We start from the raw sequence: 461,373 nt of genomic DNA, 5'->3' as shown, positions 1-461,373 counted from the left end.
GGCAGGACAGGTAGTGGAATACAAAGATAAGAAGGATAGGGTAATACTGAAGAAAGTACAACTGGCGGATAATCCTGGCACTGGTCATATGGGTTGGTTATGTACTTATTATGTTTACGATGATCTGGGTAACCTGCGTTTTGTGATTCCTCCGAAAGCAGTAGAAGCCATCATCAGTAACTGGACAATTAGTACTGCTATTGCGGCGGAGCTTTGTTTTATTTATCGCTATGATGGCCGTAGCCGCATGATCATTAAGAAAGTACCTGGTGCCGACTCCACAGAGATGGTGTATGATGTCAGGGATCGGCTTACATTTTCCAGAGATGGTAATATGAAAGATAGCAGCTGGTTGGTTACGTTCTATGATGCGCTGAATCGGCCTACGATGACGGCACTCTATAATGACGCCAGTACCAGGGAAGTACTACAGACTTCATTGAATACAGCCATAAGCAATACGCAATCTATACTCTACACCTTCCCAGGTACGGCGGATCTGGTGCTGGCATCATATGATGGCAATACCCCTTTGTACCAGGCCACCAGCAGCATTACCCTGACGGATGGTTTTGATACAGGTACAGGAGCATCAATAATTGCCGAAATCAATGCAGCTGCAACGCAGGGCGCTAGTACCGTAACCGCCACGAATCCGCTGCCTAACATCCCGGTCAGTAAGCTCACGCCATTGACTTACACTTATTATGATGTTTATGGGTTTACCGGTAACAGGAGTTATGATAATGTAGATATTGCCAAGCCTCAAACAGGTAGTAATCTATATGCAGAAGCTTTGCCAGCCAGTCCAAGTAATATGATCAGAGGTCTTGTTACGGGAACAAAGGTAAAAGTACTAGGAACAAACCAGTGGCTTACTACCACTAATTATTACAATGATAAAGGGCGCCCGATCCAGATGCTGTCCGATAATATTAGCGGAGGGTATGATGTAACCAATAGCTTATATGATTTTAACGGAAAGCTACTCAGTACCTATCTGCGCCATCGTAATCAGCGCAGCAGTACCACATCCCAGTTAACTGTACGTACCATCATGAATTATGATGCGGGCGGGCGTTTAGTAAGTATTAAGAAGCTGCTTAATGATACAACCCAGGAAAAGACCTTATCGATAAATGAGTATGACGAGCTTGGGCAATTAAAGAAAAAGCGTTTAGGGGTGACCGGAGGAGCTACCCAACTGGAAACTTTAAATTATGAATATAATATGCGTGGGTGGTTAAAAGCTATTAATAAAGACTTTGTGGCTACCGCCAGTGGCTCTTCCAATTGGTTTGGGCAGGCACTCAGTTATGATTATGGGTTTACTTCAGCGCAGTATAATGGCAATATTGCAGGGACTATCTGGAAAAGTCGCAGTGATACTATCGCAAGGGCATATGGTTATAGCTATGATAAGGTTAACCGCCTTTTGTTTGCTGACTTTAACCAGGTAAACGCCGGCAGCACAGGTTGGACGAAAAGCCAAAAAGACTTTTCGGTGACCGGACTTGCCTATGATGCTGCTGGCAATATCCAGTTTATGAATCAAAAGGGGATGAATGGCGTGACTATACAAACCCTGGATAGCCTGAAGTATGGTTATAATACGACCAGTAATAAATTATCTTTTGTAACAGACAGGAAGAACAATACCCTAAGTCAGTTGGGGGACTTCAGAGAAATTACCAATAATGAAACGGCCGATTATCTTTACGATGCCAATGGTAATTTGACAAAGGATGCTAATAAAAACATCGCCGTCATCCGGTATAACCACTTGAATTTGCCCGACAGTATCGTTATTACGGGGAAAGGAACTATTAAGTACCTGTATGATGCTGCCGGCAATAAGCATAGAAAGATCATCACAGACAACACTGGTGGGGTGGCAAAAGTGACGATCACCGACTATATTAACGGCTTTGTATATAAGAATGACACGCTGGAGTTTGCAGGTCATGAAGAAGGTCGGATTCGACCCGTATTTGCAGTAGGACAACCGGTGCGTTATATGTACGATTATTTTGTAAAGGATCATTTGGGTAACGTGCGTATGGTACTCACGGAGCAATCTGACTTTACCATGTATGCGGCTACGATGGAACCGCCGGCTGCTGCCACTGAAACAGCGCTGTTCAGCAATGTTGATAATACACGCGCCGATAGGCCTGTTGGTTATCCGGTGGATGAAAGTGCGGGAGAGAATACTGCTGTTGCAAAGCTCACTGCTACCGGTACTGGTAAGAAAATAGGCCCGTCTATCGTGCTGCGTGTAATGGCAGGGGATACTATTCAGCTCAGTGCCAAAGCATTTTATAAGTCCGGCGGTCCTCAGGATAAGCAGTCTGGTACCTCTGATGCAGAAAATATATTGGCAGACCTGATCCGGGCTTTTAATGGTGGAGCAGCAGAACCCGGCGCGCATGGTATTGTTGAGGCAGGGCAACAAACGCCATTTAACAGCAGTTTCTATAATAATGATTACCAGCGGTTGAAAGAAAAAGAACCTGATCAGCCGAATAATAACAGACCTAAAGCCTATCTTAATTTTGTACTATTCGACGATCAGTTTAAATTAGTAGATGAAAATAGTGGGGTAAAGCAGGTAAAAGCCGAGCCGGATCAGCTGCAGACGCTTAGTCAGGATAAAATGGTGATTGATAAATCTGGCTTTCTATACGTATATACTAGCAACGAGGGGACCCAGGAAGTGTTCTTTGATAATGTCATCTTAGCGGTTAATTCAGGGCCACTACTAGAAGAAACACATTATTATCCGTTTGGGTTGACGATGGCGGGGATTAGTTCGAATGCGTTGAAGGGGACGAATTACTCAAAGAACCGGAAAGAGTATAATGGCATGGAGCATACAACTGATTTAGATATGAATCAGTATGATGCGTTTTTTAGAACACTTGATCCTCAAATAGGCAGATGGTGGCAAATTGACCCTAAAGGGGAATCTTCTTTAAGTGAGAGTCCATATGTAAGTATGGGTAATGACCCGGCAAAAAACATAGATCCACTTGGTGATTACTTTTTTGGACTGTTTGGTTCAACATCTGCACAAAGAAGAGCGGCCAGAGAAGTGGCTGAACAAACCGGAGGGGAAGTAGTGAATAGGACATCTCGTAATATCCATGTAAATTATACTACGATAGAGAAAACTTATAGTGAGCCTGCTGGGGCGGCGATAAATACTGCTGTTGGTCATACCGTGAATTTTAGATCTAATGGAAGAGTTGACGGGGGAGGCGCTGTGGCTAATGCTTATATAGATCAACAGGCGGGCTACTGGTCTAACCATAGAGTTGATCAGAACGGAAATGTTCAATCTATGCCAGCATCTGGGCGAGCCGATTATGTTCCGGTAGAGGCATTATTAGTTCCACTACCACCGATAGTGAGTTTATTTGGAGGTGCAGCTAAAGTAGTTAGAGGAGGAGCCTTAGTTTCCATGACAGAGGAAACTTTTTCACAGGCTTTATTTAAGGGTGCCGAAAAGATGGGGAATTATGAAATCTGGGGTACGAAAGGCTTAGTAGGAAATACTTTTAATAGAAATATTTTCTATTTAGATGCAACCAAGAAAAGCCTATCAGGATTAAGGGTATTAATGGGGAATATGGAAGCTGAGGCTATTGGAGCCGGTGCTAATAAGATTTCTATTTATGGTTCATCTGTAATAAATAAAGGGTTTTTAAATCCAAAAATAGCTGAGCGTTTTGGATATTCATTTGAGCAATCGGGTAGTGGAGTTTTTATGCAAAAAGTATTAACACCTTAATGTAATGGAAGCGAAAGATAAATCATCGATATTGATATCAATATTTAGGAGAAAAGGCTCTGAGGGTCAGTTCACAAAGATTATAGATGAAAATAGTAAATCTCAGTATGATAATTTATTATCCTCTTTGGATCACGATGAAAAGGGGTTAATAGTATATTATAGAGATAGCGTAGATTGGTTGCTGTTAACGAATAGAAGGGTTTTAGCATCTTCAAATATTATTATTCTTAACTCTGATATTATTGAAGTATCCCCTGCTTTGCAAGAGGAGTTTAGGGATATGGTAACTAATAAGAATAAATTTACAAGATTGCTAGTAAAAGATAAAAATAATAAGACTTATATCTTGAGTTTAGAGATGGGGTATCCATATGAAGGATTTTTTCAGGTATTACATTTTATAGCGAGTAATAATCAGCATACTTAATTAGAGAGAATTATAAGAGAAACCTGCCGCAGGCATCGCCTGCGGCTTATGTGGAAGTCTGCAGCTTGAATCAGGATTCAAAGCATTTGATAAGAGTCTTAATTTGTTTCTACAGGCTCTCAAAAATAGAAATTTTGTAATATTACTTTCTCTTTATTCCAGCTTCTTCAATTCTGTTTTGAATTCCATTTCTACATACCCCTTAAAATCCTTTGCCAGGCATTTATCAAACAGCTCTAAATATTCACGTTTAATATCTGCATTTAAGGCAGGATTTTCAGAAACCAGCTTCCGATATTCACTTGGGGTATCAAATATTTCCAATACTTGCTTATGAATAAACGCCCCGGGACGTGTCCATCTATCATGTTGAATACTGAACTTGAGAAACTCTTTAGGGTCTTTAGAGTTCAAGTACGCTTTCATTTTTGGAACTAATAGGGGCTCAAATCGCCATTGTTCATAGTAGCCGTCAGACTCTATCGCCGGTTCTCTATAGGATTCCCGCGCACCCCAAAAAATCCACAATGCATCTTTATCCAGACCATGACCACTTTCAGCATAGCGAGTAAAAAAAGAAAGCTGGTAAGTGACCATTTCGGGAATTGTTAATACAAAGCCTTCGCCTTTCTTTTTGAGATGATAGATAAGTTCGTTTTCAAGAAGATATGGAGGCGAGGCGGTATCAAATATTCTTTTAATAAAACGCGTGTAACTACTAATATCCTTTTTATACAGTTTATTGGTAATGGCATTGTCGTAGTTGTAAATTTTGTTGATTAATGCGTCATAATCGAAACGCATGAAGCCTTCTTTTTCGATAAAGGTTCGTCCAAAAGTAAAAATACAAGTAACAATCTTTTCGAAATGGTATTGGTCTTTGGAAATATCCTCCTGCATCAATCTAACCAAAAGTTCTTTATGTAAGTTATTGCTGGCGCAATAGACCATGTATTCATACATGTTATCTGAGGCTAATGCGGCTTTAAAGTCTTTATCCGAGATATCGGTTTGAGATAATCGGTAACGAAAGTAGATGTCGAAATAAAGTGGATAGGAAATAGAATTCTTCGGTTTGGGACTATTATGTAAGCTTCCCTTAAAAAGTGTGAGGAACAGATTGTTCAAGAGCCCAACATCTTCTGGCTTTAGCCATTCCAGTTTCTCGATATACGTTTTAAAAACCGAAATGTCATTATTAAATCCTTCGCTCTTTTCCATATATGGCAAAAAATATTGTTCATGCGTTGACCGTATAGGGTTCTCGTAAAGAAAATGGTCAGAATGAGAGTAAATCAACTCATAAATCGTCGGAAATCGAAACTTGATTAACTCTAGGACCAAGAGAGACTCGAAATCAACTTCCTCACCAATTAGCCGATAAATGATTTTAAAGCCATTAATAAATCGGATAACGTCCCGTCCCTGGCGTAATACACGGCTATATGCTTTTTGATATTTGTTATGGAACCCAGTAGGTATTAGCGTATTTTGAAAAACCTCATAATGTGCCGTTGAAATAGTTGTTTTTAAGTGTTCTTGAAGAGCGTTGATTAAATCGCCCCCTTCACGTTTGGGTAAGGGAATTTCTAACTGAAATATCTTATCTAGATAATCTTGCCTGGCGGCATCGCTAAGGGTCTGTATGGCATTTTGCACATACATTTTATCATATCCAACCAAGTAAAAGACGTTGGAGAAATCAGCTGTATTGCGGATCAACTTTAGCACCTCCATAATTTCATCAGGATAAAGGCGGTCGAGGTCATCGATAGTTATGACGATTTTGCGGCCGGTCGCCCGAAGCATTTTGTTTATTTGCTGATATTCTCCCGAATTTTGAGTCGAATGCGGATTATGAAGAAAACCAAACCAATTCATAAAGGAAAGTGATCGTGTGTCGAAACTGGCTAACTTGCGACCATAACTATAGATCAATGAGGAGATTTTTGAATCCATTGATGCAATGTCTGAAGCAAGTAAGTCAAAAAATTCCCGACGAATCATTTCGGGATTACCAGCGCTCCAGGGATCAAAATTAATTCTCAGTATCTGCTTATGGTCTAGGCCCAAGTCGATCAGTTTTAGAAAGGACGTTTTGCCACTGCCATATTCACCAAGTATACCAATGGCAAATGATTTCTGATTATTCGTCGATTGTATTAACCTGGCAATTTCACTTGCAGCAGCCTTACGATTAAAATGATCATCTTCATAACTAACAACTGAATTATCTTCAATAAATCCCTGTAGGCCCAAATCTGGTTGCACGTCATTGGCCTTACGGTTCAATAATGGATAAAGTGGTAAGGGAAGAATAGATGCGATGGCAACTAAATCCCAATAAGCCAATTGCGGAAGTGAAGCCATCCTAATGAAAGACCAATATTCGTTCGTGCGTTGCAATCCATAGAGTATAAGACCATATAACGCTATTAGTACTAAAAATCGTAGATATCGCTCTTTAGTTATCCAAATGACAGTGGAAAGTAACAAAAAAATCAATGTACAATCTACCAAAATTCCAGGCTCGAAGACGGAAAAAAGTGGTTTAACGACTGTTGTATCAAGCAGCCTACTTATGGGCACTCTAAAAAGTATCTGTACCGCAGCAAATAATAGGGCACCGGCATAGGGAAGCTTATTGGACTTAATTCTCAAGATCTGCATTTTGTCTTATAGAATAAAAAGGGAATAATTTTAGGGCAGTTGAGATATGTGGTTAGGGTGGAAATTGCGCTTGACCTCTCGTTCACAATTACTAGGTGTTTGTGCCTCGATAAAATATCTTACCCAGTGAAATCAAAATCAAATAGCACCTTTGGTTCCACTTCCAACCCCTTCGCCAAAGCATAAATCACCGATAGCGTCGCCGCATGCTCCCCATTAATCACCCGGTAAACCTGCTTAGTTTCAATATTGCCATGAGCAGCTACCTCCTCTGGTGTCTTTTTCTTAGAATCCAGTAGCTTCTTGACGTTTTGTCCGAAAGCCGTTATATAAGCTTGATTTTTAGTTTTCACTCGCTCAAGGTCCTAAACCAGTTAAAAATAAAATTGTCAAATTTGACAATTTTGAAATTATTTACTACTTTAGCATTAAGAATATATTTTTGCGATTCTTCAATACAAGATATTGTAAGCAATTCGCTTTTTAAGTCTCGCTTTTGAAACCTGAGAATCTTCAATGCCACGAGACGATGAAGTGGATGGCTCGCGTTTGTGCGCGGGCCCACTTTCTCGCGGCATAGGCTTCTCAGGGCCTCAAAAGCGAAGAGTGGGTACCGCGCTTTTTTGCGCCTAATACCCACCTTCCAATTTCATAAACTCATATTAACAACCACTGGTTATTCAGCCTTCACGGCTGATAGGGGAATCGTATTGCATTTTCAGAACTGTATTTATTCACTTTAAATATTCTGTTATGGAAAATCTGTTAACCATCTTAACCCGCATCACTGCCTGTGGCACCTCCGCAGGCTTCATCGAGCTAGTCGAAAACGAACTATGCAACGTTATCGGCAGTACCTCCGCTAATAACTGGTCCCCAGGTCAGCGGGCCGAGTTCATGGCATTTTATACCGTCTTTAGAACCACCGCTACAGCCGCTTTTAACATCAAGGGCGCGCTGGAAAGAGCCCATGCAGAAGACCTGACCAGGGAGCTGCTAACAGAGTTGGAAAGTGATCTGTATGAGTTATCGAGTTTCCAGGCGGGTATTGAATTAGATGAGTTGGTAGCTGCGCTTGATCAGTACATCGAAATACTGGTTGACGGGGATAGGGGAATAGACGGAACTATCGCTGCTATTACCGGCAATTACTTCCGGACCTTTTTCCTGACGCTGCATTCTCTGGAGATAGAAGAACGGATTAGTATCGCTAAAATAAACCATCACTTTTCAACTGTACTTTATGAATATTGAAACCCAAAAGAAAAACTTATTACTGGAGTTGCATACGGAGTTCTCTAAGTTACCTGTTCTTTTCAGGGAGCGCGTTTGCGAGGAATGTAACTATGGCGCGCCAACTTTTTACAGGAAGTTGCGGGGCAGCGATAGGCTTGTTGATGGTAGGTTGATACCGGCGTTAAGTAAAGCGGAAAAGAAGATGATCCGCGGCATAGGAGAGGAGCTTGTCAATAGTTTGTTCAGCGCTGTTTTCAGGGACGGTGAAAAGTGAAGATACAAGGGCTACCCAGTGTATCCGTGGCAGCCCTTTATTTTTTTTATTCCTCTGTAACGCTTGCTCCGGGAGCATTACTTTTAACGGATTCAATACCACCATCCCTGCTGGAGGAAGTAGTATACATTTCACTGGTACCGATAACCTGGCTATTTCCGGCTTTGAGTGTGAAATAAAACTGCCCGTTTTTAGCCGTTAGTTTTTCATAACGACTATCATTAGGTGCGTTAGCTTTGACAGACTCAATGCCGTTGTTGCAGGCTGCTTTGGTGGTGTACATCTCACTGGATAAAATTGGTTCGCCATTGCCGGCTTTCAAAACAAAGTAGTTCTGGCCGTCTTTGGCTGTTTTGATGATAAATTTTCCCATAACATGTTGGTGTTTAAATGAATGAAAGAATACCTGAACAATAACCAGCCGGAGGTGGAATTGTTTAACCCAACAGGATGATTTTTGAGATTTTAATAATTTTTAAAATACCCTTTTGATTTAGTTTATTGCGTAACCCCTCTGATACTTGTCGCATACCTCTTGGATACTTCTCAGATACTTAGGACTCGTCTATGTGTCGTACTCCCTATACAGTCCCCATACACTCCCTATACTCTCCCCATACACTTCCCATACACTCACCATACACTCACAATACACTTCCCATACACTCCCCATACACTTAGGATACCAAACTACCCATCCATGAACTCCCTCACTTCCTCCTCATCCAGCCCGGAGTATTCACAAAATTCAGCCACTGAAATGTACTGCCATTCCAGCTTTCCAAACATCAGCCGGATTTTTTGCATGAGCTCTCTGGCAGAGCGTTCGCTCTTTCCCATGATGTTTTGAATGTCTTTGGTGTAGATCACCATCCTCTTAGGAACGTTTTTCGGCATAATTATACAAAAAGCGGCAAAAGCGGCGGGTTTGTTTTTCCACACTTCTGCCAGTGAATAATTTCGTCTTGTATTTCGAAGTACAACCCTGTCTGATCAGATGGAAAAGCTTAACAGGCATAGCTATAGAAACTGCCTATTCTTTCAGAAAAAATATTTTAATTATGAGTAAACAAGATGGATTGCTACAGTTTGATGGCGCAATCGAAAACCTATCGTTTTATAAAACAAAGCGTGGATACGCCGTCAGAAAAAGATCTGGCGTATCAGGAGCCCGGATCTCCAACGACCCGGCCTTCAAACGCACCCGCGAAAACGGCCAGGAGTTTGGTCGCGCTGGTAAAGCCAGTAAATTGCTTCGCACATCTTTCCGTGATATGATAAAAAACACAGCGGATAAAGGGGCTACCCCCCGCCTCACGAAAGAGTTTGTAAAAGTGGTAAAGGCAGATGCTACCAGCGATCGCGGCTTGCGGAATGTAATTGATGGAGAAATCGGGTTCATTGAAAACTTTGAGTTTAATATGAATAGTTTGATGGATACGTCACTCTTTGCTCCCTTAACGGCTAACATTGATCGCGTTGCCGGCACCGGAACAATAGAGCTGCCGCCCTTCAAGCCGGTGGAAGGCATTCAATCTCCGGAAGGGGCAACGCACTTCATTATCACCTGTGGCGTTAGTGCTATCGACTTTACAGGCGGTAAGTATGAAAGTGCATTAGTTAGCAGCGAAGTATTGGTACTGGATAGCAATAATACCGCTCCGCTGAAACTCACGGCCTCCGTTTCTCCGAACAGCACGTTCCCCATGTTCCTGGCACTCAGTATTGAGTTTATACAGGTGGTAAATGGAAAGCCTTACAAACTGTCCAACGGTACATACAACTCCATGAAGGTGGTGGCGGTATCCGCCAGCGTTTAAGGATGCGTAATTTTTCACCCTTTAAAACAAATCCTGTATGGAATTAGTAAACCGGTTAATTGCCCCCACACCACCTTTCTTTGTGAAGGTGCGCAACATAGGGCTCATTCTCACTGCGCTGGCAGCAGCAGTGATAGGGTTACCACTACAACTCCCGTCTATAGTAGGGGAAGTAGCCCAGGTATTAGCAGTAGCAGGCAGCATCATGACAGGTGTAAGCCAGGCCGCTGTTAAAAATGAGTAGCAGGAACACCCTCTGCTACCTGTTCTGAGGAAAGTTGCAACAATTCAGAACAGTTTTGAGAGTCCCCCGCAGGCATGCGGGGGGCTTTTTAACAGCTGGCTGCCGCTAACGGTAATAATCAGTATGGTGCTTGTTTGGTTTGGGTAATCATGAACAATTTATTTTGAGGTTAAGAAACATAGAATATGCATAAGGAGATGCTGAATGCAGCCGGGCGACTTTTGCTTCCCCAAAATTAGGAGGCTGGTTTAAGAAGATTGTTAAGATATATGACAATTTTCCGGGCTTATAACCGCTGCCCCGGAATCTGGTTATACTTATTTATGCGGTGCTTCCTGATAGTACTTAAATACTGCCGGGTAATACCGAGATAGGACGACAGATCCGTATCCGATATCCGGTTTGCCAGTTTAGGGTAGGCTTTAAAAAGCAGGTGGTAACGTCCTTCCGCGTCATAATTGATCCACATGGCTCTTTCCTCCGCAAGCTCATAGTAGTACTCCGTTAGTTTCCTGCCTATCTTATTGAATTCGGGATATTCCTCATAAATCGTTTCCAGTTTTTCCCATGGTATAGCCAGGCATATAGTAGGCTCCTTGGCAACCAGCTTATCTAAACTGGCTACCTGGTTAAAAAAACTCTTTACCGAAATAATCATATCATGTTCTGCAAAGAACCACTTCGCCTTTTCAGCACCATCTTTTATATATCTTCCCGTAACCAGTCCTTTAATGCAAAAATAGCAGTACCTGCAGGTTTCGCCATAGTCCAGCAGGATATCATTCCTCTTAAAAGAGAATACTTCACAGCTATCGATAATGGCGTTTTTTAATGCGTCTGAGAAAAACGGGTGATGTACTTTTAAGTCGTTGAACATTATCTCAAAATAATGCTGAACTTCCGGGGACATGGAGTTAACCATATGCAGCACCTTTGTGCCACGATGCTTTCTTTTCATAGCAATGCGTATGTTTGGGAATGATCCATTGCCGTGGATATGGGGTGATGATGTTAATGACAACCAGCTATACCAGTAAATTAAACTTTTTCATAAAAACTAACAAGAAGGGATGATGGAAATTTATTTAATTGCTCAGAAGATGAAAAAGACGATTACCAGGGTCTTACCACGTGAAGGTGCAGGATAGTTGTTCGATCATTTCTTTGTAAATTGGAGTAATGCACTATTGTATGATTATTATCTTACCCGGATAATTTATAGCACATGAACCCAAAAACTATACTAAGCTTTCTTATACAGCTGGCAATCCTTCCTGCCTGCTTTGCTCAACATCCAAATGAGGCAGCGGTTGATTACCATCTGCCGGATGTGTTGCGTACGCAATCAGGTAAAGAGATAAATACGGTGGCAGATTGGGAGAAGATCCGCCGGCCGGAAGTAATAGCATTATTTGAAAAGAATGTTCAGGGCAAAACTCCTGTAAAGAATATCCCATTGAGGTTTGTACCATTATCGGTTAGTCATAATGCATTAAATGGAACAGCTACCCGGAAACAGGTGCGCGTATATTTTTCGCGGAACGAAAAATATTACATGGATATTTTACTCTACCTGCCAAAGAACAAGCCTGTGCCAGTGTTTGTGGGATTGAACTTTGGAGGTAACCAGGTTGTGAATGCCGATACGGGCATACTTATTTCAAAACGGTGGGTTAAATATGCCACGGAGCCTGCCTATAAAAATCATTTGGGAACAGCAGCTTCACGTGGCGTACAAAGCAACGATTGGTGCGTTGAAAAGATTATTGCGGCAGGGTATGGGGTAGCTACTGTGTATTATGGCGATCTTCAGCCGGATAGTGTGAATAGCGTGAATGCAGGTGTGGCTCCTTTGTTTTATACGAAAGGGCAAAAAGAACCTGCTGCAGATGAATGGGGCGCCATAGGTGTATGGGCCTGGGGTTTAAGCCGGGCGCTCGATTACATGGAAACAGACGGTGATATTGATGCAAAAAAAGTGATAGTGATGGGGCATTCCCGTTTAGGTAAAACAGCGCTTTGGGCCGGCGCGCAGGATCAGCGATTTGCTATGGTCATTTCCAATAATTCGGGAGAGGGAGGGGCGGCCATTACGAGAAGGAAATACGGTGAAACCATTGCCGTAATGAATAAGGCATTCCCGCACTGGTTTTGCGGGAATTTTAAAAAGTATAACGATAAAGAAGATGAATTACCGGTAGATTTCCACGAATTAATTGCATTAATAGCGCCGCGGCCGGTATATATAGCCAGCGCTTCGCAAGACCAGTGGGCAGACCCATTGGGTGAATACTTATCCGGATGGTATGCCACCCCGGTATATGCACTGTATGGTTTGAAAGGATTAAGCACACCTGTGCCGCTGGGTATCAGCCAGCCGGTGGGCGATGGTGTGATCGGTTATCATCTCCGGAAAGGCGAACATGCCATAACGCCCTACGACTGGGATCAATACATACGTTTTGCAAACCGGTTCTTCAATAAGTAATAAATAGTATTGGCAACCGCGCTCCTGACCTCAATTGAACTTTTCCCTGAACGCCAAAGGCGACAAGTTAGTCCTTGACTTGAACAGCCTGCTGAATGACTGCGGGTGCTCAAAACCCAATCCATAGGCAATTTCACTCACAGACTGATTCGTCGTGGATAATTGCGTCTTCGCATGTTCAATCAGCCTGTCCTGGAGGTAGTGTTGTGTGCTTTTGCCGGTCAGGACTTTCAGTAAGTTGCTGAGGTATCCTGCAGAGACATTCAATGAGGAGGCCACATATTTAACGGTGGGTATTCCTTCTATGGATAGCTGGTCGCTATTGAAATATTCATCCAGTAAGGATTCTAAGCGGTCAAGGATCGTATGGCTATATTTTTTGCGGGTAATGAACTGCCGCTGGTAAAACCGTTCCGCATAGGTCAAAAGCAGTTCCAGTTGCGCAATGATTACGGTGTCACTGAATTTGTCAATATTATTCCGGTACTCCTGCACCATGCCTTCCATGATGGCAAGGATCGACTTTTCTTCTTTATCCGACAGGAAAAGCGCCTCATTGACAGAATAGCTGAAAAAGTCATATTGCCTGATTTTCTTTGCCAACGTGGTTTTCCATAGAAAATCGGGATGGATGAGTAATACCCGGCCAGAGCGGTTGGTGTTTTCCGCTTCTGCAAGACTCACTTCAAACACCTGACCCGGCGCCATGAAAAAAAGTACGCCTTCCTCAAAGTCGCCCGACTGCTGCCCGTATTTCATATTGCCTTTAAAATCCCTGTCGATAAGGATGGAATAAAAGTCGAACAGGAAACCCATACTGGCCTTGCAGGGGAGCTGTATGGCCCCGTAATCGACAACGCTGATCAGTGGATGTTCCGGCTTGGGAAGTCCCATTACCTTATGGTATTCACTGATCGTTTTTATTCTGTGGATCACCCTGTTTTCCATATCCTAAGTTACTGATAAATGTTTAACGACTGCCGCAGGCTATTACTGTACGATCTCTTCCAGCTTCTTTACCAGGTTTTCCGGTTGCTCACGCATGGAGTAGTGTCCGCCTTCAAGTGTATAGATTTTCCACTTTCTTGCCCTGGCTTTCAATATTCCCATTTTATCGTGTTCCGGACTTCCCTTACCGTCTTTCGTCATCTGGAGAAAGGCTGTTGGGATCTTTTTAACCATTGGGTTGCTGATCTGCAGCGGTTCGATAAAGGTATTCAATGGTTGCGGCACATCCATAGGCGGAACAAGCTTTGCCGGGCCAAAAGGATAAAGCACCATGTTGTCTTTGATATTGCCCCTGACCATTGGCTCCCAGAGGTCACCACACACGTCTTTTGCACTTTCTCCGTTTTCAGGTACCATCGCATCCAGGTAAATCAGCTGTTTGATGCGCTCAGGCGCCTGTTCCGCCACGCCTGAAATGACCATGCCGCCATAGCTATGACCTACAAGGATAACATTATGCAGATTCTCGAACCTGATCACATTCAGTATATCATTGATGTAGGTGGTCAGGTTGATATCAGGGTTAGAGAGATGAATCTTTTCTCCGAGGCCTGTAAGTGTCGGGCGGTAAACGATGTCGCCATGTGCGCTTAGAATGGAATCTACTTTTGCATAGTCCCAGCCACCGTCCCATGCACCGGGAACGAAGAGGAAAGTACGGGGTTGGTGTTGCTGTCCGTACGCGAACGAAGAGATGGTCATGCTTAAAATGAAAATTATTTTTTTCATACAATGTTTAATTGAAATAAATTGTTTGAGATTACAAAATTCAGGAATAGCAGGATGCCAGACCTAACCGTATCTGCTTTAGTTGTAACAAAATGTGAGATGGGGGCTTTAGCCAAAAAGTTCTATTTTTAATCAAAAGACGGGTCTATATAAATTAAAGAAAAGATGTTTCACTTAACGGGAATAATCATCTCCCTGTTTCTCGCGTTGCTGCTTTTTACAAAAAAGGGTAAGTCAACTGCTGACTTTATTTTAGCGCTATGGTTAACCCTGATTGCCCTTCATTTATTCTGCTACTACACACTGGTTTCCGGAACTTATGTTGAATTCCCGTATTTGCTGGGCGTTGAAATTCCATTACCACTTATTCATGGTCCTTTTTTGTATTTGTACATTGCTGCTTTGGTCAATCAAAGCAATAAAAGGCTGCACTGGTTTATCCATTTTATCCCTGCAACGATTGCGTACATCTTATTGTCAGGCTTCTTTATCCAGACTTTTAATCATAAAATCAATGTTTATCAGCATCATGGTATTGGGTATGAAAAACTCGTTTCAATAATACGTCTTCCCATTATACCGTCTGGTATAATTTACGTGGTTTGGTCGCTGATATTATTAAAGAAGCACAGCATAAATATCCAGAAACAATTTTCTTATACAGAGAAAATCAATCTGAACTGGCTGGTTTACCTCACCATTGGAATGGGCGCCATCTGGTTATCCGTTATACTCGGAAATGATATTTCTACCTTCATGCTGGTCGATTTGTTCATCTTGTTTATTGGATATTTCGGAATAAAACAAGTGGGCATATTCACCAACCGGGTGGTGAATACGCAGTTGATGGATACTGATGATATAAAATTGGAAGAAGGGAATGATCCTGGTGTGAGCAGCCTGGCCAATGGCACTGAGAAAACCAAATACCTGAAAACGGCTGTGGAACCTGAGCTGATGTCAAAAGTGCACAAAGAGTTAACGCTGTTAATGCAAACGGAAAAGCTCTTTAAAGACCCCGGGCTAAACCTGGATGGATTGGCTGGGCGGTTGGGCGTTCACAGCAATACTTTGTCGCAGGTAATTAATTCAATGGAGCAAAGGAATTTTTACGATTATATCAACGACTTCCGCATAAAGGAATTTCAGCGGATAGCGGTACTGCCCGAAAACAGCAATTTTACACTCCTTTCCCTGGCTTTCGAGGTGGGGTTCAATTCAAAGACCTCCTTCAACCGCAATTTCAAAAAGGCAACGGGCCTGTCTCCCAAAGAATACTGCCAGCAGGAGAAGATACAATTGGGCAATGCAACCTAAGTAAAAGCGACCACCTTACCTTTTGGAGCGTCCGGGAAATGAATACCATCTTTCTTTGCCACTAAAAAAAGATGGTAAAAAAGTTATTATGGATGCTATTGGTTGCGTTGTCGGTTGTAGTGGGGCTTTATCCGGGTTTGTTCTTTTGGGGTGAAAAGAAGGTGGGGATATTAAAAATCAAACCCGGTGAACTTTTTCTTAATCCCTTCTGGTATGGGAGCTTTTATGTGCACATCATCTTTGGCGGGCTTGCGCTGCTGATTGGGTGGATACAATTTAGCCCCTGGATCAGGCGCAAAAATATAACGCTCCACAGGAGAATAGGCCGGTTATACGTAATTGCTGTTTTACTAAGCGCTCTTGCAGGATTTAATATCGCTTTTTATGCAACCGGAGGACTTCCGGTAGCCTTGGGCTTTATCAGCTTGAGCCTTATTTGGTTTTATACTACGCTAATGGCATACCTCCGCATCAGGAGCGGGCAAGTGGTACCACATAAAAATATGATGATTTATAGCTACGCCTGCTGCTTTGCGGCAGTTACCCTAAGAGCCTGGATGCCTTTGCTGATTGTCTTGTTTGGCAACTTCGAAACTGCCTATACCGTTGTGGCCTGGTGGTGCTGGATCCCCAATCTAACCATCGCTTACTTTCTGACACAAAAATCAGCCCTGGCAACTCCTGAACAGGGATAAACAATCACCGGCTGTTTTCTTCATAAGTTACCTTGTTACCTCCAGGTTACTGTTACTTTATGATACCATGTTACTAAAGTATACATTCCTTGCCTAACTTTGCTGCTCAGGAATTAAATCAATGAAACAATGGATAAATTAAGAAACAAAGTAGCCATAGTTACTGGCGCATCAAAAGGAATAGGCGCATCTATCGCCAGGTATTTTGCAGCAGAAGGCGCAAAGGTAGTTGTAAATTATGCGTCAGGTAAAGAAGGCGCGGAGCACGTAGTGAAAGCCATAACTGATAAGGGCGGCACAGCCATCCTGGTACAGGCCGATGTATCAAAAGAAGCCGATATAACCAGGCTTTTTGAAGAAACAAAGAATGCTTTCGGCACGCTGGATATTTTGGTAAACAATGCGGGCATTTACCACTATGCGCCAATTGAAGAGGTGTCAGCAGCATCTTTTCATCAGCAGTTCAGCGTCAATGTGCTGGGTTCTTTACTGGCCATCCAGGCATCTTTAAAGCTGTTTGGCGATAAGGGTGGCAATATCATCAACATCAGTTCTGAAGCAGGTAAAATGCCGCTGCCCACAGGGTCGGTATATTCCGCCACCAAAGCAGCATTAGATGCTATTACAATTGCTTTGTCGAAAGAATTCAGCGGAAGAAATATCCGCATCAATTCTATCTTACCAGGCGTTGTGGAAACCGAAGGTTCGCGTAGCGCCGGCTTCATCGGCAGCGATGCTGAAACAAAAATGGTAGCCAATACGCCGCTTGGCCGTACCGGGCAGCCGGAAGATATTGCCAGAGTAGCCGTATTCCTCGCTTCCGATGACGCCGCCTGGATTACAGGCGAGAAAATTTCCGTATCTGGAGGCATTTACGGTTTTTGATTTTAAGGTATTCATGAATTTAGCAACTAACAGAAATGGGTAAATTGAAAAATAAAGTAACCGTTGTTACAGGTGGTAACAGCGGTATTGGATTCGGCATTGCAGAAGCATTCAGAAACGAAGGAGCAGTGGGCACTATCACCGGCAGAAACCAGGCCACCTTGAATAGTTCTGTAAGCGCATTGGGTAATGATTTTATAGGTATTAAGGGAGATGTAACAAACATCAGTGACCTGGAAGATATATTCAAAACAACCTTTGAGAAATTCGGGAAAATTGACGCACTGGTAGTGAATGCCGGTGGCATCGTGGATGGTGTGCCAATGGCTGCCATTGACCAGGTTACAGAAGATAATTATGACCGCTACATGGACCTGAACCTGAAAAGCGCTTATTTCACCGTGCAAAAATCACTGCCGTATTTAAACGACGGCGCCTCCGTTATACTTATCGGATCAAGTGCTGCCCACCGGGCCGCGCCGGGAATGACTATTTATAGCGCCGCCAAAGCGGCTATCATATCGCTGGCCAAAGGGTTGTCGCTGGATTTATTGTCAAGAAGAATAAGGGTGAATACCCTTTCGCCAGGTTCTATTGATACGCCTGTTTTTGGAAAAATTGTTCCCCCGGAACAATTGGAACAATTAAAACAGATCTGGAAAGATATTACACCTGTAGGCAGACAAGGACTTCCGTCCGACATTGGGAACGCGGCGGTGTTTTTAGCATCAGACGATTCAGCTTTTATAGTGGGTACTGAAATTCTTTCAGATGGTGGGCTTACCAATATCAGCCTGATGAAGTAAATTCAGCTCCTCCTTCATTGCGTGGATTAATAAAATCGGGCGCTGAAATGCCGGCATTTCAGCACCCGATCCTGATGGCTTTATCTTACACGCTAAAACCCAAACGCACTGATATCTCCTAAAACAATATAACTCTGAGAACCGCTCAACCCGATGAATTTAAAATACCTCGCCGCAGGATGAGCAGGTATCTCATACGACTGCCCATCATTAATGGTACGGTTGAAGTTAAACGTACCCAGATCATTCCAGTTAACATTATCCGTACTCACCAGCAGTTTAAACGTATCGCAAGCCCTGTCATCATCCGTTTTACGGTATAATGTAAACGAGGTAATGGTCCGGACAATTCCCATATCTACAGTAAAGAAATGCGGATAATTGGAATTGCCAACCCACGCATGCCAGCGTGTATTCGGTGATCCATCGATTACATTGGTCACGAGGTTTTCATCACCGGGATGCTGACTGGAGAAGTCTATGATCTGCCAGTTTTTAGGACTGAATAAAAACGGTTTACTTGTTACATAGTCCGTGTAAAACGTATCTATGCTGAGTGAGTCCGGTAGGTATACGGTCCGGTATTGATAAGTAATACCTGCTTTCATATCAGTAATAGTGGAAGCCCCGTCGCTGACAGGGAAACGTTTCACCTGCGTGGCACCTGAAACATTGGTGTATTTTACTTCCGTGGCATAAGCGCCGTTGGAGATGTCCGCACCGCCCCATTTCACCACAATGGAATCTGCATAGAGGATACCTGCATCTACCGGGCGGCCTAACAGGCTCGACTGATACACGTCTCCATAGCTGGCGCCGAATAATTCCACGGGTACAGAAACACCGCCTTTGGCGTCGTAGGTTTTAATAACGAATAAATAGCTCTTTTCAGGAAGATTGTTAATCGTATAACTGATCGTGTCGCCGGTGGGGGGAATGCTTATTTCTACGGAATCCGCAAAATTATTCCAGAAGATCTTTGCAGCGGTAAGCGTGGGATCTGCGCCTCGCAGCCAGGAAATCTTCACCCGGTTACGACCGGCATTCGCTACCGGGCTATTCGCCTTTCCGGGGTATACAATGCCATCCGGCACAACAAACTGCTTATAGGTGCTATCCATTTTTTTGCAGGCCGTAAGTATAACCAGCATGGAGAATAGGATGGAGATATAATGAAAGATGTTTTTCATCTTATTGCTTTTAAAGAGTTGAAAAATATTAAGGTACCTGCTGACCCCATAAATCTATTTCTGCTATCACCACCTGGCCGGACATGCTGTAAGTTTCCAGCGTTTTAAAGCGGAGAAACCGTACCGCGGGCAGCAACCTGTCGAAAGAAAAATCTTCTCCCTTAAACCAGGCGTAGTTCCTGTCTTCTTCTGTTGTTTGGCCTAACGGCAACCCGGAAGGCTTAAAGGAGTTAAAGCTGCCCAGTAACTGCCAGTTGTCCCAGCTTCCATCCGGACTGGGATCATTAGACCCCCATAGCTCAAATTTCTTTACTGCCGAACCGGCGTAGAAGTGATCGGCTTGCTGCTGGTGCTCTACAATACGGCTTAGCACTACCTTCTTGCCCAGGTCAATCGTGGACCATTGCGGAAGTACCGACAGGTTGGTAGAAGCAAAGATGCTGTTGATGTTATTATCAAACAGCCAGCTGAATTGATAGCCACCATCTGCCTGTGCCCAGGTATCGGTAGGCAGGCGTAATTCTTTCCAGGTACTTTTAGAGATTAATTCTTCATACACCGGCTTCAGGGATTTAATCAATGTATCAGACCTGTTACTCCACCGGTCTCTTACAAAGATGGCAAACTTCTTTACCGTGGTATCAAATCCTCTTACGGAATAGGTGCCCAGTGGCGCGCCGGTGTAAAAGGTGTTTACGGTAGTCCAGGTATTTTGCCCGGTAGAATCCATCATCAGTGTAAGGGCCAGGTTATCTTTGGCGTCGTTGCGGAAAGAGATCTGTACGCCGCCAAAGGTGGCGCCCATTGTGATGGAAGAAAAAGCGGAGATGACAGCGGGGCGCAAGGGCTGCACGGTTAGCTCCACCGGTGCAGATACTTTTTCATTTTTACCAACGCTGAATACCTGCACCTTATGCACGAGGGTATCGCCAAAACCAATCAGGTGCAATGTATCGGTATAGTAGGAGGCTTTGGCTTCCCTGAAAACACCCGGCTGCATTTCATATACAGCTTTTATATAAGAGAGTTGCGGATCTGTGGGGAGCTTGTAAGTAAGGATGGCAGCTCCCGGGCTTACGGTCACCTTTATATTGGTGACAGGGGCAGGCGCGGGTGCATTTTCATCTGTATAATTTATCCTGCTCTCTTTTTTGCAGGACCAGCCGGCAACAATGATTAAGATAGAGATGATAATATAACGTAGTTGTTTCATGTCGTTAGTTTTTTTCGGGAGATGTTACCACCCCAGGTTTTGTACTAAACTTCTATCGGTAGAAAGGGTGCCTTCACTAATCGGCCAGAAATAATTTTTTAATCCGAATGTTTGGTTGAAGATGGTTTTAGGCCGGTAGTAACCAGCAGCTGTTTCCTGGATCAGATCCCATCCTTTCACCGGTCGGTTGTATACTGTTTGCGCTTCTTTCCACCGGCGGAGATCCCAGAACCGTTGTCCTTCAAATGCCAGTTCAATCAGGGCTTCCTGGTGGATAATATCCCGCATACCCCTTTGCGTGGTGTATTTAATGGGATTGGTGGAATAGGTGGTCCAGGATGATTCAACAGACTGTAATCCTGCCTGTTCGCGTACCTGGTTTACGTAATTATATACTTCTGCTCCCGGTCCTGCTGATTCATTTAATGCCTCTGCATATAAGAGATACAAACCGGATAGCCGCATGATAGGCCAGTAATAAGAATTAACGGAATAATCGTTTCCTCTTCCGATCACGTTCTGATACTGAACGGCCTTCTTCAGGTAATAGCCGGTAATAGATCCATAACCTGGTTTACCAAAACCATTTCTTTGCCTGTATTTACCTTCCAGGTAAAACAGGTCGGAATATTTCTTGTCGTCATAACGTCCTTGTCCGTACCACAAACCGCCGTCAAAGCCTAAGTCGGCGTAGAACCGTGGTTCCCTGTTAAAGTTTAAATAGGCGGTGGTATAGCCTTTCCACAAATAGAGTTTATCGGTTTCACCGGCTACCTTCAGGTTATACCGGTTGGCATAATCCCAGGTTTTATCTTCTGTAATGGGCACGCCATGACTGGAGTAAAACAATTCCGCCATATGCAGGGGAGGCGATAGTTGGCCTTTAACAACCGTGATATCCCTGTTGGCCGGATCAATGTAGGTAGTGATGAGCTGTTGAAAGCCGGTGGAATTGGTTTGGGTATTTGCCCAGATAATCCCGGTGTTCCATCTTTCACAAAAAGCATTTCTGATACTTAACTGGGTCATAATGGTATCAGAAAGATCATACTGTTGAAAATCCGGGTGGTATTTATAAAGCTTCATTCCTGCCTGGTGACATGCGTCTATGGCTGCTTTACAGGCCGTAGCGGCAGCATCCCATTTTGCTTTGGAGAAGGTGGGATTAAACAGCTGCGTACCATCGCGGTTTTTAAGCCCGGCTTCATCGCTGTTGCCATTAAACAACGGACTGGCAGCATACACCAGTACTTTTGCTTTTAATGATAACGCGATGGGCATGGTAACGCGGCCCAGCTCATTGGCGGGGTCTATGATAGTGGCAGGCAGGTTGGTAGTTGCTTCGTTGATCAGTTCCAGGATGTAATCGAAGCAGGAATCTACCGGTGCGCGCGACAGGTTGATATCGTTGCCGTCGGCATTGATGGGCAGATTGGTTTTCATCAACGGAATGGGGCCGTACATCGTTACCAGGTAAAAGTTGTAATAGCCTTTCAGAAACGTTACCTCTGCTATCCAGCGTCTTCTTTCTTCTTCAGCCAGGTCGGGTACTTTGGCGATATTTTCGAGGAAGATGTTACAGTCGCGGAGTGCCCTGAAATAATACCCCCACCGGTCGCCCAGCGGGCCTACCACATTCTGGAATCCCTGGGCCATGCTGAAGAAGCCACCTTCCGAGGAAAACCGCCATAGTTCGTCGCCGCCAACTATCGCAGGATCGTCGCCGAGGTCGCCGTTCTTTGGCATATAAGAATAACAGGTGAATAAATATTTTTTGGCTTCTATGCGGGTAGTAAAGGCGTTGTCGAGCGTGGCCACATTATCGGGTACCACATCGAGGAATTTCGCGCAGGAGTTACATGCGAGTATAATCAATACCAGGAGCGCCCTTATCGTTATATTATCTTTCATGGTGCTTTTTGTTTTCTTATTAATTGAAATTCAGGTTAAGACCCAGGTTGAATACCCGCTGAACCGGGTATCCCAGGCCATTTCCACCCATTTCCACATCCCATAATTTAAACTTGCTGAAGTTTAACAGGTTGGTGGCATTCACATAAATGCGGAAGGTAGAAGTGCGTAGTTTCTTCTGCCACCTGGCAGGAAGTGTGTAGCCTAGTTCCACCTGCTTTAACCGTAGAAATGCGCCGTCGCGCATAAACCAGGTACTGGTTTGTGCATTGTTCCTGTTTACATCAGGACTTAACCTGGGCCAGAGTGCATATACATTCTGGCGCTCTTCCGACCAGTGATCATCGGCATAGGCTTTCAGCAACTGATTTTCTGAGGCGAAAGGAGAGGTGGCTTCCGGATCTATCCAGAATGATTCATTATCTAATCCCTGGAAGAAAGCAGAGAGGTCTAAATTTTTATATCCCATCGAAAAGCCAAATCCATACACTATTTCCGGCACAGTAGGGTTACCGATGGCCACTTTATCTGCTTCTGTGATCTGGCCATCCCTGTTTACATCGAGGTACTTAATATCTCCACCGCCATACCTGCCAAAATTTTGTTTGGGAGAATTAGCTGCTTCGGCATCATCTACAAATAATTTTTCCGCGATATAACCAAACACCTGGTTAAGAGAATAACCGGTATGGTAACGATAGGATTCATCATACTTTGGTTCTTCATAGTTTTTATATTTACTGGTGGCATAGGTAAAGTTACCCATCAGCGACACCCAGAAATTGTCTTTAAAAAACTGTTTGTAATCCATCGATATATCTACGCCTGCTGCTGTGGCAATACCCACATTCGCTTTGATAGGTACAGCGAAACCGGCCGCCTCCGGAATGCTGCGGGTCATAAGGATCCGGTCGCGGTATTGGGAAAAGTATTCTGCTACTATATTTAATTTATTAAACAAGCCCAGCTCCAGTGCGATATTCTTTTGTTTGGAAGTTTCCCAGGTGATATTGGGGTTAGCATAACGGGAGAGGGAAATACCGTTCAGCCGGTATACGTTCCCGGGATCACGCCCAAAGCCTGCGCTTCTGCTGCCGTCGTTCATGTTTACGTTTGATAAATAGAAGAAGCGGTCCTGCGGGGAGCCAATCGCATCATTCCCTATAATGCCGTAAGTTCCCCTCAGCCGCACATTGGAGAATATTGCTTTGATAGGCTCGAAGAATTTTTCGTTAGATACTGTCCATGCAAGTCCAAAAGATGGGAAGAAACCAAACCGGTTGTTCTTATCAAAACGTTCCGACCCGTTATAACCGAAATTTATTTCTGTGTAATAACGTTTATCATAGTCGTACGTGGCCCTGCCGGATAATCCTATATTCCTGAACGGGAGCGATTGCTGGAGATCGCCCGCATTGGCATTTAACCGGTTTTGTAACATAAACACCATCATGCCGCTGACGGTGCTTTTATTAAATGAGCGGTCGTAATTCAATCTGGATTCCAGGTAAAGGGAGGTGCTGATGGTTTTCTCTCCCTCGTTATAACCTAAGTACTCGGTACCTTCATTGGGATTGGTATTGGTGATAAAATATTTGTCGGATAATTTATCATACGCGTCCATCTGGTACCAAAACGGGTTATAGAAACGGCTCACATCAAAATAGGACGTTCTGTTGGTATTAATCATTCCACTGGCTGCCAGGCCAGGTGTAATGGACTTCAGGTTCTGTTTCAGCTCAATTTGCGCCAGCATGAGGGACCGGGAATAATCCTTGTATCCCTTCACCATTTCTGCGTATGGATTGATGTATTGTCCTTCATCATAATTTCCAAACATGATGTGCTTTGTAAATTTATGCTCTTCATCGGCGGGGTAGTAAGCCGGGAATAGTACGGGGTTGGATTTCATCACTTTTTGGTACATGCTGGCGCCGCCATCCACCGGACCGGTGTAGTCGTCGAAGCTGCCGCTTAAACGGACTACCATTTCTGTGGTATTTGTTAAATTGACATTTACGTTAGACCGCAGGCTATAACTACTCAGCCGGATGTTGTTATTGAAATTATTCCGTTTATCTACTTTCATTAACCCGTTATCCCGGTTGTAGGCGCCCGATACAAAATACCTGGCTACGCCACCGCCGCCGCTCACGCTCAGGTTTAACCGCTGGTTGGTGGTATAGTCTTTAAACAGCTGCTTCCTCCAGTCGTTGGCCGGGTAAGCAGTAGGGTTGAGGCCTGTTGCGGTGTTATCTATTTTCTCCTGGCTGTAGGGAAGTGCGCCCAGGGGATCGCGGGTAAGCACGGCTTCGTTGGCCAGTTTCATATAGGTAACCGGGTCTGCCAGCTCAATATTTTTAGTAGGGGCGGATACTGAATTCTCTACGCGGAAAGCTAACTTGGCTTTACCAACAGCGCCTTGCTTGGTGGTTACCATGATCACGCCGTTGGCGGCTCTGGAGCCATACAGCGCGGTGGCACTGGCATCTTTCAGAATAGAAAAGCTGGAGATATCATCTACCTGCAACCGGGCGAGGTCGGTGGTAGTTAATTCAACGCCGTCAATCAGAATTAAAGGATCTTTTTTATACCCGAAGGTGGTAACCCCGCGGATAAAAAACTGTGCATTGTCCAGGCCGGGTTCACCACTCCGCTGAAAAGCGATTACGCCGGCTGCGCGCCCGGCCAGTGCCGTGGTGAGGTTGCTGGATGGTACTTTGAGATCCGATGGTTTAATGGTAGTAACCGATCCTACCATGTCGCTTTTTTTCTTTGTGCCAAAAGCCACTACCACCACATCTTTCAGCTGACTGGATATCGACTGCATAGCGATGTTAATGGCAGGGTGCGTGCCTACTTTTACGCGCTTTTCCACGTAGCCGATGTAGCGGAAAATCAGGGAGTCGCCCGGACTGGCTTCAAGGAAATACTTACCATTGTCGTTGGTAGTGGTGCCTTTACTGGTGCCCATTATCTGTACGGTTACGCCAGGGATATGGGAGTTATCGTCTGCCGAAACGACGACACCGGTAACGATCATACGCTGTTGCGCTAAAGACAGGGAGCAGGATAATAGCAGCGCAGGTACAAGGAAGTACCGTTTGTTAAATAGTGCGTGCCTGAATAGGGAAAGAAAAAATGGCTTTTTTCTAAACGTAGAATTCTTCATAGCGTTAAGCTATTTACTGGTTTGAGATGAGTGAATGGGCAAGGTGTTGTTTCATATCCGGGAATGCAGTTGGGTCTATAATTCCATGCTGTTGAATTTAGGTGATGCTATGTGCAGGGGCATTCTTTCTCCAGGCCGGTTCAACGTTACAGCAGCCCGTTACCTGTATTTCAGGCAATACGAAAGCTACCGGCAGTCGAGCCGGCAATGAGATTAAAGGTTACACTTCTAATTAGTGATGAAGTTGCACACGGTGAGTCAGCCGACTCACCGTATACTGATTAGTTACCTGTTGATACTACATAAGATTATTGGCTTTGTTATAAATTTGATACTCGGAAAATCGATTTAGCACAGATACAAGCAGTTGTCACTAAAACTGAAAGAAATTCAGTCAGTTATCTTGCGCAGTACATAATATTTGGTTGCTATAGAGTTAAGTTTAATTTACTATTACTTTTTGCGAAGAAACTGATAGTAAAATAGAGAACTAATTCTTTTTAATCATCCTGTACCATCCTGCTCCAAACACCGGTAGGTATTTTTTAACGCCTACCGGTTATCTTTGACCATTTAAAAAAGGGATAGTAAATCAGTATTGATATGTATTTTGTTAGTGACGTAAAACAAACCGAACCACCGGTGTTCAACACACCATTACAACAAATGGTTTATGAAATGTTCAGGGAAAGAGGAGTAAGATATGAGCGTGTAGATACCGATCCTGCTATTACGATGGAAGATTGTATCAGGATAGACCAGCGACTGAACATGAAAACGGTAAAAACACTTTTTCTCTGTAACCGGCAGCAAACAAACTTCTACCTGGTAATTACTACTGCCGGAAAGCCTTTTAAAACAAAAGATCTGGGCGCAGCGTTGGGAATTTCCCGCTTGTCCTTTGCCTCCGTTGAGTTACTTCGTTCAATACTGGGAACAGATATTGGTGCCGCAACGGTGTTTGGCCTGATGCTGGACAGGACAATGAAGGTGCAGCTGGTAATCGATAATGATATTCTCTCAGAAGAGTGGTACGGGTGCAGCGATGGCACCACCACCAGTTATCTCAAGCTTAGTACAGCATGGGTGATAAACGAGTTTATCCCCTCTACCGGGCATACGCCCAAATTTGTACAGCTGTAGGCGGTTCTTAATGCAGCACTTATACCCTTAATGATCCACGAAACCCCCTGGCAGCATAATAAGATTCTGCTCCATTATGATACACGAAAACATGATCATAACGACGATCACAGAAGAGTGCGCCACCAAGTTTCCTTATTGCCGGAGGCGTTACTATCCAGCTGGAAGTTTTCGTATCGAAGTTGCCAAGTTGCTGCAACTCGCGGTATTGTACTTCTGTTAAAAGCTCAATACCCATATCGGCAGCCATTTCAACGGCGCTGTTTTCCGGTTTGTGTTCTTTCCTCGACTCCAGGGCTTCATGGTCGTAACAGATACTTCTGCGGCCTTTAGGGGTTTCTGCTGAACAATCATAGAAAATGTATTCATCCTTACTTTTATCATAACCTACTACATCCGGTTCACCACCGGTTAATTCCATTTCATCGAGCGACCACAGTTTTCCCAGATTCGCTTCCAGCCTTGCCTGTATCTTAGCCCAGTCGAGCCCTTTGTGACGGTTCTTGTTTTTTTCAAAGCGGGTTTTCAATACGCTGAGGAGTTCCCGGGATTGTTCGGAAGACAACTTTCGTCTAGTGTTTTTCATATGGTTGATAGTTTAGAACTTCTAAGTTTCTGCAAAAATAGGTAATAAAGCTATTCCATTGAAAAGGTTCGGGGCGGCGCCATGTATCCCATGATATATTTTGTATGAGGCCAGATTGCAGTAATTTTTGCGGGAGAACATCCTTCCGTTAACCGGTGTAAAATGCGTACTTTTATTTTCATGTAATCAACCTTTATGACAAGCCAGGAGAAGATCGCCTTTAAAACCAGGTTAAAACAGGCAGGACTGCAGTTAATATCTGAACGTATTGCAATGGCTAAATCGGCCGGTGATAGCGCACAGGAAGCCGCTAACAATGAAGATAAAAGTTCGGCGGGGGATAAGTATGAAACAGGAAGGGCAATGGGGCACCTGGAGAAGGATATGTATGCACGGCAACAGGCAGAAAATGTAAAGGAGCTTGCGAGGTTGCAACAAGTGAATACAGACAGCATTTATACTACCCCGCAAACCGGTGCCCTGGTACAATGCGCAGAACAGTCTTTTTTTATTGCAGCAGGACTGGGCAGGCAACTGATAGATGAACAGACTATATTTTTCCTGTCTCCCTATACGCCGCTGGCAAAATTATTACTGTCAAAAAAGACAGGAGATCGTTTTCTGTTCAATAAAAAAGAAATAGAAATCCTTGCAATTTATTAACAACTGCCACGGACAGGACCTTTTCTTAAAATTAAGTCACTCCATAACATCCTTCTTCTCTTTCCCCAAAATCAAATGTCCCAATAAGAAATCAAACAGATAATCACTGTCTGCATCTTCCCGGGATTGTATAGACAATCCCGTTGTTCCTTTGCTCAGGTCCGTTTTATAAGAAAGTACCAGGTTATCTTTTTCCATGATAGACCATTGCCAAAGTGGCGCATCCTTAAATACAAGTTTAAATTGCCGGTTCTGATATTCAAAATTGAAGTTCAATGAAAAGGGGATACTCTTTAACTTCAGGACGGGCTCTCCTGATTCGTTTAATATTTTGATGTTACCACGACTGAAAAGGCCGGAAGAGTATTCAATATTATATTCATTTTGAAGAATATTGAAAGTAGTGGGTTCTTTCTTCCAATCGTCTCCTCTTTGATAGGTTCCAATTTCTTCACCATTCATTAAAAACACAAATTTACCTTCGCCTGTTTGATTCCATTGTCTTTCCATAAATAGATCGTTCATTTTTTCTCCTTAGATACACTGGTGGTACTTTGGATATACGCATTGATATCGTTATTGAAATCTGCCCGGTGTACCAGGTTATACTGCCTGCCGGCGGGAAACATTTGTGAGATACCGATAACGTGGTTTTCTCCCACTTTCCAGATCCCTTTACGTCCCTGGAAGGCGGCTGTGGTAGCGCTGTTATGCATGTGGTCATTGCGGTCGTTCGTTACCACTGCTTTGCTGGGTTCATAAATATCCGGCTTGGTTTCCCAATACTTTTTCAGATTTATCATATCCGTCACCAACTCTTTCCGGTATTGCAGGCTGTCGGCATTTTGAGGAGTGGCCAGTCCATCCATTTTGGCCTGGAAGCCGGTCCATACCTGGTTGGTCATCATTTGATGCAGGGCAAGACCTTCCTCGTGGCTCAGCGTTTCCACTTCTTCCTGGTACAGGCTTTTTACAGTATTCAGTGTTTTCCAGATGCCGCGTACTGCCATCAGGAAAGGCATATCTCCGTCGTGGGTGGTTTGTATTACCTTCACCATGCCGCCTGCAAATGTATGATAGAAGAATTTCAATCGCAGGCCGGCTTCATCGCCGCGTGTTTGGTGAATTTCAATGGGTTTGAACGCCGCTTCCTGCCAGTACAGGCCGTTCTGGCCAAACAGGTGGTTGCTGTAGGCGACTTCTGTTTGCCGCCGTTTTTGTGACTCACCGTGTTCTTCACCCACTACATTCAGCTTGCCGGTATCGATGCTGATACGCTGTACCACGTCCTGTTTCAGCTGGGTGGCAACAGTCAGCGGCAACGCATGGGAAGCGCTGTATAATTGCAGTGCTTTCTGCCCCATTACATCAGCCTCCTGTTCAAGTCCTTTGTCGTCGTTAACAGGGATGCCCTGTTTTAATTGTGTGGTGGCCTGTACCCGTCCCTGTTTTTGCTGTACCACATGCCATGCTTCATGCGCCAGGTGTTTTTCCTGGCCCGGTCCGATATGGATGTTCGTTCCCTTTGCATAGGCGAGGGCCTGCAGTTGTGCGGGTTCGGCGGAGTTGTAATGCACGCGTACATCATCCATACTGTGACCGGATATATTCTCTATACCATTTTTAAGATGGTCCGGCATACCGGTTTTGTTTTCTTTTCTCTGTACGGGCTGCGGGCGATTGTCCGCTAGTGTTTGCAGGGCTTTCTGCTGCGTTATTTTGTCGTTGTTGTTTGCCAGTTGCTGATAGGGGTGTAGTTGCACCGCCCGGGGGCCATTGTCCGCAACATGTACGGCCGCCGGCGTTACATGACCTGTAGTTGCAGCCTGGCGTTTTCCGCTGTGAGGGTCTTCAGCATGTGTGATCATGAGGTTACTTTTTCCTGGTAATATGAAGATAACAAAAACCAGTCATTAAATGTAATTTCCTGTAACCTGCTTAACCAGCCTTCCTGGCAGACTGCTTTTTGTCGAAACGGTTTTTTGCGATCAGATAGGCTTCTTCAATAAATTTAATTGTTCCGGGTAACAGGTCTTCTTCCGGGTTGAGGATACAGATATAGTGCTGTGCGGCATAATCCGGATGCGGCATGAAACGGTTTAATGCCGTGTAATCCCAGTCGTTTTGTGTGGCCGTAAACAGCTGGTTGTAAGAAGCCTTTGATATACCAATATTCACGCGGAATACGCCTTCACGGCTCAGGTTCGATTTGTTGTCGTGTTCGTTATCTGATAAGGCTATGGTTACAAACGGAAGTACCTGGTCCGGTCCATAGAAAAAGAACCGGTATCCAAAACTATCAAGATTAGTGACGTTGGGTAATTGTTCCGTCAGGTATTGTTCGATGGCTTGTAACGACATAATAAACGTGTTTTCCTGTGCATTGCAAATTTCACTATGTTACACTACATTTACAAGTAGTTACCATTTTGGCACGTAGTAACATAAAGTAAAGTAACAGGTATAGTATGGCTTTGAAAGATGAAAAAAAGATAAAGAAATCTCAGACGTGTCCCTTCCAGGAAGCAATGGACCTGATCTCAGGAAAGTGGACGATGAGTATCATCAATACCCTGATGGCAGGAAAAATGCGGTTTAAGGAGTTAGAAAGAAGTGTAGTGGGTATTAATACAAGAATGCTGGTAAAAGAACTTAAACAACTTGAAAACAGGAAGATCATCAGCCGGAAAGCCTTTGCAACCATGCCGCCAACGGTAGAATATTCGCTAACTGAAAAAGGTACATCACTGAAACCGGTACTGGTGGAAATACAAGCATGGGCGATGCAGAATGTAGTTTAGCTTCCGGTTACTTTTTGTCTCTTTACGGGTGTGTTGTTCAATTAAAATTTGTTGATGGAACAGCAATAATTATCTTGCATCTTCGTAATTAATTTCCGACTACACTATGAAGCACAAGTTTAGGAACGGCCGCATCTGGATGCCTGTTTTTTGTATACCCCTGATAATGCTGGCCGCCTGTAACGGCGATGGCAAAAAATCCCAAAGCAAGCAACCCGTTGATAGCGCGGTTAGTATAGATACCACGACGCCCGCGCCCAGGCAGGTTGATACCCCCACCTTATCTACATCTACAGAAACATATATTTCCGCTATTATCAGCAGGAAGGAAGCCATCAAAAAACAATTGCCGGCGATAAAGGCTGAAGCGGCCGCTTTGCTTTATGATTCCCTGGCGCTTTATGTGGATACCGCCCTGGTAGCTATTACCGCCAACGAACAGGCATGGCTGAATGAATACGTAAACTACTACTCTGAAGCAAAGGGTATCATTATACCGCCTGCGCATGTACAACAACGCATTAATTTACTGGCCACCGCGGGCATCGAACCCTGGGAAATAGGTGAGGGCTATACGGATCTTCGTACGGTTCCCACATTCTATACAAATTTGTTCAAAGCTTCCCTGCCCGCCGATTACAGGGCATACCTGCAACTGCGGGCAGATGAAGATACGGTACTATACAGCGCTGATGCTGGATTGGTAATCCCATTCAGCCTGGTAGGAAAGCGGGCGCTCAACTGGGAAAAGTTCCTGGAAACTTATCCCGACAGCAGGTTTTTGGAAGCGGCCAGGGATCTGTATAACGGTTATTGCGAGGATTACCTGTTTGGGGAAGACAATACGCCCTCCTTTGAAAACAACCAAAACCTTCGTTCACTGATCCCGGAGAACGAGGCCGAATATCTTTCCTTTGTGGAACAACACGGCCATACCAGAACCGGGGGCATTGTACAAAAGTTCCTGGATAAGGTAAACACCGCAAAAACCTATGATGAACTGCGCCAGTACATACAAAGTGCAATTGCGCAGTTGTAAAATAAAATTCCGGCTTACATCTTCACGATCTTTTTTACCAGCTGTTTGCCCGTTCCTTTTAGTACCAGTAGATACATCCCCGGCTGCACATCATTCATCGGGAAATCAAACTGCTGGCGGCCATCCAGCTTTTCCATTTTTACCACTTTACCGGCGGTGTCACGTAATTCTGCTCTCAGCCAACGTTCAGTAGTGTTTACATAAATGAATGCACCCGCCGGGTTGGGATAAATGCTGACACCATCTGCTTTTTCCTCCGTTGCGGGCATCATCTTACGGAGCATGCTGCCGGTGCTGCAAACCAGTACCGGCCGCCGGGTGCTGTCGCTGCTCTCGCGGGAGGTGAAAATGGCATCGGTAGTGGCGCCTGCCAGTCCGGATACGAGTTTTAAAGTAAGCATGCCATCGGCCAACTGCTGCGCGAGTGCAATATCCGTTACATCCCATTCAGCGTAATTGCCTGCGGTACGCCCCATGATGGTATCCACTGCGCTGGTGGCAGCCGGCATGTTGTTATAGGTGATACCGGTTTCTGTCCAGCTGTCGTTGCTCACATATTGCGCAATCCAGGGCACGGTGGCAATGCTGGTGTTTGCATAGTTCACATACATCCGCAGCTTTACCTGGCTGGTACCCGCAGGCAATGCGCCCACATTGAACCGCAGGAATATTTCCCGTGTATAGCTCACCGTTGCATCCTGCTTCAGTACAAGCGACTCTGTGCCATAATTCACTCCACCATAAGTAGAACCCCCTCTTACATACGCATCCGCAACAGCTGTAATAACAGAGGCGGCATAAACAGGCGTTTGGCTGTTTACATGATACGTGGCAGAGGAACCTGCATAAGGACCGGAGGGCAGCGTGGCAACCAGTTGCCGTGTTTGCGGAATGCCCGGCAGGTTCAGCTGAATGTTAACGGGAGCAGAAGACTGCGCCGGGTCCGCAACGGATACCGTTACATCGGAAGTGCCAGCGTTGCGCAGCATCAGTGCACATGGCCGGTCGACGGTTACGGTCAGCGAATCTTTATGAAAGGTGCCCGCCTGGTAAAATACCATCTGCCAGATATTTAATCCCCGGTGATATACTACCTGCATGTTCGCGTTATTCTGCTCAATGCGTACTGCCGTGGTATCATAGGTGCTCATATTTTGCCCCGGCAATACATAATACGCATAAGTGCCATTGGTGGGCGCAGTGCCGTGGTTGAACCACAGCTGGAACACATTCATGTTTTGTACAGTGGTACTGCCGCCGTTGTTAATACTTCTCCAGGTACCGGACTGCGATTGCATGCTTAGCTGCACCTGGCCTCCGGCCGGAAAGTAATAGCTGATACCATTATGCGTGATCCATTTCAGCGTGTTGTTGTAGCTGTAAGTACCATTGGCAATGGTGTTCACCGTGCCGCTTACATTGGCAGATACTGCGCCGTTCAGCAGGCACTGGTTCACAGTGGTGTTAATGGGCTGCGTGGCGGTGGAGCTGATACCGGCGCCCAAACACACTACTTCGTTATCAAAAAAGAACCAGGCTTTGCGGGCCTGCGTATTGTAATCGGAAAACTGCAGTGCGGAAACGCCGTACAGGGAATCCGATACGCCACCGGCAAAAGCGGTAGTGCCAAAGTTTACGCCCCAGGCGGTACGCAGCGGAATGGTAGTGATGTAGGGCACGGTAGTGCCGGGGATCCTGCTCCAGTCCCACACGGCAGGAATGTTATAATATTCATTCCCGCTGGCGGCGATATGCGTGGAGCCATCCGACAGGTAATACCCTTTCAGGTTTTCCCCGTTGCCGTTTTCCTGTTTGGCCGTGCGGGTGGAAGTCATATGCACCCCAAAGAGATAGCCGGTACGGTGATGTACGGTATAGTCCGAACGCCAGAAATGGCTATGCAGGGAGGGCAGGAGGTATCCCGGCGCCTGTGTACCATTCAGTCGTGCTATGTTTTCGTTGTATTCGGTAACATGCGCGGTGTCCAGCACTTTGAGTTTCTCCAGGTGACTGGTAACGCCAACGCCTAATTGATTTTCCCGGCTGATGCTGCGGCCGTTGGTGCCATAATCGATATAGCGCGCCCGCAGGGCTTTGAGGAAACCGTTCCGCACAAAGTCGCTGAACACCGCTAAACGGGAACCCGACAGGGCATAGGGCGTGCCACGGAGATAGTAGGCCACTTTGGTTTCGCCTTCCACGAATACGGAGCCATAGCCAAAGAAATACAATTGCGGACCATGCTGATGGTACGACAGGTCATGCTGGATGCCTTCATTGGCGGTAAGCACGAGGGGATAAAATACCTGGTCCACGCTGTACTGCATGAGGGAGTCGTTGGCCGTGAGGCAGGAGCGGTACATGAAGTGGGTGGCCACATCCAGTTTGTTGGCGCCGGTTTGACCGGAAGGGTTGCCGCGGTTCATCTGCGTGAGCAGTGCATTGCGGAGAGTGCCCAGGCTTTGCTGCGCCGTATCCAACAGGATCAGGATTTCCCCGATGCGCTGCGGATTGGAGATCTGGTTATGGTACCAGTTCCAGCTTTGCGGATCGGCGGTATTCCAGTAAGTAAGGCTGTTTACAATGGCGGTGAAAAGCGTGGCGCTCTGGTAATACGAACTGGCGGATTTCGTATAGGCCTGTGCGAAGGTTTTTACCCGGTTGATGTGTACATCCGCCGTATAGGTGGTGGCGCTGTAGGCATAGTTCACATCCGGCCACGAGCCGTTGCTTTGCAACGTTGCCAGCGTGCTGGTTACGTTGTTGTCCAGCGTGGTAGTGTTGCTGGCCTGCGAAAGCAGTTCCGCCCGGATACGGTCCATAATAGTGGTGTACGCCGTTTGGCCCCATGCATGGGACATATTGCACAGGAAGCCCAGGATAAGCAGCATGCTGATTTTCATAACAGTGGATTTGCAACAAATCTACTGATCCCCGCCTGTTAGGTGGGGTGATTTTTCCGAGTAAATGGGGGGAATTTTCACAAATCAGGGGCTTCGGCAAACTCAGAAGGCGTTTTGCCAAACTGTTTCTTAAACTCCCGGCTGAAATATTTCCGGTCGTTGTACCCCACCATGTACGCCACCTGGTAAATGGTATGCTCACGGGTACGTATAAGGGAGGCCGCTTTTTTCAGTCGCAGCGATTTTACAAAGTCGTTTACCGACATATTGGTAACGGCCTTCAGCTTTTTATAAAGCACCGGCTGGCTCATGGCTACCTTACGGGCCAGCATGTCCACGCCAAAGTCGGGGTTGTCCATATGTTCTTCCACCAGCGCCATCACTTTTTCGAGGAAGGCATTATCCAGGCTGCTGGGCAAAGCGTCCGGTATGATCGTTTCCGTTTGCAGCTGGCGGCTGTAACGTTCGCGCATTTTTTCGCGGGAGGCGATCAGGTTGCGGACGTTGAGTGCCAGTACCCGGGTACTGAAAGGTTTGGTGAGATAGAGGTCTGCCCCGGTTTCAAGGCCACTTACATGATCGGCCTGCGAGCTTTTGGCGGTAAGCAATACTACGGGAATATGACTGGTACGTTCATCTGTTTTAAGTGCCTGGCAAAGCTGCAGGCCATCCATTTCGGGCATCATCACATCACTGATCACGATGTCGGGGATTTGCGCGGTGGCTGTTGCCAATCCATCTGCCCCGTTCACGCTTTCCAGTACGAGGTATTGTTCCCGGAAAGTCTGGCAGATGAGGGTGCGCAGCTCCGGGTTATCTTCCACGATATGAATGGTGAAAGGTTGTGGCGTAGCGGGAATAATACTATCCGTGGTTTCCGGTGCGGACGTTGCTTTAACCGGTGCAGCGGGCATTGCAGGCATGCCGCCAACAGTGTGCTGGGTGCCTTCAAAATGTTTGGAGCCGGTAGGCAGGGAAACCGTAAAACAGGTACGTCCTTCTTTTTCCGGGGTAGAAGGTTCGCTTTCCACGGTGAGGGTTCCTTTGTGCTGCTCCACAATATTTTTGGATAACGCCAGCCCGATGCCGTAGCCGGTATTTTGTAAACCATGATCCTGTACCTGGAAGAAATTGGTGAACAGTTTGTCGAGATATTCAGGTGCAATACCGCGCCCGTTGTCCGTGACAGTGATCACCGTATTTTGCCGGGAATGGGCAATGTGCAACTGGATGCGACCTCCGTCCGGTGTGAACTTGAAGGCGTTGCTGAGTAAATTGAAGAACACTTTCTCCAGCTGTTCCCGGTCGAAATAAACCCAGGCATGTTCCATATCATGCCCGAACACCATGCTGATGTTGCGGTCGAGCGAAAGCTCGCGGAAGCTGGTGTAAATATGATCGAGGAATGGAATCAGGTCCAGTTCCTGTACATGCAGTTTAAGGTGATTGGTTTCTGCCTTGCGGAAGTCCATCAGTTCGTTCACGAGCTTCAGCAGCCGGTCGGCATTGTTCCGTAACTGCAGCAGGGTGGATTGCAGCGGATCATCTTTCTTCAGCATATCCATCATCTTTTCCACCGGCACCAGCAGGAAAGTAAGGTGGGTACGGATTTCATGGGAAACATGTGTGAAGAAGTTAAGTTTCACCTGGTGCAGTTCTTCTTCTTTACGCAGCAAGGCCCACAGGAAAAAGAACCGGGTCACGAAGAAGAATAATAATATAACCCCCAATGCGTAAACGCCATACGCCCACCAGGTTCGCCAGAATGGTGGCAGGATGGTGATCTCCATCTTTGCCGGCTCACTCCAGATGCCATCGTTGTTGGCGCCTTTCACCCAAAAGGTATAGTGGCCGGAAGAGAGGTTGGTGTACGTCACTGCCGGGTTATCGGTTTCTATCCAGTCGCGGTCCGCGCCTTCTAGCCGGTACGCGTAACGGTTTTTGCTGCTTTTTACATAGTTGAGCAGCGCAAATTCCAGCGTGAATACTTCCTGGTCGTGATGAAAACGTAGTGCTTTGGTATAGCTGATGTCCTGTTCCAGCAGCCCGTTGTCCTGCGCGATACCTACTGGTTTGTTGAACAGCCGCAGGCCCGTAAACCGGATAACGGAAGGATGCGAATTGGTAATGATCTGGTTGGGGAAGAAGCTGGTGATGCCGTTATATCCGCCGAAGAGAAATTCGCCCTGGCTGTTCCGAAGAAAGGAGTTGTAATTAAATACGTTTCCTGCAAGACCATCGCTTACAGTATAGGTCTGGAAAGAGTTGCGGGCAGGATCAAAACGTGCCAGGCCATTATAGGTGCTGATCCATAAATGATGCTGATCATCTTCCAGTAAGCCAATTACATTATCGTTCGGCAAACCATCTTTTTGGGTATAACGGGTTTGCTTTTTCAGTTCCGGATCATATTTAATCAGCCCTCCAAAATACATGCTCACCCAGATGTTGTGCTGTGAGTCTTCCTGGATGGAGTTCACATAACCTGGTTGGATAAGCCGCATGGTGTCTGCTTCAAATACATACAGGTTACTGATGGAACCGATGAGGATGCGGTGGCGTGAATCTTCAATAATATAGCGGATCGACTGGTGCGTAGCAATACCCGTTAAAATGGAATCGGCCCGTTTCTCCAGCTCATGGCCATTCCGGTGGAGGAGGTGCAGCAGGGTGTTGGTGCCCACCCAGAACCGGTTCCGGCTATCTTCCAATAGGGCGGTTACTTCTCTCGAAAAAGTACCGGGATCTTTGGTATCGTAGAAGAAGCGTTTGAACCCTCCGTGCTGCAACAGGTTCAATCCGCCGCCATGTGTGGCCGCCCAGATGTTGTGGTCTTTATCTTCATATACTACTTTAACCAGGTTGGACCCGAGGCTGGCAGGATTATTTGCATCATGTTTATAGCTGGTAAAATGTTGGGTAGCGCGGTTGTAATAATTCAGGCCACCGCCTTCTGTACCGATCCAGTAATTGTGTTGTGTATCTTCCAGCATGCTGCTGATCACATTGTTGCTGATCCCATTGAGCGGGGGATGTTGCTGCCAGGCGGTAAACGAGGTACCATAAGGATGCACCATGTTTACGCCGCCAAAGTAGGTGCCCATCCAGATTATACCGTTGCTATCCTGGTACATACTATGGATGGAATTCTGGCTGAGGCTATTGTTGTTGCCGGGGTCCTGCTGGTAGTGCCGGCCGGTCATCTTAACCGGGTCAATGATGCTGAGCCCTTCCTGGGTGCCTACCCACATGTTGCCGGCCTTATCGCGGAGTATCCTTCTTACTATATTATTAATGATGGCAGGTTGGGCCAGCAACGAAAAACGGCCGGTAGCCGGATCATAGATACTGATACCGCCGGTTTGTGTGGCCACCCATAATCTGCCCAGTCCATCTTCAGTGATGGCGGTGATAAAGTTCATAGCAAGACTGGAAGGGTTTCCATCTTCATGGCGGAACGTCTGGAAATCATGACCGCTCATTTTTGTAAGGCCGTTGCTGGTGCCGATCCAGATATTACCTTGCTTGTCTTCATACACACAACGCACTACATACCCCGCAATTTTACCGGGAATGAGAAATTCTTTCCGGTTGCCATCCTGCAGATAAAGCCCGTTGTTGGCGCCTACCCAGCGGCGTCCTTTACTATCTTCATAAATACAATTGATGTTTGTTTGCCGCCCCGGATCAAGGTCGATGCGCTGAAAGCGATCGTGTTCAGGATCATACTTAGCCAGGCCTGCAGACGTACCTACCCAGAGTACATTTTTCCGGTCGCGGTAAAGACTCATGATCTGATTGCCTGGAAGGGAGGTGCTGTCGTCCGCCTGCTGGCGGTAAATTTTGAAACGGTATCCATCGTAGCGGTTAAGGCCATAATGCGTACCATACCAGATGAACCCCTGGGCATCCTGTACAACAGACAGCACAGCGTTGTGCGATAATCCATCTTCTACCGTAAGGTGATTGAATGTCACATCCTGCCCGCTGCTTTTTGTAAAAACAGCGAGGATCAGCAGGCATAAGAACGGGAAGCACCTCGAAATCATGCTCTAATATAAGAATTGTATTTCCGCAAATGGGTGTTTTTTATAAAAATCATTCTTTTACTATTCTGATAATCAGTAGGTTGAAGGAGGATTTATAAAATTCACCCCAATCATTTACGATTGTCCCCCTGTGATCCGGACGGGTTACCACATATTTGTGCATCAACCGTTATTTCTGCTCAATTCCGCAATTTATGAAAAAGACATGCCAATCAGCCAGCAAGGGAGGAGGGTGCAACTTCACCTTCCATTATTTTTTTACGGGAGTCATGTGGATCTTACTTTTTCCGCTTTTCCTTTTTGCACAACAGAAAAAAACAGTATCCGGTACAGTAAAGGCCAAGGATGGTACGCCATTGATTGGGGTGACTGTAATGGTAAAGAATGAAAAAACGGGAGCCCATACAGACGGGAACGGCCGTTTTACTATTGCCGCCATGCCAGGCGCCACACTGGTGTTCTCTTTTATCGGTTTTGGTAAAGTGGAACAACCGGTAGATAACAGAACGGAATATAATGTACAGATGAGTGAGCAGGCCGGTACGCTCAACGATGTGGTGGTAGTGGGATATGCTACCCAGCAACGTAAAGACCTCACCGGCGCAGTGGGCAGTGTGAACATGAAAGATTTTGCGAAGGCGCCGGTAAAGTCGTTCGATGAAGCGCTCGCAGGAAGAGTAGCAGGGGTAGCGGTAGCGAGCAACGACGGTCAGCCGGGCTCCATTTCCAATATCGTGATCCGCGGCGCGGGTTCCATCACACAAGATAACTCCCCGCTTTACGTGATCGATGGTTTCCCTACTGAAAGTTCCAACGCAAATGCGATCAGTCCGGGTGATATTGAGTCAATCGATGTTTTGAAAGATGCATCTGCCACCGCCATTTACGGCGCCCGCGGATCAAACGGGGTTATTCTCATTACCACAAAAAAAGGGAAGACCGGCGCGCCGCAGGTAACCTATAACGGGTATTATGGCTGGCAGCAGGCGCCCAACAAAATCCCGTTAATGAACGCTTATGAGTTTGTACAGTATGTAGGAGATGTAAACCCTTCCATCTATGATTCCGTGTACCTGGCCGGTGGCGCTAAACTGGAAGATTACCGTAACAAGGAAGCCATAGATATGCAGGACTTCGTGTACCGCGTTGGTCAGAACCAGAATCACGACATCGCCGTACGGGGAGGGAATGATAAAACGAGGTACTCTGTCTCCGGAAATTTTAATAACCAAAAGGGAATCATCATCAATGGTGGTTTTAAACGCTACCAGGGCAGGTTTTCACTGGATCAAACGGTAAGCAGCAAATTGAAAGTAGGCATCAATGCCAACTATGCCTACAATGAAACTTACGGTATCCCGGTTTCCGCAACCAATTTTTATGCGTCTGCCACCACGTTATATTCCGTATGGGGCTTCCGGCCTACGACCAGTATTTATGGCCGCGACAGCGCCGTGAATCTCGTGGATGAATTTTATGATCCGGGCAATGAACTGGCCAATAACCAGGACTACCGTGTGAACCCGTTACAGAATATCCAGAACCAGTACACCATGAATAAGGTGAACAACCTGTTCGCCAACGCATACGCGGAATATGCTATCACCAACGGACTGACATTACGTATAGCCGGTGGCATCAACACCGTAAATACGGAGATCGATATTTTCAACAATTCCAAAACGCAATCCGGCAGCAAGTGGAATTCCAATGGCGTGAATGGCAGTATAGAAACCAAACCCACTTCGCTCTGGCGTTCGGAAAACTCGCTGACCTACCGCAAAAGCTGGAACAAATTACACAACCTCACTGTGCTCGGTGTATTGGAAGCGCAGGGATATAAAAATTCACAGCGCAGGTTTTCGGCGAATCAAATCCCGAATGAAGACCTCGGTCTGGATGGAATTGATCTCGCAGCACCGGCCAATACCTCCCTGCTGTCGCTCAGCTCCGGCTGGACAATGGCCTCCGGCGCGGTGCGCGTGAACTACGACTACAATTCGAAATATCTTTTCTCTGCTTCCCTGCGTGCAGATGGTTCTTCCAAATTCGCCGCAGGTAATAAATGGGGATACTTTCCTTCCGCCTCTGCGGCCTGGCGTTTCAGCAGCGAAGAGTTTATGAAAAATGTGAGATTCATTTCAGACGCGAAGATCAGGCTGGGCTATGGCGCATCCGGTAATAACCGGGTAGGGGACTTTGCTTACCTGCCCCAGTTGCAGCTTACCAGCAATCAATACTGGTATTCCGTTGGAAATGCGCCGCTGGGTATCGGGTCGGTGATGGTATCTTCCGGTAACACGGACCTGCGCTGGGAAACCAACGAACAAACCAATATCGGTTTGGATATGGCCTTCCTGAAAAACAGGCTCACACTCACTGTAGACGCCTATCTGCGTACCACGAAGGATCTTCTGCTGAATGCCGCACTGCCTTATGTACATGGTGTAGAAAGCGCGCAGGGTTTCAAAAATGTAGGCCAGCTGCAAAATAAAGGACTGGAATTCACAGTTGCAGCAGTAATTGCAGATACCAAACAGTTCAGCTGGAACAGCAGTTTTAACATCAGCTTTAATAGTAACAAAATACAATCACTGGCAGAAGGACAACAATCTATTCTCTCTGGTTCCGGTACTTTTTTTAATACTACCTATTCGGGTCTGTTCCCTTATATCTCCGTGATCGGAAGACCGCTGGGTGAGATGTATGGCCTCGTGTTCGATGGCGTGTACCAGTATTCCGATTTCGATGTGATGCCCAATAACACCTACCTGCTGAAGCCGGATGTGCCTACCAATGGCGCGGCGCGTAATGCTATCCGTCCGGGGGATATTAAGTATAAAGACCTCAACGGCGACCTGCAGGTGAACAACCAGGATTACACGATCATCGGCAGCGGGTTACCAAAACATACCGGCGGTTTCAGCAACGATTTCCGCTACCGCAATTTTGATCTGAACGTACTGTTGCAATGGTCTTATGGCAATGATATTATTAATGCGAACCGGTATGTGTTTGAAGGCGGTATTGTAAACAATCCGAACCTGAACCAGTTTGCCAGCTATGCCAAACGCTGGACGCCCACCAACCCAAGCAACACCATGTTCCGCGCTGGCGGTATGGGTAATGCCGCGTATTCTTCCCGCGTAATTGAAGACGGCTCTTACCTGAAGCTGAGAACGGTTTCGCTGGGATATAATATACCCGGCGAACTGCTGAAACGTGCGAAGATAAAGAATGTACGCATCTATGGCGCTGCACAGAACATTTATACATGGACGAAGTACTCCGGTATGGATCCTGAAGTGAGCGGCCGGCCGGGTAACCTTACCCCTGGCTTCGACTATGCCGTTTACCCGCACTCATTGTCTTATGTGACCGGTTTAAATGTAACCTTCTAAAATGATGAACATGAAACGTATTTGCATCCTGGCATGTATCGTAATAGCAGGGCTTACATCCTGCAAAAAATTCCTTGATACGCAACCAACAGATTTTTATACCACCACCAATTATTACAGCACGGAAACACAGCTGCAGCAGGCGCTGAACGGCGTGTACGGCGATCTGATGCGGCCCGAGTTGTATGCGCAGGTGATGGGCTTTAACTTTGTATCCACCACAGATGAAGTAATGTCTAACCGTACGGCAGACGGCGATGCCCGTGGTCTCCGTTACAATTACGATGCCTCCCTTGTACATATCGCCAGTATCTGGCGCTATGCATATGTTGGCATCAACAATCTCAATACATTACTGGATAACATCGATAAGCCAACGATGGACGCATCCCGCAGGAATATTATCAAAGGACAGGCATTATTCCTTCGTGGGTTCCTGTACTTTATTCTTACCAGTAATTATGGAGATGTGCCTGTAGTCCTTCACACACCCGCTATCAATGATGTAAACATTCCGCAGGTAAAGCAGGCGGACGTGTACGCGCAAATTGAAAAGGATATGAAAGAAGCAGAAGTGCTGCTGAAAGATTATACCGTTACACAGGCGAAATTCAATGATGTGGTTACGCTCACTGCTGTGCAGGCCATGCTGGCGCGGGTGTATCTCTACTGGGCCGGCTATCCGCAAAACAATACCGCCAAATACCAGGATGTGATCACTTACACTGATAAAGTGATTCTCTCTGGTCTTCATGCACTGAACCCCGATTACCGCCAGGTATTCATCAACCTGGCCACAGACCAGTATGATGTAAGAGAAAACATCTGGGAGCTGGGCTCCCTGGGCGCAGCCGCCGGCGTGGTAAACAAGTCAGGCAATGATATCGGCAACTTTGTGGGGATCCAGTCAGCGCTTACTGCACTGGATTCTACTTCCTACAACTCCGCCGGATGGGTGTGGGTTACTAAAAAGCTGTTCGATGCTTATGAAACAGATCCCAACAGCGCTGTCATGCCTAACAAACCTTCGCTGGATATCCGCCGCGACTGGAACTGTGCCAACTATATTTACAGCGGAACAAATCCCCGCACAAAAGCCGCGCGTCCTAATCCCTGGCAGATGTGCGCCGGTAAGTTCAGAAGGGAATATGTACCGCAGGCTATCCGTAATACCAATGGCGTAGGCGGTACCTATAATATCAACTGGCCCATGATCCGGTATTCAGATGTATTGCTGATGCGCGCAGAAGCAGAGAACTACGTGAACGGCCCTACGAATGCCTATAATTATGTGAACCAGGTACGGAAAAGAGGATATGGACTGATGAATGGAAACGTAGTAAAATCCATTACAATGGTAAACTCCGGCGATGGCTATACGAAAGTACCGGCAGTAACTATCACCGGCGGCGGTGGCAACGGCGCTACCGGAACGGCGATTATTACCAGTGGCAAGGTAACCGGTATTTACCTGAACAGCCCGGGTGCATTAACGTTAGGCTCCTATTATACTACGCCACCTGTAGTAGTGATAGGCACCTTCTGGACGCCGGGCGCCAGTTATACAACTGGTACACAAATCACTAACGGCGGCATCCTGTACACCGTAACAACGGCAGGTACTGCCACCAATACACCGCCTGTCAATACTTCCGGCGCTTCCGATGCCTCAGTAACCGGCGCTGTATTCACCTATGCCGGCACCGCTGCAACGGCTACGGCCACCATCACCACAGGTAATGAATCCGATCTTACGCCGGGGCTTAGTAAAGATGCGTTCCAGTTGGCCATCCGTGATGAAAGAATGCGCGAGCTGTGTTTTGAAGCGGTGAGAAAAGCAGACCTGATCCGGTGGGGCAGTTTTGTATCAGACATGCAAAACTTCGCATCATGGGCTACAGCCAACGGTGCAGGCGTTACGTCTACAGGTAATCCCAACGGATTGCAGGGCGTGCGCAATGTAAGCGCCAGGCATGTGATGTTGCCCAAACCAACTTATGAACTCAATCTTAACCGGTTACTGACACAAAACGAAGGCTGGTAATGCTAAAACACATCCACATGAAAAAATCATTCATCATACTGTTGTCTTTCTTTGCGGTTGCCTGTTCTAAAAAGATGGAAATAGATACGCCGGACTTCAACGTGGCGCTCGATCCTGCAAAGCTGGTATCAGATACGTTCACGTACCGCCTGGGAGATACCACCCGCTTTAAGTTCAGCGGCAGCGCGGGCAATATCGCATTCTATTCCGGGGAACCCGGCAAGCGTTACGATGGCCGTGCATCTGCAAACAAACTGGGAAAGATCACGCTGGGCTTTTCCTCAAAATCAGAATTTGGTACGCAAACAAATACGCTGCAGGTACTGGCCACCAACAAACTGGCTGGCCTGGATTCTGCTGCTGTGGTAAATGCGGCATGGACAAATATTACCAGTCGCGGCGCAGTGGCTACCAACGCAACGGTAGTGCCTTTTGGTACTGCTGACCTGACAGACCTGGTAGCCAATGAAAACGATTCACTCTTTATTGCTTTCAAATACAGCGGTGTAACGGGAACGACACAACGTACCTGGACGATCACCGAATTTATCGTGAACAATGTTCTGCCGGAGAAAACTGTTTCGCTAAGTTCTTTGTCGGCCGATGTAGCCTACTGGACCCGTTACGGCAACGTATGGAGCCCCGCTAATGGCCGCTGGACAGCCTCCGCCACAGATCTTAAAATCACCGGCGGCGGTGGCAGCGCGGCCAGCAATACCAGCTGGATCATCACCAAACCCTTATACATCGGCCGTGTGCCGGGAGATGTGAGTACCGGCATCAAGAGTATCAACGAACCGGATAAAGAAGAATATGCTTTCGTTTATCCGTCACCGGGAGTATACAAAGCCACCTTCGTGGCATTTAACCACACACTGGACGAACAAAAAAGTGTTGTAAGGGAATTGATCATTAAAGTGACACCATAAGAATATGAAACCATTGCTTTATTTTATTTTAGCCGCCGGTCTTACTGCCTACACTGCAGGCGGGGAGAAGGATTTTATCAGCAGTAATGCAGGCTTTGCCCGGCAACAGCTGAAGCATATGCTGAAGGATACGGAATCCCGCGATAGCCTGGCTTTTCCCCGGACTATCAATAAGGAAGGGAAAATGATCACCACTTCTATGTACGACTGGACGCCCGGTTTTTTCCCGGGCTCACTCTGGTACGCGTATGAACAAACCAAAGATCCTGTATTGCAGCAGGAAGCTGTTAAGTGGACGGAGAAGCTGGAGCCGCTGAAAGATTTTACGCAGCATCATGATCTCGGTTTCATGATGTATTGCAGCTATGGCAATGCTTACCGTCTTACGGGTAATAAAGCGTACCGCGATATCCTGATCCAGGGCGCCCGCTCGCTCAGCACACGTTTTAACCCGGTAACAAAAAGCATCAAATCCTGGAACGCTTTTAAAACATGGCATGGGCAGCAACTATATTATTACCCGGTAATCATCGACAACCTGATGAACCTGGAGCTGTTGTTTTTTGCAGCTAAAGAAACCGGCGACACCAGCTTCCGCCATATTGCCGTGAGCCATGCGGAAACCGCTATGTACAACCAGGTACGTCCGGACTACAGCTCGTATCATGTAGTGTGTTATGATACCACCAATGGTAAAGTGCTGGCCCGCGAAACCGCGCAGGGGTATGCTGATAATTCCACCTGGTCACGCGGTCAGGCATGGGGTATCTATGGGTTTACGATGATCTATAGAGAAACACATGATCCGCGTTTCCTCAAAACTGCGACCGGTATGGCCGACTGGTTCCTGGATAATAAAAATCTTCCGGAAGATAAAGTACCGTATTGGGATTTCAATGTACAGGAGAAAGGATACACCCCCGGTGTACGCTCCAATGCCAATAAGGTAAAAACAAAATACCGCGATGTTTCCGCCGCTGCTATTGTGGCGTCGGCATTGTTTGAGCTGAGTGGTTATGCCGGCAAAGAGAAAGGAACACAATATCGCCAGGCAGCCATCACAATACTGCATTCGCTTGCAGGCAGCGCGTACAGGGCGCCGGAAGAAAAGAATGGTAACTTTATATTGATGCATAGTGTAGGAAGTATCCCGCACAATGCGGAGATTGATGTGCCACTGGTGTATGCAGACTATTATTTTTTAGAAGCCTTGCAACGGTATAAGGCTTCGCTGGATTAAGCGGGAAGGCATCGTATAAAAAAAGACAGGCACCTGGTTATCCGGATGCCTGTCTTTTTTTGTGCTTTCCACTATGATCTATTATTTTACTACATTTATGGCAAGAGGGACGGGCTTACTTACATGCCAGAGCGACAATATACTGATAAGGAATTGCTAAAACTAATCTCGGAAGGCAACGAAGCAGCCTTCCGCAGTTTTTTCCATGCCTGGCAGGGCCGGTTGTTTCATTATATCCGTACTATCATCAAATCTCCGCAGGTGGCAGAAGAAGTGGTCATGGACGTTCTCACAAAATGCTGGGTAGGCAGGGAACTGCTGCCCCGTATTGAGCACGTGGAGGCTTTCATGTTCCGTATCGCCTATCACCGCGCAATTGACTTCCTGCGTGCTGCCAGCCGGAACCCGCAACTGGTGGACCTTCTGTGGGAAGAGATCCAGATGGTGGATGCCACGGAGGCCGACAACCAGGTAATAGTGAAGGAATATGAGACAAAGCTACGCGAGGCAATTGGGTTGCTCAGTCCCCAGCGCCGGAAAGTGTACCAGCTAAGCCGGGAGGAGGGGCTTTCCCATAAAGAGATCGCCGGGCGCTTGTCTCTTTCCAAACACACTGTCAACAATCATATCACCGAAGCCCAACGATTCATCCAGCAATACCTGGCCGACCATCTTAACCTGGTAACGGTATTTGCCCTTCTGTATGTTGTTTCAGAAAAAGTTTAATTTTTTTTTCAGATTGATTAGTTATTCTTCTTTTTTCCAGCGTCTAGCTTCTAAAGGCAGTTATTCCCTGCCATCCACGTATGAGTGAAACTGATAACAGACTACACCGTTTGTTCGAACGTTATATTGCCAATACCTGCACCCGTGAAGAGCTGGAAGAGCTGCTGGCAGCCGTGAAACAATGGCCGGCTAATGATGCCCTGCGCCTGGCCATGGAACAGCATTGGCGCAACAGTCGTGATACAGCAGGCATCCCGGATGCCGAAGCCAAACTGGAACATCTTCTCACCAGTACCCGCCCTTCAACAGATCAACAGGAGCAGGAAAACCTTACGCCTGTTATCCCGGTACGCAGGGCATACCGCTGGCGTTATGCCGCTGCCGCCGTAGTAGCGGTGGGACTCGGCGCTATGGGATACTTTTACCTGCAACGGTCACCTACTCCTTCTGCCATTGTTCAGCACAACATCTTAAAACAGGACGTGCCACCCGGCGGCAACAAAGCCATGCTCACGCTGGCGGATGGCTCCACCGTTGCGCTGGACAGCGCCTCCGGCCACGTGATGCAGCAGGGTAATACCTCCATCCATCTGCAGAACGGCCGGCTGCAATATGATGTAAACGGCGCAAGCGATGCTGCAAGCCTTAATACCCTGACCACGCCCCGCGGCGGACAATACCAGCTGGTGCTGCCGGACGGCTCCAAAGTATGGCTGAATGCGGCATCCAGGCTGAAATATCCCACAGCGTTTATCGGGAAGGAGAGAGTGGTGGAGCTGGAAGGACAAGGATATTTCGAGATCGCAAAGAAAGCGGGACAGCCGTTCAAAGTGCGCGTGCACAATCTTGAAGTGCTGGCGTTGGGCACCAGCTTTGACATCATGGCCTATGATGATGAACGCACCATGAACGCCACCCTGCTGGACGGCGCCGTAAAAGTAAGCGTGAACAAGGAAACAACGCTTTTGAAACCCGGGCAACAGGCCGCTGTGATACGCGGTGCTGATGCCATCGCCGTCAACAAGGTGAACACAGAGCAGGTGATTGCCTGGAAAAACGGCTACTTCTCTTTTGTAGACGCGGATATTCACACGATCATGCGACAGCTTTCCCGTTGGTACGACGTGGAAGTAAGCTATGCAGACGGCATGCCGCAGGGACTCTTCTCCGGGGAGATCGGGAAAGGTCTCACCCTGGCGCAGGCGCTGGAAACACTTGAACAGGCAAGAGTGCATTTTAAAATAGAGCACGACAGGCATATTGTCATATTGCCGGAATAAATAAGTAAGTAAACAAACCTATCAACCAATCAGTCAATCAATCTTCCATGTTATGTACAAATTAATGCTATCTCTATTTTTGTTTTTTTTTCTGAAAACCACTGCCGTCTGTAACTCGCAGCAGATCACCTTCAGCGGGAAGAATGTTCCGCTGGAAAAGGTGTTTGCCGTGATCAAACAGCAGACAGGTTATGTATTCTTTCATCGCAACGAGGATATGGCCGCGGCCAAACCTGTTACTGTTGCCTTTAACAACATCGCGTTGGAAACGGCCCTGAAGATCCTGCTGAAAGACCAGCCACTGCGCTACTCGCTGCAGGGCAATACGGTGGTCATCAGCCGTAAAACAACATCGCCCGAGCCGCAGGGTACGGAGCAACCTGCTATTGACCGCCTGCAGGGTAAAGTGGTGAATGAAAAGGGTGAGCCAATACCCGGCGCCACGGTGCAGATCAAAGGCACCGGCCGAGGCACCACCACCAATGTAACCGGTGGATTCACCCTCTCCAATGTGCCGGAGAACGCCGTACTGGTCGTTTCCGCACTGGGACTCAAAACAAAGGAAATAACTTTGTCTCCCGGCCAGAACAGTATTTCCGTTACCCTGGAAGGCGATACGGAAGCCCTGGGAGAAGTAGTGGTAGTAGGTTACGGCCAGGTAAGAAAGAGTGATCTCACCGGCTCCGTTACCTCCGTGCCCGTAGGAGAAATCAAGAAAGTAGCCGTTACTTCACTGGACCAGGCCCTGCAGGGAAGAGCCGCCGGCGTGCAGGTGACGCAGAACTCCGGCGCTCCCGGCGCCTCCACCACTATCCGTATCCGCGGCGGTAACTCCATCCAGGGCGACAACGAGCCGCTGTATGTGATAGATGGTATTCCCTTCAAGAATGCCGGCGCAGGTACCGGCTCCGCCTTTAACGTACTGAGTACTCTCAACCCGGCAGACATTGAATCCATCAACATTCTGAAGGATGCTTCTTCCACAGCCATCTATGGCTCCAGGGGCGCCAATGGTGTAGTGATCATTACTACCAAAAGAGGAAAAGCGGGCAAGTCTGTTATTAGTTTCGACAGCTACTACGGCACGCAGAACGTGCGCCGGAAATATCCGGTGCTGAACGCAAGCGAGTATGCGCAGCTTGTTAATGAAGCCAATACCAATGATGGACTGCCAGCTGTATATACACAAGACCAGGTAAATGCTTTTGGTAAAGGCACCGACTGGCAGGACGAAATACTGCGCACTGCTCCCATCGCCAATTACCAGTTGTCTGTAAGCGGTGGTGATGAAAAAACGCAATATGCCTTGTCTGCCGGCTATTTCACACAACAGGGGATCGTGAAAGGATCTGACTTTAGCAGGTATTCCTTTCGCGTAAATATCGACAGGAAGCTGACCAGCAAGATCAAGATAGGCAACAGCCTGACGGTGAGCCGCACGGTGAGTAACCAGGCCAAGTCTGATGGTAACCTGGGTTCCGCCGGCCTGGCAACAATGGCTGCCCTGCAGTTTCCTCCGCTTCTTTCCGTATACGATAAGGATGGTAAATACCTGATTAATGATCCTAAGCTCGTTTTCCCGGCTGATAACCCGGTAGCGCTGGTGCAGGACTCTAAGAACCGCAATACTGCCTATCGTGTTTTTGGTAATATATTCGGCGAATATGAAATACTCGAAGGGCTTAGCCTGCGGGTGATGTTTGGTGCAGACGCCATTCTGCAAAAGCAGGACAACTACCTCCCGCGAAGTGTGGCCAGTGGCCTTTCCCAGGGTGGTGTAGCCTACATCTACAATGATCAGAACATCACCTGGCTGAATGAAAACACGCTCACCTATACGAAAAGATTCAACCGTGTACATAACATCACTGCTCTGATAGGTTATACCCAGCAGGTAAACCAGACGGAATACAGTTCTTCATCTTCCCGCAGTTTTGTAAATGACAACCTCGGCTCCGGCAACCTGGGCGCAGGCGCAATTCCCGTTATTCCTTCTTCAGGCGTTGGCGGATGGGGACTGGAGTCTTACCTGAGCAGGATAAATTACAGCTATCGTGATAAATATTTACTCACTGCCTCTTTCCGTGCAGATGGATCTTCCCGGTTTGGCGCCAACAAGCGTTTCGGCTATTTCCCTTCTGCTGCACTGGCATGGCGGGCAAGCGAAGAGCCTTTCCTGAAAAGCGTGAAACAGATCAGCGAATTGAAAGTCAGGGCTACCTACGGTACTACCGGTAACCAGGACGGTATCGGCAACTATCCCGCTTACTCCCTGTTAGGCACGCAGAACTATGTGCTGGGTAATGCAGTGGCCACTGGTATTGGCCCCAGCCAGATCTCCAATCCGGATCTCTCCTGGGAAACCACCTCACAGGCCGACCTGGGCGTTGACATTTCCCTGTTCAACAGCAGGATCAGTCTCACGGCAGACGCCTATCTGAAAAGGACCAGGAACCTGTTGCTGAATGTAACCATCCCTGGTACCTCCGGCTATTCCAGCGCTTATAAGAACCTGGGCCAGGTGGAGAACAAGGGGATAGAGTTAAGTCTTTCTACCGTGAACCTGGACGGCGATTTCAAATGGACCACGGATATCAACTATGTAATCAATCGTAACAAAGTGCTGGACATTGGTGGCGCTCCGCAGATATTTGCCGGCGAAGTGGCCAACATTGCACAGAACGTCAACTCCGGTATTATCCGTGTAGGTCAGCCACTAGGCTCTTTCTACGGCTATGTAACGGATGGTATTTACCAGTCGGCAGAAGAACTGTCCGCACTGGCAGACCCTAATGCAAAGAAACCAGGCGACCGCCGGTACAAGGATCTGAACAACGATAAGAAAATAGACGATGCAGACCGTACCATCATTGGTAATGCGCAGCCCAAATTTTTAGGTGGCATCAGTAATACCTTCTCCTATGGCGGATTTGACCTCAGTATTTTCTTCCAGGGCGTATATGGTAACAAAATACTGAACGCCAATCGCTTTGAACTGGAATATCTCAACGGCACTCTGAACCAGGACCGGGACATGCTCGATCGCTGGACGCCTACACATACCAATACAGATATTCCGCGTGCCACCAATGCCCGTCCTACTAACCGTATCTCTACCCGACAGATTGAGGATGGCTCCTACCTGCGGCTCAAGAACCTGCAGTTGGGGTACAACCTGCCCGCTTCCGTACTGAAAGCCATCAAGGTACATTCTATACGTGTATATGGAAGCGTACAGAATCTTGCTACCTGGACAAAGTACAGCGGGTATGATCCCGAAGTGAACCGCTTCGGGCAGGACAGTCGCAGCCAGGGTTTCGACTACGGCAGCTATCCTACCGCCAGGACCGTGCTTTTTGGGTTAAATGTCAGCTTCTAACAAAAATATTTCTGCATATGCAAAAGTTTATTCTTTTTTTACTCTTGATAATAGGCGTATCCTGCGGAAAGCTGAGCGAAGCGCCGCAGTCCAGCTTCACGCCTGCCAATTTCTATAAGAATGCGGACGACGCAAAGGCCGCCGTTAATGCTGTATATGACCTGCTGAACACCGCCAACCTGTACAATCAGTCTATGTGGGTGCTGATGGATCAGGCTACGGACGATGCCGAATGGGGTGGTGGCCGTTCCACGGTTAACCAGTCGAAGAACGATCTTGACAAATATACTTTTACGCCGGCTACCGCTACTTTCCAGGTGGTATGGAGTGCCTGCTATCAGGGCATCAACCGCGCCAACACCGTGCTGGGGCGGGTACCGGTTATCTCTATGGATGATGCGCTCAAAACGCGTCTGCTGGCTGAAACAAAATTCATGAGAGGGTTCTATTATTTTACCCTGGTACGATTATTTGGCGATGTACCGCTGGTATTGCAGGAAACCACCTCACTCAACGACCTGGCCATACCCCGGAAAACAATGGACGAAGTATACCAGCAGATCGTAGCAGATTTTACAGATGCGGAGAAAGCGCTGCCGGCATCCTACACGGGCGCAGACAAAGGCAGGGCCACTAAAGGGGCGGCAACAGCTTTCCTGGCAAAGGTTTACCTGACCCGGCAGGACTGGGCCAAAGCCTCCGCCAAATGCAAGGAAGTGATAGACCTGGGTGTGTATGACCTCTGGACCAATTTTGCAGATGCATTTGCTATTGCCAACAAGAATGGCAAAGAAGCGGTATTTGAAGTGCAGGCACTGGGTGGTGGTGTAGGAGAGGGCAGCTACATGCAGGGCTATATGCGGCCTGGTTTTGACAAGGTGAATGGCGTTTCCGGCTTTGGCGACAATCCTCCTACAAAGAACCTGTATGATACCTATAGCCTGACGGACAAGCGCAGGGATATAACCATCAGGCTTTATTCTGCCACTACCACACCTCCGGCACCGGCCAATATCCTTTTCCCGGGATATGTATGTAAATACCTGGACCCTTCTGCCACGGCTACAGGAGAAGGCAGCAACAACTTCCCCATTATCCGGTATGCTGATGTGCTGCTGATGTACGCTGAAGCATTGAATGAGCAGGCCGCTGGTAACGTGGAAGCCTATACGGCAATTAACCGGGTGAGGGAAAGGGCCGGTCTTGTGGGGCTGTTGCCCGGGCTGAGCCAGGGAGCGTTCCGCGACAGCGTGCTGTTGGAAAGACGCCTGGAGCTGGCTTTTGAAGGGCACCGCTGGTACGACCTGGTAAGGACTAAACGGCTGGCCAGCGCGATGAAAGCACAGAACCCGGGTATCATTGTCCTGGATAAACACTATCTGTATCCAATCCCTCAAACAGAACGGGATGTAAATAAGAACCTGACACAAAACCCTGATTATTGATGATGCATCGCAGAACATTTTTACAAACGGGTTTGCTCACTACCTCGGTGGCCTTCCAGGAAAAATACTTTTCCTGGAAGCCTGCCGTGAAAGCCACACCGATAGCGGATCCGCAGGTGATCAATGCAGGTGTTGGCGGCAACAATACCATTGACCTGCTAAAGCGGATCGACCAGGATTGTTTGTCACACCGGCCGGACCTTACCGTGCTAATGGCGGGCACCAACGACATGAACAGCGTGAAATATGTACCGTTGCCGCAATATGAGAAGAATATCCGCAGTATTGTAAAACAGATCATGAATATCAACAGCCAGGTGCTGCTGATGACCATCCTGCCAGCTTACGAACCATACCTGTTTACCCGCCACAGGAAGGAGTTCTATGAGCCCGAAGGGTACCAGGAACGGAACCGGCAGGTGAATGACGTGATCCGTAAAATCGCGGCAGATAATAAACTGCTGGTGCTAGACATGCACCATGTTTTTGAAAAAACAGGTAACATAGGCACCGATGCGGATAGTCTTCTCCGTAATGAAGCCAACAGCGGGAAAACGGATGGCTTGCATCCCACCCCGGAAGGATACCGCCTGATGGGCGTTGTGGTGTATGAGGCCATCATGCAGTTGCAGCTGCCGCATAACAAGGTGGTGTGTTTTGGCGATAGTATTACATTAGGCGATGGCGGCGTATCCGGGAAGAGTTATCCCGCCGCCCTCAAAAGATTGCTTGGTTCCTGAAAAATAAATTATGAAAAAATTCCTCGTTAGTATTGCAGTATCCATCTGTTCCTTATCCGTGGTTGCGGCGCCCGTTCCCGGAAACGTGACGGCCGACGTGATTATTTATGGTGGCACCTCCGCTGCCGTTGTTGCTGCCGTACAGGTAAAAAAAATGGGCAGGTCTGTTATCATTGTATCTCCCGACACACACCTGGGCGGCCTTTCCTCCGGGGGACTGGGCTTTACCGACACCGGCAACAAATCCGTTATAGGCGGGTTATCGCGTGAGTTCTACCACCGTGTATACCAGCATTACCAGCAGCCTGACGCCTGGCAATGGCAGCAACAGCAGGAATACGGCAACAAAGGCCAGGGAACAGTAGCGATGGACGGCGCGGAACGTACCATGTGGATCTTTGAGCCGCACGTAGCGGAACAGGTGTTCGAAGATTTTATAAAAGAAAACAAGATCATTGTATACCGGGACGAATGGCTGGACCGCGAAAAAGGGCTGATCAAAAAGGATGGCAACATCACCGCATTCACCACCCTCAGCGGCAAAACCTTTGCCGGGAAAATGTTCATTGACGCCACCTATGAAGGCGATCTCATGGCCGCTGCCGGCGTCAGCTACCACGTGGGCCGTGAAGCCAACAGCGTGTACGGCGAGCAATGGAACGGCATCCAGGTGGGCGTGCTGCACCACGGTCATCATTTTAAAACAAACATCAGCCCCTATAAAATAGCGGGTGATTCCTCCAGCGGACTGCTGCCCCGCGTTTCCGGCGACGATCCCGGCAAAAAAGGAGACGGCGATAAACGGATACAGGCCTACTGCTTCCGTTTATGCCTCACCAACGACCCGCGCAACAAAGTGCCGTTTGAACGGCCTCACGGTTACGACTCTACGCAGTATGAACTGCTGGTACGTGTCTTCAATTCTGGTTGGCGGGAAACCTTCAATAAATTCGATCCCATTCCCAATCACAAAACAGACGTGAATAACCACGGCCCTTTCAGCATGGATAACATCGGGATGAACTATGATTACCCGGATGCTTCCTATGAAAGAAGGAAGGCCATTATCAAAGAGCATGAACAATACCAGAAAGGTCTGCTGTATTTCATCGCCCACGATCCCCGCATACCGTCAGACGTACAGGATGCCATGAACAAATGGGGGCTGTCGGCCGACGAGTTTAAAGACAACGGTAACTGGCCGCACCAGTTGTATATCCGCGAAGCACGGCGCATGACGGGCATGAGCGTGATGACGGAACATGAAGTGCTGGGCAAACGTGCTGTGAGCCAGTCTGTGGGCATGGGCTCCTATACGCTGGATGCGCACAATGCGCAGCGTTATGTAAAACCCGACGGCTTTGTGCAAAATGAAGGCGATATAGGCGTGGATGCTGAGCAGCCCTACCGGATCTCTTATGGCGCTATTGTGCCAAAGAAAGGAGAATGCGGCAACCTGCTGGTGCCGGTATGTATGTCCAGCTCACATATTGCTTTTGGTTCCATCCGCATGGAGCCGGTGTTCATGATCCTGGGCCAGAGTGCCGCCACCGCCGCAGTACAGGCGATCACCGATAAAAAGAAGGTACAGGATATCAGTTATAAAAAACTGAAAGCACAGTTGCTGAAAGACAAGCAGCGGCTGGAGTAGTCATGGTATAAAATAAAACAAGGGCCGGCTAAAAAGTAGTTCTGTACTTTTTAACCGGCCCTTGTAATTTCTCCGGCTATTTATGCAGTATCTCCGTAAGCTTTTCATGCAGCGCTTCTCCCCGCAGATTTTTTGCGATGATGCGGCCCTTTGGATCCAGGAGGAAGTTTTGTGGGATGGCTTTTACCTGGTACAATTTCCCCGCTTCATTTTTCCATCCTTTCAGATCAGATAACTGTTGCCAGGGCAATGCATCTTTCGCCACCGCACCAAGCCACGCGTCTTTATTGGTATCCAGGGACACGCCAACGATCGTGAAGCCTTTTTGGTTAAATGCCTGGTATGCTTTCAGTACATTGGGATTTTCTGCCCGGCATGGTCCGCACCAGGAAGCCCAGAAATCAAGCAGCACATATTTTCCCCTGGAGTCAGACAATTTCACCGGTTTACCATTTACGTCATTTTGAATAAAATCAGGGGCAATCGCTCCAATAGAAAGCGGCCCAAGATCATACAATGTTTTTGCGAATTGTTTGCCGGTTTTGGTGTTGCGTACTGCCGGGGACAATCTTTTGAAAACAGGTTTAATACGTGGTACGTCCACATCATTGCCAGCCACTTCTATCAGGGTAACCAGGCTGATATACGATGCAGGATTTTGACGGATGAAAACATATTTCATGGAGTCGGTTTGTTTTGCAACCACCTGGTATTGTTTCATTACCGAATCCATGAACCCGGGATCTTTTTTTTGCTGATCAGATGCCGCATCCACGTCTTTGCTCATCTGTTCCATGCGATGCAGTACGGTATGTTTGTACCGTTGGTAATCGCTGTTTACAGGGCCACCCGTAATCTTTGCGTTTGTTACGGAGTCGGTACCGGTAATTTCGATAACTCCTTTCTCCAGGTAGCAATCATTGACATCAGCCGTCTTCTTCCATGTTGTGAAATCTTTTCCGGTATGATCAATGAGTACATGCACATTAACCGGTTCCTCCAGTTGACCGCTAAACCGGAAAGCGCCTTTGTTGAACGCTGCCGAGTCAAGCACCTGCTGATTATTCCAGCCATAGTTTTTTACCAGGTACGCTTTTGCAGGTGTGGTGGATGTATGAAGTTTGATGGTTAGTGTGTATTTGCCGGATTGGGCGAACATCCATCCGGGCGCCAGTATGGCTGCCAGTATCAACATTTTTTTCATGAGAAATGTATGTATTGAGAACAGGCAGGATGATGCTTATCACCATCCTGCCTGGTATATTATTGAAGATATCCCGGGTTGGGTGTTAAATTAGGATTTTGCAGCAGGTCAGCGGGCGGAATGGGCCAGTAAGACATATAGCTCATCCAGGTAGTGGGTTTGGTAGGTGCTACGGTAGCCATTACAGCGTCGATGACGCCGGTGCGTTTCAGATCGAAAAACCGGTGACCACATTCTGTGAACAGTTCGGTTTGTCTTTCTTTGGCAATGGCGGTGAGAACACTGGCTTGCGTGCCTGCTGTCAGTCCTTCCAGGCCCGCGCGTAGCCGCACCGCATTCAAATCTTCCACCGCATTGCTTTTATTTTGCATCGCCCTTGCTTCCGCACGGATCAGGAATTGCTCTGAAAGCCGCAGCATAACCTGGTATTCTGCATTGGTAGCCGGTGATTTATATTTACCGGGGAAATAATACACCGTAGCCGGAGTGGTAGAAGACGCGGCCACTGTGGAGGTACGCACCCAGTTGGTGAAGCGCCCGTCGCCAGGCTCAAACTTATTGATCAGGATATTGCTCAATGCAACAAATACGTTGGAGGAAGCAGGGCTTTGCGGCGGTACAATTGTTTCCGGCATACCATTGTTATAGAAACCGTATTCATTGGCAGCTTTGGGACTGTTGGTAGCCAGCGCCCAGATGGTTTCCCGGCTGTTGGCAAGAAACACCTGGCTGAGCGGCGGCATCTCATAATTGGTGTTGCCAATCAGTTCACCAGCCTGTGCTTCGGCGTTGGCCCAGTCTTTTGTATAAAGATAAACTCTTGCCAGCAAAGCCGTAGCCACGGCCTTATTAGGACGGAAGCGATTAGTGGTGGTAACACCATAGCCATTTTTATACTCGTTGCTTAAAAGGGATTGCGCCATTTTAAGATCGGCAATGATTTGTTTGTACACATCGGCTTCCGGAGCGCGGGCCAGCCGGTTATTTACCGCGTAGTTGTTAGTCAGCGCCAGCGGTACAGGACCGTAAATATTAACGAGATAATAATAAAAATAAGCCCGCAGGAAGTAGCACTCGCCCAGCCACTGGTCTTTGTAAACGAGGTTGCCTTTGCTGGTGCTGATGCCTTCAATAGCCGTGTTAACGGTAAAGAGTTTCTTATACAGGTCGGACCAGTTGCCGCTTTGCCCGCTTTGAATCGCATTCTTGTAAAATACATCTGCAAAATTGCCGTTCAGTAAACTTCTGAGTTCATCAGTATACAAGCCCATTGTATAACCAATATTACCACTCGAGGAACCTTGAAAAGGCCCGGAATTGTTCATGTTCAGATAGATACCTGTAACAACCGTGGATATCATATTGTCGGTGGAATACACATCCACCGCCGCAATGGTATTGGCCGGCAGCTGTGTATTGTCCAGGTATTTTTCGCAGCTGCTCAGGGTGATGCCCAATGCTGCAGTGATGGTAAGCAGGCGTTTTGAAAAACTATTATTGGCAGGAAATATCATCTTCATTTTCGGTACATTAAAGTGTAACATTAATTCCGGTTGTAAATATGCGCAGTGGCGGGATCACGCCCGCATTCAGGTTTTCAGGGTCAAGACCATCGAATTTGGAAATGGTCAGCAGGTTTTGTCCCTGTACGTACACCGACAGATTTTTGAGATGCAGCATCTTGTTCACTTCCGGGCTGAAACTATACCGGATGCTCACATTCTGTAATCGTGCATAGGTGGCGTCGCTATAAGCCCCGGTGCTGTTTTGCAGCAAGGTTTGTCTGAATATACTGGTGAACTGGCTGCTTAATTTAGGGATGTCTGTGATATCACCCGGTTGTTGCCAGCGGCGCAACCAGATGGTAGAACCATTTAAGCCATACAGCCCGAAAGGAAACGGGGTTTGACCAAGAAAATTCATGCCTGTGCGGCTGGTAAAATTAAAGGTGAAGTCGAGCGTAAGCCGTTTGTAGGTAAAGGAATTTTGCAGCCCGCCGAAATATTTTGGCGCCAGGTCTACAAATTCGGTTTTATCTGCCTGGGTTAATCCGCCGGTGTAATCGGATACATTGCCTTTCGCATCGGTGAAACTGTAATTGCCGGTTTCCGGGTTTACGCCGTTGTATTTATAAAGCAATTTACCGGTAACGGGTTTGTTCAACACGTAGTTGGCATTCTGCGTACTGGAGGGTAATCTCAGCAGTTTGCTTTTAGGGATTGAAATGTTGAACCTTGTTGACCAGGTGAAATCCCTGCTTTTGATATTAATGGAGCTTAGGCTGATTTCCATGCCGCTGGTACGGATCAGCGCATCGGAGTTTAAAGTGTAGCTGGTATAGCCGGTAACGCTTGACAGCGGCTGGCCCAGCAGCTGGTTACCTGCGCGGTTGGTATAGTAGCTAAAATCGGTTGTAAGCCTGTCGTGAAAAAATCCCAGCTCCAGACCGGCTTCCGAGTTAAAGTTACGTTCCCAGTTCAGCAGGGGATTGGGAAGTGAGTTGGGTGTTAATCCTACCTTGCCATCATAGGATCCGCCAATTACACTATATGTTCCTAGCCAGCGGAAATCGCCAATGGCATCGCCGCCTACCACGCCGCTGCTGATCCTTAGCTTACCAAAGCTGAGCCACGGCAGGTTGTCGCTGATCAGTTTTTCGCTGCTGAAAATCCAGGCCAGCGCGGCGGAGCCAAAGTTCCCGATACGGCGGCCGGGTCCGAATTTGGTGGACCCATCCCGCCGTGTGTTGATATCGATAATGTATTTCTCGTCCCACACAAATTTTATAATTCCATACATGCCGATGGACCGGTACTCGGTGAGGTTATAATTGGTAGTTACGCTAGATCCGGCAGAGGGGTTGTTCAGCAACGCATCGGAAGGAAATCCCGTTCCGGTGATCTCATCAAAATAGGTGACCTGGTTATTGAGTTCACCACCTAGTTTCACGCTTAAATCACCTTTCTTACCAATCAACGTATTGAATTCGCCATAGGGTGAAATGGTGAAGGAGCGGGTGTTATACTGGTGCAGAATACCCACCGTTTGCGTAGGGGCCTGGGTGTTGGTAGGATTGAACACGGTTGTTGGATAGCCGATCAGTTCCTTTCCGTTGATGGTATTGTAGCCAAAAATACTGCGGAGTGTTATTTTTTTGATGGGCCGGTAAGTGAGCGTGGCATTGGCCAGGAGGTTGTTGGTAGTATTTTCATATAGCCTGTTGGCGTTACTGGCTGTGCCGCTGCTGTTAAGGTCGCTCCCGATGGATGCCCAGTTGATACTGCCATCTTTGTTATAGGCAGGTGGCGCATTTGGCGGCGTTAATGCGCTGACGGAAAAATCGTAGGGCACCATGTCATTTTTCGAAGACAGGTAAGTACCGGTGATGCCCATCGTAAACTTATCGTTGGCCGAGCTGGTGTTTAATGCAAACCGGAGCGAACCATCCCTGTTTGATCCTTTGTGCCGTTGTATGTTGCCGATATCGCGTAGACTTCCGCTGATCAGGTACGTGGTGTGCTGGGCGCCACCGCTGTAAGAAAAGTTAGCGTTGGAAGTGGCGGCCGACTTTCCCATGAATTCTTTCCGCCAGTTGGTGTAGCGGTCGGCGGGCCAGGTGCCGTTCAGATCATTGTCGCTGGCGGATACTTCGAGCTTATCATTGGCCAGTGCTTCGCGGCGAAGCATCAGGTATTGATCGGTATTGAGCAACGGAGATGTTTGTCCGTTTACCGATATACCGGTGTAGATATTAGCGTTAAAAGATTGCTGGGCAGCCCTGGATTTCTTGGTAGTGATCAGGATTACGCCATAGGCGCCGGAAGAACCATAAATGGCAGTGGCATCCACATCTTTGAGCACATCGATACTTTCAATATCGTTTGGATTGATATAATTGAGGCCGCTGCCTCCCTGCAGGAAATTTTCTGTGCCATAGGAAGTATTGGTGGAAAGAGGTAACGTACCACCGGGATAACGTACGCCATCCACAATGATCAGCGGTTGTGTAGCGCCGGTGGTCAGATTTGCGGAGCCGCGCATCCTCACGGTAAAGGCGCCTCCCGGCTGACCGGTTACCTGCTGGATAAACAACCCGGGCACTTTTCCCTGCAGCGCTTCCAGCACATTGTTTACCGGGTTTTTCGCTATTTCTTTAGATGTAACCGTAGTAATGTTACCGGCATTAAATCTTTTAGTCGTGGTACCATAGGCCGTTATTTGCACTTCATCTATGGGTGAAGTACTTAACGCAAGCTGGATAATGAGCGCAGACGGATTTCCGGAAATGAGTTTTGAAACGCCTTCTGAAGATGCGCTTTCTCCACCGGAAGACTTCCGTTTGGCAGGCAGTTCAGATGATACTACCTGGAAGTTGTTGCCGGTAAAACGGAGGGTAAGCGGAGCGAACCCGATGGCAGATACTTTAATAACATCTCCCGTATTCACATCAAAAGAAAAAGAGCCATTGGCAACAGAGATAGCGCCTTTATTGGTTCCTGTAATTACCAGGTTCACTCCCGCCAAAGGTTGTCCGTTGGGAGAACGGATAAAACCTTTAACAGGAATGAATGTGGCAACAGGAGGGGCGGAAGGAGAAGCCTGCTGGCCGGAAGGCGCAGGCAGGAGTTTTCGGGAAACAAGAATCGTCTTGCCCTCGATCACATATTCTAAAGGTTGATTTTTAAAGACGTCGTTTAAGAGGTCCCGCAGGGGCAGGTTATCGGCAGCAAGCGTCACTGGTTTGGCATCGGCCAGTACCCCTTTCTGATTCAGCAACACGTAGCCCGTTTGCTTTTTAATAGCGGTGAATACCTGTTTCAGCGTCAGGTTCCTGCCGGAGATGGTAACATTTTGAGCCATACTGGCGGCATGGGCATGAATAAAGGCGGCAGTTAATAAGAAGGTCGTTAATTTCATAGCCCTCATGATTTTGGTTCTTATTCTAAAGGACTTGCTGAATCCGTCGTTGGCGGATCTGGCAATGCCCCGGTGCTGCCCCGCACGAACAGGGGGGCAATAGCATTTTTTTTGCATAGATTTGCAGCAGATTTGGTTGTTAATAAAAGTGGTTGGTAGACCGTTTTTTTGACTAATTAAATTCATCCACCGTCACAGTTAGCGCTGTGACGGTTTTTTTATGATAACTGTATTATTGCACAATCAGCTTCCTGCCTTCCAGGCGAAAGTGGATATCGGTTCTTTTGAGCATCACCAACAATCCGTTTAGCGAAACATCTTTGGTCATCTCTCCTTCAAATTCAATATCCGGAATCCCTTTTTCATACACCACTTCGATATCGTACCATCGCTCCATCTGGCGCATGATTTCAGCCAGGCTGACGCCATCAAAATAGAACAGGCCATTTTTCCAGGCAATCACTTTATCGATGTTGGCATTTTCAATAACCCTGATCTTTGTTTCGATTTGCGCCTGCTGGCCCGGCCGGAGGATTACATCTCCCGGTTTATGTCCGCCTGCGAGGGCCGCCACACGTACCGATCCTTCCAGCAGGGTAGTGGTGATAGATTGCTCGTTGTCATAGGCATTCACATTAAAATGCGTACCCAGCACGGCTATTTCTGCTTTATTGTTCACGCGCACGCGGAAAGGCATGGCTGGATTTTTTGCCACTTCAAAATATGCTTCACCGGTAACTTCCACGATCCTTTCCTTACCTGAAAACAGGGTAGGGTACCGTATGGAGCTGGCCGCATTGAGCCATACCTGTGTACCATCCGGTAAAGCGATCCGGAACTGCCGCCCCTTCGGGGTAGACATCGTATTATATACAGCTTCCCCGGTGGGTGCTCCCGCCGGATCGTAAGCCAGCTGGCCGTTTGCGAGCACCAGCTGAGTGCCGTTCTGTTTGGCGATCACGCCATTGCTGAGGCTATCCAGCGCTACCTTCGAGCCATCGGCCAGGGTAAGGATGGCGCCCTCCCTGCCGGGGGCAATGTCCACAGGTTTAGCAGCCATAACAGGCGGCGGTGTATTTTTTTTATGGGTGACCAGGAAGTAAGTGCCGGCGGCCAGTACCAGGAGGATGATGGACGCCGCTGCCCAGCTTCTGCGGGGCAGGAAATGAATACGGCGTGCGGGCTTGTCGCTGTTCAATGCCCGTTGCAGCAACGGCAACAGTGCTTCATCCTGCGGGGCCGTTGTATCCAGCTCGCCTGCCAGCTCCTCAAAAGCGGCCTGTAGTGTCTCCTGGTGGTCCGGTGACTGCAATAACTGCTGAAACTCCGCCTGCTCTGTGCTGCTCAGGCTTTTCTTCAGGTATTGCCCTGCCAGGTAATATATGCGTGTATTTTCCATGCGCTATATAATAAGATGCGGGAGAGAGAGCGTTGTCACTATCACTTTCTAAAAAAAAGTAAAAAAATAATAATGGCGGGCAGGCGAACGGATTCCGGCAGGAAGCTCCGGATAGCCTGGAGTGCGGCACTAAGGGCATTGCGTACATAGCCGTCGGAAAGACCGAGATGAGCGGCTATTTCTTTGGTGGTCATGCCTTTTTCCCTGCTCAGCTCATAAATGGTTCTGCGCTGGGGCGACATTACCCGGAGCGCGCGTTTCACGGCAAGTTGAATTTCTTTCACTGAAATGGTGCTCAGCGCCTGGTTAAAACTGGCGCCTTCCAGGTTAAGGTTGCCCAGCTTGGCATTATATAAGGACGTTTTGCGGAGATATTGCAAACATTCGTGAACGGTGATTTTCCTGAGCCAGGGGCCCGGGAGCTGTACGTCTTTCAGCCGGTCCCTGTTCAGCCATATCTTAATAAAAACTTCCTGTAACACCTCCTGTTTGGCCGTTTCGCTGTGGAGCATCCGTAAGGCGAGTGACGCCAATGGAGTGGAATAAAGGTTAAACAACGCTGCAAATGCGGCTTCGTCCCCCTCAGCAATGCGCAAAAGCAGTTCCTTCTCAGTATATGTTTGATCAGATGACAATTATCTTTTAAGGCCGGATTATTTTGCAAACTAGGGCAAAAAATAATAAGAAAGTAGTGATTCGTGTAATTGATTGGTCATTTCGGCTACATCAAAACTCAATTTGGCAACATCCGGCTTCCTGCACTATCAGACCTTTGAGATGTAAAATTAAATACATCGACAAATGAAAACGATATTCATTACAGGAGCATCAACAGGCCTGGGCAAAGCAACTGCCAAATTATTTCAAAGCAAAGGATGGCAGGTAATTGCCACCATGCGTAAACCGGAAAACGAAACAGAACTTTCACAATTGAACAATGTGGTGCTGTTACCGCTCGACGTAACCAATGCTGCACAAATTAACGATTGCGTAAAAAGTGTTACCGGGAAATATGATGTGGACGTGGTACTCAACAACGCAGGATACGGATTGATGGGCGCTCTGGAAGCGCTGAGCGACGAGCAGATTGAGAAACAACTGGATACCAATTTACTCGGCGTTATGAGGGTTACAAGAGCATTTATTCCCTTTTTCAGGGAGAAGAAAAAAGGCTTATTTATCACTATTACTTCCATCGGAGGGTTAGTTGGTTTTCCGCTGGGTTCTACTTATCATGCCACCAAATGGGCGCTGGAAGGCTGGAGCGAATCTTTATCCTATGAACTGGCCCAGGACAATATCGGTATCAAAACCGTTGCACCGGGTGGCATTGTTACAGATTTTGGAGGCAGGTCGCTGGATATAGGCAATCACCCGGCTTACGATGAAATGATGCAAAAGGTTTTCGCATTATTCACGCCTGAAAGTTTCTCTTCAGCAGAAGAAATAGCTGAACTTGTATACGAAGCCGCTACCGACGGACAAAATAAAATCACCTATGTTGGGGGTGAGTATGCGAATGCTCTATACAACAGACGCTTGGAAATTGGTAAAGAAGCCGCCCGGATTGAGTTGGGTAAAAGTATATTAGGCAATTAAGTCTTAATTTTGATAAATGAAGAAATCAAATAATATCCCTGCAAAAATAGATTCCATTTCTGAATTGAACAGGTTAATGGATTTGCCAAAACCGGTGCATCCTTTGATTGGTTTTTTCGACAACACCAGTATCAAGGTTGACATCAGTCAGCTACCTGAATCTTTGCTGTTGAATTTTTACAAGATATCATACAAAGTTAATCAGCAGGGAAGAATGGGATATGGGCAGGGATATTATGATTTCGACGAAGGCGGAATGGTGTTTACGGCCCCCAATCAACTGATCATCATTCCGAATGAAGCAGTATATGAAGGGTTTTCCCTGCTCTTTCATCCCGATTTTATCAGGAATTATCCCCTCGGGCAGAAGATCAAGCAATACGGATTCTTTTCTTATGATACCAATGAAGCCCTGCATTTATCGGAAAAAGAAAGACAGCAGATTTTTACTGTCGTCGAAAGTATAAAAGACGAACTCAATAATGCCATTGATGCATTCAGCCAGGATCTTATTGTATCGTATATTGAAGTATTGCTCAACTACAGCAACCGTTTTTATAAGCGCCAGTTCATTACCCGCAAATCTGTGAATCATGATCTGCTGACCGGCATGGAAGATCTGCTTAATAGTTATTTTGATAAGGAAGATGGCCTGCAGAAAGGGCTTCCGACAGTTGAGTTCCTGGCAGATAACCTGCATGTTTCTCCGCGATACCTGAGTGATATGCTTCGTTCACTCACCGGGCAAAATGCACAACAGCATATTCATGAAAAGTTGATTGAAAAGGCAAAGGAATATTTGATGTCCACTCATCTGTCGGTGGCCGAAATTGCTTACCAGTTGGGTTTTGAGCATCCTCAGTCCTTTAATAAGTTATTCAAACGTAAAACCAGTTTAACCCCGGTAGAATTTAAGCAGTCATTTCACCAATCGTAGTTTTTAAGGCCCGCCTGGTGGTATTGTTTTGTAAATTAGAACAGGTTGTATTATTTTCATGCATCACTACCCGTTATAATTAACACTGATACCATCCGTGATCCACGTCAATGAACAGGAATTGTTGCTCTCCGTTGCAAAAGGAGATGAGCGGAGCTTCCAGGTTCTCGTTAAACAATACTGGCCACAGGTATATGGTACAGCGCTGCGCCTGACACGCTCTCCTGAACAGGCAAAAGATCTCTCACAGGATATCTTCCTCAAATTATGGAACAACCGGGAAAAGCTTCCTGGTGTGGAGAAGGTGGGAACGTTTATATATGTATGTGCCCGCAATCTTATCATGGATCACCTGGAAAAGAAAGTGCTGCACACCGATAATATTGAATTCCTGGCCGATCATCTCTCCGATGCTCCTTTCAGCGACGCCCAATCCGGTATGGAATACAAGGAATTGGAAAAGATCCTGCTGCTGGCCATTGAGCATCTCCCGGAAAAAGTAAAGACCGTTTTTGTATTGCATCGTTTTAACGGGCTAAGTCATGTACAGATCTCCCGGAAACTGAATATCTCTGTAGTGAGCTCACAAACCTATATTGTCAGGGCGTTGCGCAGCATCCGGGAATATTTAAACCGGCATTCCGAAAGTATTTTTGCCTTACTGTTACTGACTTCCAATTATTTTTTATGAAATTTTCAGGGTTACTGTCTTACCCCTTCTTTGTTTTCCGTCCTTATAACGGGAGATATTAAATCTGCATCAGCATATGTCTGAAATTACGTTTGAAGAACTATTTAAAGGATACATGAGCGGAGCGCTGAACGCCGAAGAAATCCGGTTGTTCAGGAGCATGGCCCTGCAGCCGGAAAATAGGGCGCTGCTCTCCCAATTATTGCAGGATGCCTTTAATGACCCTGCCTATGCCGAAAATGCAGATTTTGATGCCGGTGAAATGGCGGAGGAGATCATGATGAAAGCGCGGCAAAGTGAGGCTGTACCTGTTTTACACCGAACCAGGCCATCCATTATTGCCCGTCCCTGGTTTAAATACGCCGCTGCGGCAGCCATCTTTTTATTGCTGCTGGCAGTAAGCTGGGAATGGAGTACCCATAAAAAAACAACGACAGGTTTCATAGCGCAACAGGCGCAGATACCGCAAGGAACAGCACGCCCGGTACTGATCCTGGGAGATGGCACCCGCATTGCGCTCGACAGCGCCGCTAACGGCGCCATCGCCCGGCAGGGCTCCGCACAGGTAATTAAGCTGGCCAACGGGCAGTTGGCATATAAACAATTTTCACAGAAGAACACCGGCCTGGTATACAATACCATGCAAACACCCACCGGCTGCCTGTACCAGCTTATATTACCGGACGGCTCACATGTTTGGCTCAACGCTGCTTCCTCTATCCGGTATCCCGCCGCTTTCCCGGATGATAAGAGAACCGTGGAGGTGTCGGGAGAAGCATACTTTGATATTGCCAAAGATGACAGGAAACCATTTATCGTGACCGCCAAAGGCATGGAGATACAGGTATTGGGTACGGCATTTAACATCATGGCCTACACCGATGAAGCTACCGTGAAAACCACGCTGGTACAGGGCGCAGTGAGAGTAAACGCTGCCAGGATATTGCATCCCGGTGAACAGGCAGTACTGCAACACGCTTCCGGTGAGCTGAGCATAACCAGGCCCGACATGGAAGAAATACTGGGCTGGAAAAACGGTGAGTTTTATTTCAGGAATACCGATATCAGTGCCATCATGCGACAGGTAGCACGATGGTATGATATAGAGATAAAATATGAAGGAGACATGTCCGGCATTAAGCTATCCGGCATTGTTTCCAGGACAGCAAAGATAACACAGTTATTGAAAGCACTTGAACTAACCAAAATCGTACGTTTTAAGATACAGGGAAGAACTATTACCGTGATGCCTTACCAGGAGGCCAATTAAATCATCTTTTTAAATAAATATGTCATGACCTGATTGCTGCACGGATCACACGTAGTATGCACATCTGCTGAAAACCTTTTGCTGAGGGCCCTCGGTAAGGTAAGCTGTGTGTACACGATTAAATTTCCACGTTTATGATTGCTAATATTTAAAATCCACGATTGAAAAATATGAAATTCCTTGCCACAGGCATTCTCCCGGCTGTAAATAGATGGCCCGCCAAACCGCTATGGATCTTTATGACCATCCTGCTGCTGCATCTGAACGCCTATGCACAGCATGTAACAATTTCCGTAAAAAATGTGCCGATGGAGAAAGTGCTTGTTCTGTTAAAACAGCAAACAGGTTATTCTTTTATCTGGCACGATCAGCCGCCCAATGCGCTCAACAGAGTATCGCTTGAATGTAAAGACCAGCCACTGGAACAAGTGCTGAAATCCTTTCTGGGCAACCTTTCCCTGCAATACGAAATAACTGATAAAATAGTAGTGATCACTAAAAAAACAACGCCGCTGCCTGCCGGGAAGGAGCTGAACAGGATCACCATATCCGGGAAAATATCGGACGAAAAAGGATCGCCGCTGCCAGGTGTGAGCATTCGCGTAAAAGGCACTTCGCTTGGTATTACTACCGATAGCCAGGGTAGCTTCTCCCTCGCAGTGCCGGACAACAACAGCATCCTGGTTTGTTCCTATGTGGGGTTTGAATCCAAAGAGGTGAGCGTAAACGGGCAGTCTTCCATCAATATTGTGTTAAAGCTGCAAAGCGCTTCGCTGAATGATCTCGTGGTAATTGGCTATGGCACCCAGCAGAAAAAGAACCTGACCTCTTCAGTGAGTTCCATTAAAGGCAGCGAGCTGGCCGGTGTTGCGGTAACCAGCCTGGATGCGGCATTACAGGGAAAAGCTGCAGGCATGCAGGTTGTACAAAACTCCGGTGCTCCCGGTGATGAAACGTATATCCGTATCCGTGGTAACGGCTCACTGTTTGGCGAAAACCGCCCGCTGTATGTAATAGACGGTGTACCCATGAGCAATCTTCCTGCGGCGCAATATGGCGTTTCCGGCGATGGGCAACGGATTGCCACTACCAATAATATTAACCCCAACGATATACAGTCGGTGGAAATACTGAAAGATGCCGCCGCCACCGCTATCTATGGTTCCAGGGGCGCCAACGGCGTTATCCTCATCACCACAAAAAGAGGTGCGGAAGGTAAATCCCGTTTTAATTTCAACATGTACACCGGTGTGGCGGATATCCCCAAACGTTTGCCGCTGCTGAACGGCGAACAGTTTGTGGAACTGTTCAAAGAATCCCGCGTTAATGCGGGGTTACCGGTAGATTCTGCTGTAGTGAATACTGGTCGTAATACCGACTGGCAGGATGCTATTTTCAGATCGGCGCCGGTATCTAACTATAATTTATCTATCTCCGGCGGTACCGGTAAAACATCACACTACGTATCCCTCGGCTACCTGGATCAAACAGGCACCATTGTAGGATTGCAACACTACAAGCGTTTTAACGGACGCGTAAACTTTGATTTTGCGGCAAGCGATAAATTAAAGATCGGCGTAAATTTAACAGGAGTAAGGTCTACCAACAACCGCATGGACAACAGCTTCTCAGGACAATCTGTACTGGCGCTCGCGCTGATAGAAAACCCCAACGATCCTGTTTACAACCCTAATGGTACTTATTACACCGATAGAAACCGCCGTTGGACCAATCCCGTGATGATCGCCAATAACCTGCGGTTTCAATCGATCGTAAACAGCTATATCGGAAATGTATATGGCGAGTACACCATCCTTCCCGGTCTGAAATTTAAAACCAGTTTTGGCTTCGATAATCAGCAGGTAACCGACGACCGCTACCAGTCGAAACTCGTGAACAACGGTTCCGCAGCGAGCGGTTTTGTGTCTGTATTCACCCAGTTCTTATGGGTCAATGAAAATACGTTATCATATGCACCGGTGTTAAAAGGCAAACACAAATTAACGGCCTTGCTCGGTCAGAGCGCGCAGGAGGCTAATGTGAGAAGGATCAGCGTTTCCGGCAACACCAATTCAACCGATATCATACAGGCAGTAACCGGTTTTACCTCGCTTTCTGCACCGCTGGACTACCGCTCGCAATGGGGGCTGGTATCTTATTTCGGCCGTTTAAGTTATAACTACGACGATCGCTACCTGCTGGAAGGGGTACTGCGTACGGATGGTTCCTCCCGTTTTGGCGAGAATAAAAAATATGGCTTCTTTCCTTCTGTGGCCGCAGGCTGGCGGGTAACCAATGAAGCCTTTATGAAACAGCAGCGTTTTATTAATGAACTGAAACTGCGTGCAAGCATTGGCGTTACAGGTAATAATGAGGGGCTTGGAAGCGACTTTCCCGCGCTCGCCACTTATTCCACCGGTTATAATTATGGGTCAGAAGCTGGTATTGCCGCTACCTCTTTATCAAATGTGGATCTTAGCTGGGAAGCAACTACTGCCACCAATCTCGGTCTGGACCTGAGTTTCTGGGACAGCAGGATCAGCGTTACCGTAGATGCCTACCGCAAGCTCACCAACCGTTTGATCTTTAAACTGGATCTGCCCTATACTTCTGGTTTTAACCGTACCAATGGCGCCAACATCGGGCAGATGGTGAATAAAGGACTGGAGATAGGAATCAATACGGACAATATCCGCGGCAAGTTCACCTGGAGCACCAATTTCAACCTGTATTTCAACAGGAATAAAATTACCAGTTTGCCTGAAACCGTGGCCGGCGACCCTTCCAGTTCCGACTTTACAGAAAGTCTGCCTGGTTCATTCGGTACCAGTTTACCCACCAGTATTTTTCGTGTAGGCCAGCCCGTTGGTTCCTTCTTTGGCTACCGCAGCAAAGGAGTAGATGCTAAAACCGGGAACATGATCTATGACGATATTAATGCTGATGGAAGAATAACGGCTGCCGACCGCGTGATCCTGGGCAATGCGTTGCCGGATTACACCGGCGGTATTACCAATACTTTCGGTTACAGGGGAGTAGACCTGAGCTTCTTCCTGTACTGGTCGTATGGCAATAAAGTATACAACCAAACCCGCAACATGCTGGAGCGTATGAGCGGCTATAATAACGGCGACGTACGTACGCTGAACCGCTGGACGCCGGAGAATACCATCACCGATGTGCCCAGGGCTGTATTCAATGATCCTGCCACGCCCAACAGTTTAACCAATGGTGAAGTATCGCAGCGCTTCGTGGAAGACGGGTCGTTTATCAGGATGAAGAATGTGACGCTGGGATATACCTTCCGGCCGGAGCTGCTGAAAAAGGTACGGATCAGCAGCGCCCGGATATACGCCAGTGCGCAGAATCTTTTCCTGATCACCAGCTATTCCGGCCTGGACCCTGAATCGCAGAACCAGTCGGTGAAGAATTCGCAGCTCGGTATCGACTGGGCAGTACAACCGCAGCCACGCACCTTCCTGCTTGGATTAAATGTAAACTTTTAAAAGCAGCCACCATGAAGAAATTACGACTCATATATCTCCTCATCGCATTTGCTTCCTGTACCAAAGTGCTGGACCAGGTGCCTGAGTATACCATTGCAGATGAAAACTTCTGGCAAACAGCCAACGATGCAGAAAGTGCCGCAGTGGGCATTTACCCGGCCATACAAAGTATGTCGATGCAGTTCCCGGTTGCTTTCGACGCCGCGTCTGACGCTACTACGGCATTGCTGATCAATTACAGCCCTTTTACCAATCACGGCATCCCGGTAGATAACGCCATTGTAGCAAGCTACTGGCAAAATAACTACGCCGGCATCGGCCGCGCCAACGATTTGCTGAAACATGTTCCGCTTATGAAAGATAGCTTGTTTGCAGGTGGAAGGAAAGAACAGTTGCTGGGGGAAGCACATTTCCTGCGGGCGTATTTTTATTTCAACCTGGTAAAGGCTTATGGTGCCGTGCCGCTGGTGCTCGAGCCTTATACATCTTTCAACGCGGATTTTACTATTGCACGTTCGCCGGCCGACAGTGTTTTCCGGCTGATCATTTCAGATCTGAAAGCAGCTGAAGCTACGTTACCTCCCACGTTTGCAGCGGCGGCATCTACCCGGGGCAGGGCCAGCCAGGGCGCTGCCAAAGCCTTGCTGGCAAAGGCATACCTGAGCGTGAAAAACTATGATTCCGCAGCTGCCAAAGCGCTGGAGGTAATGAATAGCCCGGTGTATACGCTGGTGAGCGGTGCTGCAGCCTATAGCAGCATGTTTTCCACCGGTGGTAAAAACAGTACCGAAGCGATATTTGAAATACAGTTTGTAAGTTCTTCTTCACAGGCCAACGGCCTGTTCAGTTTATATGTGCCGGTGAATGGTATTCCCGCCGGTATACAACAGGGCAGTTACCAGATAACGCCCACTGCAAAGATCATTGGCGCTTATGAAACCGGTGATATCAGGAAGAATGCTGCATTGGGCCTCACAACTTCAGATCCTGCATTGCCATATGTAAATAAATACACCCGTTTAACCAGTGGCACAGAGCCCGATATTATTGCGTTGCGGCTGGCAGATATTATTCTTGTAAGGGCGGAAGCGTTGAACAGCCTGGGTAAAACAGCAGAAGCCACAGAAGCATTGAACATCATCCGCCGCAGGGCTTTTGCAGAGCCGTTGACCTCGCCGGGCGCACATGATTTTCCTTATGGCAGTGAAACAAATCTTACACTGGCTATAGAAAACGAGCGGTTTAAGGAACTGGCTTTTGAAGGCCACCGGTTTTACGACCTGGTGCGTACCGGCAGGGCGGAAGCAGTATTAGGGATTACCACATATCAGACATTATGGCCGGTGCCTTTGAGAGAGATAGGCCGTAACCCGCGGCTTGTACAGAATCACGGATACTAACATCTTAAATTTATAAAGATGAAAAAAACTATTTCCACGTTATGGCTGATATTAACAGCCTGTTTCAGTTATGCGCAATATACCACCACCTGGGTAGGCAATAACTTTTCTGATGTAACTAATTATGTAGGCAACTGTGCCCGTTCCATGTGGGTATCACCGGAAGGAGTGGTGTATACTGCCTCATTATGGGATGAAAAGGGACGCAATATCGGCATTTATCAGAACGGGGCTACTGTGGGTCGTATGGGCGGTACAAAAGAATCGCAGGGCAGCGCTATTGGCGGCAATGCCACGCATATTTTTACCGCGCAGCAGGCGCCCAACAGCGGTAAAATAGGGCGTTACAACCGCAGCACCAAACTGCGCGACCTGTTGTTTACTGCCAGTGCAGGTACCGGAGATGCCATCCGGGGTATTGCCGTTTCCGCCGGCCGCGTATATGTAAGCGATTCCAGTGGCAACCGGGTGGCAGTATTCACCACAGGAGGCGTATTGATAAGACAATGGGCTGTTACTTCGCCGGGGCCTATTGCTATCGATAGCTCGGGCGCCGTTTGGGTAGTGCAGCTGGGTGATGGTACCATCCGCCGTTTTGATTCTACCGGTGTGGCAGGTACTGTATTGAATATTGGCGCCACGGCGCGTCCGTCTGCTTTATATGCAGATAGTGTAAGCGGACAACTATTGGTAGGCGATCAGGGACCGGACATGAACATCAAAGTGTATACTAACCTAACGGGAACGCCTGTACTGAGCAGTACCTTTGGCGCATTGGGCGGTTATCTCAATGAAACAGGTGGTATCCGCGGGGCTGCGGGCGACAAGCGCTTTACGCGGGTAGTGGGCATTGGCCGCGATGCTTCCGGTAAGTTGTATGTACTCAATAATCCCTGGGGCGGCACCTGGGACCTGGGCCGGAACGGCGCTACCGATATTCATTGTTACAGCACTGCCGGTTCGTTGCTGTGGACGCTGCAGGCACTGAACTTTGAAGGCTGCGCTGCAGCAGATGCCGGCACCGATGGTGAATTGCTTTACAGCGGTAATATCATTTATTCCTATACCGGTGTGGATGGTGGCGCCTATGTAGCCAATACCGTTGATCCGTACCGCTATCCCTGGGATGCGCGGATACAGATGAGCGACCGTGCCAGGGGACAACATTTTGGTCACGTGGCTAATGTAGGCGGACAACGTATCCTGGTGGCCAATAACCAGAATGCAGATATATTTTATACGTATTATTTCAATCCTGCTACAGATGGGTACATCGCCATTCCCGGTGATACCATCTCTAAGGTCAGGAATGGGTTTTGCCTGGATTCTCTGGGAGATATCTGGATCTCCCAGGATAAAACCAATGCCATCCAGCATTATCCTTTAACGGGCTTTGCTGGCAACGGAAAGCCCATCTGGGGACCGGTGATATCCACACCTGTACCCGCTACTATTGCCCGGTTAAACCAGCTGCAATATATCCCCGCCAGTGATGTAATGGTGCTGGCCGGTGGCAACACCGACTGGACGCTGATCGGCAACCGCATAGAAGTATATCACGGCTGGGTGGCCGGAAATCGTACGCCCGATACCGTTATTACACTGAGCCGGGCCCAGGCCAAGTCAATGTCGGCCGCAGGAAATTATCTTTTTGTAGGCTACTACGCTATTCCTGATATCGATGTTTTTGATCTCACTACCGGCGCATTGGTGCTTACCATGAACAGCAGCAACCCCAATGTATACGTGGGCAACGATGTGGATTCACAATATGGCATCAAAGCATATCACAGGTCCACCGGCGAATACATGATCACCAAAGATGATTACAACGCCAATAAGATAGTGCTATATCTCTGGACACCGCCGGCAGCTGTGGATAGCAGCAGCAGCCCTCTTGCGGCCGGCAAGCTGAATACAATGGCTTCCGGTTTAAACGTATATCCGAACCCGGTAGTAAATATATTGAATGCAGACATCCGGTTAACAAAGCCAAAAATATGTACGGTCAGCATTTATGATCTCTCCGGAAAAATAGTAAAAACAATAGCTGCAAAAACTAACGGGCCGTGGAAGATAGATGTAAGCAGTTTACCACAAAGCACCTATATACTGGTGGTTTCAGACGCCGGCAATGGTCAGATGATCGGTCAGCGTAAGTTTATAAAGCAATAACAGATGAAATATATATGGATACCTGCACTGATGCTGATCAGCGCACAGAGCGGCATGGCCCAGATGAAAGCACCGGAAGAATGGGTGAATTATGAAACGGTGATGGGTGTACGAAATAACCAGCGTCATTATAATTACGACGTGGTGCTGGCAGGCGCTTCCAATACCACAAATGTGCTTTGGCCCGGTGAACAACCCTCTTATACGATACAGGTGGTGAATCAGCTGAACGAACCCATTAACACTGAAGGAAAAATAGAACTGATCAGCTATGGTACTAAAGGCCGCCCGGGTGATGTGTGGCAACCGGAGATGGTGAAGTTTGCCACCATCAGTACTACACCGGTGAAAGTTAATATCTCCCCGAAGGGATATGTCAACATTGATCATCTCCCGGTAATTCCTCCGCGTTTTGGCGGTTATGCGCTGGTGATGGACCTCGGTAAATATGGCCGCCGTTTTATTACCAGCCTGGTACGCACCTTTGCTGCAGATCCGCAGCGGATACAGTATCCAAAGCAATCGCTTGATGATATGGGCGCTGATTTCCTGCAACGGGTAGGCGTGCAGGCCATTCGTATGGGGGTGGATTATACGCCTGCTAACGCCAAAGACTATACGGTAAAAATGGAGGAGATTGACCGGAAATTAAAAGAGTACAGGGAGAAGAATATCACCGTGTTGCTGATGTTTGGAGCGGGATCGGCAGATCAGCCACTGGACAGGTTCCGCTCTTTCCTGGACTCCGCCGGTGTGATGAAAAAAACAAAGCAGGATATGGTTTGGATGCCTTCAGCGGATCATGACTTCCAGGAATTTGTACACCGGCTTTGTGTGAAATACGGCTGGCCCAAAGGGCCGGTGACGGCCGTTTCCCTATGGAATGAACCCTGGGAAGGACTGTCTATTTCCGGCTGGCAGTCGGATATTCTGCGTTACCGGGAAATATATACTGTTATGGCCCGGGCGGTACTGGATGCCCGTAAAAAAGGCGCAGACGTGCTCGTAGGTGGTGGCGATTCCAATTCCAACGCATGGGATAAACTTTTTGCAGATGGTAAAATGACGTTTCTGCCCATCTTCGATTTCTGCTCGATCCACTACCAGGGGATGGAGTCGCCGGCAATTTATCCCGAATGGGTGAACCGCAAATCGCCCCATGGCCGGGTGAAGATCTGGGATACAGAAAGCTGGGTGGGCAATACCGATGATCGTATAGGCCTCACCGTAGCCACTAACCGTTCCGCAGGTTACGACCGTTCTATGGGTATTTACGCAGGTTATATGTATACCGGTGGCAGAGGTAACGAACATTTTACCCGTAAAATAAATACGCCCGGCGGTATGAAAGAAATAACCCGTATTCCGGATACCTGGTCGCAGGCCGCAGCCCTCGGCGCCGTGCAGCACCTGGTAGGAGAGCGGGATTTCAGGGAGTTGCTGTTTACCAAAGGACTCCCCTGGATAATGGTGTTTGATGGGCTTAAAAAGAACCCGGACGACGGTACCGTAGTGATATGTGGTGATATAGGCGAGGCGTTTGGCCCGGAGCAGGTACTTTTCAGGGAAGTGCGCGGACTGGCGCAAACGGCCGCTGCTGAAAAATTGAGGGCATCCGGAAAGCCAATCCCTTATGAACCCTTGTCGGGCGGCCGGATGATCCTGCCTGCAACTTTTAAGTTATTCGATTTTTATGGCAATCCTGTTTTACCTGTAGCCGGCAAACTCGAAATTCCGCTGAACAGCCAGGGATATTATCTCCGTACAAACGGAACGAAAGGTTCCTTTGCGGCTATGATAAACGCGCTGAAAACTGCGCGGATAGAAGGTTATGAACCGGTAGAAATCCTTGCGGAAGATATGACTGCACGTATTGAGCAATCGCCGGTGATGCCGCTGCAGGTTACCAATATCCTTAACCGCCCGGTAGAAGGCCGTTTACAAATCAGCCTGGGCGATCTGCATATTGATGCTCCGGCTACGGTGAAGCTGGCGCCCCATGAAACCATCACCATTCCTGTAAAAATCAAAAGTGGTACGGCCTCCGTGAACAACACCTATCCGCTGTCGGTTCATTTTGATGCCGGAGCAGATGGGATGGCGGTGCATTATGAGGATATGCATGTAAACCTCATCTCCCGGTTAAGTATACAGGTAGATGGAAAACTGGACGATTGGAAAACGGCGTTGCCGCAAACCGTGAGCAGCCAGGGTGTTGCAGCGGTAAGTTTAACAGAAGCAGCCTGGTATCCTTTCAGCAATTTTGATACCCGTGCCAATGGTTACGCTAATGGCTATTTCGCATGCGACGACCATTACTTTTATTTTGCGGCCAAAACAGCCGACAGTACGCCGCATCCGGGCACTTACCGCTTTGAGCAGCGCCCCGACGACGGGTTCTTTTATCCCGATACGGCTTACGCAATGGATATGAAAGAGACGCTGATCAGCAAAGAGAACAGTGCACCTGCAGAAGGAGACGCCGCATTGCAGCTTCCAGCCGGTGAAGGCCGCATCCTGCATTACCTGGAAAGCGGCGATAATACCAACTCTTTCGGCGTGGACCTGCAATTGGATTCACTCACGCAGGTAGCGTTGTATCTGCCTGCACTGCGTGTGCCGGGTGTGGTATTGGAAGTATACAGTAACGGCGCGCAGGTGTTGCAACGCAATATTACCAACCTTTGGAACGGCGCCTGGGAGGTGTTACAGCTTTCAGGAAAAGTACGGATTGTATTGCACAGCAACGGCTGGTGGTATACACCCAAACTGGCGGCACTGTTGTTTGACACGCCATCTGCTGCCACTGGTATTTTTGTAAAAGAGGATTTTGATACCAGGGGCAACTGGAAAAACGTATACGGTAAAGCGGGATACCATATAGTGGGCGTTCCGCCGCAATTGCCTGCTGGTGTTGCTTTGTCGCTGGTGCATAAAGAAGTGAAATTTCCGCTGATATGGCCTTCCGGGGTGCGACGTTATACTTACCGTAAAAACCCGGTAACGCCGGATAATTCCGGTCTGGGATACGCTTATGATAATGTGCTGCTGGCATTTAATGTACTGCCTGAAGGAAAGGATGGAATGCTGGCTTATCCGCCCGGAACTATGCCGCGTTACACCGGCTACAAGTGTACGGATTACGAATACGCGCTCAACCAGGTATCGCCGGAATATGGAGGTGGCACCGAAATATGGCGGCTGTTGGCGCCGGGCTTAAACCGGAAACACTTCTTCCCGAGGCAGCCCAGGTCGGAAGGGGAAGGACCGGTGAAAAATGGCAAACTGGTGGTGCGCAGAGAGGGAAATACCCTGATCACAGAGTGCGCCATCCCCTGGTCGGAGCTGCCGGATGTAAAGGCAGCCATCGACAAAGGATTGCCGGTTAAGCTGTCTTTCAGAGTGAATGATAATGGTGCGCCGGGCAGCTGCATGGAGCTGGCAAAGGAGCGGAGCGTGTCAAAATTAAATGCGAGGGCGTTTCATCCGGATTGGAAAGCACACTGGGCCAATGAGGTAAAGTTCAGGACAGAGTAACTATTTATTTTCTATCCATGATTTGTTTTAACGCCGGTTTCAGCGCTACGGCATGGCCGTGTCCGAAGGTGACCATTACGCGATCGTATTTATTGAATGCCTGGTCTATTTTATCGAGTAGTATACTGTCCCTCACCATTTTGGAGGTACGGCCAATGGCGCAGAACCGGCAATCGCCCCCGTTTATGTAATCAAATTTTTCGATCTCCGGTGTCAGTTTTGCTTCAAAGGGTACCCCGGTGTAGTGTTGGTATAATTGTTTAAATCCATCAAATGTTTTTTGGCTGGCAGATACCGGGAAGCCTTCTTTTATAAACCAGTTTTCGATGGCTTTGTTATATACCTTTTCAAAAGGCTCGCTGCCGTAGGCGCCGTATAGGTAGGGGATTACCAGGCGTTCCATTAAGTAATAAAGCAACAGCTGATCCTGCGGATATTTTTTCAGGGTGATGGAAAACTCGAGGCTGTCTTCCGTATCGCCATTCATCATGCGGATGCCGGCTTTGTCGCTCAGGTATTTCAGGCAGCCGGGTTCACCTCTTGTAGAAGCTGCCTGGTTAAGAGAGCTAAAATGTGTGCTGTCGGGCATTTGCCCGCCTTCATTAAAAGTGATTTCCGGACGGAGGTCATTAAAGTATTTTTCTATGGCTTTAAACTGCGGATGGGTGGAGTCCCTGTTGTGGTCGCATCCGATAAACACAAGCCGTTTGTTTTTATTGGTGAGGTCAATCACATAGGGCGGCCTGATGGTATCCATCATTTTACCTACGGTAACATAATCGATGGTGTGGAGTTTTTCTTTTGCCGGGGTGTTGCAGGCAATGATTCCCAACGCCAGTATTAAGTATTTGTTCATCATGCGGATTGTTCCTGTTATTTAAACGACTGCCTGAACTCCAAAGGTGAAAAGTTGGTTTTACTTTTGAACAATTTACTGAATGATTGAGAATGTTCAAAGCCCAGTTCATAAGCAATTTCACTGACCGATAAATCTGTGGTAGATAATTTCTCTTTGGCTTTTTCAATCAGCTTTTCGTGGATGTGTTGTTGGGCAGTTTGGCCTGTCAGCACTTTTAATAAACTGCTTAAATATTTAGGCGACACGTTTAACGCGCTGGCAATGTATTGAACGGTAGGTAGTCCTTTTAAATCATCGTTGCTGAAATAATCTGCCAACAGCTCTTCCAAACGGCTCAGCGTTTTGTGATGGCTGATTTTTCTTGTGATAAACTGGCGATGATAGAACCGCTCCGCATAATTTAGCAGCGTTTCTATTTGTGAGATGATGATTTGCTGACTGAACTTATCAATATTGGAATGATATTCCTGTTGAATATTTTGAATGATGTTGTTGACAGTTGTTTCTTCTTTTTCGGAAAGAAATAATGCTTCGTTTATTGAATAATCAAAATATTCATATTGCTTAATGGTTTTCGCCAGCGGGGTGTGCCACAAAAAATCAGGATGGATGAGGAGCATCCAGCCGGAGCGTTTTATTGTCAGGTTGGGATCAACTTCAATTCTGAAAACCTGGTTGGGCGAAATAAAAAACATAACGCCCTCATCAAAATCATATTCCTGTTGTCCGTACACTATTTTACCGCATAATCCCCGTTTCAGGGAGATAAAGTAGAAATCATACACCCAATTTATACCGGTTTTTTGAAAGTTATGTGGCATAGCCGCATAATCTATCACACTGATCAGCGGATGTTCAGGCCTGGGTAGATTTCGGAGCTGATGATATTCGCTGATCGTTTTAACTCTGTGCGTTTTTGTACCTCTCATAATGTATTAAACCATTAAGGAACCTCCTTAATGGTTTTAATTTTTTGATGATTAAAGATAGCCATTTTATGATTGATTATAAACCATAGCAAACTCCTTTGCAAAATCTGTGAGCTTAATCTTTCCCGGTATTGGTTTATTCCGGTAGTAATCTTCATACAATATACCGTCGCGCATGCTTGCCTGCATTTCTATGAAGCCTTTGGCAATTTGCGGGTTCATTCCCGCAGCCAGCCAGCCATCCAGGAGTTGTTCATCCGGAACTACCAGCCATTTCAGATCAGGTTTTCCGATTGCTTCGCCCAGGAAACAGGCTATTTCGTTGGGAGAAAACTCATCACTTGCAATGTAACGGATGGTTCTGCCCTCAAAAGGTTGCTCCATTTCTTCGGTAATAACAGCAGCGATATCCAACGGCGAAACCCAGGGCTCTTTGTTGTCACCTCCATAATTCTGCACAATGGCCCCTTGTGTTTTTATGGTTCGTATAGATGAAAACAGGTTGGTATAGAAACCAACGGGACGCATGAATTTAATAGACACATCGTCCGGCAGTTGCTTTAAAATGTTTTCTACGTTGTGATGAAAAATCAGGATACCATTTCCTGTGCTCATGTGAGCGCCAACGCTGCTGAGATGCACCACCTGCTTTACACCCGACTGCTGAATGGCCTGCTTGTAATTATGGCCTATCCGGCTGATGGTGGCAATGAAGTCAACGTTTGGGTCAAAGAAACCACCGGCAGCATCGAGTGTTTCCATCAGGTATACTACATCTGCGCCTTTGAATGTAGCCGATAAAAAATCAACGTCTTCCATTGTGCCGATGGCTGCTTTTGCACCGAGTGCTTCAATGTCTTTTTGTCTTTCAGTTTTGCTGCTGATAACTGTAACCGTATGCCCTTTTTGTACCAGCTCCTGTGTGAGCGGTTTCCCGATATGCCCTAATGAGCCTGTAAGTACGATGTTCATAATTTGTTTTGTTGTTATTGCAAAGGTCGGCAACCATCACAAAACGGATGTAGTCAAAGTACCTATTGTTGTAGTCAAAAGGATGGGAAGCTTTCCATTTTGTACATCAATAATCAATAGTGCTTTTTTCATTTTCTGATCTTTTAGGCCATAAAAGTAGCAGGCTTCTATCTCCCAAAATTTGAACTAGTTCAAAAAATGCACTATTTACCGGACAGCTTCTTCCTGATTTTACTCAGAAACTCATGGGATATACCCAAGTATGCAGCCAGCTGTTGCTGGTTGAGACGTTGTTCCAGGTCGGGATATTTCTCCATAAACTCCAGGTAGCGCTTGTCGGCAGTTTTACTTAATGAAGAAATTACCCTGCGTTGAAAGGTAACCAACGATTTCTGGTTCATGATACGAAACATCTTTTCTACTTTGGACAGCGTTTCATACAGGAGATCTTTATGAGGTTTGTTGATGAGGAGCACCTCGCTGTCTTCCGGCGCTTCAATATTCAGGATAGATGGCCTTTGGTTACAAAGGCTTCATATTTACAGGTGTCGCCTTCACGCAGAAGAAAATCTTTTTTCTTTATCTTCCTGTGATGAAAATTGACAATAAACTGTTCAAATTCTGCGTCCGTAATTTGAATGTATTGTTCGATATGCTTTCTGAGTAATTCAAGATCGGTCATACTAAATCCTGCGTCCGGATAAAAATTAAAGTTATGACTTTTATGGGATGCATGCCAAAATGGGAGCGGAGCCACTATCTTTATAAAAGAAAATCAGCAATGGAGCAACAAATAATCATTAATGGAGATGTTATCAGCGATATCCCTTCTTTTTACAGGGAAATAAACCGTGTATTCATGGCCGGTGAAGACTGGCAGCTGGGTGATAGCCTGGACGCCTTTAATGACCTGCTTTACGGAGGATTTGGGGTCATCAAAAACGCCGGACCGGTTGTGCTGTTATGGAGAAATATGGAAAGAAGCAGAACGGCTTTGGGCTATGATGTTACCAAACGGTACTATGAAGAGAAGCTGCTGCCTGACTCGCCATTCAATAAGGAACATTTCCGCGAAAAACTGGACGAATTGAACAACGGCACAGGTCAAACTTATTTCGACATACTATTGGAGATCATTGCAGCTCATCCCAATATTACGCTGCAGTCAATTTCCTGATGGCTGCCTTACCGTGGCCTGGCGCAGGGAGGTATTGCAGTGGTAGGGCAGATACAATTGTTACAGCCATTTTTTGGATTGGCCCTCGCGGCTACTTTACTTCATGAACGGGTGAGCATTGGTATGCCTGGTGTGACCGTTAGGGCATTCTTTGTGTGGCCGGATCAAGGAAGTTTGCGAGATAGTTTCAGTTTTGCACTGCGTCAAATATCTCTTTGCAGCGTTCTTTGTCAACACCGTTTTCTCCTTTCCATCCGCCTAATGGCAAAATGATGTCAGAGCGGAAGGAGGTCGTTAATTTTTTACTTGCTTCCCATAAATCTTTTTGCGCGATGAATGCTTCGTACCTGGGCTTTATGAAGGGATTTGGTAAGATGCCGCATTCAGCCAGTGTTTGTAAAATTCCGTAGCGCTTATATTTGTCGGTTTGGTCTAAAATTTTGTGTGAGGCAATTCTTTGTTCCAACTTTCCGGGCGTTTCTTTTTTGTCTGCCTGCGCAATGAAGTCCAATAGTTCGGTTAGTTTGTTTCTATCCGCCTGGGTTATTTCCGGTTTATCAAAGGTCAGTGCTTCTTCGAGTTCAATTAAATAGTGCAGCGGCAGTTCATTCCACGAATGGCCCAGGTAATAGGTGTAGAGCTGATGTGTTTTGTCTTCCGTTTCCACTTTTGGCAGTCCGCAAATTTCGCAGGTATCTTTGCCTGCAAAATCATGTTTGTATAAATGCCGGAGATACAAATAACTCATCAGGGTTTGTCTTGCCCGGGGCATTTCTCCCGTCAATCCTTTTAAAAACATCGAAGTAGCAAAGCCGGACGTGAGCTTTTTATCTTCTTTAATTTTCAGTAATCTTTCCAGGGCATTGTCGTGATCAAATGTTTCAAAATTATTGGGCTGGAGTCCTTTACTGCTTAATATTTCCAGGTCGGCCTGTGTTACGGTTGCGGGGATTTTATGTTCGTGTCTATTAAGCGTGGGGTTATAAGATCCATTTTCGTTGGCGTAAACTTTTTTTAATATTGACAGTGTTTTTTTATCCATTTGGGTTGTACTGTTTTTTAGGGTGTAATGCAGCTAATATATATAAATAGTTATCTTTTTTTGTATTTTGTATCAAAATATCAACATGACTTTCCTTTTCAAATGTTCCCAGGAGCAGATCTATCAGTTTGTTAATCTTGAAAATGTTACTCATATTACGGTAGATGCCAGCAGTCATAGTATACAATTCTTTCTTTCTCCGGCGGGGCCGTCGCAACCGTATATTTTTTGGAGTTATACAGCGCCGGAGCCGTTTAATTACGATGTAAACCGGTTGGCATCGTTGGATGTTATGTTGCCCAGGTAAGTTGTATTGTTTGACGGGTAATTCCGCAGTGCGGCGGGAAAATTATCTGCCGCAATCCTTAATACCGTTTAATAATATCGGTTTATGAGTGCCTGGAGAAAAAAGGCGATCGCATGTCTTCCACAGCTAAAAAAAGAGTTTGAGGATCCTCACGCTTCTATCTATAGCGTTTTTATTGAATTATTGCCGGCAACTATAACAGCACATAGAAATAATGATATTGAGCAGCTTGAAAAGAACTACGATTTTGCTGAGTGGTGTTTTAAGCAGAAGGCAAAGAATTTATGGAACGCCGCGGGAGTAGCTTTTTATGAGCATTTGGGAGATAACATAGAAACAAGGGATGCAATGCCCCAATGGGTGAGCCGTGATATCTATAACCAAATAAGGCCGCTTTTAGAACAACGACTCGATAACTCCTCACTAAAAATCATAGATAACCGTTACGGTTTCCACAAAGTGTAAAAAATCATATCTGATTTGCGTCTGTAAATCTATATCAGGGCTATGCCTATACCAGGCCCAGCCATACCCCATTATAGGATAAGCCGTAGATAACCCGTATATAACCCGTATATAAGCCGTAGATAACCTGTACCTGTAAAGAGACGGCTTATATATGGCTTATCCCTATCTCTGTAATGAGTGGAGTATGAATGATGGTGATAACGACCTTATGAGGGACTATCCCCCGAGCCGGAGTTACATAATAGATTTTATATATAATAGCAGCTGTAATCCAATTTCTTTAGAACATAAAAAAGCCGGCTTATCACAGCCGGCTTTTTTTAATGAAGATGCTTATTTTATTTCCAGCCGCCTCCCAGATCTCTGTAAACATTAATCACGGCATTCAGCTGTTGCTTTTTGGTTTCTATCAGGTCGAGTTTAGATTCCAGTGCGTCCCGTTGCGTCATCAGCACTTCCAGGTAATCGGCCCTGGCCGATTTGAACAGGTCGTTGGAAATGTTGATCGAACGGGTGAGGGCATCTACCTGTTGCGATTTCAGATCATAGCTCTTTTCCAGGTTGCTGATGCTGGAAAGTTGATTGGACACCTCGAAGTAAGCGTTTAGAATAGTACGCTCATAATTGTATATAGCCTGAAGTTGCCGTGCATTGGCGTTATTGAACTCCGCTTTAATAGCATTCCGGTTAATAAGCGGTCCTGCAAGGTCGCCGGCGAGGGAGTACAATAATGATTCAGGCAGCTTAAACAGGTAAGATGGCTTAAATGCCTGGAATCCTGCTCCCGCAGAAATGCCCAGGGAAGGATAGAATTCTGCACGGGCAACTTTTACATCCAGCTTTGCCGCGGTCAGTTCCAGTTCTGCCTTCTTAATATCCGGGCGATTGGCCAGTAACTGTGAAGGAATACCGGCGCTTACCAACGGAGGTACTGCACTTAAGAAATTACCTTTATCCCGGATAATCTCCTGCGGATAGCGGCCCAGCAGGAAGTTGATCTTGTTTTCTGTTTCTTTTATATTTTGAAGAATGTCGAACTCCAGGCTTTGGGACTTCAATACTTCGGCCTGGAATTTCTGCACTGCCAGTTCGGTTACCCTGGTGGCTTCTTTCTGCACCTTTACAATTTCAAGGGCATTTTTTTGCAGCTCAATGTTTTGTTTTACTATCAATAGCTGGTTGTCGAGCGCCAGCAGTTCATAATAAGAATTGGCTATTTCGGCCACGAGGTTGGTCAGCACAAAGTTTTTGCCTTCCACGGTTGATAGGTACCTGGTTACTGCAGCCTTTTTAGCGTTATGCAGTTTTTTCCAGATATCCACTTCCCAATTGGCATAGGCGCCTATGGACAAATCCGTGAGCGGATCCGGCATTTCCTTGCCGGGAGTGATCTCCGTAGAGGCGTCGCCGGCACCCTGACTGGTATATCTTCCTACTTTTTCCACGCCGGCGCCGGCTCTTGCAGTAACGGTGGGAAGTAATGCCCCCTGCCTGAACCGGATATCATTCCTGGCGATTTCAATTTCCTGGAGCGTTATCATCAGCTCCTGGTTGTTTTTCAGCGCCGTATCTACCAGGTCCACCAGGTGTTTATCTGTAAAAAAGTTTCTCCACTCAATGGCCGACATATTCGTCGTATCCCCGTTGCCGTTATACGACCCGGGAACCGGCCTGTTTTCAGCCAACGGCATGCTGGCCGGCACCCTGCAGCTGGCAATAGCCAGGCAAATGCCAAGCAGGCCGATGCCGCTATGTATCCTGAATTTATACATTGTGATCAATTTCTTCTGTTAAAGGATTCTCTTCTTCGTCTTTCACAAGCGCATGTCCTTCTGCAAGTTTGCCGAATATGTAGTACAGTCCGGGTATGATCAGCACGCCGAAAATAGTTCCGAAAAGCATACCCCCGGCGGCGGCGGTACCAATGGTACGGTTACCAACCCTGCCCGGCCCGGAGGCCATCACCAATGGGATCAGCCCTGCAATAAACGCGAAGGAGGTCATGAGGATAGGACGGAACCTTACCTTAGAACCTTCCATTGCCGCTTTCAGCACGGTTTCTCCCGCCCGGTGTTTCTGTACAGCAAACTCCACGATCAGCACCGCGTTTTTACCCAGCAAACCAATGAGCATTACCATTGCTACCTGTGCATAAATGTTATTCTCCAGCCCTAAGCATTTCAATAAGAAAAATGCACCGAAAATTCCGGGAGGTAAGGAGAGAATTACTGCCAGCGGCAGGATAAAGCTTTCGTATTGCGCTGCCAGGATCAGGTACACGAAACCAAGACAGATCAGGAAGATATAGATAGCCTGGTTGCCCTGGGCTACCTCATCTTTGGAGATACCGGCCCAGTCGATCCCAAACCCTCTCGGGAGGCTCTTTTGCGCCACTTCATTGATCACCTTAATGGCCTCGCCGCTGCTATATCCGGGTGCGGCGGCGCCGCTTATTTCCGAGGCGTTGTACATATTATGCCGCGTGATCTCTGATAAGCCATACACCTTTTCCATTTTCATGAAGTCTGAAAACGGCACCATCTGATCATGATCATTCTTCACATACAGCTTCAGGATATCGTCAGGCAAGGCCCTGTACTGCGGCGACGCCTGTACGATTACTTTGTACTGGCGATCGAATTTAATAAAGCTGATTTCATAGTTACTGCCCACAAGTGTGGAAAGCGTGTTCATGGCGTTATCGATGCTCACGCCTTTTTGCTGCGCGATATCATTATCCACCCGCAGCATATACTGGGGGAAGCTGGCACTGTAAAAAGTGAATACGGAGGATAGTTCCGGACGTTTGCTCAGTTCCTTTACAAAGTCCCTGCTCACCGTTTCCATCTTCTTATAATCACCTGATCCGGCTTTATCAAGCAAACGTAATTCAAAGCCGCCGGCGGCTCCGTAGCCCGGTACGGCAGGCGGCTGGAAAAATTCGATGGTGGCGCCTGTGATGTCTTTGGATTTTTCTTCCAGTTCACTAATGATTTCCTGGACAGAATGTTTCCGGTCTTCCCAGCTTTTCAGGTTAATAAGACAGGTACCGGAATTGGAGCCAGTTCCTTCTGTAAGAATTTCATAACCTGCCAGGGAAGAAACGGATTGTACGCCTTCCACGCCTTCCGCAATTTTCTGCAGTCTTTCGGCTATCTGGTTGGTTCTTTCCAGGGATGATCCCGGAGGCGTTTGGATGATGGCATAAAACATTCCCTGGTCTTCGTTGGGAATAAAGCCCGAAGGAACGGTTTTATTCATGACCCATATCCCGGCGCAGAAAGCCACCAGTATACCAAAGGTGAGGGCACGCCTGTTAACGATGACGCCCAGTATTTTCTGATACTTTCCGGAAGTGCGGTTGAATGAATTATTAAAGCCATCCAGGAATTTGGCCAGCGCGTTTTTCTTTTTGGGTTTTCCATGCGTATTCTTCAGGATCATGGCGCACAGCGCTGGTGTAAGCGTAAGCGCCACCACACCCGACAAAATAATGGCGGTTGCCATTGTGATGGAAAACTGGCGGTAGAAGATACCCACCGGGCCCGACATAAATGCTACCGGAACAAATACCGCGGCCATTAAAAAGGTGATGGCCACAATAGCGCCGGCGATTTCATGCATGGCTTTTTTGGTGGCCTTCAGCGGAGAGAGGTGTTCTTCTTCCATTTTTGCATGCACCGCTTCAATTACCACGATGGCATCATCTACCACCACGCCGATAGCCAGCACCAGCGCAAACAGCGTGATGAGGTTAAGCGTGATACCCAAAAACTGCATGAATACAAATGTTCCGATGAGAGACACCGGTACGGCCATAGCAGGGATGAGGGTAGAGCGCCAGTCGCCGAGAAACAGGAATACCACTAAACCCACCAGTATAAAGGCTTCCAGCAGGGTATGAATTACCTTTTCAATGGAGGCGTCGAGGAATTTGGATACATCATAACTGATTTCATAATCCATTCCTTTTGGAAATGAATTGGCTTTGATCTCCTTCATCTTCGCCTTTACGTCCTTGATTACCTGGCTGGCATTACTTCCATACGATTGCTTCAGTACAATGGCCGCCGAAGGTTTACCATTCAGGTTGGAATAGATATCGTACATAGAGCTGCCAAACTCCACGTCGGCTACATCTTTCAGGCGTAATATTTCACCATTCGGACTGGATCTCAGGATAACATTTTCGTATCCTTCTTTATTCGTAAACCTTCCGGGATATTTCAATACATATTCAAACGTCTGGGATCTTTTACCGGAGCTTTCGCCGGTTTTACCGGGAGATGCTTCCAGGCTTTGTTCGCCCAGCGCCTTCATCACTTCATCCGCAGAGATCTTGTAGGCCAGCATCCGGTCTGGTTTCAGCCAGATCCTCATGGCATATTCCCGGTTACCGAGAATATCTGCGAAGCCAACGCCATCTACTCTTTTTAATTCCGGCAAGATGTTGATATCCGCGAAATTAAAAAGGAATTTCTGATCCGTTTGAGGATCATCACTGTAAAGGTTGATGTACATGAGCATGTTAGATTCCTCACGGGTAATCTTTACACCTTCACGTACTACCAGTGGCGGCAGTTTATTCACCACGGATGCCACCCGGTTTTGAACATTTAACGATGCCTGGTTGGGATCGGTGCCCAGGTTAAATACTACCTGGATAGACGCCTCTCCGTCGTTACCCGCATCGGAAGCAATGTATTTCATTCCCGGAACGCCGTTGATGGCTCTTTCCAGCGGAATGATCACTGATTTGATCATTAATTCACCGTTCGCGCCGGGATATTCCGCTGTTACATTCACCTTTGGCGGCGATATGGAAGGGAATTGTGTTACCGGCAGCTGAGATATGGCCAAAACTCCGAGGAAGACGATAATGAGCGATATTACTATGGACAGAACCGGTCGCTGTATAAACTTATTTAGCATTGATCTACACTATTAGATGAACTATTCCGCTTTTAATCGCAGATGGGAAATAACTTCCTCGGGTTTCCGGTATTCATAGCTGATCTTATCATCATCTTTTACCTTCTGAACACCTTCGAGCAGTATCTTATCAGTTTCTGAAATGCCATTTTCAACTACATACATGTCGGGCATCTGGCCACGGATGGCAATGTTCCGGGATCTTACCACATTCCTGTTGTCCACCACAAAAACATATACCTTATCCTGTATTTCGTAGGTTGCTTTTTGCGGAATGACTAATGCGTTTTTAAGCGGAATGGTCATCAGGACTTTGCCCGTTTCCCCATTCTTTAAAAGCTTATCCGGGTTTGGGAATCTTGCCCTGAAGGCAATGTTGCCGGTTTCATTGTTGAATTCACTTTCGATGGTTTCCACATCTCCTTTATACTGGAGCGGCTGATTATTGGCCAGCAGCAGGCTTACCTTGTTGCTTCCGCGGCCTTTTGCGTTGGTGGCATAATCGAGGTATTCCGGCTCAGATACATTGAAATAGGCGAACATCTGGCTGTTGTCTGAAAGGCTGGTCAGCAGGCCGCCTTCATCGATAACGCTTCCCAGTTTAAACGGAATACGGTCGATGGTGCCATCGAACGGCGCCCTGATTTCTGTGAACGAGAGGTGGAGCTTTGCCAGGGCCATTTCGGCTTTTGCCTGATCCAGTTTGGCTTGCGCCATAGCCTGCTCATTTTTTGATACCACATTTTTATCGACCAGGGTTTTTGTATTCTGCAGTTCTATCTCTGCTGCTTTGGCTTCTGCTTCTGCCTTCTGGAGTTCTGCTTCATAAATTTTCGGCATGATCCTGAACAGCAGCTGACCTGCTTTTACAAACTGGCCCTCATCCACATAGATGTTCTGGAGGTAACCCCGTTCCTGGACCCTGATCTCAATGTTCCTGACAGATTTTATCTGCGAAACATATTCGTTGGTAAATGAAGTATCAATTCTTACCGGGCTGGTAACCGTATACTTGCCCGCTTCTTCCTTTACTTCTTTTTTTGATGTACAGCTTGTATGGCACAACATGACAAACAAGCCCGTAAACATGACAATTCTACTCATGATATTAAATGGATATTAAGCGATGGGATGCTTGTAAGGCAGGGATGCCTATGGACGCAAAAGGATCAGTCGCCGGGCAGGAGCCCGGAGGAAGTAATATTAATATACATCCGCCAGGCATATATGATCATACCTTCGGTAACTGATGTACACTATTGATCAGATCCTTAAAACACTTTGTGTAATGTATCTGTTGGAAAGATGCCCCAGGTAAGGTGTGGGGGCTTTAAAGCATTTATGGAGATAACTTAAAACGTCGGGGCCGGCAAGCGCAAGATAGTACCTGGTGAGTAGTTTATATTTTCTGGCAAGACAATTATCCGCATCGTCCTCTTCAATGTCATCACTTATCAGGCATTCTTCTTCATTATCTAAATTGCTGACAACAGAATTATCCTGGTTGGTATCTGTAAATTTAATCCGGTGTTTATGTTCAATGTTCCTGGCGAAAGAGTTGGAAACATCGTTATGATGAGTAGCCGTAAAAGCATAGCCCTCCCCCCTGAGCAGGAGGAAACACAAATATGCGAAAAATATAGCTACTCTCATTCGGGGGCCAAAAGTAATAAAAGTTTGAGAGCAAATGAAAAAAACATCCCGTTTGGCTTGTGAAGAAAGTGTTATTTTTAGTTCAGCGCCCTTTTTATAAATATGTTTAAATATGCAAATGTGTTTGCCGGGATGTCTGGAAACCGTTGGTGGGCTGGATCTCAATCGATCCCTAAATCACTTGTAAAAGATTTATAAGGGGTTATGTCATAGTAGTCAACACCTGTTTGGGCAACGGTAATACCCATTATGATAACATATACTTCATATTTGCTTTTGATATTATTTTTATCGATCAGGGTTTGAAAATTGGCGGCGTATTGGACTGTTTTAAACTGATCTGTAATTTCCCCGTCGCTCATACTATCATCTGAAAGATGCAAATGTTTTGCTACCACATCCACCATATTTTGAACCGTAAAGATTTCCTGTGCTTCCGTATCCGGAATCTGAATGCCGAAATAGTTTTCGATTGCTACCAACAGGTCAACGCTGTCCAGTCCCATTATGCGACGTCTTTTTTTGCTGAGTTCCGGTGTTTGCCTCCCCAGGCGCTTAGCTGTTTAAAGATGGGGCCGAACTCCAGCGCCATTTCCGTGAGTTCATATTCCACCCGTGGGGGAACTTCTGCATACACGGTTCGTTTAACCAGTCCGTCCTGTTCCAGTGCCCGGAGCTGCAGGGTTAACATGCGTTCCGTAATGTAGTCAAACTCCTTCTTCAGTTCACTGAACCTCATTTTTTTCTCTTCCAGTTTACTCAGGATCAGGATTTTCCATCTTCCCCCGATTTTATTTACCGCATAGGTAAGATCACATTCAATAATGATGTTTTCGTTGCGGCTATAAGTGGAGTTTTTCTTTCTGGTTGCCATTACTTACACGTTTGTTAGTACCGTACAATTGGTTGTATAGCCTGTAAAATTAGATGCTGCCCGCTACTTTTACAAAGAAATTTTCAGCCTTGTTTTTTGAGGAATGAAAAACAGTATTTACAAAGTATTAATCTAAAAGCATGGATCTGTATTTAAATGGGAAAACTGCCGTAGTAACGGGCGCCAGCCAGGGCATTGGCCGGGCAATTGCAAAAGAACTGGCTGCAGAGGGTGTGAAAGTCCTCGCCGTAGGGAGAAACGAAGCGTTGCTGGATAGTCTTAAAGCGGAAGTAGCCGGTGCAGGCGGCGTGGAGCCGGTCACTTTTATCCAGGACCTGGTTGCGCCGGACGGGCCGCAAAAGATTGCAGCAGCGGCGTTGTCTATCCTGGGACAGGTGGATATACTTATCAACAATGCGGGCCGTAGCCGCCCGGTGGATGTGGTGGGGCCGGAAGAGCCGTGGGTGGAGTCGATGACGCTGGACTTCGACCGGCAGCGGCAACTAACCCAACAGCTGTTGCCCCATTTTATAGCACGCAGGCAGGGGGCTATTCTGAACCTTATCAGCACGTATGAGTTGCGGACCATTAATGTGTCGGCGGTGGCTAAAGCGGCCGTGGTAGCATGGTCCAAGCAGCTTGCGGGACAATTGGGGCAGTACGGTATCCGGGTCAACTGCCTGCAGCCAGGATTGATAGACACGGAAAATATACGGCCTTATTTCCCCGGCGACGAACGCAGGAAATTTGCAGAACGCGAGATTCCGCTGGGTGATTTTGGCCAGCCGCAGGATATGGCTAATATGGCTGTTTTCCTGGTATCGCCCCGTGCGGGGTACATCACTGGCTCCGTTGCCACTGTGGATGGAGGAATGCGTTATCATGCGTTCTGATCACTATCTTATTCTGCATCCGGAAGCGGGGGCGTTTCCGGATCAGGAGGGTAGACAATTTCAGTGATGATAATGCGCTGCACCGTTACGTTGCCGATGAGATCCACGTACTGCGAGCGTAGCAACGTGAACAGTTCGGTGGGCACCTCATCACTTACATAGTAAGTGTTGAACTGTTCTACGGATAAATTCAGCCGGTCTGCGATCTGGGCATGAGTAACGATGGCGCCCTTCTCTTTTGCCTTTTCTTTTAAATAACGTATGGTGCCCCGGAAGGTTTCCTTCCGGGTATATGATTCTTCGTAGTCTTCGTCTTCCATCATAAGGCGTAATTATTATTTAAAGCTATTCAATTTGCGTTTAAAGTTTAGCTAAATTCATAGGATGAAAGATTTGCCCTTGCTGAAAAAAATACTCTGGGCCGATTGCCTGCTGGGTGGCAGCACTGTGGTAGTGGGCTTATTGTGGTTCCGGACCTTAGCTGTTTTCCTCGGTTTGCCCGTGAATATTGTTGCAATGATTGCGGTTGTTACGCTGGCATATGCGTTACTGGCCGTGAGCCTGGCGCTGCAACGTCAGCCTTCTGTATTGCAGCTCAGGGCACTTGTTTACGCAAATTGGCTGTGGACTATCACCAGCGTGGTGCTGCTGATCTTTTATATTTCCGGAACAACATTATTTGGTACGGCGTTTTTAATTTTACAGGTAGTGGTGGCAGGAATGCTGGCCTATCTCGAAGGGCGGCATATAACATAAACGATTATACGGTGCTGTCACCGGATCTGAAAAAAACAGATTAGCTTCCGGAAAATTTATCAAGCTCACAGAATGGAAAAGATAATAGAGAGAAAAATAATGATCAATGCGCCTGTGGCGGAAGTATGGAACGCAATTACAGACATTAAGTTAATGACGCAATGGATGGGAGAAGCAGCGCTGGATCTCCGCGTTGTTACTACCTGGGAGGTGGGCGCTCCTTTAGTCATCAGCGGTTTCCACCATGCAAGGTTTGAGAACAAAGGAACGGTGCTGGAGTATTCACCGGATCATGCAGTGAGCTATGATTTTCTAAGTTCGTTATCCCGGTTGCCTGATAGCAAAGAGAACTACACGGTTATCAGGTTTGCACTGACGCCACAGGAGGAGCATACCTTGTTAACATTAACGCTCACTAATTTCCCCACGGATACCATATACCAGCATCTCAGTTTCTATTGGAACGGTACGCTGGGGATCATGAAAAAGATGATAGAAGGTTGATCTTCTTCTTATCAAATTACCGGAGATAATATTTGCTTCCCCTTAAAAAAATACACAAAATATTTTGTGCAACCAATTAGTTGCTTATATTTGCAACTGAACGGTTGCGCGAATAAATTAACGGAGAAATGAGAAGAGATGTTTTTCAGGCTATTGCCGACCCGACCAGACGGGCCATTATATTACTTATTGCCGTGCAGGCAATGACACCCAACGCCATTGCGGAACATTTTGATATGAGCCGGCAGGCCGTTTCAAAACATCTGCGCATCCTCACGGAATGCGAACTGGTTAAACAGGAGCAGTCGGGCAGGGAAATTTTTTATCAGCTTAATGGAAATAAAATGCAGGAGATTGACAAATGGCTGGAACAATTCAGGAAGTTGTGGGAGGGGAGATTTAACGAACTTGACAAAGTATTGTTAACTATAAAAAGCAAAAAGAAATGAGTATGAACTTAGCTTTTGATTTTTCTGTAAACAAGGAAAACAAAACCATCACAATTAAACGGGAATTTGCAGCAGAACTTCCCCTGGTTTGGGACGCCTATACGAAAAGTGAAATCCTGGATCTGTGGTGGGCGCCAAAGCCCTGGAAGGCAAAAACAAAAACGATGGACTTCAGGGAAGGCGGACGTTGGCACTATGCAATGGTAGGCCCGGAAGGTGAAGAACACTGGGCACTGGCCAACTACAAAAACATCCAGGCGCAGCAAAAATTCACCGTTCTTGACGCTTTTGCAGATGCCGACGGAAATGTAAATAAAGAGTTGCCACAGGCGGAATGGAACGTCACCTTTGTTGACAAAGGAGCGGTCACTTTGGTGGAGTTACACATTTCCTATGCGGATCTGGCTCAACTGGAAGCCACTATCCAGATGGGCTTCAAAGAAGGACTGGCAATGGCTATGGAAGGATTGGACGAACTGCTGCCATCATTGAAAAAATAGAATTTCTTCACAACTGATACTGCAGATATACTGCAAATAAAAATGAAATGTATCTTTACGGAAATTAAACACTATGAAAAACAAAATCCTATTCGTAGTAAGTCTGCTTTTCGGACTTATGTTCATTAACGCGGGACTGAACAAATTCTTTAACTACATGCCGGTACCCAAAGACATGCCTGAAAGCCTGATGAAATTAATGGGCGCCTTCATGCAGATCAGCTGGTTAATGCCACTTGTTGGAGTAATAGAAGTAGTTGGCGGCGCGCTTTTTATTCCAAATAAAACAAGGGCGCTCGGCGCAATAGTTATTCTCCCGGTAATGGTAGGAGTTGTTTTAACTAACATTTTCAACGCTCCATCAGGATTGCCTATTGCACTTGTGATGCTGGTAATTAATATCTGGGTAATTATTGAAAACCGGAAGAAGTATTTGCCGATGGTAAGCTAGTGTGGTGTATTGAGATAATTTAAAAGCCTCCGGGTTGTACAACCTGGAGGCTTTTAAATTAAAGATCTTATCGCCGTTATATTTTTACGATCTCCACTCTCCGGTTCTTCGCTTTACCGTCTTCACTGCTGTTATGTCCTTTTTGTGTCGAGCTCCTTTTTTATTTCATCTGCTTTGATAAGGGAGGCAGTGGCTTTAAAAGGTTTGGTTTCGAGGATCATCCATCCGGCAGATGCGCCGTCATCTGTTGGCGTAAGCTGTACCCAGATGTTCCTGTCGGCACGACGGATCAGGAAAGTAGTAGTAACTGCATTTCCCAGGAAACCATAACCCTGTATATATTTCAGCTTATTGTTTTCCGGAATCACAGCAGAGGAATCCCACGGCACTTTAGCCTCGGAAACTTTCACTCCTCCAACGCCTGTAATAACTTCTTCCAGGTTTTTGGCCAATTCAAGGTCGCTGTACGATTTGCCCTCTTTGGCAGTGACCCGGTTATAGAATATTTTTCCTTCGGGTCTTTCAAAGTGATCTTTCACCCAGAAGAAAGCAACATCAAAGTCTGATACCTTATTATTTGAAAAGTTCTGGTAGCCATCCGGCAGACTGAAATATGGGAATGCGCCAAGTGGTTTATCTGATACAGGGATGGCAGTAATGTCAAATGTTTTTGTATCAGCCGGTGGGGCTGTAGTTTCCTGTGTTGTGCCGGTTACCTGGGGAGAAGCAGTACTATCTTCTGTATTAGATTGTTTTTTGGAAGAATTGCAGGCAAAAAGCACACTGGCACTTGCTGCTATCGTTAAAGTTCTGAGGTACATATATAGGCTTGGTTTTAATGTTTCAAACATAATGATTAACCGAGATTCCGTCAAAAGAATCATTATTCTTCAAGAGGATTGATGATGCTAAAGCCATTGCTTTTCAGGGTCATAAATTTTCCCTCTTCAAGTCCTTTCAATCCGCCGTCAAAGGTACCGAACTTTGTGACCTCTTTTCCTGCGATATTCCACAGGAAGAAGTTCGTTTTGTTTTCATAAGTGCCATGTAAAATTACCTGTCCGCAGTTGTACACCATTGAATGGGCGCCCCGAAAATCGGCCGGTGTTTCGTATTGTTTCCAGGCGAAGGTTTTAAGGTTCAGCGATATCACCTGGAAATCGGTGTATGGATAAAATAACACGGTGTTTTGATCCAGCTTACAGGCACAGTAGCAGTCGGCGATTAACCAGTTGGCATTGGAGTTAAAGCCATACAACATTTCCCCCCGGAAATTGAAAACGGCTAAGCCTTCCAGGTTAGGACCGTCGTCGCCGAAAACGCCTTCGTCAAAATAAGTGAATACAATCTTGTCTTTAAAAACCAGCACCTCTTCAATGCCGGTACCTGCAAAAAATGATAACTGCAGTTTGCCTTCGCAGTCATAAATCAGGGCATTGTGTTCCCCTTTGGTGGGTATTGAAAGCACTAAAAATAAGCTGTCTGTTAGCCGCCGGACCCTGAAAGACAAATAGTTTTCCGGTAGTTGGGTGCGGAAGAAGGGAGCTATTATTTCATTTTTTTCAGTAATCGCTATATAGTTACCGTAGCTGTCTGTGTCTACGTCCCGGAGTTTTACATCTGCATCAATGATAAATAGCTGTTCTGTCATGACTGGGGTAAATAAGGCAGGTGCGTAAATATACAGAAGGTGGTATTTTCTTCTTGGATTGTTGCGGAAAGAGCATTACTCATCTTCAAAATCCAATTCAAGTTTCTGTTGTTCCGCTTCTTTTTCCTGACTTTCCTCAATTTCCTCCAAAGTTATCTCATTAAGGAAATCCTGGATTTTTATCTTATCAATTTGTGTTTTTATGTAATTTTTCAGTTCGCTAGGTCGTATTTGTTGAATTTCGTGCTTAAATCCGAATCTCTTTGCAAGTTTATCGGCCAATTCCTTTGGCCAGTATGCCATACTCATCTGGATTATTTCTGCTCCGATTTTATCTGCAGCAGCTTTTGTTTTGCCGGTTGCCGGTAGTCTGTCAACCACGATAAAGGTAACAGAATGGGCATTTTGACCGCTGACTTCAATATCTCTATCAAATCTTGATAGCTTATCTTTTGAAATCTCGGAATTGCCTGGCCCGATAAACCCGATATCAAATCGGGCTACATGTCCAGGGGTAATGACTACGGTGGCATCACTTTCCCGGTTGGCCGAGCTATCCGAAAGCCAGAAAATCTCTTTCCTCTCTTTTTTATCACTGTTTTTGTCAACTCTCTTAAAGCCCAGTAGCGTTAAAATGGATCCCAGTATGAGCCGTTCAAATAATTTTCCGTATATCGATTTGTCAGAGCCGCGCAATGTCAGGGTCTGTGAACCAATAGCGGTTGTTAACCTTGTTATTCCCTCCCAGTCTAAAGCCACTTTATTGTCGATTCCATTCATCGTGAAATGGAGATCCATTTTGTAGTCACCGTATTGTTGTTTACAATGTTCGGCAGAATCTTTAATAGCTTTTTCGAAATCGGCTATATATTCTATCAATGCCTCTCGATTACCTCTTAAAACATTCTGAAACGATTTTCCAGTTATACCTATTAGCCACTGAGCCGGCCATACTTTTTCATTATCATTTTTCTTCGCAGAGGCGAGCTCTTTGATAGCTAAGCGCGATAACTCACGTTGGAAATTATCAATCGTTAAATAACCTTTGGCTATCATTGCGATAATTGCTCCGCTTACCTGCGCTATTCTCATTCGGGAGATAGGTTCCGTCTGAGTGCGCAAGTTTTCACCCATCATTACACTAAAAACGGCTTGTTTTACGGCTTCGACGCCAATTCTTTCCACGAATTGTTTCCCACCACCAACTAAAAGGTCTTTACCACTCTGGGGAAAAATGTCAGATATGGGAGTTTCCTGGTGTACGTTTTTCTTTGCTTTCATTTTTGCTGTATCAGAATAGTAGTTGTGTATTATTCGATGGCAGTGTATTGAGCCAAAGTATCTGCTCTGCCTCTTTGCCAAGCCATTGAGGGACGTCTTTTTTTATAAGATTAATATATTCCGGGTTTATTTCAAATAGCACAAAGCGTCTTTTTAATTTTGCCGCTGCCGCCCCTGTGGTTCCTGAACCGGCAAAGGGATCCAGTACAACATCATTCTTGAAAGAATAATATTGAATAACTTTTTCAGCAAGTGCATTCGGAAAAGGAGCGGGATGTTTTGATACAGTTTTGGGCTGGATCTTCCAGATGTTGGTTTTTTCATAGTTGTCATCCACCTTCGACTCATGTACTATTTCTCTATCGGGATGATTTCTGATAAACCAATCAATTAGTAAATCTGTCTTTTTCCGGTATACCAAAACATATTCTGTTACCGGAACAGCTTTATACTGTAAGGGGTTTCTGTCAGCGGCAAATCTTCTGCCTCTCCCTGTTGCCCAGCCAGCACCTTCAGGTTTTACCCAAATGATATCATCAATAAATTCATATCCTTCTTCTGTAAATATACGGTGAAGGTCAAACGGAACTGCTATTCGTCTTGATGCCTCGTTTCTGCTTGCACGTCTTAATAAAACATGAGAAACATTTATAACAAAAAATCTGCCTTCATTCAATACCCTGTGGCATTTCCGTATAATCTGCCTCATTTTTAATAAGTATTCCTCATATACTTCGTAGTCCGAATATTCGGGACGGGCGTTAAAATAGGGAGGGGATGTAAATACCAGATCGACGCTCGCTGTTGGCATATCGTCCAACAATGCTGAACTATCGCCGAGTCCAATGGTATTTCTCAAATTAGATATTGGATATTCAAGATTTTTAGTGGATTTTTTTTTACTTATTTTTATTTCATCCTTGCCTAATAACCTCGCTTCAAGCATTTCCTGCTTTGTAGTTTTAGCCGATATTATTTCTGTCGTATAAGCGTTGATGGCTACTTCTCCGATTCTGTCCTTGGACTTTTTATTTGTAAGAGGTACACGCCATATGTGATAACGGTCGTCAACTTCTGGCAAACCCATTCCGACTGCCTGTAAAAGGTCAATTGTGCGCAACCAGTCGCCCGATATTTCTTTAGCTTGTGCTACGGTTTTAACTAAATAGTTACGTTTGTCTGATATGAGTTTCTTCTTCGGATTTTTTTGACCCTTCAATAGTTTGTCCATTAATTAATCTTTATTCAGCATGATATAATACCAAAAGTAACAATAACCATCTGATTAAACTATCAATGCCAAAACTAAATTATTTGCAATAAAAACATAAAAAAATATGTTACCTGATTTGCATCCTTGAAATTTCTACCAGTACGTAAACTGGTAGGGATCAAAAAATTTATATGCCACAGGGTAAAAATTATTCTTGTCCGATGCATTGCTTTGGGCCTCGCCGGCTTCGGGGTATGCTATATTAGCCCAGAAACCAAACCCACCTTTACCCGAGACTACTTTGATGGTGAGCATATTTTCACCTGCGGAAAGCGTAACGGGCACGATAAATTCGTTTTCCCGCTTCTGGTGGTTGGCATCTATGCGAAGGATGGATTTGCCATTCAGCCATACCTCCATCCAGTAGTCAACGCCCATACGAAGAATGGCTTTCTGCGCCGACGGGCTGTTCACGCTTTTGGTTACATACGCTACGGCGTTATCATCTTTGCCACCGAAGACTTTACTGAGGTCCACAAAGCCATTATGACCGGCATCTGCTGTTTGCCGCCAGTCGAGCACTTTGCCTTCATCCGTTTTATAGGTGAGGTTTGGATTTTCAGCGCCGGCAATGGCATCCTCTTGTCCGGGAAAAGTAGTGGTCAGCGCTTTGGCTCCGCCTGATGCAGTATAAGGCCCCAGCACTTTCCAGGAGCTGAGTGTGCGGAAAGAAAGCGGGCGGTTCACCTTACAGAGCTTGCGGGCCATTGCAGGGGAGGGCGCAGCGCCCATGTTGGTAAGCAGCTGGGCTATCAGTTGGTGTATGCGGATCACGCTTAACTGGATGGCTTCCTGTTTTTCCGGGGCTGCTGTATAACGTTGTGCCAGTTGACCGGGAGTAAGTTGCAGATAGATGCTTTTCCCTTTGCCGGTGTTTACTTCAGAAAGAAGTCCGTCGAGTAACGGGGAAGAAGTAAATGCCGTTACTTGTAGCGTATCCCGCCACCGCAACAGGTTAGGGCCAATAGCCCGGAATAAGGGAGTTCCTTTCCCGGGGTGCGCCTGGATCATGGTTTTAGCTGCTGTATTTAATCCTTGCCCGGCGAGCAATGATTGTTTTTGCGGAAGATAAAATGCAATGCCTCCCGCGGCAATAAATGTGTTGAGCTGTGGTGGTGTGGTGGTTTGATCCGGACCCAGTACCCATATAGCATTACCGGTAGCCGGTCCATCGCGGAAGCTGATGCCTGCGTTGAGGAGCAGTTGCCTGCCGGTGCTGTCGCCGGTATAATATACATCACGTAATCCGGGAAGGGATGGTTGTTGTGAAGTAAACAGGTTTTTTGCCAGCAGGGTGGCAGCGGGATCAGCGCCCACGCGGCCAGTGAGGTCCAGTGAACAGAAAGTAACTTTGCCTTTACCATAGCGCCATTCCAGCAAAGGCGTATATGCCATGTCAAATTCAGTTTGCAGGATGGGCGTGAAACCGGCCACCTCAGGGGTTTTCAGCGCTACGGAGGCAACGGCGTGGCGATTGGTCCATTTAGGTGCATGTTGTGTATCATAGCTTTTTGCCTGTTTGCCTTCCGGCAGCAGATCGGGACTGCCCCGCCAGTTGATCATATCTGCTGGCTGCAACCCTGCGAGGAGGGGGCTCTCCCGGTCACGGATAAACGTATAGCGCGGCATCGTTTCTATCGTTTCAAAACCCATACCTTCCCATACGGTGGGTTGTTGTTCCAGGATCACCACACGTAACCCTGCGGCCACATCCTTCTCTGTATAAGGCAGCGTATCGCCCGGCTGCAGGGCTTCACGGCCTATCACTAATACAGCGTCCGGGGAAATGTGGCTGCCCTTTTCCCAAGCGGAATATTGTATGCCCAGCTGCTTCAGTGAAGCAGCCGATTTTCCCGCAGGATCATACAATAACACCGGCGCTTTCACAGCAGCAGCTGCAGGCCGCGGAAAAACCGTGAGCGGAAAAGTATCGTTGCCTGCCCCGGCAACGGTAAGCACCAGTTGCATGTCCGTCCTGGTGGTTACCTGCGGCGCCTTCAGGGAAAGCGGGAACAGCTTTATTTCGCCGCCGTTTACTGCCAGCGACATCGATCCCTGCTGAAATACTTTATCGCCTTGTTTGAGCATCCATTTTGCCTGTGGCGCTATCTTATGCGGACCGTCCCATACCACGGCTACCTGTTTTTCAAAAGTTTCGCCGGCGAAGAAGGTATGTGTTTTATCGGTATGTACCGGCGATCCGGCGAGGTAAACAAGTAATGGCTGATTGGCTTCTTGGAAAATATCGTAACGCGGATTGGCCCATGCGGGCTTGCCGGTTAGCGGGGCGGTGAGTGATTTGTAACGTTGCGTGAAGCTTTTCAACTTTTCCCCGTTGGGATTGCCATAGCCTTCCAGCAGCCAGTACAGCCAGCCTCCGTTTACGCCCCAGGTACGCCATGCGCGATTGGTGTTGCGGGTAAACAATTCCTGGAAACGCCAGAAGCCGGGATACTGCTGAAAGTCCATTTGCTCCCACGTAGCGCTGCCGGCAGCATTGCTTTTGGCGATCGTTTGCCGTAATCCGTTCTCTCCTTCAGTAGCATAGGCGGCATCGCCGAGGTACATGGATAAATATTCCGTAAGCAGGAACTGCTTTCCTTTCCAGAAGTTATTCCAGTAAGGCGGTCCGAATTCAACGGCGGAATAAGGCATATTGCCTTCTTTCGCCCAGGCCATCGGCCATTCCTCCCTTTCCTGCAGGGGTACAAAATTCAGGTATACGTTGGCGGAAGAGATATCGCCCACGCTGCCATCGGCATGGGCAAACACCAGCCGGGTGGGATCTTCCTTTTTCACGATGGTACACGCGAGGTCTATCACTTTGCCCTGCGTGGAGTAAACGGAATCGCGTTTCCCCATCCTGGCGGGATCGATATTTGACTTTGGGTTGGCGCTGTTCATGGCAATCACCCAGGCGAGGATACTGGGATGGTTACGGTAATGCCGTGTAAAGTAGGCGGCTTCCTGCTGGTAGTCGGCCTGCAGTTTTGGATCATGCAGCAGTTTATCCCGTATCACGGAAACCGAGGGCCCTGGCACGGTACAGCCCATTCCCGTGCGGTCCATTTCATTGAGCATGTCTTCATTAAGAAGCGGCGTTTCTGCATCGTTTAGCCACCACAGTTTGTGATGAGGCTGGAATTGTCCTACGTTGTAGCCGATCAGCCGGTAAAACGACAAGCCATATTGATTGACGCCATACACATCGGTAAGCCGCCAGCGGGAGAGGTGACCGTTCATAAAAAGCTGGTTGCCGGCGGTCCATATTTCCCTGAACCCAAAGGTTACATCCGGGTAGCGGCAAAGCGTTTTGCCATCCTGCATTAATACCACCTTTGCCTGGTAGAGGTAAGGACTGTCCAGTTCCCAACAGATGGGGTTTTGCCAGTTTGCGGTTACACGATACACCTGTTTCCCGTTCACCAGCTGCATTGTTTTATTAGAGAGGGTAAGCACACGGGTATGGTGTTGATCAATGATCTCCGCCTGCAAATTATAAGTGCCGGTGATATTTTTGGCGTCCACTTCCACTTCGAGGGTAAGCGATTTATTCCTGAAAGAAGGAATGCAGAACACATCTGTGATGGCTTGCGGCGCCCGGGCAATAATGGTAACAGGCGCTGTAATGCCCATCGGCCAATCTGATACGGGGATGATGTTCCCGCTGCCGTGCCTCGACTGATAACGAAGCGGATCTTCCGTAAAACCCCGGGAGATACCGTTATAATCCCGGGTAATAAAAACGCGAAGTGTGTTTGGTGCGCCGTAACGCAGGAAGGGACTCAGGTTTATTTCACCACCGGGCCTGAGCAGTTCCCTCACCCGCTGATGATTAAGAAAGATGACCGCATCGCCTTCTATCCGCCTGAAGTCAGCGATGACATTTTGGGACTGCCAGTCAGCCGGAACGTTTACCTGTTGTTCATACCAGAGGCTGTTCACTTTATCCTGCGGCGTGTTTGCCCAGGCTTTGTTTTTCCCGGTGGTAATCCTTCTCCAGTCTGTAGCGGTGATGGAACCCCACTGGCTGCTATCGGGCGCCATAGCCTGCGATTGTGCGGGTTGTACCTTCCAGGGTCCGTTCAGGCGGAGGGTATCCTGTGCATGTGCTGCAAGGGCGATCAGGAGGGCGGTAAAAGAGGCAATGATACGGTTCTTCAAAATAGTAAAACTTAAGTGCTGAATATACAACGCATCTTTAGGACTTAAATTCTACGGATATGGGTGAACGGTAAAAAATGAATTACTTCAGGTGCAGCACATTGCCCTTGTAATAATATTGAACGCCGGAAGAAATAGCAATGTTGGTAAGGAATACATCCAGTGGTTTACGCTTGTCTATGGCGCCGGACAGCGTTTCGTTGGCCAGGGCTGGGTTGTCGAATATAACCGGCACTTCAAACCAGCGGGAAATGATCACGGCAATGCTGCTTAGTTTTTCATCACGGAAATGGGTGGTGCCGTCCATCCACGACAGGGTATTGTATGTATCAAAAGAAGTGGTAGTAAATTTCCCATCTTCATATACCGACTGGTAACCGGGGGATAATTTTACTTTGAGATCCTTTCTGCTGCTTACTACAGCGCCCTCTACGAGCGATGTGGTGACGTTGCCGGGCTCATATGCCTGGATGTTGAAAGAGGTGCCCAATACCTCCACCGTTGTTTCCCCGGCATGCACAATAAAAGGTTGGTGCTCATTTTTTGCTACTTTAAAATAGGCTTCGCCAGATAGATATACCTCCCGGTTACTACCCCTGAAAGCATAGGGGAAGCGGAGGCTGGACAGTGAGTTTAACCATACTTCTGTGCCGTCTTTCAGTACTATTTTATAATCCAGTTTTCCCGGTACCATCAGCGTGGCCCATTCATCTGTGGTGTTTTCGGGCGCGGTATAGGTAAGACTGTTGCCATTGGTAACCAGTTTCATGGAACCGGCCGTAATAGTATTACTGGCAGACGAGGACAGCGGAATATCCTTCCCATCCGATAACCTTAGCTGCAGTGTGTTTTTGGCAAGCGGTAAAGCTGGTGGCCCGGGAGAAATATTTCTGCCGGAAAAATACCAGGCCCCGCCGGCAGCTATTATCAGCAATGCAACGGCTGCGGCCATACGCCATTTCCGCAGGGGGAATATTTTTGAACGGGATTGCAGTTGAGGTTTTACGTTGTTCCAGCCGCGTGTTTCATCAATACCGGCTATGAAGCGCCGGCCTTTATCATTGTCCAGTTCCTGCCGGATGTTATGCCACATAGCAGCTACGGCCGCATCACTTTCAATGGCAGCGGTCACCAGCCGGTCATCTTCTTCACTGATAGATCCGGTTATTTTCTCAAAGAGTAGTGCTCTTATATGTTCTCTGTTTACTTCCATCTGTAACTTAAAGACGATTTTTGCGCAAAAACGGGTGATCGTTATTTGTAGCCCGCAAACTTTTTTTGTAAGATTTTTAGTGCCAGCTTCAGGTGCGTTTTAACAGAGTTAATGGTGATGCCCATTTCTTCCGCCGCTTCTTTATACTTTTTGTCTTCCAGGTACACCAGGCTGAAAGCCCTTAAGCGCTGGTTGGGAAGCTCATTCAGGAGAAGGTCTATCTGTTGTGCAGTCTCTTTATTCTCGACAATATTTTCATTGATCTTATCTTCCAGTGTGTTGGCATATGCGTGAAATCTTTTATGCTCATTTTTTCCCTTCTCAATAAAGCTGAGGCATTTATTACGGATAGCAGTGTGGAGGTAAGATTTAACGGAATAGGTAATGTTAAGATACAGTTGTTTATCCCATATTTCGATGAAAAGGGATTGTACCTGATCTTCCGCTTCTGTTTCATCTTTTAACAGGTAGTAAGCGTCAACATTCAGCGATTTGTAGTATTTCTTAAATAACTGTTCATACGCTTTTATATCACCCTCCTTGAGTTGGTGCAATAAAAGCCCGTCGTCATTATTATTCATGAAGAGATACTTATTAACGTGGTAAAAATCTCTATAACGTGTACTTAAAGTTAATATCTCTTTGTTAAGTTTCCCTCATTTATTTTTTATTTCCGGATACGGGTACAAAAACCACGGCATCCGCTACTATGGCGCCGTTAGCTCCCTTGTTACTGAATTCCACGTATCCGCCGGTTCCTTCCCGGAATTGATAGGTTCCCAGCGGGAGCCATTCCCCGCCGGTTTGTCCCTGTACGGCAATACCGGCCGTTTCCAGTTGTACTTCGCTGGCTGTGCCGTTAAACACGGTAATGGATGTTTTGGCTGAAATCCCTTTCTCCCTGGCAGAAACATAGGTATACACCTGGTAGTCGCCGGGTTCCTTTACCTGCGGGATAAAACGGACCGTTGCTGCAGCCCCGTCGCTGCCAGCCCGGTTGATATACGCATCGGGGCCATAATGCTCCCCCTTTTGAAGTTGCCATGCGCCTGTTTTTACCACGTGCGTACTATCAGCATTATCCACCAGTATTTCCGGGGTGCTGCCATCTGCCAGCGGGTTGTCTTTCAGCATTTGCTGTACCTTGTCAACAGGAATGTCCTGCACGGCCTTATTCCCGTTTATCGCCACCACCGCGGCGGTAGCGGCAGATTGTGCCAGCACCATAAATACCGGTTCCATACGGATAGACCCGTAGGCAATATGACTGGCCGATAAACAAACCGGTACCAGCAGGTTTTTACAGTCACGGGCTTTGGGCGTAATTGCGCGGTAGGAAATGGGATAGGGGCCGGCCACGCCTCTTTGCACATCTCCTTCATTTTTAGCCATGCCATTGATCACCAGCCGCTGTGTGTTGTGGGAATCCATGCCATAAGCCGCCATCGCAATGCCATCGTTTACGGTTGTTTTCCCCTGGCAGTTGGCTTGTGTCATGATATATTCGCCGGTCATCCTGCGGGCTTCCCTGATATATAGCTGCGGGCTCCAGTGGCCGTTGTCGGGGTATTCATCCGCAGGATACCCCCATTCCGCCATGAACTGGTGCATAGATGCCGGTACCCGCGGGTCCTGACTCAGGAAGTATAACAATCCCTTGTCGTAATCTTCATGCGCCTGTATAATTTGCCGGCGGGTATTTGCATCTCCGTCGGGGTAGTCGTAGTTCATGCCGATCATATCGGTAGAGAAACCGCCGTTATTATTGATATCTGTTTTATGGTTAGGCATCCTGTCAAATTTCATAAAGTCGCGCACGGATGCATTGGGAAGCTTACTGATATAGCGAAGCAACAGTTCATACTTCGTGGAATCGTACCGGGCGGGCCTGGTGATGGGAATACGGTTAGCCGGATCGTTGGTAAGACAAATCCTGAAGTTATACGCCTGCACTTTGTTATCGCCGCTGCCGGTGGGTGGCAGGCTGGCGTTACTGATACCCCAGAGCAGGCCGCTGGTGGAATCTCCCGGTATCTTATAGGGATCGATGCCGTCGGGGATCTGGTTGCCCCGCTGTGGCGTTTGCGATTCTTTTACCTGCACCCCGTTGAATGTTTCCCTGTAAACGCTGTTGGCTTCCCGGCCTACTACATAGGACACGCCAGCTTTTGCCATCAGGTCGCCTTCGTAGGAGCAATCAATAAACAGCTTTGCCCGGATCAAAGTATTCGTATGTGGGTTGCCGTTATACTCAACCGTTATTTCTTTTATAAATCCTTTTTCTTTCTTTACGGCAGTCAGCCTGTTTTCATACAGCACCGGTACATTCGCGGAGCGCAGGTATTGCAGGAAAATATTTTCCGCTACATGCGGTTCAAAGATCCACGATTCAAATTTACCGTAGTAGCTGCCGGTGCGGCGGTAGAAGTTGAGGCCAAGACCGGTAACCGCGTACTTATTGCCGATATCAGTATATCCGAGTCCGCCGGCCGATAGTCCGCCTACATGTTTCCCCGGCTCAATCAGCAATACAGACTTCCCCAGCATCTTTGCGGTGTAGGCAGCTATAACCCCGGCGGAAGTGCCGCCATATACGCAGATATCGTATGCCGGTGGTGCGGCATGTACTGTATTAAAGAACGGGAATAGCAGCACTAAAATCTTTTTCATCATTTGTTTTGGTTTGTCAGGCTGCCCAATAGCAGCAGCCAGCCTGCATAGCAGGCATCTTCTTTATATTTATCCAGGTTGCCGGGCTGGTTGTCGCCTGTTTTCAGGATGGCCATTTTATCTAATTTTTTTGCGGATACTTCCAGGTTAATGGTGTGTGGTCCGGCATCGAGCAGGGGCAGGAAAAAGTAGTGTGAGCGGTAGTACACGGCGTGGCGGTCGAAGCGGGGATATGATTTGGCCGCCTGTCCATCTATCGTTACGTCGTATTGCCCACAACCGGGGCCTACCAGGTCGTATAAACCTGCCAGGCGCCCATTGAATCTTATCTGCAGCGATGATCCGGGTTGTGTGGCTTTAACAAGCAATGGAAAGCGTTGGCGGAATTGAACCGCTACGGAGTCGTTAGTGTTGGAAAGATCAATCCACTGCCCGGTCCGGGGCAGGTCTTTCACAGCAACCAGCTGTGCATCTTCCCAGTTATCTTTGGTATAGGGATCAATAAGGGGGTGTTTAAAAGGCTGATCATTGTTCCTTAGCTGCTGCATGGCGCGCACCAGCGCTTCGGTGTACAGGCGGTGGCCGGTGGTGGTGTTGGGGTGAATGTTGTCGCCGGAGAAAACGAGTTTGTCCGGGTACTGATCGGGTTTGCCCTGGAACACCAGTTTGCCTTCCTTCAGCAGCGCCAATACCTGCATGCCCAGTTGTACCGAAGGAATGCCATAGTGCTGTGCAATATGTTCCATTGCCAGCATGGTGGGCCATAGTTGTCCCTGTTGCAGCACCGGCAGCATATTACCGGCCACGGTGTATACAAAGCAAATGTCTGTGGATGGATTGGCTTTCCAGATTTGCCGCACAATTCCTTCCATTGTTTGATGTACATAGGGGCCGCCATCGTTTACGGCGAATTCCACAAATACAAGATCGGGTTGTTGCGACAACACATCGCGGCGCAGCCGGAAAACGCCGAGGTCGGAACCGGTGCCGCCTACGCCGGCATTGATCTGTTTTATTTGTGCCTGCGGGTACTGCTGTTGAAACCATTTTACGGATTGATCACGCCAGCCGCCGGAAGCGGCGGTGATACTGCCGCCAAAGTAAGCGATGGTGAGCGGTCCGCCGGATTTCAACTTCGCAAAAAAGTTGGGTAAGCCCTGGCGGATGCGGTATTCCTGCATGGAATTAAGCGAATCTGTTTGTGCATGCAATGATAGTGATACAAAAAAGAGCAACATTACACCTGTCAATCTTAGCGGCATATCTATATAGTTAATTCATTTTAAAAACCCATACTGCTTCCCCTGCCAGTTGTTCCTGTGCGGCTTCCGGAATGCTGATGGTGATGGAATCGCCCGTTTGTTTCCATGTCAGTTGTTTTTTAACACCCAGCAAAGTGACGACTGCTTTCTGGTTCACTTCTTTCAAAGGCACGCTGATAGCGGCTGGTAAAGTATTTTCTTTTTCTGCCGGGAGATAGGAAAGATAAAGGGCTTTCTCACTTTTTGTAAAAGCCCATTTATCCTGACGGTAAGGAGCAACAGGTTTGGTGCCGTAAATAGATTCGCTGTTTGTTTTCATCCATTTACCGATATCGGCTAACCGCTGATAGGCTTCTGCGTGCCAGTCGCCATCAGGACCGGGGCCGATGTTGAGCAGCAGGTTACCGTTTTTGGCTACAATGTCTACCAGCATTTGTATCAGCTGCCGCGATGGTTTGTAATTTTCTTTTACGATGTACGACCAGGAGCGGCCCAGCGTCATACAGGTTTCCCACGGAACGGGGATATAATGATCCGGGATCTTTTGTTCCGGGGTGAGATAGTTTACATATGCTGCTGCGCCGTGGCGGTCTACCACAATCAGGCCGGGCTGGTGTTTGCGCGCCATTGTTACAATGGGCTTCATATCCATGCCCGCCCAGCTGCCGTCCAGCCAGAGGAGATCCAGTTTGCCGTAGTTGGTCATCAGTTCTTCGATCTGGTTATAGGTGAAATCGCAGAACCGTTGCCAGCGTTCGGGATATACCTTCTTATCATAGCTCTGGTGGCGGTCTTTCGGTGGGAAGTAAGACCACCAGTAATCTTCCGAGTGCCAGTCGGGTTTTGAAAAGTAAGCGCCGGCCATAAAATCTTTTTTACGGAAGGCGTTGAAAATTTCCAGGGAAATATTGCTGCGGGGATTGGATGAAAAAGGTGTTTTGGCACTGGTAATTTTATAGTCGGTGTACTTCGTATCAAACATGCAGAAGCCATCATGATGTTTGGTGGTAAACACTACATAGCGCATCCCGGCTGCTTTGGCGGCGTCGGCCCATTTATCGGGATTAAAGTGGGTGGGGTTGAAAGTGGTTTGCAGGTTTTCGTATGCCTGTTTATATTGAAACCAGTTTGCTGCGTAGGGGCCTGTACGTTTGGTAAAGGGATAGTCTTCCGGGGAAAGCGACCATGATTCCACGATACCCCACTGGCTGTAGGTACCCCAATGCATAAACAGGCCAAACTTCAGGTCCTGCCAATGTGATAAATTGGCTTTCACGGCTTCTTCGGTTGGCGCGGCATAGGTTTTTTCAGGGTCATATGCCTGTGTACCCTGACTGCTGGCGGATAAATAACTGCTGCACCCAAACATGACTAACAGCGTATTCCGGATAATTGATTGCTTCCCCATTATTGTTTTCTTTTTTCCTGCACGCTGGTATATAAATCTTATAGACAGATTCTTTCTTAAAACGGGTGAACGCCCGGAAAATTATCCACCACAGGCAGGGTTCGCCTGTGGTGAATGGTTTAATAGGTAATGGTATAGGGTATCGTAACACTATTGCCGGTACCCGGTTTCAGAAACAGGTTGATGGTAAAACCGCTGGTAGTTCTGTTACTGATATAAGGAGTATTGATGAGCAGCAGCGGCATACCGGCTGTTACCACGGGCAGTCCCAGGGAGATGATAGCGGTGCCGGGCAGTAAAAAGTTAGGGTAGCTGACCAGCGTTACATCGCTGCTCTGAAAACTGGATGCGGTAACATCTGCAAAAGTGTCCATATCGCTGATGGTAACGGTGCCGGAAAAGGTGGCGGCTTTTTCCACGCGCACGGATCTTACGGCAATGTTGTCCCATAGCGGCTGATTGGCATTGTCGCGGAACCAGGCGGAGAAGTCTGCCACCGGCATGGTGGAAGGAATGGCAAAGCCGGTTACCACGTACTGTTTATCTTCGTTAAGCGGGATGTTACTGAAGTCCCATCTCCCTAACAAATTAGTACCACCGCTGGAAGAACACTGCATGCTGAACCTGCCTGCAGAAGCGCCTGCTGCCAGCCGGCGTAATACCACCGTGGCTTTCATGGGGGTGTTATAAGGCGGGGCGTTGTCGTACCGTAGTTTTATGCACGACTGGTTATCGCTGATGCTGCCGGGATCAACGGTTGCTTTGAAAAACCCCCAGGCGGCGCCGAATCTTTCCGTAGAGCCGTTGGCGTTAATGAACTGGTTATCTTTCACCCCCCTTGCATCTCCAACAATGTATACATCGTTGTTGGTTTCGCGGTAACGTTTTAACGGAAATGGGCCGGTGTTCTCTTTTACAAAATTCCAGATCACGGTACCGTCGGTGATGCCCGCGCCTGTTCCGGTGGGGCCGCCTGCAACATCAGAGGTACCGGCGGTTGTCACGATGTATACATTCAGCCCGTTTTGCACGGTTTGCCCCACAACATAAGCAGTAGCAGGCTTCCACCCGGTATACTCCGAATAATATGCCGTAGCGAAATCGTTGCCTTGTACATCCAGTCGCTGGAAGTCAGTGCCAGAGGTAGCAAGCCCGGTATTGCCGGCGTTCGTGATCACCACGGGGTTATCCTTAAATGAAACGCCCCTGGCCACGATCCGCGTAAACATGCCCGCCTCCACGAGGATGCCGTATTGCGCCCTGCCGTTGTTGGCGCCGGTAGCGGCGGCGGTGTTCAGTACAGCGCCTCTTTCCAGCAGGAGGTCCGACCGGAAGGGCGACTGTGTACCATCTTTATGCATCCATATCAATGCTTTGGCTGCGGTGCCGGTGCTGCTGCCATTGTTTACTTCCAGTGCGGTGTCGCGGATGATCAGGCCGCCGTCGGTATCAATCATCACGCTGTTGGCATCGGGAGAAATGATGAGTGGTTCGGATGTTTCTATTAAGTTCCTGCCGCCTATATAGGAGCCTGTTTTGCCGGCCCTGGTTTGCCTGGTATAGATGGCTGCTACCGGCGGATTGCCGTTGTTATAAATACCTTGCTGCGTGGTTACATTGATGATGCGGTTCATAAAACAGCCGATCAGCTTTATGCCTATCCTGCCGCCGCGGAGCAGGCATCTGTCGATGGTACCGAGATATACCGGTTCCCACCATATGCAGGTTTGTGCGGGATCGGCAATTTCTTTCAGCCGTATGTCTACATTTTGCAGGGTAGGGCGGTAGCAGTTGGAATAGTTGGTACTGTAATAGCGGATGCCGGTAAGGGCTTCGCCACAATTGAGGGTGAGGTTGCGGATAGTAGGGCCGGTAGCGCCAATGGTGGCGTCGAAGTTGAGACAATGGATATTGCCGGTGGCAGTGGTAAAGTCCAGGATGGTAGGAGTGGGGGAATCTACAATGCCGTAGTCGCCTTGTTCGCCGGTATAGGTTTGTCCTGTTTTAAGATTGATCTGCGCGGTTACTTTGTAATTACCTTTTGGAAAATAAATGGTCCTGCCGGTGGCGGCGGTGTCAATGCATTTCTGAATGGCTACGGTATCATCCGTGGAGGCATTGCCTTTTGCTCCAAACCATTTTACGTTGAAGAGATTGGTGTCTACCCGGAGCCATCTGCCTGCGCCGGCCACTACGATGATGGTACCGCGGTTGTCGCCGGTAGTATTGGTGGATTGCCAGTAAAAGTCTCCGCCGCCGCCGTCGCCCGGCGTGTAATATCCCAGCAGATTGCAAAGTTCATTGGCGGTAGTACCCGCAGTAGTTTCTAAAAGGGAGATGTTTGTGATAGTCATAGTTACAAGGGTTTAATGTATTAAGGGATCACCGGGAATACCGTCATGCGTAGCCTGGTAGTGCCATACGGCACCAGGGTGATGGTATCGGTCGTTGTTTCATAGTGGAAGGAACCTGGTGTTGGTAAAGGGGGCGTGTAACGGTTCTCTGATAAATGCCAGTCGTTAATTTTCCTGGCCGGTACCTTAATGGTAACAGCGGCTGTTTCAAAGGGATAAGTATTGCTGTTGTTTTCTGTTACCTGCCATTGCGCGGGATGTGCCAGCAGCGCATAGTTCCAGTCGCCCGCAGGGCGGATATCCAATGCGGGAAAACCAGGATCTGCTGATTTTTTACCACCGAGATTAGCATAGGTGGCGGTATCTGTGGTTACTTTTTCCGGAACGGGATAAGCGTATAGTAAAGGGCCGCGTTCCACGGTAACGCCCCACTGGCCCCATTGTACCAGCTGCGGCTGCATCGGGAATTGTATATTGATTTGGTCGTTGTTGCGGAATTTGCGATGCAGGGTTACAAAGGAACCAGGCGTTAATGCACCATTGTATCTTTTTCCATTGATGCTCACGATAGCTGATGTACACCAGCCGGGGATGCGGAAGGTGAAAGGCATGGTGATGTCCTGCTGCATCTGAAAGGTAAACTGCAACTGATCCGCAAAAGGGTATCGGGTGTTTTCGGTAATGGTGAGTTGCTTCCCTTTATAATCAAGCGTTTCAACGGATGGCCCGTAAAGCGCTGCCACGGGGCCTCCCGTGGTATCGCGCAGCCACATGCGCGCGGCATAGTTGGGCATAAAGCGATGTACATTACCGGCGCAGCACTCCGTTTCATGACAGGGCCAGTAAGCCATCCAGGTAGAGCCATGCGCAAATTTGTTGTGGTTGGATTGTCCCGTAGCAATTACCTGGTTAACGCTGGAGAAATACTGGAGATTTTTAAAATCTTTGGACACCGCGCCCGGACCGGCATTGAAGATGGCCTTTTCCAGTTTATCGGCCCAGCGGCCATCGCCGGTGGCCATCAGCAGGTAACCCACCGCCCAGGTATAGTCGGTGATATCGCAGGTTTCATGACTCTGCAACGGATCTTTGCCCGCCAGGAATTCGTTGGAGCTGGGGATGCCATCCGGCAGCATATGATCACGATCCAGTTTGTACAGGGCATTCAACGCTGCATCGAGATATACTTTTTTACCGGTGTAAGTGTACAGGATGGCAGGTAGCTTCGCCATTTCCATATAGGTAACGCCGTGCAGTACCAGGGTATCCGGCGAAGAAGCCGTTTGCATATTCAGTTCAAAACCGCCTTTGGCATAAGCTGCCTCCGCAAGCGCCAGCAGGCGGGGATCGTTGGTTTTACCATAGGTCCACAGCATACCTTCAATGTTTACAATGGCGCGTTTGGCATTGCCTATTTCTTCGGGCGTATAGCTGAGGTAGTGTTTGTGCAGGGCAGTAATGATCCGCTGATCGCCGGTAGCGGCATATTCCGCCTGCAACACCCGGAAGTAAACAGCGATAGGCCACTGACTGGCGAATAGCTCCGGGCCCAGGCGGCCATTGGCTTGTACATGCGCCAGCGTATAGTTTATACCGGCGCGCGCTTTATTTACGAGTGCCGTATCATTTAATAAATAACCCAACCGCAGGATGCCATCACTGTAGTAAGCGGTTTGTTCGTATCGCCACCAGTTGGCGCCGTGTTGTTCGCCTACCCGGTCAATAACGCCTGCCCATAAGGAGGAATTAAACGGATACGATAATACCTCCGGATGCCCGGTAAGACCGCTGCGCTGCCGGAGCAGGAATTCTTTCAGCCAGCCCTGCGGACGAACATCCGTGATGGCCTGTTCCCTGAATTTATCGAACCTGGCAGGGCCTTGCTGTGCCATTACGGGCATTGCAACATACAAGGCAGCGCTGATGAGTAAGCATACTTTTTTCATGTGCGTGGTCTTACGGAAATTTTTATGTCGATATTATTCGTTTCAAATAGTAGTGGAATGGCTTCGAGCCCGGGTACAAAATTGAAAGCACGTTCCGTTAATGCCCGGGTTATTTTTATGGGAGCGCTGCTGCTTATCTCCACAATACAACCCGCTTTATGTATTTCCAGTTTGTTTTCAGAGAGAAGTGTAACGGGTTCGTTGTGCGTACTGATAACGGGTAAACTATAAACGGCCTTTTCGCTTTTCGCAGTAGCGTGAATATGAAACACCTCTTTCTCAAAAATATAACTGATCGTACATTCCGGCGAAGCAGCGGGCAACTGATTTTCATCTACCAGTAATGAATGCGTGTTAAACATTATCTGCCCGTTGTTTTCCTTATAATCAATGGTGGCTTTCAGATCATTGGTGTGTTGGTACAGCTGTGTACCTGACACTATTTTAAAGCCGGGTGTAAAGCAAACAGACTGCGGATCGTTGTCCCGCTGCATGTTGAAGCTCTCTACCATCTGATACCGGTTCATGCTTGCAACAAGCAGGGAGCCAATGTCTTCATGCCAGAGCATGGATAAAGCGCCGCCGGTAGCATGACCGCCTTTCATGGAATACTCCTGGTCGTACCCGGTGATGGTGCCCCGCCATTTATAAGTGGAGATCAGCCAGGTATTGATTTCAGGAAACGACTTTACACCGTATATATGTTCCCGTGGGAGCGACCCGGTACACTCTTTTATAGCCGGAGCCTGAAGCAAAACCGTAGCCAATGCTTTGCTATGCGCCAGCGAATGACTTACACAAGGCAATACCCCGTGTTGCACATAATGAGGACCGCCATGTAATAACTTGTTGTGCGTGCATTGCGCCAGCAGCCGGGTATTTTGCAGGGCTGCCTTGTAAAAGGCAGGGTCAGTGTCAGCCATCAGGGCATAGGCCGGCTGACAACCATCACTGGTTCTGCTGCCCCAGTATGTCCATTTAAAATTCCTGGTTCCCCAGCTGTTATCCCAGCCGCCGTCGGGCAGCATAAATTCCAGGTGCGCTTTTAAGGAGTGCGTCAGCTTGTCCAGCAAGAGAGTGTCATTCATTAGTTTTGCATACAGCACCAGTGAAGGAAGGGATTCCTCCACGTTGTAGCCGAGGTCCACGGAATAACAGCCTTTTGCACTTTTCTCCGGCACCGGTTTTCCTTCGCCATATATCAGGCCATTGGCAGTAAACCAGGCGAGGCATTCCTTTGCGAGGTTTTTACCTTTGGTAATAAAATGGGGTTGTTGGAGATAGGTACCTATCAGGCACAAAGCATAACTGCCGGCGATGGGGTAATTGATATTGCCGGTGTTGATCGTAAAATTTTTATAGAGATAATCACCTGCTTTTTGTAAACGGTTTTTCCATTGCTGTTGTGTAGGCTTATCCAGCAGATGCTCAAAATGGATCAGCGCTTCCGCCAGGCTGGTAGCGCCAAACACCGTGATACCCTTCCAGTCGCTTACGCTTACTTCGTTTACCCAGGCGCCGTCGGGCGTGCTCACCATGTTTTCCATCCAGTTGTACAAGCGGATGGCCGCATCTGCATACCGTTGTTCTTTTCTTTTGTTGGCAAGATATAATAGCGGGAAGATAGCATCGCCGCAGCGGCCATGTATGGTGGCGCAGGCGGGGCACAGTATGCCGCCATGCAATCCTTTTACCTGCGGCTGGTTTACCTGTAGCGCCAGTAAACTTTCGCCCCATTGTTCCAGCAATTGCTCACTCAATGTAGTCAGTTCATCTTTATAAACGCCCGCCCATGCGCTGACAGGCGGTAACAGCAAGCCTGCACTGCCGAGGGTGGTTATTTTCAGGAAGTCGCGCCTCGATGTAAACATGGGTTAATTTTTTTGTGTGGTGCTGTCGGGCCTGGGTAAATGTGTGATGGGCCAATGGCTTACCTGTGCGTTTTCATTCAGCGCAATGGCTGCATCCGGATCGTTGTGTGCTTTTATATTTACATTGAATCCATCTACCAATATCAGTGGCTTGCTGCCTTGCAGGGCCGCTTCGCTGGCTTCTATCGTAATTGTTTTTGTTTCGTTGGGACAGAGAGAAACATAATTATCTGAATAGAAAACGGGCAGTACCCGGTCGCCGCCCTGCCGGTGCAGCTGCAGGTGCGCCATCACCGCGATGTGCGTAGATGGGTTATGCAGACTCACCTCCAGCATACAGTTGTTTTGTACCTGGTGGCGTTTAACCGTTGCCGTGAGGGTTACCACGGGTATCTTTTCGAGTCCTGTTAACTGGTCTGATCCTAATGGAAGTGTGTTCCAGTAGAAGTTATCGGAGAGCAGTGTGCCGTTGGCATCGTGTAGCGTTACCTTCACAAAATGCACTGGTGATAAATCCGCGGGCCATTTCACCAGTCCAAGATCCGTTGCCACAGCTGGTAAGGCCGTAACGTTGTAATCCTGTTGGAGCACTGCTGTACCATCTGTATTGAATATAGTAAGATGTGCGCGTGCGTTTTTTAAGGTGGCTGGCCGGTTGTTAATCACCTGTATATTTCCTTCTTTTTCGTTCAGCTGGATATGTATGGGCTCGCAGGCTTTTTGAACAGCAAACAGGGCAGCATTAGGCTCCAGGTCGTGGTGATAAAGCTGCCATACAAAGCTGGGCTGTGCGGGATTACTCATCCAGGTAATAACCCCGGTAGAGGGGTTAAACATTTTTGCATTGCGGCCTTCGTACATAGCGCGGTACGACTCATAATTAGCGAGTTGTGATTTTCTTACAAAGTCGGCCAGGTTGGCTACTTCGCCAAAGCGTTTGGCGATCATGTTACGGTAATATTTTGTAGCCAGGTCGTGTTCGGCCCAGTCGTCGTTGATCACTTCCCAGTCCTGCTGCGGCATCATGCCCTGCACCGATTCCAGTGTTGGAATAGAAAAGCTGCCGATCTCTGTTTTGAACGACTCCGTGAAAATATAATACTCCGCCGGTTTACGGGTATAATACGGACCGCCGGAGTGTACGCCGCGCCCGGAGGTAGAACTGGGCTGGTACAGCCGCAGTGGCTCCAGTTCGGCCATGATATTGCGCAATGAATCATCTATTACTTTAGGCGGGTTGCCTTCGTTACGTGCGCACCAGAGTATAATAGACGGATGATTGCGGAAGCGCAGTATTTTTTCCCTTACGTTGGCGAGGTATAAATTGATATCCGCCGGGTTGGGGCCATCAGAGGGATTGGGCTGGAAGAACTCATCCCATATCATGAGGCCGTATTTATCGCAGAGTGCATACAGGTCTTCGCTGGTGCTCTGGCCTACCCAGTTGCGGATGATATTGTAATGCGCCTGCTGATGCATGCGGATCTGTGTTTCCAGTCTTTCTTTTGGAATACGTTTCATGGCTTCATCCATGCCCCAGTTGCCGCCTTTACAGAAAACCTTTACGCCATTTACTGAAATAGTAAGATCTTCTGAAGAGGGCGTGGTGTAGCTGATTTCACGGATACCAAAATCAAGTTGTTGTTCATCTGATACTTTGTCCTGGATATTAAACTGTAATTGCAGGGTGTATAAATTTTGCGGGCCATAGCCATTGGGCCACCAGAGTTTGGGTTGCTTTACTTTTAACTGTGGCAGTGTGGCGGGGTCGAAGGTAATCCGCTTGCTGCTGTGAGGAGGCAGCTGCACGGGTTCACTGAAAGCAACGTTGCCAAAGGCGCCTTTTAATATGCCTTGCTGCGGCTGGCCGGTTATATTTTGTACGGTGGCAGCAATTTTTACATCTGCCGTATTCAATGCCGGCAGCGGAAGATCGGTAGTTACCAGCGGATCTTTTACAAGTACCGGACCGGTAGCGTTAAGATATACGGATTGCCAGATGCCGGTGTTCCGGTCGCGGATGGCGGGGATCCAGTCCCAGCCCATTGAACACAGGAACGTGGGGCCATCCATTGCGGTGATGCCGCCATTTTTACCCATGCCTTGCGCAATGGTGTGCTCGTGTGGCTCGCCGGGATTGGGTTGCGGCGATACTAATACCGCTATGGCGGCCGTTTCTCCGGGCTTTACGGCGCTTGTAATATCAAAGATGCCCCGGGCAAAGGCGCCACGTATCTCCCCGATATCTTTTCCGTTTACCCATACCCGTGCGGTATAGTTAATACCATTGAAGTGCAGCCAGCTGTTTTTGTTTTTGTAAGATGACGGTATTTTTATTTCCGTGCGGTACCACCAGTTAGTGCGACAAAGGCTTTCCGGAATCCTGTCGGGGCGGTTGTTTTCGCCATATAACGGCTCCGGGTATACGTTGTTATGTACCAGCGTGGTGAGTACCGTTCCGGGTACCACAGCAGGATACCAGCCATTGGTGGAGAAACCGGGTTGTGCTATTGCTGCACCCGGCTGCGGCACTTTTGAAGCGTCCTGCAGCTGCCAGTTGGCAGTGGGTGTTACCTGTGCATAGAGTGTTTGCGAAAAAAGCAGCAGCGCCACGATGGCCGGGAGAAAAGATCGGTTCATATTTTCTGTCAGGGTAGAATTTTTAATGTCAGCTGTTTCACCTGGCTCTTACTGTCTTCCAGGCTGTTATTAGTAGCAACAAAGGTCACCTGGTACGTACCTGCTTTTTTGAAAGCATATTTGTAGGTGGCCGATTTCAGCGCTACTTCATTCTGCACTACCACACCCACATCAGGTTTGGTGGTTTTTAAGTCGATAGACGAAGTAATGAGCCAGTCGTCGTTATCATCATTATCAATATTAGTACCGGGATTGAACGTAACCGGGTAGCCGTTCCTGATAGGAATGCCATTACTGTTCCGTACGCTGTCGGCCGCAGAAACGCCCCAGGTGCCTACATTCCAGGCATTGAAGCCTACATAGTTGTTTTCAGCGGTTCCTGGTTCGTTGTTGTTAAGCAGGCTGGCCTGTACCCAGCCGGTGTTGGCAAAATTTGTAAACAATGGCGTGCTGGTGCTGTCGGGTAAGAAATTATAGAGGGAAAAGCTTTGGATCACCCATTTTCTTTGCGGCATTACGCCGGTTTTTTTATTCAGCACGCGGAAGGCGATGTTCACTTTATCTGCCTTATTGAAATCTGATATATCGATAGAGTCGGAGGTGGTAAAGCTGGTGGCCAGCGACTTGGGCCATTTGCTGTTGCGGCTGGTGATATTTGTCCAGGTAGCCTTGCTGATATGTTCCGCGTCATAGCCTTCCAGGTTGGTGGAGATCAGCAGCTGCAGGGAATCCGGGCAGGGCTTTGGTGGCACCGGGCCTTGCTGCATGGATGTTTGGAATACGAGGCGTTCCACACCGGGCATCAACTTCCGGTTACGGTTTTCATATGCTTTACCGGCTTCGCCGGAGAAGAAAACAATAGCGCCGGCGTTACCGGACAGATAAAATGTAATGGTGTCGCCTGCCTTGTAGGCCAGCTGATCGGTGTTCACGTTGAACTCCGGCATGGTTGCTTCGTTTCTGCGGCAGCCGGTAAACATAACAGCAGCGAGGAAGTAATATATAATGGATCTCATACTATTTTGTTTAATCAGTTTTTTTTATTGCCATCCGGGGTTTTGTGTTAATACCTGGTCCAGTACTATTTCACCGCCGGGAATCGGCAATAGCGAATACTTTTGAGGATCAACCAGGAAATTGGTAGCAGCCACGCCTGCGGGCGTAACGTAGTTGGTGGGTGCGTAGTTGTCGTTGTTGGTAAGCACCTGTTGCATGGCCTGCGTCATCCTGCCCCAGCGTATGAGGTCCTGCCGGCGTATGCCCTCAAAACAAAGTTCACGGGAGCGTTCATCCATGATATCCTGCATGGTGAGCGTGGTGGCATCAAAGCCTGGCACTGGTGTGTTAGGCGGGTAGCCGTAAGCGCGTCGTCTTACCTGGTTATAATATTCCAGTGCCGTAGCGCCTGCGCTGCCATTGGCTTTCAGCTCCGCTTCCGCTGCCATCAATAGTACATCTGCATAACGCACGATGGGGAAGTTGCAGGAAGTATTATTCTGCAGGCGGCTTGGCGGCAGGTTAATTTCATATTCCCTTCTCCATTTACCTACACAGCGGTCGTAGGTTGTCGGATAACCCACTCCGCCGGATACCACATTGATAGCGGTGAGTTTGCCGCCGCTCACGGTGGCGGTTGCCACTGCTTCATTGGGCGCAGTAACAGATGGGTTGGTAGATGAATTGGTGCCGTAAGAAGTAAAGCTGATAGTTGGCGCCGAAGTGTAGCCACTGCCGGGATTGTCTATCACCACAGATGTGATGGCGCCCTGTGCATTCGTATAGGCGGTGGCGGTAGCGCCGGTACCATCGCCGCTGATGTTTACGGTGAGTGTGTAATACCGGGTAGTGGCGGCGCTTTTATACACATAAGGCGCAACGGCCCAATCCCTTCGCTGATCGCCGGGGCCATACAGGTTGTATAAGCCCGGATGTACCCGGTAGGTGCCGGGCGAGTAACCATTCACGCCTGTAATACCTGCATCAGGGCAATACACGCCCATTACAGCGCCCAGCTGTTGCGTAACCAGGTAGCCGGTACCTGCATAGTTGCCGGTAACATTTGATTTGGATAAGAATGCGGCATCCCAGATACTTTCCGAGGTGCCGTTATCATTCATATTATTCTGCATCTTGTTAATGAAAAGGCGGGCATATGCCGGGGTAGTGGGATAAAGCGGATGCGGTGAACTAATTAAACTGTGCGTATTTGAGTTGATCAGTTTTTGCGCCCAGAACAGGGCGTCTTTATAACGCGCTACATCGTTCAGGGGGTTGCCGGCCATTTTGAGGTACACCCTTGCAAGAATGGCTTCCACGGCAGATTGTGTAACAATGCTGGGCGTGTTTACCTGTGCCATTTTAGGTACGAGGCTATCGGCTGCTATCATTTCTTTCACAATAAAATCATAAATATCTTTTGACGGGGTACGGGGGAGATTATAATTAGTACCCAGGTCTGTGGCCAGCATTGTTTTAAGCGGCACATCCCCGAAGTGCGTCACCAGCAGGTAGAAATAATAAGCCCTCAGGAAGCGGGCCTGTCCTTTAATCTGCGAACGTTTTGTTTCATCCATCTGTGGTTTGTCGGCCACATCGAGGATCACGTTGGCATCTTCAATACCCTTGAATAGATTCCGCCATAGCAGCAGTACATTCTGTTCGGTATTACTGATATGATAAAACTCCGTGAGCGTAACGGTGTAACTGGCGTTGCTGCGGAAGCTTTCATCGGCGCCGGCGTTAATATAACCCCATAAGCCAAAGCCGTACACGGGGTCCTGCTGGAGGATATTATACATCCCGGCTACCTGTTCATCCAGCTGCGCTTCGGTGGTAAACGTGATAGGGCGGAAGGTGGGCGGATCGAGACTTACATCCATTTTACAGGAAGCTGCGAGTATGCATATGAGTGGAAGTAGTAATTGCTGCAAGTTTTTCATAACAACATTTTAAACATGGAATCAGAAAGTAGCGGTAATACCAAAACTGAGTGTAAATGCGCGTGGATAAGCCGTATAATCGAGTCCGCCGGATAAGGCGGAGTAACTGCTGCTTGGTTGCAGGAACGTATAGCCGGTACCGCTGGTGGCGGTAACGCCGGGAGTGTTTCCCGGTGCATTGGCAGGGTTTTGCACCCTGAAAGACGACACCTCCGGATCAATGCCGGAGTATTTGGTGATGGTGAAAATATTCTGCGCTGCCACATATGCCCTCAATCCTTTGAAGCCTGCGCGCCGGATCAGTTCCTGTGGCAGGTCGTACCCCAGCGAAATAGTTTTGAGCCGCAGGAAGGAGCCGTCTTCTATGTAGCGGGAGGTTACCTTCGGCGTAGAGCTGCCGGCATCGCCCTTGTTGTTGGACATGGCCCTGGGCACGTCGTTGGTAGGATTGGTTGGTGTCCACCGGTTGGCGTATTCTGCAAACTGGTTGCCATTCGGGAAATAGCTGCCGGTGGAAGCAAAGGCCATCCTGTTTGCATTCAGTATTTCATTGCCATAACTCCATTGCAGGAAAATATTCAGGTAGAAATTTTTGTAGTTAAAATTATTGGAGAACCCACCGGTATGAATAGGGAGCGGACTACCCAGTGTTGTTTGATCGTTGGCGTCCACTACGCCATCGCCGTTGATATCTTTGTATTTGGGATCGCCGGGCTGAATATTAGGGGAATAGCCGGGTATGCCGTTTTTCAGGATATAGGCGCCATTGCCTTGTTTCACAAAATCATCGTACTGGTACACACCGGCCCATTTGTAGCCGTAGAACTGGGAGATGGGCGCATCTACTTTGGCAATCCAGCCGGTGGTGCTGTTGCCACCAGGAAGATCGTAACGTGTTTGCATTACTTCAAAGCCATCATAAAATTTAACGATCTTTCCTTTATTAAAACTGATATTGAAACTACTGCTCCAGTTGAAGTCTTTTCCTTTGATATTTATGGTGTTGATGGTGAGTTCAAAACCTTTATTGCTGATTTCCCCGGTGTTCTGGTATTGGGTATTGAAAGAAGTGATACTATAACCGGCGAAGTAAGGAATTTGCACCAGCAGCAGGAAGTTTTTTGTTTCCCGGTTGTAGTAATCAGCATCTATAGAGATGCGGTCGTTGAAGAAGCTGAGGTTCAGTCCAAGATCCAGTTCTGTAGTGGTTTCCCAGGTGAGGTTGGCGTTACCGTTTCCAAAAGGTACGGTACCTCTCGTATAGGAGTTGTTGAACGGATAGCCGAACTGTGTGCCGCCGGCCAGTGTAGCCAGGTAGCTGAAGTCGCCCACTTTGTTGTTGCCCACGCTGCCGTAACTGGCCCGGAACTTACCATCATTTAGTATCGACCGCAAGCCTGCTGCGAAAGACTCTTCCGTAAACCTCCAGGCAAAGGCGCCGGAGGGAAAGTATCCCCATTGTTTGCCTGCCGCAAATTTTGAAGAACCATCGGACCGTGCAGTGGCGGTGAACAGGTATTTATCTTCATAGGCATAATTCAGACGGCCTAAGAATGAGAACAGTTGCCAGCGCGAACCGCCTGCATTGGGTGAAGCGGCGGTGCCGCCGCCAATGCTTTTAATGCCCAGGTATTCGGTCGACTGTGGCACATTGATGGATCTGAAACCGGTATAGTTGTTTGTGGCGTATTGATAAGTGAAACCTGCCAGCGCATCAATCACATGTTTTTTCCCGATAGTAGTTTTATAGTTCAGGATATTTTCACTGAGATAATTACTGTTCAGCTGATTGTTGATAGTACCGTTAATGCCGTTCACATTAGGTATTGCACCTGCTTTGTTCTTAAATAAATTGCCCTGTTGGGTTTGTGAATTATAGAAGGTTTCAGACTTCAGGTTGGTGGCGTTATAGCCGCCGGAGATCTTCAACCTGAACTTCTTCAGGAAAGTATATTCGATAAAAGCATTAATAGTACCGGTGTTGTTGATGTTTTTCCGGTATTCGTTCTGCGCCTGCAGCAATGGGTTTACCAGGTTGTTTCCCAGGGTAGCAGTGGAAGTGCCGTTGTTGAAGTCTTCCAGCGCGAGGCTGTCGATCACCTCATTGAGCAGATCCTGGTTACCCACACCGGAAACGGGCCGGTATTGCCACATACCCTGTACTACGCCGCCACTGGCAGCTGCGGCGGGTATGGTGCCATAGGAAGAAGAATTGGAATACCCGGCGGTGATGCCCATCCGGAGGTTTTTATTCAGCCGTTGATCGAGCGTGAATTTGCCGTCATATCTTTTCAGGCCGGTGTTGATGATAATTCCTTTCTGATCGTAGTAGGAGCCGCTGATGGAGTACCGCGTATCTGCCGTACCCGCGCTGATATTCAGGGAGTGGCTTTGTGTAAGCCCGGTTCGCACCAGGAGGTCCTGCCAGTCGTACCCGGGATTGTTCTTGTAGGAGTCAAGCGTAATGCCATGTGCCGGATCGAGGTAGATGCGCGCATTGGTATTAACGGGTGTGCCGGGGGTACTTGCCACGCTGTCCAGTTCGAGCTGCAGTTTTACAAATTCGTAGGGACTGAGCATTTCCATTTTCTTTGTGATTTGCTGCATGCCCAGCGCATAGCTGTAAGTAACTCTTGGCGGTCCGGGTTTGCCTCTTTTTGTATTGATGATGATAACGCCGTTGGCGCCTCTTGCACCGTAAATGGCGATAGAAGACGCATCTTTCAGTACTTCCAGGGAGGCGATATCATTAGGGTTGATGGAGTTGATATCCATGTTTTCAATGGGAAAGCCATCTATTACAAACAGGGGAGAACCATCCTGGCTCACGGAGCTTCCTCTTACCACAATTTTGGAGGCCGCGCCCGGCTGCCCGTCGTTGGAGCTTACTTCCATGCCGGCAATGCGCCCGGCCAGTGCCTGGTCGAAAGAGGCTACGGGGGCTTTCTGCATATCTTCCACATTGGCCTTGCCTACGGATCCGGTGAGGTCCCTGCGGGTGGTGGTGCCATAGCCGATCACAATTACTTCATTAAGGCCGCTATTGGAGGGCTTTAGTTTTATATCCTGGAAGCGCAGGTCGTTAACCGGTACTTCCAGCGGTTCATACCCGATAAAGCCGATCTGTAAAATGCCGGAGGGTTCCGGCAGGGCGATGGAGAAATTGCCGTTGGCATCTGTAAGCGCCGCTGCGGTAGTGTTTTTAATCCGCACCGACGCCCTGGCTAAGGGCTGGCCGGTATCGTCTGTAACCCGGCCCTGCAGCTTTTCCTGTTTAGGAGAAGGTGAAGCGGCATTATCTTTCTTCTTCAGAATAATATAAGTATCGTTAAATGTCCACTCGATATTTTTATCTTTCAATACTGTATTAAGTACGGTTGGTAAATCGCTTCTGTTGAAGTCCACTCTCATTTTTTCCTTATCGTTCAGGATAAGGTTGTTGTAAAAAACGGTGTAACCGGTTTGCTGCCGGATGGCTTTGAAGATGTCTGCCAGGCTGATGGCGGCATTCCCGCTTTTCAGGGTTACCTGTTTCTGCCCCTGCGCAAAAACAACCGGCTGGTTAAGCCAAAAGAAGAGCAGCAGTCCTTGCAGGAAAGGACTCCATTTGGGTGGAATTAGCTTCATAACGTAGCATTTGATATCTATTAGAGACGTGATTTTATTTAAAACGGGTGAAGGGGGTACCAGGAATCCTTCGGGCCTTCATTTTTCTATCAGAAAATACGAAAAAATGTAAACGCATATCTGCTATATTTGCACACTGTAACAGGTAAGTACCACTATGAAAACATTTCCTGAGCTGTATACCAACAGGTTAAAACTGCGAAAAGTAGCCACGGATGACCTGAACGCCTTAGTCAGGTATGCCAATAACAAGAAGATCTCCGAAAATATATTGAATATCACGTATCCCTATAAAGAGGAAGACGCGGCGTTTTGGATAGATCTTGCGATAAAAGCCTATGCGAGCGGAGAACGGGTGGTTTTTGCTATTAATTTAAAAGAACTCAGCGAGTTTATTGGTGCAATAGGATTGCGTATCGATACCCGGCATAACCATGCCGAATTAGGCTACTGGATCGGGGAGCCATTCTGGGGCAAAGGACTGATGACGGAAGCGGTGAAAGAAGTCCTGAAATTTGGATTCGGAACCCTGCATCTCCATAAAATTTTTGCTACTGTTTTTACAGATAACCGTGCATCGGAAAGGACTTTAATCAATAACGGCCTGGTAAAAGAAGGAGAGCTGGTAGACCAGTATAAAGTAGATGATGTTTATAAAACCGTTTATCAATACCGGTTAACGAAACAGGAGTACGAGAAAGCGATCTCACCCATATGAAGGGGGGATAGTGCATGGATAGTGCATCAATAGTGCATGAGGAGTGCATGAGGAGTGCATGGGAACAGTATAGATAGTGCATGGATAGTCCATGAGGTATCCAGGTCCGACGTATCGCCGAGGCATCCGGGAAGTATCGGGTATATCTTATGTGCGCAATTATTGAAAATGCTCACTTTAGAAACTTTATGTATCTTTATTTCAGGACAGATAAGCGACCATACAGGCAAACCTGAATTAACACTACATGACTAATATCCCCATTGACTATTTACAAATAGTATTACAAGAGAACATTCCTTTAAGTGATGAAGAGATAGCACACATTGATAAGCAACGGAGAGAATTTTTTAAGAATACAACAGGTATTTTGATGGCCGGTACACTTTTGATAATGGCGATTGCTTATTATTTTATACAAAACGAATTAATCAATTTCCGATACTATGTGTTGTTTGTTTTTGCAGGATTTGCCATGTTCAGCTTCTTCTATTTAATTGTCTGGTTGACATTCAGAAATTTCAAAAAGAATTGGGAGAAAGATATCAGACATGGGAAAAACAAACTGTCAAGCGTAATTATCAGCCGTCACAAAACAGAAAATGACGAATATATGCTCACTTTTGCAGGACGGCATAAAGGTGAGAAATTCAGAATTCCGGTTAAGAAAGCTGATTATTATCGTTACGAAACAGGAGCTAAAGCGCGTGTTACCTATTTAAAGTATAGTAAGGAAGCGCTTGAACTTAGTAATCTTTAACCTCCCAACCATTGGTATACTTCTTTTAATAATTGCCGCTCTACCCATTGCCGCATTTCGCCATCACTGGATACCTGGTCGGAGGGAATACTTTTGGAATGCCAGCCTATCTTTGAGCCTTCCCTAACAGCCATGCCGGGATAGCACTGTAAGGGAATATACATGACCGCATTCCCGTCTGACCGGAGCTTTAATTTTTGCTGGATTTCGGATTGCAGCAGCATGCCTTGTGCCGGGAAGTTGGTTCTGCCCGTAGGGAATCCATGCCCGACAGTAACGAGGATCGTTTTAGCGGATTTGTCAATAAATGGCTGAACATTGGAAAAATCCCCTGCATATGGTATCCAGCTATTTTGAATATAGGGATTTTCCCGTCGGATCAAAAGGTTATCAGCGGGACGGAATACCTGTACATGCGCTCCCAGGGCGCCTAATATTTTAACGATGTCGTTTATTTGTTTAGCATGTATGCTTTCCTGTTCCACGGCCTGTTGTACCCCGCTTTCTTTGACGTTTCCCTTGTGAAAGTTGTTAATCAGGTCATCCTGATCAAATTTTACTTTACTAAACACGGTCTTTGACCATCCCTCTGCACCTCCCTGATCAACACCGGGGTCGGAATGGCCTGTTGCGGCGTTTTTGATGGCTGTTATCTGAAATTCTGTTAGCTGAGTACCTGCCCAAAGTACCACCGCTTTAAAATCAGTGGTGATGGGTTTTTCAATGACAAATTTTTCCCCTTCATCCTTCAATTCCGCTTTACTGCTTTCTTTCTCTTTTTCTACGGGTTCCTGGTAATCATCAAAGTCCTGCTCTTCTTCTTGCCAGTCCTCGTTTTCTTCACCTTCTTCGCCCCAGTCTTCCTCTTCCTCCTCGTCAGAGCTGTTATGCTTTTCTTTCTCTTCTTCTATCGTAGCCTCTCCCAATAGTACGTTAGTGATTTCCATTTGATCATAATCTTTTCCTGATTCGATCATCTTCTTAAATTTCTTGTATTCTTCAGAACGTTCATTATGCAATCCTTCAAACATTTCACCCAGTTCTTTGAGGAGATCCTTCACTTTTTTATCCTCCATACTCCGGGAGCCGTCATACACACGCTGAACTACTTGTTGTGCTGGAAATTGGGTGGATACTGCCGGCAGGGATATGCCGCCTGATCCGGCGAGGTTTCCGGCAACAGAACGCCCCTGAGATTGATTGGAGGATGATTTGCTATTTGCTTGGTTCATAGCAGATGGTTTACTTTTGAGGGATACTTCATTAAGGTAAGAAAAAGTTTTCAAATCCGGCGGCGTTTGCCAATATTGATATTACATGTGAAATACATTGAACTTATGGCCATCAGGGTCAGCAAACACGAAACCATAGTAACCCTTTCCAAACTCTTCCGGCCTGGAAACAATTGTTCCGCCGGCCTGCTGTACTTCTTTCTCCCAATTATTAACCTCTTCCTTGGTATCAGCAGAAAGAGTAAATATAATTTCATTCCCTGCTTTGGTATCAATGATTGGTCCCATCATGGCAGGTTCAAGTACATCCTTCAAAAAGAAATGGATGATAAAGTTTTCTTCACCAAAGAAGAAGCTGGTCAGTTGCTCCGACGCTCCGTTTGATTTAAATCCAAGTTGTTTATAGAATGTAGTGGTTCGTTCCAAATCCTGAACACCGAAATTGGCCCAGATCTTTTTTGTTTTCATAACTAACAGTTTTATGTTTAATAGCTTTTCTTTTTGATGGTGCCGTATTTGTAAAGAGGTAGCATTCTTTTGGAATGCTCATCAACGTCTCAAAAATAGTCCATAAACTTATTAAACAGGGTGGCAATTTGTGAAATCTTCCGGGGGTATTTCTGCCATTTTTATAGTACAAAAGGCATAAAGCTTAAAGAATAAGGCATCAGGACGTGTTTCCTGGATGATTGTTACAATTGTTACGGGTGATTAGTTGTTTTCAAAAGGGTTTTATAACTTAAAGCAAACATTTCCTTATATGCACAAATGGTTGCTGTTACTGATATTGACTCCTGTACTTGCTTTTTCGCAGGAAGACCATAAACTTGAAAAGGGGTTGAAAGATATCATCACCGGGTTTCATGGCGATGTGGGGATCTATGTGAAGAACCTGAGAACCGGCAGGTATGCAGCTATCAATGCCGACACTATTTTCCCTACGGCCAGCATTGTGAAAATTCCAATCCTCGTGGGCGTGTTTGATAAAATTGAGAAAGGCGAGCTGAAGTATCATCAGCCGTTGATTTACCGGGATTCTATTAAATATGGCGGATCGGGGCTGATGCAGTTCTTTAAAGACAGCACCGCTACGGAATTGAGTGTATTGCTGGCGCTGATGATGTCTTACAGCGATAATACCGCGTCCATCTGGAACCAGTCGCTGGCAGGAGGGGGGCAGCGTATTAATGAGCTGATGGAGCAGTATGGGCTTGCGGTTACGCGGGTGAATTCCCGCACTCCCGGGCGCGCGGAGATCTGGAAGGTATACGGCTGGGGCATGACTACCCCCCGCGAAATGGCTACCCTGCTGGTGAAAATCCGTAATGGGGAGGTGATCAGCAAAGCCGCTTCCGAAAGAATGTACCGGTTAATGACCCACGGTTACTACGATGAAACGGGGCTGTCGGCTATTCCGCCTTATGTACAGGCCGCGCATAAAACCGGTTCACTGGATGCGTCCAGGTCTGAAGTGATACTGGTAAACGAACCACGCGGGGAATATGTTTTTTACGTGGGTACCAAAAATAATAAAGATCAACGGTGGACAGATGATAACGAAGCGCAGGTGTTAATTAAAAACGTTGCTGCTTACCTGTGGAAATATTTCAAACATTAAAATTTTAGAGAGAAGGATGGTAGTTTCGATAAAATATCTATTTTTGTAGTGATTAATACAAAATTGTTATTGTATGAGAGGACGACCGGCCATATATGACGACAAAGACGTGCTGAAGAAGGCGCAGAAAGTGTTTTGGACAAAAGGATATACCGCTACTTCCCTGGAGGATATACTCACCGCGATGGGTATGGGCAGCGGAAGTTTTTATAATGCTTTTAAAGGTGGAAAGAAGGAACTGTTCCGGAAAGCCATTCAGCAGCGCCGGGAGGCATTCAGGGAGTTTGAAACCGCGCTTAACCAAAGTGATGCACCCATGGAGCTGATCAGGGATTTCTTTCGCAGTATGGCCCGGGCCGACCGGGAAACGCACCTGCAGGGCTGTATAATCGTTAATACCGTGGTGGAAATGGCCTCTCTTGATAAAGACCTCGAAGAAGAAGCCGTAACTATCCTCAAAGAAGTAGAGCAGCTTTACACCAAAGCCATCCGCCGTGCACAGAAAAACGGCACCATGCAAAATCAAACCGACCCGGTGATCCTGGGCCGTTACCTGGTTACACTCTGGAACGGGTTAAACGTTACCAGGCGTATGTATCCTGATAATAAAATACTCCTTAAACAAATTGAAATGCAGCTGGAAATCCTCCGCTGATTTTTTTTACTGATTTTTGTAATGATCAGCACAAAATATAATTTCTTCGCCATTAAAATAACAACACACGCATGGATTTACAGTTAACATCAAAAACAGCTTTTGTCAGCGGATCAACACAGGGCATTGGCTTTGCCATTGCCAGATTATTATTGCAGGAAGGAGCGGCGGTGGTTATCAACGGAAGAACACCGGAGAAGGTGGCTATGGCAGTGGAAAAGCTGAAGAAAGAAATACCGGCAGCAAAAGTTTCCGGTATAGCAGCTGACTTTGGCAGCGAAGCGGAAGTGAACAGGCTATTGGACGCGCTTCCGGATATCGATATTTTAATAAACAATGTTGGCATATTTGAACTGAAAGAATTTGCGGATATCCGGGATGAAGACTGGCTGAGAATTTTTGAGATCAATGTATTGAGTGGTATCCGCTTGTCGAGGCGATTGTTACCCAAAATGCTGGAGAAGAACCAGGGCAGAATTGTTTTCATCAGCAGTGAATCCGGTATCCATGTTCCGGGAAATATGATCCATTACGGCACCACTAAAACCGCCATGCTGGCTGTGAGCCGTGGTCTTGCCGAGCTGACTAAAAATACCGGGGTTACGGTAAATACTATCCTCGGAGGTCCCACTTACTCCGAAGGCGTGGCTGGTACAGTACAACAAATTGCGGAAGCACAAAACTGCAGCGTGGAGCAGGTGAAGGCCGGTCTTGTTAAAACACTGATTCCAAACTCACTATTGCAACGGTTTATTGATCCGTCTGAAATCGCCAGCCTGGTGGCTTATCTTGCCAGTCCTTTGTCGGTAGCTACAAACGGGGCCGCGCTTCGCGCAGATGGAGGGGTGCTCAATACTATCGTATAAACAACGAAGCCCGGCGGGCTTTATAAGGCCGTAAATCCCAACTGCAATACTTCTTCCAAAAACGGCACCTGTTTTTCATTAATCAGCTTTACGGCTTCCTGCGAGGTAAACCAACCGGCCTTATCTATTTCAGGATAGGTTTTATGTTTCCCGCTTTTAGGCGGCCACTCTATTTCAAATGTATTGCTTACTATTTTCGCAGGATCGGGGTTGCCGAAGGCGGCCCAGCAATGTACCTGCTTGCCACCTTTTTGTGTAATGGAGGTAAGCCGGGTGAAAGGAGGAGCCGGCTTATAACCGGTTTCTTCTTCAAACTCCCTGACCGCAGTATTTAGCGGATCTTCTCCAGGCATAATTTCTCCTTTGGGAACCGTCCACCAGCCGGCGTCTTTCCTCGCAAAAAAAGGTCCGCCCGGATGTACCAGGAAAAACTCAGGCCCGTTGTCCGCAGAACGAAGAAGCAAAATACCGGCACTTTGTTTCATATGGGGAAGAATTTATACGGTGAACTTATGGATCAAACTTACAACAATCCCCATACCAGACCGTAAAAAAAATGACCGGAAAAACGCGCTGGTGTTGTTTTTAATTGTTAAATTGACAGTTATACTAACCCGTCAGAAGACTCTTAAATAGATTACCACGTATGAAAAACCTGTTTATTGCGATATGCTTTATCAGCCAGATTGCCTTTGCACAAACGATTCCGGCAAAGAAAGACGTACTGACGGCCATGCGCCTCACCAATCAGTATTTTATGCAGAAATGGCCCGATCCGGGCAAGCCTACTTTTACCAATAAAGAGCGCCCGTCGAATCTCTGGACCCGGGCCGTTTATTACGAAGGGCTGATGGCGCTGTACAACATCGACAAACAAGCCGCTTACTACGATTATGCCGTTGCCTGGGGCGAAAGCCATCAGTGGGGGCTTTGGGGCGGCACAGAGGTACGGAACGCGGACAATCAATGCTGCGGCCAAACCTATATCGATCTCTATCTCATCGACAAAAAAGAAGAACGCATACGTGATATCAAAGCCGCTATGGATAATATGAAAGCCTCTCAGCAGGTGGACGACTGGTGGTGGATTGATGCGCTGCAAATGGCAATGCCCGTGTACACCCGGCTGGGAGTGGTTTATAAAGATACCAGCTATTTTAACAGGATGTATACCATGTACGCCTACACGAAATATAATCATGGCGGTAAAGGTCTTTATAACCCGGCGGATCACCTGTGGTGGAGAGACAAAGACTTTGTTCCTCCCTATACAGCGCCAAACGGGGAAGACTGCTACTGGAGCAGGGGCAATGGCTGGGTAGTAGCAGCGCTGGTGCGCACGCTGGACCTGCTTCCCGCCACCGATCCGCATTACGCGGAATACCTGCAGGATTACCGGGATATGTTAAAAGCCCTGGTCCCCATTCAGCGTCCGGATGGCTTTTGGAATGTAAGTTTGCATGATGCGGATAACTATGGCGGAATGGAATTAACCGGCACCTCGCTGTTCGTATACGGAATGGCCTGGGGCATTAATCACAGGCTGATCGATAAGAAAACCTATCTGCCCATTGTCCGGAAAGCATGGAATGCCCTCCTGGAAAATTGTATCGATAAAGATGGACGATTGGGGTATGTGCAGGGCACCGGTAAGGAACCTAAGGATGGTCAGCCTGTTACCTTTGATAAAGTCCCCGACTTTGAAGATTATGGACTGGGCTGTTTCCTGCTGGCAGGCAGCGAGGTTTATAAACTGTAATTACCGGTGAAAAGTTTTTTCCAGGCTCCTGCCTTTCTTTAACCGGAAGTGGAGGAATAATAAAGCAATAGCCACCAACAGCACGCATAAACAAACAATGAGGCTCCATTCCAGCCGGATCGTCCTGGTGTGGCAAAACGACAGTATGCCTTCAATAGCTACGCATAATACCGCGCTGCCAATAAACGCATAGGCAATAAGATTTACCCCTTTGGAAACCGTATGCCGGGTGATGCTTAGGAAAATGGCGGTAATAAGACTGGCTACCAGTAATACAGGAATCGCTATAGTGGCCGCCCAGCTGAGGCCACCGGTAAACGTATCCAGCAGCAACAAAAGCACTGCTGAAGTGATAAATCCTCCCAGCATACGGGCCGCGCTGCTACCAGACCAGAAGGCAAAGAAAGAAACATACGAGAAAATAGTAAGACAAACAGCTACCGGGTATTCTGACCACGAAATTGTTTTATTTACAATAAGATTGATGAGCAACGCTGCTATAATGGAGGAAATCAGCACCAGGGATACAATTTCCCACACCAGTTTCTTTTGTTGCCTGGTGAGCGTTGCAGCCGGTTGCGATACTACCGGCTCCGGGCTGGCGCTGTTTGTACCGGCCTCATAACCACACAACGGACATATCTGCATATCATCTTCCAGTATTACGCCACAGTTATTACAGTATTTCATACGGTCATGAATTTATTATTTTAACAGCGATACCCTGATGCGTCAAAAATGTCAGAAAATATCTTTCCAGTTCTTTGGAAGTAGTGATATTACCAAAGCTTAATACGAGGTTGTCGCCAAACCCGGCAACGCCGCAATTTACTCTCAACACTTTGTTGGGTGGCGGCGCTATAAATATAAACTGCTCTATCAGGTGATTGGCAGCTGTGCCCAGGTCTATCTTCCCCAGGTTGGTGACCACACCACTGTATTGTTTTGTGCTAATAATATACAACCTGGAAAGGAACAATGATTTCAGGAAAAGCGGGATGTTTCTGACAAGCGTATTGCGTTCACCGCCCACATTGCGTGAAATCATTTTATTGATCAGCTTCTGGTCGGTTTCCAGTTGCATCTGGTGATATACTGTTTTAACGATCTCCTCAAAGGTGTAATGTCCCAGCCGGAGATCAATCTGTGGAAGTATATATAGGGAGAAGTTTCTCATAGTCTGCGTGGGATACAACTTACGCAGGTTCAGCGGTACTTCAATACGTAGTATCTTCCTGTTAATATTCTTTTTTAGCCGGGGTTGCTGCTCATGAATTTGTTGGAGTGCATGAAGATAAACAGCGGTGAGATATACGGTAAGGCTCACTCCCAGCGCCTTTGCCTTTTGGGAAAGCTGGGCTATGGGCATGATGGCTGTAAGCACACTGAATCTCGGTTTTCCTTTTAAAGAGAAGGGAACATGAAAGGCGCCGGGCGTTTTTATATGCGGTGCATCAATCTTTTTAAAATACCTGCTATAGGCATCTTCATATTCTTCCGGCGCCGGCTTTTCCCCGGGGTCGTAAAACACTGGTTTATCTGCAAGTGGAATGCAGCATTTTTCAAAATACACCAGTAACAGTGTCTTCAGAAATTCAAATGCGCCGGTGCCATCTGTCAGGATATGAGAAAATTCAACGCTGATTTTGTTTTCCTTTACCAGTATGCGGAACATCAGTTCCCGTTTTTTGAAGGCGCGGCAGGGTGTTTGCAAATCTGCCTCTACAGGGATGGGGCCTTGCTGCTGTTCCAGGTAATACCAGAAAAAGCCTGCTTTAAGTGTTACTTTGTAGTAGGGGAAACGGTTCTCAATTTCATTAACGGCTTCCAGCATGGCCTTTACCTTAACCCGGTCTTTTAATACAACAGCTACGCGGAAAACAGAGGTCAACTCTTTATCCTTAATAGCCGGATAAATTTTTGCTGCATTATCCAGGCGGAGCCAGAAGTCGTTTGTCTGAATATTAGGCATACCTTACCGATTGTAAAACATTATGCCGGTAACACCGCTGTCATATTTAAACTGATCAATTTGGCCAGTATACACAGTAAATTATTCGCTTTTTTTCTCCGGTTAATCGGGAAGAAGCATTTTTTAAAAACGCTGCTGGCCACAGGCAGGCAAAATTTCTATAGTAGCCCGGAACCAACCACTAAGGTATACAAATTTTGTATAGTGGATAAACGCCTGGTAAACGGGCATCCTGTTTTTACCCTGCAATCCCGTGCCGGGAGAGGGCGTAAGCATATCTTGTATCTGCATGGAGGCGCTTATGTACAGCGCTTTACCTCTCATCACTGGTCATTTATGACTGAATTAGTAGCCGCTACACATTGCACCATTTCAGCGCCGGACTACCCGTTGGCGCCGGACTTTACCTTTGAGGATACATTTAATATGATCCTGGCGCTTTACAAAGAATTACTTGAAAAAGTAGCAAAGGAAGACCTGATTGTGATGGGCGATTCTTCAGGAGGCGGCCTGGCATTGGCTTTATGCCAGTTATTGGTAAAAGAACAACTGCCGCAGCCGGGGCAGCTGATCCTGCTTTCGCCGTGGCTGGATATCAGTCTCAGTAACCCTGAAATACACGAAATTGTTACGGAGGACCCCTTTATGGGGCTGGAAGGGCTTTTACAGGCCGGTAGGATTTATGCCGGCAATGCGCCGCTGGATCACTACCTGCTTAGCCCTATCTATGGTTCATTTAAGGGATTGGAGCACATCTCTGTTTTTGTAGGGACCCGGGAAATCCTGGTGGCAGACGCGCGTAAACTGAAGAAAATGATCGATCCGGAAGATGTACAGTTTATTTATGTGGAATATCCGGGAATGGTTCACGACTGGATGCTCATTAACTTACCTGAATCCAAACAGGCACGGCAACAGATCATTTCCATTATTGAAACCGGCGGGTTATAAATATGGAGCAACCAAATCCAATAAAATAAATATATGACCCATGCTAAAATAAGCGGCTAAAATTTCGTTACTTGACGGGAATTTCAACGAAAATCGATCGAACCCATGCACGAAGATATAGCCTCGTACAAGCCGGAAGCAGCTGTGAAACGGAGTTTACACATCAGGATCTTTACCAATCTTACCTTCTGGGTGCTCATCGCCATTATCGCCGGCGTATTACTGGGCAGCCTGGCGCCGGCCACCGGTGTGAAGATGGAAATCATAGGAAAAACCTTTATTGATATTATCAAGCTGTTTATTGCGCCGATTATTTTCCTGACCATTGTTTTGGGCATCAGCGGAATGGACGATCTGAAAAAAGTGGGGCGTATTGGTGTTAAATCGCTTCTTTATTTTGAGGTAGTTTCCACCATTTCACTGGCCGCCGGTGTGCTGATGGCATTATTGATCAAGCCGGGAAAAATTGATAAGTCGAGCCTGCAAATTGAAAATGCTTCCAAATATACTTCCGGTGCAGCAAAAAGTTTCGACTGGCTTTCCTTCTTCCTGAATAATATAACGCTGCAGGTATTGGTAGCCGCTATCATCATCGGGGTATTGCTCAATTACTCGAAATACCGGCTGGTGGTGATCAGGGGCCTGGGTAAACTGTCCAAACTGGTTTTCAAGGCACTGAAGTATGTGATGTACCTGGCTCCGCTGGGCGCTTTCGGAGGAATGGCCTATACCGTTGGGAAGTTCGGTTTGCATACATTGGTACCATTGGCCAAGTTAATGGGCACTGTATACCTGACGATGGCCGTTTTTATTTTCCTGGTACTCGGCGGTATTTTGAAGTACTATAAAATGAGCATCCTGCGTTTTCTTAAATATATCAGGGAAGAGCTTTTACTGGTGCTGGGCACTTCCTCTTCAGAATCGGCTTTACCTTCTATTATGCTGAAGCTGGAGAAAATGGGTTGCAGTAAATCGGTAGTAGGACTGGTAGTGCCAACCGGCTATTCCTTTAACCTGGATGGTACCTCTATTTACCTGTCGATGTCAGTTATTTTTATTGCACAGCTGTATGACGTACATCTCACTATCGGGGAAATCCTCACTATTATAGGCATACTGATGGTTACCTCGAAAGGCGCCGCAGGAGTAACCGGCAGCGGGTTTATTGTATTGGCTTCCACACTTACGGCTATTCATAAAATTCCGGTAGAAGGGCTTGCTTTCCTGTTGGGGGTAGATAAATTTATGAGCGAAGCGCGCGCCATCACTAATATCATCGGTAATGGCGTGGCTACGATCGTTATTGCAAAAAGCGAAAAGGAATTTCATCCACCGGCAGATGATGCCGTGGCATATACAGGGGAAACCTACTAGCAGTTATCTCATTCAGCGTTATCTACTTTATTAATCTCATAAGTAAATGATCGAATGTCGCTTTATCTTTTATCACATTTTTGAAAAATACGGCATCTACCTGTTCAACGATATGATAAGCCTCTTTTAGTATTTGTGTGCCTTTGCTGGTAATTTTTAATTGTTTCGCGCGACTGTCGACAGGATCTTTTACCCTTTTTATGATCTGTTTTTTTTCTAAAGCCATTAATACTTTAGAAGTCATCATTTTATCGGTATTAGCGTAATCCGCCAATTGCTGCTGGGTAACTGTTTTTTCTTTTCTACTTAACCAGTAAAGACCTGCCATTAAAGAAAATTGAGTTAGCGTGAGTTCCATCTTTCCAAGTGCCCTGTTCATGCTTAACTGCCATTGCATGGTCACCTGCCAAAGCAGGTACCCGCTGTTTTCTTCTGGTTCTACATAGGAGAATATCTGATTTTGTTTATCCATACTATCAACCTTCTTTTGTTTCCTGTAATGTAATTGAATAGCCATCAGGATCGGATATAACGAGGATTCTTCCAAACGGCGTAGGATGGATATCCTTGACAATAGAAATTTTCTCCCTGTTTGTCTCCAAAAATGTGTCCAGGTCGCCTATTGCAAACCACAGGGCTACTCCCCAGCCAAGCAGGTTTGCTTTGGAAAGTTCAATCATAGGCTTTCTGATAGCGAATGCCGCACCATTTTTTTGTTCAAATACTATTGCGTCGGGCGGCGATTTTAAAACCGGCTTAAAATTCAAAATTCCGGTATAGAATTTTCCGGATACGTCGAGATCACTCACCTGGAGTGAAACAAAGGAGAGTTGTGTTGGATTTGACATTATATCAAGTTTAGTAGTTGCGACTACTAAATTACAAACTTTATTTGAATTACCAACTTTTGTTCAGCAAAAGCATTGAGCAACTCAAGGGATCAGCAGGTATTTTATAATTGGAAGTGTGATTTGAGGAGGAGTAGAAATTTCTAAAGAAACAGCCGGCCCTGATATGGAGAGCCGGCTGTTTTCATTCATCAGTTTATTTTTATACGCGACACCTTGCCATCAAGGCCATTGTTCCGTATAAACGTTACCACCGCATATTCGTCTTCATAGCTTCGTTCAAAAGTACCCACCGTATACTCCGGCGAATCCCTTTTTACATTAATAATGCAGAAATCATCGTTCGTAGAGCCGTCCGGTGAATCATATACCTTGATGACGCAACCTGGTCTTACACCATAAAGCCTTAGAGAGCGGATCTCGTCATTCTGTACCGGCTTGAAATCCTGGCCGGGAATGTCTTCTACTGTTTGTACAATGTTCTGGGTGGCATTGTTGCCTTCATAAAAAACGATAAGCCCCATTTGATTAAATTTTGAGGATGAAGAATAAATAAATAGTTACCTGATAATCCTGCAGGATATAAGCTTAGCAGCCCACGACGGTGCATCAGCAGGCTTTTAACGATTTGTATGGAAATGAATTAGTATAACAGCGTACAGGCAGGGAATGCCCGGCGGTTAACAACTATAACAATAAATGATCAATGAAAAAGGATCCGGGTTTTCTGGGTTTCATATATGGTTATTTTCACGGTGATGAAATTAATAAGAATATTCATCATTAAAAAATATTATTAGCATTCCTAACGGGATATAGCAATGTTTGATAGTTGTTTATTTTTCTATAGAAATCACTTATAATCATTATTTTTAAGTTAAGTAAACAGATAGTAATGAAAAGAACAGAATGGTTCAGCAGGATATTTCCCGTTATTGAAGATAACGGCATACTGCCAGGTATTATTGAACGGCTTAGCGGAACGCCCGCCCGCTTGGAGGAGATCATCCGCACAACATCTCCTGAATTACTAATTATAAAAACAGGGGAGAAGTGGAGTATCAATGAAGAAACAGGACATCTTGCAGATATGGAACCGCTATGGCTTGGCCGTTTGGAAGATCTTATCAACGGCGCCACAGAACTGAGAGTAGCAGATTTAACCAACCAGAAAACACATACTGCCAATCATAACGCAACACCCGCCCCTGTATTGCTGCAACAGTTCCGGGAACAACGGCAACAGCTGGTCATCCGTCTCTGGAGCCTGAACGATGAGCAGCTGACAAAATCAGCGTTGCACCCGCGCCTGAAAACGCCCATGCGGATCATCGACCTGGCTTATTTTGTGGCAGAACATGATGATCATCACCTGGCGGGCATCCGGCAGCTGTTCAGATAGAACAGGCTGGTAGCCGCGACTTACGACTTACATTTCCGGTTTCATAACAAACTACCGGTTACCTATAAACGTTAAAATGCAATCCTATGCGTAAATTATTATTGTTGCTTATCGGTGTATATCCCCTTTCACTCCAGGCCCAGGATCACTTTGAGCTGAACGGAAAGGTAGATGGTTTGCATAATGGCGACAAAATTTATCTTGTTTATCAGGTGGAAGATCAACGGATCACAGATTCCACCATGGTGACAGATGGCCGCTTTGTTTTCAGGGGAAAACTGGAATACCCGGTTTACACCAGTTTATTCCTTAATCAAAATCCCTATGTGCAGCGACTGGCAGCCGGCCAGCAAATGGACTACGTGAGGCTATACCTGGAACCCGCCACCTTTACCGTGGAATCCCGTGATTCACTGAAGAACATTGTGATCAAAGGCTCGCCTGTAAACGATCAGCAGGCTGTGCTTCGGTCCATGCTGAAAAAAAACGATGAACAGTTTGCCGCGCTGACAAAAGAATTTGAAGCGCTGCCGGAAGCTCAACAGAAAGACAAAAAAGTATATGATGCTTTCGTAGCGCGCGAAAACCAGCTGCTTACGGAGTCGTACCAGATTCACCTGGAGTTTGCCCAAAAGCACCCGGCATCTTATCTCAGCTTGGTGAGTCTTACCCAGGCAGCCGCCCATCCGGGAATGGCCGCAGCAGCAGGGAAGGCATATGAAGGCCTGGTCCCTCATCTGAAAAATTCTCCCCTGGGAAAAAGAATCCCGGTGTTACTCGCCTCCAGGGCAAATACAGAAATGGGCAAACTGGCTCCCGACTTTACACAGTACGCTCCCGATGGCAAAGCCGTGAAGCTCTCCTCGTTCAGGGGCAACTATGTATTGCTTGATTTCTGGGCCAGCTGGTGTGGCCCCTGCCGGAAAGAAAACCCCAACGTACTGAAAGCCTACAATAAATACAAAGAGAAAGGGTTTACTGTATTGGGCGTATCGCTGGACATGCCCGGCCAGAAAGACGCCTGGCTGAAGGCAATAGAAACTGATCAGCTGACCTGGCCACAGGTGTCGGATCTCAAAGGGTGGGATAACGTGGTGGCGCAACAATACGGCATCCGCTCCATTCCTGCTAATTTCCTGATTGATCCCTCCGGTAAAATCATTGCGCAAAATCTCCGGGAAGATCACCTCCAGGAAGAACTTGCACGGATCTTTAAAGAGAACAAGCAAGGCAGTTTATAATTGAACAATTACTGTCCGGAAGCGGACAGTAATTGCGATTTAAATAGTTATAGATACCTGGTTAGCAGGTAAGTTTATTTATTTACTGTGATTGTATGCCTGTACTACCATTTCAATCTCATCGTCCGTATAGTCGTGACTGTTAATGAAATCAACAATACCAGGCTTGTCAGATAGGAACGCGGCGATTTCCTTCCGAAACTGTTTTGCCTTTTTGGGGACTTCCTGAACAACATCTGAATTTTTCTTCTTCAGCATATAGCGGGATGTTGCTACCCGCGGCGGGCCGCCTGCCACAGAACTGGTGCCTACACTTATTCCGGGAGCAACCGCGGTGCTAAAGCCTGGTTTGGATTTTTCAAAATAAACAAGATATAAGTTCAGGTTTCCGGCAATACGCAATTCAGCAAAGCATTTGGATAATTTCCTGTTTGTCAGCCCGGCAGGGATTTTTACATTTGAAAGTGTTTCGAAATCTGCCTTGTCTCCATCTTCGTGAAATCCGATGCACTCATCGGCGGTGATGGTAACCGCTTTAGCTGTCAATGATTCTTTAAACCGGAAATAGCCTGGCTGCAGAAAGGTGTATTTAATAAGCCCGCTTATCTTTGTGGAATCAGGCAGGTAGTAATAGCCGGTGCTGTAATAGCTTTCGTTGTTTTCCAGGAATTTCTGCGCAAAACTGGCGCTGCTGCATAATTCCAATGCCAGGGTCATGGCACAGCAGATAAAAAGATATAAACGTTTCATGGTATAGATATTCGGGCGGCAAGGTAGTAATACTTTTTGCCACCGGAAAATCAATTTTGCGTCTCATCAGGATCGGCCGTTTCGTCGAGGTTATCTTTTCCGGAACCCCTGCGTAGCTGCACTTTTGGATTGCTCTGCGTGCCGGTAACGTTGAAGGGTATACCGAAGATGCCAAACGGCGGCAGTCCGAGGCGGCCCTTCAGGTTCAGTTTTCCGTCAAGACTAACCTGTCCCTCAAAGCGGGGGCGGAAGCCGGCTACCCGCATTTTTGTTCTGGCAATGGTGATGATATTATTATTGATGGTCGACTTAATATCTATTTTAGAGAGGTCGGGATCTTTCACATCATCTTTGCCGGTGGAGCTGCTCACGGCATTGAACAGTTTAAAGCCTTTCATCTTTATTTTCTTTACTGACAGTACGCCTTCTCCTTTCAGGGAAGGGTACACCGGGTGCATGTTTTCATCCAGCTTGCCGCTAAGCTGGTAATCGAGCCCCACTATGCCGCTGGCACTGGCGGCGGAAGAGGCGATATCATGAAAGATCTTTATTTCGTTGTATGCCCGTTTTATATCAAATTCTTTTGCGTTGATGTGATAGTCGAACGTGGCTTTCTTAGGCTGAATACTTACATACGTGGCTTCCATTTCTACCGGTGCGCCAATAATAGAGAAGCCCGTTTTGCTCAGGCGTACTTTGTTGCTGTCTACATTAAGCTGCCCGCGGAAGCTGTCGATGGCGATGCCCTGGAAGTTTATTTTATTCACGGCTGCATTCAGTACCAGCGCCAGGTTGGCGGGTACCATTACAACGCCGCTGGGCGTAGTGGCGGGTTTGCCGGCGGTTTTCGTGTCGCCGTTCACCATCAGTTCATCCACCAGGATGTAGTTGCTTTTCAGATCGAATGTACCATGCAGCGTTTGATTTTTCAGCGTAGCATAACCGATTACATTACTGAGAAAGCCATTCAGTGTAATAACCGATTTGCCATAGCTGGCATTAAACTGATCGAACCACATTTTGTCCTGGTCGAAACGGAAAACACCGTTTTTAATATTGAATGGCAGCGGGAATAGTTCGGCGGTTAGAATAATGTTCTTTACCACCAGCGAGCCTTTATTGTTTAATTTACTGTACCTGCCGGCGGTGGCGTCGCTTTGCGTGCCGCGCAGCGAGAGGTCGGTTTTTATAAAGCCCTGTACATCGTAGCCTTGTAATGCAAACACCTTATATATTTTGCCGAGGTCGATGATACCGTTGGAAGTAATATTATACCGGAGATCATCAAAGTTATTGAGATCGGCCTTTAGCATGAAGGGTTGTCCTTCAAACTCAAAGGCTACCGGTTTGAGATCTACCTGTAAGGAACGCATGGTGCCGGTGGTATTGGTAATGGTGGCATCCACATTTATTTTCTGAATAGGATGGGGGTAGTATTTCGTTTGTACGGTACCGTTATTCATGGCCAGTTTGGCGGTGGTAACGGGAAACAGTCTTTTTGCCGGTACATAACTGCCTTTGGTGACGATGTTGATATTCAGATCGCCGGTCACATCCAGGCTGTCCATTTTATAAAACTGTTTGATATCGCCGAGGTGCAGTACAGACGCGAGCTGTGCATCAACCACCGGTTCCTGGGCATTGTGAAGCCGGAAGAAACCTTTGATATAGTTACTCAGCATATCCGCATTGATGTCGGCAATGTTGAGGTACGTATGTGCGTAGTCGTTATCCGGGCAGCCGGCGTCCACATTGAAGCTGATATTATTGAGCGCCTGCGGCATGGAGGTAAATTTGAAGTAGCCATTCCGCAGGGTGGATTTCAGGCTGAATGCGGGAACACTGGTGATCACCGTATCCGCCTGCTTGCGGAAGCCGCGGTATACAACGCCTTTGGCATACCTGCCATCGGCCTGCAGGTGCGCCTGCAGCCTGCCTTTCATGTCGAAAGATTGTCCGCCTATTGCCTTGTTCCATTTTTCCAGGTCGATGTCGGTATTCAGCTTTACGTGAATGTCGGGTGTGGTAAGTCCCTGTACACGGATCACGGAGCTGAAATAATCTTTATCAATATTAAAGAAGATAGAATCCACATTGATATAAAGACTATCCATATTGAGTTGTGGCAGTCTCGACTGGAAATTGAGGAAGAGGTGCTTTATGGGTGCAGGGGCTTTATCGTTGGTGATGACACCTTCCCTTACTTTCATATTGAAGGTTACATCGGGCATGGTGTTGGTTTCCGCGATGTATTGCCCGATCAGGCTGGCATTCACATCGGCAGTTCCCTGTATGTCTGTTTTATCCATCCAGGTAACGTATTCCGCGGGGAGTGCGCTGAAAATGGCATGCAGGCTGGATTCCATCGAACTAAGGCGAAAATCCATCCGGTAGCCGTTTTTCAGGAATCCGAAGGAGCCGTTTAGTCGTACCGGCAGCTCATTCAGCTTCAGGTCATTCTTCTCAAAAATCAGGTCAAGGGAGTTGGTGTTGATCTTGGTGATCAGTTCTCCGTTTAATTTCTTCGACAGGATATAGGAGGTCCCCGCATAGGTAAGATCAAAGGCGCCGATGCGTACCCGTGAGTGCAGGTCGAACTGTGCTTTGCTCAGATCGCCTTTACCGGTATAGTTCACATCTTTGGCCTGGATGTACATGGGCAGCGACTGGTCGTCATAAATGATGTTGCAGTTTTCCAGCTGTATGCGTTCTATTTTCAGGGAGGCGCTGCCGCTGTCGGCCTTGCTGGCGGCGGTGGCTGGCGCGGATTTGTATACATTATAATTGGGATGCCCTTCCGCATCTACCAGTACATGGATATCTCCCCGGGTCAGGTAAATTTCATCGATGTTAATGGCGCTGGAAAAGATGCTGGAAAGGTTCACGCCGAGTGCCACCTCGTTGGCGGCTATCAGGGTATCCTGTTTAAAAGGAGCGGCGCCCTTTAAGCTAAAATCGTAAAGGGTAAGCGTCAGCGAGGGGAAGTGGTTGAAAAACGACAGCCGCGCGCGGGAGAAGTTCAGGTCCCCGGTAATACTGTTATTCGTCCATGTTTTTATTTTATTGGAGATGGCCGTTGGAAAAAGAACGGGGAGCAAGAACAATAAAAGAAAGATTGCAGCAATTGATATTGAAATAATTTTCAATGTCTTTATAGCTGTTTTTTTTACGAAAGCATTGCGCATAGCGTTCCGGAGATATATAGCGGTTATGGTTACGCGCTAAAGGTAGTTATTTTTTATGAGCCCGCTTAAATTGGGCGATGGTCCGGAAACAACAGGCGCTCCTGGTGGAAGGAGCGCCGGAATGGAATTACCCTTTTAATATCTTCGCCTTCTCTTCGTCAAATTCAGCGACAGAAAGAATGCCTGCATCCAGCAGCTCTTTCAGATCCAGTAAGGCTTGTTTCTTATCTGCCATGCTTTTCCCGGCAGGCGCACTGGCCGGAGTTGCCTCGTTTTTCGGGACTTTTGCTTCGGGAGAATTATAACTGAGCAACAGGGCGGCAATTTCATTATAGCCTTTTATGGAGGCGTAATCAATGGCCTTTTGTTCTTTAGTATTAACAACAGATACATCTGCATGTTGTTCCAGCAGGTATTTCACGATATCCTTTTTACCATTGGAAGCGGCGTAATGCAGGGCGGTATTCCCTGATTCATCCTGGATATTTACATTGGCCCCGCGTTCCAGCAACAGCTTTACCATGCTGAGATGGCCATTTTTAGCGGCTACATGTAACAGGCTTTCGCCACCGTAGCTATAGGTGTGATTGAGGGTAAAGGCGCTGTCCATAGAAAGACTGGAAGCGCTTTCCACCCAATCCAGGTAGCTGTTCATACTGGCGGTATCTGCGGAGAGCGGCTGACTGAAATTAACATCAATGCCCTTATCCAGGAAGAGGGTGACAATCTCTTTTTGATTATTGGCGCAGGCGTACCAGATCGGGGAAAGACCATTTTTAGAAGTGATCAGCACATCGGCGCCATGCTGTACAAGCAGGTTGGTGAGCGCCCGGTTGGTATCATAGCAGGCGATCAGCAGTGCCGATTCCCCCGCGTGATTGGTATGGTTTACGTTGGCATTATTCTGAATCAGCGCATCGGCCATTGCCAGGTTTTTGGACCGCACCGCCACTATGAGGGGGCTGTCGCCGGCTTTATTGGTAGTATTCACATCCGCGCCATGATCAATGAGCGTTTGCACCACTTCTTTATTGCGCCAGGCAGAGGCAATGAGCAAAGGCGTTTCGGCCTGGTTGTTTTCCAGGTCAACAGTAACGCCTTTTTCCAGGAGTTTTTCTACCAGTTCCTTCTGACCGGTTTTAGCAGTGAGGTGTAACAGGCTGTTTCCCTGGAGATCGTTGATATCAATGCGGGCGCCTTTTTCCAGCAGGAACAGCGCGGTTTGTTTTTGTTTTTGCAGACAGGAAAAGTAAAAGGGTGTTTCGCCATTATGATCTTCGTAGTCGAGATCCGCACCGGCGTCCAGTAACAGCTTTGCAATATCCAGGTAACCGTGATGCGCAGCGTAATGCAGGGCAGTCCTTCCTTTCTCATCGGTATAGGCAACATCTACCTCGTTGTTGGCAAGTAAAATTTCTGCTATTTTACGTTTGCCACTTTCACAGGCAATAATAAAAGACATGGACATGGTACTACGCTTTATTTTTTAAAAGTAACTCTACTGTTTTTGATTTCAGGTTATCCTGACCGGCAAGGTCTATTGGCCGCTGATCGAGATCGTTGGTGGCATTTACATCTGCCCCGTGTTCTATCAGCAGTTTTGCCTTGCGGTAAAGTTGCCTGGCCGCTTCCTGTTCATAGTTTACATTGTAGGCGCATACTTTATGAAGAAGGGTATTGCCTTCGTTATCCCGGCGGTCAATTTCTATCGCACCTGTTTCCAGCACTGCCTGTAAAACATCCGCGGCGTGTTCCGCGATCCAGTCCAGCGCTGCTTTGTCTTTTGCATAGTAGGGAGAGGTCTGGTAAATATCGGCGCCGTCGCGGATCAATGCTTTCAGCAGCTGTACTTCCGATGGAGAGCCTTGTCTGCGCATACGCATAGCGCCGCAAAAAACGGTTTCCCCGTTTTTGTTGGCAATATCGAAATCCACGGGAGCATAGGCGGCCAGCTTTTCATACCGTTCTGCATTACACACCTGGTGTACAATGGCCGCATAGAAAGCTGTTTCGCCGTCCTTTCCCGGCTGATTCAGGTCTGCGCCGTTTTGCAGGAGCAGGTCTATATATTTTTCCTGCCATTTACTGATGGCCAGATGCAGCGGCGTTTCCTGTACAATATTTCCTGCATTGGGGTCTAATCCTTCGCCGATAAGATATTCCAGGTAAGCCACGCCTTTATCTTCCTTGATGGCATACTCGCGGACGATCTTATACAGGTAGTTTTGATCGTAATTATCTTTGTAATGAACATTACAGCCAGCGGCTACCAGTATTTTAATATGTTCAATGGGAGCGGAGTTGTCAAAGGCAACGCTTAACAGTGTTTTATCCTGGAGGGCATCGTTAATATTATCCAGTTTTCCAACGAAGGAAGTAAGAAAGTCCAGGTCTGCCGGCTCAGTGCCCAGGTATCTGAACAGGCTGGGGAAGATCGTCTCATCAAATTTTTCATACTCGTAAATATCCGTTTCTATGATCCGGTCTTTTACCAGGGTATCGATGAGTTCAAAGGCTTTAGCCCTGATGAGTGTATCATAGATTTGTTTTTTGTCGTAAGATGAAAGGTCTTTGGGTAATTTTTCACCTTGATCGATCCGTTCTTTTGCTGCTGACAGGTTGCCTCTTTTCAGCGCATCTGTCAGTGGGTTTACTTCGTACATAAGCCTGGTTTACTTTTTTTTGGGTGCTTTGGGTCAATTTTCCTGCCAAATATACGATAGGATTGCTAATAGCAAAGCATGGCAACCTGCATCATTAAAACATAGAAAATTGTTAATAATTGAGGCTACGCTTGCTTATGTTTCTATCCTGTCTTAGATTGAGATGGAAATGAGCAAATTTTTACAAAGGATATTTATATTGATAGTATTCGTCTCGCTTCACCTGGTGTCCACCGGGCAGGTGCGGGTTCGCGGTACTGTATACGACCGTACGGCCCGTTTCGGGATGGCGGGTGTAAGTGTGAAGAGCAATTCCGGGGCCGGTACTGTTACTGATTCCGCGGGTCATTACACCATTATATTGCCTGTCAGTGATTCCATCAGTTTCTCTTACCAGGGGAAAGCCACTATGAAATTTGCCGTAAAAGAGATCCCGGTTAACCGCACGTTCGACATGAGCCTGCATGTAGATATTCATTCTTTACGTGAAGTAGAAGTATCCGCCGCGCGGCCGCGCAGCTACGGGCAGGATTCCGCGGAGTTCCGAAACGAATACCGCAAAGTGTTCGACTATTCGCCGGAGTACCTTACCAGTGGCGGCAGTGGAATGGGCGCCGGCATTAACCTGGATGCGCTATTCAGCATGAAAAAAATTAAGCGGATGGAAAACTTCAGGCGCTTCCTGGAACGGGAAGAACGCGAGAAGTACATCGATCACCGTTTTAATAAAGCACTGGTACAGAAGATCACCGGGCTGCAATCGCCGGCGCTGGAGGTTTTCATGGTAGAATACAGGCCCAGCTATGAACTGCTGCTGAGTTTTGAAACAGAATACCTGTATTATAAATATCTCAAAGAGTGTGGTAAATATTTTTCCGAGAAATGGGAAATAGAACATCCGGTTAACAAAAGCCGCAGGAATAATATCCTTTTTCAATGATGGGCTACCGCTAACATTGTTAGCCGTAGCCCTGCAACTATCTTACTCATATCCATTCTTCAGCACCAGCACCGCTCCGGGAACAGCCGTGAGGGAAAGGAATCCATCTTCCGTACTATTTATTACAAATCCTTTATTGCTGGCAGCAAAGAAAGTTTTAAACGGCAGCTTTAAGCGGGTTTGTCCGCCTTTTTCCGCAACAATTTTTACTTCATCCACCTGTCCGCCATCTTTCCTTGCACTTACCAGGAAAGCGCCTTCTGTGCGCAATTGCTCAAATGATACATTATTCCATGCGGCTGGTATGGCGGGCATGATCTCTATAAAGCCGGCATAGCTTTGCAGCAGCATCTCCTGGAGTCCTGCGGCAAAGGCAAAGTTACCTTCCAGCGTAAAAGGGCGGTACTGGAATTTCGACAATCCTGATTTGGTTTGGTCGCCGTTCAGGTGAAAACTGTTCACAGAGCAGAAGGCGCGGGCAAAGGTCTGAAGGTCTTTCGCCGCACCGGCGCCGTCTTTCGCGCGTGCTTTGATATTGCCCATCCACGCGTAGGAGTAGCCGCACCAGTAATCCGGCCCGATACTGTCCGCCAGGTGAATCGTGTTTTTGATGATCGTTTGTGCTTTGGCGCCATCTTCCCATTTGATCAGCCCCAGCGGATGAATGGCCATCATGTGGGAGAAGTGGCGGTGCGACTGATTATACGCCATACTCGGCGCAAACATCAGTTCATTGCCGGGAGAGAGGGCGAAGTCGCCAAACTCCGAAAGTATGTTATTCCAGTGCGCGGCCTCGCTGCTCAATCCCAGTATAGTGGCCAGTTCTGCGGCTTTGCTGAAAGTGAATTTCATCAGCGCCAGGTCGTAGTTGGTATTTTGCAGGAACCAGGCATCCAGGCTATTATCGTTTATTTCGGGGCTTGAACTTATCTTCAGTTTGCGGTGTCCGTTGTTGTCTTTAACGGTAATATTTTCCAGGAACGAGGCGGCTCCTTTTATCCAGGGGTAGGCTTTTGTTTTCAGGAATTGCTTATCCATGCTGTAACGCCATTGTAGGTAGTAGTGCTGGGCCAGCCACGACGAAACGGTAGGAGAGAGCGAGTACTGGATCCATCCGCCCATTTCAGTGCCATCCAGCGTGGTAACACCTGGTACAGCAAGACCGTCTGCTCCAAAATACATTTTGGTATAACGTTGATAATTTGCTTTGTTGGCTTCGAGGTGATTAATATATCCCATTGCTTCTTCGAGGTGATTGGCGCTGTAGGAGGGCCAGTAACTGAGCTGGGTGTTGAGATCGTGGTGGTAGTCGCCTTTCCAGGGCGCAATGCGGCCGTTGTCGGCGGTCCATACGGCCTGGAGGGAAATGGGCGGCGCATTTTTTCTGGCGGCGGAGCCAAACTTATATTGTTCGAGGTACCATTGTTTTTCGAGTAAGGTATCCGGCACATGAATAGCAGATTGATGCCAGAAATGTTGCCACCAGCTGCTATGCGTTGCCAGTTCTTTGTTGAAATCATTGGCAGCGGCTTTGGCGGTTACCTTTGCGGCGAGTTCATTAACCGGTTTGCCGGGATATTGTGAGGAAATACTCCACACGCCTTCTATAGTAGTAGCGTTTATTTTTTTCCAGCGTACATTGATTTCATATTTAAATCCGCCCCAGCCTTCCTGCTGATAGGTAATGCTGTTGCCGGTTTTCCGGATGCTGCCTTGTTTGTAGCCGAGCCTGGACAGGTCGTCGCCGCCCACCGGATCCGCTACATTTTTCACCGCGCCCTGGTATTGAGGCGCCAGCAGTTGCGGTGCAAAATCAGCGTTTACATTTTCAAAACGAAACCATCCCAGCGGCTTTACGGCGTCTACAAAAGTTTTCATGCGTGCGCCGCCGGCCCATGTTACTTCACATACTGCGTTGGAAAGGGTAAGATGAACAGATTGTACGGCGCCCCAGTTCCTGGTATCAAATTCCAGCGCACCTCCCGGTATTTTTGAAGGCGCGGCTTCCTGGTCGTAGGGTGCATCGAGGTATTGCTGAACGGGTTTGTAGTCTTTTTTATTAACCTGGTCTATCACCCATTGGTAGCTGAATTCTTTGCGATGCAGTCCTTTCATGGGGCGCATGTCCCAGAGGTCGGCCCTGTCCAGCGAAAGTCTCAGGTGATCATCTTTTTGCCAGATGAGCGCACCCAGCAAACCATTGCCAAGTGGTATGGCTTCATCCCAGCGGGTGGCCAGTTGACTAAATTGCAGATCATGTTGGGAAGATTGGCCGGCGCTGGTTAATGCCAGCAGCGAAAGCGACAGTGCCGCAAGGAGTTTGTTCATCTGTTCTGTTTAATAATAGGATACTATAGCACAAACAATTTAATACTTTAAACTAAAAAAGCAAAGCGCCATCGTTATGAAGGCGCTTTGCTTTTTATATCTCCAGGTTTACACTTCCGAGCTATCGATCACCGGTGCGCCTGCTATTTTCTCTATAACAGCTGCCGGTAAATAAGGGCGGCCTCCGGATGCCGGGATACAGGTGCCTGTAAAAACCGCTTTGGTCATCACCTTTCCATTGAGAAGGATCGATTGCTTGAAATGCAGTCGCGGCCCGCCGGACGGATCCGCAAACAACGTACAGGTAACCGTGAACTGATCTCCCTTTTTCAGTGATCTTAAAAACTGGATCTTATAACCTGATAAAACCATATAAACACCATTCCTGGCCTGCTCCTCAAAATCAAAACCGAGTATTTCGCGGATATAGTCGTGCCGGCAATACTCCATATAGAACGGATAATACAGTCCATCCATAATATCCTGTACATCGATATGCTCTTCTTTTGCAACGTATTCCTTTGTGTATTCCATTATCTGTTTAAATTTGGTTATTTTACAACAGCGCATCAACGCGCTGTTACACGCCCAAAATAGTATTAAATTGTGAATCATAAATAATGATGACCATATTGAAACTGAAATTCTTTTTACTCATTGTGTTGTTAACCACCATCCTCAACACTGCCGGCGCGCAAACTGATAAATGGACCGGCATCTGGAAGGCAGCCCTTCACCCCTGGGGGAACCGGACACCTATCACCATGCAACTGCATATTGGCGAGGCGCAGCAAGGCGTATTGTACCCTGCGGTGATCACCTTACAATACGGGGAGTTTACCGGTATTTATGAACTACTGCTCGCAAAGAAAAACGACGGGCAGTTAGGAATAGGCCGCAACAAATATCCGTTGAAGGAAACGCCGTATAAGCTCGGCATCTGGATGTGGTACCTCAATGGTACCATGAATTACAAGGATAACAGTATTTCCCTGAGCCGCATGTGGATCAACAAAGCCAGCTTCTGGATGCGCGGATTAGATGACGACGATGAAATTTATGAACAATCAAAAGTAGCTTTGCGCGACTTCCTGTACCGCGGGGATTTTAAACTGACAAAAGCCGGGAATAAGCCACTGCCCGATTCCAGCGTGCAGCGGATCATGCATCCTGAAACCTACCAGATTTATTTTGGTATTTACGACAGCATTGTGGCGAAAGACAGTGAGATTCCCCTGGAGATAGAAGACCAGGAGAAATATGATGAAGATACCATTACGCTGCTCCACAACGGCAACACGATCTTTGCCAGGGAGCAGATCAATGATCATAACCGTCACCTGAAAGCACGGCTGGACACCGGCCGGAACTACTTTGTTCTTTTTGCAGATAACTACGGCGGGCTTCCGCCCAATACCGGCAGGATTCGTACTACCATTAACGGTAGACCGTACGGATTTGATTTCAGCGACCGCTCCAATGCCTGGGCCACCTTCCTGGTAGCAAATATTTATCGCGCTGCTGCTGATAACAATACAGACACCATTACCAGTAACGTGATCAAAAGAACAGCGGTACCTGTAGCCACTATACCGGTTCGCACCGCCGATATTATCCTGGAACTGAAAGATACGCGCATACAGGACGGCGACAGCATTTCCCTGCGGTTAAACGGCCAGTGGGTAGTTACAGGCTTTCCCGTAAAAAAAGCCGTACAGCAAATTGCTATCCGGCTGCAGCCCGGTGAGAACATACTATTGTTTACTGCCGATAACCTGGGCTCCATTCCACCAAACACGGCGGAGTTACGTATACGGTTTGGGAAAGAATCAAAAACGCTGAACCTTAGCACCGATATGAAAAGGAATAATGAGATCCGGCTGGTGCTGGAGTAAAAGGTGAACGGCACAGAAACGCAGCCGTTCACCGGGAGTGGTGGCTACGCCACGCTGCTTCAGATCAGCGATATGAAGCGCGGGCGAAGATGGAAGTCTACACCATATCAGCATATATTGCGGCCAGCCTGGTGTGTGTACTCCAGAACGGGGGAGGTGTGACGCCTTCGAGGTTGGCGATTAAAATATCCAGGTGTGTATGCCATCCACCGCCCACGCTGCTGCGGGTTTTTACGTCGTCGGCCAGTTTGCGGTGCGTAAGCGTTAATAACACGCGGTCATCTTTCTCAGATAACTCCATTGTAACTTCCGATCCGCCTTCCCAGGTGAATGCCAGCAGGCGTGGTGGTTCCACCTTTAATATCTTGCCTGTAAAATGATGACCATCTTTCATGTCGCGGTATTTTTCAGGAATAGTATCAGGAAGCGGACTAAGCTCCTGGTGAAGAAAATGCAGATGAACACTGCCGCCTTCAAATAAGTCCATTTGCCCGCTGGCAAGCCACTTGCCGCGCTTTTCGGATTCAGTAAGATAGGCCCATACTCTTTCAATAGGGCCGGGCAAACTGCGTTCAAAACGAATGGTGCCGGGAGAGAGGATCTGTCCTGTTTTTTCCATGTCCTTTAATTTAGAAGGGTGATAATTATTTTAGTGTGTAGCTACACCTTTTGGAAATTTATCTGCGATGAGGTTCAGGTTAATATTATGTTCCAGGTAGGCTTTCAGGCCATCGAGTACCGTGGTGAATCCGCCGGTGTTGTCGTTGATTGCACGCAGCAGTTCATCACCGGTTTTAGTGAAACCATAATTTTTAATAACCACATAAGTGGAATGATCATCTACTGCCTGGAAGTGGAAGTCGATAGTGGTAGGAGGTTCGTTCCAGGTTACTGTTATCTTTTTGTTGGGTATGATTTCCTTTACTTCTACTTTGGCAGATACCTGGTACATCTCCCATTCCCAGGTAATTGTTTTTCCCACCGCCAGTTTATCGCTGCCTTTTGTGAACCAGAAATGCCTGGTAACATCGGGGTCAATAAAGGCATTGAATACTATTGATACCGGTTTGCGTATCAGCATCTGGGCTTCTACCCAGGGTGTTTCATGGCTTGCCATTGTGTAATATTTTAGGATGAATAAACAGCTATGATTCGGGTTCGTCCAATAGTTGCTCCAGTTTATCAAGCCGGCTGGTCCAGAACCGGCGGTATTGTGCGGCCCACTGTTCCACTTCTTCCAATGCTTTAAAACTGGCGGTACAATGTCTTTCTCTTCCTTGTTTTACAATGATCACCAGTCCGCATTCCGTGAGGATGCGCATATGTTTTGATATGGCCGGCTGGCTCATGTTGAAGTTATCCGCTACCGTGTTGAGGGTAAGCGTTTGCTGGGCCAGCAAACCAATAATAGCGCGTCTTGTCGGGTCTGCGATCGCCTGGAACACATCTCTTCTTGCTTTCATTCCGGTATAATTAAAATACTAAACCATTTGGTTTAGTAAAAGTATATATAACCATTCGGCTTAGCAAATATTTTTTTCAGGGGAGGGGTAGGGGCACAAAAAAAGGTGGCTGTAAAGCCACCTTTCATTTTTCAGTTGTGTTTATTTTATTGTTGCAGGAAATGACCCAGTGTATTCGTAAATGCGCTGCGTCCGCCGCTTTCAGGGGCCGACTTTTCAGCTACCTTTGGTGAGGTACCGTCTTCATCAAAGCCGATACGGCCAGTACCTTCCTGGATAAAGATGCCGCTGCCGCCACGACTGTTATCAATATTGATAATGGCTACCCGTACGTTTTTCAGGTCGTTTCCTTCTTTGGTACCGGTAAAAACCAGGGCGAATACAGCAGAGTAAGTACCATTTACGGCTTTCACTTTGCCATATACTGTAAAGTTGTTACCGGAGCCGGAAATAGCGGTGGCAATGCTGGTATCGGCGTAGCTCAGGAAATTTTTACCGGTGAGCTTAATGCTGTAATCTGTTGTACTCTGCTCGGAGAAAGTTACCAATGCATCACTGAAATACGAGCCTGGCCGGTCGCCCGGAACATTACTGCTATCCAGTTTATGCGGTGCGATCTTGTAGGTGCCTTCTACATTCGGTGGATTCACGCCCTCATGAACATTCAGTCCCAATAGTTTTAAAGTGTCAAGATATTTCTGCGGAATGATGTCCGCAATTTTCTTTGTCAGGATTTCTTCATTGCTTGGGCCTTTTGCTTTTTCGTCCTTACTGCAGGAAAACAAAACAACGGAAATCAGGAAGCTAAAAATAAGTATACGTTTCATAATTAAGATGATGGTTCCACCTGCAAAATTACCGGGTGCCTGTTTATATTAAAATACCCGGAAGCAGGTATTTTTTAATTCCGTGGTAAAGAGGCAGGCGGCTTTGCTATAATGTAAAACGCAACGGAAACGCTGAACTACCTGAACAGTGTATCACTCGCGTGAAGGCCTTTTTTTCCAGCTTAGTTTTATTGCTTCGCATAATTTCCTGTCTATGCCGGGCGTCTGGTAAAATCTTCCCGGAAATTCTTGCTGTGGGCGGCTGCACTAACCCAAAGGTTACTGGTAACCTTTAGCATACTCCGGGTAAAGCGAATGCAAAGATGGATAGTTTTGCAATATCATCATCAGTAAAAAAAATATGAAAAAGATACTGGAAATAGTTTCGAGCGCAAGGGGTGCTGCATCCAACAGCACACAACTGAGCAGCGCCATCATCGAAAAATTAAAGACACAATATCCCGGCAGCACGGTAACCCAACGGGATCTCGTAAAGAAAAAATATCCGCACCTGGAAGAGTCACATCTCACGGCTTTTTTCGCTCCTCCGCAAAACGAAAGTGAAGCCTATAAAACGGCCATACAACACTCTGATGAAGCCATCGCTGAACTGGAAGCTGCAGACATTATTGTGATCGGTGTGCCTATTTATAATTTTAACATCCCCTCTGCGCTGAAAGCCTGGATTGATCATATTGTGCGTGCCGGCAGAACATTCAGTTACGGTGCGGGTCGTCCCGAAGGGTTATTGAAAAACAAAAAGGTATACCTGGCCATTGCATCCGGTGGTGTTTTTTCTGAAGGGCCGATGAAGGCAATGGATTATGCAGAACCTTATCTGAAATGGATCCTTGGATTTATTGGAGTACACGACGTTACCACTTTCCGGGTGGAAGGAGTGAGTTTGCCGGAGTTGCGCGAAACTGCATTGCAAAAAGGATTGGAGAGTGTAGTTGTCTGATTAAAAAAAATAATGAAAAATACGGCCGGCAGTTATTCCATCTGCCGGTCTTTTTTTGTGAAGGTGATAACAACTATGTACCTGCTTTGGTTTGATTGAAGTAAATTTATTTAAAATTAACTGCATGCTGTTTAAGCAGGAACACCTGGAAGGAATCAGTTCGGGAAAAGTATCGCTCGCTTTCCGTAAATGGAAGAAGCGGGCGGTGAACAAAGGCAGCCTGATCAATACCGGTATAACATCACAACCAGGAATAATGGTAAGTATTACAGGAGTCTGTATAACCACAGGCTAATATTTCCTCCCGAGCTTTGTATTACTCAGCTAAAGCTGGATGAAACTTTGGAATACTTCTGATAACAATTACAGGTCTTACTATGAATATACAGCAAAACCACGAATTTAATCCACACCACAAGCATATCGTATTAATTGCCGCCTTTACTGCAACCGGTAATATGGCACGATTGAAGAATGCCCTGAATGCAGGCCTTGATACAGGATTGACCATCAATCAGATCAGGGAAGAATTGGTACAGTTATATGCTTACTGTGGTTTTCCGCGTAGCCTTAATGGCATTACCATGTTTATGTCAGTACTGGAGAAACGGAAATCCGAGGGTATTCAGGACCCGGAAGGACAGTTACCGGTTACAGTCACCGGTACAAATGAAAACAAATACGAGATGGGCAGGAAAATGCTGGAAACCTTAACAGGCAGACCGGTGAGTGGTCAGCTCACCGGGGCCAATGCTTTTGCGCCCGGTATTGATGCTTTTTTGAAAGAGCACCTGTTTGCCGACATCTTCGGACGGGGCGTACTAACTTATCAGGAGCGGGAATTGGCAACGATTGCGGTACTCGCGAGCCTGCCCGGACTGGAAGCGCAGTTACAGGCACATTTAGGCATGGGTATGACTGTAGGGCTTACGGAAGGACAACTGGAACAAGTTTTTGGCTTACTGGAAAACAACATCGGGAAACAGCAGGCAGATGCCGGCCGTACAGTACTGACTAAGCTCAAAGCCACTAAATAAAGATTAACACTGCATCTATGAAAATCAGCAATCATGTTTACAGAAAAACAGTTCAGGCATCGTTAAGGATACTTGGCTGTTACGGGATGTTATTTCTTTCTGTTCAATATGCCCAGGCACAAACAGATAAGCGGATGATCCGTCTTGCCAAAATTGAAGTGGATCCGGCACAACTCAATGATTATAACGCAGCGCTGAGAAAACAGATGCAAACCGCTGTCCGCCTGGAACCTGGCGTATTGACCTATTACGCAGTCGCCGACAAAAAAGCCCCCTGGAGAATAACTATACTGGAAATCTACGCTGACAGCGCAGCCTATCAAAAACATATTGCAACACCCCACTTTAAAGAGTACAAGACTACCGTGCAAAACATGGTAAGAAAACTGGAACTGACAGATGTTAACCTCATCGGAAGTGCAAAACAGCCAGAATTATAATATCGTTAAGTCCGCTGGGTAAAGGTTTTCTGACTGGCAAGATTAGGCATGCCGGTTGAATTAACCTTATGGGTTCATTCTTTTGAACATTCCCTGTATTTCAGTTGGTGTTGCTTTCGATAGCATCTCGCTATATCCAAAAGTTAATTCATTTTTGCCTTCTTCCAGTTGTTGAAATATTGCCTTAATAAAATCATCTACAGAAGGGTGCTCGCTGTGCAGTCCTTTGCCGCCCAGATCAGTGTTGAGGGCAGGTGGGATCAATTCAATGATCTCTATATTTCTTGATTTCAGCAAATGCCTCAGTGAAATGGTAAAGGAGTGGAAAAAAGATTTTGTGGCGCAATAAACGGGAACTTTTGTAAGCGGCACAAATGCCAATCCGGAAGTTACATTTATGACAGTGTCCAATGATTTGAGTTCGACGAAGAGTGAAGTCAGGTGTAACGGAGCTAAAACATTTATCTGAATTTCACTTTTCGCTTTATCATAAAAACTTTTATCTGAAATATCCATCCAGTTTTGAATACCTGCATTGTTTACCAATACGTTCAAGTCACTGTGATGTTCAGCAATCCAGTTATAAAGCTCCGTACGCCCGGATTCCTCCGATAAGTCACAAACCTTTGTGATTACTGCCGGGAATTTGTCAGACACTTCTCTTAGTGCTTCCTTCCTTCTTCCACAAATAATAACCTGGTTATTTTCCTTAATAAATCTTTCAGTCAATCCCAGACCGATGCCGGTAGCTCCACCGGTGATTAAAATTTTGTTGTTTGATAATTTCATTGGGTTGTTTATATTTAATATTCCTTAAAGAATTCTATTCATTATTCCGAAGTATTTTTTAGAAAGCCCCTTATCAATTCTTATCACTTCACCCAATACTATACTTTTTAACCGGCGCCATACAAAGTAGAACGAAGTTCTTCATATTTTTACATCAGGTTGTTATACAGATTCCTGTTTCTCTTACCATTATGTCTGTTCAGGCATAGTTCTGAAGGAATTTTTGAAATACTTAATCTAATTTTACTTCAAATAACCGAAGTCATGGGTAAACCTCTCAGAATTGAAAGTGTGGCTCAGGTCAATAACGACCGGGGGCAGAAGACCCTGCATCCCCTGGTAAGCGTTCTTGATCAGTCGCTGTCGACGCCTGTAAAAGAAGCACGTTATATTACCGATGTATACATGATCTTTTTAAAGGATGAGAAATGCGGGGAGTTAAAATATGGCCGTAATCATTATGATTACGAAGAGGGAACACTTCTTTTTATTGCACCCGGACAGGTATTCGGATTTGAAGAAAGCGAAAACATGATACAGCCATCAGGATGGGCATTAGTCTTTCATCCCGATTTAATCCGTGGCACCCACCTCGGCAAATGCATTAACGAATACAGTTTTTTCTCTTACAGTGCAAATGAAGCACTTCATGTGTCGGATGCAGAGAGGGGAATTGTGTTGGAGTGTTTTAACAAGATACGATATGAATTAGCTCACACTATTGATAAGCACAGCAGGACTTTAATCGTAAGTAACATCGAGATGTTCCTGAATTATTGCGTTCGGTTTTATGACCGGCAGTTTCTCACAAGAGAACATATTCATAAAGATGTATTGACCGGATTTGAAGGATTACTGAACAACTACTTTCAATCAGAAAACCTACAAACCCTGGGATTGCCTTCCGTTTCGTATTGTGCGGCACAGCTCAATCTATCTCCCAAATATTTCGGAGATCTGGTAAAGAAAGAAACCGGAAAATCAGCGCTGGAGTACATACAGCTAAAACTGATTGATGCTGCGAAAGAACAGATACTTGATATAAGCAAATCGGTAAGCGAGGTTGCTTATAAGCTTGGCTTTAAGTATCCCTCACATTTTACCCGTTTCTTTAAACAGCATGTCGGGCATTCACCCAATGAATACCGGAATTCATTGAGTTGACTGATAGACGCATGAGGCCACAGGACTTTGTTTCCCGAGGCCCGGGCATGTCAAAAGAAATTTAACAAGTAAACAAATATTTTTAAGATAAGATATTAAAAACGACTTTACCTAAAGCTCCCTCTTTGATGATAGTTTTATAAGCTTCCTTATAATCTGACATAGGGTAGGTCTTGCTAATGTGGATATCGATACCTTTTAATGCATCACTTGCTAATCGATTCAAACTTTCTGTATCTGATTTCATTAATAGAATTTTATACTTCTTTCCTGATACAATATTATTTGAAAATGAGTGCACAAAATTCCATAGCGAAGGAATGACGGTAATATAAGTTGATTCCGGCTTCATCAACTTTTTAACTTTCCTGAAAGGTAATTTTGCAGAGAGTTCAATGATAACATCAAACTGCTTTCTTAAATTCGTCACCTCTTCTTTGTTGTAATCAATCACATAATCACTACCCCATTTTTTTAACAGATGATGTCCTTTTGCGCTTGACACAGCCGTAACAATCGCTCCCTGGCTTTTAGCAATCTGTATAGCAAACATACCTACTCCGGCAGATGCGCCATTTATCAAAATTTCCTTCCCTTTGATGCTGTTAACGTTTTTAGTGAGCATTTGTAAAGCTGATTGACCGGCCGTTGGTATTGCAGCAGCGTGCTCAAATGACAGATTCGCTGGCTTCCTGGCAATTTCTTTTTCATTCACCAGGATGTATTCTCCAAGAACACCCTCTTTAAAAGGATTTATTACGCCAAATACGTCGTCTCCTGCTTTAAATTTTTGGATGCCCTGGCCTATACTTTCTATTGTGCCGGAGAAGTCGCAGCCAACAGATTTTGGGAATTTCTTACCTGACACCAGTTTTACTTCACCCATTAAAATCTTCCAGTCAAGAGGATTAATAGAAACGGCCTTTACTTTAATCAAAATTTGCTCCTTATCGGGAATTGGCTTATTTACTTCCACAGCATGTAAATCGTCGACACTACCGTATTTGTCATAGACTATTCTCTTCATAGATTCAGTATTTTTCTTAGTAATTTATTATTCAAAAAGATGATCAGATCACCATGGATTATAACGACCTGCTTACAAAGCGCAGGAACATTGATAACATTGAGATGATCGTTTCCCGCTGTAAAATTACCGGAACTGTAATTGAATGCTGTTGACTTGAATCAACAAATCATAGGTGGGCAACTCTTTTTCTAACTCTGCTAAGCGTTTCTTTCCGCATACCAAGGAAGTTTGCAATATAGTGCTGTGGAACACGTAGCAATAAGGAGGATCTTTCATTAAGAATTTCCAGGTATAACACTTCAGGTGATGCCGATTTAATGCGGTTGAAATTTTTCATTACCGCGGCATTTTGAGAAAAACTGTTCTGAATAGTGTAGTGCTGAATCCAGGGCGTCTTTGCAGCATTACACATATCATCGCCTGTTATACACAATAACTCGCAATCTTCAAGTGCCTGTAGGTTCATGTCTGTCGGCTTTTGCGTAATCATACTTTCGACCTGGCCAACCCATGTATTTTCCTCATAAAATTGGAAAATTTGCTCATTGCCCTGGGTATCGACGAAATATTCACGCAAGCAACCTTTTAAAATAAACGACCAATACCTGGGAACTTTACCCGCTATATAATGGAGCTCACCTTTTTTTAAATGAACCGGTTTAAGGAGATTAAAAAAGCGCTCAAACTCATCTCTGGATATTTGGACATAAGAGCAGATATGAGTATAAAGTATATCACTGTTCATTTTAATCAAGGTTTGTAAAGCACTTCGTGTATCAAATTTGAAATGGGATAATTCGCTTCAAATTTTACTTGAATCTACAACAAGTATTTTCGCGGGGACTTATTACTCGCCTTAGTCAGGAATAATGGTAAATGAAACAGGAATAAGTATAAGTGTTGCCCAGGAAATCACCTCCACCTTTAAATGTTTTGGTTTGATTGAAGTAAATTTATATAAAATTAACCGCATGCTGTTTAAGGAGGAACACCTGGAAGGAATCAGTTCGGGAAAAGTATCGCTGGCTTTCCGTAAATGGAAGAAGCCGGCAGTGAATAAAGGCAGCCTGATCAATACCAGTATTGGTGTGGTAGCCATTACTGATATCACGGAGTGTGGTATCAATCAGCTTTCGGAAGCAGATGCGATGGCTGCCGGTTATAAGAACCTGGCAGCGCTGCATGCAACGCTCAATAAAATGCCGGAAGGCATCCTGTATAAAATCCGTGTGCGCTATCACTCAGAAGATCCCCGGATCAAACTGCGTGAACAAACATCCCTGACAACAGATGCTATTACTGCACTTACTGCGAAACTGGCGCGCCTGGACCAGTACAGTACACAAGGCAATTGGACTGCCGCCGTACTGGAAGCAATCCGCAAACATCCCTGTCTGAAAGCCGCAGCGCTGGCAGAATTGCTTGGAAAGGAAAAAGACTGGCTGAAGGGGAATATCCGGAAACTAAAGAACCTGGGACTTACTATCAGTCAAACGGAAGGCTATACCTTATCGCCTTTGGGAGAGGAGTATTTACACTCGTCGAAAAAATGATAAGCTGTTTTTATTCGTTTGCATATAGATACCGGAAAATTTTAAGGCAAGAATTTGTGTTATATGAAAATTACGTACTTATACGTAGGATATGGTAGATAGGAATCATAACTTAACTGAAATAAAAGTGCAGGGATTGTTTGCCTGTAATGCTTAATGGTGGCTTATTTATAAGGAATAGTAAATGTAGTTTACCAGCAATCCGGGTGCGTATTTTCCGCAGGATGATTTTTAAAAGAGAATAATTTCAGAAGATGTGCTGAAGATGCTTACTGGTATTGTGTTCTGTGATGTGTTGCCGAAAAATACAGTTGCGTGAAAATTACATCTTAAAAAAATATTTATTTCCGAATTAAAAAATGTTCTTTAACTTAGTTAACAAGAACGTTTTGAAAGACATAGAAGAGACAGGTAATTGAAACCCCAAATTTACTGAACCCCAAACCCCTTCGTCATTCGTGATAAGTAATGCGCTTACATTGATACGTGATCATTTGCAGGCATTCTTTGCACTCAGAGGATTCCCTGCCAATAGTGTGATCGTTGAAAACATTGGTTTGCTGGAAACAACGCATGCCAATAACTTCAATGGTAACGTTATTATCTCCCTTGTAAATGTGGAAGAGGAGAGTACGCTTAAAAACAGCAAGGCGTATACCACCTGGCCGGATAACCGCGCCCGGTACCAGCATCCGCCGGTATACCTCAACCTGTACGTACTATTCACTGCCGTGCTTTTTGGAGATGCCACACACGACTACTATGAAGAAGCCCTGCACCGGCTATCGGCTGTGATCAGTTTTTTTCAGGCACAGAAAACCTTTAAGAATGCCGATGGCTCGCTGGACCTCACCCTGGAATTGTACACACTTACATTTGAACAGATTAACCACCTGTGGGCATCACTCGGCGGACGCCAGGTCCCTTTTGTGATGTATAAGGTACGACTCGTTGCTATCACGGAAAACGCTGTACTCAGAGTAGTACCGCTGATAGAGGAAATCGAAGACACACAACACCCTACTTCTTAAAGTTTTTATGTCTGTTATTTACAAGATATTGTTTGAAGTGCAGTTGCTGCACGAATACTATCTGCAAAACAGTAAAGGGATTTCCTTTTTTGAGCAGACCACCGATCAGCAACGTGCAGATTTCCTGATGGAAAAGCTGCGGCAGGACCAGTACCGGCTACTCCGCGACTGGGACATTCAGCCGCTGCCGGCCACCGCTGTGCTGATGAAAAACTATCACCTCCGGTTACTGCCCACTGCTACAGGTTTCAAAGGAGCCATAGAAGTAAAGAAGGTAATGCAGGGTACCACACTCGCATACACACCCTTTGTGCAGATCCCCCCGGATACGGCCTTCCGGTTTGCAATTGTACCGCGGAATGCCGGCGCACTGGCCTTTACCAGCATGCGGATGCGCCGCGCACTACCGGCGCAGTACTATTTCTCCAACGACAACACCGATAACATAAAAACATTTCCATCGCTTTCCGTTCCGGTGCCCGTAAATGATAACACCCGGCAATACGAACAGGGAGAACTGGCTAAAGTAGGCGCCGATGTATCGGAGTACCTCAACAAACCCGGTACACCCGCCAACGATCCTTCGCAGTGGCGCAAGATCAAAGGCAACGGATTTGTACATGAAGGCGACCGGTTGTTACTGCCTTTCTCTTTCCAGTATTTTTTCCCGCCCACCGCATCGGTGACCGCCGGAGCTGCTGTGCTGGAAAGCATTTCAGGCAATACGTCTTTACAACAATCTTTTACGTCCACCAGTATTTTATCACAGGTAAAACTGGATTTCTCCGGGCCGCTGCCGGATAAAACCCTGCCCGACGATGGCTGGTATAACCTCAAAGTAACCGGCGACAATAACTTCACGGCGCAACACCTGGTGTATGTAAGTCGTAGTGAAATGTACAGGGCAGGCAACATCGGAGTAGTGGACCTCCGCGTAAATACAGCCGGTGGCGACTTTGCCATGCTGGATGCCGATGGCACCCTCAAAACAAAACTGCAACAGAACGGTACGAAAATTCCGCATACGATTTATGAATTGCGCTTCAGAAGCAGGAATTCCTACTGGCGCTATTCACCCCAACACGGGCAAACGCTGGTGTTCAGTAACCACGCCAACACACTGCTCTCCGTAGCAGACGGCAACGGGGCTCGTACCACTAAAGAGCCCTGGCCATTTTCTTTTAATAACCGGTTGTTCCCCGTTACAGAAAACAATATCACTAACTACGAACAACTGTTACCAAATCCACGTGGACTTTCCATTACCAGTGATGCCGATCAGCGGCTGTACGCGGATGTGGTAGTGCTGCTCTCAAAAATATTTCCGCAAGGGCCTTAAGTTCAGCGTATGATCTATTCAAACAACAATTAAAAACAGTTAAAACCCCAAACATATGGCAGAATATAAAACTCCCGGCGTCTACATCGAGGAGATCGTAAAATTTCCCCCCTCCATAGCCTCTGTTGAAACAGCTATTCCGGCTTTCATCGGCTATACGGAATCTGCTCAGAACAAAGTGCCAGGCGATCTGGTGATGATTCCCACCCGTATCACTTCTATGCTCGACTACAACCGCATCTTCGGCGGCCCGCAGCAGGAAGAAGAAAGCATTACGGTGAACATCGACAGCTCCCAGCCACAGGCAGTGATCAAAGCAGTGATTGATCCGTTAAAAGCATCCAAATACCTGATGGCATACCAGCTGCAGATGTTTTTCAACAACGGCGGTGGCCCGTGCTACATCGTTTCTACAGGTGATTACAGCACCGGTGGCGTGATTTCACTTACTACGCTCACCGACGGACTGAATGCCGTGGAAAAGATTGATGAGGTAACGCTCCTGCTTTTCCCGGATGCTATCAACCTCACGGATGCAGCTTCCTATTACACGCTGCACAAATCAGCACTGGATCAGTGCAGCCTGCTGAAAGACCGCTTTACCGTTTTTGATATATGGATGGACCCCGCTATTGGTCCCGCTGAAAGCATCATCGATCATAACGTTACCCTGTTCAGGGATGCCGGTTTTGGTGAGATAGAAACCAAAAAATACGGCGCCGTTTATTTTCCGCGGGTAAACACCCAGCTGGCTTATGCCTACGACGAAGCTACCGTACAGGTGGTACAAACCGGCGGCGATGGCTCTCTTAACGGTACGCTTGCGGCATTGAAAGGTATCAACAACGCGTTTTATTACCAGGCATTAAATGCTATTACACAGATAAGAATGCTGCTGCCTTCTTCCGCTGCAGTAGTGGGCAAATATGCTGAAACAGATAACAGCCGCGGTGTATGGAAAGCACCCGCCAACATCGGCATTGATTACGCTGTAAGTCCTGAAGTGATTGTTACCAAACGTGAACAGGACGACCTCAACGTGGATGTACGCGATGGCAAATCTGTTAACGTGATCCGGTTCTTCCCCGGCCGTGGTCCGGCTATCATCTGGGGCGCCCGCACACTGGCAGGTAACGACAACGAGTGGCGTTACATCTCCGTTCGCCGCTTCTTCAACATGGTAGAAGAATCCGTGAAGAATGCCACCCAGCAGTTTGTGTTTGAACCAAACGACCTGAATACCTGGGTACGCGTGAAATCTATGATAGAGAACTACCTCACACAGCAATGGAAGGCCGGCGCATTAATGGGCACTACCACCAGGGAAGCCTATTTTGTAAAGGTTGGACTTGGCGAAACCATGACGGAGCTGGATGTATGGGAAGGACGTATGATTGTAGAGATAGGAATGGCAGTGGTACGCCCTGCAGAATTCATCATCCTGCGCTTCAGCCACAAAATGCTGCAGGAATCTTAATCCTTTTACATTCAGACCAAATAAACTGAATACTGTATGAACGCAATGAACCCCACCCAATCATCGGCCAGCAATGGCTGCGGTGACTCCACCAATAAAACGCAGCAATACATCGATAACAACAAACGCGGAATCTGCAGCGCCTTCTCAGATTCGCTGAATGTATTGCGTATGCGCGAAGGCGAGTACAAAGGCTATAAACCGGTGTACAAATACAAACAGTGTTTCTTTATCAAAGCAGAAGAAACCTGGCGCTTTTACCGCTCCATCGACCTGTGCGCTACACTACCGGCCCAGAAAGATGCGGACCTGATAAAAGATAAACTGAGCAAAGCAAACGACGTGAACAAAGCCGTGGCAGCCGCTCTCGCCATTGTTGCCAAAAACATCCAGGACGCCAAACAGAAGTTTGCCCTGCTGAGTGAAGCAGCCCATAAGCTGAACAACAAAGCAGAAGACAACTGCAACAAAGCACAACGCGCCGCACTGGGTAAATTGAAAGCCGGCAGCAAAGATTTCAAAACCTGCTTTGATAACATCGTAGATGGCTCACAGGAAATGTATGCCTCTGAAGGCGGTTGCGGCGACGGTGAAACCGTTAGCATCAACAAGCTGCACTGCGCCATCGGCGACGTTTCCGGCATACAGTCGTTTACCAGCCTGGAAAATGTGATCGCCTTGCATAAAGATCTCGCAGACGCTATTAAAATCTTCCGGGATGATGTATTGCAGAATATCAAAACAGGAGAGGACGATCAGAAGAAAACCTACGGTGAACTGGGCGATGCCAAGATCCAGAAGGTAACGATCCGCGAAACACTCTGGTCTGCCAGAACCCAGACACAGGGAATCGACGATATCCGCGAATTCCTTTGCACACTGCCCTGCGGCGATTTACCCACTATCAAATCCATCTGCGAACAGGCACAGGGTAATTACTGCAACAGCAACGGCAACGGCGGACACTGTGATGACTGATTCCCATCCGGCAGAAAATAAATATTCCTGATCACAAAAAAATATTCACCATGAATTGCGATAAAGTGTATGAACCCTTTATAGAAAGTGAAGACTCCTGCTGCGCCACCATTCCAGGCAGCAATGAGACGGAGTGCGGCTGTGTGGACGACTGGAAAAAAGAACTGAAAGCAAAAGGCAGCCTGTATCAGCAGAAAGCGGCCGAAGCAGCCAAGAAAAAAGAAGAGCTGGCCCGCGCACTCGACTGGCGTAATAAGGTAAAACTCTACTTCGATAACGTACAGAAAAGCGCCGAGAAAGCAGATGCCATCACCAGCAAAGTAAAAGTAGTGCTGGACATCCTGGAAAAACTCTGTAAAAGCACCGGCTTCTCTGTAACAGCTATTGAAATCCTCTTCTGCATGACCAAAGAGTTATATACAAAAGTGGATGAAGTAGCAGCCTGCTACAATAATATTTCCAAAGCCATTGACTGCTCAAACGACCAGGTGCTGAAGAAAGGCGGTATCACAGATGCCTGGGTGGACTATGGCAAAAAACTCCAGGACGTGATCACTATCGGCAATGATATCTTCAATAATATCGTAATTGCCCTGAAAGCTGCTACCATACTGGATGAAACCATCTGCGAGAAGGACTACGGCATTAAGTCGGCGATTGCCGGTATCGGCTGCATCTTTAATCCAACCGGCAACGGCAATAACGGTAATGGCGGTATCAAATCCGGGGAAGATGACATGGAAATATGCTGCACCGATAAACTGGTATGCCCTGTATTTCCGCTCAAAAATGATCATTACTATACGCTTACCGAAAAGCACCTCACCAATGCAGATACCCGGCTGGCGGCCATTAAACCGGAATACGATAAAGTAAGCCAGGAAGCAAACCGCCTGCAGGCATGTACGGATAGTCTTACCAAAGCTATCAAACAGGCCCAGGACGCCAAAGCTTGTAAATAACGGCGCCTGACTATTAAGCATTGTTCAAATTTTTATCATCTTTTTAAATTTAAAGATATGCCCGCAAAAGGAACATACCCGTTACCCAAATTTCATTTCCTGGTAGAATGGGGGAAAGACGTACGCCTGGGATTCACAGAAGTTTCCGGCCTCGACTTTGAAACAGAAGTGATCGAATACCGGGAAGGTAACAGCAAGAAATATAATAAAAGCAAACAGCCGGGGCTGACCAAATACGCCAACATCACGTTGAAACGTGGCATATTTGAAGGCGACTACGACTTCTACAAAGCCTGGCGCGAAACATACTACTTCCAGGAAGGCAACAAAGCCGGTAGCAAATACCGCCGCGATGTAACCATCAAGCTGCTCAATGAAAGTCATGAGCCGGTGATTACCTGGAAAGTACTGAACGCATGGCCTTCCAAAATAACTTCCACTGATCTGAAAGCCGACGCCAATGAAGTAGCCATTGAAACAATGGAACTGGTGCACGAAGGGCTGGAGATCATGAACGTAGATTAACATGGCACAAGCAGTGATAAAGCCCGATAACTTCTGGCAAACGGTAGGCTTCCATTTCTCTGTCACCTTTTTTGGATTACCCAAAAACAGCGGTGGCAAAGATTCCGGCTCAGATCTCGATATCCGCTTTCAGAGCGTTACCGGTCTGGAAGCCAGCATCGGTGTTGAACAGGTGAAGGAAGGCGGGGAGAACAGGTTTGAGCATAACATTCCCGTGCGGCGTACTTACTCGCCGCTGGTACTGAAAAGGGGATTGCTCCGGCCGGCTGATTCTTCATTGTCATCCTGGTGCCGAAGGGCGCTGGAAGACCAGCAGATCAAGCCTTTGCAGCTGGTAAAGGTGGCGCTGCTGGATGAGGACCATAACATCCTCATGTACTGGAACCTCGCCTGGGTATGGCCCCGCAGCTGGAAGCTGGCGGAGTTACACGCAGAACGCAGCGAAGTGCTGATAGAAACACTGGAACTGAACTATAACCGGTTTGAATTTAAAAACAGCTGAGTCATGCCCATAGAAATCCGTGAACTGATCATCAAAGCTGAAGTGGCGCCGGATAATGCTTCCGGCGGATCGGCAGGCAGCAGCACAACAGCCGCCGCCGATGGCAGCCATGCAACAGAAGCAATGATCGCGTTGTGCGTGGAGAAAGTATTACAGGCACTGAAAGAAAAAAATGAACGATGACAGACGCAAAAGTGGAGAAGATCTACATCCTCACGTATTCTGACAGGTTGCAGCAGCAACTGGATAAGAACCACAAATTTACCATCCCGGTAAATGCGGAAACTTATACCCGGTCGCTGAAAGTAGACTATGACATCCGCCGTGAGCCAGGCAGCCAGAAAACAGAAGCGCGTTTTATTTCTACCATCCCGGAAGAGCTGAAGCTCGACTTTGTACTGGACGGTACCAACACCATAGAAGGATACGGTTATCCCGGTATGGATGTACAGGCGCAGGTAAAGCTGCTGCTGGATACCGTGTACTACATGGATGGGGAAACACACCGGCCACGTTTTCTGAAAGTGTTCTGGGGCAAACAGATCGCATTCCCCTGCGTAATGTCCAACCTGGACCTGAACTATGTGTTGTTTAATGCAGACGGAAGCCCGCTCCGGGTAAAGGTCAGCGCTACCTTTCTCAACTACCGCGCAAGGGAAGCCAATGAAAGGGAGCAAAGCAAAGCATCGCCTGACCTTACACACCACCGTGTTTTTAAACAGGGCGACCGGCTGGATCTTTTCAGTTTCAAGATCTACCAGGAACCTAAATACATGTTACAGGTAGCCCGGCAAAATAACCTTACCTCTTTCAAAAGAGTACCGGTTGGCAAAGAGATCTATTTCCCTCCATTCGATAAAAGCGAAGTATCATGAACGAAACAGGAATACCCAATACTTCTGCACATGATGTAGCGAGTTACAACATCCTGTTGAACGGTACCGAGCCGTTGAATCCTGTGTACGAGGTGCTGTCGCTCACGCTTACACAGGTGGTGAATAAAATCCCAGTGGCAAAGATCGTGTTACGCGATGGCGCCGCCGCCGACCAGAATTTCGCTATCAGCAATACCAGCGATCTCCTGCCCGGTACCAAACTCACCATCAAAATCGGACGCGATGGCTCCAACAAAGTATTATTCAAAGGCGTAATCGTTCACCAGGGCATCAAATTCCGCCAGGATGGCAACCCGGTGCTCACGGTGGAATGCCGCGATGAAACTGTGAAAATGGCCATCGGCAGGCATAGCAGGTACTATGAAAAAGTAAAGGACAGCGAAGTGATTGAACAGCTCATCAGGGGCTACAGTGGTTTAAGTGCAGATGTGGAAGCAACAACCGTGCAGCACAAAGAACTGGTACAACACCATAGCACCGATTGGGACTTCCTCCTGCTTCGCGCGGAAGCCAACGGCAAACTGGTGATCGCCGACCAGGGAAAGGTAAAGGTAAAGAAACCGGATACCACGGCATCGGCGGTATTACAGCTTACCTACGGCGCTTCCCTGATGGAACTGGAAGCCGAAATGGATGCCCGCTATCAATGGAGCTCCGTACATGCCAGCGCCTGGGATTACACCGGTCAGCAGCTATACGAAGCAGAAACCTCTTCCGCTGATTATACGGAGCAGGGCAATGTTTCCGGCAGCACATTAGCCGGTGTAATCGGTTTGCAACACTATGAACTGGCGCACAGCGGCCGCCGTGCAGCAGAAGAGTTGCAGCAGCTCACCAATGCCGCCATGCTCAAAAGCAGGCTGGCAAAGATCCGCGGCAGGGCAAAGTTCCTCGGCTTCTCCGGCGTAGCGCCCGGCGATATGGTTACCCTCCAGGGCATCGGCAACCGGTATAATGGCAACGCTTTTGTAACCGGTGTGCGGCATGAAGTAGCACATGGCAGTTGGGATACACATATCCAGTTCGGACTGGAACCCGACTGGCTCGCTGAAGCCTATAAGGATATTTCAGATATTCCCGCAGCAGGAATGCTGCCTGCTATTCACGGTTTACAGATCGGTAAGGTGGTGCAGCTGCAGAATGACCCCGACGGCGAACACCGCATCCTGGTAAAGATCCCGGTGATAGATAATGCGGCGCGTGGCATCTGGGTGAGGGTAGCCAGCCTGGATGCAGGGAATAACCGCGGCGCTTTTTTCCGCCCGGAAATTGATGATGAAGTGATTGTGGGTTTTATCAACGATGATCCCCGCGATGCCGTTGTGCTGGGAATGCTCAACAGCAGCGCAAAGCCGGCCCCCATCAATGCGCAGGACGCCAATGATGAAAAAGGATTTGTAACAAGAAGCGGCATGCGTATTCACTTCAACGACAATACGAAAACAATTACCATAGATACCCCCGCAGGAAACAGTATTACGATCGATGAAGCTTCTACCAGTATTAAACTGAAAGACCAGAACAGCAACACGGTAACGATGGATACTTCCGGTATCAAGCTGGAGAGCCCTATGAACGTGGAGTTGAAAGCAGGCGTAAACCTGGTGCTGTCGGCCGGTGCGGCCTTGTCGATAGGCGGCGCCAGTATCTCGGCAGCAGCAGATGGCGCAGTAGAGCTGAAAGGAGCGATCGCAAAATTATCTTCACAGGGTATCACTGAAATAACAGGTTCTTTAGTAAAAATAAACTAGCCGGCAAACCCCAAAAAGAACAACGATTGCCGGTCACTTAAATTGTTAATCTCATGCCTCCTGCAGCACGCATCAGCGACTTTCACACCTGCCCCCTGTTTTCAGGACCGGTACCTCATGTAGGCGGTCCGGTGGTAGGCCCAGGCGTACCCACGGTGATGATTGCCGGTATCCCGGCAGCCGTAACCGGTGATATCTGCACCTGCGTAGGTCCGCCGGATGCTATCGTGAAAGGATCTGCCACCGTGATGATAGGAGGGCGGCCCGCCGCAAGAATGGGCGACCTCACGGCACACGGCGGCGTAATTGTGATGGGAGCCCCTACAGTAATTATTGGCGGTTAAAAAATATCAGACATGTTACAAAATGATCCCCGTTCATTCCTCGGTACCGGCTGGAAATTCCCGCCAACATTTGATCTGCAAAGCGGAGCAGTGGAACTGGTGAGTAATGAAGCCGATATCAAAGAAAGCCTGGACATCCTGCTGTCGACCAGTTTGGGAGAAAGAGTGATGCAACCCCGTTACGGATGCGATCTGCAGGACTATATTTTTGAACCGCTCAACGCCGCCATGATCGGCTTCCTGCGCGACCTGGTGGAAAATGCCATCCTCTTCTATGAACCGCGTATCAAAGTGGAAGAAGTAGGCGTGGTAGCGATGGATAGCCCCGACCTGATAGAAGGAAGGTTTACTATCTCTATCGACTATACGATTGCCAGTACTAATTCAAGGTACAATTATGTGTATGATTTCTATTTGCTGGAAGCAGCGCAAAAACCCTGACCGGCGCCTCCGCCACAGGGTCATCAATTAATCAGTTAAATCATGATCGTACATCCTTTTCAATATGAACCAGGCATCAGTCAGCGTAACCGGCTACTACCGGCCCTGGATGCTGCCTCCGCACCGATAGACGGGAGAAAGCTCGCGGACCTGCTCCATTACTTCGTACAAATGGCGCCGCAGATCAATTATTACCAATACAAAGATGCCTACCTGATCAACGACTGGCAGCCTTTCTTCCGGAACAGCCTCCCTTTTCTGCTGGCGCAACTGGCTAAAACAAATACCAGCCAGCTGAAAGATAATTTTGAAGGATATGTAAACCAGGTATATGAACGCCCCACAAAAGATACGCTTCAACTCCTGATCAATTTTTTATATGATGATGTAATTGTTCCTATTGCACAGTGGCAGCTGGCTTTTCATGGTACAGGACTGCCAATGGAACGTAGTATAGAAGCCATTATACAGCAAAAGCTCCGTACACCGCTGTCCCGGTTCATCCAGTTCTCCAACGGCGCTGTGAAATGGTTCTGCGTTCGTCCCATCGATCTTTCTCAAATAAAAGATGAAGAGATCTGGGGTATCGATCCGCTGTTTGCTTATCTCGAATGGAACGAAAGTTTTCATTACGCCGCCACCTCCCGCGAAAAAGCATTGCTGCTGTTGCAGGCTTACCAGTCCATCTTTCAGCCATTCATAGATGCCATTGCCGCTATCGCCGCACTGGCGCCGGATAGCATCGGAGAAAGCCTGCAACCACTGAATGAAGCCTATAAAAAGAATCATACTCCACACCTGGGTCTGCTCTTTGCATTCCTGTACCTCTTCACACATGTACAGCAACAACTGAACGGATTCACACAAAAACATCTTGATTTCTTCTTTCAACAGGTATTAAAACTGGTACCCAAACCCCTCACGCCGGATAAGGCGCACGTGGTGTTTGAAGTACAGCAACCCTTTCAGCAATACCTGCTCCCGAAAGGAACTGCCCTCCGCGATGGAAAGGATAAACTGAAAACAGATGTGCTCTTCCGGCTTAATGATGAAATAGTGGTAGACAATGCCGCCATCTCCAGTTTACTTACCCTGTATGTAAACCCGGTAACAGCATTCAAAAGAACATTGACGGACGGAGGCCAGCTTTGTTATAAAAGGAATTTTATCGAAGGACTGTATATCGCCACCAAAGCCAATATGGCGGATGGGGTAGACAAACCCTTCCAGGAAAATATGCCAAAGAACTGGTTTACCGCCGGTTCCCGCTACAGTAAATTTATTGCACCCGGCAAAGTACAACCGGTGCAGCATCCTTATGCCCGCCTCGGATTCATGCTGGCTTCGCCGGTATTACTCCTGCAGGAAGGCACCCGCAAAATCACGGTAGATATTGAGTGCATCCTTTCTGAAAACTGCGACGATAATGTGTTGCTGCAGGACAGCGATTACTTCGATGCACTGAAAATTATCCTCAAAAATAAATACACCTACCTGTCGGACGACCTGATTGCAAAGGCAGAAGAAATGGGTGTGGACGCCGCCACCATCACCATACTGCGGGATGCGCTTACGGATGTAAGATATGCTTCAGATGGTACACATGCGGTGTTAACAGACAATGGCATAACGCCCGATCCTCCTTTAACGAACATCAACGCATTGCCGGTAGCAGTAAAAGAATTGTTTAAACCCCGCAGTGTGTTGCAGCTGTTTTTCAGCGGTGCGGAAGAGTGGATTACCCCACCAAAGCTGGCAGACATCTCCATTGTTACACAACCCGGTGGTTATAAATTAACGCTGAAAGTAGAGCTCCCGCCGGAAGTGCCCGCGGTTACTTTTTATGATAAGAAAGCGCTCAATGGCAACTATAACACCACCTTGCCCGTGCTCCGCGTGGAAGTGGACCAGCAGGTGAAATTAAGTCTTGATGATATCCTGGTTGAAAAAGTGGGGGGCGATTGCGGCCAGTGTAAACTGGAACGCCAGCCAAAGAACACGGTAACCGCTATTGCGCTGTATCACTTCCTGCGCGACTTCCGCATAAAGAATGTATCTATCAAAGTAGATGTTTGCGGGGTGAAAAATGTGATCGTGCAAAATGATGAAACGGTGCAGGATGTTAACTCGCCTGTTTATCCCTTTGGTACCCGGCCAGCGCTGATTGATTTTGAAATACTGAAAGGTAAAAAGGAATTTTCCACCACTGCTAAAGGTCCCAGCTTTTACATTGGCTCTACAGAAATTTTCGGGAAGAAATGGGACAAGGTATATGTGAACATGAACTGGAAAGATAAACCAGCCAGTTTCGAAGCGTATTATGCAGGCTATGTCCAGGGCGGATTAGCAGAGGCCGACTTCAAGATTAATAAATATGTTTTGCAGGATGGAAAATGGTTTAAAGAGAATGCATCGGCAGAAGAATTGTTCACCAAAAATGAGGATGTACCCTGTGATCCGCAGAAGATATACGATTACTCCATCGCTTTTGATCAGCCAACGGCAATAGATTTCAAGGATCAGTTCAGTCTTACCAGCGACAAGGTAACCCGGTACAATGCGGATACCCGTAATTACTTCGCTAAGATAACCCTCACCCGGCAGGACTTTATGCATAAAGATTATGCATTTGTACTGGCCCGCCAGATGACCGCCTTTAACCGCCTGCTGGATGATCCGAAAGATCCGAAAAACAGGATCGATACCGCTGCTTACTACAATTCAGTGGGCTCCCCGGTAGTGTTCAACCTGAAAGAACTGAAGCAACTGGTACAGGATACTTATGCAGATGCTTTAAATCTCAATAAATATATTCAGGGCCCCAGTGGTCTCGATGGCAGGATCCCATCCGATAGCATGTCGCCTCCCTGGGCCTGGACACCCACACCTGCGGAAGCATTAACCATCCGCTACATTTCCAGGGGCCCCAATCCACCGGACTTCCCCTTACGTGGCGGCTTCTTCCAGGGGTTTGAAGGGCTCACCGAACTGGCAAAAGATATCAAAGAAAAGCTGGAAGACATCCAGGTATCCGTGGTAGACACCAACACACTGTCTGCCATCATTCCCAATGAACCCTGGACACCGGTGATCAGCCAGATTTCCATCGACTACAGCGCTACCGCTATCCGGGAAGATGTGCAGTTGCTGCACCTGTATCCTTTTGAAAATACTTTTAAGGAAGAAGTGCTGGATCTTGAACCCTCGCTGTTACCGGTATTTTGCGACGAAGGTACTTTGTTTGTAGGGCTTGATCGTTTGCAGCCATACGGCAACCTGAATCTCTTATTCCAGCTGGCAGAAGCTACGGCTGATTCTGAATCGGAAAAAGCGGAAGTGGAATGGTTTTACCTGTGCAGCAATGTCTGGAAGCCGCTTCGCAAAGGATTCGAGGTGCTTAATGATGATACCGACGGGTTAACCCGCTCCGGCATTATCAAAATAGCCGTACCCGGCGATATTAATATAGTCAACACCGTTATGCCCGCCGGTACGTACTGGCTGAAAGCCGCTATCCCCGAAAACGTAGCGGCCGTGTGTGAAACCATCGGCGTACATACACAGGCCGCACTGGCTACTTTCACGGTGCTGCCTGAAAATGACCCGATGCGCCTGGGCGAAGTATTAAAAGCCGGCAGCATCTCCAAACTGGCAGAAGCAGATGCGCATATCAAAACCGTTACACAACTTTATGATGGCTTCAACGGACGGTTGCCGGAAGCGGCAGGACATTTTTATGTGCGCGTCAGCGAACAGCTGCGCCATAAAGGCCGTGCTATCCAGTCGTTTGATTATGAAAGACTGGTACTTGAAGAATTTCCGCAGCTGTATAAAGTGAAATGCGTGAACCATACGCTGGGGCTTGGCGCCAAAGTGTACCAGCAAGACCTGGTAGCTGCCGGCGGATATGTAGTAGTAGCCGTAATCCCCGATTTGCGCCAGCTTGCTGCCGGCAACCTGATGGAACCCAAAGCGCCGTTAAGCCTGCTGGAAAAAATACACACCTTCCTCAAACAACGTTCATCTCCTTTTGTGCGGTTGAAGGTCACCAATCCAAGATATGAAAGAGTGATGGTCGACATCTCCATTCAATTGTATAAAGGGAAAGATGAAAAATATTATACCGAAAAACTGAAAACAGACCTGCAGGAATTTTTCGCCCCCTGGGCGATAGGAAAACTGGATAAACTGTCGTTCGGACAAATCGTGCACCAGGCGGACGTTGTGAGGTTTGTGGAGCAACTGGATTATGTGGACTACGTAGAGTGCCTCACCATGCAGCATGAACTGGAAACAGCGCCATCGCAGCATATGGAGCCGCATACGCCGCGTTCTATCCTGGTAAGTGGCAACATCACCGTAAGCACACAGAAGAATGCCGTGGTTTGCCCGGATGTGGTAACGCGCATCCCTGAGCGGGAAACAGACTGTAATATTCCGGAACCCTTGATACCGCCATGTAACAATACACGGCCGGAATCGCCTGAGGAGCCGCAGGGCCCTATCATCAATTAACTACATCGTTATGGCTGAGGACACAAATACCAAGAATGTGATCATTAAAAATGATCCTGCTTTTCCACCGGAACTGGATTTTGAAAAGTTGCGGAGTGAAGGCATCGACTACCTCGGAAAACTTTCCGGCAAAATATGGACTGATCACAACGCACATGATCCGGGCATCACCATCCTGGAAGTGTTGTGCTATTCCCTGCTGGATATGGGCTACCGCACCAGTTTGCCGCTGGAAGACCTGCTTACCATGAATCCCGCAGGAAACGGGAAGGAAGATAATTTCTTCACGCCGGCAAAGATCCTCACCGTTAACCCGCTCACCATTACCGACTACCGCAAACTGCTCACCGATATCGATGGCGTAAGAAACGCCTGGCTGGAAATTGCCACCAATATCCCGCCGGAAGTGCATTGGTTTGGAGATGAAGGATTAGAATGCCGCAGCCGCAATCCGCAGCTGGCGGCCACCGGGGAAGATATTTCCCTGCTGGAACTGAATGGGCTCTATAATATTTTCATTGAACCCGAAACGCTGCCGGACGACAGCCAGGAAAGAGCAAAAGCGCTGGCTGACTTGAAAGAGCGTATCCGCAAAGCATTGATGGCACATCGTAATTTGTGTGAGGATTTTTATAAGATCACCATCCTGTGCCATGAAGAGATTGGCGTATGCACTGAAATCCAGCTGGAGGAAGATGCCGATGTGACCACGGTTCTAAATGAACTGGTGCTTCAGTTATATCATCTCTTTTCTCCCCGTGTTACCTTTTATACCCTGCAACAGATGCTGGAAGAAAAAAAGGTGACGATGGAAGAAATTTTTGCCGGCAGGGCCTATGCCGCCGGAAGTCATGGTTTCATTGACACCGCCGAGCTGGAAGCGATCAAGCCGCTCCGGGAAATCCGCGTATCGGATGTATATCATGTAATGTTTGATGTGCCGGGCGTATCCACTGTTTCCGGTCTTAGTATAGCCGGCTACGTTACAGGCGACAACACGCCCGTAGCCAGCACGAACGGCACCGCCTGGATCCTGCCTTTGCTGGATGGCCACCTGCCGCTGCTGTCGCTGGTATACAGCCGGTTTGTGTTTAAACGCGGCAGCGCCACGTTTACTTTTGATGGTACCAACCTGCAGCAGTATTTAAATGCTTCGCTGCTGAATGGCACGAAAGTATGGTACAACCAGTCGTCCGCATACCTTGATCATGGTGTGCCTTCCGGTTTTTACAGGGAGGACCTCGGCAATTACTATTCCCTGCAACGCGATTTTCCACGGGTATATGGTATTGGCAACGGGGAACTGGGCAACGATGCCTCCCCGCAGCGTAAGGTGCAGGCGTGGCAGCTGAAAGGCTTCCTATTGTTCTTTGACCAGCTCCTGTCTAACTACCTGGCGCAATTGCAGCACCTGCGCGACCTGTTCTCGATGTCGCCGGATGCGCCCGCGCAAACCTATTTCAGCGGCGCCGTTACCGACGTGCCGGACCTCGATAAACTATTGCGTTTCCAGCAGGGCGGATTCTATGCCGATCTGGGCTGGAAACAGAATGATACCCTCATGCTGCCGGTTGGAAAAGAGCTGCTCAACGAACTGCATACAGGCGTTACCGTTAAGAAAGATGTAATCCAGCGCTGGCGTAATAAATACTACAGCTTCGATTATCTTTCTGCACGGAATACTGCAGTGGAACAGCTTTTACTGGATATGAGTCACCAGGGCAATACTACTAACATTACTACGTATCTCTATGGCGATGGCTGCTGGTGCTTTGTGATAGCCACTCCCGGCAGGGAATATGTATTGCTTGGATGCCGCTATTATCCTTCTCAGCAAAAAGCAAAAGAGGCAGCGCAATCGGCCATATTCCTCGCCGCATACCCGGAAAATCTCCGTTCGTTCGGATTTAAAAATACCGCCAACAAGGAGCAGTATGCATTTGATGTGGTTTTCAGCCTGGCCGACTACCAGGGCTACCTGCAAAAGATCGTGGAAGATAAAGCCCTGTATCAGCAGCGCCGCGAAACCATGCTCAATCACCTGCTCAGCCGCTTTGCGGAAACGTTCACCGATTATGCGTTGGTGTTATATGGTATCAGCGACCGGCAACAGGCTGCGGAAAAGGGTTTGCGCGCCAAAGCGAAGTTCCTTTCTTCCTATGATAAATTAAGCAGGAACCGCGGTAAAGCCTACGACTACCGCGTAAACAAATGGAATACTTCCAATACTTCCGGTTACGAGCAACGGGTGAATGCGTTGGCGGGCATAGAAAGAAGTGACCGTCATTATTTGTGCCCGTTTATTGTTGGACCTTATGAAACTTTTTTTTATGCAGAAATAAAAGATGCCGATAACCAGGTGCTGTTCAGAACAAGTAACTATGTTACAAAGGAAGATGCTTCTGCCGCACTGATCTATCTTGCGCAACAATTAAAACACCCGGAACAGCTTATCCGCACAGATGATCCTGTGCAGGGGAAGTTCGGTTTACAGGTGCCGTTGTCGGCAGGCAAGGCATTCCTGGCATCTCCCGCAGCTTCACCCGAAGAACGTGAGAGCCGGTTGCTGCAGTTACAGGAACATTTTACACAGCAGCCGCTGAATGGTACCGCGGAAATCAGCCGCTATGATCATTTTATTGAAGTGACTGATCCTGCCGGGAAACCGCTGCTGCATTCCAATGAGGCGTTCCCCGATCAGCAGGCGGCTATAGCGGCTACGGACGACTTGCTCGCCAATGTGAAGGAAGACGACTGGAACATCCCGCCAACGCTGGATTTGCCGGCATTGCAGTTGTTACCCGTAAACGCCGCACATACTACCTATATCAATCTTGCTGCTTTCCAGGCAGATAATATTCAGCAGAAAGGCGGAAAATTACAGGTGCAGATCAGCATTGAAGAAGATGCGTTCATTATGTTTACTTCTGCATCGCCCGTGAAAAATGAGCAGCAGGCTACGGAAGAATTTCACCTGCTCCTGCAACTGGCAGCCACTCCTGCGGGTTATTTGGTGCGGCAAACCACCGATGGCAGGTATGAAGTGGTACTGGTAGAACGCAGCCATGTAAAAGCGACGCATCCTGCCTTATTCGATGAAGAGTTACAGGCCGATAACACCGTACTGCACATACAACAGATTGTACAGGCGCAGTTATACCAGGTGTCTTACTCCCGGCAGCCCGCAGCGTGGAAATACAAAGTACAGCTGCAGGGTATGGAAGGAAAGCCTTACCTGTTTAACAGCGAAGAAGAATATTCCACAGAAGAGCTGGCAAAAACAGAAATGGACACCTTTATGGCGTCGCTGGATCACCTGGAACTCAAAGCAGAAAAGGGCGCCAAACCTGTTTTGCTGCATGCCGGCTTAAATAAAAAGATCATCATGCCCGCAGCAGCTGCAGCCGGTAAACTGCAGAGTGCTTTATCACTCGCGCAGTTGAGAAGCGGTGCCGCGCCGGCGGACATCGATTCCTATATTCATAGCACTGCTGTTAACGCAGAAGGCGCCTTTGTATACCGCGTGATTAATAAAACCGGTTGCTTTGCCCGTTTCCCCAAAACCTTTGCAGACAAAGCGCCGGCCACCGATCGCCTGGCAGCCTTGCGCAGCCGCAACCAGCAGGGTATCGATTACCTGGAAATATGTATGGGGGGAGAAGAGGTGGTTACCTGCGTGAAAGATCCGCAAACACAGGCCGTTAGCTACTATTATGTGATCCGCGGCATTGAAAAAATCTATCATTCACCCATCTATCCAAAAACAGAAACCGAATATTTCCGCAGTTATAAATCTTATAAATCTTCAGCAGAAGCACTGGCTGCATTTCGTCAGCAATACCTGCAACTGGTACACCTGGCCGGTAACCCCGCTGCCTATGGCAGCAGCATTATCCTGGCAGGGGATCCGGTAACGGATACCATCCCGCTGGCTATTGTACCCGCCGACACTATTACCCAATTCGGCGGAAAAGCCCAGCTGCTGGACATTGTGCCGCATATCATGCGGAGCTTCCCTTATCATTGGCTGAATAATGTACAGCGACTACGGGTAAGCCTGTACGATATTACCAAAAGGGAAAAGATCTGGAAACTCTGCAACGGCTTTGTGGATATGGCCGCCGCCAGTGAAGCGCTGAAACTATTCCTGGCATTGGCCCGGTACGCCGGTAACAGCGGCGTACGGCTTAATGAAACGAGTTGCCGCTACCAGGTAGTAATGAATGAAGTGCTCTTGGAAAGTACCCAGCATTATAATTCTCTGGAAGATGCATGGGGCGCCGCAACGAAAAACGCTAACGGCGATTACGTGTACACCGGGCTGGAACTGTTGCTCGACGCCACCCGCCGGGGCAACAGTGCCTATTACGGATATGTAAAAGACGATGGCTGTTACAGTTTTAAAGCAGTGAAGAAAGGCTACCGGCTGGCAGTACACCCCTATGAATACAACACGGAGGAAATCAGGGCCAAATACCTGCAGCAACTCCAAATGATCGGGTTGAAACTCGGTAAAAGCTGCCAGGTATCGCTGCAGGTAAAACCTTATTATGCGGGTAACTATTTCCAGCTGCAGTTAATCGCCAATGGTGAAGTGATATTGGTATCAGGACAGCAATACACGTCGGGTACCAATGCCGAAAGGGCGCAGGACGACTGGCTGTTTGAAGTACTATCGTTGTTGTGGAAAGACAGCAACTACTCCCTGAACACCACCACCAACCGGTTTGAACTGCTGAATGGCAACGTGGTAAGCGGCTATTTCAAACCGTCCGGTGACGCTGAGTTATCAGTGGATGACATGAAAGAATGGAAAGCAAAATTGCAGCAAAGCGCGCTTTATTACCCGGTGCGCCGTGTAAAAACAGCCTTTGGTCATACTTACTCTTTCCGTTTATACCACGATGATTTCATTCCGGAAGAGCCCTTGCCGGATGAAAACAGCGGATGCGCCTGTGATGCGCCGCCACCGGTACGTAAACCAGGGGCCATCATCTGGGAAAGTGCAGAACAGTATGAATGCCTGAATGCCGCCATCAAGGGCTTTTACAGGTTCTGCGCAGCATTGGCCATCCCGGATAATTATAAACCCACCCTTGGCGCAGATTGCGGCCCGTTTGGCATTGAACTGGTAGACGGCACTTACGTGCTCGCCGCCAATCCGCAGTGTTATCCCACCTTGCCTGCCATGGAAGATGCCATTGAGCGCACCTCCGCAGCTATTAATGATGAAGGCATGCATGTAGTGGAACACATCCTGCTCCGGCCACGTGTAGCGGACGATTGCCAGTGTTTACTGCCGGTGAAACCTGAACCGCTTTGCAGGCTGCCGTGGGAAGAAGAAGTGGTTGGCTATGATGTAGATCCGGAAGATGCGGTGTTTAAAACAACGGTGGTACCGTTTACGGATCCTTATTCCTTTGTGGCCACCATTGTGTTGCCCGGCTGGCCCGTGCGTTTCCGCAATACCAGCACCCGCGCCATGATGGAAAACCTGCTCCGCAAAGAAGCGCCTGCACATGTGCTACTGAATATACTCTGGCTCCGGCCACGCAGCTTCTGCGAATTTGAAACCCTCTACCGCCGCTGGTTGCAGCACCTCGCTTGTAAACCTGTTTGCGGCGATGACGCACATATTCAATGCTGCCTGATCTGTTACCTCTTCGGGCAAACCGATATTATGGATGCAGTACCTGATACGGCTACCGATCCGGATTGCGAACAGATTACGCCATCGTGCTTCGACGATAACCGGAAGAACAGACTACCGGAAGCAGATTTCGGGGATTGGATCAATCGGCTGTTCCGCAAAAACTGCGACATGCAGGAGATCGATTGTCTCTCGAATGAAAGCACGCCGCCACCTGGAAGGATCCTGGCGGATAAACGGAACATCGCGCCTGCAGCAGCACCGCCACAACCGGTGGAAGCTGTTACCACGCACAGAAGCAACTCCCCGGAAGATGTGTTGCTGCGCGACCGGAAGGGCCGTCAGCGTATTTCAAAGTACAAGCAACAAATCCTGCCGGTAGATGCCGATAATATTGTAGACACAGAAGCATACGACCGCACCGGTAAATTTATGGAAGCGGGCCCGCTGGATATGCATAAATACAGCACGCTGGCCGACTTCTTACTAAAAAAGATGCCGGCCGGGAAAAAAGCAGCCGCGAGTGAACAGGCGCTCCTGCTGCGCAATGCCACCTGGCTTTGCCTGGATCAGCTCCTGCTGCGGGTGCCGGTAAGCATTGCCGCACATGAAAAGAAACAGCTGCAGCAAACATTGCGCAAAATGAAAGACAAAGGAATCAACCTCGCGGCATTGGCAAAAGACTGGAAACCGGAAGACCTGATCTCTGACGAAAATGAAGACCTCGTAGCACAATGCCTGCGATGGATGAAATAAATAACCATGTTGCATAAGATCCGTAAACAAACACTCCTGCTGACAGTGCATAACAAAGACACTGTTTTTACCTGGCAACACCAGGTAACAGCGCTGTATTGGAATAAGATCATCCCTGCACTGGAAAGGCTGTTCGACAGTCATAGCAGCGACGACACGGTTATTTATATAGACCGCCTAGAGATTGACCTCGGGAAAATCAAGGCAGCAGATCTTAATAATGATCATTACGTAGCGTTGCTGCTGGAAAAAATGACCGTTGCATTAGCCAAGCTTCACGTAAAAGAAACGCCGCGTAAATCCCTGCTGGAGCACACCTTCGATCAGTGGTGCTACTACATGGAACATGGCACACTTCCCTGGAATGCCGCACGGCCCGGTGATGTGTGGTACCAGCAGGTATTACAGATATTGGCTACCAGTCACGAGGCGATTACCACACTCCGCAAACAGCTGTTGAATAACCCGGATTATCTCCGGCGCATCCTGATGCAGCATTCGCCGGAATTTATTACGCAGCTGCTTGCCATCATCACCGCCAAAAAACAGGACAGCTGGGCATCAGCGATTCATCAGCTCTATGACGCCTACCGCCTGTTGCAACTCACGCACAAGGGCGGCATGAACCGCCGCGCTTTTGAACAGGCCTGCTGGTATGCGTTGTTAGTACAGGCAGCAAAGGACCCCACTGTAAGTGAATCCGCACAAATGAATGAGCTGTTGATCGGGCAGCCGGTATTTGCTATGCAGATCCCGGAACTGATAACGGTATGCCGCAACAACAGCTGGGATAAATTATTAGCTGCCGCTACTTCTTTCAACACACAACATACTGCAGCGCTGCCAAACAAACAGGCGGATACGCCATTAACCAATGAGGCTTCCGCTGATCCGGAAACAGGTACATCTGAAGAAGAAATATCAGAATCCACTACCGGCGCCCATACTTATTACGTGGTAAATGCCGGGATCATTTTGCTGCATCATTGGTTGCTGCCCATGTTCCGCCAGCTGGAATGGACCGATGGTAAACGGTTCCTCAATGCAGCGTGTAAGCAGCAAGCCATTATGTTGCTGCACTACATGGCAACAGGCCAGACGGAGGCGGACGAATTTGAAGTGGTGTTGCCGAAACTGTTATGTGGCTGGCCGCTGAAAAGGCCGCTGGATACGAAGCTGGCGCCAACAGAAGAAGCGATGGAAGAAGCTGACGGACTGATAGAAAATGCTATCAGCCACTGGAAGGCATTAAAAAATATTTCTGCAGATGGATTACGGGAAGGGTTCCTGCAAAGGCCGGGAAGATTGATCACCGGCACTGATAAGCATCAGCTGCAAATGGAGTCAGATACCATCGACATCCTGCTGGACCGTTTGCCCTGGAACATCAGCATCATCAAGTTAAAGTGGATGAAAATACCACTGCATGTGCAATGGCGGTAAGGAGCATTTTTATTTGCAAATGAATTAAAAATATCCAGGTGAGCATAAAAACATTACAACCCGCAAATATCCAAAGAGAGGGCGCATCGCACGCCTCCGGCCTTAAACAGCCGGCAGCAACCCCTTTCTGGGGGAAGCCCGCGGCGCAATCTTTTTTCCAGCCCGCCATCCAACGTAAATGTGCTCATTGCGAAGAAGAGGAAAAGAAAAACAACGTGCAGCGGAAGGAAGCCTCTCCGGCCGCCATCTCCCCAACAGCAGTAGAAAGTAATATCAACAGTACCAAAGGACAGGGAGAAGGATTGAAAGGAGATACCCTGCAGGAAATGAACGGCGCGTTCGGCGCAGATTTCAGTAAGGTGAAGATCCATACCGGCAACAATGCAGCAGGACTTAACCGCCAGCTGAATGCACAGGCATTTACCACCGGCAACGATATTTATTTTAACGAAGGAAAATATGCTCCCGGCAGCAGCTCCGGTAAACACCTGCTGGCGCATGAGCTGACACATACTTTACAACAAGGACAGGGAACAACGGGTATAGCGCGGCAGGTAGCTCCGGTGAAAGAACACGGGGACCTGTCGCAGGTGCCTGCAACACTGGCTTGCCCCGTGGATACCAGTACTCCGAGGGTGGAAGACAGCTACCCCTTCACCGTATCTTCTTCCGGCTTATCGCCTGCGAACCAGCGGCTGATCAGCGGATTTGCTGCTAACTGGCATCGCCTCGGTGCGAGTGCTACGGTAAGGATAGATGGCTTCGCCAGCGTGGATGGCTCCGATCCGTTCAACTGGGAGCTGTCGTGCCACCGCGCGCAGGCAGTAAGAGATGAGATGATCACGCCATCTGATGGCAGCCCAGGCATCGGCGCCGGGTTTATTTCCATTTTTGCACATGGCGAAACCAATCACTTTTCCCGTACCGATCCGGTGGCCAACAGGGTAGCCGTTATCAGTTCGGTTGTGCCTGTACCACCGCCGCCACCACCGGGTCCAACGCCTCCCGTTACTCCTGAAAGAAAATGCGGACCTAATGTTACTTCAGAAATAGCGCGGGTATGGGCGCAGGTACAAAGTAATTTCAACAGCTGGGGATTCACGGATAAATTGAATGCCTGCCGTTATCTTATACAACCCGTGATTGTAGGCAGCGGCGGACCAGAACTCAATAAAGACGCATTTGATACATTCGGCTTATTCCTGAATACCGCCGGATGGACACAGCAAGGCCCTTATCATCCGCCATGCGGCGTACCCGGATCAACCGGTGATCCATGCTGGTCGCGGGATCCATTGCATGAAGCAGATGACGTATGCTCCAATACGGTGCAAACAGGAAGTGGCTGCTGGAAATCAGGCACCGTGAATTATGGTACCTATGGCATCATGATGCGCCTGTGCAATGGCTTTATTTCCCCGATCGGATTTTTGCCGCCGCCATTCGGCATGTTGAGCGGCGCCTTCTCCTATGCTTCCATGGTGGCGCTGATCACCGCCTATAAGCTGTACGACCACGAAAATCCGATGGATCCTATTGCCTGGGCAAGCGCCACTTATAATGGCGGACCATCGGGCGTTCCTTCCGGTGGCAACAAACCAAATTGCCCGGCTACCTGTAACGTACCATTTACAACCCCTTCATTTGATTATGTATGGGAACCTGTAAGACAACGGTCATCACTAAACGCCGCACCTTACGGATACCCCTGTACAACACCGTAATGAAGACGACTTAAATAGTATTGCATGAAAAAATCTCCGAAAACGACTAAAAACAAATCTGCAGAAAATGATAAACCTTTTTTCAGTAAAGCTGAAAACGGGGAATCTTTTTTCAGCAAACCCGGAGACAATACGCTGCAACTACAACCGGCTGATACGAAAGCCAAAGATGCCGCACCCACCGCTGCTGTGGCTGATGCATGTAAAGCCAGCAGCACACCCGAATCCAGGTGGGCCAACGATAATCCCGGAAAGGTATTTGGTGTGGAAGACAGATCATCAGGTAAATCAGAAAGTAATGAACTTATTTTCTGGAACTATTGTGTGGGAGAAGCAGCCATGCGCGCCGCCCATCGTGAACGGCTAAACGAAGTGGCTGACCGTTGGGTAGAATTATTAAAGAAAGATAGTAATCTGAAAGTAAAACTGCAGGGAGCTGCCAGTACCTCTGGCAATGCAGACAGTAACAAAGCCCTGGCTGCACAACGAGCGGGCATCATCAGGGACTTCCTCATTGCAAAGAAAATTCCTGACAGCAGGATTGTAATAGATACAACATCGAGCCCCCGGAGTATGGCGCCGGAAACATCGCCGGAAAACCAGGCCCGCAACAGGAGAGTGGAACTGTTCCTGTTCCGCTCAACACCCGTAGTGAATAAACTGCTACCCTGGGTGGATGTGCAGGTACAAAACCTGATCATTGGTCAGCAGGGGGTGCCCACGCCTAAACCTACTTTTAACGAAACAGATAATTTTTTTGCGCGGAATCATTTCTCCATGAAGGCGTCGGCAGATATCACCCTTACCTCGCTGGGCGGTACCGGCGTTGGCTTTTCGCAGGTACTTACAAGAGATACACTGATGGCGCAATACAGCGATAATACAGGTCGTACGCTGGTGCTGGATTATGGCAACTGTAACCTGCTGCCCTGCAAAGACCTGGAGAATGCTACCAGTCATTTTGCGCTCGATGGCCTCAGCATGTTTAACTCCGGGCCTGGCACTACTCAAGGCAAAGTAGCCATCAGGGACCGCCCCGGAGCCGTGTTCCCGTTGCATTACCCGGATTCCAAAACAGGGCCGTTTCATCTCACCCATTATTTCTGGATGATGGATTTTACCGTGATACTTGGGGTTAGGGAGATGGGGGCTTTCATTCCATTGAACCACGCCTTCTGGAGTGTGGCCGCATCGGAAGATGTGAATATTAAAAAGAAATCAGTAAGCGGTATGGCGCCCATTTCCGTGGTAAGTGACTGGCAGCCCGGCATGGCGCCCGGAATGAACCTGGAAGCCATTTACGCCGGTCCTACCTGCAGGTATGTGAGACGATCAGAACAGGTTACCGGCAAGGAAAACGTATGCAGACCTACCGAAACGTTTGAATAAAAGCTTTTAAAAAGTGGCAGCAGTAAATACACAGATACAACCACCCGGACTAAAATCTTCTGCACCGCAGCAGCGGGAGGGGCCATTCTTCGGTCCTGCCCCTGCGAAAGATCCTTTCTTTCAGCGAAAGCAGCAGCGTGGAGAAGAAGACGGTACCCTGCAACGGGAAGCCACAGGCAGCAGCACGCCGGATGTAACACCGGCAGTTGAACAACAGCTGTCGCAAAGCAAAGGTGGCGGAGCGCCGCTGCCATCGCGGCGTAATGAAGAAATGAGCCGCGCCTTTGGCAGAGATCTCAGCGGCGTCCGTATCCATGAAGATGCCGGCGCTGCGGATATGAGCAGGCAACTGCAGGCAAAAGCATTTACACACGGAAAGGATATTTATTTCGGGGCAAATCAGCGCAACGACAGTACAGAAGGCAAGCACCTGCTGGCGCATGAGTTGACGCACGTGGTGCAGCAAAAGCCGGCGCAGATGATTTCGCGTGTGCCTTTGCTCTATGATTATACTACTGTGCGGAGGAAAAATAAAAAGCAGTTGTTGGGAGATGGTACAGCAGCCAACACCGGTATAACGCTCAGTGAATTTACCAGCTACATCCGGATACAGGCGGATTGGTTTGCACATCCTACTCTGGGGAAAGCCGACAGGGATGCACTATGGGCGCTCATCGCTAAAAATGAGAGTGGAGATCATATTCAGTCGGGCGCCGGAGATCTGAAAATGAAGGACCTGATACCGCTTCCACCGGCAGATTGGGCAGCGCTGGCTACCTTTGGGCATGGTTGTCACCGGGACGAAACGGTTATCATACTGAATAGCGGGATTCCATTGGCCCGCCGCATCGCATTAGGCAATATGATGCAAAAGATGGAAGCGCTGATTGGTGGTAAAGTGATTAAAAGAACAGTATCTGAAAATCAGCTGATTGATGTGGAGGCCAACCCTGTTTTATGGGCAAGGATTACTACCTACTGGAACTTCTTTCATCCGCACCTGCAAAGGGTGTATGAAGTGAAGCCAGGAGAAAGGGGGTCGGAGTTTCAGAAAATAATAAATATGTTCACCGCGCAATCGCCGGTTGATTTCTTTGCATTACTGGGCCGTATACGCAACCTGCATCGCTTTAGCATAGCTGCGCTCAATAAGCTGAAGAGTAACTTTACGGATTTCTCACATACGCTTCCGTTGCACCTGATCATTCAAACAGCAAATGATGCCGGCGCTTTCCAGGATGCTGCTCCTAAATTTGAAGACGTTATTAATACTTCCCCCAACCTGGTGCTGATGCTGGAAGGCCGGGATTCGCTGTTGCAGATCCAGACGGAAATACCCATTATTGCCCAGCGGTTTGGTAAGAAAGATGCCAAAGGTAATTTTAGTATAGCACAGGTGATCATTGCAGGGCATGGATCTCCGGAGAGCGTGCAGCTGGCAGGAACCAGCGCTCCGGGCATCGTAAAGGGACGTGTGGAGTATACAACAGAAAGTCTTGATATCAGTAATGCGGCAGCAAAAGCCAAAACACAGGCGCTGTTGGATGTACTGATCCAGAACCTTGATCCGGCCACCGCGAAAATTGTATATGCAGGTTGTCTGGTGGGCGCCCACCCGGTGCCTGTTGGCACTGCCGCCGCCAATGTACAACCTCATATCGCTGCTCATCCGAACCTGGGTGAGTTCACACAACAACGTGGTGTGGCGAAAGGCAAACCGGTACAGGTAGAAGCTGCCCGTGCATCGGTCGCGCTTTCTGAAACGAGTTTAATGGACCCGGTTACCAAAGACCTGCATATCACTTATCCATTTGACCCGCAGGCGTTTGGTACTGCAGCGGCATATCTGGCAGCAGGTCATGAACCGGAAGGTACCATGCGGGCCGCCGTGGAAGTAGCCGCCACCAACCCGATAGTCGCCTCTAATTTGCTTCATTCCCGTTTAGGCTTTGGCGTTATATCAGATCCCTGGTGGGATCAGTGCGTGATTGCGATGGTAAAAGTGGCATTGGATGGCGTACCGCTGGGCAGCCCGGTAAGTCTTGCCCGCTTACTGGAGCTGGCTGAAGTAGCCCACTTGCCTTTCCTTAGTGGCTTTGGAACAGACTTTGGCGTTTCGGCAGCCAGTTTCGTAAAAGACGTAAACCCATTGGGCTCCGCACCCGTTATTTATCGTGAGTCGCTCAATGTACCCATGATGCTGGCGCCGGCAACAAATGATCTGCGGCTTGGCAGGTTTGCTATGGAGCAGGCATGGTTTAGCCTGGTTGCCGGAAGGGAAGCGTCTTTCATCACATTTTTGAATGGCACGCCTCCTGATTTTGTGCGGCAAATGGAAGTGCATCTCGACAGGGCCGTTATTGGTAAATATGATGCTACCCTGTTTGCGCCCGCTGCACCTCATACCGCCGGCCGGATCAAGCTGGCACTTGCCTGGCTCGACCAGGATTCAACGAATGCGTTGGTGACAGCATTCTTTAATACTGAAATTACAGACACGCCCACCGGTCCGGTGCTGTCCGCTGCTGTTATTGCACAACTGGCAGGAAGAGGCTCCGATGAAATACTGGAGGCTCTGGGCCGGTTAGCGCCTGCGCCCATGGGCCGCAAGCAGGCAAATGCACAGATACCGGGAAGAAAAAGAAATACCTTACTGATAGAGCCAAAGGCATACGTCGCCACGGTGACTTCGGTAATAAAACTCCCTGTATTCAGAGGCCCCGGTCCAAAACATACCGGCATTGGCTGGGTAAACCCTGGAGATTCCTTACAGGTAGCCGGCTTCACCGATGCATGGGCCGCATTTGATTTTAAAGGCAAACTGGGATATGTAGATAAAACACAAATTACCCCTCCTTAGTAAATCACTTTATACAAACACCCCGTGAATAAATGTTGTTATAGGAAGTAGTGCAGCAGTTGCACATCTCCCAAAAACAAAATGATAAAAAGAAAGATGAAGAACTGGAAAACATTAGCAGGTAACGGCGGCAACAAACTGGTGCTCAAAAACAACTATATCATAGCTGCCTCATTGCACCAGGTAACCGTATGGAAAGAAGATAAGCCTTTGCTGCAACATCATACGGATACGCAGCAGCCGGGCTTTCCAACGCTCATCGGCGATCAGCTGTATTGGGGCACAGGCGTTCTCGACCTGGCTGCCAATGTGCGGCATGAAATACCAGGTATGCAGGAAGCTATCAGAACGGCAGGTGGACAATACCGGGCATCTCACGGTAACGAATATACGCCCAGTGTTTTTGCGTGGGCGCCGGATGGCAGCGTTGTGGCGGTATCAGTGCAATGGATCGGTAACCCCGGTCCGCCCCCCGCAAAGGTGCTGCTGCTGGACAAAGAAGGCCGCCTGCTGCAAACCCTTTGGGAAGAAAGCAACCTGCCGGTGGCAGCGTTGTATATCAGCGATAAATGGATCCTGGCAGGCACACCGCAGTTCCGCGTGTTCGACAAAGAAACATTTACAGCTACCATCATCCCGGAGCAGCTGCCCGCGGTGAGAATTGAAATGACGGCAGATGAAAAACAACTGCTCCTGTTACAGCATGATCACATCGGTTTGTGGGATACTAGCACCGGAAAGGAAATGAACCGCTGGAAAGGGAACTGGAATGACGCCACTATCACACCGGATGGAAAGTACATAGTAGCCGTTGACTTTGAAGGTAAACCGTTTCTTATCAGCACCACTGCACCGCTTGAACAGCAGCAGATAGATGCCCCCGGCGCTATCTTCTCCGTGGCGGCAGACAACGAACGGCTGCTGGCCTTTTTTATGCATGGTGCCGTTGTGAGAATTACTACATTATTATAAATGAAAAGATGATATGTCAACCCCGACAACACTCGTAGTGCAATGGAACCAACTGGCAGTGGAAGCGATCCGCTGCTCGGCAGTTCCGCCGCCACTGGCCGCACGTGCACTGGCTATGGTGCATACCGCCATGTACGATGCGTGGACAGCCTACAACCCCTGTGCCATCAGTACCAATACCGGCGCCTATATCAAACGCCCCAAAGAAGAACACAAAGCAGCCTATAAACGCAAAGCCTATAGCTACGCTGCCTTCCGCGTACTCACGGAACTGTTCCGGTTAATATTGCCACCGGAAAATAAAAACATGTTCCATGATATGATGCTGCATCTCGACTATGATCCGGCCATCACTACCCTGGATATTTCCAAAGCAGCAGGTATCGGCAACCTCGCCGCCCGTTGTGTACTGGAAGCTTTTGCCGGCGACGGCGCCAACGCATACGGTACCCTGCAAATGCCTGCCTGGTCGGATTATACAGGCTATAAACCGGTGAATACGCCGGAGCAGCTGAAAGAGCCAGGCCGCTGGCAACCGCTGTTCATCCCGGATGGCAACGGGCATTTTAAATCACAACAATTCCTCACGCCGCACTGGTCGCTGGTACAACCTTTTGCCTTACAACGCCCGGAACAGTTTCGTCCGCCGGCGCCTTATATGCCCGGCAGTACAGAGTTTCAGCAACAGGTGGACCAGGTGATCGGACTCAGCGCAGGACTGACAGACCTGCAAAAAGTAATCGCAGAATACTGGTGGGATGGCCCCGGAACAGTAACGCCACCCGGCCACTGGTGTCAGATCGCACAGTATGTATCCAATCGTGATCAGCATTGCAATCACCAGGATCTGAAATTGTTTTTTGCACTCAGCAACGCATTGCTGGATGCCAGTATCGCCTGCTGGGAAAGCAAACGGCACTATGATGCCGTGCGTCCTGTTTCAGCCGTGCGCTATGTATACAAAGGGCGCACTATAAAAGCCTGGGGCGGTCCGGGGCAGGGCACTAAAGAAATAAAAGGAGAGGAGTGGATACCATTCCAGCCTGCAGCAGCTATCACGCCTCCCTTTGCAGAATATGTTTCCGGTCACAGTACCTTCAGCAGCGCCGCAGCATATATCCTGGCGCAGTTTACCGGCGGCGATAAACTGGGCGCCACCGTACTATGCAGCAAAGGCAGTTCGCTGATAGAACCGGGGCATACCCCTTCAAGGGATATATCATTAAGCTGGAATACCTTTTCAGAAGCGGCCGCACAGGCGGGCGTATCGCGGTTATACGGCGGAATCCATTTTGCGCGCGGCAACCAGGAAGGGCAATACCTCGGTCAGAAAGTAGGAAAGATTGTATGGGAAAAAGCAAAGTATTTTTTCAACGGAACATTATGATTAACTGATTTCTTATGACGGTAATATCGTTGGCTATTCAGAAAGGAGGTTCCGGCAAAACCACCACCGCTATTAACCTGGCTGCCGCGTTGCAGCTGGCGGGCAAGAAGGTGCTGCTCGTAGATGCCGATCCCCAGGCAAACCTCACGCAGGCGCTGGGATATGCCGAAGATCCGGCGCAACACCTGTACACTGCACTGAAAAAAGAGATCGCGGGAGAAGAGGCGTTGTTGTCGCAGGTAATCCTTACCTCACCATGCGGACTAATGCTCATTCCGTCGTCGCTGGACCTCGCAGGCGCAGAACTGGAGCTGGTAGGCATGTACGGTCGTGAACAGGTGTTCAGCTGGATGCTGAAGCCTTTATTGCCGCAGTTTGATTTTATATTGATCGACTGTCCGCCTGCCATCGGGATGCTCACCGTAAACGCACTGGTGGCCAGCGATTACGTATTACTGCCACTACAGGCAGAATTCCTCCCGCTGAAAGGTGTTCGCAGTTTTATGTATCATTTTGAGAATATAAAAAAGAAGCTGAACACCAACCTTGAAGTGCTCGGCATTGTTTTAACCAAGTACGACGACCGTAAATCGATGAACCGGCAGGTGTTAAAGCAACTGGAAACAGAATACAATGGGAAAGTGATGGATACGTATATCCGCTCCAATATTCAACTGGCCAAAGCTCAGGAAGCCGGCATGGATATTTTCAGCTTTGACCCCGTTTCGCATGGCGCAAAAGATTACCGCAGACTGGGAGAAGATTTTCTAAGCAGAATAAAATAGTTGGTTATGTTTGATAGTAAACAATCTTTACCCGCCGCCGCTTCCGCGAAAGAACCCTTCTTCAGCGGCGTGCAACAAAAGAAAGATAATACTTTCTTCCAGACAAAATTATCCGTGAACACACCCGGAGATGCCTTTGAACGCGAAGCCGACTCCGTAGCCGATAAGGTGGTAAGCGGTGGTGGTGGCGCAGGCCCGGTAGTACAGAAAAAAGACATCAGCTCCGTTCAGCGGCTGGCTACTTCCGAAGCAGAAGAAAAACTGAGTACCAACGACGCCCGCATGCGCCGTGATAAAGATATTCAAACCAAGCCCGAACTGCAACGGAAATGCGCCGCCTGCGAACACGAGGAAGAAGGCAATGTACAAAAGTCCGAAGCAGCGGCAGGCGGCGGCAGTACTTCCGCTACGCCACAGCTCTCCGCACAAATTGAAGGCTCCGCCGGTAAAGGCAATCCCATGAGCCGGCAAACGGCGCATGAAATGCAGCACAAATTCGGGGTGGACTTCAGCCATGTTAACATCCATACAGGCGCCTCGGCTGTACAAATGAGTAAGGAACTGGGCGCGCAGGCATTTACGCATAAGAATGACGTTTTTTTTAATGCAGGAAAATATAATCCTGATACCAGTAACGGAAAGCACCTGCTGGCACATGAACTGACGCATGTGGTACAACAGGGCGCTGCCAAAGAAAAATCAGCTACACAACAGGGAGGGACAAACATATGAGTAAGATCAACAACACGGTATCTCCAAAGAAAACAACCGCGAAACAGAAGATAACTGCAGCGCCCATTGCGGAAACCACCGCGATGGCGCCGGAACTTGCCTATTTGCAGGCATTGATCAATTATCAGCTGGGCACCTACTTTAAAAAAGAAGGCACGCCCTCCAAACCACCTGCCGTACCCGCCAGGGCCACCTGGCAAATTGTAAGGCCGGAAGCGATGCAGCAAAATAAATGGACCGATGAAGAACTCACCTTATTACTGATTGCACTGGTACCGCATATCCTGCCGGAGTTTTACGACACCGCTATCCAGCAGTTCCTGCCACAGGCCGGCGAATTCCCGCAGCTGGGAGGTGTGCGCGGAAAACAATTCCGCGGCTTCCTGCCCACCGGGGAAACAGCCCTCTTCCTGCTGGCCGGTACCAACTGGAAAAAACGCCTGGAAGTACAGGAACTGTTTGAGCCGGATCATGAATTTGCGCTCAAAAGAATATTATGGCTGGAAGATGTGCAGGCAGGAGAGCCCCTGATGAGCGCCCGTATCATGATGGACATCGACTATGTAAATCTCTTTATAAAAGGAAAACCCGGCAGGCCGCATTTCAGTATGAGTTTCCCTGCCCGGCTCATCGCCACCGAACTCACCTGGAACGACCTGGTGCTGGATGAATCCATTATGGTGCAGATCCGGGAACTGGAAACATGGCTGCATCACAATGATCAGCTGATGAATGAATGGGGCATGAAGCATAAGCTGAAGAAAGGCTACCGTGCATTGTTCTATGGCCCTCCCGGTACCGGCAAAACTTTCACGGCCAGTTTACTGGGTAAATATACCGGCAGGGATGTATATAAAATTGACCTGTCGATGGTAGTATCCAAATACATCGGGGAAACAGAAAAGAATCTCGAAACGCTTTTTGCAAAAGCGGCCGACAAAGGCTGGATCATTTTCTTTGATGAAGCAGACGCGTTGTTTGGAAAACGCACCAGCGTAAGGGATGCACACGATAAATACGCCAACCAGGAAGTATCTTACCTGCTTCAGCGGATAGAAGATTTTAATGGCCTGGTAATACTGGCTACCAATATGAAAAATAATATTGACGACGCCTTTATCCGTCGCTTCAATGCCATCATACAATTCCAGGTGCCCGGAGAGCGCGAGCGGGCAGCTATCTGGCAGAAAACCTTCCCGCCAAATGTAAGGTTCCTGGATGAAGAAGATATTCCCGGTAAAGTGAAAAAGTATGAAATCACCGGCGGAAATATTATCAACGTAGTACAATATGCCTGCCTGAAAGCACTGGAACGCAAATCAGCACTGGTTTCCCTGGATGATGTGGTAAACGGCATCCGGAAAGAAATGAACAAAGAAGGAAGATCATTTATTATCTGATATCCGTGTAAGTGAACTGCACTACATTTTCCGGCGTGCCCCCGGTAGCACGGTAAAATTCCACGGCATGTACATCTGTGGTGACTGCCTGTACAAAAAAAGTGGCGTAGTTATTCTTCCGGCAGTAATCCGCGAAGGCGGACAGTAAATGCTTGCCAACCCCCTTTCTCTGAAAGTTGGTATGCACCGCAAAGTCATACACATATATCTCCGCTGAGCGCGAGTAGCAGGAGGGGAGCACATAAGCGGTAAGTCCGCCTATAACGGCTTTTTCATGCATGGCAACAAACATAATCAGGTCCTCTCCGCTCAACAGGTTTTTGAGATAGCTTTTATCGGGCATTTGAAAATTTTCCATGTCAAATACCGCTTCATATACCTGGAGCAATTCAACAAATTCGGCGAGGTGATGCGTAGTTAACCGCTGCGTGGTAATATTCATGGCTATTGTTTGATGAGTGCTAATACGCTATAATGTAACTATTTTTTCCGGCAACCGTCCATACCAATTATTTACACCCGTTCCCTTTTTTTTACTATTTTCCTTATTATCTATATAGGCTGCGTATAATCTTAAAGCTAAGGCGCAAAACACAAATGTAACGCCCTTTAACAGGGATTCCTACCCTGGAATGGCCATTCACGAAATGGGGACAGCGGATTACGCCGTGAAGGAACTAAAGCGGCAACAATTGTAGATTAACTTTTTATTAAGCCGGTAGAGATCTTCTGTGAATTGATTTACTTTCACAGGATTATCCTGTCTATCTCTGAAAAAAAATAAATACCTGATGAACCGTTTATTATTAGCCGCCTTATGTGCAATCAGCCTGCCGGTAGCTGCGCAGCAAAAAACACCTGTCGACGCTATCCTCAATGAGTTTCAGCATCACCCGGAACACATCATGGTGGCGGCACACCGCGCTTCCCATAATAAATACCCGGAAAATTCCCTTGCTGCTGTAAAGGAAACTATTGAACAGGGAATAGACATAGTGGAAATAGATCTGCATGAAACAAAGGATCATATCCTCGTAGTGATGCACGATGAAACTATTACCCGTACCACGGGCAAACCAGGAAAAGTAAAGGATTATACCTACCAGGAACTGCAACAGTTTCCTTTGCTGTTTAAAGGTCAACCTACCACCGAAACCATCCCCTCGTTTGAACAGGTGCTAAAGCTCACCAAAGGAAGGATCATTGTAGATGTGGATTTTAAAGAAGAGAGTGAATCCGCTGCGAAGCAAGCCTATTCACAGATTGCGGCGCATGGCATGGAAAAACAGGTGTTGTTCTTTATTTATGATCATCATACAGCGCCCACCCTGTACAGCTGGAATCCGAAGATCCCTATAATGCCCCGCGCGCACAGTGTCGAGGAAATAGCAGCAATACAACAGCTGGCTGTAAAGCAGGGAAAGTTCCCGGTGATTCACGGAGATCCTTCTTTTTATTCTGATTCCCTCATGAAAAGCATCACCACCGCCGGCACACGGGTATGGATGAACGCTTTGGGAAAGTATGATAAACTAGAATCAGAAAAGGACGATACCGGTTTTGATCAGCTGCGTAAAGAGGCCGCTTTCGCCAATGTGCTCCAAACGGATTACCCGGAGAAATTACTGGCTTACCTGCGCAAAAAAGGTTTGCATAAGTAGCAACAACGTTTATAACAACCCCTGCTGGGAAGCAATTTTAATCAGCGCCGCCACATTTCTTACCTGGAATTTCTGGATCAGGTTTTTCCGGTGCGTTTCTACGGTTAAAGGGCTCAGGTTAAGCTGCTGCGCAATGTCAGGGGTGGTTTTACCATCTGCTATGAGGTGCAGTATTTCCTTTTCCCGTTTCGTGAGTTGAGGAATACCTTTTAGTTCACTGATAGACGGGCGCGCCATGATTTCTTTGGCGCCTTTGCTGAAAGTGATCATGCCGCTGAGGGCTTCCTGGATACAGGCCACCAGTTCTTCGGAAGAAATATTTTTTAAGAGATAACCGGTAGCGCCGTTCTGGATCATCTGGAGGATCATACTGCGTTCCGAATGATTACTCAGCGCCAGTACATGTGTATCGGGCGACAGCGCCTTAACCTCGCGGCATAGCTCTATCCCGTTTGCATCCGGCAGTGTAATATCCAGCAGCAGTACATCTACTTTATTTTCTTTCAGGAAAGACATAAAAGCCAGTCCGGAAGTAAAGCACCCGGTAATTTGTATGCTCTTCACATTGGTGAGCAACTTTTGCAGCCCTTCAAGCACAATCGGATGATCGTCTACAATAGCCAGTGTGGCGGGATTAATCAACATGTAATTCAATATTTATGGTGGTGCCTTCGTTCACGGCGGAGTCGATATCAATTTTTCCTTTCAGGAATCCCACCCTGTTGCGGATGTTGCTTAACCCGATTCCCTTCTCAGTACCTGCGGCCTGCATGTCAAAACCCTTGCCATTATCTTCCTGGGTAATAAAAAAGATATGATCATTCTGGCTGCACTGCAATATGATATTGGTAGCCTGTGCATGGCGGATCGCATTGGACAGCAGTTCCTGTACAATGCGGTAAATGTGGATCTGAACTTCTTCCCGGAGGGTATCTTCAAATCCCAGGTCCTGGAAGTCGATATGGGTAGCCTCACTCATGAGTGATTCGCAGAGGTCTTTGAGCGCCGTTTTTAAGCCAAACTTCAGCAGGTTAACAGGCATCATGTTATGTGCAATGCGCCGTAGTTCCGTAACGGAATGATCCAGCTGGAGGGTAATCTTTTCCAGTTCCGCGCGTTGGCCCTGTGAGTAGGTATCTTCAATTTGTGCGGAGAGGTTTATTTTGGCGCCGGCAAGCATGCCTCCCAGGCCATCGTGGAGATCCCGGGCAAGGCGGCGGCGTTCCTGTTCTTCGCCCTGTAACACGGCCTGGCTGAACTGCAGTTGCTGCTGTTGTTCAATTTCGTGCAGGTGTTGCCGGTAGGTCAGCTCTTTTTGTGCTGCCAGTTTTTGTTTGCTGCGGTAAACGAAAATGGCAAACAGCAGTATCACCAGTAAAATTACGCTGGCCGCGCCCAGCAGCGAGTTTACCAGCCGGGAATTTTTGGTGTGCAGCGCATCCTGGATGCTTTTGGCTTTCAGTGCGTCAATTTCTTTCTGCTTCTCTGCATTCCGGTATTTTATTTCCAGGGCGTGTACATCGTTTGTGAGCTGGGCTTTGGAGAGACTATCACTTAGCTCACTGTAGCGCTTCATCCATGTGTAGGCGGGCGCCATCTCGTGAAGGTTTTCGCAGGTAAGCGCCATACCGTAAAACAACTGGAGCCGGTTAGCGGCAAGTTTCATCATTTCCTCCTGCTGCATGAGCAGGGCAGCCATTTCCTTTGCTTTTACAAAATTATTATCATTGAAGTAGGCATAGAACTGTTGCATTTGCAACCGCTGTTCTTCATACCGTAAGCCTTTTTTCCTGGCCAGTTGTATTCCTTTATCAAGACTGGCAAGTGCATCTTTGAATTTCCCTTCAAGGGTATAGTACATGCCTTCCGCAGCGTAATGATCCAGCAGGTATTCGGATTCAGGGAAAGGCGCCAGTAATTTCCAGGCGCTGTCCAGTGCGGGTTTGGCTTTAGCATTCTGGGCCGACAGGGAATAGTTTTCCGCGATGGTATGATAGGCGGTCACCAGTTCATGGGTAGGAGAGTGCGCGTTCCTGAATGTTTCTATGGCCTTCAGGCAGTATGTTTCTGCTTTATCAAACTGCCCTGCATTTTTAAATACAATGCCCACTGCCAGGTAGTTTTTCCCTACCACTGTCTGATCGCCGGCCTGCTGCGCTAATGGAATGGCCTTATTCAGTAAGATGTCTGCAAATGCTTTGTAGTCGTCTTTCCGCTGGGCAAGAGCGCCATAGTCGTACCAGGCCTTAGCCCGGAAAGAATAAGCTTCCGCTGTTTTAAATCCGCTGAGCAAGGTATCAGCTTTCAGAAAGTTGGCCTGGCTTTTATCAAGGTTCGTCTTCTTCTGGATATTCGCCTCGTAATAATAATAAAGTGCCTGCAGGAAGGGATTCTTTCCACTGTACTGTTTCCCCTTTTCCAGGTATTGTGACGACTTTACAGAGTCTTTTGCGGCCCAGTATTCCGATAGGGAGTAGTTTGCCCGGGCGCGGATACTGTCTGATGTAGTCCGTTGCAATACATTTTCCAGGCTGTCTGTATGTGCCTTTTCATTCAACGGAAACGTTTGTCCGCTACACCAGGAAGTTGCTGTAAGCAGGAATACCAGGAAAGATAGTCTTCTCATAAAGCCAAAATATAAAACAATTGCTTATACATGATCGTTGCCGGCAAAAATACCTGAAAACAGGTATAAATAAATCATTGTATGCCGGTATTGTGCAAATAGCCCATCCAGGGTACATTTGCGGTGATGCCGATAAAGGTTTTAACCATCTGTATTCTGGAAATTTTATAACAGGGCTGCCGAAAACTGTGCATTAAAAAGAGTAGGCGTTTTACAATTGTCATTTATGAAAATACTCAAGAAGATTTTGTTCCCGGCTTTAATGGTAGCCACATTGTTTACCTCCTGTAGCAAAGACGACGACAAACCAGCTGGTACTTCCCACAAAGTAGTGTTTAAAGCCATCGGCTCCACTGGTGTAGAATTGAATATTGCTGTGTTTGGATATGATGACCAGGCAACTACACTTTCCAACCTGAGTGGTAATACCTGGACCAGCAATGAAATTACTGCACCGGCTTCTGCAAGGAACGTGAAAGCAGTGATCAATGGTCTAGGCCCCAATGCCTCTGCTACACTGAAAGTACAGGTATTGGTAGATGGGCAGGTGAAAGCAGAAGGAACTTCTTCCGGCACGGTTCTTTCCGGGCTTGCTTCCTACAATTTTTAATTGCTGATATATGGAAAAAGGAATGCCAGCAGTTTTGTTTCTTGAAAGCCGCCATTCTTTTTTTCAGGGCTACCCCGTTTTTGCGAGGCACCTGTTAAAGGAACCTAACTGAAAAAAGGATACGAAATGATGCCGTTGGTATCTACCACCTGGCAGGACTACATTTACATAATCAGATTTACTTTGAGTTGATAGCCTTTGGATCGCAAGGATTCAAAGGCTTTTCTGTTATTGTGCATCCGTAATAGTAAACCACGGAATATCCAGCCAGCCTTTTTTCAGATAGATGCCCACCCTGCCATTCACTGGCGTTCTCTGGTAAAAACTACTGTGTACCTTCAATTCTTCAATCCTGTGTACCGGCCCCCATGGCTCCAGTTGCAGGTAGTGGCTGGATGACCTTCCGCTGGTGGTTCTTTTGTTGGTAACATGCGTTTCATAATAAAGCGCCTGGCTGTTATCAAAGCTGGTGTTTAGCGTGATAACAACACCATAGCTGTAGGTTGGAACTAAAAATAAATACAGGAGAGTTTCCGCACCCATCCCTGAAGCTCATGGGTACCGTTATAAGAAAGGGCGATCTTTAATTTTTTTAGTCCGTCAGCATCAGGAATAAGACGAAGATAGTGTTCATCTACCGTGTAGCCCTTGATCTGGTTAAACAGCAGCTCTTTTTTGATAAACAGGGTTTCTGTCCGGATAAAGTCTTCCCCATGTATCACTTTGCCCACATACGTTTCCAGGATGATCCATACGCCAGCAATTACAGCCAGTCCGGAAAAGATACTCACAAGTGTGATAGCTGTTGAATCATTCCCCTCTGAAAATACATAGACAAAACCGGCAGCGCCACCGCCCATTATGAGGATGCCGAAGAGATAAATAAAAATTTTCCAGCCCGGGGCTAACGAGTATGCTTTCATGGTATACTACTTAAAATGGATATAGGGCGCCCAAAATACAAATTTTAACCCTATGGCAATGGCGGCCGCGAAACTTTATCCCACAATCTATTCATGACCACCTGCTGGATCACCGCCTCGCGGTAATTCCGGCTGATAGGGATCTGGTGCGATTGTATACAGATTTCATTTCCCTGGATACTGTCTATTTTATTCACCGCTACAATGTATGACTTATGCACCCGGATAAATGCCTGTGCGGGTAATTGCTGTTCGAGGTTTTTGAGGTATAGCAGGGTCATATATTTACCCTTACGGGTGTAGATGCTTACGTAGTTCTGCATGCCTTCCACAAAAAGGATATCTTCCACCTGGATTTTTTCATACCGGCTGCCACATTTGATAAAGAAGTGATCCGCGCCGGCTTCTGCGGGCGCAGCATCGTTTTTAATGCCGGGGTTTACCAGCTGGTAGTAGTCCCTCGCTTTAGTGGCTGATTTAAAGAACCGGTCGAACGTAATGGGTTTTAATAAGTAGTCCAGTACGTTTAGCTGGAAGCCTTCCAGCGCGTATTCAGGGAACGCCGTGGTGATAATTACCATAGGCGGATTTTGTATCATCTTCAGGAAATCCAGTCCGCTGAGTTTTGGCATTTGTATATCCAGGAAGATCAGGTCTGCCGGTTGGCGCTTTAACAGGTTTACCAACTCCACCGGGTTTTCGCAGATGCCGGTCAGCGTGAGGAAATCCACTTCCTTTACGTAATTGGCGATGCCTTCCCTGGCCAGTGGTTCGTCGTCTGTAATCACGCAGTTAATCATAATAAAGGCATTTAAATAGCTAACAATTGTGGCACTCTTAATTCGGCCAGTTGCAGTTGCAGCTTTATTTCAAAGCTGCCGGCTTCCCGGAGGATCTCCAGTTCATATTGACCGGGATATACCAGGTCCAGCCGCCGCTGCACATTTTTTAAACCGATACCGCCGTAATCAATAATAGGGGCGCTGTATTCGTCTGCTGCGCTGCTGTTGGAAACATTGAATGCCAGCAGCGGTCCTTCGAGATGCAGTTGTATTCTGATCCAGTTGGGGCCGTCGGCATGTTTGGATACATGCTTGAACGCATTTTCCACAAAGGTCATCAGGATAAAAGGCGCAATGCTCAGGTGTGATACCGGCTGCCGGTAATACTCAAAAGTAACTTCCACATTATTATTAAGCCGCAGCTTTTCCAGCTCAATAGAATTTTCCAGGTAGCCGATCTCTTTGCTGAGGGAAATTTGTTTATCGTTGCACTCATACAACTGGTACCTCAGTAATTCAGAAAACTTCGCCAGTGAAGCGGAAGCAACATCAGGATTTTTATGGATCAGGAAGAAGATGGAGTTAATAGTATTAAAAAGAAAATGCGGATTAAACTGGTTCTTCAGGAAGTTAAGTTCTGTTTCCAGTTTTTCTTTTTCCAGCAGCTGCTGTCGTCTTTTGGTTTGCAGCCAGTTCCGGGTAAGCTTTATACTCATGGCCAGTGTCATACTGGCAAGGGTGGAGGGGAGGGCGTTGCCAAAGAAATGCAGGAAGCAATAATCTCCCGGCCCGAAAAGCACCTCAAATGTTTTGCCCGATACCGCTGAGCAAAGATGATACCCGCCAACAATCGCGCAGGCGGTTGCTGCGATGGTCATTACCAGCAGCGTAATGTAGGCTGTATACCGGCCCTTCTCCAGGTATTTTGGAATCAGGTAATACAGGTTGAAATATACCGCGGCTGCCTGGAAGATCACATAAAACGCAAACTTGATATAGAAAGGGAATAAGATAATAGAGTTCGCGGCTTTCACAGGATTCCCTATTGCCACTACCCACCATAGATAATGGTAAAGACACCAGAAGGGAATGTGGTAAAGTTTATATTTCAGCAGCCAGTTCCGGCTAGTAGTGGTATTCAGCATATAAAAAATTACCTGTTACTAAAGATAACTACATTTTGCTGATTCTTCTCCCGTACTATATCAACGGCAGCAAATAAATGACCACCCGCGCAACACAACTGCTGAACGGCTGCATTCCCCGCTTTTAAAGGGTTTTACCGGGAAACCGCCCGTTTTTTGCAGGTGGTCAATTTCCTGCTGCCCGTGGTCATCCGGGTTTTTCCATCGCCGGAGATACGCATTTATTTGCAGCAGAAGTTATCCTTTATGAACTACTTACTCCTTACCTTATTCCTCCTGCCATTTGTACCGGCCGCCGGCCAGTCTGCCGCACCGGATAGCCTGCCCGCCTTAAAACAGCTGAAAGAAGTGAGGGTGCAGGCAAGTAAACCACTGCTGCAGCAACAGGCGTATGGAACGGTTGTGAATGTACAAAGCAGCGTACTTACAAAAGGCAGCTCCGTGCTCGAAGTACTGGAACGCGCTCCGGGTGTAAACATCGACCGGAGAACCAACGGGATCGCCCTCAACGGCAAAAGCGGGGTGATGGTGATGCTGAACGGTAAACTGCTGCGCATGTCTGCCGACCAGCTCATGGTCTACCTGCAGGGCATGACGGCCGCCGACGTAGAAAAAATAGAACTGCTCAATACGCCGCCCGCAAAGTACGACGCCTCCGGCAACGCCGGCATGATCAATATTGTAATAAAGAAAAACCGGAACCAGGGAAATTTATCCCTTACCGGTGGTTATGGCTACGGGGAGAAAGCCGCTGCCAGTCTCAATTTTGGCCGCACCATCCGGAACACCGGCTTGTATGGAAGCTATTCTTTTTCGCACGACCGGGCCTATTACGACTGGTTTGCCCGCGCTACCGATGATATGAAATTGCTGGGAGGCCCCAGCTCCTCCGATTTTCTCAGCGTGATAAAGCCGGTAGGGAACACGCATAATATTATATTGGGAGCAGATGTGAACCTCACACCACGGCTTATCATCGGCGGCAGCATCAACGGCAACATCAGCCGGATGGCAGATCATACGGTGAATCACGGGGAATACCTCGTAAACAAAACTACTGCCTATAACATGGATGCAGATATCATGGTGAATAATAACTGGGATAACCTGGGCGCATCGGTGTATGCAGAAAAGAAAATACGCGAAGGGGAACAGCTGAATATCGACCTGGATTATCTCTACTATAAAAACAACCGGCCTTCTTCCGCTGTCAGCTCTTTTGTAGATAGCGCCGGCCATACGCCCGGTACCAACGACACGCTTTTCGCCGCGGTGCAACGAACCTTCTCTGTGTCGTCTATGCGCATCGGCGTATTTAAAATGGATTACAGCCGGCAACTATCTCCCAAAATAAAAATTGAAGCAGGTATAAAAGGAACCTATACAAAAAACAACAGCAATTCCAGGATAGAAAGTTTCCTTGATGGCGACTGGGTAAGCAGCACCGCGGCTACCAATAACATCATCATGAAAGAAGCGATAGGAGCTGCTTATGGTTCGCTGGAAACGCAGCTGCATCCGGCACTCCGGCTGGTAGCGGGTTTGAGATATGAATACTCGCAAACACAAATGGATGATCCGCAAAAGAAACAGCAAATCACCAAACGGACTCTCGGTAAATTCTTCCCGGGCATTTTCCTGACCTGGAAAAAACAGGAAGCAGAATGGCAGCTGTCTTATACGAAAAGGATCAGCCGGCCTGCGTATAACGACCTGGCTTCCTTTGTTGTTTACTCCGGACCTACCTCGGTAGAAACCGGCAATCCCATGCTGAAGCCAACCATCACCAATAATGTAAAGCTGGGATATAACTATCACGGCTACTCGTTTTCCCTGCTCTACAGCAAGGATGATGCGCCGGTGGCCCGCTACCAGCTTACACCCAATCCCGCCGGCGAAGTGATATGGGTGTCTCCGCAAAACCTGTTGTTCCAGCATAACCTGTCGCTCCAGGCGCTGGTGCCGTGGAAGGTGAACGACTGGTGGAACATGAGCTTCGGGTTTACCGGCGGCTGGCGGCAATTTAAACTGGATTTTACCGCCACACCGGTACAGAAAGATTATTTCGGCTTTAACACCAACTTCTCTACCGCCTTTACATTGCCTGCCCGTTTCAATCTTGAAATCTCCGGCTGGTATAACAGCACAACGTACGATGGTTCCAAAAAAGCAGATCCATTCGGTGCGCTGAATGCCGGACTTAAAAAAGAATTAAACAATAACGGGGGAAGTCTGCAGCTAACGGTAACGGATATACTACGCACGGTGCGTATCAGCAGTTATTTCGGTACGCTGGCAGAAGAAGCGTTTAACCTGAAAAGTAAAGTGACCTTCCAGGCAGAATCAGGTAAAGCGCAAATTATAAAGCTGACATGGGCGAAAACGTTCGGAAACCAGCAGCAGAGCAGGCAGCGGAGCGGAACTGATGAAGAAAGTAACCGGGTAAGGAAATAATTATTTCTTTCTTTGGAAGATATTAACGGCCGGTTTGTAGACAAGTTATCAATAGTATATAAATGATTAAATTTATATAAGTATAACCCCTTTACAGGCGATATCTTCAAAAATAAATCCCGGTTTTAACATTGGGTTAATAGTGGGGGCTTATTTTGGTTTCCATATTCTAAGATGCATGTCTGCAGAGATATTTTTTATCAGGTTGTATAATGTTAACTACCAGAAAGTCTATGACTTTTCTTATAAGCTTTGCGGTGACCGCCACCGTGCTAAAGACATTACCCAGCAGTGTTTCCTCCGCTTATGGGAAAAAATAGATACGATCAGCAGTGATACTGAAGACATATTTCCCCTGCTGTTTGTGATCGCCAAACGGGTAGTGATCGATGAAAGCAGGAAGGCCACCACGTCGGCCTTAGCCCATAAAGATATCTACCATACCAGCCCGGGAACCGTAGATGAAACGGAGAGCAGGATGCATTATAAACAGCTCAGGCACCGGCTTAGCAATGTGCTCCAGTCGTTGCCGGATAAACCCCGCAAGGTATACCAGTACCGCGACTCCGGGTACTCCCACAAAGAAATTGCTGATATGCTGAACATCTCTATTACCACGGTACGCACCCATTTAAGGACCGCCACACACCTCATCCGTAAAAATATAGGGAATACCACTGTTATCATTGCCGCCGCCTGCTCGCTGTGGGCATGCGGTAAGGATAAAGATCCGGCTACTCCCACAGGCCCCGTTACTACTGCGGAAATAAACCGCTGGATCCTGGACAGCATGACCTATTTCTATTACTGGAAAGATGGCCTGCCGGCAACTCCCGATCCGTCGATGGAAGCAGCCGCCTGGTTTGGTCAGCTGAAAAATGCGGCCGACCGCTTCTCCATTATGTACGATCCTTTAGTACCCGCAACCTATCCCGCTGGCTTACGCAGCATATACGGCATGGAAGCTACCGTGATCGGCTACGCCAAAGCGCCGGGCGGCGCACTGGGCGTTGTACAGCTGGTGCAACCCGGATCGCCTGCTGCCTCAAAAGAACTGAAACGCGGACAACTCTTTACACGCATCAACGGCATACTGCTCAATACCGGCAATGCCGCCTCCCTGCTTGCCAAACTGGTTACCGATAAAAAAGGCGACCTCACCATGGCCACGCAAAGTGCAGACGGCGCCATCACCGAAACCACGATCCTGAAAGTAACTGCCGGTGGCATCACGCAGGAACCTGCCGTGCAGCAGTCGGTAATCCTGGATAACACCACGCCCAAAACTGCCTACCTCTGCTTCAATTACTTCGACGATACACAAAGCGCCGCCTTACTGCAAACATTCAGCAACTATAAACAGCAGGGCGTAAAACAGCTGGTGCTGGACCTGCGCTACAGTCCGGGTGGAAGCACGGCTATGGCCGCCATACTCACCGCGCTGATCGGGAACAATATTAATGCAGAAAGTATCTTTGCCAAATACACCGGCAACAGCCGGTTGGGAAACCGCACCATGACCTTTGCGCAAACAATGGCGCTCCCGGAAAGCGGTACGCCGGTTGCCTTTGACCAGGTAAAGCCTTTCCAGCTGCAATTAAGTAAGATATATATACTAACAGGAACACACACTGCTTCCGCCGCAGAAATGATCGTTAACAACCTCAAACCCTATACGAATATCATACAGATAGGCAGCACCACCCTGGGTAAAGATGAAGGGATGATCACCATTGCAGACGGCCGTAATCCTAAACGTATCCCCTGGGTACTGATGCCCATTACCTATAAGTTACAGAACGCAGCAGGAGCGGGTGGTTACAGCACCGGTATTGTACCGGCCTACCAGGTAGATGAACTGGCCTCGTTACCCCTGCAGCCACTGGGCAGCACCGCCGATCCCCTCACCGCCAAGGCACTGGAACTGATAGGCGTTGCCGGCGGCCGTATTTCCAATAGCGGGTTAAAAGCCCCCCAAAATGCCGCTACATCGCCTGCTATGGCCTATCCCGTATTGATCAGCCGCCCCTGAACGGCTTCGTGAACCCATTCCAATGTTACCAAAATGTGAAGTCCGCTTTTTTACCTACTCACTTTTTAATGCCCATACGTACTGTATGTATAGTCCTGGTATTTAGTTACATCATTCAAAATAAAAAAGGTGATCACGAAGCAATTACTGGATCGTTATTTTAAACAACAATGTTCTGCAGAAGAACGGATAACTGTTGAAGCGTACCTGCAGGGAGCAGATCACACCCTGCTGGATGAGTTCTTACATGGTAAATGGGCAGAAGCAGCAGCAGGACCTACTATACAGGTAGTGCCACCCGCTATTGAATTGCCATCGCATACCAAAGTACGCCACATGGGCCTGAAATGGGCCGCCGTATTCACTGGTATGCTGGTCCTCTCCGCCGCCGCATACTTCCTGTTTTTAACAACCGGAAAGAAAGTACCGGTGAACCCTATCGCCCGCCAGCAGTGGAAGGAGTTGAATAATCACGGCAACGATATCAGATCCGTGGTAATGGGAGACGGTACCCGCATATGGCTTAATAAAAATGCCGTGCTCCGTTATCCCGATAATTATAATGAAGTATCAAGAGATGTGGAACTGATTGGAGAAGCCTATTTTGAAGTAGCACAAAACAGCAGTCTGCCTTTCCGCGTACACACGGCGCATGTAACCACTACCGCGTTGGGAACCGCTTTTAACATCAGCGCGTTTACCCGGCAGGACACGGCTATCTGCATCAGCTTACTGGAAGGAAAAGTAGCAGTGGCATCGGCCGACAGCAACGATACACAGGTACTCACACCGGGAATGGCTGTGAATTTTGAAGGAAATAATATGCAGGAAGCCATCACCGACAGCGCCGTTTTTAATGCTACCGGCTGGATGAAAGACAAAATCTATTTTAATAATGCTACGTTGAAAGAGGTATGCAGAAGATTATCCTGGCAGTATGGAGAAAAGGTGATTGCAACAGGAGATGCTGGTCAGCAGCGTATCTCAGGAATGTTTAATACATCAGACGATTTCAAAACAATTATATCAGCTATCACCTTCGTTCACAAACTACAGGTGAAATATACACCGGAAGGATGCACAATCACTAAAAACTAATTACATACCCGTTCATATTTTTTAACCTGTCAGCAGCCGGAACTGCTGTGCGGCTATACCATTGCCCACATGGGGCGTTTTTAAAAACAATATAAAAGCTATACGATCAATGATGCCATTTGTACGCAGATTATGCTTAATGATGTGTTTTGTTTCACTACTCAACAGTTCACTTTTGCACGCCCAGCAATACCAAGGATTATCGGAAACGGTAAAACTGCCTGCCGGAAAACAACCGGTGAAGGAAATCCTGAAATCATTGCAGCAGCAGGGAAACTACAGGTACCTGTATGATCCCGCCCAGGTGGAATCTTTAAGCATCAATATTCCCAAAGGCACGCTTTCCTTATCCGGATTATTACAACTACTGGATCAGCAACTTCCGCTCGACGTAGAGGTGAAAGACAATATCATCGCTATCCGCAATGAAGACCGTAAAGCTACGGTAGCCAGTAAGGTACTCACAGGCACTTTGCAGGGAAAGATCTTTAATGACCAGAATGAATCCATACCCGGCGTAACCATTTTTGCGGGAGATAACAATCACGTTACTACTTCCCGTGTGGACGGTACTTATAGCCTTCAGCTGCCGGAAGGTACGTACAACGTACGTTTCAGCCACCTGGCCTTCTCCCAGTCCAGCTTTAATAATGTGGTGGTAAAAGCGGGTAAGGTAACATTGAAAGATGTAATGCTGGCTACCTCATCATCCAACCTCAAAGGAGTAACAGTAAGCGCCGCGGCAAAGCGGGAAACAATTTCCGCCCTCTATAATAAACAGAAAAATGCCGCCGGCTTATCCGATGGCATCAGTGCAGAACAGATTGCCCGCACACCCGATAAAAATGTGGGAGAGGTGCTGAAACGCATCAGCGGCGTAACTACAGTAGACAACAAATACGTGGTGGTGCGTGGTATGAGCGAACGTTACAACGCTGCTATGCTCAACGGCCAGATCATGCCCAGCACAGAACTGAACAGGAAAAACTTCAGTTACGATATTATCCCATCTAACATTATCGATAACATCACCGTATATAAAACCATTACACCGGATATGAGCGCGGAGTTTGGCGGCGGATTGGTGAACGTGGAAACAAAAGCCATTCCTACTGAAAACTTTTTCACCATTTCCATTGGCGGCAGTATCAATGATAATACTACCGGCAAAGCATTCAACAGCCTGGAAATAGGCGGCAGCGAGTATCTTGGCAAACCTTCTTCTCACCGTGATCTCTTTGGAAAACTGAACTGGAAAAACCTGGATGATATCCTGGCTAATACCAATCCGGGCAGTACAGGTACAGGGCATGTATTAAAAGATCCGGCTTCTATTTCCAATAACTGGAAAGTATACCAGAAGAATGCACACCCTTCGCAAAACTACCAGTTGTCATGGGGGCATGTGCTCAATCTGGGTAAAGGCCGGCAGCTGGGTTTGATAGCCAGTGCCAGCTATCGCAATACCTTACAAACACAGGATATAAGGATGGGAGAGAAGGACGGTTACATATATGCTCCCAGCCTGGTAACTAAGAAAGATTCTGTTCTTTTTAAAGGCAAGCAATATGGGTTTTCTACAAACACCGGCTTTCTGGCAGGAATAGGCTATAGCGCCGGTAAACATAAAATAAGCCTGCAAAGCCTTTATTTAAATACGCTGGACCAGCAACTCCTTATGGGAAAGGGGGTAGATGGTAGTGGTATTGGAGTACCTGCGCCAACGATTGGCTTTTATGATAATGTGCAATGGACAAAATTGTGGCAAACACAATTGAAAGGAGAACATGCAGTTGGTGGTAAAGGGATTAAAGTGCAATGGTCCGGTACGTATGTGCATCTCGACAGGCAACGGCCGGATAACCATTACCTGCGTTCACCAGCTCCGGACGACAGCCTTACAACTTCTCCTATTATGATGGTAGGTCCTCCGCAATCCCGCGGTATTGATGGCGCCATGCGCTGGTGGACACGTGCTTATGAATCGGATCTGAACTGGGATGTGAATACCGTAGTGCCCTTCCGTTTTAATATCGGGAATGCGGCAGTCACTAATACTTTTAAAGCAGGATATGCCGGCTGGTATAAAGACCGCTCCTTTTACGTAGCCCGCGCCGGTACTGGTGGATATGATTCAAAGATTCCACAGCCGATGGATTATTTCTTTAATCCTGCTCACGAAGGTTACACGTTTGCCTTTGACGACTTCTCCGATAATTTCCAACGCAATGCCACCCTGCATGCTGCTTATGGTATGTTTGATCATAAACTGGCAGGTAAGCTCCGGCTGGTATGGGGTGTGCGGGCAGAATATTACGACATCAACCGCATTAATGAGGTGCTGGAAAAAAGTATCGGTGAAATTACAGACCATGAAGCGTATGATCTCAGCTCCCTTTATAACAGGGAAAAGAACTGGAACCTGTTTCCTTCTGCCAGTCTGACGTATAGCCTTACACCTAAAATGAACTTCCGCGCAACATACGCCCAGAGCATTATCCGGCCGGATCTGCGCGAACTATCCTTCTTCAGCGAATATGATTTTGAACTGGGAGGAGAATATAACAGTACAAGACCTATCGTATCCAGCAAATTAAAGCACCTGGATTTCCGGTATGAATATTATCCCGGTCCCGGTGAGATTTTATCCCTGTCACTTTTCTACAAGAAAATAGACAACCCGATGGAGATTTACCAGGCTAATGCTGTTAATGAATTCACCCTGCTTAATAATCACCAGGCGGAGAACCGGGGAGTGGAGATGGAAATCAGGAAATCGTTGTCCTTTATTGATGTACCGGTGATCCGTAATCTCACCTTGTACGGCAATGGAACGAGGCTGTTTTCACGGGTACGGAAAGCCATTAATCCTACCTATGTGGAAGAACCGGCGGGATCGAAAAAGATGGTGCTGAAACAGGATATCGGGGATTGGGAAGACAGGCCACAACAGGGCGCCAGCAACTACATGATCAATGGTGGCGTGTATTACGATGTGAAATTCGTATCTGTTAGCCTCCTGTATAATTATGTGAGTAACCGCCTGTTTATGCCTAATGAGAATTCCTATATGTCGCTGTATGAACGCCCGGTAGAAGCGCTCGATGGACAAATTGCCTTTCACCTGCTGAAAGATAAAATGTTATTCCGCGCCAATGTAGGTAATCTGCTCAACAGCTATTCTATCATATATAAAAATGCAGGAGACGGAGATATAGGAGACGGGAAAAAACACCCCGTGAAGGATATGTTGTATCAGGAAGACAAAGACATCTTATTTTATCAGGCAAAACCAGGCAGGACTTACAGTTTCACGTTAGGATATAGTTTTTAACAACAGGCAGGAATTATAATTCAACCAGCATGTATTCATACCGGTATATACAGTTTCAATCATTGTTATTATTTTCTAATTTAAATCCTTTTTTTGATGACCAGGTTTAACCTCTACGCCGCAGCTGCAACTATCCTGGCTGCCAGCGTGTTCACAGCATCTTGCAAAAAAGACGCACAACAGGCTAACCGTCCTGTGAGCGCTACCCAGATTGTGCCCGCAAATGGTGCCACGCTCAGTGGTATCTTAGGTACCGGAAAAACTATCCGTGATACCATTCACCTCACAGGTGGTACTTACCTGCTGAGCGGACTGGTATACATCGATACCCTCGATGTAATCCAGATCGATGCCGGTTCTGTTATTAAAGGAATTCCAGGTACTCCTGGTGTTAACCCAGGCGGTGGTCTGGTAGTTTCCCGCGGTGGAAAAATTGAAGCCGTTGGTACTGCTACTTCTCCGATTGTGTTTACTACCAACAGCGCATCTCCTGCTGCCGGTCAAACAGCTGGTATTATCATCCTCGGAAGAGCTACTACCAACAACGGCGATACTTCCAAAGTGGAAGGTATTGGTGGTATTCCTCCATTGACTCCTTACTACGGTGGTTCTGTTGATACAGACAATTCAGGTAAACTGAAATATGTTCGTATCGAGTACGCAGGTTTTGAACTGGCAACAGACAACGAAATCAACGGTCTTACCCTGGCCGGCGTTGGTAGCGGAACTGAAATCGACTTCGTAGAAGTGTACAAAGCTGCTGATGATGGTATCGAATTCTTTGGCGGTACTGTAGATGCAAAACACCTGGTAGTTGTTAACCCGCTGGACGATGGTCTGGATTTTGACAACGGTTACCGTGGTCGCATTCAGTATGCACTGGTAGTAGAAGATTCTACCCGCGCAGACAAGAGTGCCTCTAATGGTATTGAATCAGACAACAACAAATTTGGTCAGCCACTTTTGCCGGTTACTAAACCGCTGATCGCCAACCTGACTATCATTGGCCTGCCTAACCAGGCCCTGGCTACTAAAACCACTTTCGCGCCTTCTGGTACCGGTAAATACGGTGTAGCAGCGCAGTGGAGAAGAAGCAGCCGCTTTGAAGTGTACAACTCTGTATTCCTCGGCTTTAACAATGGTATTCTGCTGGACAACACCGTTCCAGCCGGTGGTACTGCAGCAGACCAGACTACTCAGCAGAGATATAGCGATGGTACTTCAATCATTAAAAACAACATGGTACATGCTTTCAACCTGGCATTTACCAGCAGCCCTGCATATGCCGGTACTAAACCGTACCCTGATGGCGTTGACAACAACACTTCATATGTAGCTCCTGATCCGAACGCTTCCCTCAAACTGGTGAATCCGTTCAACAGAGGTATTGCTGGCTTCTACATGCCTAGAACAGGAACTCCTGCTATTGCTTCACCTGCTCTGACTGGTGGTTTAACTACAGGTTTACCTGCAGGTTTAACCGGTACTACTTACAGAGGCGCATTTGATGGCACCAACAACTGGGCCAGCGGATGGACTGTCTTTGCTTACTAATTATTCTTTATGGCGTGGCTGGTCTGTTTTGCAGATCAGCCACTTTTTAATCAATGTTTTATAAAATGAGGTATTCTACTGTAATATTTTTGTTGAGCATATTATTCGGTATACAGTTGCTGTCATGTAAAAAGGGAACAGTACTGGAAGGGGAGAAATTTGTGGAAGTATATATTCCTTTTGTGTTTAATACCGGTGATACATTGGATTTATTGGTAGATGGGAAACTCGCACAAACCCAAACAACGAGCAGAAGCTTCTTTAACGTGGTGCTGAAACAAAAAGACCAGTTAAATATCAGTATACGGAAAACCGGTAGTACTGAGGTACTAAAAGATACTACGGTGACGGTTAGTTCTGAAAAGATATCACTCGGCTATGCATATGAACCTTCATTGGGATTTAACCGGTTTGTAAAGCCAGGTGATTTTGAACGGCCCTCCAGTGATAGTATCGCTTTCATCCTTATAAATAAATATACCGGCTTTGGCTCAGGGAAAATAAATGTTACTATCTATCGCAATAACAGTAAAGACTATACGGCAAATCCTGCCGATTCTGTTACTACCATAAAAAATATTGCCCTGGGCACAATGTCGGAGAAAATTGTATTACCTGCCAACAGTGGAGATGGCACCAAAAATTTGTATGTTATCATAGTAAGGGATGCCGTGAGCGGTGTGGATGGCTACCAGGAATATTATACAGATTACGGAATGCCGGCGAATTCTGCCTCTGTTTTCATTAATGAAGATAATGCAGCCAGCGCCGTAAGCGGCGTTATTAACGGCATTTCGATTGTCCCTTATATTTATGACACCGGCTCAAAAATATATGCGCTACCCGATGTAACAGTAACATTCCAGTTGTAATACCTCATAGCCTGGCCCTCCGCCAGGCTTTTTTTTCTCCTCCCGGCAAATAAATCCCTCCCAATCATACAGTTTATTTACTTTTCTGTCCGTTTTATTTTATTTTAACGGCAATCCGGTGGTGTTATACAACCAGCAGGCAGCCGGAAAAAAGAGAAATGAAAATAAAACCTCTGATTATTTATATGAACAAAACCCTTACGTTACGTAAACTGCTGATGATGGCACTGCTGGCAGGCAGTATTTCCTGCAATGAAGCAAAAAAACAGGATAAGAAACCCGAATGGGTGTCCCTGTTTAATGGAAAAGATATCAACGACTGGATCGTGAAAATCCATCACCACGAAACAGGAGAGAACTTCGGGAATACTTTCCGGGTGGAAGACAGTATCATCAAAATACGCTACGACCAGTACGGCGATTTTAACGATCAGTTCGGGCATCTCTATTACAAGCAACCCTTCTCGCATTATCATCTCAAATTTGAATACCGGTTTGTGGGAAAATGGTATCCCTCCGCACCGGAATATACCCTGCTGAACAGCGGCGTGATGTTTCACTCCCAGGACCCGCGTACCATGCCGAAAGAACAGGATTGGCCCATCTCCGTGGAAATGCAGCTGCTGGCTGGTTTGGGAGATGGAAAGCCACGACCCACGGGTAACATGTGTTCCCCAGGCACCAATGTGGTATACAAAGGAAAACTGGACGAAACGCATTGTATCGAATCTACCTCCAAAACATATGATGGCGAACAGTGGGTGAGGGGAGAACTGATTGTACTGGGAGATTCCCTGATCACACATATCATCAACGGCGATACCGTATTACAGTATTCCAAACCGCAGATTGGCGGCGGCGTGGTAAAGAACTACGACTCTACCATTAAAGTTGATGGCAAGTTGCTTTCCAAAGGCTTTATTGCCCTGCAAAGCGAAGGACAACCCGTTGATTTCAGAAGAATAGAAATATTAAACCTGGAACACTAACAGGTATAAAAAGAAAGGCGGTTTCCTCCAAAGGGAACCGCCTTTTTATAGGGGCTACTTCCTGAAAAATATATCCGTTCACGTTAGCACCCATCAAAAAATATCCCCCTCCGGTAATTTCTTCTGATAAATACATAATTTAGCCCCATGAAGGAAACCGTTTTAGACAACCCCGCCTGGGGTGCGTTAACCAGTGAGCATGCACACTTTGCACAAGGAACAGACCAGGCTAAAAGATACCGCCGGGAAATTGCGCCCTTTATTGCCGCCAGGCAAACGAACAACGACAGCATTGCAGCTTTGGATACGCTGATCGATGCCGGGGAAACATTCTATATCATCGGCGAATTGCCTGTATTACCAGGTAGCTGGACCGTAGAAAATGAACTGCCCTGCGCCCAGATGGTGCGGAGAACTATGCCCCCACCTTTATCAGAAGAAGATGCGGCAATGGTTTCCCTGCTGGGACCGGAAGACGCCGGCGATATGTATGAACTGATCAATAGCATCCAGCCCGGCTTTTTCAATCACGGTACCCGCCTGATGGGCAATTATTACGGCATCCGGCACAACGGTCAACTCATCGCTATGGCCGGCGAGCGGATGCAGCTAACGGGGTTTACAGAATTAAGCGCTATTTGCACGCACCCGGAGCATACGGGTCGCGGATACGCGCAAAAGCTGATTACACAGTTATGTTATCAGCACGCCGGTGCGGGCATTACCTCTTTTTTACATGTAACCCGGACCAATGAACGTGCAGTGCGTTTGTATGAGCACATGGGCTTTGAGCAGAGAAAGAATATCAGTTTTTACCGCGTGAAGAAGTAAGGAGATGGGACTACTTCCCATACACCGCCTGCGTAATAAAATAAATATTCAGCAGCACATACACCAGCAGCACCACTATCGATAACCCGATATCCAGCCGGCGGCTCTGCCTGAATTTATCCGCTTTAATGAGCTGCAACGACCATGCAGACGAAGTGATCACCACAAAAATAAAGAACAGGGTGATGCCATGCAGTGTATCCACCAGTGTAAAAGTGGTGGAGTCGGGGAGGGAAGAATCAATAATGTATTTGTTACCAATGGCCGCAAACAGCGACCCAACGCCCAGTCCAAACCGGGAATCAATATTGTCGGGGTGTATATAAAAACAGATATACGCAATCAGGAAAGAAACGTACATACCGAGAAACATCTTCCAGAACAACTGGGTGGCATCTCTGCTGATCCCTATTCTCACGGTAAAATTACTGTATTCTGTATGCGGACTGGGAATGTTGTTGTCGCCAAAGGCAGTTTCATAGGCTTTTATACCGGTGTTTATCCGGAAGCTGTCGATAGTCCATCCTCTCAGCGTAAAGCGGGGATCGAAATGTTTACCCAGCGAATCCACCGAAAATACCAGTGATTTGGAATCGAACTGGGAGTTCTCAATAGAAAACCGCAACCGCTGCCGGTCGAAGGGAAAGTTGTTGATCCTCCAGGAATCTTTCATCACGCATTGCAGTTTCATCAGCAAATAAATCCGGCCATTGGAGGAGTCGATGGTGGAGTAGGATTTTGTAAAAGTTTTGGCCTGCGGGATTTCCAGGTTCTGTACAAAATCGAATTGTTTATTTTTATAGGTGAGCCACAACCAGAGGTTCACGGTAAACTCACTTTGTTTGAAGTCGATATCATGGATGCTGGTAATGTATATGCCGGTTTTAACCGTATCTGGCGGCTCCTGGCGGGCAATAGCGGGAAGGATCCATAAAATAAGGCAGTAGAACAGCAGCAGTGATTTTTTCATTCACGCATCCTTTAGGAGTAAGTAGAAAGAAGTCTTGTATAAAGATACAATTCTCCCGGCAGTTATCAGCTGCAGGATAGTACAGGTTGCCCGGACAAATTTTTAACTTTAAGTTCACCCGCGTAAAAAGCGTCGTTTATCCGTTATGAAAAACAGGTTTCCCCTTTTGCTGTTGCTGGTATTATGCACCACCGCTATCGGTGCCAGGGGGCAGTCGTCCGTACTGCCCGTGAATCTCCGCTGTGAGTACCTGGTCAATCCTCTTGGCATCGATGAGCTGCAACCCCGCCTGGGCTGGACATTGCAGGCCACCGATTCCAATGCCTATGGGCAAAAACAAACGGCATACCGTATCCTGGTGGCATCCACAGCAAAGGAGCTGGAAAGTAATAAAGGCACGGTATGGTCCACGGGGTGGGTAACTACAGATGATATGCAGCATATCGACTACAAGGGCAGGCCCCTGCGGGAGGATCAGCGGTACTACTGGAAAGTAAGCGTAAAGGATGAGAAGGGGCGTATATCGGACTGGAGTTCCACCGCTACCTGGACTACCGGTTTGCTGCAGCCCGGCAGCTGGAAAGCCACGTGGATAGGCTCAGACGAAATTTTTGATCCACGCCAGCGTGATTGCAATATTGCTGATCCCTGGCTGCGGAAAACATTTGACCTCACAGAACAACCACAGAAAGCCAATATCTTTATTGCCTCTGTAGGATTTCATGAGTTGTATGTGAATGGGAAAAAGATAGGCGACGGCGTGATGGCCCCGGCAGTTACCAATCATGTGAAAAGGGCACGCTATGTGACCTATGATATTGCGTCGGCACTGCGTCCCGGTAAAAATGTAATCACCCTCTGGCTCGGTACCTCCTGGTCTATCTTCGGGCCCTATATTGCGCCAGGCAAGCCGCAAACGCCTATCGTGATAGCACAGGCAGCCATTTATAATAAAGATGCGGCAACACCTGCTGTGCTCCTTAAAACAGACCGCACCTGGCTCACACATCCCAGTCCCAATAAACTCCTCGGCGTATGGGACTCCAACCGCATGGGCGGCGAGTTGTGGGATGCCAGTAAAGAGATAGACAACTGGAATACCATCCAGGCAGATGAAAGCACCTGGCGCGCAGCAACAGAATACCATCCCCGTTTGCTGCTGTCGGCACAAATGACGGAGCCCAATAAAGTGATGAACGAAATAACACCCGTGGCGGTTGTAGCCCGCCCGGATGGAAGTTTTCGTGTAGACATGGGCGTGAACTTCGCCGGCTGGACCGCCATCCGCGTAAAAGGACAACCCGGCGACCGGATCGATTTTCAGTTCTCCGAAAGAGAACAGATGGATATGACCTTTGGACTGCACAGCGCCTTTATCATCGGCAAAGAAGGACACGGTGAATTCCGCAATCATTTTAACTACAGCTCCGGCCGGTGGATTACGATCCGCGGGCTGAAATACAAACCCTCCCCGGACGATATCCGCGGCTGGCTGGTACGCACAGCCTATGAACCCGCTACTACCTTCGCCTGCTCCGATTCGTTACAGAACTGGATCTACAACAGGGTACGCTGGACTTACGAAAACCTGTCACTCGGCGGGTATGTAGTGGATTGCCCGCAGCGCGAACGCCTCGGCTACGGCGGCGATGCGCACGCTACCTGCGAAACGGGCATGTTCAACTACCACCTCGGCGCCTTTTATACCAAATGGATGGAAGACTGGCGCGACGTGCAGGGAACCGAATCCATTGTAGGCAACATGTATGATACCGCCTGGGCACATAAAGGATTGATGAGTGGCCGGTATTTGCATAAAGGCATCCTGCCACACACGGCGCCCACCTTTATGGGCGGCGGAGGCCCTTCCTGGGGCGGCATCTGCGTATCGCTGCCCTGGTTCCTGTACCAGCAGGAGGGCGATAGAAGGGTGCTGGAAAAGAATTTTGAGATGATAAAAAACTGGCTGGCTTTTTTGGATACACAAACGAAAGATCACCTGCTCATGAGGTTTGGCGGCCCCTGGGACTTCCTGGGCGACTGGCTCTGGCCGGGCGCTACCGCCGAAGGCATGAATAACGATAAACCACAAACGGTTTGCCTCAATAACTGTTACCGCGTATTTAACCTCCGCACCGCCGCAAAAATTGCACGGGTATTGGGTAAAAATACCGCCGCCGTGCAATGGGAACAACAGGCTGCGGAGGCCAGTAACGCTATCAACGCAAAGTTTTACAATGCCGCTGATCACAGTTATTCCGACAGCTCTATGGCCAATCTGGCCGCAGCCTTGCTGGCAGAAGTGCCACCACCGGCACAGCGGGCTGCTGTAATGAAAAGACTTGAAACAGAGATCCTCATCAACCGCAAAGGCCATATTCATGTAGGCATTACCGGTGGCGCGCTCCTGTTCAAACTCCTGCGTGATGAAGGCCGCGATGATCTTATTTACAGCATGACCTCGCAAACCACTTATCCCGGCTGGGGTTACATGAAAGCCAACGGGGCCACCACTATCTGGGAAATGTGGGAGAAAGATTTGCCCGGTCATTCACTCCTGCACAGTTCCTATCTTTACCCGGGCGCATGGTATATTAACGGGGTAGCCGGCATACGCCGCGATCCGCAGTCGGGGAAAGGTTTCCGCCATTTTGTGATCCGCCCGCCGTTGTTAACGGCTTCCCAACTGAGCTGGGCGCATGCCTCCTTTGCCTCTTCCGCAGGCGAAATCAAAACGGCGTGGCAACGTACTGCCGGCGGCATTACCCTGCAGGTAACCGTTCCGCCCAATTGCACGGCCACCGTGGAACTCCCGGAGGCGGAAGGCGCACAGGTAAAAGAAAGCAGCGGGCATATGAAAAAGAAAGGAACCAGGAATGGCTATACGCTGTTTGAACTGCCTGCAGGCAATTATACCCTGCGCAGTATGTCATCTCCCGGATAAAAAAAATGGAAGCATTAGCGGGCGCAGCAGTATTGGTAGTGCATGGATAGTGCATCAATAGTGCATGAGGAGTGCATGAGGAGTGCATGCGAACAGTATGGATAGTCCATGAGATACCCATATCCGAAGCATGCCCGACGCATCCGCGAAGTCATCAATCAGTGCTGCGGCTTCTTATTATCTGCCGGGGAGAGTTTTACAGCTTTTACAATCCAGGGTAAAGAAATGCCCTGCCCGATAAGGGTAAACAGCACCACCACCACGGAAATAAATATGATCGCATTCCGCTCCGGGAACGGCGCATCGTCTTTCAGCGTCAATGGCAGGCCGATGGCAATAGCCAGCGACACAATGCCCCGCATACCGGACCAGCTGATGATCAGGCTGTTCTTGAAATCCAGCAGGGCGTTTTCAGTGATCCGGCCCTTACCCTTTTTGAAAGCCTGGTCTAAATTGATCTGTTGGAGAAATACCCTGCCCATACGTAACAACAGGGCGGCTACTGTAATAATAAACCCATAGCCGATATAGGGCAGGATCTGGTGGCTGGGAATACTTTTAATGATATAGGGAAATTGCAGCCCGATGATAATAAAGATAAGCCCGTTCAGCAGGAAGATGATAATATCCCATATAGACCTGGACTGCTGCTTTAATTTCTCCGGGAAAACCTTCCCGCTGATCCTTGCAATCACCAGCCCCAGCACCACTACGGCAATCACGCCGGATACATGCAGCTCTTCTGCCAGCAGGTAGGTAACAAAAGGCATAAGCAGCATAAAGCTGATGGTAACCAGGTCGTTTTTATGCACCCTTTTCAGGATCACGGCCAGTATCCTGCCCACTACTATGCCCGCCAGTACGCCGCCCGCCATCAGTATAAAAAATTCCAGCGTAGCCTTCCAGAATACAAAGGCGGTACCTGTGGCCGCCGCAATGGCAAAGCGATAGGTTACCAGTGCGGAAGCATCGTTGATCAGGCTTTCTCCTTCAAGGATGGTGATGGTTTTATGTGAAAGTCCCAGTCCTTTGGTAATGCTCATGGCCGCCACGGCATCTGTGGCCGACAGGATAGCGCCCAGCACAAAAGCCAGCGGCCAGCTCATACCGGGAATAAGATAATGCGCAATCACTGCTACAGCCCCCGCTGTTAAAAATACCAGGCCAATGGCCAGCGTGCCAATGGTGTTGAAGTGGGTTTTAAATTCCTGTGGGGAGATGTTAAACGCAGCGTCATACAGCAATGGCGGGAGAAATATCAGGAACACAATATCAGGGTTCAGCGTAATATTTGGCAGGGCAGGAATAAATCCAATGCCTATTCCCGCAGAAATCAGCAGCACCGGGTAAGGTAACTTTATCTTGTCTGCCACCGCAGACAGCACAATCATAATGGCCAGTATAAAAATGACGATGCTGTAATTCTCCATAACATTTGTTTGGTTGCAAATGTATAGTTTTAATGAGATTAGCAACATACGTCACAGATGCCGGTATCAGGATGCTTTACTGATTTGTTGTTCCCGCCATTTGATAAACATAATGTGATAGGCAAATTCGAGGTAAAGATGATCATCCAGCATTTCCAGGAGCAGCATTTTCCGTTTGGCGTTCTCTCCATTGGTTTGTTTGATATGATCGTATTGCGCCAGTTGCTCCTGTAGCGCGGCTTCCATTGATTTTAACAATGCCGGAAACGCCGTAATAGAGGTGCCGGTGATCAGTTTTCCTTTCGCCGTTTTCTTCAGCTCCTGGATTTTCTCATGAGTTAGCTCCGGCATTTTTATGCCGGGAAGATGAAAAATGTTATCTGGTTTCATAGCCATGCGCTACACGATTGGGTTATATTGAAAATAGGGGCCGTTAACAGGCCCTATAGTAATTAGAGTATAAAAAATTCAAATGGTTACAAAATCCCATAAAAGTTTTTTGTAACTTCTCCACCGATTAATCATCTAATAAAAGAAGAATGACCACACTGCCGCAAACCGACATTGAAATTGACAACGAGTTAATCTCTAAAGTACTGGCCGGGGAAGAGCGGCTGTATGAGCAGCTGATGCGACGTCACAATGCCCGCCTGTTCCGCATAGGAATGACGATGCTGGACAACGATATGGATGTGGAGGATATGATGCAGAACACCTATATCAATGCCTATCATAACCTCGATAAGTTTAGGAAGGAATCGGCTTTCGGCACCTGGCTTACACGGATCATGATTAATGAATGCAGTCAGTTGCTCAAAAAGAAAAGCCGGTCAGGCAGTGAGGATATATCTGTTTTAGATGATCATCACCCGGCAAATGCTGCCGGTATAAAAGAGTCGCCCGTGGCAAAAGTTATCGATAAGGAGTTGGGAAGGGTAATGGAACTGGCCCTGCTGCAGATTCCCGAAAAGTACCGCCTGGTATTTGTAATGCGGGAAGTGGAAGGTTTAAACGTGGCAGCTACCGCTGCTGCCTTGAATATTTCCACGGTAAATGTAAAGGTCCGGTATATCAGGGCGCGGCTCATGCTGCGCGGCAAGATCTCCGATTACTATAAAAACGACCTCGTATTTCCATTCCATCTTATCCGCTGCGACAGAGTGGTTAACCATGTATTGGATAAACTGGGTATCAGATAACCGGTTCACCTGGCAGATTGCTCTACCAGGCTCACCTTAATACGCTTATACATACTTCTTTCATCGAGCGATTTCTCCAGCTCCGATAAAAGCTGCAAAAGGTCTGCGCTGCCTTCGGCCAGCCATTTCCGGTTTTCTTCTTTGATCACCTGTAAAACAGGACCGATCTTTTTATGCATTTGCTTACCTGCAAGCGTCAGGGAAATAAGCCGTCTCCGCGCATCTTTGGCATCGGGCGCTGTTTTAATAAGACCATGCGCCTGCATCTGCTCCGCAAACTGTACTACCGCAGCATGACTCAGCTGCAACGAAGAAGAGATCTCCGTAATAGCCATCACTTTTTCACGGCTCAGCAATTCCAGGATCAGGTACCATTTTGCTTCAAAGTCCAGATCCGATTCTTTGTATATCTGGCTCACGTCCTGCGACAAGCGTTCTGCCAGCCGTTTTAAACGGGTGGCCAGGGCCAGTTCTTCCAGTTCGGTAACTAAGTTCATGCAATAAATGTATAAATTTTTATCCTGCCCTGCGCTTTTCCTCTTCGGCGCCGCCGGTCTTCCTTTTGATGTTACCGGCGCCATTCCCGCCAAATTTATAATTGAAGGTGAGCGTGGCTACCCGCGTATCCCTTTTCTGCTTAAATGTTTCGCCATAGCCGGTAAGCCGGGTCACTGCATTGGTTTGATTGGTAAAGAAAATATCGGCTATGTTTATTTTTACAGATGCCTTCCGGTTCCATAACTGCCGCTGCGCACCTGCATTCACAAACCAGAAACTGCCTATGTCCAGGAAGCCGTAGTACGACCGGCTTTCATAACTGCCCGTTACTTCAATGGTGGTCACCGGATTTAAAGTGATGGTGTTCACCGAATTGAAATTGAAAGACACCCTGCTCACGTTAAGATCCGTATTCACCAGGTTACCGCTGTAGCGGCCGTAATACACCAACGCGGTATTAGTGCTGCTCAGCCACTTGCGGATATTTACCGGGAAGCCAAAGCTGAGATTATAATAATCGTACTTCGCCAGGTTCCTGCCGGTTTGGATCACTGCACCCGGTGCTTCATCCGGTGATAATACGGTAAGGATGTTATCACGGGTACGGCTATACCCTAATTTAGTGGTGTACTGCTGCCGGAAGGTATGGGTTACTTCAAACGAGTTGGTGAGTTCCGGCAACAGGAAAGGATTTCCGGTGGAAGAAGTCAGCGGGTCCAGGAATACTTTAAAGGGATTCAGCTCGCGGTAGGAGGGCCGGTCAATTCTGCGGCTCACCGAAAGCCCGAGGTCGTGCGTGGCATTGAATTCATAGCCTGCATAGCCGCTGGGAAACAGCTGGGTGTAGTTCCGGTTAAACGTTTCCGCATTGGTTACCTGGAATCCGTCGGCCCGTGTATTTTCCACCCGCAGGCCCAGCTGCATGCTTAAACGCTTCCATTTTTTTGAGGCATTTACATAGGCCGCATTGATGTTTTCTTTATAAATAAAGCGGTTGCTTTTCCCTTTGTCTAAAACATTCCCGCCATTGCTTCTGTCAAAAAACTGCACGTCATTATCTGATTTCACCCAGCTGCTTTTAACGCCTGCATCCAGTTTGGCGCCAATCACTTTCAGGGGCTGCGTGTAATCCATTTTCACAGAGCGGATACTCAGTTCGCCGTTTAAGTCACCAAAAAGCGCATACGGTGTTTTGCTTTCCACCTGCCGGATATCGTAGTAGCGGGTAATATAATTTTGTTTTTCGGAGGATGAAAAACGGGCGTAGTCCAGGTCGGCGGTGAGTTCCCGCCCGCTGGTATCCAGCGTGTGTTTGTAATTCAGGTTGATGCTCCGGTTGTTCCTGCCGGGATAGTTATCACCCAGCGTAATAAAGGACCCCGTATTTGCCTGGTGCGCATCAACAGATTGGGCTACACTATGAGTAGTAATGTTACTGGCATTGAACATGCCATTGGCAGCAAAACCCACCACCACATTTTTACTGATGTTGTAATCAGCTCCCAAACGCACATTGTGATTGTTGTTCCGGAATTTGAAAAAGTTCTGGTAGTTGTTGCCGCCGGTATAGGCATTGTTTTCATCATAAAACTGCCGGTAAATGGTAAGATCATTCAGCTCTTCCCGGTAGTTGTAATTATAAGAACCAAAAATATTGAGGTGTTGGTGTTTGCTGTTGAAGTTGAAAGATGGATTTACTTTGGGATACCTGCCCTGGCTCAGGCTGAGAGACGCATTCCCGTTGGTGCCGGATTTCTTCCCTTTTTTCAGGCGGATGTCGATAATACCGGCGTTGCCGGCGGCATCGTATTTGGCAGAAGGGTTGGTGATCAGGTCGATCGTTTCAATCTGGCTGGCCGACATATTCCGCAGCATATTGGCCAGGTCCTGCCCCGACATGGGCACCTGTTTGCCATCTATCATAATCAGCACGCCCTGCCTGCCACGCATGGCAATATTATCGTTCTGGTCAATGGTAATGCCAGGCGCCTTTTCCAGTACTTCCAGCGCCGTGCTGCCGGCGGCGGAAATGGAACCTTCCACATTCAGTACGGTTTTGTCGTATTGCTGCTGGATAAAGGGCTTCACCGCTGTTACTGATGTTTCTTTTAAAGCGGTGGACTTCACCTGCAACGCGATAGTACCGGCCGTGGTATTTTTTTCATGCCGGAACGGGGCAGATTCATATCTCCCGAAAATCATACTCTGTGTAGCAATCACATAACTGCCCGCGGGTATTTGCTCAAAGGTAAACCTGCCGGTGCTGTCGGCGTATTCAATTTTTACCATCTTCTTATCCGTGGCGTTCAGCAATTGTATCACCACGTCTTTCAGCAACGCAGGGTCATCGGCCCGGAGCTGGCCGCTGATGTTAAAACCCGGGTCTTTCACCTGCGAAAAGCAGGTATTTATGTAAGTGGTGACGGAAATTATCAGGGCAATAAAAAAGACCGTTTTCTTTTTCATCTGTAGGGGTTTATTTCCTGCTAATGTAGATGATTAGCGCAATTTATATGCTATAACGGGAGTGTTATTACAGGAAATATAGGTATGTACTTACCGGATGTTTTAGAAGATGATGAACGGTAAATATACAAACGGCTGATAGATCCTATCAGCCGTTCATATTCTAAAGAGATTTATTTTTTCTCGTAGTGCAAACATACTACGCCCGAATCAGGGAAGCCCGTACTTGCCACTAATTTCAGGGCTACGCGTTCCTTAATATCTTTAAACAGCGGAATGCCTTCGCCTAATAGTACGGGGTTTACAAACAGCCAGAATTCATCTACCAGGTGGTGTTGCATGAGCGACTGCGTAGCGCCCGGGCTGCCAAACATGATAATTTCTTTGCCGGGCAGTTGTTTCAGGGCATTGATTTTTCCGGAGAGGAGTTCATTGCTGATCACCGTGGTTTTGTCTTTCGGTACTCCCTTCATCGTGTTGGACAGCACTATTTTATCTACCTGGTTGTACCAGGTGGAATGCTCAATATCATGCTTGCTGGCATTGGGCTGGTCGGCCGCGGTAGGCCAGTAGCTGTCCATCATTTCGTAGGTCACCCTGCCATATAAGGCGGTATCTGCTTCGTTGGTACGTTGTGCGGCGAAATCAAATATTTTATCGCCAACACTGATCCAGTCCATTTCTCCGGCAGGTCCGGCTACAAAACCATCCAGGGAAACATGCATGAAGGAAACTATTCTTCTCATAATGATATGTTTTTAAGTACATCACAAACATACCCCGGAAATTGAATACCCATGTGGTGCAATTCTGACATTTATGGGCGGGATTCCGTCAGGGTTATTGTTGTTCGGCTATAAAACAACAAAGCCTCCCGGAAGGAGGCGTTTGTTTTATAGATTGTCAGTATTGCCTACAGTAATTTCAGCACTTCTTCTCCCATCGCGTTGGTACCCAGTATTTTATCGGCGGGCGTTTGCTTGTCGGCGATATCCCCGGTACGGAAGCCGGCTTTCAATACACCGTCAACAGCGCTGATCACGGCTTCTGATTCTGCCTTCATACCAAAGGAGATATCCAGTAACAGGGCAGCAGATAGGATAGAGGCCAGCGGGTTGGCTACGCCTTTACCGGTAATATCGTGCGCGGAGCCATGAATGGGTTCATACACGCCTGTACCATCGCCAATAGAGGCGGAGGCCAGCATGCCCATTGATCCGGCTATCTGCGACGCTTCATCGGTCAGGATGTCGCCAAACAGGTTGGCAGTAACCACCACATCAAAACGGCGCGGGTCCTTGATCAGCAGCATCGCAGTGGCATCCACAAACTGGTGTTCCACTTCCACGTCAGGATATTCCAATGCTACCTTCTGCACTACTTCCCGCCAGAGACGCGAAGTTTCAATCACGTTGGCTTTATCTACGGAACAGAGTTTTTTCCTCCTGGTTCTTGCTGCGTCAAAAGCTTTGCGGGCAATGCGTTCTACTTCATAGCGACTGTATTCCGCTATGTCGTACGCCGTGTCGCCGTTATTCTTTCTGCCTTTCTCACCAAAGTAAATGTCGCCGGTCAGCTCCCGGAAGAACAGGATATCGGCGCCCTTTAATATTTCGGGTTTGATGCTGGATGCGCCCAGTAATTCATCAAATAATTTAATCGGGCGGAGGTTGGCATACAACCCCAGCTCTTTGCGCATTTTCAGCAGGCCCTGTTCGGGTCTTACTTTGGCAGAAGGATCGTTATCATATTTAGGATGACCTACCGCGCCAAACAGCACGGCATCTGATTTACGCATCTTTTCCAGTGATTCGTCCGGTAACGGGTTGCCGGTGGCTTCAATGGCTACGTGGCCTATCAGCGCTTCATCATAAGTAAAGGTGTGCCCGAATTTCGCAGCAATCTTATCCAATACTTTTTTTCCTACTGCAGTTACTTCCTGTCCGATTCCATCACCCGGAACTATTAAAATATGTTTGGTAGCCATTCAGTTGTTATTGATAGTTTAGATTAGGTTCAGCATTTTTTGTGTGGCCTTAATGGCAGATACGGTCTGGTCGCTGTCCAGTCCCCGGGTTTTGAACTCTTTGTTGTTCAGGCTCCAGGTAATAATGGTTTCGCACAACGCATCGCTTTTACCGCCGGGAGGAATGCGCACTGCGTAATCCGCCAGTGTGGGCAGGTCGCGCTTCAGCTTTTTGTATACCTTCTTCAATGCGTTCATGAATGCATCGTACTGGCCATCGCCCTGTGAATGTTCCTCGAATACTTCACCGTTAATGGAGATCTTCACGGTAACAGAAGGGTTCAGGTTTTTGGAGTGGGTGAGCACATAGTTTTCTACGGTCACTTTTTCCTCGATCCGGTTGCTGTCCAGCACATCAGAAATGATATAGGGCAGATCCGCCTGCGTAAGCACTTCTTTCCGGTCGCCCAGCTCGATGATCCGCTGCGTTACCTTTTTCAGATCGGGGTCCGACAGTTTAATGCCCAGCTGTTGCAGGTTGTTTTCAATATTGGCTTTGCCGCTGGTTTTACCCAGTGCATATTTGCGGGTACGGCCAAAACGTTCCGGCATCAGGTCACTGAAGTACAGTTTGTTTTTTTTGTCGCCATCCGCGTGAATACCGGCTGTTTGGGTAAACACGTTTTCTCCCACAATCGGTTTATTCACCGGGATGCGGAATCCTGAAAAGGTTTCCACCAGCTTGCTCACGGTATACAATGAGGTTTCGGCTACGGAGGTTTTTACTTCCGGCAAAAAGTCATTTAATACAGCGATGGCGCTGGCCAGCGAAGCGTTACCTGCTCTTTCGCCCATGCCGTTAATGGTGAGGTGAATGCCGTGTGCGCCTGCTTTTACGCCTTCCAGTACGTTGGCGGTGCCGAGGTCGTAGTCGTTGTGTGCATGAAAATCGAAATGACTTTTCGGATAGCGTTGCACGATCTCCGTAACAAATTCCTTTACTTCATCAGGTGTGAGTACGCCCAATGTATCCGGCAGCATGATCCTTTTTACGGGTACCTTCTGAAGGAAGTCGAGGTACTGGAATACATATTCCCTGGAGTGTCGCATACCGTTGCTCCAGTCTTCCAGGTACACATTGCATTCCAGTCCTTTTTTATTGGCCAGTGCAATCACGGCAGCTACTTCTGCGAAATGTTCCGCGGGCTTTTTCTTTAACTGGTGGGTTAAATGATTAAGTGAGCCTTTGGTGAGCAGGTTCATTACTTTGGCGCCGGCTTTCAGCATCCATTCTACGGAAACGTCGCCATCCACAAAGGTGAGTACTTCTACTTTGTTTAAAAAGCCGTTGGCTTTGGCCCATTTGGTAATTGCCTTTACCGCAGTAAATTCACCCTCTGAAACCCGGGCGGAGGCAATTTCAATCCTGTCAACCTTTACCTCTGTCAGTAAAAGCTGTGCAATGGTTAGTTTCTCTGATGGCGAAAAAGATACTCCGCTGGTTTGTTCACCATCACGGAGTGTGGTGTCCATTATTTCAACGTGGCGCTGGGTCACTGGCATAATACTTATGGAATGTTTTAGTACAGGCTCTTGCCGGCGAATGTTGTTATTTCGTCCTTCATGGCCTGCAGGTAATCAATATCATCATAGCCATTCATCATGTTGTGCTTTTTATAGCTGTTGATGGCAAAGGACTCGCTTTCCCCGGTAGCCGGGATGGTGATGGTTTGCGCTTCCAGGTTGATTTCCACTTCCGCTTTGGGATCGGATTCTATCGCTGTGAATATTTTATCGAGGAATTCGGGGCTTACCTGTACGGGTAAGATACCGATATTTAAAGAGTTGTTTTTGAAGATGTCGGCAAAGAAGCTGGACACTACGCAACGGAACCCATAGTCGTAGATAGCCCACGCAGCGTGCTCACGGCTGCTGCCGCTGCCAAAGTTTTTACCCGCTACCAGTATTTTACCGGAATAGATCGGGTTATTTAAAACGAAATCTTTTTTTGGTGTGCCGTCTGTTTCATAGCGCCAGTCGCGGAACAGGTTGTCGCCAAAGCCGGTGCGCTCAGTAGCTTTCAGGAATCGTGCAGGAATGATCTGGTCAGTGTCCACATTTTCAATGGGCATGGGTACTGCTGTACTCCTTAATATCGTGAATTTATCGTAAGCCATTTTTTGTTGATCGTTTATAAAATTTGTAAGAAGGGGATGATTAAGCAATCAGTTCTCTGGGGTCAGTTACCACGCCGGTTACTGCAGCAGCAGCGGCTACCAGCGGACTGGCCAGCATGGTCCTGGAACCAGGTCCCTGTCTGCCTTCAAAGTTCCTGTTACTGGTGCTCACGGCGTATTTGCCGGCGGGCACTTTATCATCGTTCATTGCCAGGCAGGCAGAACATCCGGGCTGACGCAGCTGGAAACCGGCTTCTGTCAGGATATCCAGGATACCTTCTTCCTTAATCTGTTGCTCTACGATGTGTGATCCGGGAACGATCCAGGCAGTTACATGATCTGCTTTCTTTCTTCCTTTTACAATAGAAGCAAATGCACGGAAGTCTTCAATACGACCGTTGGTGCAGCTGCCTATAAATACATAATCTACTTTTTTGCCCAGCATGGCTTCTTCCTCGTGGAAGCCCATGTACTGCAATGATTTTTCGTAGCTGGATTTGCTGTCGCCGGCCAGCGCAGAAGGGATATGTTTGGTGATGCCCATACCCATACCCGGATTGGTACCGTAAGTGATCATCGGCTCAATATCGGCCGCATCAAAAGTGTACTCTTTGTCGAACGTGGCGCCTTCATCTGTACGCAGTGTTTTCCAGTAAGCCAGCGCGGTATCCCATGCAGCTCCTTTGGGCGCTTTCTCACGTCCTTTGATATAGTTGTAGGTGGTTTCGTCCGGCGCAATAATGCCACCGCGTGCACCCATCTCAATACTCATATTACAAACGGTCATACGACCTTCCATGCTCATGTTTTCAAAAACATCGCCGGCATATTCCACAAAGTAGCCGGTAGCGCCGGCAGCAGTGAGCCTGGAAATAATATAAAGGGTTACGTCTTTTGGCGTAATACCTTTACCCAGTTTACCCGTTACGTTGATCCGCATTTTCTTTGGCTTCGGCTGCATAATACACTGGGAAGTAAGTACCATCTCTACTTCAGAGGTGCCGATACCAAATGCAATAGCGCCAAACGCGCCGTGGGTGGAGGTGTGGGAATCACCGCATACAATGGTCATACCCGGCAGGGTGATACCATTTTCCGGACCTACCACGTGCACAATACCATTCTTGGGATTACCTAATCCCCAATGAGAAATACCATACTTGTTGGAATTGGTTTCCAGGGCTTTCAGCTGGTTGGCGGAAAGCGGGTCCTGTACCGGTAAATGCTGGTTAATAGTTGGCGTATTGTGATCAGCTGTGGCAAACGTCTTTTCAGGAAACATTACCTTTAAACCCCTGTTTTCCATTCCAAGAAAAGCCACAGGGCTGGTTACTTCATGAATAAAGTGGCGGTCGATAAAAAATACATCCGGACCATCTTCAATTTTCCTCACAACATGTGAATCCCATACTTTGTCAAATAAGGTAGCGGGTTTATTGCTCATTTTTTAAAATTTTAAAAGTAGCTACTTGATTGTTCAAATTTATTCATAAAATCTATTTTATTTCAATATTTTTTCTAACAATACGCGTTAAAAGGCCCTGAAATAGCAGAAGGAACGGGCGTTTGAGCCTGGTTTACAGTGTATTTTACTGATAGTCAGTGATTTGTAATTTTTTGAAGGAAGACTTGGAAACCACCTTTTTTTGGGTAGTCACACGCGGTTGGTGATATGTTAAGGAGATATATACTGTGTAAAAACGTAATATGTTTAGGGCGGATGCACGGAAGATCATTAAGAAAAGCGATGACGGCTTAACTCGTTTTCCGGTAGTTAAAGATGGCCCATCCGTTTAACAGCACTGCAAACAATACCAGGTACAATAGCTCCATCTGTACATCCGCAAAGCCACTGCCTTTCAGCACAATGGTCCGGATTACTTTAATAAAATGGGTGACGGGCGTTAAATTGGCGATCATCTTTGCCCAGGGCGGCATACTATCCACGGCGGTAAACAGCCCGCTCATCAGCATAAAGATCATCATAAAAAAGAATGCCACAAACATGGCCTGCAACTGGTTATTGGTATAGGTAGATACCAGTAACCCAAAGCCCAGCAATGCTACCAGGTATATCGCGGCAAATACATAAAGTGTTACAAAACTCCCCACCGGCCAGATGCCATATATTCCCCAGGCTACCAGCAAACCAAGTGTAAACACAATCATGCCCACCACCCAGAAAGGAATGAGTTTGCCAAGAATAAATTCCCACTTCTGAATGGGGGTTACATTGATCTGTTCTATGGTGCCTACTTCTTTTTCCCTTACAATATTAAGGGCCGACATAAAGCCGCCAATCAGTGTAAGCAGCAATACCAGTATTGCCGGCACTATATAAAACCGGTATTCCGCCAACGGATTAAACCAGTTGGAATAGGTAATATCAATCACACCCGCAGGCGGCGTCCTATTCCTGCCGGTATTAATGGGGATGTCCTTATTGAAGTCCGCAATTACCGTCATGAGGTAGTTGCCGCCAATGGCAGCTTTGGTGCCGTTAATGGCATCTACGGATACCCCTACACGCTGTTTTCCTTCTCTTACCAGGTTGCTTTCAAAATTGGGTGGGATCTCCAGCACCACATCAGCTTTTTCCCTTTCTATATAGGTAATGGCGCGCTGAAAAGAAGGTTCGGCCGCCACTATTTTGAAATAACCGGAGGCGCCTACTTTCGCAATCAGCTGCCGGGAGTAAGAACTGTGGTCATTGTCCACTACGGCAAGATTAACGCTCTTCACATCAAAGTTCATGGCAAGGGGGAGAATGACCAGCTGTATGATAGGCATGGCAAACATCATGGCCAGGATCGTTTTATCCCGGAAAATCTGCCTGAACTCCTTTTTTAATAGATAACCCAGCACTTTCATGATAACCGCGTTTTAAAGTTTTTGAGGGCAATAGTGAGCAGTATAATGGTCATGCCCAACAGCACCAGCGTTTCTTTCCAGACATATTCAAATCCAAGTCCTTTGAGCATCACTGATTTAATGATCAGGAAATACCACCGGGAAGGGATAATATTGGAGATGAGCTGGAATATCTTCGGCATATTTTCTATCGGGAACATAAAGCCGGTGAAGATCATGGTGGGGAGCATCAGTCCCATCATCGACAGCAGCAGCGCTGTTTGCTGCGAGTTGGTGGTGTTGGAAATCATCAGTCCGAATGATAAACAGGTAATGATAAACAGCATACTTTCCATAAACAACAGCAGGATACTGCCTTTGATGCCCACATCCAGCACAAACACCGCCAGCAACAGGATCAGCACAAAATTCGCCAGCGATAGTATCAGGTAGGGAATGGCTTTGGCAATCAGCACCATCAGCGGTTTAAAAGGAGATACCAGTAATATTTCCATGGTACCCAGTTCTTTTTCGCGCACTACAGATACCGAGGTGAGGGCGGTGCATACAATCATCAGCACCAGCGCCATCACGCCGGGAATAAAATTCAGCGAGCCATTGCCTTCTTCATTGTACAACATCCTTGATTCGGGAACAATGGTATAAGGCAATTGCGGCGAAGGACTGATTTCCTGCTGGTAAGCCGTTGTGATAGCAGTGATATAGTTTACCACGGTTTTGGCAGTATTGGGATCGGAACCATCGGTAATGATCTGTAGCTGCGCCTTTCCGCCATGTTGCAGGTCGTTGCCAAAACCGGCAGGGAAAATCAGCGCGCATTTTGTAGTGCCCTTTTTAAAGGAGTTTGCTATATCGTTATAATCAATGGAGGATTCATTTACGATAAAGTAGGAAGATGATTTTATTTTACGGATCAGCTGCTGCGAATTGGCATCCCGCGAATTATCAATCACCGTAAGTGTAATATCCTTTACCTCGCTGGTCAGTGCAAAGCCAAACAGCACGATCTGCGCTACCGGCAAGCCAAACATGATCAGTAAGGTCCGTTTGTCGCGGAATACATGGAAAAATTCTTTCCGGATAAAAACAAGAAGCTGTTTCATAGAAATGTTTTAGTCGCCCGACCTTTTAGCCCTGCGGGCCAACCGGTAAAATACTTCGTCCATATTATCGGCCTCAAACTGCGTTTTCAGGTTGGCAGGAGAATCCAGTGCTTCTATTTTGCCATCTACCATGATGGTAACGCGGTTACAATACTCCGCTTCATCCATATAGTGGGTGGTTACGAAGATGGTAATGCCGCTTGCCGCCGCTTCATAGATCATATCCCAGAACTGCCGCCTGGTAACGGGGTCCACACCGCCGGTAGGTTCATCTAGGAACACAATCCGCGGCTGGTGAAAGATAGCTACTGAAAAAGCCAGCTTCTGTTTCCAGCCTAACGGCAGCGCACCTACGAGCTTTTTTGCTTCTGCTGTAAGTCCTAGTTTCTGAATCAGGTTATCGCTTCTTTTACGGATCTCGGAAGAAGAAACGCCGTACACGCCGCCAAAGAATTCAATGTTTTCTACTACCGTCAGGTTTTCATACAGGGAAAACTTCTGACTCATATAGCCAATATTCTTCTTGATGGATTCGGGTTGTTTATATACGTCAAAACCCGCTACCATAGCCTCTCCGGAAGTAGGGTGGGAGAGCCCGCAGAGAATTCTCATGGCGGTGGTTTTGCCTGCCCCGTTGGCGCCCAGGAACCCGAAGATCTCTCCTTTGTTTACCTCAAAGGAAATTTTATTGACGGCATAAAAGTCGCCAAACCGTTTCGTGAGATCCTTACATACAATCACTTTTTCTTCCATGATATCCTGTTTTATGCCTGGTTCATTAACCGGATAAAGCTATCCTCAATGCCGGGATGAATTAATTTTATATCTACGTGTGTATGTCCCCGTTGTGTTATGTTACGCTGCAGCGTATCTATATCCGCGCCGGCATCTTTCAGTGTAATATGGATGTACTCCCCGAAAGCAAAGCTGCTGTCTATTTCCGGCATACTCCGCAGGTCCGTCAGCAGGTGATAGATATTGTCCGCCTTGATGGCATAGAGTTTCACCGGGAATTGCGCCATGATTTTATCCGGTGTGTCCACCGACATGATTTTCCCATTCTGTATCAGCGCAATCCTTTCGCAAAGCACGGCTTCATCCATATAGGGAGTAGATACCACGATGGTAATGCCCTGTTGTTTCAGGTGCTTCAGCATGTCCCAGAATTCTTTACGGGAAACCACATCCACACCGGTAGTGGGCTCGTCGAGAAATAATACTTCCGGTTTGTGGATCAGCGCGCAACATAATGCCAGCTTCTGTTTCATGCCTCCGCTGAGTTTCCCGGCGCGGCGGTCGCTGAAAGGCTTTATCTGGTCGTAGATATCCTTAATGAGTTCATAGTTTTCTTCAATCGTGCTTCCAAAGAGGGTGGCAAAGAAATCGAGATTTTCTTTTACTGTCAGATCCTGGTACAGGGAAAATTTTCCCGGCATATAACCGATCCTGTTGCGGATCTCTTTATAATCTTTTACACAATCATAACCGCGTACGCTGGCCGTACCTTTATCCGGCAGCAACAAGGTGGTGAGAATGCGGAAGATGGACGTTTTACCCGCGCCATCCGGGCCTATCAGGCCAAACAGCTCGCCTTCCTCCACCTGCAGCGAAACATCGTTTACTGCCAGCACCTTACCCTTGTCGTAAGTTTTGGTGATATGATCCAGTGTTACCGCACTCATTTGGATGCTTTATTAATCAGCATTTCACCATACATGCCTATCTTCAGATAGCCATCATTTTTTACCCTTACCTTGATGGCATACACCAGGTTGGCCCGTTCATTTTTTGTTTGAATGGTTTTAGGCGTAAACTCAGATTTATCGGAGATCCAGGTAATTTCACCGGGGTATGATTTGTAATTCTTTTCGCCCTGGTCGATACGCGCCTGCACCTGTTGCCCCAGCTTGATTTGCGGGAGGGTAACGCCGGTTACATAGGCTTTCAGGTAAAGCGTATCGATATTGGCGATCTTGTATAACGGTTTCCCGATGGTGGCCATTTCTCCCTGCAGTGCATATTTCAGCAGTACTACGCCACTCACCGGGTTAATGATTTGTCCTTTGCGGATCTGCTCTGCATACTGTGCCAGCGATTTTTCCAGCGGCGCTTTTTCACTGAGTATAGTACGGTTTTGGGTAGAAGTATTGGAATTATTGAGCTGCAGTTGTTGCCGGGTTACGCTGAGTTGCCGCTCCAGCTGTACAATGAGGGCATTGATATCATCGAGTTGCTTCTGTGTGGCGGCGTCGCTTTTCACCAGGTTTTCGGTCCGTGTTCTTTCGCGGTATTGTTGCTGCAGTTGTGCTTCCTGCACCAGCAGTTGCCTGCGTACCAGTTCTGTTTGTGGTACGGGATCATGGGTTTTTTCTTTTAACGCATTGATCGATGCCTGTACCTGTTCTCTTTGCAGGGTAGGGATGGTAACATCAATCTGGCCAACGGACTGCCCGGCAGTGAGTTTGTCGCCTTCCTTTACAGGGAAGGACTGTATTTCACCGGTTTGTTCGGCAGATACGATTACTTCATCTGCTTCAAAATTGCCGGATGCGTCATAGTCATTTTTGCCGTTTCCGCAGGCGTTGATCATCATCACAAGGGCTATACCAGGTATTATGTTGTATTTCATATGCAATAATTAATCAGTTCCCGGAGGTGTTTTTATAATTGTATTGAGCCTGTAATAATTGTATGCTGTGGAGGATCCGCGATTGTTTCGCCAGGTTCTCCGCATTCAGCTGGGAGATGTATTCATGCACGGTGATAACGCCGTTATCCAGCTGCGCCTGCGCCGACTTCTTCACTGACGAGCGGAGTGTGATGGCGCTGTCGTCCTGTTCTATCAGGGTGGCAAACTTATCAATATCCTGGTTTTGTTGCTGCAGGCTCATGCCGGTGTTGAACAGGAATGTTTCCTTATTCACATCAAGGTTTTGCCGGTTGATATCCAGCAGCTGCCGGTTGTTTTTCAGGGAATAGAGACTGCCTAACGACCAGTTAAGCCGTACGCCGCCCATCCACCAGGTACCAAATTTGTTATCAACGATATTCAGTGTGGGCCGGCCATAAGCACCCTGGAAAAACGCGCTCAGTTTAGGAAGGTAACCTGATTGCAGTTGTTTTTCCTGTACGTCGAAGGCTTTTTTCTGGATATCATAATAAGTAATTTCCGGTCGATGTATACCTTGTTGTGGCGCCACGGGTGCGGGCCATGCCAGGCGGGTGCTATCGTTCAGCGGCTGGTGTATGAAAGCCTCCAGCATTTTCATATAGGCTTTCCTGTTAGCGCTGAATTCAGTGGCAGCCATGTCCGTGTTCATGATCTCTGCTTTGAGTTCATCTACGTTACTGCGATAGGCTACCCCATTATTAAGGGCCGCCTGCGCTTTATCGGTGGCGCTTTGCAGGTCTGCTTTCCTTAACCTGTTTTGTTCCAGCTGCGCGTCCATCAGCAATATACCGAAGTAGAGTTGCGTAATGCGGTCGCGGATAGCGTAGAGGTTTACTTCCAGCTGTTGTTGCTGTATGGCTTCATTGGCGCGGCTGCTTTCTTTTTGTAGCTTGCTAACGCCGCCGTCATAGATCTGCTGGGAGATCTCCGCCTGTATTTTGTATTGGTCTTTGCTCAGCGAGGGAAAGGTTACGCCGGGCATTGGAGGGATCACCTCGCCAAAGTTGATGGTTTCCGACTGGTACGTTGCCTGCCCGCTTACGGCGAGTTGCGGCAAATACAGCTTACCCGCGTTCTCCACCGAATACCTGCTGCTGCGGCTGATCAGGTCGTATTGTTTGATCAGCGGATAATTCTGCCGGGCCAGGGTATAGCATTCTTCAATAGTGAGGGCAGGCGCCTGGCCCCATGCCCTGTCCACCGGAGGCACCAGTAATATGAAACAGCACAAAGCTTTAAATAAGTTCATAGTGCAACACTCAGTTTGAATTATTGTTTTGAAAAGTTGTTCAATTTCCGGGCAAAAAAAAGCAGCTATTTCAGCATGCCTTTGATCCAGATGGGTATCAGCTTTCGCCGTTCTTCCATCAGGGCGGTGAATTCTCCTGATTTCACTACCTTATTCCTTTCCAGTAAGGGCCGGGCCAGGAAAGGCATTACCACAAAGCCTATCAGGTTCATCATTAGCTGGATCGGGTGAATACTCAGCTTACCTTCTTTCTGCAGGGCGGCCAGCTGTTTAAAGAAATGCGACTGGAAGATGGCATCTTTACGGTTATCCTTCAACAACTCATCAGTGCCGGCAAAGATCTCATTTACCATAAACAACGGGAAGTCCGGATTTTTCAGCAATAAGTTGATATAGTGATTGGCCACCTGCTCCACTTTCTGCTGCACGGTTAGCTGCTCGTTATTGAGGATCAGCGTTACCGCGGTAATTAATTTCTCCACTACCTCTGCCATCACAAACTGGAACAGCTTTTCCTTGCTGCGGAAATAATAATTGACCAGCGACAGGTTAATATCTGCTTCTGCCGCAATATCCCTTACTTTGGTAGCCTGGTATCCTTTCTTTGTAAACACAGTTCTGGCTGCGGCTTTGATCCGCTCTTCCGTGGAAGCATCCATATTTCCTTTCTTTTCGCTTACCGCCATAATCAGATGTTGAGTTTAATATTTCTACAAAGATAGAAAATTGAACAACTTTTCAAAACATTTGTTCAATGTTTTTTAGAAACTTGCTTTTGACTGTTTTGGTGTACCTTTAATTAGATCCTTACCTATATGAAGCTACCCGTTATACATGGTTATATAGACCGCCGCATCCTGGTGAATTTTACTGTAGACCCCGAAGCTGTTCAGTCGCTCCTGCCGTCGCCTTTCCGTCCTAAGATTTACAAAGGCAAAGCCATTGCCGGCATCTGTCTGATAAGATTAAAACACATCAAGCCCAAAGGCTGGCCGGATTTTACAGGCATCTCCTCAGAAAATGGCGCGCACCGTATTGCGGTAGAGTGGGAGGAAAATGGTGTTATCAAAGAAGGCGTGTATATCCCCCGCAGGGATACTTCATCGAGGCTCAATGCCCTCGCCGGTGGACGGCTGTTTCCAGGCAAACATCACCTGGCTGATTTTAATGTAAAGGAAGTAGCTGGACATTTTCATATCGACTTTACCAGCTCAGATAAAACATCCATTTCCATAGATGCGCGCAGCACCAGCGAATTCCCGGCTACCTCCGTTTTTGAAACCCTGGAAAATGCTTCCGCATTTTTTGAAGGGGGCGCGGTCGGCTATTCTCCCAATAACCAGCAGTCGCTCGATGGATTAAAACTACAAACCTATCAATGGAAAGTGAGCCCGCTGCAACTAATACAGGTGGCTTCCAGCTTTTTTGAGAATACGGCTGTGTTTAAAAAAGGAAGTGTCGCTTTTGACAACGCCCTCCTCATGACCCGCACCGAACACGAATGGCACACACTTACCGGTTGTCCTCAGCCATAGCCGTATATACCGCATAACAAACACATAATGTGAGGCGCCGTTGCATTCTTTGGGAATGTTTTTTATTTTGTTAGATGAACAATGTAAAACCCACTCAATCGGAATATAAATGGACTCACGCAGAGAATTTCTAAAAAAATCTTTATTGTTATCTGGTGCAGCTGGCTTATCTACCATGATGCCCGCATCCATTCAGCGGGCACTGGCAATAGATCCCGCTCCCGGCAGCACCTTCCTCGACGCAGAACATATTGTGATCCTCATGCAGGAGAATCGTTCCTTTGATCACTGCTTTGGCTCTTTACAAGGCGTCCGCGGATTCAACGATCCACGCGCCGTATGGCTGCCGGACGCAAAGCCGGTGTGGTTTCAAACCAACGCAGCAGGCGATACCTATGCACCTTTCCGCCTCAATATTAAAGATACCAAAGCCACCTGGATGGGCGCATTGCCGCACTCCAGGCCCAGCCAGGTAGATGCCTACAACAAAGGCCGCTACGATAAATGGCTCATCGCAAAAACACCCGGCAACAAGGAATACGCCGCCATGCCTTTAACGATGGGATATTATACCCGCGAGGATCTTCCCTTTAATTACGCAATGGCAGACGCTTTCACGGTGTGTGATCAGAACTTCTGCTCAGCCATGACCAGCACTACGCCCAACCGCTCCTTTTTCTGGACAGGTAAAATTGTACATGAGGAAGATGGATTGCCAAAAGCACATATCCGCAACGACGACTTCAGTTACGGTAAACTGCCCTGGAAAACATTCCCGGAGTTACTGGAAGAAAATAATATTGCATGGAAATTTTACCAGAATGAAATCAGCTGTGGCGGTGGATGGAAAGGGGAAGAACGGGCATGGCTCGCAAATTTTGGTTGTAACCTCCTGGAATTTTTCGCTGCCTACAACGTGAAGTTCTCCGAACGCTATGTAAACGGATTACTGAAACAGGTAGACACCCTGCCGGACGAAATCAACAAACTCCAGGAAGCCAGCCCTTCTTCGGATGACGCCGCTGCAAAGATCCGCACAGACATCTCCAAAAAGCAAACAGTGCTGGACAATGCTACCCAGGAACTGCTAAAGTGGAATAAAGAAAGCTATGAGAAATTAACGGACCAGCAGAAATCGCTGTACCAACGGGCTTTCGTAGTCAATAAAAACGATCCCGCATTCCGGAGCGTAACAACAGTAAACTATAAAGACGGATCAAAGGAACGCACCATCACGGTACCCGCCGGCGACGTGCTTCACCAGTTCCGTAAAGATGTGAATGAAGGCGCATTGCCACAAGTATCATGGCTGGCAGGCCCGCAGAACTTCTCCGATCACCCCAGTGCTCCGTGGTATGGTGCCTGGTACGTATCCGAAATACTGGATATCCTCACGCAGAAACCGGAGGTGTGGAAGAAAACTATTTTCATTGTTACCTATGATGAAAATGATGGTTACTTCGATCATGTGGTACCTTTCTCCATCTGCGATAATAACAAACCCGGCACAGGAAAATGCTCCGCAGGAATAGACACAGAAATAGAACAGGTGCGGCTGGCACATGAACTGAAACAGGGCGTAAGTGAAAAGCAGGCCCGGGAAGCCCCGGTAGGACTGGGGTTCAGGGTGCCTATGCTGATTGCATCGCCCTGGAGCAGGGGAGGAAAGGTATGTTCGCAGGTATTTGAACATACTTCTACCTTACAATTCCTGGAAACATTTTTTAGTAAGAAGTTAAACAAGCAGGTGCACCTGGATAATATCAGTCAGTGGAGACGCACCATCAGCGGCGATCTCACTGCTGCCTTCAGTCCGTTTAATACCACCACACCGGCCCGGCAGATTTTCCTGGATCAGCGCCACGTAGTGGAAAATATTAATAACGCCCGCTTCAAGTCAGTACCCGCAGGGTTTAAAAAAATCACCAGTGAAGATGTGAAAGTCTTTGCTAACGGCAACGGCACTACGATTTTACAACAGGAAAAAGGCACCCGCCCTTCCTGCGCATTGCCTTATGAACTGTTAGCGGATGGCCAGTGGAAAGCCGGTGAGCAATTGCTGACACTGAAAATGAAAGCAGATAAGCAATTGTTCGGCGACCGCGCACATGGCGCACCGTTTACCGTATACACTAATCTTCCTTATAAAGATGAACAAACCGGTGAAACAGAAACCGGAAGAACCTGGTCGTTTGCGGTAGCCGCAGGCGACACTATCACGTATGAGTGGCCGGCCAAAGCCTTTGCAGATAACCGTTACCAGCTGCACCTGCATGGCCCCAATGGATTCTACCGCGCGTTTGAAGGTTCCGCCAAACATCCGCAGCTGGACCTGGAGCTGGGCTATGAAACAAATGGTAAGCTGAAAAAGAAAGCAACAGGTAACCTGGTTTTACGTGTAGCCAACACCGGTAGTAATGCGCGTGATTTCAGTATTACAGATAATGCATACGGAGGAAAAGCAATCCAGCGGAGCATTGCCGCCGGCGCCACGTTGGAGTTGGTATTGCCGCTGCAGAAAAGCCACGGCTGGTACAATTTCAGCGTACAGGCTGCGGGCTTTGATACGTTTAGTCAGCGGTATGCAGGAAGAGTGGAAACAGGAGCAGAAGGGATAACAGATCCTTTTATGGGCAGGGTATAAATCTGAAAATCCGGGAGGATGTTCATTCAATGAAAATCCTCCCGGAATATATTATTGCAGTATTTCTTTCACCGGTTTGCCTACACAGCCGCTCGGCATTTGTATATGCAGCATGGCAGCCAGGGTAGCGGCAATATCTGTCATATGCACGGTTTCATTGGAAGCGCCATGTTTTACATGCCATCCCATAAATACCAGCGGAATATGGATGTCAAAAGGATTCCAGTTACCGTGGGTAGTGCCTTTCAGTGAACCTTCAAACCATCCTGGCTCAGGAATCACAATGACGGAACCGGTGCGTTTACGGTTGTAGCCATTGATCGCCATTGTATTCAGTGGCTCCGGCAAAGGATTCACGCCGATATTGTCCAGGTCGGCGGCAAACTGGATACCCGGTTGCGCCTCGAAGTACTTCACGGTTTCTTTCTTCACAGCATCGTAATCCAGTTTAGACGCAGCAATTTTTGCTTTGTCGAAACTCACGTGGTAGTTCATAAATGAAGATACGAGTTTGCTTACGCCAAAACGTACATTCAGCGTGCTGTCCAGGCCCGCTACCAGTTTCCTGCTTTCTGTTATGCCGGCTGGCAGCTTATGTTCTTCCATAAATTTAATGGCATGAGCGGCGCCGTGGTCGGCAGTGAGGAACACGAGGTAGTTACCTTTTCCCACGCGCTGGTCCAGGTACGTGAAGAAAGCCGACAAGTCTTTATCCAGGCGCAGGTAAGTATCTTCTACTTCTATGGAATTAGGACCATATTTATGGCCTACATAATCGGTGGAAGCGCAGTTGATGGTGAGGAAGTCGGTCACGGTATTATTACCGAGGTCATATCCTTCAATAGCAGCTTTCGCAAAATCCAGTGTGAGGGTGTTTCCACCGGGGGTAGACCTCAGGTTACCCGGATCTTTTTTATAAGCGTCTTTCAACGCATGGGGGAAAACAGGCGCTTTTTCACCGGGGAAAGTACCTTCCCAGTCTACGTTATCTTCACTGCTTTGTACATAAGTATTGATGGGATATAAAGTTTCCCAGGGTTTAGACATCAGCTGCTGTGGCTCTTTGCGGTCGTTGAAACGCTTTACCCATTCAGGCAGTTCTTTCATATACCAGGTGCTGGTAATAAAGCTGCCGTTGCTGTCGTCCAGCCAGAAGGCGCCATTGGGTGTATGTCCGGCTGGAAGGATGGAGGCGCGGTCTTTCAGTGATACGCCTACTACTTTAGAGCGGAAGTTGGTCGCCAGTTTTAATTCATCTGTAATGGTGGATGCCAGCAGGTTGCGCGGCGACATTTTGCCTGCGGAGCTGCTGCTGCCAACGGGTTGTACGGTGGTGTCCTCTGTGCAATACCATTTTCTGCCGGTAAGCTGATCGGGCCAGTCGTTGCCGGTAATGCCATGAATAGCGGGAACACTGCCTGTATAAATGGTGCTGTGACCTACAGCGGTAAAGGACGGAAGGTGGCTGATGAAAGTGTTTTCACAGGAAAAACCATCGCCCAGCATGCGTTTGAAGCCACCCGCTTCGTAGCGGTCGTAGTAACGGTATAAATAATCCCAGCGCATCTGGTCTACCACAATGCCTACTATCAATTTAGGCTTTTCATTCGATTGGGCTACTGCGGTGAGCCCCTGTAGCGCTGTGAACGCGCCCAGGAATGCAGTGGCAACAGATTTAGTCATTCCGTTCATAATGCAGATTTTTTTCATTTCTTAGGTTCACGCCCCAAAATGGGAATCGGCAAACGTAATAAAAAAATAATAAAAACCCGGCACCTTTTCGTTGAACGGAAATGAGGAATTACTTAAAAAACCAGTAACGGCAATACAGGAACATAACGTACCTGGTTACAGGGATTGCTTCACAGGAAAAGTATTTGTTAGCTTTTAAATTATTCCCGTTTTCTGAAAGATCCGCATATTTGCATATCTTTTCATAAGCGGAATACCATTTCATGAATGTAGCAAAACAGATGAGAAAAAGATATTTACTGGCAGGACTCCTTTTAAACAGCATATCCCTGCATGCACAAGAGCCCGTGGTTGCGGGCTACCTCGGAAGGTTCGATGGACAGTTTGCCCCGGTATTGATTAACCAGCAAAAACAATGGCTGCATATTTCCGGTGCAGTATTGGTAGATAAAACGGAAAATATCGGTTACTATAATACCATTGTAGCCGTGAAACATAATGCCTACGGCGCTGTTAGCAATGCTGGTAAGATCATTGCCCCTTTCAAATATGATGAGGTTATCCTGGCCGATGAACAGGATGATCACGACTCCTCAAAAAATTATTGCTTTGTTATTACCCGGCTCAATGGGAAATACGGCGCCGCAGATACACTCGGCAACGTTATCTGTCCGCCGCTATACAGCGAAGTAAGCGCGCTCACGCCCCATGTACTGAAAATGAAGAAAGATGGCCGCTGGGGATGGATAGATATAAAAACCGGTAAGGTATTACAGGAACCCATATACGAAGAAGCCGATAAAAGCTATGTAAGGGACAACACCATACAAATAAAAAAGGCGGGTAAAGTTGGACTGGCAGCGGAAGACGGCGCCATCATTGTTCCGGCGGAGTATGAGTCATTTGATTATCTCAGTGGCAGTAATATTTATATGGGCTTTACAACTAATGGTAAAGCCGGCGTGATGGATAAAAGCGGCGGGATCGTTATTCCTGCTATCTATGATAAATGCGCTGTGGGACCAACCGAAGAACTGTTTGCCGTTACAAAAAATAATAAAACAGGTTTCGTAGATAAGCACGGTAAAACACTGCTCCCGTTTCAATACAGCGCAGCCACCCGGACAGGCAATGTTATGAAAGTGAGCATGGGCAATAAATACGGCGTGGTAAATGCCGAAGGCAAAGAGATCATCCCGCCACGATACAATGATATTATCGCCATCAATGCAAAAGGACAGGAAACCTACGACGGCGGCATAATAATGGCGCCAGGGCAAACAATAACGGACGAGAGATCACCCATACCAGCGGTTTTTCTGGTAAGCGATGACACCGGTACCAGCTTGACGGATGCCAATGGAAAGCCTCTCACCGCTCAGGTATACAGCCGCATAACGCCGTTCTCCTGGCAAAACACTCCCTGGCTGGCAGTAGAACAAAATGGTAAAACAGGGCTGTTGGGAATGGACGGAAAAACGATCCTGCCAGTGGCCTATGATGGTTTTGTAAATGGCTACGGCAGCGGATTCTCCTATCTGGATGATAATGCCGGGGAAAGCAAAAAAAATTACCTGCCCGTTTCAAAAGGAGAGCGGATAGGATTGGTGGATATCACCACCGGTAAAGAAATCATCCCCACCCGGTACGAATGGATACAGTGGCAAAACAGCCGGATACTGCTCCTGCGCAATGGCGATACCTCCTCACTGGCAGACATCTCAGGAAAGATCATCCGCGGCGGAAAACGGTACGGATTTTTTACCGCGGTAGATACTAACCGGATTGTGGAAACACAATACAACGACGATGGCACCACCACCACCCAGCTCACCGACCTCGCCGGTAATACGCTGTACAGCAGCCAACGCTGGGAGTTTAAAGAAGACCAGGCGTCACGGCTGTTGGTGCCGGAAAGCGAAAAGAGAAGCAGTGCAAAATTCAATGACGGGCTGTTAAAAGTATGGGGCAGTGCCCGCAACAACGTATTTTTAGATCCCAACGGGAAAGAAGTGGTTTTTGATGAATACAGCTTTGTAGGAGATTTCTGGAATGGCCTCGCGCTGGCAGGAATAGACAGCACCCCGCAACATACGCTGTACGGTATTATTAACCGCAAAAAAGAAATTGTTTATCCCATTACAGCCAATGATATTTTGGAAATGGGAAACCTGCTCGTGGTAAAAAAAGGAGAGCTGAAGGGACTGATCACAAAAGAAGGTAAGGTATTGCTCCCTACTGAATATGAGGATATCGACGATATCTACGATACACCCTTTTTAAAGGTATCACGCGATAATAAATATGGTGTAACCGACGCACTGGGCAGGATAATTTTACCGGTAGAATTTGATGATATCAGCTACCGGAAAGATGAAAAGCTATTCCAGGTAACCCGCACTGGTAAGTACGGCATCGCAGATGCCTCCGGTAAAATGATCATTCCCGCCATCTACGATAACATGGACACTAACCAGGGATACGGAAAAAATATCTTTCCATTACTGGTACAGGAAGGTAAATGGTATTTTTACATTGATGCACAGGGGAAAGCATTCCCATACAAATCACTGAAGAAAAAAGGATATGAGGATTAGAGGTATAACAGGCAGGCATATACGCTTTTTACTGGCAGGTAGTTTTTTACTGGCAGCCCACACCTTATCAGCGCAGCAGGGATCTGTGTTTCATGGCGGTTTCGCCCGCATGGAGGAAGCTGAAAAGAGCTGGTACATTGATCCCACCGGTAAGAGAGTATTTGATCAGATCATCGCCCTGTATCACCCGGTTACCATCACACCGGCGGATGAAGGAGGACACTCCCTGATTGTAACCAACGAACAGGAAACCATGTTCCTGGTAAGCAGCAACGGCAAAACAGGCATTGTTACCGCCAACGGAAAATGGTTGCTGCCACCTGAATATGATACCATAGAATTGAAATGGAAAACTTACCTGGTATTACATCAGCAGGGTAAAATGACTTATGCAGATACCTACGGCAAGCTGCTGCTGCCGCTGCAGTTTGAAGACGCAGGTATATTGGATGATGAACACTTTGATGTGAAAACAGGCGACAAATGGGGCATCTACAGTACACCGGAAAAACGGCTGCTGATACCGGCCATCTACGAATCGTTCGACTACTGCGGGGGATGCGGCCGGAAAGGAGATTACCTGTTTGCGCAGAAAAATGGTAAATGGGGCGTCATCGACTTTGATAACAACATCCTCATGCCCTTTGAATATGAACATGAACACGCCTTTATGCGCAGCGACAACTGGGTACAGTGTTTAAAAAAGCAGGGACGTGAAGTAACCATCAATCTGAAAACAAAAAAAGAATATGCGGCGCCGGAGTATACCGGCATGACAGTGATAGGCAATAGTTTACTGAAAGTGCAAAAGAACGGGAAGTATGGATTGATCAGCGAAGACGGTGCTACAGTAGCCGATTTTATTTATGATGATATCACCGACGTATACGACGAAACAGCAAGCGGACCCTATCTCCGGATTACCCAAAATGGTAAAACAGGTATCCTGCGGGAAGATGGAAAAGTAATTATCGCCCCGTCATACGAAGGCGATATTGTAGCATCCGGTGAGTATTTTATTATCCCTGTTGACGGCAACTACAATCTCACGGATACTACCGGTAAAAAGTTACTGGCAAAAGATTACAACGAAATAACCACGCTGGATAAATATTTCCCGGTTCCCCTCTTCAAGCTGAAACAGAAAGCGCTGTATGGTTTTTATAACCCGGCTAACAGAAAAGTAGTGGAACCCGCCTTCTTTGATATCGACCGCACCACGGTTACGGCTCCCGGTATGGATTTACTGGAAGTAAGTTACCAGGAGATGTATGGCTTGTATAATGCAGCAGGGGAGCAGGTATTGCCCGTGGTTTACAAACAAGTGGATGGCCTGGTACCCGGACTGGTAGCGGTAAAGAAAGAAACCGGCGCTGGTGTATATGATATCAGGAAGAAGAAAATGCTGATCCCCGCCACCTATCACAGCATCAGCGTATCGGCGGAGGACACCAGTTTGTTATTTGCATCTCAAAACACGCCTGAAGGCGGCTACAAGGATCTCTTCTTTAATCACAATGGCGTGAAGGTGCCTGCGCCCAAAGCGCCGCCCGTCATCCCGGAAAAAAAATCCCAACTGCTGAAAAAAGAAACCGCCAATGGAGCGTATCCGCTTTACGGTTATACCAGCAGCGCCGGTAAAGTGATAGTGCCTCCTGTATACGACCGCTTACTCGTGGAAAAGAACGGGCAGGGCTTCCTGGCGCAAAAAGCCGGTAAATTTACTGTACTGGATAAAGCTGGTCAACCGGTAAACAAGCAGGTTTTTGACGATGTAATGCTGGAAGAAATACCCGGCTATGGCGCCACGGAAGTACAATACGGATTCCCATTGCTTTGCAGAACCGGCGATACCTATCAGTACCTCACTGCCACCGGAAGTTTTCTACCTGTTAAAGTCACCGGCATCGTAGCTTTTAGTCCGTATGGGATATACGGCATTCCCGGACTACAGTAATTTTTTGATCCCGGAAAAGCTTCAACGGCTGCCTCCTGAAGCCTTTCCGGGAAAAGGATATTTAGAAAATGATCATGGCGCACCTACGTGTTTAGCGTCAGCACATCATCCACACCCACTTCCGCGATAAAATCGGGATCATGCGAAATGACCAGCAACGTGCCTTTATACTCCCCGAAGATCTGCGTCAGTATTTTAATGTTCTGCAGATCGAGGTTGTTGGTGGGCTCATCGAGCAGGATCATATCGGGCGCTTTATCCTGTAAGGTCATGCTGCAGAGGGCCAGTCGCAGCATTTCGCCGCCACTCAGCACTGCGCACGACTTATCCCAGGTATCCGGACCAAAAAGGAAATTCACCAGCACCGTTTTTACCATCGATACTTCCAGCAGGTTATCGTTGTAAGACAATGCCTGTTGTAATACCGTTTTGCCCCGGTCGATCAGCGTGTAATCCTGGTCCAGCAGTAAACTGCGCGTATCGGCGGTATACAGCTCACCGGTTGATGGCGCCAGCTTACCCAGTATCAGTTGCAGCAAGGTGGACTTGCCGCTGCCGTTGGGCCCTGTAATGGCCAGCCGCTGGCCGCTGCGGATGGTAAAGGTGAGTGGTGTTTTCCAGAGCATGTTTTCCGGAGATGCCAGCCTTGTTGGTTCGTTTGATGGCTGGTGATCCGGCGCCGGGAGTTCCGGTTGTGCAGCAGCCCATCCGAAATTCACCCCGTTTGCCTGCACCAGCACTTTCCCGGTATGAAGGGTGGATTGTTCAAAGTAACCCTTCATCATGCGCTGGATCTGCGTCATAGCGGAGAGTTCCTGCCAGCCTGCACGCAGTTCCTCCACTTTTTCCGTGTGTACCTGTTTTAATTTTGCGGTAGATACTTCTGCATTATTTTTCCTGCCGTTCAGCAGTATTTTAGGTATGCCTCCTGTTTTAGCTTGCTTCCGCGCCTGTGCATCGGCATGTTGCTTGCGCTCTATGGCCTCCTGCCGTTGCTTTTTGGCTTCTTTGAGTGTTTTTTCCTGGTGGGCAACGCGTTGTTGCAACGCATCTGCTTCAACGTTTTTTTGCGCTGCGTAGAAATCATAGTTGCCGCCGTAAGTTTTTATGCCATTGGGTTGCAGCTCCCAGATGGGTTCGCAGAGGCGCAGCAGCTGCCGGTCGTGGCTCACAATCAGCAACGTGCATGATGTGGCTGCCATCCATTCGTATAGCTGTTCCCGTGCGTGGTAATCGAGGTGGTTAGTGGGCTCGTCCAGCAACACCACCGATGGCTCAAAGATGTCGATGCCGGCCAGGAACAGCCGTGTTTTTTCGCCCCCGCTGAGGGTGGACAAGGGCTGATCCGGTTGCAAGGCACGAAGGCCCCATTTTTCAAAGGCTGCTTCACTGCGCGCGGCAATGTCCCAGTCGTCGCCAAGTACGTCGTACAGGTGCGGACTGGTTTCGCCCTGCAGGATTAGTTCAAGGGCGTTCAGTTTTTGCGCGGTACCTGCGGCCTCCGCCACGGTGAGTGAATTAAAATGGCCAAAATGCTGCGGTACATAGTAACATGGCCCGGTAGCCCGGATAGTGCCGGAAGACGCGGTTTCCTGGCCGGCAATGATCTTCAGTAAAGTGGATTTACCTGCGCCGTTAGGGCCCGCAATAGCGGCCCTGTAGCCTTTATGAAGCGTGAAACTGACGTCCTGGAATAAATACTGCCCCGATGGAAGTTGGTAACTGAGTAGTTGTGCGCTGATAAGCATGCAAAATCGTTTTGAAATGAACAATGGCGACGACAGGAAGCGTCGGGTTAGCGGGTCGGGAAATGACAGTACGCATTTTCATGGCAGTAAAATTTAGTTGAATAAATCAGCGTATGCAGTAGCATCGCTGTATGACGGTAAAAAATATATAAACGGGAGATAAAACACGCCGGAGCGGCATGTATACAGGTATCAGCCTGCTATTGTATGTAGAGTATTGATCACATGGTTGGGCAAAGGTAAAAAAAAAATTCTTAAATTTTGGGTGATATATCACCGGTTAATGACACTAGTATATAAAACCAGGCTTATATGCGTACTCATGAAGATCAATGGTTGGAAGATATATACCGCAATACCCTGCCACGGGTAGCAGGCGTCATACACCGGATGGGCGGCCACCTGGAGATGGCCAAAGATATCTTCCAGGATGCTGTAATTATCTATCTCGAAAAACAACAGCAAAACAAACTGCCTGCCGGGGTGCCTGCGGAAGCATATATTACAGGCATCGCCAGGATTCTTGCTATCCGGAAACTAAAACAATCCGGTCCGCATATTCCACTGGATAATATGGACGGCGATATTGCCGTGCCGGCAGATTATTATGCGCCTCCACCCGTGTCAAAGCCTGTACTGGAGTATGTAAAAGCCGCCGGGAAACGATGTTTGCAACTCCTGCACGCATTTTATTATGATCATCTTTCCATACAGGAAATAGCAGCAGATTTTAATTTCAAAACACAACATTCTGCCAGCGTACAGAAATACAAATGCCTGGAAAAAGTAAGGGAACAAATTAAACAATCAGATTATGCGGAAACAGTTAGCTGAAGCACAGGAAATAGAACAATACCTGCTGCGGGAAATGCCTGTTTCCTCCCGGCTGGTGTTCCAGGCCAGGATGCTGGTGGCGCCCGCATTGCGGGAAAAAGTAAAGTACCAGCGGAAAACCTTGCAGCTGGTGCGCTGGCTCGCACGCGAAGAAAAACGCCAACAGCTGGATCAGCTTTTCCAGCGCCTCATGCAGGACACTTCTTTCAACAATTCTATCACCTCCATTTTTAAATAATATGGCATTCCTGGTTCCTACCGTAATCGACGGCGACAGCCGCGGTGCGTTTGATATATACAGCCTGTTGCTGAAAGAAAGGATTATTTTTCTCGGTACCGCTATCGACGACCAGGTGGCTAACCTGATAGTGGCGCAGTTGCTGTACCTCGACAGTGAAAACCACCGGCCCATTAATATGTACATCAACAGCCCGGGCGGCGTTGTGTATGCCGGCATGGCTATTTATGATACCATGAAAATGCTGAAATCGCCGGTATCCACTATGGCAATGGGTTTCACCGGCAGCATGGGCACCATCATTCTTACCGCCGGCGCTACGGGGCAACGGTATGCATTGCCCAATGCCACCATTCACATGCATCCTGCAAGCGGCGGCGCCAAAGGATATACGGAAGATGTGCGGATTGCTTTTAATGAACAGGGCCGGTTGCAGCAAAAACTTTTCCAGATCATTGCCCGGCAATCGGGCCGCTCGGTGGAAGAAGTGGAGCATGCTTTCCGGAATGATCATTTCATGGCCGCAGAAGAAGCCCGGGATTTCGGGATTGTAGATGAAGTGCTGAACAGCACTGCTACAGTGCCTGCGCTGGCAATCCGGCAGGAATTATTGCCAGCCGCCGCCCAGCGCACGGTATAAAAATACCACCGCCTGTAACTGCTGCAAATGATCGTTGATCCTGCCCAGTTGCGCCGATAAAAGACTCTGTTGTGCATTCAATACTTCTGTGTAATTGGCAAATCCATATCGCACCAGTTCCTGCGTATAGTCGACCGACAATTGCAGGTTCTGTAATTGCAGCCGCCGTGAGTTTCCTTTTTCCAGGGCTGTCTGGTAAGAATATAATGCGTTTGATACTTCCTGCCCGGCGGTTAATACTGCTGTATGGAAGTTCAGCGCCGCCTGTTCCTGCTGCTCTTTCGCTACTTTGAGCCTGGTTTTATTAATGCCCTGGTTAAAGATGGGTTGTGTTAAACCCGCCGTGAGGTTGCTGATCCAGGAGCCGGGCCCTGTGAGCGACAGGTAACTGGTGTAACCGCCCGAAGCAGAAATAGTGAGCGCAGGATAAAAATAGGTGCGCGCTACATTAGTCAGTTCATAATAGTAACGCAGGTTATATTCCGCCGCCTGCACATCCGGCCGGTTGGCCAGCAGTTGCGCCGGCACGCCGGTTTTCAGCAGCATCACCGGTCGCTGGTCGTCCATGCTGCTGCGGCTGATAGGGCCGGGAGGCCGGCCCAGCAAGAGGTTCAGCTGGTTCTCCGTTTCGCGGATCGATTGCTTCAGGTCAGGAATCGTTACTTCTGCGGCATACCTGCTGGCTTCACTTTGTACTACTGCGGCGCCGGTTACCACATCACCCTTTTTCAGCTCCTTCATCACTTCTACAGTGGCTTGCCAGTTCACCACGGTTTGCTGCGTTATTTTCAGTTGCTGATCCAGTGCGGTGAGGTTGTAGTAGCTGGTGGCAATACTGGCAATCAGCCCGGTTTGTACGGCCCTTGCATTGGCGGATGCCTGCAGGAATGCTGCCAAACCCGCGCGCCTGTTGCTGCGCAGCTTACCCCAGATGTCTGCTTCCCAGGTAGCGGTGAGCCCGGCGTTGTATTGCTGTGGTATAACGTTCCTGCCTGTACGCTGTTGATTGGAAGCGCCGGCAAAGGCCGCGCTCACATCGCCATTTACAGCGGGGTACAACGCCTGCCTGCTTTGCGAGTAATTGGCTTCTGCCTGCCGCATGCGCGACCACGCTACCTGGAGGTCGAGGTTGTGCTGAATACCGGTGTCAATAAGTTGCTGCAGGAGGGAGTCCGTGAAAATTTCTTTCCAGTGAACGGTAGCCAGGCTATTGGTGTCCGTTGTATTTACATCCCGGTACAGGTTATTGTCTGTAATGCCGGGCGATTGGTACGGCTTCGTGATGCCACAGGCAGTAATGAATCCTGCCAGGACTACCGTGAGTAAAACATATATGCTGTTACGACCATTCATATTACCTGTTTTGAGAGCTGCCTGCGGCAGAATTTTTTAAGATGCCGGTGCTGTTACCGGCGGCTGCGCGTCTTCTTCATCATCTTCTTCCGGTGCGCGCTTTATTTTTTCCTGTAAAGTTTGGAAGATGATAAACAAAGTAGGTGTAATAAATATACCGAATACAGTGCCCACCAGCATTCCGCCAACAGCGCCGGTTCCGATAGAACGGTTACCATTGGCGCCGGCGCCGGTAGCCAGCATCAACGGGATGAGGCCGAGGATAAAGGCGAAGGAGGTCATCAGGATGGGGCGTAACCTGGCCTGCGCCCCGCTCACCGCGGCTTCTGCAATACTCATTCCGCCGCGTCGCCGTTCGGCTGCATATTCCACAATCAGGATCGCATTTTTTGCGAGTAATCCTATCAGCATGATCAGCGTGATCTGCACATAAATATTGTTGCTTACACCAAACAGCTGCGCAAACAGGAAGGCACCGAAAATGCCCACCGGTATTGCCAGCAGGATGGCAAAGGGTAAGAGGTAACTTTCATATTGCGCACTGAGCAGCAGGTACACAAAGATGAGACACAGCAGGAAGATAAAAATAGTTTGACTGCTCCCTGCTAATTCTTCCCTGCTAAGTCCTGAAAACTCAAACCCAAAGCCCGTTGGCAATGTTTCCGCTGCCGATTCCTGGATGGCCGCAATAGATTCACCGGAGCTGAACCCGGCGTTAGGCGTGCCATTTACGCTGATGGAATTAAACAGGTTAAACCGCGTAATGGCTTGCGGACCGTAGGTTTGCGAGAGAGTCACAAACTCCGTGATCGGTACCATCACGCCCTCGCCGGTGCGCACAAATACGGCGTTTAAACTTTCCTGCGTCATCCTGAACTCCGGCGAAGCCTGTACCATTACCCGGTACTGCTGACCAAACTGGTTGAAGTTGGAGGCATAAATGCCGCCAAAATATCCCTGCATGGCATTGGTGATATCTGTTACATTCAACCCGGCATCCTTTATTTTCGGCACGTTTACATTCATCAGGTATTGCGGGAAATTAGGATTGAAAGAAGTGGTGGCAAACTGGATTTCCGGCCGTTGGGTTAGTACTGTGAGGAAGTCTTTGCTTACTTTATAGAAGTGCGCAATATCGCCACCGGTTTTATCCTGGAGCTGAAAGGCAAACCCGTTGGAGGCGCCAAAACCCTGGATGGTGCCGGGCGCAAAGAATTTGATCTCTGCTTCGGTCATGTCTGCTGTTTTCTTATTCAGTTCCTTAATGATCTGCTGAATATTCCGGGTGCGCTGGTTCCAGGGGATGAGCCGCATCACCACCATCGCATAGTTGCTGCCGGTACCGGATAATTGCCCGCGGCCTGTAACGGCCAGTACGTTGTTGATTTCAGGGATGGTGGCCGCTATCTTTTCAATTTTGCGCGCCACCACATCAGTGCGTTCCAGCGAAGCATCCGGCGGTAGGCTGATGTTACAGTTTATGGTACCAAGATCTTCTTCCGGTACAAAAGCGGTAGGCGTCATCCTGGCAAGGACTACCAGTCCTACGCAGAAAGTTGCCAGTATCATAACCGGGATCCACTTTCGTTTGCTGAAGAAACGCAACATACTGGTATAGCGGTTTGTCAATCTTTCAAAAGCTACATTGAAGGCATGATAGAAACGTTGCAGGACGTTCATTTTCGTATGTTCCTTCCCGTGAGGCTTCAGGAAGATGGCGCAGAGCGCAGGACTCAGCGTAAGCGCATTGATGGCTGAAAGCACAATAGCAATGGCTAGTGTAAGCCCGAATTGTTTATAGAAAATGCCGGAAGATCCACCGATAAAACTAACGGGGATAAATACGGCAGACATCACCAGCGTGATGGAAACGATAGCGCCGGATATTTCATCCAGTGCATCGATACTCGCTTTGCGGGCGGATTTATAGCCGGTGTCCAGGCGTGCATGCACTGCCTCCACAATTACAATCGCATCATCCACCACAATACCGATGGCAAGGATAAGCGCAAACAGGGTAAGCAGGTTAATAGTAAACCCAAACAGTTTGAGGAAGAAGAAGGTGCCTATAATGGCTACGGGAACGGATATGGCCGGTATCAGCGTAGAGCGGAAGTCCTGCAGGAAAATAAACACCACTACAAACACCAGTATAAATGCTTCCACCAGCGTATGCAATACTTTATCGATGGAGGCGGTGAGGAAGTCGTCCACGTTTTGCAGCACTACATACTTCACGCCTTTGGGAAATGTTTTGGACGCTTCTTCCATTACCTTCAGCGTTTCGCGGATCACATCACGGGCGTTGGAACCGGCCACCTGTGCTACGCTTACGGACACCGCGGGGTAGCCATTGGTGCGGGTACTGTTGAAATAGCTGAGGGCGCCCAGTTCAATACGCGCCACATCTTTCATCCGCAGCAAACGGCTGCGCAGGTTGGAACGCAGCACGATGTTGCCAAACTGGGTGGTATCGATGAGCGTACCGGGATACCTGATCACATATTGGAACGATTGTCCGCCGCTTTCTCCAAACTGACCGGGAGCGGCCTGGATATTCTGTTCGGCCAGTGCGGCGGTGATATCGGCGGGTACCAGTCCATACGAGGCCATTGCCTGGGTATTGAGCCAGATCCGCATAGAATAGTCCATGTTGCCGGAAGCAGAAGCATCTCCCACACCGGGGATACGTTTGATCACCGGGGTGATATTGATATCGGTATAGTTTTGCAGGAAGGTTTGATCGAAAGATGGATTGGTGCTGTAAACAGAGAAGATGAGGAGGTTACTGGTCTGCTTCTTTTGCACGGTAACGCCGGAACGGGTTACTTCCTGCGGCAGCAGGGGCGTAGCGCGGGCCACGGCATTCTGCACATTCACTGCTGCCATGTTGGGATCGCTGCCAATTTTGAAGCTGACGGTAATATTCGCGGAGCCATCGTTACCGGCGGTAGAGGTAATATAATCCATGTTCTCCACGCCGTTGATCTGCTGTTCCAATGGTACTACCACGCTTTTCAGCACTACATCGGCATTAGCGCCACTGTAGGAGGCCTGCACCTGTATGGTGGGCGGGGCAATGTCGGGATATTGGGAGATGGGTAGTGATACCAGCCCCAGTATGCCCAGCGTCACAATAATGATGGACACCACTGTTGATAATACCGGCCGCTCTATAAATCTTTTTAACATGATATTGTTTTAAATGGATCAGAGACTGTTGTAAACACTGTCTGCGTTTACCAGGCGGGGACTGATCACCAGGTCTTCCCGGAGGTTGCTGATCCCGTCTACCACTATTTTATCGCCCGCTTTCACGCCATGCTGCACTACAAACGATTGTCCGGCAGCGCTGGCATTAGAGCCGATGTCTACTGATCTTACTTTATTATCTGCATCCAATACGTACACGAACAGTTTGCCCTGGATCTGGAAGGTGGCCTTTTGCGGTACCAGCAGCGCGGTATCTATCGGCTGCGGGATCCTTACAATGGCGCTGCTGCCGCTGCGTACCAACCCATCGGGATTGGAAAAGGTGGCTCTCATATTGAGCGCGCCGGTGGAGGGGTTGATTAAACCGCTGGCAGTTTCCACGCGTCCTTTGCGGGGCAGCACAATGCCATTGGCCAGCACCAGTGTTACCGGTGGCAGGGTGGCCAGCTTTTCCTGCATGGTGGCGCCTTTGGAGGCCAGGAAGAAATCCAGTCCCTGTCTTTCATTGATAGAAAAATACGCGTAGATCTGGGTAATATTGGAAACGGTCGTCAACGGGTTGGGGGTGGTGCTGTTCACCAGGCTGCCTATTTTGTAGGGCAGGATACCTACCACGCCGTCGGCCGGACTGTAAATAGTAGTGTAGCTTAAATTGGTTTTGGCATTGTTAAGCGCTGCCTGGGCCTGCGCCAGTGCGGCCTGTTTGGATTGCAGGTTATAGGCGGCGGCTTCCAGCTCATAGGCGCTGATGATGTCTTTTTCTACCAGGGGCTTTACTTTGTTGAGCTGCATCTGTGCGGCATTTACATCTGCCACTGCTATTTTAATATTGGCTTGGGCTGTATTTACGTTCTGTTCGTATTGCGGCGCGCTGATCCGGAATAACAGCTGTCCTTTTTTTACGGTGGCGCCTTCGTCGATGTAGATGGCATCCACATACCCATCTATCTTGGGCCGGATCTCAATATTCTGGATACCCTGAATGGTAGCGGGATAGTCGGCGTTGATGGTGGCATTTTTAGGTTGCAGTACAATAACAGGGTAGGGCTTTACAGCGGTTTGTGTGCTCCCTTGTTTTTTGTTTTTGCAGGCACATAACAGCAACAGCAGAAGAGCAATTGTAGATCTACTCATAGCGTTTTACGGTTCATTTAAATAATACAGACAGCAATCAGGTACTATGAGTAACTATCGGTTTGATTGTATTGTTCAAAAACAGTCGATAATTATCCGGTAGCTGGCTACGGGGTATTAGACGGGCATAAGGCTAATTAGTTTATTATGATAATGTTAACTACTGTTAAAGCCGCGCAGACGCCACAGTGTGGAATAAAAAAAAACGGAATAACGCTAAGATTTCCGTGGTTTCCTGCTTTATATCTTTATAAACCAACTATCTAAAGTTTATTTATGAAAATAGGGATGTTAATAGGAGCACTGGCGCTGCCGGCCGTGACCTTTGCACAGCAGGCATACACACTGAAAGGTAAAGTGGGGCAGGTGGAACCCGGCGCCAAAGCCTATCTCGACCGCCGCGTGAACGGGGAAACCTTCCTCGACTCGGCCGTTATCAAAAATGGCAGCTTCGAATTTAAAGGCACGCTGAAGTCGCCCTACCTGGTAATGCTGACGGTGGATCATAAAGGTACAGGTCTAGGTAGTCACGGGATGGATGCGGACCGCCGGCTGCTTTACCTGGACAACACTACCTTTACCATTGCCGGTACGGGCAACATCAGCGATGCAGTGATTACCGGTTCGCCTGTAAACAAGGAACACGACCGGTATAAATTATTTATTTCGGCCTACGACTCTGCAATGGCAGGCATCAATAAGGATTTTGGCGGCGCCACGGATGCGCAAAGGAATGATACTGCCTTCACCAATGGTTTGAATACCCGCTTCCATGCGGCTATTGATGAAAAGAAAGCACTGCAGCGCCGGTTTATCAGCGAAAACCCTAACTCTTTTTTCAGCATTGTAGCGTTGAAAGAGCTGGCGGTGATGAATAACATGAACCTGAAGGAGCTAACGCCTTTGTACAACGGGCTTACGGCTGCGCTGAAGAAAAGCCCCGCCGGCCAGGAGTTTTACCAGTCGATGGAAACCGAAAAGGCACTGGGCATTGGTGCGCCCGCGCCGGACTTCACCCAAAATGATATCAACGACAAGCCTGTGAAGTTATCCGACTTCAAAGGAAAATACGTGTTACTGGATTTCTGGGCCTCCTGGTGTGGCCCCTGCCGTGCAGAAAATCCTAATGTAGTGGCCGCCTACAAGAAATTCCATGATAAAAACTTCGTGGTGCTGAGCGTATCGCTGGATCAGCCGGGGAAGAAGGCTGCCTGGCTGGGTGCTATTGAAAAAGACGGGTTGCAGGACTTTGTGCATGTATCCGATCTTAAATACTGGGATAATGCCGTGGCGCGCCAGTATGGCGTACGGGGCGTGCCCACCAACTACCTGATTGCGCCGGACGGAAAAATTATTGCAAAGAACCTCCGTGGCGAGCAATTGGATAAGCAACTGACGGGCTTAATCGTCAACAAGTAACAAAGAACCATATCCTACATCAGTCATGCAAATACAACAGCCGGTTCAGTGGAGTGAACCGGCTGCCTCATTTTCTTTTAAACGGGGAATCAGCCTTTTTGGGCATAATCGTAATTGATCAGCCAGGATACGCCATACTGATCGGTTAACATGCCAAAGTAAGCATTCCAGGGCGCCTTGTTCATTGGCATAATGGGCTGTCCGCCTTTGGAAAGACCATTAAACAATTTGTCTGCTTCCGCTTCACTTTCTGCTGCAATGGCCACATGAAAAAGGTTGCCTAATGTGCCTTCGCCGTATGCGCCGGGCCGGTCGCTGCCAAACAGGAAAGAATCCTTACCGAGTGGTATAGCCACATGCATCACTTTATTTTGCTCCCCTTCAGCACAATGTTCCATATCACCAAAACGGGTAAACGTCTGGAATTCTTTGCCAAAAACAGCTTTGTAAAAATTGAAGGCCTCTTCGCAATTGCCGTTGAAATTCAGGTAAGGATTAACTACTGCCATGTTTTTATTTTTTATTTGTGTTTAATAAGATGGGATAAAGTTAAGCATCTCTTACGGGGAAGAAGGTGGCCGGATATGACAAAAAAAGGGTCAGTTGCGCCAACTTATTATTCCCATTTGAACGACCGGATCGATAATACCGCAATCAGTATACCCCATACGATCAGGCCCGCCAGTTGCAGCGGTATCTGCCAGATATGCAAACCTTCAAAAGCAATTTTCCGTAACCCGTCTACAAAAAAAGTAAGTGGTAACAGTTCACAAAAAGTGCGTAACCACACCGGGTAATTATCTATCGGGAAAAATAAACCGCACAGTAATATCTGTGGTACGGTGAGTGTGTTGGCTACCGGCGCAATAGAGCTTTCATTGCGGATCATGCCGCTGATAATAAAACCGATGCCCATAAAAATCACCAATCCAAAAACAGATAACAGCAGCATTTCCATAAACGTGAGAAACCCGTTTACCAGCGTAAACTGAAATGCAAAATATCCCAGTGCGGTGATAATAATAAAGCAGATGATCTGGAATAATAAGCGGCTGAGCATTTCTCCCAATAGTATAGCCGCACGGCTCACCGGCGTTACGTATATGCGTTTCAGTACGAGCGTGTGCCGGAGGTTAAACAACAGGAATGCAGAGCTGAATACGCCCGCCATGAGCAGGGAAAAACCCAGTTGTCCCGGTAAAATAAAATCTATCTGGCGGTATACGCGGCCGGGAATGTTCACTACATGGATAGCAGCGGGGGCAGGTTGATCCGGCAGGATGCGTTGGTTTACCCGGCTGGCGGCTTCCTGCAGTGCCGCCTGGATGAGCGGCATTTTATCTGCCACCGCGCTGCTCCCCAGCAGGTCCGTCCGGAATTGCGGCTGGCCGTTTATCACGGTGGGTGTATGAAGATAGAGGACGCCGGCAATCCTTCCTTTTTTCAGATCCGACAGCATCGCTGCCGAATCGCTGCCATAGGAAAGGTCGAAGATACTGATGGCTTTAATGGCTGCATACATCGGGCCGGAGCTGTCGCTGTGGGGCGATAGCCGGATCTTTACTTTCACGGCGGTGCTGTCTACCATGGCGCCAAAAACCGTAACAAAAATAACCGGGAACAGGAGTGCAAATACAACCGAAGTAGGGCTTCGCAGGGTGGCGATGAGGCTTGCTTTTGCCATCACCAATGCTGCTTTAAACTGACTATACTTCTTTGCCATATGCGTGTTGTTACCAGATAAAAGGAAGTAATGCTTTTCTGTTGGCCGGGTATTCCGGGAATTGTTGCTGATACCAGCGATGGTTAGCCATTGCACGGGGCAGGAGGTTGGCGCAGGTCCAGATAAAGAAGGCCAGCCCCGGCAGGCTCCAGGTAAGCAATGCGTAGCCTCCCCATTCTATGATTTCCCCTGCCAGGTTGGGAGAGGAGATATATTTGAAAAGCCCGGCCTGCGGTATCTTATAACCGGTTTCATGTTTTTTTCTCAGGCCTATCAGCTGGTAATCGGACCACCAGTTGATACCCATACCTGCCAGGAATAAAAACGTACCAATTATAAACGGCGGCGTGTAATACCAGGAAATAAACGCGTTGTTGGGGTAATGTTCAATGGCGGCAAACCAGATGCCCAGCAGGGAACCATTCACTGTATTAAACAGCATGCCCGACAGCATAATCACCACCGGCATTTTTTTGCCTTTGGTACGTATCATGAACGGATATACGAAACTCCGGTGTACGTAATGCAGCAGGAAAAGAAAGATCATAACGCCGGCGGGGGAACGCCATTGAAAAGTACACAGTGGGATCCATATGAGGAAGGAAACCAGCACGGTGGCTTCCATCAGCAGCCAGGCCAGTTTATTGGAGATCATGGGACCCCATTTGTCGCTGCTGTAGCGGCCGTAGGGCGCTTCCCTGCGTAACAGGTAGATGCCTGCGCCAATGCCGGTAAACATCCAGCAATAAGTAAAAACAACATAACTGTGTAGTGGTAAATAGTCAATCATTTGATAGCGCCTGTTTGTCTGAACCAATCAATTGTGTCCCGCAGGGTTTCCGTAAAAGGCCGCGGCCGGAAATTGAGTTCCGCAGTGGCCTTTGCATGATCAATTTTTTTATTGCTGTAAATCAGGTTGTACACCGACTGACGCGTATAAAAAGGCGGTCCGCCGCTGATGGCCGCCAGCATTCTCACTAATGGCAGCATACTGAATACGAGCCATAAAGGTACTACCGGCAGCGTTACCGGCCGTTCTTTTATCCGGCCGATTTCCCTGTTCAGGCTAACGAGCGACACCCATTCGCCGCTCAGGAGGTATACTGCGCCGGCGGTTCCGCGGTTTAAAGCGCTCACAATGGCTCCCGCCACATCCCTTACATCAATGAAGTCAACGCCGCCGGGAATGAGGGCGGGTATTTTTCCCTTGTACATACTGACAACTGCTTTACCTATCAATGATGGTTGCTGGTCGAACGGCCCCATTACAGCCGTTGGCGCCAGCACTATTACTTCCATGCCGTTGCCGTTATATTCCAGCGCAATGGCCTGTGATACGGCTTTGGAATAGTCGTAACCGTAGCGCGTGGTTTTTACCACATCGCGGCTTTCATCCATCGGCTGGTCGTAAGGCGCCTGGTTGTACGCGGTAACGGAACTGAGGTGAATGAACCTCTTAACGCCGGCCTGTTGTGCGGTTGCAGCCAGTAACCGGGTGCCGCTGGTATTGATATCGAAAAGGGTTTTATCCTGCCGGTCGTCTACCGAAATCACCGCTGCCAGGTGTATCACGGCATCGGCGCCTGCAACGAGGCGGCGGATAGCCGGTTCTTCTAACAGGTGCCCCTGTACGAAACAGATACCTTCCGGAGTCATTTCCGGCAACGGTTTACGGGTAAGCAGCCGCAGGGTATGGCCTTCGGATAACAACAGGGGAACCAGTACGCTGCCTATATAGCCGGAAGCTCCGGTTATCGCAATTTTCATCTTTAAATATAAAATAAAATTAACCCGTAGAAGATAACGCTTATAGGTCGCTTTGGTTGACTTTTTTAATATTTGTATATATTTGTTTCAGAAGTATGCAGTACTGAGCACCTATAGCCCGCACGTCCATGAAATCAAAGAATTATAAACCACATCCGGCCCTGAGGGATCTCGTGAGTTATTTGGGTATCTATGAAGTAGATTTTACCCAAAACAAGGCGCTGTCAAACATTTACAGGTTTGTGCCCGCCTATCAGCGGTATATTATGTTTTACCTGGAAGACCCGATCAAAGTAATGAAGGCGGGTAAGAATGATTTTGTGACTAAATCGGTTTGTGTAACCATCGGGCCACAGGAGCAGACCGTAACCCTGGACATGGGAAGCCGGCACCTGGCGCTGTGTATCTGTTTTCAACCCAGTGGCCTGCACCGCCTGCTGAAGATCCCCATGTCTGAAATATATGACCAGGATTTTGATACCCGCTTACTAATGGGGAATGGTAATGAAATTGATGAAATCACTGAACGGTTGAAGGAAGCAGACGATTGGGATCACATGATAAGTATCGTTGAATTTTATCTCCTTAAAAAAATATCCCAGGTAAAGCCGATACTACCGGTAGATAAAGCCATGGCAGTATTGGTGAACACCGGTGGAAGCGGCAGCATAGAAAGCCTGGCATCGCTTGCCTGCCTGAGCCTGCGGCAGTTTGAACGGAAATGTACCGAACGGCTGGGGATGCCGCCCAAACAATATGCCCGGCTTATCCGGTTTTGCAAAGCCTACCAGCTGAAAGAACTGTTCCCGGAAAAGACCTGGACCGAAATCGCCTATAAAAGCGGTTACTATGACCAGATGCACTTTATCCGCGACTTCAAAAAATTTGCGGGGATTACCCCTTCCTTTATCCATGAAGAAGAACTCACCAATACCATCCGGCTGCATAAAATAATGGTGTAAAGGCAAAAGATGTCGCTTTTGTACTATGTCCCTGCCATTAATCACGATAATTTCGCCGTAATCAACGTACGACCTTTCTCCATAGGAGTAGCATCCCAATACCTGTATAGAACGCCATTCTAAAATCGGGTAACAAGTTATCCAGCGTTGGTTACCCCAAAATCAATATCATGTTTACCTGTAGGCGGGCTATTTACATAGCCGGCTCTATAAATAAATATGATAGCCATCTTCTCCTCACTATCGTCATTTTTAGAAAAAATTCTCCGCAGGATTGATTACAATTGTAAAAATTGACGGAGCAATATGCGGTTAAAATTTTATTCCACGTTACTGTTAGGTACCTGCTATCTCAATGCAGGGGCGGTTACACAGGATACCATTCCGCCAACGGTGGCTGAAAATGCCCGGCTGGAACTGGTGTCAAAACAATTCGAATTTACGGAAGGCCCCGCTGCCGATAAAAAAGGGAACATCTATTTTACAGATCAGCCCAATAATAAGATCTGGAAATATGATACCAAAGGGAAGCTGTCTGTTTTTTTAGAGAAAGCGGGTCGTGCCAACGGATTGTATTTCGATGGCAAAGGCAACCTGGTAGCGTGTGCAGATGAGAAATACGAGTTATGGTCCATCTCTCCCAAAGGAAAAATAAAAGTGCTGTTAAATAATTTCGGCGGTCATCAGTTCAATGGCCCCAATGATGTTTGGGTAGCCCCCGGCGGCGGGATGTATTTCACGGATCCTTATTATCAGCGCGACTACTGGGAGCGTAAGCAGCCTGATCTGAAAGAAGAAAAGGTTTACTACCTGGCTCCCGGCGCCAAAGAAGCCGTAGTGGCTGCGGCAGATATCAAGAAGCCCAATGGCATTATCGGTACCCGCGACGGGAAACTGGTGTATGTAGCAGATATCGGCGCAGGCAAAGTATACCGCTATAACGTGAACGCAGACGGCAGTTTAACCGGCCAATATCTCATGGCGGAAAAAACATCTACAGACGGGATTGCGCTCGATGAACAAGGCAACCTTTACTTGTGCGGAAATGGCGTTACCGTAGTCAATAAAGACGGGCAGAAGATCGGCCACATCCCTGTTCCGGAAGGGTGGACAGCCAACGCCTGTTTTGGCGGAAAAGATAATAATATCCTGTTCATCACCGCCGGCAAAGGCATCTATACCCTGCGCATGAACGTAAAAGGTGGTGAATAACACCCGGAAGTTGTAATATTGCGGTCAGAAAAAATTACAATTATGTCAGTTGCGATGGATATCATGCGTGCACTGGATCCTGCGGGATTGGAAAGGTTTAAGATTAACCTGGATACACCCGCAGAACCAGAAAAGATAGGAGAGGTGTGGACGCTGAAAGTAGTGCCTTTTGAACAAACCGAATCCGCCCGGAAAGCCTTTAACCAGCTGTTTGATAATAACAGAACCGCCAAGTCATGGGTGGTGGAAAATAAGGAAGAAGCTATTGCAGTAGTACAGGAGTTATACCTGCAATACGCGGATAAACTGCCGCAACCCTTTGATGAAACGCAATTGCATATCGGTCATTATCCACCCACAGGCCGTTACTCGATCCTCATTCACGTTAAAGATATCTGGGAATAAAAAATGCATCCGCAATTTTTTGCGGATGCATATGGAAAATGCTTTGCCCTGCATCTGACAAACATGATACGGTTCAAAGCATGGCGCATTTTGCTGTTACCGGCACTTTTTTTTGCTGCCTGTAAAGAAAACAATACTACCACATCTCCAACAATACCGGCACTGCCTGTTCTACCAGGGCCCGTGATGGCGTCTGATGAAGCACGGCTGCACGAAAAGGCAAAAGCATTGCAGCAATACGCAGTGAAGCATGGTTATAATACCCGCTACGCTTTCCTGATCGATTTCAGCGTGTTTTCCGGTGGCAAAAGATTTATCTGTTACGACCTGCTGCATCATAAAATAAAGAGTGCCGGTTTGGTGGCGCATGGCCAGGGACCGGATTTTCGCGCTGAAAAGGTGGTGTTTTCCAATGTTTCCGGCAGCCGTTGTTCTTCCCGTGGTAAATATCGTATAGGCGGTAAGTATAGTGGGCGGTTTGGTACGGCGTATAAGTTATATGGACTGGATAGCAGCAACAGTCGCGCATTCGACCGGTTTGTGGTATTGCACAGCCACGCCTGTGTGCCCGCAGCTGCACAAGAGCAGGGCATTTGCCGCAGCGATGGATGTCCTACACTGAACCCCGCTTATTTCGCTACGCTGCAACCTTACATAGATACCTCTTCCCGCCCTTTGTTGTTATGGATTTACGAGTGATGCGTTCTGCAGATAGAGTTCGTAGTACCGTTTTACCAGCATATTGATAAATCTTTTAAGATAGGTTTCGTTCAGGAAAGAATTGGACCAGTTGTGGTACCGGTCGCACTGAACGCCCAGGTAAAAGAAATACATGCATACGCCCAGTGCCGGGATCAGTCTTTGCTCTTCCGTACTGAGCGGGGTGATAGCCGTATAGCCTTCAAGGAAACGGTCTACCTTAGCCTGGCATTCCGGCATATCGCGGATCAGGCTATGGAGTTGCAGGATATAATAGGCCACATCCAGGCATTGCCAGCCATTGCCGCAGAAGTCGAAATCAAAGAGCGTAATTTCCTGGTCGGGGCGAATATTCATATTGTCGAACCAGATATCCATGTGTACCACGCCCTGCCGGATGGCAGCAGGATCGGCTTCCTGTAATACCTGTAAAAGATGCGCCTGCGCGGTAGCCATGAAGGCCATTTCCGGCGTGTCTGCCGGAAGGAATTTTTTAAGCGATTCCAATGGTTCCACCAGCAGGTTTTGCGCCGTATAAGTAACCCTGTTCAGGGGTACGGACTGTGTAAGCTGGTGCATGCGGGCCATGACCATACCGGCTTTTACATGTACTTCATCATCGTAGTGCAGCAGCTTTTCTCCTTCGGCAAATGAAAACAATACGCCATACCGTTCGCCTTCCGGCGCGTTCAGGGTTTGTATAAAATGGCCCTGTTTGTCGGCCAGCGGCCACGATACCGGGATGCCGCCTTCTTTCAGGAGCAGCAACAGCCGCAGCTCTTCGGAAATGTCTGTGACGGTTCTCCAGTTCAGGCTGTACACGCGGAAAATATATTTACCGGCAGAAGTGGTCACCTGGTAGGTATCGTTCACGCCTGATTTAATCAGGTGGCAGGTGACGCTGTTGGCTACATTGTATTGTGATTGCACGAACAGCGCCAGGTGCGGCGCAGAGAGATTGGAACTGGAAACCGGGAAATGACTCATGAACCGCGCTTTGAAATGAAAAAGGGCATCAAATATAGGGAAATAAATTTACTGCAGCTTATGCAGCGGCAGGTTTAACCGCATGATAAGGTCTGTTTGTATTTCAGTTCCCAGCTGAAACGGATGCGTGGTAAACTCCGAGAAGCCGTTTTTGCGGTAGAAGTCAATGGCTTTGGTATTGTGTTCCCATACGCCCAGCCATAGGAAAGGGGCGCGGGCTTCCATAGCAAGGTTCACTGCCTGGTTGAAGAGCTGCTGACCTACTTTTTTCCCCTGGTGCGACTTTAAAACGTATATGCGTTCCAGTTCTACCGCCCGGCTGTTGTACAGCTCAGATTGTGCCGATCTGAAATTCACTTTCATATAGCCGATCGGCTGATTTTTCAGCATGGCAAAATAGAATTCAGAATCCGGCTCGGTCAGCTCCGCAGTTAATTTGGCAATACTGAAATTATCCTGCAGGTATTGTTTCATATTTTCTGGTGTATTGTCTGCTGCAAAGCTCTCCTGGAAGGTTTCACGGGCTATTTGCTGCAACAGTTCCACTTCAGCTGTAATGGCCGGCACGATAAGTATTTCATTCATTTTCTATGGCTTATATTATAATAGGATCTATTTTTACTAAAATTCGGGTTTATGTCAGGTCTCAAAAAAATTATACTAACAGTACTGGCGCTCACCATTGTAACAGGTACCCTGATGGCGGGGCGTTATATTTTTACGGGCAAACATCTCTCCAAAAAATCAATAGCAGCTGTTCCGGCTGTACAGGAAGGGGATATCATTTTCCAGGTATCCCAGTCAGACCTCAGCACAGCCATTCAGCAGGCTACACATTCCAAATATAGTCATTGCGGAATAATTTTTAAGAGAGATGAGCAGTGGTTTGTGTACGAAGCTTTACAACCGGTAAGATATACCCCACTGATGCAATGGATTAACAGGGGAAAGGGACGGCATTTTGTGATAAAAAGACTGAAAGATGCCGGCGCTGTGCTCACGCCGGAGGTGGTAGCTAAAATGAAGACCGCAGGGGAGCAATACAACGGAAAGGACTACGACTTTTATTTTGGCTGGTCTGATGAGCGGATCTATTGCTCTGAACTGGTATGGAAAATTTATAAAGAAGGAACCGGTCTTGAAGTGGGTAAGCTCCAGCAGTTGAAGGATTTTGACCTGGGCAGCGCAGCCGTAAAGCAGCAAATGAAAGAGATCTATGGCAACAATATCCCTTTGTCGGAGAAAATTATTTCGCCGGTAAGCATGTTTGAATCCCCCTTGCTGGTAACGGTGGCAGAGTAAATGAACGGTGTTTTCAGGAAAAATGTCTGATTCTCAGATGAACTTGTTATTTTACAAGTTTGAAAGTTTTTCTATCATGATGAGAATACTACCTGTCGCCCTTTGCTTCCTGGTGCTCACCGCCACCTGCGCGGTAGCACAAACGAAAAAGCTGGATATTGTTTTTATCGGCAACAGCATTACGCAAGGCGGCGGCCTGCCGCACCCGTTGCAGGAAGCACCTCCTGTAAAGGCATGGGAATGGCTGAAGCACGCCATGCCGGGCCGCGAGGTGCAATACAGCAACCAGGGCGTAAGCGGTTCTACTACGGTAGACTTTCTGCCTGCTACCCGTCGTTTGTTCAATAACGTTACAGCGGCAGCGGATGCGTTTAAAAATGATCAGAACGCCATCCTGGTATTTTCGATGGTGCTGGGCACCAACGACAGCGCCATCGAAGGTCCCAACGGATCGCCGGTATCACCCGAGCAATACCGGTTAAATGTAAAAGCGATTATCGACCAGCTGTTTACTAACTACCCCGGCTGTATCATTATTTTGCATCATCCCATCTGGTATAGTGCCAATACACAAAACAGTTCCCGGTACCTCGCCGAAGGGCAGGCCCGGTTGCAGTCTTATTTCCCGGTTCTGGATGCCATCGTTACCAGCTATCGCACCACCCATCCCGGACAGGTGTTCACCGGTTACCGCGACGGGTTTAACTATTTTAAAAAGCACCCGGAACTGTTTATCCAGGAGCAGGGTAAAGCCGGCGTTTTCCAGCTGCATCCCAATGCAAAAGGCGCAGAAGTACTGGGTACTTTCTGGGCGCAGGCCATTAAAAAAGTTGTAAGCAGTATAAAGTAACATCATGAAAGGGGTTATCACACTTATCTGCACCTTGCTGCTGCCGGATTTTCCTTCTGCCTCCGCAGTGGAATTTCATGACGGCAGGTTGTATCTCATAGGAGATGATGCCACCTGTATCCAGGTGCTGGATAAGGATTACTGCGTTATTAAAAGTATTCCCATCTCCAGCCTGACAGATAAGCGCATTGCAAAAGCGGAGAAAGCCGACTATGAAGCTTCTGCATTGATTACCCTGCATGGTAAAACTTACCTGCTGGCATCCGGCTCGCTGGCCACGGAAAAGCGCCGCCAGCTGATGCTGCTGCCGCTTCCGGATGGCGACTCCGCCAGTATCCAGTTTATTCCTTATCCGCCGGCCTTTGCCACGCAGCTGCTGAACAGCGGGATCAATGAGCTGAATATAGAAGGCGCCGCAGTAGTGAATAATACTTTGCTGCTGAGTAACCGCGGTAACAACACCTGGCCGCAGAACCAGCTGATACTTACTAAGCCGGGCTTCTGGGAACAGGCGGTTCCGCCGGTTAGCGTAGTGCCGTTTACGTTACTAACGCCAACGCCTGTATTTGCCGGTGTATCAGAGCTTTGTTACGTACCGGAAAAAGACCTGTTACTATGCACTTTATCTTCCGAAGCCACCGCCAATGCTTACGACGATGGCGATATTGGCGATAGTTATATTGGCTGGATCAGTAACATCTCCCGGAAATTATCACAAACCACCCTTACGCCCGATGGCGTGCTCAATTTAACCACAGCAGATCCGGCTTTTAAAGGCGAAAAGATAGAGGGCATTTGCCTGGAAAGTATACGGGACAACGTTCTTACGCTTCACCTGGTATCCGATAATGACGCCGGCGCCAGTCGTTTGTTTAAAGTAGATTTTACTATTACTACCAACTAAATAATCTTAAAATTATGGATATACAATTTGATGAACGAACACTGTATGTGAAGTATGATGAAGATATTGACAACACGATCTTCTGGGAGGATGTAACGTATATCGCAGGATACAAAGTATATGCGTACCCGGGAGAAGCGGCTTTCCTGGTGTTTAAAACAATGGAAGGTGAAACGCTGGAAGTGTCGGACGAAATGAGCGGCTGGCTGGAACTGCTGGGAGGGTTACATACCATCTTTAAACTGCCGGTGGGCTGGGAAGAACAGCTGGCAGACAGTGAGCCGGATGGAGATGATATTGTTTTTTATACGAAATAGACAGCAAAGGCGCAGTGCATAAACAGTACCGGGCCTTTGCCATAATTATTCTGCCTGCAGGCTGTTCACAGGATTTGCCAGCGCTGCTTTCACTGCCTGGAAACTCACGGTGATCAGGGCTATCAGCAAGGCGCCTCCACCTGCTACGATAAATACCCACGCATTCAGCGGCACACGATAAGCAAAGTGCTGCAACCAGCTGCTCATGGCCCACCACGCCAATGGGAACGCAATCACGGCGGCTACTACTACCAGCGCCAGGAAATCTCTCGACAACAGTTTTACAATGCCCGCTACGCTGGCGCCCAACACTTTGCGGATACCAATTTCTTTTGTTCGCTGCGCAGCCGTGAAAGAGGCCAGGCCAAATAACCCTAAACACGCGATAGCAATGGCAAACAGGGCGAATACGAGGAACAGTGACCCCAGGCGTTGCTCCGCCAGGTATTGCCGGTTAAATGCCTCATCCTGGAAAAAGTAATTGAAGGAAAGAGACGGCACTACCGACTGCCACGCCTTTTCCAGTTTACCGATAGTGGTGGCTGCATCGCGGGTATTCATCTTTACACTGATGTAATTCAGCCAGTAAGGATTATAAAAAATAGCCAGCGGCGTTACGCCGCGTTGCAGGGAAGTAAAATGAAAATCTTTATATACGCCGCATACAGTACCCCAGCCATAATCAAACTCATGTCCCAGCGCATCTTCCGGTTTTTTCCATCCAAAGAACGGGAGGGCTGCTTCATTGATCATGATATCACCGCTTTTCTGGCTGGTGTCCGGGTTCATATTCACTAAGCGGCCTGCGAGCAATTGGATATTATAAGTACGGAAAAACTCGTTATCGGCCGACAACAACCTGGTGTCGGTTTGTTTTGTTTGATCGCTTTTCAGCCGGAAAAGGTTATTGCCAAATTCCTGTCCGGGCACATTGCCGGAGGCGCTTACGGAAATCACCTCCGCCTGTCCGCGGAATTTTTCCAGCAGGGTTTTAATATTTGAAGTGGCGTCTTTACCGGTAACGGGGATCACCAGTACCTGCGACTGGTCAATGCCCAGGTCGAAGCTCTTCATGAATTGCAGTTGCCGGTGTACCACGATGGTGGCCACAATCAGCAGGATGGAAATAGCAAACTGCGTTACCACCAGCGCATTGCGCAGCGAATGCGTTTTCTTTTGTGCGCCATACCGCTGTATGATGCGCATAGGATTGAATCCTGAAAGGATAATAGCCGGATAGATACCAGCCAGTATGCCTATGCCCACACTGATACCAAGCCCCGCGGCAATGAGGGAGGGGCGGAACAATTGGGATACTGTAAAACTTTTATCCGCAATCTGGTTGAAAGAAGGCAGCAATACCATTACCAGGACAGCTGTAAGCAGAAACGCCATCACGCTCATCATCAGCGCCTCTATCATGAACTGCAGCACCAGCTGGGAGCGGTTGGCGCCAATCACTTTTCTTACGCCTACTTCTTTGGCCCGGCTGCTGGCAGTGGCAGTAGCAAGGTTGATAAAATTGATCCCCGCAATGAGCAGGATGAATAATGCGACGAAAGACAATACCCGCACATATAAGATATCGCTGTTTTTACTGAGTTCGTACCGGAGATTTGAATGCAGGTGAATAGATGTAAGTGGCTGGATAAAATGCGTGTATACCTGCCCGTTAGCCTTGATTTCATCGCCCACATATTGATAGGCAATGTACCTGATTTGTTTTTCAAAGGCTTCCCATTGCACGCCTGGCTTTAGTTTGAAGAAGGTTTGCGTCATGGTGCCATGCCAGTTTTCCATGTTACGACGGAACCATTGCTCGTTGCGGACACTTACCGTGGAGATGATAAAGTCGGGCCGGAAATAGGTATTGGCAGGCACGTTTTTTAATACCCCGGTTACGCGGTAGTTCTTTTCGTTGATGGTTAATATTTTATTAAGATAGCTGCTGACATTGTTTTCTTTTCCGAAATACTTTTCCGCTTTTTCTTCGGTGAGCATAATGCCATCTGCATCGTTCATCGCGGTGCGGGCATTACCTGCCAGCAAAGGATAGGGAAGTACTTCCAGCAGGGTGCTGTCGGCAAAGTAGATGCCCTTTTCATTAAACTTTTTCTGATCACCGCTGTTGCTGCTTACCGCCGTATTACTACCGTATTCAAAGATCCGTGTTGCCGTTGTTACCTGCGGATATACCAGCAACGCCTGTCGCAGGAAACCAGAGGTGTTGGCAAAGGCAATCACATCATTGGTTTGGGTTTTTACTTCCATGCCCGCGCGGTACACCTGTTCGTGCCCAGGTATCCAGCGGTCGTAGCTGTATTCATCGGTTACATACAGCGTAATAAAGAAACAACCGGTAAGGCCGAGTGTGAGACCGGTAAGGTTTAACAGGCCATGTGTAAGGTGCTTGCGGAAATTCCGCCACGCGATTTTAAACTGGTTGCCGAACATAGAAGGATGTTAAGACCATTGCGGCGCTAAGAAAATGCCAATCTTCCGCTTATTGGTTATCAACGCGTAATGTAATAAAAACAGCCATCACGTTGTCCGTTTTTATGGAGAAGTGTTCATTTCCGGACAGGCAAGGTTTTATCTTTTCCCGGGATTAAATTAGTTAAATTAAGAGAGTCAATCCCCAACAGGATAAATTTATCTACCGCAAAATATTGGCGGTGATATTAGTCTATTGATTTGGTAGACTAAAAACTTGTTGTTACTTTTAACGCTGTAAACTGAAAATCTAATATCGCATCATCAGCCCACTAGTAGTAAGCTGTTTTATAAAACCGGCCCTGGTATATTAACCGGCATCTGAAAAGACGCCCGTACTGCTGCAGGCATGGCAACAACCTGCACGGGGCCTCAAAATTCACCTATGGACTCTTTTTACATTCGTTCTTTAAAAGAAAAATGGAGGAGCGCACTATTGCTGCTCGCGCTATTAACTCCTTTATACCTGCTTGCGCAGGAAAAGCGTACAGGCGTTACCGGTACCGTGCAAAATGAAAAGCACGAAGGGCTGCCGGGGGTATCCGTAACCGCTAAAAATGAATCTTCGGGAGCAACGGTATCTACACAAACCAATGCCGGCGGTACTTTCCGTTTCCCTGACCTGGTAGTTGGAGCCCCTTATAGTTTCCGGTTTACCTCTATCGGTTACGAACCTACGCAGTTGGGTAGTATTACGTTGCGGGAGAATCAGCCGGTGGCGGTTATCCTGAAAGAATCCAGTTCCTCGCTTAACCAGGTGGTGGTAGTAGGATATGGCGTACAGCGCCGCCGCGAAATAACGGGCGCCGTGGCCTCTGTGCGCGCGGCCGATCTGAAGGATCAGCCGGTAACCAGCTTTGAACAGGCCATTGCCGGTAAAGTAGCCGGGGTACAGGTATTGCAGAATACCGGTGCGCCGGGAGGCAGTATCAGCGTACGTATCCGCGGACTGAACTCTATCTCCGCGGGTATTGATCCGCTATATGTGATCGATGGGATTCCCTTGTCGAACGACCTGAAGAACTTACAGGGGGCTACGGATATGGTAAACATCACCGGGCAGGCATCTTTCCAGAAATCCCCCGACCCGCTCAGCACCTTAAACAGTGATGATATTGCTTCTATAGACATTCTCAAAGATGCTTCCTCTGCTGCTATTTACGGCTCCCGCGCTTCCAACGGCGTAGTACTCATCACCACCAAAAAAGGGAAAACCACCGGCCCGCCTTCCTTTGGATATAACATGTACGCCGGCTTTCAGCAGGTGAGTAAAAAAATAAAGCTGATGGATGCTTATCAGTGGGCAAAGTTCAGCTTCGATGCCAAGAACAATGCCTACCTGGATTTCAAACCTTCCGGCAGCATTACCGATGATAACGCTACAAGAGGCAGTTCCAATTACCAGATTGCACCGGAAATATTGCCTTACCTGGCGGGAGATGCGGGCCTCACCAACACCGACTGGCAGGATGCCCTGTTCAGAACAGCGCCTATCCAGAACCATACGCTGTCGGCCTCCGGTGGCAACGATAAATTCCAGTACTACATTTCCGGCAACTACCTCGATCAGCAGGGGATCATACTTGGCTCCGGCTATAAAAGATACGGACTGCGGGCCAATCTCAATGCGGAACTTACTTCCCGTTTAAAGATAGGCGTTACCGTTAATCCAACCTTTGATCACTATGATCTCATCAACAGCGAAGGCCCCTGGACTTTTGACGGGATCCTCAGCAACGCATTGAAAGCATCGCCGGTATTCCCCGTGTATAACCCCGACGGATCGCTGGTTACCAACCGGCAGAATGTGTGGGCCTATGGCTATTCCGGTGGTGAAAACCCCGTAGCACTGGCCACGAAGATCAAAGATAAACTGGATCACGTGCGCAACCTCGGCAGCGCCTGGGCGGAATATGAAATCATTAAAGGACTGAAGTTTAAAACCTTCTTTGGTACAGATATCAATCACTTCAGCCGGAACTATTTCCGGCCTTCCACACTGGGGAGTTACCGGCCCATTCAACAGGCGGCGCCTACTATCCCGAAAGGATCGGCACAAACAGCATTGTCTGTAAACTGGCTCTGGGAGAACACTTTGAACTACCAGTTCAATATCAATAACAAGCACCGGTTTGATGTGCTGGCGGGATATACGTCACAAAAGAATACCACTAAAGCCAACGAAACCTATGGCACCGGCTTTCCTAACGATGCCGTACAAACGTTAAATGCTGCCACCATTACCAGCGGTACTTCCACGGAATCGCAGTGGTCGTTGCTTTCCTATCTTGGAAGGATCAACTATAACTACGATGATAAATACTTTGTGTCGGCCAGCATCCGCAGCGACGGATCTTCCCGTTTCGGCGCCAACAACAAGTGGGGCTACTTCCCCGCGGTATCAGGCGGCTGGCTGATCAGCAACGAATCTTTCTTTAATATAAAAGCCATCTCTGAACTGAAAGCCAGGGTGAGCTATGGTACTTCCGGTAACTTCCAGATTGCCAACTATGCAGCGTACGACCTGCTGGCCTCCAACGGTTATGTGTTGGGCAACGGAAGCGGTACTGCCGTAAATGGCGTAGGACTGGCACAACCCGCCAATCCCGATCTTACCTGGGAAAAAACAGTACAGCTCAACGCCGGTCTGGATATTGGTTTGTTTGCCAACAGGATTTACCTGAGCGCCGATTACTACCGCGCCACTACTTCCAACCTGTTGCTGGAAGTGCCGGTACCGCTGAGTTCCGGCTTTGGCAAGGCGTTGAAGAACATTGGTAAAGTACGCAACTCCGGCGTGGAGTTCGGACTAACTACCCGCAACTTCACCGGTCCGTTTACCTGGAATACCAGCTTTAATATTGCCGCCAATAAAAATGAAGTGCTGCAACTCGGCGCCAATAATGCCCCTATCATTTCCGACGGTGGTAATGGTACCATCTCACAGTTATACATCACCAAAGTGGGCGCGCCCATAGGCAGCTATTATGGTTATGTAAATGGCGGCGTTTTCAAAAACCAGGCGGAAATAGACGCCTATCCGCATTATGCAAGCACCAAACCCGGCGATCGCAGGTTCATTGATGTAACAAACGACAAGAAAATTGATGCATCGGACAGAACAGATATCGGCAGCTACTTCCCCAAATTTATATGGGGCCTCACCAACGAATTCCGCTACAAAGGCTTTGATCTCACGGTATCACTGCAGGCATCAAACGGTAATAAGGTGATGAACCTGCAGCGCCGCTTCCTGTACAACAGTGAAGGAAATGCCAACCAGATGATCGAAGAAACGGGTTACTGGAAATCGCCTGCAGATCCCGGTGATGGCAACTCCATGCGTCCTAACAGGGTTACTACCGGCAACAGTACGCAGCCCAGTTCCTTCTTTGTGGAAGATGGTTCGTATGTGCGTTTACGTAATTTAACGATTGGCTATACTTTCAATCAGCGACTGTTTAATAATAAGATCCAGGGCCTGCGCGTGTACCTGTCGGGGCAAAACATTTATACCTGGACCGACTACACCGGTTATAACCCGGAAGTGAATGCCCGGCCCGATGCGCCGTTGTCGCAAGGGGAGGACTACGGTACCTATCCGTTGCCCAGAACATTCACCGCAGGTATTAATCTTTCATTTTAAAAACAGGAACTTATGCAATTAAATATCACAAAAGCAATAGCAGGCTTGTCGCTGGTAACGGTTATAACTTCCTGCAGCAAAAACTTTATCAATCTCCCGCCGGTATCCAATCAAACAACGGCTACCTTCTTTAAAACCACCAGCGATTTCCAGCAGGGGGTGAACGCTATCTATGATGGATTGCAGAATACCCGCAGCTATGGAAAATCGGCTTACTACCTGATGGAAGTAAGAAGCGATAATACGGATATCCTCGACCGTGGCGCATTGGGCGGTGTGGCTTCACAGATCGACCTGTTCACCGAAACCACTACCAATCCCTTTCTCACCGATGTATATGCAGGCGCCTATCTTACTATATCCCGCGCCAACGCAGTACTGGACCAGATTGATGCCGCCGCTATCCCGGATTCTTCCAAAAAACAATTCAGGGGCGAAGCCCTGTTCCTGCGGGCCTTTGTGTATTTCGACCTGGTGCGTTTGTATGGTAAAGTGCCGCTGGTAACAAGAGTGGAAACAACCACTGAGTCGCTGAACGATAAACGGAATGAAGTAACAGAAGTATATGCGCAGATAGAGAAGGACCTGCAATCCGCCGCCACCCTGCTTCCTGCGGTGTATACTAACGTGAACGACTATGGAAGAGTAACCGCCGGTAGTGCCAATGGCCTGCTGGGAAAAGTATATGTAACAGAGAAGAAGTGGAACGATGCTGCCACTGTGCTGAAAAACGTGAACGGATATACGCTGCTGGCAGATTATGCCGCGCTGTATAACCCCGCTGCCGGTCTTAATGCAGAAGTGTTGTTTACCATCCGTTTTAAAAAAGGATTAAATCCTTCGGAAGGAAATTATTACTTCACCGACATGGTGCCGTTTTCTTTTTATTATAACGGTGTCGCCTATGGAGGTTCTAACAACAACCGGCCTACGCATGATATCGTTTCAGCTTATGAAGCCGGCGATAAGCGGCTGATCGCCTCACTGGATACCGTTTCGTACAAGAATGCCACCACCACGCAGCCCGGCAATTACGTAAAGAAATATTTAGATCCTCCCGGCGCAACCGGCGATGGCGGTAGCAGTTTCCCGGTATTAAGATATGCGGATATATTGCTGCTCCAGGCAGAGGCATTAAATGAACAGGCATACAGCGCTGCCACCGGCGCCAACACCGCCTTTGGCTTCCTCAACCAGGTACGGCGCCGCGCCGGACTGGCCGATAAAACACCCGCTGAACTGCCCAACCAGGCCAGTTTCCGCGATGCCGTTTTTGCAGAGAGAAGAGTGGAGCTGGCTTTTGAAAATAACCGCTGGTTTGACCTGGTGCGTTATTCAAAAGGACTGGCCATTATGCAGGCACACCTGAAGAACGAGTATAATCTTACTACGCCGGCGCTTACACCGGCAAGACTATTATTTCCTATACCACAAAGCGAGATAGATATTCATAACGATCCAGCCAATTTCCCTCAGAATCCTTGACGGTAGATGGTTTGAACTAAAAAGAGAGCAGGATGAAGCGATTTGTTTTTATGTTGCTGGGAGCATTAGCCATGCTCCCGGCCGGGGCTCAGCATGCCGGGGACTCCGTATGGGTAAAAGAGCATTATTATAAAGAAGAGCGGCAGATCCGTATGCGTGATGGCGTACATCTTTTTACAGCCATCTATATACCAAAAGACAGCAGTGAGCAACATCCTGTTTTGATAACGCGCACGCCTTATTCTGCTGCGCCTTATGGGCCGCAGCAGTTTAGTCCTAATCTCTGGAATACTTACTGGAACAGCTATGTGCAGGAGCATTATATCATCGTGATACAGGATGTACGTGGCCGCTGGATGAGTGAAGGACAGTTTAAAGATATCCGTCCTTTTATCCCGGGGAAGAAGGGAGCGGAGGTTGATGAAGCCAGCGACACGTATGATACCATCGACTGGCTGCTGGAAAATGTACCGGGAAACAATGGCAAGGTGGGCGCCTTTGGTATTTCGTACCCGGGCTTTTATACCACAATGGCCACTTTGAGCGGGCATCCTGCATTGAAGGCGGTGAGTCCGCAGGCGCCCGTGACCGACTGGTTCCACGGCGACGACTTCCATCACAACGGCGCTTTTTTCCTGATGGATTGCTTTGGCTTTTATACAAAAGGATTTGGTTATCCGCATCCCGCGCCCGTGTGTGTAGCGCCGGTGCAGGCGTTGAAGCTGCCCTGTGCCGATAATTACAGCACTTTTCTGAAGATAGGTACTATCAAAAATTTTACCCGGCTAACCGGCGATAGTCTTGCTTTCTGGAAAGAACTGATTGCACACCCTCAATACGACAGTTGGTGGAAGGAGCGTGACCCGCGGAATTATGTGGCGCAGATAAAACCCGCGGTGCTGGTAGTAGGTGGCTTGTTTGATGCAGAAGATTGTTATGGCGCGTGGAATTTATACAAGGCCATAGAGCAACAGAACCCGGCCGCCCATTTCAATAAACTGGTGATGGGGCCGTGGTATCATGGGCAGTGGGCCGGCAACGATGGTACGCACCTGGGCCATGTACAGTTTGGGAGTAACACCGCAACATGGTACCAGGAGCATATAGAAGTACCCTTCTTTAATTATTATCTCAAAGGAAAAGGAAATTTGCAGGACCTCGCAGAAGCGAATATCTTTTTCAGCGGGGAAAACAAGTGGCATCAATTTGACAAGTGGCCGCCGGTGGCAACGGAGCAGGAGATTTTTTTACAGGGCAATGGGCGGCTATCGTGGAAAAAGAGCAGTACCGGCTTCAGTGAGTATGTGAGTGATCCGGCGCATCCCGTGCCGTATACGGAGGATGTACATTACATCCGCACCAGGGATTATATGACCGATGATCAGCGTTTTGCTTCGCGCCGTGCGGATGTGCTGACTTTTGAAACGGATACGCTCACGGAAAGTTTGACTATTGGTGGCCCCGTAACCGTAGATCTTCGTGTAAGCGTCACCGGTAGTGATGCGGATTTTGTGGTAAAAGTGATAGACGTGTTCCCTGACGATTTCCGCTATGAGGACACACCACCGCCGAATAAAACCCGTGATGCCGGGGGGCCTTATCCGCTGGGCGGCTACCAGATGCTGGTCCGGGGAGATATATTCCGCGGGCGGTTCCGGGAGAGTTTTGAGAAGCCGGCGCCATTTACACCGGGCAAGGTAACGCAGGTAAAGTTCCAATTGCCTGATGTAGCGCATACCTTTCAGAAAGGCCACCGGCTGATGATCCAGGTGCAAAGCAGCTGGTTTCCTTTAGCTGACCGCAATCCACAGCAGTTTATCAATATTTACGAAGCAACAGAAAAAGACTTTGTAAAGGAAACCATCCGTATTTATCATGATGAAGCGCATCCTTCCGGCATTATTTTGCCGGTGCTGAAATGATCAGATGCGGCGAAAGTAGATTTCGAGTTTCATCTGCCGTTTTTTATTTTTAAAGATTTCCTCATCTTCCCGGAAGATGACCAGTTCTTCCGGGTTCATAGTCCGGATTTTAAAGGTGATGCCGTAGCCGCCGCCTTCCTGGAGGGTGAGTTGTTTCGTTTGGAGATCGATGGTATAGGCTTCATATCGCTGGCCGCCGTCTTCCAGGACGCCATTGTCTTTAAACACCATTACGTCATTGGGACTAAAACTGGAATCTGTTTTATCAAAGGTTTTTTTGCCGTCTTCAACGCAACTCATCACGGACTTTACCGGCAGCCACCGGCCGGTGATTTTGCCGTTGGTTTGGTTAGGCTTTGCGTTGGTACAGGCCAGGTAGAGAAAAGAGCTCACTAAAAGGGAGTATATACTATTCATATTCCGTATCTTTAAATATCAACAAATTGTTTCCCCATGCGTATAGATTACTCTACGGCGATGGCGGTGTTTACAATTACCAGCGTGTTGACAGTTGTGGGATTCGTGCTTTTAATGAAGCGTAAAATATGGTCAGAAGTGGTGCCGCTCCGCCGCATCGTTTTGAACGATAGAATTATCAGGCTTGCAATGCATTGTCCGTACTTTTACACCCCAAAGGTAGTGTAATATAAAATTGGCACAAGTTTTTTACCGAAATACTTACATTATTATTTTACGGCAAATATTAAAGTTATGGCAGATAACATTGCGGCGCCATTTATTCCGGCGCAGTATACGGGTGAGGCTACTACAACTTCTGAGGTAAAAACACTGGTTCATGAAGCGGCGGCGCGGGATTTTTTTAAAACGGCGGTTGCGCGCCTGCTGGATGTAAATAACTGGGCTACGCTCAGCGGAAGTATGTCGTCGGGGTTTCAGTTAACCGATCTGGCCGGGAAGCCGGCTGCCGGCGATGCGGAAACGGGCATGTACATACGGATTGATATTCCCGGGCCGGGTACCAATGCAGGGAAGGGGTTCGACTGGGTAAAGATTGAGCAGAAGGAGCATGTGGTACTGAATGAGCACCAGGAAGTGTTTTTTATCAGGGCCCGGCCGTCGGAGCATCCTATCCAGAAGAGTGCGGGTATTGCGCATTTTCTGCGCAAAGAAGCCAGTAGTTCCTTTGTATTGGTGCGTAACAACGCGGAAATAACTGCCACTGTTTACGGACGTAATGAGGTGCCAAATACACAAACCAATGATCTGGGCGACAGGATCCGGAATGCGGTGGTAGGCGCTACCGGCGCCGTTGGTATATCAAAACTGCAATGGAAGGCACTGGTGAACGGCCTGCTGGCATAATATTTACAGCTGTTGCGCCCTGTCAAAAAAACTAAATGATTTCATTTGTTGCTCTACCTCCTCAATGGCTTTCATCAGGTTATTTTTCGTATCTGTCAGCGCGGTAAGAGCCACCACCATTTTATTCCACACGGGTTGCATGTCGGTGATGAGTGCTTTCCCTTTTTCCGTGAGCACGATAAGCCGTTTCCTTTCGTCTGTTTTATCTTTCTTTGAGCGGATCAGCTTTTGTTTTTCCAGTTCTTTCAGCAGGCTGATAGTAGAGGGGTGGGAGTACCCGATTTCCATGGCTATTTCCACTACGCTGAGTACCGGTTTCAGATGCAGGGTATAGATAACCGGGAACCATTTTGGTTCAAAGTCGATCCCATTGGCCTTGTAAATCTGCAGCCCATCTTTCCGCAGCTGATCACTGAGTCGCTGCAACCTGGTAGAAATAGCCAGTATCCCTGATTCATCAATTACATTTGTCATGCTTCTCAATCATTAATGTGTAAGTGATAAAATACATTATCTGCATTCATCAGGGGAAAATACGACGGTAAATCCGTTTTTTTTATTTCTTTAAAGTGGTTGCGCTCATAGAAACGGCGGGCGGCAGCGAGTTTGTCGACCGTGCCCAGGTACAGATCTGTTATCTGTACTGATTTGCAATAGGCGATCAGTTCTTCGAGCAGTTGTTGTGCAATGCCATATTCCTTCCCGCGGAATTCCTTTTTCACAAACATTTTCCGGATGGCGCCCGCCTGGTGTCCGATGCTTATCAGTGCGATAGTACCGGCCAGTTCCCCGTTTACAAATCCTCCCCAGAAACCGCCGCCGGTCTGGTGGTAGTTTGTTTCAATATCGTGCAGGTCGGGCTGGTCCTCGAGTGTAACCGGCACATTGAATTCCTTTTGCTGGATGGGCAGGATGATGTCAATTATCTCCTGGCAATATTGATTGTAAATTGGTTGTATAACAGGTGTTGTACTCATTTGTATTCATTTATGGTACAAAACTACGTAGTTGACTACATAAATAAAAATATTTTTTTGTGGAGTGCGCAGGTGGGCTGCGCAGACGAGGGTTAAGTGATGTCAGGATAAGGACTTTGACGCGAATCAAAAAGTACTTGTTTTACTGTTCTGTTTTTTTCGTTACGTGCTTTTTGTCCTGTATCCAATAAAGGCCCCTGACTTTTTCACCTTCTACTATAAATTCTATAGTTGTTGGAATTCTTTTGATTACAGGTAAATAGAATATGGTTTGTGACTGGGCAAGCAAGGGCATGTTTGTGCCGCTTTTATTCGAAAGATCCGCATATAACCTGCTCCCTTCCCTGTGAATATTGATATAATTGGTTGTATCTTCCATGAACGTATAGCTACCAATGTAGCTATCCAGAATGGCATCGGGTATTTTTAAATCTTTATAGGAGGTTTTTAAGTACTTTCCCATGACCTGAACGATAACATTTTCAAACAGTCTGAAAAAAGCATCATCATCAGAATTAGATAATCCGGCTATAAAAATGTCCTTTCCCGGAAAGTAAATTTCACTGGCTCTGAAGCCATCTATTGCTCCGCCATGACCAATTGACCTGTTTCCCTGAAAATTCCTTATAAACCAGCCATACCCATATTCGGAAGAATCACCGGTTGAAAGTTTAAATGGTGTAAATGCTTTTTCAAGTGTTTCTTTTTTTAGCAGTTTATATGAATACAAAGCCTGGTGCCACTTATACAGGTCAGAAGCATTTGAAAGTAATGCACCGGCGCTAAAAACCTGATTCATGCTTATATACCCAACATTTCGGTTGCCGGTACTATCTTTGGTATAGCCGCATGCCCTATTCATAATAATCTGCCCCGGCTGGTTATAATAAGTGTTGGTCAGGCCGGCCGGCATGAAAATATTCTCCTGTAAATATTGGCTATATTTCTTTCCTGTTATTCTTTCAATAATATATCCTAATAATAAATAATTGGAGTTGCTGTAATTATATTTTGTTCCTGGTATAAACCCCAAAGGCAACTTGGCAATACTGTCAATGAGTTGCTTCGGTGAAAGGTCGATGCGTATTGCATTTGGGATGTGAAAATCCAAAACCTCATAGTCAACCAGGCCTGAAGTGTGTGTCAGCAGGTTTTCGACTGTAATAGTATGTCCTTTATAGGGAAAGTCTTCAACAAACTTCGATATACTATCCTGCAAGGAGATTTTCCCCTGTTCAACTAATTGTAGTACAGCTACGGCCGTATATTGTTTGGTTATGGAACCTATTTGGAAGATCATTTCCGGGCGCATGGGAACATTCAGCTCTTTACTGGCGGTACCAACACCTTTTTCATAGATTACTTTTCCTTTTTCAGCCACTAAAAAGACAACCCCCGGGGCAATTGAATTGTAATTGCCGGCAATTAGCTGATCGAGCTTTTCTGAATGGTTTTTCCCTCCAAATATTTGTGCTGAAACAGGCATTGCAAACAATAAGAATAGCAACTGTAGTAAGTTCACTCTTTTCATATTAAACTTTTGTTGCAAACTTCGGTTTAAAAAATTGAGTGAGGCAAAATATAGTATCTCAAATCTGGATTTGAGATATTGTTAAACCCTTTTGCCGCTTGCCTTTTGTTCCCGGTGGTCACAAAAGAAGGAAACGCAGGGCCATACAGTTTACCGTTGAAATCCGGAAGTTATCAGTTTGGTGTTTAATCAGCTTCATGTTGTAAGTATGCATTGATAATTATTAAAATCAGTGAATTAGTGCATAAATTTGACCAATGAGTAAAAGTGCTTTAAATAAATCGAATTATCTATGAGAATTGCAATAGTTGGTGCTCACCGGGTAGGCAAATCAACCCTGGCGGAAGAACTTCTGGTGAAACTCCCCGGGTATACACTCGAAATAGAACCATATTATCAACTGGAAGCATCAGGATATGAATTCTCAGAAATTCCTACTGTTGAGGATTTTATTGAGCAGTTTAATTATTCGGCCAGGCTGATTTCCAAAGGCGAACACAATGTAATATTTGACAGATGCGTGATTGATATTTTAGCCTATCTGCATGTTATCGACCCGGGTTTGAATATTCAGATGCTATTTGAAACAGCTCAAACTGTCATTGCCGGGATCGACCTTCTCGTATTTGTTCCAATAGAAAAACCGGATCTGATACCAGGCCATCAGGCAGACCTGCCAAAACTAAGGGGGCTGGTTAATGATTTATTGCATGATTGGATAGAGGATTTTGGTATCGAGGCAATTGAAGTGAGGGGGAATTTATTGAGCCGCAGAGACCAGGTACTCGCTAAATTTTCCTGATGGGCCCGAGGCTATCTTACAATTTATTCTACACTCCCGACATTGTCTTAAATTCAGTGGGTCTCATATTCGTCAATTGGTGAAAATTATTGCTGAATGCAGATATATTGGAATATCCAATCTCATAGGCAATTTCGGTCATAGTCAGATCACTGTCTTTAATCAATTCCATAGCCCGGATAATCCGCAACATTTTTACATACTGAATATAGGTGATGTGAAGTTTTGTCTGAAATAATCTTGTCAAACTTCTTACGCTCATTCCCCATTGTTTGGCCGTGTCTTCTAAAGCAAGGTTTTCATTCAGCCGACTTCGTAGCTGACCAACAATAGCCTGGAGCCGCTGATCATCGGTAGTGGGAAGTTGAATCGAAAACTTTTTAAGGTTTTCTTTGGACAACACGTTCCTCAGTGTTGTTAAAAACTCAAACTCCCACGATCCTTTGAAATAATCACCGTGCCATTTTCCGCTAAAAGACAGCATTTCAGATAAGAGCTTACTCACGGGATAAATGCCCAATTCATTATAGAATTCGCCGGAACTTTTTCCGGGAAAATAAATGTTTATGATATACAGATCCTGCGTGTTGAACATCAGGTTGTGCGGATAATTTTCAGGTATCCAGATATAATGATTGGACGGAATATAGAAATCCTTTTCGCCTGTTTGCAGATAGGCAATCCCTCCAAAAACCAATAATAACTGAGCTTTATCGTGTTGATGTGAAGGCAAACGTTGTTCGGTTTGCTGCCGCACCACCAGGATAGAGTCAGGATGCTGGTCAACGCTATTTATAAGTTGCTTAAGAATACTCACGTGGCCAAATATAACAAATATTAGGCTAATTATATAAAATGATGGTTTGTTGGCTGGAGTAATTTTGCTACGGAAATAATAGTAGAATCATAATGAAACAGAAAATCATAAACCCTGATAAAGGCGTTGAGCTTGTGGCACAAGACAAACCTTGTAATAATGCAGCATCCCATTCAGCAGAAGAAATTGACGCACTTAATATCTACTGGCTTGCTAATGCTAATCCTTTCACGCCCATAATGGATTTAACATTTGTCTTTGATGCATTAAAAAAGATGGTAAACCCAGTTTTGGGAGCCATACTGCTACTATCCGCACACTCTCTCCATGCCCAGGATGCAGAAGCTACCCCGGCATTGAGTTTGGAAGAAGTATGGAAGGCCGCCGAAACAAATAACCGCCAACTAAAACTATCGGATTTAAATCTTCAGCAAAGCAATTTAGAAGTACTTGAAGCCAAAGACCGTCTGCTACCGGACCTTTCAGTAGGTGGAGATGTAAAACTCAATTCAAAATTTCTCATTTACGATAATGGATTATTCTCATCCCCGCAAGATGTACCTGTAAAAGGCTATGGTTACGGAGTCGGATATAACTTCAACTTTAACCTCTTCAATGGTGGTAAAGACAGAAGAAATATCAAGATGAAGCAGGAAGAAGAGACACGGAAGCACTACGAAGCCGATCTGCAAAAATACAGCGTAAAATACAATGTTGCCGTTGCTTATTTCGATCTGTATAAATATCTGAACTTCCGTGATTTTATTGCTGCAGAAATTGCTGCTGAGAAAAAGCAGCTATCACTCATCGAGAGCTTACACAAAAACGGTATTGTGCTGAATAGTGATGTGCTGAGAACCTCGGTGAAACTGTCACAGTTAGAATTAAGCCTTTCAGATATTGAAAAGAGAATCAACGTTACCACACAACGTCTCAACATCCTGATGGGGCGTGATAACGAAGCGCGGATAGCTATCACCTATCGGGGCGGTGCTGAAATGGAGACCGTTAAGGATGCTGCTTACGCCGATTACCTGGCTATTGCATTCCACCAATCGCCGGAGTATAAGATGGTCAATAGCGACATTAAATTGAGTGAGATAAATATCAGGCAAATTAAAGCTGGGTTGTTACCAAAAGCTTCCCTGTACTCCAATTACAATTATACGTATCCGCAGATCTCATTTTATCCTTACTCGAATGATTTATGGGCATTTGGGCAAACAGGAATCAAGGTGCAGTTATCTATTGATAATTTATACAAAAGCAAACATTCTATTGCACGTGCCCAGGTCGTAAATAATCAGGCAAAAGAAAAAGCCAACATTAAGAAGGAGGAAATTTCAATTCAGGTAAAAGAAGCCTATTTACAACAGCAACAGGCTTTGGAAAGCGTAACAACCGCAGAAAAAAATATCACTAAAACTGCCGAAACCGTTCGGGTTATCAGAAACAGTTATCTCAATCAGGAATCACTTTTGACCGATCTTTTGGAAGCGGAAAATGCTTTGCTGGAAGCAAAATTTAATCTGACAACTGCACAAGCAAATTTAAAAGTAAGTCATATCCGGTTACTCGCAATCGTAGGAATTCTTTAATACAAAAATTATGAACAAAAACAGAACAGATAAAATAATCGTAACCCTCACCAAATGGTTTGGCATCGCCTTATTTACAGCAATTATCATTTGGGGCGCATTGTACTTTTTAAAAGGGTACCGCTATGAACAAACCAATGATGCCCAGGTAGATGCGTATTTATCACCTGTAAATGCAAAAGTAGGGGGCTATATCAGCAAAATTTATTATAAAGACAATCAGCAGGTTCAGAAGGGAGATACACTTGTGGTTATTGAACTTGACGAATATGGACTGAAAAGAAATGCGGCATCAGCAGAGTTGATGAGTTCGCATGCCAAATTACCTGTTTTGGCTGCTAACGAAGAAACACAAATCAAAAGCATCGAAGTAATAAAAGCACAGCTCTCAGGGGCAAAAGCGAAACTGAACCAGCAGCAAAGAGAATTTGACCGTTATAAAAATCTATTGGCTGATGAATCTACCACGCAACAAAAATACGAGAATGTCAGTATGTCTTTGGCTATCACGCAATCTGATTATGATCAGGTAAAAGCTTCCCTGCAGGTAGCCGAATCCAAACTAAATGATCTTAGAGCACAGCGTAATGCGATAGCGGCAGAAATAAAGATCAAGGAAGCGCTTCTCGAACGGCAGGAACTAGACATTAAATATACCGTAATCACTGCGCCTTTTAACGGACAGATTGGTAAAAAGACCATCCAGGAAGGGCAGTTAATACAGCCAGGGCAAACCCTGGCGTTTTTGGTGAACAAAACCGAAAACAAATGGGTGATGGCGAACTTCAAGGAAACGCAGATTGGTAATTTCAAGATAGGGCAACCAGTATCCATAGAAGTAGATGCATTTTCAAACGAAAAATTCAGCGGAGTCATCGAATCCCTTTCTCCAACCACAGGTTCCCGCTATTCGTTGCTTCCGCCAGATAACGCCACCGGTAATTTTGTTAAAATTATCCAACGTATTCCCGTCCGGATCAAGCTGACCGATACGCCTGAAAAATTAGCCAGGCTCTCGGCAGGAATGAATGCCAATGTTTATGTTTTAAAAGATTAATCATGCAAGCACATAAAATTCCGGTTTTCAAAGGATGGGTATCCGAATGGATGGCAAGATCTGTGATATTTGCCATCCTGATGACTTGCCTCTTTAGTTTCGGCTTTTACAGCAGTCCCGTTGCGATAATGGGCTATTATGGCGTACAGCCTACCGATGTTCAATATGGCATGATAGTTATCTATGGCTCAACCGTAGCTTTTTTGGCATTGGACTTTCGCATTGTAAAGTATTTTGCGCCAAGGAAATATCTGATGATGGCACTCGCCATGAATGCGATATGTTCTGTCATCTGTTTTCATTCCAGAAATTGGACACTATTTGTCATTTGCCAGTTTGTACAGGGTATTACCTGTGCATTGATGTCAGGCATCGTCCTGCAACTCACTTTTCCACGGTTACAGTCTACACGTGCCCGGGTGATTGCCTATAGTCTCCTTTATGGAAGTATACAAATCTCCGTTCCGTTTTACTCCATCTATTCCAGTGTAGTACTTCATTTTTATGACTTCAATTGCCTGTTTTATGGTTTCAATATAATACTCATTGCCCTGACATTTGTTGTGTTGCTGACGATGAACAGCAAAGCAAGATTTACAAAGAAAATACCACTTTATCAGGTGGATTGGGTGGGGTACCTGTTTTATGTATCTTTTATTTTGATATTAGGATACATCCTGATATACGGACGGCAATTGGGCTGGTTGGATAGTCCGTTAATCGTTCTTCTGAGCCTTGGCAATGTAATCATCCTTATGCTGTTTGTTATTAGAGAATCGAAGCTTAAACGGCCATTGATCAACTTACAGATTTTCAAGGTTAAGAATTTTGTCATCGGGCTGCTACTGCTTTTTTCGTTTTACATCTTTAAAGGAAGCACCGGACTTGCTTATGGTTATCTTGAAGTTATTTTAGGCATGGATCCCCTCAGTACTATCCCGATATGGATCGCAGTAATTGTTGGGACAATACTGAGTATGTTTGTTACCTCCCGGTTTGTTTTGATGGATTTTAACCTGATAAGGATTATCATAGCAGGTTTTGGTTTTATGGCTTTGTATTATGCCTATATGATACTTTTTGTTTCTGTACAGGGAGAAACAATTAGCTTCATACTGCCTATGTTTATCTATGGCGTTGCAACGGGAGTTTTATTTGTTCCCATTGTTTCATTTACCAGCTCCGCAGCACCGCCAAAGATTGCCTTAAATGCGTCACTTGTAGGAATATTTGCCAGGTTCACTGGTTTTACAGCCAGTCTGGCTCTTAATAATGAAATTCAATTGTTCTCCAAATCTGCAGTTAGGGAGAAGGTGCGGGAAACATTAACCGAAACTAACCCACAATTGTCTGTTACCTTACTGGATATTCAAAACACATATACAAATGCAGGCAGCGATATTTATACCGCAAAAGGAGTTTCAGGAGCGTATTTTAATAAACTGGCAGGACAACAAATATTAGCCCGTGCTACACGGGATTATTACGATTTTATGCTTGTGGGTTTGGTCATCATCATCGCTATTCTTCTTTTTTCACCACAGGTTCAGAAGGTTGTTTTAAGGTTAAGAAAAGGAATTATTCCTTATTAGATAAAGCATAATTTATTAACGGGTATTAGCTGATATTTTAAAGCCAAGTTGAAGAAAGGGAGCACCGGAAGATTGCAAGGCCCGCGATAGTCGCGGGCCTTGTTGCTTTGGTTTATTTTTTTGCCTGTCAAAATGCGGATTCGCATTGAAGCCCATAAAAATGCTTAATCTTCGTTACCAGGGTATTTCTCCTGTTTCAGGATTATTTTCCTCACTGAAAAATTTTCCTGTTGGTCCATCATTGTCAATCAGGGCATATTTTACTATCCGTTTTCCGGCATCTTTAACAGTTCCGGGGCCACGATGACCATTGAAATCTGTTTTTGTAAATCCCGGGCAAACGGCATTTACTTTGAAGTTGGTATTTTTTAATTCGTATGCCAAAACAACAGTGTACATATTCAAGGCTGATTTGGAAGAAAGGTATACAGCGCCTTTGTAGTCGTAATATTTATATGTTGGGTCGCTGTGCAGGGTAATTGAACCCTGACTTGAGCTTACATTTACAATACGGGGTTCTGACGACTCTTTTAATAAATCAATAAATGCCTGTGTAACTCGTACCACGCCGTAAACATTCGCATCATAAGTTGCTTTAAACTGGTCAATAGTTGAGTCAAGTGCCGTTTGTGGGTAACCACCATAAATACCTGCATTATTTACAAGTATGTCCAACACTTTTGTTTTTTTACCTATTTCTTTACGGGCTTTAATTACTGACCCGTCATCTGTAATGTCAAGCTGAATAACTTCTACATTGTTTAATCCCTTCGCTTTTAACGTAGCAACGGCTTCAACGCCATTTTCTAAATTACGGCTGCCGAGGTAAACATAAATTCCTTTTTGAGCAAGTTGCTGCGCAACTTCGAGGCCAATACTTTTGTTAGCTCCTGTTACTAATGCAAATTTCATTTCTTGTGTGAATTTTATGAAGCAAAAGTAGAGAGCTGAAAAATAGGGGAAATGGACATTTCCATTTATTTCCCCGACAAATCTTGCCTGGGCAAAAAATCACTGGCACTTTTTCCTGTACTTTTTTTGAAGAGCCTTGAAAAATAATCGGGGTCATTAAAGCCCAGTTCATAGGCCAATTCTTTGATAGAAATATTTGAATAACGCAATTTTCTCTGAGCTTCCGCCATCAAACGGTTAATAAAGTAGTCTTTTGGCGATGTTCCGGAATGTTCTTTTACAATCCGGTATAAACTGTTTGTAGATAAAGCTAATTTTTCTGCAATTGTGTTGATAGAAGGTTGCTCTGTAAGGTACGTTTCCACGACTAATTTGAACTCGATAAACTTTGAAAGGTTAGTGTTTAAGATATTGAGGGGTGCTTTGTTTTTGAAATAAGCGCTGTTTAATTCTGATAGCAATGAGTTCAGATAAGCTAATATTATTTCAGTATCGGTCTCATATTTATCTATGTGAAGTATCTGATTTAGAATGCCAAAAACCTTTATTACTCTTTCTTTTGCAGCACCGTCAAGAACTATGGTTGGTGCGTTTAAAGGATTGACCAAAAAGGGGAATTGTTGTGGCAGCAATGCCAATGTGCTTTCATCAAACAGCAGCTTGAAATATTTAAGATCGTCTGTTTTAGCGGGTGGCGTAAAAATTTGATTGGGCATTGCAAAAAGCAAGTGTCCGTCAGTAAGCGTAAAGTCTTGTAAGTCTAAGTTGTATGTAATTGAACCGCTTTCAATTAATACAATAAAATAAGAAGATAACCTGCGAGGTTGCAGCAATTTTTTTTGACTATCAACTGAAAGATACGGATTGTCGTTTGAGCGAATCTTTACTCCCAGTTCATCATTCTGTAAGCCCTCATCTTTCCCTTTTTGTTTTTTCATGTTTCCTGGTTAAATGTGAAGGTATAAAAAAGTTGTATGATACCAGAGTTCATTTGTATAATCTGAATAAATTTCTTACGTCAAAGTATTATAAATCAGTCTTTTCCGTGCCATCAGAAATTTTTATCCCGGCTTTCTCAAATTCCCGGATTAATCTTTTATCGAAACCTGCGATGTATGATGCAAATAACAAAGAATCTTTTGCTTCAGGGATTGTTTTAAAAGGAACATGCGGTTCTTTGAACCTATATAAGGTAGCTTTAGTACTATCGTTGCCTTCAAGAAGTACTGAGTCACCGTAGTCTGTAATCTTGGCCGCGTAATTATTTGTAAGGTATTTCAAGGAATCATTTTCTATTTTGTAAGGAAGCCCGAACCGGCCAACTTTCTGATTATAAAAAACTATGTATTGCGAATCAATATCAAATTCGCTATATCCATTTGCTATTGAAAATCTATGCCATTTTCCGATTAGTAATTTTTTATTTCCTTCAATGCTTTTAAGATCCGGTGAATCGCAGGCAGAAAGAGCAAAAATGAAAAATGCAAGAAAATAAGATATTGATCTCATCATAAATAATTTGTTTAATAATCCGCACTAAATACTGCCTTGCAGAAAGCAAGGCAGTATTTAGTGCGGGGGGATTTAAATCAGTGTTTATTGCGCCCAAATAGTACAGTTAATATTGCCATTAGTATTAGTGCCCCAGGTCTCTGCCACCATAATAGCCGGAATATTTAACTGGCCAAGAGTATAGCCTAAACTACTCCACTTGTTATAGTGGTTGGCAAAAGTAATGACGCGATTTTGTCCGGTAGTAACTTTTGTAACTCTGGAGCTGTAAATCTGTCTGAAGCCATCACCACCATCGATATTTTTACCTGTCACCCAACGGGTCCACACGTTATAACCTGCACCATCGCTTTCAAATGTTCCTAAATAGGTGCCGGTATGAGGTGATACTGCACCCCATGTTTCGTTCACATAATACTCATAATAAGGATTTCTGGTCCATCCGTACCAGCCGAAAGTACCACCACCGGAATTTGAATAAGTACCGAGATTATATCCTATTTTGTAGGATGTAGAACCTACAGAATAACCTTTGCCGCACGTAAAATTGCCATTAAATCCATTCCAGTTAACGCTGTAATTTCCGCCAGGGCCATTTGCGTAATTAACTGTACCGGTAGCGCCATCACTTTTCCAAAGTGACCAAAAGAAGCCGTTATGTGTACCCGATTGGTAGAATTGAGCCGCGACTTCAGCATTGGAAAGACGCTCAATACCAACTACCCCGGGCTGGGTTTTTGCCTCTTTTTTACAGCTTGTTAAAATTATAGCGCCTGCAAGTACAACGAATGCAGCAGCGCCAAAAGCAACCTTCCTGGTTACTCTTGTTAGTGGGTTTTGCTTTTTCATATCGTGGTTTAATTTGGTTAAAGAAGCAAAAAAAGCATGTTTAAAAATGGAACAATGCTAATAATCACCAAATTTGTTACACAAATGTTCATACCCTGTTAATTGTTAACCTCTCAAAAATGTCACAACTGCTCTGTAGCAGCAGTCGATGTAAACCGCTCTTTACGGTTGCCAGAGATCGGTTTCTTCGGTTGGATCAGTTTCTGCGATAATACCACAGTGGTACCGCTCTGCATTATTTTACTGGCTTTCTGAAGCCCTTGCCAGTTTAGCTTTTACATCTTGCAGGCCGGGATTTAATGCAAGCGCCTTTTTATAGCAAATAACTGCCTTTGAACGATCACCTTTTTTCAGGTATGCATCGCCCAACTGGCTAAAGGCAGTTGCTGATGCGGGGTAGTTTTGGGTATTCATTTCCAGTAAACTTATTGCATTATCCAGTGCTCCATACTGGGTTATTAAATACATTGCCATGTTGTTCATATTTGCTTCCGGCGGCGTAACGGAATATCCATACCGTTGCGACAGTTGCTGATAATGTTGCTTTACAACAGCGGCATTCAATAATTCCGGATCTGTCTGTGGCAGATCCCATTGCCTGAAAATAAACCGCAAAGCGTCATAATAGGCTTTTATGGGCTCCGTCATATGTGAGTCTTCGGGATAGTAAGCATACTTATGGTCTAAGCCCGCTATCTTTCTTTTGGTTATTATAGAGTCGAATTTTAACAGGTTGGTATGGAAGGACGGTTCTGACATTCCTTCGTCCGCATCACTGTAAAAGATCATTTTATTTACAACCCGGTCATTTTTTAGCTTTTCATCAGCGAGACTAAGTAAATATCCCTTATCCCACCAAAAGGATGGGCTTATGGCTATGTAAGCACCAAACATATCCGGCTGCGTTAACAGGCAATTGATCGTGGTGATACCGCCGAATGAATGTCCTGCAAAAATTTTAAAAGGTTGTGTTTTGTAGTGCGCGTCAACATAAGGTATCAGCTCAGTACCAATGAACTGTAAGAAATTATTACCACCGCCGCTAGATTTAAGCCTGGAGTTTGAGCTGGTGTCTGGCTTTCCATCATAATCAATAATACTGTGGATTGGGGTGAGGTCCCTTGTCCGGTTTGTATTAGGAATGCCCACTATAATCATTTCGGGCATAACATTTACATCCCTACGGCTAAGGTACCGGCAATATTCTGCCATCAGGCTAAAATGATTGTCGCCGTCAAGAACGTATAGTACGGGGTAGCGCTTACCGGGCAGTAGGGTATCTATAGGCGGCGTATAAATATAAATTTTCCGGTCTTCATCCAATACTTTAGATGAGAGTTTGATGATATCTGCCGATACGGGTTTAAATGCCGGGTCGGTTTGGGCAATTAAACATTTGGGGGTTAGTAGTATAAAGAGAATATATAGAGCGTTATTTCTAAAATGATGCATCATTGCTATGGGTTGAGTAAGTCAAATAATTTACAGCGGGTAGGATTAACCACAGATTTTATCCTATGGCAGATAATAATCAGGCTGAAGGAAGCGCTCTTTGCTGAAATGCAACAATTGCATCAGTAGCACGCAAATAGCCCCCTGCGCTATGTATGGTGTCCTTTATATCGCGCGCGGCATGCCTGATCGATTCGCTTTGGAATACTGTTGTCACCGTTTCACGAAGTGCTTCGGCAGTAAAATCTGTACGGTCAAGAATAAGGCCCAGATGCAGATCCCGTACACGTTCTGCCGTTGTTACCTGTTCTTTTATAGATGGCAGAACAACCATAGGTACACCATAATACAGGCTTTCCATTGTGCTGTTCAAGCCGCCATGAGTAACAAAAACATCCACATGAGAGAGTAGGGCGGTTTGGGGAACAGAGCGCTTTACAACAAAATTATCGGGAATGGGTTCCAGTGTATGTAAGTCGATCTGATCTCCAACCGACATTACTACGCTCCAATCAGGTGCTGAGAAAGCAGAGAAACATTTGCGGTAAAAATCCGGTTCATTATTTCGTAATGTGCCCAGTGAAATATAAATCCTGATTGCTGGTGACTTGCTGGTTTGGGCTACCGGCCACGGGATTGATGGTGGCGCTGTAAAGGAGGGCCCTACAAACAGAAAACGCTCATCGAATTGGGCTGCATCAACCTGGAATGTTTTTGGTAGAAATACCAACGTTAGCCCGGGTACTTCTGAAAATATCTCCTGAAGGGTAAGAGCAGGGAGCTGGTAGGATGTTGTAACCGCTGCAAGCGCTTCACTGGCAGCATGTGCAAGTAATTTGAAATCCGGGTCAGTAAAATTTTCAATAATCTTTTGCTGTAGCCTGGGACTATGAAAGGGGCGGAAGCCGATCGCGGGTAGTCGCAATATCCGTGCTGCGAGCCTGGCCGAAAGCAGCATAGTATTAAATATAATACAGTCAGGGTTTATACTTTTCAACCTGGCCACAATTTCCGGCACTATACGGGGCGATTCACGCGCCATTAAAAACGGTAAAAGCGCAATCTCTTTGTCCCCCGGTGGCGTTGTATTCTGACTTCGTGAAGTTCCCGGTAATATGACCGGGATGCCACCAGCTTTTTGTATGGCGCCGGCGAAGGATTCGCCGATAAAATAATAAACCTTATGGCCACGTCTGCTTAGCTCGGCAACGATGGGGAGCGTTGGGTTCACATGACCATATGCTGAAACATTGAAAAAAACGTAAGTGGGCATATTTCTTATATTCCTATGTGGGCATGATATCTTTCACAAAGATAAAAATCTTTTAAGATCAAACACCAAAAGGTTTAGTACCATAGGGATCACGCCTTACTAATTACTTGATCGTATAATCCTTTACGTCCACTTCCGATAACCTGAAATATCCATAGGCAAAGTTTTCGAAATGGGTCTGGTTAACGATATTTCCTCTCACCGAACCCGGTGTTGTTTGAAACGGGCCGCTACCAGACCCGGATGCTGCTAACAACTTTCTGAAATAATCATAATATCTCCTGGATATTCCATACAGCCGGATGTTTACCGGATCTCCTGCTTTCAGATCTTCGTCAGAAAAATATTCCTGCATTAGTTTGCCTTGACTGTTCTCATCATCTTGTGCTTTATAATCCGGAAACTTTGATACAGGTGATAGAATACGGTGCAGATAGTAGTTTTCCTCACTGCCATTATCCTGGTAGTAGTAGGTGATTTCCACTTCGTCACCTCCAAATCCACCCTCATCATTCTGTTCAATATTATTTTCAATATCCGGCACACCCATACAAGTTTCGGTTGCGGTATAAGTCTCCCCATTTAAAACTACTTTTAATGTATAAGTTTCCCCGATAACAGGATGGAAATTGGAGCAGATATATTCTCCCGTACCGGGATTTTCTGTAAAACTAAAAACAGTATTTGCTGAATTTGTTACAACTATATCCGCTCCTGAAACTGTTGGGAATGTCGGACTGTAATATCCCGTTGTGGTGGAGAGTATGATTTTCTGCTCATTGCCCGTCGTACCCTTTATCCAGTCAATCGATGCGTCAATTACCAATTTTGGTTCTGCTGTTTCTAAATCTACTTCCACTACTTTTGTGCAGGACAGGAGAAAAAAACAGCATGAAACAACCAGGTATTTAAGTATATTCTTCATTTTTATATTATTAGAATTAAAATTTGAAATTGTAAGTCACGCCCGGAATGATACCGAAAATGGATATCCTCTTTGCTTCGCTCAACCCAGTTTCCCTGTTTTGCTCGAACATGATAGATGCGGCGTTGCCTCTGTTATAAACATTGTAAATACTGAATACCCATTCACCTTTCCATCTTTTTTTGCTGTCAGGTTTTGGTGTGTAGGTTGCCGATAAATCCAGATGATGATAAGCCGGGAGCGAATTAGCATTTCGCACTCCGTAGTTCCCAATCGTAATTCCCTGGTACTGGTATTTGCCGATGGGAAAGGTGGCAGCTTTTCCTGTTTGGTAGGTAAAAATGCCGCCAAAACTCCATTTTTTTGTCCGTTGATAAGCAGCTGTAAGTGAAAAATTATGCGTTTTATCGTAATTAGCACGATACCATTCGCCGTTGTTAATGCCAGGTTCTTCTGCGTTTCTTCCCGGTGTGCGCTGCTCTGCCCTGGAAAGTGTGTAAGAAAGCCAGCCTGTCAGTTTCCCGGTATTTTTCTTCAGCATCACTTCAAGACCATAAGCCCTTCCCTCACCGTTTAGCAATACCTGTTCTATGGCTTTCTGGGCAATCAATTCGGCACCGTCAATGTAATCTGCTTTGTTTTTAATTTTCTTGTAAAAAGCTTCTGTTTCCAGGGAATATTTTCCATTGCTGAAATTTCTGAAATAGCCCAATGCCACCTGGTCAAGAATTTCGGGTTTCAGATATTGGTCGCTCGGCGCCCATATATCGAGTGGGGAGACGGAAGCTGTGTTGGAAATTAAATGGATGTACTGGCTCATCCGGTTATAACTCGCCTTAATGGACTGGTCGTCATTTATACTATAGGAAACTGCCAGACGGGGTTCTAAATTTCCAAAACCAGTAATCTTTTTGTTTTTACCGTAGTATGTTACACCCGTGGGTGTTCCTTCCTCATAAATTTGTAACGTGGGATTGAAAACTACTGCCTGATTATTGGCATAATTATTTACATTCTGTTCCCCCAATCGCAGGAAATTGCTATATCGCAGGCCATAATTCATGGATATTTTATCCGTTAGTTTTTGCTCGGCACTAATATACAATGCATTTTCCCAGGCGTATTTTTTTTCAAGCTGGTCAGCATTGATAGGCGATTTTTCATCCATAGGTTTTATGGTGCCGGGATTGAACTGGTAGTAGATGGAATTGAGACCATAATTCAAAACCAGCTTATCAGACACACGATGGTTAAAGTTGTACTTCAGATTATAGTTGCGGATGTCCGATACCCAATCAATGCCAACATATTTTATCTTCAGGCCATAATCGTACTTACTGTAAATGATTGACGCATTGGAAAAAAGTTTCTCGGAAAAGATATGATTCCAACGAAGATTAAAGAATGAGTTTCCATAAGTGTTACTGAAAAAATTGCTGAAATCCATTTTATCCTTGCCGAAATATCCTGAAAGGAAAATCCTGTTATTGTCATTGATGTTATAATTCAGTTTGGCATTCAAATCGTAAAAAGAAACAGAATTGGGGTTGTCAGCCAGTTTCATAAACAACTGGGCATAAGAAGTACGGCCAGCAACTACGAACGAGCTTTTACCTTTTGCAATAGGGCCTTCTGCCAGTAATCTGCTCGAAATCGCCCCAATTCCCCCCGTTACGTGATATTCCTGGTTGTTCCCTTCTTTTTGATAAATATCCAGAACAGAGGAGGTGCGCCCACCGAAATTAGCAGGTATTCCACCCTTATACAATTTCAAATCTTTAATCACATCAGCGTTAAAAACGGAGAAGAAGCCGAACAGGTGGGAAGTATTGTAAACAACGGCTTCATCCAACAATATCAGGTTGCCGTCAACGGAACCACCTCTGACGTTAAAGCCTGTTGCTCCTTCCTGTGAAGTGGAAACTCCCGGAAGTTGCAGAATCGCTTTTAAAACATCAACCTCGCCCATAACTGCCGGCATCTTTTTGATGGTGGCGATAGAAAGCTTATTCACACTCATTTCCGGGTTCCGGATGTTGGTTGCCGGACTATTGTATTTTATCACTACCTCATCTAAGGTTCTGCTTTTTTCAAGCATCGAAAAATTCTTCTTGGTGTTTCCTGTCAGCGTGATATGTTCCTCGATATTCTCAAATCCTATACAGCTGATAACGATTGTATATTCCCCTTTGGGCAGGGTGACAGAATAAAAGCCATACGAATTGGTAATTGCCGAAACTTTTGCTTCAGGAATGAAAATGCTTGCGCCGATTACTGTTTCGGTGTTTGTTTTCATGGTGACTGTTCCACTCAATGTCACTTTCTGTTGTGAATAGGCCCCGAATGAAACGGTTATAAGCAGCAGTATATAAATAATCTGGTATCTCATCTTTTAAAAATCGATTTAACAGTTGTAAATTCGACACAAAACTATTCCTTTGGATAACTGCCTTTTTTTAATTATACCAAATGCGGTATCTTTTATAGCAAAGTATGCCGGGGTACTACAAAATGTATTTCTTGTCTTATGCGTTTTTATAATGTGTCTTGTTTTCGTATAAAAAGCAAACACTTTCGTATAAAAAGCAGATCAGACCAGCGCTTTAATTGTTAAATTTGTTCTATACAATTTTATAAATGAATGATTTTAGCCATCAGCAGCTTATTAGCGAAAACGTACTTTTCCGTTTCCTGATTTCACCCGACCGCAGAATATTCCGGCATTTGCTGCTCATTGTTTTTATAGGTGCTGTGTTGTACAACAGCACTCCCGTAATTGACAACCCGATAGTGATATTTGTATATTTTATTGCATTATTCTATGTAAATATGTACGTGCTGGTGCCAAAGCTTTTGTTCAGGAATAAGAATATTGAATACTGCCTGTCTGTGATCGGTATCCTTGTTGTAGTGGCTGTTTGTGGTTATTTTTTTAATCCTTTTAATAAAGAAAATGGGCTGAATATCCCGCTTTTTTCCTTCCTTACCGTGCTGCTGTTAGCGGCTTCATCTTCCATAAAACTGTTTCAGAAGGGAATGATGGACAAGCAATTGATCTACGAGTTGAAACAATCGAAAACTTATGCAGAACTGGAACAGTTGAAAAATCAAATCAACCCGCATTTTTTGTTTAATATGTTAAACAATGCCAATGTTCTAACGAAGAAGGATCCCGAAAAAGCCTCGGAAGTTTTGGTAAAGTTGAGCGATTTACTTCGCTACCAACTTTATGACAGTGCAAGGGATAAGGTGTTGTTGACTTCGGATATTCATTTCCTGGAAGATTTTTTAAATTTGGAGAAAGTAAGGCGGGATAGTTTTGATTTCCTGATTTCAAAAGAGGGAGATTTGAGCGGTGTGCAAATTCCTCCCTTGCTGTTCATTTCGTTTGTGGAAAATGCAGTGAAGCACAATAATGATGCAACAAAATCGTCTTATGTGAACCTGTATTTCGATGTTAGAAACGATGAACTTTTCTTTAAATGTATCAATTCCAAACCTATGGTTAAATCTGTTAGTAATGCAGGCGGATTGGGGCTGGCAAATGTTAAACGAAGACTGGAGCTTTTGTTTCCGGCAACACATAGTTTAAGTATCGAAGAAGACTCAGAAAGGTATTACGTAACTTTAACCATAAAGCTATGACCTGCATAGTAATGAAAGAAGAGAATTAAAATATAGCAGACGATTATTTTGTTATATAGTAAAGCGTATAAAGTTATGAACTGTATTATTATAGATGATGAACCATTGGCGAGAGAAGCCATAGAGATGTTGATTAACAAAACAGACGATTTAGATTTAATCGGTTCATTCAACAGCCCCGAAACCGCCACCGATTTTATAGAAAACAATACAGTTGAGTTAATCTTTCTTGACATACAAATGCCGGGAATTAACGGAATTGAATTTGCCCGGACTATTCCAAAAGAAACATTTGTGATTTTTACAACCGCCTATTCTGAATTTGCTACCGACAGCTACGAGGTAGATGCGATTGACTACCTGATAAAACCCGTAAAATTAGAACGTTTTCAAAAGGCTGTTGAAAAAGCCCGTACCTACTCCAAATTATTAAAGGCGGACTACACCAATAACAATATTGAACAGGTAGCAGATGATTTTTTCTTTGTGAAAGCAGACCGGAGAATTTTTAAAGTCTATTTCAATAACATACTTTTTATTCAGGGCTTAAAAGATTATGTGGTAATGCACAGCGAAAATCAGAAAGTAATGACGGCAATGAATATCAAAACCATCTATGATCAATTACCAAAAGATATGTTTGTGAGAGTAAGCAAATCCTATGTCATCAATGTTAAGCATATCGATTCTGTGGATAATAACACCGTGTACATAGGTACAAACGAAATCCCCATCGGAAGTATTTACAGGGATTTCTTTTTCAATGAGTTTGTAACCAAAAAGATTGCGAACAGGTAGGTTCACAACGTCCCATTGTTAGTGCCCATTATCTTCTTTTGTATAAAAACCAGCCGGTTTGGTATAAAATGAATTTTAGCTGTTCCCCTATAGGCTATTTTAGCAGCATTTTATCAGAAGTCCTTTTACAGACGAAGGAATAAGTTAGAATGTATGACTAAAAGTTTTCTAATGCTGATCATCTGTTGCATATACATCAAAGCGGAGGCCCAGGAGGAATGGACATTGAAGCATTGTATAGAATATGGTCTGCAAAATAACCGGAATGCCAGAATTTACGCTAATCAGAAAATAGCTGCCGATGCTAAAGCCAGGGAGGTTCTTGCAGATTATCTTCCAAAAGTGAGTCTTACTTCAATGTTGGATAACAATCTCAAATTGCAGCAAAATGTTATTCCAGCCGGAGTGCTGGGGCCAAATGAAATAAAGGTGTCTTTTACACAGAAATTTAATTCCAATGCCCTTGCACAACTCGACCAGGTATTATACGATCAGTCATTGCTGACGGGCCTCAAAGCAAATAAACTCAATAGGGAACTGGCGGATCTCAACATTCAACAGAGTCAGGAATCAATTATCTACAATATTAGCGCCGCCTATTTTCAATTGCTGGTGTACCGGCAACAAATTCTGCTGTTACAGTTTAACAGTAAAACCTATGAACAACAGATGGATATATACCGTTTGCAGGTGGCCAAAGGTGTTGTATTACAGAAGGACCTGGATAAGGTGTCCGTGGATTTCAATAACACAATGTCGCAGATCAGGGTAGCTGAGAGTAATTTTCAATTAGCGGAAAATCAATTGAAATTCGAGATGGGATATCCCATTGATGATAAACTTCCCGTTAACCTGGTTACTGCTATAACGCCGCTGGCTGGCCAGGAGGATTCGCTGGCCAGTTTTTCTCCGGCAGCCCGGATTGACTACAAGGTATCATCCACTAATGTCAGATTATTAGGGATAGAACAGGCCCGCATTAAAGCGGAGGGCCTGCCTAAATTGACGGGATATGCGCGTTACGGCGCCGTTGGATTCGGCGACAAACTGGGAGGCGCCTATGATGAGTTACTGCCATACTCGGCGGTCGGCTTAAAACTCACGATTCCAATATTGGACTTCTATAAGCGTAATGCCAGGCATAAGCAGGCCGTGATAAACCGGATCAATGCAGAGGAGAGTTTGAAACTTTCTGAAAGTAAGTTCACTGTTGAGTTTGAAAATGCCCGGACGAAAGTTACCCAGGCCCGGACCAATATGGAAAATGATAAACGAAATGTGGACCTGGCCGAATCAGTATTTAAAGTAACGAATCTTCAATTTCAGAAGGGTACCACTGATTTGAATGACTGGTTAATCACCCGGAATTCCCTCCAGTCAGCGCAAAATAATTATCTGAACGCTATGTATAGTTACTACCAGGCCCGGGTTGATCTTGAAAAAGCCGCGGGTACATTGAAAACATTTTTAAATTCTCTTTAACTGCGATGAAAAAAAGAATCGTATTGATACTGGTGATCATTGTAATGTTAATTGTTATTGTGTTCATGTTGGCATATAATAAAAACAAAATTGCAGCGAAAAATTTACCAGCTAAAACCGGAGATATCCGTATACCTGTTACTATTTACACTGTGAAGTCAGAGATCATGCTGGCGCGCCTGGTGAAAACCGGTACACTGGCGCCTTTAAGAGAGTCCAGGGTGTTCTCTGCTTCCGGTGGCCAATTACAGAGAGTGATGTTCAGTTTGGGTGATCATGTAAAGAAGGGCCAGCTGCTCGCTGTTGTTGATAGCAGATTGCTTGCGCTTGACTTGCAAAAGGCCGAGACGAATGCGGCGAAGTTGGAACGGGATAATAATAATTACAGGGAACTGCTGGAAGGAAACGCTGCTACCCCTGAAAAGGTGGCGGGCATACAACAAAACTATAATGACGCAATGAACCTTGTTCAGCAGATACGGAAACAGATCGCCGATGCAAGCATTAAAGCGCCGGATGATGGTGTTATTGCTTCCAGGCCGGTTGAACAGGGTACATTCATTGGGCCCGGAACAGAAGTGGCTTCAATAGTGAATATGTCTTCACTGAAAGTACAGGTAAACCTGACGGAGGACGAAGTTTACAAAGTAGCTAAAGGCCAGAAAATTGCTATCACCACAGATGTTTATCCGGGAAGGATTATTCCCGGGGTAGTAACTTTCATTAGTCCACGGGCTAATCAGGCATTCAACTACCAGGTTGAAATTACGGCGCCTAATGATAACTCCATGCCGCTGCGTGCAGGTACATTTGTTAATGCCGATTTCTCAAAGAAAACTGAACGGAAAGTATTACTTGTTTCGCGGGAAGCCCTGATTGAAAGCACTACCGATGCAGCCGTTTATGTGGTGATAAATGGCAAGGCTATCCTGCGGAAAATCAGTGTAGGTATAAATTATGGAGATGAACTGGAGGTATTGGGTGGTTTGGAAGAAGGGGATAAGGTGGTTATTTCTGGTCAGGTTAACCTGAAGGACAGTGCTTTAATTAATGTTATTAAGTAAAGAATAATAGGTATGTCAATTACTGAAATCGCCATAAAACGGCCACTGTTGCTTATTGTAATCTTTACAGTACTGATCCTGTTTGGTATTCAGTCGTACCTGAGTTTAAATTACAATCTCCTGCCCAAAATTGAGGTGCCTACGGTTTCTATCAGCACAATCTATCCAGGGGCTGCAGCGGCTGAAGTTCAAATCAATGTTACAAAAAAACTGGAGGATGCGGTTTCCTCGGTGGAGGGGTTGGATCAGATTAGTTCAACTTCTCAGGAAAATCTTTCAGTAATTACCATTTCTTTCAAGTCGGGAACCGATGTGGATAAGGCAGAACGTGATGTTCAGCGAAAAGCTGATCAAATTATCAGTGAGTTACCACTTGATGCTAAAAAGCCAAGGATAAGTAAAGTCAACCTGGATGAAACGCCGGTTATTAAAGCCGGCGTTACGGGAAATTTGCCTCCCCGGAAAATTTTTGACCTGGTCGATAACCAGTTGCGCCCGGTATTACAGAACGTTCCCGGAGTAGGACAGGTTAACATTATTGGAGGAGAAAAACGGGAGATTCAGGTAAATATAAGGCAGGACAGGCTTTTGGCTTATGGGCTTTCCATTGGGCAGGTGACAAGCACTATCAGTAATGCGAACCTTTCATTTCCTGCCGGGAGCATTGAAACAACAAACAGGGAGCTTTCCATCCGCTACGATGCAAATGTGGATTCGGTCGGAGAGTTTCGTAACCTGATCATTTTGCAACACCCCACTCAGGGCGCCATAAAATTAGGCGATATTGCTGATGTGTCAGATGGGGCGGCAAAGCCTGCAGCCATCAACCACATAGATGGGATTCCATCAATTGGTATTCAAATCATTAAGCAGAGTGACGCCAATGCGGTAGCAGTAAGCGACGGGGTAAAGAAGTGTTTTAATGAGTTAGAGAAACAATACCTGGGGCAGAAACTGCGGTTTAATGTTTCCTCGGATCAGAGTATATATACATTGCATGCTGCTGATGCAGTTATGTTCGATCTGTTTCTGGCTGTAATAATTGTAGGTATTGTAATGCTGGCTTTTCTCCATAGTGTGAGAAGTGCATCATTTGTACTGATCGCTCTTCCATCTTCTATCATTCCTACATTTATCGCCATGTACCTGCAGGGATTCTCCCTGAATCTAATGACGTTAATGGCAATGTCGTTGGTAGTGGGAATTCTTGTAGACGATTCAATTGTGGTGCTGGAGAATATTTATCGTCATATGGAGATGGGAGCTGATCGCCGGAAGGCAGCATTGGAAGGGCGAAATGAGATTGGTTTTACAGCCTTATCTATCACATTGGTGGATGTGGTGGTGTTTCTGCCGCTGGCATTAGCCGGCGGGATGATTGGAGCAATTTTACGGGAGTTTTCTCTCGCCGTTGTTTTCTCAACACTGATGAGTCTCTTCGTATCATTTACCATCACACCTTTGCTGGCAAGCAGGTTTGGGAAACTGGAGGAGCTGTCTGCAAAAAGTATTTGGGGAAGGATTAATTTGAAGTTCGAGTACTTTATCGAAATGATAAAAGAAGAATATGGTAGATTATTAAGGGTAGTGTTAAGAAGAAAGAGATGGTTGCTGATGCTTGTAATGTGCCTGATACTTGGATCCATTGCATTGATCCCGATGGGGTTTATTGGAGCTGCGTTTATACCGAAGGCGGACCAAAGTGATTTGATCCTGAATATGGAATTGGAGCCAACAGCAAGTATTTATAAAACTAATATGAAGGTGCAGCAGGCGGAGAAGATTATCCGGGAACAACCAGAGGTGAAAAAAATCTTCTCCAGTATAGGGTTTGTGAGCGGAAGCGTGGCCGGGGCATCATCCAATGCCAACCTGGCTGAACTGACGATTAACCTGGTAGATAAGAGCCAGAGAAGTAAAAGTGCTGAGGAACTCGGAATGTATCTGCAGCAAAAATTAAGTAGCATCATTGAGGGTGTGAAATTTACCGTGGCCTCCACTTCAATAACCGGAAATGTAAGTAACGCGCCGATACAGATAGCCATCAAAGGTGTTGATCTGAGAGACATCCGGCAGGTTGCTGATGAGTATATGAAGGTTGTGGCAGATGTTCCCGGGACGCAGTTTGTAAAGCTGTCCGTAAAGAACAGGAAACCGGAGGTAGACATCCGGCTCAATAGGGAGAGAATGAGTCTCCTCGGACTCAATGCGGGTGCTGTTGGTGCGGCGCTACAGAATGCATTCAGTGGAGATGATAAGAATCAGTTCAAACAAAATGGGAACGAGTATGATATCAGGATAGGGCTGGATCAGTTTAGCAAATCGGACGTCAGCAATATAAGGAACCTGCCGGTAGTAAACGCTGATGGTCAAACTATACTGCTGCGGCAATTCGCGGATGTTGAAGAAACGCTGGGGGAAACCACGCTTCAGCGTATGGATCGACTCGGATCAATTACAGTGCAGGCAAACGTTTCCGGCCGGCCAACGGGTACTGTAAGCGCTGAAATCAAAGCTAAGGCAAAATCTATAAAGGTGCCGGAAGGGGTTAGTGTTCAGTATCTGGGAGATTCCAGGAATCAGGCAGATGCCTTTGGAAGCCTTGCCCTGGCACTTATCACCGCAATCGTACTGGTGTATCTTATCATGGTAGCGCTTTATGAAAACGCGGTGTATCCGTTTGTGGTGCTGTTTTCTATACCGGTGGCACTGGTTGGCGCATTACTGGCGCTGGCGCTTACGATGGAAACATTAAACATCTTCACGATTATCGGAATGATTATGCTGTTGGGGTTGGTCGCTAAAAATGCTATTCTCCTTGTCGACTTTACAAATAAACTCAGAGAGGAAGGATTTGAAACGGTGGAAGCATTGATAGAAGCAGGCAGGGAAAGGCTTCGCCCGATTCTAATGACAACGCTTGCGATGATTTTTGGCATGTTACCCATCGCAATGGCAAAAGGCGCCGCGGCTGAGATTAAAAACGGAATGGCCTGGGTAATCATTGGAGGGTTAACAAGTTCTATGATACTCACGCTTTTTGTGGTACCGGCTATGTACCTGATTGTGGATAGTATACTTGTCCGTTTTTCCCGTCACCGTAAGAAACCCGCTATCGGGTACTTTTCATAAGCAGCAACAAGGCTGCTCATTCCGGGCAGCCTTAATTTTTGCGGCGGGTGGAAGAGGAGCGGATAGAACCGGTTGATATCTTTCTGAACACTTATGGGGTGCAACAACACATAAGGTGTAAACAGATGTAGGTTTGCTAAAAGGGCCCCGATATTTATCGGGGCCTAATTCTACCTGGTGTGTTACCTGTTTTTGGTTTGATTTTCTTAATTTTGTAAGATGATCAACAAAACTGAAACCACGGTTGCCCGGTCTTATACATCGGATTTGAAACTGAAAGGATTTAAGGTCCACGAAATTTCAGGTATCTCAAATCCCTCACAACCCCACGGCAGGCGTGACTTTTATAAGATAGTGCTGGTCGCCGGTGATATGATCATTTACCACGGTGATGAAACGATCGAAATGAATGACACGTTTTTATTTTTCGCCAATCCCAATATACCTCATACGGTAGTGGATCGTTCCACGGAAAAGAAAGGGTATGCCTGTTTGTTTACGGAAGCATTTTTCTCCGGAAGGGAACGAACGGAGATCTTACAGAACTCTCCATTATTTCGTTTTGGCGTGTCACCGGTAGTTCGTCTTAACAGGGAACAGGCGGCGTTTTTAACCGGCTTGTTTCAAAAGATGCTGTCGGTACACAGGAGTGATTATCATTACAAAGACGAATTGCTCCGGGGCTGTATAGAGCTGATCCTTCACGAAGCGTTAAGCATTCAGCCATTACAAAATGAGCTGAGGCAAAAAAATGCTGCTACGCGGATTACCTATCTCTTTATGGAATTATTGGAGAGGCAATTCCCGGTCGATAACACCGGAGATCCGCTGAAATTAAGAACGGCCCAGGACTTCGCCGCAACCCTGTCTGTACACGTAAATTATCTCAACCGATCGGTAAGCGCTGTTACCGGTAAACCAACCTCCGTACACATCGCGGAACGTATTGCCTCAGAAGCAAAAGCGCTGTTGCGACATACCGATTGGAGTGTGGCCGACATCGCCTACAGCCTGGGTTTTGAATATCCCACCTACTTTAACAACTACTTTAAACGTGTTACCGGAGCTACTCCCCGGTCATTCAGGACGGGTAAGGTTTGAAAGTCATACTTTTTGGTTTGATTCTCTTTAACAGGAAGGCCCATGTAAGCCGGAACTTTGTATTAATAAAACAGGATGAGGAAGTCATAAAAACTACACTCACTTTTAACTATTAATTACAAAGGATTATGAAAAAAGTATTGATTACCGGGGCCAATAAAAGCATTGGGTTTGAAACCACGCGGCAGCTGCTGCAAAAGGGATATTACGTTTATTTAGGTAGCCGTAACCTGGCCAATGGCCTTGAAGCTGTAGAAAAACTCAAAGCTGAAGGGTTGAATGAAGTGGAGGCCATACAAATAGATGTAAGCAACCAGGCATCAGTAGATGCTGCCCGTGCTGAAATAGGCAAAAAAACCGATGTACTGGATGTACTTATTAATAACGCGGGCATTAGCGGCGGCCTTCCGCAAACGGCAACCGGAACAGATATTGCCGTTTTCCAAAAGGTGTTTGAAACCAATTTATATGGCGTGGTAAGAGTTACCCGGGCTTTTATTGATTTGCTGCAAAGCGCTCCGCAGCCCCGCATCGTGAACGTAAGTTCAAGTATGGCATCGCTCACGTTGAATAGCGACCCTTCCTGGCCGTTTTATCATCATAAAGGCGCCGCTTACCTTCCGTCGAAAACGGCACTTAACATGTATACGGTGACCCTGGCTTATGAACTCCGTGACACGCCATTTAAAGTAAATGCCATTGATCCTGGCTTTATTGCTACCGATTTCAATAACCACCGCGGAACCGGCAGCGTGGAAGAAGCCGGGGCGCGTTTGGTTAAATACGCTACTATCGGCGATGATGGCCCCACAGGGAGGTTTTTTAGTGAGGAGAATAACCCTGCTACCGGAGAGATACCCTGGTAGTAGCAGGCGCCTGGTGGCGCTGAAGGGCCCCCTACCAATAACAAAACCTGCGATCATCGCGGGTTTTGTTATTGGTAGTTACTACTTCCTGTATACTTCTCCCATACCTCTTGGATACTTCTCGGATACTTAGGACTCGTCTATGTGTCGTATTCCCCATACAGTCCCTATACAGTCCCTATACAGTCCCTATACACTCCCTATACTGTTCCTATACTGTTCCCATACACTCACCATACACTCACCATACACTTCCCATACACTCCCCATACACTATGAAAACTTTACACCGGCAAAATGCGGCAAAAGCGGCGGGTTTATTTTTCTGCATCTTCAGCAGTGATTAATTTCGTATTGTATTTCGAAATACAATGGATCTGGCCAGGAGGAAGCTTAACTGGCATAGCAAAGGAGGGATGGTGCGGAGAGGGGAAGTGGCCGGCCGGGTAAGTTAACTACCCAAACCCTGTAAAAAAGCATTCAGGTCATCTTCTTTGTCCAGTCCCAGCTTCTGTTTGATCCTGTAACGGCTCATTCTTACGCTTTTGGCTTCAATATTCATCAGCTGGGCAATTTGGCGGGTGTCCATTTTAAGATACAGGTAGGCGCAAAGCTTCAGGTCGAGCAGGGTGAGCTTTTTCTGTGCTTTGTCGTTGATCAGGTGAAAGAAATCGGGGTGTATCTGTTGGATCTGGACTTTTGCATGTTCAAAGTCGTTATCGATCACCATTTCTTCCTTCAGGATTTTCTGCATGTTTACGGAGTCGCCTTCCGTTAATTTGTCTTTGATATGCAGCAGCGTCTGGTGCTTATGTTCGAGGTGCAGCACATTGGCCATTACCTCTTTTTTGAGTTGTTGTTGCTGGGTTTCCAGGAGTTGCTGCTCGGCTCTGAGCCTTGCGTGTTCTTCTTTTTCCAGCTTTACCTGCATTTCAGACTCGTGTTTTTCCAGTTGCAGCTGCTTTTCCCGCTGCAGGGAGTAACGTAACCTGAAGTGATAGGAGCGGAACATGAATATCAGTCCAAGCAGGGAGGCAAGCGCTATGCAGGCATATAAATAATTCTGCATGGTGCGGCTTTTCTCCCGTTCTTTCAGGATTTGCATTTCGTTGTTTTTCTTTTCCGTTTCGTATTGTATTTCCAGCTTTTGGGTATTGAGCGCCTGTTGCTGATTAAAATTTTTGTTGTTATATAGAGTGGCCTCTTTTTGAAACTCCAGCGCTTTCCGGTAGTCCCCTTTTTGTTCATAAAGATTAGACAGTGCCTGCACCACATTGATTATAGTATAATAAGAATGACCGTTAGCCGTTTTCATCACCTGGTAGGCTTCCAGCAGATAATTTTCTGCCTGGGCCTCGTTGCCTTCCCGCCGGGCATATTCGCTGAGGATGCCTAAGCTGCTGGCAACCACCTCTTCGCTGTTGGGAGCATCTTTTAACACCGACCGGGCAATACCGGCATAGTGAACAGCCTGTGCTTTCGCCGCTGCATCCTCAGCAGGGAAGTATTTCAGATAGCAGTTGGCAATATTTATACAGGCAATGGCATAGGTGTTAGCGGCAACCCTGCCGGGGTACTGCCGGTAAAGCGCCTCCGGTTTACCCAGGTAGTACAGCACACTATCCAGCTCCTGCCGGTTTTGGGTAGCATTGAATTTATATTCATGGGCTACCGACAGGGCCGTATAACAATTGCTCAACAGGTTGTAATCATTTGTTTTGAGCGCATTGTTTGTGGCTTCCCCGGCATAGATCCCTACCTTTTCTTCATTGTTCCAGCCCGAATTAACAACGTAAAGCTGGTAATATATTTTGGCTGCAATATAGGGGTCAGGGGTTTTCTCCAATTGCCGGAGGCCCAGCTGGCAATACTTTACCACATCGTCCGACTTATCCAGCGTTTTATATAACAGCGCACGGGTATAATAAGCATATGCCATTGCCACCGGATCGTTGGCCTGTTGCGCGCTGGTGAATACGGAATCAACAGTTTGTTTCAGATCGGCATATTGCTGCGTATTGAATTTGATGTTTGCCAGCATCGCATAAGCTTTAGTGGCCTCCCGGTAATTTTGATGCCGGAGGGAGAGAGCCACACTTTGCCTGGCCGTGGTCATGGCAAGGGAATAGTTTTTATTGGCCCGGTATATTTCAGCCAGCTGATTAAGTAAAGGCGGTTTCTCCTTTTCATTGAAGGCGGGGTTAGCGGTTACTGATTGTAAACTATCCGACAACGGCATTTGTGCAAATGCAAAACATGACCACCCGCATATACAGATCAACAGACAAACAAAGGGTAGATATGGTAATGATTTCATGCGGTTAAATTACTATAAATCACTAATAGTCAGTATGAAAAGATCTTTAAAGTTATAAATATTTATATTTATAAGATAATAATAGTAAGATGTTTGAAAATGTTGTAGTCATATTGTAGACGCTCTTTTTCCCCTGGGTAGTCGTTTTGTAGGCTACCTGAATGCCTGGTTAAGAAACATTCACCGCACATTTGCACAGGCAATATCGCCAACGAAAAAACCTTGAACCCATGAACAGCAAAACATTATCTATTTTGTCATATGTAACCCTGATCGGTTGGCTGATTGCTTACTTCTCCGGGAAAGAGAAATCAGACAGCCTGCTCAGGTATCACCTGAGGCAGTCGTTAGGACTTGCCATTGTGAGTATCCTGCTCAATATTACCCTGACTATAATAGCGCACGTGGTGCCCTCTTTATCTTTCCTCGGCCTGATCGGGTATGTGATCCTTATATTCTGGATACTGGGAATTATCAATGCAGCTAACCAGGCAGAAAAACCTGTTCCGGTATTTGGTAAAGTATTCGAGAACAAATTTTCATTTATCAATTAGCCAGGATCCGGAGATCTGTTATTTATTATATAGCCATATCAGAAATTACCGCATGCAGCCGCTTCAATATTTTACCCGGGAAGGGAATGTATATACAAAGAAATCCCAGACAGCATTCTTTTGTTTGTTGGCCCTTTTATTATTTGGTCTGATCGTATTTATCCTATACAATAATCCAACCCGTGGGGGAATAGTGAGTAGCCTGTTAATAGGTGTATTTGCAGTTATCATCGCGCTGAGAGTTACCGGCAAATTAAAGATCGATGTAAATGCCCGCACCATTTCAGTACAACCTGTTTTCTTTATATCTCCAACGGAGTACCGGTTTGAGGACTTTCAGAATTTCCTCATTTCAAAACAGTCGTTTATCGTTACTGTAAACGCAACTGCCGCTATGATCATGGATAAAAATGGCAAGCGGAAATCGGTGATGCTGCACCAGACTATGTTTCTTACAAAGCCGTTGCAGCAGGTCACAATGGAAATAGCCGGCATTATGGGCCTGGAGGAGGAAGACATCGCTTAAACCTGTAATGATGGCATCGTATAACCTGAAAGCTGTTGACGGGAAACTGAGTTTCCAACCTAACGGCGTATACAAAGGCAAAATTATTTCCTGTGTAATACTGGCGGCAGCAGCCTTCATTATTCCGCTGATATGGCCGCTTAATTACGAGGTATCCAGGTTTATAATGTGTATAGGCGTTATCTGTGGCTTTTACGCTGTGTATGACTTCCTGTTTAAAGTAAACCTCACGTATGTTTTTGATGAGCGTACCCGGGAGGTTTATCTGAAAGCACCGGGTTTGTATTCGAGAAAACTCATGTCATTTGAAGAAGTATATATTTTGCAGGAAACAACTAACAACGACCTGCAGTATGTTATTTCTAATAAAAAAGACAGGTTTGGCAGGAATTATGCTGTCAGCGACTATTTTCCGGATACAAAGAAAGGAAGAAAGCGACAGGAAGTATTTGAAACAGAAATACTGGATGCTATAAACGACATGCTATTTACGGTCAAAGCACCGAATATTTAAATCTTGCAGGATGGGATTACCTTTTATTGAAATCATTGAATCTGTAACACCGGATCCTAATGCGTTGATGTGGAAGTTTGCAGATGCAGATAAGGAAATTAAGGATGGTGCCGTACTCACCGTAAGGGAAAGTCAACACGCCCTTTTCCTCAACGAAGGGCAGCTGGCGGATGTATTTCCTGCCGGGAGGCACACCCTGAAAACCGAAAACATCCCTATACTCACAAGGCTCCGGGGCTGGAAATATGGTTTTGAAAGTCCCATTAAAGCAGACATTTATTTTTTCAACACCCATCAGTTTGTAAACCTCAAATGGGGTACCCCGGCGCCGGTGTTAATGAAGGATGCCACCTTTGGGCAGGTACGGGTAAGGGCCTTTGGTACGTATAATATCCGTATTACAGACGTGTCAAAGTTCTTCAAAGAGTATGCAGGTACCTGGCCACGACTCAGCATCACAGAGCTGGAGTTACAGTTACGCGATTTTATAGCGCCGAAGTTTGCCGAAGTACTTGCACTGGCGCAGATTTCCGTGGTAGATGCAGCAGGTAACATTTCCGGGTTAAACGAAAAAACACAACCTCTCCTTCAGCCATACTTCACTGACTTTGGCCTGGAAATTACCCGCTTCACCATTACCAGCATCACCCTGCCGGAAGAAGTGCTTAAACAATACGACAAAGTTACCGGTATGAACATGGTAACAGACATGAATAAGTTTTCGCAGTACAGCATCGCCAATGCGATGGACAAAGAACATTCCAATTTAGGAGATGGCGCCCGGCAGGCAGTAACAATGGGCCTCATCACGAATATGGTTACCCAGGGAGCCATGCAGCCCAAACCCGCTCCCGCAGCAGATATCACGGAAAGACTCAAACAACTGAAGGCACTCTTCGATGCGCAGCTGATTACAGAACAGGAGTACGCTGCCAAGAAAGAAGAACTGCTGAAATTACTTTAACCCTCAACCCGCAGGATTATGGCAGAGGAAAAGAAACGGATACAAGCCTACCTGGAACAGCTCAAAAATAAGGTGGAGACCCAGGAAAATTATGGCGGCGAAATAACAAACGAAGAAGCCAGAATGGATATTCGTGATTGTCCCGAATGCGGTGCAGGACGGGCCTATCACAAAGGACTCACGGCCTGCGCCTACTGCGGTTTTGTATTCATGGATACAAAGCTGACGGATGGTGTGAATATCAGGAAGGAAAATAATTCATAAATCATGTTCAATTTATTCAATAAGAAAAATGAGAACCTTGCCCTGATCGAAGAGATGAGAACCAGGCAGGAGAGATGGTTTGTTTTCCTGGAGAAGCTGGAAGCCCGGATGGAGGAAATGAACACTGCTGCCGTGCCTGAACTGCAGAAAGTTTTCCGCCAGGACACAGATCCTTATAAACGCGCGCACATCCATATGCTTTCGGGGCTGCTGGGACAAATTAACCAGATGCGGAATAAGGCGAACGAGGTAAAGGAAGAGAATATTGTTTGTTTTATGCAGGAAGCCGAAGCATCGCTCCCCTCCATTATTTCCAGTGCCGGGAGTGAGTACCGCAGGAAGCTGTATACATTCAGAATGGCCTGCCTGGACCGGCACAATGTTTTTGAAGACAAAATAAACCATGCCATTTCCCTGCTGCAGGGCGCCGCCGGTGAACAGGACCTGGAATCGGCATACCAGGAGGAACTGGCAGCATTTGAACGGATACGTGATAAATTCAGTTGCAAACAGTGTGGCGGCAACATCACTATTCCCAGGATGTTTTTTATTGATACTTATATCACCTGCCCGTTCTGCCAGTCGCAGAATACTTTTAGTCCCTCTACAGGAGCGCGTATGGTATTGCACCAGGCCCGCAGCCTGGCAGAGCAGCGAACGGCTCATTTGCTCCGGAGTTATGAAGCCAGTAACCCGAAGAATCCGGACTTGTACCGTCACTACCTGCGTTGCATGTTTGATGAATGGAATAAGATAGTACCCGATATGGTAGTGGAGAATGAGAAATTTTACGAGCGCTTAATAAATGAATATAATATTAATCATCATCCTTAAATAGAAATTATATGTCTGGTAATCCATTATTAGAACCTATTCACGGCATTACATTAGAAGATTACGGCGCCGCCTGCGCGAGACTCGGCAGCGGTTTAAGTGAAGATGACGTAGCAAAGGCTTTGGGGGTTGAATTACCCGTTTGGCAGGAAGCCAACCTGCTGTGGCCTGAGCGGATGAAGCAGGACGCCACCTTTCACATTGTTACCCTCTTTGGCCAGTACTTTGGTCAGGCTGATCAACACCCGAAGTTCAGCGGCTTAAAGGCCAGTGCGTCACCGGAGGGTGCGGGCAATATCGAAAAAATTAAACAGGATAAAGACTTCTACCAGGAGCTGGAAGTGGCCCGGCAGGTAGCCTACGACTATGGCCTGGACGGCGCGCAGTGGATCGTCGATAATTACGGTATTCCCATCGGGGATTTCCAGATTGCTGCGTCTTTATGGAATGACCAGATCCACCGGGATATCCAGGCTGACTATGCCGGGTATAATCAACGGCAGGCAGCCTACCAGGCAAAGTATCAGCAGTTGTTTGCTGAAAAGCAGGGTGGAAACGTAGCAGATGATATCGAGTTTTAAAGATATTTTTTTGTAACACTCCAAATAAAAAGAAAGGCTGTATCCAATGTGATACAGCCTTTTCTCATTTGGGCACCTGACCGGAACATACATTTCTTTAGTAGTTCAACGACAGCACCCGCTGGGCTAAGCCCTTTCCGGTGAGGCTGCCGGTTTCGCTGTCGAAGTCGTAATGAATACCGCCATACACTCTTGAAATGGAGGCTTCATTGATCATATCAGTGAAGCTGTTGAAGGAACGTGGGGAGAATCCTTCCGGCACTTTTTGTTTATCCGTAAACACGAATCCGTTGCCAAAGCGTGCAGCCAGGATGTTGCCTGCTGCGCTGGTAAAAGTAGCATGACCGGACGTGTAAGACGGGAATGGAGGAGTGCCTATCAGCGGCGACCAGCTGCTGTCGATATGCGAACGGATATACGTAACAGGGCGAAGCAGGTTATACTGGTATTTATACTTCCAGCAAAGGATGCCTGCATCGTTCAATCCTATTCCTACCTGTGCAAACAGTGTAGCCGCCTGGCCGAGGCTCAGGTGTTGTTCCGTAACCAGTTGCGTGGTGAGTGCAATCAGGTGACCGGGAGGTGTGAAGGTACCGCCGCCATCTGCCCAGTAACGGGCAATGAGGGTTTCTTCCGGTGTAAGTGTTTTCCCTTTCTGGTAAACAAAGTAGGCCGCCTTGTAGAAGGTGCTGAAAGTATCTGTTGAAAAAGCAGGATGCGGGATCACTGCTGAATCAGCTGCCGTAGGCTTAACCATCGGGCGGTTCTTTCCCCAGTAAGGTAACATGGCGCGCTGGAAAAGTGGCGGTGTGGGTACCCAGTAAGCTGGTCCTACCGGCGGCGTATAGTCGGTAGGGAAGTTGTTCAGGTAGCCGTCTTTTCCTCCGTCTGAAGCAGACCATTGGTAAATAGCAGTGGCGATTGATTTGCCAAAACTGATGGAACGGGTCGCCACTTCGGGGGAACAGCTGTCCGTATACGCCTGGAGATTGTCGCTTTCCAGCTGGTTGATCAGGCTGAGGTTCTCAACACTGGCATTGGCGAAAAGGCTTTTAATAATCTGCGCCATCGCACTGTTGGCAGCTATGGCCCAGTTGTAGCGCTTCCATCTTTCCGGTGCAGGAAGACGGCCAAGCCCGTTGAGCTGTCCGCCCAGTGAAGGCGCTCCGTTCATGCCGCCCAATACTGCCTCGCGGAGTGCAACGCCGGTATAGGCTATAGCCCTGGCTGCCACGGGTGGACTAAACCCCGGCGTTTCTTTTATCAGCTTCAGCTCCAGCGCATACCAGGAAACAGGGACGGCCACCTCTCCACCGGATACCAGCGTACCGGCTACCATGTTTTTTGATGCATCAGGAACAGACTGAAGAAGCGTGTCATTCTTTTTACATGCCACTATACTGACAAGGAGAAAAAGTCCCGCGAAACGTGATAACAAACAATAAGATTTCATTTTTTCTTTCTTTTTAAGGTTAACATAAAGTGGTTAGATACAAACAATTCCGGCGTTTCCCATCGGGCAGGGAAATCAGCGTATTCGGATTCACCCGGCTAAAGTAGCAGATCACAACGCAGCCAATTAGCGTAGTGCGTGCTTTTTTTAATTGAATAAAAGTTTAAATTGTAAATGATCCGTGAACACCCCGGATCCGCGCATGGAAATCTATCTTAATAAAAGAAATTTTTATCAGCGCATAACATCCCTAAAACAAATTATAACATGAATGCTGAATCATTAATCAGCTATGGAGGGTTACTCATCGTATTCCTTTCGGTATTCGGACAAACAGGATTGTTTTTCTGCTTCTTCCTGCCCAGCGGCGGCCTGATGTTTACCGCTGGTGTACTAACGGCCAACGGGAATTTCAATTATAATATATTGGTGGTTTGCGCGCTGTGCGCCGTTGCTGCCATTGCCGGTAATGTAACCGGGTATTGGATTGGCCGGAAAACCGGTCATCTGCTGAAGAATAAGAAAGACTCCGGGATCTTCCGCCGGCAGTACCTCGTATCAGCAGAAGCATTCTATAAAAAATATGGCGCCACCGCGCTAACGGCAGGCATATTTCTTCCTCTCATCCGCACGTTTGCACCCATTGTGGCAGGAATGATCGGACTTGATTTCCGCCGCTTCCTGTTGTTTGTTACCATTGGTTCCATCGCATACGGATTCAGCTTTGTACTGGCCGGCTATCTCATTGGCAGCATGCCTTTCCTGAAACCTTATCTTAAATATTTTATCATTGTTATCATCGTTACAGTCACCATCCCTGTAGTGATACGTATCGTGAAGGAATTCCGGAAATCATCTTCCTAACTGTATATTTTTGCTATTGTATTTTTATATTTCTCCGTGACTACCTTCCTTTTCAGGCTGAGCTTTGGCGTCATTTCCCCGCCGGCAATACTCCATTCTGTGGTAAGCAGTTCAAACTTCTTAATTTGTTCCACATGATTAAAGTGCTGGTTGTAATTGTTCACTACCTCCTGGTACATGTCCAGCACCTTCGGTATTTTAACGGCATCTTCATTGGTGGTGTAAGGAATATTCTGTTGGTTCATCCAGTACTTCAGGTAGGTAAAAGCCGGAACAATTAATGCGCCCGTAAATTTCTCCCCTTCACCTACTACCATGATCTGTTCAATAAAAGGACTTTCCTTGAATTTATTTTCAATGGGCTGAGGGGCCACATATTTTCCACCGCTGGTTTTAAACAGCTCTTTCTTACGGTCTGTTATTTTCAAAAATTTATCATCTACCCATGATCCCACATCCCCGGTGTGCAACCAGCCATCAATAACGGTTTCGGCGGTGAGGTCCGGTCTTTTATAATACCCCATCATTACCGATGGACCCTTTACACAGATCTCGCCATCTTCTGCCAGCTTTACTTCAATACCATTAATGGGTGGACCTACGGTACCAAACTTCATATCGCCCGGTGTTTTCCGGTTCACACAAATAACCGGACTGTTTTCGGTAGGCCCGTATCCTTCGTACACAGGGATCTGCGCGGCGTTAAAAATACGCAGTAGTTTTTCCTGGCAGGCAGCGCCACCGGTTACTATAAACCGGATCTTATTACCGAGCGCCTGCCGCCATTTACTGAATATTAATTTATTGGCAATGGCCAGCTGCAGGTTGTACCACGCGCCTCCGCTGATATTGTTATCATACTTTCCGGCCAGGGATACCGCCCAGAAAAACAGTTTACGTTTGACACCTGTTAATTCGCTGCCGGTAGCCATTATTTTTTCAAATACTTTTTCCAGCAGACGGGGAACGGTGGTAAAGCCATCCGGACTAATCTCTTTCAGGTTGGCGCTGAGTGTATCCATGCTTTCGGCATAATAAATACTGATGCCGCTATACAGGTAGATATAAGTTACGCACTTCTCAAAAATGTGATTCAGTGGTAAAAAACTCAATACCTTACTGGGCTGCGGAGAATCTTCAAACGGAAAACTTTCTTTGGACAATAAAACATTCGACACAATATTATGGTGCGACAGCATTACGCCTTTGGGTGTGCCGGTAGTACCGGAAGTATAAATAATGGTGGCCAGGTGATGAGGATCGATGCCCGCTTTGATGCTTTCCACCTGCTCCAGCAAGGCGGGAGTGGCCTGCGCCGGAATGGTGGACCAGTGTGTTGTGCCGGGTATTTCATCAAAGGTATAGATATGTTGTAAAGAAGGAACCCCTTCCCGGATACTGTTTACTTTATCAAGCAATTCCTTACTGCTCACAAACATATATTTTACCGCGGCATCTTTCAGGATAAACTGCAGCTCGGCTGGGTTGGTAGTAGGGTAGATGGGCACCAGCACAGCGCCTGTTTGCTGCACAGCCAGATCCGTGAATACCCATTCCGGGCGGTTGTTGCTGATAATAGCAATTTTATCGGCGCCTTCGGGCGTAAAGTCGTTCCCGCCAACACCCAGTTGCAGCAGTCCTGCACTGAAACGATTTACAATTTCAACAACACTGGCGGTGTCATAGGTTTTCCATTGTCCGTTGATCTTAGCCGCCAGCATATCAGGTTTAGGGAATTGGGCCAACTGCCAGGCAACAGCATCAAAAAGTCTTCTCTTGGAAATATTGTTCATACGTGAAAATTAAGGAGTATACTTTACCGTTAAGATAAATATACTAAAAAATCAGTATGATTTCAGGGCTGACTGAAGAAGTTAGGGCACCATTACGCCCTTATCCTTTATAAAAGCAATCAATAATAGATGAAGGAGATGGCATTTTATGTCGCCTCCTTTATTATCAGGTGTAAAACGGACAATTAAAAAAACAGCTTTCTTACTGATATTTTTATGTTATTCCTTTATGGTATTTGAATGATATTTGATTGATTGATAAAAAATATTTACATTTCGGGTACATCCAAAATTTTAGCCAACCCAATTGATACCAAGATCAGTTTTGCCGTAAAAGATCCACGCATGCCTGCAAGAAAAGACGTTTGTTTTGAGGAAGCTGCTTTATGGAAGCGATTTAAAGGTGGCGATAAAGCTGCTTTTACGCTGATTTACCGCGAATATACCAGGTACCTGTTTGAATACGGTTTCAGGTTTTGTACGGACCGGGAGAAGTTGAAAGACATGATCCATGATCTTTTTATAGAGATGTGGAACAGCAGGGATACCGTCAGCGACGAAGTGGCCATACGGTTTTATTTATGCCGCAGCCTGAAGTATAAACTGATCAGGGCCAATTATCAATACAGAACTGCTTCCGGCAGGCAGGATAAATTCCTTCACCAGTATAACCAGGTAGAATCTACCGTAGAAGAAAGGATCATTGATGCAGAAATCAGTGATTCACGCAGTATCCTGCTCGATAATGCGATCCGGAAATTATCGCGGCGGCAGCAGGAAATTATCACCCTCCGCTTTTATATGGGCTTTACCAATGCCCAGATTGCAGAACTGATGCACATGAAGTACCAGTCTGTGAGCAATCTCCTTTATAACGCCCTGGGGCGCATCAAAGAAACGCTGGAAACCACTCCGTTCGCCCGGCGCCTGCTGGAAACCTTTTATCTCTTTCTCTGACATCCTGTTTCCGCTATGGCAGGGCATTTCCGCCTAAGTTAAAAAAACTTTAAATTTTTTGAGTATAAAATGAGCGTCTTTGTCATTTATGATAAAGGGGCAGTTAATTGTCTCAAAAAAAACAGCTGCATGAAGCATTTTGGAGAGGATACCTGGGAATTTATCCGGGACGATAGCTTTGTTCAATGGGTGTTACGCCCCGATGCGGTTAATACCGCCCGGTGGGAGCAGTGGATGGCAGCGCATCCCGAACGGGTCGCTGATCTCGAAAAGGCCCGCAGTATGGTGCTGGCATTGGGCAACGTACCACAACCCGCAGTAGACGAATCGCTGCTGCAGGAAGTATACGCCGCCCTCGACGAACATATCGCGGAAGAACGCCCTGCTACGGAATGGGCGCCGGCACGCATAAGAAGGATTTCGCGTTACAGGTGGTGGGGGGCAGCGGCCGCAGTGCTGGCAGGTATTACCCTGTTATCCATCTACCTGAAAAAAGACAACAAAACACCGGTAGCCGCGAAGCTGGACAGCCACATGGAAAATGAGCAGCTTACCCGTATCAACACTACTAATGCCAATCAAATAGCCTGGCTTACAGATGGTTCCACCGTAGTGCTGAACGCAGGCGCTTCTATCCGCCACGATGCCTTTTTATTACAACCCAAAAGAGAAGTATTCCTGAAAGGTGATGCGTTTTTTGATATCGCCAAAGACGCTGCCAGGCCATTCTTTGTATATACGCCTGAAGTGGGGATCAAAGTGCTGGGAACGAGTTTCCGGGTAACAACAGAAAACGGGAGTTTAACGGTGACCGTAAAAACCGGTAAAATAGCCGTGTACAACCTCGCCGATAAAGAACAGCGCAGTTATGTGGTTACACCAAATCATAAGATCCGTTTTAATACCCGTACCTCGGCATTTGTGGCCGATTCGCTGAATACCAGCGATGTGGCAGCATTGCTGCCTGCCGTGGAGCCACCGCCTTTTGTATTTGACAATACCGCCGTAACAGACATCTTCCAGGCAATGGAAGCGGCCTACAGTATAAAAATTAATGCAAGCGAGGAAGTGTTTGGGAAGTGCATGATCACCACTACCATCACCAATGAATCATTTGAGAATAAACTGAAAATCATTTGTGCAGCTATCAATGCCAGCTATAAAATCAGCGGGGGCCAGGTATATATTACCGGGAAGCCCTGTAGTTAAAAGTATTGTTCACTTGTAATTCCGCTAAAATGATCCCTGAGTTCACTTGACTATCAACCAAAAAAAAGTGGCGATGCACTAACACCGCCACCCTGTAATTTTTTCCTGTAACGTCTGGACAACTGCCACAGGAAAGGATTTGTCGTACTAACGTTTTCATTAATCACAACAAAACACTTGAAGTTATGCACAAAATTGCAAACTCCAACCGGACTGTCATATTTTTTATGAGGGTTACTCTTCTGCAAATAGGTTTTCTGCTCAGCCTGATCACCTGTACATTCGCCCGGGATGTGCACGCACAGGAAGTATTGAGCAAAAAGGTGTCATTAAATATGCCGCCCACCGACCTGCGTAATATCCTCAGGGCAATTACGGAGAAAACTGCCGTAAACTTCACCTATAATAACAGCACATTACCCGTTAAACAACGGGTTGCGGTAAAGGCCAGCGATGAGCAGCTGGGCGAAGTGTTACACCGTCTGCTCAGTCCATTGCACATCACTTTTGAAGTGATCAATGAACAGATTGTGCTGAAGAAAGAAGCCCCTATGAATATTGAGGGGTTTAACGTGCTGTTTCAAAAGATCAGTGGTATCGTAAAATCCAACGACGGCAGCCCGTTGCCAGGTGTGAATGTAATGGTGGCCGGTACCAACAGGGGTACCGTTACCAACGTAGAAGGGCATTTTGAGCTGGACGCAAAGGAAGGGGATGTCCTTGTATTTTCTTCAATTGGTTTTGCCCAGCAACGTGTAACTGTAGGCGCCAACCCGGTACTGAATATCGTGATGACTACCTCCGCCACCTCGCTGGATGCGGTAGCCGTAACCGCATTGGGTATCAAAAGAAGCGTAAGAACATTGGGCTATTCACAGGAAGAAGTAAAAGGGGGAGAAGTAGCTAAATCCAATGCGCCCAATATTGTGAATGCACTGGCCGGAAAAATGGCAGGTGTGAATGTAACCAGTCCGAATGGTGTGGACGGTGGTACCACCCGCATCGTTATTGGCGGTAACAACACTATCCAGGGCGATAACCAGCCCCTGATCATTGTGGATGGTATGCCTATGGCCAATGACCTTGCGCAGCCTTACGATGTGCGTAATGCACCTACCGGTAGCGCCATGTACGCCGGCAACAACGCAAACGCTGCCAGCACCAGTTCTCCGAAAGATTTCGGTAGCCCTATCAACATGATCAATCCCGAAGATATTGAAACCATCAGCGTGCTGAAAGGCCCCACCGCCGCCGCTTTGTATGGTGGTAAAGGCGCTAACGGCGTTATCCTGATCACCACTAAGAAAGGCGCAAAACGCAACGGTTTGGGTGTGGACTATACCTATGGCTATAAAAATATTGACCCATACCGTTTCCTCCAGTTGCAGAATGAATATGGCGCAGGAGGTATGGTATCGTTAGATCCGCCGCAATATTTAACAGATGCCAACGGCAATCCGAAGTTAACAGAAAACTGGAGCGGCATGTTTGTGGACCCTAAAACAGGCTCCGGTCCTTTTGGCGTAAATACCTGGAACCAGGTGGGATGGGCCGGTTCAGGCCTTTCCTGGGGCCCGAAAATGGATGGCAAAATGGTCACCTGGTGGGATGGTTCCCAACAGGCAGATGTACCGCAACCCGATAATATTAAACTGCTGTTCCGTAATGGTACACAGTCAACACATAACGTATCCCTCTCCGGCGGTAACGAATGGGGATCTATCCGGGCATCCTATTCCCGCCTGGATAATGAAGCAGTATTGCCAAACAGTGATTACTACCGCAATACCTTCAACCTCGGCGCCAACATGAAGCTCACAAAAAGAGTAAATGTGCAGGTTACTTCCTCCTACATCGTTAATCAATATCATAACCCTCCGCAACTGGGTAACGACGATGCCAATTCCTGGATGAAACGCCTGGTATACAATGCCGGCAGGAACTACCGTGGCGAAGATATCGGCATCTATAAAAATGAAGACGGCTCACAGAACACCCTTTCCGGTTTCCCGTGGGTGGGAAATGGCGGCTATACCGTGTGGAATATCTTTGAAAATAATACGGTTCAGAACAGGCGTAAATTACTGGCCGGCGTACAGCTGAATTATGAAGCCACCGACTTCCTGGATTTTGTTTTCCGCGGAGGACTGGATAATAACACCAATGAGCTGACCATCAAAAACAAACCTACGGATGTTATAGGCATCACCAAAGGATATTATGGTCATGGTACAGAGCAGGACAACGCTTCCAACATGGATTTCATCGGAACGCTGCATAAAGAAAACCTGCTGAACGGTGTGCTTAACGCAAAGTTCTCACTGGGTGGAACCATTTACCAGCGCGACATGTACGGCATGTTTAATTACAACGATAACTGGGCAATCCCCAATGTATATTCACTGAACACAGGTACTTATCTCGGCAACCCGCACCCGGTAACAGAAAGCCAGCTGCGTAAACGCATGAATTCTGTATACAGTTTCATTAACCTGTCGTACAAGAATTATCTTTACCTGGATGTAACCGGTCGTAACGACTGGTCATCCGCCTTGCCTAAAGATCAGTGGTCTTACTTCTTCCCGTCTTTTGCAGGTAGCTTTGTATTTTCTGATCTGCTGAAGACAGATCCGGCTATCCTCAGCTTTGGTAAAATAAGGGTAGCGTGGGCGCAGGCAGCAGTAGATCCTGCTCCTTACCAGGTTAACTATAATTATTCCAGCTTAACATTCGCAGGCCAGGCGGCTAACCTGCTGCCAAGCTCACTGCCGGCGAAAGACTTCAAACCAGCCATTAACACCACCGCTGATTTCGGCGTTGTGTTAGGCTTTCTCCATAACCGTTTGAATGCTGATTTCAGGTATTATAAAGGAAAGTCCAGGAACCAGATCCTCAGCTCTCCACTGCCTATAAGCTCCGGGGTAAGCACGATTGTGGTGAATACCGGTGTGCTTGAAAATTCAGGTATGGAACTGATCCTGCGTGCTAAAGTAATTGACCGGAAAGAATTTGGATGGGATGTATCCCTTAACCTGGCGCACAGCAACAATAAATTGTTGTCGTTGTCTGACGGTACTGACCGCGTAGATATGGCGAGCGCCTGGAACGATGGCGGCGGACACGGCCCGGTTATTTCAGCAAGAGTGGGCGACCAGTTTGGTACCATTTACGGCCATGATTATATCTACGATCCAAAAACCGGCCTGCCACTGATGGTACAGAATCCTTTCGGCAATACAGCCATGAACGGTACCCTGTACCAGGCTACCGATGGATTGGTGCCCTTGGGCAACGCTACGCCTAAATTAACCGGTGGTATCACCAATACATTTACGTTCAAAGGCGGCATTTCTGTAAGCACGCTCATTGATGCAAAAATCGGCGGCGACATCTGGTCCGGTACCTATGCTACCATTATGCAACAGGGACAGGCGCCGGAAACACTGAAAGAAAGGAATGGCGGCGGGTTGCCATACACTACGCCTAATGGCACACAAACCAACTGGGGCGTGGTATTGCCCGGTGTATTCCCCGATGGAAAAGTGAATGATAACGTAGTGCATTACTATTATAAATACATGCCTTACGGCGTATGGAGCAGTACCGATCTGGGCTCCGGTGTGAAAGGAAGCGACTGGATCAACAGGGGCGCTGTGCTGGAAAATACCTGGGTGAAGATGAGAGAGATTGCTGTTAACTACCAGGTGCCACAGAGCTTTGTAAGAAAAACAAAAGTATTCCAGGCCGCTTCACTGTCGCTCGTAGGAAGGGATCTCTTTTACCTCTACACTTCATTGCCCGATCATATCAACCCGGAAGGTGTAAACGGTGCAGGCAATGCCCAGGGGCTGGAGTTTATGTCTATGCCGAGCTTCCGCTCTTTAGGTTTCCAGGTAAGGGTTTCTTTTTAAAGGAACAGATCTACTCACCGATTAAAATGTGTAAAACATGAAGAACACAAAGAAAATATTCCTTTATATAGCCGGTGCATCCATCATGCTTGGAGCCTGTACCAAAGATTTCCAGGATATCAACACCACGCCGGGATTACCTACCGTTTCTACCATACCGCCCATGATAAACGGGGTAATCAGCACCCTGTTCCTGAAAGGGCAGGAGCAGGCGGCCATTCATAACGAATACTACTACCCGGTTACGCAGCTGGCTACTATCAGTGGTAGCTCCGGTTACCTGGTGCAGAATGGTGCGCTGGACATCTGGAATGATTACTATGGTACGCTGCAGAATCTGAACCAGATCCAGGATAAGATTAATGCTTATGCAGGAGATAAAGCGGAAATGGATAATATCCAGTCCATCACCTACATTTTACGTGCGTATAAAACCTTGCGCATCACCGATCAGTTCGGGGATATTCCTTATTCAGAGGCAGGGCTTGCGTATACTTATAACACCGCTAATTACCGTCCAAAGTACGATTCACAGGAAAGTATCTATAAAAGCCTGCTGGAACAACTGAAATGGGCGTCACAGCATCTTACCACTGCTGCCACTACACCGGGCGGAAAGGCTTACCAGTCGCTGGGTGCTTCTGAAACATTATTTGCCAATAACATCAGCATGTGGCAGAAGTTTGGGAACTCCCTGCTGCTGCGTTATGCCATGCAGATAGTAGAAAAGGATGCGGCTACCGCCACGCCTTACCTGCAATACGCCCTGAGTGGGATTCCGCTGATCGGCGAAGGAGAAGACGCCGGCATGTGGCCTGGCAAACTTGGTGGCTATGTACTCAACGACAGCCGCTTCTGGTCTTTTACCTCGCATAAATTTGTACGCTTAAGCACTACCTGCTGGAACCTGATGGCGGATGGTACAAGCACGGCACAGATCTTTGATCCGCGGGCAGTGTTGTTCTTTGAAACCAACCAGGCAGGTGCCTGGGCGCCGCTTCAGCCGGGCAGCACCGCCAGCGATAATACCAATCCTTACCAGGATAAAAGGGATGGTGATTTCACCAACAAAGACAACTGCAAATTTTCTCCCTTTAATTATTATATAGTAAGAGATATTTATTATCAGCCTGAATTGTTTCTGACAGCTGCCGAAGTACATTTCCTGAAAGCAGAAGCATATGCACGCGGCCTCGGTGTAGCGAAGAACATGGTTACCGCAGGTACGGAGTACACCGCAGGTATTACTTCTGCCGTGAACTTCTGGTACTTTATTGCGCACAATACCAATGTTACCAATGATGCCTGGTCGAGTGTAGCACCTGCAAGTCCTACGCCGGTACAGATGGCGGCATTCCTGGCTAATCCGAAAGTAGCCTTTACCGGCACCGACGCCCAGAAGCTGGATAAGATCTATGCACAGGAATGGTTATCATTTTTCCGTCAGCCCTGGCTCGCTTATAACTTGTGGAGAAGAACCGGCCGCACGCCGCGTGATGGCAACCCGGCTACTTATGTGAACTTTAACAGGCTGCAATACCCGGAACAGGAATCGATCAACAATACTGTAAATTATCAGACACAAACCGGCCAGATGGGGGGTAACTCCAATACTGTAAAAGTTTGGTGGATGAAATAAGACTGTGAATTTAGATGAATGATAACAGCCCCGGGGAATTCTTTTCCCCGGGGCTTCTTCATATTATCCCTTCCAGGAAAATATTAATTCGCAATTAAATTTTCCTACATTAGCGGGGGGCAGTACATATGCATGCGCAGCTATATAACGATAAAGAACTATTCCAACTGATTTCGGAAGGCGATGAAACCGCTTTCCGCATGCTCTTTCGCCGGTATGTTCCTGAGCTGCGGCCACTGATATTACATCTGACCAAAACCGGTTCTGTGACAGATGATATTGTCCAGGAAACATTTTTGCGGTTATGGATCAGCCGCGACAAGCTCCCGGAAATAGAAAATCCCCGTTCCTGGCTGCTGCGGATCGTTTTTCACCTGTCGTTTTCCTATCTCCGTAAACAGGTGGTTCATCACAAGGCCATAGATGCCATTACATCAGACTATACTGCGGATGCGCCGGCCAGTTCCACGGAAGAAACAATGGTATACAACGCCATGATGAAACAGGTAAGCGAAGCAGTAGCGCAACTGCCTCCGCAGGCAAAGCGGATCTATCTCTTAAGCCGTGAAAAGGGGCTTAAAATACCGGAGATCGCCGGAGAGTTGTCCATTTCCCCCAACACCGTTAAGAACTCCCTGGTAAGGTCGCTGCAGTTTATCCGGAAGCAACTGGAGTTGTCGGGCCACCTTTTTCCCGCCGTGGTGGTGTGGTTGCTGACCCGTTAAAATTTTTTTTCTTTTCCATAGGTCCTAAATATTTACCTGCGCGTCTGTATGTATAATACCACGTTTTAAGGAAGCGACCACGTTCACTGATTAACAATCAAAAACGATCATAAATTGTCGATACAAGACCGTTTAGCATACCTCCTGCAGCAGGCTGTAAGCCATACTGCTACTGCCGACGAGCTCCAGGAATTATCAGACCTGATCCAGGCTGATGATACCGGACATACCGCCCAACTGGCGGAGATGCTGCTGCGAAAGGAACTTCCCGGCGAAGCAGCGGATTACGACGAAACTTACTGGAACCAGGTGGCCGCTAATATACTGGCCGCCGACCGCCCCGTAGAAAGGGTGGTACCTATGCGTCCGCAATACCGGCGCGCATGGCTGGCAGCGGCCGTTGTATCCGGTGTGTTGCTGTTGGCAGGCGGCGCGTACCGGTTGATGCAAAAGCCGGCTCCCGTGCCACTGGCAACCGTTACACCCAAACCGGCCAACGATGTGGCGCCCGGTAGCAACAAAGCGGTGCTTATACTGGCAGATGGCACCCAGGTACCGCTGGATAGCGCCATCAACGGCACATTGGCGCAACAGGGCAATACAAAAATTTCCCGGCAGGGCGCAGGCCAGCTCACCTATACCTATAACGGGGCATCACATGATGCTTTGACCATGCAATATAATACGCTGCGCACCCCGCGTGGCGGCCAGTTCCAGGTAACGCTGCCGGACGGCACCCACGTATGGCTGAATGCCGAGAGCACTTTAAAATATCCCGTTTCCTTTAACGGCCGCAACAGGCAGGTGGAGCTGAACGGGGAAGCCTATTTTGAAGTAGCCGCCAATGCCCACCAACCCTTCCGGGTAATGGTGCCCACCCGTACAGATAATGGAAAGGACAGCCTCGAAATCGCCGTGCTGGGCACTCATTTCAACGTGATGGCATACGACAATGAACAGCAGATTAAAACCACGCTGCTGGAAGGCGCCGTACGCGTAAGCAGCAATGGCAACAGTAAACGCCTGCAGCCGGGCGAAGGTATTGCGCTGAATAAAAGCAACAGCACCTTATCTGCCCCCGCAAGTGTGAATACAGAAGAAGCAGTGGCCTGGAAAAATGGATTTATCCAGCTGGAAGGCAACGACATCGCTTCGGCCATGCGTTTGATAGCACGCTGGTATGATGTGGAGGTAATATACAAAGCGCCCGTATCTGCCCACTTCAGGGGTATCATCCCTCGGAATGTGCCGGTATCGCAGGTGTTGAAAATGATGGAACTAACCGGTGAAGTACATTTTGAAATAAAGGGAAAACAACTGATTGTATCGCCCTGAATCCTTTTTCCACGTTACAAAAAACATTGACGTTATGAGTCCTTAATGTTTATTCCATTACCAGTTTTTGAAGTGCCCAAAAAAACCGGGAGCGTTCGCTGCGCCCCCGGTTAGATCCGGGCCTGTAATTAAAATCGCTTTCGACAATTATCATTATCAACCCAAACTACACAAATGTATGCAATTGACGCTTTTTTCCCAAAGCGGGCAACCAAGCCCTGCGTGGGTCAAAAAATTTCCACGATTATCAGTAAAAACGTTCCTGATTATGAAATTAACGGTGCTTTTGATGACCATTACCCTACTGGAGGTACATGCAGCCGGGTATTCACAAACAGTTACCTTATCGCAACGTAACATATCCCTGGACAAGGCCTTTAAAGAGATCAGAAAGCAAACCGGCTATACTTTTTTGTATACCGATGAACAACTGCTTCACATCAGCAAAATTAGCCTGCAACTGAAAGACGCTTCCCTGCAGGAAGCGCTGGACGCCTGTTTCCTGGATCAGCCACTCACTTATACGATCACAGATAAGGTGATTGTTATTAAACGGAAAGGCGCGCCGGTGACACCCGCAAACGCACCGCCAGACAAGGAAGTGAAAGGGCGTATCACCAACGCAAAAGGAGAACCCCTGCCTGGCGTAACGGTGCAGGTAAAAGGTACCAGCAGAGGCGTGGTAACAAATGAAAACGGCGAGTACACCATCACCGTACCAACCGAAAATGCAATACTGATTGTTTCATCCATTGGTTATAATAAAGAGGAAGTACCGGTAGGCGCCAAAAGCGAGCTGCCGGTTATACTCCAGTCCAGCGCTTCCAGTATGAATGAACTGGTAGTAGTAGGTTATGGAGAACAAAAAAGAGGAACACTCACCAACGCTATCACTACGGTAACCGCGGCATCGTTTAAAGACCAGCCCGTAAATCGCCTGGACCAGGTGTTACAGGGCAGGGCAGCGGGTGTACAGGTAACCAATGCGGCCGGTTCTCCCGGCGGTGCTGTGAGAATCCGTATCCGCGGCGCCAACTCCATTACCAGCAACAATGGCCCCATATACGTAGTGGATGGTTTTGTAGGAGCTGAATTTTTTGCCATCAACCCGGATGATATTGAATCTATCCAGGTGTTGAAAGATGCATCTGCCACCGCTATTTATGGTAGCCGTGGTTCCAATGGTGTTATTATTGTTACCACGAAGAAAGGCAGCAAAGGCGCTTTAAAAGTGAATCTTACCAGCCGCTTTTCTTCTTCTACCGTTATTAAAAAACTGGACCTGCTGAATGCCGGTGATTTTGCGGAAACTGCCAACGCACACGCTACAGCGGTAGGCACCACGAAACCATTTACAGACGAGCAGGTAGCAGGCTACCGCGCTAATGGCGGTACCAACTGGCAGGATGAAATTTTCAGGGCTGCACCTAGCCAGGAATATTTATTGAGCCTCGCAGGCGGCAACGACAAATCCGGTTATTTTATTTCCGGCAACTACCTGAACCAGGATGGCGTGATCAATAACTCTTCTTACAAACGTTATACGGTAAGATCTAACATCAACTCGCGTCTTTCAGACAGGGTGTCTGCCACGCTTAACATCACCGGTTCCTACAGCACCGCGCAGAATGTAGACATCCCTGCCGATGGCCCAAGCAGCCCGCTGGCGCAGGCCATCACCTGGTCGCCGACAGTACCGGTAAGAAAAGCCGACGGTACCTTCACACCCAACGACCCGGTGGGCTCCCTCTTTTCCAACCCGGTGGCATTAACTGTTGACCGTCTCGCGGTAACTGATAGAATGCTGGCTAACATGATAGGAGGTTTCCGCTTTGAAATCCTGCCAGGGTTGAGCTACCACCTGCAGTATGGTGTGAACTACCTGGGATACGAGAACAAAAGTTTCGGCGGAAAGATCACCAACTCAGGCAATGCAACCAGCAGTATCCGGTCCAACAAAGAGATTACGCTCCAGAATACAAACACCTTAAACTACCGCAGGTTATTTAATGAGGTACATAATCTTGATGTAACCGCAGTAATGGAATACCAGCAGTCCACTTATAACTATGTATCTGCCGGCGCCTCCAATCTTACTTACGAAAATTTCCAGTGGTATAACCTCTCACAGGGTACTGCGGGAGGCCCGTCTTCCGGCTATTCCAAATGGGCCTTGTTTTCTCTCGTAGGTCGTGTTAACTATGGTTATAAAGATAAATACCTTGTTTCGGCCGCGCTGCGTCGTGATGGTTCTTCCAAGTTCCGTGGCGATAACAGGTTCGCCTATTTCCCTTCCGTGTCTGCGGGTTGGGTGATTTCAAATGAACCATTTATGCAGGAAATACCGGCGCTCAGCACCGTGAAACTGCGTGGCAGCTGGGGACTTACAGGTAACCAGGGCGTAAATCCTTACGTTACTTATTCGGCCTATTCCAACAGGGTGGCATCTTTTACCAATTCCACTTTCCTGACCGGTATCGTCATGGGTAATATTGGTAACCCTGATCTGAAGTGGGAAACTACCGAGCAAAAAAATGTGGGTCTGGACGTTGGATTTTTAAACAACAGGATTAACCTGACGGCAGACTACTTTATAAAAGATACGCGCGACCTGCTGCTGAACGAAACGTTGCCGCTTTACCTGGGTAATAACACCATTACCCGCAATGTTGGTACCGTGCAGAATAAAGGTTGGGAATTATCCGTAGAAGCTGCCGTAATTGATAAAAGCGCCGTAAACTGGAATAGCTCCGTGAATGTTTCTTTTATCAAAAATAAGGTAATATATATCGGCGCTGGTAAGACCATGATCTTTGATCCAAATACCCGCAAAATTGGCGGTGGTATGTCGCAGCAACCCGAATTTGTTGTAATGCCGGGACAGCCGCTGGGCGCTATCTGGGGCCTCACTTACCTGGGCACCTGGAAACCAGGCGATGCAAAGGCCGCGGATTTTGGCGCTAAACCAGGCGATTCAAAGTATCTCGATATCAACAGCGACGGAAAGATAGATGCCAACGACTATGGCGTGATTGGTACAGGTATTCCGAAAACTTCCATCGGCTGGAATAACACCGTTACTTACAAAGCATTTACATTGAACCTGTTTTTCCAGGGCCTCTTCGGGTTTGAAAAACTGAACTATAATAACGCTGCAGCCATGTACTATGGCGGAGATGCGCGGGAAGCCACACTGGCTGAAATTAAAGACAGGTATATTCCCGGCGTGAACGAAACATCAGATATCCCTGCATTCAGTTCCACGAACAGGAACTTCACACAAAGTACCCGCTTCCTGGAAAAAGCAGATTTCCTGCGTCTTAAAAATGTAAGCCTGTCTTACGATATACCAAAATCAAAACTGAAAAATGCCCTTGGTATCAAAGTGTTTGTGAACGCTACCAACCTGTTCACCATCACCAATTACAGCGGTATAGATCCTGAAGCCAATTCTGCTGACGGTGATATCCGCCAGGGAATAGATTTCGGTTCTTATCCAAATGCAAAAACAATTACCGGAGGCGTTACGCTCAGTTTTTAAAAATAACGTACATGACTAAACGATTCCACATGAAAAAAATATTTCTCGCAGCCACGTTGTTATTTGCCGCGGGTTGCAGCAAGGAGCTTACAGAAAGCCCGAGGGGTTTGGTAGGAGGAGCGGAGGCATTAAGCAGCCAGGCAGGACTTGAATCAGCGCTTACCGGCGCATATGGCAGCTTAATGGTGCCGTGGACCAGCGGTTTCACCAGCGTATCACAGATCGCCATGACGATGGGCGCTGATGATCTTACCACACATCCCGGTTCCAATAAAGAAGAATTCCGCGAATTTGACCGCTTCAATGTTACCTCGCTGAATGGCAGGATGACACCCATCTGGCTGGGCTGTTATAAAACGATCCAGTCTACCACCAATATCATCAACAACTACACACGGGTAACGGATGGTACTGTAGCGAAGACACAAACCATTGTGGGAGAAGCCAGCTTCCTGCGGGCTTTGTGTTATTACTGGCTCACCCGCTTCTGGGGAGAAGTACCTATCATTCCTACTGAAATTTATTCTCCCGAACTTCTTACCATCAAAAAAAGTAAACCTGCCGATGTATATAAATTGATAGAAGAAGACCTGGCCAGGGCAGAACAATGGGTACCCAACGACAAACGTGACCCGGGAAGACCTAACAAAGGTTCCGTGAAAGCATTGCTGGCAGATGTATATCTTACAGAAGCCGGATGGCCGCTGAAGGATCAGTCGAAATACGCACTGGCAGCCGCTAAGGCAAAAGAGGTAATAGACAATAAAGCAACGTATGGTTTCGACCTGCACCAGGGAGGATTTTTAAAGATCTTCGCAGGTGGTACAAAGGAAGATGTGTTCACACTTTTCACCCGTGGGCAATGGTCTACCTACAATTCATTTTACGGTCTTTCTACCATGCCGGAAAATGAAGGCGGCTGGAGCGATTTCTTTCCGGAGCTGAAGTTCTTCAACAACTTCCCGGCAGGCAAAAGAAAAGACGACACCTTTTCCACGGAGTTTGTAGTGAACGGCACTACCATTCCCTGGCAGCAAACTACCACCAAACATCCTTACTATAAAAAGTTCACGATCCAGCAGGCAGGAGATAAGGCCGTATATATGTCAAACAACCCGGTGATCATGATCCGTTATGCACATGTATTGCTGATCTACGCCGAAGCGCAGGCCCGCTCTGCCGGTACGCCCAACAGCGAGGCATATGCAGCCATCAATGCTGTGCGTGACAGGGCCGGATTGGCGCCATTGGCTGCAAACCTGTCGGGCGCTGATTTTGCTGCTGCGGTGGTGAATGAAAGAGCCTGGGAATTTGCAGGTGAATGGAGCCGCTGGTTTGATCTTGTGCGACTGGACCAGGTAGCTGCAGCCAACGCCGGTAAAGATCCCGGTGATCTGCAGCCTGCGGGAGCCATCACCCAGGCAAATTACTGGTTGCCTATACCCGGTGTAGATGCATTAGTAAACCCGAATTTATAATAACCACGGTTACTCATCCTAAATGAAGCGTTATGAAAAACATCTCAACACTTTTGGTGTTGCTGTTCGGCGTGTTCCTATGCGGTCCGCTCCAGGCACAATACCTGCTTTTAGATAACATGGAAGGTAGCGGCCCCTGCTCCGGCAGGTGGACCTACTACGCCGGTAATACCACTACGGGGAAGGTGCAGTTCGGTGTGCCTAACCCCAGTGTATCCGGGCTGAATACCAGTCCGCTGGTAGCCAAGTTCATAAAGGATACTACCTGCTTTGAGTACATGAGTGCAGGCAGCAGCCTTACGGATTCATTCGACCTGTCTACCAACAGCACCTTTAAAATGCTGGTGTATGCCAGCACGAAAGATGAGATCATGTTTAAGCTGCAACCCGGCGATAACTACTCCAAAGCGGTGTACTTTACCTACAAAGTAACCCAGATCAATCAATGGGAAGAAGCAACATTTAATTTTCAGAGCGTAAAACAACGGACAGATTTTAACCGCATCGAAGTACATTATATCGATGGCAAGAAAGCCAATGGTATCCTGTACTTCGACCTGGTACAGGGGCCCAACCCAACTGGTATCACGGTAAAAGATACCAGCATTTTAATGGGCCACGAGAATGGCGCAGTACTCACTGCTACGGTGCGCGGAGGCGTATTTGATTCCGTACTCACCGCGGCTAACTGGACCGCCACCAACCTGCCTCCCGGCGTTACTGTCGGCAATGTGCAACGGGTAAATGATACCATTGCGCGTGTTACGCTCAGTGGTAACTCACCCGCTAATTATTCCCGGGCTATTTTAAAGCTCACGGTTTCAGGAACGGAACTGGTAAACGCCAACACTGCTGCATACAATGTAAAAGGCAATGTGGTGTTTGAAGGTAATCCCAACTGGACGGTCATCTTCAACGATGAATTTAATACCGATGGCGTACCGGATGTTACCAAATGGAAAGTAGATCCGCAGCCCAAAGGCTGGATCAATGGAGAACAGCAGGTGTATACAGATACCACGCACGATAATGCACGTGTGAAAGATGGTAAGCTGATCATCAAAGGCAAGAAAGATTTCCCCAATGGAAATACCACCGAGCCCTGGTCATCTGCCCGTCTTATTACACAAGGCAAAATGGACTTTCTGTATGGCAGGGTAGATGTACGCGCCCGGTTGCCCCGTGCCCGCGGCTCCTGGCCGGCCATCTGGCTGATGCCCACCAGCAGCGTGTATGGCGGCTGGCCCAAAAGCGGTGAGCTGGATGTAATGGAACATGTAGGTAATAATTTTGGTACGGTACTGTCTACCGTGCACACGCAAAACCATAACTGGACCAATGGCGGCCAGGTGTCGGGCAGCAAAATTTTACCCGATGCAGATACCACGTATCATGTGTACAGCATGGAATGGAGTGCGGACTCCATCCGGTTTTTGTACGACAGCATCAAAGTGCTGACCTATCCTAATCCGCATACCGATTGGAAAGACTGGCCCTTTGACCAGAAGTTTTTCCTCATACTGAACGTTGCCGTCGGAGGTGGTATGGGAGGTAGCATTGTAGAAGCAGATTGGCCGGATAGCATGATGGTGGATTATGTACGCATTTCCCAGAAAGGATTAGGCACACCCGTGCTGGACTCCGTGGCGGTAACACCCGCCACGCTGACGTTCCTTCCCGGTAAAACGCAGCAATACACCGTCAAAGCACTGGACCAGAACGGGCATGTAATGGCGGTTACACCGGTATGGAGTGTTACCGGCAGTGGTAACAGCATCACGGCAGGCGGGCTCGCCACATTGAACGACACTGCTAAAATTACCGCCACCATAACAGTAGACAGCGTCACCAAAACGGCCGCGGCTATTGCCAACCGGCGATCTGCCAACTATAAGCCGATACCTGCAAAAATAGAGGCAGAGAGTTTTGACAACAGCAATGTATGTTGCACCGAGTCCACATCAGATACCGGTGGTGGCCTGAATGTAAGTTACATTGGATCGGGCAGCTGGCTTGAATATGATATCAATGTACCGTCCAACAACTGCGAATACCGGATCCAGTTCCGCGTGGCTGTTAACTCAGCTTCCAGCCTGAAGGTAATGCTGGATACCGCTACACTGCAAACTGTAACCCTTCCCGCAAGCGGTGGCTGGCAAAACTGGATCACAGTAACGTCGGCGCCTATACGCTTATTACCCGGACAGAAAACGATCAGGATCCAGGCCGGCAAAGATGGCTGGAACTTCAACTGGCTGCGCTTTATCCGTGCCGATTCCATTTCACTGGCAAGGCTTACTGTTAAACCGGATACGGCAACGTTGATCACCGGCGCCACAAAACAATATACGGTTTCCGGCTATGGACAGGACAGCAGCGTGTTCACCGTGAGCCCGGTTTGGTCTGTTTCCGGCACAGGCAACAGCATCAGTACAGCTGGTTTGTTCCAGGCTAACGTGGTGGGCGATTACACCATCACGGCAACTGCGGGAACAGTGAGCGACACCGCCAGCGTGCATGTAATGGCCGCACCCCGGTTAACGCGTATTACACTTACACCGGATACGGCCACTGTACCGTTTGGCGCATCGCAGCAGTTTACTGCTAAAGGGTATGATCAGCGCGACAGTCTCTTTGCCTTTACGCCTGTATGGACAACTACCGGCGCCGGTAATGCGATCAGCGCAACGGGTGTATTCACCGCCGGCAATACGCCGGGTAACTTCACCGTTACCGCATCCCGCGACTCCATCAGCGCTACAGCCGTAGCCACTGTTGGCAATTTCTGTTCGGTTAATAATAAGTATGAGGCAGAAAGTACTTCCAACCGCTCTACCAGGCCAATCCTGCAAGCCTGCACGGATGTTGGCGGCGGGCAGAACTTCACCAATATGTATGGGGGCGACTGGTTTGCTTACAACACCCTGAATGTGCCTGCAGCCGGAAAGTATACCATCAGTTTCCGGATTTCGTCCACAGCGCCGTCGGTGATATGGATAGGGCACAGCGGCTTTAATTTTGGCAGCATTACCCTGCCATCTACCGGAGGGGTATGGCAAACTATCAGCGACACAATTACGTTGCCGGCACTTAGCTATACAGGTATTCATATAACATCCGGTACCTTTAAGTTCAACTGGTTCAGCATCGACAACTGTCCGGTATCACCCGTTGACTCTTCTTCCGCCCGTATCGCTTCCGCTTACAGCGATGTAAAATTAAAGTACGCACCCGGATCAACAGACACCAAAAAGGTGATCTTCTATCCAAATCCAACAACAGGACAACTTACCCTGGAATTAAAAGAACCGGTGTATACGTTGCTTTCTGTGCTGGACATGCATGGTGCGGTAGTTAAATACTGGCGCATCAGCAAAGGACAAACACGCATCAATCAGAACATCAGTTCATTGCCGGCAGGTACTTATCTGCTTAAACTGGAAAATGAATTTAAGGCCATTACATTTAAGGTAATTAAACTCTGACAGATGTATTTGCTATGAAGAAGAGACGCTGCTGGTCAGCGTCTCTTCTTTTTTAAACCGGGTAGCAAGCAGTACCTGCTATCAGGAACGCCGGAATTATTCGGTCCCGGAGAAGAGATAGTGCATTGATAGTGCATGGATAGTCCATGAGATACGCAAGTCCGGGGCATTGGAGACTCATTCGGGAAGTAATGGAGATATAGTCAATATCGTGCTGAAATAAGTCAAAGAAATCACTACATCATTCCCCTGCACCCACTACCTTCGCAACCAAACCACGATTATGAAAATTCACCACCTGCTATTAGCGGTATCGCTGTCTTTATTCTCCTGTAAAGATACCGCCCGTCAAAACAGCCGTTACGGAATGGTTACAGGCCTCCGGCCGGAGAAGATAGAAGCCTATAAATCGCTGCATGCAAAAGTATGGCCGGACGTGCTGAAAACGATTGAAGCATGTCATATCCACAATTATTCCATCTACCTGAAAAATATAAATGATCACTGGTTTTTATTCAGCTATTTTGAATACACCGGTAGAGATTTCAAAGCGGATATGGAGAAGATGAAGCAGGACAGCACCACCCAACAATGGTGGAAAGTAACAGCGCCCTGTCAGCTTCCTTTACCGGATGCAGCCGCTAAAGGAGAAACATGGTCGGGGATGGAAGAAGTATTCCATGTGGAATAACGTAGCCTAAAATTAATACATCCCGTATCGGTTTTTCATTAAATTTATGCTCTGTAATCAAACCGGTACGTTTGTCATTCGTTCAGTTATACAATGAAAAAGAGCTCCTTGCCAGCGTTTCCCTGGGAGATGAAAAGGCATTTCATGTCCTCTATTACCATTACAGTCCGCGTATTTACAGCAATTTATTAAAACTGGTCAAATCAGCTGACCTTGCCCAGGAGTTGCTGCAGCAGGTGTTTGTAAACACCTGGCTCCGGCATGAGGCGATTGACCCGGAGAAATCTTTCCGTTCTTATTTGTTTACCACTGCCAATAACCTGGTGATCGATTTTTACCGGAAAGTAAAACGGGATAAGGTTTTGATGGATAAGTTGCTCGCTGCGGCGCAGGAGTATTACCTGCACACAGAAGAATGGCTGCACGAAAAAGAAACCATGCACCTCATACAGGCTGCTATAAACGATCTTCCTCCCCAGCGTAAGATCATATTTACGCTTTGCAAACTGGAAAACAGAACCTATAAAGAAGTAAGCGAGTTGCTGGGCATTTCTCCTGCTACGGTCAACAGCCAGATCGTAAAGGCTACCAGCACCATCCAAAAGAAGCTGATGGCCAACCGCGATGTGGCCGGTATACTGCTGGCATACCTGATCCTGCGGTAACAATTCCTCCCCACGCAGAAACAGGTTTAAATTTTTTTTCCTTCCGGGTAAATGTAAACCTTCGTTCGTTCGTATTAGCTGATATGAACCAAGATCCTGATGAATCTTTTTTAAAAGAATTATTTGCCAGATTTCTGGAAAACCGTTGCAGTGAAGAGGAGATCATCCTATTGATGGAGTATGCGGAGAAGGAAGAATACAGGGAAATATTTTCGGAGATGATCAACCGGGTAGCAACAGAAGACCACCCGGCAGAGGAAGATCTGTATGCCATGCACAAGGAAGTGATCGACGGGGTGGCAGCCCGTATCACGCCACCGGTACCGGTCCGCAAAGAAAAAACACACAGATGGCTGCCTTACCAGGTGGCTGCCGCAGTGGCCTTCCTGTTACTGGCAGGAGGGGGGTGGCGCTGGTATTCCCGTTCTTCTTCCACAAGCCAGGTAGCAAAGCATACCCTTGCACCTGCACCTGCGAATGATGCCGCACCGGCAGGAAAAAAGGCCATCCTGATTTTAGCTAATGGCGCGTCTGTGACTTTAGACAGCGTTGCCAGCGGGCTACTTACCCAACAGGGGCAAACACAAATCATTCAATCGGCTGGCGGAAGCCTGTTGTACAGTTCAGCGGCAGGCGCAGCTGCAGAACCGCTGTATAACTCCATCATCACCCCGCGCGGCGGGCAATACCAGGTAACCCTGTCAGATGGTACTAAAGTATGGCTCAATGCCGCGTCTACATTGCGTTTCCCGGCGGCGTTCACGGGTGCGCAAAGACAGGTAACATTAACCGGAGAAGCCTACTTTGAGGTGGCGAAAAATGCAGACAAACCTTTTTTAGTTACCGTGAATAACTTACGGGTAACAGTGCTTGGTACCAGTTTTAATATCATGGCGTATGAAGATGAAGCGGCCGTTAATACCACGCTGCTCGACGGCGCCGTAAAGGTAACCGAAGGCAATAACGCCACACTGCTGCAACCAGGAGAACAGGCACAGCTGGGCCGCCAGGGGAATATCCGTGTAATGAAACACGCCGACCTGAACGCCGTGATGGCCTGGAAAAACCGTCTCTTCTGGTTTGAGCAGGATGATATCCATACCGTAATGCGGCAATTGTCAAGAGAATACAATATAGCGGTGGAGATCCGGGGTAATATCCAACGTCATTTTACCGGCTCCATCCCACGCGATGTGAATGTATCAACCGTTTTGGAAGTACTCGAAAAAACAGGCGGAGTACACTTTACAATGAACAATGGAAAAATAATTGTCACACCTTAAAACATTAGTTATGAACACCTGACTGTAACAACCGCCAAAAAAACCGGAAGCGGCCTAATGCTCCCGGTCAGTAAGGCAAAAGAAAACAATTCTTTCTGGTAACCGTAATCTTTTATCCCAAATCAAATGTATGTATTTGAATGCTTATTTCAAAGGCAGGGGAATCCTGTGCCTTCTCAATTCCTCAACTGCAAAGGTTATGCAACTCACAGCTATTGTATTGCTCGCCGCATGTCTGCAGGTATGTGCTACCGCCCGCGCTCAGAAGGTAACCATATCCGGCAGGAACATATCTTTAAAAGAGATCTTTACTGAGATCCGGAGTCAGACCGGCTACAACTTTATTTATACCAACGAAGACCTGCAACACGTAGTGCCTGTAACACTCGATGTAAAGAACGCCGCACTCCGCGAAGTACTGGATATCTGCTTTGCCCGGCAACCGCTCGATTATGCCATACAGGAGAAAATAATCATCGTAAAGCCCCAAGCGCCGGTATTGCCCGCAGCGGCCAATGTAACGGGAACCGTTACCGACGCGGTTACCGGCAAACCACTGCCCGGTGTTACCATCCAGGTAAAAGGCACTTCCACCGGTATTGCTACGGATGAAAAAGGCCACTACAGCCTGAGCGCACCGGATAATGCAGTGCTGGTATTTTCGTACCTGGGTTATATAAAGAAAGAAGTACCGCTGGCCGGGCAAACAATGGTGAATATTATGCTTTCACCTGCCAATACCGGCCTCAGTGAAGTAGTGGTGGTAGGCTACGGCACACAACGAAAAGAAGACCTGTCCGGCTCAGTATCTTCCATTAACTACGACCAGCAGCTGCAAAACCGCGCCATCACGGATGTATCACAGGCATTGTCCGGGCTCGCTGCCGGCATCTCTGTATCGCAAACTTCGGGGCAGCCAGGCCGCGACGGCGCAGTACTGCGCATCCGCGGGGTAGGTACGCTCAATAACTCCGATCCGCTGGTACTCATCGATGGCATCGTGGGCTCGCTGAATAACCTCAACCCTAACGATGTGGCCAGCATCTCCATTCTGAAGGATGCGGCCTCCGCTGCCATCTACGGCTCGCGTGCGGCCAACGGTGTAATCCTCGTTACCACCAAAAGAGGCAAAAAAGGAAAAACGGTGATCAACTACAATGGATCTGCCGGCGTACAAAAAGCTACGCATCTCTTTGAACCGGTTACCGACTATGTAACCTACATGCAGCTCATGAACCGCATTCAGAAAGCAGATAACCCGGGTAATACGGACCTCTTCAAACCCGCTACTATCGATGCCTGGAAAAATGCCACCGACCGGGTATTGTATCCCAATACCAACTGGATGGATGTCATCTTCGGCCAGGGCATCATCACCCGGCACAACCTGTCGGTGAGCGGTGGAAATGAGAAAACGGATTATTATCTATCTATGGGATATCTCTATAACAAAGGGATCATGGAATCTACAGACGCTACCAAATATACCCTGCGTCTGAATATGGATCATAAAATAAGCGATAAAATAAAAATAGGCGCTAACCTGAACTCCTACTGGAATAAGGTGAACGAACCCTTTGATGTAACCACCCTGTTATATTACAGCGCCAACTCCGTACCAGGTGTAACACCCACCATGACGAAAGACGGCGTAACAAGATACGGCGGCAGGAACACGGATGATGAAAGTCCCAATGCCATTAACCCGCAGCAGTATATGGATACCTGGTTTTATCCGCAGGTAGGCCAATACTCTTTTGCGAAGTTATATGGCGAATGGGAAATTATGAAAGACCTGAAATGGCAGGTAAACGGCAGTGCGGAAATATATAACAAGGAAAGCAAGCAATATAAATATTCCGGCGCTGTGCAGAACCTCTGGAACTTCCAGAAGGATGAAGTAACCGTGAGCAATGCCTCCGTTCCTTCTACACTGTATCAGAGAAACGATAACAGTCTCGCACTTACTTTTTATACTACCCTCAACTACGATAAAACATTTGCACAGGATCATCACGTGTCCGTTTTATTAGGCGCCAGCAGGGAAACCAGCAGGAACGCCTGGTTCTCCGGCAGCGTACAGGGCTTCCCCTCCAACGATACCTGGGAGCTGAGCGCAGGCCTGTCGCAACCCATTGTGGGAGGTACCTCGTCATCCTATGCACTGTCTTCCTACTTCGGACGGGTGAACTACAACTACAAAGAAAAATACCTGCTGGAAGCAAACCTCCGCTACGACGGATCTTCCCGCTTTGCCGCCGGTAACCGCTGGGGAATATTCCCATCGTTTTCAGGCGCATGGCGATTGAGCCGGGAAAACTTTTTCCGCAATGCAGAGCTGTCTTTTGTAGATGATATCAAGATCAGGGGTTCCTGGGGTAAACTGGGTAACCAGAACATCGGGCTGTATCAATACATGGGCCTTTATGCAGCAGGACAAAACTATATTTTCGGCAACAGCCTGTCGGCCGGTTTAGCGCCAAAGGCATTACCCAACCCGGATATCACCTGGGAAAGTACCGCTACCACAGATATCGGGGCAGATATCAGCCTGTTCAGGGAACATTTTGATATTACATTCGACTGGTACAACCGCCGCACCGGCAACATCCTGGTACAGCTGCCACTGTCATCTTTATACGGCGCGCTTACCCCGCCATACCAGAACGTGGCAGTAGTCCAGAACAGGGGATGGGAAGCCGCACTCGGATATAAAAATACCGTGGGATCTTTTCAATACGCCATTAGCAGTAACCTGAGCCACAATACCAATAAGGTGTTGCGCTTCCAGGGCAACCCCGATGTAATACAAAGTATCGGCAATAACTCTATCATCAAACAAGGGCTACCTATCGGTGCATTATACGGTTACCAGGCGCAGGGCACTTTTAAAAATCAGCATGATATCGACAACTGGGCCAAACAAAAATTGTCGGGTTCCAACAAACCAGGCGATCTTAAATATGCAGACGTAAAACAGGATGGTGTGATCAATGGCAGCGACCGGACTTACCTCGGCAGCGTTATTCCTGAATATACTTATGGTCTTACCCTCCAGGCAGGATACAAGGGCATCTCTTTGTCGGTGCTGTTCCAGGGCATCGCCGGTGTGAAAAGGTATTACCAGAACCTGTGGTACACCAGCGCTGTACGTTACGGCCGGGAAATCAATTCCCATTTCCTCAACGCCTGGTCAACGGATAATCCCAACAGCGACATCCCGCGGTTAACAACAGACAGCAACAGCGATAATACGCAGGCATCTTCTTTCTGGGTACAGAACGGCTCTTTCCTGAGAGTAAAAAATATGCAGCTCTCTTATAATTTCCCGGCAGGCTGGCTGAAGAAAACATTCATTGCAGGAATACAGCTATATGCCGATGCGCAGAACCCTTTCACCTGGACAAAATATAATGGACTGGACCCGGAAACAGGTAACTACACCGATTACCAGATTGAAAATCCAAATGTGCGCACTTTCTCTTTGGGAATAAATGCCTCATTCTAAACTAGTGTACCATGAAAAAAATTACGCTTGCGCTTTATATAATCCTGCTGGCAGGATGCACAAAAGATTTTCTGAATTCCAAACCCTCGGACCAGCTTTCAGATACCAACTTCTGGAAGTCGGATGCAGATGCACTTTCCGGTATCACTGCCATCTATGAGCAGATGCAGCACAACTACCAGATTTACGGCTACAACCCAATGACGGATGGAATGACGCCCAACGCCTGGATCTGGAGCGATTATCTCGAAGGATATGGCGGTATCTCCAAAGGCAACCTGTTGCCTACGCTTATCACACCCGTAAATGATAAATGGGTGCAGCTGTACAATGGTATCTACAAATCGAACCTGGCGCTGGAAAAAATACCGGGTATAAAAATGGATGAAACATTGAAGGGACGCCTGCTGGGAGAAGCACAGTTTTTACGCGCACTGTTTTACTACAACCTGGCCGACTATTACGGTGGCGTGCCGCTTATTGAACATACCCTGCAACTGGGCGCAGAGCTTCCCGGCAGAAATACCCGCGAAGAAGTGCTGACTTTTGTGGAAGCACAATGCGACGAAGCAGTGAAATCCCTGCCTGCAGTGTATGATAAAGCCAATACCGGCAGGGCTACACAGGGCGCTGCCCTGATGCTCAAAGCAAAAGCGCTGCTGCTGGGAAAACAATATCAACAGGTAGCGGCAGTAGCCAAACAGCTCATCGACAAAGGCCAGTACCGCCTGTATGATAACTACGAAGCCATGTTTACAGATGTGGCAGCAGAAAACAACGCGGAAGTAATATTTGATGTGCAATATGCCGGACCAGGACTGGGAGAAGGCAGCCCGCTGGATGGATTTATGGGCCCTCAAAGCTCTTTCGGAAAAGGCTGGGACCAGGCATATCCTACGCAGGATCTCGTAAACAGTTATGAGATGAAGAACGGGAAGATGATCACCGATCCTGCTTCCGGGTATGATGCGGCCAACCCGTTTAAAGACAGGGACCCGCGGCTGGATTATACCATCATCCGTCCCGGCTCCGTATGGAAAGGGATTGCTTATGACAACATCAAAGTAGGTGGTGCAAAATCAACCTTCATCGGCTACCTGCCCAGGAAGCATGTATTAACGGTAGATGGTTTCAACTGGGGCGACTCCCCGCTAAACTACATCGTGTTCCGGTATGCCGATTTACTGTTACTGTATGCAGAAGCAGAGAATGAAACAAACGGTCCGGATGCCGCGGTATATAATGCCATCAACCAGGTGCGGGCAAGAAAAGGCGTAGAGATGCCTGCTATCCCTGCCGGCAAAACAAAAGAACAGATGCGTGATATTATCCGCCACGAAAGAAGGATAGAACTGGCCTTTGAAGGTATTTACTATTCAGATATCCGCCGCTGGGGTATTGCGAAAGAGCTGATGGATGGCGCTGTGATTAAAACAATGACGGGCCAGCAACTGGATGTCCGCCATTTTGTGGACGCCCTTTATCTCTGGCCGGTTCCACAGGGAGAAATTGACCTGAATCCAAAACTCAAACAAAATCCCGGCTACTAACTTCCGCGCTATGTATAGATATTTAATTTTATTAGCCATGTGTGTATTGTGCCTGCAATACACACATGGAGCCGCGGCTTACGATACAGTATACGTAACCGGTTTTGGTGCACGGCCTGATAGTCGTGCAGACGCCGTAGCCGCAGTACAGGCCGCACTGGAAGCCTGCCGGCAAAAAGAAAACCCGCTGCTGTTTTTCCCGGCGGGACGTTATGATTTCTGGCCGCAGCACGCAGTAAAGAAAGTGTACTACGAATCCAATACCTCGGATATCAACCCGAAGTACAACGCCATCATGATAGCAGGATTTAAGAAGCTGGTGATAGAAGGCGCAGGATCGGAATTTGTGTATCATGGCAGGATACAGCCGTTCACTATTGAGCGGAGCAGTCATGTTACACTCCGCAATGTTTCTATCGACTGGGATTTTCCGCTGACGGCGCAGGCAGTTGTATTGGATACTACCGCTGCGTATATAGATGTACGTATAGACACCGCGCAGTATCCATACACTATCGTAAACGGGCAGATGCTGTTTGCCGCCGAAGGCTGGAGTGGTAAGATCACCGGCATCATGGAATACGAAAAGGATACGCATCTTATTGCTTACAAAACAGGCGATGAGCCCAGCGCCCTGGGGCCGGACTGGCGGGGATATAAAGCCACCGCTATGGACAATGGCGTGGTGCGGTTGCATCATCCTTTCCGGCGGAAGCCTTCACCCGGAAACATACTGGTATTGCGTCACAACAGCCGCGATCATGCCATGATCTTTGTAACACACAGCGATAACATTCTAATGGAAAAAGTGAACGGCTACCATTGCGCAGGGTTAGGGATATTATCGCAGTACACTTCTGATCTTACTTTTAAAAACATCTCCATTGTTCCAAATATAGCAAAGGGAAGGTATTTCAGTGGTCATGATGACGGGCTGCACTTCTCCAACTGCCGCGGTAATATTTATGTAGACAGCTGCCGCTTTGGTGGCCTGATGGATGATCCTATTAATGTGCATGGCACTTATGTGCGCATAATCAGCAAGCTGGATAAAAACAGGTTGCTGTGCCGCTTCATGGAGCCGATGAGCGTAGGCATGGAATGGTCGGAAATAGGCGATAACATTGCGTTTATAGATCACCATTCACTGGCAGCTATTGGCAAAGGCAAGGTAACCACGTTCCGTAAAATAAGCACCACAGATTTTGAACTCACCCTTGCCGGCGAAATACCGGCACGTATACAGGAAGGAGATGGCCTCGAAAATATGAGCTGGACTCCCGCGGTGACCGTGAGGAATACATCTTTCGAAAGCTGTCGTGCAAGAGGGCTGCTGGTAACCACCCCTAAAAAAGTGATCATTGAAAACAACAGCTTTGCCTCCAGTGGCTCGGCCATTCTGATAGCCGGCGATGTGAACTCCTGGTATGAATCCGGCGCTATCACCGACCTGCTGATAAAAGGAAATAAATTTCTCGCTCCGTGTAATACATCCGACTACCAGTTTACAGAAGCGGTGATCAGCATTTACCCGGAGATCCCGGTGATGAATGATAGCACACCGCTTTATCATAAAAATATACGGATAGAAGGAAATAGTTTTTATGCGTTCGACTATCCTATACTATTCGCACAATCGGTAAACGGGCTGCAGTTCATCAGCAATGATCTCATCAGGAGCTACGACTATAAACCTTATCACGCCCGCAAAGCTGCCTTTTTTCTTTCAGGGTGCAGGAATGTGCGCATACAGGATAATAAGGTAGCTCCCGGTTTATTGGGGAAGAACGTGGAATTTAAATTTATGAAGAAGAAAGAAATACAATGTCAGCAAGAACTGGTCTTTTAAGCATTTTAGTGCTGCTCATTTTTCCGTTAAGAAGTTTGCCGCAGTCGCATACCGGTCACTTATCACTGCCAGCGGTGATAAGTGACCATATGGTATTACAGCAACGCTCAAACGCCGTGATGTGGGGCTGGGCGGGCAAAGGCAGCCAGGTGAACATTACGCCCGGCTGGACCTCAAAAAGATATACGGCTGTTACAGACAGCGCCGGGAAATGGCAGGCGCGTATCCCTACGCCACCTGCCGGTGGCCCCTACAGTGTTGATTTTACCAGTGAGACAACGCATATCCGTGTGAAAGATGTATTAATCGGGGAAGTATGGGTATGCTCCGGGCAATCCAACATGGAAATGCCTTTGAAAGGATACAACAAACAACCGGTTTTAAACGCAGCTGCTATTATTGCGGATGCGGTTAATCATCCGGATATACACGTTTTCCGGGTGCCCAAAGTGGTGTCACCGGTACCTTTAGCTGATTGCAATGGTAGCTGGAAGGCCACAGACACCGCTACCGTGAAGGATTTCAGCGCTGTTGCCTATCAGTATGCAAAAATCCTGCATGAAAAGCTGCACGTACCCATCGGCATTATTGCCACTTATTGGGGAGGAACAGCCATACAATCCTGGATGAGTGAAAAGAACTTGTCGGCTTTCCCGGAAGTGTGGTCCACCAACAGGCCGGATACGATCAGAGATCCCGAAAAGAATCCGGAGCATTCGCCAGCTGTGCTGTTCAATGCCATGATCCTGCCGGTATCAGATTATACGGTGAAGGGGTTTATCTGGTACCAGGGAGAATCAAACAGGGAGCATCCGTTGCTTTACCGCAGGCTGTTGCCGGCTATGGTGAAAGAATGGAGAGCGCTATGGAGAGGAAGCTGTTTGCCCTTTTATTATGTGCAGATAGCGCCTTATGGATATGCTGATCCCCGTCATGAGCAGTTACCGGCTGTCCTGCGGGAATCACAATTGCTGGCACTGCGTGATATCCCCAGCGCAGGCATGGCCGTGATACTGGATGCGGGTGAAGAAAAATATATTCATCCACCGGATAAAACGGTGGTGAGCCAACGCCTTTCTTACTGGGCGCTGTCAAAAACATATCGTCAGAAAGATGTTGCCTGCGTTTCGCCTGTTTTTAGAAAGATGAAGATCAGGGGAAGCCAGGCTTATCTTTATTTCGACTTTGCCAAACACGGTCTCACGGCTAACAACAAGTCTTTGGAACATTTTGAAATGGCAGGCAGCGACCATGTTTTTTATCCGGCTGCTGCGGTTATTGTTCACCGTAACCAGGTGAAAGTTCAATGCGATTCAGTGGTGGCGCCGGTTGCAGTGAGGTACGCATTTAAGAATTGGGTAAGGGGGGATCTTTATAACCGGGAAGGGTTACCGGCTTCTTCTTTCCGGACGGATGATCAGCAATAACCCCAACGGCAGACACAGCTTTCCCCCGCGGCATAGATATTGTTTGACTAATAGTCAAATAACACAAGCCATGAATGTAAAAAGACTCTTCGGAACCATCCTGACTATCCTGGGGATAATGGGTATCATTTATGCCGGTTATGGTTTTATCCAGCAAAGTATGCAATGGCGGCAGCTACTGGTGGCTGCTGTGATCGGGGTTATCTTCTTCATATCGGGTATTGGCCTTGTGAGGAATACCAAAGATGAAGCGTAGTTGAAGCGTACTTAAAGCATGGATGAAGCGTAGTTAAAGTGTGGCTGAATTTATCCGCCATAATCCTCTATTATTTACAATATTTGTAATATCTTGGATCCATCACCACAACAAACGTAATTTTTATATGGGATTTTTTTCAGGTCTTATTGGCAATGCAGCCACCGTTAGCCAGGAGCAGTTAACTAAAGATTATGGCAAACTCCTGCTCGATTCAGAACGGGTAGAACTGGGTTTCAAGCTGATCAGGGATACTTTTATATTTACCAATAAACGTCTTATCCTGATCGATAAGCAGGGGCTTACCGGTAGTAAAACAGAATACCGCAGTATCTCCTACAAGAGCATTTCCAGGTTCAGCGTGGAAACAGCCGGTACTTTTGAACTGGATGCAGAACTGAAAATCTGGATCTCTGGTGAAGAACTGCCGAGCATCAAAAAGCAATTCAGCAAATCGGTGGATGTATACGAGGTGCAGAAGGTACTGGCGCATTATGTGCTGAACTAAGTTTCTTATTAAAGTGTTTATCATACCAAAGCCACCATTGGTGGCTTTTTTAATTGCTTATATTTAACATCCCTAAAAGGATTGATCATGGAAGTAGGAATAGATAGCTTTGCCGCCACCAATGGTTTAAACAATAAGCCGGTCGCAGAAAGTAATATGGATGAAATGGCGGATCTGCTGGAAAGAATTGTGATGGCCGATCATGCCGGGTTGGATGTATTTGGCATCGGTGAACATCACCGGAAAGAATTCCTGGACTCTGCACCCACCATCATCCTGGCGGCTGCAGCAGCCCGTACAAAACATATCCGTCTTTCCAGTGCAGTAACAGTGCTCAGTGCCGCCGACCCGGTAAGGGTATTTCAGAATTTCGCCACACTGGATATTGTTTCCCGTGGCCGCGCCGAAATGGTGGTGGGCCGCGGGTCCTTTATAGAAGCATACCCGCTTTTTGGTTATAGCCTCCAGGATTATGATGCGCTCTTTATCGAAAAACTGGACCTGCTCCTGAATATCCGTGATCATGAAGTGGTTACCTGGAAAGGCCGTTTCCGGCCGGCGCTTAATAATATTGCCATTTATCCGCGCCCGGTGCAGGATCCTATACCCATTTGGCTGGGTGTAGGCGGCACCCCACAATCGTTTGCCCGTGCAGGTACGTTGGGGCTGCCACTCATGGTGGCCATTATAGGAGGGGAAACCCACCGTTTCCGCCCGTTGGTAGACCTCTACCGGGAAGCTGGCAGAAAGGCCGGGCATTCGCCCGATAAATTAACCGTAGGCGTACATTCATTGGGGTATGTTGCGGAAAACAGGCAACAGGCTGTGAGCGACTATTTCCCCGGCTACGCCGAAACATTCACCAGGATTGGAAAGGAGCGGGGATGGCCTCCTGTAACCCGTGCGCAGTTTGATGCACAGACAGGTCCCACCGGTGCCCTGCTGGTAGGCGGCCCTGAAGAGGTAGCAGAAAAGATCCTCCGCCACAGCGAAGCGCTGGGTGGCATCTCCAGGATCACTTTTCAAATGGATAACGCGGGCTTATCCCATGAAAAATTGCTGAAGTCCATTGAATTGATTGGTAAGTACATCGTTCCGCTGGTGAATACCGATTAAATGATTACGCACCCAGTTCGGTAGGCAATCCGTCCATGCTCACCAGGTTTTTCTCTGCTTTGTAAGCTTCCAGTCCCTCGGGACCTTTCTTTTCCGCCCATTTGGCGGCATGATCCCGCTCGCCGGTGTATTCATACAACGGAACGCCAAAGCCGCAGGAGGTTTGTACTTTATGGATATCCGCCACAATGATCTGGCGGGTGGCGGGCAACAACGTAAACAGCGCCGACAGCTCCGGCCATTCCGGATCGCCCGGCAGCACCGTATAGCCTTTACCGTATAAACGCAAAATATTGGGCGGCCCGTCGAAGGCACAAAACATAAAGGTAATACGGCCATTCTCCCGGAGATGCGCGGAGGTTTCATTTCCGCTGCCCACAATATCGAGGTAGGCTACTTTGCTGGAGGAGAGTACCCTGAAACTGTCGAGCCCTTTGGGCGAAAGGTTTACATGGCCCTGATCACTCAGCGGCGCGGAGGCTACAAAAAACAATTTCTGCGCAGCAATAAAGTCCTGGTGTACGGGCTTGATATCGTCAAAAAATTTTCCCATATAAAGCAGCATTTAAGCGTGGTCTATATAGAAAGGTACGAACTTTTTACGGACAGATGCCGTACATTTGTTGATTGTAAACTACCAGTGAAGCACTGCCGGTAACATCGGGCAGGAAAAATATACTACATGAAGGCAGTTAAAATTCTCTTGCTCCTCCTCATATTGTCTTCCTGCAAAAGTAAATGGGAAAAGACACATCCCGTGGTTGAAAATATCACTGAATCCGTATACGCTTCCGGCATCATTAAAAGCCGCCACCAGTACCAGGTATTTTCCAAAGTAAACGGGTTGATCGTTAGTATTCCGGTTACAGAAGGAGATACGGTAAAGAAGGGAGATGCCATTATCCATGTGCTGAATGAAACAGCGAAACTAAACACGGAAAACGCCGCCCTTTCTGCCGCCTACGCCGCTGTAAGCGCCAATACAGAAAAGTTAAACGAGTTAAAGGTCAACATCGATCTTGCTAAAATAAAACTCAATAATGATTCGCTCTTACTGGTCCGCCAACGCCGGCTCTGGGAACAACAGATCGGTAGCCTGCATCAGGTGGAACAGGCAGAACTGGCTTATAAAAGTTCGCTGACTTCCTACAACATCGCTTTATATAAATACAACGATCTGCAGAAACAACTGAACTTCGCGGCAAAGCAGTCCGGTAAGAACCTCGAAATCAGCACCACGCAAAACAGTGATTATACCGTGAGAAGTGATATCGACGGCAAGGTATACAGCATCCTGAAAAAGAACGGAGAGATGGTAAATACCCAAAGCCCCGTGGCCGTTATTGGCGAGGCCGGTAACTTTTACCTGGAACTGCAGGCAGACGAATACGATATTGCCCGCATCCGGCTGGGACAGAAAGTATTCATTACGCTCGACAGCTACAAAGGACAAGCCTTTGAAGCAAGCGTGGAGAAAATATATCCCATCATGAATGAACGCTCACGGTCCTTCACCATCGATGCTGCTTTCGTAAAACAGCCACCAGTCATTTACCCCAACATGACCCTGGAGGCAAACATCGTTATTCAATCAAAAGAAAAAGCATTGATCATCCCCCGGAGTTTTTTATTGGAAGATGATTATGTAATGCTGGAAAATAAGGAGAAGAAGAAAGTGGTAACAGGCCTGAAAGACTATCAGAAAGTGGAGATCCTGGGCGGCCTCACAACTGCCGATGTTATCATGAAACCTGCGCCATGAACTACAAACTGATTTTCAGTATATCATTTTCCCTGATGAAGGCGCGCTGGAGACAAACGCTGGTGGCGGCAGTGGGCGTTACCTTCAGTATTACCATGTTCATAGCTTTACTGAGCTTCATGACAGGGCTCAATGGTTTGCTCGACGGGCTGATACTCAACAGAACGCCGCATGTACGCATCTACAATGATATTAAGCCCAGCAAATACCAGCCTGTTAATCTTTCCGGCGAATACAAACAGTCGCATAACTTTATTAAATCTGTGAAGTCTGCCAGCGGGCGCCAGGAAATATATAACAGCGCCGCTATTCTGGATATGCTGAGAAAAGATAACAGGGTAACAGGCGTTGCCCCGAAAATTATTGCGCCCGTTTTCTTTAACGCCGGTACTATAGATATTACCGGTGTTATTAACGGGATTGATGTGCAGTCGGAAAGTACCCTGTTTCATTTTAATGATTACATCATTACAGGCAAACCCATCGATCTGAAAAATGTACCCAACAGCATTATTCTCGGAAAAGGCGTAGCGGAGAAATTATTGGCAGACCCCGGAGATGTAGTACAGGTCACTACTTCGCAGGGCGATATCATGCCGCTGAAAGTAGTAGGCTATTTCCAGTCGGGGTTACAGGATTTCGATAAAGTACAATGCTACACGTCTATCAATACCGCGCAAAAACTATTGGGAAAGCCTAATAATTATCTCACAGATATCCAGGTAAAACTCACGGATCTGAATATGGCGCCCGCCGTGGCGAAAGAGTATGGCGCGTTGTTCCAGGCCGATACAGAAGATATACAAACCGCTAACTCACAGTTTGAAACCGGTAGCTTTATCAGAACACTGATTTCTTATTCAGTAGGCATCACCCTGTTAATTGTGGCCGGTTTCGGGATCTATAATATCCTGAATATGATGATCTATGAAAAAATGGATGCCATTGCTATTATGAAAGCCACCGGCTTTTGCGGCAGTGATGTGAACCGCATCTTTATTGTGATCGCCCTGAGCATTGGTTTGTTCGGCGGTGTGGCAGGGCTGTTCCTCGGATTCGGAGTATCTGTTATCATTGATCAGATCCCTTTTCGCACAGCGGCATTGCCTACCATTACTACCTTCCCCGTGAATTATAATCCGGCCTATTATTTTATAGGCGCCATATTTTCATTGGTCACCACTTACTTTGCAGGCTACTTCCCCGCAAGGAAAGCCAGCAAGGTAGATCCTGTTGTTATCATAAGAGGAAAATAAGATGAGCGAGGTTATTCTGCAGGCCAGTCATATCAACAAGTCGTTTCATGACCCGGTAACCATACCGGTACTGAACGACGTGAGCATGTCTGTCAATAAAGGAGAATTTGTTTCGGTAGTGGGCAGGTCAGGGTGCGGAAAGTCCACCTTGCTCTACGTTCTTTCCACTATGGATACCGATTACGAAGGACAGCTATGGATCGATCAGCAGCTGGTCACCAACCAGAAAGAAAAGCAGCTGGCCCGCATCCGGAATGAAAAGATCGGTTTCGTATTTCAGTTCCATTACCTGCTGAACGAATTCAGTGTGCTCAGGAACGTGATGCTGCCCGGTTTGAAGCTGAACCGGTATTCGGAGCAGGAAACAGAGCACCGCGCCATGGAGCGGCTTAAAATGCTGCATATCGACGAGCTGGCATTAAAGAACGCCAACCAGTTGTCGGGCGGACAAAAGCAACGGGTGGCCATTGCACGTGCGCTGATCAACGATCCCGCCATTATAATGGGCGATGAGCCTACCGGCAACCTGGATAAGAAAAACGGTCAGCTTGTGTTCGATATCTTCCGGGAACTATCGTTACAATACCAGCAAACATTGCTCATTGTAACGCATGATCCGGAATTTGCGGGAAATACCAACCGCATTATTGAAATGGAAGACGGACGGATTATCAGGCAGTAACTACAGCAATTTCTTCGCTGCATCTTCCCAGTTCATGATCCGCTCGTAGCCTTCTACATGTACGTTATGATGCCCGTGATACAATAATGGCCGGCCTTTGAAATTGCTGAAATTGCGGATCAGGTCATCTATCATGATGTCTGTTTGTACAATAGATTTATCGCCACACAGGCAATATTGCCGCCAGTCAAGAAAAGGAAAATGCTCCTGCAGCCAGTCGTATTTGTCTTTCAGCGAAGTGGGAAACTCCATCGCTGCGGATACGATATACAATTTATACTTCTTGTTCAGTTCTTTTATTACGTCCACTGCATTCGGGAATATTTCCAGGTCGCGGAAAAAGCCGGGTGTATTCAGGTATTCCTTAATCTTTGCTTTGTGCTCTTCCGGCAGGATATCCGATAATGTTTTGCCGTGAAGTTCTTCCGTGGTAAATGTTTTACCATAGTCCCTGTAATACCATGCCCTGGCTTTTTTGATTGGGTCTGCAATGGTTTCGTCCATGTCGATGGCAATAGATAACTGCATTGTTTCCTGTTTTTGTGCAGCTAATATAATAAAAAGTGCGGAGGGGATTTGGTAGTAATATAAAAGTAAAACGGCTGTGGCGCTATGGAATAACATACCACAGCGCCACAGCCATTCAATTCTAAAAATAAAATCAGTTTAAAGACTTTTCAGCTTAATATCACGGTATTCCACTTTCATCGGCGGACCTACATGCACCTGTACGCCCAGCAATCCTTTGGTTTTTCCGTTCACCGTGTCGTTGTCGGTTACATCACTCATCAGCACACCATTGATGTAGTGCTGAAGGTGATTGCCTTTTACAACAAGCCGGCATTTATTCCAGTCTTCGCTTTTAATAAGCGCTTGCAGTGAATCAGAGCTGCCGAGTGAGCCGGTAACAACGGCGGCGCTCCATGCGTTGTTCTTTACGCCGTTTTTCAGCGAATCAGTTGCTTCGGGAATGGTTGTTTTCTGTCCGCGGTAGGCCAGGGTAGTACGGCCTCTTTCTTCGTAATTCTGACCCGTATAGCGGTTGGCGCCGTCAATATCTGCCTGGTAGCCTTTCAGCGCGTGTGGTACATTTTCTACCATTACGCTGCGATAGTTGATGCCGCTGTTGCCGCCGCTGGTAATTTTGAATTCGCAGGTGAGTTCAAAATCCGCCGGCTGATCGCCCTGCCAGATGAGGAAGGTGTTGGTTTTCAGTAACGTTTCAGGCGTTACTTCGCCAACAATATGACCGTTTTCCGCCCGCCAGTGAATAGAGTCGCCTATCCATCCGTTCAGTGTTTTACCATCAAAGATCTGTACGAAGCCTTTATCGGTACCTGTGCTATCGCCGGTGTGGCTGTTGCCTGTCTTACTGTTGCCGTTCTGGCAACTGGCCGTGGTAAACAGCAGGCTGGCTGCGGCTAACGGGATAAGCATTGCACTGGTTCTTTTCAGCATAATTAATATTTTAATAGTGTTTGGTATTTTTTCGTATATCCGGGGGAGATAGTAAACATGATGCGTATAACCGTTACCGGTAGTTAGGCAGCATTGGTATCTTTCCAGGAACCGGAAGCTGCTGAATCCAGTACGGCTTCACACACTTTTTGCGTTTCCAGCGCTTCTTTAAAAGTAGGAGAACAGGGCGCACCGGTTTCCAGGCTTTTCAGAAAATCAGCTACCTGGTGTACAAAAGAATGTTCGTAGCCAATGCCCAGCCCGGGTACCCACCATTTATCCATATATGGCTGATCGCCGTCCGTTACGTGGATAGAGCGCCATCCGCGCACCGTAGAGGCGTCTGCGTTATCAAAGTATTCCAGCCGGTTCAGGTCGTGCAGGTCCCAGCGGATGGAAGCATTTTCACCGTTGATTTCAAACGTATATAACGCTTTATGTCCGCGTGCATAACGGGTTGATTCAAAGAGGCCGAGAGAACCGTTGCTGAAGCGGCACAGGAAGGAGCAGGCATCATCGATGTTTACTTTTTCCACTTTGCCGGTGAGCTGATGCATGCGTTCTTTTACAAACGTTTCGGTCATGGCGGTTACGGTGGTGATGCTACCGTTCAGCCACAACGCGGTGTCAATGCAATGGGAGAGCAGGTCGCCCACTACGCCGGAACCGGCTACATCTGCATCCATACGCCACAACCCTTCGCCGCCCTGTGGCAGGTTGGCGTTAATGGTCCAGTCCTGCAGGAAGTTGGCACGGTAGTGAAAAATGCGACCCAGCTTGCCGGAGTCGATGATCTGTTTGGCAAGGGTAACAGCCGGTAACCGGCGGTAGTTGTACCACACGGTATTAGGCACGCCTGCTTTTTCAATGGCGTCTACCATCCCGGCCGACTCTTCCAGCGTACGTGCCAGCGGTTTTTCGCAGAGGATCATTTTGCCTGCAGCAGCTGCTGCAATAGCTATTTCAGCGTGTTTGTCGTTGGGCGTGCAAATGTCTACTGCGTCTATATCATCGCGTGCAATGAGGGCTTTCCAGTCCGTTTCTACGGATTCATATCCCCATTGCGCTGCAAATGCTTTGGCCTTACTTTCTGTGCGGGAACATACTGCTTTCAGCACCGGCTGATAAGCCAGTTCCGGGAAGAAGTTTTTCACACGCAGGTAGCCGTTGGAGTGGGTTCTGCCCATAAAACCACATCCTATTAATCCTATCCTCAGTTCTTTCTTTGTTGTCATAGTTGTCACGGATTATTAATTAAAAAACTATTCCTGCCAGCCGTGTTGTTGCCTTACAGCGATCATGGCGGCGAGGATATCGTTCCAGGTTTTCGCCTGGGTCATCACGGCGTTGGGGAACATACAACCATCCCAGCAGATATGTTTCACCGCTTTTGTGAGTTCGCCTTTGTCGTCGCGCAGCCAGAAGCCGGCATCTTCCGCAATATTCAGTTTCCCGTTGGGATCAGTAGCCAGGCAGTGACGGCCGGTTTTATCGTGAGAGCCGGTGCCGTGCACCGTACCATCATTCTGCGCCACATGGAAATCGATCATCCACGGACGAAGGGCATGTGTAAGTTTCCGGAGCCCTGCTTTGATTGCTTCGCGGTCGCTCCACTCAAAGTTTGCCGGCAGTATCCTGTCTTCCGGGCTGTTATACCCCAGCAGGTACAGGAACGTATGCGACATATCGGCCTGGAACCCAATATTGGGACGGTCTACCGCCTCCAGGGTATCCAGCATGGCTTTCCAGCTATGCATGCCACCCCAGCAGATTTCACCTTCTGCGGCAAGTTTTTCGCCATAGTCAGCGGCTACGTCACAGGCTTCGCGGAACGTTTGTGCAATCAGACTGGTGTTGCCGGTGGGATCTTTGGACCAGTCTTCCGGACTGCAGGCGGAGTCGATGCGTACTACGCCGTTTGGCCGGATACCGAGGTCACGGAGCCGTTTGCCTACGTGGCACGACTTCCGCACCTGCTCTACAAATTTTGCCCTGTCTTCTTTGCTGCCCATGGCGGAACCACCGCTGGGAGGCCAGATCGGCGCCACGAGGCTGCCTATCTCCAGATTATAGGAAGATACTTTTTCTACCAGTCTTTTCAGGTCATCGTCTGAGCTGTCTGCGGATACATGCGGATCAAACAACCCAATGTCGATACCGTCAAACTTAACGCCGTTCACATCTGCGTTAGCGGTCATTTCCAGCAGCGTATCAAATGAAATGATGGGTTCTGCACCATCTCCTTTTCCTACAATGCCCGGCCAGATGGCATTGTGCAGTTTTGGATAATTATTATCTTTCATAACGTAGTTTTTAACAGATTACAACACGAGGTCGGGGTTACCCGGACCAAAATGTTTCAGCATTACAATCGGATCGGTAGAAGAGTGGTTTACAATTTTCACTCCTGCAGTAGCCGCTGCTTCGCTGATAAAAAACTCATCGTTGGTTAATTGTCCGTAGCGGATCAGTGCCGGCGTATCAATATCCCACACACCCATTTTGCCATGTCCCTGCATCAGGATAATGCCATAGGCGGCGGCGTCTTTAATAACTACTGTTGCGCCGGGCGCTACGGTCAGTTCTTTGGCGCTGAAAGCATCTGATTTATAACATACCCAGTTCTCCGTATAACCTTCCCCGTTAGCTGCCGTTTTGGGTGGCATAAAGCGGTTCTGGAACTGGTTGGGATCCACGTTCAGTTCCCAGTCGATCACGTCCATCAGGGCGTCGTAATCGCCGATGCTTTCTTTGGGCGTACCATTCCAGAGCAGTACTTCCGGAACGATGGCTTCGTTTACGAGCGACTGGTACATGGCGAATACGTCGGAGGCTTTCTGTGGTTCGTAGGTACACAAACTACCCGGTGCATGCAGCAGTCCCGGCGGAACATCCCAGCCGGTGCCGGGTTCCAGCTTGTAAGCCTGTGAGTAGTTCGTGATTTTATTATCGCCTTTGGTAAAGTTCAGCAGGCATTCCTTAATCTGTTCGCGGGTGGTGCCGGGCGCAATACCCATGAAAGTATAAGGGAAATCACCGCCATGATTATTCAGCTGCGGCGGAAAGTAATAGGCTTCGGGCTTGCCGGCCTGTCCGATCAGCGCTGCCTTTTCATCGTTATGATGAATATGATGGGGGAGTGGTCCCATGTTATCAAAGAATTTGGAATACATCGGCCAGGCGCCATAGGTATCCCATAAACGTTTCCCGATCAGTTTATCTTTTAATTCGCTGATGGCATCTTTCAGTAAAAATTGCTGTGTGCCGCTGCCATCACTTACCACCACCATGCTTAAACCTTCATTTTCGCCTGTTAAAGGGCCGTTCTTCGCCGGAGTGGTGGACGACAGCCAACGTTCGTCGATGCCGCCACGTTCGCCTCCCAGTACGTAATAATCGTCCGGGTGTAATTTGATCCGCCGTCCTGGCACACAAAATGATCTGGGTACCCAGTTTGGTGCCAGTCGGAGAATCCCTTGTCCCTGTTCGAGTGCTTTTTCTGCTAAGCTTGTTTTTTCCATGAGCTTTAAAATGATGATTATAAAAGATCAGTGAGAAATGATTTGATGTCTTCGTTGGTATGTAACAGGTTTATCTGCAATTCATATCCGCGGCGTTCGCCCGGTTCCATAAATAGCAGCGTACCTTCCCTGCGGGCTTTTGCCTGGCCCGTAGGTGGATGGGTGCCGGGTTCCAGCCCCATCACATATTCGCCTTTACCCCAGTGCTGCCAGTTGGTGAGCACCGGCAACTGCGCTTTTTTAAACCGCAGCGAAAATGCCAGTTGCAGCGCAGCGTTGTGGACACCACAGGTACACCATCCGCCGGTATCTGCAACCGGATCAATGATCGCGGCTTCTTCGCCGCCGCCAGCGTGACTGTCCAGCGGCGCGAGGCATTTTTTATAATTGTGATCTGCATTAAAAATGTGATCCGGATTGCCTTCCCGGGGAATCCAGTTCCCCTTCCAGCAGATATCCGCACCTTCATCTACCAGCGGCCACCCGAAATTGAAATGATATAACAACATATGCGGCGCCGTGATATTGCCCCGGTTCATCACTTCATCATGCACCCGGATCTCTGCTTTGCCCAGTGTACCGGAAATAGTACGTTTCAGCATCAGCTTGGCACCGAGCACACTGGTTTGCAGCATGATGCCGGTAATGCTCATTCCCATCTGTCCAGCCACGGGGTCGGGTTGTATGATGGAAACAATTTCAGCAGGCGTATTACTGATAGGGCCATGCAGCCCGCGCTCTCCATATTCATCGGTTTCAGGGCCGCCCACATGCATCAGTCCGCAGGTGGTTATCAATCCACCGCCAAAGGTTTGGAGCCAGTCCAAACCTTTGTTCGCCCCGCGCGTAGGTGCAGTAATACCGCCATGACTTAACCAGGCCAGGCTATGCTGATGATAAAACGCATCCGCAATATCCATGGCCCGGTCGATGACCACCTTATAACGTAACCCGGTTCCGGTATTGATCCAGGCGATGCGGGTGCCCCTTCCGGGGCCATTGTCCAGCACCGCCGTTTCTATACCTCCCAGCTGAAAATGATTCGAGAGTTTATGTTGCCACGACTGATTATTAAATGCCATCCGCGCGTTATTTATCTTCCGGAAAAAAATTATTTACGACCCATCTGCTTGGAAGCAAGGAAAATGGAATCCTGTTTGTTGCCGCCGGATTTCAGATAAGCCATCAAGTCACGCAGCTCATCTTCATTAAGACGGTTAATTAATCCCGGCAGCATTACAGAAACTTTGGATGCTTTTGTTCCGGTCACATCTTTCTTCAGCAGTTCCCGCTGATCCTGTGTGGCAAACGGATTCTGGGAAATCACATACTTATCTTTGTCCTGGCTTACCAGTCGTCCTACTACGGTGCTGCCATTCTTCAAAGAAAACACAGTGGCTTCGTACTGGTCAGAGATGGTTTTGCTGGGTTCAATAATGGCTTCGAGGATATCTTTATTGGAAAAACGTGTACCCAGCTGCGTTAGATCCGGTCCGGCTACGCCGCCTTCACCGCGCATACCATGACAGGAGCTGCACAACGCCGTGGCAAACATCGCCCGGCCCTGTTCAAAATCACGCTTGGTAGTAGCGCTGTCCACTACTTTAAGCGCTTCTTCCAAATTCCAGTTTCTGCCCGGCCCCTTCGGTTGTGCGAAACCTGCTGCGAGGTTACCGCCACTGTTTAACAGGGAGTCGCCGGAGATCTTGTTGAAATGAGCAAACTCTTTTTTCGGCACATTGGCCAGTGCATTTTTCCTGGCGTCATTGATAAAGCCAATAAAACTATGTCCGCCTTTATAAGAGAAAGCATCGTAGAACCAGTGGAAATATTGTTCCTGTAATTCAGGTGTCCAGCCGCTTTTAGCCTGGCTTAACACGGTTGCGTACCAGGTTTGCTGCAATGGCGGCATCTTGGATAACATACCGGCAATGTCCAGTCCATACCGCGGATTGCGCATGATCAGATCGGCTGATTTCATGGCCGTTTTAGCAGCAGCGGTATCATCTTTGGCGCTGGCCAGCAATGCCATTGTTTTTTCTACAGCATTGGGTGCATTAATGTATACCAGCACTTTACTCAGTGATCTGTTCAGATCGTTGGTGCTGGCGGGATACTGCGGATCGAGATAGGCGGCTATTTGTGCCGATTGTTCTGCATCGGGTTTACCCATGCGTACAAACACCAGTTCAAAAGCGCGCAACAGGTCAATCTGCTGGGAAGGCGATAACTGCGCATAGTTGATCGTCATCAGTTGCGGCAGCAGCAATTTCTTTACATCTTCCTTGCCCTGGCGTGCCAGCGCAATCGTTCCCTGGATCAGTGTTTCAGGATCTTTCTCCTGTAACACTTTGTTCTGCCACTGGCTCACCGGTTGATTTTCTATGGCTATCCTTGCTGCAAAGCGGATAAAGCGATCACTGTTTTTCAGGTAAGGCCATGCAAAATCAACGGCTCCTTCTTTTGCACCGCCGTGATAGGCTTCCAGTTGTTTGCGGATGTTAGCGCCTTCTGTTGGAGGAGTTACGGCCAAAGGTTCGTTATCTTCTTTATTGTCTTTATAATATACACGATACAGATCAGACTCCAGTCTGCGGCCACCGGTCAGGAAATACAAAGCGCCGTCAGGACCAATCACACCGTCTGTTAACGGCAGTGGTGAACCCGACAGGAATTCTTCTGCACCTGCTCTGTAAGAGGCGCCATCCGGCTGCAAACTGATGGCGTAGATGATACCAAAGCTCCAGTCGAATGCAAATAATGATTTGCGGTATTTCTCCGGGAACTTTGCATTACCGCCATAGATCAGGTTGGTAGGGGAGCCCTGGCCAATGTTCAGTAAGGGTGGTAAGTTATCAGGATAGGCAGGCGACCATTTCTCTGTACCCGGGCGCCATCCGTATTCACTGCCGCTGGTTACCTGGCAGATGCGGGTAGGGCGGTACCAGGGAGTACCAAAATCCCATTCCATATCTGAATCATAAGTGAACATATCACCGGCATCATTAAAGGTAAGATCGAAAGGGTTGCGGTAGCCGGAGCTGATGAGTTCCCAGTTGGTACCGGTAGAATCGATATGCGCAATCCATCCGCCATGTGTATTCACCGTATTGTCGTGACCGTTAGGGTCCTTGATAAATGGTAACACGTTATCGATGTTCCACGATGGAGGCACCTTGTAGTTATTCATCTCCGGAATTTTGGTAAAATTACCGGCGATCACATAGATGGATTTTTTATCCGGAGATAATACAATGCTGTGTGGTCCGTGTTCTCCTTCGCCATCCAGCGTTTTCAGCAGCGTGATCTTATCAAACTGATCATCGCCATTGGTATCCTGTAAACGATACAAGCCGCTGCCTTTGTCGAAACGGTCATCACTGTTGTGATTCACCATTACATACAGGCTGTTGAAGGCATACAGCAATCCCTGTGCATAGCCCATAGATACTTTTTGTGTAGAAGTATCATTGCCGATTTTGAGTTGTTCAATTTTCAGTTTGGCAGAATCTTCCCCTACAGCAGGGAGCTGCAACCGGTAAAGAAAACCATATTGATCGGACACGATCATGCGGCCTTTGGTGTCAAAGGTCATAGATACCCAGGAGCCCTGATTGTTGTCGCCCGGACTGTACAACCGCTCTGCCTTAAAATTATCAGGTAATTTCAGGGCATCGATTTTCGGATTGCCGGTTAGCTTTGGCTCTGACGTTGAGTCGTTTCCGTTATTGCAGGCCACACCGGTCATCAGAACGGTGGAAACCAGCAACAGCAGCGGGAAAGCTCTTTTACGTGACGTGGTCATAATATAATCTTGAATAGGTTCCTGAGTTGATACTATTGATATGGGAAAACGTTTACTATAGCTGTTAGTAATATAGTAAACGTTTTCCCGTTTTTCTAACTTTTTTTACCAGCCGGTATTTTGTTCAAATCCATTCAACCTGATTTCTCTTTCAGGAATTGGAAATAATAACTGGAACGGCTGTATGTTATATGATGCCGGGCTGAGCCTGGTGAGCCTTTTCTTTTCTTCTATACCATGGGCAGTCATTACGGAAACGGCTTTGCCGGTGCGTAATAACTGGTACCAGCGATTGTCTTCAAAGGCAAGTTCTACACGCACCTCCTGGAAAACAGCATCACGGAAAGCGCTCTGGCTCAAAGCAGGCAAAGGATCCAGCCCTGCGCGTTGACGCACAGGATTGATATACTGCAGCGGATTACCGGTGCCGGTTTCGTTGATTGCTTCTGCCAGCATCAGCAATACCTGTGAGTAGCGGTATACGGGCCAGTTTTCATTGGCGCGGCCATCAAGCGCATATGGCGGATGATAGAATTTCCGGATGAGCGGTAACTTGCCACCAAAGGCAATTGATTCTGCAAAAGCAGCGTTGGTAGGACTGGAGTACATAAAAATAGATGCATCCTTTCTTTTATCCTTTGCTTCATACGCGTTTACAATACTGGGAGTAGGCATGTTCACGCCGCCCAGGTTACCATTGAAGCCGGTCAGATCTTTTTTACCGTTGCGTGGACCGAAATTGAAAATGTAGTTGCTACTTTCTGTTTCAATACCGGAGTTATACTGTACCGAAAAAATAGATTCTGAATTGTTCTTCTTCGCCGGATCAAAATTATCTGCATAGTTATCTACCAGTGAATAGTTCAGTGTGGTTACCTGTTGCAGGGTGGTTACTGCCTTTGGATAATCTTTCATTGTCAGGTATACTTCTCCAAGCAGCGTCAGCGCAGCGCCTTTGGTAGCACGGCCGATGTCTCCGCCGGAGTAGCTGGCAGGTAGATTGGCCGCGGCTTCTGTGGCATCCGCAATGATCTGTGCATATACTTCTTCCACGGTGGCTTTCTTCGGGGTGGAAGCTTCATCCGGGCTTGCCACTTCTTTCACCAGCAGTGGCACACCGCCGAAAAGACGCACCAGGTGAAAGTAGTACAGGGCCCGGAGGAATTTAGCTTCACCGAGATACTGTTTTTTAGTTGCTTCGTTGGAAAATTTAACGCCGTCAATGCGGGTAATGATCACGTTGGATTGCTGTATGTTCTTGTATATCTGTGTCCATACATTGTTCACGTAGTTGTTGGTGGGAGTGATCAGGAACTCATCGATCTCTTCCCGTTGCTGTGCGCCACGGTCGCTTTCATCGTACTGGTAGTTGGTATTATCTGCGCGCATTTCAGCCATCGCCCAGTAGTCGCCGGTATAAAATTGCTGTAACACGCCGTAGCAGCCGTTCACGGCACGGAGTACCTGTGCTTCAGTAGTATAATAGTTAGATCCGCTGGAGAAAGAATTTGGCTTTACATCCAGCATGTTGTTACATCCATTCAGTGCGATCGCAAGCAGCGCGATAAAAGGTATCTTAGTTTTCATGTTGCTATTCTTTTTTTGACTGAATTAAAAGGAGAGGTTGGCGCCCAGTGAATAAATTCTTGGAACCGGGTAACTGGAATAGTCGATACCAGGTACCAGCGCGCCGCTTCCGCCTTTGCCCATGTAGTTGGTTACTTCAGGGTTGCCGCTGTAGTTGGTAAACAGGATGGCATTCTGCACACTTACATATACCCTGGCGCTTTCCACAAATCCCATCTTAGGAAGACTGTAGCCCAGCGTAATATTTTTCACCCATGCGTAGTTGTTTTTTTCTACCGTCAGTGAACTTACGTCACGATACATTACCCTGCCACGGCCGGAACCGTTGGTGGTAGGCACTTTGCCATTGCCGGGGTTGGATTCTGATCTCCACCTGTTAGCTACATCTTTCCGTACGTTAAATACGCCGTCAATATTACCGTTGTAATCATTGGTGGCATGTAAGCGGTCGGCGCCCATAGAGCCCACTACCAATACACGCAGGTCAAATTTTTTGTAATTCAGGATGTTGGTTAAGCCCCAGTTGAAGTCGGGGTAAGGATTACCGATGATGGCAAAGTCTTCCCGCGGATTGATCACGCCATTACCATTGATATCCTTGAAGCGGATATTACCTGGAATTGCGCCGGGGAAAGCAGGGCCTTTATCTACTTCTGCCTGGTTCTGGTAAATGCCGTCAAATACATATCCATACAACATTGCCAGCGGCTGGCCAACAATGCTCACATTGGTAGGATTACCTTCACTGCTGTTGCCGGAATAGATAGGGGCATTGTCTTTTCCCAATGCCAGCACTTTGTTGCGGTTGAAGGCAATGTTAAAGTTGGTGGTCCAGGTGAAAGATTTGGTTTCCATGTTACGGGAAGAGATACCAATTTCCAGTCCCTTGTTTTCCATATCGCCACTGTTTTCAGTTACGGTGGTAAAGCCGCTGGACTGCGGTACTTCCACGTTTAACAGCAGGTCCTGTGTATTTCTTTTATAAGCATCGATAGTCAGGTAGATGCGGTCTTTGAGCAAACCAACGTCAACGCCTATATTTAATTCACGCATTCTTTCCCATCCGAGATTTGGATTGCCAAGCGTGTTCATTACACGGCCGCCATTCAGCGCACCACCCAGTACATAATCGCTGGTACCGATGCTGCTCATGTAGGTGTAGTTACCGATATTGAAGTTCCCGGAGAAACCATAGGAAGCCCTTACTTTCAGGTCGCTGAATACACGGGACGACTTCATAAAATCTTCCTGTGAAACACGCCATCCCAGCGCTACAGACGGGAAGGTACCCCAGCGGTTGTTGGGACCAAAGCGGGAGGAGCCATCACTTCTCACAGTAGCCGTTACCAGGTATTTATCTTTATAAGCGTAGTTTACCCTGGCCAGGTAAGACAATAATGCCCATTCTGTTTTATCAGTTACATTAGGATTATTGGTGAGAGTAGCTGCGCCGTTGATGGTTTTGATATCATCATCCGGGAAGTTGGCCGCATTGATACCCACATTTTGTTCCTTCTGTGACTGTACACTGTATCCCAGCAAACCGGTAATAGCATGCCCGCTGTTGCTGTTGTACTGGTAAGTGAGTGTGTTTTCATTCAGCCAGTTCAGGTAATTCCCGGTGATGTAACCTCCGGAAGGAATACTTGGCGGTGCCGCATTGGTATTACCAATGGTGGAGGGCCGGAAGTATTCGGCACTACCTTCCTGGTAATCTACGTTGAAGGTGGATTTAAATTTCAGGTTCTTTATAATTTCATATTCTCCGTAAGTATTAAAAAGAATACGGGTGCTCTTGGATTTGTTGGTTACCTCATTGAGCATCATTACCGGGTTAGGCAAACCAAAAGTACCGGGACTCTGGATATATTCATTATAGCTGCCATCTGCTTTATAGATAGGCTCTATCGGGCTGGCAATACCGAAAACGCCTTCGCGGCCTTCTCCGTTGGTGTTGCCTTTGCGGGTGGTGTAAGAGGGCGCTACGTTGAAGCCTACTTTAAATCTGTCGGAGAGATTAGCGTCTACATTGGCTCTTACGGTAAAACGCCTGTAGCCGGAGTTGATGATCACCCCATCCTGGTTGTAATAACCTGCAGAGACATAAGTCCTGATTTTATCGGTACCGCCACTTACGCTCAGGTTAATATCCTGCATGGGTGCTGTGCGTGTAATGGCATCAAACCAGTCGGTGCCTTTACCGATCAGTTCAGGATGACGGTAAACTTCCGGTATGTCTGCATCCGTAGGTTCGCGATGTTCGGTGAAACGGATATTATCCTCAATCGCTTCTTTTCTGAACTGGGCAAACTCCTGTCCGTTCATGAGGTTTGGACGTCCTTTGTCGGGAATAGTCTGGACGCCGTAATTGGCAGAAAGCTGCACGCGTGGAATACCGGAGCTGCCTCGTTTAGTAGTGATCAATACTACGCCGTTAGCGCCTCTTGAACCATAAATAGCAGTAGCAGAAGCATCTTTCAACACCGCCATGGATTCAATATCCTGCGGGTTAATAGCGTTCATTGGATCAGATACCTGGTCGGAAGAAGACGCCAGCGGATAACCGTCTACCACATACAGTGGCTGGCTGCCAGCACCCACAGCGCCGATGCCGCGCACCTGTACCTGCGGGCCACCACCGGGAATGCCGTTGGAGGTACTCACCTGGATACCGGCAATCTGGCCGGCCAATGCCTGATCAGGACCGGCAACGGGCATGTCTTTAATGTTCCTCATGGTAACAATTCCAACAGATCCTGTTACATCTTTTTTCTGTTGTGTACCATAACCTACAACCACTACCTGGTTAAGGACTTTATTGCTTGGTTCCAGCTGTGCGCTGATGCGCGTGCGGGTACCAACATGGTAAGTTTTGCTTGCATAACCGATTATGCTAAAAACAAGAGAATCTGACGGAGCGGCGGAAATGGTATATCTGCCATTCGCATCAGTGAATGCACCCTGGCTGGTACCTTTAACGCCAACGGTTACACTGGGAAGCGGTGAGCCCGTTCCGGCATCTGTAACCTGGCCGCCAACGTTATTCTTTTGTGCATAGGTGAAAGTGCTGATGAATAACAAGGCAGAACAGGTGAAGCCAAAACGTGCGAGGCAGGAAGATCCTTTTTGATAAAGGATAGAAGCTCTGATCATAACGAGTGGAATTTGGTTTGATGAAACGGCATTACTTTACGGAAATAAATTTAGCGGAAGAATAATACATTCCTGTCCTGTTGCGTCCTGTACTGTCCTGTACTGTCCTGTATCGGAGCCTGTTAACTGTTATGAAAGAGGCGTTTGTAAAAGCCGGAAAATATTGCTACTTTCCACTGCATTTGCTAAAATGCAGACAGTTAAAAATCTGATGTATGATCATGAACAGAAAAAGCCTGAAACTGGTAGCCCTGTTTGCCATATTGGGCACTACGGCTTTTGCACAGAATACCACGGACGCTGATGCCGCCGCAAAAGAAAAGAAGCAACACGAAGAACTGATGAAACAGGATTGGGCCTGTTTAAAATGTTTCCAGGAAGCCAACGCCCAGGTGGGCGCGCCTAAACCGGGCGAACAGCGGGTGGTATTTATGGGAAATTCCATTACCATCGGGTGGGGAAACCTGAACCCTGAGTTTTTTGAAGGCAAACCCTATATCAACCGCGGCATCAGCGGGCAAACCACGCCACAGATGCTGATCCGCTTCCGCCCGGATGTAATTAACCTGAAACCGAAAGTAGTAGTGATCCTCGCGGGCACCAACGATATCGCGGGAAATACCGGCTATACCCCGGTGGAAACAATTTTTGGTAACATCGTATCGATGGCGGAACTGGCCAAAGCAAACGGTATCAGGGTGGTGTTGTCGTCTGTAATACCGGCGTTTGATTATCCGTGGCGTAAAGGACTGGAGCCGGTTGGGAAGATTGCCGACCTGAATCAGCGCCTTAAAAACTACGCCGCCAAAAATAACTGCGTATACCTGGACTATTACACCGCAATGGCCGATGAAAGAAAAGGGCTGAAAGCCGAACTGACATATGACGGCGTGCATCCCAATAAAGCCGGCTACCTTGTGATGGGACCACTGGCGGAAAAAGCAATAGCTACCGCATTAAAAAAGAAATAAGTTGAAAACCCGTTTATTCATTCTTACCGGCATCCTGGCACTGGCAACGGGATTGGTTACTGCACAACAGTCACTTTCCGCCAGGCTGGATTCCCTGTTAACGATCAAAAGTCCCCGCCCGTTCAACGGGGTAGTACTGATTACACAAAACGGGAAAACGCTGTATGCCAAAGCCTATGGCTATGCCAACCACGAAACAAAGCAGGCGCTGAACATCAACGACCCGTTTATCATTATGTCTGTTACCAAGCAAATGACGGCCGTAATGGTGTTGCAGGAAGTGGAAAAAGGACGTATCCAGCTACAGCAAACATTGCATTCCTATCTCCCTGAAATAAAAGATAGCTGGGCAGACAGCATTACCATCCACCAGCTGCTCAATCACACTTCCGGCGTGGTGTGGTTTGATGCGCCGCTGGCCTTCCTGCCCGGAACAAAATACGCTTATTCCAACTTCGGTTATTCCCTGCTGAAATCCGTACTGGAACGTACTACCGGTAAGCCCTATACGGAGTTGGCAGCTGCCTTGTTTAAAAAATCAGGTATGACGCACTCCGGCATTACCGGGCATACACCAGCAGTAAAAGGCTACCGGGAAATGCCCTCTGGTGGCCTGGAAGCAAGTATGGATACTATTCCCGACTGGCACTATGCAGGTGCAGGCGTGGTGTCCACGGCCCGCGACCTGGTACGCTGGAATGAACTGTTGTATGGCGGAAAGTTACTGAAAGACAGCTGCTACCAGTTGATGACGCATGTTTGGGAACACCGCCAGCACACCGTATACGGGGCTATAGGAACCGGCTATGGTATTGTGGTAAGCGACGATAAGCAGGAGATGGGACACACCGGGTATATGCCGGAGATGGGATTTACGCTCATCAATTTCTACTATCCGGCAACCCGTACCAGTCTTGTTGTAATGGAGAACGCCGGCTACAGCGAAAAAGATATACCCAGGGCTTATTTCTTTGAAAGAAACATCCGGGAAATATTATTACCAACTGTTATAAAGAAGCAATAACAGCTATTTACATAATACCACTGCGGTGATATGTTATTTTTTTTCCGTAACGTTTTCTTATTCAGATATTTTGTTGTAGTTTCATTACTCACCAAAGAAAAGGAGGTATTCATGCTATCTACAGAATATTCATGGACACCTAAGGTTAATTTAGTTTAACCCGGGCGGCTCCATTAGAGAATCTGTTAACGCTTTGGCGTTAAAGGCATCCTGGCATAGCCGGGATGCCTTTTTCTTTGTTATATAATACTTTTATATTTTTGTGAGATGTATAACGCATTGGTTACCCCAAAGCAACAAACTATAACACATGGCTTTTATTATGGTGGACGTTTGTAGCTACGCCCTCAAACTTTTAACCGGGTTCACCAGCCCGGCTTTCACCGACTGGTAAGCAATAGTGACTCCCGCTATCAGTACAGACACCGAGATCGCAATAAGAAAAGTACCGCCACCGATATGGGTCTGATAAGCAAAATTGTCCAGCCAGCGCGTCATCAAAAACCAGGCGACAGGCGCCGCCACGCAAAAGGAAACAAAGATCAGCAGGATAAATTCTTTTGCAAATAGCCCGACAATATTCAGAAGGGAAGCCCCTAATACTTTACGGATACCTACTTCTTTGGTGCGTTGCACCGCTGCAAAGGCCACCAGGCCATACAATCCGAGGCAGCCAATGATGATGGCCAGGGAGGAAAACAGCTTAAATGCGGTGTATATTTTTTGCTCCTGTATATACATGCTGGCGATGCGGTCGTCCAGGAACTGATACTCAAACTGGTTTTCTGTAAATAATGCAGACCATAATTTATCTATGCCTGCAATAGTATTCCGCATATCAGTGGGCTTGATCCGGATATTGGCCGTTCCGAAACCGCGGGCATTGTATTCCAGTATACAAGGTCTTCTCTTTTTATACCGGGATTCACTCTGGAAATCTTTCACCACACCCGTGATCAGTGCAGGGCCATCGTTGATGTAAAAGTGTATTCCCAGTGCTTTCTCCGGGTTCTGAATCCCCATTTTATGGATCATTGTTTCGTTTACAAGCACCCTGCGAAGCGTGTCGGCATCTGTGCCTGGGCGGATCTTTTCGCCTGCCAGTAACTGTATCGAAAACATGTCCATATAGTGTTCGTCGATCGCTTTTACTTCGGTTACATCGTTTTCAGTAAGTCCCACCGCGGGGCAGCGGAACCCGCTGAAGTTGCTTCCGTTCACCGGTGAGCCCGAGGCAAAGCTCAGCTGTGCTACACCGGGATTGGCAAGCAATTGCTCCTTTAAAATATCCCGCTTGTTCCTGTCGGGTACCGGGAAAGAAACAACTGCATCTTTGTTAAAGCCCAGGTCCTGGTTCTGGAGAAAGTCCATCTGGTAGCCAACTATCAGCGTGCCCGCAATCAGTATCTGGGAAATGCCAAACTGGGTGGATACCAATATCTTTCTTAATCCTAATCCCCGGAATGTAATACCCGTATTGCTTTTAAGGGATGTTGCCGGTTCAAAGGCCGACTGCACAAAAGCAGGATACAAGCCAGCTAAAAGTATAACCGTTACCGTTATTGCTGCCAGTACCGCAACAATTAGCGGTTGCATTAACTGCGATACCCCGATCTTCAGGTTCATCCAGGTGGCTACAAATGGCAGCAAAACTCCTGCTGCTATGGTTCCCAGCACAACAGCCATCAATACCAGCAGAGTGGTTTCACCCAGGAATTGACGGATCAGCTGACCACGGTAAGCCCCCAGCACTTTACGCACGCCTACTTCCTTTGCGCGGCGTATAGCCTGCGCCGTAGCCATATTGATGAAATTGATACAGGCGGTGATGATAATAAACAGTGCCACCATCGCAAGGCCCCAATAGGTTTCCCGGTTGGTGGTAGGACTGGCAGGGTTACCCAGGTAACGCTGGTCAAAATGGATTTCTTTCAGCGGCTGCAATAAAAGGGTTGCTCCTGACGCGACATCTGCGCCCCAGTTTTTGGTAATAAAGGCAGGCATCCTGGCCTGTAACTTTGCTACGTTGTAGTGCTCAGGCAGCACCACAAAAGCGTTGCCACCATTGATATTGTAAAACTCAGCCGGCGCCAGCACTTCCTTCCTGATGGTTTCGTAGGAAGCCAGGAATACAAACGGCTGACTGGTATTGCCCGGCAAATCTTCAATAACACCGGTTACTTTAAGGTTAAACTGGTTGTTCAGGTTAATTACCTGGCCCATCGGGTCTTTTGTACCAAAGTATTTTCCGGCAATGCTTCGTGTGAGCACCACCTGGTTGGGTTCCGATAAGGCAGTGCGCGGATCTCCGGCCAGCCAGTGATAATCAAATATCTGAAGGAAAGAAGCATCTGCGAAGGCAAATCCTTTTTCATTGTACCGCGTATCACCCGCTTTTACCAGCCCGGTGATCTGGTACCAGTATTGCGACACCTGCTCCAGTTCGGGGAAGTCGTTGCGCAGGGCGGGTACTACTGCCAGCGAGGTACTGGGATTATAATCGAGTGCATGCAAATTAACACGATAAGTACGATCCGCTTTTTTGTGGAAGCTGTCATAACTCAACTCATTTTTTACAATGAGAAAGATGATCAGGCAGGCGGCAATACTAAGTGTTAAGCCAAATACATTGAGAAATGTATAGCTGAAATTCCGCGTAATCGTCCTGAAAGCTGTTTTAATATAACTGCTGAACATGGAATTCAATTTATAGGATGGACCGTACTTGCAGCTAAGTAAATGCCATCATATTAAAATGCTGGTTTTCAGTAGATAAGGAGGTATTGAAGGATTAAAAATGTCCGGTTTTGAAGGGAGGGTGTCCGGTTCCGGACATCATTTCAATAACTTCTTCCGTAAAGAATACACATAAAAATCCTCTACTTTTTTACGTGCCCATGGCGTTTTGCGGAGAAATTTTAAACTGCTTTGCACAGATGGATTGCTGATAAAGCAATTGATCCTTACCTGGTATCCCAGTTCTTCCCAGCCATAGCTCTCATAAAGATGTGTCACTATTTTTTCAAGTGTAAGTCCGTGCAGCGGGTCTTTGGATGCGCCTGGTGTGTCCATGTTGTTCCGTTTTTATGACCCAAAGGTAAGTTAATTACAAAGATGCCCGCATGGTTACATAAAACGGTACTTCTATCTGTGCACGGGAATTATCCAGGATGAGCTGTGCCGCCATTTCTCCCATACATTTAAAGTCGGTGGAAATGGTGGTGATGCCGTTGAGGATAAATTTCTTCAAAGGTGTTTCGTTATAGGAAATGATCCCTACATCTTTGCCTATCTTCAGGTTTAAGGAAATGATCCTTTCTATCAGCAATACCAGGTCGTTTTCCCGCAGGTTAATATATACATCTCCCGGCTGGATATCTTCTTCTCCTATTTCTTCTACCTTTTTACTGTTAAAAGCATAGTTCTGGCAGAACTGCATAAACCCTTCGTAAATTTCTTCCGGGTAATAGGTATTGTCGGGGTAAATGATTTTAATGGTGTGGTATTGCTGCAGCTTGTCCCTGGCCTGTTCCAGCGCGCCGTAAATATCTTCCTGGAAATTTTCATATACTGCGCCGTATTCGCCGGTTACGCCTTTCAGCTTTTTATCCAGCAGGATCAGTTTCTCTTTCGGGATGGTATTGATCACTTCATCAACATGCTCCCATCTTTCCCGGAAGTGCGGAAGTATCACAATATGTGTATATTCATTGATATTTTGTGACAACAGTTTTTTAAAGAGACTGAAATCGCTGTTATAAATATAGAAGTCGATATTGGCCTGTTCCCCCAGCTTGTCTGCAAACGAATCATAGATGATTTTTTTGTGCTCGCTCAGTTTGTTGAACAGGAGCAGTATCTTATATTGCTGGTCAAGATTGGTTTGCGACACATAGTAGCCTTTTCCGGGAACGGACCCCAGGATACCCAGTCCCTTCAGGTATTTGTATGCTTTCTCTGCGGTATCCCTCGAAATTTCAAAGGCGTAACTGACTTCATTGATGGACGGCAGTATATCATCCTGCTGCACTTTTTTGTCTACAATAGCTTTGATGATAGAGTTGGCCAGCTGGTAATATTTAGGCGTAGCAGAAAAATCATCAATAAAAAGGTATTTAAAAATCGGATGTTGTTTCATGGCTCATCAGGTATTAATCCGTGGAATTAGCTATCAGGTTATAACATGGCTCTTTTCCCGGCAATGATAGTGATTTAATTTTATAAATGCTATCTCCGGCCGGAACCATGACAGTCCATGACAGTTTAAAAAAGTACATGCTTTATTTTTATGAAACTTTAATCTCCACGTTACAAATTACTATATCATTATGCAGGCTTTACTGGGAGTTTTATTTCACTTTATAGGTGGGTTCGCATCGGGAAGTTTCTATATCCCTTACAAAAAGGTAAAGGGATGGAGCTGGGAAAGTTACTGGATTGTAGGCGGGATCTTCTCCTGGCTGGTGGTACCGCTGGTAGCTGCCTGGTTAACCGTTCCCGGTTTTATGGATATTATCCGTAATACGGAAGGCACCATTCTTTTCTGGACTTATTTCCTGGGCGTATTGTGGGGGATCGGCGGTTTAACCTTCGGGTTATCCATGCGTTACCTCGGCATGTCGCTGGGAATGGCGGTAGCATTAGGCTTTTGTTCCGCCTTTGGTGCACTGATACCGCCCATTTACCGTGGTTTGTTTACAGACGACCCCAATACGCTGGGCGCTATGCTGCACAGCAGCAGGGGCTTGTATGTACTATCCGGTGTGGCGGTATGCCTGGTGGGTATTGCTATTTGCGGAAGAGCGGGTATGCTCAAGGAAAAGGAGCTTACAGGTGAACAGAAAACTGAAAGCATCCTCGAATTTGACCTCCGTAAAGGGCTGGCGGTAGCCATTGTTTCCGGTATACTGAGCGCCTGCATGAGTTTTGCCATTACTGCCGGCAGCAGTATGGGTAAGGCAGCGGTAGCCAACAATGCCAATCCTTTGTTCCGGAACAATGTTATTTTTGTAGTGATTATGCTGGGAGGGCTCACCACCAATTTTATCTGGTGCATGCTGCTCAACAGGCGTAACCGCTCATTTAATGACTATACGAACAAAAGCACCCCGCTGGTAAGGAACTATTTATTTGCAGCAATCGCGGGTACTACCTGGTTCCTGCAATTCTTTTTTTATGGAATGGGAGAAAGTAAACTGGGCAATGATGCCAGCTCCTGGATCCTGCACATGGCTTTTATTATCCTGATTTCCGGTATGTGGGGCTTTGTGCTGAAGGAATGGAAAAATGCCAGTAAAAAAACATTCGTTACTATCTCCCTGGGTATATTCACCATTATTCTTTCTGTAATCCTGGTCGGATATGGTAATTCTTTAGAAAATTAACCCTCAGCATTATCGCAATTTAAAACGTAAAAATTATAGAGTATGTCTTTAGATGGAACTACTACGCAATTCAGGCATGTCAGCTATTTATGGGATGAAGCAACAGCCGCTGCTATGGCTGGTGATGAAGTAGCCTTGCTGATCTATCGTTCCAATTTACTCGGCGCAGATCTCCGGTTGACCAACTACGGCGGTGGCAACACCTCCTGTAAAGCCACCGCAAAAGATCCTTTAACGGGAGAACCGGTAGAGGTGATGTGGGTAAAAGGCTCCGGCGGGGACCTGGGCACGCTCAGGAAAAGTGGCCTCGCTGCCCTGTATGTAGATCGTCTCCGCAGCCTGCAGAATATTTACAGGGGAATAGCGCATGAAGATGAAATGGTGGAATTGTTCAATCACTGCATTTACGATCTTAGTTCAAAAGCGCCCTCCATTGATACCCCTCTGCATGGTTTTCTTCCCTTTAAACATATCGATCACCTCCATCCGGATGCTGCCATTGCTATTGCAGCGGCAAAAGACGGCCGGAAAATCACGCAGGAGCTGTTTAATGGCACCATTGGCTGGGTACCCTGGCAAAAGCCCGGATTTGACCTCGGATTGCAGTTAAAGCAATGCCTCGACGAAAATCCCGGTATCCGTGGTATCATGCTGGGCTCTCACGGCCTGTTCACCTGGGGCGACACTGCTTACGAAAGTTATATCAATACCCTGGAAGTAATTGAACGCTGCGCGGAATACCTGCAGGAAAATACCGGTCGTAATAAACCCGTGTTTGGCGGCGCTAAGATACAATCATTGTCGCCCGACCTTCGTAAAGCCCAGGCCGCTGAACTGGCGCCGGTTTTACGCGGATACTGCTCTTCTCAGCAGAAAATGGTTGGTCATTTTACCGACGATGCGAGAGTGCTTGAATTTATTAACTCCAATGATCTCGACAGGCTCGCGCCGCTGGGTACCAGCTGCCCCGATCACTTCCTGCGCACGAAGATCAGCCCGCTGGTGCTGAACCTTCTGCCGGACGCCGACCTGAAAGATGTAGCCACCATAAAAACATCCCTGGCGCCATTATTTACCGCCTACCGGGAAATGTATAAAGAATACTACGATACCTGTAAACATCCCAACAGCCCGGCCATGCGCGATCCTAACCCCGTGGTGATCCTGTATCCCGGCGTAGGCATGTTCACCTTCGCAAAAGATAAACAAACCGCCAGGGTGGCCGCTGAGTTTTATATCAACGCCATCAATGTAATGAAAGGCGCGGAAGCCATCTCTGAATACACCTCCCTGCCACGGCAGGAAGCATTTAATATTGAATACTGGTTGCTGGAAGAAGCCAAGCTGCAACGCATGCCAAAGCCGAAAGCGCTTACCGGCAGAATTGCCCTGGTAACCGGCAGCGCCGGCGGTATCGGTAAAGCCATCGCTAAAAAGTTTGCAGAAGAAGGCGCCGTAGTGGTGATCAATGATAATGATGCACAACGACTGGCATCTGCCACCGAAGAGTTTAATAAACTGTACGGAAAAGATGTATTTGCTGCCGACCTGCTCGATGTGACCGATTCCGCATCTATTCATAAAACCTTTAACACCGCGGTACTGGCCTTCGGCGGGGTGGATATCATTGTAAACTGCGCCGGACTGTCGATCTCCAAACCATTGGAAGATCATACGGAAAAAGACTGGGACCTGCTGTACGATGTACTGGTAAAAGGACAGTTCCTCGTTACACAAACCGGCGTAGAAATCATGCGCAAGCAGGACACCGGCGGAGATGTGCTGAACATCGTTAGTAAAAACGCATTAGTTTCCGGTCCTAACAATGCGGGGTATGGGTCAGCCAAGGCAGCGCAACTGCACCTGAGCCGTCTTAATGCCGCTGAACTGGGTAAAGATCGTATACGCGTGAACGTAGTAAATCCTGATGCAGTGATTTCCGATAGTAAAATATGGGCCGGCGCATGGGCAGAAGGCCGTGCTAAAGCATATGGTGTAAAGGTGGAAGAACTGCCTGCATTCTATGCAAAACGCACCCTGCTGAATGAAATCATTGTACCGGAAGATATCGCCAACGCCTGCTATGCTTTTGTGGGCGGATTACTCAACAAGGCTACCGGCAACGTGCTGAATGTGGATGGTGGAGTAGCAATGGCTTTTGTGAGATAAAAATATCGTTTTATCTGCGTTAAAAAAGATCATCATGAGAATCGAAAAATACAGGATAGAAGAACATAATCAGGCCGGAATGGCCGCGCAGCAGCGTGCATTTGAATATCTCTCCGGGGAAATTAAAAATGTGCCTGAAATATTGCAGCAGCTGATCGCTTTCCAGGTGGGCATTCCCAGCTGGGCGCTCGGAACCGGTGGTACCCGCTTTGGCCGTTTCCCCGGTGGCGGTGAACCCCGGAACCTGGAAGAAAAGATCGAAGACATAGGGTTGATTCATCAGCTAAACCAATCCAGCGGCGCCATTTCGCTGCATATCCCCTGGGATATTCCCTCCAATCCTGCGCATATCAAAGCAATGGCTGCACAACACGGCCTCCGCTTTGATGCGATGAACTCCAACACCTTCCAGGATCAGCCGGGGCAGAAGTGGAGCTATAAATTCGGCTCGCTGCAGCATGTGAATAAAGACATCCGCAAACAAGCCATTGAACATAACATAGAAGTGATCCGTCATGGTATAGAACTGGGCTCTGATGCACTCACCGTGTGGCTGTCCGACGGTTCGTGCTTCCCCGGTCAGCTGAATTTCCGCCATGCTTTCCAGAACACGCTGGAAGGGCTGCAGGAAATTTATGCGGCACTGCCGGATCACTGGAAGATATTCGTGGAATACAAAGCCGCAGAACCTAATTTTTATTCCACCACAGTGGGCGACTGGGGACAGTCGCTCCTCTACGCCAATAAACTGGGCCCCAAAGCCTATACACTGGTAGATCTCGGACATCACCTGCCCAATGCCAACATTGAACAGATTGTAGCCCTGCTGCTGATGGAAGGTAAACTCGGCGGCTTCCATTTCAATGATTCCAAGTATGGCGACGATGACCTCACCGTAGGCAGCATCAAACCCTACCAGCTGTTCCTTATTTTCAACGAACTGGTGGAAGGAATGGATGCCCGCGGTATGAATCATACGACCGACCTGGGCTGGATGATAGATGCCTCACATAACGTGAAGGATCCGCTGGAAGATCTGCTGCAATCAGTAGAAGCGATCATGATCACCTACGCGCAGGCGTTGCTGGTAGACCGTAAGAAACTGCTGGCCGCACAACAGAACAACGATGTGGTTACCGCGCAGGAAATATTGCAGCAGGCGTTCCGCACAGATGTGCGCTCCCTGGTGGCTGCCGCCAGGATACAGGCCGGCGGCGCATTGAATCCGTTAGCTTTGTATCGTGCTGAAAAAGTGAGAGAACACCTGATCCGTGAAAGAGGCGCTAAAACAATGGCGACTGGTTTGTAATTTAAACGTGTTTATGACCGAAATTCCCGTTATTGCTATTTTTGATGTTGGAAAAACCAACAAGAAACTGTTTCTCTTTGATGAACAGTACCGGATCATCTTTGAGCGGACAGCCCGTTTTACGGAAACCGTGGATGAAGATGGCGCGCCCTGTGAAAACCTGGAAAGCCTACGGCTCTCCGTATTTGATTCCCTGAGAGAAGTATTCAGCAGAAAAGATGTAACGATTAAAGCGATCAACTTTTCAACCTATGGCGCAAGCCTGGTGTACATTGATGAAGAAGGGCGCCCATTAACTCCGTTGTATAATTACCTGAAAGAATATCCGGAGGAATTGAGTCAGCAGTTTTACAGTAACTATGGCGGCAAAACTGCCTTCTCTGTGCAAACGGCGTCACCGGTATTGGGAAGCCTCAACTCAGGCATGCAGTTATACCGGCTGAAGTACGAACAGCCGGAAGTATTCAGTCGTATGAAGTATGCACTGCACCTGCCGCAATACATGAGTTTCCTGCTGTCGGGTGTAGCCTGCTCAGATATCACCAGCATTGGTTGTCATACCAACCTGTGGGATTTTAAACAAAACAATTATCATTCGTGGTTAATAAAGGAAGGGGTGCTGGAAAAGCTGGCGCCTCTTTTTTCTTCCGGGGAAGTAATGCCCGCCGCCTTTCCGGGCAACAGCTACGCAGTAGGCACCGGGCTGCACGACAGCTCCGCTGCACTGATTCCTTACCTGGTAAATTTTCATGAGCCCTTTATACTCATATCTACCGGCACCTGGTGCATCAGCTTAAATCCATTTAACGATACACCACTTACACCGGAAGAACTGGAAGCAGACTGTTTATGTTATATGTCCTTCCAGGGTAAGCCGGTAAAGGCTTCCCGGCTGTTTGCCGGTTATGAGCATGAGCAACAGGTAAAACGTATTGCCGCCCATTTTGATCAGCATACCGGCAGGTATCGCGGGGTTGAGTATGACGGCAGCATCATCCGCCAGCTGAAAGAAAGGAATAAACAGGATACGCCGCAACCGGAGGCCAACAAGCAGGGGATGCAGGCATCTGTATTCGGACAGCGTGATCTCGGTACTTTTTCTTCAGATATTGAAGCCTATCATCAGCTGATGCTGGATATTGCCAATCAGCAATACATCGCTACCAGCAGGGTATTGAAGGGCGCCCGTGTAAAACGTATATTCGTTGACGGTGGGTTCAGTAAAAACGCCATCTATATGAACCTGCTGGCCGCACTGTTTCCCGATATTGAAATCTTTGCTGCCTCTATGGCGCAGGCTACTGCGATGGGAGCAGCACTGGCCATCCATTCATCCTGGAACAGCAAACCCATGCCCAATGATCTGATAGAACTGAAATATTATTCGGTGACACATGATGCTACTTTATGAAGTTTTGATTATCATTACTGCCAATAAATAATATTATGCGCGCCCTCCTTATCCTGCTCTTCAGTTTCGCTGCCATTGTTGCCAATGCACAAACCGTAATGCCTTTATACAACGGGCTTCCTCCCGGCGGAATTGCCGGTCCTGACGAGGAAGTAACCGACAAAGACAATAACCGTACAAATACCAGTGTGCCTACTTTAACGGCTTACCTGCCGCCAAAAGACAAGGCTACCGGTACAGCGGTATTAATTTGTCCGGGTGGTGGTTATCACACAGTCGTATTCCAGCGGGAAGGACTCAGTATCGCGGAGTATTTTGTAAAGCAAGGCATCGCTGCCTTTGTACTCAAATACCGCTTACCGGATGATAAAATCATGCAGGATAAAAGCAGCGGTCCTTTGCAGGATGCACAGGAAGCCATGAAAATAATCCGCTCGCATGCCGCTGAATGGAACATCGATAATAGCCGCGTAGGCATTATGGGTTTCTCTGCCGGCGGGCACCTGGCTTCCACCACAGGAACCCATTTCAACAAACCGGTGCTGGCCGCCAATGCGGGCATCAACCTGCGTCCTGATTTTATGATCCTGGTGTACCCGGTGATCAGCATGGAAAAGAACCTCACCCATGCCGGTTCCCGTTTGCGGTTACTTGGCAATCAGCCAGGAGAAGAAGCCATAAAAAATTATTCCAACGACCGGCAGGTAACACCGCAAACACCACCCACCATCCTGTTTCATACCGGCGACGATACGGTGGTAGACGTAGATAACAGTCTCCTTTTTTACCAGGCCCTGCGCCACCAGCACGTACCGGCGGAAATGCATATTTATCCCGAAGGCAACCACGGCTTTGTGTTGAAGCTGCCAACAGACGTATGGATGCAGATCACCATGAAATGGCTGGGCCGCATGGGCATGCTCAACCCGGGCAACCCGTTGCTGCAGGGAGGTACAGGACAGTTATACTGATAACGTTTTTTACTTTGGGAGATATCCTGAAATAGCCTGTTGCTGACGAAAGTCCGGCAACCGGGTATCTGTTACCATAACTTTTACGGTTAAACGAAGATGCAAAGTATGTATACTCCTGTTATGAAAAAGTATAGCGCCGCTGCACTGTTGTTGTCGGCTGCATTAACTGCCAGCGGACAACAAACGCCTTTGCAACACGGATTTGTAACGCCACCGGATAGCGTTAAGCCAAGTGTATACTGGTATTGGATGAGTGATAATATTTCGCAGGAAGGTGTAAAGCAGGATGTGGAAGCAATGGTAAAAGTGGGCATTGGCCGGGCTTTTATCGGTAATATAGGTTATCCGAAAGAAGAGGTTCCTTACGGAAAGGTTAAGCTGTTTTCCGATGAATGGTGGCAGGTAACCCGTACGGCTATACGCACGGCTTCAGAAAAAGGGCTGGATATTGGCCTGTTCAACAGCCCGGGTTGGAGCCAGAGTGGCGGTCCGTGGATTAAGCCTTCCCAATCGATGCGCTACCTCGCCGGTGAAGAAGTAACGATTCATGGCCCTCAGCAATATACCCAACAGCTGCCAACAGGCCCCGCCGATTTTCAAACGGTAGCCGTAATGGCCTTTCCTGTGCCAGACAGCGATGGCGATGATATTGGTAAACATACCCCACGTATCACTTCCAACATCGAGTTTCAGCATATTGAAAAACTGACAGATGGAAATACTACGGAAGAAGTAACCGTTACCACACCGGTTGGTCGCCCAACACCCGCTCACATCGACCTCGAAGTAGCCGGCAATTTCACCGCGCGGAGCCTCATCATTTACCCGGCCGAAAAGCCTTTCAAAGCACAGTTTGAGCTACAGGTAAAAGAGGGGGATAACTGGCGCAGCATAAAGAGCTTTGAATTTGACCGCAGCAACCCGCAAAATAATGTAGGCTTTAAACCCTATGCACCCATAGCCGTTTCCTTTAAAGCTACTACCGGAAAACAGTTCCGGCTGGTGATCAGCGAAGGCAATCCTGCGCTGACAGAAATAAAACTCCTCACGGCCCCACGCATTGAGCGCTTTGAAGAAAAGCAGCTGGCCAAAATGTTCCAGACGCCACTGCCGTTATGGAACGAATATCAATGGCCGCAGGAGGCGGAAGTATCCGGCGCCGGTTTGATTATTGATCCCACCAAAGTTATTAATCTCACTAAAAATTTATCAGCCAATGGTACCCTCAACTGGAGGGTACCTGCGGGCAACTGGATAGTAGTGCGTTATGGTATGTTGCCCACGGGCGTTACCAATGGCCCGGCTTCACCGGAAGGCACAGGGCTGGAAATAGACAAGATCAGCGATGAATGGTCGCAGTACCACTATGATGCCTTTGTAGGCAAGATCCGCAAAAGCATTCCCGCAGCGGAACGCACCTCACTCAAATGGGTGGTGGCAGACAGCTACGAAACCGGTTCGCAAAACTGGACCGATGACATGGCGGATGATTTTAAAAAACAATATGGCTATGATCCGTTGCCGTGGTTGCCTGTGTTATCCGGAAGGGTAGTGGGCACCCCTGATCAATCGGATCGTTTCCTATGGGACCTGCGCCGCCTGATTGCCGATCGGGTAGCTTATAAATACGTAGCCGGGTTGCGTAAAGCCAGTCATAAAGACGGGATGAAGCTATGGCTGGAAAACTACGGCCACTGGGGGTTCCCTTCGGAGTTCCTGAAATACGGCGGCCAGTCGGATGAAATTGCAGGTGAATTCTGGAATGAAGGAACGCTCGGCAATATCGAGTGCCGCGCAGCCTCTTCTGCTGCGCATATTTATGGCAAAACAAGAGTAGCCGCAGAATCTTTTACTGCCGGCGGTAATGCATACGGCCGCTATCCCGCGCTGCTGAAGCGTCGTGGCGATTGGTCCTTTACCGAAGGAATCAATCACAGCCTCCTGCATGTGTTCATTGAGCAACCATATGATGACCGCGAACCCGGTGTGAACGCAGGTTTTGGTACCGAGTTTAACAGGAAGAACACCTGGTTTTACCAGGGTAAAGCATTTATAGATTATATCAGGAGATGTAACTACCTCCTGCAACAAGGTAAGGCAGTAAATGATATCGCCTACTTCATCGGGGAAGATGCACCAAAAATGACAGGCGTAAGAAACCCCGAACTACCGAAAGGATACTCCTATGATTACATCAATGCAGAAGTGATCCTGGAACGCCTGCGTGTAAAGGATGGCAGGCTGGTACTGCCGGATGGTATGAGCTATCGTTTGCTGGTACTGCCGCAGCTGGAAACCATGCGGCCGGAGCTGCTGGAAAAAATTGCGCAGCTGGTAAAGGATGGCGCCACCATCCTGGGACCCGTACCCAAACGATCTCCCAGCTTACAGCAGTATCCATCCGCGGATGCGAAAGTGCAAAAACTGGCCACGGAACTGTGGGGCAACAACCAGGAGCATCAAAGGGAATATGGCAAAGGGCAGGTACTGAGTGGAATAGATATGCCGCAGGCACTGAGCATCCTGCAATTGCCCGCAGATGTGGCGCAGCTGCCGGAGCAGGCATTGTATACGCATCGTACCACCACAGATGGAGAAATATATTTTATCACCAATCAGTCGGATCAGCAAATCACCTTATCACCCGCCTTCCGCGTGGCAGGCAAACAACCGGAGTGGTGGGATGCCGTAACCGGTGAAACCCGTGACCTGAAAGAGTTTACGCAACAATCGCCATATACCGTAGTGCCGTTAACGTTAGCCCCTTACCAGAGTGGATTCGTAGTATTCCGTAAGCATGCAGCAACAACAGGCAACGGGATTAATTTCCCGGAAGCAACCACGCTGACGCAGTTACAGGGGCCATGGAAAGTGAACTTTGATGCGGCAAAGCGCGGACCCGCGCAACCGGTGGTGTTTGATCAGTTGACCGATTGGAGCACGCACCCCAATGAGCAGATCCGTAATTACTCCGGTACTGCTGTTTATGAGATTACTTTTAAGGCAGATGAACTACCGGCGGAATCCACACCATACCTGGATCTTGGCGCCGTGAGTGTAATGGCGGATGTAACCCTGAACGGTGTTGCGCTGGGCAACGTATGGACGGCACCTTACCGGGTAAATGTAAAACACGCATTGAAAAAAGGAGAGAACAAGCTAATGGTAACGGTAGTAAACACCTGGGTAAACCGCCTCATTGGCGACAGCAAACTACCTGTTGCCGAAAGAAAAACATGGAGTAACGTGAACCCATACACGCCGACAGCTACTTATCAGTCTGCCGGCCTGATAGGGCCCGTAAAACTCATTGCGGTAAAATATTAAGTACAGTCAAAAGAACCTGATCACATGAAAATATATAACCGGATCTTACAGTTAGCAGTCATAATGTTAGTTGCTGTTTCGTCCCGGGCCCAGCTGCCACCGGTGTTCGATAGCAGCCGTATGGCTACGGTCCAGGCAACAGCAACGGTACGCAGGTATTTATCTCCCGAAAAAATTATATGGCAAACACCTAATGCCGGTGAGCATATTTTCAACGCACAACGTTTCCTGTTAGCCGGCAACGGACAAGCCGACCTGGCCAATCAGAACATGTGCGTGCTGAAAAGCACGGCTGCCGTACATCCTGCCTTGTTGTTTGACTTTGGCAAAGAACTGCATGGCGGTTTGCAACTGGTTACGGGGATGTATAAAAGCGGTAAGCCGGTAAAACTGCGGGTACGCTTTGGTGAATCTGTAAGTGAAGCGATGAGTGATATTGAACCCGGGAAGAATGCCACCAACGACCACGCCGTACGCGATATGATTGTAGAAGTACCGTGGCTGGGTAAACTCGAAGTAGGCAACACCGGTTTCCGTTTTGTAAGGATCGATCTGCTGGATGACAACACGGAACTGCAACTCAAAGAAGTGAGGGCCATTTTCGTATACCGCGATCTGCCTTACCTGGGCTCTTTTAAATGCAGCGATACGTTGCTGAACCAGATCTGGCTGACGGGTGCATACACGGTGCATCTGAACATGCAGGACTATTTATGGGATGGCATCAAACGCGACCGCCTCGTGTGGATTGGTGATATGCATCCGGAAACATCAACTATCAGCGCGGTATTCGGCTATAATGAAGTGGTGCCAGAGAGCCTGGACCTTTCCCGCGATATTACGCCGTTGCCGCAGTATATGAATGGCATGGTGTCGTATTCCATGTGGTGGGTGCTTATTCAGCGCGATTGGTACCAGCACACCGGCAACCTTGCATATCTGAAACAACAGGCCGCTTACCTGAAAGGATTACTGGATCGCCTCTCAAAGAAAATAGACGCCAATAACAGTGAAGACCTGCACGACGGTACCCGCTTCCTCGACTGGCCCTCCAGTGAAAATAAACCCGGCATTCATGCAGGACTACAGGCCATGATGATCATGACGCTGGACGCAGGCGCTGCATTGAGCAAAGTACTCAACGATGATGCCACCGTGAAGAAATGCGAAGCCGCTATTGCCCGGCTGAAGCAAAATGTACCCGATGCAAACGGCTCCAAACAGGCCGCTGCATTGATGGCGTTATCCGGTTTGGTGCCCGCAAAAAAGATCAACGATGAAATTATTGGCGTAGGTGGTGTAAAGGATTATTCCACCTTCTATGGTTACTATATGCTACAGGCAAAAGCCAAAGCGGGCGACTACCAGGGAGGGCTAAACGATATCCGCACTTACTGGGGCGCTATGCTGAAACTGGGCGCCACTACGTTCTGGGAAGACTTTAATATGGACTGGCTTCCCAACGCTTCCCGCATTGATGAAATAGTACCGGCCGGGCAAAAAGATATTCATGGCGACTATGGCGCTTATTGTTATAAAGGGTTCCGTCATAGTTTATGTCATGGCTGGGCCTCCGGGCCTACGCCGTGGCTCACGGAGCATGTACTCGGTATTTCGGTGGTAGCGCCCGGATGTAAAGTGATTAAGGTGGCGCCTCACCTGGGAGATCTGCAATTTGCAGAGGGTACTTTTCCTACGCCTTATGGCATTGTAACGGTGAAGCATACACGCCTGGCTGATGGAAAGATTAAGTCGGAGATCAAAGCGCCTGCGCAGGTGAAGGTGATCAGGGAGTAGTTTTATTTTTTAGGAAGATAAAAAAGAACGGTGCTCATAAGAGACCGTTCTTTTTATTTATGCTGCTGAAAATAGTTACACCACCGGATGTATCCAAGGACTTCTATACGGTCGTTGCAATAACGCTGTGGCAGCAGGATCGCTGGTAATGATCCGTTTCTGCGGATCATATATTACGGGCCGTCCTGTTTGCATGGAGATATTGGCGAGGATACAGCTCGCAGTGGAAATATGCCCTTCTTCTATATCCGCTACCGGTTTGCTGCCATTTTTAATAGCGCCCAGGAAGTCCAGCATATGGAGGCGTGTGGCCGGTGCAGCGTTCAGCTCAATAGCTGGTTCTGTCAGGTCTTCCGGGTACTTTTCCTTTTCAAACACTACATCTTTATGGATAGGAGTACCGTTGCCTTCAGGGATAAAGTCGTACGACATGGTGCTGGCGGCAAGGGTGCCTTTCTCTCCATACAATTTAAATGACCATGGGTATTTGGGATCGGCGGCTGTTCCCCAGGTGCGGTGCTGCCATACACAATTTAGTCCGTCGTATTCAAAGATGGCCGACTGCGTATCTGCAATATTCGATTTGCCTTCTTTCTGTACATAGATCCCGCCGGTAGAGCTGATACGTTTGGGCCAGCCCAGTTGCAGCATCCAGCGTACAGTGTCGAACATATGCACGCACATATCGCCCATAATGCCGTTGCCGTATTCCATGAAAGTGCGCCACCAGCGTACATGTGGCAAGCCATCGTAAGGCCGCAGGGGAGCGGGGCCGGTCCACATGTCGTAGTCGAAATAATCGGGTACTGCCTGTACGGGCGGATTGCCGTTGTTGCGCATGTGATAGTAGCAGCACATTTCCACATGTGATATTTTGCCGAGCAGGCCGGCATCTACAATATTCTTTTTGGCATCAATGAGGTGTGGGGTGCTTTTCCGTTGGGTGCCCACCTGCACCACCCGGTTGTATTTGCGGGCGGCAGCCACCATCGCTTCGCCTTCTATTACATCTACGCTGATAGGTTTCTGCACATATACATTGGCGCCGGCTTTGAGGGCTTCAATGGTTTGCAGGGCATGCCAGTGGTCGGGAGTGCCTATCAATACAATGTCCAGTTCATTTTCGGATAACAGTTTACGGTAGTCGGCGTACAGGCGGGGTGTTTCACCGGAGGACTGCCGTTTGCGCACCATTTCCGCAGCGGCCTGCAGCATATTCTTATCCACATCACAAAGGGCTACTACTTTTACCGGTGCTACCTGGATCAGCCGGAATAAATCGCTTTTGCCATACCATCCTGTGCCGATAAGCGCTACCCGTAAAGGTTTCGCCGGGTTAATGAAATCAAGCGCACTGGCGCCGATAGCAGAGAGCGCGAGCGTAGCCGTGGCTCCCTTGAGGAAGCGGCGACGATTGATGTTGAAATTCTCCATAGCGTGGAATAATTAAATAAGGTTTACAGAACTATAGGAGAGAAAGATAATAATTCAGTGGAAGAAATCATAGTGAAATAAACCAGCTATTCGTCAGCATGTCTTTTCAGAATATTGTTGATCATCGGTTTAAGGGTATCGTATTCCTTCTCCGTAAAACCCATGCTGCAGCTGATCTTTTCGGGGATGTCTGCCGCTTCTTGCTGCAATTGCCGTCCGGCGGCGGTTAAATGAATATTTACGCTGCGTTCATCTTCTTTGCTGCGTACACGTTTGATAAGCTTTTTTGTTTCCAGTCTTTTTAATAGGGGCGTTAAAGTACCGGAATCCAGCATCAGTTGCTGCCCCAGTGTTTTTACGGATACGATATCATGTTCCCATAGCACCAGCATCACGAGGTACTGCGGGTAGGTAAGATCCAATGGGCCAAGTAAAGGCTGGTAATGTGAAGTTACCAGCCTCGACAGGGCATAAAATGAGAAGCAAAGTTGGTTTGATAATTTCAGTTGTTTCAAGGTCGCTTATTTAACAACACAAAATTAAGCTAATGTTTCCATTAATATCCGGGCTACAGCTTCAGAGGACGCAGGGTTCTGACCGGTGATCAGCAATCCGTCCTTCAGTGCGTATGAGTGCCAGTCGCGGTCCTTGCTGTAAATCCCTCCCAGTTTCTTTAACTCGTCTTCTAACAGGAACGGCACTACGTTAGTGAGCTGTACTGCTTCTTCTTCCGTGTTACTGAACCCGGTTACTTCTTTCCCTTTCACCAGTGGCGTGCCATCCGGGCCTTTTACTTTGAGCAATGCAGCAGGGGCGTGGCACACAAATGCGACAGGCTTATGCTGGCGGTAGAACGTTTCAATCAGGGAAATGGAACTTGGATCATTGTGGAGGTCCCACAGTGGGCCATGACCGCCGGGATAGAACACCGCATCATAGTCGGAGGCATCTGCTTCGTTGAGCTTCAGGGTAGTAGCCAGTTTTTGCTGCAACGCTTCATCGCGCTTAAAGCGGGTGGTAGCTTCTGTCTGGAATTCAGGCAGCTCGCTTTTCGGATCAATGGGAGGCTGGCCGCCTTTGGGAGAAGCCAGCGTCACTTCGGCCCCTGCATCCGCCAGCACATAATACGGGGCAGCAAATTCTTCTACCCAGAAACCGGTTTTATGACCGGTGTTGCCTAATTCATCGTGCGAGGTTAGTACGATTAATACTTTCATGACATGGAGTTTAGATCAATGCTAATTCTACTTCAATATTACCACGGGTAGCATTTGAATAAGGACATACCTGGTGTGCTTTTTCCAGCAGTTCCTGTGCCAGTTTTGGTTCCACATCCGGAATTGCTACCAGTAGCTTTACTGATAACCCATAACCGCCGTTATTGTTCTTGCCCAGGCTAACTTCTGCATTTACCTGTGTAGTGCCTGCGGTTACTTTCTGCGTTCTGATTACCAGGTTGAGGGCGCCGTCGAAGCAGGCAGCATAGCCGGCAGCAAACAACTGTTCAGGATTGGTGTAGGCACCGCCGCTGCCGCCGAGTTCCTTTGGCATTCTTACTTCCAGGTCCAGTACGCCGTCTGATGAGCTAACATGTCCGTTTCTTCCGCCGGTGGCGGTGGCGTGTGCCGTGTATAACTTTTCGATCTTTTCCATGAGTATTTTATATTTATTTTGTAAAATTAGATTGTGTACAATTAAATTCCAAATTTATTTTTAGGAAGAGGGGAAGAACAAGCTTTCTTAACACCCTCCGCGCAGGTTTATTTATCAGATTCCCTTACTCCATTTCCTATCTCCCGAAAAAAAATATACTCATTAGCAAAATATTTCTTTACTTTGCGTCATAATGACGTAAACGAATTTTAAACCCTGCACCTGTGCAACGGAACTGTTAACCCCGCCAACATTCCAGTGCCCCGGTGAAAAACTAAAACAACATGAACAAGAACAAAAGAATGGCCATCGCCCACGAAACACTGGATATCAACATAAATTCGCTTACAATGAAGTACGATAACAACTGGCTGATCGCAAAGTATCAGTCCAAAGAAAAAATAAAATTCATCTTCTTCTGGGGACACAAGCCATCTGCAGATGGCAGCGTTACCCAAAGCTGTTTCAGCCAGTGGTGGCATGCTCCTTTCACCGTGGACGGCATCACTTATAAAACGGCGGAACACTGGATGATGGCAGGAAAAGCCAGGCTGTTCAATGATGATGTTACCCTGCAGAAGATCCTGCTGGTGAACACGCCCGATGAAGCTAAAAAGCTCGGCAGACAAGTAAAGAACTTCGATGCCGCAGCCTGGGACACGAATAAATTTGACCTGGTAGTGAATGGAAATCTTCATAAGTTTTCACAGCACCCGGCATTAAAAACTTTTTTACTCAATACACATGACCGTATTTTAGTAGAAGCCAGTCCGATGGACCGTATATGGGGTATTGGTATGGCGGCTTCCAACGAACATGTGGAAAATCCCCTGCAGTGGCGCGGTCATAACCTGCTCGGTTATGCGCTCATGGTAGTGCGGGATCAACTTAAATAATATGAACAACAAATCAATCAGTAAACTACTGAGCTTTATTCTCCGGCATAGCCCGGATACCATACAACTCACGCTCGATGCCCACGGCTGGGCAGATGTGAACACGCTGTTGCAGCAATGCAGGGCAAACGGACATCATTTCACGATGGAAGAACTGGAAACAGTAGTGGCAGAAAATGATAAGCAACGTTTTTCTTTCAATGAAAACAAAACAATGATCCGCGCCAACCAGGGACATTCCCTGGAAGTATCGCTGAACCTGCCGCCGGCCACACCGCCGGAATTCCTCTACCACGGCACCGTGGCGAGGTTTATGGAACAGATCCGCAAAACCGGTTTACAGAAAATGAACCGGCAACATGTACATCTTACAGACGACAGGGCCACAGCAGAAAAAGTAGGCAGCAGGAGGGGAGTACCACACATCCTTACCATCCGCAGCGGCGACATGCACCGGAGTGGCATGCTGTTTTACCTGTCCGATAACGGCGTATGGCTTACGGATGAAGTGCCTGTAAAGTATATTCAATAAATCTTATCTTGTGAAGATGTACAAGTGAATTGATCCGGAGAAATATTACTTTGCGCCACGTTAATAACATAAGCCTATATGTCTAAAAAGCTCTATCAACACATTGATAAAACAATCCTGAAAGGATTACCAAATCCCTCAAAGGAAAAATATGAGATGAAGATAAAGGTGCCGGAGTTTACTTTCCTGGGCGTGCAGGAGCAGCCCGATTTTGCCAAACTCTACATCACTTTCTATCCAAAAAATAAGATCATTGAGTTGAAGTCGCTGAAGCATTATGTATATCATTTGCGTGATATCATTGTATCGTATGAGCGGCTCATTAATATCATTTATGATCATATGATGGAAGTGTATGAGGCCGATCGTTTGCGTATCACACTCATCTGTAATCCCAGGGGTGGTATCAGTTCCAAGCTGGTAATTGATTCCGACTGGAAAGACAGAGGCGGTACGGAACGTTTCAGGGATTATCCGGAGCGGGATGATGAGTGGGGCATCCTCATGTAATTGTTAAAACAATCTGACGACGCCCGCATAACTTGCGGGCTTTGTTTTTTTATCAGTATTTTTAAAGAAAAATAACTATGTCTATAACTACAGAAGCGGAACTCGATGGCATGAAAAGAGTGAGTGAAGCAGTAGCCGTTACGCTGAAGGAAATGAGGAATTATGCCAGACCGGGTATGACAGCAAAAGAAATAGATGAATATGGTGGAGAGATATTAAACGCATTAGGCGCTAAGTCGGCCCCAAAGCTCACCTATGGCTTCCCGGGCTGGACCTGTATCAGCGTGAACAATGAAATTGCGCATGGCATTCCATCCGGCAAAAAAATACTGCAGGAAGGCGATCTCGTGAACATCGATGTATCTGCAGAGCTGAATGGCTACTGGTCAGATAATGGCGGCTCCTTTGTGCTGGGTGAAGACATCCATCAGCACCAGGCGCTGGTGAGCGCTTCGAAAGCAATTCTTTATAAGGCTATCCAGTATATCAAAGGAGGCACACGCGTGGCAGACGTTGGCAAGCTGATTGAAACCGAGGCGCGCAAATCAGGTTACACCGTAATCCGCAACCTCGCCGGACATGGCGTTGGCCGTAGTCTCCACGAATCGCCGGATGATATCCTCAACTGTTATGTCCGTTTTAACCGCACCCGTTTTAAAAAGAATTCTGTAGTGGCAATAGAAACCTTTATTTCCACCATCTCCTCTTTTGCCAATCAAAGCAATGATGGCTGGACACTGGTGGGCAACAAGGGCGGCTTTGTTGCGCAACACGAACACACCATCGTGGTAACCGACCACGAACCGGTGATCCTCACGGCTGCCAATGAAATCTGGAACTAAGTTTATTTCAATTGTAAGGTTACTGCGCGGATATTTTTCCGGTCGTCGGTATATGTGATATGCACTAAACCATCTGCGGTGGCGATTATGGCGGGATAGCTGTATTCGCCGCCTGCACGCTTCTCCAGCTGATACACATCTTTCCAGCTGATGCCGTCTTTTGAAACGGCCACCCGCAACTCATTGCGGCCATCTGACCAGTCGCTTCCGCCTTTTGTTGGATTATATACCAATGCCATTGCGCCATTGGGAAGGGTTACTGCATCAATGCCTGAATTGGGATTGGGCAGCTTCAGCGCGGTAACAGGTGTCCAGCTGGCGCCGTGGTCTTTCGACCAACTCGTGGCTATCACATGCTGGCGGCTGCGGAACAGCAGCTGGAGCCGGCCGTCGCGGTGCGTGAGTATGGTAGGTTGTATAACACCAAATGTGTCGCAGTCGATAGCTACCTTTTGCCATTGATGCCCGGTGCTGTCGCTGATCTCCATATGAGATACCCACTGATTGCCTTTCACACTCTCTGTGCTGGAAGGGTGCAGCAGGCGTCCATCCGGGAGCTGTATACATTTATTTTTGATAGGGCCCAACATGCCATCCGGTAGTTTTTCCGGAGATGACCAACTGCTGCCGTCATCACTGCTGTAGCGGGCCATGCCCCACCACTCCCGTGGATTGGGACCTACTTTATAAAACAGGCAAAGCAACCCGGCCCTGGTACGGAACAGTACCGGGTTCCAGCAGGGATAGCGAAGCGTGTCGTTAATGATACCATCCGCCAGCTTCACAGGCGCCTGCCATTTGCCGGCAGTAAAGCGCGACGACCAGATCTCTACATTTTTACTTCCTTCCTCTTCGCCGCCAAACCAGGCGCTGAGCAAATCTCCGGAAGACAACGCCGTAATGGTAGACGCATGACTGGAAGGCGTAACCGGCACCGGCATAATGAGTTCATTACGCACAGGCAGTGCTTTTGTTTGCGCCTTCGCCGGGAAATACAGAACCGCCGGCAATAACAAAGAGAGATAAAAACGCATAGGTGCTGAAGTATGTTTGAACTGTTAAAATAAGGAATGCACGGGGATTATCATAAAGATTGGTAAATTTGCGGCCTTATGTCATTATATACAACAAAGGGAACCGTTACCATCACCTGTAACAAACGCCTGACGCCTTACCTGGAGCAGGAAGTAAAAGATCTGGGTTTTACTGTAGACGAAACATTCGTTACCGGTGTGCGGTTGAATGCCTCTCTCAATGAGTGTATCCGCCTTAACCTGAACCTGCGTTGCGGCAGCCAGGTGCTGTACAGCCTGAAACAATTTGAAGCAACCGACGGCGATGAAATATACAATCAGCTGAAATCCTACCCCTGGGAAACCATTCTCCCGGAAGATGGTTACTTCTCCATTACCAGCAATGTGCAGAATGAAACGATCAACAACAGCATGTTTGCCAACCTGAGAGTGAAGGATGCAGTGGTGGACCGTATGCGCGAAAAAACAGGCAAGCGCCCTTCTACCGGTGCAGAGCTTACCGGTGCAGTAATCCACCTGTTCTGGAAAAATGAAAATGCAGAAATATTTGTAGATACCACCGGCGATTCCCTCGCACGGCACGGATACCGTAAAATACCCGGCCGTGCTCCCATGCTGGAAGCATTGGCGGCATCTACCATCCTGGCTTCCCGCTGGGATCGTAAAGCGCCTTTCATCAATCCCATGTGCGGGTCCGGCACCGTTGCCATTGAAGCGGCATTAATAGCCACCAACAGCCGCCCCGGTCTTTTCCGCGATAACTACGCCTTTATGCACCTGCGTGGCTTTGATGAAAACGTATACCTCGATGAAAGAGGATTGCTGGAAAAACAGATCGTGGAAGTGCCGGAGCTGCGCATTATCGCTACCGATCTGAGTGAGATGGCAATTGTAAACGCCCGTAAAAATGCAAAGGCCGCCGGCGTGGAAGATATGATTGAGTTCCGCGTATGCGATTTCGCCAGCACAGAAGTGCCGGAAGGCGCTGCCGGCGTGGTATACATGAACCCGGAATATGGATTGCGTCTTGGAGAAATTGAAGCGCTGGAAGAAACGTATGGCCGTATCGGTGATTTCATGAAACAACAATGCGGTGGCTATTTTGGATACGTGTTCACCGGTAACCTTGAACTGGCAAAGAAGATTGGCCTCAAAGCCAAACGCAGGATAGAGTTTTATAACAGCACCATCGATTGCCGCCTGCTGGAATACGAGCTGTATGCCGGTACCCGCGATGCACGTAAATTATAAATCATCGTTCCGGCATTTCGTTTAGCCGTTAACGAAAGACATAAAAAAAACGCTGCTCACAGAACAGCGTTTTTTTTATGTCTTTTATAATCACACTACTTCACTGACATTAATAGGTCTTGAAAAACTTTCTTCCAGCGAAATAATTGTTTCTGTTCTTTCTATTCCCTTAATATGCTGCAGATCGTCCTGCAATATTTTGCGCAGCTCCCCGCTGTCCTTGCAAATGATTTCCGCAAACATGCTGTAAGAACCGGTGGTATAGTTCAGTCTTACGATCTGCGGAATCTTTAATAACTGCTTGGCTACGTTTTCATACAGGGAACTTTTCTCCAGGTAAATACCAATAAAGGCCAATACATCATACCCGATAGCCCGCAGGTTTACCTGTAAACGGGTGCCTTTAATCACACCCATTTCATGCAGTTTTTTGATGCGTACATGAATAGTACCACCGGATACAAAGAGCTTCTTACCTAACTCTGCATAAGAGATACCGGCGTCGGTTGACATTTCCGAAATGATCTGTAAGTCTAATTTGTCAATATTTAATGGCTGACTCATTTTGGTGATACGATTTAGATTTTTTTCTAAAAATAGGTATTATTTTGAAATAATCGCAAAAATTATCGATCCGGTCGTGCCGCCTGACTACCAGGTACGGGGTGGGGCCAAAACGATATTCGTATTTTTTGATTAAATTAAAGGGGGAGTTCATAAAACACCATCCATGAAGGAAGACGTCACGAGTAGAACCGCGCAATATATGGCCTTATTCCGGGCGCTGGAAACCACCCGTTCCCGGGACCGGCGCCTGTTCACCGACAAATTCGCCTCCTGGTTTCTTGACAGCAGGCTGAAAATAGGCGTATGGCTTTGCCGGATACCAGGCTGGAGGTCTTTCGCGGAGTGGATTATCCGGAAGAAGATCCCGGGCGCCTTATCTTCCGGTATTGCCCGTACAAAGTATATAGATGACCTGTTGTTGCAGGCGGTTGATAAAGGCGCGCAGCAGGTGTATATCCTCGGCGCCGGTTTTGATACGCGCGGATTGCGTTTACCTTTTCTTCGTCAACTTAAAGTAGTGGAAATCGATCATCCCAATACCGCTGCCTATAAGCTGTCGAAATTACGCGCACATAAGCTGCCGGCCAAAGTATATTATTACCAGATAGACTTTAACCGGCAAAGCCTTGATCAGCTGAGCGCACTGAATAACTTTGATTTTACCGTGCCCACCGCCATTATCTGGGAGGGCGTAACCAATTACCTCAACAAAGAAGCCATCGACAGCACCTTCGCATTTTTGCAACGCTTTGAACCCGGTTCCAGGGTCATTTTTACCTATGTACACCAGGCCGTGCTGGACAACCCTGCCGCATTTTATGGTGGCGAAAAACTGCTTAAAGACGTAGCGGAGCTGGAGGAACGGTGGACGTTTGGCTTTGAACCGGCTGCATTACCCGCTTACCTGCACCAGTATAACTTTCATCTGCTGGAGGATCTGGGTGCCAGCGAATACCGGAAACACTATTTACCCGGCCGGTCGGAAAAAGGATATGAGTTTTACAGGGTAGCCTGTGCAGAACGCGTAGGAGAGTAGACGCTTACACCTTTGCATATAAATCCAGCTTTTCCTGCAGCAACCGGCATAACTCATTGAAACGGGCAGGCTTGGTGATAAAATCCACTGCACCCAGTGATTTCGCCCTGGCTATTTCATGCTTCTCATCACTGGTAGAAAACATGATCACCGGAATATGCTCCAGGTGAGGCGTAGCTTTTATTTTTTCGAGGAAAGCAAAACCGTTCATTAACGGCATATTCATATCTACGAATATAATGTCCGGCATAATAGTCCGGGTATGGAGCAGATCAAACGCTTCCTGGCCGTTACCGGCTGCGGTAAAGGTAATTTCTTCCCTGATGGTGCCAAGCGCCAGTTTGAAAAATTCCTGGTCATCCTCATCATCATCCACCATTAACAGGGTCGTTAATTCCCGGTTATTATCTGAGTTCATATTCATGTTATGCTGGCATATAAATGTACACCTTATTACACTCATACTGCCGGGATTGTTAAAACCGGATTGTCATTTTTTTGGCGTAAACTTTTTACAGGGTGTCTTGTTGTTCTATTGCAGCCTATGGGCGCATAAAAACAAATTTTATGAAAGCGATCATCACATCCATGCTGGTTGGCATGGTGCTATTATTGGGCGCATGTGGTACCACCGTACACATGACAGGAGCCTGGAAAGCGCCGGAAGCTCCTGTGGAAGGGTATCATAATATGTTGGTGGCCTCCCTGACCTCAAACGTGGGGGCGCAGCAGGTAGTGGAAACCCAGATGGCGGCCGCCCTTCAGAAACGCGGCATTGTAGCCGGAAAGGGCCTGGACCTGTTTCCACCTAAATTCAACCCCTTAACAGACCAGGATAAAAGCGCTGCCACGCAGAAAATGCTGGATGCGGGGTATACTGCCGTGTTAACCACCTCGTTGGTGAATAAGGAATCCCAAACCAGGTATGTACCAGGTTCCGTTTCCTATGCTCCTTACCCTGCATACGGCTGGTATGGCCGGTTCTGGGGGTATTATGGTTATATGTACGGATCGGTGTATTCTCCGGGCTATTATACTACCGATAAAAGATACTTCCTGGAAAGTAACCTGTACGACCTGAAACAGGACGGCAAACTGGTATGGTCCGGTCAATCTGAAACCTACAATCCCAACAGCCTGGAATCATTTGCCAAAGCCTTTGCCACCCAGGTATCTGATGCGCTGGAGAATGGAGGATTATTGAAAAGATGATCAGTGACGGTTATCGTAATAGGTGTTGTCTTTCTCTATTTTTCCATCATCTATGGTGAACACCGTACAGATGGGCAGGCGCCACTTTTTGCCATCAGGGCCGGTGGCGGAGGAAATAAATTCTACAGTAATGTGGTTTTTATCGGCATATACATTCACCACTTCATCATGAATGTCGGGGAATAGCTGTTGCAGCTCCCTGTATTTTTGAGCGGTTTGTTCCCGGGTACGTAGTACAGGTTCCGGGCCAAAGGAAGGGTCCAGGAAAGTAGCGGTATCCTTGTAACAGGCCGCCAGCTTTTGCCAGTCGTGTGCATTGAAAGCCTCAAAGAGATCCTTTACTACCAGGGTGTTGGAATTAGCCAGGCTGATTTTAGCCCCGGGCTGTACACATCCTGCAAAAGAAAGCGCCAGTAACAGTATCAGGGAAATTTTCATGCATGATTATGTTTGAGACTATTACAAATTACGAAGAAGCGTGGGAAAATGGATTTATAATTTTAATTTGCCGGCTTAATTATAAATCAGTTTTTTATGGAGATGTCACAGCCCGATCCGGAAATGTTGCAGCAACTGGTAGTGATGAAAATGCCGTTTGGAAAGTATAAAGATGTGGTGCTCTGCGACCTGCCGGTAAGTTACCTGGAGTGGTTCCAGCGGAAAGGCTTCCCGAAAGGCAAACTGGGGATGCTCCTCGAAACCATGCTGGTGATAAAAATGAACGGTCTTACCCAGTTACTTACTCCTCTGAAAAAGAAGTAGCAATAAAAAGCGGTTGTTGCCATCAAAGGAAACAACCGCCCGAACGAGGTATAAAACTGGCAGTAGTATTTGTCAGAACCAGCTGGTGTTCTTTTCTTCTTCTTCATGACCGCCGGTTTCAGCATCTACCGCGGCAGACACCTTGATTTCCTCCGCAACCGGGGTATGACTAAGATCGGCTTTCAGAACAGGCTGCACGTTTTTACGGATAGCGCCTTCCACCACAGCGCCTTCTTCTATTTCCAGCACCATCGCGTTTACATCGCCTTTTACCAGCGCTTTATTGCTGATATGGGCCTTGTTGGTAATGTACACATCGCCATACACTTTCCCGTGTACCACCAGGTCGGCAGCATATATATGGCCACGGATGCTCGCTGTTTCACTAACCACCAGCTTGCCGCTGGTTTTTACATCGCCTCTTACGTTCCCGTCAATACGACCGGAAACAGAAGCATCTATACTACCGTTCACGGAGACTGTTTTTGGGATACGAAAGGCTCCGGGAACAATTATATTTCGGAAAATATGTCTGACATTGATCACAAGGATAAATTAGAGGGTGATGGGATTAGGTGTAGCGGGAGAATGCTGTGCTACATCTTCAAAAGTAGACACAATAGAACTGGAATTACCCAGGTCAAGCCCCACGCTTCTTTGAGGTTTATTATCTGATATTCTCAATGAATTATAAAGATAACCGATACTCATGAGCTTTTCTGGTTCAGGAGCAACTTCTACCGGGATAAAATCACGGAACTCTTCTACAAAAGCATCTGTCAGTTCACGATAGTGAGCGCCACCGCCCATCAGGTAAATCTTTTCACAGGTTTCAAAATCCAGGTCCGTAAAATAACTGCGCATCAGGGGAGAAACCACTTCGCGGTAATACTGCGTAAGCACACCTTTACGCATGTCGCGCAGATCGATCCGTTTGCGGTTGGTGAAAATAGAACCTTTCATGAAAGCATCATCCACCTGGTGTTCGTTCTTCATTTCCAGGTAGTGTTTCTGGTTCAGCTCACGGGTAAGATTGTTAATGGCATAACGGATACCGTGGGAACTGAAGCAGGTACGGTGAACCAACCCATCGCCGGTGGCCATGCCGCCTTCAATGGTACCAAACCCAAAACTGATGGCAATGAAGTTGTCCAGCTGCGGTTCATTGATACTTTTCTTTAACCCGATGATACCACCTACGATTTCAGGGATCACTTCATACTTCTCAATATCAAACATCGCTTTCTTGAAAGAACCTTTGGTATTGTAAGTCTGCGTATCGTAATCAATCAGGAAATGACGTTTACTCAAAAACTGCTCTGCAGCGTTTTTGTAAATATTGTAAGTAGAGAAGGGGAACCCAACGGTAAGGGCAATGGGTTGTTGTACTTTATCAATGGTGTTCAGCAAAGCAGCTTTAAACAGTATTTCATAATCCTCTTCTGTGGGCGACGCATTGGTAACTCTGCCGGGATTGATCCCACCTCTTTTGGCCAGGTTGCCTACCAGGTACCAGGCTTCATCCTTTTTAATTTTTAGTCCGTTGAGAAGATCCTTACTTGAATTTTCTGTGTTTCCGAATGCGGTTTCAAAAACGCTTGGGAAGCTGGTTGTTGATACTTTCATAGTGCTTTGTTATAATAACGAATGTAGCCGTGACTCTCCGTTGAGGGAGGGTTTTCATCGGGATTGAAATAGCGGTTAAAGATATAAAATATTAGAATAAGGGGATGACAACCAGTGAATTTATGCTAAATTTAATACAGCGATGTTACATTTCAAAATGTATCATCACCGGTAAATGCAGCACATAGCGTTCCCTGCTGATAATAAACACCCCGGCTTTACCGTTTTAAAAGATGTCCCCCCTCTGCCTGTATTCATTCTTATTTTCATTTGTATGAAGTACCTCGTATTGGCTGCCGGTATTTGTTTATGGGCCTGTCATTCCTCCCGGAAGGTGTACCAGGCGCCCGCAGTGGGAGCGGAGGCCCAGTTTGAACGGGGACTCCGGCCGGAGAAACACCCTAAATATCTCTTTGATAAAAAAACAATGAATGATATGCAGAAGCAGGGGTCTGTAAGCGCTTACTCCCCCAAACGCCGCAATACGGCGCCCACTATTCCGTTGCCCGGGAAAGGAGCCAACGGGAAAGACAGTACGAATTCAGCCACCGACAGTTTGCATACTAACCCATCAGATAGTTTGCGTATCCCGACAGATTCTGTTAAAGCGCCGGTGGATACCACCCATATCCCATAGCATTTCCTTCTGCCACGCCATTTCCGGGTAATTCCCTACTTTTGATGCCACCGCTTTTATATAGCTTTATGAGGAAATATTGCATTTTATGGTTGCTGCTGGCAGCGTTTCAGCAGGCTACCGCCCAAGCCCCTTTGTATATGCCGCTGACCATCAAAAAGGCATACAACAATCAAACCCGCAGCTACAGCGGCGCCCCGGGCGCCAGGTACTGGCAGAACAAAGCAGGATACGATATTAAAGTGGCCTTCAACCCGGCAACAAACGAGGTATCCGGCTCGGAGCAGATCGGCTATACCAACAACAGCCCCGATACATTAAGAGCCGTTAACTTTAAACTGTTTCCCAACCTCTTCCAGAAAGGAGCCGTGAGAAATATGGCGGTTTCCCCGGAAGACCTTACCAATGGCGTAGTTATAAAGAACATGAAGGTAAACGGCGAAGCCAAACCATTGCCGGTTACCATCCGCGGCACCAATATGCCGGTATCCATCCCTGATCTTTACCCGGGGCAGTCGGTACAGTTTAACCTCGACTTTTCCTACACCCTGAACGAAAACACGCACATCAGAACCGGCGTAGTGGACTCCGGCGCTTATTTCATCGCCTACTTCTTTCCACGCATTGCGGTATACGACGATATCAACGGATGGGACCAGATCCCTTACATGGGTACGCAGGAGTTTTACAACGACTTCAGCGATTTTCGTGTAGCCATCACAGTGCCCGGCAACTACCAGGTATGGGCTACCGGCGATCTGAAAAATACCGCCGCCGTATACAACGATAAATATGTGCAACGCATTGCTGCCGCAGAAAAGAGCAACGATATCATCGCGGTGATAGATAGCACCGATATGCGGGAAGGCAACATCACCCGCCGGCGTGGCGCCAATACCTGGCAGTATGAGGCGGCCAACGTCACCGACTTTGCATTTGCCATCAGCAACCACTACTGCTGGAACGCCACCAGCGTAGAAGTAGATGCCGCCACCAAAAGGCGCACCCGCGTGGATGTAGCCTTTAACCCCGCACATGCCGATTTCTTTGATGTAGTACATTACGCCCGTGCCACCGTAGATAAGATGAGCCACCACTTTCCTAAATGGCCGTTCCCGTATTCGCATGAAACGGTATTCGACGGACTGGACCAGATGGAATACCCGATGATGGTAAACGATAACCCGCTGGCCGATAAAGCCCAAACCATCGAGCTAACCGACCACGAAATTTTTCATACACTCTTTCCCTTTTACATGGGCACCAATGAAACGCAATACGCCTGGATGGATGAAGGATGGGCTACTATCGGCGAATGGATCATTTCACCGCTGATCGATAGCTCCATCGTGGATGATTATGGCATGTTGCCTTACAACTACATCGCAGGCAAACAGGCGGACCTGCCCATTATGACGCCCTCCAACCAAACCACGGATGCCTATGTAACCAATTCCTATCCCAAGCCAGCCCTGGGATACCTCTACGTAAAAGATATGCTGGGCGATACCCTTTTCCTGAAAGCGCTGCATTACTATATGTCGCAATGGAACGGTAAACACCCGCAGCCGTACGACTTCTTCTACTGTATGAACACCGGCGCCGGCAGGAACATGGACTGGTTCTGGAAAAGCTGGTTCTTCGACAACGGCTTTCCCGACCTCGGCATCACACGGGTAACACAAAAAGGAAAGCAAGGAACCATCGAGATCACTTCCACCGGAAATAAACCTGTTCCGGTAGATGTAACCATCTACTTTGATGACAACAGCACCGCGAAATTACACCGGAGTATCACGGTATGGGAGAAGGGCAACAAAACAATTTCACTCCTGTTTTCATCTCCCAAAAAAATAAAAAAAGTAACGTTGGGAAGCACCTGGGCAGCAGACATCAACCAACGGGATAACACCTACGAAGTAAAATAGCCGCTTATAGTTTATCGTAATAGAGATAATACAATTTCTGGTAACTACCTCCCACAATACCAAGTCCGCCCTGCGTATTGCTCCTGAGCTGAATGGCCTGTATAAGGCTGTTCAGCCCCGGATTCCGCTTTACCTTTTCATAGGTGAGCAGGAAATCATAATATTCTTTTGAGACAGATTTTACATATACCAGCACCCTTCCTACCGGCGCAATGGCTTCAGCAGGATTGGAGCTGAGGGCGGTGGCATTGATATAAAAATAAGTGGTAAGCGGCTTACCCGATTGTGTAAACAGGATGCTGTTATAGTTTTCATTCAAACCACCAATCTGGTTGTTGTCGGCATTCTCATCCTGTGTATAACAGGGAATCCGGAGATAATCATTGAGGAAGCTGCTGTCTTTTTTAGGATTGCAGCCAGGCAGGTTTTTTACTTTCTGGTAGAGGGAATCGTTTTCGCTCTTCTTATACCGGCGACCCCTATACGAAAAAGTAGTATCCGTGGTAACGCTTTGCTTTACTGCTTCCATTACCAGGTATTGTTTCACACCGGGAATAGGATTCACGGTAAAATGAAAGCGTAACACGGGCCGTCCGTTAAGCAATGTACGAAGGGTATCCTGTAGTTCCACTTTAAAAGGAGGAGGGATAGAAGCCATGGCGGTAACGGTTTTCAGACCGGGCACCATTACCTGTATTTTATAATTTTTACCTGCATCCAGCATGGTTTTACCGCGGTATACACTCATGGCATTGCTGGAATCCTTCATGTACGTAAGTGTTTCCAGCTGTTGCCCGTTTTTATCCAGCAGCTGTACATCTGCATTTTCCACCAGGTCGAAACCGGTGTTGATACCAGGCCCCACCGGCTTGCTTTTACCTACCCGCACTTCCGGTGTGCTGTTAGCCACCAGCTCACTGTACACCACTTCCCTGGGAACGGCATTGTTGGGGGGAAGCGGTAATTCCTGCTCACAGGCCGTTAGCAGCAGCACCATCAAAACCGGGAATAATATAAACAGGTACTTCATGATTAAAATTTGAACGTATAAGTCAGATACGGCAATGTTCTGAATAAACTATATTGATATAACTGTAACGGGTATACGTCACTGTAGTCAAAATAAGAGAACTGGTCAAAGCTCACGATAAAAGGATTCGTGCGGTTATAGATATTATATACACCCGCCGTGATCACATGATGAAAGCGTTTTTCATTGCCCAGGTTTAAGGTAGCGCCGAGATCCAGGTGATGCACCGGGTGCAGGCGGTAATTATTTAACCGGGAAATGTAGGGCAAATAATTTAGCTGGTAGGTGGAGAACGGCGAATAGCGTTCATCCAGGTATCCTTTGATATTACGGCCCCAATCGAAGTCCGGGAATATTTGCACCGGCAGAGTGAAAGGCGCGCCGGAGGCGAACTTCCAGGAAGCAGATAAACTCCATTTCGGATTAAACCGGTACTTGAGCGCCAGGGAAATATTATGGCGGCGGTCTTCCTTATAAGGGAACATCTTTCCGGCATTCAGCCGGTCGAACTGTCGCCAGGCCCACGACAGGGTATAGGAGAAGATCCCGGTCAGCTTGCCCTGTGTTTTCTCCAGCAGCAATTCGCTGCCGTAGTTATAGCCGTTGCCGGCGATCACTTTTTTCTCCCAGAGATCAGAGTTATCAAAGATATTCAGCACCGTGTTGGTGGTAACAATATTTTTCAGTTGTTTATAATAGAGGTTCACGTTAAAGCGCCACTGGTTGCTCCATTGCCGCTGATAAGCAACGCTGTAGGAATAGGCATGCTCCGGTTTAATATTTTCAGTGCTGGGCACCCACAGGTCAGTAGGGAGGTTGAGTACCGGGGTGGTGAGCTGGTGCACAAACTGTGTCATTTCAGCAAACGACGCCTGTACATATTGTGAATGGGGCAGCTTCCACCGCAGCATGAGGCGGGGCTGCAAGCTGGCATAAAAGGAGGAACGCTGCGCCAGTGCCCCGAAATGCAGTCCGGGCCGCACAATCAGCCGGTCGTTCAGCAAGCTGAGTTCATCTTCCGCGTAGGCGGAAAACTCCGACATATAATAAATGGGCGCTTTCCGCTGTGTTGCTTCTCCCGCCGAGATGTTGTTATGATAGGCTGTGGGCGCAAAGTTGTGATAGGTGTATCCGCCGCCGAAGGAAATATGGTGACTGTTGCTCACCGCATATTCCGTTTCATTCCTGATGGCTACGTCCCTGACCCGGGAAACACCTTTTCCTCTTACAAACAGCGAGTCGTAAAAGGAGAGGGGGATGATGGAATTTTGCGTAAAGAGGTTATAAAAACGGCTGTAAGTAGCAGTGGTGCTGGAAAATATTTTTGGATTCACCACACGGGTCCATTTAACAGCAGCGGTAATGTTGCTCCAGTCAAAATTGTAATCATCAAACAGCTGTATAACGGGGTTCTCGCTCCTGATAAACATCTTATCCTGTCCTTTATAGAAGCTCGCATAGATCCTGTTTTTGTTGTCGATAACCTGGTTGAGTTTGAAGTTTACATCGTAGAGATAATACTTGCCATAGTCTTTCAGATAAGCTCTCCCATAGAGGGCATCTACCAATGATCGTCTTACAGACAAAGAAACGGAGCTGCGGTCCTTTACGATGGGGCCTTCCAGCAGGACGCTGCCGGAAACGGGGCTCAGGCTCGCGCTGCCATGCCATTCTTTCATATTCCCGTCTTTTGTACGGATATCCACTACTGAAGAAAGGCGGCCGCCATAGCGGGCCGGGAAGGCATCTTTATAAAGCGACACATCTTTCACAGCGTCTCCGTTAAAGATGGAGAAAAGCCCGAACAGGTGGCCGGTATGATAAAGGGGAACGCCATCCAGGAGATACAGATTCTGGTCCGCGCCGCCACCTCTTACCAGCAGGTTGCTGCTGCTTTCCAGGGAGCTGCCGGTACCGGGATACAGCTGTAATGATTTCAGTACATCTTTTTCCCCCATCAGCGCCGGGAAATTGGATACATATCCAACGGGCATGTTAATGTACCCGGGCTGTGAATTAACGGTTTCCTTTTCGCCGTTTACCACCACCGTTTGCAGCATGCTGCGGGCTTCCATGTGTATGTCCATCTGCCCGTCGTCCGGTGGCGGAAGGTGCTGGAACACGGGTTTGTAGCCGATATGTGAAAACACCACGCCCAGGCAGGTATCCGGTACCTGCAGGCTGTAAAAGCCATAGGCATTGGTTTCGGTTCCTTTCCGGGTAACGGGGTCATATACGGACGCGCCAATGATCAGTTCATTGCTGTTTACTTCTTTTACAAATCCGCTGATGGTATAGTATTGTACCTGGGAAGTTTCGCGGAGCAGGAATATTTTCCCGTTCAGAGCAGCCGCCTGGATGCCGGTACCCTGGAGGATGGCATTCAGTACGTCGCCGGTGGTATGTTCTGTTCCGCTGAGCTGCACTTTTTTATTGAGGTGTAAAAAGCTGGAGCTATAGGAAACGTTGATACCGGTTACTTTCTGGAGATCCTGTATATAAAATAAAATAGTCCCCTGCCGGGAAGCAGGGGTATAGCTTTGATGGAGAATATCCTTTCCGTTGTGCTGTGCCTGCAGGAATTGAAACGGGAACAGCAACAACAGCATGCCATAAATAAGGAAAAGAGGGTTTGTTGTTCTACTGGCCGATGACGATGGAATCGCCGTCCTGTTGATAGTGGAACCCAAGCAATAGTTGTAATTCATGCAAAACATCATCGCAGGACTGATTGCGGAATGTAATCGTAGCTTTTTGCTGCGATGCAGTTTCCCTGTATTTTTCATCAACCCTGATATCTTTTGCGTAAAAGTCGGCTAATTGTGGCAATATTTCAAGCAGTGTCTGGTCATTAAATTGCAAAATACCTGTTTTCCAGGCAATGAAATTCAGGTTGTGGTTATTGTTGGCATACAGCTGCCCGTTGCCCCACACACCGCGCTGTCCACTATTCAGGATTACAGCGGCGGTATCGCCTTCCACACCGAGTTTTACACTGCCGGAAGCAACGGTAACGGCGGTACTGTCTTTCCCTGTTTGTACGGTAAAGGAAGTACCCAGTACTTCAATCACCGATTGATTGGGCGTTTTTACTAAAAACGAATGTTCCGGATCACTGGCTATTTCAAAGAAGGCTTCTCCTTCCAGTTCCACGATACGCTGGTTGTGGTGATAACCGTTGATATACCGGATCATAGCGCCCTGCCGGAGTGTTACCATTGATTTATCAGGTAATTCCAGGCTTTTTATTTTACCATCGTTGGCTGCCAGTTCATGTTTCTTCAGCGACGAGCGAGTTTCCAGCCACCATGCGCCGGCAGTCAGCAATATCAGGATAGCTGCAGCGGCAGCATATTTGGTGTAAAGTGCCTTTACACGGGACGGCGCCGGTTGTATCGCCTGGTCTGTTTTATCCCAGGCAGCGGCAGTATTGTACTCCCGCCTGGGCACAACTGCAGCGGGACTGTCCTGCCATAGTTTTGCAAGTACCTCATATTCTGCCCGGTTTTCGGGAGAAGCTTCCAGCCATCGTTGCAGGGCAGCAGATTCAGCTTCCGTACATTGACCAGACAGATTTTTGGCAATTATCTCATGCAGGTAGGTATCAAAATGCTCCATAATACAGTGTGCTCTACTTAAATAACGCTCATTAATATAACAACCCTCTATAGGGGCATGAATATTTTTAGTAAAAACAGGATACTGACAGGCAGTCCATACTGCTGCAAATATTTCCGCAGCAGCTTCAATGCCCGCCCCATGTAGTTTTCAACCGTTTTGGCGGAAAGACCGAGTTTGGTGGCCGCCTGTTGATGTGTCATTCCCTGCAACCTGCAGCAGGTGAATACTTCCCGGCATTGCGGGGGAAGGTTGGCAATAGCTTCATATACCAGTTGCTCATAGTAAGGCTTTGCATTTTCAACTTCCTTTGCGTCGGGATCTTCCGCCGTTTCTGCCAGCCATTCAAAGCCCTTGTTACCTGCTTCCTCTGTACTTTGTTTGCGTAGCACAGAAATAGAATTATTCCGGACCGCACGGAACAGGTATGCCTTTATATTAGGTATGTCTATCAGCTGCCGGTGTTTCTCCCAAAGCTTAATAAAAGTTTCCTGTACAACATCTTCTGCTGCTGCATCGTCTTTCAGAAAACTATAGGCATAGTTACATAAGTCATTGTATTGTGAATGAAATAATTCTTTATATGCCTGGTAAGAAGGTGATGTAATCATTTAACCTTCAGGAAGTTTTAGTATATGAAATGATCGCTGCGAAAGTAACTATCTTTTTGAAAACAATTACAGTTTACACATTACAGATAATATTTTTATTTAGAAGAAAAGATTAATATTTTTTTTGAGAGAAGTAGAGGGATTCGCAATTTTCTGCGTCAGCAATATAACAGCTATGCCTATATGTTTGTTAGAAGTTAGTTTTTTTTAGTTGTGTTTTAAACCGGGGTTGCATATGGTTCTATGCAACCCTATTTTAAACTCCCGCCATTTTCCTCTATTCTGTACTCATTATTGGCAACCCCAAATTATCCTGATCTGCCATCGGTGCGGATATTGTCTTTCCCTGGATTACGCTGATTACACTGATTTTTTTGGATTTTCAACAGATCCCGTTTATCTTTATAATCTGCATAAAGTGTTGATATACAGTTCTTTTCTCTGACGGAACCCTTCGCAGGAATTTCCCGGAACCCCCTATAGCGCATTGATACACAATGCATTACCGATCAAGTCCACGTCCCCTCCACGTCAGGTCCAGGTCCTCTCCACGTTAAAGGCATGTGTAAAGCATGTGCTAAGTATGAACCAGCTATTGTCCACGCCATCTTTAAGTCCATATTCCGTATTTTTAAGCAAAACCATGCAAGATGTCCGGACCTCTCACGAAACTGAAGAATGCATACCACCTGCTGAAGAGCATCGATTTCGCCATGCTGGCCAAACTCTCCGAAAAAGTAGACTTGCCAAAGGTGATGGAATCGGTTGGAAAAATGGATGATACACAACTGAACGGGTTAATGAAAATGCTCACCAGCAGCAGTAAGAAGAAAGAACTGCCGCCTATTGAGGGCGACTTCTACGACCTCGGGGCAAAACTCAATGCGGAAGACAGGGCCCTGCAACTGAAAGTACGGGCATTCATGGAAAAGGAAATCAAGCCCATCGTTAATGAATACTGGCTGAAAGCGGAATTCCCTTTTGAAATCATTCCCAAATTCAGGGAGCTGAATATCTGCGGCGTTACCTACGACGGATACGGCTGCCCTAACCGGTCGTTCCTGATGGAAGGTATCATTGCAATGGAAATGGCGCGTATAGACGCCTCCGTGGCAACTTTCTTCGGCGTTCAAAGCGGACTGGCAATGGGATCTGTTTATATGCTGGGTTCCGAAGCGCAGAAACAGGAATGGCTGCCGGGCATGCAGCAGCTGAATATTATCGGCGCCTTTGGGCTTACCGAACCGGAAGTTGGTTCCGGTACTGCAGGCGGACTAACCACTACGGCTAAACGGGAAGGGGATACATGGATATTAAACGGCCAGAAGAAATGGATCGGCAATGCCACCTTCGCGGATGTAATTGTTATATGGGCAAGGGATGTGGACGATAACCAGGTGAAAGGATTCCTGCTGAGAAAAGATACGCCCGGCTTCAGCGTGGAAAAGATCCATGATAAAATGGCGCTCCGTATTGTGCAGAATGGATTGATCACGTTGAAAGATTGCCGCATTGCAGAATCCGACCGTTTACAAAATGCATCTTCCTTTAAAGATACGGCCCGCGTACTTCGCATGACACGTGCAGGTGTGGCCTGGGAAGCGGTAGGTTGCGCACGTGGCGCCTATGAAAATGCCTTGGCGTATACGCAAACACGTAAACAGTTCGGAAAACCTATTGCCGCTTTTCAGCTGATCCAGGGGCACCTGGTGGAAATGTTGTCTAATCTTACTGCCATGCAAACAATGGTATTCCGCTTATCGGAAATACAGGATGCAGGCGGACTAAAAGACGAACATGCCTCACTGGCCAAAGTGTTTTGTACGCTGCGTACCCGCGATGTAGTAAGCCGTGCGCGGGAAGTAATGGGTGGCAACGGTATTTTGCTGGAGTATAATGTAGCGCGCTTTGTGGCCGATGCAGAAGCTATTTACTCGTACGAGGGCACAAAGGAAATCAATTCCCTGATTGTGGGCAGGGCTATCACTGGTTTCAGCGCGTTTGTATAAAATATCAATTCTTTTTTATAGTTTAAGTGCCTGATTGTGGACTATGCCGCAACTAACATTTAATCCGGATCGTTATGAATTCATCAAACAGACGTAATTTCCTCAGGAATGTTTCCCTGGGAACCCTTGCTGCCATCAGCATTCCAGATATTGTTGCCGCCGCAACGGTAACAGAAAAACCTAAGAAGATAATACTGAAAAAAGAAAGCGTGGTATTGTTCCAGGGCGATTCCATCACCGACGCAGGCCGTAAACGCGATAACGATCAACCTAATGCAGGCGGCGCACTGGGCGGCGGTTACGCGCTGATGGCCGCATCAGCTATGCTGTTAAAAAATGCAGATAAGAATCTGAAGATATATAATAAAGGCATCAGCGGAAATAAAGTATTTCAACTGGCCGACCGCTGGGATATCGACTGCCTGGTGATTAAACCTGATGTGCTGAGCATCCTGGTAGGTGTAAATGATTACTGGCACACGCTGAGCAACAACTATAAAGGCACGGTGCAAACTTACCGCGACGACTACGATAAACTGCTGACGCGCACCAAAGAGCAGCTGCCGGGTGTACAGCTGATCATCGGTGAACCCTTTGCGGTAAAAGGCGTGAAGGCCGTAGATGATAAGTGGTATCCCGCTTTTGATGAATACCGCGCTGCTGCACGGGAGCTGGCCGATAAATACCAGGCTACTTTTATTCCTTATCAATCTATTTTTGATAAAGCACAGAAATCAGCGCCGGCCGCCTACTGGACCGGCGATGGTGTACACCCCAGCGTAGCCGGCGCCCAGCTGATGGCGGAAGCCTGGTTGCAATGTGTAAAATAAAAAAGTGTGTAAAATAAAATATAGATCACCGGGGCAATCGCTTCACCCGGTGATTTTTTTTCTCCGTCCTTCTCCTCATTTTTTTGATTAAGTATTTATACTGAGATGTGAAACGCAGGTGCACACTAGCTTTGCACCCATTAACCCTTTGTTTCACAATTTTTATATTTAATCATGAGAAAAGTTTTAATGTTCCCCCGGCAGCGTGTTGCCCTCTTACTGGTTGCTTTTATGAGCGTATTGTTTTTTACACAATGCAAAAAAGAAAAGAACAAACCGGGTAACGAAGAAGGAATGAACGCCGCTTTCCTGGTGGGCAAAAAATGGCAGATCAAAGCCATGACTATCAGTCCCGGTTTAGAGGAAGAAGAAGTGCAGGATCTTTATAAAGATCTTCCCGCATGCACAAAAGATGATTACGTGATCTATAATGCAAATGGCACCGGTGTGGAAGATGAAGGCCCCACCAAATGCGACGGGAATATGCCGCAAACGCGCACCTTTAACTGGAACCTGAAGACAGACGGCACATTGGAACAACCGGTAGAAGATGATTTTACCGGAACTTTCAAGGCAGTGAAAACAAGCGCCACGTCATTTACAATTACCGGTACCGGCAAATTCGGTGATGATACCGTAACCCGGACCATCGTAATTACCTGCAACGCTATTTAGTCAACCAGGTCAGGAACCAATAACCTTTGCTACAGTGCTGTTTTCATTAGCATAAACACTGACAGGATCTGCATATCCTGCCGGTTAGATCTGAACACGGCTTCCCTTTTGGGAAGCTGTTCTTTTATCTGCTCCTTTCTTTTATTACATTTGTTTCATTATATGAATTTGAAAATCCGGTTATGAAACAAATAGTTGTCTTATTAATGATGTTAGGAGTAAATACAGCCATTACCGCGCAACAGCGGAAGATCCATCTCTGGCCCGCTGCGGTGCCCGGTGAAACAGCCGCCAAACAAACCGCAAAGGTAACGGCAGATGGCAGCAATAATGTAACCCGGCTCACCGATGTTACAGATCCTATCCTGGAAGTATTTCCGGCGGAAGCTTCTAACAGCAATGGCGCCGGCATCATCATCTGTCCCGGTGGTGGTTATAGTATCCTGGCCATTAACCTGGAGGGATACGAAATAGCCGCCTGGCTCAATAAACTGGGGTATACTGCTTTTGTATTGCAATACCGGGTACCCAAAAAAGAAGCCGGCGCCCTGCAGGATGCACAACGCGCTATCCGCCTGGTGCGCAGCATGGCATCAGAATGGAAGCTGGAACCCGGCAAGATAGGAATGATGGGCTTTTCGGCAGGTGGAAGTCTTACTGCCAGGGCCTCTACGCAATATAACGTGCATACCTATACGCCAATTGATAAAGCAGATTCCTTATCTGCACGCCCGGCTTTCAGCGCACTCATTTACCCCGCTTATCTTGATAAAGGAGAAAACAGGGCGCTCACCCCTGAACTGACATTAAGCAGTGAAACGCCTTCCATGTTCCTTTTTGCCACTGCAGATGATTTCTATGGCAACAGCGCCCTGGTAATGGCCGGCGCCCTCCGCGCCGCCAAAGTGCCGGTGGAACTGCATTTTTATGCCAAAGGTGGTCACGGATACGGCTTGCGTAACGGCAACCCGGCAGGGGAAGCCTGGCCTTCGCTCATGGAAAAATGGCTGAAAACCGTGGTGAAGTAAGTTTACATAAATTATAACTTTTCGTAAGTAGCTTTTCGAGGGAATAATTGGCTAAATTTGATCCACTTAAAACCTGTTACCATGGGAATTTTTGATAAACTCAGGAATGAATTTATTGACATTATTGAATGGACCGACCCGTCCGCAGATACCATTGTGTGGAAGTTTCCCCGCTACCAGAATGAAATAAAAATGAACGCCAAGCTTACCGTGCGTGAATCACAGGTGGCCGTTTTTATGAATGAAGGTAAAATTGCCGACGTATTCCAACCCGGCATGTATACGCTTACTACACAGAATATGCCTATCCTGAGCACCTTGCAGGGATGGAAATATGGCTTCAACAGCCCTTTTAAAGCCGATGTGTTCTTTGTGAGCATGCGGCAGTTTACCAACCAGAAATGGGGTACCAAGAACCCGGTAATGCTGCGTGATGCGGAATTTGGACCGGTGCGACTGCGCGCATTCGGCAGCTACGCTTTCCGCGTAAAGGATGCTGCACAGTTCCTGAAGGAAGTAGCGGCTACCAACCCCGAATTCACCGTGGAAGGGATCAATGAGCAACTGCGTAATCTCGCAGTTTCGCGTGGTATGGAGGCCGTGGCAGAAGCAAAGGTGCCGGTACTGGACCTGGCAGCCAATTATGAAGAAGTATCCACCCAGATCACCGGGAAGATAGGCACTGAATTTAATGAACTCGGACTGGAACTGACCAAGTTCCTGATAGAAAATATCTCCCTGCCACCGGAAGTGGAAGCGGCACTGGACAAACGCAGCAGCATGGGCATTGTGGGTAACCTCGGCGCATATGCACAATTCCAGGCAGCCAACTCAATGGAAAAGGCAGCGGAAAACCCTTCCGGCGGCGGACTCGCAGCTGCAGGCTTAGGCGCTGGTATGGGCGCAGCTATGATGGGACAGGTAGGTAACATCTTCCAGAACAATAACCAGCAGGCCAACGCAGGCGGTGGCGCACCACCTCCGTTACCCGGCGCTGCCCCATTTTTTGTGGCAGTAGATGGCAAACAAACCGGCCCCTTTGATGCGGATCAACTCCGTCAGCTGGCCGCTGCGGGCAGCCTGAATGCCCAAACCCTTGTGTGGAAAACCGGTATGGCCGCATGGGCGGCCGCCAATACAGTGCCGGAACTGGCGCCGGTATTAGCCACCGTACCACCACCATTACCTTAACAAAAGCAGGCTTGCCGGCATCATGCGATGCCGGCAGCATTATATCCATACGTTCCTATGTCTTTTGAGGAAAAAACAAGCGAAACAGTTAACTCGTTGAAATGCCAGAACTGTGGCGCTATACTGCATTATGCACCAGGCACCAACAGCCTGAAATGTGAATACTGCGGTACTGTGAATCAGATTGAGGATGATACGCAGCCCGCTGCTATTCAGCCCATAGATTATGACGCTTTTATTGCTTCCCAACAAAATCATACAGAAGCTACCCAACAGGCGGTAGTAGTGAAATGCGTTGGTTGCGGCGCTTCCACTACCATGCTGCCCAATGTAACCGCCGATTCATGCCCGTTTTGCGCGTCGCCACTGGTGGTGGATACCGCGCAAACCACGTCCATCCTGCAACCGCATTATGTATTGCCTTTTGTAGTGAGCGACAAAACCGCTGTGGACCACTTTCAAACCTGGATGAAAAAACTCTGGTTTGCCCCATCCGACCTGGTGAAGAAAGTAAAAGACAGCTCCTCACAGCAACTGAAAGGCGTATATATCCCGCACTGGAGCTATGATACAGATACTTATACCGAATACTCCGGTTCCCGCGGCGAATATTATTATACTACGGAAAGTTATACAGTAGAAGTAAATGGCCGCACGGAAACCCGTACCCGGGAGGTACGGCATACCGCATGGTATCCTGCTTCCGGTAATGTAAACAATAACTTCCGCGATGTACTGGTATCCGCCAGCCCGTCGTTGCCGCTGAAAATGGCGCAGATCCTGGAGCCCTGGCACCTCGATCAGCTAAAGAAGTACGATGGCCGCTACCTCAGCGGATTCCGGGCGGAACTGTACCAAACCAATGCTGAACAGGCATTGGTGATCGCTAAAAAAAGAATGGACCCGGTGATCCGTGATGAGATCTGTAATGATATTGGCGGCGACGAACAACGTATCGATGACTACGATGTGGAATACAATCAGCTTGGCCTGAAGTACCTGCTACTGCCGGTTTGGATCAGCGCTTACCGGTACAAAGGCAAACTCTATCATTTTGTGGTAAATGCCTGCACCGGCGAAGTAACCGGCGATCGTCCGTACAGCTGGATGAAAATAGTGGGCCTTATTCTCGCTATCATTGCCGCTATCATTATTATTTATCAGTTCGCTCAATCTCAGTAAGAGCGGGCGTTTATAAAAGGAAAAGGTTATTGTAATTATTACAATAACCTTTTTTCTTGCGCGTTACGGGGAAAACAATCTACATTTTCCTGGTGTCAGCTCGCTTTTGAGTTTCCTCTGAAATCCTTTGCTGTATTGTATTTGAAGGATATTCGTTTTCAGGGTACCGTTTTTGCAAAGTTGAATGATGTAAAACAGGCACACCTATTACAAACCCAAAACAATATGCAATGAAGAAGCTACTTATTTTATCGGCAACATTTTTAACCGTGTGGATGACACAGTCGTGTAACAATACAGCGAAGAATCCACAATCGGAAACACCGGTAGACAGTGCAAAGGATATTAATGAAACTGTTAAGCCGGTAGATGAAAAATCATCTGAATTTGCGGTAGAGGCTGCGAATGGTAGTATGATGGAAGTAGAAATGGGTAAGCTGGCACAGGAGAAAGCTCAGAGTACAAGGGTAAAGGCTTTTGCTACCATGATGGTAAACGATCACTCCAAAGCAGTGGATGAATTAAAGGCGCTGGCCGGAACAAAGGGTATCACTTTACCGGCAGAATTATCTACAGAAACAAAGAAACATATTGAGGATCTGGGTAAGAAAACCGGTAAGGAGTTCGACAAAGACTATATGAGTATGATGGTAGACGACCACGATAAAGACGTGAATAAATTTGAGAAAGCAGGAGATAATGTAACAGACGAAGACCTGAAAACCTGGGCCAGAAATACATTGCCTACACTGAAGGCGCACCAGGATTCCGCGAAAGCAATTAAAGATGCTTTGAAAAAATAATTATCCGTGAATGTAGAGAATAGCAACCGTAGCTTCAAGGGCCAGCTCCTTGAAGCTTTTTTTTAGTGCGGCAGTTTCGGTTTTAACGCACCATATATCCAGGTGCCGGCAATAGCACTCAGTAATGTAACACCCACTACGGTGAAGCCGGTGCCGATCTGCGCAAACAACGGACCCGGACAAGCCCCGGTGATGGCCCATCCCACGCCAAAGAGCAACCCTCCGAAGATCTGTCCCTTATTAAAAGTTTTAGGCGCTACCGAAATAGGTTCGCCCTGGATGGTTTTGATCTTAAACCGTTTGATCAGTTGCAGGGAAATGATTCCCGTAACTACTGCGGTGCCAATCACGCCGTACATGTGAAAGGAAGTAAGCTGAAACATTTCCTGGATACGGAACCAGCTGATCACCTGCGCCTTTACCAGCACAATACCAAAGAAAGTTCCTGCCACCAGGTACCTGATATTTTTCATGTTAGTTCAGCCATTTAAAAAGGTAAGGAATAAGCAGGTTGGCGCTGAAGAAGCCACCGGCCATAAAACAACACGTAGCCACCAGTGATGGCCATTGTAAATTAGACAGTCCCATAATAGAGTGACCGGATGTACAACCGCCGGCATAGCGGGTACCAAAGCCCACCAGCAATCCGCCAATAACAAAGAATACCAGTCCTTTCCAGGTAAACACGTTGGACCAGCTGAATATTTCCGGCGGTAGCAAAGCCGAATAATCATGCACGCCGTAAGTGGCCAGCCGGGCCTGTGTAGCCGCTGCCACCTGGATATCGTTGCCATCCTGCAGGTAATGCCCCGCAATAAATCCGCCCAGTAAAATGCCGGCCACAAAGAAGAGGTTCCACGCTTCTTTTTTCCAGTCGTATTTAAAGAAGGAGATATCCGCCGGGAAACATGCCGCACAGATATGCCGCAGTGAGGAAGAAATGCCAAACGCCTTATTGCCCAACAGCAGCAGCACGGGCACTGTAAGGCCAATCAGCAACCCCGATACCGACCAATGCCAGGGTTGCTGAATGAATTTCAAAAATTGCATAGAAAAGGAATTTAGGAGATGATAAAGTTATAAAAGATCATTGTATTCAGGATGTCTTTTCATATAGGCATTCACGTAGGGACAGTAAGGTTTTACTTTCAGGTGGTTTTCCCGGGCATATTCCAGTACGTATTTGGCCAGTTGTCCGGCGATGCCGCGGCCTTCCAGTTCCGGTGGTACTTCTGTATGCATAAAGGCAATGCCGCCGGGGAACAGGGTATAGGCTACCAGTGCGGTATGGCCTTCCACTTCCGTTTCAAACTGTTTCTTTGCAATGTTGTTCCTGATGGTGAGTTCCATATAAAGGTTGATTAGGATTTGTCTGAGAAATTGATTTTAGTATGTGTGCCATCGCAGTAAGGCTTGTTGGATGACCCGCCGCAGCGGCAAAAAGCAGTTACCTTGTTTTTGTGTGTTTCCTTTCCTGTGGCATCTCTTACAATGATATTGCCATATACCAGCAGTGGCCCGTTCGGAGTAGGTTCCACAATGCTCTCCGCGGTGATCTGTGGTTCCACGCCGCCCTGTTTTTCCACGTCTGCATTCATAAAAAAGCTCAGCGCGCCGGAAGGGCAATGTTTGATCTGCGATACAATCTGTTCAGTGGTGGCTCCCTGCGCATTAATCCAGGGCTTTTGGTTTGGATTGAATACGGCTGGCAGCCCGTGAAAACACATCTCCGAGTGGATGCACACATTTGGCTTCCATACAATGGTTACCTCTCCGTTGGAGTAGTGTTTGGTGATGTCTTTCATCTTTATACGGCTTTTGTGTTCATAATAATGGGATGGCTCAATACTTTATGAATAGGGCAGGAGCGCGCTATCTGCTCCAGCCTGGCTATCTGTTCTTCACTAAGATCACCGGTAAAGTGCATGTCGATATCAATGACGGTGGTAAGCGGGTCCGGCTTCGCGGCGCTGTTAAAGCGCAGCTCAATTTCAATGTTCTCTACGGGCCACTTCTTCCTGTCGGCGTACATTTTAAGCGTGATAGCGGTGCAGGAGCCCAGGCTGCTCAGCAGTAATTCCCCGGGCTGGGGACCGGTATCGTCGCCACCGGCTTCTATTGGCTCGTCTGCCAGCCAGCGGTGGTCTCTTGTATCTATTGACACCTGGTAAGGGCGGCCGGATAAACTGACTCTAACTTCCTGGTCCATATATTTTTTTTACTGAAAATTATCTTTCATCCATTCTGCTGCCAAAGTAATATCGCGTTGTACCAGGTTATGACCGGCAGGAATATCGAATGTACTTACTTTAAAGCCATTGCTGTTAAGCAGGGTGGCATAAGCAGCTGTGGCTGCGGGATCTACGGTGCCGTCCTGTGTGCCGGCGCTCATAAATACGGGTTGTTGCCGCGGTGTTTCGAAGCTGTCTTCTATACCGCCCAATGGCTGCATAGGACGGAACAATAGCGCGCCGGCCAGCAGCTCCGGGTATAAGATAAGCACGGCGCCCGCAATATTGGCCCCGTTGGAATAGCCAACAGCAATCAGTTTATTGATATCAAAGCCCTCTTTAGTGGCTAGTTCTTTCAGGAAATGCACCATTTCATGCGTCCTGAAATGTACATCTTCTTCGTCAAATACGCCCATGCCTAAACGACGGAAGAACCGTGGCATGCCGTGTTCCTGTACGTTGCCTCTCAGGCTGAGGATATTGAAACCTTTTCCCAGTGATCCAGCCAGTGGTAATAAATCCCGTTCGTCTCCGCCGGTGCCATGCAACAGCAGTAGCGTATAGGCGGTGGGGTTACCCACCGCTTCGTATACATACTGCATAGGTTTAAAATCCATATCAGTCCAGTTTAATCAGTTTTTTCACAATCTCATCCCGCTGCGACTCGTACTGCGGCGGCAACATCAGGTGCGTGCCCAGTTCGGCTGCCGGCTCATCTACGGTGAAGCCAGGTACATCGGTAGCCAGTTCAAACAACACGCCGCCCGGCTCCCGGAAGTAAACAGACCGGAAATATTTACGGTCCAGCTGCGGCGTAACGTTTAAGCCACGGTCTTCCAGCAGCTGACGGTAGTGCATTTGCATATCGTCGTCTTTCATCCGGAAAGCAATGTGGTGCACACTTCCGCCGGCAACATGCCCACGGGATTCTCCTTTGGCTTCTACCAGGTCAATATAATTGGCGGTATCACCAGCCGGACTCACAAAGCGGTAACGGTTGGTATGATGCTTATCCAGTTTGTAACCAAACACTGATACCAGCAGGTCGGCAGTAGGCTGCACATCTTCCAGCGTAAGGGTAACATGATGGAATCCACGGGTAGCATTTTCTTCGCCCACTTCATTGGTTACCCACGGTGTGCGGTTGTCCGGCTTTTCCGGAACAGTCAGTTCCACTTTCAATCCATCGGGGTCAATAAAGGTGAGGTATATTTCCCCGAATTTGGAAGATGGTTTATTATAGATGATGTTCTCTTTTTCAAATCTTTTTAACCAGAAGTCAATGCTGCCTTCCGGAATGCTATAGCCTACCTCGGTAGCCATGTGGGTACCTCTGCGGCCGGCCATAATATCTTCCCAGGGGAAGAAAGTGAGGATAGTACCGGGCGTGCCGGTTTCATCTCCATAATAAAAATGATAGGTGTGGGGATCATCAAAGTTCACCGTTTTCTTTACAAAACGTAATCCCATCACACGGGTATAAAAATCAAAGTTCTTCTTCGCATTGCCTGAAATGGCCGTGATATGATGCAGGCCGGTTATTTCATTCATAATTCCCCCTTTTTTAAAGTTGGCTGTTAGTTTTTGCGGGTGCAAAAACTAACAGCTGATAATCTTACTGCTTTTTGATCAGTTGCACTTCTCCGTAGATTTTTACATCATCGCCCACCAGTACGCCACCGGCTTCGGTAGCCGCGTTCCAGTTAAGGCCGAAATCTTTACGGTTAATTTTCCCGTTAATGGTAAAACCGGCTTTGGTATTACCCCAGGGATCTTTTACCACACCACCGAATTCTACGGCGAGTTTGATGTTTTTGGTTACCCCGCGGATGGTCAGATCTCCGTAAAGTTCATAAGAGCCGTCGTTGTCAACGTTCTCATATTTGGTAGCTTCGAAAATGATATCCTTGTAGGTGTTTACATCAAAGAAATCCGGGGAACGAAGGTGTTGATCCCTGTCGGCGCTGCCTGTTGAAATAGAATCTATATCTACCGCTACTCTCACTTTCGCTGTCATAAAATCTTCTCCTTCTGTTTCTGCGTCCACGGTGAAGTTGTTGAATTTACCATTGATATTGGTAATCATCAGGTGACGGATTTTGAATCCAAGCTCACTGTGACTGGCGTCGGCTACCCATTGTTGTTTTGCCATAAGTAAATGTAGTTTTATAATGAATCAAAGAATTATAATGCCGCGTAAACCGCTGCAGGACTTTATTTTAACAAGATCAGGAACTTATTGTTCAATCTTTTGTATCACAAATATCGGGTGAAAACTGATGGGTTCAAATGGATCAAATACACATAATGATGTACTTTTTGTGTATGCGCTAAAGGTAATAAATATTACGATAAGCCCTTTATTATCAAATGATGTATAATTTTTTTCAAATACTTCAAACATTATGCATGAAAGATTGTTTTGAGGTGTTAAGGTCAAACCGGAACCTTCCTGATGTAAAGAAAACCGTATGAGATATTACTTGTTTCTAATTCCGTTACTGCCAGTATTGTATGCACACGGTCAGCAAAACGGACAACAGCTCACTTTAAAGGAATGTTACCGGCTTGCCAAACAGGGAAACACATTGGTGCAGCAGGCGCAGCGATCCCTGAAAGCCCGAGAGTATAACCTGCAGGCAGAAAACAGGTCGTATTACCCCAAAGTGGATCTGCTGGCCGGCTACAACTACCTCGGTAAACCACTGGAAATAAATCTGCAACAGGTAAAAGATGGCGTGGTGAACGGATCATCTGCCCAAAGCGTGAATACAGCCAATACTGTTTACCAGCAAATTACCGGGCAGCCGCTTCCGCAAAATGTGCAGGACGTTATTTATAATACCACCAAAGGGATCATTAATACGGTGTACCCCGATTATAACCCGGAGCTGACCAAACAATCTTATTTCACCGCGGCGCTCGCACTGCGGCAGCCTATTTACCTGGGTGGCAAAATTGCTACTGCGCAACAGCTGGCCAGAACACAGGTAACCGCCGGGCAGTTTAACCAACAGGTGGTGGAAAAAGGATTGTTCTTTGCCATCAGCGCACAGTACCTCCGCATCCTTTACCTGAACACTATTCTTGCGCATGAAGCCGTGATCGTGGAATCTTTTAGGAAGAACCGTGATTATGCCACCTCTTTAAAAGATAACCAGATCCTGCCGCCATACCTGCTCAACTGGGCACGGGTGTCTTTTGTGCAGGCCACCAACCGGTACAACAACCTGGAACTGGAAAAGGAAAACGCGCTGCTGGAACTGAACGACTTACTCGGGCAGCCGATTGAAACCCCTATAACAATTAACGACACACTGGAATATGAACTGAAGCCGGTAACGGAAACGGGCCAACTGGAATTACTCCGCAATAACCCTACTTACCGCCTGGTGGAAAATAAAACGGACCTGGCAAATGTAGCCGTGAAGGCTTCCCGGTCGCTCGCCCTGCCCAATGTTTTTGCCATCGGCAGCTTAAACCTGTATCAGAAAGACCTGCCGGTAACGATACCACCCTGGCTCATCGGCGTGGAAATGCAATGGAACCTCTTCGACGGCTTCCAGAAATATAAGCGCACCAAAGCCAGTAAAATGCTGGTGGAAGAAGCGCAGATGGCCGCCCTGAACACCAAAACCTCGCTGGAGCTGCAACTGAAAGTAGCGATCAATAAAATGAAAGCCCTGCAGAATGATGTGGCATCGCTGGATAGCGCGCGGCAACAGGCGCACCTCACCACTACGCTGGTAACTGACCGTATGCAAAACCAGTTGTCGTCTGTAAAAGATGTAAATGATGCACTGCTGCAGGAAGAGGAAATGCAGAAGATTTACTACACCGCCGTGATGGGCTATTACCTTGCACTGGCGCAATACTGGAATGTAATAGGTACACCGGAACAATTTGCAGAATACGTTGACAGATAAACAGATTTTTTCATGAGAGCTGTATTAAAAAATTATTGGGCCCTGCTGATCCCCATTGCTATCCTGGTTATTGCGCTGATCTTCTTTGTAAAGAAGCCGGCAGCTGCAGATAAATCAATGATAGGCATGGTGGACGCCGATTATGTGGATGTGGCAGCAGAATTCCCCGGCCGCCTGGATAGTCTCCTGGTAAAACAGGGTGATACCATCCGCAAAGGACAGCTGCTGGGCGTGCTCCGGTCTACCGAAATCAATGCCATCCGTAACCAGGCGCAGGCTGCCATTGATGCAGCAAAAGGACAGCTCACATTGCTGCAGAAAGGCGCCCGCCCCGAAGCCATCAAAGCCGCCGATAACCTGTACAATATTACCCAGCAACAGTATGAGCTGATGCAGAAAACCTATCAGCGTATGCAAAACCTCTTTAATGATGAGGTAATTTCAGGACAGGAAAAAGACCTGGTGTATTTCAAACTGCAGGCCGCCAAAAAAGAAATGGAAACGGCCAAGCTGAATATGGATATGCTGCAACAGGGGAGTCGCCCGGAACTGATCACCACCGCTTCCGCTATTGTACGCCAGGCGGAACAGGGCTACGAACTCACCAAAGCATTATCTGATAACACTTATATCCATGCGCCGTCAGATGGTATTATTACTTCAATGGTAATAGAAGAAGGAGAAATAGTGGCGATCGGTTATCCGCTGATGACTATCCAGAAACCGGCTACCTATCATATTACGTATAATGTGCGCCAGGATGATATGCAGCGTTTCCCTTTAGGCGCCCGTGTTACTGTGCGCGTACCGGGATGTGATCCTGAAAATTTTGAAGCGGAGGTACATAAAGTAGCTCCCTCGCTCACTTTCGCCAACTGGGTACCGGTAAAAGAACAGGGTAAATTTGAACTGCGCACTTTTACGGTAGATCTGAAACCCGTTAACCAGGCGGCTATCAAAGGCTTGCGCCCTGGTATGACTGCCTCCATGAACCTGCCATGATGCGTTCCATTATCCATATCATGATCAGGGAATGGAAGCGTATACTTACCCTCCCGGAGCACTACATTGTATTGCTGGTGTTGCCACCATTGGTATGCCTGCTGTATGGTTATATCTACAATAACCAGTTTGCCCGCGATTTGCCGGTGGCCATCTGGGATGAGTCGCATTCGCCTTTGTCGAGGAAGTTTGCGTTTATGCTGGAGCAAACGGAGAGCATCCACATTACACAGCAGGTAGATAACGAAGCCTCCGTGCAGAAGATGATGGAACAGGGCATCATCCAGGGCGCTATCCATTTCCCGGAGAAAATGGACGACCATATCAAAAGCCGTCAACCGGTGTATATCACCGTGTACACCAATACCGCCGCCGTAGTAACGGCGAAGCTGATCTATAAAGATGCCGCCAAAGTATTGATTACGGCGGGTTCGGGCGTTACGTTACAGAAGTTTGTAAAAACGGGCATGCCCGCCGGTAAGGCGATGGCGCTGGTACAACCCATCCGGCTCACGTCTTACATGCTTTATAATCCGCAGTACAATTACCAGCAATACCTGGTGCCGGGGTTAATTGCGGTGGCGCTTCAGATGATGATCATCATGGTAACAGTGCTGGCTTTGAACCTCGAAGAAAAAAGAGGCACGTTTGCAGAACTGAATGCAATGGCCAATGGCTCTGCCTCCAATGTATTGCTGGGAAAGGGTTTGGCGCACCTCAGCGTAGGGTGGCTGCATTACATCCTGGTAACGTGTATTGTGTTCCCGCTTTTTGCACACGGAAGGATAGGCGGCTCCTGGCCGTTGTTCATCCTGTTTACGTTGCTGATTATGGGATGTATCAGTATTGGCCTGATGGTGTCTGCCATTGTGAGCGATGTAATGGTGGCCTGCGACCTGGGCCTGTTCTATACTTCGCCGGCTTTTGTATTCAGCGGCTTTACTTTTCCCCGCTGGGCCATGCCGTGGTACGACCAGTACTACGCCTGGCTGATGCCCTTTACACCTTTCCTGGATGGATTCTTCAAAGTGTACTTTATGGAGTTGCCGATGCACTATGTATATAAGGAAGCCGGGCAACTGCTGATCTATATAGCAGTAACGTTCCCGGTGGCATTGTTGTTCCTGCAACGGAAACTAAATAAACTCTCTTTACAGCATGCGTGATTTTTTTCAGCATATCACCCGGTTGTTCCTGCGGGAAGTAAGGCTGGTGGCCACCGACCACAGCTTGTTGCTTACCCTGCTGATAGCGCCGCTCCTCTATGCTTTTTTCTATGGCAGTATTTATAGTTATAAGGTAGAAGAGAAAGTATTACTGGCCGTTGCCGACGACGACAAAAGTGAACTATCCCGCGCCTTCCTGCAGCAGCTCAATAAAATGCAGATTGCAGCCGTAACAGGCGCGAGGGACTTACAGGATGCGCAGGACAAAATGTACTATGGCGAATGCCAGGGCTACCTGTATATTCCCCGCGGCGTAGAGAAAAAAGTGCTGGCCCTGCAACAGGCCGATATTGTGCTGGCTGTGAATGCCGCGCGGTTCCTGCCTTCCAGCGAACTGGCCGGCGGTATTACCACGCTGGCGCTTACCGTAGGGGCGGGGGTACGGCTGAAGTATAATGAAATGCAGGGATTGAATTCTCAGATGGCTTTGCGGGAAACCCAACCGGTGAATCTCGACTACCGGCCAATGTATAACGCCCGGTCCAGTTATGGTGCGTTCCTGCTACCGGGGCTGCTGGCGCTCATATTGCAGCAAACGCTGCTGATCGGACTTTCCGAAAGTATGGCGCTCGACAAAGAAAAAGGACGCGTACCGGAACTGGTGAAAACCGGCGGTGGCGGCCTGTCGGCCACCCTTTGGGGGAAGGGCCTTTTTTATATGCTGCTTTTTTGCTGTTATGCTTTTTTCTTTATGACGGTTAACTATACCACCCTCAACATCCCCTTCCGCGGACGGGTGCTGGATGTGGCGGTGGTGTTCTTCCTTTTCTTTTTTACGCTGATCCCGCTGGGGATATGGCTCGGAAGCATGTTCCGCAGCCAGCTGATGGCGGCGCAGATGATGGTGTTTTCCACGTACCCGGTATTCCTCATCGCCGGCTATGCATGGCCGTATGAATCGCTGCCGGTACCGCTGCAGTGGGTATCGTCGATGGTGCCTACCACGCCTTTCCTCAGGGTGTACCAGTCCATCGTACAAATGGGCGGTACCCTGGGCGATAATGCGGCTTCTGTATTGCATTTGGTGGCGCTGTCAGGGTTTTATACCCTGCTGGCCTTACTTGGATTAAGGCGCTTGAATAAGCGGCAACAATCCATATATTTGTAGCTGATGTATGCAATTGTAGATATTGAAACGACGGGCGGGCATGCCAGCGCCAATGGTATAACGGAGATCGCCGTTTTCCTGTATAACGGGAACGAAGTCACGCAGCATTACCAAACCCTGGTAAACCCCGGAATCCCCATTCCTTATTACATAGAATCACTGACAGGTATCAGCAACAGTATGGTGGCGGATGCTCCTCCCTTTGAGGCCATCGCTCCTTTATTATACGACCTGCTGAAAGACCGGATCTTTGTAGCCCATAATGTAAACTTCGATTACTCCTTTATAAAGCACCAGCTGGCTAATGCAGGGTTCGACCTGCAATCAAAGAAGCTGTGCACGGTACGGTTGGGACGCAAAATATTCCCGGGGCTGAAATCATATAGCCTGGGTAATATCTGCCGCCATTTCAGCATACCGGTAAATGGCCGGCACCGGGCCGGCGGCGATGCGGAAGCCACCACCGTGCTTTTCGGGATGCTGCTGGCCAACGATAAAGAGAAGGTGATCGCTTCCATGCTGAAGGTAGGATCAAAGGAACAGTTCCTGCCGCCTAACCTGCCACCGGAACAGGTAAAGGGATTGCCGGCTCACCCCGGTGTTTATTATTTCCACGATCACAAAGACAAAGTAGTATACGTAGGCAAAGCAAAAGACCTGGCTAAACGGGTGAACAGCCATTTTACCGGCCATAGCACCAGCCGCCAGCGGCAGAATTTCCTGCGTACCATTCACCGCATTTCCTACCAGGAAACGGCTACGGAGCTGATGGCCTGCATCCTGGAATCTGTTGAAATAAAGCGCCTGTGGCCTGTTTTCAACTACGCCCAGAAACGGGTGGAGTTCAGGTATGGATTTTACCTGTTTGAAGACCAGCAGGGATACCTGCGGCTGGCCATAGAAAAGAAGCGGAAGTATTCGCACCCCGTACACAGCTTTAACCTGCTGATAGATGGTCACCGGCTGTTACGCTCGCTGATAAAGGAATTCCAGCTGTGCCCCAAACTCTGCTTCCTGCAAAAAGGCGATGGCACCTGCGCCGGCATTACCGCCGGTACGTGCAAGGGCGCCTGCCAAAAGGTAGAACGGCCCGAAAGCTATAATGAGCGCATGAAAGCGGCGATTGCATTTTTACAGGAACAACAACCTTCCGTGATCATCGTAGACAAAGGCCGCAACAGCAGCGAAAAAAGCTGCATCCTGATGGAGAAGGGCCGTTTTTATGGAATGGGTTATGTGCCCGCAGAAGTGAATACCGCCGAAGCAGCGCACGTGCGGGATTATCTTACCCCTTACGCCGAAAATGAAGTGATCATCAGCCTGCTCCGGCCTTACGCCAGCAACAGCAGGCAGTTGTCGGGCATCCGTTAATCATCTCCCGAAAAAAAATTACACGATCGTAATAAATCAAGTGATTCATGATTACTTTTGCATCTCGTAAAAGTGGTTTTCATCTTTAATTATTAATATTTTTTTATTCATGTTAGAGTCAAATTTCAAATTACCAGGTCAAACTGCCTTTTACAAAGGGAAAGTACGTGATGTTTATACCATTGATGACAGGCTGATGGTAATGGTAGTAAGCGATCGTATCTCTGCATTTGATGTGGTGCTGCCACGCCCGATCCCCTACAAAGGACAGGTGCTGAACCAGGTTGCGGCCATTATGCTGGAAGCGACTAAAGATATCGTTCCTAACTGGGTAAAATCTTCTCCGCTGCCAAATGTAACTATCGGGCTGAAATGCGAAACTTTCCCGGTGGAAATGGTGGTACGTGGTAACCTCACTGGTCACGCCTGGAGAACTTACAAATCCGGCGAACGTGTACTGTGTGGTGTAACGATGCCGGAAGGACTGAAGGAAAACGATTTCTTCCCGTCGCCCATCATTACTCCAACTACCAAAGCGCATGAAGGACATGATGAGGATATTTCCCGTGATGAGATCATCGCACAGGGATTGGTAAGTAAGGAGGACTACGAACAACTTGAAAAGTATACCCTCGCCTTGTTTGAAAGAGGTAAGGAAATGGCCGCCAAACGCGGACTGATCCTGGTAGATACCAAATACGAATTCGGTAAAATCGGCGATACCATTTATGTTATCGACGAAATTCATACTCCTGATTCTTCCCGTTATTTTTACGCGGAAGGTTATGAAGAGAACCAGAAAAACGGCGCCCAGCAGAAACAGCTCAGCAAGGAATTTGTACGTGAATGGCTGATGGCAAACGGTTTCCAGGGTAAAGATGGTCAGCAGGTACCGGAAATGACAGACGAATTTGTAACAAGCGTAAGCGAACGTTACATTGAACTGTTTGAAAATATTACCGGTCAGAAATTTGTGAAAGAAGAAGTAGCGGCTGCGGATGCAGAATCCAGGATAATAGCTGCACTGAAAAGTTTATAATCACCCAATCGCTCCGGTGCAACGCCGGAGCGGTTTTTTATCCCTTGTGCACGATGAAACTACAATTGATCTCCGCAGCAGCAGTTTGTTTGTTAAGCATTGCAGCCTGCAACAATGCGTCCAAATCCCCTAAAGAATTAAGCAGCGAAGAAGTACTGGAGCTGGCAGGGAAATCGCCGGGCATGAACGCCGGCAGAGGAACCTTTACGGTAAATACCCCCACCGGCTGGACAAAGATAGATACCGTGATGAGCCGGATTGAATACACCTTTATGATGGCGCCAATCACCGACGACAGCACCTTTCAGGCCAATGTAAATATTGTTACACAGGAACTGAAGAAAGGATTTACGCTGGATAAGGTGATGGAAAGCACCCAGAAAGAAATGGAAAGTTTCTTCGTGGATTATAAAAAGATAGATACCGGCGAACGTACCGTTACCGGCGTAAAAGCCAAATGGATGAAATGCCAGTATGCCCACCGCGAAAGCGGTACCCTGCTTAACGGAGAGGTAACCATCCTGGTGAAAAATAATATCGCTTACGCTATTACCCTCACTACACTTGCCAACGACCTGGTGAAATATGAACCGGCGCTGGAAGAGATCCTGGGGTCTTTTACCGCGAAGTAAAGTATATATTTTTTTGAGAGAGGACCCGGGCGGAGAGATTATCTGCCCGGGTCTTCTCCTTTATAGCTATATGCTTCGAATGCCTTATTTTTGTTTGCAAATTGACGACCATTGAAACACCTTGCCGCGCTTAATAAATACTTTCTTACCAATAAATGGCTGCTGATCCTGGGATTGTTGTTTACCGCTATATCCATTGTATTCAGTGTTTTCCAGCCTATCATGGTCCGCCAGATCTTCGACCTGCTGGCGCATAATATCGACGAATACCGGTTGCTGGATAATACCGCGCTGAAAGTGGCATTCCGTGCCGATTTCACGCATGTACTGGCGTTTTACGGCGTAAGCATCCTCATCTTCGCATTACTGAGCGGATTCTTTCTGTTCCTGCAACGGCAAACGCTGATTGTGATGAGCCGTCATATTGAGTATGATCTGAAGAATGAAATTTACCAGCATTATCAGAAGCTGGATCTTAACTTTTTTAAGATGCATCGTACCGGCGACCTGATGAGCCGTATTACAGAAGATGTATCACGGGTACGCATGTACGTAGGTCCTGCTATTATGTATGCATCCCGGACTTTATTTCTCATTGTGATCATTGTATACCTGATGTTGCAGGTAAACCCGTTGCTGACGCTGTATACCTTATCGCCATTGCCTTTCCTGGCCTTAACCATTTATTATGTGAACAGGATTATTCACCGTAAAAGTGAGCGGATCCAGGCCCAGTTATCCAACATCACTTCCATTGCGCAGGAATCTTATTCCGGTATCCGCGTAATAAAATCATATATCCAGGAAGATGCAAGCGCGCGTCATTTTGAAGAAGCCAGTGAAGCGTATAAAGATAGTTCTATCAGTCTTGCTAAAACAGATGCCCTGTTCCAGCCCACTATGGCGCTGATGATTGGCCTGAGTGTGATCCTTACTATTTTCATTGGCGGTATCCAGGTGATCCGGGGGAACATTACGGTGGGCAACCTGGCGGAGTTTGTGATTTATGTAAACATGCTGATGTTCCCGTTCTTTTCTATCGGGATGGTAGCGTCTATGATCCAGCGTGCGGCGGCCTCACAGCAACGTATAAACGAATTTTTACAGATAGCGCCTGCTATTAAGGATGAGCCGGATGCGAAATCGGTGAAGCTGAAAGGAGGGGTGCGCCTGGAGAATGTAACCTTTACTTATCCGCATACGGGGATTACCGCCATCAGCAATTTTAACCTGCATATCAAACCGGGGCAGAAGGTAGCGGTGATTGGCAGAACGGGTTCCGGTAAAAGTACGCTGGCGCAGCTGCTCATCCGGATGTACGATCCGCAGGAGGGGAAGGTGATGGTAGACGACCAGGATATCCGTCACCTCCGGCTGGCCGATTTGCGTGGCCAGATCAGTTATGTACCGCAGGATGTGTTCCTGTTTTCCGACAGCATTGCCAATAACATTCGCTTCGGCGATCCGAGCGCCAGCATTGAAACCGTGCAAACCGCTGCCAGGCAAGCTTCTGTGGAGAAAGACATCCTGGGCTTCAACGACGGCTTTGATACCGCCATCGGGGAGCGGGGCGTAACGCTCAGCGGGGGACAGAAGCAGCGGATCTCCATTGCGAGGGCGCTGATCAAGGATCCCAATATCCTTATCTTCGACGACTGCCTCTCTGCCGTAGACGCCCGCACCGAAAAAGAGATTATAGGTAACCTGTATGCCTATCTGAAAAATAAAACTGCCATTATTATCACTCACCGGATCTTTGCCTTGTTTGAGTTCGATAGCATAATTGTACTCGATGAAGGAAAGATTGTAGAGCAGGGGACACATAATGATTTATTATCATTGAATGGATACTACGCAGAACTATACGCGCGTCAGCAATCCGGCGATGATGAAAGTGTAAGTGAGTAGCAATCATGTGCTTGTATATACCCTGTCGCAGCCCGTTACACGCGGCTTTTATGATTTTTCAAAATCATTTAAAAATATTTTGATATTTGTAAAACAATAGTATATTTGTCTCTTATTGTAACAGGATTTGATTCGTTAACACTTAAATCTATCAACTGTGGCGTACGAAAACAACAATCAACAGGAAAGAAACAATGATAGCATCTTTTCTAAACGATTGAAAGCGGGCAAAAGAAGAACGTACTTCTTTGATGTAAAGACCACTCGGGGAAACGACTATTTTCTTACTATAACAGAAAGTAAGAAGCGTTTTAATGACAACGGTTATGACAGGCACAAGGTATTCCTGTACAAGGAGGACTTCAACAAGTTCCTGAACGCACTAACCGAAACCATCAACTATGTTAAAACTGAGTTGATGCCCGATTTCGACTTTGATGCCTACAACCATGATTATGTGCAGGAAGAACAGGACGAAACAGAAGCAGATGGATCTGAAGTACGCGCTTCAGTAGTCCCTGTAGAGGTGGAAGTCCCTGTTGAGGCGTCAGTAGCCGCCCCGGCTTCACATAGCTCTGATGAGGTAGACAAATGGTAAGATTTTTACTTAGAGATTTTTACAAAAAATAATAGGCAACCTCCGGATTTCTCCGGGGGTTTTTTATTGTTGCGGATTTTGTCTTTCTCAGGATTAACCTGATTATACTGATTTACTTTTTTGATTTTATAAATGATTAAGGGAGATATAGGCGGTATTCGCCTATATCTCCCTTATTTTATTTCTCAATTTTATCTTTTCTTAATCTTTATAAAATCAAAAAAGTAAATCAGTATAATCAGGTTAATCCTGAGAAAGACAAAATCCGCGTTCGCCGAAGGCGAACAACTACGCCGTACGCATGCCTTTCCACGCATTGATCAGTCCATTCGTACTCGCATCATGGTTCAGTATGATGTCGTTGTTTTCCAGTTCAGGCAATATCTTACTCGCTAACTGCTTGCCCAGTTCCACACCCCATTGGTCGAAGCTGTAGATGTTCCAGATTACACCCTGCACAAAGATCTTGTGTTCGTACAGCGCAATCAGTGAGCCGAGTGAGCGTGGTGTTATTTCTTTTACCAGGAAGGAGTTGGTAGGACGGTTGCCAGGGAAAATTTTCGATGGCAGGATCTTCGCAATTTCTTCAGCAGGAGCGCCGGACTTTTCCAGTTCTGCACGTACTTCTGCTTCTGTTTTACCATTCATCAGCGCTTCTGTTTGTGCAAAGAAGTTCGACAACAGTTTCACATGATGATCACCGATAGGGTTGTGGCTGATGGCCGGTGCGATGAAGTCGCACGGAATCAGGCGGGTGCCCTGGTGGATGAGCTGATAGAATGCATGCTGACCGTTGGTGCCTGGTTCGCCCCAAACGATAGGACCGGTTTCGTAACTAACGGTATGGCCTGTACGATCTGTGGATTTACCGTTGCTTTCCATATTTCCCTGCTGGAAGTAAGCGGCAAAGCGGTGCATGTATTGGTCGTACGGCAGGATGGCTTCTGTGGCGCTGCCAAAGAAGTTGCCATACCACAGGCCTATCAGCGCCATGATAATAGGTATATTCTGTTCTGCAGGAGTGTCGGCGAAGTGCCTGTCTACCGCATGGGCGCCATCCAGCAACTGGGTGAAGTTGTCGAACCCGATGGTGAGTGCAATAGATAAACCGATAGCAGACCACAGGGAATAGCGGCCGCCAACCCAATCCCAGAATTCAAACATATTTTTAGGATCGATACCAAAGGCGGTCACCGCTTTTTCGTTGGTAGATAAAGCGGCGAAATGTTTAGCTACAAATTTCTCATCTCCCGCGTGTTCCAGGAACCAGTTGCGCGCAGTGTGTGCGTTGGTCATGGTTTCCTGTGTGGTAAATGTTTTGGAGGCGATGAGGAACAGGGTTTCGTCCGGTGTTACTTTTTTCAGTGTTTCCGCGATGTGTGTACCATCTACGTTAGACACGAAATAGGTTTGGATGTTAGGCTTCCAGTAAGGTTTCAGGGCTTCTGTAACCATTACCGGGCCGAGGTCGGAACCACCGATACCAATATTTACGATGTAACGTATAGGCTTGCCCGTGTATCCTTTCCATTCGCCGGAATGGATCTGGCGGCAGATGTGATCCATTTTGTTCAGTACTGCTTTTACATCGGGCATTACGTCTCGGCCATCGAGTAAAACAGGTTTATCGGACGTGTTGCGTAAAGCGGTATGCAGTACGGCACGGTTTTCTGTAACGTTTATTTTTTCTGCACCAAACATCGCTTTGATCGCATCCGCTACGCCGCACTCTGCTGCCAGTCCTAATAACAGGCTGCGGGTATCTTCCGTAATAATATTCTTGGAATAGTCGAAAAGGATGTCTTCAAATTTCAGGGAAAACTCACTGAAGCGTTCTTTGTTTTCCATAAATAAGGCACGCATATGTACCTTCTTCATTTCTTCAGCGTGTTTCTTTAAGGCGTCCCACGATTTGGTGGTTGTTGGATTGGTAGATGGAAACATAGTCGTGTATATATTAAATGCGCATCAAAAATAATCTTTTAGATTTATGATTTCTGTTTCCTGTACAATTGCCAGGAAATTGTTATGGCAATCACGCCAATAGCAATAATGCAGGTATGGATGATGGAGTTCTCGTCCATCACATCAGCGGCCCTTCTTTTCAGCAGGATGCCATAGAAAGCCCACACAATAACAAGGGCATAAGTGATATTGTTGCGAAGCAGTACCATGCCTATACTCAGCAGGGTACCCAGGCTGATCATGGCAATGGCCCACAGCACCTGTGCATGGCGGTTGCCATCCCAACCGGCGTATACCAGCAGCGCGGTAATATTGGCGATGGTGGCAACAGAGATCCATCCGAGGTAGATACTGAAAGGAATATGAATGAATATTTTCTCCCTCAGCGTAGCAGGAGCGATGCCGATGCCAAAGTTGAGATGGATGATGATCAGCGAAATCAGGAGGATTACCATGATAGCCACGCTCACGGGTATAAGATGATAATGCCATGCAAACAGCCAGCAGGCGTTGGCTACACTGGAAATGAGGAACCAGTCTTTCATCCGCTGCATCACATACGCCAGCGTTGCCGGTTGTTTATTGGAAAAAGATAACCATAATTGATATATGATAAAAGCTGTTAAAGAAAGATAGATAACACTCCAGATAGAGAACGTGATTCCCGCCGGTATAAACAGGTTAGGATATTCCTCGGAAATCTGCGCGGTGGTTTTACCATTGATGGGAAGCAGCACTGCCAGTGCATTTGCAGCTATCATAATAATAAAACCAAGTGTGTTGAAGATGGACCGGTTCTTAAAGTGGAGGGTTTCATGACTCACCATAACAGATGGGTGCTTTTTATAATATTAGTGACATGGTTACGGTGTTACAACACAAAAATTATGCTAAAGTAAACAATCAAAACAAAGTTTGAAAGCCGTTAGTATATATCTCCGTTTTTTCCATACATTTGCCAGCTATGACAGCTGAGCAACTTAAAGCTATGAGGGACCGTTTATATGTCCTGGGAGGTTTTCTTTAACGTACCTGACCGATTAGCAAAAATAGAAAACGACAAACAATTAAGCCTGGCGCCCGGTTTCTGGGACGACAACGTCAGAGCGACTTCGATTCTGAAGGAAATAAAGGTAAACAAATATTGGGTAGACCTTTACGATCAGGTAAACGCTGCTATTGACGACAGCGCTGTACTGAACGATTTTTTCAAAGAAGGTGAAGCAACGGAAGAAGAGGTGGAACAGGCATACAATGCTGCAGTAGCAGCGCTGGACGACCTGGAATTTAAATCTACGCTCAACCAGCCGGAAGATGAAATGCCCGCAGTATTAACCATTAACTCCGGTGCAGGCGGCACGGAAAGCCAGGATTGGGCCGAAATGCTGCTGCGTATGTACCGCATGTATGGCGAAAAACAGGGGTGGAAAGTATCGGAAATTGATACGCAGTATGGAGATGGCGCCGGTATCAAATCCGCTACACTGGAATTTGATGGCGACTTTGCATATGGCCACCTGAAAGCGGAAAGCGGCGTACACCGCCTGGTTCGTATTTCACCTTTCGATTCCAACGCACGCAGACATACTTCTTTCGCCTCCGTATATGTATATCCGTTAGTAGACAATACTATCGAGATTGCTGTAAACCCGGCAGACCTGGAATGGGAATTTTACCGTTCAGGTGGTAAGGGCGGACAGAACGTAAATAAGGTGGAAACAGCCGTACGTTTGAAGCATATCCCATCCGGTATCATCATCGAATGTCAGCAGGCCCGTACGCAGGGAGAGAACCGCGAAAAAGCGCTCACCATGCTGAAATCACGCCTGTATGAAGAAGAGATCCGCAAAAGGGAAGAACTGAAAAATGCAGCCAACGCCAACAAACGCAAAATCGAATGGGGATCACAGATCAGATCATACGTATTCCATCCGTATAAGATGATCAAAGACCACCGCACCGACTTTGAAGTAGGTAACGTAGGACCTGTAATGGACGGCGACCTGAACGGATTTGTGAAAGCATACCTGATGATGCAGAAGGAAGAGGACAATAATTAATAAGTATCGACTAATTATTAATAAGCGCGTAGGCGTTGTATAACTTAATTTTGCTGCGGAAACAATACTCGTAGTCATTTGTTTATTTGATTGTTTGTTTGCCTCCGGGTTTACAAATGATCAAATAAACAAATATAAAAATTAGGATACAATGAATACAGGATACTTTGAGTACGCAGCGCCTGCTAATGAGCCTGTGTTATCTTATGCACCCGGTTCTGCTGAGAGAATTGCATTAAAGAAACAGTTAGCCGCCTTCAAAAGCGAAGTAGCAGATATACCTATGTATATCGGTGGTAAGGAAATCCGCACCGGAAACACCGTTGATCTGCGCCCTCCCCACGAAATCAAACACAAATTAGGTCACTTCCATATGGGTGACGCCTCTCATGTGAAATCCGCCATCGCAGCAGCGCTGGAGGCACGTGAAAAATGGGCTAATATGGACTGGGAGCAACGCGCCGGCATCTTCCTGCGTGCTGCCGAACTCCTGGCCACCAAATACCGCTATCATATCAATGCCGCCACCATGCTGGGCCAGAGTAAGAACCCTTACCAGGCTGAAATTGACAGCGCATGTGAACTGATCGACTTCCTCCGCTACAACGTACACTTCCTCAGCGAAATATACCGCCAGCAGCCGGTTTGCGCGCCCGGTATCCATAACAGGGTAGAATACCGCCCGCTGGAAGGCTTTGTACTGGCCGTTACTCCTTTCAACTTCACCGCTATTGCCGGTAACCTGCCCGCTTCTGCCGCCATGTGTGGTAACGTGGTAGTGTGGAAACCCGCCAATACACAGGTATTCGCCGCACAGGTGATCATGAAGGTACTGATAGAAGCAGGTCTGCCTGCAGGCGTTATCAACCTCGTATATGCAAACGGCCCGGTTGTAGGAGACGTTTGTTTCGCAGATCCTCATTTCGCAGGCATCCACTTCACCGGCTCTACCGGCGTATTCCAGACCATGTGGAAAACCATCGGCGAAAACATCCACAAATACAAAACATATCCGCGCATCGTTGGTGAAACAGGTGGTAAAGACTTCGTACTGATCCACAAATCAGCCGATGTTGACATCGCCGTTACAGCGCTTGCCCGCGGCGCTTTTGAATACCAGGGACAGAAATGCTCTGCCGCCTCCCGTGCATACATACCAAACAATCTTGCTGACGATATAAAATCCAAATTAGTTGCCGAGCTGAAAACCATGAAAATGGGTTCCACAGAAGATTTCAGTAACTTCATCAACGCTGTGATCGATGAACGCTCTTTTGATAAGATCGCCCAATACATCGACAATGCGAAGAAAGATCCATCTGTAAAGATCATCGCTGGTGGTAATTACAACAAAACGGAAGGTTACTTTATTGAGCCAACCGTAATCGAAACTACCGATCCGAAATACATCACCATGTGTGAAGAAATCTTCGGCCCGGTATTAACGATCCACGTGTATGATGCAGAGAAATTTGAAGAAATCATGCAGTTGGTAGACACTACCTCCGAGTATGCTTTGACCGGTGCAGTTATTGCGCAGGACCGTTACGCTGTAGAACTGGCTACCCGCACACTGGTAAACAGCGCCGGTAACTTCTACATCAACGACAAACCAACCGGCGCAGTAGTAGGACAGCAGCCATTTGGCGGCGCCCGCGCTTCCGGTACCAACGATAAAGCCGGCTCCATGCTGAACCTCTATCGCTGGTTAAGTGCCCGAAGCATCAAAGAAACTTTTGTACCGGCTACCGATTACCGGTACCCGTTCCTGAAAGAAGCTTAGTAAATGTTCATGATTTATATGTGGGCGGTGGATTTATATCCATCGCCTTTTTTGTACCTTGCACCCTCATTCAGTATCCAGGAAATTATGCAGGCAGATATCTTACAAAAATACTTCTCAGAACACCATGAGCACTACCGTGTAGCAGATCTCGAACAATTACTGCTTGCCGACGGAACGCCGCAACCGGATGCCAGTATTGCCGCCGCCGGCGCTTTTGATGAGTATTTTAAGAAACAACTCCGTAAGAAAGGAACTAAAGCCGCCATCTTTTTTGGTGTGGGCCTCATTGCGCTTATCCGCGTTATTACCCTTACCAACCGCGAAGAAGGCAGCTTTATGCAGGTATCTTTATCCCTGGCGCTGGTAGCTTTTGCCCTGGTACTTGGGATCATATGGGGTATGCAGCTGTTTGCGCTGAAAGAAGAGATTTCTACGTTTAAGGATATGAGGAAGTTGTAGTTTACTGCAACTTCTGCAACGCCGCCAGCGACTCTGTTACATGTTTCTCTCCATCGCGCAGCGAATTGAATTCATGCACAATCACCCCATTCTTATCTACAATATAAGTTACCCGACCCGGTATCACAAAGGTTTTAGGCACGCCAAATAATTTACGCACTTCATTTTTCGGATCGCTGAGCAAGGTGAAAGGAAGATTGTGGTGTGTAGCAAAACTGCGGTGTGAAGCCACATTATCCGCACTGATGCCAATTACCATTGCGCCGTATTTCTGGAAGTCCTGGTACGAATCACGGAACGAACAGGCTTCTTTGGTGCATACACTGGTTTCATCTTTCGGATAGAAGTAGATAACCAACGGTTGTTTGCCAAGTACTGTATTGATATCAAAAGTTTTCCCGTTTTGATCCTGTAAGGTGAAGGCTGGAATTTTATCTCCTGTTTTCAGTTGTCCCTGGGAATTATTTCCCCATAATTGCAGAAAGGCGGTCATAGCTAAAATGGTCTTTAAAAGTTTCATACCCCGTTATTGATAACGCTAAAGTACGAAGAGAAGGGGAGCAACCTGTCATATTTCTGTTTTTGCATAACTAAAGAGTGCGGGAAACAGTGCTGTTTTAGAAATATTCCCTTGTTTATCAATCTTTTCTAATATTCAGCTTTTTATCTGTAGCATTTAATCATTATTTTTGGCCCCTAAAACGTTGTGTTTTGAAAACCATACTAAACGGCAAGCAAATGGCTATTACGATAGACAGGCTTTGTCATCAGTTGATAGAAAATAACTTACAGTTTGAGCAAACCGTGCTGATTGGATTACAGCCCAGGGGAATTTATTTGTCCGGCAGAATTCATCAGACCTTGCTGAAGTTAGTACCGGGAGCGCGTATCGACTACGGTAAGCTGGATATTACTTTTTACCGGGACGATTTTAACCAGAGTAAAACCCTGCATGTACCCAACGAAACAAATATTGATTTTTCCATAGAAAATAAAAAGGTAGTGTTGATAGATGATGTGTTGTATACCGGCCGCACGATCCGTTCTGCGCTGGATGCGATGCTGGACTTTGGCCGCCCTGCGGCGGTAGAGCTGCTCACGCTGATCGATCGCCGCTTCAGCAGGCAGCTGCCTATTCAGCCGGACTATACCGGTCGTACCATTGATGCCCTCATTTCCCAGAAAGTTAGGGTGTTGTGGAACGAAAGAGATGGTAAAGACGAAGTAGTTCTGATTGACTAAAATGAATCCGGATTTCAGAATTCAGATTTCACCCTTTATATTTGCACATTAATGTCACTTTCTGTAAAACACTTACTCGGAATTCGCGATCTGCAGCGCCAGGATATAGAGCTTATTTTTCAAACAGCCGACCAGTTTAAGGAGGTTTTACAAAGACCTATTAAAAAGGTTCCTACGCTACGCGATACAACAATTGTAAATTTATTTTTTGAGAACTCTACCCGCACACGCATCTCTTTTGAGTTAGCGGAAAAGCGCCTGGGTGCAGATACGGTTAACTTTTCTGCCTCGGGATCTTCCGTATCCAAAGGAGAAACGCTGATAGATACGGTGAACAACATCCTGTCCATGAAAGTGGATATGGTAGTGATGCGCCACTCTGCCAGCGGCGCGCCGCATTTCCTGGCCAAGCACATCAATGTGCCCATCCTCAATGCTGGCGACGGTATCAATGAACATCCCACCCAGGCATTGCTCGATGCCTTCTCCATCCGGGAAAGACTTGGTAGCGTGGAAGGCAAGAAGGTAGCCATTTGTGGCGATATCATGCATTCCAGGGTTGCCCTCTCCAATATCTACTGCCTCAAAAAACTGGGCGCAGAAGTAACGGTGGTAGGCCCGCCTACACTCATCCCGAAATACATGGCCGCCGCACTCGGCGTAAATGTGAGCTACAATATCCGCGAAGCCCTGCAATGGTGCGATGTGGCGAATGTGTTGCGTATTCAGCTGGAAAGACAAAACACCCCGCTGTTTTCTTCTCTCCGTGAATACTCCCTCGCATACGGCGTAAACCGCGAACTGCTCGATAGTCTGAATAAAGAAATTGTAATCATGCACCCCGGACCCATTAACCGCGGCGTGGAAATAAACTCTGATGTGGCGGACTCTGGTCAGTCCATCATCCTCGACCAGGTAGAAAACGGTGTGGCTATACGTATGGCGGCATTGTACCTGCTCGCAGGAAAGAAAACGGAGTAGCAGGCATACTCAAACAGTAATTACAACTTACTATGTTGCCCAATGAAGAAGAATTTCCTCCGTTGTATTCAACATCCGCAACGCGGCAAACTGTTGTGCTAAAAGTATTTCTGCTGGGCTGTTTTGCAGTGGTGCTGGCCATGCTGCTGGCTGGCGTCGTGTTTTCCTTTTGGATAAAAGAAGTAAGCATCCGGATGCTTACTATGGGCATTGCAGCTCCGGTTTTATGTGGTTTGATATGGATGGCAGTTGCCTCTTACCGGTCCGGTAAGCCCAAATATACACGGGCAGAGGTAAACGCTGAAGGGTTGCACCAGTACGGTGAAGGCGTGCCTGTACTGTCGTTGCGTTATGAGGCGTTGAGTACAAACAGCAGCGGCGGTGTGTACGACGTGCTTTGGACCGATTTGGGTTACAGCGAAACGAATCCGGATCTGTATGTTTTTATCAAAAACGAATCAGGGGCTGTACAGCTGCAGGCCGTGCAGTTTAGAATTTTCCTGGTGCCCAATGGGAATGCCCTGCTGGCGCATTTTGTAAGAGGTATTATGCGCTTTCGACCCGATTTGAAAATAGATCCTAAGGTGCTGAGCCGCTACCGGATAACATAGCATCCTGCCAAAATCAGAAGCCAACAGTCAACCCCAGTGTATATGATCTGAAAAACGGATATACGTTCCCGTTATAACCTCCCGCCTGTTCCGGATCATAATATTTAATCTTCATTTTAGTGGTTTCCCATAAGTCCTGCCCGGAGAAATAAATACGCAGGTTAGTAATCCATACTTTCTTCAGCCAGCTGGCCGGTAAGGTATAACCTACCTGCAGGTTTTTCAGCCGGATATAGGCGCCATTCATCGCCCAGTGCGAGGAAGGGGCGGTATTCTGCTGATCGTTGAGATACAGACGTGGAAATAACGCATCGGGATTTTCCGGCGTCCAGTAATCCTGGTTGATATCCCAGGGCTGTTGCCAGTTGGCGGTAAAAGGAAGATTATAGCGCGGATCGGGCATCACCTTGCGGTGAGCCACCCCCTGGAAGAAAACAGAGAAGTCAAACCCTTTCCAGGCAAAGCCCGCATCTATACCGTAGGAGAGCTGCGGATCGGTGCTGCCCAGGTACACCAGGTCGGCATTGTCTATTTTGTTGTCGCCGTTGATGTCTTTGTAGCGAAGATCACCCGGACCCGTGTTTTCATGCTGGAAGGCGTGTGCGCTCACTTCAGCGGCCGACTGGAAGTAGCCATCAGACTCGTAGCCAAACAGGGAAGAGTAAGGATACCCGGCAATGCCCTGGTTCCAGCCTGCCTGCGGCGCCACATCATTATTCCTCAGTACTTTATTCCGGCTGTTAAAGAGGTTCCCGCTAATATACCAGGTAAAGGGCCCCTGGTCGTCCCGCCAGCCCACATTGATTTCCCAGCCCCAGGTTTTCATTTCGCCACGGTGAAAGTCCAGCGGCCAGGCGCCGTCTGTGGAGGCGGTCAGCACCGGGATCTGCATGTCCCGGTTATGTTTAATAAAGTAATCTGCGGCAATCGTCAGCCTGCCTCTGAATAAGGTAGCATCCCAGCCATAGTTATTGGTGGAAATGTTCTCCCATCCCTGTGCCTGGATGATGGGGTTCTTATATGCAAATGGCAGAAAACGCGGCAGGGTATTAAAGCTGAAAGTTTGTAACCGTTCATCGTTGGGGATGCTGTTCCAGCTATTGATATTCCCCAATCTGCCCCATGACCACCTCAGTTTGAACTCATTGAAAAAAGGCAACGCGCGGTTAAACCAGGTTTCGTTGTTCAGGCGCCAGCCGGCGGAGAACGACGGGAACGCCTGCCACTGTTCGCCGCCAACAAAAGAAGTACTGTACTGTGATAACCGCGATGCGATGAGGTTTGCTTCCAGTAAGTAGCGGTTGTCGTAGTTATAGCTCATCTTACCGAATATCGACAGTAAAGAACCGCTGGCAGCCAGTAACTGCGTGTATTCGGGAGCGTTATTAAAGTGATTGGAATTGATTTCAGCCTGGCTGATATTATAAGATGCAGCTGTATTTTGCGTGGTATTATAGGTTTCCTGCGTGGCGCCGCCGAGCAGGTGTATATTATGTTTATCTTCTTTTATATCGTAGTCGGCCAGCAGCTGGAGGTTGCCGCCTTTTGCTTCCAGCTTGCTTTTCTGCAGCATGTTATGCGGCTGTATGAGCATGGCGGTATCCACACGGTTCCACAGGGCAATGGTATTGCGGCCCAGGTTGTCCTGCAGGGTGTGTTTCTGCGGACTGTAAATAAGCCGGAGGGTGAGTCCTTTTGTGAGGCTGTCGGCCCGCAGCGTAAATACTGCATCTATATAATTATTCTTTTCATCGCGCTCGCCGCCATCTTCTAAAACAGCATATCCCGGTGCGCCGCCATAGGCGTAGTTGCTGGTATTGGGTACATACACCGGCACATTGCCTGGTCCGCGGAAAATGCCTGCCAGCAAGCCGTTAGGGCCTTCCACCGGCTGCGAAGGGGAGAAGGTATTGGTTTGCGCATACGACAGCCGTGTTTCCAGGCTGAAGTGTTTACTAAAGCGGTTGTTCATATTCACCCGGGCGTTCACACGATGGGTACGGTCCGGTCCAACAGCAAATAGTCCCTGCCGCCCGAAGTAACCCAGTGATGCGGAGAACTGGTTGGAACTGTCGCCGCCTTTTACCGACAGGTTATAGTTTTCGATGCCGGTTCTGCTTTTGGTAAGCACCGGTAAAGGATTGTAGTTATAATAGTATTTGTAGTAATCAGGGTTTTGATAGTCGATCGCATAATGGTTCCCTTTCTTCATCAAATCTATTTCCATAGGGTCCCAGGGAGCGGTTTGACCGGCATTTTCAGCGGCCGTGTTTTGCATGGAGGCCGATTGCCAGGAGGGCAGCCGGTTGGGCAACCGGATGGGAGTTTCAAATCCGCCGAGGGTGTTGAAATCCACTTTCAGCTTGCCGGGTTTCCCGGTGCGGGTGGTAACCAGTACCACACCGCCGGCGCCACGGGCGCCATAAATAGAGGCGGCCGCCGCGTCTTTCAGGATGGATACTGATTCTATGTCGTCGGGATTAATTACGGCGAGGGAACCGGGTACGCCATCGATGATCACGGGGGTATTGCTACCGGAGGAAGAACCCACGCCGCGTACCTGTATGTTAAAGCCTTCGCGGCCAGGCTGCCCGTTACTGCGCGTTACCACCAGCCCGGTGGCAGTGCCCTGCAAAGCCGCCATGACGTTGGCTACGGGCCGGCTTCTGAGCCGTACGCCGTCTACCTGCGCAATGGCGCCGGTGATGTTGGCGCGTTTCTGCAGGCCATAACCCAGTACCACCAGCTCGTTGAGCTTGCGCAGGTCGGGTTGCAGCAATACGGATATATTTCTTCTGTCCCTTACGGCAATCTCTTTGGTTTCAAAGCCAATCAGCGATACCTGGAGGATGGCCTGTCCGTTGGCCAGGTCTACTTTGAAGTTGCCGTTCTCCGTAGTGGCGGTACCGTTAGTAGTGCCTTTTTCCCGGATAGATACGCCGCTTAAAGGCTGCATACCGTCTGATACGGAGCCGGTAACGGTCCATTTATCAGGGTTGGGATTAGTATTGGGAGGAGGCGTAAGATCTGCTGCAGTGGCGTTGAGCGGGATAACGATGATTTGCCCGTCTTTTATCTCTACTTTATATTTTGCAGGAGGGAATATCTTGGGCAGTACTTCCAGGAGGGGACTGTTGTGAACGTGTAAGCTAACGCCCTGGCGGGTTTCCAGTTCTCCGGAAGAAATAGCAAAGGTATACTTTGTTTGTTTTTCTATTTCCCGGATCACGGTTTTCAGGCTGGCATTTGTAAACTGAAGGGAAATCTTTTTGGGAGGGGCATTAGTATTCTGGGCCATAGCTACAGCATTGGCCAATACCAGGATAACAACGAAAATAAAATCAGGCACGCGTCCAAACCTGGAATTGGAGATACGCGCCTGTAGCAATAATTGCTGCATAAATAAAAAGTCAGGCGCGTATTAGTAGATGTCTACCAGGTCGTTTTTATGCGAAATGTTAATTTGAAGGGTTTTTCTCATAATGTCCAGTACTTCGTCCAGCGACATGTTGGGGAAGGTAGCCAGCAGTTTCTTATCAGCCAGTTGCTGATTGCTGATCTTGATCTGTACATTATAAAAATCTTCGAGGGCATCCGCCACTTCTGTGAGCGGGGTATCATCGAATGTTAAGGTCCGGGTTTTCCAGGCCAGAATATTGTTGTTTTTTTTATGGGTACGGGTATCTATTTCGCTGCCATTATGTTTCAGAGAGGCTTCCACACCGGGGGTAAGGATTACCTTTTTCTCTGTGCCTTTGTAGGCGGCGCTTACTTTTCCTGACTGCACAAATACTTTAACGCCACTGTTGGCGGCTTTTACGTTGAAGGCCGTACCGAGTACCTGTACTTCTACTTCGGGGGCATTTACAATGAAGGGGAGGGCGTCGTTTTTGGTAACATCAAAAAAGGCTTCTCCTTTATCTATTTTAATTTGTCTGTTATCTTTTCCAAATCCGCGGGCGTAGCGTACCTGTGTATGAGCGTTGAGGTACAGCATAGAACCGTCGGGCAGGCGCAAACTATCCTGTTGCTGGGCGGTGGCGTAGGTTTTATACCCGCCGGGTCCGAGCCAGGTCCAGGTGCCTGCAATAAGCAGCACAGCGGCGGCGGCCCACCAGTACCTGCGGTTCATCCTGATCACGCGGGTATTTTTCTTTTGTGCAGGAAGCGCAGCAGCTACAGGAACCTTATCCAGCATGGTATCCAGTGCCTGCCATTGTCCCTGGGTGTCGAAAGCAGAGGCAGCAGGGAGCGGATCGCCGTGCCACATGCCTTTCATATCCAGGAAGATGTCCAGGTTACCAGCATCCTGTTGAATCCATTCGTTGAGCTGCATTTTGTGCTGCTCATTGTCCGGATCTTCCAGGTAACGGATCACTATATCTATGTCTGTTTGATTATTCATGGCTTCTTATTAGTAATACAACCAGGGAACGTTATACCATTAAGCGATAATAAAAAAAATTTCGGGCGCATCCTACGACTTATTAATAAGGTCTACCCGCAATCGTTTTAAAGCTGTGGTCAAATGGGCGTATACTGTATTGATAGAGATATTCAGTTGTTCGGCGATTTCGGCTGGCGACAAGCCTTTCAGGCGGCTCATTTCAAAAACACGGCGGCATTGTTCCGGTAATTTCTCCAGGGCAGAGCGGTATTTGGCTTCCAGTTCCTTATGTTCCAGCAGGGAATGATTATTTTCTGAGGGGCTGGCGGTTTGCATTTGCTCCTTGGCGTATACTTCCTTCCGTTGTTCTTTTTTTATGCGGTTTAAACAGGTGTTAACAGTAGCCCTTGCGAGATAATGATTAATAGGGGCTCTTTCATCCAGGTTTTCCGCACCTTTCCACAAGTTGAGGAAAACATCCTGTACCATATCATTCGCGTCGTCTTCATCTTTTACATACCGGACAGCTATATTATACATAGAAGGGGCGAACTGTTTAAAAACAGCTTCGAATACATCTTTGTTTCTGCTCCGGATGCCTTTTACTATTTCGTCGTTACTCAATTGCAACATGCTTTTGATCTTTTGTCTTGTTTCCGTAGTGCGAAGATAATTTTTAAAATTACTAATTACGAAAGCAGCCAGTATACTGTCTCATAATTCTTTTTTTCACTTTAACATTTCTTTGACTAATGGTAAGTGAATTGTCGGATGTATTGTTATTATACGGCAGCCAACGATGAGGGCATATAACAAAAACCATGCACATTCATCCGGGCCGGGGATATTCATCATAAATATTAACCATACAAAAATTGATGCCATGAAAAAATCAATTGTAGGAACGCTCGCTTTAGCAACAATGGTAATCGGAATGTCTGCTTTTAAAAGTGCTGATGTAACCGCAGTAAAATCTGTAGACAGCACTGCCGCAATGGTAGATTCAATTGCAACAGATTCCCTTGTTAGCCTTGATTCAGTAAAGGTTTTCAGTGTTGATTCATTACAGCGCCTGGATTCTTTAAAAGGATTTGATTCCTTAATGACAGTAGATTCCTTAATGGGAATCGATTCTCTCCAGAAAGTAGATTCCCTGAGCGGAATTGACTCATTGCAGAGAATGGACTCCTTACAGGTAGATTCCCTGAGTGGAATGGATTCCTTGCAGGTAGATTCTTTAACCGGAATCGACTCATTACAGAAGGTAGATTCTTTACAAGGTAAAGATTCCCTGAAAGTACTGGCTGTAGAAGGTGGTTCTATCACTGGTAAAATCACTCCTGCCGACAGTGCTACCGAAGTAGAAGCAGACAATGGTACAGATAAGCTGAAAGGCGCTATCTCCCAGGGTGCATTCACTATCCCGGCTGCAAAAGCAGGTGCTTACACCATTACTATTCTCGGTAAAAGCCCTTACAAAAATGCCGTGATCAAAGATGTAAAAGTTGAAGACGGTAAAGCTACCGATCTGGGCGAAATCAAATTAGAACAATAGTTTTTAATAATGAAATAGCAACCAACAACACAAAATCAGCCCATGATGGAAAACCCATTTTGGTTTGATGCAGGGGGGCCTCTTACGGTCCCTCTTTTTTTTGTGCGCGGAGGTTGTCTTTCCCAGGATTAGACGGATTATATGGATTACGCTGATTTTATTTTTTTTGATTTGGGGGAGGAATAATGTTGGGTTAGCAGCCAATGTGTTCTTATTTTTTCTGGGAGATGACAAAGGCGGCCTCTATAAGCCGGTATAGCTCCGTAAAGCAGGACATCACTTTCATTCGCTCACTCACGGCGCTATAGGGACTGCCAGGGTTTGTAAGGGCTTCGGTTTGTACAGAAGTGAGGATATCGTTGGTTTCGCCCGGCCCAAATAGCTCAAAGTAGTTTTTCAGGACTGTTTCCGGAGAATGATATTCTTCTTCGGAAAGGCGAAACGGGTTTTGGTTAAAAACAAAGATGGTTAACGGAGATTGCATGGTTGAATGTTTACTTAAAGATAATAATTATTAATTAATAATTAATAAAAGTGGTCTATAAGATTATATTTATTTCCTTGTAATTAATATATGCCTTTAAAAGAACTACATTTTGTTATCTTTAGTGTACAAAATGTAGATTGATGCCTGAAAAGACATTTAACCGGATCAAAATAATGATTGTCGAGACGGGGAGGAGTAACAACTGGTTGGCAAAAGAGCTGGGAGTAAGCATAACCACCGTTTCAAAATGGTGTACCAATACAATGCAGCCTACCATTGAATCCTTATTTGAAATCGCTGCCGCATTAGACGTAGATGTACGGGAGCTATTGGTTAGCACAAAGAAGCATTCCTAATTGTAATAAATCCAATAAATCGTCTATAATCCGCTTACATCTCCTCAAATCTTTTAAATCCAAAGTGATCAAATCCCTAAATCAATATAATCAGGTTAATCCTGAGTAAGACAACATCCGCTTTACCCCATACTTCTCCAATGCCTGGGACATGCGTCGCACATGCGTATCTCATGGACTATCCATACTGTTCCCATGCACTCCTCATGGACTCCTCATGGACTCCTCATGCACTATTAATGCACTATCCATGCACTATCAATGAAAAAATAATAGTTTTGCGCAAATTTTAAATCACACATGCGCACCATTATCCTGCTCACAGTCTCCAATACTTTCATGACTTTCGCCTGGTATGGCCACCTCAAACACCAGGATGTGGCCCTCTGGAAGGTAATCCTCATCAGCTGGGGCATTGCTTTCTTTGAATACTGCTTTATGGTGCCTGCCAACCGTTATGGCGCCCAGGAGGGTTTTAGCGGCTTCCAGCTCAAAACCATCCAGGAAGTAATCACCCTCACCGTTTTTAGCATCTTCGCAGTCACTTTCCTCAAAGAACCCCTGAGATGGAATTACCTCGTATCGTTTTTCTTCCTCATCGGTGCCGTGTATTTTATGTTTAAAAAGTAGTGCGGTAATAAAGCAGTAAAGTCTATATACTTTAGGATCAATTCATATTATACAAAAAAAGATGTAAGACAAGATCAAATTAAAAAAAAATCTGTATTATCTTTAGGGATCAACTTTCAACCAAAAACCAAATCATTGAGGGAAGAAGCTAATATACAGCTACTGGTGGAACGGGTGGCATCTCTAGGGGATGAACAGGCTTATAAAGCATTGTTCAGGTTGTTTTACAAGCCGCTGAGTCAGTTTGCCTTTTCCATTGTGAAGTCCTGGGAGTCTGCGGAAGAAATTGCGTCAGATGTGTTTATGAACGTCTGGAAGCAGCGGGAACGCCTGCTCCAGGTAGATAACCTCCGGGTATACCTCTATGTATCCACTAAAAATATTGCCCTCAACTACTTAAATAAGGCAGCCCGCACCCAGCACTTCAGTCTCGATGAAGTAACGGTAGACATCAGCGTGAGCTACGCCACCCCGGAACAGATCTTCATTTCCGGGGAAATGGTGAAAAGGATAGAAGCCGCCGTAAACGCACTCCCGCCCAAAAGGAAGATGATCTTTAAACTGATCCGCGAAGATGGTCTTAAATATAAAGAGGTAGCCCAGATCCTCGATATTTCTGTGAACACCATCGATGTGCACATGGCCCAGGCACTCAAAAAAATCAGCGAGGTAATTAACCTCTCCTTCATCAAAACAAAATAATTTAAATTTTTTTTTAGACGGAGTAGTAGATTCTTTCAATTTACTTGTCCTTCTATATAATCATGCTTTTGTATCATACACATGGAACAGGAAAGAATATGGCTTTTGATGGGAAGGAAAGTATCGGGCGAGGCCACGATGGAGGAGTTGCGTGAACTGGAAGCATCATTGCAGAAAGACCCGGATCTGAGATATAAATTATCCGTATTAAGCAACTGGCCGCAACCAGCCGGCAATACAGAATGGGAAACCAGAACGGAACGTGCATTGGATAAACACCTGGAAAGAATGCAACAGGAGTTTCCACAGGAAGAATTACCCGTTAAAAGAGTAAGAAGGAATTTCCGCAAATGGGTGGCTGTTCTTTCTATACTGGTAGTGGTACTGGGAGGCTATTGTATTTATCTCTTATCAGTAAAGTATCCGCAAAAAGCCGGAAAAGCAGCGATGGCGGCCATTTATACCCGCGATGGCTCCCGCTCCCGGGCACAATTGCCCGATGGAACGGAAGTATGGCTCAATGGCGGCAGCCGTTTAACCTATGATCCTGATATGAACAACCTGGGCAACCGGGAAGTTACTTTGGAAGGAGAAGCGTTTTTTGATGTAGCGAAGAATGCAGCCAAACCTTTTTCTATCCATACTTCCAAAATGGATATCAAAGTATTGGGCACCTCCTTTAATGTAAAAGCATACACAGGGGATCATACCACAGAAGCTACGCTGATCACCGGCGCAGTGGAAGTAACACTGAATGATGGCGTGGAAAGGAACGTGAAACTGGCGCCTAATCAAAAGATCATCTTACACCACACACCAGCAGATAAACTGACCCAACCCAACCTCATAGCAGGCTATAAGGTAGAAAATATTCGCAGTAACGCGCAGGACAGCATGGTGGCGGAAACCGCCTGGTGCGACAACTACCTCGTGTTCGACAACGACAACTTCGAAGATATTGCGCTGAAAATGGAACGCTGGTATGGTATTAAAATCCATCTCAACGGGAACAAGTTAAAAGACTACCATTTCACCGCCACTTTTAAAAATGAATCGTTTTCAGAAGTACTGGAAGCGCTGAAGGTTACAACATCATTTCATTGCAGGATAGTAAGCAATGAAGTATTTATTACCCAGTAAAGGGGGAAAGTCAATAGAAAATCGATACCTCTCAGATAAAAAAAAGGGCAAATGCTGCAAACATTTACCCCTTTTGTTGAGATCAAACGGCAGTTAGCTTCACTTGGCAATGTAGTCCTGTCGTAGTTTTATGACCTTTTACAACCTAAATGTATGGAAAAAAATCATACATTATGCAATCCTTTTGCGTCTAAAAACATAGGGAAAAGTTGTACTGATAATGAAACTGGTGTCCTTTATTATTCTTATTACCTGTTTGCAAATAACGGGGAATGTCTTCGGTCAACAGGATCGTCGCATTTCCATCAAAGCAGATTCATTGCCATTGACACGGCTGCTGAAGATGATCGAAAAGAAAAGCGGTTACCGTTTTGTGTATCGTAACGATCTTATTCCGGCAGGAAAAAAAGTGTCGGTGAATGAAACCAATGCTTCGACTGAAGATATTTTAAAGAAGATACTGAAAAACACCGGCCTCACATTTAAGCAGCTTTCTGCCACCCTTGTGGCAATAGCGCCTGAAAACAAAGAGATCAGGAATATCAGTATCAACGGAACGGTAACAGATGTTTTCGGACATCCGCTGCCAGGTGTGAGTTTGCGTATTGCAGGGCTCAATAAGGGAACTACTACAGATGAGAATGGAACATTCCATATGGAAGCGCCTTCCTCAGCAACGTTGATCTGTTCTTTCATCGGTTATGAAGAACAGCGGGTAACGGTAAACAACACCGCTCCTCTCAACATTATGCTGAAAGACGATTCCAAAGGATTGAACGAAGTGGTGGTAGTGGCTTATGGCGTGCAAACAAAAAGTTCTTTGACAGGTTCAGCTACTATGGTAAGTGCTTCATTGTATGATAAAGCGCCCCGTAGCAGCTTCCAGGAAAGCTTACAAGGCAATGTACCCGGCTTACAATCTACCAATGGTTCCGGTCAGCCCGGATCCATACCCAGTATTCACATACGTGGTATAGGTTCTATTACCGCAGGCAGCTCGCCACTTTACGTGGTAGACGGCACACCTGTGGTAACAGACAACCTCACCGATTATAATGTTAATTCCCTCGCAGGAATTAACAGCGCTGATATCGCCTCTATCTCTGTTTTAAAAGATGCAGCTTCTGCGTCGATCTATGGCTCCCGCGCTGCCAACGGCGTAATATTAATTACAACGAAAACCGGCAGCCTGGGCAGAACAAAGATCAGCGCAACCGTACAAAGAGGCAGCAACCAGCTCACCATTCCGCAGGCCAACTATCCGCTCAATACCAAAGAGATGATGGAACTCCTCCGCGAAGGATGGGCGCACAAAGCAGATGGCACCGGCGAAGCAGGTTTTCAACGGGAACTCCGCGCACGTGGTGTGGATACTACCGTTAATACCAACTGGATCGATGTGCTAACGCGCCACGGAAGCTATACACAGGCTAATCTATCTGCCGCAGGCGGAAGTAATAAAACAAAATTTTATGTTTCCGGTGGCTTATATGATTCCAAATCAGCCCTGAAAGGAGTGGACTATAAACGTATGACGGGTAAGCTCAACCTGAGCAACCAGGCCACTAACCGCTTATCATTTGACGTTAACCTGTCGTTATCCTACCAGCGCGCAAACGCAGTAGGAGATGTAGGACTGATGGCCAACCCCGTACGCTCACTCGTTCGTTTGCAACCGTGGCTGAAAATTTATAACGCAGATGGCAGCTACGACTTCAGCTACAACAACACCTTTAACCCGGTGGCCGTACTGAATGGCGATACCCGCACAGGTACCATCTATGGCCTGCTCGGAGGCGCCGGCGCCAAATACGCCTTCACTGATTTTCTTTCCTTTGAAACGAAGATCAGTCTCGACCTGAACTACGCCCGCAGCAATTCATTTTTTGCACCGGGATTCGGGGATGGAAGAAATACCAATGGCTGGGTATCGGTAAACAACAGCCTGTGGAACAACTGGGTATCTACCAATATCCTGCGGTTCAACAGACGATGGGGTTACCACGGGATCAACACTTTTGTAGGATACGAAGCGCAGAAAACTACCAACAGCGGCAACGCGTCAGCAGCATCTAACCTGCTGCCGGATCTGCAACTGCTGGCAGACGCCTCCAAACCGGAAAGTGTATCCTCTGTATCCAGCGCCAATTCATTAACAGGACTGTTTCTGAATAACAGCTACGATTACAAGCAGAAATATTACCTGACAGCCTCCATCCGGAGAGACGCCTCTTCGAGGTTTGGCCGTCAGAAAAGAAGTGCCGCATTCTGGTCCATCGGAACCGCGTGGAATATCTACCGCGAGCCATTCCTCCAGAATGTAAACGTTATTAACGAATTAAAGATAAGAGCGAGCTACGGCAGCAACGGAAACCAGGCTATTGATAACTATGCTTCATTGTCGCTGTATAGTCCGGCAAATGATTATGACGGGAAACCGGGGTATGTGCTTACGCAATACCCCAATCCCTTCCTTACATGGGAGCAGAACAGGCCATTTAATATAGGACTCGATTTTGCCCTGCTTAAAAACAGGTTGTCCGGTACGGTGGAATATTATAACAGAACCACTTCACGGTTACTGCTTAATGTACCGGTATCTTCTGCAAATGGTATTACCACTGTTTTTAGAAATAACGGAGAGATGAAAAACAGCGGCTGGGAAATATCTCTTTCCTCCCGCAACATCATCGCAAAAAATGAAAATGAATTCTCATGGCGTACAGATGCCAACATCTCTACGCTGAATAATAAAATTACCCGGCTGGATAATCCGATTACCAGCGTGCCGTACAAAAGGGAAGTAGGTACTGATTTCTACCAGTTTTTCCTGGTAGGATTTGCAGGAGCCGATCCGAAAACCGGTGAAGCACTGTGGTATAAAGATGCGTCTAAAACCACTACCACCAACTCTTATGGCGAAGCGCAACGGTTTAACCAGGGAAGTGCCCTGCCAAAATTTTATGGCGGCGTTACTAACTATTTCAGCTACAAAGGATTTGATCTGAGCTTCCAGTTCTTTTATAACTGGGGAAATAAAGTATACGACAACTGGGGCACATTCACAGAATCAGACGGCAGCGGCGGATTTGGCGGCGGCGCAAAAATGTCGCGCCTCATCTACGAAAACCGCTGGCAGAAACCCGGTGATATCACCAACGTACCCAAAGTAGTATTCGGTGGCACACAATCGGGGTTAAGCAACCAAAGCTCGTCCAGGTTCCTGTACGACGGCAGTTTCATCCGGCTGAGGGATGTGATGCTGGCCTACAACCTGCAACAAAACTGGTTAAGGAAAGCCAACATCAACGAAGTGAAAATATATGTACGCGGCAATAATTTATGGACGTATGTAAAAGACAAGTATCTCACCATGGACCCGGAAGTACCGGTAACAGGGGATTACGACCAGCGTCCGCCGGTATTTAAAACCTTCCTGGTAGGATTGGATGTAAACTTTTAAGGTATTCATGCAAAAGAAATATACATACGGGGTACTGGTATTACTGGCTGGCTTACTCGGCGCCTGCAGCAAGGACTTCCTTGATCAGAAGCCGGATCAGTCAACAGAAACAGGCCGCGCTATTACCGACCTGCCCGGACTACGGGCAGCCATCAACGGCGTGTATTCGCTGATGCAGAATGAAAATTATTATGGACGTACCATGCCGCTGCTGCCGGATCTCCGGTCCGACAATGGTTTTATCAGCGTCATCAACAGCAACCGGTATCGTAACCAGGACCAGTATATTGTTACGGCCAACGATCAGTATACTACCGATTCATGGAATCAATTATATGCTGTAGTAGCCAATGCCAATATGGTAATTATGAAAGGGCCTTACATTTCCCTGTTACCATCGGCGGCCGACAGCACAGAGGCAAAACAGATTGTGGCAGAAGCGTACGCATTGCGGGCGCAGGTGTTCTTTGATATAGCGCGCATGTTTGCGCAACCGTATAATTACACGCCCGGCGCCACTCACATGGGAATTCCTATTGTGACCATCACCAACGTGGATTCGGTGCAGTCGCCCTCACGCAGCAGTATAAAAGATACGTATGCGCAAATCATCCGCGACCTCACCACGGCGATCAGCAGGTTTGAAGAAAGCAAAAGCACCGCTTTCTCTTCCGGACGTATTAATGTGTATTCTGCCAAAGCGTTGTTGTCGAGGATATTGTTGTATAAAGAAGACTGGCAGGGCGCCGCCACTTATGCGAACGCAGTGATCCAGTCCAATAAATACGCATTATTGCCCAACGAAAAACTGGTGAGCGATTTTAAGATCACCAACAACAATGAAACAGTTTTTGAAATCATCAATACCCCGGTAGATAACCGGAACACGGATGGCTTAAGTTATATGTTCAGCCAGGATGGATACGGTGATGTACTCGCAACGAATAACATCTACAATATTTACCAGGCAACAGATGTAAGAAGGGATTTTCTGCAGAAGGGTAAGCGCTCCGGCAACGGTGGCGAAGATCCGGCTAACATCATCACCAAATATAAAGATGTGAGCACGTTTACAGAAAGTATTAAAGTGATGCGGCTGGCAGAATTGTACCTGATCCGTGCAGAAGCAGCAGCACACCTTGGAAGCACCGCGGAAGCACAGGCTGACCTGCAACTGGTGGCACAACGCGCCGACCATAACGCGCCGCCGGTAACCGTTACCGGACCGGCACTCCTGGACGCAATCCTGTTGGAAAGAAGAAAGGAACTGGCCTTTGAAGGGCACCGGCTGTTTGACTTAATCAGAACAAAACGTTCATTCACCAAATACCTGGCGAGTGACAAAACGATACTGGTAGTGTGGCCTAATACGAAAGTAATATTGCCCATACCACAAAGAGAACTGGATGCTAACCCCAACATACGCAACCAGCAGAACGAAGGTTACAATTAAATCTAAACCGCCTTTGTTAATAATTGGTTTTTGCTTACGAGCTGGTTGGATTTTTGCTTATGAAGAAATAAAGGCCCGGTGGTTCTCACCGGGCCTTTTCTATTTATGTACTAACGTTAACGCCTATTCGGATTTCAAACTCTTCACCGGGTTAGCCAATGCTGCTTTCACTGATTGGAAACTGATGGTGAGGAAGGTGAGCAGGATAATTGAAATACCAGCAATTAAAAACACGCCCGCATCTATATGAATGCTGTAGGCAAACCCTTTCAACCATTGCGAAGTAGCCCACCATGCCACGGGGAAGCCAATCAGCATGGCGATTAATACCAGTCGCAGGAAATCTTTTGACAGCATCATCACAATAGTGCTCACCGTAGCGCCCAGTACTTTCCGGATGCCAATTTCTTTATTTCGCCGTTGAGCGGTAAAGGCGGCCAGTCCGAATAAACCAAGACAGGAGATGAGAATCGCTAAACCTGCAAAATATTTTGACAACTGGGAGATCTGGTTTTCTGCAGCGTATAAAGTCTGGTATCTTTCATCCAGGAACTTATATTCAAATGAGAACCCTGGGTTCATTTGCAGGTACAATTCCTGCAGCCTGGCTATCACGGCTTTCTCCCGGCCTGTTTGTATTTTAATCATAAAGCGGTTGGCGTCCTGGGGAGCCAGCTGAAAAAACAGCGGCTTTACCTCTTCATGAAGCGATTCAAAATGAAAGTCCTTCACAACTCCTCCAATCCGCATGTTATCTCCCCATAATTTAACCTGCTTTCCAATAGGGTCTTTCATCCCCATGAACTTCACTGCTGCTTCGTTGAAGATGAGCATGGAACTATCTGCGCCAAAGTCGCGGGAAAAATCCCGGCCTTCTTTTATTTTTATATCCAGCGTTTTCAACAGGTCATAATTTACAGGTACCACTTCAAATTCGGTGGCATCCTTCAGATCTTTTCCTGGCCATATCACGTCGGAAGTACCGCTGCTATGACCAGTCAGCCCATGCCCCATACCTGAGGCGGTTGTTACGCCCGGTATCTCTTTCACCTCAGCAAGAAAACGTTCACTTACCTCATATTGCGACAGCTTTCCTTCTCTCGGAAACGTAACAATATGGTCCCTGTCGTAGCCAAGATTTTTTGTCTGGATAAAGCTGATCTGCCTGTAAACAACTAATACCGCAACGATCAGTATAATAGAGAGGGAAAATTGGAAGACAACCAATCCTTTCCGGATCAGCAGTTCTCCTGCAGAGCCGTTGATCTTTCCTTTCAATACCGCAGCAGGCTTAAAACCTGAAAGATGAAATGCAGGATAACTACCCGCTACTAAACCAGTAAAGAGTGTAATGCCAAGTCCTGCCAGTATCAATGTTTTATCAAAATGGTACAGCGAAAGCTGCTTCCCTGTAATATTATTGAAAACCGGAAGGAACAATATCACCATTAGAATAGCGAGCAACAGAGACGCAAAAGCCATTAACATAGATTCTCCGAGATATTGAAGAATAAGTGCGCCCCGGCCGGCGCCCATTGCTTTTTTGATGCCTACCTCTTTTGCCCTGCCGGATGCTTTGGCGGTAGACAGGTTCATGAAATTGATACAGGCGATCACTAGTATAAAAATGGCAATGATGGAAAACAGGCGTACATAATCTATCCGGCCTCCCACCTGGATACCGTTCTCATAGCGGCCATACAGGTAGTTCTCTGAATAGCGCTGAATGAATGGCGTACGGTAAGTAATTTCACTGTTCGTTTTAACCTTAATGTAGTTGGCGATTTTAGCATTGAACTTGTCAACGTTGGTGCCCGGCTTTAATGTTATAAACGTATAATACCCTGTATTGTCCCAATTATTGGCGTTTTGCTTTATCATATCCAGTGCACGGACGGGTAAAACAAAGTCGAATTGTTCAGACGAATGTTGATCAGGCGCCTTAAATACACCGGAAACAACAAATTTTTGCTGATGCTGATGGTCTACTGTTTTACCTACCACATTTTTGGAGCTGCCAAACAATTTGGTAGCCATTACATCAGATAACACAATAGATGTTGGATCTGCCAGCACCTGATCCGGATTTCCCTCAATCAGATCATAAGAGAACATATTGAAAAAATCTTTGTCGGCGTATTTTCCTTTAGTCCTTATGCCATCATCATCTTTTACAGAGAGTGTAGATGCCCTCAGGGGAGATATATAGGCGGCATATTCTACCTCAGGCATGTCTTTTTTCAAGGCTTCGGGCATAGGTACCGGAGATGATTTTGCCGTCCAGATGCCGCTTGCCTGCACCCTGTTTTCCAATACCTGGAAAAGCGTGGCGTCTTTCTTATGGAATTTGTCAATGCTCAATTCATCCTGCACCCAAACATAAATCAGGAGCGCACAGGCAAGTCCCGTAGATAAACCAATTAAGTTAAGAAAAGCAAACCGGCGGTCTTTGATCAGATTGCGCCAGGCAACCGTCAGGTAGTTTTTTAGCATAGCAGAGAATATGTGGTTCGTATGGCTCCAAAGAGGATGCCATTGCCCGGGACACATATAAACCAAAATAATGTATATTTAGAATATATTTAAATTGTTCGTTTTTGATACAGTCACTGTTCATATATGTACCTGGAGTACAACTATCCTATGTTCTGCTACGCTCATCATATTTATCTTCCCGTCCCACTAATTAATTATTACTTTTGGCCATCTGTAAATTCACGTACCACCAAATGTTTATAAGACGATCTACCGCACTGGTTATAATTTTATTGGCAGCATTGGGTTTACCCGCATTGGCACAGCCTTCACCTGTATGGAACGCAGCCGACATAAAACTGCAATTAAAAAAGTTAGATACGCTGGGAAGCGTATTATACATTGCCGCCCATCCGGACGATGAAAATACCCGTTTGCTAGGTTACCTGGCAAAGGAAAAACTATATCGCACCGGCTACCTGTCGCTCACCCGCGGTGATGGCGGGCAAAACCTGGTAGGTAACGAACAGTCAGAATTACTTGGCCTGATCCGCACGCAGGAACTGCTGGCAGCACGCCGCATCGATGGAGCGGAACAGTTCTTTACCCGCGCGCAGGACTTCGGCTTCTCCAAAAATCCACAGGAAACATTTACCATCTGGAACCGGGAACAGATCCTGGGAGATGTAGTATATATGATCCGTAAATTTCAACCGGATGTGATCATCTGCCGCTTCCCGGCCGATAGTCGCGCCGGGCACGGACACCATACCGCTTCGGCCATGCTGGCGGAAGAAGCGTATAGCGCCGCCGCCGATCCAAAACGCTTTCCGGAACAGTTAAAAGTGGTGAAACCCTGGCAGGCCAAACGGATCCTCTGGAATACCTTCAGCTTTGGCAACGTAAACACTACTTCCGACGACCAGTTTAAAATAGACGTAGGCGCTTACAACCCATTGCTCGGAAAAGGCTTCGGGGAAATAGCCGCTGAAAGCCGCTCCCAGCACAAGAGCCAGGGATTTGGCGTACCGGCATCCCGCGGTACCTCGCAGGAATACTTCCTGACTATTAAAGGCAACACACCAAAAAACAGCTTACTCGACGATATCAATACCAGCTGGACAAGGATTTCCGGCGGCGCTAAAGTAGGCGCCCTTGTAGACGCCGCACTGGCCGCTTACAACATGGAAGATCCTGCCGCTTCCGTACCAGCCCTGCTGGAAATACGCAGTGCCATCCAGGCTTTACCCGAAGGATACTGGCGCAATCTCAAACTGAAAGAAACCGAGCAACTGATCTATGCCTGCGCAGGCTTATGGGCGGAGGCTTACAGCACATCGCCCACCGTAGTGCCCGGAACCAATATGGAAGCTACCGTGCAGCTGATCAACAGGAGCCCGGTAAAAATAACATTGGATAAGATTGATCTGCCCGGCAACATCAACGCCGGCGATCCGCAACCACTGGCCTTCAATAAATTTACCAGCATCTCCAAAACATTGCAGGTACCCGCCAACACACCGGAGTCGCAACCTTATTGGCTGGCCTACGCACACCCGGTAGGCACATACATCATCAATGATCCGTTGCTGATAGGCAACCCGGAGAATATTCCTGCACTGCAGGCGCAAATCCATCTTACTATCGGCGGACAACCATTTACCATTGCACGCGCCTTACAATATAAATACACCGACCCGGTAAAAGGAGAACTATACCAGCCGCTGGTAATAGCGCCACCGGTAGTGGCCGATCTCAGCAACCAGGTATATATTTTTACAGATACCAAAGCACAGTCGGTGCCGGTGAAGCTCCGCGCCATGGCCGATAACACACAGGGAACGGTACGCCTGCAATTACCCGCCGGCTTTACCGACGGCAACAGCCAGCCCTTCAGCTTAAAACAGAAAGGGGATGAGGTGGAACTCCGGTTTGATATCAAGCCGGTTAAAGGAGTAGCAGAAAATCATGCAGATACTTTTACCGTTGTAATGACCTGTAACGGTAAAGAATATACGCAAAGCCTGCAACAGATCCGCTACGATCATATTCCCGTAATCACCCTATTCCCTCCGGCGCAGGCCAGGCTGGTATCCGTTAACCTGAAACATAACGGCAACCGCCTCGGATATATCCCCGGCGCCGGCGATATGGTGGCGGCATCGCTCCGCCAGGTAGGATACGATGTAACCGAGCTGGGCGAAAAAGATATCATGAATGGCAGCCTGCAACAATATGATGCCATTATCACCGGTGTGCGCGCTTATAACGTAAACGCACGTATGAAATACTGGCAGCCAAAGCTGATGGAATATGTAAATAACGGCGGCAAACTGGTGATCCAGTACAACGTGAATGGCCCGCTGGTAACCGGTAACCTGGGACCGTATCCGTTCGGCCTGTCGCGCGACAGGGTAACAGATGAAAATGCTGCGGTAACCTTTAATAACCCGAAAGACCCGGTGCTGCATTATCCAAATGAAATTACCGCCGCCGATTTTAACGGATGGGTACAGGAAAGAGGATTATATTACACGGCTAATGCCGACAAAGCATATGATAAGCCTTTCAGCATGAACGACAAAGGAGAAGGCCCGCTCGATGGATCTACCCTCGTTGCCCGCTATGGCAAAGGATGTTATGTATATACCGGCTTATCATTTTTCAGGCAGCTGCCAGCCGGCGTACCCGGCGCCTATCGTTTATTTGTAAACCTGATTTCTGTAAAATAGGGGATGAAAGAAAATGAGTAAGAAGCATCAACAAAATCGTCCCAGGCTGAAGATCGCTGCCGGCTTTTGTATTATCCTCGGCTTGCTGATAGGATTTACCATCAAGCGCGTACAGGTGGGATTGATCATTGGTATTGCACTGGGACTCTTGACCAGCAGTATGTGGACTAAAAGCAATTCAAACGATTAAGCTATGGCAGCAGATAACCTGCAGGAAGAAAAACCGCCGTTGTTTCCATCATGGGGGTGGTGGTACGTATTGGTAATAGCCTGGTTGCTGTTACTGGTAGTACTCTTCTACTTATTCACCAAAACATTTTCATGAGTCCTTTAGATTGGATGGTACTGATTGGTACCCTCACTGTAATTATATTTTATGGTGTCTGGAAAAGCCGTGGCCAGCGAAACATGGAAAGTTATTTCCTGGATAACCAGTCTATGCCCTGGTACATCATTCTGCTGTCGATCATTGGTACCCAGGCCAGCGCTATTACCTTTATATCAGCGCCCGGCCAGGCTTATACGGACGGAATGCGCTTTGTACAATATTACTTCGGCTTGCCCCTGGCAATGGTAGTGCTTTGTATTACGTTTGTTCCCATCTTCCATAAACTGAAAGTATATACGGCTTATGAATTCCTGGAGCAACGGTTTGATCTGAAAACACGTACCCTCGCGTCTTCATTATTCCTGATCCAACGCGGTTTATCAACCGGTATCAGCATCTGCGCACCTTCTATTATCTTGTCGTCCTTACTGGGCTGGAACCTGTACTGGACAAATATGATCATGGGCGGATTGCTGATCATTTATACCGTGGCGGGCGGTACCCGCGCAGTGGCCTACACACAAACGTTCCAGCTGGCCATCATCTTTGGTGGTATGTTCCTCGCAGGCTGGATGGTAGTGCACCTGTTACCGGCGGATATTGGTTTTAAACAGGCGTTGCAGGTATCCGGTAAAATGGATAAGCTGAATGTGATTGTGACGAAATTCGACTGGCAGGATAAATACAATATCTGGAGCGGGGTGATAGGAGGGTTCTTCCTGGCGTTATCGTACTTCGGTACGGATCAGTCGCAGGTAGGCCGGTACCTTACTGCGAAATCGATAAAAGAAAGCCGTATGGGCCTGCTGATGAATGGACTGGTAAAGGTGCCCATGCAATTCCTGATCCTGCTGATAGGCGCCCTGGTATTTGTTTTTTACCTGTATTTCCGTGCGCCCATTTTCTTTAATGAAGCACAACTGGCAAGGGTGCATAAAACCGAACAGGGGCCGGCGCTGCAGAAGCTGGAAGACCAGTACAATGAACTGGGTTCGTTGAAACAGCAGCAGGTAAGGCAACTGGCCGCTGCGCTGGAAACAGGCAACCACGCACAAATTGCCTCCGCAAAAAAAGCATTGCAGCAAACGGATGATCAGTCGCAGGAGGTAAGAACGGAAGCATTGTCGCTCATCAAAGAATCGGACCCCACTGCAGATACCAACGATACCAACTATATATTCCTTCATTTCGTGGTGAACAGTTTGCCGAAAGGACTGGTGGGATTACTGATTGCCATCATCTTCCTGGCCGCATGGGGCAGTATTGCTGCGGCGCTGAATTCGCTGGCGTCTACCACGGTGATAGATGTGTACAAAAGATTGTACAACGAGCATGCATCAGAAGAGCATTATCTCAAAATATCCAAACTGTGGACATTGATCTGGGGTGTATTCTGTATCCTGGTGGCGCAGTTTGCGGGGAGCCTGGGTAGTTTGATAGAAGTAGTAAATGTACTGGGTTCCTGGTTTTACGGGGTGATCCTGGGTATTTTCATGGTGGCTTTTTACCTGAAGCGGGTAGGCGGCACGGCTACTTTCTGGGCGGCTATTATCGGGGAAATAGTGGTGTTGGTGATTTACTGGACCGGTACGGTGTCTTTCCTCTGGCTTAATGCGATTGGTTGTATGCTGGTGGTATTGCTGGGTTGGATCTTCCAGTATTTTGTTAAAGAGAAAGTAATAAAAGAGATATAAAATAAAAGCTATTACAGCAGATAGGATCCGCTGTAATAGCTTTGTGCTTATTTTAAGGTAGCCAGTAACTTTTTGTTCAACGTTACATAGTCGTCGTTTTTAGCAGTAGTAGCCAGTTCTATTGACTTCTGTGCTGCTTCTTTTGCTACTTTCACATTTTTAGCTTTCGCATTGATGCGGGCTTTCTGATACCATACCCAAAAAGCGTCGGGGCTTTGTGTAGCAGCCTCATTGATCCATTCTACCGCTTTGTTGATGTCTTTACCATTTTCATAGTAATATACGGCTGCCTGGAAGTAAGGTTTCTTTTCGGCGTTCTGCATGGCATCGTTGATCTGTGCGGTAATTTTATCGTCGATGTCCGCTTTGATCACTACGGGTACTTTGGTTTTATCCCAGCTGAGGGCCAGTACCACGGAGTTGGAACGTACATTTTCAAATCCGATGGTAAAGCTTTCCTGGCTGAAAGGAGTGGCAACGGGTTTTACGTTTACACGGGCTACATCGTTTTCAGGTTTGTAAGCGGCGGGGCTGGTTACATCGAGGCTGCTGGTCAGGATAACGGTCCATGACTGTGCGCCGGGGATAGAAAGTAAACCATATTTACCAGCTTTCACGGGTACGCCGCCAAAAGTTACATCTTCTCCGAAGGTAACGGTGGTAGCGCTGTTGGCGCCGGTTCTCCAAACTTTACCATAAGGCACCAGGTCGCCCATGATTACACGGCCGTTTTTCAGCGGACGGGAGTAGCTCAGCTCTATATTGGATAAAGCGAAGTCCTGTTTAATGGTTTGCGTAGGACTTGGCGCAGGCATTTTAAT

At 47.3% G+C, this 461,373-nt stretch carries 376 protein-coding genes (2 of these 376 running past the window's edge); 208 read left to right on the top strand and 168 right to left on the bottom strand.

The annotated features are described in order from the left end of the window. On the top strand, window positions 1-3,793 hold the 3' portion of the coding sequence (locus tag B5Z18_RS25260; protein ID WP_079472304.1) for a DUF6443 domain-containing protein. Its footprint begins 731 nt before the window's first position; only the last 3,793 of its 4,524 coding nucleotides appear in the window; its start codon lies beyond the left edge, outside the window; it ends in the stop codon at window positions 3,791-3,793. A 4-nt stretch (window positions 3,794-3,797) separates the two neighbouring features. Continuing rightward, a complete protein-coding gene (locus B5Z18_RS25255; RefSeq protein WP_079472303.1) occupies window positions 3,798-4,223 on the top strand; it encodes a hypothetical protein in 426 nt (141 codons plus the stop codon). 153 nt (window positions 4,224-4,376) lie between these two features. Here the strand turns inward: B5Z18_RS25255 and B5Z18_RS25250 are convergent, their stop codons facing one another. Both B5Z18_RS25250 and B5Z18_RS25245 read right to left on the bottom strand, forming a co-directional pair. After that, a complete protein-coding gene (locus B5Z18_RS25250; protein WP_159454425.1) occupies window positions 4,377-6,593 on the bottom strand; it encodes a KAP family P-loop NTPase fold protein in 2,217 nt (738 codons plus the stop codon). A 419-nt stretch (window positions 6,594-7,012) separates the two neighbouring features. Then, a complete protein-coding gene (locus B5Z18_RS25245; RefSeq protein ID WP_079472301.1) occupies window positions 7,013-7,246 on the bottom strand; it encodes a helix-turn-helix domain-containing protein in 234 nt (77 codons plus the stop codon). A 400-nt stretch (window positions 7,247-7,646) separates the two neighbouring features. Between B5Z18_RS25245 and B5Z18_RS25235 the strand changes: the two genes are divergently transcribed. Together B5Z18_RS25235 and B5Z18_RS25230 are read left to right on the top strand one after the other, a co-directional pair. After that, window positions 7,647-8,147 (top strand): hypothetical protein, encoded by a 501-nt coding sequence (locus B5Z18_RS25235; RefSeq protein ID WP_079472299.1) that lies wholly within the window; start codon window positions 7,647-7,649, stop codon window positions 8,145-8,147. Continuing rightward, window positions 8,137-8,403, top strand: coding sequence for a hypothetical protein (locus tag B5Z18_RS25230; protein WP_079472298.1), 267 nt, complete (start codon window positions 8,137-8,139; stop codon window positions 8,401-8,403). The genes B5Z18_RS25235 and B5Z18_RS25230 overlap by 11 nt, the downstream gene beginning before the upstream one ends. Window positions 8,404-8,449: 46 nt before the next feature. On the opposite strand, the gene B5Z18_RS25225 is transcribed toward B5Z18_RS25230, so the two are convergent. Continuing rightward, complete coding sequence (locus tag B5Z18_RS25225) at window positions 8,450-8,776, bottom strand: YegP family protein (protein WP_079472297.1); 327 nt, start codon at window positions 8,774-8,776, stop codon at window positions 8,450-8,452. 317 nt (window positions 8,777-9,093) lie between these two features. Further along, the gene (locus tag B5Z18_RS25220; protein WP_200817343.1) at window positions 9,094-9,276 is read right to left on the bottom strand and encodes a hypothetical protein; all 183 of its coding nucleotides are present in this window, start codon (window positions 9,274-9,276) and stop codon (window positions 9,094-9,096) included. Between the two features lie 188 nt (window positions 9,277-9,464). Between B5Z18_RS25220 and B5Z18_RS25215 the strand changes: the two genes are divergently transcribed. Both B5Z18_RS25215 and B5Z18_RS25210 read left to right on the top strand, forming a co-directional pair. Beyond that, the gene (locus B5Z18_RS25215; RefSeq protein WP_143313685.1) at window positions 9,465-10,223 is read left to right on the top strand and encodes a hypothetical protein; all 759 of its coding nucleotides are present in this window, start codon (window positions 9,465-9,467) and stop codon (window positions 10,221-10,223) included. Between the two features lie 37 nt (window positions 10,224-10,260). Beyond that, a complete protein-coding gene (locus B5Z18_RS25210; protein WP_079472294.1) occupies window positions 10,261-10,467 on the top strand; it encodes a hypothetical protein in 207 nt (68 codons plus the stop codon). A 286-nt stretch (window positions 10,468-10,753) separates the two neighbouring features. Here B5Z18_RS25210 and B5Z18_RS25205 read toward each other — a convergent pair whose 3' ends face one another. Next, the gene (locus B5Z18_RS25205) at window positions 10,754-11,425 is read right to left on the bottom strand and encodes a Crp/Fnr family transcriptional regulator (protein ID WP_079472293.1); all 672 of its coding nucleotides are present in this window, start codon (window positions 11,423-11,425) and stop codon (window positions 10,754-10,756) included. A gap of 267 nt (window positions 11,426-11,692) precedes the next feature. On the opposite strand from B5Z18_RS25205, the gene B5Z18_RS25200 reads away from it, so the two are divergent. Next, window positions 11,693-12,955, top strand: coding sequence for a glucuronyl esterase domain-containing protein (locus tag B5Z18_RS25200; RefSeq protein WP_079472292.1), 1,263 nt, complete (start codon window positions 11,693-11,695; stop codon window positions 12,953-12,955). Between the two features lie 30 nt (window positions 12,956-12,985). Here the strand turns inward: B5Z18_RS25200 and B5Z18_RS25195 are convergent, their stop codons facing one another. Continuing rightward, window positions 12,986-13,903: a helix-turn-helix domain-containing protein gene (locus B5Z18_RS25195; RefSeq protein WP_079472291.1), complete on the bottom strand. Its 918-nt coding sequence runs from the start codon at window positions 13,901-13,903 to the stop codon at window positions 12,986-12,988. A gap of 42 nt (window positions 13,904-13,945) precedes the next feature. Further along, complete coding sequence (locus tag B5Z18_RS25190) at window positions 13,946-14,692, bottom strand: alpha/beta fold hydrolase (protein WP_079472290.1); 747 nt, start codon at window positions 14,690-14,692, stop codon at window positions 13,946-13,948. 165 nt (window positions 14,693-14,857) lie between these two features. Here B5Z18_RS25190 and B5Z18_RS25185 point away from each other — a divergent pair, with 165 nt between their 5' ends. From B5Z18_RS25185 to B5Z18_RS25170, 4 genes are all read left to right on the top strand, one after another. Beyond that, window positions 14,858-16,009 carry a helix-turn-helix domain-containing protein gene (locus B5Z18_RS25185; RefSeq protein WP_079472289.1) on the top strand — a complete coding sequence of 384 codons (1,152 nt, stop codon included), beginning with the start codon at window positions 14,858-14,860 and terminating at the stop codon, window positions 16,007-16,009. 71 nt (window positions 16,010-16,080) lie between these two features. Continuing rightward, entirely contained in the window at window positions 16,081-16,704 is a 624-nt protein-coding gene (locus B5Z18_RS25180) for a DUF2306 domain-containing protein (protein ID WP_079472288.1), read from the top strand. Between the two features lie 129 nt (window positions 16,705-16,833). Further along, window positions 16,834-17,589 (top strand): SDR family NAD(P)-dependent oxidoreductase, encoded by a 756-nt coding sequence (locus tag B5Z18_RS25175; RefSeq protein ID WP_079472287.1) that lies wholly within the window; start codon window positions 16,834-16,836, stop codon window positions 17,587-17,589. Between the two features lie 35 nt (window positions 17,590-17,624). Then, window positions 17,625-18,395 (top strand): SDR family oxidoreductase, encoded by a 771-nt coding sequence (locus tag B5Z18_RS25170; protein ID WP_079472286.1) that lies wholly within the window; start codon window positions 17,625-17,627, stop codon window positions 18,393-18,395. 92 nt (window positions 18,396-18,487) lie between these two features. On the opposite strand, the gene B5Z18_RS25165 is transcribed toward B5Z18_RS25170, so the two are convergent. The 4 genes from B5Z18_RS25165 to B5Z18_RS25150 are packed head-to-tail and all read right to left on the bottom strand — an operon-like array spanning window position 18,488 to window position 25,881. After that, window positions 18,488-19,585 carry a DUF4998 domain-containing protein gene (locus B5Z18_RS25165; RefSeq protein WP_079472285.1) on the bottom strand — a complete coding sequence of 366 codons (1,098 nt, stop codon included), beginning with the start codon at window positions 19,583-19,585 and terminating at the stop codon, window positions 18,488-18,490. 28 nt (window positions 19,586-19,613) lie between these two features. Then, window positions 19,614-20,798 (bottom strand): DUF5000 domain-containing lipoprotein, encoded by a 1,185-nt coding sequence (locus B5Z18_RS25160; protein WP_079472284.1) that lies wholly within the window; start codon window positions 20,796-20,798, stop codon window positions 19,614-19,616. Between the two features lie 24 nt (window positions 20,799-20,822). Further along, on the bottom strand, window positions 20,823-22,709 hold the full coding sequence (locus B5Z18_RS25155) for a RagB/SusD family nutrient uptake outer membrane protein (RefSeq protein ID WP_079472283.1): 1,887 nt from the start codon (window positions 22,707-22,709) through the stop codon (window positions 20,823-20,825). A 19-nt stretch (window positions 22,710-22,728) separates the two neighbouring features. After that, window positions 22,729-25,881 carry a SusC/RagA family TonB-linked outer membrane protein gene (locus B5Z18_RS25150; RefSeq protein WP_079472282.1) on the bottom strand — a complete coding sequence of 1,051 codons (3,153 nt, stop codon included), beginning with the start codon at window positions 25,879-25,881 and terminating at the stop codon, window positions 22,729-22,731. A gap of 85 nt (window positions 25,882-25,966) precedes the next feature. On the opposite strand from B5Z18_RS25150, the gene B5Z18_RS32955 reads away from it, so the two are divergent. Continuing rightward, window positions 25,967-26,092, top strand: a complete 126-nt coding sequence (locus tag B5Z18_RS32955) for a hypothetical protein (RefSeq protein WP_262488122.1) — start codon at window positions 25,967-25,969, stop codon at window positions 26,090-26,092. A 392-nt stretch (window positions 26,093-26,484) separates the two neighbouring features. Continuing rightward, window positions 26,485-27,024 (top strand): prolyl-tRNA synthetase associated domain-containing protein, encoded by a 540-nt coding sequence (locus B5Z18_RS25145; RefSeq protein WP_079472281.1) that lies wholly within the window; start codon window positions 26,485-26,487, stop codon window positions 27,022-27,024. A 19-nt stretch (window positions 27,025-27,043) separates the two neighbouring features. Here the strand turns inward: B5Z18_RS25145 and B5Z18_RS25140 are convergent, their stop codons facing one another. Then, a complete protein-coding gene (locus B5Z18_RS25140) occupies window positions 27,044-27,610 on the bottom strand; it encodes a DUF4256 domain-containing protein (RefSeq protein WP_079472280.1) in 567 nt (188 codons plus the stop codon). Window positions 27,611-27,805: 195 nt separating this feature from the next. Here B5Z18_RS25140 and B5Z18_RS25135 point away from each other — a divergent pair, with 195 nt between their 5' ends. Continuing rightward, window positions 27,806-28,273, top strand: coding sequence for a hypothetical protein (locus B5Z18_RS25135; protein ID WP_079472279.1), 468 nt, complete (start codon window positions 27,806-27,808; stop codon window positions 28,271-28,273). Between the two features lie 36 nt (window positions 28,274-28,309). Here B5Z18_RS25135 and B5Z18_RS25130 read toward each other — a convergent pair whose 3' ends face one another. From B5Z18_RS25130 to B5Z18_RS25120, 3 genes are all read right to left on the bottom strand, one after another. Further along, a complete protein-coding gene (locus B5Z18_RS25130; RefSeq protein ID WP_235016014.1) occupies window positions 28,310-28,783 on the bottom strand; it encodes a hypothetical protein in 474 nt (157 codons plus the stop codon). 11 nt (window positions 28,784-28,794) lie between these two features. After that, on the bottom strand, window positions 28,795-30,141 hold the full coding sequence (locus B5Z18_RS25125; RefSeq protein ID WP_079472277.1) for an eCIS core domain-containing protein: 1,347 nt from the start codon (window positions 30,139-30,141) through the stop codon (window positions 28,795-28,797). A 70-nt stretch (window positions 30,142-30,211) separates the two neighbouring features. Further along, the gene (locus tag B5Z18_RS25120) at window positions 30,212-30,634 is read right to left on the bottom strand and encodes a DUF6194 family protein (RefSeq protein WP_079472276.1); all 423 of its coding nucleotides are present in this window, start codon (window positions 30,632-30,634) and stop codon (window positions 30,212-30,214) included. Window positions 30,635-30,741: 107 nt separating this feature from the next. On the opposite strand from B5Z18_RS25120, the gene B5Z18_RS25115 reads away from it, so the two are divergent. Together B5Z18_RS25115 and B5Z18_RS25110 are read left to right on the top strand one after the other, a co-directional pair. Continuing rightward, window positions 30,742-31,074 carry a winged helix-turn-helix transcriptional regulator gene (locus tag B5Z18_RS25115; protein ID WP_079472275.1) on the top strand — a complete coding sequence of 111 codons (333 nt, stop codon included), beginning with the start codon at window positions 30,742-30,744 and terminating at the stop codon, window positions 31,072-31,074. 106 nt (window positions 31,075-31,180) lie between these two features. Beyond that, a complete protein-coding gene (locus B5Z18_RS25110) occupies window positions 31,181-32,113 on the top strand; it encodes a hypothetical protein (protein ID WP_079472274.1) in 933 nt (310 codons plus the stop codon). A 14-nt stretch (window positions 32,114-32,127) separates the two neighbouring features. Here the strand turns inward: B5Z18_RS25110 and B5Z18_RS25105 are convergent, their stop codons facing one another. Both B5Z18_RS25105 and B5Z18_RS25100 read right to left on the bottom strand, forming a co-directional pair. Beyond that, window positions 32,128-35,016 carry a polysaccharide lyase family 8 super-sandwich domain-containing protein gene (locus B5Z18_RS25105; RefSeq protein WP_079472273.1) on the bottom strand — a complete coding sequence of 963 codons (2,889 nt, stop codon included), beginning with the start codon at window positions 35,014-35,016 and terminating at the stop codon, window positions 32,128-32,130. A gap of 77 nt (window positions 35,017-35,093) precedes the next feature. After that, complete coding sequence (locus B5Z18_RS25100) at window positions 35,094-39,065, bottom strand: hybrid sensor histidine kinase/response regulator transcription factor (protein ID WP_079472272.1); 3,972 nt, start codon at window positions 39,063-39,065, stop codon at window positions 35,094-35,096. Window positions 39,066-39,334: 269 nt separating this feature from the next. Between B5Z18_RS25100 and B5Z18_RS25095 the strand changes: the two genes are divergently transcribed. The 10 genes from B5Z18_RS25095 to B5Z18_RS25050 all read left to right on the top strand — a co-directional run bounded on the left by B5Z18_RS25095 (window position 39,335) and on the right by B5Z18_RS25050 (window position 55,900). After that, the gene (locus B5Z18_RS25095) at window positions 39,335-42,466 is read left to right on the top strand and encodes a SusC/RagA family TonB-linked outer membrane protein (protein WP_079472271.1); all 3,132 of its coding nucleotides are present in this window, start codon (window positions 39,335-39,337) and stop codon (window positions 42,464-42,466) included. Window positions 42,467-42,476: 10 nt separating this feature from the next. After that, window positions 42,477-44,510 carry a RagB/SusD family nutrient uptake outer membrane protein gene (locus B5Z18_RS25090; RefSeq protein ID WP_159454424.1) on the top strand — a complete coding sequence of 678 codons (2,034 nt, stop codon included), beginning with the start codon at window positions 42,477-42,479 and terminating at the stop codon, window positions 44,508-44,510. Between the two features lie 17 nt (window positions 44,511-44,527). After that, the gene (locus B5Z18_RS25085) at window positions 44,528-45,439 is read left to right on the top strand and encodes a DUF5017 domain-containing protein (RefSeq protein ID WP_159454423.1); all 912 of its coding nucleotides are present in this window, start codon (window positions 44,528-44,530) and stop codon (window positions 45,437-45,439) included. Window positions 45,440-45,443: 4 nt separating this feature from the next. Next, window positions 45,444-46,679: a glycoside hydrolase family 88 protein gene (locus B5Z18_RS25080; protein WP_079472268.1), complete on the top strand. Its 1,236-nt coding sequence runs from the start codon at window positions 45,444-45,446 to the stop codon at window positions 46,677-46,679. 153 nt (window positions 46,680-46,832) lie between these two features. Continuing rightward, entirely contained in the window at window positions 46,833-47,405 is a 573-nt protein-coding gene (locus B5Z18_RS25075) for an RNA polymerase sigma-70 factor (protein WP_159454422.1), read from the top strand. 80 nt (window positions 47,406-47,485) lie between these two features. Beyond that, window positions 47,486-48,685 (top strand): FecR family protein, encoded by a 1,200-nt coding sequence (locus B5Z18_RS25070; protein WP_079472266.1) that lies wholly within the window; start codon window positions 47,486-47,488, stop codon window positions 48,683-48,685. Between the two features lie 64 nt (window positions 48,686-48,749). Then, window positions 48,750-52,064, top strand: a complete 3,315-nt coding sequence (locus tag B5Z18_RS25065; protein ID WP_200817341.1) for a TonB-dependent receptor — start codon at window positions 48,750-48,752, stop codon at window positions 52,062-52,064. A gap of 17 nt (window positions 52,065-52,081) precedes the next feature. Next, on the top strand, window positions 52,082-53,509 hold the full coding sequence (locus B5Z18_RS25060) for a RagB/SusD family nutrient uptake outer membrane protein (protein ID WP_079472264.1): 1,428 nt from the start codon (window positions 52,082-52,084) through the stop codon (window positions 53,507-53,509). Then, a complete protein-coding gene (locus B5Z18_RS25055; RefSeq protein WP_200817340.1) occupies window positions 53,509-54,249 on the top strand; it encodes an SGNH/GDSL hydrolase family protein in 741 nt (246 codons plus the stop codon). The genes B5Z18_RS25060 and B5Z18_RS25055 overlap by 1 nt, the downstream gene beginning before the upstream one ends. A gap of 10 nt (window positions 54,250-54,259) precedes the next feature. Then, window positions 54,260-55,900: an FAD-dependent oxidoreductase gene (locus tag B5Z18_RS25050; RefSeq protein WP_079472263.1), complete on the top strand. Its 1,641-nt coding sequence runs from the start codon at window positions 54,260-54,262 to the stop codon at window positions 55,898-55,900. A 76-nt stretch (window positions 55,901-55,976) separates the two neighbouring features. On the opposite strand, the gene B5Z18_RS25045 is transcribed toward B5Z18_RS25050, so the two are convergent. The 5 genes from B5Z18_RS25045 to B5Z18_RS25025 form a co-directional block, all read right to left on the bottom strand. Continuing rightward, entirely contained in the window at window positions 55,977-57,104 is a 1,128-nt protein-coding gene (locus B5Z18_RS25045) for a TlpA disulfide reductase family protein (RefSeq protein ID WP_079472262.1), read from the bottom strand. A gap of 59 nt (window positions 57,105-57,163) precedes the next feature. Further along, window positions 57,164-58,624 (bottom strand): RagB/SusD family nutrient uptake outer membrane protein, encoded by a 1,461-nt coding sequence (locus B5Z18_RS25040; RefSeq protein WP_159454421.1) that lies wholly within the window; start codon window positions 58,622-58,624, stop codon window positions 57,164-57,166. A 10-nt stretch (window positions 58,625-58,634) separates the two neighbouring features. Then, window positions 58,635-62,021, bottom strand: a complete 3,387-nt coding sequence (locus B5Z18_RS25035) for a SusC/RagA family TonB-linked outer membrane protein (RefSeq protein ID WP_159454420.1) — start codon at window positions 62,019-62,021, stop codon at window positions 58,635-58,637. A gap of 232 nt (window positions 62,022-62,253) precedes the next feature. Continuing rightward, on the bottom strand, window positions 62,254-63,420 hold the full coding sequence (locus tag B5Z18_RS25030; protein ID WP_079472259.1) for a FecR family protein: 1,167 nt from the start codon (window positions 63,418-63,420) through the stop codon (window positions 62,254-62,256). A gap of 41 nt (window positions 63,421-63,461) precedes the next feature. After that, a complete protein-coding gene (locus B5Z18_RS25025) occupies window positions 63,462-64,016 on the bottom strand; it encodes an RNA polymerase sigma factor (protein WP_159454419.1) in 555 nt (184 codons plus the stop codon). Between the two features lie 205 nt (window positions 64,017-64,221). Here B5Z18_RS25025 and B5Z18_RS25020 point away from each other — a divergent pair, with 205 nt between their 5' ends. From B5Z18_RS25020 to B5Z18_RS32595, 8 genes are all read left to right on the top strand, one after another. Then, window positions 64,222-65,019 carry an SDR family oxidoreductase gene (locus B5Z18_RS25020; RefSeq protein WP_079472257.1) on the top strand — a complete coding sequence of 266 codons (798 nt, stop codon included), beginning with the start codon at window positions 64,222-64,224 and terminating at the stop codon, window positions 65,017-65,019. A 16-nt stretch (window positions 65,020-65,035) separates the two neighbouring features. Then, window positions 65,036-65,956: a helix-turn-helix domain-containing protein gene (locus tag B5Z18_RS25015; protein WP_079472256.1), complete on the top strand. Its 921-nt coding sequence runs from the start codon at window positions 65,036-65,038 to the stop codon at window positions 65,954-65,956. Window positions 65,957-66,053: 97 nt separating this feature from the next. Next, window positions 66,054-66,647 (top strand): RNA polymerase sigma factor, encoded by a 594-nt coding sequence (locus tag B5Z18_RS25010; protein WP_159454418.1) that lies wholly within the window; start codon window positions 66,054-66,056, stop codon window positions 66,645-66,647. Window positions 66,648-66,723: 76 nt separating this feature from the next. Beyond that, entirely contained in the window at window positions 66,724-67,917 is a 1,194-nt protein-coding gene (locus B5Z18_RS25005) for a FecR family protein (protein WP_079472254.1), read from the top strand. A gap of 170 nt (window positions 67,918-68,087) precedes the next feature. After that, window positions 68,088-71,423: a TonB-dependent receptor gene (locus B5Z18_RS25000; RefSeq protein WP_079472253.1), complete on the top strand. Its 3,336-nt coding sequence runs from the start codon at window positions 68,088-68,090 to the stop codon at window positions 71,421-71,423. An 11-nt stretch (window positions 71,424-71,434) separates the two neighbouring features. Next, on the top strand, window positions 71,435-72,823 hold the full coding sequence (locus B5Z18_RS24995; protein WP_079472252.1) for a RagB/SusD family nutrient uptake outer membrane protein: 1,389 nt from the start codon (window positions 71,435-71,437) through the stop codon (window positions 72,821-72,823). 18 nt (window positions 72,824-72,841) lie between these two features. Next, window positions 72,842-74,998, top strand: coding sequence for a T9SS type A sorting domain-containing protein (locus B5Z18_RS24990; RefSeq protein ID WP_079472251.1), 2,157 nt, complete (start codon window positions 72,842-72,844; stop codon window positions 74,996-74,998). 3 nt (window positions 74,999-75,001) lie between these two features. Continuing rightward, a complete protein-coding gene (locus tag B5Z18_RS32595) occupies window positions 75,002-78,535 on the top strand; it encodes a hypothetical protein (protein WP_079472250.1) in 3,534 nt (1,177 codons plus the stop codon). Window positions 78,536-78,539: 4 nt separating this feature from the next. Here B5Z18_RS32595 and B5Z18_RS24980 read toward each other — a convergent pair whose 3' ends face one another. From B5Z18_RS24980 to B5Z18_RS32745, 4 genes are all read right to left on the bottom strand, one after another. Then, the gene (locus B5Z18_RS24980) at window positions 78,540-79,394 is read right to left on the bottom strand and encodes a hypothetical protein (protein WP_079472249.1); all 855 of its coding nucleotides are present in this window, start codon (window positions 79,392-79,394) and stop codon (window positions 78,540-78,542) included. Between the two features lie 14 nt (window positions 79,395-79,408). Further along, complete coding sequence (locus B5Z18_RS24975) at window positions 79,409-80,323, bottom strand: helix-turn-helix domain-containing protein (RefSeq protein ID WP_079472248.1); 915 nt, start codon at window positions 80,321-80,323, stop codon at window positions 79,409-79,411. 66 nt (window positions 80,324-80,389) lie between these two features. Next, window positions 80,390-81,295 carry an NmrA family NAD(P)-binding protein gene (locus B5Z18_RS24970; RefSeq protein ID WP_079472247.1) on the bottom strand — a complete coding sequence of 302 codons (906 nt, stop codon included), beginning with the start codon at window positions 81,293-81,295 and terminating at the stop codon, window positions 80,390-80,392. 203 nt (window positions 81,296-81,498) lie between these two features. Beyond that, window positions 81,499-81,708, bottom strand: a complete 210-nt coding sequence (locus B5Z18_RS32745) for a cyclic nucleotide-binding domain-containing protein (RefSeq protein ID WP_200817339.1) — start codon at window positions 81,706-81,708, stop codon at window positions 81,499-81,501. Window positions 81,709-82,076: 368 nt separating this feature from the next. Here B5Z18_RS32745 and B5Z18_RS24960 point away from each other — a divergent pair, with 368 nt between their 5' ends. Next, complete coding sequence (locus B5Z18_RS24960) at window positions 82,077-82,472, top strand: barstar family protein (RefSeq protein ID WP_079472246.1); 396 nt, start codon at window positions 82,077-82,079, stop codon at window positions 82,470-82,472. Window positions 82,473-82,659: 187 nt separating this feature from the next. Here B5Z18_RS24960 and B5Z18_RS24950 read toward each other — a convergent pair whose 3' ends face one another. Next, window positions 82,660-83,514, bottom strand: coding sequence for a hypothetical protein (locus B5Z18_RS24950; RefSeq protein ID WP_079472245.1), 855 nt, complete (start codon window positions 83,512-83,514; stop codon window positions 82,660-82,662). A gap of 391 nt (window positions 83,515-83,905) precedes the next feature. On the opposite strand from B5Z18_RS24950, the gene B5Z18_RS24940 reads away from it, so the two are divergent. Continuing rightward, window positions 83,906-84,286, top strand: coding sequence for a DUF7674 family protein (locus B5Z18_RS24940; protein WP_079472243.1), 381 nt, complete (start codon window positions 83,906-83,908; stop codon window positions 84,284-84,286). Window positions 84,287-84,627: 341 nt separating this feature from the next. Here B5Z18_RS24940 and B5Z18_RS24935 read toward each other — a convergent pair whose 3' ends face one another. From B5Z18_RS24935 to B5Z18_RS24910, 6 genes are all read right to left on the bottom strand, one after another. After that, window positions 84,628-86,061 carry a TolC family protein gene (locus tag B5Z18_RS24935; RefSeq protein WP_079472242.1) on the bottom strand — a complete coding sequence of 478 codons (1,434 nt, stop codon included), beginning with the start codon at window positions 86,059-86,061 and terminating at the stop codon, window positions 84,628-84,630. Beyond that, window positions 86,054-89,221: an efflux RND transporter permease subunit gene (locus B5Z18_RS24930; RefSeq protein WP_079472241.1), complete on the bottom strand. Its 3,168-nt coding sequence runs from the start codon at window positions 89,219-89,221 to the stop codon at window positions 86,054-86,056. The genes B5Z18_RS24935 and B5Z18_RS24930 overlap by 8 nt, the downstream gene beginning before the upstream one ends. A gap of 21 nt (window positions 89,222-89,242) precedes the next feature. Continuing rightward, window positions 89,243-90,325, bottom strand: coding sequence for an efflux RND transporter periplasmic adaptor subunit (locus B5Z18_RS24925; protein WP_079472240.1), 1,083 nt, complete (start codon window positions 90,323-90,325; stop codon window positions 89,243-89,245). A 159-nt stretch (window positions 90,326-90,484) separates the two neighbouring features. Beyond that, the gene (locus B5Z18_RS24920; RefSeq protein WP_079472239.1) at window positions 90,485-90,874 is read right to left on the bottom strand and encodes a hypothetical protein; all 390 of its coding nucleotides are present in this window, start codon (window positions 90,872-90,874) and stop codon (window positions 90,485-90,487) included. A 161-nt stretch (window positions 90,875-91,035) separates the two neighbouring features. After that, a complete protein-coding gene (locus B5Z18_RS24915; protein ID WP_079472238.1) occupies window positions 91,036-91,380 on the bottom strand; it encodes an acyl carrier protein in 345 nt (114 codons plus the stop codon). Next, on the bottom strand, window positions 91,380-91,748 hold the full coding sequence (locus tag B5Z18_RS24910; protein ID WP_079472237.1) for a winged helix-turn-helix transcriptional regulator: 369 nt from the start codon (window positions 91,746-91,748) through the stop codon (window positions 91,380-91,382). Before B5Z18_RS24910 ends, B5Z18_RS24915 begins: the two co-directional genes overlap by 1 nt. Before the next feature lie 140 nt (window positions 91,749-91,888). Between B5Z18_RS24910 and B5Z18_RS24905 the strand changes: the two genes are divergently transcribed. Beyond that, window positions 91,889-92,641 carry an SDR family NAD(P)-dependent oxidoreductase gene (locus B5Z18_RS24905; RefSeq protein ID WP_079472236.1) on the top strand — a complete coding sequence of 251 codons (753 nt, stop codon included), beginning with the start codon at window positions 91,889-91,891 and terminating at the stop codon, window positions 92,639-92,641. 8 nt (window positions 92,642-92,649) lie between these two features. Here the strand turns inward: B5Z18_RS24905 and B5Z18_RS24900 are convergent, their stop codons facing one another. After that, window positions 92,650-92,964 (bottom strand): hypothetical protein, encoded by a 315-nt coding sequence (locus B5Z18_RS24900; RefSeq protein ID WP_079472235.1) that lies wholly within the window; start codon window positions 92,962-92,964, stop codon window positions 92,650-92,652. A 61-nt stretch (window positions 92,965-93,025) separates the two neighbouring features. Between B5Z18_RS24900 and B5Z18_RS24895 the strand changes: the two genes are divergently transcribed. The 5 genes from B5Z18_RS24895 (at window position 93,026) to B5Z18_RS24875 (ending at window position 95,301) form a co-directional block, all read left to right on the top strand. Next, window positions 93,026-93,397, top strand: a complete 372-nt coding sequence (locus tag B5Z18_RS24895) for a hypothetical protein (protein WP_079472234.1) — start codon at window positions 93,026-93,028, stop codon at window positions 93,395-93,397. A 72-nt stretch (window positions 93,398-93,469) separates the two neighbouring features. Then, window positions 93,470-93,901: an SRPBCC family protein gene (locus tag B5Z18_RS24890; protein WP_079472233.1), complete on the top strand. Its 432-nt coding sequence runs from the start codon at window positions 93,470-93,472 to the stop codon at window positions 93,899-93,901. A gap of 128 nt (window positions 93,902-94,029) precedes the next feature. Further along, window positions 94,030-94,350 carry an ArsR/SmtB family transcription factor gene (locus B5Z18_RS24885; protein ID WP_079472232.1) on the top strand — a complete coding sequence of 107 codons (321 nt, stop codon included), beginning with the start codon at window positions 94,030-94,032 and terminating at the stop codon, window positions 94,348-94,350. A gap of 2 nt (window positions 94,351-94,352) precedes the next feature. After that, complete coding sequence (locus B5Z18_RS24880) at window positions 94,353-94,850, top strand: SRPBCC family protein (RefSeq protein WP_227024558.1); 498 nt, start codon at window positions 94,353-94,355, stop codon at window positions 94,848-94,850. Between the two features lie 73 nt (window positions 94,851-94,923). After that, window positions 94,924-95,301 (top strand): DoxX family membrane protein, encoded by a 378-nt coding sequence (locus B5Z18_RS24875; protein WP_079472230.1) that lies wholly within the window; start codon window positions 94,924-94,926, stop codon window positions 95,299-95,301. A gap of 131 nt (window positions 95,302-95,432) precedes the next feature. Here the strand turns inward: B5Z18_RS24875 and B5Z18_RS24870 are convergent, their stop codons facing one another. The 17 genes from B5Z18_RS24870 to B5Z18_RS24790 all read right to left on the bottom strand — a co-directional run bounded on the left by B5Z18_RS24870 (window position 95,433) and on the right by B5Z18_RS24790 (window position 125,600). Next, window positions 95,433-96,122 carry a hypothetical protein gene (locus tag B5Z18_RS24870; protein ID WP_079472229.1) on the bottom strand — a complete coding sequence of 230 codons (690 nt, stop codon included), beginning with the start codon at window positions 96,120-96,122 and terminating at the stop codon, window positions 95,433-95,435. Window positions 96,123-96,184: 62 nt separating this feature from the next. Further along, the gene (locus B5Z18_RS24865; RefSeq protein WP_079472228.1) at window positions 96,185-96,952 is read right to left on the bottom strand and encodes a hypothetical protein; all 768 of its coding nucleotides are present in this window, start codon (window positions 96,950-96,952) and stop codon (window positions 96,185-96,187) included. Between the two features lie 75 nt (window positions 96,953-97,027). Then, window positions 97,028-98,233 carry a CfrBI family restriction endonuclease gene (locus B5Z18_RS24860; protein ID WP_079472227.1) on the bottom strand — a complete coding sequence of 402 codons (1,206 nt, stop codon included), beginning with the start codon at window positions 98,231-98,233 and terminating at the stop codon, window positions 97,028-97,030. Window positions 98,234-98,243: 10 nt separating this feature from the next. Continuing rightward, entirely contained in the window at window positions 98,244-99,464 is a 1,221-nt protein-coding gene (locus B5Z18_RS24855) for a DNA-methyltransferase (RefSeq protein WP_079472226.1), read from the bottom strand. A gap of 135 nt (window positions 99,465-99,599) precedes the next feature. Further along, on the bottom strand, window positions 99,600-103,670 hold the full coding sequence (locus tag B5Z18_RS24850; RefSeq protein ID WP_143313683.1) for a glycoside hydrolase family 2 TIM barrel-domain containing protein: 4,071 nt from the start codon (window positions 103,668-103,670) through the stop codon (window positions 99,600-99,602). 82 nt (window positions 103,671-103,752) lie between these two features. After that, window positions 103,753-104,883, bottom strand: coding sequence for a FecR family protein (locus tag B5Z18_RS24845; protein ID WP_079472224.1), 1,131 nt, complete (start codon window positions 104,881-104,883; stop codon window positions 103,753-103,755). 41 nt (window positions 104,884-104,924) lie between these two features. Further along, window positions 104,925-105,464, bottom strand: a complete 540-nt coding sequence (locus B5Z18_RS24840) for a sigma-70 family RNA polymerase sigma factor (protein WP_079472223.1) — start codon at window positions 105,462-105,464, stop codon at window positions 104,925-104,927. Window positions 105,465-105,543: 79 nt separating this feature from the next. Beyond that, entirely contained in the window at window positions 105,544-107,553 is a 2,010-nt protein-coding gene (locus tag B5Z18_RS24835; protein WP_079472493.1) for an FAD-dependent oxidoreductase, read from the bottom strand. Further along, a complete protein-coding gene (locus tag B5Z18_RS24830; RefSeq protein ID WP_079472222.1) occupies window positions 107,553-108,815 on the bottom strand; it encodes an SGNH/GDSL hydrolase family protein in 1,263 nt (420 codons plus the stop codon). The genes B5Z18_RS24835 and B5Z18_RS24830 overlap by 1 nt, the downstream gene beginning before the upstream one ends. A 10-nt stretch (window positions 108,816-108,825) precedes the next feature. Next, the gene (locus B5Z18_RS24825) at window positions 108,826-110,223 is read right to left on the bottom strand and encodes an alpha-L-fucosidase (protein ID WP_079472221.1); all 1,398 of its coding nucleotides are present in this window, start codon (window positions 110,221-110,223) and stop codon (window positions 108,826-108,828) included. A gap of 119 nt (window positions 110,224-110,342) precedes the next feature. Then, the gene (locus tag B5Z18_RS24820) at window positions 110,343-112,577 is read right to left on the bottom strand and encodes a glycosyl hydrolase family 28-related protein (RefSeq protein ID WP_079472220.1); all 2,235 of its coding nucleotides are present in this window, start codon (window positions 112,575-112,577) and stop codon (window positions 110,343-110,345) included. Window positions 112,578-112,597: 20 nt separating this feature from the next. Further along, window positions 112,598-114,523 (bottom strand): beta-L-arabinofuranosidase domain-containing protein, encoded by a 1,926-nt coding sequence (locus tag B5Z18_RS24815; protein WP_079472219.1) that lies wholly within the window; start codon window positions 114,521-114,523, stop codon window positions 112,598-112,600. Next, window positions 114,520-116,394 (bottom strand): ulvan lysase-like protein, encoded by a 1,875-nt coding sequence (locus tag B5Z18_RS24810; RefSeq protein ID WP_079472218.1) that lies wholly within the window; start codon window positions 116,392-116,394, stop codon window positions 114,520-114,522. Before B5Z18_RS24810 ends, B5Z18_RS24815 begins: the two co-directional genes overlap by 4 nt. Before the next feature lie 3 nt (window positions 116,395-116,397). Further along, entirely contained in the window at window positions 116,398-119,034 is a 2,637-nt protein-coding gene (locus B5Z18_RS24805; protein ID WP_079472217.1) for a glycoside hydrolase family 2 protein, read from the bottom strand. 8 nt (window positions 119,035-119,042) lie between these two features. Then, window positions 119,043-120,050 (bottom strand): DUF5017 domain-containing protein, encoded by a 1,008-nt coding sequence (locus B5Z18_RS24800; protein WP_079472216.1) that lies wholly within the window; start codon window positions 120,048-120,050, stop codon window positions 119,043-119,045. A 24-nt stretch (window positions 120,051-120,074) separates the two neighbouring features. Continuing rightward, complete coding sequence (locus B5Z18_RS24795) at window positions 120,075-121,973, bottom strand: RagB/SusD family nutrient uptake outer membrane protein (RefSeq protein WP_079472215.1); 1,899 nt, start codon at window positions 121,971-121,973, stop codon at window positions 120,075-120,077. A gap of 21 nt (window positions 121,974-121,994) precedes the next feature. Next, window positions 121,995-125,600 (bottom strand): SusC/RagA family TonB-linked outer membrane protein, encoded by a 3,606-nt coding sequence (locus tag B5Z18_RS24790; RefSeq protein WP_079472214.1) that lies wholly within the window; start codon window positions 125,598-125,600, stop codon window positions 121,995-121,997. A 157-nt stretch (window positions 125,601-125,757) separates the two neighbouring features. Between B5Z18_RS24790 and B5Z18_RS24785 the strand changes: the two genes are divergently transcribed. Beyond that, the gene (locus B5Z18_RS24785; protein ID WP_079472213.1) at window positions 125,758-126,318 is read left to right on the top strand and encodes a GNAT family N-acetyltransferase; all 561 of its coding nucleotides are present in this window, start codon (window positions 125,758-125,760) and stop codon (window positions 126,316-126,318) included. Between the two features lie 247 nt (window positions 126,319-126,565). Beyond that, the gene (locus B5Z18_RS24780; RefSeq protein WP_079472212.1) at window positions 126,566-127,078 is read left to right on the top strand and encodes a hypothetical protein; all 513 of its coding nucleotides are present in this window, start codon (window positions 126,566-126,568) and stop codon (window positions 127,076-127,078) included. On the opposite strand, the gene B5Z18_RS24775 is transcribed toward B5Z18_RS24780, so the two are convergent. Next, entirely contained in the window at window positions 127,075-128,310 is a 1,236-nt protein-coding gene (locus B5Z18_RS24775) for a hypothetical protein (protein ID WP_143313682.1), read from the bottom strand. The two genes, B5Z18_RS24780 and B5Z18_RS24775, sit on opposite strands and share 4 nt — an antisense overlap. An 81-nt stretch (window positions 128,311-128,391) precedes the next feature. Beyond that, window positions 128,392-128,778, bottom strand: coding sequence for a VOC family protein (locus B5Z18_RS24770; protein WP_079472210.1), 387 nt, complete (start codon window positions 128,776-128,778; stop codon window positions 128,392-128,394). Window positions 128,779-129,070: 292 nt separating this feature from the next. Here B5Z18_RS24770 and B5Z18_RS24765 point away from each other — a divergent pair, with 292 nt between their 5' ends. From B5Z18_RS24765 to B5Z18_RS24755, 3 genes are all read left to right on the top strand, one after another. Further along, window positions 129,071-129,928 carry a serine hydrolase gene (locus B5Z18_RS24765; protein ID WP_079472209.1) on the top strand — a complete coding sequence of 286 codons (858 nt, stop codon included), beginning with the start codon at window positions 129,071-129,073 and terminating at the stop codon, window positions 129,926-129,928. A gap of 73 nt (window positions 129,929-130,001) precedes the next feature. Beyond that, a complete protein-coding gene (locus B5Z18_RS24760; RefSeq protein WP_079472208.1) occupies window positions 130,002-130,583 on the top strand; it encodes a TetR/AcrR family transcriptional regulator in 582 nt (193 codons plus the stop codon). A 71-nt stretch (window positions 130,584-130,654) separates the two neighbouring features. Further along, entirely contained in the window at window positions 130,655-131,449 is a 795-nt protein-coding gene (locus tag B5Z18_RS24755) for an SDR family NAD(P)-dependent oxidoreductase (RefSeq protein ID WP_079472207.1), read from the top strand. A 20-nt stretch (window positions 131,450-131,469) separates the two neighbouring features. Here the strand turns inward: B5Z18_RS24755 and B5Z18_RS24750 are convergent, their stop codons facing one another. Then, window positions 131,470-131,934, bottom strand: a complete 465-nt coding sequence (locus B5Z18_RS24750; RefSeq protein ID WP_079472206.1) for an NUDIX hydrolase — start codon at window positions 131,932-131,934, stop codon at window positions 131,470-131,472. A gap of 161 nt (window positions 131,935-132,095) precedes the next feature. Here B5Z18_RS24750 and B5Z18_RS24745 point away from each other — a divergent pair, with 161 nt between their 5' ends. Then, window positions 132,096-133,208, top strand: a complete 1,113-nt coding sequence (locus B5Z18_RS24745) for a glycoside hydrolase family 88/105 protein (RefSeq protein WP_079472205.1) — start codon at window positions 132,096-132,098, stop codon at window positions 133,206-133,208. Here B5Z18_RS24745 and B5Z18_RS24740 read toward each other — a convergent pair whose 3' ends face one another. Both B5Z18_RS24740 and B5Z18_RS24735 read right to left on the bottom strand, forming a co-directional pair. Beyond that, window positions 133,209-133,898 carry a DUF6320 domain-containing protein gene (locus B5Z18_RS24740; RefSeq protein ID WP_079472204.1) on the bottom strand — a complete coding sequence of 230 codons (690 nt, stop codon included), beginning with the start codon at window positions 133,896-133,898 and terminating at the stop codon, window positions 133,209-133,211. Window positions 133,899-133,902: 4 nt separating this feature from the next. After that, window positions 133,903-135,180: a hypothetical protein gene (locus B5Z18_RS24735; protein ID WP_079472203.1), complete on the bottom strand. Its 1,278-nt coding sequence runs from the start codon at window positions 135,178-135,180 to the stop codon at window positions 133,903-133,905. A 60-nt stretch (window positions 135,181-135,240) separates the two neighbouring features. On the opposite strand from B5Z18_RS24735, the gene B5Z18_RS24730 reads away from it, so the two are divergent. Both B5Z18_RS24730 and B5Z18_RS24725 read left to right on the top strand, forming a co-directional pair. Next, window positions 135,241-136,131 (top strand): alpha/beta hydrolase, encoded by an 891-nt coding sequence (locus B5Z18_RS24730; protein WP_159454417.1) that lies wholly within the window; start codon window positions 135,241-135,243, stop codon window positions 136,129-136,131. Window positions 136,132-136,236: 105 nt separating this feature from the next. Beyond that, on the top strand, window positions 136,237-137,505 hold the full coding sequence (locus B5Z18_RS24725) for a cation:dicarboxylate symporter family transporter (protein ID WP_079472201.1): 1,269 nt from the start codon (window positions 136,237-136,239) through the stop codon (window positions 137,503-137,505). Window positions 137,506-137,527: 22 nt separating this feature from the next. Here the strand turns inward: B5Z18_RS24725 and B5Z18_RS24720 are convergent, their stop codons facing one another. From B5Z18_RS24720 to B5Z18_RS24710, 3 genes are all read right to left on the bottom strand, one after another. Continuing rightward, window positions 137,528-138,022 carry a MarR family winged helix-turn-helix transcriptional regulator gene (locus tag B5Z18_RS24720; protein WP_079472200.1) on the bottom strand — a complete coding sequence of 165 codons (495 nt, stop codon included), beginning with the start codon at window positions 138,020-138,022 and terminating at the stop codon, window positions 137,528-137,530. Then, window positions 137,982-138,353, bottom strand: a complete 372-nt coding sequence (locus B5Z18_RS24715; protein ID WP_079472199.1) for a VOC family protein — start codon at window positions 138,351-138,353, stop codon at window positions 137,982-137,984. Before B5Z18_RS24715 ends, B5Z18_RS24720 begins: the two co-directional genes overlap by 41 nt. A gap of 191 nt (window positions 138,354-138,544) precedes the next feature. Then, window positions 138,545-138,877 (bottom strand): hypothetical protein, encoded by a 333-nt coding sequence (locus B5Z18_RS24710; protein WP_079472198.1) that lies wholly within the window; start codon window positions 138,875-138,877, stop codon window positions 138,545-138,547. 371 nt (window positions 138,878-139,248) lie between these two features. On the opposite strand from B5Z18_RS24710, the gene B5Z18_RS24705 reads away from it, so the two are divergent. Beyond that, complete coding sequence (locus tag B5Z18_RS24705) at window positions 139,249-139,755, top strand: DinB family protein (RefSeq protein ID WP_079472197.1); 507 nt, start codon at window positions 139,249-139,251, stop codon at window positions 139,753-139,755. Window positions 139,756-139,841: 86 nt separating this feature from the next. Next, window positions 139,842-140,996, top strand: a complete 1,155-nt coding sequence (locus tag B5Z18_RS24700; protein WP_079472196.1) for a TlpA disulfide reductase family protein — start codon at window positions 139,842-139,844, stop codon at window positions 140,994-140,996. 78 nt (window positions 140,997-141,074) lie between these two features. On the opposite strand, the gene B5Z18_RS24695 is transcribed toward B5Z18_RS24700, so the two are convergent. From B5Z18_RS24695 to B5Z18_RS24680, 4 genes are all read right to left on the bottom strand, one after another. Continuing rightward, entirely contained in the window at window positions 141,075-141,746 is a 672-nt protein-coding gene (locus B5Z18_RS24695) for a hypothetical protein (RefSeq protein WP_079472195.1), read from the bottom strand. Window positions 141,747-141,796: 50 nt separating this feature from the next. Beyond that, on the bottom strand, window positions 141,797-144,931 hold the full coding sequence (locus B5Z18_RS24690; RefSeq protein WP_079472194.1) for an AsmA family protein: 3,135 nt from the start codon (window positions 144,929-144,931) through the stop codon (window positions 141,797-141,799). 127 nt (window positions 144,932-145,058) lie between these two features. Further along, on the bottom strand, window positions 145,059-146,399 hold the full coding sequence (locus B5Z18_RS24685; protein ID WP_079472193.1) for an ankyrin repeat domain-containing protein: 1,341 nt from the start codon (window positions 146,397-146,399) through the stop codon (window positions 145,059-145,061). A gap of 4 nt (window positions 146,400-146,403) precedes the next feature. Then, entirely contained in the window at window positions 146,404-147,594 is a 1,191-nt protein-coding gene (locus tag B5Z18_RS24680) for an ankyrin repeat domain-containing protein (RefSeq protein ID WP_079472192.1), read from the bottom strand. 199 nt (window positions 147,595-147,793) lie between these two features. Between B5Z18_RS24680 and B5Z18_RS24675 the strand changes: the two genes are divergently transcribed. Next, on the top strand, window positions 147,794-148,534 hold the full coding sequence (locus B5Z18_RS24675) for a peptidase associated/transthyretin-like domain-containing protein (protein ID WP_143313681.1): 741 nt from the start codon (window positions 147,794-147,796) through the stop codon (window positions 148,532-148,534). 42 nt (window positions 148,535-148,576) lie between these two features. Here B5Z18_RS24675 and B5Z18_RS24670 read toward each other — a convergent pair whose 3' ends face one another. Further along, a complete protein-coding gene (locus B5Z18_RS24670) occupies window positions 148,577-150,862 on the bottom strand; it encodes a glycosyl hydrolase family 95 catalytic domain-containing protein (protein ID WP_079472190.1) in 2,286 nt (761 codons plus the stop codon). A 108-nt stretch (window positions 150,863-150,970) separates the two neighbouring features. Beyond that, window positions 150,971-151,396 (bottom strand): acyl-CoA thioesterase, encoded by a 426-nt coding sequence (locus tag B5Z18_RS24665; protein WP_079472189.1) that lies wholly within the window; start codon window positions 151,394-151,396, stop codon window positions 150,971-150,973. An 86-nt stretch (window positions 151,397-151,482) separates the two neighbouring features. On the opposite strand from B5Z18_RS24665, the gene B5Z18_RS24660 reads away from it, so the two are divergent. Continuing rightward, window positions 151,483-152,757, top strand: a complete 1,275-nt coding sequence (locus tag B5Z18_RS24660; RefSeq protein ID WP_143313680.1) for a hypothetical protein — start codon at window positions 151,483-151,485, stop codon at window positions 152,755-152,757. A 97-nt stretch (window positions 152,758-152,854) separates the two neighbouring features. Here B5Z18_RS24660 and B5Z18_RS24655 read toward each other — a convergent pair whose 3' ends face one another. From B5Z18_RS24655 to B5Z18_RS24640, 4 genes are all read right to left on the bottom strand, one after another. Then, window positions 152,855-153,376 carry an SRPBCC family protein gene (locus B5Z18_RS24655; RefSeq protein ID WP_079472187.1) on the bottom strand — a complete coding sequence of 174 codons (522 nt, stop codon included), beginning with the start codon at window positions 153,374-153,376 and terminating at the stop codon, window positions 152,855-152,857. Between the two features lie 30 nt (window positions 153,377-153,406). Beyond that, window positions 153,407-153,874, bottom strand: coding sequence for an SRPBCC family protein (locus B5Z18_RS24650; RefSeq protein WP_200817337.1), 468 nt, complete (start codon window positions 153,872-153,874; stop codon window positions 153,407-153,409). Window positions 153,875-153,902: 28 nt separating this feature from the next. Next, entirely contained in the window at window positions 153,903-154,220 is a 318-nt protein-coding gene (locus B5Z18_RS24645; protein WP_079472186.1) for an ArsR/SmtB family transcription factor, read from the bottom strand. 146 nt (window positions 154,221-154,366) lie between these two features. Beyond that, complete coding sequence (locus B5Z18_RS24640; RefSeq protein ID WP_079472185.1) at window positions 154,367-155,047, bottom strand: hypothetical protein; 681 nt, start codon at window positions 155,045-155,047, stop codon at window positions 154,367-154,369. A gap of 361 nt (window positions 155,048-155,408) precedes the next feature. On the opposite strand from B5Z18_RS24640, the gene B5Z18_RS24635 reads away from it, so the two are divergent. From B5Z18_RS24635 to B5Z18_RS24625, 4 genes are all read left to right on the top strand, one after another. Then, window positions 155,409-156,008, top strand: coding sequence for an FMN-dependent NADH-azoreductase (locus B5Z18_RS24635; protein ID WP_079472184.1), 600 nt, complete (start codon window positions 155,409-155,411; stop codon window positions 156,006-156,008). Between the two features lie 124 nt (window positions 156,009-156,132). Beyond that, entirely contained in the window at window positions 156,133-156,303 is a 171-nt protein-coding gene (locus B5Z18_RS32590; RefSeq protein ID WP_159454415.1) for a hypothetical protein, read from the top strand. Between the two features lie 82 nt (window positions 156,304-156,385). Next, the gene (locus tag B5Z18_RS24630; protein WP_079472183.1) at window positions 156,386-157,045 is read left to right on the top strand and encodes a carboxymuconolactone decarboxylase family protein; all 660 of its coding nucleotides are present in this window, start codon (window positions 156,386-156,388) and stop codon (window positions 157,043-157,045) included. A 17-nt stretch (window positions 157,046-157,062) separates the two neighbouring features. Beyond that, on the top strand, window positions 157,063-157,485 hold the full coding sequence (locus B5Z18_RS24625) for a putative quinol monooxygenase (protein ID WP_079472182.1): 423 nt from the start codon (window positions 157,063-157,065) through the stop codon (window positions 157,483-157,485). A 66-nt stretch (window positions 157,486-157,551) separates the two neighbouring features. On the opposite strand, the gene B5Z18_RS24620 is transcribed toward B5Z18_RS24625, so the two are convergent. Continuing rightward, on the bottom strand, window positions 157,552-158,274 hold the full coding sequence (locus B5Z18_RS24620; RefSeq protein WP_079472181.1) for an SDR family oxidoreductase: 723 nt from the start codon (window positions 158,272-158,274) through the stop codon (window positions 157,552-157,554). A gap of 264 nt (window positions 158,275-158,538) precedes the next feature. On the opposite strand from B5Z18_RS24620, the gene B5Z18_RS24615 reads away from it, so the two are divergent. Next, entirely contained in the window at window positions 158,539-159,438 is a 900-nt protein-coding gene (locus tag B5Z18_RS24615; RefSeq protein WP_079472180.1) for a helix-turn-helix domain-containing protein, read from the top strand. A gap of 82 nt (window positions 159,439-159,520) precedes the next feature. Here B5Z18_RS24615 and B5Z18_RS24610 read toward each other — a convergent pair whose 3' ends face one another. Then, window positions 159,521-160,465 (bottom strand): NAD(P)-dependent alcohol dehydrogenase, encoded by a 945-nt coding sequence (locus B5Z18_RS24610; RefSeq protein WP_079472179.1) that lies wholly within the window; start codon window positions 160,463-160,465, stop codon window positions 159,521-159,523. 169 nt (window positions 160,466-160,634) lie between these two features. Continuing rightward, complete coding sequence (locus tag B5Z18_RS24605) at window positions 160,635-161,213, bottom strand: Crp/Fnr family transcriptional regulator (RefSeq protein ID WP_079472178.1); 579 nt, start codon at window positions 161,211-161,213, stop codon at window positions 160,635-160,637. A 226-nt stretch (window positions 161,214-161,439) separates the two neighbouring features. Here B5Z18_RS24605 and B5Z18_RS24600 point away from each other — a divergent pair, with 226 nt between their 5' ends. The 24 genes from B5Z18_RS24600 to B5Z18_RS24485 all read left to right on the top strand — a co-directional run bounded on the left by B5Z18_RS24600 (window position 161,440) and on the right by B5Z18_RS24485 (window position 195,880). After that, a complete protein-coding gene (locus B5Z18_RS24600; protein WP_143313679.1) occupies window positions 161,440-162,021 on the top strand; it encodes an ASCH domain-containing protein in 582 nt (193 codons plus the stop codon). Window positions 162,022-162,500: 479 nt separating this feature from the next. Further along, a complete protein-coding gene (locus tag B5Z18_RS24595; protein ID WP_200817336.1) occupies window positions 162,501-163,052 on the top strand; it encodes a Pvc16 family protein in 552 nt (183 codons plus the stop codon). A gap of 7 nt (window positions 163,053-163,059) precedes the next feature. Further along, window positions 163,060-164,391 (top strand): hypothetical protein, encoded by a 1,332-nt coding sequence (locus tag B5Z18_RS24590; RefSeq protein ID WP_079472175.1) that lies wholly within the window; start codon window positions 163,060-163,062, stop codon window positions 164,389-164,391. A gap of 55 nt (window positions 164,392-164,446) precedes the next feature. Next, entirely contained in the window at window positions 164,447-165,868 is a 1,422-nt protein-coding gene (locus tag B5Z18_RS24585; protein WP_079472174.1) for a phage tail sheath family protein, read from the top strand. A gap of 36 nt (window positions 165,869-165,904) precedes the next feature. Then, window positions 165,905-166,846, top strand: a complete 942-nt coding sequence (locus B5Z18_RS24580) for a hypothetical protein (protein WP_079472173.1) — start codon at window positions 165,905-165,907, stop codon at window positions 166,844-166,846. Between the two features lie 50 nt (window positions 166,847-166,896). Further along, entirely contained in the window at window positions 166,897-167,808 is a 912-nt protein-coding gene (locus tag B5Z18_RS24575) for a hypothetical protein (RefSeq protein WP_079472172.1), read from the top strand. 57 nt (window positions 167,809-167,865) lie between these two features. Then, on the top strand, window positions 167,866-168,333 hold the full coding sequence (locus B5Z18_RS24570) for a phage tail protein (protein WP_079472171.1): 468 nt from the start codon (window positions 167,866-167,868) through the stop codon (window positions 168,331-168,333). Window position 168,334: 1 nt separating this feature from the next. Continuing rightward, window positions 168,335-168,835 carry a phage tail protein gene (locus B5Z18_RS24565; protein WP_079472170.1) on the top strand — a complete coding sequence of 167 codons (501 nt, stop codon included), beginning with the start codon at window positions 168,335-168,337 and terminating at the stop codon, window positions 168,833-168,835. Window positions 168,836-168,838: 3 nt separating this feature from the next. Further along, window positions 168,839-169,018, top strand: a complete 180-nt coding sequence (locus B5Z18_RS24560; protein ID WP_079472169.1) for a DUF5908 family protein — start codon at window positions 168,839-168,841, stop codon at window positions 169,016-169,018. After that, on the top strand, window positions 169,015-169,710 hold the full coding sequence (locus B5Z18_RS24555) for a CIS tube protein (RefSeq protein WP_079472168.1): 696 nt from the start codon (window positions 169,015-169,017) through the stop codon (window positions 169,708-169,710). The genes B5Z18_RS24560 and B5Z18_RS24555 overlap by 4 nt, the downstream gene beginning before the upstream one ends. Then, window positions 169,707-171,482 (top strand): type VI secretion system tip protein VgrG, encoded by a 1,776-nt coding sequence (vgrG, locus tag B5Z18_RS24550; RefSeq protein ID WP_079472167.1) that lies wholly within the window; start codon window positions 169,707-169,709, stop codon window positions 171,480-171,482. The genes B5Z18_RS24555 and vgrG overlap by 4 nt, the downstream gene beginning before the upstream one ends. A gap of 53 nt (window positions 171,483-171,535) precedes the next feature. After that, window positions 171,536-171,826 carry a PAAR domain-containing protein gene (locus B5Z18_RS24545; protein ID WP_079472166.1) on the top strand — a complete coding sequence of 97 codons (291 nt, stop codon included), beginning with the start codon at window positions 171,536-171,538 and terminating at the stop codon, window positions 171,824-171,826. Window positions 171,827-171,838: 12 nt separating this feature from the next. Continuing rightward, window positions 171,839-172,267, top strand: coding sequence for a GPW/gp25 family protein (locus B5Z18_RS24540; protein ID WP_079472165.1), 429 nt, complete (start codon window positions 171,839-171,841; stop codon window positions 172,265-172,267). A gap of 42 nt (window positions 172,268-172,309) precedes the next feature. Then, entirely contained in the window at window positions 172,310-176,782 is a 4,473-nt protein-coding gene (locus B5Z18_RS24535; RefSeq protein WP_079472164.1) for a baseplate J/gp47 family protein, read from the top strand. A 10-nt stretch (window positions 176,783-176,792) separates the two neighbouring features. Continuing rightward, the gene (locus B5Z18_RS24530; protein WP_079472163.1) at window positions 176,793-183,188 is read left to right on the top strand and encodes a hypothetical protein; all 6,396 of its coding nucleotides are present in this window, start codon (window positions 176,793-176,795) and stop codon (window positions 183,186-183,188) included. A gap of 6 nt (window positions 183,189-183,194) precedes the next feature. Continuing rightward, entirely contained in the window at window positions 183,195-184,631 is a 1,437-nt protein-coding gene (locus B5Z18_RS24525) for a contractile injection system tape measure protein (RefSeq protein ID WP_079472162.1), read from the top strand. A 38-nt stretch (window positions 184,632-184,669) separates the two neighbouring features. Beyond that, window positions 184,670-186,355, top strand: coding sequence for an eCIS core domain-containing protein (locus B5Z18_RS24520; protein ID WP_079472161.1), 1,686 nt, complete (start codon window positions 184,670-184,672; stop codon window positions 186,353-186,355). A 24-nt stretch (window positions 186,356-186,379) separates the two neighbouring features. Then, complete coding sequence (locus tag B5Z18_RS24515) at window positions 186,380-187,744, top strand: OmpA family protein (RefSeq protein WP_079472160.1); 1,365 nt, start codon at window positions 186,380-186,382, stop codon at window positions 187,742-187,744. A 13-nt stretch (window positions 187,745-187,757) separates the two neighbouring features. Further along, window positions 187,758-190,604: an eCIS core domain-containing protein gene (locus tag B5Z18_RS24510; RefSeq protein ID WP_079472159.1), complete on the top strand. Its 2,847-nt coding sequence runs from the start codon at window positions 187,758-187,760 to the stop codon at window positions 190,602-190,604. 96 nt (window positions 190,605-190,700) lie between these two features. After that, entirely contained in the window at window positions 190,701-191,576 is an 876-nt protein-coding gene (locus B5Z18_RS24505) for a WD40 repeat domain-containing protein (RefSeq protein ID WP_079472158.1), read from the top strand. 13 nt (window positions 191,577-191,589) lie between these two features. Then, window positions 191,590-192,963, top strand: a complete 1,374-nt coding sequence (locus tag B5Z18_RS24500; RefSeq protein WP_079472157.1) for a vanadium-dependent haloperoxidase — start codon at window positions 191,590-191,592, stop codon at window positions 192,961-192,963. A 14-nt stretch (window positions 192,964-192,977) separates the two neighbouring features. Beyond that, window positions 192,978-193,748, top strand: a complete 771-nt coding sequence (locus B5Z18_RS24495; protein ID WP_079472156.1) for a ParA family protein — start codon at window positions 192,978-192,980, stop codon at window positions 193,746-193,748. Window positions 193,749-193,754: 6 nt separating this feature from the next. Further along, a complete protein-coding gene (locus tag B5Z18_RS24490) occupies window positions 193,755-194,480 on the top strand; it encodes an eCIS core domain-containing protein (protein ID WP_079472155.1) in 726 nt (241 codons plus the stop codon). Then, window positions 194,477-195,880: an ATP-binding protein gene (locus B5Z18_RS24485; protein WP_200817335.1), complete on the top strand. Its 1,404-nt coding sequence runs from the start codon at window positions 194,477-194,479 to the stop codon at window positions 195,878-195,880. The genes B5Z18_RS24490 and B5Z18_RS24485 overlap by 4 nt, the downstream gene beginning before the upstream one ends. Here the strand turns inward: B5Z18_RS24485 and B5Z18_RS24480 are convergent. Further along, complete coding sequence (locus tag B5Z18_RS24480) at window positions 195,873-196,322, bottom strand: GNAT family N-acetyltransferase (protein ID WP_079472154.1); 450 nt, start codon at window positions 196,320-196,322, stop codon at window positions 195,873-195,875. The two genes, B5Z18_RS24485 and B5Z18_RS24480, sit on opposite strands and share 8 nt — an antisense overlap. Before the next feature lie 349 nt (window positions 196,323-196,671). On the opposite strand from B5Z18_RS24480, the gene B5Z18_RS24475 reads away from it, so the two are divergent. Continuing rightward, window positions 196,672-197,541, top strand: coding sequence for a glycerophosphodiester phosphodiesterase family protein (locus B5Z18_RS24475; protein ID WP_079472153.1), 870 nt, complete (start codon window positions 196,672-196,674; stop codon window positions 197,539-197,541). 9 nt (window positions 197,542-197,550) lie between these two features. On the opposite strand, the gene B5Z18_RS24470 is transcribed toward B5Z18_RS24475, so the two are convergent. Together B5Z18_RS24470 and B5Z18_RS24465 are read right to left on the bottom strand one after the other, a co-directional pair. After that, window positions 197,551-198,186 (bottom strand): response regulator transcription factor, encoded by a 636-nt coding sequence (locus B5Z18_RS24470; RefSeq protein WP_079472152.1) that lies wholly within the window; start codon window positions 198,184-198,186, stop codon window positions 197,551-197,553. Then, entirely contained in the window at window positions 198,176-200,167 is a 1,992-nt protein-coding gene (locus tag B5Z18_RS24465; RefSeq protein ID WP_079472151.1) for a tetratricopeptide repeat-containing sensor histidine kinase, read from the bottom strand. Before B5Z18_RS24465 ends, B5Z18_RS24470 begins: the two co-directional genes overlap by 11 nt. Window positions 200,168-200,393: 226 nt before the next feature. On the opposite strand from B5Z18_RS24465, the gene B5Z18_RS24460 reads away from it, so the two are divergent. Next, window positions 200,394-200,777 (top strand): hypothetical protein, encoded by a 384-nt coding sequence (locus B5Z18_RS24460; RefSeq protein ID WP_079472150.1) that lies wholly within the window; start codon window positions 200,394-200,396, stop codon window positions 200,775-200,777. A 228-nt stretch (window positions 200,778-201,005) separates the two neighbouring features. On the opposite strand, the gene B5Z18_RS24455 is transcribed toward B5Z18_RS24460, so the two are convergent. The 4 genes from B5Z18_RS24455 to B5Z18_RS24440 are packed head-to-tail and all read right to left on the bottom strand — an operon-like array spanning window position 201,006 to window position 203,627. Next, window positions 201,006-201,320 (bottom strand): hypothetical protein, encoded by a 315-nt coding sequence (locus B5Z18_RS24455; RefSeq protein WP_079472149.1) that lies wholly within the window; start codon window positions 201,318-201,320, stop codon window positions 201,006-201,008. Next, complete coding sequence (locus tag B5Z18_RS24450) at window positions 201,287-201,700, bottom strand: hypothetical protein (protein WP_079472148.1); 414 nt, start codon at window positions 201,698-201,700, stop codon at window positions 201,287-201,289. Before B5Z18_RS24450 ends, B5Z18_RS24455 begins: the two co-directional genes overlap by 34 nt. A gap of 50 nt (window positions 201,701-201,750) precedes the next feature. After that, a complete protein-coding gene (locus B5Z18_RS24445; RefSeq protein ID WP_079472147.1) occupies window positions 201,751-202,500 on the bottom strand; it encodes a LytR/AlgR family response regulator transcription factor in 750 nt (249 codons plus the stop codon). Window positions 202,501-202,511: 11 nt separating this feature from the next. Further along, on the bottom strand, window positions 202,512-203,627 hold the full coding sequence (locus tag B5Z18_RS24440) for a sensor histidine kinase (RefSeq protein WP_079472146.1): 1,116 nt from the start codon (window positions 203,625-203,627) through the stop codon (window positions 202,512-202,514). A 246-nt stretch (window positions 203,628-203,873) separates the two neighbouring features. Between B5Z18_RS24440 and B5Z18_RS24435 the strand changes: the two genes are divergently transcribed. The 8 genes from B5Z18_RS24435 (at window position 203,874) to B5Z18_RS24400 (ending at window position 216,791) form a co-directional block, all read left to right on the top strand. Then, window positions 203,874-206,081, top strand: a complete 2,208-nt coding sequence (locus B5Z18_RS24435) for a TonB-dependent receptor domain-containing protein (RefSeq protein ID WP_143313678.1) — start codon at window positions 203,874-203,876, stop codon at window positions 206,079-206,081. Window positions 206,082-206,259: 178 nt separating this feature from the next. Beyond that, entirely contained in the window at window positions 206,260-208,113 is a 1,854-nt protein-coding gene (locus B5Z18_RS24430) for a sigma-70 family RNA polymerase sigma factor (RefSeq protein ID WP_079472144.1), read from the top strand. 129 nt (window positions 208,114-208,242) lie between these two features. Further along, window positions 208,243-209,211, top strand: a complete 969-nt coding sequence (locus B5Z18_RS24425; RefSeq protein WP_079472143.1) for a FecR family protein — start codon at window positions 208,243-208,245, stop codon at window positions 209,209-209,211. A gap of 175 nt (window positions 209,212-209,386) precedes the next feature. Beyond that, a complete protein-coding gene (locus tag B5Z18_RS24420; protein WP_235016009.1) occupies window positions 209,387-212,545 on the top strand; it encodes a TonB-dependent receptor domain-containing protein in 3,159 nt (1,052 codons plus the stop codon). Window positions 212,546-212,641: 96 nt separating this feature from the next. Continuing rightward, the gene (locus B5Z18_RS24415) at window positions 212,642-214,099 is read left to right on the top strand and encodes a hypothetical protein (protein ID WP_079472142.1); all 1,458 of its coding nucleotides are present in this window, start codon (window positions 212,642-212,644) and stop codon (window positions 214,097-214,099) included. A gap of 92 nt (window positions 214,100-214,191) precedes the next feature. Beyond that, the gene (locus tag B5Z18_RS24410; protein ID WP_159454414.1) at window positions 214,192-214,971 is read left to right on the top strand and encodes a hypothetical protein; all 780 of its coding nucleotides are present in this window, start codon (window positions 214,192-214,194) and stop codon (window positions 214,969-214,971) included. 185 nt (window positions 214,972-215,156) lie between these two features. Next, window positions 215,157-215,960 carry a 3-keto-disaccharide hydrolase gene (locus tag B5Z18_RS24405; protein WP_079472489.1) on the top strand — a complete coding sequence of 268 codons (804 nt, stop codon included), beginning with the start codon at window positions 215,157-215,159 and terminating at the stop codon, window positions 215,958-215,960. Window positions 215,961-216,107: 147 nt separating this feature from the next. Further along, complete coding sequence (locus B5Z18_RS24400; RefSeq protein ID WP_079472140.1) at window positions 216,108-216,791, top strand: GNAT family N-acetyltransferase; 684 nt, start codon at window positions 216,108-216,110, stop codon at window positions 216,789-216,791. 10 nt (window positions 216,792-216,801) lie between these two features. Here B5Z18_RS24400 and B5Z18_RS24395 read toward each other — a convergent pair whose 3' ends face one another. Further along, on the bottom strand, window positions 216,802-217,761 hold the full coding sequence (locus tag B5Z18_RS24395) for a ligand-gated ion channel (protein ID WP_079472139.1): 960 nt from the start codon (window positions 217,759-217,761) through the stop codon (window positions 216,802-216,804). Window positions 217,762-217,906: 145 nt separating this feature from the next. Between B5Z18_RS24395 and B5Z18_RS24390 the strand changes: the two genes are divergently transcribed. Next, window positions 217,907-220,705 carry a family 78 glycoside hydrolase catalytic domain gene (locus tag B5Z18_RS24390; protein WP_079472138.1) on the top strand — a complete coding sequence of 933 codons (2,799 nt, stop codon included), beginning with the start codon at window positions 217,907-217,909 and terminating at the stop codon, window positions 220,703-220,705. Between the two features lie 158 nt (window positions 220,706-220,863). Here the strand turns inward: B5Z18_RS24390 and B5Z18_RS24385 are convergent, their stop codons facing one another. Next, the gene (locus B5Z18_RS24385) at window positions 220,864-222,135 is read right to left on the bottom strand and encodes a Na+/H+ antiporter (protein ID WP_079472137.1); all 1,272 of its coding nucleotides are present in this window, start codon (window positions 222,133-222,135) and stop codon (window positions 220,864-220,866) included. Window positions 222,136-222,201: 66 nt separating this feature from the next. Then, the gene (locus B5Z18_RS24380; RefSeq protein WP_079472136.1) at window positions 222,202-222,531 is read right to left on the bottom strand and encodes a hypothetical protein; all 330 of its coding nucleotides are present in this window, start codon (window positions 222,529-222,531) and stop codon (window positions 222,202-222,204) included. A 143-nt stretch (window positions 222,532-222,674) separates the two neighbouring features. Between B5Z18_RS24380 and B5Z18_RS24375 the strand changes: the two genes are divergently transcribed. Continuing rightward, entirely contained in the window at window positions 222,675-223,334 is a 660-nt protein-coding gene (locus B5Z18_RS24375; protein WP_079472135.1) for a sigma-70 family RNA polymerase sigma factor, read from the top strand. A 5-nt stretch (window positions 223,335-223,339) separates the two neighbouring features. Here B5Z18_RS24375 and B5Z18_RS24370 read toward each other — a convergent pair whose 3' ends face one another. The 14 genes from B5Z18_RS24370 to B5Z18_RS24305 all read right to left on the bottom strand — a co-directional run bounded on the left by B5Z18_RS24370 (window position 223,340) and on the right by B5Z18_RS24305 (window position 239,021). Then, window positions 223,340-223,831: a MarR family winged helix-turn-helix transcriptional regulator gene (locus B5Z18_RS24370; RefSeq protein ID WP_159454413.1), complete on the bottom strand. Its 492-nt coding sequence runs from the start codon at window positions 223,829-223,831 to the stop codon at window positions 223,340-223,342. Window positions 223,832-223,850: 19 nt separating this feature from the next. Further along, window positions 223,851-226,298 (bottom strand): outer membrane beta-barrel family protein, encoded by a 2,448-nt coding sequence (locus B5Z18_RS24365; protein WP_079472133.1) that lies wholly within the window; start codon window positions 226,296-226,298, stop codon window positions 223,851-223,853. Window positions 226,299-226,471: 173 nt separating this feature from the next. Next, the gene (locus B5Z18_RS24360) at window positions 226,472-227,044 is read right to left on the bottom strand and encodes a dihydrofolate reductase family protein (protein ID WP_079472132.1); all 573 of its coding nucleotides are present in this window, start codon (window positions 227,042-227,044) and stop codon (window positions 226,472-226,474) included. 167 nt (window positions 227,045-227,211) lie between these two features. Continuing rightward, window positions 227,212-228,285: a 3-isopropylmalate dehydrogenase gene (gene leuB, locus B5Z18_RS24355; RefSeq protein WP_079472131.1), complete on the bottom strand. Its 1,074-nt coding sequence runs from the start codon at window positions 228,283-228,285 to the stop codon at window positions 227,212-227,214. Window positions 228,286-228,303: 18 nt separating this feature from the next. Then, window positions 228,304-229,827, bottom strand: a complete 1,524-nt coding sequence (locus B5Z18_RS24350; protein WP_200817334.1) for an alpha-isopropylmalate synthase regulatory domain-containing protein — start codon at window positions 229,825-229,827, stop codon at window positions 228,304-228,306. Window positions 229,828-229,844: 17 nt separating this feature from the next. After that, window positions 229,845-230,441: a 3-isopropylmalate dehydratase small subunit gene (gene leuD, locus B5Z18_RS24345; protein ID WP_079472130.1), complete on the bottom strand. Its 597-nt coding sequence runs from the start codon at window positions 230,439-230,441 to the stop codon at window positions 229,845-229,847. Between the two features lie 40 nt (window positions 230,442-230,481). Next, the gene (gene leuC / locus B5Z18_RS24340; RefSeq protein WP_079472129.1) at window positions 230,482-231,885 is read right to left on the bottom strand and encodes a 3-isopropylmalate dehydratase large subunit; all 1,404 of its coding nucleotides are present in this window, start codon (window positions 231,883-231,885) and stop codon (window positions 230,482-230,484) included. Window positions 231,886-232,196: 311 nt separating this feature from the next. Beyond that, window positions 232,197-233,312: an ABC transporter permease gene (locus B5Z18_RS24335; protein WP_079472128.1), complete on the bottom strand. Its 1,116-nt coding sequence runs from the start codon at window positions 233,310-233,312 to the stop codon at window positions 232,197-232,199. Further along, window positions 233,309-234,415, bottom strand: coding sequence for an ABC transporter permease (locus B5Z18_RS24330; protein WP_079472127.1), 1,107 nt, complete (start codon window positions 234,413-234,415; stop codon window positions 233,309-233,311). Before B5Z18_RS24330 ends, B5Z18_RS24335 begins: the two co-directional genes overlap by 4 nt. Window positions 234,416-234,424: 9 nt before the next feature. Further along, window positions 234,425-235,168, bottom strand: a complete 744-nt coding sequence (locus B5Z18_RS24325; RefSeq protein ID WP_079472126.1) for an ABC transporter ATP-binding protein — start codon at window positions 235,166-235,168, stop codon at window positions 234,425-234,427. A gap of 11 nt (window positions 235,169-235,179) precedes the next feature. After that, window positions 235,180-236,097, bottom strand: coding sequence for an ABC transporter ATP-binding protein (locus B5Z18_RS24320; RefSeq protein WP_079472125.1), 918 nt, complete (start codon window positions 236,095-236,097; stop codon window positions 235,180-235,182). Then, the gene (locus B5Z18_RS24315; protein ID WP_079472124.1) at window positions 236,094-237,044 is read right to left on the bottom strand and encodes an HlyD family secretion protein; all 951 of its coding nucleotides are present in this window, start codon (window positions 237,042-237,044) and stop codon (window positions 236,094-236,096) included. The genes B5Z18_RS24320 and B5Z18_RS24315 overlap by 4 nt, the downstream gene beginning before the upstream one ends. A gap of 13 nt (window positions 237,045-237,057) precedes the next feature. Then, window positions 237,058-238,335, bottom strand: a complete 1,278-nt coding sequence (locus B5Z18_RS24310) for a TolC family protein (protein WP_079472123.1) — start codon at window positions 238,333-238,335, stop codon at window positions 237,058-237,060. Window positions 238,336-238,400: 65 nt separating this feature from the next. Further along, the gene (locus tag B5Z18_RS24305) at window positions 238,401-239,021 is read right to left on the bottom strand and encodes a TetR/AcrR family transcriptional regulator (RefSeq protein ID WP_079472122.1); all 621 of its coding nucleotides are present in this window, start codon (window positions 239,019-239,021) and stop codon (window positions 238,401-238,403) included. Between the two features lie 129 nt (window positions 239,022-239,150). On the opposite strand from B5Z18_RS24305, the gene B5Z18_RS24300 reads away from it, so the two are divergent. Continuing rightward, a complete protein-coding gene (locus B5Z18_RS24300) occupies window positions 239,151-239,870 on the top strand; it encodes a DUF2071 domain-containing protein (RefSeq protein WP_079472121.1) in 720 nt (239 codons plus the stop codon). Between the two features lie 109 nt (window positions 239,871-239,979). Continuing rightward, entirely contained in the window at window positions 239,980-242,514 is a 2,535-nt protein-coding gene (locus B5Z18_RS24295; protein ID WP_079472120.1) for a phosphocholine-specific phospholipase C, read from the top strand. 51 nt (window positions 242,515-242,565) lie between these two features. On the opposite strand, the gene pafA is transcribed toward B5Z18_RS24295, so the two are convergent. After that, a complete protein-coding gene (gene pafA, locus B5Z18_RS24290) occupies window positions 242,566-244,206 on the bottom strand; it encodes an alkaline phosphatase PafA (RefSeq protein ID WP_235016007.1) in 1,641 nt (546 codons plus the stop codon). A gap of 281 nt (window positions 244,207-244,487) precedes the next feature. Here pafA and B5Z18_RS24285 point away from each other — a divergent pair, with 281 nt between their 5' ends. Further along, window positions 244,488-246,803 carry a WG repeat-containing protein gene (locus tag B5Z18_RS24285; protein ID WP_159454412.1) on the top strand — a complete coding sequence of 772 codons (2,316 nt, stop codon included), beginning with the start codon at window positions 244,488-244,490 and terminating at the stop codon, window positions 246,801-246,803. Further along, a complete protein-coding gene (locus tag B5Z18_RS24280) occupies window positions 246,793-248,760 on the top strand; it encodes a WG repeat-containing protein (protein ID WP_079472117.1) in 1,968 nt (655 codons plus the stop codon). The genes B5Z18_RS24285 and B5Z18_RS24280 overlap by 11 nt, the downstream gene beginning before the upstream one ends. A gap of 83 nt (window positions 248,761-248,843) precedes the next feature. On the opposite strand, the gene B5Z18_RS24275 is transcribed toward B5Z18_RS24280, so the two are convergent. Next, window positions 248,844-250,508, bottom strand: coding sequence for an ABC-F family ATP-binding cassette domain-containing protein (locus B5Z18_RS24275; protein WP_079472116.1), 1,665 nt, complete (start codon window positions 250,506-250,508; stop codon window positions 248,844-248,846). Window positions 250,509-250,820: 312 nt separating this feature from the next. On the opposite strand from B5Z18_RS24275, the gene B5Z18_RS24270 reads away from it, so the two are divergent. Genes B5Z18_RS24270 through B5Z18_RS24260 form a run of 3 tightly spaced genes read left to right on the top strand, consistent with a single transcriptional unit; the run spans window position 250,821 to window position 252,220 of the window. Beyond that, on the top strand, window positions 250,821-251,342 hold the full coding sequence (locus B5Z18_RS24270) for an RNA polymerase sigma factor (RefSeq protein ID WP_079472115.1): 522 nt from the start codon (window positions 250,821-250,823) through the stop codon (window positions 251,340-251,342). Beyond that, the gene (locus B5Z18_RS24265) at window positions 251,323-251,580 is read left to right on the top strand and encodes a hypothetical protein (protein ID WP_079472114.1); all 258 of its coding nucleotides are present in this window, start codon (window positions 251,323-251,325) and stop codon (window positions 251,578-251,580) included. The genes B5Z18_RS24270 and B5Z18_RS24265 overlap by 20 nt, the downstream gene beginning before the upstream one ends. Window position 251,581: 1 nt before the next feature. After that, window positions 251,582-252,220: a ClpP family protease gene (locus B5Z18_RS24260; protein WP_079472113.1), complete on the top strand. Its 639-nt coding sequence runs from the start codon at window positions 251,582-251,584 to the stop codon at window positions 252,218-252,220. Here B5Z18_RS24260 and B5Z18_RS24255 read toward each other — a convergent pair. The 3 genes from B5Z18_RS24255 to B5Z18_RS24245 are packed head-to-tail and all read right to left on the bottom strand — an operon-like array spanning window position 252,188 to window position 257,920. After that, window positions 252,188-253,573, bottom strand: coding sequence for a TolC family protein (locus B5Z18_RS24255; protein WP_079472112.1), 1,386 nt, complete (start codon window positions 253,571-253,573; stop codon window positions 252,188-252,190). The two genes, B5Z18_RS24260 and B5Z18_RS24255, sit on opposite strands and share 33 nt — an antisense overlap. A 36-nt stretch (window positions 253,574-253,609) precedes the next feature. Continuing rightward, on the bottom strand, window positions 253,610-256,765 hold the full coding sequence (locus B5Z18_RS24250) for an efflux RND transporter permease subunit (protein ID WP_079472111.1): 3,156 nt from the start codon (window positions 256,763-256,765) through the stop codon (window positions 253,610-253,612). An 18-nt stretch (window positions 256,766-256,783) separates the two neighbouring features. Next, window positions 256,784-257,920: an efflux RND transporter periplasmic adaptor subunit gene (locus B5Z18_RS24245; RefSeq protein ID WP_079472110.1), complete on the bottom strand. Its 1,137-nt coding sequence runs from the start codon at window positions 257,918-257,920 to the stop codon at window positions 256,784-256,786. A gap of 276 nt (window positions 257,921-258,196) precedes the next feature. Here B5Z18_RS24245 and B5Z18_RS24240 point away from each other — a divergent pair, with 276 nt between their 5' ends. Beyond that, window positions 258,197-259,339: a TlpA disulfide reductase family protein gene (locus tag B5Z18_RS24240; protein ID WP_079472109.1), complete on the top strand. Its 1,143-nt coding sequence runs from the start codon at window positions 258,197-258,199 to the stop codon at window positions 259,337-259,339. A gap of 89 nt (window positions 259,340-259,428) precedes the next feature. Here B5Z18_RS24240 and B5Z18_RS24235 read toward each other — a convergent pair whose 3' ends face one another. The 4 genes from B5Z18_RS24235 to B5Z18_RS24220 all read right to left on the bottom strand — a co-directional run bounded on the left by B5Z18_RS24235 (window position 259,429) and on the right by B5Z18_RS24220 (window position 262,829). Beyond that, entirely contained in the window at window positions 259,429-259,848 is a 420-nt protein-coding gene (locus B5Z18_RS24235; protein WP_079472108.1) for a VOC family protein, read from the bottom strand. Between the two features lie 107 nt (window positions 259,849-259,955). Beyond that, window positions 259,956-261,062, bottom strand: a complete 1,107-nt coding sequence (locus B5Z18_RS24230) for an ABC transporter permease (RefSeq protein ID WP_079472107.1) — start codon at window positions 261,060-261,062, stop codon at window positions 259,956-259,958. Window positions 261,063-261,072: 10 nt separating this feature from the next. Further along, window positions 261,073-261,852, bottom strand: a complete 780-nt coding sequence (locus B5Z18_RS24225; protein WP_079472106.1) for a DUF1295 domain-containing protein — start codon at window positions 261,850-261,852, stop codon at window positions 261,073-261,075. After that, window positions 261,849-262,829, bottom strand: a complete 981-nt coding sequence (locus B5Z18_RS24220) for an NAD-dependent epimerase/dehydratase family protein (protein ID WP_079472105.1) — start codon at window positions 262,827-262,829, stop codon at window positions 261,849-261,851. The genes B5Z18_RS24225 and B5Z18_RS24220 overlap by 4 nt, the downstream gene beginning before the upstream one ends. A gap of 128 nt (window positions 262,830-262,957) precedes the next feature. Between B5Z18_RS24220 and B5Z18_RS24215 the strand changes: the two genes are divergently transcribed. The 4 genes from B5Z18_RS24215 (at window position 262,958) to B5Z18_RS24200 (ending at window position 266,107) form a co-directional block, all read left to right on the top strand. After that, window positions 262,958-263,791, top strand: a complete 834-nt coding sequence (locus B5Z18_RS24215) for a helix-turn-helix domain-containing protein (protein ID WP_079472104.1) — start codon at window positions 262,958-262,960, stop codon at window positions 263,789-263,791. A 306-nt stretch (window positions 263,792-264,097) separates the two neighbouring features. Next, entirely contained in the window at window positions 264,098-265,003 is a 906-nt protein-coding gene (locus tag B5Z18_RS24210) for an SMP-30/gluconolactonase/LRE family protein (protein ID WP_079472103.1), read from the top strand. 42 nt (window positions 265,004-265,045) lie between these two features. After that, window positions 265,046-265,408, top strand: a complete 363-nt coding sequence (locus tag B5Z18_RS24205; RefSeq protein WP_079472102.1) for a hypothetical protein — start codon at window positions 265,046-265,048, stop codon at window positions 265,406-265,408. 63 nt (window positions 265,409-265,471) lie between these two features. After that, the gene (locus tag B5Z18_RS24200; protein WP_159454411.1) at window positions 265,472-266,107 is read left to right on the top strand and encodes a murein L,D-transpeptidase catalytic domain-containing protein; all 636 of its coding nucleotides are present in this window, start codon (window positions 265,472-265,474) and stop codon (window positions 266,105-266,107) included. Here B5Z18_RS24200 and B5Z18_RS24195 read toward each other — a convergent pair. Together B5Z18_RS24195 and B5Z18_RS24190 are read right to left on the bottom strand one after the other, a co-directional pair. Then, window positions 266,090-267,094 carry a phosphotransferase enzyme family protein gene (locus B5Z18_RS24195; protein WP_079472100.1) on the bottom strand — a complete coding sequence of 335 codons (1,005 nt, stop codon included), beginning with the start codon at window positions 267,092-267,094 and terminating at the stop codon, window positions 266,090-266,092. The genes B5Z18_RS24200 and B5Z18_RS24195 overlap by 18 nt on opposite strands. Before the next feature lie 48 nt (window positions 267,095-267,142). Further along, window positions 267,143-267,679: a GNAT family N-acetyltransferase gene (locus tag B5Z18_RS24190; RefSeq protein ID WP_079472099.1), complete on the bottom strand. Its 537-nt coding sequence runs from the start codon at window positions 267,677-267,679 to the stop codon at window positions 267,143-267,145. Window positions 267,680-267,730: 51 nt separating this feature from the next. Here B5Z18_RS24190 and B5Z18_RS24185 point away from each other — a divergent pair, with 51 nt between their 5' ends. From B5Z18_RS24185 to B5Z18_RS24170, 4 genes are all read left to right on the top strand, one after another. Then, window positions 267,731-268,396 (top strand): YiiX family permuted papain-like enzyme, encoded by a 666-nt coding sequence (locus tag B5Z18_RS24185; RefSeq protein WP_079472098.1) that lies wholly within the window; start codon window positions 267,731-267,733, stop codon window positions 268,394-268,396. Between the two features lie 76 nt (window positions 268,397-268,472). After that, window positions 268,473-269,246: a GDSL-type esterase/lipase family protein gene (locus B5Z18_RS24180; RefSeq protein ID WP_079472487.1), complete on the top strand. Its 774-nt coding sequence runs from the start codon at window positions 268,473-268,475 to the stop codon at window positions 269,244-269,246. A gap of 4 nt (window positions 269,247-269,250) precedes the next feature. Further along, on the top strand, window positions 269,251-270,150 hold the full coding sequence (locus tag B5Z18_RS24175; protein WP_079472097.1) for a DUF6929 family protein: 900 nt from the start codon (window positions 269,251-269,253) through the stop codon (window positions 270,148-270,150). Window positions 270,151-270,164: 14 nt separating this feature from the next. Then, complete coding sequence (locus tag B5Z18_RS24170) at window positions 270,165-270,467, top strand: hypothetical protein (protein ID WP_079472096.1); 303 nt, start codon at window positions 270,165-270,167, stop codon at window positions 270,465-270,467. Window positions 270,468-270,512: 45 nt separating this feature from the next. Here B5Z18_RS24170 and B5Z18_RS24165 read toward each other — a convergent pair whose 3' ends face one another. Beyond that, window positions 270,513-272,921, bottom strand: a complete 2,409-nt coding sequence (locus B5Z18_RS24165) for an ABC transporter permease (RefSeq protein ID WP_079472095.1) — start codon at window positions 272,919-272,921, stop codon at window positions 270,513-270,515. A gap of 424 nt (window positions 272,922-273,345) precedes the next feature. On the opposite strand from B5Z18_RS24165, the gene B5Z18_RS24160 reads away from it, so the two are divergent. From B5Z18_RS24160 to B5Z18_RS24150, 3 genes are read left to right on the top strand one after another with little or no spacing between them, the layout of a single operon-like run. Further along, entirely contained in the window at window positions 273,346-276,606 is a 3,261-nt protein-coding gene (locus B5Z18_RS24160; protein ID WP_079472094.1) for a SusC/RagA family TonB-linked outer membrane protein, read from the top strand. A gap of 12 nt (window positions 276,607-276,618) precedes the next feature. Then, a complete protein-coding gene (locus B5Z18_RS24155; RefSeq protein WP_079472093.1) occupies window positions 276,619-278,091 on the top strand; it encodes a RagB/SusD family nutrient uptake outer membrane protein in 1,473 nt (490 codons plus the stop codon). Window positions 278,092-278,123: 32 nt separating this feature from the next. Next, window positions 278,124-280,013 carry a CocE/NonD family hydrolase gene (locus B5Z18_RS24150; protein ID WP_079472092.1) on the top strand — a complete coding sequence of 630 codons (1,890 nt, stop codon included), beginning with the start codon at window positions 278,124-278,126 and terminating at the stop codon, window positions 280,011-280,013. Here B5Z18_RS24150 and B5Z18_RS24145 read toward each other — a convergent pair whose 3' ends face one another. Beyond that, window positions 280,014-280,430 (bottom strand): hypothetical protein, encoded by a 417-nt coding sequence (locus tag B5Z18_RS24145; RefSeq protein ID WP_079472091.1) that lies wholly within the window; start codon window positions 280,428-280,430, stop codon window positions 280,014-280,016. A gap of 294 nt (window positions 280,431-280,724) precedes the next feature. On the opposite strand from B5Z18_RS24145, the gene B5Z18_RS24140 reads away from it, so the two are divergent. Next, window positions 280,725-281,336 (top strand): hypothetical protein, encoded by a 612-nt coding sequence (locus B5Z18_RS24140; RefSeq protein WP_079472090.1) that lies wholly within the window; start codon window positions 280,725-280,727, stop codon window positions 281,334-281,336. Between the two features lie 3 nt (window positions 281,337-281,339). Here the strand turns inward: B5Z18_RS24140 and B5Z18_RS24135 are convergent, their stop codons facing one another. The 3 genes from B5Z18_RS24135 to B5Z18_RS24125 all read right to left on the bottom strand — a co-directional run bounded on the left by B5Z18_RS24135 (window position 281,340) and on the right by B5Z18_RS24125 (window position 283,844). Next, the gene (locus tag B5Z18_RS24135) at window positions 281,340-281,810 is read right to left on the bottom strand and encodes a MarR family winged helix-turn-helix transcriptional regulator (protein ID WP_079472089.1); all 471 of its coding nucleotides are present in this window, start codon (window positions 281,808-281,810) and stop codon (window positions 281,340-281,342) included. Window positions 281,811-281,815: 5 nt separating this feature from the next. After that, window positions 281,816-282,313, bottom strand: coding sequence for a GNAT family N-acetyltransferase (locus B5Z18_RS24130; RefSeq protein WP_079472088.1), 498 nt, complete (start codon window positions 282,311-282,313; stop codon window positions 281,816-281,818). A gap of 142 nt (window positions 282,314-282,455) precedes the next feature. Next, a complete protein-coding gene (locus B5Z18_RS24125) occupies window positions 282,456-283,844 on the bottom strand; it encodes a serine hydrolase (protein ID WP_079472087.1) in 1,389 nt (462 codons plus the stop codon). 292 nt (window positions 283,845-284,136) lie between these two features. Here B5Z18_RS24125 and B5Z18_RS24120 point away from each other — a divergent pair, with 292 nt between their 5' ends. Then, window positions 284,137-284,646 (top strand): AAA family ATPase, encoded by a 510-nt coding sequence (locus B5Z18_RS24120; RefSeq protein WP_079472086.1) that lies wholly within the window; start codon window positions 284,137-284,139, stop codon window positions 284,644-284,646. A gap of 28 nt (window positions 284,647-284,674) precedes the next feature. Here the strand turns inward: B5Z18_RS24120 and B5Z18_RS24115 are convergent, their stop codons facing one another. Beyond that, window positions 284,675-285,463, bottom strand: a complete 789-nt coding sequence (locus tag B5Z18_RS24115; protein ID WP_079472085.1) for an AraC family transcriptional regulator — start codon at window positions 285,461-285,463, stop codon at window positions 284,675-284,677. A 92-nt stretch (window positions 285,464-285,555) separates the two neighbouring features. On the opposite strand from B5Z18_RS24115, the gene B5Z18_RS24110 reads away from it, so the two are divergent. The 3 genes from B5Z18_RS24110 to B5Z18_RS24100 are packed head-to-tail and all read left to right on the top strand — an operon-like array spanning window position 285,556 to window position 289,710. Beyond that, window positions 285,556-287,061, top strand: coding sequence for a TolC family protein (locus tag B5Z18_RS24110; RefSeq protein WP_200817333.1), 1,506 nt, complete (start codon window positions 285,556-285,558; stop codon window positions 287,059-287,061). A gap of 10 nt (window positions 287,062-287,071) precedes the next feature. After that, window positions 287,072-288,118, top strand: a complete 1,047-nt coding sequence (locus B5Z18_RS24105) for an HlyD family secretion protein (RefSeq protein ID WP_079472084.1) — start codon at window positions 287,072-287,074, stop codon at window positions 288,116-288,118. Between the two features lie 2 nt (window positions 288,119-288,120). After that, window positions 288,121-289,710 carry an MFS transporter gene (locus B5Z18_RS24100; protein WP_079472083.1) on the top strand — a complete coding sequence of 530 codons (1,590 nt, stop codon included), beginning with the start codon at window positions 288,121-288,123 and terminating at the stop codon, window positions 289,708-289,710. A 174-nt stretch (window positions 289,711-289,884) separates the two neighbouring features. Here B5Z18_RS24100 and B5Z18_RS24095 read toward each other — a convergent pair whose 3' ends face one another. From B5Z18_RS24095 to B5Z18_RS24060, 8 genes are all read right to left on the bottom strand, one after another. Beyond that, the gene (locus B5Z18_RS24095) at window positions 289,885-290,622 is read right to left on the bottom strand and encodes an SDR family oxidoreductase (protein WP_079472082.1); all 738 of its coding nucleotides are present in this window, start codon (window positions 290,620-290,622) and stop codon (window positions 289,885-289,887) included. A 65-nt stretch (window positions 290,623-290,687) separates the two neighbouring features. Then, the gene (locus B5Z18_RS24090; protein WP_079472081.1) at window positions 290,688-291,560 is read right to left on the bottom strand and encodes a helix-turn-helix domain-containing protein; all 873 of its coding nucleotides are present in this window, start codon (window positions 291,558-291,560) and stop codon (window positions 290,688-290,690) included. An 88-nt stretch (window positions 291,561-291,648) separates the two neighbouring features. Further along, window positions 291,649-292,134: a hypothetical protein gene (locus B5Z18_RS24085; protein ID WP_079472080.1), complete on the bottom strand. Its 486-nt coding sequence runs from the start codon at window positions 292,132-292,134 to the stop codon at window positions 291,649-291,651. Between the two features lie 84 nt (window positions 292,135-292,218). Further along, window positions 292,219-292,983 carry a glycoside hydrolase family 11 protein gene (locus B5Z18_RS24080; protein ID WP_079472079.1) on the bottom strand — a complete coding sequence of 255 codons (765 nt, stop codon included), beginning with the start codon at window positions 292,981-292,983 and terminating at the stop codon, window positions 292,219-292,221. Between the two features lie 240 nt (window positions 292,984-293,223). Then, a complete protein-coding gene (locus tag B5Z18_RS24075) occupies window positions 293,224-294,438 on the bottom strand; it encodes an alpha/beta hydrolase-fold protein (RefSeq protein ID WP_079472078.1) in 1,215 nt (404 codons plus the stop codon). A 76-nt stretch (window positions 294,439-294,514) separates the two neighbouring features. Next, complete coding sequence (locus B5Z18_RS24070; RefSeq protein WP_079472077.1) at window positions 294,515-295,708, bottom strand: macrolide family glycosyltransferase; 1,194 nt, start codon at window positions 295,706-295,708, stop codon at window positions 294,515-294,517. Between the two features lie 103 nt (window positions 295,709-295,811). Beyond that, complete coding sequence (locus tag B5Z18_RS24065) at window positions 295,812-296,633, bottom strand: DUF4249 domain-containing protein (protein ID WP_079472076.1); 822 nt, start codon at window positions 296,631-296,633, stop codon at window positions 295,812-295,814. Window positions 296,634-296,649: 16 nt separating this feature from the next. After that, complete coding sequence (locus tag B5Z18_RS24060) at window positions 296,650-299,022, bottom strand: TonB-dependent receptor (protein WP_079472075.1); 2,373 nt, start codon at window positions 299,020-299,022, stop codon at window positions 296,650-296,652. Between the two features lie 440 nt (window positions 299,023-299,462). On the opposite strand from B5Z18_RS24060, the gene B5Z18_RS24055 reads away from it, so the two are divergent. From B5Z18_RS24055 to B5Z18_RS24025, 7 genes are all read left to right on the top strand, one after another. Further along, a complete protein-coding gene (locus B5Z18_RS24055) occupies window positions 299,463-300,278 on the top strand; it encodes a sensor histidine kinase (protein WP_235016005.1) in 816 nt (271 codons plus the stop codon). Window positions 300,279-300,353: 75 nt separating this feature from the next. Continuing rightward, window positions 300,354-301,076 (top strand): LytR/AlgR family response regulator transcription factor, encoded by a 723-nt coding sequence (locus tag B5Z18_RS24050; RefSeq protein ID WP_079472074.1) that lies wholly within the window; start codon window positions 300,354-300,356, stop codon window positions 301,074-301,076. A gap of 153 nt (window positions 301,077-301,229) precedes the next feature. Beyond that, a complete protein-coding gene (locus B5Z18_RS24045) occupies window positions 301,230-302,558 on the top strand; it encodes a TolC family protein (RefSeq protein ID WP_079472073.1) in 1,329 nt (442 codons plus the stop codon). 5 nt (window positions 302,559-302,563) lie between these two features. Beyond that, window positions 302,564-303,622 (top strand): efflux RND transporter periplasmic adaptor subunit, encoded by a 1,059-nt coding sequence (locus B5Z18_RS24040; RefSeq protein WP_079472072.1) that lies wholly within the window; start codon window positions 302,564-302,566, stop codon window positions 303,620-303,622. 12 nt (window positions 303,623-303,634) lie between these two features. Further along, window positions 303,635-306,754: an efflux RND transporter permease subunit gene (locus tag B5Z18_RS24035; protein WP_079472071.1), complete on the top strand. Its 3,120-nt coding sequence runs from the start codon at window positions 303,635-303,637 to the stop codon at window positions 306,752-306,754. A gap of 219 nt (window positions 306,755-306,973) precedes the next feature. After that, on the top strand, window positions 306,974-307,855 hold the full coding sequence (locus B5Z18_RS24030; protein ID WP_079472070.1) for a helix-turn-helix domain-containing protein: 882 nt from the start codon (window positions 306,974-306,976) through the stop codon (window positions 307,853-307,855). 128 nt (window positions 307,856-307,983) lie between these two features. Next, window positions 307,984-308,721, top strand: coding sequence for an SDR family oxidoreductase (locus tag B5Z18_RS24025; protein WP_079472069.1), 738 nt, complete (start codon window positions 307,984-307,986; stop codon window positions 308,719-308,721). 451 nt (window positions 308,722-309,172) lie between these two features. Here B5Z18_RS24025 and B5Z18_RS24020 read toward each other — a convergent pair whose 3' ends face one another. Next, window positions 309,173-311,038: a transcriptional regulator gene (locus B5Z18_RS24020; RefSeq protein WP_079472068.1), complete on the bottom strand. Its 1,866-nt coding sequence runs from the start codon at window positions 311,036-311,038 to the stop codon at window positions 309,173-309,175. A 230-nt stretch (window positions 311,039-311,268) separates the two neighbouring features. On the opposite strand from B5Z18_RS24020, the gene B5Z18_RS24015 reads away from it, so the two are divergent. The 7 genes from B5Z18_RS24015 to B5Z18_RS23985 all read left to right on the top strand — a co-directional run bounded on the left by B5Z18_RS24015 (window position 311,269) and on the right by B5Z18_RS23985 (window position 315,275). Continuing rightward, window positions 311,269-311,592 carry a magnetosome magnetite crystal formation protein family gene (locus B5Z18_RS24015; protein ID WP_079472067.1) on the top strand — a complete coding sequence of 108 codons (324 nt, stop codon included), beginning with the start codon at window positions 311,269-311,271 and terminating at the stop codon, window positions 311,590-311,592. A 193-nt stretch (window positions 311,593-311,785) separates the two neighbouring features. Then, window positions 311,786-312,118, top strand: coding sequence for a hypothetical protein (locus tag B5Z18_RS24010; RefSeq protein ID WP_143313676.1), 333 nt, complete (start codon window positions 311,786-311,788; stop codon window positions 312,116-312,118). 10 nt (window positions 312,119-312,128) lie between these two features. Next, window positions 312,129-312,632 carry a hypothetical protein gene (locus B5Z18_RS24005; RefSeq protein ID WP_079472065.1) on the top strand — a complete coding sequence of 168 codons (504 nt, stop codon included), beginning with the start codon at window positions 312,129-312,131 and terminating at the stop codon, window positions 312,630-312,632. A gap of 10 nt (window positions 312,633-312,642) precedes the next feature. After that, complete coding sequence (locus tag B5Z18_RS24000) at window positions 312,643-313,596, top strand: SPFH domain-containing protein (protein WP_079472064.1); 954 nt, start codon at window positions 312,643-312,645, stop codon at window positions 313,594-313,596. Between the two features lie 18 nt (window positions 313,597-313,614). After that, window positions 313,615-313,860 (top strand): hypothetical protein, encoded by a 246-nt coding sequence (locus tag B5Z18_RS23995; RefSeq protein WP_079472063.1) that lies wholly within the window; start codon window positions 313,615-313,617, stop codon window positions 313,858-313,860. 3 nt (window positions 313,861-313,863) lie between these two features. Further along, window positions 313,864-314,694 (top strand): hypothetical protein, encoded by an 831-nt coding sequence (locus tag B5Z18_RS23990; RefSeq protein WP_079472062.1) that lies wholly within the window; start codon window positions 313,864-313,866, stop codon window positions 314,692-314,694. Between the two features lie 11 nt (window positions 314,695-314,705). After that, on the top strand, window positions 314,706-315,275 hold the full coding sequence (locus B5Z18_RS23985) for a DUF6620 family protein (RefSeq protein ID WP_079472061.1): 570 nt from the start codon (window positions 314,706-314,708) through the stop codon (window positions 315,273-315,275). A 97-nt stretch (window positions 315,276-315,372) separates the two neighbouring features. Here the strand turns inward: B5Z18_RS23985 and B5Z18_RS23980 are convergent, their stop codons facing one another. Continuing rightward, on the bottom strand, window positions 315,373-316,728 hold the full coding sequence (locus B5Z18_RS23980; protein ID WP_143313675.1) for a vanadium-dependent haloperoxidase: 1,356 nt from the start codon (window positions 316,726-316,728) through the stop codon (window positions 315,373-315,375). Window positions 316,729-316,995: 267 nt separating this feature from the next. Between B5Z18_RS23980 and B5Z18_RS23975 the strand changes: the two genes are divergently transcribed. Continuing rightward, on the top strand, window positions 316,996-317,592 hold the full coding sequence (locus tag B5Z18_RS23975; protein ID WP_079472059.1) for a DedA family protein: 597 nt from the start codon (window positions 316,996-316,998) through the stop codon (window positions 317,590-317,592). On the opposite strand, the gene B5Z18_RS23970 is transcribed toward B5Z18_RS23975, so the two are convergent. Further along, window positions 317,589-319,385, bottom strand: a complete 1,797-nt coding sequence (locus B5Z18_RS23970; protein WP_079472058.1) for an AMP-dependent synthetase/ligase — start codon at window positions 319,383-319,385, stop codon at window positions 317,589-317,591. The two genes, B5Z18_RS23975 and B5Z18_RS23970, sit on opposite strands and share 4 nt — an antisense overlap. Window positions 319,386-319,730: 345 nt before the next feature. Here B5Z18_RS23970 and B5Z18_RS23965 point away from each other — a divergent pair, with 345 nt between their 5' ends. The 19 genes from B5Z18_RS23965 (at window position 319,731) to B5Z18_RS23875 (ending at window position 350,518) form a co-directional block, all read left to right on the top strand. Continuing rightward, on the top strand, window positions 319,731-320,342 hold the full coding sequence (locus tag B5Z18_RS23965) for an RNA polymerase sigma factor (protein ID WP_143313674.1): 612 nt from the start codon (window positions 319,731-319,733) through the stop codon (window positions 320,340-320,342). 129 nt (window positions 320,343-320,471) lie between these two features. Then, entirely contained in the window at window positions 320,472-321,551 is a 1,080-nt protein-coding gene (locus B5Z18_RS23960; RefSeq protein WP_159454410.1) for a FecR family protein, read from the top strand. A 185-nt stretch (window positions 321,552-321,736) separates the two neighbouring features. Beyond that, window positions 321,737-325,462: a SusC/RagA family TonB-linked outer membrane protein gene (locus B5Z18_RS23955; protein ID WP_079472055.1), complete on the top strand. Its 3,726-nt coding sequence runs from the start codon at window positions 321,737-321,739 to the stop codon at window positions 325,460-325,462. Window positions 325,463-325,499: 37 nt separating this feature from the next. Next, window positions 325,500-327,101, top strand: a complete 1,602-nt coding sequence (locus B5Z18_RS23950; protein ID WP_079472054.1) for a SusD/RagB family nutrient-binding outer membrane lipoprotein — start codon at window positions 325,500-325,502, stop codon at window positions 327,099-327,101. Between the two features lie 128 nt (window positions 327,102-327,229). Then, a complete protein-coding gene (locus B5Z18_RS23945) occupies window positions 327,230-327,826 on the top strand; it encodes an RNA polymerase sigma factor (RefSeq protein WP_079472053.1) in 597 nt (198 codons plus the stop codon). Window positions 327,827-327,940: 114 nt separating this feature from the next. Beyond that, window positions 327,941-329,161, top strand: a complete 1,221-nt coding sequence (locus tag B5Z18_RS23940; protein ID WP_079472052.1) for a FecR family protein — start codon at window positions 327,941-327,943, stop codon at window positions 329,159-329,161. 268 nt (window positions 329,162-329,429) lie between these two features. Next, entirely contained in the window at window positions 329,430-332,702 is a 3,273-nt protein-coding gene (locus B5Z18_RS23935; RefSeq protein WP_159454409.1) for a TonB-dependent receptor, read from the top strand. Between the two features lie 29 nt (window positions 332,703-332,731). Next, complete coding sequence (locus B5Z18_RS23930) at window positions 332,732-334,180, top strand: RagB/SusD family nutrient uptake outer membrane protein (RefSeq protein WP_079472050.1); 1,449 nt, start codon at window positions 332,732-332,734, stop codon at window positions 334,178-334,180. 32 nt (window positions 334,181-334,212) lie between these two features. Beyond that, complete coding sequence (locus B5Z18_RS23925) at window positions 334,213-337,665, top strand: carbohydrate-binding protein (RefSeq protein WP_079472049.1); 3,453 nt, start codon at window positions 334,213-334,215, stop codon at window positions 337,663-337,665. Window positions 337,666-337,948: 283 nt separating this feature from the next. Beyond that, window positions 337,949-338,356, top strand: coding sequence for an L-rhamnose mutarotase (locus B5Z18_RS23920; protein ID WP_079472048.1), 408 nt, complete (start codon window positions 337,949-337,951; stop codon window positions 338,354-338,356). Between the two features lie 71 nt (window positions 338,357-338,427). Continuing rightward, the gene (locus tag B5Z18_RS23915; protein WP_159454408.1) at window positions 338,428-339,021 is read left to right on the top strand and encodes an RNA polymerase sigma factor; all 594 of its coding nucleotides are present in this window, start codon (window positions 338,428-338,430) and stop codon (window positions 339,019-339,021) included. An 83-nt stretch (window positions 339,022-339,104) separates the two neighbouring features. Further along, complete coding sequence (locus B5Z18_RS23910) at window positions 339,105-340,304, top strand: FecR family protein (RefSeq protein WP_079472046.1); 1,200 nt, start codon at window positions 339,105-339,107, stop codon at window positions 340,302-340,304. Window positions 340,305-340,503: 199 nt separating this feature from the next. Then, the gene (locus B5Z18_RS23905) at window positions 340,504-343,812 is read left to right on the top strand and encodes a TonB-dependent receptor (RefSeq protein WP_159454407.1); all 3,309 of its coding nucleotides are present in this window, start codon (window positions 340,504-340,506) and stop codon (window positions 343,810-343,812) included. Between the two features lie 11 nt (window positions 343,813-343,823). Beyond that, on the top strand, window positions 343,824-345,362 hold the full coding sequence (locus B5Z18_RS23900) for a RagB/SusD family nutrient uptake outer membrane protein (RefSeq protein WP_079472044.1): 1,539 nt from the start codon (window positions 343,824-343,826) through the stop codon (window positions 345,360-345,362). A gap of 10 nt (window positions 345,363-345,372) precedes the next feature. After that, the gene (locus B5Z18_RS23895; RefSeq protein ID WP_143313673.1) at window positions 345,373-347,211 is read left to right on the top strand and encodes an alpha-1,3-galactosidase-related protein; all 1,839 of its coding nucleotides are present in this window, start codon (window positions 345,373-345,375) and stop codon (window positions 347,209-347,211) included. Continuing rightward, window positions 347,187-348,638, top strand: a complete 1,452-nt coding sequence (locus B5Z18_RS23890) for a sialate O-acetylesterase (RefSeq protein ID WP_079472043.1) — start codon at window positions 347,187-347,189, stop codon at window positions 348,636-348,638. Before B5Z18_RS23895 ends, B5Z18_RS23890 begins: the two co-directional genes overlap by 25 nt. Before the next feature lie 70 nt (window positions 348,639-348,708). After that, window positions 348,709-348,894 carry a hypothetical protein gene (locus tag B5Z18_RS23885; RefSeq protein ID WP_079472042.1) on the top strand — a complete coding sequence of 62 codons (186 nt, stop codon included), beginning with the start codon at window positions 348,709-348,711 and terminating at the stop codon, window positions 348,892-348,894. A 127-nt stretch (window positions 348,895-349,021) separates the two neighbouring features. Continuing rightward, a complete protein-coding gene (locus B5Z18_RS23880) occupies window positions 349,022-349,402 on the top strand; it encodes a PH domain-containing protein (protein ID WP_079472041.1) in 381 nt (126 codons plus the stop codon). A gap of 87 nt (window positions 349,403-349,489) precedes the next feature. Beyond that, entirely contained in the window at window positions 349,490-350,518 is a 1,029-nt protein-coding gene (locus B5Z18_RS23875) for an LLM class flavin-dependent oxidoreductase (protein WP_079472040.1), read from the top strand. A gap of 4 nt (window positions 350,519-350,522) precedes the next feature. On the opposite strand, the gene B5Z18_RS23870 is transcribed toward B5Z18_RS23875, so the two are convergent. Next, window positions 350,523-351,071 carry a pyridoxamine 5'-phosphate oxidase family protein gene (locus B5Z18_RS23870; RefSeq protein ID WP_079472485.1) on the bottom strand — a complete coding sequence of 183 codons (549 nt, stop codon included), beginning with the start codon at window positions 351,069-351,071 and terminating at the stop codon, window positions 350,523-350,525. A 129-nt stretch (window positions 351,072-351,200) separates the two neighbouring features. Here B5Z18_RS23870 and B5Z18_RS23865 point away from each other — a divergent pair, with 129 nt between their 5' ends. The 3 genes from B5Z18_RS23865 to B5Z18_RS23855 are packed head-to-tail and all read left to right on the top strand — an operon-like array spanning window position 351,201 to window position 354,218. After that, window positions 351,201-352,280, top strand: coding sequence for an efflux RND transporter periplasmic adaptor subunit (locus tag B5Z18_RS23865; protein ID WP_079472039.1), 1,080 nt, complete (start codon window positions 351,201-351,203; stop codon window positions 352,278-352,280). Then, window positions 352,277-353,536, top strand: a complete 1,260-nt coding sequence (locus B5Z18_RS23860) for an ABC transporter permease (RefSeq protein WP_079472038.1) — start codon at window positions 352,277-352,279, stop codon at window positions 353,534-353,536. Before B5Z18_RS23865 ends, B5Z18_RS23860 begins: the two co-directional genes overlap by 4 nt. Before the next feature lies 1 nt (window position 353,537). Continuing rightward, the gene (locus tag B5Z18_RS23855; protein WP_079472037.1) at window positions 353,538-354,218 is read left to right on the top strand and encodes an ABC transporter ATP-binding protein; all 681 of its coding nucleotides are present in this window, start codon (window positions 353,538-353,540) and stop codon (window positions 354,216-354,218) included. Here B5Z18_RS23855 and B5Z18_RS23850 read toward each other — a convergent pair whose 3' ends face one another. The 9 genes from B5Z18_RS23850 to B5Z18_RS23810 form a co-directional block, all read right to left on the bottom strand. Further along, window positions 354,219-354,746, bottom strand: a complete 528-nt coding sequence (locus tag B5Z18_RS23850; protein WP_200817331.1) for a 5' nucleotidase, NT5C type — start codon at window positions 354,744-354,746, stop codon at window positions 354,219-354,221. A 138-nt stretch (window positions 354,747-354,884) separates the two neighbouring features. After that, complete coding sequence (locus B5Z18_RS23845) at window positions 354,885-355,676, bottom strand: 3-keto-disaccharide hydrolase (RefSeq protein ID WP_200817330.1); 792 nt, start codon at window positions 355,674-355,676, stop codon at window positions 354,885-354,887. A gap of 83 nt (window positions 355,677-355,759) precedes the next feature. Beyond that, window positions 355,760-356,911, bottom strand: coding sequence for a Gfo/Idh/MocA family protein (locus B5Z18_RS23840; RefSeq protein ID WP_079472036.1), 1,152 nt, complete (start codon window positions 356,909-356,911; stop codon window positions 355,760-355,762). Between the two features lie 27 nt (window positions 356,912-356,938). Further along, on the bottom strand, window positions 356,939-357,979 hold the full coding sequence (locus B5Z18_RS23835) for a sugar phosphate isomerase/epimerase family protein (protein ID WP_079472035.1): 1,041 nt from the start codon (window positions 357,977-357,979) through the stop codon (window positions 356,939-356,941). A gap of 18 nt (window positions 357,980-357,997) precedes the next feature. After that, on the bottom strand, window positions 357,998-359,197 hold the full coding sequence (locus B5Z18_RS23830; RefSeq protein WP_079472034.1) for a class I mannose-6-phosphate isomerase: 1,200 nt from the start codon (window positions 359,195-359,197) through the stop codon (window positions 357,998-358,000). A gap of 17 nt (window positions 359,198-359,214) precedes the next feature. Beyond that, the gene (locus B5Z18_RS23825; RefSeq protein WP_079472033.1) at window positions 359,215-360,279 is read right to left on the bottom strand and encodes an aldose 1-epimerase family protein; all 1,065 of its coding nucleotides are present in this window, start codon (window positions 360,277-360,279) and stop codon (window positions 359,215-359,217) included. Between the two features lie 29 nt (window positions 360,280-360,308). Further along, complete coding sequence (locus B5Z18_RS23820) at window positions 360,309-363,002, bottom strand: c-type cytochrome (protein WP_079472032.1); 2,694 nt, start codon at window positions 363,000-363,002, stop codon at window positions 360,309-360,311. A 105-nt stretch (window positions 363,003-363,107) separates the two neighbouring features. Next, window positions 363,108-364,589, bottom strand: coding sequence for a RagB/SusD family nutrient uptake outer membrane protein (locus B5Z18_RS23815; protein ID WP_079472031.1), 1,482 nt, complete (start codon window positions 364,587-364,589; stop codon window positions 363,108-363,110). A gap of 24 nt (window positions 364,590-364,613) precedes the next feature. Then, the gene (locus B5Z18_RS23810; RefSeq protein WP_079472030.1) at window positions 364,614-367,742 is read right to left on the bottom strand and encodes a SusC/RagA family TonB-linked outer membrane protein; all 3,129 of its coding nucleotides are present in this window, start codon (window positions 367,740-367,742) and stop codon (window positions 364,614-364,616) included. 215 nt (window positions 367,743-367,957) lie between these two features. Between B5Z18_RS23810 and B5Z18_RS23805 the strand changes: the two genes are divergently transcribed. Then, window positions 367,958-368,713 carry an SGNH/GDSL hydrolase family protein gene (locus B5Z18_RS23805; RefSeq protein WP_200817329.1) on the top strand — a complete coding sequence of 252 codons (756 nt, stop codon included), beginning with the start codon at window positions 367,958-367,960 and terminating at the stop codon, window positions 368,711-368,713. Window position 368,714: 1 nt separating this feature from the next. Next, window positions 368,715-369,737 (top strand): serine hydrolase domain-containing protein, encoded by a 1,023-nt coding sequence (locus B5Z18_RS23800; protein WP_079472029.1) that lies wholly within the window; start codon window positions 368,715-368,717, stop codon window positions 369,735-369,737. A 339-nt stretch (window positions 369,738-370,076) separates the two neighbouring features. On the opposite strand, the gene B5Z18_RS23795 is transcribed toward B5Z18_RS23800, so the two are convergent. From B5Z18_RS23795 to B5Z18_RS23785, 3 genes are all read right to left on the bottom strand, one after another. Next, window positions 370,077-372,434 (bottom strand): ABC transporter permease, encoded by a 2,358-nt coding sequence (locus B5Z18_RS23795; protein WP_079472028.1) that lies wholly within the window; start codon window positions 372,432-372,434, stop codon window positions 370,077-370,079. A gap of 138 nt (window positions 372,435-372,572) precedes the next feature. Beyond that, a complete protein-coding gene (locus B5Z18_RS23790; RefSeq protein ID WP_079472027.1) occupies window positions 372,573-372,809 on the bottom strand; it encodes a VF530 family protein in 237 nt (78 codons plus the stop codon). A 34-nt stretch (window positions 372,810-372,843) separates the two neighbouring features. After that, window positions 372,844-373,875, bottom strand: a complete 1,032-nt coding sequence (locus B5Z18_RS23785) for a GntR family transcriptional regulator (RefSeq protein ID WP_079472026.1) — start codon at window positions 373,873-373,875, stop codon at window positions 372,844-372,846. A 190-nt stretch (window positions 373,876-374,065) separates the two neighbouring features. Here B5Z18_RS23785 and rhaT point away from each other — a divergent pair, with 190 nt between their 5' ends. From rhaT to B5Z18_RS23750, 7 genes are all read left to right on the top strand, one after another. Beyond that, the gene (rhaT, locus tag B5Z18_RS23780) at window positions 374,066-375,121 is read left to right on the top strand and encodes an L-rhamnose/proton symporter RhaT (protein WP_079472025.1); all 1,056 of its coding nucleotides are present in this window, start codon (window positions 374,066-374,068) and stop codon (window positions 375,119-375,121) included. A 42-nt stretch (window positions 375,122-375,163) separates the two neighbouring features. Next, window positions 375,164-377,290: a bifunctional aldolase/short-chain dehydrogenase gene (locus B5Z18_RS23775; protein WP_079472024.1), complete on the top strand. Its 2,127-nt coding sequence runs from the start codon at window positions 375,164-375,166 to the stop codon at window positions 377,288-377,290. Between the two features lie 34 nt (window positions 377,291-377,324). Beyond that, window positions 377,325-378,599, top strand: a complete 1,275-nt coding sequence (locus B5Z18_RS23770) for a sugar isomerase (protein WP_079472023.1) — start codon at window positions 377,325-377,327, stop codon at window positions 378,597-378,599. 13 nt (window positions 378,600-378,612) lie between these two features. Further along, entirely contained in the window at window positions 378,613-380,010 is a 1,398-nt protein-coding gene (locus tag B5Z18_RS23765; RefSeq protein WP_079472022.1) for an FGGY-family carbohydrate kinase, read from the top strand. A 35-nt stretch (window positions 380,011-380,045) separates the two neighbouring features. Then, entirely contained in the window at window positions 380,046-380,981 is a 936-nt protein-coding gene (locus tag B5Z18_RS23760; protein WP_079472021.1) for an alpha/beta hydrolase, read from the top strand. Window positions 380,982-381,104: 123 nt separating this feature from the next. Beyond that, window positions 381,105-384,311: a glycosyl hydrolase gene (locus B5Z18_RS23755; protein WP_200817328.1), complete on the top strand. Its 3,207-nt coding sequence runs from the start codon at window positions 381,105-381,107 to the stop codon at window positions 384,309-384,311. 63 nt (window positions 384,312-384,374) lie between these two features. Further along, the gene (locus B5Z18_RS23750) at window positions 384,375-386,108 is read left to right on the top strand and encodes an alpha-L-rhamnosidase-related protein (protein ID WP_200817327.1); all 1,734 of its coding nucleotides are present in this window, start codon (window positions 384,375-384,377) and stop codon (window positions 386,106-386,108) included. Window positions 386,109-386,183: 75 nt separating this feature from the next. Here B5Z18_RS23750 and B5Z18_RS23745 read toward each other — a convergent pair whose 3' ends face one another. The 4 genes from B5Z18_RS23745 to B5Z18_RS23730 all read right to left on the bottom strand — a co-directional run bounded on the left by B5Z18_RS23745 (window position 386,184) and on the right by B5Z18_RS23730 (window position 389,195). Further along, on the bottom strand, window positions 386,184-387,542 hold the full coding sequence (locus B5Z18_RS23745) for a Gfo/Idh/MocA family oxidoreductase (protein WP_079472018.1): 1,359 nt from the start codon (window positions 387,540-387,542) through the stop codon (window positions 386,184-386,186). Window positions 387,543-387,628: 86 nt separating this feature from the next. Next, the gene (locus B5Z18_RS23740; RefSeq protein ID WP_079472017.1) at window positions 387,629-388,057 is read right to left on the bottom strand and encodes a MarR family winged helix-turn-helix transcriptional regulator; all 429 of its coding nucleotides are present in this window, start codon (window positions 388,055-388,057) and stop codon (window positions 387,629-387,631) included. 24 nt (window positions 388,058-388,081) lie between these two features. Then, complete coding sequence (locus tag B5Z18_RS23735; RefSeq protein WP_079472016.1) at window positions 388,082-388,759, bottom strand: type 1 glutamine amidotransferase domain-containing protein; 678 nt, start codon at window positions 388,757-388,759, stop codon at window positions 388,082-388,084. 10 nt (window positions 388,760-388,769) lie between these two features. Continuing rightward, window positions 388,770-389,195 (bottom strand): organic hydroperoxide resistance protein, encoded by a 426-nt coding sequence (locus tag B5Z18_RS23730; protein WP_200817326.1) that lies wholly within the window; start codon window positions 389,193-389,195, stop codon window positions 388,770-388,772. A 284-nt stretch (window positions 389,196-389,479) separates the two neighbouring features. Here B5Z18_RS23730 and B5Z18_RS23725 point away from each other — a divergent pair, with 284 nt between their 5' ends. The 4 genes from B5Z18_RS23725 (at window position 389,480) to map (ending at window position 391,975) form a co-directional block, all read left to right on the top strand. Continuing rightward, window positions 389,480-390,091, top strand: a complete 612-nt coding sequence (locus B5Z18_RS23725) for an NADAR family protein (protein ID WP_235016003.1) — start codon at window positions 389,480-389,482, stop codon at window positions 390,089-390,091. Between the two features lies 1 nt (window position 390,092). After that, entirely contained in the window at window positions 390,093-390,623 is a 531-nt protein-coding gene (locus B5Z18_RS23720) for an RNA 2'-phosphotransferase (RefSeq protein WP_079472015.1), read from the top strand. Between the two features lie 78 nt (window positions 390,624-390,701). Continuing rightward, complete coding sequence (locus tag B5Z18_RS23715) at window positions 390,702-391,133, top strand: preQ(1) synthase (protein ID WP_079472014.1); 432 nt, start codon at window positions 390,702-390,704, stop codon at window positions 391,131-391,133. A gap of 77 nt (window positions 391,134-391,210) precedes the next feature. Beyond that, window positions 391,211-391,975, top strand: coding sequence for a type I methionyl aminopeptidase (gene map, locus B5Z18_RS23710; protein WP_079472013.1), 765 nt, complete (start codon window positions 391,211-391,213; stop codon window positions 391,973-391,975). Between the two features lie 2 nt (window positions 391,976-391,977). On the opposite strand, the gene B5Z18_RS23705 is transcribed toward map, so the two are convergent. Then, window positions 391,978-393,009: a sialidase family protein gene (locus tag B5Z18_RS23705; RefSeq protein ID WP_079472012.1), complete on the bottom strand. Its 1,032-nt coding sequence runs from the start codon at window positions 393,007-393,009 to the stop codon at window positions 391,978-391,980. Window positions 393,010-393,087: 78 nt separating this feature from the next. Between B5Z18_RS23705 and B5Z18_RS23700 the strand changes: the two genes are divergently transcribed. Next, on the top strand, window positions 393,088-394,260 hold the full coding sequence (locus B5Z18_RS23700; RefSeq protein WP_079472011.1) for a THUMP domain-containing class I SAM-dependent RNA methyltransferase: 1,173 nt from the start codon (window positions 393,088-393,090) through the stop codon (window positions 394,258-394,260). Window positions 394,261-394,350: 90 nt separating this feature from the next. On the opposite strand, the gene B5Z18_RS23695 is transcribed toward B5Z18_RS23700, so the two are convergent. After that, window positions 394,351-394,824, bottom strand: coding sequence for an Lrp/AsnC ligand binding domain-containing protein (locus B5Z18_RS23695; protein WP_079472010.1), 474 nt, complete (start codon window positions 394,822-394,824; stop codon window positions 394,351-394,353). Window positions 394,825-394,990: 166 nt separating this feature from the next. On the opposite strand from B5Z18_RS23695, the gene B5Z18_RS23690 reads away from it, so the two are divergent. Further along, the gene (locus tag B5Z18_RS23690) at window positions 394,991-395,863 is read left to right on the top strand and encodes a class I SAM-dependent methyltransferase (RefSeq protein WP_079472009.1); all 873 of its coding nucleotides are present in this window, start codon (window positions 394,991-394,993) and stop codon (window positions 395,861-395,863) included. Between the two features lie 4 nt (window positions 395,864-395,867). Here the strand turns inward: B5Z18_RS23690 and B5Z18_RS23685 are convergent, their stop codons facing one another. Beyond that, complete coding sequence (locus B5Z18_RS23685; protein ID WP_159454406.1) at window positions 395,868-396,287, bottom strand: response regulator; 420 nt, start codon at window positions 396,285-396,287, stop codon at window positions 395,868-395,870. Window positions 396,288-396,430: 143 nt separating this feature from the next. On the opposite strand from B5Z18_RS23685, the gene B5Z18_RS23680 reads away from it, so the two are divergent. Beyond that, window positions 396,431-397,075: a DUF4136 domain-containing protein gene (locus B5Z18_RS23680; RefSeq protein WP_079472007.1), complete on the top strand. Its 645-nt coding sequence runs from the start codon at window positions 396,431-396,433 to the stop codon at window positions 397,073-397,075. Here B5Z18_RS23680 and B5Z18_RS23675 read toward each other — a convergent pair whose 3' ends face one another. After that, entirely contained in the window at window positions 397,076-397,513 is a 438-nt protein-coding gene (locus B5Z18_RS23675; protein WP_079472006.1) for a nuclear transport factor 2 family protein, read from the bottom strand. Window positions 397,514-397,609: 96 nt separating this feature from the next. Between B5Z18_RS23675 and B5Z18_RS23670 the strand changes: the two genes are divergently transcribed. Continuing rightward, window positions 397,610-397,837 carry a DUF3820 family protein gene (locus tag B5Z18_RS23670; protein WP_079472005.1) on the top strand — a complete coding sequence of 76 codons (228 nt, stop codon included), beginning with the start codon at window positions 397,610-397,612 and terminating at the stop codon, window positions 397,835-397,837. Between the two features lie 72 nt (window positions 397,838-397,909). Here the strand turns inward: B5Z18_RS23670 and B5Z18_RS23665 are convergent, their stop codons facing one another. Beyond that, window positions 397,910-398,383: a bactofilin family protein gene (locus B5Z18_RS23665; protein WP_227024540.1), complete on the bottom strand. Its 474-nt coding sequence runs from the start codon at window positions 398,381-398,383 to the stop codon at window positions 397,910-397,912. 9 nt (window positions 398,384-398,392) lie between these two features. Further along, complete coding sequence (locus tag B5Z18_RS23660) at window positions 398,393-399,463, bottom strand: ParM/StbA family protein (RefSeq protein WP_079472003.1); 1,071 nt, start codon at window positions 399,461-399,463, stop codon at window positions 398,393-398,395. Between the two features lie 274 nt (window positions 399,464-399,737). Between B5Z18_RS23660 and B5Z18_RS23655 the strand changes: the two genes are divergently transcribed. Next, window positions 399,738-400,100, top strand: a complete 363-nt coding sequence (locus B5Z18_RS23655) for a hypothetical protein (protein ID WP_143313672.1) — start codon at window positions 399,738-399,740, stop codon at window positions 400,098-400,100. Between the two features lie 68 nt (window positions 400,101-400,168). Further along, window positions 400,169-402,028 (top strand): M1 family metallopeptidase, encoded by a 1,860-nt coding sequence (locus tag B5Z18_RS23650; protein WP_079472001.1) that lies wholly within the window; start codon window positions 400,169-400,171, stop codon window positions 402,026-402,028. 4 nt (window positions 402,029-402,032) lie between these two features. Here the strand turns inward: B5Z18_RS23650 and B5Z18_RS23645 are convergent, their stop codons facing one another. The 4 genes from B5Z18_RS23645 to B5Z18_RS23630 are packed head-to-tail and all read right to left on the bottom strand — an operon-like array spanning window position 402,033 to window position 407,287. Next, complete coding sequence (locus tag B5Z18_RS23645; RefSeq protein WP_079472000.1) at window positions 402,033-403,058, bottom strand: DUF4249 family protein; 1,026 nt, start codon at window positions 403,056-403,058, stop codon at window positions 402,033-402,035. Window positions 403,059-403,060: 2 nt separating this feature from the next. Beyond that, window positions 403,061-405,667 (bottom strand): TonB-dependent receptor, encoded by a 2,607-nt coding sequence (locus B5Z18_RS23640; protein ID WP_159454404.1) that lies wholly within the window; start codon window positions 405,665-405,667, stop codon window positions 403,061-403,063. A 31-nt stretch (window positions 405,668-405,698) separates the two neighbouring features. Then, window positions 405,699-406,676, bottom strand: coding sequence for a FecR domain-containing protein (locus B5Z18_RS23635; protein WP_079471998.1), 978 nt, complete (start codon window positions 406,674-406,676; stop codon window positions 405,699-405,701). 47 nt (window positions 406,677-406,723) lie between these two features. Beyond that, on the bottom strand, window positions 406,724-407,287 hold the full coding sequence (locus tag B5Z18_RS23630) for an RNA polymerase sigma-70 factor (RefSeq protein WP_079471997.1): 564 nt from the start codon (window positions 407,285-407,287) through the stop codon (window positions 406,724-406,726). Window positions 407,288-407,937: 650 nt separating this feature from the next. On the opposite strand from B5Z18_RS23630, the gene B5Z18_RS23625 reads away from it, so the two are divergent. From B5Z18_RS23625 to B5Z18_RS23595, 7 genes are all read left to right on the top strand, one after another. Beyond that, window positions 407,938-409,296 (top strand): acyl-CoA dehydrogenase family protein, encoded by a 1,359-nt coding sequence (locus B5Z18_RS23625; protein WP_079471996.1) that lies wholly within the window; start codon window positions 407,938-407,940, stop codon window positions 409,294-409,296. 74 nt (window positions 409,297-409,370) lie between these two features. Continuing rightward, window positions 409,371-410,126 carry an SGNH/GDSL hydrolase family protein gene (locus tag B5Z18_RS23620; RefSeq protein WP_079471995.1) on the top strand — a complete coding sequence of 252 codons (756 nt, stop codon included), beginning with the start codon at window positions 409,371-409,373 and terminating at the stop codon, window positions 410,124-410,126. Between the two features lie 174 nt (window positions 410,127-410,300). Then, a complete protein-coding gene (locus tag B5Z18_RS23615) occupies window positions 410,301-410,801 on the top strand; it encodes a lipocalin family protein (protein WP_133256189.1) in 501 nt (166 codons plus the stop codon). 182 nt (window positions 410,802-410,983) lie between these two features. Then, window positions 410,984-411,829 (top strand): alpha/beta hydrolase, encoded by an 846-nt coding sequence (locus tag B5Z18_RS23610; RefSeq protein WP_079471993.1) that lies wholly within the window; start codon window positions 410,984-410,986, stop codon window positions 411,827-411,829. Between the two features lie 81 nt (window positions 411,830-411,910). Next, window positions 411,911-413,020, top strand: a complete 1,110-nt coding sequence (locus B5Z18_RS23605) for an SPFH domain-containing protein (RefSeq protein WP_079471992.1) — start codon at window positions 411,911-411,913, stop codon at window positions 413,018-413,020. A gap of 57 nt (window positions 413,021-413,077) precedes the next feature. Then, window positions 413,078-414,202, top strand: coding sequence for a TFIIB-type zinc ribbon-containing protein (locus B5Z18_RS23600; protein WP_159454403.1), 1,125 nt, complete (start codon window positions 413,078-413,080; stop codon window positions 414,200-414,202). Between the two features lie 230 nt (window positions 414,203-414,432). Then, a complete protein-coding gene (locus tag B5Z18_RS23595) occupies window positions 414,433-415,005 on the top strand; it encodes a DUF4142 domain-containing protein (RefSeq protein WP_079471990.1) in 573 nt (190 codons plus the stop codon). A 62-nt stretch (window positions 415,006-415,067) separates the two neighbouring features. On the opposite strand, the gene B5Z18_RS23590 is transcribed toward B5Z18_RS23595, so the two are convergent. The 8 genes from B5Z18_RS23590 to B5Z18_RS23555 form a co-directional block, all read right to left on the bottom strand. Continuing rightward, window positions 415,068-415,478: a DUF6691 family protein gene (locus B5Z18_RS23590; protein WP_079471989.1), complete on the bottom strand. Its 411-nt coding sequence runs from the start codon at window positions 415,476-415,478 to the stop codon at window positions 415,068-415,070. A 1-nt stretch (window position 415,479) separates the two neighbouring features. Then, the gene (locus B5Z18_RS23585) at window positions 415,480-416,055 is read right to left on the bottom strand and encodes a YeeE/YedE family protein (RefSeq protein ID WP_079471988.1); all 576 of its coding nucleotides are present in this window, start codon (window positions 416,053-416,055) and stop codon (window positions 415,480-415,482) included. A gap of 27 nt (window positions 416,056-416,082) precedes the next feature. Beyond that, window positions 416,083-416,355 (bottom strand): GNAT family N-acetyltransferase, encoded by a 273-nt coding sequence (locus B5Z18_RS23580; RefSeq protein WP_079471987.1) that lies wholly within the window; start codon window positions 416,353-416,355, stop codon window positions 416,083-416,085. A gap of 11 nt (window positions 416,356-416,366) precedes the next feature. After that, window positions 416,367-416,810 carry a (4Fe-4S)-binding protein gene (locus tag B5Z18_RS23575; RefSeq protein ID WP_079471986.1) on the bottom strand — a complete coding sequence of 148 codons (444 nt, stop codon included), beginning with the start codon at window positions 416,808-416,810 and terminating at the stop codon, window positions 416,367-416,369. Between the two features lie 2 nt (window positions 416,811-416,812). After that, entirely contained in the window at window positions 416,813-417,214 is a 402-nt protein-coding gene (locus B5Z18_RS23570) for an OsmC family protein (RefSeq protein ID WP_079471985.1), read from the bottom strand. Window positions 417,215-417,223: 9 nt separating this feature from the next. After that, window positions 417,224-417,853, bottom strand: a complete 630-nt coding sequence (locus tag B5Z18_RS23565) for an alpha/beta hydrolase (RefSeq protein ID WP_079471984.1) — start codon at window positions 417,851-417,853, stop codon at window positions 417,224-417,226. A gap of 1 nt (window position 417,854) precedes the next feature. Next, complete coding sequence (locus B5Z18_RS23560; RefSeq protein ID WP_235016001.1) at window positions 417,855-418,787, bottom strand: ring-cleaving dioxygenase; 933 nt, start codon at window positions 418,785-418,787, stop codon at window positions 417,855-417,857. 64 nt (window positions 418,788-418,851) lie between these two features. Further along, a complete protein-coding gene (locus B5Z18_RS23555) occupies window positions 418,852-419,388 on the bottom strand; it encodes a YceI family protein (protein WP_079471983.1) in 537 nt (178 codons plus the stop codon). Window positions 419,389-419,707: 319 nt separating this feature from the next. On the opposite strand from B5Z18_RS23555, the gene B5Z18_RS23550 reads away from it, so the two are divergent. The 9 genes from B5Z18_RS23550 (at window position 419,708) to B5Z18_RS23510 (ending at window position 430,046) form a co-directional block, all read left to right on the top strand. After that, window positions 419,708-421,162 carry a TolC family protein gene (locus B5Z18_RS23550; RefSeq protein ID WP_079471982.1) on the top strand — a complete coding sequence of 485 codons (1,455 nt, stop codon included), beginning with the start codon at window positions 419,708-419,710 and terminating at the stop codon, window positions 421,160-421,162. Between the two features lie 12 nt (window positions 421,163-421,174). Next, the gene (locus B5Z18_RS23545) at window positions 421,175-422,164 is read left to right on the top strand and encodes an HlyD family secretion protein (RefSeq protein WP_079471981.1); all 990 of its coding nucleotides are present in this window, start codon (window positions 421,175-421,177) and stop codon (window positions 422,162-422,164) included. After that, on the top strand, window positions 422,164-423,330 hold the full coding sequence (locus B5Z18_RS23540) for an ABC transporter permease (RefSeq protein ID WP_168771360.1): 1,167 nt from the start codon (window positions 422,164-422,166) through the stop codon (window positions 423,328-423,330). Before B5Z18_RS23545 ends, B5Z18_RS23540 begins: the two co-directional genes overlap by 1 nt. After that, on the top strand, window positions 423,323-424,498 hold the full coding sequence (locus tag B5Z18_RS23535; protein ID WP_079471979.1) for an ABC transporter permease: 1,176 nt from the start codon (window positions 423,323-423,325) through the stop codon (window positions 424,496-424,498). Before B5Z18_RS23540 ends, B5Z18_RS23535 begins: the two co-directional genes overlap by 8 nt. Window positions 424,499-424,501: 3 nt before the next feature. Beyond that, window positions 424,502-425,869, top strand: coding sequence for an exonuclease domain-containing protein (locus B5Z18_RS23530; protein ID WP_079471978.1), 1,368 nt, complete (start codon window positions 424,502-424,504; stop codon window positions 425,867-425,869). Window positions 425,870-425,978: 109 nt separating this feature from the next. Then, entirely contained in the window at window positions 425,979-426,908 is a 930-nt protein-coding gene (locus tag B5Z18_RS23525; protein ID WP_079471977.1) for a phosphoribosylaminoimidazolesuccinocarboxamide synthase, read from the top strand. A 53-nt stretch (window positions 426,909-426,961) separates the two neighbouring features. After that, window positions 426,962-427,540: an LpqN/LpqT family lipoprotein gene (locus B5Z18_RS23520; RefSeq protein WP_079471976.1), complete on the top strand. Its 579-nt coding sequence runs from the start codon at window positions 426,962-426,964 to the stop codon at window positions 427,538-427,540. A 111-nt stretch (window positions 427,541-427,651) separates the two neighbouring features. Next, window positions 427,652-429,448 carry an ABC transporter ATP-binding protein gene (locus tag B5Z18_RS23515; RefSeq protein ID WP_079471975.1) on the top strand — a complete coding sequence of 599 codons (1,797 nt, stop codon included), beginning with the start codon at window positions 427,652-427,654 and terminating at the stop codon, window positions 429,446-429,448. A 157-nt stretch (window positions 429,449-429,605) separates the two neighbouring features. Beyond that, a complete protein-coding gene (locus tag B5Z18_RS23510) occupies window positions 429,606-430,046 on the top strand; it encodes a DUF3276 family protein (protein ID WP_079471974.1) in 441 nt (146 codons plus the stop codon). 288 nt (window positions 430,047-430,334) lie between these two features. On the opposite strand, the gene pgi is transcribed toward B5Z18_RS23510, so the two are convergent. Both pgi and B5Z18_RS23500 read right to left on the bottom strand, forming a co-directional pair. Then, entirely contained in the window at window positions 430,335-431,990 is a 1,656-nt protein-coding gene (gene pgi / locus B5Z18_RS23505; protein WP_079471973.1) for a glucose-6-phosphate isomerase, read from the bottom strand. A 44-nt stretch (window positions 431,991-432,034) separates the two neighbouring features. Then, a complete protein-coding gene (locus tag B5Z18_RS23500; protein WP_079471972.1) occupies window positions 432,035-432,838 on the bottom strand; it encodes a hypothetical protein in 804 nt (267 codons plus the stop codon). 137 nt (window positions 432,839-432,975) lie between these two features. Here B5Z18_RS23500 and prfB point away from each other — a divergent pair. From prfB to B5Z18_RS23485, 3 genes are all read left to right on the top strand, one after another. Then, window positions 432,976-434,071 (top strand): peptide chain release factor 2 gene (prfB, locus tag B5Z18_RS23495; RefSeq protein ID WP_143313671.1). Its coding sequence is split into 2 segments (ribosomal slippage): window positions 432,976-433,035 and window positions 433,037-434,071, totalling 1,095 coding nucleotides; the frame shifts between segments, so codons are not numbered across the junction. Window positions 434,072-434,222: 151 nt separating this feature from the next. Continuing rightward, window positions 434,223-435,854, top strand: a complete 1,632-nt coding sequence (gene pruA, locus B5Z18_RS23490; protein ID WP_079471971.1) for an L-glutamate gamma-semialdehyde dehydrogenase — start codon at window positions 434,223-434,225, stop codon at window positions 435,852-435,854. 3 nt (window positions 435,855-435,857) lie between these two features. Next, window positions 435,858-436,316, top strand: a complete 459-nt coding sequence (locus B5Z18_RS23485; protein ID WP_079471970.1) for a hypothetical protein — start codon at window positions 435,858-435,860, stop codon at window positions 436,314-436,316. 1 nt (window position 436,317) lies between these two features. Here the strand turns inward: B5Z18_RS23485 and B5Z18_RS23480 are convergent, their stop codons facing one another. Beyond that, complete coding sequence (locus B5Z18_RS23480; RefSeq protein WP_235015999.1) at window positions 436,318-436,836, bottom strand: peroxiredoxin; 519 nt, start codon at window positions 436,834-436,836, stop codon at window positions 436,318-436,320. 191 nt (window positions 436,837-437,027) lie between these two features. Here B5Z18_RS23480 and pyrR point away from each other — a divergent pair, with 191 nt between their 5' ends. From pyrR to B5Z18_RS23465, 3 genes are read left to right on the top strand one after another with little or no spacing between them, the layout of a single operon-like run. Beyond that, the gene (gene pyrR, locus B5Z18_RS23475; protein WP_079471968.1) at window positions 437,028-437,558 is read left to right on the top strand and encodes a bifunctional pyr operon transcriptional regulator/uracil phosphoribosyltransferase PyrR; all 531 of its coding nucleotides are present in this window, start codon (window positions 437,028-437,030) and stop codon (window positions 437,556-437,558) included. A gap of 51 nt (window positions 437,559-437,609) precedes the next feature. Continuing rightward, window positions 437,610-438,539, top strand: a complete 930-nt coding sequence (locus tag B5Z18_RS23470) for an aspartate carbamoyltransferase catalytic subunit (RefSeq protein WP_079471967.1) — start codon at window positions 437,610-437,612, stop codon at window positions 438,537-438,539. A 32-nt stretch (window positions 438,540-438,571) separates the two neighbouring features. Beyond that, complete coding sequence (locus tag B5Z18_RS23465) at window positions 438,572-439,150, top strand: hypothetical protein (RefSeq protein WP_079471966.1); 579 nt, start codon at window positions 438,572-438,574, stop codon at window positions 439,148-439,150. 13 nt (window positions 439,151-439,163) lie between these two features. On the opposite strand, the gene B5Z18_RS23460 is transcribed toward B5Z18_RS23465, so the two are convergent. From B5Z18_RS23460 to B5Z18_RS23450, 3 genes are all read right to left on the bottom strand, one after another. Then, window positions 439,164-442,550, bottom strand: a complete 3,387-nt coding sequence (locus B5Z18_RS23460; RefSeq protein ID WP_079471965.1) for a SusC/RagA family TonB-linked outer membrane protein — start codon at window positions 442,548-442,550, stop codon at window positions 439,164-439,166. A 21-nt stretch (window positions 442,551-442,571) separates the two neighbouring features. Next, window positions 442,572-443,555, bottom strand: coding sequence for a FecR family protein (locus B5Z18_RS23455; protein WP_079471964.1), 984 nt, complete (start codon window positions 443,553-443,555; stop codon window positions 442,572-442,574). A 72-nt stretch (window positions 443,556-443,627) separates the two neighbouring features. Further along, window positions 443,628-444,170 (bottom strand): RNA polymerase sigma-70 factor, encoded by a 543-nt coding sequence (locus tag B5Z18_RS23450; protein ID WP_079471963.1) that lies wholly within the window; start codon window positions 444,168-444,170, stop codon window positions 443,628-443,630. Window positions 444,171-444,420: 250 nt separating this feature from the next. On the opposite strand from B5Z18_RS23450, the gene B5Z18_RS23445 reads away from it, so the two are divergent. Continuing rightward, complete coding sequence (locus B5Z18_RS23445) at window positions 444,421-445,092, top strand: peptidase associated/transthyretin-like domain-containing protein (RefSeq protein WP_133256188.1); 672 nt, start codon at window positions 444,421-444,423, stop codon at window positions 445,090-445,092. Between the two features lie 211 nt (window positions 445,093-445,303). Here B5Z18_RS23445 and B5Z18_RS23440 read toward each other — a convergent pair whose 3' ends face one another. Further along, a complete protein-coding gene (locus tag B5Z18_RS23440; RefSeq protein WP_079471961.1) occupies window positions 445,304-445,576 on the bottom strand; it encodes a hypothetical protein in 273 nt (90 codons plus the stop codon). 176 nt (window positions 445,577-445,752) lie between these two features. On the opposite strand from B5Z18_RS23440, the gene B5Z18_RS23435 reads away from it, so the two are divergent. The 6 genes from B5Z18_RS23435 (at window position 445,753) to B5Z18_RS23410 (ending at window position 453,323) form a co-directional block, all read left to right on the top strand. Further along, window positions 445,753-445,935 carry a helix-turn-helix transcriptional regulator gene (locus B5Z18_RS23435; protein WP_235015997.1) on the top strand — a complete coding sequence of 61 codons (183 nt, stop codon included), beginning with the start codon at window positions 445,753-445,755 and terminating at the stop codon, window positions 445,933-445,935. Between the two features lie 300 nt (window positions 445,936-446,235). Next, window positions 446,236-446,565: a DMT family protein gene (locus B5Z18_RS23430; RefSeq protein WP_079471959.1), complete on the top strand. Its 330-nt coding sequence runs from the start codon at window positions 446,236-446,238 to the stop codon at window positions 446,563-446,565. Window positions 446,566-446,700: 135 nt separating this feature from the next. Then, entirely contained in the window at window positions 446,701-447,267 is a 567-nt protein-coding gene (locus B5Z18_RS23425) for an RNA polymerase sigma factor (protein ID WP_227024536.1), read from the top strand. Window positions 447,268-447,375: 108 nt separating this feature from the next. Further along, the gene (locus B5Z18_RS23420) at window positions 447,376-448,407 is read left to right on the top strand and encodes a FecR family protein (protein ID WP_159454402.1); all 1,032 of its coding nucleotides are present in this window, start codon (window positions 447,376-447,378) and stop codon (window positions 448,405-448,407) included. Between the two features lie 220 nt (window positions 448,408-448,627). Continuing rightward, window positions 448,628-451,870 (top strand): SusC/RagA family TonB-linked outer membrane protein, encoded by a 3,243-nt coding sequence (locus tag B5Z18_RS23415; protein WP_079471956.1) that lies wholly within the window; start codon window positions 448,628-448,630, stop codon window positions 451,868-451,870. A gap of 7 nt (window positions 451,871-451,877) precedes the next feature. After that, a complete protein-coding gene (locus B5Z18_RS23410; protein ID WP_079471955.1) occupies window positions 451,878-453,323 on the top strand; it encodes a RagB/SusD family nutrient uptake outer membrane protein in 1,446 nt (481 codons plus the stop codon). Between the two features lie 123 nt (window positions 453,324-453,446). On the opposite strand, the gene B5Z18_RS23405 is transcribed toward B5Z18_RS23410, so the two are convergent. After that, a complete protein-coding gene (locus B5Z18_RS23405) occupies window positions 453,447-455,816 on the bottom strand; it encodes an ABC transporter permease (protein ID WP_079471954.1) in 2,370 nt (789 codons plus the stop codon). Window positions 455,817-456,052: 236 nt separating this feature from the next. Here B5Z18_RS23405 and B5Z18_RS23400 point away from each other — a divergent pair, with 236 nt between their 5' ends. From B5Z18_RS23400 to B5Z18_RS23395, 4 genes are read left to right on the top strand one after another with little or no spacing between them, the layout of a single operon-like run. Continuing rightward, window positions 456,053-458,530, top strand: coding sequence for a PIG-L family deacetylase (locus B5Z18_RS23400; protein ID WP_079471953.1), 2,478 nt, complete (start codon window positions 456,053-456,055; stop codon window positions 458,528-458,530). A 13-nt stretch (window positions 458,531-458,543) separates the two neighbouring features. Beyond that, entirely contained in the window at window positions 458,544-458,720 is a 177-nt protein-coding gene (locus B5Z18_RS32585) for a hypothetical protein (protein WP_159454401.1), read from the top strand. Between the two features lie 3 nt (window positions 458,721-458,723). Further along, window positions 458,724-458,855, top strand: coding sequence for a hypothetical protein (locus B5Z18_RS32950; RefSeq protein ID WP_262488121.1), 132 nt, complete (start codon window positions 458,724-458,726; stop codon window positions 458,853-458,855). Then, complete coding sequence (locus B5Z18_RS23395; RefSeq protein ID WP_079471952.1) at window positions 458,852-460,552, top strand: sodium:solute symporter family transporter; 1,701 nt, start codon at window positions 458,852-458,854, stop codon at window positions 460,550-460,552. Before B5Z18_RS32950 ends, B5Z18_RS23395 begins: the two co-directional genes overlap by 4 nt. A 47-nt stretch (window positions 460,553-460,599) precedes the next feature. Here B5Z18_RS23395 and B5Z18_RS23390 read toward each other — a convergent pair whose 3' ends face one another. Beyond that, a protein-coding gene (locus B5Z18_RS23390; protein WP_079471951.1) for a DUF2911 domain-containing protein crosses the window boundary here: on the bottom strand, window positions 460,600-461,373 show its 3' portion. The gene runs 78 nt beyond the window's last position; only the last 774 of its 852 coding nucleotides appear in the window; its start codon lies off the right edge, out of view — the gene reads right to left on this strand; the stop codon is at window positions 460,600-460,602.

Origin of the sequence: Chitinophaga ginsengisegetis, assembly GCF_900168065.1 — a bacterium.
Lineage (GTDB): Bacteria > Bacteroidota > Bacteroidia > Chitinophagales > Chitinophagaceae > Chitinophaga > Chitinophaga ginsengisegetis.
This window is presented reverse-complemented; position numbering and strand designations above follow the sequence as displayed.

Bases quoted from the DNA above. Each gene is read 5' to 3' on its own strand.
- B5Z18_RS24430 (WP_079472144.1), top strand. From the start codon at position 206,260: ATGTCTGCAGAGATATTTTTTATCAGGTTGTATAATGTTAACTACCAG.
- B5Z18_RS25085 (WP_159454423.1), top strand. From the start codon at position 44,528: ATGAAAAAATCATTCATCATACTGTTGTCTTTCTTTGCGGTTGCCTGT.
- B5Z18_RS24745 (WP_079472205.1), top strand. From the start codon at position 132,096: ATGAAAAACCTGTTTATTGCGATATGCTTTATCAGCCAGATTGCCTTT.
- B5Z18_RS24845 (WP_079472224.1), bottom strand. From the start codon at position 104,883: ATGGAAGTAAACAGAGAACATATAAGAGCACTACTCTTTGAGAAAATA.
- B5Z18_RS24360 (WP_079472132.1), bottom strand. From the start codon at position 227,044: ATGAGAAGAATAGTTTCCTTCATGCATGTTTCCCTGGATGGTTTTGTA.
- B5Z18_RS24860 (WP_079472227.1), bottom strand. From the start codon at position 98,233: ATGAAAGCAAAGAAAAACGTACACCAGGAAACTCCCATATCTGACATT.
- B5Z18_RS24565 (WP_079472170.1), top strand. From the start codon at position 168,335: ATGGCACAAGCAGTGATAAAGCCCGATAACTTCTGGCAAACGGTAGGC.
- B5Z18_RS23405 (WP_079471954.1), bottom strand. From the start codon at position 455,816: ATGCTAAAAAACTACCTGACGGTTGCCTGGCGCAATCTGATCAAAGAC.
- B5Z18_RS24535 (WP_079472164.1), top strand. From the start codon at position 172,310: ATGATCGTACATCCTTTTCAATATGAACCAGGCATCAGTCAGCGTAAC.
- B5Z18_RS23410 (WP_079471955.1), top strand. From the start codon at position 451,878: ATGCAAAAGAAATATACATACGGGGTACTGGTATTACTGGCTGGCTTA.
- B5Z18_RS24960 (WP_079472246.1), top strand. From the start codon at position 82,077: ATGGAGCAACAAATAATCATTAATGGAGATGTTATCAGCGATATCCCT.
- B5Z18_RS23640 (WP_159454404.1), bottom strand. From the start codon at position 405,667: ATGCTGTTGTTGCTGTTCCCGTTTCAATTCCTGCAGGCACAGCACAAC.
- B5Z18_RS24980 (WP_079472249.1), bottom strand. From the start codon at position 79,394: ATGATGAACAAATACTTAATACTGGCGTTGGGAATCATTGCCTGCAAC.
- B5Z18_RS24640 (WP_079472185.1), bottom strand. From the start codon at position 155,047: ATGAAACGTATACTTATTTTTAGCTTCCTGATTTCCGTTGTTTTGTTT.
- B5Z18_RS24390 (WP_079472138.1), top strand. From the start codon at position 217,907: ATGAAAAACAGGTTTCCCCTTTTGCTGTTGCTGGTATTATGCACCACC.
- B5Z18_RS24015 (WP_079472067.1), top strand. From the start codon at position 311,269: ATGAACAGCAAAACATTATCTATTTTGTCATATGTAACCCTGATCGGT.
- B5Z18_RS23735 (WP_079472016.1), bottom strand. From the start codon at position 388,759: ATGAAAGTATTAATCGTACTAACCTCGCACGATGAATTAGGCAACACC.
- B5Z18_RS24835 (WP_079472493.1), bottom strand. From the start codon at position 107,553: ATGAAAAAGATTTTAGTGCTGCTATTCCCGTTCTTTAATACAGTACAT.
- B5Z18_RS24045 (WP_079472073.1), top strand. From the start codon at position 301,230: ATGACTAAAAGTTTTCTAATGCTGATCATCTGTTGCATATACATCAAA.
- B5Z18_RS23550 (WP_079471982.1), top strand. From the start codon at position 419,708: ATGAGATATTACTTGTTTCTAATTCCGTTACTGCCAGTATTGTATGCA.
- B5Z18_RS24000 (WP_079472064.1), top strand. From the start codon at position 312,643: ATGGGATTACCTTTTATTGAAATCATTGAATCTGTAACACCGGATCCT.
- B5Z18_RS23415 (WP_079471956.1), top strand. From the start codon at position 448,628: ATGAAACTGGTGTCCTTTATTATTCTTATTACCTGTTTGCAAATAACG.
- B5Z18_RS24120 (WP_079472086.1), top strand. From the start codon at position 284,137: ATGAGAATTGCAATAGTTGGTGCTCACCGGGTAGGCAAATCAACCCTG.
- B5Z18_RS23725 (WP_235016003.1), top strand. From the start codon at position 389,480: ATGAACAAGAACAAAAGAATGGCCATCGCCCACGAAACACTGGATATC.
- B5Z18_RS24525 (WP_079472162.1), top strand. From the start codon at position 183,195: ATGTTGCATAAGATCCGTAAACAAACACTCCTGCTGACAGTGCATAAC.
- B5Z18_RS24280 (WP_079472117.1), top strand. From the start codon at position 246,793: ATGAGGATTAGAGGTATAACAGGCAGGCATATACGCTTTTTACTGGCA.
- B5Z18_RS24715 (WP_079472199.1), bottom strand. From the start codon at position 138,353: ATGTCAAATCCAACACAACTCTCCTTTGTTTCACTCCAGGTGAGTGAT.
- B5Z18_RS24315 (WP_079472124.1), bottom strand. From the start codon at position 237,044: ATGAAATACAACATAATACCTGGTATAGCCCTTGTGATGATGATCAAC.
- B5Z18_RS23705 (WP_079472012.1), bottom strand. From the start codon at position 393,009: ATGCGTTTTTATCTCTCTTTGTTATTGCCGGCGGTTCTGTATTTCCCG.
- B5Z18_RS24930 (WP_079472241.1), bottom strand. From the start codon at position 89,221: ATGCTAAATAAGTTTATACAGCGACCGGTTCTGTCCATAGTAATATCG.
- B5Z18_RS25020 (WP_079472257.1), top strand. From the start codon at position 64,222: ATGAAAACGATATTCATTACAGGAGCATCAACAGGCCTGGGCAAAGCA.
- B5Z18_RS24095 (WP_079472082.1), bottom strand. From the start codon at position 290,622: ATGAAATTTGCATTAGTAACAGGAGCTAACAAAAGTATTGGCCTCGAA.
- B5Z18_RS24185 (WP_079472098.1), top strand. From the start codon at position 267,731: ATGTCAGGTCTCAAAAAAATTATACTAACAGTACTGGCGCTCACCATT.
- B5Z18_RS23455 (WP_079471964.1), bottom strand. From the start codon at position 443,555: ATGAATAATCAAACAGACATAGATATAGTGATCCGTTACCTGGAAGAT.
- B5Z18_RS24725 (WP_079472201.1), top strand. From the start codon at position 136,237: ATGCACGAAGATATAGCCTCGTACAAGCCGGAAGCAGCTGTGAAACGG.
- B5Z18_RS25005 (WP_079472254.1), top strand. From the start codon at position 66,724: ATGTCTGAAATTACGTTTGAAGAACTATTTAAAGGATACATGAGCGGA.
- B5Z18_RS25035 (WP_159454420.1), bottom strand. From the start codon at position 62,021: ATGAAATTAACGACCTTCTTATTAACTGCCGCCTTTATTCATGCCCAT.
- B5Z18_RS24140 (WP_079472090.1), top strand. From the start codon at position 280,725: ATGGCAGATAACATTGCGGCGCCATTTATTCCGGCGCAGTATACGGGT.
- B5Z18_RS23975 (WP_079472059.1), top strand. From the start codon at position 316,996: ATGAATGCTGAATCATTAATCAGCTATGGAGGGTTACTCATCGTATTC.
- B5Z18_RS23465 (WP_079471966.1), top strand. From the start codon at position 438,572: ATGTTGCCCAATGAAGAAGAATTTCCTCCGTTGTATTCAACATCCGCA.
- B5Z18_RS23535 (WP_079471979.1), top strand. From the start codon at position 423,323: ATGCGTGATTTTTTTCAGCATATCACCCGGTTGTTCCTGCGGGAAGTA.
- B5Z18_RS24090 (WP_079472081.1), bottom strand. From the start codon at position 291,560: ATGAAAAAACAAAAAGGGAAAGATGAGGGCTTACAGAATGATGAACTG.
- B5Z18_RS24330 (WP_079472127.1), bottom strand. From the start codon at position 234,415: ATGAAACAGCTTCTTGTTTTTATCCGGAAAGAATTTTTCCATGTATTC.
- B5Z18_RS24555 (WP_079472168.1), top strand. From the start codon at position 169,015: ATGACAGACGCAAAAGTGGAGAAGATCTACATCCTCACGTATTCTGAC.
- B5Z18_RS23480 (WP_235015999.1), bottom strand. From the start codon at position 436,836: ATGAAACTTTTAAAGACCATTTTAGCTATGACCGCCTTTCTGCAATTA.
- B5Z18_RS24855 (WP_079472226.1), bottom strand. From the start codon at position 99,464: ATGGACAAACTATTGAAGGGTCAAAAAAATCCGAAGAAGAAACTCATA.
- B5Z18_RS24175 (WP_079472097.1), top strand. From the start codon at position 269,251: ATGAAAGGGGTTATCACACTTATCTGCACCTTGCTGCTGCCGGATTTT.
- B5Z18_RS24890 (WP_079472233.1), top strand. From the start codon at position 93,470: ATGGAAAAGATAATAGAGAGAAAAATAATGATCAATGCGCCTGTGGCG.
- B5Z18_RS23655 (WP_143313672.1), top strand. From the start codon at position 399,738: ATGAAGTACCTCGTATTGGCTGCCGGTATTTGTTTATGGGCCTGTCAT.
- B5Z18_RS24210 (WP_079472103.1), top strand. From the start codon at position 264,098: ATGCGGTTAAAATTTTATTCCACGTTACTGTTAGGTACCTGCTATCTC.
- B5Z18_RS23660 (WP_079472003.1), bottom strand. From the start codon at position 399,463: ATGAAAGTATCAACAACCAGCTTCCCAAGCGTTTTTGAAACCGCATTC.
- B5Z18_RS24625 (WP_079472182.1), top strand. From the start codon at position 157,063: ATGAAAATCAGCAATCATGTTTACAGAAAAACAGTTCAGGCATCGTTA.
- B5Z18_RS24245 (WP_079472110.1), bottom strand. From the start codon at position 257,920: ATGAGTAGATCTACAATTGCTCTTCTGCTGTTGCTGTTATGTGCCTGC.
- B5Z18_RS23605 (WP_079471992.1), top strand. From the start codon at position 411,911: ATGGGAATTTTTGATAAACTCAGGAATGAATTTATTGACATTATTGAA.
- B5Z18_RS25015 (WP_079472256.1), top strand. From the start codon at position 65,036: ATGAAGAAATCAAATAATATCCCTGCAAAAATAGATTCCATTTCTGAA.
- B5Z18_RS25095 (WP_079472271.1), top strand. From the start codon at position 39,335: ATGTGGATCTTACTTTTTCCGCTTTTCCTTTTTGCACAACAGAAAAAA.
- B5Z18_RS23810 (WP_079472030.1), bottom strand. From the start codon at position 367,742: ATGATCAGAGCTTCTATCCTTTATCAAAAAGGATCTTCCTGCCTCGCA.
- B5Z18_RS23400 (WP_079471953.1), top strand. From the start codon at position 456,053: ATGTTTATAAGACGATCTACCGCACTGGTTATAATTTTATTGGCAGCA.
- B5Z18_RS24530 (WP_079472163.1), top strand. From the start codon at position 176,793: ATGGCTGAGGACACAAATACCAAGAATGTGATCATTAAAAATGATCCT.
- B5Z18_RS24040 (WP_079472072.1), top strand. From the start codon at position 302,564: ATGAAAAAAAGAATCGTATTGATACTGGTGATCATTGTAATGTTAATT.
- B5Z18_RS25160 (WP_079472284.1), bottom strand. From the start codon at position 20,798: ATGAAACAACTACGTTATATTATCATCTCTATCTTAATCATTGTTGCC.
- B5Z18_RS24065 (WP_079472076.1), bottom strand. From the start codon at position 296,633: ATGAAGAATATACTTAAATACCTGGTTGTTTCATGCTGTTTTTTTCTC.
- B5Z18_RS25255 (WP_079472303.1), top strand. From the start codon at position 3,798: ATGGAAGCGAAAGATAAATCATCGATATTGATATCAATATTTAGGAGA.
- B5Z18_RS23955 (WP_079472055.1), top strand. From the start codon at position 321,737: ATGCACAAAATTGCAAACTCCAACCGGACTGTCATATTTTTTATGAGG.
- pafA (WP_235016007.1), bottom strand. From the start codon at position 244,206: ATGAACGGAATGACTAAATCTGTTGCCACTGCATTCCTGGGCGCGTTC.
- B5Z18_RS25175 (WP_079472287.1), top strand. From the start codon at position 16,834: ATGGATAAATTAAGAAACAAAGTAGCCATAGTTACTGGCGCATCAAAA.
- B5Z18_RS24905 (WP_079472236.1), top strand. From the start codon at position 91,889: ATGGATCTGTATTTAAATGGGAAAACTGCCGTAGTAACGGGCGCCAGC.
- B5Z18_RS23630 (WP_079471997.1), bottom strand. From the start codon at position 407,287: ATGATTACATCACCTTCTTACCAGGCATATAAAGAATTATTTCATTCA.
- B5Z18_RS25125 (WP_079472277.1), bottom strand. From the start codon at position 30,141: ATGATCACACATGCTGAAGACCCTCACAGCGGAAAACGCCAGGCTGCA.
- B5Z18_RS23650 (WP_079472001.1), top strand. From the start codon at position 400,169: ATGAGGAAATATTGCATTTTATGGTTGCTGCTGGCAGCGTTTCAGCAG.
- B5Z18_RS24755 (WP_079472207.1), top strand. From the start codon at position 130,655: ATGGATTTACAGTTAACATCAAAAACAGCTTTTGTCAGCGGATCAACA.
- B5Z18_RS24470 (WP_079472152.1), bottom strand. From the start codon at position 198,186: ATGTTGATTAATCCCGCCACACTGGCTATTGTAGACGATCATCCGATT.
- B5Z18_RS24925 (WP_079472240.1), bottom strand. From the start codon at position 90,325: ATGAGTAGAATTGTCATGTTTACGGGCTTGTTTGTCATGTTGTGCCAT.
- B5Z18_RS24645 (WP_079472186.1), bottom strand. From the start codon at position 154,220: ATGAAAGCAAGAAGAGATGTGTTCCAGGCGATCGCAGACCCGACAAGA.
- B5Z18_RS24260 (WP_079472113.1), top strand. From the start codon at position 251,582: ATGGCATTCCTGGTTCCTACCGTAATCGACGGCGACAGCCGCGGTGCG.
- B5Z18_RS24870 (WP_079472229.1), bottom strand. From the start codon at position 96,122: ATGTACCTCAGAACTTTAACGATAGCAGCAAGTGCCAGTGTGCTTTTT.
- B5Z18_RS24275 (WP_079472116.1), bottom strand. From the start codon at position 250,508: ATGCTTATCAGCGCACAACTACTCAGTTACCAACTTCCATCGGGGCAG.
- B5Z18_RS25065 (WP_200817341.1), top strand. From the start codon at position 48,750: ATGCTATCTCTATTTTTGTTTTTTTTTCTGAAAACCACTGCCGTCTGT.
- B5Z18_RS32745 (WP_200817339.1), bottom strand. From the start codon at position 81,708: ATGTTTCGTATCATGAACCAGAAATCGTTGGTTACCTTTCAACGCAGG.
- B5Z18_RS23560 (WP_235016001.1), bottom strand. From the start codon at position 418,787: ATGAATGAAATAACCGGCCTGCATCATATCACGGCCATTTCAGGCAAT.
- B5Z18_RS24620 (WP_079472181.1), bottom strand. From the start codon at position 158,274: ATGAAATTATCAAACAACAAAATTTTAATCACCGGTGGAGCTACCGGC.
- B5Z18_RS23525 (WP_079471977.1), top strand. From the start codon at position 425,979: ATGTTAGAGTCAAATTTCAAATTACCAGGTCAAACTGCCTTTTACAAA.
- B5Z18_RS25205 (WP_079472293.1), bottom strand. From the start codon at position 11,425: ATGAAAAGAAAGCATCGTGGCACAAAGGTGCTGCATATGGTTAACTCC.
- B5Z18_RS23700 (WP_079472011.1), top strand. From the start codon at position 393,088: ATGTCATTATATACAACAAAGGGAACCGTTACCATCACCTGTAACAAA.
- B5Z18_RS24895 (WP_079472234.1), top strand. From the start codon at position 93,026: ATGAAAGATTTGCCCTTGCTGAAAAAAATACTCTGGGCCGATTGCCTG.
- B5Z18_RS24375 (WP_079472135.1), top strand. From the start codon at position 222,675: ATGACCACACTGCCGCAAACCGACATTGAAATTGACAACGAGTTAATC.
- B5Z18_RS23435 (WP_235015997.1), top strand. From the start codon at position 445,753: ATGATTGTCGAGACGGGGAGGAGTAACAACTGGTTGGCAAAAGAGCTG.
- B5Z18_RS23580 (WP_079471987.1), bottom strand. From the start codon at position 416,355: ATGGAACTCACCATCAGGAACAACATTGCAAAGAAACAGTTTGAAACG.
- B5Z18_RS25250 (WP_159454425.1), bottom strand. From the start codon at position 6,593: ATGGCTTCACTTCCGCAATTGGCTTATTGGGATTTAGTTGCCATCGCA.
- B5Z18_RS24295 (WP_079472120.1), top strand. From the start codon at position 239,980: ATGGACTCACGCAGAGAATTTCTAAAAAAATCTTTATTGTTATCTGGT.
- B5Z18_RS25080 (WP_079472268.1), top strand. From the start codon at position 45,444: ATGAAACCATTGCTTTATTTTATTTTAGCCGCCGGTCTTACTGCCTAC.
- B5Z18_RS25215 (WP_143313685.1), top strand. From the start codon at position 9,465: ATGAGTAAACAAGATGGATTGCTACAGTTTGATGGCGCAATCGAAAAC.
- B5Z18_RS24195 (WP_079472100.1), bottom strand. From the start codon at position 267,094: ATGAGTCATTTCCCGGTTTCCAGTTCCAATCTCTCTGCGCCGCACCTG.
- B5Z18_RS24495 (WP_079472156.1), top strand. From the start codon at position 192,978: ATGACGGTAATATCGTTGGCTATTCAGAAAGGAGGTTCCGGCAAAACC.
- B5Z18_RS23615 (WP_133256189.1), top strand. From the start codon at position 410,301: ATGAGAAAAGTTTTAATGTTCCCCCGGCAGCGTGTTGCCCTCTTACTG.
- B5Z18_RS23620 (WP_079471995.1), top strand. From the start codon at position 409,371: ATGAATTCATCAAACAGACGTAATTTCCTCAGGAATGTTTCCCTGGGA.
- B5Z18_RS23965 (WP_143313674.1), top strand. From the start codon at position 319,731: ATGCCTGCAAGAAAAGACGTTTGTTTTGAGGAAGCTGCTTTATGGAAG.
- B5Z18_RS23945 (WP_079472053.1), top strand. From the start codon at position 327,230: ATGCATGCGCAGCTATATAACGATAAAGAACTATTCCAACTGATTTCG.
- B5Z18_RS24205 (WP_079472102.1), top strand. From the start codon at position 265,046: ATGTCAGTTGCGATGGATATCATGCGTGCACTGGATCCTGCGGGATTG.
- B5Z18_RS24910 (WP_079472237.1), bottom strand. From the start codon at position 91,748: ATGGCAACCAGAAAGAAAAACTCCACTTATAGCCGCAACGAAAACATC.
- B5Z18_RS24485 (WP_200817335.1), top strand. From the start codon at position 194,477: ATGAGTAAGATCAACAACACGGTATCTCCAAAGAAAACAACCGCGAAA.
- B5Z18_RS25130 (WP_235016014.1), bottom strand. From the start codon at position 28,783: ATGGAAAGACAATGGAATCAAACAGGCGAAGGTAAATTTGTGTTTTTA.
- B5Z18_RS24385 (WP_079472137.1), bottom strand. From the start codon at position 222,135: ATGGAGAATTACAGCATCGTCATTTTTATACTGGCCATTATGATTGTG.
- B5Z18_RS25055 (WP_200817340.1), top strand. From the start codon at position 53,509: ATGATGCATCGCAGAACATTTTTACAAACGGGTTTGCTCACTACCTCG.
- B5Z18_RS23995 (WP_079472063.1), top strand. From the start codon at position 313,615: ATGGCAGAGGAAAAGAAACGGATACAAGCCTACCTGGAACAGCTCAAA.
- B5Z18_RS24465 (WP_079472151.1), bottom strand. From the start codon at position 200,167: ATGAGAAGACTATCTTTCCTGGTATTCCTGCTTACAGCAACTTCCTGG.
- B5Z18_RS23555 (WP_079471983.1), bottom strand. From the start codon at position 419,388: ATGGCAAAACAACAATGGGTAGCCGACGCCAGTCACAGTGAGCTTGGA.
- B5Z18_RS23445 (WP_133256188.1), top strand. From the start codon at position 444,421: ATGAAAAAATCAATTGTAGGAACGCTCGCTTTAGCAACAATGGTAATC.
- B5Z18_RS24370 (WP_159454413.1), bottom strand. From the start codon at position 223,831: ATGAACTTAGTTACCGAACTGGAAGAACTGGCCCTGGCCACCCGTTTA.
- B5Z18_RS23585 (WP_079471988.1), bottom strand. From the start codon at position 416,055: ATGCAATTTTTGAAATTCATTCAGCAACCCTGGCATTGGTCGGTATCG.
- B5Z18_RS23970 (WP_079472058.1), bottom strand. From the start codon at position 319,385: ATGAACAATATTTCCAAGAGAAGACTTTTTGATGCTGTTGCCTGGCAG.
- B5Z18_RS23745 (WP_079472018.1), bottom strand. From the start codon at position 387,542: ATGGAGAATTTCAACATCAATCGTCGCCGCTTCCTCAAGGGAGCCACG.
- B5Z18_RS24235 (WP_079472108.1), bottom strand. From the start codon at position 259,848: ATGGCAGTAGTTAATCCTTACCTGAATTTCAACGGCAATTGCGAAGAG.
- B5Z18_RS23825 (WP_079472033.1), bottom strand. From the start codon at position 360,279: ATGGCATTTAATAATCAGTCGTGGCAACATAAACTCTCGAATCATTTT.
- B5Z18_RS24025 (WP_079472069.1), top strand. From the start codon at position 307,984: ATGAAAAAAGTATTGATTACCGGGGCCAATAAAAGCATTGGGTTTGAA.
- B5Z18_RS23820 (WP_079472032.1), bottom strand. From the start codon at position 363,002: ATGACCACGTCACGTAAAAGAGCTTTCCCGCTGCTGTTGCTGGTTTCC.
- B5Z18_RS24160 (WP_079472094.1), top strand. From the start codon at position 273,346: ATGGACTCTTTTTACATTCGTTCTTTAAAAGAAAAATGGAGGAGCGCA.
- B5Z18_RS23775 (WP_079472024.1), top strand. From the start codon at position 375,164: ATGTCTTTAGATGGAACTACTACGCAATTCAGGCATGTCAGCTATTTA.
- B5Z18_RS24215 (WP_079472104.1), top strand. From the start codon at position 262,958: ATGAAATCAAAGAATTATAAACCACATCCGGCCCTGAGGGATCTCGTG.
- B5Z18_RS23750 (WP_200817327.1), top strand. From the start codon at position 384,375: ATGTTAGTTGCTGTTTCGTCCCGGGCCCAGCTGCCACCGGTGTTCGAT.
- B5Z18_RS24665 (WP_079472189.1), bottom strand. From the start codon at position 151,396: ATGGAATACACAAAGGAATACGTTGCAAAAGAAGAGCATATCGATGTA.
- B5Z18_RS24885 (WP_079472232.1), top strand. From the start codon at position 94,030: ATGAGAAGAGATGTTTTTCAGGCTATTGCCGACCCGACCAGACGGGCC.
- B5Z18_RS23905 (WP_159454407.1), top strand. From the start codon at position 340,504: ATGCAACTCACAGCTATTGTATTGCTCGCCGCATGTCTGCAGGTATGT.
- B5Z18_RS24285 (WP_159454412.1), top strand. From the start codon at position 244,488: ATGAGAAAAAGATATTTACTGGCAGGACTCCTTTTAAACAGCATATCC.
- B5Z18_RS25195 (WP_079472291.1), bottom strand. From the start codon at position 13,903: ATGGAAAACAGGGTGATCCACAGAATAAAAACGATCAGTGAATACCAT.
- B5Z18_RS24700 (WP_079472196.1), top strand. From the start codon at position 139,842: ATGCGTAAATTATTATTGTTGCTTATCGGTGTATATCCCCTTTCACTC.
- B5Z18_RS24970 (WP_079472247.1), bottom strand. From the start codon at position 81,295: ATGAACATCGTACTTACAGGCTCATTAGGGCATATCGGGAAACCGCTC.
- B5Z18_RS23645 (WP_079472000.1), bottom strand. From the start codon at position 403,058: ATGAAGTACCTGTTTATATTATTCCCGGTTTTGATGGTGCTGCTGCTA.
- B5Z18_RS25145 (WP_079472281.1), top strand. From the start codon at position 26,485: ATGTATTTTGTTAGTGACGTAAAACAAACCGAACCACCGGTGTTCAAC.
- B5Z18_RS23730 (WP_200817326.1), bottom strand. From the start codon at position 389,195: ATGGAAAAGATCGAAAAGTTATACACGGCACACGCCACCGCCACCGGC.
- B5Z18_RS23420 (WP_159454402.1), top strand. From the start codon at position 447,376: ATGGGAAGGAAAGTATCGGGCGAGGCCACGATGGAGGAGTTGCGTGAA.
- B5Z18_RS24480 (WP_079472154.1), bottom strand. From the start codon at position 196,322: ATGAATATTACCACGCAGCGGTTAACTACGCATCACCTCGCCGAATTT.
- B5Z18_RS24790 (WP_079472214.1), bottom strand. From the start codon at position 125,600: ATGAAGCTAATTCCACCCAAATGGAGTCCTTTCCTGCAAGGACTGCTG.
- B5Z18_RS24150 (WP_079472092.1), top strand. From the start codon at position 278,124: ATGAAGCGATTTGTTTTTATGTTGCTGGGAGCATTAGCCATGCTCCCG.
- B5Z18_RS23395 (WP_079471952.1), top strand. From the start codon at position 458,852: ATGAGTCCTTTAGATTGGATGGTACTGATTGGTACCCTCACTGTAATT.
- B5Z18_RS24570 (WP_079472171.1), top strand. From the start codon at position 167,866: ATGCCCGCAAAAGGAACATACCCGTTACCCAAATTTCATTTCCTGGTA.
- B5Z18_RS25140 (WP_079472280.1), bottom strand. From the start codon at position 27,610: ATGAAAAACACTAGACGAAAGTTGTCTTCCGAACAATCCCGGGAACTC.
- B5Z18_RS23530 (WP_079471978.1), top strand. From the start codon at position 424,502: ATGTATGCAATTGTAGATATTGAAACGACGGGCGGGCATGCCAGCGCC.
- B5Z18_RS24440 (WP_079472146.1), bottom strand. From the start codon at position 203,627: ATGCTGAATACCACTACTAGCCGGAACTGGCTGCTGAAATATAAACTT.
- B5Z18_RS23785 (WP_079472026.1), bottom strand. From the start codon at position 373,875: ATGAAACAACATCCGATTTTTAAATACCTTTTTATTGATGATTTTTCT.
- B5Z18_RS24865 (WP_079472228.1), bottom strand. From the start codon at position 96,952: ATGACAGAACAGCTATTTATCATTGATGCAGATGTAAAACTCCGGGAC.
- B5Z18_RS24785 (WP_079472213.1), top strand. From the start codon at position 125,758: ATGAAAACATTTCCTGAGCTGTATACCAACAGGTTAAAACTGCGAAAA.
- B5Z18_RS24350 (WP_200817334.1), bottom strand. From the start codon at position 229,827: ATGCCAGTGACCCAGCGCCACGTTGAAATAATGGACACCACACTCCGT.
- B5Z18_RS24840 (WP_079472223.1), bottom strand. From the start codon at position 105,464: ATGAATAATAATGACGACGGGCTTTTATTGCACCAACTCAAGGAGGGT.
- B5Z18_RS32595 (WP_079472250.1), top strand. From the start codon at position 75,002: ATGAAATATATATGGATACCTGCACTGATGCTGATCAGCGCACAGAGC.
- B5Z18_RS23865 (WP_079472039.1), top strand. From the start codon at position 351,201: ATGAAGGCAGTTAAAATTCTCTTGCTCCTCCTCATATTGTCTTCCTGC.
- B5Z18_RS25235 (WP_079472299.1), top strand. From the start codon at position 7,647: ATGGAAAATCTGTTAACCATCTTAACCCGCATCACTGCCTGTGGCACC.
- B5Z18_RS25190 (WP_079472290.1), bottom strand. From the start codon at position 14,692: ATGAAAAAAATAATTTTCATTTTAAGCATGACCATCTCTTCGTTCGCG.
- B5Z18_RS24690 (WP_079472194.1), bottom strand. From the start codon at position 144,931: ATGCGCAATGCTTTCGTAAAAAAAACAGCTATAAAGACATTGAAAATT.
- B5Z18_RS24760 (WP_079472208.1), top strand. From the start codon at position 130,002: ATGAGAGGACGACCGGCCATATATGACGACAAAGACGTGCTGAAGAAG.
- B5Z18_RS24500 (WP_079472157.1), top strand. From the start codon at position 191,590: ATGTCAACCCCGACAACACTCGTAGTGCAATGGAACCAACTGGCAGTG.
- leuD (WP_079472130.1), bottom strand. From the start codon at position 230,441: ATGGCTTACGATAAATTCACGATATTAAGGAGTACAGCAGTACCCATG.
- B5Z18_RS23450 (WP_079471963.1), bottom strand. From the start codon at position 444,170: ATGTTGCAATTGAGTAACGACGAAATAGTAAAAGGCATCCGGAGCAGA.
- B5Z18_RS23500 (WP_079471972.1), bottom strand. From the start codon at position 432,838: ATGGTGAGTCATGAAACCCTCCACTTTAAGAACCGGTCCATCTTCAAC.
- B5Z18_RS24080 (WP_079472079.1), bottom strand. From the start codon at position 292,983: ATGAAAAAGCAAAACCCACTAACAAGAGTAACCAGGAAGGTTGCTTTT.
- B5Z18_RS23690 (WP_079472009.1), top strand. From the start codon at position 394,991: ATGAAGGAAGACGTCACGAGTAGAACCGCGCAATATATGGCCTTATTC.
- B5Z18_RS24060 (WP_079472075.1), bottom strand. From the start codon at position 299,022: ATGAGATACCAGATTATTTATATACTGCTGCTTATAACCGTTTCATTC.
- B5Z18_RS23860 (WP_079472038.1), top strand. From the start codon at position 352,277: ATGAACTACAAACTGATTTTCAGTATATCATTTTCCCTGATGAAGGCG.
- B5Z18_RS24365 (WP_079472133.1), bottom strand. From the start codon at position 226,298: ATGAAAAAGAAAACGGTCTTTTTTATTGCCCTGATAATTTCCGTCACC.
- B5Z18_RS24240 (WP_079472109.1), top strand. From the start codon at position 258,197: ATGAAAATAGGGATGTTAATAGGAGCACTGGCGCTGCCGGCCGTGACC.
- B5Z18_RS23795 (WP_079472028.1), bottom strand. From the start codon at position 372,434: ATGTTCAGCAGTTATATTAAAACAGCTTTCAGGACGATTACGCGGAAT.
- B5Z18_RS24735 (WP_079472203.1), bottom strand. From the start codon at position 135,180: ATGCCTAATATTCAGACAAACGACTTCTGGCTCCGCCTGGATAATGCA.
- B5Z18_RS24820 (WP_079472220.1), bottom strand. From the start codon at position 112,577: ATGACTATCACAAACATCTCCCTTTTAGAAACTACTGCGGGTACTACC.
- B5Z18_RS23670 (WP_079472005.1), top strand. From the start codon at position 397,610: ATGGAGATGTCACAGCCCGATCCGGAAATGTTGCAGCAACTGGTAGTG.
- B5Z18_RS23930 (WP_079472050.1), top strand. From the start codon at position 332,732: ATGAAAAAAATATTTCTCGCAGCCACGTTGTTATTTGCCGCGGGTTGC.
- B5Z18_RS24830 (WP_079472222.1), bottom strand. From the start codon at position 108,815: ATGCCGCTAAGATTGACAGGTGTAATGTTGCTCTTTTTTGTATCACTA.
- B5Z18_RS25115 (WP_079472275.1), top strand. From the start codon at position 30,742: ATGGCTTTGAAAGATGAAAAAAAGATAAAGAAATCTCAGACGTGTCCC.
- B5Z18_RS25050 (WP_079472263.1), top strand. From the start codon at position 54,260: ATGAAAAAATTCCTCGTTAGTATTGCAGTATCCATCTGTTCCTTATCC.
- leuC (WP_079472129.1), bottom strand. From the start codon at position 231,885: ATGAGCAATAAACCCGCTACCTTATTTGACAAAGTATGGGATTCACAT.
- B5Z18_RS24515 (WP_079472160.1), top strand. From the start codon at position 186,380: ATGAAAAAATCTCCGAAAACGACTAAAAACAAATCTGCAGAAAATGAT.
- B5Z18_RS24405 (WP_079472489.1), top strand. From the start codon at position 215,157: ATGAACAAAACCCTTACGTTACGTAAACTGCTGATGATGGCACTGCTG.
- B5Z18_RS24075 (WP_079472078.1), bottom strand. From the start codon at position 294,438: ATGATGCATCATTTTAGAAATAACGCTCTATATATTCTCTTTATACTA.
- B5Z18_RS23805 (WP_200817329.1), top strand. From the start codon at position 367,958: ATGATCATGAACAGAAAAAGCCTGAAACTGGTAGCCCTGTTTGCCATA.
- B5Z18_RS23635 (WP_079471998.1), bottom strand. From the start codon at position 406,676: ATGGAGCATTTTGATACCTACCTGCATGAGATAATTGCCAAAAATCTG.
- B5Z18_RS23830 (WP_079472034.1), bottom strand. From the start codon at position 359,197: ATGGAAAAAACAAGCTTAGCAGAAAAAGCACTCGAACAGGGACAAGGG.
- B5Z18_RS24920 (WP_079472239.1), bottom strand. From the start codon at position 90,874: ATGAGAGTAGCTATATTTTTCGCATATTTGTGTTTCCTCCTGCTCAGG.
- B5Z18_RS24190 (WP_079472099.1), bottom strand. From the start codon at position 267,679: ATGAATGAAATACTTATCGTGCCGGCCATTACAGCTGAAGTGGAACTG.
- B5Z18_RS24085 (WP_079472080.1), bottom strand. From the start codon at position 292,134: ATGATGAGATCAATATCTTATTTTCTTGCATTTTTCATTTTTGCTCTT.
- B5Z18_RS24105 (WP_079472084.1), top strand. From the start codon at position 287,072: ATGAACAAAAACAGAACAGATAAAATAATCGTAACCCTCACCAAATGG.
- B5Z18_RS25045 (WP_079472262.1), bottom strand. From the start codon at position 57,104: ATGAAAAAAATGTTGATACTGGCAGCCATACTGGCGCCCGGATGGATG.
- B5Z18_RS23760 (WP_079472021.1), top strand. From the start codon at position 380,046: ATGCGCGCCCTCCTTATCCTGCTCTTCAGTTTCGCTGCCATTGTTGCC.
- B5Z18_RS24915 (WP_079472238.1), bottom strand. From the start codon at position 91,380: ATGGGACTGGACAGCGTTGACCTGTTGGTAGCAATCGAAAACTATTTC.
- B5Z18_RS24545 (WP_079472166.1), top strand. From the start codon at position 171,536: ATGCCTCCTGCAGCACGCATCAGCGACTTTCACACCTGCCCCCTGTTT.
- B5Z18_RS23440 (WP_079471961.1), bottom strand. From the start codon at position 445,576: ATGCAATCTCCGTTAACCATCTTTGTTTTTAACCAAAACCCGTTTCGC.
- B5Z18_RS24165 (WP_079472095.1), bottom strand. From the start codon at position 272,921: ATGTTCGGCAACCAGTTTAAAATCGCGTGGCGGAATTTCCGCAAGCAC.
- B5Z18_RS24685 (WP_079472193.1), bottom strand. From the start codon at position 146,399: ATGTCCATGTCTTTTATTATTGCCTGTGAAAGTGGCAAACGTAAAATA.
- B5Z18_RS23595 (WP_079471990.1), top strand. From the start codon at position 414,433: ATGAAGAAGCTACTTATTTTATCGGCAACATTTTTAACCGTGTGGATG.
- B5Z18_RS24710 (WP_079472198.1), bottom strand. From the start codon at position 138,877: ATGGGGCTTATCGTTTTTTATGAAGGCAACAATGCCACCCAGAACATT.
- vgrG (WP_079472167.1), top strand. From the start codon at position 169,707: ATGAACGAAACAGGAATACCCAATACTTCTGCACATGATGTAGCGAGT.
- B5Z18_RS23840 (WP_079472036.1), bottom strand. From the start codon at position 356,911: ATGACAACAAAGAAAGAACTGAGGATAGGATTAATAGGATGTGGTTTT.
- B5Z18_RS23900 (WP_079472044.1), top strand. From the start codon at position 343,824: ATGAAAAAAATTACGCTTGCGCTTTATATAATCCTGCTGGCAGGATGC.
- B5Z18_RS23875 (WP_079472040.1), top strand. From the start codon at position 349,490: ATGGAAGTAGGAATAGATAGCTTTGCCGCCACCAATGGTTTAAACAAT.
- B5Z18_RS24750 (WP_079472206.1), bottom strand. From the start codon at position 131,934: ATGAAACAAAGTGCCGGTATTTTGCTTCTTCGTTCTGCGGACAACGGG.
- pruA (WP_079471971.1), top strand. From the start codon at position 434,223: ATGAATACAGGATACTTTGAGTACGCAGCGCCTGCTAATGAGCCTGTG.
- B5Z18_RS24560 (WP_079472169.1), top strand. From the start codon at position 168,839: ATGCCCATAGAAATCCGTGAACTGATCATCAAAGCTGAAGTGGCGCCG.
- B5Z18_RS24050 (WP_079472074.1), top strand. From the start codon at position 300,354: ATGAACTGTATTATTATAGATGATGAACCATTGGCGAGAGAAGCCATA.
- B5Z18_RS23895 (WP_143313673.1), top strand. From the start codon at position 345,373: ATGTATAGATATTTAATTTTATTAGCCATGTGTGTATTGTGCCTGCAA.
- B5Z18_RS23950 (WP_079472054.1), top strand. From the start codon at position 325,500: ATGAAGAACACAAAGAAAATATTCCTTTATATAGCCGGTGCATCCATC.
- B5Z18_RS24265 (WP_079472114.1), top strand. From the start codon at position 251,323: ATGCGGAAACAGTTAGCTGAAGCACAGGAAATAGAACAATACCTGCTG.
- B5Z18_RS24990 (WP_079472251.1), top strand. From the start codon at position 72,842: ATGAAAAAAACTATTTCCACGTTATGGCTGATATTAACAGCCTGTTTC.
- B5Z18_RS23935 (WP_159454409.1), top strand. From the start codon at position 329,430: ATGAAATTAACGGTGCTTTTGATGACCATTACCCTACTGGAGGTACAT.
- B5Z18_RS24995 (WP_079472252.1), top strand. From the start codon at position 71,435: ATGAAGAAATTACGACTCATATATCTCCTCATCGCATTTGCTTCCTGT.
- B5Z18_RS24435 (WP_143313678.1), top strand. From the start codon at position 203,874: ATGAACTACTTACTCCTTACCTTATTCCTCCTGCCATTTGTACCGGCC.
- B5Z18_RS24780 (WP_079472212.1), top strand. From the start codon at position 126,566: ATGACTAATATCCCCATTGACTATTTACAAATAGTATTACAAGAGAAC.
- B5Z18_RS24335 (WP_079472128.1), bottom strand. From the start codon at position 233,312: ATGAAAGTGCTGGGTTATCTATTAAAAAAGGAGTTCAGGCAGATTTTC.
- B5Z18_RS24630 (WP_079472183.1), top strand. From the start codon at position 156,386: ATGAATATACAGCAAAACCACGAATTTAATCCACACCACAAGCATATC.
- B5Z18_RS24740 (WP_079472204.1), bottom strand. From the start codon at position 133,898: ATGAAATACTGTAATAACTGTGGCGTAATACTGGAAGATGATATGCAG.
- B5Z18_RS24950 (WP_079472245.1), bottom strand. From the start codon at position 83,514: ATGGATAAAAAAACACTGTCAATATTAAAAAAAGTTTACGCCAACGAA.
- B5Z18_RS25180 (WP_079472288.1), top strand. From the start codon at position 16,081: ATGGTAAAAAAGTTATTATGGATGCTATTGGTTGCGTTGTCGGTTGTA.
- B5Z18_RS24400 (WP_079472140.1), top strand. From the start codon at position 216,108: ATGAAGGAAACCGTTTTAGACAACCCCGCCTGGGGTGCGTTAACCAGT.
- B5Z18_RS24635 (WP_079472184.1), top strand. From the start codon at position 155,409: ATGAAAAAGATACTGGAAATAGTTTCGAGCGCAAGGGGTGCTGCATCC.
- B5Z18_RS24300 (WP_079472121.1), top strand. From the start codon at position 239,151: ATGAAGCTACCCGTTATACATGGTTATATAGACCGCCGCATCCTGGTG.
- B5Z18_RS23675 (WP_079472006.1), bottom strand. From the start codon at position 397,513: ATGAAAATTTCCCTGATACTGTTACTGGCGCTTTCTTTTGCAGGATGT.
- B5Z18_RS24800 (WP_079472216.1), bottom strand. From the start codon at position 120,050: ATGAGATCCATTATATATTACTTCCTCGCTGCTGTTATGTTTACCGGC.
- B5Z18_RS24615 (WP_079472180.1), top strand. From the start codon at position 158,539: ATGGGTAAACCTCTCAGAATTGAAAGTGTGGCTCAGGTCAATAACGAC.
- B5Z18_RS24450 (WP_079472148.1), bottom strand. From the start codon at position 201,700: ATGAAAGCATACTCGTTAGCCCCGGGCTGGAAAATTTTTATTTATCTC.
- B5Z18_RS24660 (WP_143313680.1), top strand. From the start codon at position 151,483: ATGATGACCATATTGAAACTGAAATTCTTTTTACTCATTGTGTTGTTA.
- B5Z18_RS23715 (WP_079472014.1), top strand. From the start codon at position 390,702: ATGTCTAAAAAGCTCTATCAACACATTGATAAAACAATCCTGAAAGGA.
- B5Z18_RS24795 (WP_079472215.1), bottom strand. From the start codon at position 121,973: ATGAAAAACTTGCAGCAATTACTACTTCCACTCATATGCATACTCGCA.
- B5Z18_RS25030 (WP_079472259.1), bottom strand. From the start codon at position 63,420: ATGGAAAATACACGCATATATTACCTGGCAGGGCAATACCTGAAGAAA.
- B5Z18_RS25230 (WP_079472298.1), top strand. From the start codon at position 8,137: ATGAATATTGAAACCCAAAAGAAAAACTTATTACTGGAGTTGCATACG.
- B5Z18_RS25220 (WP_200817343.1), bottom strand. From the start codon at position 9,276: ATGGTGATCTACACCAAAGACATTCAAAACATCATGGGAAAGAGCGAA.
- B5Z18_RS24575 (WP_079472172.1), top strand. From the start codon at position 166,897: ATGAATTGCGATAAAGTGTATGAACCCTTTATAGAAAGTGAAGACTCC.
- B5Z18_RS23920 (WP_079472048.1), top strand. From the start codon at position 337,949: ATGAAAATTCACCACCTGCTATTAGCGGTATCGCTGTCTTTATTCTCC.
- B5Z18_RS24035 (WP_079472071.1), top strand. From the start codon at position 303,635: ATGTCAATTACTGAAATCGCCATAAAACGGCCACTGTTGCTTATTGTA.
- leuB (WP_079472131.1), bottom strand. From the start codon at position 228,285: ATGGCTACCAAACATATTTTAATAGTTCCGGGTGATGGAATCGGACAG.
- B5Z18_RS23720 (WP_079472015.1), top strand. From the start codon at position 390,093: ATGAACAACAAATCAATCAGTAAACTACTGAGCTTTATTCTCCGGCAT.
- B5Z18_RS24220 (WP_079472105.1), bottom strand. From the start codon at position 262,829: ATGAAAATTGCGATAACCGGAGCTTCCGGCTATATAGGCAGCGTACTG.
- B5Z18_RS24305 (WP_079472122.1), bottom strand. From the start codon at position 239,021: ATGGCGGTAAGCGAAAAGAAAGGAAATATGGATGCTTCCACGGAAGAG.
- B5Z18_RS24110 (WP_200817333.1), top strand. From the start codon at position 285,556: ATGAAACAGAAAATCATAAACCCTGATAAAGGCGTTGAGCTTGTGGCA.
- B5Z18_RS23680 (WP_079472007.1), top strand. From the start codon at position 396,431: ATGAAAGCGATCATCACATCCATGCTGGTTGGCATGGTGCTATTATTG.
- B5Z18_RS23870 (WP_079472485.1), bottom strand. From the start codon at position 351,071: ATGGGAAAATTTTTTGACGATATCAAGCCCGTACACCAGGACTTTATT.
- B5Z18_RS24765 (WP_079472209.1), top strand. From the start codon at position 129,071: ATGCACAAATGGTTGCTGTTACTGATATTGACTCCTGTACTTGCTTTT.
- B5Z18_RS24020 (WP_079472068.1), bottom strand. From the start codon at position 311,038: ATGAAATCATTACCATATCTACCCTTTGTTTGTCTGTTGATCTGTATA.
- B5Z18_RS23610 (WP_079471993.1), top strand. From the start codon at position 410,984: ATGAAACAAATAGTTGTCTTATTAATGATGTTAGGAGTAAATACAGCC.
- B5Z18_RS24775 (WP_143313682.1), bottom strand. From the start codon at position 128,310: ATGAACCAAGCAAATAGCAAATCATCCTCCAATCAATCTCAGGGGCGT.
- B5Z18_RS23790 (WP_079472027.1), bottom strand. From the start codon at position 372,809: ATGGACACACCAGGCGCATCCAAAGACCCGCTGCACGGACTTACACTT.
- map (WP_079472013.1), top strand. From the start codon at position 391,211: ATGTCTATAACTACAGAAGCGGAACTCGATGGCATGAAAAGAGTGAGT.
- B5Z18_RS23470 (WP_079471967.1), top strand. From the start codon at position 437,610: ATGTCACTTTCTGTAAAACACTTACTCGGAATTCGCGATCTGCAGCGC.
- B5Z18_RS24540 (WP_079472165.1), top strand. From the start codon at position 171,839: ATGTTACAAAATGATCCCCGTTCATTCCTCGGTACCGGCTGGAAATTC.
- B5Z18_RS23485 (WP_079471970.1), top strand. From the start codon at position 435,858: ATGTTCATGATTTATATGTGGGCGGTGGATTTATATCCATCGCCTTTT.
- B5Z18_RS23925 (WP_079472049.1), top strand. From the start codon at position 334,213: ATGAAAAACATCTCAACACTTTTGGTGTTGCTGTTCGGCGTGTTCCTA.
- B5Z18_RS23880 (WP_079472041.1), top strand. From the start codon at position 349,022: ATGGGATTTTTTTCAGGTCTTATTGGCAATGCAGCCACCGTTAGCCAG.
- B5Z18_RS23590 (WP_079471989.1), bottom strand. From the start codon at position 415,478: ATGAAAAATATCAGGTACCTGGTGGCAGGAACTTTCTTTGGTATTGTG.
- B5Z18_RS24200 (WP_159454411.1), top strand. From the start codon at position 265,472: ATGATACGGTTCAAAGCATGGCGCATTTTGCTGTTACCGGCACTTTTT.
- B5Z18_RS24055 (WP_235016005.1), top strand. From the start codon at position 299,463: ATGTACGTGCTGGTGCCAAAGCTTTTGTTCAGGAATAAGAATATTGAA.
- B5Z18_RS25120 (WP_079472276.1), bottom strand. From the start codon at position 30,634: ATGTCGTTACAAGCCATCGAACAATACCTGACGGAACAATTACCCAAC.
- B5Z18_RS25105 (WP_079472273.1), bottom strand. From the start codon at position 35,016: ATGAAAATCAGCATGCTGCTTATCCTGGGCTTCCTGTGCAATATGTCC.
- B5Z18_RS24320 (WP_079472125.1), bottom strand. From the start codon at position 236,097: ATGAGTGCGGTAACACTGGATCATATCACCAAAACTTACGACAAGGGT.
- B5Z18_RS24460 (WP_079472150.1), top strand. From the start codon at position 200,394: ATGAAAATACTCAAGAAGATTTTGTTCCCGGCTTTAATGGTAGCCACA.
- B5Z18_RS24605 (WP_079472178.1), bottom strand. From the start codon at position 161,213: ATGAACAGTGATATACTTTATACTCATATCTGCTCTTATGTCCAAATA.
- B5Z18_RS24135 (WP_079472089.1), bottom strand. From the start codon at position 281,810: ATGACAAATGTAATTGATGAATCAGGGATACTGGCTATTTCTACCAGG.
- B5Z18_RS24255 (WP_079472112.1), bottom strand. From the start codon at position 253,573: ATGAATGGTCGTAACAGCATATATGTTTTACTCACGGTAGTCCTGGCA.
- B5Z18_RS23855 (WP_079472037.1), top strand. From the start codon at position 353,538: ATGAGCGAGGTTATTCTGCAGGCCAGTCATATCAACAAGTCGTTTCAT.
- B5Z18_RS24310 (WP_079472123.1), bottom strand. From the start codon at position 238,335: ATGAACTTATTTAAAGCTTTGTGCTGTTTCATATTACTGGTGCCTCCG.
- B5Z18_RS24900 (WP_079472235.1), bottom strand. From the start codon at position 92,964: ATGATGGAAGACGAAGACTACGAAGAATCATATACCCGGAAGGAAACC.
- B5Z18_RS23755 (WP_200817328.1), top strand. From the start codon at position 381,105: ATGAAAAAGTATAGCGCCGCTGCACTGTTGTTGTCGGCTGCATTAACT.
- B5Z18_RS24705 (WP_079472197.1), top strand. From the start codon at position 139,249: ATGAAAAGAACAGAATGGTTCAGCAGGATATTTCCCGTTATTGAAGAT.
- B5Z18_RS24590 (WP_079472175.1), top strand. From the start codon at position 163,060: ATGTCTGTTATTTACAAGATATTGTTTGAAGTGCAGTTGCTGCACGAA.
- B5Z18_RS25165 (WP_079472285.1), bottom strand. From the start codon at position 19,585: ATGAAAAACATCTTTCATTATATCTCCATCCTATTCTCCATGCTGGTT.
- B5Z18_RS24940 (WP_079472243.1), top strand. From the start codon at position 83,906: ATGAGTGCCTGGAGAAAAAAGGCGATCGCATGTCTTCCACAGCTAAAA.
- B5Z18_RS23460 (WP_079471965.1), bottom strand. From the start codon at position 442,550: ATGCAGCAATTATTGCTACAGGCGCGTATCTCCAATTCCAGGTTTGGA.
- B5Z18_RS24270 (WP_079472115.1), top strand. From the start codon at position 250,821: ATGCGTACTCATGAAGATCAATGGTTGGAAGATATATACCGCAATACC.
- B5Z18_RS24770 (WP_079472210.1), bottom strand. From the start codon at position 128,778: ATGAAAACAAAAAAGATCTGGGCCAATTTCGGTGTTCAGGATTTGGAA.
- pgi (WP_079471973.1), bottom strand. From the start codon at position 431,990: ATGTTTCCATCTACCAATCCAACAACCACCAAATCGTGGGACGCCTTA.
- B5Z18_RS24445 (WP_079472147.1), bottom strand. From the start codon at position 202,500: ATGATTAACTGCGTGATTACAGACGACGAACCACTGGCCAGGGAAGGC.
- B5Z18_RS23770 (WP_079472023.1), top strand. From the start codon at position 377,325: ATGAGAATCGAAAAATACAGGATAGAAGAACATAATCAGGCCGGAATG.
- B5Z18_RS32955 (WP_262488122.1), top strand. From the start codon at position 25,967: ATGCTGTTGAATTTAGGTGATGCTATGTGCAGGGGCATTCTTTCTCCA.
- B5Z18_RS24005 (WP_079472065.1), top strand. From the start codon at position 312,129: ATGGCATCGTATAACCTGAAAGCTGTTGACGGGAAACTGAGTTTCCAA.
- B5Z18_RS25170 (WP_079472286.1), top strand. From the start codon at position 17,625: ATGGGTAAATTGAAAAATAAAGTAACCGTTGTTACAGGTGGTAACAGC.
- B5Z18_RS24130 (WP_079472088.1), bottom strand. From the start codon at position 282,313: ATGAGTACAACACCTGTTATACAACCAATTTACAATCAATATTGCCAG.
- B5Z18_RS23850 (WP_200817331.1), bottom strand. From the start codon at position 354,746: ATGCAGTTATCTATTGCCATCGACATGGACGAAACCATTGCAGACCCA.
- B5Z18_RS23625 (WP_079471996.1), top strand. From the start codon at position 407,938: ATGTCCGGACCTCTCACGAAACTGAAGAATGCATACCACCTGCTGAAG.
- B5Z18_RS25185 (WP_079472289.1), top strand. From the start codon at position 14,858: ATGTTTCACTTAACGGGAATAATCATCTCCCTGTTTCTCGCGTTGCTG.
- B5Z18_RS25150 (WP_079472282.1), bottom strand. From the start codon at position 25,881: ATGAAGAATTCTACGTTTAGAAAAAAGCCATTTTTTCTTTCCCTATTC.
- B5Z18_RS24070 (WP_079472077.1), bottom strand. From the start codon at position 295,708: ATGCCCACTTACGTTTTTTTCAATGTTTCAGCATATGGTCATGTGAAC.
- B5Z18_RS24380 (WP_079472136.1), bottom strand. From the start codon at position 222,531: ATGGCTATGAAACCAGATAACATTTTTCATCTTCCCGGCATAAAAATG.
- B5Z18_RS25155 (WP_079472283.1), bottom strand. From the start codon at position 22,709: ATGAAAGATAATATAACGATAAGGGCGCTCCTGGTATTGATTATACTC.
- B5Z18_RS23565 (WP_079471984.1), bottom strand. From the start codon at position 417,853: ATGGATTTTAAACCTATGCAGTATGTATACGAAGCGGTGGGTAACCCC.
- B5Z18_RS23835 (WP_079472035.1), bottom strand. From the start codon at position 357,979: ATGAAAGATAATAATTATCCAAAACTGCACAATGCCATCTGGCCGGGC.
- B5Z18_RS32585 (WP_159454401.1), top strand. From the start codon at position 458,544: ATGAGTAAGAAGCATCAACAAAATCGTCCCAGGCTGAAGATCGCTGCC.
- B5Z18_RS25200 (WP_079472292.1), top strand. From the start codon at position 11,693: ATGAACCCAAAAACTATACTAAGCTTTCTTATACAGCTGGCAATCCTT.
- B5Z18_RS23575 (WP_079471986.1), bottom strand. From the start codon at position 416,810: ATGAAAGACATCACCAAACACTACTCCAACGGAGAGGTAACCATTGTA.
- B5Z18_RS24230 (WP_079472107.1), bottom strand. From the start codon at position 261,062: ATGGCAAAGAAGTATAGTCAGTTTAAAGCAGCATTGGTGATGGCAAAA.
- B5Z18_RS25225 (WP_079472297.1), bottom strand. From the start codon at position 8,776: ATGGGAAAATTTATCATCAAAACAGCCAAAGACGGCCAGAACTACTTT.
- B5Z18_RS24225 (WP_079472106.1), bottom strand. From the start codon at position 261,852: ATGATTGACTATTTACCACTACACAGTTATGTTGTTTTTACTTATTGC.
- B5Z18_RS24250 (WP_079472111.1), bottom strand. From the start codon at position 256,765: ATGTTAAAAAGATTTATAGAGCGGCCGGTATTATCAACAGTGGTGTCC.
- B5Z18_RS24875 (WP_079472230.1), top strand. From the start codon at position 94,924: ATGAAAAACAAAATCCTATTCGTAGTAAGTCTGCTTTTCGGACTTATG.
- B5Z18_RS23885 (WP_079472042.1), top strand. From the start codon at position 348,709: ATGAATGTAAAAAGACTCTTCGGAACCATCCTGACTATCCTGGGGATA.
- B5Z18_RS23910 (WP_079472046.1), top strand. From the start codon at position 339,105: ATGAACCAAGATCCTGATGAATCTTTTTTAAAAGAATTATTTGCCAGA.
- B5Z18_RS24505 (WP_079472158.1), top strand. From the start codon at position 190,701: ATGAAGAACTGGAAAACATTAGCAGGTAACGGCGGCAACAAACTGGTG.
- B5Z18_RS24490 (WP_079472155.1), top strand. From the start codon at position 193,755: ATGTTTGATAGTAAACAATCTTTACCCGCCGCCGCTTCCGCGAAAGAA.
- B5Z18_RS25110 (WP_079472274.1), top strand. From the start codon at position 31,181: ATGAAGCACAAGTTTAGGAACGGCCGCATCTGGATGCCTGTTTTTTGT.
- B5Z18_RS24125 (WP_079472087.1), bottom strand. From the start codon at position 283,844: ATGAAAAGAGTGAACTTACTACAGTTGCTATTCTTATTGTTTGCAATG.
- B5Z18_RS23520 (WP_079471976.1), top strand. From the start codon at position 426,962: ATGAAACTACAATTGATCTCCGCAGCAGCAGTTTGTTTGTTAAGCATT.
- B5Z18_RS32950 (WP_262488121.1), top strand. From the start codon at position 458,724: ATGGCAGCAGATAACCTGCAGGAAGAAAAACCGCCGTTGTTTCCATCA.
- B5Z18_RS24655 (WP_079472187.1), bottom strand. From the start codon at position 153,376: ATGGAAAAAACAGGACAGATCCTCTCTCCCGGCACCATTCGTTTTGAA.
- B5Z18_RS24815 (WP_079472219.1), bottom strand. From the start codon at position 114,523: ATGAAAAAAGTATGCTTACTCATCAGCGCTGCCTTGTATGTTGCAATG.
- B5Z18_RS24170 (WP_079472096.1), top strand. From the start codon at position 270,165: ATGGATATACAATTTGATGAACGAACACTGTATGTGAAGTATGATGAA.
- B5Z18_RS24805 (WP_079472217.1), bottom strand. From the start codon at position 119,034: ATGAACCGATCTTTTCTCCCGGCCATCGTGGCGCTGCTGCTTTTTTCG.
- B5Z18_RS24680 (WP_079472192.1), bottom strand. From the start codon at position 147,594: ATGTACGAAGTAAACCCACTGACAGATGCGCTGAAAAGAGGCAACCTG.
- B5Z18_RS25000 (WP_079472253.1), top strand. From the start codon at position 68,088: ATGAAATTCCTTGCCACAGGCATTCTCCCGGCTGTAAATAGATGGCCC.
- B5Z18_RS23765 (WP_079472022.1), top strand. From the start codon at position 378,613: ATGACCGAAATTCCCGTTATTGCTATTTTTGATGTTGGAAAAACCAAC.
- B5Z18_RS23985 (WP_079472061.1), top strand. From the start codon at position 314,706: ATGTCTGGTAATCCATTATTAGAACCTATTCACGGCATTACATTAGAA.
- B5Z18_RS23540 (WP_168771360.1), top strand. From the start codon at position 422,164: ATGCGTTCCATTATCCATATCATGATCAGGGAATGGAAGCGTATACTT.
- B5Z18_RS23960 (WP_159454410.1), top strand. From the start codon at position 320,472: ATGAAGCATTTTGGAGAGGATACCTGGGAATTTATCCGGGACGATAGC.
- B5Z18_RS24720 (WP_079472200.1), bottom strand. From the start codon at position 138,022: ATGGCTATTCAATTACATTACAGGAAACAAAAGAAGGTTGATAGTATG.
- B5Z18_RS24325 (WP_079472126.1), bottom strand. From the start codon at position 235,168: ATGGAAGAAAAAGTGATTGTATGTAAGGATCTCACGAAACGGTTTGGC.
- B5Z18_RS24975 (WP_079472248.1), bottom strand. From the start codon at position 80,323: ATGAGAGGTACAAAAACGCACAGAGTTAAAACGATCAGCGAATATCAT.
- B5Z18_RS25060 (WP_079472264.1), top strand. From the start codon at position 52,082: ATGCAAAAGTTTATTCTTTTTTTACTCTTGATAATAGGCGTATCCTGC.
- B5Z18_RS24580 (WP_079472173.1), top strand. From the start codon at position 165,905: ATGAACGCAATGAACCCCACCCAATCATCGGCCAGCAATGGCTGCGGT.
- B5Z18_RS24880 (WP_227024558.1), top strand. From the start codon at position 94,353: ATGAACTTAGCTTTTGATTTTTCTGTAAACAAGGAAAACAAAACCATC.
- B5Z18_RS24155 (WP_079472093.1), top strand. From the start codon at position 276,619: ATGCAATTAAATATCACAAAAGCAATAGCAGGCTTGTCGCTGGTAACG.
- B5Z18_RS23685 (WP_159454406.1), bottom strand. From the start codon at position 396,287: ATGAATATGAACTCAGATAATAACCGGGAATTAACGACCCTGTTAATG.
- B5Z18_RS24650 (WP_200817337.1), bottom strand. From the start codon at position 153,874: ATGGCAAGCCATGAAACACCCTGGGTAGAAGCCCAGATGCTGATACGC.
- B5Z18_RS23430 (WP_079471959.1), top strand. From the start codon at position 446,236: ATGCGCACCATTATCCTGCTCACAGTCTCCAATACTTTCATGACTTTC.
- B5Z18_RS24030 (WP_079472070.1), top strand. From the start codon at position 306,974: ATGATCAACAAAACTGAAACCACGGTTGCCCGGTCTTATACATCGGAT.
- B5Z18_RS25040 (WP_159454421.1), bottom strand. From the start codon at position 58,624: ATGAAGATGATATTTCCTGCCAATAATAGTTTTTCAAAACGCCTGCTT.
- B5Z18_RS24810 (WP_079472218.1), bottom strand. From the start codon at position 116,394: ATGTTTACATCGAGGCGCGACTTCCTGAAAATAACCACCCTCGGCAGT.
- B5Z18_RS24180 (WP_079472487.1), top strand. From the start codon at position 268,473: ATGATGAGAATACTACCTGTCGCCCTTTGCTTCCTGGTGCTCACCGCC.
- B5Z18_RS23990 (WP_079472062.1), top strand. From the start codon at position 313,864: ATGTTCAATTTATTCAATAAGAAAAATGAGAACCTTGCCCTGATCGAA.
- B5Z18_RS24610 (WP_079472179.1), bottom strand. From the start codon at position 160,465: ATGAAGAGAATAGTCTATGACAAATACGGTAGTGTCGACGATTTACAT.
- B5Z18_RS24695 (WP_079472195.1), bottom strand. From the start codon at position 141,746: ATGAAACGTTTATATCTTTTTATCTGCTGTGCCATGACCCTGGCATTG.
- B5Z18_RS23570 (WP_079471985.1), bottom strand. From the start codon at position 417,214: ATGGACCAGGAAGTTAGAGTCAGTTTATCCGGCCGCCCTTACCAGGTG.
- B5Z18_RS23600 (WP_159454403.1), top strand. From the start codon at position 413,078: ATGTCTTTTGAGGAAAAAACAAGCGAAACAGTTAACTCGTTGAAATGC.
- B5Z18_RS25090 (WP_159454424.1), top strand. From the start codon at position 42,477: ATGAAACGTATTTGCATCCTGGCATGTATCGTAATAGCAGGGCTTACA.
- B5Z18_RS24935 (WP_079472242.1), bottom strand. From the start codon at position 86,061: ATGTATAAATTCAGGATACATAGCGGCATCGGCCTGCTTGGCATTTGC.
- B5Z18_RS25210 (WP_079472294.1), top strand. From the start codon at position 10,261: ATGGAATTAGTAAACCGGTTAATTGCCCCCACACCACCTTTCTTTGTG.
- rhaT (WP_079472025.1), top strand. From the start codon at position 374,066: ATGCAGGCTTTACTGGGAGTTTTATTTCACTTTATAGGTGGGTTCGCA.
- B5Z18_RS25070 (WP_079472266.1), top strand. From the start codon at position 47,486: ATGAGTGAAACTGATAACAGACTACACCGTTTGTTCGAACGTTATATT.
- B5Z18_RS25135 (WP_079472279.1), top strand. From the start codon at position 27,806: ATGACAAGCCAGGAGAAGATCGCCTTTAAAACCAGGTTAAAACAGGCA.
- B5Z18_RS32590 (WP_159454415.1), top strand. From the start codon at position 156,133: ATGCTGTTTAAGCAGGAACACCTGGAAGGAATCAGTTCGGGAAAAGTA.
- B5Z18_RS24600 (WP_143313679.1), top strand. From the start codon at position 161,440: ATGCTGTTTAAGGAGGAACACCTGGAAGGAATCAGTTCGGGAAAAGTA.
- B5Z18_RS23695 (WP_079472010.1), bottom strand. From the start codon at position 394,824: ATGAGTCAGCCATTAAATATTGACAAATTAGACTTACAGATCATTTCG.
- B5Z18_RS23980 (WP_143313675.1), bottom strand. From the start codon at position 316,728: ATGAAATCTTATTGTTTGTTATCACGTTTCGCGGGACTTTTTCTCCTT.
- B5Z18_RS25100 (WP_079472272.1), bottom strand. From the start codon at position 39,065: ATGATTTCGAGGTGCTTCCCGTTCTTATGCCTGCTGATCCTCGCTGTT.
- B5Z18_RS24455 (WP_079472149.1), bottom strand. From the start codon at position 201,320: ATGGGTGCGGAAACTCTCCTGTATTTATTTTTAGTTCCAACCTACAGC.
- B5Z18_RS24585 (WP_079472174.1), top strand. From the start codon at position 164,447: ATGGCAGAATATAAAACTCCCGGCGTCTACATCGAGGAGATCGTAAAA.
- B5Z18_RS24145 (WP_079472091.1), bottom strand. From the start codon at position 280,430: ATGAATAGTATATACTCCCTTTTAGTGAGCTCTTTTCTCTACCTGGCC.
- B5Z18_RS24395 (WP_079472139.1), bottom strand. From the start codon at position 217,761: ATGAAAAAATCACTGCTGCTGTTCTACTGCCTTATTTTATGGATCCTT.
- B5Z18_RS23890 (WP_079472043.1), top strand. From the start codon at position 347,187: ATGTCAGCAAGAACTGGTCTTTTAAGCATTTTAGTGCTGCTCATTTTT.
- B5Z18_RS24475 (WP_079472153.1), top strand. From the start codon at position 196,672: ATGAACCGTTTATTATTAGCCGCCTTATGTGCAATCAGCCTGCCGGTA.
- B5Z18_RS23545 (WP_079471981.1), top strand. From the start codon at position 421,175: ATGAGAGCTGTATTAAAAAATTATTGGGCCCTGCTGATCCCCATTGCT.
- B5Z18_RS24100 (WP_079472083.1), top strand. From the start codon at position 288,121: ATGCAAGCACATAAAATTCCGGTTTTCAAAGGATGGGTATCCGAATGG.
- B5Z18_RS24415 (WP_079472142.1), top strand. From the start codon at position 212,642: ATGACCAGGTTTAACCTCTACGCCGCAGCTGCAACTATCCTGGCTGCC.
- B5Z18_RS23815 (WP_079472031.1), bottom strand. From the start codon at position 364,589: ATGAAAACTAAGATACCTTTTATCGCGCTGCTTGCGATCGCACTGAAT.
- B5Z18_RS24825 (WP_079472221.1), bottom strand. From the start codon at position 110,223: ATGGGGAAGCAATCAATTATCCGGAATACGCTGTTAGTCATGTTTGGG.
- B5Z18_RS24670 (WP_079472190.1), bottom strand. From the start codon at position 150,862: ATGAACAAACTCCTTGCGGCACTGTCGCTTTCGCTGCTGGCATTAACC.
- B5Z18_RS23845 (WP_200817330.1), bottom strand. From the start codon at position 355,676: ATGCTGAAAAGAACCAGTGCAATGCTTATCCCGTTAGCCGCAGCCAGC.